The 461,373-nt window shown below is 66.5% G+C and carries 412 protein-coding genes, 4 pseudogenes and 1 riboswitch (2 of these 417 running past the window's edge); of the genes and pseudogenes, 167 read left to right on the forward strand and 249 right to left on the reverse strand.

What is annotated here, in order from left to right:
* Positions 1-609 carry the 3' portion of a type IV toxin-antitoxin system AbiEi family antitoxin gene (locus ACVT6V_RS27550; RefSeq protein ID WP_489897234.1) on the forward strand. Its footprint begins 330 nt before the window's first position, so only the last 609 of its 939 coding nucleotides appear in the window; its start codon lies beyond the left edge, outside the window; it ends in the stop codon at positions 607-609.
* 62 nt (positions 610-671) lie between these two features.
* Here the strand turns inward: ACVT6V_RS27550 and ACVT6V_RS27555 are convergent, their stop codons facing one another.
* Both ACVT6V_RS27555 and ACVT6V_RS27560 read right to left on the reverse strand, forming a co-directional pair.
* The gene (locus ACVT6V_RS27555) at positions 672-1,835 is read right to left on the reverse strand and encodes an acyl-CoA dehydrogenase (protein WP_489897235.1); all 1,164 of its coding nucleotides are present in this window, start codon (positions 1,833-1,835) and stop codon (positions 672-674) included.
* Positions 1,836-1,958: 123 nt separating this feature from the next.
* Positions 1,959-2,681 carry a TetR family transcriptional regulator gene (locus ACVT6V_RS27560; RefSeq protein WP_489897236.1) on the reverse strand — a complete coding sequence of 241 codons (723 nt, stop codon included), beginning with the start codon at positions 2,679-2,681 and terminating at the stop codon, positions 1,959-1,961.
* Positions 2,682-2,831: 150 nt separating this feature from the next.
* Here ACVT6V_RS27560 and ACVT6V_RS27565 point away from each other — a divergent pair, with 150 nt between their 5' ends.
* The 3 genes from ACVT6V_RS27565 (at position 2,832) to ACVT6V_RS27575 (ending at position 7,818) form a co-directional block, all read left to right on the forward strand.
* Positions 2,832-3,890 (forward strand): hypothetical protein, encoded by a 1,059-nt coding sequence (locus ACVT6V_RS27565; RefSeq protein WP_489897237.1) that lies wholly within the window; start codon positions 2,832-2,834, stop codon positions 3,888-3,890.
* Between the two features lie 210 nt (positions 3,891-4,100).
* Positions 4,101-5,732 carry a DUF222 domain-containing protein gene (locus tag ACVT6V_RS27570; protein ID WP_489897238.1) on the forward strand — a complete coding sequence of 544 codons (1,632 nt, stop codon included), beginning with the start codon at positions 4,101-4,103 and terminating at the stop codon, positions 5,730-5,732.
* Positions 5,733-5,784: 52 nt separating this feature from the next.
* A complete protein-coding gene (locus tag ACVT6V_RS27575) occupies positions 5,785-7,818 on the forward strand; it encodes an acyl-CoA dehydrogenase family protein (protein WP_489897239.1) in 2,034 nt (677 codons plus the stop codon).
* Positions 7,819-7,894: 76 nt separating this feature from the next.
* Here the strand turns inward: ACVT6V_RS27575 and ACVT6V_RS27580 are convergent, their stop codons facing one another.
* From ACVT6V_RS27580 to ACVT6V_RS27620, 9 genes are all read right to left on the reverse strand, one after another.
* Positions 7,895-8,518 carry a DUF3093 domain-containing protein gene (locus ACVT6V_RS27580; protein ID WP_489897240.1) on the reverse strand — a complete coding sequence of 208 codons (624 nt, stop codon included), beginning with the start codon at positions 8,516-8,518 and terminating at the stop codon, positions 7,895-7,897.
* Positions 8,515-8,946 carry a hypothetical protein gene (locus ACVT6V_RS27585; protein WP_489897241.1) on the reverse strand — a complete coding sequence of 144 codons (432 nt, stop codon included), beginning with the start codon at positions 8,944-8,946 and terminating at the stop codon, positions 8,515-8,517. Before ACVT6V_RS27585 ends, ACVT6V_RS27580 begins: the two co-directional genes overlap by 4 nt.
* Entirely contained in the window at positions 8,933-9,613 is a 681-nt protein-coding gene (locus ACVT6V_RS27590; protein ID WP_489897242.1) for a hypothetical protein, read from the reverse strand. Before ACVT6V_RS27590 ends, ACVT6V_RS27585 begins: the two co-directional genes overlap by 14 nt.
* A 68-nt stretch (positions 9,614-9,681) precedes the next feature.
* A complete protein-coding gene (gene hemB, locus ACVT6V_RS27595; protein WP_489897243.1) occupies positions 9,682-10,659 on the reverse strand; it encodes a porphobilinogen synthase in 978 nt (325 codons plus the stop codon).
* Between the two features lie 472 nt (positions 10,660-11,131).
* Positions 11,132-12,811, reverse strand: a complete 1,680-nt coding sequence (locus ACVT6V_RS27600) for a bifunctional uroporphyrinogen-III C-methyltransferase/uroporphyrinogen-III synthase (RefSeq protein WP_489897244.1) — start codon at positions 12,809-12,811, stop codon at positions 11,132-11,134.
* Positions 12,812-12,923: 112 nt separating this feature from the next.
* Entirely contained in the window at positions 12,924-13,877 is a 954-nt protein-coding gene (gene hemC, locus ACVT6V_RS27605; RefSeq protein WP_489897245.1) for a hydroxymethylbilane synthase, read from the reverse strand.
* Entirely contained in the window at positions 13,874-15,247 is a 1,374-nt protein-coding gene (locus ACVT6V_RS27610) for a glutamyl-tRNA reductase (RefSeq protein ID WP_489897246.1), read from the reverse strand. Before ACVT6V_RS27610 ends, hemC begins: the two co-directional genes overlap by 4 nt.
* Positions 15,244-16,041, reverse strand: a complete 798-nt coding sequence (locus ACVT6V_RS27615) for a redox-sensing transcriptional repressor Rex (RefSeq protein ID WP_489897247.1) — start codon at positions 16,039-16,041, stop codon at positions 15,244-15,246. The genes ACVT6V_RS27610 and ACVT6V_RS27615 overlap by 4 nt, the downstream gene beginning before the upstream one ends.
* A gap of 121 nt (positions 16,042-16,162) precedes the next feature.
* Positions 16,163-16,420 carry a glutaredoxin family protein gene (locus ACVT6V_RS27620; RefSeq protein ID WP_489897248.1) on the reverse strand — a complete coding sequence of 86 codons (258 nt, stop codon included), beginning with the start codon at positions 16,418-16,420 and terminating at the stop codon, positions 16,163-16,165.
* A 335-nt stretch (positions 16,421-16,755) separates the two neighbouring features.
* Here ACVT6V_RS27620 and ACVT6V_RS27625 point away from each other — a divergent pair, with 335 nt between their 5' ends.
* Positions 16,756-17,802, forward strand: coding sequence for an HAD family hydrolase (locus ACVT6V_RS27625; RefSeq protein ID WP_489901041.1), 1,047 nt, complete (start codon positions 16,756-16,758; stop codon positions 17,800-17,802).
* A gap of 249 nt (positions 17,803-18,051) precedes the next feature.
* Here the strand turns inward: ACVT6V_RS27625 and ACVT6V_RS27630 are convergent, their stop codons facing one another.
* From ACVT6V_RS27630 to ACVT6V_RS27675, 10 genes are all read right to left on the reverse strand, one after another.
* Positions 18,052-19,215, reverse strand: a complete 1,164-nt coding sequence (locus ACVT6V_RS27630; protein WP_489897249.1) for a zinc-binding dehydrogenase — start codon at positions 19,213-19,215, stop codon at positions 18,052-18,054.
* A gap of 319 nt (positions 19,216-19,534) precedes the next feature.
* The gene (locus ACVT6V_RS27635) at positions 19,535-20,728 is read right to left on the reverse strand and encodes a lysophospholipid acyltransferase family protein (RefSeq protein ID WP_489901042.1); all 1,194 of its coding nucleotides are present in this window, start codon (positions 20,726-20,728) and stop codon (positions 19,535-19,537) included.
* A 187-nt stretch (positions 20,729-20,915) separates the two neighbouring features.
* A complete protein-coding gene (locus ACVT6V_RS27640; RefSeq protein ID WP_489897250.1) occupies positions 20,916-21,971 on the reverse strand; it encodes an NAD-dependent epimerase/dehydratase family protein in 1,056 nt (351 codons plus the stop codon).
* 184 nt (positions 21,972-22,155) lie between these two features.
* A complete protein-coding gene (locus ACVT6V_RS27645; RefSeq protein WP_003402602.1) occupies positions 22,156-22,257 on the reverse strand; it encodes a 30S ribosomal protein bS22 in 102 nt (33 codons plus the stop codon).
* A gap of 236 nt (positions 22,258-22,493) precedes the next feature.
* Positions 22,494-22,724 (reverse strand): helix-turn-helix domain-containing protein, encoded by a 231-nt coding sequence (locus ACVT6V_RS27650; RefSeq protein WP_489897251.1) that lies wholly within the window; start codon positions 22,722-22,724, stop codon positions 22,494-22,496.
* Between the two features lie 189 nt (positions 22,725-22,913).
* Positions 22,914-23,783, reverse strand: coding sequence for a pyrroline-5-carboxylate reductase (gene proC, locus ACVT6V_RS27655; RefSeq protein WP_489897252.1), 870 nt, complete (start codon positions 23,781-23,783; stop codon positions 22,914-22,916).
* Positions 23,784-23,838: 55 nt separating this feature from the next.
* Positions 23,839-24,696: a thioesterase family protein gene (locus ACVT6V_RS27660; RefSeq protein WP_489897253.1), complete on the reverse strand. Its 858-nt coding sequence runs from the start codon at positions 24,694-24,696 to the stop codon at positions 23,839-23,841.
* 41 nt (positions 24,697-24,737) lie between these two features.
* Positions 24,738-25,643: a sugar phosphate isomerase/epimerase family protein gene (locus ACVT6V_RS27665; protein ID WP_489897254.1), complete on the reverse strand. Its 906-nt coding sequence runs from the start codon at positions 25,641-25,643 to the stop codon at positions 24,738-24,740.
* 6 nt (positions 25,644-25,649) lie between these two features.
* Positions 25,650-27,392, reverse strand: a complete 1,743-nt coding sequence (locus ACVT6V_RS27670; RefSeq protein WP_489897255.1) for an Rv0497 family membrane protein — start codon at positions 27,390-27,392, stop codon at positions 25,650-25,652.
* A 98-nt stretch (positions 27,393-27,490) separates the two neighbouring features.
* A complete protein-coding gene (locus tag ACVT6V_RS27675; RefSeq protein WP_489897256.1) occupies positions 27,491-28,480 on the reverse strand; it encodes a Ppx/GppA family phosphatase in 990 nt (329 codons plus the stop codon).
* 161 nt (positions 28,481-28,641) lie between these two features.
* Between ACVT6V_RS27675 and ACVT6V_RS27680 the strand changes: the two genes are divergently transcribed.
* Entirely contained in the window at positions 28,642-29,469 is an 828-nt protein-coding gene (locus ACVT6V_RS27680) for a DUF3109 family protein (protein ID WP_489901043.1), read from the forward strand.
* Between the two features lie 475 nt (positions 29,470-29,944).
* On the opposite strand, the gene ACVT6V_RS27685 is transcribed toward ACVT6V_RS27680, so the two are convergent.
* The 5 genes from ACVT6V_RS27685 to ACVT6V_RS27705 form a co-directional block, all read right to left on the reverse strand.
* A complete protein-coding gene (locus ACVT6V_RS27685; protein WP_489897257.1) occupies positions 29,945-30,631 on the reverse strand; it encodes a winged helix-turn-helix domain-containing protein in 687 nt (228 codons plus the stop codon).
* Complete coding sequence (locus tag ACVT6V_RS27690; protein ID WP_489897258.1) at positions 30,628-32,067, reverse strand: sensor histidine kinase; 1,440 nt, start codon at positions 32,065-32,067, stop codon at positions 30,628-30,630. The genes ACVT6V_RS27685 and ACVT6V_RS27690 overlap by 4 nt, the downstream gene beginning before the upstream one ends.
* A 139-nt stretch (positions 32,068-32,206) precedes the next feature.
* Positions 32,207-32,560, reverse strand: coding sequence for a GNAT family N-acetyltransferase (locus ACVT6V_RS27695; protein ID WP_489897259.1), 354 nt, complete (start codon positions 32,558-32,560; stop codon positions 32,207-32,209).
* Positions 32,561-32,636: 76 nt separating this feature from the next.
* On the reverse strand, positions 32,637-33,383 hold the full coding sequence (locus ACVT6V_RS27700) for a phosphoglyceromutase (RefSeq protein WP_489897260.1): 747 nt from the start codon (positions 33,381-33,383) through the stop codon (positions 32,637-32,639).
* Between the two features lie 70 nt (positions 33,384-33,453).
* A complete protein-coding gene (locus tag ACVT6V_RS27705; protein WP_489897261.1) occupies positions 33,454-34,113 on the reverse strand; it encodes a DUF1361 domain-containing protein in 660 nt (219 codons plus the stop codon).
* Positions 34,114-34,224: 111 nt separating this feature from the next.
* Here ACVT6V_RS27705 and ACVT6V_RS27710 point away from each other — a divergent pair, with 111 nt between their 5' ends.
* Positions 34,225-35,658: an APC family permease gene (locus ACVT6V_RS27710; protein ID WP_489897262.1), complete on the forward strand. Its 1,434-nt coding sequence runs from the start codon at positions 34,225-34,227 to the stop codon at positions 35,656-35,658.
* 84 nt (positions 35,659-35,742) lie between these two features.
* On the opposite strand, the gene ACVT6V_RS27715 is transcribed toward ACVT6V_RS27710, so the two are convergent.
* The 3 genes from ACVT6V_RS27715 to mshA form a co-directional block, all read right to left on the reverse strand.
* On the reverse strand, positions 35,743-37,347 hold the full coding sequence (locus ACVT6V_RS27715) for an AMP-binding protein (RefSeq protein WP_489897263.1): 1,605 nt from the start codon (positions 37,345-37,347) through the stop codon (positions 35,743-35,745).
* A 201-nt stretch (positions 37,348-37,548) separates the two neighbouring features.
* On the reverse strand, positions 37,549-38,163 hold the full coding sequence (locus ACVT6V_RS27720) for a type III secretion system chaperone family protein (protein WP_489897264.1): 615 nt from the start codon (positions 38,161-38,163) through the stop codon (positions 37,549-37,551).
* Between the two features lie 97 nt (positions 38,164-38,260).
* Positions 38,261-39,610: a D-inositol-3-phosphate glycosyltransferase gene (mshA, locus tag ACVT6V_RS27725; RefSeq protein WP_489897265.1), complete on the reverse strand. Its 1,350-nt coding sequence runs from the start codon at positions 39,608-39,610 to the stop codon at positions 38,261-38,263.
* Positions 39,611-39,889: 279 nt separating this feature from the next.
* Between mshA and ACVT6V_RS27730 the strand changes: the two genes are divergently transcribed.
* The 5 genes from ACVT6V_RS27730 to ACVT6V_RS27750 all read left to right on the forward strand — a co-directional run bounded on the left by ACVT6V_RS27730 (position 39,890) and on the right by ACVT6V_RS27750 (position 44,570).
* Positions 39,890-41,137 (forward strand): cytochrome P450, encoded by a 1,248-nt coding sequence (locus tag ACVT6V_RS27730; RefSeq protein WP_489897266.1) that lies wholly within the window; start codon positions 39,890-39,892, stop codon positions 41,135-41,137.
* On the forward strand, positions 41,130-41,738 hold the full coding sequence (locus ACVT6V_RS27735) for a TetR/AcrR family transcriptional regulator (RefSeq protein ID WP_489897267.1): 609 nt from the start codon (positions 41,130-41,132) through the stop codon (positions 41,736-41,738). The genes ACVT6V_RS27730 and ACVT6V_RS27735 overlap by 8 nt, the downstream gene beginning before the upstream one ends.
* A gap of 99 nt (positions 41,739-41,837) precedes the next feature.
* Complete coding sequence (locus tag ACVT6V_RS27740) at positions 41,838-42,815, forward strand: metal ABC transporter solute-binding protein, Zn/Mn family (protein ID WP_489897268.1); 978 nt, start codon at positions 41,838-41,840, stop codon at positions 42,813-42,815.
* Positions 42,816-42,819: 4 nt separating this feature from the next.
* Positions 42,820-43,698, forward strand: coding sequence for a metal ABC transporter ATP-binding protein (locus tag ACVT6V_RS27745; protein ID WP_489897269.1), 879 nt, complete (start codon positions 42,820-42,822; stop codon positions 43,696-43,698).
* Positions 43,695-44,570, forward strand: coding sequence for a metal ABC transporter permease (locus ACVT6V_RS27750; protein WP_489897270.1), 876 nt, complete (start codon positions 43,695-43,697; stop codon positions 44,568-44,570). Before ACVT6V_RS27745 ends, ACVT6V_RS27750 begins: the two co-directional genes overlap by 4 nt.
* A gap of 405 nt (positions 44,571-44,975) precedes the next feature.
* On the opposite strand, the gene ACVT6V_RS27755 is transcribed toward ACVT6V_RS27750, so the two are convergent.
* Positions 44,976-45,512 carry a DUF2599 domain-containing protein gene (locus ACVT6V_RS27755; protein WP_489897271.1) on the reverse strand — a complete coding sequence of 179 codons (537 nt, stop codon included), beginning with the start codon at positions 45,510-45,512 and terminating at the stop codon, positions 44,976-44,978.
* Between the two features lie 85 nt (positions 45,513-45,597).
* Between ACVT6V_RS27755 and ACVT6V_RS27760 the strand changes: the two genes are divergently transcribed.
* Positions 45,598-46,677 carry a beta-mannosidase gene (locus ACVT6V_RS27760; protein WP_489901044.1) on the forward strand — a complete coding sequence of 360 codons (1,080 nt, stop codon included), beginning with the start codon at positions 45,598-45,600 and terminating at the stop codon, positions 46,675-46,677.
* On the opposite strand, the gene ACVT6V_RS27765 is transcribed toward ACVT6V_RS27760, so the two are convergent.
* The 4 genes from ACVT6V_RS27765 to ACVT6V_RS27780 are packed head-to-tail and all read right to left on the reverse strand — an operon-like array spanning position 46,670 to position 53,342.
* The gene (locus tag ACVT6V_RS27765) at positions 46,670-48,391 is read right to left on the reverse strand and encodes an ArnT family glycosyltransferase (protein ID WP_489897272.1); all 1,722 of its coding nucleotides are present in this window, start codon (positions 48,389-48,391) and stop codon (positions 46,670-46,672) included. The genes ACVT6V_RS27760 and ACVT6V_RS27765 overlap by 8 nt on opposite strands.
* Positions 48,388-49,902, reverse strand: coding sequence for a glycosyltransferase (locus ACVT6V_RS27770; RefSeq protein WP_489897273.1), 1,515 nt, complete (start codon positions 49,900-49,902; stop codon positions 48,388-48,390). The genes ACVT6V_RS27765 and ACVT6V_RS27770 overlap by 4 nt, the downstream gene beginning before the upstream one ends.
* Positions 49,899-51,422, reverse strand: a complete 1,524-nt coding sequence (locus tag ACVT6V_RS27775; RefSeq protein ID WP_489897274.1) for a hypothetical protein — start codon at positions 51,420-51,422, stop codon at positions 49,899-49,901. Before ACVT6V_RS27775 ends, ACVT6V_RS27770 begins: the two co-directional genes overlap by 4 nt.
* Positions 51,423-51,452: 30 nt before the next feature.
* Positions 51,453-53,342 (reverse strand): hypothetical protein, encoded by a 1,890-nt coding sequence (locus ACVT6V_RS27780; protein ID WP_489897275.1) that lies wholly within the window; start codon positions 53,340-53,342, stop codon positions 51,453-51,455.
* Positions 53,343-53,626: 284 nt separating this feature from the next.
* Here ACVT6V_RS27780 and ACVT6V_RS27785 point away from each other — a divergent pair, with 284 nt between their 5' ends.
* Entirely contained in the window at positions 53,627-54,424 is a 798-nt protein-coding gene (locus tag ACVT6V_RS27785; protein WP_489897276.1) for an alpha/beta fold hydrolase, read from the forward strand.
* A 17-nt stretch (positions 54,425-54,441) separates the two neighbouring features.
* On the opposite strand, the gene ACVT6V_RS27790 is transcribed toward ACVT6V_RS27785, so the two are convergent.
* The 7 genes from ACVT6V_RS27790 to ACVT6V_RS27820 form a co-directional block, all read right to left on the reverse strand.
* Entirely contained in the window at positions 54,442-55,992 is a 1,551-nt protein-coding gene (locus ACVT6V_RS27790) for a carboxylesterase/lipase family protein (RefSeq protein WP_489897277.1), read from the reverse strand.
* 539 nt (positions 55,993-56,531) lie between these two features.
* On the reverse strand, positions 56,532-57,293 hold the full coding sequence (locus ACVT6V_RS27795) for a LamB/YcsF family protein (protein ID WP_489897278.1): 762 nt from the start codon (positions 57,291-57,293) through the stop codon (positions 56,532-56,534).
* 173 nt (positions 57,294-57,466) lie between these two features.
* The gene (gene rlmB, locus ACVT6V_RS27800; RefSeq protein WP_489897279.1) at positions 57,467-58,423 is read right to left on the reverse strand and encodes a 23S rRNA (guanosine(2251)-2'-O)-methyltransferase RlmB; all 957 of its coding nucleotides are present in this window, start codon (positions 58,421-58,423) and stop codon (positions 57,467-57,469) included.
* 1 nt (position 58,424) lies between these two features.
* Complete coding sequence (gene cysS / locus ACVT6V_RS27805) at positions 58,425-59,819, reverse strand: cysteine--tRNA ligase (RefSeq protein ID WP_489897280.1); 1,395 nt, start codon at positions 59,817-59,819, stop codon at positions 58,425-58,427.
* 135 nt (positions 59,820-59,954) lie between these two features.
* Positions 59,955-60,422 (reverse strand): 2-C-methyl-D-erythritol 2,4-cyclodiphosphate synthase, encoded by a 468-nt coding sequence (ispF, locus tag ACVT6V_RS27810; protein ID WP_489897281.1) that lies wholly within the window; start codon positions 60,420-60,422, stop codon positions 59,955-59,957.
* The gene (gene ispD / locus ACVT6V_RS27815) at positions 60,419-61,105 is read right to left on the reverse strand and encodes a 2-C-methyl-D-erythritol 4-phosphate cytidylyltransferase (RefSeq protein ID WP_489897282.1); all 687 of its coding nucleotides are present in this window, start codon (positions 61,103-61,105) and stop codon (positions 60,419-60,421) included. The genes ispF and ispD overlap by 4 nt, the downstream gene beginning before the upstream one ends.
* A gap of 129 nt (positions 61,106-61,234) precedes the next feature.
* Positions 61,235-61,723, reverse strand: a complete 489-nt coding sequence (locus ACVT6V_RS27820; protein WP_005169342.1) for a CarD family transcriptional regulator — start codon at positions 61,721-61,723, stop codon at positions 61,235-61,237.
* A 367-nt stretch (positions 61,724-62,090) separates the two neighbouring features.
* Here ACVT6V_RS27820 and ACVT6V_RS27825 point away from each other — a divergent pair, with 367 nt between their 5' ends.
* Positions 62,091-62,693 carry a copper chaperone PCu(A)C domain-containing protein gene (locus tag ACVT6V_RS27825; RefSeq protein ID WP_489897283.1) on the forward strand — a complete coding sequence of 201 codons (603 nt, stop codon included), beginning with the start codon at positions 62,091-62,093 and terminating at the stop codon, positions 62,691-62,693.
* 158 nt (positions 62,694-62,851) lie between these two features.
* Positions 62,852-64,228 carry a DNA repair protein RadA gene (radA, locus tag ACVT6V_RS27830; protein WP_489897284.1) on the forward strand — a complete coding sequence of 459 codons (1,377 nt, stop codon included), beginning with the start codon at positions 62,852-62,854 and terminating at the stop codon, positions 64,226-64,228.
* A 6-nt stretch (positions 64,229-64,234) separates the two neighbouring features.
* Here the strand turns inward: radA and ACVT6V_RS27835 are convergent, their stop codons facing one another.
* Positions 64,235-64,783: a PaaI family thioesterase gene (locus tag ACVT6V_RS27835; protein ID WP_489897285.1), complete on the reverse strand. Its 549-nt coding sequence runs from the start codon at positions 64,781-64,783 to the stop codon at positions 64,235-64,237.
* A 70-nt stretch (positions 64,784-64,853) separates the two neighbouring features.
* On the opposite strand from ACVT6V_RS27835, the gene disA reads away from it, so the two are divergent.
* On the forward strand, positions 64,854-65,936 hold the full coding sequence (gene disA / locus ACVT6V_RS27840; RefSeq protein WP_489901045.1) for a DNA integrity scanning diadenylate cyclase DisA: 1,083 nt from the start codon (positions 64,854-64,856) through the stop codon (positions 65,934-65,936).
* 221 nt (positions 65,937-66,157) lie between these two features.
* Here disA and ACVT6V_RS27845 read toward each other — a convergent pair whose 3' ends face one another.
* Positions 66,158-67,318: a CaiB/BaiF CoA transferase family protein gene (locus ACVT6V_RS27845; RefSeq protein ID WP_489897286.1), complete on the reverse strand. Its 1,161-nt coding sequence runs from the start codon at positions 67,316-67,318 to the stop codon at positions 66,158-66,160.
* Positions 67,315-68,502, reverse strand: coding sequence for an acyl-CoA dehydrogenase family protein (locus ACVT6V_RS27850; RefSeq protein WP_489897287.1), 1,188 nt, complete (start codon positions 68,500-68,502; stop codon positions 67,315-67,317). Before ACVT6V_RS27850 ends, ACVT6V_RS27845 begins: the two co-directional genes overlap by 4 nt.
* Before the next feature lie 117 nt (positions 68,503-68,619).
* Here ACVT6V_RS27850 and ACVT6V_RS27855 point away from each other — a divergent pair, with 117 nt between their 5' ends.
* Positions 68,620-69,627, forward strand: a complete 1,008-nt coding sequence (locus tag ACVT6V_RS27855) for a LacI family DNA-binding transcriptional regulator (RefSeq protein WP_489897288.1) — start codon at positions 68,620-68,622, stop codon at positions 69,625-69,627.
* 68 nt (positions 69,628-69,695) lie between these two features.
* Here the strand turns inward: ACVT6V_RS27855 and ACVT6V_RS27860 are convergent, their stop codons facing one another.
* The gene (locus ACVT6V_RS27860) at positions 69,696-70,469 is read right to left on the reverse strand and encodes a hypothetical protein (protein ID WP_489897289.1); all 774 of its coding nucleotides are present in this window, start codon (positions 70,467-70,469) and stop codon (positions 69,696-69,698) included.
* A gap of 115 nt (positions 70,470-70,584) precedes the next feature.
* Entirely contained in the window at positions 70,585-71,229 is a 645-nt protein-coding gene (locus ACVT6V_RS27865) for a carbonic anhydrase (protein WP_489897290.1), read from the reverse strand.
* Between ACVT6V_RS27865 and ACVT6V_RS27870 the strand changes: the two genes are divergently transcribed.
* Complete coding sequence (locus tag ACVT6V_RS27870) at positions 71,228-72,124, forward strand: HhH-GPD family protein (protein WP_489897291.1); 897 nt, start codon at positions 71,228-71,230, stop codon at positions 72,122-72,124. The genes ACVT6V_RS27865 and ACVT6V_RS27870 overlap by 2 nt on opposite strands.
* A gap of 462 nt (positions 72,125-72,586) precedes the next feature.
* On the opposite strand, the gene ACVT6V_RS27875 is transcribed toward ACVT6V_RS27870, so the two are convergent.
* Both ACVT6V_RS27875 and ACVT6V_RS27880 read right to left on the reverse strand, forming a co-directional pair.
* Positions 72,587-73,417 carry an alpha/beta fold hydrolase gene (locus ACVT6V_RS27875; protein WP_489901046.1) on the reverse strand — a complete coding sequence of 277 codons (831 nt, stop codon included), beginning with the start codon at positions 73,415-73,417 and terminating at the stop codon, positions 72,587-72,589.
* Between the two features lie 54 nt (positions 73,418-73,471).
* Positions 73,472-73,852: a DUF427 domain-containing protein gene (locus ACVT6V_RS27880; protein ID WP_489897292.1), complete on the reverse strand. Its 381-nt coding sequence runs from the start codon at positions 73,850-73,852 to the stop codon at positions 73,472-73,474.
* Positions 73,853-73,929: 77 nt separating this feature from the next.
* On the opposite strand from ACVT6V_RS27880, the gene ACVT6V_RS27885 reads away from it, so the two are divergent.
* From ACVT6V_RS27885 to ACVT6V_RS27895, 3 genes are all read left to right on the forward strand, one after another.
* Positions 73,930-74,238, forward strand: a complete 309-nt coding sequence (locus ACVT6V_RS27885; protein WP_489897293.1) for an antibiotic biosynthesis monooxygenase family protein — start codon at positions 73,930-73,932, stop codon at positions 74,236-74,238.
* Between the two features lie 33 nt (positions 74,239-74,271).
* Positions 74,272-74,991 carry an LON peptidase substrate-binding domain-containing protein gene (locus ACVT6V_RS27890; protein WP_489901047.1) on the forward strand — a complete coding sequence of 240 codons (720 nt, stop codon included), beginning with the start codon at positions 74,272-74,274 and terminating at the stop codon, positions 74,989-74,991.
* A 134-nt stretch (positions 74,992-75,125) separates the two neighbouring features.
* Positions 75,126-76,628 carry an aldehyde dehydrogenase gene (locus ACVT6V_RS27895; RefSeq protein WP_489897294.1) on the forward strand — a complete coding sequence of 501 codons (1,503 nt, stop codon included), beginning with the start codon at positions 75,126-75,128 and terminating at the stop codon, positions 76,626-76,628.
* A 582-nt stretch (positions 76,629-77,210) separates the two neighbouring features.
* Here ACVT6V_RS27895 and ACVT6V_RS27900 read toward each other — a convergent pair.
* From ACVT6V_RS27900 to ACVT6V_RS27955, 12 genes are all read right to left on the reverse strand, one after another.
* Positions 77,211-77,831, reverse strand: a complete 621-nt coding sequence (locus ACVT6V_RS27900; RefSeq protein ID WP_489897295.1) for a hypothetical protein — start codon at positions 77,829-77,831, stop codon at positions 77,211-77,213.
* Positions 77,832-78,923: an Rv1363c family protein gene (locus ACVT6V_RS27905; protein ID WP_489897296.1), complete on the reverse strand. Its 1,092-nt coding sequence runs from the start codon at positions 78,921-78,923 to the stop codon at positions 77,832-77,834. It abuts the gene before it with no gap.
* Positions 78,887-80,326 (reverse strand): MCE family protein, encoded by a 1,440-nt coding sequence (locus tag ACVT6V_RS27910; RefSeq protein ID WP_489897297.1) that lies wholly within the window; start codon positions 80,324-80,326, stop codon positions 78,887-78,889. The genes ACVT6V_RS27905 and ACVT6V_RS27910 overlap by 37 nt, the downstream gene beginning before the upstream one ends.
* Positions 80,326-81,531, reverse strand: a complete 1,206-nt coding sequence (locus tag ACVT6V_RS27915) for an MlaD family protein (protein ID WP_489897298.1) — start codon at positions 81,529-81,531, stop codon at positions 80,326-80,328. The genes ACVT6V_RS27910 and ACVT6V_RS27915 overlap by 1 nt, the downstream gene beginning before the upstream one ends.
* Entirely contained in the window at positions 81,531-82,790 is a 1,260-nt protein-coding gene (locus ACVT6V_RS27920) for an MCE family protein (protein ID WP_489897299.1), read from the reverse strand. The genes ACVT6V_RS27915 and ACVT6V_RS27920 overlap by 1 nt, the downstream gene beginning before the upstream one ends.
* 1 nt (position 82,791) lies before the next feature.
* A complete protein-coding gene (locus tag ACVT6V_RS27925; RefSeq protein WP_489897300.1) occupies positions 82,792-84,012 on the reverse strand; it encodes an MCE family protein in 1,221 nt (406 codons plus the stop codon).
* Entirely contained in the window at positions 84,009-85,067 is a 1,059-nt protein-coding gene (locus ACVT6V_RS27930) for an MCE family protein (protein WP_489897301.1), read from the reverse strand. The genes ACVT6V_RS27925 and ACVT6V_RS27930 overlap by 4 nt, the downstream gene beginning before the upstream one ends.
* On the reverse strand, positions 85,060-86,241 hold the full coding sequence (locus ACVT6V_RS27935) for an MCE family protein (protein ID WP_489897302.1): 1,182 nt from the start codon (positions 86,239-86,241) through the stop codon (positions 85,060-85,062). The genes ACVT6V_RS27930 and ACVT6V_RS27935 overlap by 8 nt, the downstream gene beginning before the upstream one ends.
* 3 nt (positions 86,242-86,244) lie before the next feature.
* Positions 86,245-87,096 (reverse strand): MlaE family ABC transporter permease, encoded by an 852-nt coding sequence (locus ACVT6V_RS27940; RefSeq protein ID WP_489897303.1) that lies wholly within the window; start codon positions 87,094-87,096, stop codon positions 86,245-86,247.
* Positions 87,097-87,099: 3 nt separating this feature from the next.
* Positions 87,100-87,840, reverse strand: a complete 741-nt coding sequence (locus ACVT6V_RS27945) for an MlaE family ABC transporter permease (RefSeq protein ID WP_489901048.1) — start codon at positions 87,838-87,840, stop codon at positions 87,100-87,102.
* A gap of 138 nt (positions 87,841-87,978) precedes the next feature.
* Positions 87,979-88,869, reverse strand: coding sequence for a 3-oxoacyl-ACP reductase (locus ACVT6V_RS27950; protein ID WP_489897304.1), 891 nt, complete (start codon positions 88,867-88,869; stop codon positions 87,979-87,981).
* A 105-nt stretch (positions 88,870-88,974) separates the two neighbouring features.
* Positions 88,975-89,163: a ferredoxin gene (locus tag ACVT6V_RS27955; RefSeq protein WP_489897305.1), complete on the reverse strand. Its 189-nt coding sequence runs from the start codon at positions 89,161-89,163 to the stop codon at positions 88,975-88,977.
* 127 nt (positions 89,164-89,290) lie between these two features.
* On the opposite strand from ACVT6V_RS27955, the gene ACVT6V_RS27960 reads away from it, so the two are divergent.
* From ACVT6V_RS27960 to ACVT6V_RS27970, 3 genes are all read left to right on the forward strand, one after another.
* On the forward strand, positions 89,291-90,493 hold the full coding sequence (locus tag ACVT6V_RS27960; protein ID WP_489897306.1) for an acyl-CoA dehydrogenase family protein: 1,203 nt from the start codon (positions 89,291-89,293) through the stop codon (positions 90,491-90,493).
* A 268-nt stretch (positions 90,494-90,761) separates the two neighbouring features.
* Positions 90,762-91,892, forward strand: a complete 1,131-nt coding sequence (locus tag ACVT6V_RS27965) for an acyl-CoA dehydrogenase family protein (protein WP_489897307.1) — start codon at positions 90,762-90,764, stop codon at positions 91,890-91,892.
* On the forward strand, positions 91,889-93,430 hold the full coding sequence (locus ACVT6V_RS27970; protein WP_489897308.1) for a long-chain-fatty-acid--CoA ligase: 1,542 nt from the start codon (positions 91,889-91,891) through the stop codon (positions 93,428-93,430). The genes ACVT6V_RS27965 and ACVT6V_RS27970 overlap by 4 nt, the downstream gene beginning before the upstream one ends.
* 132 nt (positions 93,431-93,562) lie before the next feature.
* Here ACVT6V_RS27970 and ACVT6V_RS27975 read toward each other — a convergent pair whose 3' ends face one another.
* The 3 genes from ACVT6V_RS27975 to ACVT6V_RS27985 form a co-directional block, all read right to left on the reverse strand.
* The gene (locus tag ACVT6V_RS27975; RefSeq protein ID WP_489897309.1) at positions 93,563-94,381 is read right to left on the reverse strand and encodes a DUF1206 domain-containing protein; all 819 of its coding nucleotides are present in this window, start codon (positions 94,379-94,381) and stop codon (positions 93,563-93,565) included.
* Positions 94,382-94,552: 171 nt separating this feature from the next.
* Positions 94,553-95,701 (reverse strand): NAD(P)H-dependent flavin oxidoreductase, encoded by a 1,149-nt coding sequence (locus tag ACVT6V_RS27980; protein WP_489897310.1) that lies wholly within the window; start codon positions 95,699-95,701, stop codon positions 94,553-94,555.
* Positions 95,702-95,703: 2 nt separating this feature from the next.
* Positions 95,704-97,347 (reverse strand): acyl-CoA synthetase, encoded by a 1,644-nt coding sequence (locus tag ACVT6V_RS27985; protein ID WP_489897311.1) that lies wholly within the window; start codon positions 97,345-97,347, stop codon positions 95,704-95,706.
* Between the two features lie 71 nt (positions 97,348-97,418).
* On the opposite strand from ACVT6V_RS27985, the gene ACVT6V_RS27990 reads away from it, so the two are divergent.
* Positions 97,419-98,240, forward strand: a complete 822-nt coding sequence (locus ACVT6V_RS27990) for a crotonase/enoyl-CoA hydratase family protein (RefSeq protein WP_489897312.1) — start codon at positions 97,419-97,421, stop codon at positions 98,238-98,240.
* Between the two features lie 600 nt (positions 98,241-98,840).
* Here the strand turns inward: ACVT6V_RS27990 and ACVT6V_RS27995 are convergent.
* Positions 98,841-100,268: a cytochrome P450 gene (locus tag ACVT6V_RS27995; RefSeq protein ID WP_489897313.1), complete on the reverse strand. Its 1,428-nt coding sequence runs from the start codon at positions 100,266-100,268 to the stop codon at positions 98,841-98,843.
* A gap of 109 nt (positions 100,269-100,377) precedes the next feature.
* Between ACVT6V_RS27995 and ACVT6V_RS28000 the strand changes: the two genes are divergently transcribed.
* Positions 100,378-100,815 (forward strand): PaaI family thioesterase, encoded by a 438-nt coding sequence (locus tag ACVT6V_RS28000; RefSeq protein WP_489897314.1) that lies wholly within the window; start codon positions 100,378-100,380, stop codon positions 100,813-100,815.
* Positions 100,787-101,395 (forward strand): TetR/AcrR family transcriptional regulator, encoded by a 609-nt coding sequence (locus tag ACVT6V_RS28005; protein ID WP_489897315.1) that lies wholly within the window; start codon positions 100,787-100,789, stop codon positions 101,393-101,395. Before ACVT6V_RS28000 ends, ACVT6V_RS28005 begins: the two co-directional genes overlap by 29 nt.
* 484 nt (positions 101,396-101,879) lie before the next feature.
* Here the strand turns inward: ACVT6V_RS28005 and ACVT6V_RS28010 are convergent, their stop codons facing one another.
* The gene (locus ACVT6V_RS28010; RefSeq protein WP_489901049.1) at positions 101,880-102,917 is read right to left on the reverse strand and encodes an LLM class F420-dependent oxidoreductase; all 1,038 of its coding nucleotides are present in this window, start codon (positions 102,915-102,917) and stop codon (positions 101,880-101,882) included.
* 69 nt (positions 102,918-102,986) lie between these two features.
* Here ACVT6V_RS28010 and ACVT6V_RS28015 point away from each other — a divergent pair, with 69 nt between their 5' ends.
* Genes ACVT6V_RS28015 through ACVT6V_RS28025 form a run of 3 tightly spaced genes read left to right on the forward strand, consistent with a single transcriptional unit; the run spans position 102,987 to position 106,261 of the window.
* Entirely contained in the window at positions 102,987-104,021 is a 1,035-nt protein-coding gene (locus tag ACVT6V_RS28015) for a Zn-ribbon domain-containing OB-fold protein (RefSeq protein WP_489897316.1), read from the forward strand.
* 27 nt (positions 104,022-104,048) lie between these two features.
* Entirely contained in the window at positions 104,049-105,083 is a 1,035-nt protein-coding gene (locus tag ACVT6V_RS28020) for a thiolase domain-containing protein (protein ID WP_489897317.1), read from the forward strand.
* Positions 105,083-106,261 carry a thiolase domain-containing protein gene (locus ACVT6V_RS28025; RefSeq protein WP_489897318.1) on the forward strand — a complete coding sequence of 393 codons (1,179 nt, stop codon included), beginning with the start codon at positions 105,083-105,085 and terminating at the stop codon, positions 106,259-106,261. The genes ACVT6V_RS28020 and ACVT6V_RS28025 overlap by 1 nt, the downstream gene beginning before the upstream one ends.
* Before the next feature lie 344 nt (positions 106,262-106,605).
* Here ACVT6V_RS28025 and ACVT6V_RS28030 read toward each other — a convergent pair whose 3' ends face one another.
* From ACVT6V_RS28030 to ACVT6V_RS28040, 3 genes are all read right to left on the reverse strand, one after another.
* Positions 106,606-107,151 carry a carboxymuconolactone decarboxylase family protein gene (locus tag ACVT6V_RS28030; RefSeq protein ID WP_489897319.1) on the reverse strand — a complete coding sequence of 182 codons (546 nt, stop codon included), beginning with the start codon at positions 107,149-107,151 and terminating at the stop codon, positions 106,606-106,608.
* A gap of 124 nt (positions 107,152-107,275) precedes the next feature.
* Positions 107,276-107,740 carry a nuclear transport factor 2 family protein gene (locus tag ACVT6V_RS28035; protein WP_489897320.1) on the reverse strand — a complete coding sequence of 155 codons (465 nt, stop codon included), beginning with the start codon at positions 107,738-107,740 and terminating at the stop codon, positions 107,276-107,278.
* Positions 107,737-109,026, reverse strand: a complete 1,290-nt coding sequence (locus tag ACVT6V_RS28040) for a cytochrome P450 (protein ID WP_489897321.1) — start codon at positions 109,024-109,026, stop codon at positions 107,737-107,739. Before ACVT6V_RS28040 ends, ACVT6V_RS28035 begins: the two co-directional genes overlap by 4 nt.
* A gap of 337 nt (positions 109,027-109,363) precedes the next feature.
* Here ACVT6V_RS28040 and ACVT6V_RS28045 point away from each other — a divergent pair, with 337 nt between their 5' ends.
* Positions 109,364-110,527: a steroid 3-ketoacyl-CoA thiolase gene (locus ACVT6V_RS28045; protein ID WP_489897322.1), complete on the forward strand. Its 1,164-nt coding sequence runs from the start codon at positions 109,364-109,366 to the stop codon at positions 110,525-110,527.
* 1 nt (position 110,528) lies between these two features.
* Complete coding sequence (locus tag ACVT6V_RS28050) at positions 110,529-111,008, forward strand: nitroreductase family deazaflavin-dependent oxidoreductase (protein WP_489897323.1); 480 nt, start codon at positions 110,529-110,531, stop codon at positions 111,006-111,008.
* A gap of 70 nt (positions 111,009-111,078) precedes the next feature.
* On the opposite strand, the gene ACVT6V_RS28055 is transcribed toward ACVT6V_RS28050, so the two are convergent.
* Both ACVT6V_RS28055 and ACVT6V_RS28060 read right to left on the reverse strand, forming a co-directional pair.
* Positions 111,079-111,684 (reverse strand): TetR/AcrR family transcriptional regulator, encoded by a 606-nt coding sequence (locus ACVT6V_RS28055; RefSeq protein WP_489897324.1) that lies wholly within the window; start codon positions 111,682-111,684, stop codon positions 111,079-111,081.
* A gap of 75 nt (positions 111,685-111,759) precedes the next feature.
* Positions 111,760-113,361: an HNH endonuclease signature motif containing protein gene (locus ACVT6V_RS28060; RefSeq protein ID WP_489901050.1), complete on the reverse strand. Its 1,602-nt coding sequence runs from the start codon at positions 113,359-113,361 to the stop codon at positions 111,760-111,762.
* 216 nt (positions 113,362-113,577) lie between these two features.
* Here ACVT6V_RS28060 and ACVT6V_RS28065 point away from each other — a divergent pair, with 216 nt between their 5' ends.
* Together ACVT6V_RS28065 and ACVT6V_RS28070 are read left to right on the forward strand one after the other, a co-directional pair.
* On the forward strand, positions 113,578-114,834 hold the full coding sequence (locus ACVT6V_RS28065; protein WP_489897325.1) for a cytochrome P450: 1,257 nt from the start codon (positions 113,578-113,580) through the stop codon (positions 114,832-114,834).
* 34 nt (positions 114,835-114,868) lie between these two features.
* Positions 114,869-116,104, forward strand: coding sequence for a cytochrome P450 (locus tag ACVT6V_RS28070; protein ID WP_489897326.1), 1,236 nt, complete (start codon positions 114,869-114,871; stop codon positions 116,102-116,104).
* A gap of 375 nt (positions 116,105-116,479) precedes the next feature.
* Here ACVT6V_RS28070 and fadD8 read toward each other — a convergent pair whose 3' ends face one another.
* Complete coding sequence (gene fadD8, locus ACVT6V_RS28075; RefSeq protein ID WP_489897327.1) at positions 116,480-118,120, reverse strand: fatty-acid--CoA ligase FadD8; 1,641 nt, start codon at positions 118,118-118,120, stop codon at positions 116,480-116,482.
* Positions 118,121-118,301: 181 nt separating this feature from the next.
* Between fadD8 and ACVT6V_RS28080 the strand changes: the two genes are divergently transcribed.
* Complete coding sequence (locus tag ACVT6V_RS28080; RefSeq protein ID WP_489897328.1) at positions 118,302-118,958, forward strand: GNAT family N-acetyltransferase; 657 nt, start codon at positions 118,302-118,304, stop codon at positions 118,956-118,958.
* 333 nt (positions 118,959-119,291) lie between these two features.
* Entirely contained in the window at positions 119,292-120,743 is a 1,452-nt protein-coding gene (locus ACVT6V_RS28085; protein ID WP_489897329.1) for an NF041680 family putative transposase, read from the forward strand.
* 321 nt (positions 120,744-121,064) lie between these two features.
* Here the strand turns inward: ACVT6V_RS28085 and ACVT6V_RS28090 are convergent, their stop codons facing one another.
* From ACVT6V_RS28090 to ACVT6V_RS28110, 5 genes are all read right to left on the reverse strand, one after another.
* On the reverse strand, positions 121,065-121,532 hold the full coding sequence (locus tag ACVT6V_RS28090; protein WP_489897330.1) for a MarR family winged helix-turn-helix transcriptional regulator: 468 nt from the start codon (positions 121,530-121,532) through the stop codon (positions 121,065-121,067).
* Between the two features lie 3 nt (positions 121,533-121,535).
* The gene (locus ACVT6V_RS28095; RefSeq protein ID WP_489901051.1) at positions 121,536-121,919 is read right to left on the reverse strand and encodes a DUF5313 domain-containing protein; all 384 of its coding nucleotides are present in this window, start codon (positions 121,917-121,919) and stop codon (positions 121,536-121,538) included.
* Between the two features lie 73 nt (positions 121,920-121,992).
* A complete protein-coding gene (locus tag ACVT6V_RS28100; protein ID WP_489897331.1) occupies positions 121,993-122,376 on the reverse strand; it encodes a DUF8021 domain-containing protein in 384 nt (127 codons plus the stop codon).
* A 2-nt stretch (positions 122,377-122,378) separates the two neighbouring features.
* Positions 122,379-123,275: an SDR family oxidoreductase gene (locus ACVT6V_RS28105; RefSeq protein WP_489897332.1), complete on the reverse strand. Its 897-nt coding sequence runs from the start codon at positions 123,273-123,275 to the stop codon at positions 122,379-122,381.
* Positions 123,276-123,323: 48 nt separating this feature from the next.
* Positions 123,324-124,115, reverse strand: a complete 792-nt coding sequence (locus tag ACVT6V_RS28110) for an SDR family oxidoreductase (RefSeq protein WP_489897333.1) — start codon at positions 124,113-124,115, stop codon at positions 123,324-123,326.
* Positions 124,116-124,180: 65 nt separating this feature from the next.
* On the opposite strand from ACVT6V_RS28110, the gene echA20 reads away from it, so the two are divergent.
* Genes echA20 through ACVT6V_RS28130 form a run of 4 tightly spaced genes read left to right on the forward strand, consistent with a single transcriptional unit; the run spans position 124,181 to position 127,789 of the window.
* Positions 124,181-124,969 carry a (7aS)-7a-methyl-1,5-dioxo-2,3,5,6,7,7a-hexahydro-1H-indene-carboxyl-CoA hydrolase gene (echA20, locus tag ACVT6V_RS28115; RefSeq protein ID WP_489897334.1) on the forward strand — a complete coding sequence of 263 codons (789 nt, stop codon included), beginning with the start codon at positions 124,181-124,183 and terminating at the stop codon, positions 124,967-124,969.
* Complete coding sequence (locus tag ACVT6V_RS28120; RefSeq protein ID WP_489897335.1) at positions 124,969-125,868, forward strand: CoA transferase subunit A; 900 nt, start codon at positions 124,969-124,971, stop codon at positions 125,866-125,868. The genes echA20 and ACVT6V_RS28120 overlap by 1 nt, the downstream gene beginning before the upstream one ends.
* Entirely contained in the window at positions 125,865-126,650 is a 786-nt protein-coding gene (locus tag ACVT6V_RS28125) for a CoA-transferase subunit beta (protein WP_489897336.1), read from the forward strand. Before ACVT6V_RS28120 ends, ACVT6V_RS28125 begins: the two co-directional genes overlap by 4 nt.
* Positions 126,647-127,789, forward strand: coding sequence for an NAD(P)H-dependent flavin oxidoreductase (locus tag ACVT6V_RS28130; protein ID WP_489897337.1), 1,143 nt, complete (start codon positions 126,647-126,649; stop codon positions 127,787-127,789). Before ACVT6V_RS28125 ends, ACVT6V_RS28130 begins: the two co-directional genes overlap by 4 nt.
* Positions 127,790-127,799: 10 nt before the next feature.
* On the opposite strand, the gene ACVT6V_RS28135 is transcribed toward ACVT6V_RS28130, so the two are convergent.
* Both ACVT6V_RS28135 and ACVT6V_RS28140 read right to left on the reverse strand, forming a co-directional pair.
* Positions 127,800-128,174 carry a hypothetical protein gene (locus ACVT6V_RS28135; RefSeq protein WP_489897338.1) on the reverse strand — a complete coding sequence of 125 codons (375 nt, stop codon included), beginning with the start codon at positions 128,172-128,174 and terminating at the stop codon, positions 127,800-127,802.
* A gap of 264 nt (positions 128,175-128,438) precedes the next feature.
* Positions 128,439-128,843 carry a hypothetical protein gene (locus ACVT6V_RS28140; RefSeq protein ID WP_489897339.1) on the reverse strand — a complete coding sequence of 135 codons (405 nt, stop codon included), beginning with the start codon at positions 128,841-128,843 and terminating at the stop codon, positions 128,439-128,441.
* Here ACVT6V_RS28140 and ACVT6V_RS28145 point away from each other — a divergent pair.
* From ACVT6V_RS28145 to ACVT6V_RS28155, 3 genes are all read left to right on the forward strand, one after another.
* Positions 128,842-129,000, forward strand: coding sequence for a hypothetical protein (locus tag ACVT6V_RS28145; RefSeq protein ID WP_489897340.1), 159 nt, complete (start codon positions 128,842-128,844; stop codon positions 128,998-129,000). The two genes, ACVT6V_RS28140 and ACVT6V_RS28145, sit on opposite strands and share 2 nt — an antisense overlap.
* A gap of 159 nt (positions 129,001-129,159) precedes the next feature.
* Positions 129,160-130,677 (forward strand): IS21 family transposase, encoded by a 1,518-nt coding sequence (istA, locus tag ACVT6V_RS28150; protein WP_489897341.1) that lies wholly within the window; start codon positions 129,160-129,162, stop codon positions 130,675-130,677.
* Positions 130,674-131,447: an ATP-binding protein gene (locus tag ACVT6V_RS28155; RefSeq protein WP_489897342.1), complete on the forward strand. Its 774-nt coding sequence runs from the start codon at positions 130,674-130,676 to the stop codon at positions 131,445-131,447. The genes istA and ACVT6V_RS28155 overlap by 4 nt, the downstream gene beginning before the upstream one ends.
* Here ACVT6V_RS28155 and ACVT6V_RS28160 read toward each other — a convergent pair.
* The 3 genes from ACVT6V_RS28160 to ACVT6V_RS28170 are packed head-to-tail and all read right to left on the reverse strand — an operon-like array spanning position 131,399 to position 134,422.
* Positions 131,399-133,024 carry a tyrosine-type recombinase/integrase gene (locus ACVT6V_RS28160; RefSeq protein WP_489897343.1) on the reverse strand — a complete coding sequence of 542 codons (1,626 nt, stop codon included), beginning with the start codon at positions 133,022-133,024 and terminating at the stop codon, positions 131,399-131,401. The two genes, ACVT6V_RS28155 and ACVT6V_RS28160, sit on opposite strands and share 49 nt — an antisense overlap.
* A 22-nt stretch (positions 133,025-133,046) precedes the next feature.
* Positions 133,047-133,358, reverse strand: coding sequence for a helix-turn-helix domain-containing protein (locus tag ACVT6V_RS28165; protein WP_489895640.1), 312 nt, complete (start codon positions 133,356-133,358; stop codon positions 133,047-133,049).
* The gene (locus ACVT6V_RS28170) at positions 133,355-134,422 is read right to left on the reverse strand and encodes a tyrosine-type recombinase/integrase (protein ID WP_489895637.1); all 1,068 of its coding nucleotides are present in this window, start codon (positions 134,420-134,422) and stop codon (positions 133,355-133,357) included. The genes ACVT6V_RS28165 and ACVT6V_RS28170 overlap by 4 nt, the downstream gene beginning before the upstream one ends.
* Positions 134,423-134,498: 76 nt before the next feature.
* Between ACVT6V_RS28170 and ACVT6V_RS28175 the strand changes: the two are divergent.
* Positions 134,499-134,705 (forward strand): annotated as a pseudogene (locus ACVT6V_RS28175) (ATP-binding protein); the annotation flags it as partial.
* A gap of 47 nt (positions 134,706-134,752) precedes the next feature.
* Here ACVT6V_RS28175 and ACVT6V_RS28180 read toward each other — a convergent pair.
* Both ACVT6V_RS28180 and ACVT6V_RS28185 read right to left on the reverse strand, forming a co-directional pair.
* Entirely contained in the window at positions 134,753-136,750 is a 1,998-nt protein-coding gene (locus ACVT6V_RS28180; RefSeq protein WP_489897344.1) for a TPR repeat domain-containing protein, read from the reverse strand.
* A 260-nt stretch (positions 136,751-137,010) separates the two neighbouring features.
* Entirely contained in the window at positions 137,011-137,151 is a 141-nt protein-coding gene (locus tag ACVT6V_RS28185; protein ID WP_489897345.1) for a hypothetical protein, read from the reverse strand.
* A gap of 399 nt (positions 137,152-137,550) precedes the next feature.
* Here ACVT6V_RS28185 and ACVT6V_RS28190 point away from each other — a divergent pair, with 399 nt between their 5' ends.
* Genes ACVT6V_RS28190 through ACVT6V_RS28200 form a run of 3 tightly spaced genes read left to right on the forward strand, consistent with a single transcriptional unit; the run spans position 137,551 to position 141,105 of the window.
* Entirely contained in the window at positions 137,551-138,972 is a 1,422-nt protein-coding gene (locus ACVT6V_RS28190; RefSeq protein ID WP_489897346.1) for a nucleobase:cation symporter-2 family protein, read from the forward strand.
* 41 nt (positions 138,973-139,013) lie between these two features.
* The gene (locus ACVT6V_RS28195; protein ID WP_489897347.1) at positions 139,014-139,520 is read left to right on the forward strand and encodes a nucleoside deaminase; all 507 of its coding nucleotides are present in this window, start codon (positions 139,014-139,016) and stop codon (positions 139,518-139,520) included.
* A 37-nt stretch (positions 139,521-139,557) separates the two neighbouring features.
* Complete coding sequence (locus ACVT6V_RS28200; RefSeq protein ID WP_489897348.1) at positions 139,558-141,105, forward strand: PucR family transcriptional regulator; 1,548 nt, start codon at positions 139,558-139,560, stop codon at positions 141,103-141,105.
* A 37-nt stretch (positions 141,106-141,142) separates the two neighbouring features.
* Here ACVT6V_RS28200 and ACVT6V_RS28205 read toward each other — a convergent pair whose 3' ends face one another.
* From ACVT6V_RS28205 to ACVT6V_RS28240, 8 genes are all read right to left on the reverse strand, one after another.
* The gene (locus ACVT6V_RS28205; RefSeq protein WP_489897349.1) at positions 141,143-142,741 is read right to left on the reverse strand and encodes an acyl-CoA synthetase; all 1,599 of its coding nucleotides are present in this window, start codon (positions 142,739-142,741) and stop codon (positions 141,143-141,145) included.
* Positions 142,742-142,834: 93 nt separating this feature from the next.
* Positions 142,835-143,254 carry a MerR family transcriptional regulator gene (locus ACVT6V_RS28210; RefSeq protein WP_489897350.1) on the reverse strand — a complete coding sequence of 140 codons (420 nt, stop codon included), beginning with the start codon at positions 143,252-143,254 and terminating at the stop codon, positions 142,835-142,837.
* A 395-nt stretch (positions 143,255-143,649) separates the two neighbouring features.
* Positions 143,650-145,146, reverse strand: coding sequence for a SulP family inorganic anion transporter (locus tag ACVT6V_RS28215; RefSeq protein ID WP_489897351.1), 1,497 nt, complete (start codon positions 145,144-145,146; stop codon positions 143,650-143,652).
* A gap of 256 nt (positions 145,147-145,402) precedes the next feature.
* Positions 145,403-146,002: a TetR/AcrR family transcriptional regulator gene (locus ACVT6V_RS28220; RefSeq protein ID WP_489897352.1), complete on the reverse strand. Its 600-nt coding sequence runs from the start codon at positions 146,000-146,002 to the stop codon at positions 145,403-145,405.
* 92 nt (positions 146,003-146,094) lie between these two features.
* The gene (locus ACVT6V_RS28225) at positions 146,095-147,603 is read right to left on the reverse strand and encodes an aldehyde dehydrogenase family protein (protein WP_489897353.1); all 1,509 of its coding nucleotides are present in this window, start codon (positions 147,601-147,603) and stop codon (positions 146,095-146,097) included.
* 342 nt (positions 147,604-147,945) lie between these two features.
* Positions 147,946-149,100, reverse strand: coding sequence for an acetyl-CoA C-acetyltransferase (locus ACVT6V_RS28230; protein ID WP_489897354.1), 1,155 nt, complete (start codon positions 149,098-149,100; stop codon positions 147,946-147,948).
* Between the two features lie 22 nt (positions 149,101-149,122).
* Positions 149,123-149,944, reverse strand: coding sequence for an SDR family oxidoreductase (locus ACVT6V_RS28235; RefSeq protein WP_489901052.1), 822 nt, complete (start codon positions 149,942-149,944; stop codon positions 149,123-149,125).
* 26 nt (positions 149,945-149,970) lie between these two features.
* Positions 149,971-151,266: an acyl-CoA dehydrogenase family protein gene (locus ACVT6V_RS28240; RefSeq protein WP_489897355.1), complete on the reverse strand. Its 1,296-nt coding sequence runs from the start codon at positions 151,264-151,266 to the stop codon at positions 149,971-149,973.
* Between the two features lie 42 nt (positions 151,267-151,308).
* Here ACVT6V_RS28240 and ACVT6V_RS28245 point away from each other — a divergent pair, with 42 nt between their 5' ends.
* On the forward strand, positions 151,309-152,868 hold the full coding sequence (locus ACVT6V_RS28245) for a FadD3 family acyl-CoA ligase (RefSeq protein WP_489897356.1): 1,560 nt from the start codon (positions 151,309-151,311) through the stop codon (positions 152,866-152,868).
* Between the two features lie 15 nt (positions 152,869-152,883).
* Here the strand turns inward: ACVT6V_RS28245 and lysS are convergent, their stop codons facing one another.
* The 14 genes from lysS to hpt form a co-directional block, all read right to left on the reverse strand.
* Entirely contained in the window at positions 152,884-154,440 is a 1,557-nt protein-coding gene (lysS, locus tag ACVT6V_RS28250) for a lysine--tRNA ligase (protein ID WP_489897357.1), read from the reverse strand.
* Between the two features lie 65 nt (positions 154,441-154,505).
* The gene (locus tag ACVT6V_RS28255) at positions 154,506-154,937 is read right to left on the reverse strand and encodes a rhodanese-like domain-containing protein (RefSeq protein ID WP_489897358.1); all 432 of its coding nucleotides are present in this window, start codon (positions 154,935-154,937) and stop codon (positions 154,506-154,508) included.
* A gap of 548 nt (positions 154,938-155,485) precedes the next feature.
* Positions 155,486-156,289, reverse strand: a complete 804-nt coding sequence (locus tag ACVT6V_RS28260; RefSeq protein ID WP_489897359.1) for a type III pantothenate kinase — start codon at positions 156,287-156,289, stop codon at positions 155,486-155,488.
* Positions 156,290-156,305: 16 nt separating this feature from the next.
* Positions 156,306-156,731, reverse strand: a complete 426-nt coding sequence (gene panD, locus ACVT6V_RS28265; RefSeq protein ID WP_489897360.1) for an aspartate 1-decarboxylase — start codon at positions 156,729-156,731, stop codon at positions 156,306-156,308.
* Between the two features lie 25 nt (positions 156,732-156,756).
* Entirely contained in the window at positions 156,757-157,674 is a 918-nt protein-coding gene (gene panC, locus ACVT6V_RS28270) for a pantoate--beta-alanine ligase (protein WP_489897361.1), read from the reverse strand.
* Complete coding sequence (locus ACVT6V_RS28275) at positions 157,671-158,645, reverse strand: Rossmann-like and DUF2520 domain-containing protein (protein ID WP_489901053.1); 975 nt, start codon at positions 158,643-158,645, stop codon at positions 157,671-157,673. Before ACVT6V_RS28275 ends, panC begins: the two co-directional genes overlap by 4 nt.
* Before the next feature lie 165 nt (positions 158,646-158,810).
* Positions 158,811-160,028 (reverse strand): DUF6779 domain-containing protein, encoded by a 1,218-nt coding sequence (locus ACVT6V_RS28280; protein ID WP_489897362.1) that lies wholly within the window; start codon positions 160,026-160,028, stop codon positions 158,811-158,813.
* A gap of 83 nt (positions 160,029-160,111) precedes the next feature.
* Complete coding sequence (locus tag ACVT6V_RS28285) at positions 160,112-160,645, reverse strand: DUF3180 domain-containing protein (RefSeq protein ID WP_489897363.1); 534 nt, start codon at positions 160,643-160,645, stop codon at positions 160,112-160,114.
* Positions 160,642-161,199, reverse strand: a complete 558-nt coding sequence (folK, locus tag ACVT6V_RS28290) for a 2-amino-4-hydroxy-6-hydroxymethyldihydropteridine diphosphokinase (protein WP_489897364.1) — start codon at positions 161,197-161,199, stop codon at positions 160,642-160,644. Before folK ends, ACVT6V_RS28285 begins: the two co-directional genes overlap by 4 nt.
* On the reverse strand, positions 161,196-161,570 hold the full coding sequence (gene folB / locus ACVT6V_RS28295) for a dihydroneopterin aldolase (protein ID WP_489897365.1): 375 nt from the start codon (positions 161,568-161,570) through the stop codon (positions 161,196-161,198). Before folB ends, folK begins: the two co-directional genes overlap by 4 nt.
* Complete coding sequence (gene folP / locus ACVT6V_RS28300; RefSeq protein WP_489897366.1) at positions 161,570-162,526, reverse strand: dihydropteroate synthase; 957 nt, start codon at positions 162,524-162,526, stop codon at positions 161,570-161,572. Before folP ends, folB begins: the two co-directional genes overlap by 1 nt.
* Positions 162,527-162,543: 17 nt before the next feature.
* Complete coding sequence (folE, locus tag ACVT6V_RS28305; protein ID WP_489897367.1) at positions 162,544-163,197, reverse strand: GTP cyclohydrolase I FolE; 654 nt, start codon at positions 163,195-163,197, stop codon at positions 162,544-162,546.
* A gap of 47 nt (positions 163,198-163,244) precedes the next feature.
* On the reverse strand, positions 163,245-165,653 hold the full coding sequence (ftsH, locus tag ACVT6V_RS28310; RefSeq protein ID WP_489897368.1) for an ATP-dependent zinc metalloprotease FtsH: 2,409 nt from the start codon (positions 165,651-165,653) through the stop codon (positions 163,245-163,247).
* A 192-nt stretch (positions 165,654-165,845) separates the two neighbouring features.
* Positions 165,846-166,439 (reverse strand): hypoxanthine phosphoribosyltransferase, encoded by a 594-nt coding sequence (gene hpt, locus ACVT6V_RS28315; protein ID WP_489897369.1) that lies wholly within the window; start codon positions 166,437-166,439, stop codon positions 165,846-165,848.
* Between the two features lie 361 nt (positions 166,440-166,800).
* On the opposite strand from hpt, the gene ACVT6V_RS28320 reads away from it, so the two are divergent.
* Complete coding sequence (locus ACVT6V_RS28320; RefSeq protein WP_489897370.1) at positions 166,801-167,514, forward strand: DUF8020 domain-containing protein; 714 nt, start codon at positions 166,801-166,803, stop codon at positions 167,512-167,514.
* Between the two features lie 22 nt (positions 167,515-167,536).
* On the opposite strand, the gene tilS is transcribed toward ACVT6V_RS28320, so the two are convergent.
* Genes tilS through dacB form a run of 3 tightly spaced genes read right to left on the reverse strand, consistent with a single transcriptional unit; the run spans position 167,537 to position 170,900 of the window.
* Positions 167,537-168,487 carry a tRNA lysidine(34) synthetase TilS gene (gene tilS / locus ACVT6V_RS28325; RefSeq protein ID WP_489897371.1) on the reverse strand — a complete coding sequence of 317 codons (951 nt, stop codon included), beginning with the start codon at positions 168,485-168,487 and terminating at the stop codon, positions 167,537-167,539.
* Entirely contained in the window at positions 168,466-169,560 is a 1,095-nt protein-coding gene (locus ACVT6V_RS28330; protein WP_489897372.1) for a zinc-dependent metalloprotease, read from the reverse strand. The genes tilS and ACVT6V_RS28330 overlap by 22 nt, the downstream gene beginning before the upstream one ends.
* A complete protein-coding gene (dacB, locus tag ACVT6V_RS28335) occupies positions 169,557-170,900 on the reverse strand; it encodes a D-alanyl-D-alanine carboxypeptidase/D-alanyl-D-alanine endopeptidase (RefSeq protein ID WP_489897373.1) in 1,344 nt (447 codons plus the stop codon). The genes ACVT6V_RS28330 and dacB overlap by 4 nt, the downstream gene beginning before the upstream one ends.
* A 182-nt stretch (positions 170,901-171,082) precedes the next feature.
* On the opposite strand from dacB, the gene ACVT6V_RS28340 reads away from it, so the two are divergent.
* The gene (locus ACVT6V_RS28340) at positions 171,083-171,595 is read left to right on the forward strand and encodes an inorganic diphosphatase (RefSeq protein ID WP_489897374.1); all 513 of its coding nucleotides are present in this window, start codon (positions 171,083-171,085) and stop codon (positions 171,593-171,595) included.
* Between the two features lie 449 nt (positions 171,596-172,044).
* Here ACVT6V_RS28340 and ACVT6V_RS28345 read toward each other — a convergent pair whose 3' ends face one another.
* The 11 genes from ACVT6V_RS28345 to ACVT6V_RS28395 form a co-directional block, all read right to left on the reverse strand.
* Positions 172,045-173,559 carry an aldehyde dehydrogenase family protein gene (locus tag ACVT6V_RS28345; protein WP_489897375.1) on the reverse strand — a complete coding sequence of 505 codons (1,515 nt, stop codon included), beginning with the start codon at positions 173,557-173,559 and terminating at the stop codon, positions 172,045-172,047.
* Positions 173,560-173,584: 25 nt separating this feature from the next.
* Complete coding sequence (locus ACVT6V_RS28350) at positions 173,585-174,703, reverse strand: NDMA-dependent alcohol dehydrogenase (protein WP_489897376.1); 1,119 nt, start codon at positions 174,701-174,703, stop codon at positions 173,585-173,587.
* A gap of 24 nt (positions 174,704-174,727) precedes the next feature.
* Positions 174,728-175,729: an ABC transporter permease gene (locus tag ACVT6V_RS28355; RefSeq protein WP_489897377.1), complete on the reverse strand. Its 1,002-nt coding sequence runs from the start codon at positions 175,727-175,729 to the stop codon at positions 174,728-174,730.
* A 2-nt stretch (positions 175,730-175,731) separates the two neighbouring features.
* Entirely contained in the window at positions 175,732-177,237 is a 1,506-nt protein-coding gene (locus ACVT6V_RS28360; protein WP_489897378.1) for a sugar ABC transporter ATP-binding protein, read from the reverse strand.
* On the reverse strand, positions 177,234-178,277 hold the full coding sequence (locus ACVT6V_RS28365) for an ABC transporter permease (RefSeq protein WP_489897379.1): 1,044 nt from the start codon (positions 178,275-178,277) through the stop codon (positions 177,234-177,236). Before ACVT6V_RS28365 ends, ACVT6V_RS28360 begins: the two co-directional genes overlap by 4 nt.
* 13 nt (positions 178,278-178,290) lie before the next feature.
* Positions 178,291-179,349: a sugar ABC transporter substrate-binding protein gene (locus tag ACVT6V_RS28370; RefSeq protein WP_489897380.1), complete on the reverse strand. Its 1,059-nt coding sequence runs from the start codon at positions 179,347-179,349 to the stop codon at positions 178,291-178,293.
* Between the two features lie 254 nt (positions 179,350-179,603).
* Positions 179,604-180,782 (reverse strand): acyl-CoA dehydrogenase family protein, encoded by a 1,179-nt coding sequence (locus ACVT6V_RS28375; protein ID WP_489897381.1) that lies wholly within the window; start codon positions 180,780-180,782, stop codon positions 179,604-179,606.
* A 28-nt stretch (positions 180,783-180,810) separates the two neighbouring features.
* A complete protein-coding gene (locus ACVT6V_RS28380; RefSeq protein ID WP_489897382.1) occupies positions 180,811-182,367 on the reverse strand; it encodes a malonate decarboxylase subunit alpha in 1,557 nt (518 codons plus the stop codon).
* A gap of 148 nt (positions 182,368-182,515) precedes the next feature.
* Positions 182,516-183,538 (reverse strand): LacI family DNA-binding transcriptional regulator, encoded by a 1,023-nt coding sequence (locus tag ACVT6V_RS28385; RefSeq protein WP_489897383.1) that lies wholly within the window; start codon positions 183,536-183,538, stop codon positions 182,516-182,518.
* A 75-nt stretch (positions 183,539-183,613) separates the two neighbouring features.
* The gene (locus tag ACVT6V_RS28390) at positions 183,614-184,519 is read right to left on the reverse strand and encodes a sugar phosphate isomerase/epimerase family protein (RefSeq protein WP_489897384.1); all 906 of its coding nucleotides are present in this window, start codon (positions 184,517-184,519) and stop codon (positions 183,614-183,616) included.
* Between the two features lie 3 nt (positions 184,520-184,522).
* Positions 184,523-185,680 (reverse strand): dihydrodipicolinate synthase family protein, encoded by a 1,158-nt coding sequence (locus ACVT6V_RS28395; protein ID WP_489897385.1) that lies wholly within the window; start codon positions 185,678-185,680, stop codon positions 184,523-184,525.
* 154 nt (positions 185,681-185,834) lie between these two features.
* Here ACVT6V_RS28395 and ACVT6V_RS28400 point away from each other — a divergent pair, with 154 nt between their 5' ends.
* The 4 genes from ACVT6V_RS28400 (at position 185,835) to ACVT6V_RS28415 (ending at position 189,930) form a co-directional block, all read left to right on the forward strand.
* Positions 185,835-186,578, forward strand: a complete 744-nt coding sequence (locus tag ACVT6V_RS28400) for an SDR family NAD(P)-dependent oxidoreductase (RefSeq protein ID WP_489897386.1) — start codon at positions 185,835-185,837, stop codon at positions 186,576-186,578.
* Positions 186,575-187,738, forward strand: coding sequence for a glycerate kinase family protein (locus tag ACVT6V_RS28405; RefSeq protein WP_489897387.1), 1,164 nt, complete (start codon positions 186,575-186,577; stop codon positions 187,736-187,738). Before ACVT6V_RS28400 ends, ACVT6V_RS28405 begins: the two co-directional genes overlap by 4 nt.
* 50 nt (positions 187,739-187,788) lie before the next feature.
* Positions 187,789-188,238 (forward strand): MaoC family dehydratase, encoded by a 450-nt coding sequence (locus ACVT6V_RS28410; RefSeq protein WP_489897388.1) that lies wholly within the window; start codon positions 187,789-187,791, stop codon positions 188,236-188,238.
* 69 nt (positions 188,239-188,307) lie between these two features.
* Positions 188,308-189,930 (forward strand): acyl CoA:acetate/3-ketoacid CoA transferase, encoded by a 1,623-nt coding sequence (locus ACVT6V_RS28415; protein ID WP_489897389.1) that lies wholly within the window; start codon positions 188,308-188,310, stop codon positions 189,928-189,930.
* Positions 189,931-190,133: 203 nt separating this feature from the next.
* Here the strand turns inward: ACVT6V_RS28415 and ACVT6V_RS28420 are convergent, their stop codons facing one another.
* Genes ACVT6V_RS28420 through ACVT6V_RS28430 form a run of 3 tightly spaced genes read right to left on the reverse strand, consistent with a single transcriptional unit; the run spans position 190,134 to position 192,687 of the window.
* A complete protein-coding gene (locus tag ACVT6V_RS28420; RefSeq protein WP_489897390.1) occupies positions 190,134-190,481 on the reverse strand; it encodes a hypothetical protein in 348 nt (115 codons plus the stop codon).
* Positions 190,478-192,190, reverse strand: coding sequence for an MDR family MFS transporter (locus tag ACVT6V_RS28425; protein WP_489897391.1), 1,713 nt, complete (start codon positions 192,188-192,190; stop codon positions 190,478-190,480). The genes ACVT6V_RS28420 and ACVT6V_RS28425 overlap by 4 nt, the downstream gene beginning before the upstream one ends.
* Positions 192,187-192,687 (reverse strand): MarR family winged helix-turn-helix transcriptional regulator, encoded by a 501-nt coding sequence (locus tag ACVT6V_RS28430; RefSeq protein WP_489897392.1) that lies wholly within the window; start codon positions 192,685-192,687, stop codon positions 192,187-192,189. The genes ACVT6V_RS28425 and ACVT6V_RS28430 overlap by 4 nt, the downstream gene beginning before the upstream one ends.
* A gap of 181 nt (positions 192,688-192,868) precedes the next feature.
* On the opposite strand from ACVT6V_RS28430, the gene alc reads away from it, so the two are divergent.
* Entirely contained in the window at positions 192,869-193,852 is a 984-nt protein-coding gene (alc, locus tag ACVT6V_RS28435; protein WP_489897393.1) for an allantoicase, read from the forward strand.
* Positions 193,853-193,942: 90 nt separating this feature from the next.
* On the opposite strand, the gene ACVT6V_RS28440 is transcribed toward alc, so the two are convergent.
* A complete protein-coding gene (locus ACVT6V_RS28440) occupies positions 193,943-195,241 on the reverse strand; it encodes an aminotransferase class V-fold PLP-dependent enzyme (RefSeq protein WP_489897394.1) in 1,299 nt (432 codons plus the stop codon).
* Positions 195,242-195,257: 16 nt separating this feature from the next.
* Positions 195,258-195,371: riboswitch (SAM riboswitch) on the reverse strand.
* 94 nt (positions 195,372-195,465) lie between these two features.
* Between ACVT6V_RS28440 and ACVT6V_RS28445 the strand changes: the two genes are divergently transcribed.
* Both ACVT6V_RS28445 and ACVT6V_RS28450 read left to right on the forward strand, forming a co-directional pair.
* Positions 195,466-196,575, forward strand: coding sequence for an isochorismate synthase (locus tag ACVT6V_RS28445; protein WP_489897395.1), 1,110 nt, complete (start codon positions 195,466-195,468; stop codon positions 196,573-196,575).
* Positions 196,568-197,521, forward strand: a complete 954-nt coding sequence (locus tag ACVT6V_RS28450; protein ID WP_489897396.1) for an ERCC4 domain-containing protein — start codon at positions 196,568-196,570, stop codon at positions 197,519-197,521. Before ACVT6V_RS28445 ends, ACVT6V_RS28450 begins: the two co-directional genes overlap by 8 nt.
* 545 nt (positions 197,522-198,066) lie before the next feature.
* Here ACVT6V_RS28450 and ACVT6V_RS28455 read toward each other — a convergent pair.
* The 3 genes from ACVT6V_RS28455 to ACVT6V_RS28465 are packed head-to-tail and all read right to left on the reverse strand — an operon-like array spanning position 198,067 to position 200,188.
* Positions 198,067-199,272, reverse strand: coding sequence for an O-succinylhomoserine sulfhydrylase (locus ACVT6V_RS28455; protein ID WP_489897397.1), 1,206 nt, complete (start codon positions 199,270-199,272; stop codon positions 198,067-198,069).
* Positions 199,269-199,682, reverse strand: coding sequence for a rhodanese-like domain-containing protein (locus ACVT6V_RS28460; RefSeq protein WP_489897398.1), 414 nt, complete (start codon positions 199,680-199,682; stop codon positions 199,269-199,271). Before ACVT6V_RS28460 ends, ACVT6V_RS28455 begins: the two co-directional genes overlap by 4 nt.
* The gene (locus tag ACVT6V_RS28465) at positions 199,679-200,188 is read right to left on the reverse strand and encodes an Rv0361 family membrane protein (RefSeq protein ID WP_489897399.1); all 510 of its coding nucleotides are present in this window, start codon (positions 200,186-200,188) and stop codon (positions 199,679-199,681) included. The genes ACVT6V_RS28460 and ACVT6V_RS28465 overlap by 4 nt, the downstream gene beginning before the upstream one ends.
* A gap of 276 nt (positions 200,189-200,464) precedes the next feature.
* Between ACVT6V_RS28465 and ACVT6V_RS28470 the strand changes: the two genes are divergently transcribed.
* Complete coding sequence (locus ACVT6V_RS28470) at positions 200,465-201,856, forward strand: FAD-dependent oxidoreductase (RefSeq protein ID WP_489897400.1); 1,392 nt, start codon at positions 200,465-200,467, stop codon at positions 201,854-201,856.
* 225 nt (positions 201,857-202,081) lie between these two features.
* Here ACVT6V_RS28470 and ACVT6V_RS28475 read toward each other — a convergent pair whose 3' ends face one another.
* Positions 202,082-202,537, reverse strand: a complete 456-nt coding sequence (locus ACVT6V_RS28475) for a hypothetical protein (RefSeq protein ID WP_489897401.1) — start codon at positions 202,535-202,537, stop codon at positions 202,082-202,084.
* 177 nt (positions 202,538-202,714) lie between these two features.
* Between ACVT6V_RS28475 and ACVT6V_RS28480 the strand changes: the two genes are divergently transcribed.
* Genes ACVT6V_RS28480 through ACVT6V_RS28490 form a run of 3 tightly spaced genes read left to right on the forward strand, consistent with a single transcriptional unit; the run spans position 202,715 to position 205,775 of the window.
* Positions 202,715-203,773 carry a FecCD family ABC transporter permease gene (locus ACVT6V_RS28480; RefSeq protein ID WP_489897402.1) on the forward strand — a complete coding sequence of 353 codons (1,059 nt, stop codon included), beginning with the start codon at positions 202,715-202,717 and terminating at the stop codon, positions 203,771-203,773.
* On the forward strand, positions 203,770-204,897 hold the full coding sequence (locus tag ACVT6V_RS28485) for a FecCD family ABC transporter permease (protein ID WP_489897403.1): 1,128 nt from the start codon (positions 203,770-203,772) through the stop codon (positions 204,895-204,897). The genes ACVT6V_RS28480 and ACVT6V_RS28485 overlap by 4 nt, the downstream gene beginning before the upstream one ends.
* Positions 204,894-205,775: an ABC transporter ATP-binding protein gene (locus tag ACVT6V_RS28490; RefSeq protein WP_489897404.1), complete on the forward strand. Its 882-nt coding sequence runs from the start codon at positions 204,894-204,896 to the stop codon at positions 205,773-205,775. The genes ACVT6V_RS28485 and ACVT6V_RS28490 overlap by 4 nt, the downstream gene beginning before the upstream one ends.
* Here ACVT6V_RS28490 and ACVT6V_RS28495 read toward each other — a convergent pair.
* The 4 genes from ACVT6V_RS28495 to ACVT6V_RS28510 all read right to left on the reverse strand — a co-directional run bounded on the left by ACVT6V_RS28495 (position 205,717) and on the right by ACVT6V_RS28510 (position 209,069).
* Positions 205,717-206,397, reverse strand: coding sequence for a YoaK family protein (locus tag ACVT6V_RS28495; protein ID WP_489897405.1), 681 nt, complete (start codon positions 206,395-206,397; stop codon positions 205,717-205,719). The genes ACVT6V_RS28490 and ACVT6V_RS28495 overlap by 59 nt on opposite strands.
* Positions 206,394-206,873, reverse strand: a complete 480-nt coding sequence (locus ACVT6V_RS28500) for a DUF456 domain-containing protein (RefSeq protein WP_489897406.1) — start codon at positions 206,871-206,873, stop codon at positions 206,394-206,396. The genes ACVT6V_RS28495 and ACVT6V_RS28500 overlap by 4 nt, the downstream gene beginning before the upstream one ends.
* Positions 206,874-206,888: 15 nt before the next feature.
* The gene (gene purT, locus ACVT6V_RS28505; RefSeq protein ID WP_489897407.1) at positions 206,889-208,643 is read right to left on the reverse strand and encodes a formate-dependent phosphoribosylglycinamide formyltransferase; all 1,755 of its coding nucleotides are present in this window, start codon (positions 208,641-208,643) and stop codon (positions 206,889-206,891) included.
* Positions 208,644-208,709: 66 nt separating this feature from the next.
* Positions 208,710-209,069: a UBP-type zinc finger domain-containing protein gene (locus ACVT6V_RS28510; protein ID WP_489897408.1), complete on the reverse strand. Its 360-nt coding sequence runs from the start codon at positions 209,067-209,069 to the stop codon at positions 208,710-208,712.
* A 60-nt stretch (positions 209,070-209,129) separates the two neighbouring features.
* Between ACVT6V_RS28510 and ACVT6V_RS28515 the strand changes: the two genes are divergently transcribed.
* Positions 209,130-210,725: a Na+/H+ antiporter gene (locus ACVT6V_RS28515; RefSeq protein WP_489897409.1), complete on the forward strand. Its 1,596-nt coding sequence runs from the start codon at positions 209,130-209,132 to the stop codon at positions 210,723-210,725.
* A gap of 219 nt (positions 210,726-210,944) precedes the next feature.
* Here ACVT6V_RS28515 and ACVT6V_RS28520 read toward each other — a convergent pair whose 3' ends face one another.
* Together ACVT6V_RS28520 and ACVT6V_RS28525 are read right to left on the reverse strand one after the other, a co-directional pair.
* Complete coding sequence (locus tag ACVT6V_RS28520) at positions 210,945-212,489, reverse strand: adenylate/guanylate cyclase domain-containing protein (protein ID WP_489897410.1); 1,545 nt, start codon at positions 212,487-212,489, stop codon at positions 210,945-210,947.
* A 25-nt stretch (positions 212,490-212,514) separates the two neighbouring features.
* The gene (locus ACVT6V_RS28525) at positions 212,515-213,801 is read right to left on the reverse strand and encodes an adenylosuccinate synthase (protein WP_489897411.1); all 1,287 of its coding nucleotides are present in this window, start codon (positions 213,799-213,801) and stop codon (positions 212,515-212,517) included.
* Positions 213,802-213,879: 78 nt separating this feature from the next.
* On the opposite strand from ACVT6V_RS28525, the gene ACVT6V_RS28530 reads away from it, so the two are divergent.
* Together ACVT6V_RS28530 and ACVT6V_RS28535 are read left to right on the forward strand one after the other, a co-directional pair.
* Positions 213,880-214,536 carry a hypothetical protein gene (locus ACVT6V_RS28530; RefSeq protein WP_489897412.1) on the forward strand — a complete coding sequence of 219 codons (657 nt, stop codon included), beginning with the start codon at positions 213,880-213,882 and terminating at the stop codon, positions 214,534-214,536.
* Positions 214,533-215,387 carry a site-2 protease family protein gene (locus tag ACVT6V_RS28535; RefSeq protein ID WP_489897413.1) on the forward strand — a complete coding sequence of 285 codons (855 nt, stop codon included), beginning with the start codon at positions 214,533-214,535 and terminating at the stop codon, positions 215,385-215,387. The genes ACVT6V_RS28530 and ACVT6V_RS28535 overlap by 4 nt, the downstream gene beginning before the upstream one ends.
* Here the strand turns inward: ACVT6V_RS28535 and ACVT6V_RS28540 are convergent.
* The 4 genes from ACVT6V_RS28540 to ACVT6V_RS28555 all read right to left on the reverse strand — a co-directional run bounded on the left by ACVT6V_RS28540 (position 215,354) and on the right by ACVT6V_RS28555 (position 218,593).
* Positions 215,354-215,998, reverse strand: coding sequence for a pyridoxamine 5'-phosphate oxidase family protein (locus ACVT6V_RS28540; RefSeq protein WP_489897414.1), 645 nt, complete (start codon positions 215,996-215,998; stop codon positions 215,354-215,356). The genes ACVT6V_RS28535 and ACVT6V_RS28540 overlap by 34 nt on opposite strands.
* A 74-nt stretch (positions 215,999-216,072) precedes the next feature.
* Positions 216,073-216,987 carry a cation diffusion facilitator family transporter gene (locus ACVT6V_RS28545; RefSeq protein ID WP_489897415.1) on the reverse strand — a complete coding sequence of 305 codons (915 nt, stop codon included), beginning with the start codon at positions 216,985-216,987 and terminating at the stop codon, positions 216,073-216,075.
* A gap of 68 nt (positions 216,988-217,055) precedes the next feature.
* Positions 217,056-218,159, reverse strand: coding sequence for an FUSC family protein (locus tag ACVT6V_RS28550; protein ID WP_489897416.1), 1,104 nt, complete (start codon positions 218,157-218,159; stop codon positions 217,056-217,058).
* The gene (locus ACVT6V_RS28555; protein WP_489897417.1) at positions 218,156-218,593 is read right to left on the reverse strand and encodes a DUF3151 domain-containing protein; all 438 of its coding nucleotides are present in this window, start codon (positions 218,591-218,593) and stop codon (positions 218,156-218,158) included. The genes ACVT6V_RS28550 and ACVT6V_RS28555 overlap by 4 nt, the downstream gene beginning before the upstream one ends.
* A 418-nt stretch (positions 218,594-219,011) precedes the next feature.
* Between ACVT6V_RS28555 and ACVT6V_RS28560 the strand changes: the two genes are divergently transcribed.
* Complete coding sequence (locus tag ACVT6V_RS28560; RefSeq protein ID WP_489897418.1) at positions 219,012-220,619, forward strand: Rv0361 family membrane protein; 1,608 nt, start codon at positions 219,012-219,014, stop codon at positions 220,617-220,619.
* Positions 220,616-220,966, forward strand: a complete 351-nt coding sequence (locus tag ACVT6V_RS28565) for a hypothetical protein (RefSeq protein WP_489897419.1) — start codon at positions 220,616-220,618, stop codon at positions 220,964-220,966. The genes ACVT6V_RS28560 and ACVT6V_RS28565 overlap by 4 nt, the downstream gene beginning before the upstream one ends.
* Positions 220,967-221,263: 297 nt before the next feature.
* Here ACVT6V_RS28565 and fbaA read toward each other — a convergent pair whose 3' ends face one another.
* Positions 221,264-222,301, reverse strand: coding sequence for a class II fructose-bisphosphate aldolase (gene fbaA / locus ACVT6V_RS28570; protein ID WP_489897420.1), 1,038 nt, complete (start codon positions 222,299-222,301; stop codon positions 221,264-221,266).
* Between the two features lie 175 nt (positions 222,302-222,476).
* Here fbaA and ACVT6V_RS28575 point away from each other — a divergent pair, with 175 nt between their 5' ends.
* Together ACVT6V_RS28575 and ACVT6V_RS28580 are read left to right on the forward strand one after the other, a co-directional pair.
* The gene (locus ACVT6V_RS28575; protein ID WP_489897421.1) at positions 222,477-223,511 is read left to right on the forward strand and encodes a DUF368 domain-containing protein; all 1,035 of its coding nucleotides are present in this window, start codon (positions 222,477-222,479) and stop codon (positions 223,509-223,511) included.
* 11 nt (positions 223,512-223,522) lie between these two features.
* Positions 223,523-224,242 (forward strand): DedA family protein, encoded by a 720-nt coding sequence (locus ACVT6V_RS28580; RefSeq protein ID WP_489897422.1) that lies wholly within the window; start codon positions 223,523-223,525, stop codon positions 224,240-224,242.
* A 45-nt stretch (positions 224,243-224,287) separates the two neighbouring features.
* Here ACVT6V_RS28580 and ACVT6V_RS28585 read toward each other — a convergent pair whose 3' ends face one another.
* Positions 224,288-225,430: an acid phosphatase gene (locus ACVT6V_RS28585; protein ID WP_489897423.1), complete on the reverse strand. Its 1,143-nt coding sequence runs from the start codon at positions 225,428-225,430 to the stop codon at positions 224,288-224,290.
* 87 nt (positions 225,431-225,517) lie between these two features.
* Entirely contained in the window at positions 225,518-226,291 is a 774-nt protein-coding gene (locus tag ACVT6V_RS28590; RefSeq protein WP_489897424.1) for a MerR family transcriptional regulator, read from the reverse strand.
* A gap of 144 nt (positions 226,292-226,435) precedes the next feature.
* Between ACVT6V_RS28590 and ACVT6V_RS28595 the strand changes: the two genes are divergently transcribed.
* The 5 genes from ACVT6V_RS28595 to ACVT6V_RS28615 all read left to right on the forward strand — a co-directional run bounded on the left by ACVT6V_RS28595 (position 226,436) and on the right by ACVT6V_RS28615 (position 233,128).
* Positions 226,436-227,434, forward strand: coding sequence for an NAD-dependent epimerase/dehydratase family protein (locus ACVT6V_RS28595; protein ID WP_489897425.1), 999 nt, complete (start codon positions 226,436-226,438; stop codon positions 227,432-227,434).
* A 66-nt stretch (positions 227,435-227,500) separates the two neighbouring features.
* Positions 227,501-228,568 (forward strand): thiamine pyrophosphate-dependent dehydrogenase E1 component subunit alpha, encoded by a 1,068-nt coding sequence (locus tag ACVT6V_RS28600; RefSeq protein ID WP_489897426.1) that lies wholly within the window; start codon positions 227,501-227,503, stop codon positions 228,566-228,568.
* A complete protein-coding gene (locus ACVT6V_RS28605; RefSeq protein ID WP_489897427.1) occupies positions 228,565-229,578 on the forward strand; it encodes an alpha-ketoacid dehydrogenase subunit beta in 1,014 nt (337 codons plus the stop codon). The genes ACVT6V_RS28600 and ACVT6V_RS28605 overlap by 4 nt, the downstream gene beginning before the upstream one ends.
* A 10-nt stretch (positions 229,579-229,588) precedes the next feature.
* Positions 229,589-230,995, forward strand: coding sequence for an SRPBCC family protein (locus tag ACVT6V_RS28610; protein WP_489897428.1), 1,407 nt, complete (start codon positions 229,589-229,591; stop codon positions 230,993-230,995).
* A 648-nt stretch (positions 230,996-231,643) separates the two neighbouring features.
* Entirely contained in the window at positions 231,644-233,128 is a 1,485-nt protein-coding gene (locus tag ACVT6V_RS28615; RefSeq protein ID WP_489897429.1) for a long-chain-fatty-acid--CoA ligase, read from the forward strand.
* A 99-nt stretch (positions 233,129-233,227) separates the two neighbouring features.
* On the opposite strand, the gene ACVT6V_RS28620 is transcribed toward ACVT6V_RS28615, so the two are convergent.
* The 4 genes from ACVT6V_RS28620 to ACVT6V_RS28635 all read right to left on the reverse strand — a co-directional run bounded on the left by ACVT6V_RS28620 (position 233,228) and on the right by ACVT6V_RS28635 (position 236,644).
* Complete coding sequence (locus ACVT6V_RS28620; protein WP_489897430.1) at positions 233,228-233,923, reverse strand: TrmH family RNA methyltransferase; 696 nt, start codon at positions 233,921-233,923, stop codon at positions 233,228-233,230.
* 32 nt (positions 233,924-233,955) lie between these two features.
* The gene (pyrE, locus tag ACVT6V_RS28625) at positions 233,956-234,525 is read right to left on the reverse strand and encodes an orotate phosphoribosyltransferase (protein WP_489897431.1); all 570 of its coding nucleotides are present in this window, start codon (positions 234,523-234,525) and stop codon (positions 233,956-233,958) included.
* Positions 234,526-234,591: 66 nt separating this feature from the next.
* Positions 234,592-235,611 carry a hypothetical protein gene (locus ACVT6V_RS28630; protein WP_489897432.1) on the reverse strand — a complete coding sequence of 340 codons (1,020 nt, stop codon included), beginning with the start codon at positions 235,609-235,611 and terminating at the stop codon, positions 234,592-234,594.
* Between the two features lie 4 nt (positions 235,612-235,615).
* The gene (locus ACVT6V_RS28635) at positions 235,616-236,644 is read right to left on the reverse strand and encodes a D-2-hydroxyacid dehydrogenase (RefSeq protein ID WP_489897433.1); all 1,029 of its coding nucleotides are present in this window, start codon (positions 236,642-236,644) and stop codon (positions 235,616-235,618) included.
* Positions 236,645-236,771: 127 nt separating this feature from the next.
* Here ACVT6V_RS28635 and ACVT6V_RS28640 point away from each other — a divergent pair, with 127 nt between their 5' ends.
* The 6 genes from ACVT6V_RS28640 (at position 236,772) to ACVT6V_RS28665 (ending at position 246,699) form a co-directional block, all read left to right on the forward strand.
* Positions 236,772-238,097 (forward strand): aspartate aminotransferase family protein, encoded by a 1,326-nt coding sequence (locus tag ACVT6V_RS28640; protein ID WP_489897434.1) that lies wholly within the window; start codon positions 236,772-236,774, stop codon positions 238,095-238,097.
* Positions 238,094-241,363 (forward strand): FAD-binding and (Fe-S)-binding domain-containing protein, encoded by a 3,270-nt coding sequence (locus tag ACVT6V_RS28645; protein WP_489897435.1) that lies wholly within the window; start codon positions 238,094-238,096, stop codon positions 241,361-241,363. The genes ACVT6V_RS28640 and ACVT6V_RS28645 overlap by 4 nt, the downstream gene beginning before the upstream one ends.
* Before the next feature lie 4 nt (positions 241,364-241,367).
* Positions 241,368-242,876 carry an NAD-dependent succinate-semialdehyde dehydrogenase gene (locus ACVT6V_RS28650; protein WP_489897436.1) on the forward strand — a complete coding sequence of 503 codons (1,509 nt, stop codon included), beginning with the start codon at positions 241,368-241,370 and terminating at the stop codon, positions 242,874-242,876.
* Positions 242,877-242,926: 50 nt separating this feature from the next.
* Positions 242,927-244,120 (forward strand): M24 family metallopeptidase, encoded by a 1,194-nt coding sequence (locus ACVT6V_RS28655; RefSeq protein ID WP_489897437.1) that lies wholly within the window; start codon positions 242,927-242,929, stop codon positions 244,118-244,120.
* A gap of 87 nt (positions 244,121-244,207) precedes the next feature.
* Entirely contained in the window at positions 244,208-245,467 is a 1,260-nt protein-coding gene (locus ACVT6V_RS28660) for an aminotransferase-like domain-containing protein (RefSeq protein WP_489897438.1), read from the forward strand.
* Between the two features lie 86 nt (positions 245,468-245,553).
* Positions 245,554-246,699 (forward strand): M20 family metallopeptidase, encoded by a 1,146-nt coding sequence (locus ACVT6V_RS28665; RefSeq protein WP_489901054.1) that lies wholly within the window; start codon positions 245,554-245,556, stop codon positions 246,697-246,699.
* 95 nt (positions 246,700-246,794) lie between these two features.
* Here the strand turns inward: ACVT6V_RS28665 and ACVT6V_RS28670 are convergent, their stop codons facing one another.
* The 4 genes from ACVT6V_RS28670 to ACVT6V_RS28685 all read right to left on the reverse strand — a co-directional run bounded on the left by ACVT6V_RS28670 (position 246,795) and on the right by ACVT6V_RS28685 (position 250,939).
* A complete protein-coding gene (locus ACVT6V_RS28670; RefSeq protein ID WP_489897439.1) occupies positions 246,795-248,165 on the reverse strand; it encodes an MFS transporter in 1,371 nt (456 codons plus the stop codon).
* A 99-nt stretch (positions 248,166-248,264) separates the two neighbouring features.
* Complete coding sequence (locus tag ACVT6V_RS28675) at positions 248,265-248,984, reverse strand: GntR family transcriptional regulator (protein ID WP_489897440.1); 720 nt, start codon at positions 248,982-248,984, stop codon at positions 248,265-248,267.
* Between the two features lie 24 nt (positions 248,985-249,008).
* Complete coding sequence (locus tag ACVT6V_RS28680) at positions 249,009-249,506, reverse strand: DUF3830 family protein (RefSeq protein WP_489897441.1); 498 nt, start codon at positions 249,504-249,506, stop codon at positions 249,009-249,011.
* The gene (locus tag ACVT6V_RS28685; RefSeq protein ID WP_489897442.1) at positions 249,503-250,939 is read right to left on the reverse strand and encodes an amidase; all 1,437 of its coding nucleotides are present in this window, start codon (positions 250,937-250,939) and stop codon (positions 249,503-249,505) included. The genes ACVT6V_RS28680 and ACVT6V_RS28685 overlap by 4 nt, the downstream gene beginning before the upstream one ends.
* Before the next feature lie 59 nt (positions 250,940-250,998).
* Here ACVT6V_RS28685 and ACVT6V_RS28690 point away from each other — a divergent pair, with 59 nt between their 5' ends.
* On the forward strand, positions 250,999-251,760 hold the full coding sequence (locus ACVT6V_RS28690; RefSeq protein ID WP_489897443.1) for a maleate cis-trans isomerase family protein: 762 nt from the start codon (positions 250,999-251,001) through the stop codon (positions 251,758-251,760).
* A 155-nt stretch (positions 251,761-251,915) separates the two neighbouring features.
* On the forward strand, positions 251,916-252,524 hold the full coding sequence (sigK, locus tag ACVT6V_RS28695) for an ECF RNA polymerase sigma factor SigK (RefSeq protein ID WP_489897444.1): 609 nt from the start codon (positions 251,916-251,918) through the stop codon (positions 252,522-252,524).
* A 15-nt stretch (positions 252,525-252,539) separates the two neighbouring features.
* Here sigK and ACVT6V_RS28700 read toward each other — a convergent pair whose 3' ends face one another.
* The 4 genes from ACVT6V_RS28700 to ACVT6V_RS28715 form a co-directional block, all read right to left on the reverse strand.
* Positions 252,540-252,935, reverse strand: a complete 396-nt coding sequence (locus ACVT6V_RS28700) for a PPOX class F420-dependent oxidoreductase (protein WP_489897445.1) — start codon at positions 252,933-252,935, stop codon at positions 252,540-252,542.
* A gap of 5 nt (positions 252,936-252,940) precedes the next feature.
* The gene (locus ACVT6V_RS28705) at positions 252,941-253,693 is read right to left on the reverse strand and encodes a maleate cis-trans isomerase family protein (RefSeq protein WP_489897446.1); all 753 of its coding nucleotides are present in this window, start codon (positions 253,691-253,693) and stop codon (positions 252,941-252,943) included.
* Positions 253,694-253,768: 75 nt separating this feature from the next.
* Positions 253,769-254,149, reverse strand: a complete 381-nt coding sequence (locus ACVT6V_RS28710; protein WP_489897447.1) for a PPOX class F420-dependent oxidoreductase — start codon at positions 254,147-254,149, stop codon at positions 253,769-253,771.
* 44 nt (positions 254,150-254,193) lie between these two features.
* Positions 254,194-254,790, reverse strand: coding sequence for a DNA-3-methyladenine glycosylase I (locus ACVT6V_RS28715; protein ID WP_489897448.1), 597 nt, complete (start codon positions 254,788-254,790; stop codon positions 254,194-254,196).
* A 280-nt stretch (positions 254,791-255,070) separates the two neighbouring features.
* Between ACVT6V_RS28715 and ACVT6V_RS28720 the strand changes: the two genes are divergently transcribed.
* A complete protein-coding gene (locus ACVT6V_RS28720; RefSeq protein WP_489897449.1) occupies positions 255,071-256,705 on the forward strand; it encodes a dihydroxyacetone kinase family protein in 1,635 nt (544 codons plus the stop codon).
* A 16-nt stretch (positions 256,706-256,721) separates the two neighbouring features.
* Here ACVT6V_RS28720 and ACVT6V_RS28725 read toward each other — a convergent pair whose 3' ends face one another.
* Positions 256,722-257,369 (reverse strand): TetR/AcrR family transcriptional regulator, encoded by a 648-nt coding sequence (locus ACVT6V_RS28725; RefSeq protein WP_489897450.1) that lies wholly within the window; start codon positions 257,367-257,369, stop codon positions 256,722-256,724.
* Between the two features lie 143 nt (positions 257,370-257,512).
* Here ACVT6V_RS28725 and ACVT6V_RS28730 point away from each other — a divergent pair, with 143 nt between their 5' ends.
* Positions 257,513-259,057 (forward strand): MFS transporter, encoded by a 1,545-nt coding sequence (locus tag ACVT6V_RS28730; protein WP_489897451.1) that lies wholly within the window; start codon positions 257,513-257,515, stop codon positions 259,055-259,057.
* 270 nt (positions 259,058-259,327) lie between these two features.
* On the opposite strand, the gene clpB is transcribed toward ACVT6V_RS28730, so the two are convergent.
* The 5 genes from clpB to ACVT6V_RS28755 form a co-directional block, all read right to left on the reverse strand.
* Complete coding sequence (gene clpB / locus ACVT6V_RS28735; protein WP_489897452.1) at positions 259,328-261,880, reverse strand: ATP-dependent chaperone ClpB; 2,553 nt, start codon at positions 261,878-261,880, stop codon at positions 259,328-259,330.
* A 271-nt stretch (positions 261,881-262,151) separates the two neighbouring features.
* A complete protein-coding gene (locus tag ACVT6V_RS28740; RefSeq protein WP_489897453.1) occupies positions 262,152-263,021 on the reverse strand; it encodes a sugar phosphate isomerase/epimerase family protein in 870 nt (289 codons plus the stop codon).
* Positions 263,022-263,052: 31 nt separating this feature from the next.
* Complete coding sequence (gene iolG, locus ACVT6V_RS28745) at positions 263,053-264,063, reverse strand: inositol 2-dehydrogenase (protein ID WP_489897454.1); 1,011 nt, start codon at positions 264,061-264,063, stop codon at positions 263,053-263,055.
* A 56-nt stretch (positions 264,064-264,119) separates the two neighbouring features.
* Positions 264,120-265,196, reverse strand: coding sequence for a Gfo/Idh/MocA family protein (locus ACVT6V_RS28750; protein WP_489897455.1), 1,077 nt, complete (start codon positions 265,194-265,196; stop codon positions 264,120-264,122).
* A gap of 156 nt (positions 265,197-265,352) precedes the next feature.
* Positions 265,353-266,936, reverse strand: coding sequence for an IclR family transcriptional regulator (locus ACVT6V_RS28755; RefSeq protein ID WP_489897456.1), 1,584 nt, complete (start codon positions 266,934-266,936; stop codon positions 265,353-265,355).
* A gap of 214 nt (positions 266,937-267,150) precedes the next feature.
* On the opposite strand from ACVT6V_RS28755, the gene ACVT6V_RS28760 reads away from it, so the two are divergent.
* The 4 genes from ACVT6V_RS28760 to ACVT6V_RS28775 all read left to right on the forward strand — a co-directional run bounded on the left by ACVT6V_RS28760 (position 267,151) and on the right by ACVT6V_RS28775 (position 271,166).
* The gene (locus ACVT6V_RS28760; RefSeq protein ID WP_489897457.1) at positions 267,151-268,221 is read left to right on the forward strand and encodes a maleylacetate reductase; all 1,071 of its coding nucleotides are present in this window, start codon (positions 267,151-267,153) and stop codon (positions 268,219-268,221) included.
* Positions 268,222-268,256: 35 nt separating this feature from the next.
* Entirely contained in the window at positions 268,257-269,174 is a 918-nt protein-coding gene (locus tag ACVT6V_RS28765; RefSeq protein WP_489901055.1) for an intradiol ring-cleavage dioxygenase, read from the forward strand.
* A 161-nt stretch (positions 269,175-269,335) separates the two neighbouring features.
* A complete protein-coding gene (locus ACVT6V_RS28770; protein ID WP_489897458.1) occupies positions 269,336-270,766 on the forward strand; it encodes a sugar porter family MFS transporter in 1,431 nt (476 codons plus the stop codon).
* Between the two features lie 28 nt (positions 270,767-270,794).
* A complete protein-coding gene (locus ACVT6V_RS28775; RefSeq protein ID WP_489897459.1) occupies positions 270,795-271,166 on the forward strand; it encodes a universal stress protein in 372 nt (123 codons plus the stop codon).
* 25 nt (positions 271,167-271,191) lie between these two features.
* Here ACVT6V_RS28775 and ACVT6V_RS28780 read toward each other — a convergent pair whose 3' ends face one another.
* The 3 genes from ACVT6V_RS28780 to ACVT6V_RS28790 all read right to left on the reverse strand — a co-directional run bounded on the left by ACVT6V_RS28780 (position 271,192) and on the right by ACVT6V_RS28790 (position 273,379).
* The gene (locus ACVT6V_RS28780; RefSeq protein WP_489897460.1) at positions 271,192-271,422 is read right to left on the reverse strand and encodes a hypothetical protein; all 231 of its coding nucleotides are present in this window, start codon (positions 271,420-271,422) and stop codon (positions 271,192-271,194) included.
* 11 nt (positions 271,423-271,433) lie between these two features.
* Entirely contained in the window at positions 271,434-272,198 is a 765-nt protein-coding gene (locus tag ACVT6V_RS28785; RefSeq protein WP_489897461.1) for an enoyl-CoA hydratase, read from the reverse strand.
* A gap of 113 nt (positions 272,199-272,311) precedes the next feature.
* Positions 272,312-273,379, reverse strand: a complete 1,068-nt coding sequence (locus ACVT6V_RS28790; RefSeq protein ID WP_489897462.1) for a Glu/Leu/Phe/Val family dehydrogenase — start codon at positions 273,377-273,379, stop codon at positions 272,312-272,314.
* Between the two features lie 111 nt (positions 273,380-273,490).
* Between ACVT6V_RS28790 and ACVT6V_RS28795 the strand changes: the two genes are divergently transcribed.
* The gene (locus ACVT6V_RS28795) at positions 273,491-273,925 is read left to right on the forward strand and encodes an Lrp/AsnC family transcriptional regulator (protein ID WP_489897463.1); all 435 of its coding nucleotides are present in this window, start codon (positions 273,491-273,493) and stop codon (positions 273,923-273,925) included.
* Positions 273,926-274,973: 1,048 nt separating this feature from the next.
* Positions 274,974-276,539 (forward strand): amino acid permease, encoded by a 1,566-nt coding sequence (locus ACVT6V_RS28800; RefSeq protein WP_489897464.1) that lies wholly within the window; start codon positions 274,974-274,976, stop codon positions 276,537-276,539.
* Between the two features lie 63 nt (positions 276,540-276,602).
* Here the strand turns inward: ACVT6V_RS28800 and ACVT6V_RS28805 are convergent, their stop codons facing one another.
* Both ACVT6V_RS28805 and ACVT6V_RS28810 read right to left on the reverse strand, forming a co-directional pair.
* Positions 276,603-278,039: an esterase/lipase family protein gene (locus ACVT6V_RS28805; RefSeq protein WP_489897465.1), complete on the reverse strand. Its 1,437-nt coding sequence runs from the start codon at positions 278,037-278,039 to the stop codon at positions 276,603-276,605.
* A gap of 154 nt (positions 278,040-278,193) precedes the next feature.
* Positions 278,194-278,733, reverse strand: a complete 540-nt coding sequence (locus ACVT6V_RS28810) for a MarR family winged helix-turn-helix transcriptional regulator (RefSeq protein WP_489897466.1) — start codon at positions 278,731-278,733, stop codon at positions 278,194-278,196.
* Between the two features lie 102 nt (positions 278,734-278,835).
* On the opposite strand from ACVT6V_RS28810, the gene ygiD reads away from it, so the two are divergent.
* On the forward strand, positions 278,836-279,639 hold the full coding sequence (gene ygiD / locus ACVT6V_RS28815; RefSeq protein ID WP_489897467.1) for a 4,5-DOPA-extradiol-dioxygenase: 804 nt from the start codon (positions 278,836-278,838) through the stop codon (positions 279,637-279,639).
* A 91-nt stretch (positions 279,640-279,730) separates the two neighbouring features.
* On the opposite strand, the gene ACVT6V_RS28820 is transcribed toward ygiD, so the two are convergent.
* Positions 279,731-281,269: a class I adenylate-forming enzyme family protein gene (locus tag ACVT6V_RS28820; RefSeq protein WP_489897468.1), complete on the reverse strand. Its 1,539-nt coding sequence runs from the start codon at positions 281,267-281,269 to the stop codon at positions 279,731-279,733.
* A gap of 147 nt (positions 281,270-281,416) precedes the next feature.
* Here ACVT6V_RS28820 and ACVT6V_RS28825 point away from each other — a divergent pair, with 147 nt between their 5' ends.
* Positions 281,417-283,027: a carboxylesterase/lipase family protein gene (locus ACVT6V_RS28825; protein WP_489897469.1), complete on the forward strand. Its 1,611-nt coding sequence runs from the start codon at positions 281,417-281,419 to the stop codon at positions 283,025-283,027.
* Between the two features lie 15 nt (positions 283,028-283,042).
* Positions 283,043-283,699 (forward strand): TetR/AcrR family transcriptional regulator, encoded by a 657-nt coding sequence (locus ACVT6V_RS28830; RefSeq protein WP_489897470.1) that lies wholly within the window; start codon positions 283,043-283,045, stop codon positions 283,697-283,699.
* A 47-nt stretch (positions 283,700-283,746) separates the two neighbouring features.
* Here the strand turns inward: ACVT6V_RS28830 and ACVT6V_RS28835 are convergent, their stop codons facing one another.
* The 3 genes from ACVT6V_RS28835 to ACVT6V_RS28845 form a co-directional block, all read right to left on the reverse strand.
* Positions 283,747-284,112: a DsrE family protein gene (locus ACVT6V_RS28835; protein WP_489897471.1), complete on the reverse strand. Its 366-nt coding sequence runs from the start codon at positions 284,110-284,112 to the stop codon at positions 283,747-283,749.
* Positions 284,113-284,236: 124 nt separating this feature from the next.
* Positions 284,237-285,304: an alpha/beta fold hydrolase gene (locus tag ACVT6V_RS28840; protein ID WP_489897472.1), complete on the reverse strand. Its 1,068-nt coding sequence runs from the start codon at positions 285,302-285,304 to the stop codon at positions 284,237-284,239.
* A 56-nt stretch (positions 285,305-285,360) separates the two neighbouring features.
* Positions 285,361-285,714 carry a hypothetical protein gene (locus tag ACVT6V_RS28845; RefSeq protein ID WP_489897473.1) on the reverse strand — a complete coding sequence of 118 codons (354 nt, stop codon included), beginning with the start codon at positions 285,712-285,714 and terminating at the stop codon, positions 285,361-285,363.
* A gap of 68 nt (positions 285,715-285,782) precedes the next feature.
* Between ACVT6V_RS28845 and ACVT6V_RS28850 the strand changes: the two genes are divergently transcribed.
* From ACVT6V_RS28850 to ACVT6V_RS28860, 3 genes are read left to right on the forward strand one after another with little or no spacing between them, the layout of a single operon-like run.
* Positions 285,783-286,511, forward strand: a complete 729-nt coding sequence (locus tag ACVT6V_RS28850; protein ID WP_489897474.1) for a mycothiol-dependent nitroreductase Rv2466c family protein — start codon at positions 285,783-285,785, stop codon at positions 286,509-286,511.
* A gap of 54 nt (positions 286,512-286,565) precedes the next feature.
* The gene (locus ACVT6V_RS28855; RefSeq protein WP_489897475.1) at positions 286,566-286,880 is read left to right on the forward strand and encodes an ArsR/SmtB family transcription factor; all 315 of its coding nucleotides are present in this window, start codon (positions 286,566-286,568) and stop codon (positions 286,878-286,880) included.
* Positions 286,877-287,299, forward strand: coding sequence for an SRPBCC family protein (locus ACVT6V_RS28860; protein ID WP_489897476.1), 423 nt, complete (start codon positions 286,877-286,879; stop codon positions 287,297-287,299). The genes ACVT6V_RS28855 and ACVT6V_RS28860 overlap by 4 nt, the downstream gene beginning before the upstream one ends.
* A gap of 55 nt (positions 287,300-287,354) precedes the next feature.
* Here the strand turns inward: ACVT6V_RS28860 and ACVT6V_RS28865 are convergent, their stop codons facing one another.
* Positions 287,355-288,140: an IclR family transcriptional regulator gene (locus tag ACVT6V_RS28865; protein ID WP_489897477.1), complete on the reverse strand. Its 786-nt coding sequence runs from the start codon at positions 288,138-288,140 to the stop codon at positions 287,355-287,357.
* Positions 288,141-288,286: 146 nt separating this feature from the next.
* On the opposite strand from ACVT6V_RS28865, the gene ACVT6V_RS28870 reads away from it, so the two are divergent.
* From ACVT6V_RS28870 to ACVT6V_RS28880, 3 genes are all read left to right on the forward strand, one after another.
* Complete coding sequence (locus tag ACVT6V_RS28870) at positions 288,287-289,048, forward strand: CoA transferase subunit A (RefSeq protein WP_489897478.1); 762 nt, start codon at positions 288,287-288,289, stop codon at positions 289,046-289,048.
* Positions 289,049-289,052: 4 nt separating this feature from the next.
* Positions 289,053-289,715 (forward strand): 3-oxoacid CoA-transferase subunit B, encoded by a 663-nt coding sequence (locus ACVT6V_RS28875; RefSeq protein ID WP_489897479.1) that lies wholly within the window; start codon positions 289,053-289,055, stop codon positions 289,713-289,715.
* A gap of 326 nt (positions 289,716-290,041) precedes the next feature.
* Positions 290,042-292,279 (forward strand): NADP-dependent isocitrate dehydrogenase, encoded by a 2,238-nt coding sequence (locus ACVT6V_RS28880; RefSeq protein WP_489897480.1) that lies wholly within the window; start codon positions 290,042-290,044, stop codon positions 292,277-292,279.
* A 202-nt stretch (positions 292,280-292,481) separates the two neighbouring features.
* On the opposite strand, the gene ACVT6V_RS28885 is transcribed toward ACVT6V_RS28880, so the two are convergent.
* Positions 292,482-293,723, reverse strand: coding sequence for an MFS transporter (locus tag ACVT6V_RS28885; RefSeq protein WP_489897481.1), 1,242 nt, complete (start codon positions 293,721-293,723; stop codon positions 292,482-292,484).
* Positions 293,720-294,361 (reverse strand): GntR family transcriptional regulator, encoded by a 642-nt coding sequence (locus tag ACVT6V_RS28890; protein ID WP_489897482.1) that lies wholly within the window; start codon positions 294,359-294,361, stop codon positions 293,720-293,722. The genes ACVT6V_RS28885 and ACVT6V_RS28890 overlap by 4 nt, the downstream gene beginning before the upstream one ends.
* Before the next feature lie 116 nt (positions 294,362-294,477).
* On the opposite strand from ACVT6V_RS28890, the gene ACVT6V_RS28895 reads away from it, so the two are divergent.
* On the forward strand, positions 294,478-295,347 hold the full coding sequence (locus ACVT6V_RS28895) for a formate/nitrite transporter family protein (RefSeq protein ID WP_489897483.1): 870 nt from the start codon (positions 294,478-294,480) through the stop codon (positions 295,345-295,347).
* 15 nt (positions 295,348-295,362) lie between these two features.
* Here the strand turns inward: ACVT6V_RS28895 and ACVT6V_RS28900 are convergent, their stop codons facing one another.
* A complete protein-coding gene (locus ACVT6V_RS28900; protein WP_489897484.1) occupies positions 295,363-295,812 on the reverse strand; it encodes a cupin domain-containing protein in 450 nt (149 codons plus the stop codon).
* 128 nt (positions 295,813-295,940) lie between these two features.
* Here ACVT6V_RS28900 and ACVT6V_RS28905 point away from each other — a divergent pair, with 128 nt between their 5' ends.
* Both ACVT6V_RS28905 and ACVT6V_RS28910 read left to right on the forward strand, forming a co-directional pair.
* On the forward strand, positions 295,941-296,789 hold the full coding sequence (locus ACVT6V_RS28905; protein WP_489897485.1) for an S-methyl-5'-thioadenosine phosphorylase: 849 nt from the start codon (positions 295,941-295,943) through the stop codon (positions 296,787-296,789).
* Positions 296,786-297,832: an NAD-dependent epimerase/dehydratase family protein gene (locus ACVT6V_RS28910; protein WP_489897486.1), complete on the forward strand. Its 1,047-nt coding sequence runs from the start codon at positions 296,786-296,788 to the stop codon at positions 297,830-297,832. Before ACVT6V_RS28905 ends, ACVT6V_RS28910 begins: the two co-directional genes overlap by 4 nt.
* 1 nt (position 297,833) lies before the next feature.
* On the opposite strand, the gene ACVT6V_RS28915 is transcribed toward ACVT6V_RS28910, so the two are convergent.
* From ACVT6V_RS28915 to ACVT6V_RS28925, 3 genes are read right to left on the reverse strand one after another with little or no spacing between them, the layout of a single operon-like run.
* Complete coding sequence (locus ACVT6V_RS28915) at positions 297,834-298,901, reverse strand: sensor histidine kinase (RefSeq protein WP_489897487.1); 1,068 nt, start codon at positions 298,899-298,901, stop codon at positions 297,834-297,836.
* On the reverse strand, positions 298,898-299,599 hold the full coding sequence (locus ACVT6V_RS28920) for a response regulator transcription factor (RefSeq protein WP_489897488.1): 702 nt from the start codon (positions 299,597-299,599) through the stop codon (positions 298,898-298,900). The genes ACVT6V_RS28915 and ACVT6V_RS28920 overlap by 4 nt, the downstream gene beginning before the upstream one ends.
* Positions 299,600-299,614: 15 nt before the next feature.
* Positions 299,615-301,000 carry a hypothetical protein gene (locus ACVT6V_RS28925; protein WP_489897489.1) on the reverse strand — a complete coding sequence of 462 codons (1,386 nt, stop codon included), beginning with the start codon at positions 300,998-301,000 and terminating at the stop codon, positions 299,615-299,617.
* 114 nt (positions 301,001-301,114) lie between these two features.
* Here ACVT6V_RS28925 and ACVT6V_RS28930 point away from each other — a divergent pair, with 114 nt between their 5' ends.
* From ACVT6V_RS28930 to ACVT6V_RS28950, 5 genes are read left to right on the forward strand one after another with little or no spacing between them, the layout of a single operon-like run.
* Positions 301,115-301,771, forward strand: coding sequence for a glycosyltransferase (locus ACVT6V_RS28930; RefSeq protein WP_489897490.1), 657 nt, complete (start codon positions 301,115-301,117; stop codon positions 301,769-301,771).
* Positions 301,768-302,448 (forward strand): TIGR04282 family arsenosugar biosynthesis glycosyltransferase, encoded by a 681-nt coding sequence (locus ACVT6V_RS28935; RefSeq protein WP_489897491.1) that lies wholly within the window; start codon positions 301,768-301,770, stop codon positions 302,446-302,448. Before ACVT6V_RS28930 ends, ACVT6V_RS28935 begins: the two co-directional genes overlap by 4 nt.
* Entirely contained in the window at positions 302,445-303,101 is a 657-nt protein-coding gene (locus tag ACVT6V_RS28940) for a methionine biosynthesis protein MetW (RefSeq protein ID WP_489897492.1), read from the forward strand. Before ACVT6V_RS28935 ends, ACVT6V_RS28940 begins: the two co-directional genes overlap by 4 nt.
* On the forward strand, positions 303,098-304,237 hold the full coding sequence (locus tag ACVT6V_RS28945) for a molybdopterin-dependent oxidoreductase (RefSeq protein WP_489897493.1): 1,140 nt from the start codon (positions 303,098-303,100) through the stop codon (positions 304,235-304,237). The genes ACVT6V_RS28940 and ACVT6V_RS28945 overlap by 4 nt, the downstream gene beginning before the upstream one ends.
* On the forward strand, positions 304,238-304,717 hold the full coding sequence (locus ACVT6V_RS28950; RefSeq protein WP_489897494.1) for a hypothetical protein: 480 nt from the start codon (positions 304,238-304,240) through the stop codon (positions 304,715-304,717).
* On the opposite strand, the gene ACVT6V_RS28955 is transcribed toward ACVT6V_RS28950, so the two are convergent.
* Complete coding sequence (locus ACVT6V_RS28955) at positions 304,704-305,585, reverse strand: nucleoside hydrolase (protein ID WP_489897495.1); 882 nt, start codon at positions 305,583-305,585, stop codon at positions 304,704-304,706. The genes ACVT6V_RS28950 and ACVT6V_RS28955 overlap by 14 nt on opposite strands.
* Positions 305,586-305,678: 93 nt before the next feature.
* On the opposite strand from ACVT6V_RS28955, the gene ACVT6V_RS28960 reads away from it, so the two are divergent.
* Both ACVT6V_RS28960 and ACVT6V_RS28965 read left to right on the forward strand, forming a co-directional pair.
* A complete protein-coding gene (locus ACVT6V_RS28960; RefSeq protein WP_489897496.1) occupies positions 305,679-306,758 on the forward strand; it encodes a threonine aldolase family protein in 1,080 nt (359 codons plus the stop codon).
* 19 nt (positions 306,759-306,777) lie between these two features.
* Positions 306,778-307,668: a siderophore-interacting protein gene (locus ACVT6V_RS28965; RefSeq protein WP_489897497.1), complete on the forward strand. Its 891-nt coding sequence runs from the start codon at positions 306,778-306,780 to the stop codon at positions 307,666-307,668.
* A 19-nt stretch (positions 307,669-307,687) separates the two neighbouring features.
* Here ACVT6V_RS28965 and ACVT6V_RS28970 read toward each other — a convergent pair whose 3' ends face one another.
* The 3 genes from ACVT6V_RS28970 to ACVT6V_RS28980 all read right to left on the reverse strand — a co-directional run bounded on the left by ACVT6V_RS28970 (position 307,688) and on the right by ACVT6V_RS28980 (position 309,738).
* On the reverse strand, positions 307,688-308,110 hold the full coding sequence (locus ACVT6V_RS28970; protein ID WP_489897498.1) for a PPOX class F420-dependent oxidoreductase: 423 nt from the start codon (positions 308,108-308,110) through the stop codon (positions 307,688-307,690).
* On the reverse strand, positions 308,110-308,817 hold the full coding sequence (locus ACVT6V_RS28975; RefSeq protein WP_489897499.1) for a type 1 glutamine amidotransferase domain-containing protein: 708 nt from the start codon (positions 308,815-308,817) through the stop codon (positions 308,110-308,112). The genes ACVT6V_RS28970 and ACVT6V_RS28975 overlap by 1 nt, the downstream gene beginning before the upstream one ends.
* 90 nt (positions 308,818-308,907) lie before the next feature.
* On the reverse strand, positions 308,908-309,738 hold the full coding sequence (locus tag ACVT6V_RS28980) for a sulfurtransferase (RefSeq protein WP_489897500.1): 831 nt from the start codon (positions 309,736-309,738) through the stop codon (positions 308,908-308,910).
* Between the two features lie 121 nt (positions 309,739-309,859).
* Between ACVT6V_RS28980 and ACVT6V_RS28985 the strand changes: the two genes are divergently transcribed.
* The 5 genes from ACVT6V_RS28985 to ACVT6V_RS29005 all read left to right on the forward strand — a co-directional run bounded on the left by ACVT6V_RS28985 (position 309,860) and on the right by ACVT6V_RS29005 (position 316,919).
* Positions 309,860-310,942 carry an NAD(P)H-binding protein gene (locus ACVT6V_RS28985; protein WP_489901056.1) on the forward strand — a complete coding sequence of 361 codons (1,083 nt, stop codon included), beginning with the start codon at positions 309,860-309,862 and terminating at the stop codon, positions 310,940-310,942.
* Positions 310,939-311,643 (forward strand): CPBP family glutamic-type intramembrane protease, encoded by a 705-nt coding sequence (locus tag ACVT6V_RS28990; protein WP_489897501.1) that lies wholly within the window; start codon positions 310,939-310,941, stop codon positions 311,641-311,643. Before ACVT6V_RS28985 ends, ACVT6V_RS28990 begins: the two co-directional genes overlap by 4 nt.
* Positions 311,644-311,748: 105 nt before the next feature.
* A complete protein-coding gene (locus ACVT6V_RS28995) occupies positions 311,749-313,035 on the forward strand; it encodes a CoA transferase (protein ID WP_489897502.1) in 1,287 nt (428 codons plus the stop codon).
* On the forward strand, positions 313,029-314,420 hold the full coding sequence (locus ACVT6V_RS29000; RefSeq protein WP_489897503.1) for an amidohydrolase family protein: 1,392 nt from the start codon (positions 313,029-313,031) through the stop codon (positions 314,418-314,420). Before ACVT6V_RS28995 ends, ACVT6V_RS29000 begins: the two co-directional genes overlap by 7 nt.
* 972 nt (positions 314,421-315,392) lie before the next feature.
* Positions 315,393-316,919, forward strand: a complete 1,527-nt coding sequence (locus ACVT6V_RS29005) for a class I adenylate-forming enzyme family protein (protein ID WP_489897504.1) — start codon at positions 315,393-315,395, stop codon at positions 316,917-316,919.
* Positions 316,920-316,932: 13 nt separating this feature from the next.
* Here ACVT6V_RS29005 and ACVT6V_RS29010 read toward each other — a convergent pair whose 3' ends face one another.
* Complete coding sequence (locus ACVT6V_RS29010) at positions 316,933-318,123, reverse strand: acyl-CoA dehydrogenase family protein (RefSeq protein ID WP_489897505.1); 1,191 nt, start codon at positions 318,121-318,123, stop codon at positions 316,933-316,935.
* Positions 318,124-318,136: 13 nt separating this feature from the next.
* Positions 318,137-319,759, reverse strand: coding sequence for an AMP-binding protein (locus tag ACVT6V_RS29015; protein WP_489897506.1), 1,623 nt, complete (start codon positions 319,757-319,759; stop codon positions 318,137-318,139).
* A gap of 195 nt (positions 319,760-319,954) precedes the next feature.
* On the opposite strand from ACVT6V_RS29015, the gene ACVT6V_RS29020 reads away from it, so the two are divergent.
* From ACVT6V_RS29020 to ACVT6V_RS29035, 4 genes are all read left to right on the forward strand, one after another.
* Positions 319,955-321,184: an amidohydrolase family protein gene (locus ACVT6V_RS29020; RefSeq protein ID WP_489897507.1), complete on the forward strand. Its 1,230-nt coding sequence runs from the start codon at positions 319,955-319,957 to the stop codon at positions 321,182-321,184.
* A gap of 33 nt (positions 321,185-321,217) precedes the next feature.
* Positions 321,218-321,439, forward strand: coding sequence for a hypothetical protein (locus ACVT6V_RS29025; RefSeq protein ID WP_489897508.1), 222 nt, complete (start codon positions 321,218-321,220; stop codon positions 321,437-321,439).
* A 202-nt stretch (positions 321,440-321,641) separates the two neighbouring features.
* The gene (locus tag ACVT6V_RS29030; RefSeq protein WP_489897509.1) at positions 321,642-323,138 is read left to right on the forward strand and encodes an acyl-CoA carboxylase subunit beta; all 1,497 of its coding nucleotides are present in this window, start codon (positions 321,642-321,644) and stop codon (positions 323,136-323,138) included.
* Between the two features lie 83 nt (positions 323,139-323,221).
* Positions 323,222-324,526 (forward strand): amidohydrolase family protein, encoded by a 1,305-nt coding sequence (locus ACVT6V_RS29035; RefSeq protein ID WP_489897510.1) that lies wholly within the window; start codon positions 323,222-323,224, stop codon positions 324,524-324,526.
* A 279-nt stretch (positions 324,527-324,805) separates the two neighbouring features.
* Here the strand turns inward: ACVT6V_RS29035 and ACVT6V_RS29040 are convergent, their stop codons facing one another.
* Positions 324,806-325,846: an LLM class F420-dependent oxidoreductase gene (locus ACVT6V_RS29040; RefSeq protein ID WP_489897511.1), complete on the reverse strand. Its 1,041-nt coding sequence runs from the start codon at positions 325,844-325,846 to the stop codon at positions 324,806-324,808.
* Positions 325,847-325,951: 105 nt separating this feature from the next.
* Between ACVT6V_RS29040 and ACVT6V_RS29045 the strand changes: the two genes are divergently transcribed.
* Both ACVT6V_RS29045 and ACVT6V_RS29050 read left to right on the forward strand, forming a co-directional pair.
* Entirely contained in the window at positions 325,952-326,965 is a 1,014-nt protein-coding gene (locus ACVT6V_RS29045; RefSeq protein WP_489897512.1) for a Rieske 2Fe-2S domain-containing protein, read from the forward strand.
* Complete coding sequence (locus ACVT6V_RS29050) at positions 326,962-327,582, forward strand: cysteine hydrolase family protein (protein ID WP_489897513.1); 621 nt, start codon at positions 326,962-326,964, stop codon at positions 327,580-327,582. The genes ACVT6V_RS29045 and ACVT6V_RS29050 overlap by 4 nt, the downstream gene beginning before the upstream one ends.
* Positions 327,583-327,606: 24 nt before the next feature.
* Here ACVT6V_RS29050 and ACVT6V_RS29055 read toward each other — a convergent pair whose 3' ends face one another.
* The 8 genes and pseudogenes from ACVT6V_RS29055 to ACVT6V_RS29090 all read right to left on the reverse strand — a co-directional run.
* The gene (locus tag ACVT6V_RS29055; protein ID WP_489901057.1) at positions 327,607-327,909 is read right to left on the reverse strand and encodes a hypothetical protein; all 303 of its coding nucleotides are present in this window, start codon (positions 327,907-327,909) and stop codon (positions 327,607-327,609) included.
* Positions 327,910-327,937: 28 nt separating this feature from the next.
* Positions 327,938-329,449, reverse strand: a complete 1,512-nt coding sequence (locus ACVT6V_RS29060) for a class I adenylate-forming enzyme family protein (protein WP_489897514.1) — start codon at positions 329,447-329,449, stop codon at positions 327,938-327,940.
* Entirely contained in the window at positions 329,446-330,930 is a 1,485-nt protein-coding gene (locus ACVT6V_RS29065; RefSeq protein ID WP_489901058.1) for an aldehyde dehydrogenase family protein, read from the reverse strand. Before ACVT6V_RS29065 ends, ACVT6V_RS29060 begins: the two co-directional genes overlap by 4 nt.
* 72 nt (positions 330,931-331,002) lie before the next feature.
* Entirely contained in the window at positions 331,003-331,821 is an 819-nt protein-coding gene (locus ACVT6V_RS29070) for an NAD(P)-dependent oxidoreductase (RefSeq protein ID WP_489897515.1), read from the reverse strand.
* 2 nt (positions 331,822-331,823) lie between these two features.
* The gene (locus ACVT6V_RS29075; protein WP_489897516.1) at positions 331,824-332,672 is read right to left on the reverse strand and encodes a mycofactocin-coupled SDR family oxidoreductase; all 849 of its coding nucleotides are present in this window, start codon (positions 332,670-332,672) and stop codon (positions 331,824-331,826) included.
* A 50-nt stretch (positions 332,673-332,722) separates the two neighbouring features.
* Complete coding sequence (locus ACVT6V_RS29080) at positions 332,723-334,267, reverse strand: aldehyde dehydrogenase family protein (protein ID WP_489897517.1); 1,545 nt, start codon at positions 334,265-334,267, stop codon at positions 332,723-332,725.
* 58 nt (positions 334,268-334,325) lie between these two features.
* Positions 334,326-335,459 (reverse strand): thiolase family protein, encoded by a 1,134-nt coding sequence (locus ACVT6V_RS29085; RefSeq protein WP_489901059.1) that lies wholly within the window; start codon positions 335,457-335,459, stop codon positions 334,326-334,328.
* Positions 335,460-336,239: 780 nt separating this feature from the next.
* Positions 336,240-336,602 (reverse strand): annotated as a pseudogene (locus ACVT6V_RS29090) (Zn-ribbon domain-containing OB-fold protein); the annotation flags it as partial.
* A 99-nt stretch (positions 336,603-336,701) separates the two neighbouring features.
* Here ACVT6V_RS29090 and ACVT6V_RS29095 point away from each other — a divergent pair.
* Positions 336,702-337,145, forward strand: a pseudogene (locus ACVT6V_RS29095) (CoA transferase); the annotation flags it as partial.
* Between the two features lie 188 nt (positions 337,146-337,333).
* On the opposite strand, the gene ACVT6V_RS29100 reads toward ACVT6V_RS29095, so the two are convergent.
* The 7 genes from ACVT6V_RS29100 to ACVT6V_RS29130 all read right to left on the reverse strand — a co-directional run bounded on the left by ACVT6V_RS29100 (position 337,334) and on the right by ACVT6V_RS29130 (position 346,342).
* Positions 337,334-338,050, reverse strand: coding sequence for an ABC transporter ATP-binding protein (locus tag ACVT6V_RS29100; protein WP_489897518.1), 717 nt, complete (start codon positions 338,048-338,050; stop codon positions 337,334-337,336).
* Positions 338,047-340,818, reverse strand: coding sequence for an ABC transporter permease subunit (locus tag ACVT6V_RS29105; RefSeq protein WP_489897519.1), 2,772 nt, complete (start codon positions 340,816-340,818; stop codon positions 338,047-338,049). Before ACVT6V_RS29105 ends, ACVT6V_RS29100 begins: the two co-directional genes overlap by 4 nt.
* Before the next feature lie 258 nt (positions 340,819-341,076).
* Entirely contained in the window at positions 341,077-342,273 is a 1,197-nt protein-coding gene (locus ACVT6V_RS29110; protein WP_489897520.1) for an acyl-CoA dehydrogenase family protein, read from the reverse strand.
* Between the two features lie 14 nt (positions 342,274-342,287).
* The gene (locus tag ACVT6V_RS29115; protein ID WP_489897521.1) at positions 342,288-343,370 is read right to left on the reverse strand and encodes an acyl-CoA dehydrogenase family protein; all 1,083 of its coding nucleotides are present in this window, start codon (positions 343,368-343,370) and stop codon (positions 342,288-342,290) included.
* A 1-nt stretch (position 343,371) separates the two neighbouring features.
* Positions 343,372-344,205 carry an amidohydrolase family protein gene (locus tag ACVT6V_RS29120; RefSeq protein ID WP_489897522.1) on the reverse strand — a complete coding sequence of 278 codons (834 nt, stop codon included), beginning with the start codon at positions 344,203-344,205 and terminating at the stop codon, positions 343,372-343,374.
* A gap of 21 nt (positions 344,206-344,226) precedes the next feature.
* Positions 344,227-345,432, reverse strand: a complete 1,206-nt coding sequence (locus tag ACVT6V_RS29125; protein WP_489897523.1) for an amidohydrolase family protein — start codon at positions 345,430-345,432, stop codon at positions 344,227-344,229.
* Between the two features lie 70 nt (positions 345,433-345,502).
* On the reverse strand, positions 345,503-346,342 hold the full coding sequence (locus ACVT6V_RS29130) for an enoyl-CoA hydratase (RefSeq protein ID WP_489897524.1): 840 nt from the start codon (positions 346,340-346,342) through the stop codon (positions 345,503-345,505).
* Positions 346,343-346,594: 252 nt separating this feature from the next.
* On the opposite strand from ACVT6V_RS29130, the gene ACVT6V_RS29135 reads away from it, so the two are divergent.
* From ACVT6V_RS29135 to ACVT6V_RS29155, 5 genes are all read left to right on the forward strand, one after another.
* Positions 346,595-347,323, forward strand: a complete 729-nt coding sequence (locus ACVT6V_RS29135; RefSeq protein ID WP_489897525.1) for a TetR/AcrR family transcriptional regulator — start codon at positions 346,595-346,597, stop codon at positions 347,321-347,323.
* A gap of 10 nt (positions 347,324-347,333) precedes the next feature.
* Entirely contained in the window at positions 347,334-348,098 is a 765-nt protein-coding gene (locus tag ACVT6V_RS29140; protein WP_489897526.1) for an enoyl-CoA hydratase/isomerase family protein, read from the forward strand.
* Between the two features lie 106 nt (positions 348,099-348,204).
* The gene (locus ACVT6V_RS29145) at positions 348,205-349,884 is read left to right on the forward strand and encodes an acyl-CoA synthetase (protein WP_489897527.1); all 1,680 of its coding nucleotides are present in this window, start codon (positions 348,205-348,207) and stop codon (positions 349,882-349,884) included.
* 44 nt (positions 349,885-349,928) lie between these two features.
* Positions 349,929-350,345 (forward strand): Zn-ribbon domain-containing OB-fold protein, encoded by a 417-nt coding sequence (locus ACVT6V_RS29150; RefSeq protein WP_489897528.1) that lies wholly within the window; start codon positions 349,929-349,931, stop codon positions 350,343-350,345.
* Between the two features lie 19 nt (positions 350,346-350,364).
* Positions 350,365-351,510: a thiolase family protein gene (locus tag ACVT6V_RS29155; protein ID WP_489897529.1), complete on the forward strand. Its 1,146-nt coding sequence runs from the start codon at positions 350,365-350,367 to the stop codon at positions 351,508-351,510.
* Between the two features lie 114 nt (positions 351,511-351,624).
* On the opposite strand, the gene ACVT6V_RS29160 is transcribed toward ACVT6V_RS29155, so the two are convergent.
* Positions 351,625-352,830, reverse strand: coding sequence for a cytochrome P450 (locus ACVT6V_RS29160; RefSeq protein ID WP_489897530.1), 1,206 nt, complete (start codon positions 352,828-352,830; stop codon positions 351,625-351,627).
* 124 nt (positions 352,831-352,954) lie between these two features.
* On the opposite strand from ACVT6V_RS29160, the gene ACVT6V_RS29165 reads away from it, so the two are divergent.
* Complete coding sequence (locus ACVT6V_RS29165; RefSeq protein WP_489897531.1) at positions 352,955-353,740, forward strand: coniferyl-alcohol dehydrogenase; 786 nt, start codon at positions 352,955-352,957, stop codon at positions 353,738-353,740.
* Between the two features lie 1,083 nt (positions 353,741-354,823).
* On the opposite strand, the gene ACVT6V_RS29170 is transcribed toward ACVT6V_RS29165, so the two are convergent.
* The 6 genes from ACVT6V_RS29170 to ACVT6V_RS29195 form a co-directional block, all read right to left on the reverse strand.
* Positions 354,824-355,618, reverse strand: a complete 795-nt coding sequence (locus ACVT6V_RS29170; RefSeq protein WP_489897532.1) for an SDR family NAD(P)-dependent oxidoreductase — start codon at positions 355,616-355,618, stop codon at positions 354,824-354,826.
* Between the two features lie 21 nt (positions 355,619-355,639).
* Positions 355,640-356,410: an SDR family NAD(P)-dependent oxidoreductase gene (locus tag ACVT6V_RS29175; protein WP_489897533.1), complete on the reverse strand. Its 771-nt coding sequence runs from the start codon at positions 356,408-356,410 to the stop codon at positions 355,640-355,642.
* A gap of 56 nt (positions 356,411-356,466) precedes the next feature.
* Entirely contained in the window at positions 356,467-357,228 is a 762-nt protein-coding gene (locus tag ACVT6V_RS29180) for a crotonase/enoyl-CoA hydratase family protein (RefSeq protein WP_489897534.1), read from the reverse strand.
* 6 nt (positions 357,229-357,234) lie between these two features.
* On the reverse strand, positions 357,235-358,422 hold the full coding sequence (locus tag ACVT6V_RS29185) for a thiolase family protein (protein ID WP_489897535.1): 1,188 nt from the start codon (positions 358,420-358,422) through the stop codon (positions 357,235-357,237).
* Positions 358,423-358,566: 144 nt separating this feature from the next.
* Complete coding sequence (locus ACVT6V_RS29190; protein WP_489897536.1) at positions 358,567-359,469, reverse strand: enoyl-CoA hydratase/isomerase family protein; 903 nt, start codon at positions 359,467-359,469, stop codon at positions 358,567-358,569.
* Between the two features lie 108 nt (positions 359,470-359,577).
* Complete coding sequence (locus ACVT6V_RS29195; protein ID WP_489897537.1) at positions 359,578-360,273, reverse strand: PaaI family thioesterase; 696 nt, start codon at positions 360,271-360,273, stop codon at positions 359,578-359,580.
* Between the two features lie 121 nt (positions 360,274-360,394).
* Between ACVT6V_RS29195 and ACVT6V_RS29200 the strand changes: the two genes are divergently transcribed.
* The 8 genes from ACVT6V_RS29200 to ACVT6V_RS29235 all read left to right on the forward strand — a co-directional run bounded on the left by ACVT6V_RS29200 (position 360,395) and on the right by ACVT6V_RS29235 (position 368,478).
* Positions 360,395-361,216, forward strand: coding sequence for an enoyl-CoA hydratase/isomerase family protein (locus ACVT6V_RS29200; RefSeq protein WP_489897538.1), 822 nt, complete (start codon positions 360,395-360,397; stop codon positions 361,214-361,216).
* Positions 361,217-361,281: 65 nt separating this feature from the next.
* Positions 361,282-362,085: an enoyl-CoA hydratase/isomerase family protein gene (locus ACVT6V_RS29205; protein ID WP_489897539.1), complete on the forward strand. Its 804-nt coding sequence runs from the start codon at positions 361,282-361,284 to the stop codon at positions 362,083-362,085.
* Positions 362,076-362,903 (forward strand): enoyl-CoA hydratase/isomerase family protein, encoded by an 828-nt coding sequence (locus tag ACVT6V_RS29210; protein ID WP_489901060.1) that lies wholly within the window; start codon positions 362,076-362,078, stop codon positions 362,901-362,903. The genes ACVT6V_RS29205 and ACVT6V_RS29210 overlap by 10 nt, the downstream gene beginning before the upstream one ends.
* Positions 362,904-362,916: 13 nt before the next feature.
* Positions 362,917-364,419 (forward strand): class I adenylate-forming enzyme family protein, encoded by a 1,503-nt coding sequence (locus tag ACVT6V_RS29215; RefSeq protein WP_489897540.1) that lies wholly within the window; start codon positions 362,917-362,919, stop codon positions 364,417-364,419.
* Positions 364,420-364,422: 3 nt separating this feature from the next.
* Positions 364,423-366,048 (forward strand): class I adenylate-forming enzyme family protein, encoded by a 1,626-nt coding sequence (locus ACVT6V_RS29220; RefSeq protein ID WP_489897541.1) that lies wholly within the window; start codon positions 364,423-364,425, stop codon positions 366,046-366,048.
* 11 nt (positions 366,049-366,059) lie between these two features.
* Positions 366,060-367,196, forward strand: a complete 1,137-nt coding sequence (locus ACVT6V_RS29225) for an NDMA-dependent alcohol dehydrogenase (RefSeq protein WP_489897542.1) — start codon at positions 366,060-366,062, stop codon at positions 367,194-367,196.
* Positions 367,193-367,600: a PaaI family thioesterase gene (locus ACVT6V_RS29230; RefSeq protein WP_489897543.1), complete on the forward strand. Its 408-nt coding sequence runs from the start codon at positions 367,193-367,195 to the stop codon at positions 367,598-367,600. The genes ACVT6V_RS29225 and ACVT6V_RS29230 overlap by 4 nt, the downstream gene beginning before the upstream one ends.
* A 56-nt stretch (positions 367,601-367,656) precedes the next feature.
* On the forward strand, positions 367,657-368,478 hold the full coding sequence (locus ACVT6V_RS29235) for a mycofactocin-coupled SDR family oxidoreductase (protein WP_489897544.1): 822 nt from the start codon (positions 367,657-367,659) through the stop codon (positions 368,476-368,478).
* Positions 368,479-368,793: 315 nt separating this feature from the next.
* Here ACVT6V_RS29235 and ACVT6V_RS29240 read toward each other — a convergent pair whose 3' ends face one another.
* From ACVT6V_RS29240 to ACVT6V_RS29250, 3 genes are read right to left on the reverse strand one after another with little or no spacing between them, the layout of a single operon-like run.
* Positions 368,794-370,155: a flavin-containing monooxygenase gene (locus ACVT6V_RS29240; protein ID WP_489901061.1), complete on the reverse strand. Its 1,362-nt coding sequence runs from the start codon at positions 370,153-370,155 to the stop codon at positions 368,794-368,796.
* Positions 370,155-371,300: a phosphotransferase family protein gene (locus tag ACVT6V_RS29245; RefSeq protein WP_489897545.1), complete on the reverse strand. Its 1,146-nt coding sequence runs from the start codon at positions 371,298-371,300 to the stop codon at positions 370,155-370,157. The genes ACVT6V_RS29240 and ACVT6V_RS29245 overlap by 1 nt, the downstream gene beginning before the upstream one ends.
* Positions 371,297-372,529, reverse strand: coding sequence for a cytochrome P450 (locus tag ACVT6V_RS29250; protein ID WP_489897546.1), 1,233 nt, complete (start codon positions 372,527-372,529; stop codon positions 371,297-371,299). The genes ACVT6V_RS29245 and ACVT6V_RS29250 overlap by 4 nt, the downstream gene beginning before the upstream one ends.
* 136 nt (positions 372,530-372,665) lie before the next feature.
* Here ACVT6V_RS29250 and ACVT6V_RS29255 point away from each other — a divergent pair, with 136 nt between their 5' ends.
* Together ACVT6V_RS29255 and ACVT6V_RS29260 are read left to right on the forward strand one after the other, a co-directional pair.
* Positions 372,666-373,244, forward strand: a complete 579-nt coding sequence (locus tag ACVT6V_RS29255) for a TetR/AcrR family transcriptional regulator (RefSeq protein ID WP_489897547.1) — start codon at positions 372,666-372,668, stop codon at positions 373,242-373,244.
* A 136-nt stretch (positions 373,245-373,380) separates the two neighbouring features.
* Positions 373,381-374,289, forward strand: a complete 909-nt coding sequence (locus ACVT6V_RS29260) for an LLM class F420-dependent oxidoreductase (protein ID WP_489901062.1) — start codon at positions 373,381-373,383, stop codon at positions 374,287-374,289.
* A gap of 22 nt (positions 374,290-374,311) precedes the next feature.
* On the opposite strand, the gene ACVT6V_RS29265 is transcribed toward ACVT6V_RS29260, so the two are convergent.
* Positions 374,312-375,106, reverse strand: coding sequence for an MBL fold metallo-hydrolase (locus ACVT6V_RS29265; RefSeq protein WP_489897548.1), 795 nt, complete (start codon positions 375,104-375,106; stop codon positions 374,312-374,314).
* Between the two features lie 34 nt (positions 375,107-375,140).
* Here ACVT6V_RS29265 and ACVT6V_RS29270 point away from each other — a divergent pair, with 34 nt between their 5' ends.
* Together ACVT6V_RS29270 and ACVT6V_RS29275 are read left to right on the forward strand one after the other, a co-directional pair.
* A complete protein-coding gene (locus tag ACVT6V_RS29270) occupies positions 375,141-377,135 on the forward strand; it encodes an alkaline phosphatase family protein (protein ID WP_489897549.1) in 1,995 nt (664 codons plus the stop codon).
* Between the two features lie 76 nt (positions 377,136-377,211).
* Positions 377,212-377,898: an O-methyltransferase gene (locus tag ACVT6V_RS29275; protein ID WP_489897550.1), complete on the forward strand. Its 687-nt coding sequence runs from the start codon at positions 377,212-377,214 to the stop codon at positions 377,896-377,898.
* Between the two features lies 1 nt (position 377,899).
* Here the strand turns inward: ACVT6V_RS29275 and ACVT6V_RS29280 are convergent, their stop codons facing one another.
* From ACVT6V_RS29280 to ACVT6V_RS29290, 3 genes are read right to left on the reverse strand one after another with little or no spacing between them, the layout of a single operon-like run.
* On the reverse strand, positions 377,900-378,295 hold the full coding sequence (locus ACVT6V_RS29280; protein WP_489897551.1) for a nuclear transport factor 2 family protein: 396 nt from the start codon (positions 378,293-378,295) through the stop codon (positions 377,900-377,902).
* A gap of 42 nt (positions 378,296-378,337) precedes the next feature.
* Positions 378,338-379,258, reverse strand: a complete 921-nt coding sequence (locus tag ACVT6V_RS29285) for an SDR family oxidoreductase (RefSeq protein WP_489897552.1) — start codon at positions 379,256-379,258, stop codon at positions 378,338-378,340.
* On the reverse strand, positions 379,227-379,700 hold the full coding sequence (locus ACVT6V_RS29290) for a MarR family winged helix-turn-helix transcriptional regulator (protein ID WP_489897553.1): 474 nt from the start codon (positions 379,698-379,700) through the stop codon (positions 379,227-379,229). Before ACVT6V_RS29290 ends, ACVT6V_RS29285 begins: the two co-directional genes overlap by 32 nt.
* Before the next feature lie 89 nt (positions 379,701-379,789).
* On the opposite strand from ACVT6V_RS29290, the gene ACVT6V_RS29295 reads away from it, so the two are divergent.
* On the forward strand, positions 379,790-381,289 hold the full coding sequence (locus tag ACVT6V_RS29295; protein ID WP_489897554.1) for an MFS transporter: 1,500 nt from the start codon (positions 379,790-379,792) through the stop codon (positions 381,287-381,289).
* Between the two features lie 316 nt (positions 381,290-381,605).
* On the opposite strand, the gene thpD is transcribed toward ACVT6V_RS29295, so the two are convergent.
* The 5 genes from thpD to ACVT6V_RS29320 form a co-directional block, all read right to left on the reverse strand.
* On the reverse strand, positions 381,606-382,493 hold the full coding sequence (gene thpD / locus ACVT6V_RS29300) for an ectoine hydroxylase (RefSeq protein WP_489897555.1): 888 nt from the start codon (positions 382,491-382,493) through the stop codon (positions 381,606-381,608).
* Positions 382,494-382,781: 288 nt separating this feature from the next.
* The gene (locus tag ACVT6V_RS29305) at positions 382,782-384,266 is read right to left on the reverse strand and encodes an aldehyde dehydrogenase family protein (RefSeq protein ID WP_489897556.1); all 1,485 of its coding nucleotides are present in this window, start codon (positions 384,264-384,266) and stop codon (positions 382,782-382,784) included.
* Between the two features lie 75 nt (positions 384,267-384,341).
* Positions 384,342-385,361 (reverse strand): zinc-binding dehydrogenase, encoded by a 1,020-nt coding sequence (locus ACVT6V_RS29310; protein ID WP_489897557.1) that lies wholly within the window; start codon positions 385,359-385,361, stop codon positions 384,342-384,344.
* Positions 385,358-387,346, reverse strand: coding sequence for a hydantoinase B/oxoprolinase family protein (locus tag ACVT6V_RS29315; protein ID WP_489897558.1), 1,989 nt, complete (start codon positions 387,344-387,346; stop codon positions 385,358-385,360). The genes ACVT6V_RS29310 and ACVT6V_RS29315 overlap by 4 nt, the downstream gene beginning before the upstream one ends.
* Positions 387,343-389,391, reverse strand: coding sequence for a hydantoinase/oxoprolinase family protein (locus tag ACVT6V_RS29320; protein ID WP_489897559.1), 2,049 nt, complete (start codon positions 389,389-389,391; stop codon positions 387,343-387,345). Before ACVT6V_RS29320 ends, ACVT6V_RS29315 begins: the two co-directional genes overlap by 4 nt.
* A 454-nt stretch (positions 389,392-389,845) precedes the next feature.
* On the opposite strand from ACVT6V_RS29320, the gene ACVT6V_RS29325 reads away from it, so the two are divergent.
* Positions 389,846-390,841, forward strand: a complete 996-nt coding sequence (locus ACVT6V_RS29325) for an AraC family transcriptional regulator (protein ID WP_489897560.1) — start codon at positions 389,846-389,848, stop codon at positions 390,839-390,841.
* Between the two features lie 45 nt (positions 390,842-390,886).
* Here the strand turns inward: ACVT6V_RS29325 and ACVT6V_RS29330 are convergent, their stop codons facing one another.
* Positions 390,887-391,567, reverse strand: coding sequence for a GntR family transcriptional regulator (locus tag ACVT6V_RS29330; protein WP_489897561.1), 681 nt, complete (start codon positions 391,565-391,567; stop codon positions 390,887-390,889).
* A gap of 142 nt (positions 391,568-391,709) precedes the next feature.
* Between ACVT6V_RS29330 and ACVT6V_RS29335 the strand changes: the two genes are divergently transcribed.
* The 4 genes from ACVT6V_RS29335 (at position 391,710) to ACVT6V_RS29350 (ending at position 395,458) form a co-directional block, all read left to right on the forward strand.
* Positions 391,710-392,888 (forward strand): acyl-CoA dehydrogenase family protein, encoded by a 1,179-nt coding sequence (locus ACVT6V_RS29335; protein ID WP_489897562.1) that lies wholly within the window; start codon positions 391,710-391,712, stop codon positions 392,886-392,888.
* A gap of 208 nt (positions 392,889-393,096) precedes the next feature.
* On the forward strand, positions 393,097-393,843 hold the full coding sequence (gene fabG / locus ACVT6V_RS29340; protein ID WP_489897563.1) for a 3-oxoacyl-ACP reductase FabG: 747 nt from the start codon (positions 393,097-393,099) through the stop codon (positions 393,841-393,843).
* A gap of 23 nt (positions 393,844-393,866) precedes the next feature.
* Complete coding sequence (locus tag ACVT6V_RS29345; protein ID WP_489897564.1) at positions 393,867-395,099, forward strand: acetyl-CoA C-acetyltransferase; 1,233 nt, start codon at positions 393,867-393,869, stop codon at positions 395,097-395,099.
* Positions 395,096-395,458 carry a WhiB family transcriptional regulator gene (locus ACVT6V_RS29350; RefSeq protein WP_489897565.1) on the forward strand — a complete coding sequence of 121 codons (363 nt, stop codon included), beginning with the start codon at positions 395,096-395,098 and terminating at the stop codon, positions 395,456-395,458. The genes ACVT6V_RS29345 and ACVT6V_RS29350 overlap by 4 nt, the downstream gene beginning before the upstream one ends.
* Positions 395,459-395,522: 64 nt before the next feature.
* Here ACVT6V_RS29350 and ACVT6V_RS29355 read toward each other — a convergent pair whose 3' ends face one another.
* From ACVT6V_RS29355 to dctP, 3 genes are read right to left on the reverse strand one after another with little or no spacing between them, the layout of a single operon-like run.
* Entirely contained in the window at positions 395,523-396,806 is a 1,284-nt protein-coding gene (locus ACVT6V_RS29355) for a TRAP transporter large permease (protein WP_489897566.1), read from the reverse strand.
* On the reverse strand, positions 396,803-397,513 hold the full coding sequence (locus ACVT6V_RS29360; RefSeq protein ID WP_489897567.1) for a TRAP transporter small permease: 711 nt from the start codon (positions 397,511-397,513) through the stop codon (positions 396,803-396,805). The genes ACVT6V_RS29355 and ACVT6V_RS29360 overlap by 4 nt, the downstream gene beginning before the upstream one ends.
* Positions 397,510-398,559 (reverse strand): TRAP transporter substrate-binding protein DctP, encoded by a 1,050-nt coding sequence (gene dctP, locus ACVT6V_RS29365; protein ID WP_489897568.1) that lies wholly within the window; start codon positions 398,557-398,559, stop codon positions 397,510-397,512. Before dctP ends, ACVT6V_RS29360 begins: the two co-directional genes overlap by 4 nt.
* A 456-nt stretch (positions 398,560-399,015) precedes the next feature.
* On the opposite strand from dctP, the gene ACVT6V_RS29370 reads away from it, so the two are divergent.
* Positions 399,016-399,735, forward strand: a complete 720-nt coding sequence (locus ACVT6V_RS29370) for a GntR family transcriptional regulator (protein WP_489897569.1) — start codon at positions 399,016-399,018, stop codon at positions 399,733-399,735.
* A gap of 291 nt (positions 399,736-400,026) precedes the next feature.
* Here the strand turns inward: ACVT6V_RS29370 and ACVT6V_RS29375 are convergent.
* Positions 400,027-401,081: pseudogene (locus ACVT6V_RS29375) on the reverse strand (alpha/beta fold hydrolase).
* Positions 401,082-401,183: 102 nt separating this feature from the next.
* Between ACVT6V_RS29375 and ACVT6V_RS29380 the strand changes: the two are divergent.
* The 3 genes from ACVT6V_RS29380 to ACVT6V_RS29390 all read left to right on the forward strand — a co-directional run bounded on the left by ACVT6V_RS29380 (position 401,184) and on the right by ACVT6V_RS29390 (position 402,818).
* Positions 401,184-402,050 carry an alpha/beta fold hydrolase gene (locus ACVT6V_RS29380; protein ID WP_489897570.1) on the forward strand — a complete coding sequence of 289 codons (867 nt, stop codon included), beginning with the start codon at positions 401,184-401,186 and terminating at the stop codon, positions 402,048-402,050.
* A 136-nt stretch (positions 402,051-402,186) separates the two neighbouring features.
* Complete coding sequence (locus ACVT6V_RS29385; protein WP_489897571.1) at positions 402,187-402,426, forward strand: FitA-like ribbon-helix-helix domain-containing protein; 240 nt, start codon at positions 402,187-402,189, stop codon at positions 402,424-402,426.
* Positions 402,423-402,818, forward strand: coding sequence for a type II toxin-antitoxin system VapC family toxin (locus ACVT6V_RS29390; RefSeq protein WP_489897572.1), 396 nt, complete (start codon positions 402,423-402,425; stop codon positions 402,816-402,818). The genes ACVT6V_RS29385 and ACVT6V_RS29390 overlap by 4 nt, the downstream gene beginning before the upstream one ends.
* A gap of 15 nt (positions 402,819-402,833) precedes the next feature.
* Here ACVT6V_RS29390 and ACVT6V_RS29395 read toward each other — a convergent pair whose 3' ends face one another.
* From ACVT6V_RS29395 to ACVT6V_RS29460, 14 genes are all read right to left on the reverse strand, one after another.
* Complete coding sequence (locus ACVT6V_RS29395) at positions 402,834-403,988, reverse strand: CaiB/BaiF CoA transferase family protein (protein WP_489897573.1); 1,155 nt, start codon at positions 403,986-403,988, stop codon at positions 402,834-402,836.
* Positions 403,985-404,776: an enoyl-CoA hydratase/isomerase family protein gene (locus ACVT6V_RS29400; RefSeq protein ID WP_489897574.1), complete on the reverse strand. Its 792-nt coding sequence runs from the start codon at positions 404,774-404,776 to the stop codon at positions 403,985-403,987. The genes ACVT6V_RS29395 and ACVT6V_RS29400 overlap by 4 nt, the downstream gene beginning before the upstream one ends.
* Positions 404,777-404,801: 25 nt before the next feature.
* A complete protein-coding gene (locus ACVT6V_RS29405; protein ID WP_489897575.1) occupies positions 404,802-405,938 on the reverse strand; it encodes a CaiB/BaiF CoA transferase family protein in 1,137 nt (378 codons plus the stop codon).
* Positions 405,939-406,014: 76 nt separating this feature from the next.
* Positions 406,015-407,190 (reverse strand): acyl-CoA dehydrogenase family protein, encoded by a 1,176-nt coding sequence (locus tag ACVT6V_RS29410; protein ID WP_489897576.1) that lies wholly within the window; start codon positions 407,188-407,190, stop codon positions 406,015-406,017.
* Positions 407,191-407,200: 10 nt separating this feature from the next.
* Positions 407,201-409,144: an AMP-binding protein gene (locus tag ACVT6V_RS29415; RefSeq protein ID WP_489897577.1), complete on the reverse strand. Its 1,944-nt coding sequence runs from the start codon at positions 409,142-409,144 to the stop codon at positions 407,201-407,203.
* A gap of 36 nt (positions 409,145-409,180) precedes the next feature.
* Positions 409,181-409,654: a MaoC family dehydratase gene (locus ACVT6V_RS29420; RefSeq protein WP_489897578.1), complete on the reverse strand. Its 474-nt coding sequence runs from the start codon at positions 409,652-409,654 to the stop codon at positions 409,181-409,183.
* Between the two features lie 244 nt (positions 409,655-409,898).
* Positions 409,899-410,792: an HpcH/HpaI aldolase/citrate lyase family protein gene (locus ACVT6V_RS29425; protein ID WP_489897579.1), complete on the reverse strand. Its 894-nt coding sequence runs from the start codon at positions 410,790-410,792 to the stop codon at positions 409,899-409,901.
* Between the two features lie 57 nt (positions 410,793-410,849).
* A complete protein-coding gene (locus ACVT6V_RS29430) occupies positions 410,850-412,031 on the reverse strand; it encodes a CaiB/BaiF CoA transferase family protein (RefSeq protein ID WP_489897580.1) in 1,182 nt (393 codons plus the stop codon).
* A 99-nt stretch (positions 412,032-412,130) separates the two neighbouring features.
* Positions 412,131-413,519, reverse strand: a complete 1,389-nt coding sequence (locus ACVT6V_RS29435) for an MmgE/PrpD family protein (RefSeq protein WP_489897581.1) — start codon at positions 413,517-413,519, stop codon at positions 412,131-412,133.
* Positions 413,520-413,543: 24 nt separating this feature from the next.
* Entirely contained in the window at positions 413,544-415,010 is a 1,467-nt protein-coding gene (locus tag ACVT6V_RS29440) for an aldehyde dehydrogenase (RefSeq protein WP_489897582.1), read from the reverse strand.
* A gap of 56 nt (positions 415,011-415,066) precedes the next feature.
* A complete protein-coding gene (locus ACVT6V_RS29445; protein ID WP_449738417.1) occupies positions 415,067-416,137 on the reverse strand; it encodes a zinc-dependent alcohol dehydrogenase family protein in 1,071 nt (356 codons plus the stop codon).
* 28 nt (positions 416,138-416,165) lie between these two features.
* On the reverse strand, positions 416,166-416,699 hold the full coding sequence (locus ACVT6V_RS29450; protein WP_489897583.1) for a cupin domain-containing protein: 534 nt from the start codon (positions 416,697-416,699) through the stop codon (positions 416,166-416,168).
* A 127-nt stretch (positions 416,700-416,826) separates the two neighbouring features.
* Positions 416,827-417,195 carry a DUF2255 family protein gene (locus ACVT6V_RS29455; RefSeq protein ID WP_489897584.1) on the reverse strand — a complete coding sequence of 123 codons (369 nt, stop codon included), beginning with the start codon at positions 417,193-417,195 and terminating at the stop codon, positions 416,827-416,829.
* Between the two features lie 52 nt (positions 417,196-417,247).
* Positions 417,248-417,961, reverse strand: a complete 714-nt coding sequence (locus ACVT6V_RS29460; RefSeq protein WP_489897585.1) for a nitroreductase — start codon at positions 417,959-417,961, stop codon at positions 417,248-417,250.
* A 105-nt stretch (positions 417,962-418,066) separates the two neighbouring features.
* Between ACVT6V_RS29460 and ACVT6V_RS29465 the strand changes: the two genes are divergently transcribed.
* Genes ACVT6V_RS29465 through ACVT6V_RS29475 form a run of 3 tightly spaced genes read left to right on the forward strand, consistent with a single transcriptional unit; the run spans position 418,067 to position 421,654 of the window.
* Positions 418,067-418,858, forward strand: a complete 792-nt coding sequence (locus ACVT6V_RS29465; protein WP_489897586.1) for an IclR family transcriptional regulator — start codon at positions 418,067-418,069, stop codon at positions 418,856-418,858.
* Positions 418,859-418,918: 60 nt separating this feature from the next.
* Positions 418,919-420,331 (forward strand): MmgE/PrpD family protein, encoded by a 1,413-nt coding sequence (locus ACVT6V_RS29470; protein ID WP_489897587.1) that lies wholly within the window; start codon positions 418,919-418,921, stop codon positions 420,329-420,331.
* Positions 420,332-420,346: 15 nt separating this feature from the next.
* Positions 420,347-421,654: an MFS transporter gene (locus tag ACVT6V_RS29475; RefSeq protein ID WP_489897588.1), complete on the forward strand. Its 1,308-nt coding sequence runs from the start codon at positions 420,347-420,349 to the stop codon at positions 421,652-421,654.
* Here ACVT6V_RS29475 and ACVT6V_RS29480 read toward each other — a convergent pair.
* The 4 genes from ACVT6V_RS29480 to ACVT6V_RS29495 form a co-directional block, all read right to left on the reverse strand.
* A complete protein-coding gene (locus ACVT6V_RS29480; protein ID WP_489897589.1) occupies positions 421,628-422,461 on the reverse strand; it encodes an acyl-CoA thioesterase domain-containing protein in 834 nt (277 codons plus the stop codon). The genes ACVT6V_RS29475 and ACVT6V_RS29480 overlap by 27 nt on opposite strands.
* Before the next feature lie 18 nt (positions 422,462-422,479).
* Positions 422,480-422,803, reverse strand: a complete 324-nt coding sequence (locus tag ACVT6V_RS29485; protein ID WP_489897590.1) for a carboxymuconolactone decarboxylase family protein — start codon at positions 422,801-422,803, stop codon at positions 422,480-422,482.
* Positions 422,800-423,330 (reverse strand): cupin domain-containing protein, encoded by a 531-nt coding sequence (locus ACVT6V_RS29490; RefSeq protein WP_489897591.1) that lies wholly within the window; start codon positions 423,328-423,330, stop codon positions 422,800-422,802. Before ACVT6V_RS29490 ends, ACVT6V_RS29485 begins: the two co-directional genes overlap by 4 nt.
* 101 nt (positions 423,331-423,431) lie before the next feature.
* Positions 423,432-424,346, reverse strand: coding sequence for an alpha/beta hydrolase (locus tag ACVT6V_RS29495; protein WP_489897592.1), 915 nt, complete (start codon positions 424,344-424,346; stop codon positions 423,432-423,434).
* Between the two features lie 378 nt (positions 424,347-424,724).
* Between ACVT6V_RS29495 and ACVT6V_RS29500 the strand changes: the two genes are divergently transcribed.
* The 4 genes from ACVT6V_RS29500 (at position 424,725) to ACVT6V_RS29515 (ending at position 429,511) form a co-directional block, all read left to right on the forward strand.
* Positions 424,725-426,038, forward strand: a complete 1,314-nt coding sequence (locus ACVT6V_RS29500; RefSeq protein ID WP_489901063.1) for an MFS transporter — start codon at positions 424,725-424,727, stop codon at positions 426,036-426,038.
* 79 nt (positions 426,039-426,117) lie between these two features.
* Positions 426,118-427,023 carry a helix-turn-helix transcriptional regulator gene (locus ACVT6V_RS29505; protein WP_489897593.1) on the forward strand — a complete coding sequence of 302 codons (906 nt, stop codon included), beginning with the start codon at positions 426,118-426,120 and terminating at the stop codon, positions 427,021-427,023.
* 32 nt (positions 427,024-427,055) lie between these two features.
* Positions 427,056-428,357, forward strand: coding sequence for a low temperature requirement protein A (locus ACVT6V_RS29510; protein ID WP_489897594.1), 1,302 nt, complete (start codon positions 427,056-427,058; stop codon positions 428,355-428,357).
* A gap of 8 nt (positions 428,358-428,365) precedes the next feature.
* Positions 428,366-429,511, forward strand: coding sequence for a metallophosphoesterase (locus ACVT6V_RS29515; RefSeq protein WP_489897595.1), 1,146 nt, complete (start codon positions 428,366-428,368; stop codon positions 429,509-429,511).
* Positions 429,512-429,532: 21 nt separating this feature from the next.
* Here the strand turns inward: ACVT6V_RS29515 and ACVT6V_RS29520 are convergent, their stop codons facing one another.
* Positions 429,533-432,997 (reverse strand): protein kinase domain-containing protein, encoded by a 3,465-nt coding sequence (locus ACVT6V_RS29520; protein WP_489897596.1) that lies wholly within the window; start codon positions 432,995-432,997, stop codon positions 429,533-429,535.
* Between the two features lie 360 nt (positions 432,998-433,357).
* Between ACVT6V_RS29520 and ACVT6V_RS29525 the strand changes: the two genes are divergently transcribed.
* Both ACVT6V_RS29525 and ACVT6V_RS29530 read left to right on the forward strand, forming a co-directional pair.
* Complete coding sequence (locus tag ACVT6V_RS29525; protein WP_489897597.1) at positions 433,358-435,187, forward strand: amino acid permease; 1,830 nt, start codon at positions 433,358-433,360, stop codon at positions 435,185-435,187.
* Entirely contained in the window at positions 435,184-436,068 is an 885-nt protein-coding gene (locus tag ACVT6V_RS29530) for a universal stress protein (protein ID WP_489897598.1), read from the forward strand. Before ACVT6V_RS29525 ends, ACVT6V_RS29530 begins: the two co-directional genes overlap by 4 nt.
* A gap of 623 nt (positions 436,069-436,691) precedes the next feature.
* Here the strand turns inward: ACVT6V_RS29530 and ACVT6V_RS29535 are convergent.
* From ACVT6V_RS29535 to ACVT6V_RS29550, 4 genes are all read right to left on the reverse strand, one after another.
* Positions 436,692-437,846: an aromatic ring-hydroxylating oxygenase subunit alpha gene (locus ACVT6V_RS29535; protein WP_489897599.1), complete on the reverse strand. Its 1,155-nt coding sequence runs from the start codon at positions 437,844-437,846 to the stop codon at positions 436,692-436,694.
* 111 nt (positions 437,847-437,957) lie between these two features.
* Complete coding sequence (locus ACVT6V_RS29540; protein ID WP_489897600.1) at positions 437,958-439,124, reverse strand: NAD(P)/FAD-dependent oxidoreductase; 1,167 nt, start codon at positions 439,122-439,124, stop codon at positions 437,958-437,960.
* Positions 439,121-439,483, reverse strand: a complete 363-nt coding sequence (locus tag ACVT6V_RS29545) for a bifunctional 3-phenylpropionate/cinnamic acid dioxygenase ferredoxin subunit (RefSeq protein WP_489897601.1) — start codon at positions 439,481-439,483, stop codon at positions 439,121-439,123. Before ACVT6V_RS29545 ends, ACVT6V_RS29540 begins: the two co-directional genes overlap by 4 nt.
* Before the next feature lie 324 nt (positions 439,484-439,807).
* On the reverse strand, positions 439,808-440,590 hold the full coding sequence (locus ACVT6V_RS29550; RefSeq protein ID WP_489897602.1) for an IclR family transcriptional regulator: 783 nt from the start codon (positions 440,588-440,590) through the stop codon (positions 439,808-439,810).
* A gap of 216 nt (positions 440,591-440,806) precedes the next feature.
* Between ACVT6V_RS29550 and ACVT6V_RS29555 the strand changes: the two genes are divergently transcribed.
* Together ACVT6V_RS29555 and purU are read left to right on the forward strand one after the other, a co-directional pair.
* Positions 440,807-443,266, forward strand: coding sequence for a GcvT family protein (locus ACVT6V_RS29555; protein WP_489897603.1), 2,460 nt, complete (start codon positions 440,807-440,809; stop codon positions 443,264-443,266).
* A 50-nt stretch (positions 443,267-443,316) separates the two neighbouring features.
* On the forward strand, positions 443,317-444,165 hold the full coding sequence (gene purU, locus ACVT6V_RS29560; protein ID WP_489897604.1) for a formyltetrahydrofolate deformylase: 849 nt from the start codon (positions 443,317-443,319) through the stop codon (positions 444,163-444,165).
* A 31-nt stretch (positions 444,166-444,196) separates the two neighbouring features.
* Here the strand turns inward: purU and ACVT6V_RS29565 are convergent, their stop codons facing one another.
* Entirely contained in the window at positions 444,197-444,865 is a 669-nt protein-coding gene (locus tag ACVT6V_RS29565; protein ID WP_489897605.1) for a GntR family transcriptional regulator, read from the reverse strand.
* 440 nt (positions 444,866-445,305) lie between these two features.
* A complete protein-coding gene (locus tag ACVT6V_RS29570; protein ID WP_489897606.1) occupies positions 445,306-445,974 on the reverse strand; it encodes a GntR family transcriptional regulator in 669 nt (222 codons plus the stop codon).
* 118 nt (positions 445,975-446,092) lie between these two features.
* Between ACVT6V_RS29570 and glyA the strand changes: the two genes are divergently transcribed.
* From glyA to ACVT6V_RS29600, 6 genes are all read left to right on the forward strand, one after another.
* Positions 446,093-447,421: a serine hydroxymethyltransferase gene (gene glyA, locus ACVT6V_RS29575; protein WP_489897607.1), complete on the forward strand. Its 1,329-nt coding sequence runs from the start codon at positions 446,093-446,095 to the stop codon at positions 447,419-447,421.
* On the forward strand, positions 447,418-448,665 hold the full coding sequence (locus ACVT6V_RS29580; protein ID WP_489897608.1) for a sarcosine oxidase subunit beta family protein: 1,248 nt from the start codon (positions 447,418-447,420) through the stop codon (positions 448,663-448,665). The genes glyA and ACVT6V_RS29580 overlap by 4 nt, the downstream gene beginning before the upstream one ends.
* Before the next feature lie 26 nt (positions 448,666-448,691).
* The gene (locus ACVT6V_RS29585) at positions 448,692-448,970 is read left to right on the forward strand and encodes a sarcosine oxidase subunit delta (RefSeq protein ID WP_489897609.1); all 279 of its coding nucleotides are present in this window, start codon (positions 448,692-448,694) and stop codon (positions 448,968-448,970) included.
* Positions 448,967-451,816, forward strand: coding sequence for a 2Fe-2S iron-sulfur cluster-binding protein (locus ACVT6V_RS29590; protein WP_489897610.1), 2,850 nt, complete (start codon positions 448,967-448,969; stop codon positions 451,814-451,816). Before ACVT6V_RS29585 ends, ACVT6V_RS29590 begins: the two co-directional genes overlap by 4 nt.
* Positions 451,809-452,402 carry a sarcosine oxidase subunit gamma gene (locus tag ACVT6V_RS29595; protein WP_489897611.1) on the forward strand — a complete coding sequence of 198 codons (594 nt, stop codon included), beginning with the start codon at positions 451,809-451,811 and terminating at the stop codon, positions 452,400-452,402. Before ACVT6V_RS29590 ends, ACVT6V_RS29595 begins: the two co-directional genes overlap by 8 nt.
* Before the next feature lie 95 nt (positions 452,403-452,497).
* On the forward strand, positions 452,498-453,163 hold the full coding sequence (locus ACVT6V_RS29600; RefSeq protein WP_489897612.1) for a GntR family transcriptional regulator: 666 nt from the start codon (positions 452,498-452,500) through the stop codon (positions 453,161-453,163).
* 253 nt (positions 453,164-453,416) lie between these two features.
* Here ACVT6V_RS29600 and fdhD read toward each other — a convergent pair whose 3' ends face one another.
* From fdhD to ACVT6V_RS29620, 4 genes are all read right to left on the reverse strand, one after another.
* Entirely contained in the window at positions 453,417-454,241 is an 825-nt protein-coding gene (gene fdhD, locus ACVT6V_RS29605) for a formate dehydrogenase accessory sulfurtransferase FdhD (protein ID WP_489897613.1), read from the reverse strand.
* Positions 454,241-456,544 (reverse strand): FdhF/YdeP family oxidoreductase, encoded by a 2,304-nt coding sequence (locus ACVT6V_RS29610; protein ID WP_489897614.1) that lies wholly within the window; start codon positions 456,542-456,544, stop codon positions 454,241-454,243. Before ACVT6V_RS29610 ends, fdhD begins: the two co-directional genes overlap by 1 nt.
* A 34-nt stretch (positions 456,545-456,578) precedes the next feature.
* The gene (locus tag ACVT6V_RS29615; RefSeq protein ID WP_489897615.1) at positions 456,579-457,664 is read right to left on the reverse strand and encodes an S-(hydroxymethyl)mycothiol dehydrogenase; all 1,086 of its coding nucleotides are present in this window, start codon (positions 457,662-457,664) and stop codon (positions 456,579-456,581) included.
* A gap of 61 nt (positions 457,665-457,725) precedes the next feature.
* Positions 457,726-459,774 carry an oxidoreductase gene (locus ACVT6V_RS29620; protein ID WP_489897616.1) on the reverse strand — a complete coding sequence of 683 codons (2,049 nt, stop codon included), beginning with the start codon at positions 459,772-459,774 and terminating at the stop codon, positions 457,726-457,728.
* Positions 459,775-460,045: 271 nt separating this feature from the next.
* On the opposite strand from ACVT6V_RS29620, the gene ACVT6V_RS29625 reads away from it, so the two are divergent.
* On the forward strand, positions 460,046-461,373 hold the 5' portion of the coding sequence (locus ACVT6V_RS29625) for an L-serine ammonia-lyase (protein WP_489897617.1). It continues 61 nt past the right edge of the window; 1,328 of the gene's 1,389 nt are visible here — the first part of the coding sequence; the start codon lies at positions 460,046-460,048; its stop codon lies beyond the right edge, outside the window.

The raw sequence follows: 461,373 nt of genomic DNA on the forward strand, positions 1-461,373 counted from the left end.
AAGCTCGTACGCCTGGTGAGCGACACGCGCCCACCGTCGCTCACGGTGGTGAACGGACTGTCGGTCCAGTCCCCCGCGCGTGTCGTCGTCGACCTCGCGCGGACCGCGCCGCGGGTTGCGACGATCGTCGTCGGCGACGCGGCACTCCACCAGGGGCTCTGCACCGTCGACGAGCTGGGGAACGAGCTGGATCTGGCTGCCGGGATGAAGGGCATCGCACGGGCACGTCGCATCGTCGGGGAGTTCAACGGCCTGGCGGAGTCGGTACTCGAGTCGCGGAGTCGCATCACGATCATCGATGCCGGCCTCCCCGTTCCCGAACTGCAGGTCGAAATCTACGATACGTTCGGGAGATTCATTGCGCGCGTGGACTTCTATTGGCGCAGTCATCGGGTGGTCGGCGAGTGCAACGGCTTGATGAAGTATTCCGGCGACGACGGCATCGGCCGGGTGCTGCACGAAAAGGCCCGGGCCGACGCGCTCGTCGAGCACGGGGACTGGCCCATCAACTGGGGCTGGACCGACCTGGACAAGCCGGAGCGGCTCATCGCCCGACTCCGCGCGATGCTGCCCGAGACAGACACAACGCCTGTCGCCGAACACATGTGACGCGGCACGTGTGTCTGACGACAGGCGTTGTATCTGGTATCAGGCGACCGGCGCCCAGCCGATCAGCGCAGCAGCGCGCGGCTCATCACGACGCGCTGGATCTGGTTGGTGCCCTCGTAGATCTGGGTGATCTTGGCGTCACGCATCATCCGCTCGACCGGGAAGTCGCGGGTGTAGCCGGCACCGCCGAACAGCTGCACGGCGTCGGTGGTGACCTCCATCGCGACGTCGGAGGCGAAGCACTTCGACGCGGCGGAGATGAACCCGAGGTTCTTCTCACCCCGCTCGGCGCGGGCGGCCGAGGTGTAGACCATGAGGCGGGCGGCCTCGACCTTCATCGCCATGTCGGCGATCATGAACTCGACACCCTGGAACTTGCTGATCGACTGGCCGAACTGCTTGCGGTCCTTCACGTATTCGATCGCCTTGTCGAGCGCACCCTGCGCGATGCCGACGGCCTGCGCGCCGATCGTCGGGCGGGTGTGGTCGAGGGTCTGCAGCGCGGTCTTGAAGCCGGTGCCCTCGTCGCCGACGATGCGGTCCTCGGGGATGGTGCAGTCCTCGAAGTAGAGTTCGGCGGTGGGCGAGCCCTTGATGCCGAGCTTCTTCTCCAGCGGGCCGACCGTGAAGCCCGGGTCGTCCTTGTGAACCATGAACGACGAGATGCCGTTGGCACCCTTCTCCGGATCGGTGACCGCCATGACGGTGTACCAGGTCGACTTGCCGCCGTTGGTGATCCAGCACTTGGAGCCGTTGATGACCCAGTTGCTGCCGTCCTTGCGGGCGCGGGTCTTCATCGACCCGGCGTCGGAGCCGGCCTCACGCTCGGAGAGCGCGTACGACGCCATCGCCTCGCCGGATGCGATCGAGGGCAGCACCTGCTTCTTGAGTTCGTCGGAGCCGTTGAGGATCAGTCCCATCGTGCCGAGCTTGTTGACGGCCGGGATCAGCGACGACGAGGCGCACACGCGGGCGACCTCTTCGATGACGATGCACGCGGCGACGGAGTCGGCTCCCTGGCCGTCGTACTCCTCGGGGACGTGGATCGCGTTGAACCCCGACGCCACGAGGGCATCGAGTGCCTCCTGCGGGAACCTCGACTTCTCGTCGACGTCTGCGGCGTGGGGCTCGATCTCCTTCTCGGAGAGCGCGCGGATCGCCTCACGCAGCGCGACGTGCTCCTCGGGAAGTTCGAAGACGGAAAAGTCGGGGTTACCGAACGCCATGATCACTCCTATCGGCAAGATGGCTACGCAAGCGCTTCGACGACACTGCGTGCCAATGTCCTGTTCCAGTGTAGTGCAGCACGGCACTGAGTGCCATGTCAATCTCGTTCGACGACACTTTCATTATTCGCGCTCGGGGTGGTCGGCGCGCAGTTGTTCGCCGACCCGGCGTGCGATCTCCGCCGGCGACGTCCCCGCGGGGTAGGTGACGACAGAGACGACGGTGTCGGCGACCCCTCCCGGCTGTGCACCACCGCCCGTGGCCCAGCCGCGGAAAGCCGTCCGCACGTGGTCGAGTTCGGTGCGCAACCGCTCGAGCGTCGCGTCCTCGTCGCCACGGATCATCGCGCGGAGCAGGAAGTTGTGGGCGCTGGTGACCGCGGCGGCGTAGCTGACGATCCGCACGGGCGATTCATCAGGCAGTCGCAGACGCAGGAAATCCTCGAAGAGCCGTTGATACCGATAGGTGGTGACCAGCTCCCGATCGCGTAGGGCCGGGACCTCCTGAACGACCCGGATGCGCCGCACCGCCATCTCACGAGCATCACGGAAGTGCACGAAGACCAGCTCGGCCCCGGTGCAGACGGCGGTCCACGGATCGTCGTGAGCTGCGTCGAGATGCGACCTGACCTGGCCGAGCAGCGACTCGTGGTCGGCGAAGATCACGTCTTCCTTGGCCCCGAACTGTCGGAAGAACGTACGCCGCGAGATCCCCGCGGCCGCCGCGATCTGTTCGACCGTCGTGGATTCGTATCCGCGCTCGGCGAACAGTCGGATCGACTCGGCGACCACGTGGACCCGGAAGGCCGCCGAGTCGGGGGAGCCCGTGTCCGATGCGATCGACATGGCACTCAGTATCACCGACGACGCGCCCGCTGCGCCGGGAGGTCGGCGACCCGGGGATACCGCACAGGACCTCGGAGGAGAAGGTTACGGGCAGGCGAACCATGCGCGTCTCGGACTGCCGCCGACGCCCAGGTGCGGTGCAATGGCGGTGTGACGCTCCCGCAGAACGGCATCCACCGGACGCATACGGTCGCCACATCGTCGGTGGTCGGCTCGATGGCCCGTGCCGACCACCTGGGCAAGCGGCCGATCCGGCTGGTCCTGGTACCCGCGCTGATCATCGGGCCGGTCCTGATCGCGCTCGTCGAGTGGCATTCGGCCGGTACCTCAGTCGAGCTTGCCGACATCGCGCTGCCGGTGGTTGTCGGCGCTGTCGTCCTCGCGATTCTGGCCGTCATCGTGCTGCGCGCAACAGCGTCGTGGCACTGGCGGCGGACACTTCCGGAGGACACCCCGATCTTCGCGGATTTCGGTTCGGAGTGGATCGGTGTCGGATGGCAGGACACCTACACCGCGGTGGCGGTGTCCCAGATCACCCAGGTGCGGCGGTTCGGCGCGGCACTGAATGTCAGCGGCGGCGGGACCAGCCTGGTCATCCCGGTCGACCTGGTGCCCGAGCCCATCGCGGCCGACCTCCTGCGCCGGTTCGGGCGTCGGCGCGCACCGACGTCGGGCACCCCGCCGACGCGGGTACTGCCGTCGCCACGCCCTACTGCGTCATCGCCGGATGTGGACGGAACCATCCGGACGCAGACCGTGGCCGATGAAGGCCTGGCCGCCAGGCTGTCGGCGACGATGCGACGCATCCCGTCGACCCGGCTCGCCTTGCTGGTCACGCTCCTCGCGTTAATGCTCACCATGGTGTTCCTGCTCGATGGAATGCAGACCAGCACTGATTGGCTGATCACCGGCATGACCGTCGCCGCGATCGTGGTCATCCTCGGCCACGTCCTGTGGTTCGGCGGAGCGTCGCGATTCCGCAGCCTCGTGCCGGCAGGGACGACGATCTTCGCCGAGTTCGGAGCCGATTGGATCACCGTGGGCCTGGGCGGACTGGTCGAGTCGGCACCGGTGGAGCGGATCTGCAGCGTGCGGCGGGTCGACGCGGCCCTGATGCTGCGGCTCGACAATCCGTCGGGCGCGCTGATCATCCCGGTGGAACTGGTACCGCTCCACGTCCGCAACCAACTTCTGCGCAGATTCAGATAACCCCCTGACCTGGCCATATGTGCGCCGCCGAATCTTGTCGGACCCGTGTCGTAGATTGATTCGTGCAGGGTCGATGTGAACACTTTGAACCCGACCTGGCTCCCAGTGTGTGTTGTTGGACAGTGTGCTGGCGGGTCCGGTCGTTTCTTGCGAAATGTGATGCGGGCAGACCCTCCCGGTACATCCGTTTCTCGAGAAAGGACACCCGTGATGTCGGGTCTGTCGTGGTCAGTGGCGTCGTGGTATCGCGACGCCTCACCCTGGCCCGACATCGCACCACAGTTCCTCGGCGGAGTGTCGGCCGAGGAGATCTCCGACACCGATATCAACGAGTTGCTCGGCGCGCTGACCGCCACACAACGCGGCCGCTCCTTCTTGGCCTGGCAGGACTATCAGATCGCCGCCGAACTACATCATCGGATCGTCGGCAGCAGCACCGACGATCCCCACGCCCTGTTCCTCAAGGACGGCCTGGCCGACTGTGCCGCCCGGCTGGCCATGACCCTGGGGATCGGCCAACCCGCCGCCGAACAACTGATCCAGCGGGCTCTCGCACTGCGCGACCGCCTCCCCCAGGTGGCAGTGCGGCTGCGGGATGGCCGCATATCCGAGCAGCTGGTCAAGACGGTCATCGCCCGCACCGATCTGGTCGACGGCCACGACTGTGCCGCCGATATCGACACCGAGATCGCCGAGGCCCTGGACCGTCATGCCGGGGCGTGGTCGCTGCACCGGGTGCGCGACACCGTCGACCGGATCGTGTTCCGCCATGACCCGGATGCGGTGCGTGAGCAGCGCCGCAAGGCGTTGGATGCGCGCGGGGTGTGGACCGAACCGAAGAACGACGGCACCGCGAAGCTGTCGGCCATCATGTCGGCCGAAAACGTTCGGATCGCGGTGGCCGCGGTCCGCAAGCTCGCTGCCCTGGTGTGCGAGTACGACGGACGCACCAAACAGCAACGCGCCTCCGATGCCCTGTTCGCCCTGTTGACCCGCACCGCGTTCGGCTGCCAATGCGGCCGCGACGACTGCGCCGCCGAGGTTGTCGAGCCGTCCACCGAGATCGCCGCTGTGGACCCGAAAATCGTCATCAACGTCGTTTGTGACGAATCCACCCTCGCGGGCACCGCCGAGCATGCGGGTTTCATGGCCGGACACGGCGTCATCTCCGACGAACACGTGCGTGAGCTGGCCGCCCGACCCGACGCGGCCATCAAACCCCTCGTCCCCAAGGGCACCCCGCAGAATCCGGACGGGTCGTTCACCCTGCCCGCCACCCAACCGGCCGACCCGTATCCGGCATCGACCGCGTTGGACACCTACGTGCGGGTACGTGACGGCTACAGCGTCATCCCCGGCACCCCGACGTCGTCGTTTGACGCCGACCTCGAGCACGTCCGCGAATACGACCACACGAACCCGGGCGCAGGTGGGCAGACCCTTCCGGACAACCTCAACGCCAAGGACCGTTTCGGACATCTGCTCAAGACATTCGGCGACTGGGTCGACGAGCAATACCGCGACCCCTACAGCGCCGAACTGTGCACCGTGTTCACCACCCCCGAAGGCCTGGAGATCCCGGGCGACCCGGAAAACCTCGAAGTCCTCTTTCCCGGGCTGCTCCGCATACGTTTCACCGCCCCCACCCACGCCCCACCGACCACCCCTACCGCCGGGAAACCCGCCCACCCCACCCGCTCGATCGGCCGGGTGGCAGCCAAACACGCCCGCCGACAACAAGAACGGGAGCGCAACCGCAAACGACGTGAAAGCGACACAGAGACTGTGACCGACGATCCGGGCGTCGACGGTGATCGATCCGACACCGTCGACGAGGCGTAGGAGGCACCACAAATCGCTCAACTGACACCGGTCGAGTACGTAACGTGGAGACATGGCAACTCCGACCGAGAGTCCGACGACCACCACCGCGGCCGACGCCGTCACCGACGATCCCGAGACCGTCACCCCGCCCTCGGATGACTTGTCCGACGACGAACGTGCGCTCCTCGTCGACAATCTCCGGTACTCCCTGGACGGTCGATGGCGGGCCACCCGGGACATGGTTCGGGAGAACGCCGACCGCGCCGATCTGCTCCCGGACCCGTCGCGCACCCTCGACGAGGCGCGTGCACGTGTGCTCGAGGAGATGGCCGAGCTGGGCAAGAGCGGGTTCTCGGCTGCCGGTTTCGCCGCCGATCACGGCGGGACAGGTGACGTCGGCGCGTCGATCACCGCGATCGAGATGCTCGGCTACGCCGACCTGTCGCTGATGGTGAAGGCCGGAGTGCAGTGGGGCCTGTTCGGTGGCGCCGTGGAGAACCTCGGCACCGCGCGGCACCACGACCGCTATGTCGCCGACATCATCAGCCTCGACCTACTGGGATGCTTCGCCATGACCGAGACGGGTCATGGCTCGAATGTGCAGGCGCTGGAGACCACCGCCACCTACGACCCGGAGTCGCGGGAGTTCATCATCGACTCCCCCACCCCGTCGTCGCGCAAGGACTACATCGGCGGCGCCGCCCAACATGCCCAGGTGGCGGCGGTGTTCGCGCAGCTGATCACGGGTGGACCGGGCGAGGAGCCGTCGAGCCAGGGCGTGCACTGTTTCGTCGTCCCGATCCGCGATGACAACGGCGACGACCTGCCCGGTGTCACCACGAGCGACTGCGGCTACAAGGGCGGGCTTGCCGGCGTCGACAACGGTCGCATCATGTTCGACCACGTCCGCATCCCGGCGGAGAACCTGCTCAACCGCTACGCGGACGTCGAGGCCGACGGCACCTACACGTCGCCGATCGAGAACCCGAACCGACGGTTCTTCACCATGCTCGGCACGCTCATCCGCGGCCGGGTCAGCGTCGCGGCCACGGCGGGTGCGGCCGGCCGCAAGGCGCTGGCGTTGGCGAGCCGCTACGGGTTGATCCGTAAACAGTTCGAGGCGCCCGACGCCGACAACGAGATCACCGTGATGGACTACCTCGGCCATCAGCGGAAACTGCTCCCGCTCATCGCGAAGTCGTACGCGATCGCGTTCGCGCAGAACGAGATCATCGAGGAGCTGCACGAGGTGCAGTCGTCGGCGCCGGATGACAGCGACGCGGGGCGCCAGCGCGAGTTGGAAGGGGCGGCAGCCGGTCTGAAGGCCTATGCCACCTGGCATGCGTCGCACGCCATCAACGTCAGCCGCGAGGCCTGCGGCGGTGCAGGCTATCTGGACGAGAACCAGATCTCGATCATGCGCGGCGACATCGACGTCTTCACCACCTTCGAGGGCGACAACACGGTGCTGACACAGCTCGTCGCCAAGGAACTGCTCTCCGCCTATGCCGAGGATGTGCAGGGGCTGTCTGCGGGTGGCTGGGTGAAGTTCATCGCGAGCATGGCCCGCGATGTCGTCGTCGAGAAGACCGCCGTGCGGCAGGTGGTCCAGACGCTGCTGGAGAGCTCTGACGAGGACACCGAGAAGTCGAACCTCACCAACCGCGGAACGCAGATACGCCTGTTCCGTAACCGCGAGGATCACCTGGTCCGCACCTGTGCACAGCGGTTGCGCCGGGCCACCGACGACGCGAACGACCCGTTCGAGGTGTTCAACAACGCCCAGGATCACCTGTTGAAGGTGGGGCAGGCACACACCGAACGGATCGTGCTGGAGGCCTTTGTCCAGGCCATCAACGACTGCGACTCGCGGTCGGCGGCGGATCTGCTCGGCAAGGTGTGCGACCTGTTCGTCTACTCCGCGCTCGAGGACGACATCTCGTGGTTCCTGATGCATCGACACGTGTCGGTGGAACGCGCCAAGGCCATCCGACGCGGCGTGAACGAACTGTGCCTGGAGCTACGGCCGCACGTACGCACTCTCGTCGACGCTTTCGGTATCCCCGAGGAGTTGATGACGGCGCCGATGCTGCAGAACGGCTGAGGTGGGCCGACCGCCGCCGCTCAGTCGTCGCCGCTCAGTCGTCGTCGCCCAGTCGTCGTCGCTCAGTCGTCGTCGCTCAGTCGTCGTCGGTGTGGCCGCGCGGCGGTAGTCCCATCGCCACTGCCTGCTGGGCCTCGGTGAGTTCGCGGCGGAACCGGTCGACGTCGCGGGCCCAGGCCTGTCTGACGGTGCCGTCGGCGAGCTTCACGCCGACACCCTTGCGGCGCCGCGGGACCGCGGGGAGCTCACCTAGCGCACGGGCGCTCTCCCACGCCTGGTGCTCGGGTCCGTTGTTGGGCGGGTAGATCGTGGCGATCTCGGAAAGCGGGATTCTCCCGGTGCCCTGCCGCAGGGTGGTCTCGGTGAGGCGGACGCTGACGTGCGTGCGGGCGGCGTGGACCTGGACAAGTGAGAAGCCGATCAGGATGACCGCGAAGATCAGCATCACCGGCCAGTGGACCTGGCCGGGACCGGCGATCTCGGTGGCCAGGACGGCGCCGATCAGTACCGGACCGATGGCGACGACCCACCAGCTTCCGCCCGGTTCGTAGAACAGGAGCTCGCCCTCGTCGACAGGCTCCTTGTCGGGCTCGGCCGGCTGCTCGTCGCCGACATCGTCGGTGGTCGGCGGCGAGTCGTCGGTGTCGGAGGGCGGGAGCTCGTCATCGTCGGGGCCCTTCGGCCCGTCCGGAACGGTCACTTCCGGCGACTGTTCTTGCTTGGCTTTTGCGGTTCCCCCGTATACCAGGCGTCGGACTCGGGCCGGAATGCCAGCAGCGACCCGAAAAGCGCGATCAGCGAAGCCAGGAGTGCGAGCGCGTACGCGAGAGTGCGACTTCCGAGACTGATCACGAGCAGCATGATCACCACGACCAGCGTGAGAGCGGCCAATGAGGATCGCCACCGTGCATCGCCGACGAAGGCCTTACTGCCCATGACGATGAACCCGGCACCGATCGCGGCGACGATCACGCCGATCCCGATGGGGAGCAGCGTCGGCCCGGACGTGAAGATGCCCAGCACGATGAACAGCACTCCCAGTGCAACGAGGAGACCGCCGGAAACGGTCCAGCACCGGTAGGCCCACACAACCTGTTTCGGCCGCCGGGCGGGGTCAGGGCTCACCACGGGTTTCGCTTCCTTCGTTCGACTGGCCACGGTCGTGCTCAGACCGCGGACGATTCTGCTGCCCGCCACCATACGGCCAACTCTGGGGTGTGCCCTGGTGGTAGCCCGAACCCCCTGACCACGGTGGCGGCCCGGGTGGCGGGGTGGGCGGCTGATGCGGCCTGCGACGATGTGCGGTCATCTCCCGGCAGTACTGCTCGCTCTCACGGCGGAGCAGCAGGACCGAAGCGCCGATCGCTGCCACACCACTGATAACCATCGGGATCATCACCCACTGCGGTTCGATGTGACCGAACAGAGAGAAGACCAGATTGACGGCCAGGAACACACCCATGGCGGCGACGATGAGGCGCGCCCAGTTGTAACCGCTGCGGGTGAACAGGACCAGACCGGCAGAGACCACCGTCAGGAACAGACCGAACAGCCCCAGCACGATGACCAGGGTGGCGCTGGAGGTGAGGAGATCGACCTGCTCCCTCGGGGTGTCGGACGGCAGGCCGGCGATCTGTCGATCCCAGGAGTCACGCAACGTCGGGTACTGGCCGATGTAGGCGACGATCTGACCGAGGATGACCACCACCCACAGTTCGGTGGCGATGGAGACGGCGTCGGGCCGCTTGGGGCGGGCACCCGGGTCAGCCGGCGCCTCGTGGATCGGTGCGGTCATGCCCCCAGCCTAGTGAATGGTCGCGCCGCACCGGCCTCCCCGCCCGCGCCGTCCATCCGGACCGTTGCTCAGCCGAGCCGACCTGCGACCTCGGTGGCCCAGTAGGTGAGGATGATCGACGCTCCGGCGCGTTTGATCGAGGTGAGCGACTCCAGGATCGCGGCGTCACGGTCGATCCAGCCGCGCTCGGCGGCGGCCGTGATCATCGAGTACTCGCCGCTGATCTGATACGCGGCGACCGGGACGTCGGCGATCTCGGCGGCGTCGCGGACGATGTCGAGGTAGCTCATCGCGGGCTTCACCATCACCACGTCAGCACCCTCGTCGAGATCGAGGCGGATCTCCCGCAGTGCCTCGACACGATTCGAGGCGTCCTGCTGATAGGTGCGCCGATCCCCTTCGAGCGACGACCCGACCGCTTCGCGGAACGGACCGTAGAACGCCGACGCGTACTTCGCGGCATAGGCGAGGATTCCCGTGTCGGTGAAGCCCTCGGCGTCCAGACCGGCACGGATCGCGGCGACCTGGCCGTCCATCATCCCGCTCGGCCCCAACAGATGCGCACCCGCACGAGCCTGTGCCAGCGACATGGATACATACCGGTCCAGCGTCGCGTCGTTGTCGATGCGTCCACGCGCGTCGACGACTCCGCAGTGCCCGTGGTCGGTGAACTCGTCGAGGCAGGTGTCGGCCATCAGCACGGTCGTGTCGCCGAGATCGTCCGACAGCACCCGCAATGCGCGGTTGAGAATCCCGGCGTCGTCATCGGCGCCGGACCCGACGGCGTCCTTGTCGGTGGGCGCCGGGACACCGAACAGCATCAGCCCACCGACTCCGGCGCGCACAGCCTCGTCGGCGGCCTTGCGCAGCGAATCGAACGTGTGCTGCACGACACCGGGCATCGACGAGATCGCACGCGGCTCGTCGATGCCGTCGGCGACGAACATCGGCAGCACCAGGTCCTGCGGCGCGACGTGCGTCTCGGCGACGAGTCGGCGCAACGCCGGGGTGGACCGCAGGCGACGGGGACGGATCACGGGTGCCATCTGCATTCTCCTCAGGACGTGTTCGGTTGTGCGTGTGTGTGGCCCTTCGTGACGCATCGCTCGTACCTCGCGAGGCTCCTCAGGGACCGGGGTGGTGACCGTCCTCGCGTCTCCTCAGAGACCGGGTGGTCACGCACCGCAAGCGGGTAGCGCTGGCGGCCGTCCCCCGCTCCCTGAGGAGGTCCGGAGCGCTAGCGGCCGTCCCCCCGATCCCTGAGGAGGTCCGGAACGCTGGCGGCCGTCCCCCCGATCCCTGAGGAGGTCCGGAGCGCTAGCGGAGGACCGTCACGAAGGGTCGCCCTTCGTGACGCTCGCAAGCTCGCTCCTCAGGGACCGAGTGGTGACGCTCGCAAGCTCGCTCCTCAGGGACCGAGAGGTGACGCTCGCAAGCTCGCTCCTCAGGGACCGTGGGTGGTCACGCATCGCTCGCTCCTCAGGGACCGAGGGGTCACGCCTCGGCGACCGGGGACCGTCAGGACCGCGACCGTCGCGACTTCTTGCGCGGCGGAGGCAGCGCGCCCTCGGCACGCAGACGGGCGGCGTGCTCGGCGAGTGCGTCGATCAACTCGGGCACCGACGCCGACTCCGGCTGCACATCCACGCGCAGGCCGAATTCGGTTGCCGTCTCGGCGGTCTTGGGACCGATACACGCAACGATGGTGCGGGCGTGCGGCTTTCCGGCGATGCCGACCAGGTTGCGGACCGTGGAGCTCGAGGTGAAGCAGACGGCGTCGAAGCCACCGGTCTTGATCATCTCGCGGGTCTCCGCGGGCGGCGGGGCGGCACGCACGGTGCGGTAGGCGGTGACGTCGTCGATCTCCCAGCCGCGCTCACGCAGCCCCTCGGACAGCGTCTCGGTGGCGATGTCGGCTCGCGGCAACAGGATTCGGTTCACCGGGTCGAAGACATCGTCGTACGGCGGGAAGTCGTCGAGCAGTCCGTGTGAGCTCTGCTCACCCGACGGCACCAGCTCCGGCTCGATGCCGAAGGTGCGCACCTTCTCCGCGGTCGCCTCACCCACACAGGCGATCTTGACCCCGGAGAACGCGCGGGCGTCGAGACCGAACTCCGCGAACTTCTCCCACACCGCACGCACCGCGTTGGTGGAGGTGAACACCACCCACTGGTAGCGGCCGTCGACCAAACCCTTGACGGCCCTTTCCATCTGGGCGGGGCTGCGCGGCGGTTCGACCGCGATCGTCGGCACCTCCTTGGGGATGGCACCGTGGCTGCGTAGTCGCTCGCTCATGTCGCCGGCCTGGTCCTTGGTGCGCGGCACCAGCACGGTCCAGCCGTACAGCGCACGCGATTCCCACCACGACAGCTTGCTGCGATGACCGACCACCTTGCCGATGGTCAGGATCAGCGGCCCGACGAGGGCGTTGCCCTGCTCGTTGAGGCTGGCCAGCGTTGCCTCGATGGTCCGCTGTGCACAGGTGGTGCCGTTGACGGTGATCGCGACCGGGGTCTGCGCGGCCATGCCGTTCTCGGTCAGCGCACTCGCGGTCTCGGCGAGATGGGCGGCCGTGGCGTGCAGGACCAGCGGTCCCGGCGCAGCGGCCAGCGCGGCCCAGTCCACACCTTCGGCGCGGACATCGGCCTCGGTATGGGTGGACCCGAGTGGCATGCCGGCGTAGCTCGGCACCACCGACGCGGCGGGCAGGCCGGGCAGCACCTCGAAATGCACCGACGATCGCGCAACCGCGTTGACCTCGCTCAGTACCGAATCGGTGGTGAGCGGATCGCCCGACACCACGCGCACCACGTCCTCGCCACCGCGAGCTGCGGCGACCAGGGTCTTGGCGACCTCGGCGGGATCGCCGAGGGCCGGGTGGACCACCGACGGTTCCTCGGCCTCGGCGGCATCGCCCTCGGTCGATGTCGCCTCTACGGCGGTGTCGTCGGTCGCACCGTCGTCTTTCGTCTTCTTGGCGTTCCTGGCGGACTTCCCCGATCGGGAAGTCTCCGCGGCCTCGTCTCGGTTGGCCGCACCGATCATCTCGACCACACCGGCCGGGACGTCGGGATCGATGTAGGCCGTGGTGGCCTTCTCGATCGCAGTGCGGGCTCGGACGGTCAACAGATCGGGGTCACCGGGTCCCGACCCGACGAACAGGATCCGTCCCGGATTGACCTTCTTCGCACGGCTCATGAGTTCGCACTCTCCTGCCCCTGTCGGAGCTGCAGTTCCTTCTGCTACCGGAGTTGCGAGGCGGCCTGCACCCGAAGTCGCGACCCGCTCACCACGGGCGCCGAGGGCGCCGCTAGGCTTGCGAACCGCGGCCGACGAGCTCGTTCGCTCCCAGCTCCAGCAGTTCGGCGGCGAGATTCTTGCCGAGTTGCTCCGCACGATCGATCGGTCCCACCACCGAAGCGCGGATCACATCCGATCCGTCTTCGGCCGCCACCGCCGCTCGCAGCGACAGCTCGGCGAAGATCCGTCCATCGTCGTCGATCGACTCGACCACCTCGGCGATCGCTCCGACCGGTGCGGTACATCCGGCCTCGAGGGCCGCGAGCACCGCGCGCTCGGCATCGATCGACGCACGTGTGGACGCGTCGTCCAACTCGGCGAGTATTCTCACCAGTTCGGCATCGTCGGAGCGGCACTCCACGGCCAAGGCGCCCTGTGCCGGTGCCGGTAGCAGGACCACGGGGTCCAATGCCTCGGTGACCTCATCGGCTCTCCCGATGCGTACCAATCCGGCCCTGGCGACCACGACCGCGTCGAGTTCACCGCTGGCGACTTTGCCCAACCGAGAATCAAGGTTGCCTCGTAGGGGGCGGATTTCCAAACCGAGACCCAATGCTCTAAGCTGTGCCGCCCGTCGCGGCGCCGACGTCCCGACAGTCGACCCCGGCGGCAGCTCGCCGAGCACCATCCCACCCCTGCTGACCAGGGCATCTCGCGAATCCTCCCGGGGCGGGACGGCCGCGATCACCAGGCCCGGTTCCGGTGCGGTGGGCAGGTCTTTGTAGGAGTGGACGGCGACGTCGACCTCGTCGTTCTGCAGCGCCACGCGGATGGCCGTGGTGAACACCCCGACCCCGATCTCGGCGACGGGCGCCTGCGAGTTGTCACCGGCCGTGCGGATGATGACGAGCTCGGCGGGATGCCCGGCGGCGGTCAGCGCGTCGGCGACTTTCTGTGACTGGGTCCTGGCCAGCAGCGACCCGCGGGTGCCGATGCGGATCACGTCGCGTCCGGGGGCGCTCACTTGTCGTTCCGGCCGGTGCCGGCATCGGGTGTGCCCCCGAGTCCGGTCGCCGCTTCCGGCGCCGACACCGACTCGGCAGCGCCCGGCTTGAGCTCGAACAGTTCGCGCAGCGCTTCGGCGTAGTGGTCGCCGTTCGGGGTCGACGCGAGCTGTTTGACGCGGACCGTCGGTGCGTGCAGCAATTTGTCGACGACGCGACGCACGGTTTTCGCCACCTCGTCGCGTTGCGGGTCGTCGAGGTCGGGAAGCCGGGCATCGAGCCGCAGGATCTCCGCCTCCACGACGTCGGCGGCGCGCTGACGCAGTGCCGCGACGGTCGGTGTGACCTCGGCCTGCCGCTGGTGAGTGAGATAGTCGGCGAGTTCGGTGGCGACGATCGACCGCGCGGCCGACGCGTCGTTCTCCGCCGCCTGGGTCTCGGAATCGCCACGCAGACCCTCGATGTCGACGATGTGCACGCCCGGCAGCCGTCCCGCCGCCGGATCGACGTTGCGTGGCAGGCCGAGGTCGCAGATGACCAGCGGGCTGCCGTCGGTGCGGGCGGCGAGCGCCGAGTGCACCTCGCCCACGCTGACCACCGTGCCGACCGAGCCGGTGCAGGTGACGACGACGTCGGCGGCCGCCATGGCCTCGGGCAGTTGGGCCAGACCCATACCGCGTACCGCGATCCCATGGTTGGCGGCGATGTTGCCGGCCAGGTGCTCGGCGTTGGCGACCGTGCGATTGACGACGACCAGGTCGCGCACGCCTTCACGAGCCAGCTGCGCCGTGGCCAGACCACCCATCGCGCCGGCGCCGACGACCACGGCCGAACGCAGTCCGCCGCGCTGCTCGGCCGCCAGCAGGGCCTGGGCGCGGTGCAGCGCCACCGACACCACCGAGGCGCCGGCCCGGTCGATGCCGGTTTCAGTGTGTACCCGCTTGCCGACACGCAATGCCTGCTGCGCGAGCTCGTGCAGCACACGACCCGCCGAGTCGTTGGCGTCGGCGTTGAGGTAGGCGTTGCGGATCTGTCCGAGGATCTGCTGCTCGCCGACGACCAGTGAGTCGAGACCGGCGGCGACGGTGAACAGATGTTCCACGGCCGCCTCCGAGTAGCGGACGTACGCGTGGCGGGTCAGCTCGTTGACGGTCATCCCGGAGTGCTCCCCCAGGACGCTGCCGACGGCCTCCAACGCGGGGTGGAACGCGTCGACGACCGCGTAGATCTCCACGCGGTTGCAGGTCGACACGAGCATCGCCTCGGAGATCGCCCGCGACGACAGCAGTTCGTCGACGAGCTTGGGTCGATCGTGGTCGGAGACCGCCAACCGTTCGAGCACCTCCACGGGTGCACTTCGGTGCGAGACCCCGAACAACAAAACACTCACGCCGTCACCGTTTCCTCACCCGTCGCCGACCATGCCGAATCCATGCCGGTCGGCCGCATCCCGGGTTCTCTCTTCGTGGCGATCGCACCCGCCGCGCGGCCGGCCGAGGCCGTGCCGGGACGCGAGCGCGACGCATTGAACGCCAACACCTGTAACTCCAAGGCTAGATCAACCTGCCGCACGACAACATCGGAGTCCGTGCTCAGTGTCGTCGGCGTTACATTCAACAACTGACGTACCCCTGCCCCGACGAATGCGTCACAGGCCGCCTGGGCGTCCGCCTCGGCCGTCGCGATCACCGCGATCTCGATCGGCTCAGCGCCGTGACCTGCGCAGACATCATGGATCGCGGACAGCGGCGCCACCTGCGGCCCGCCGGGTTCGACGACCGTGCCGATCACGTCGGGATCGGAGTCGAACATGGCCGACACGCGAAATCCGCGACCGAACCCGGCGTGAGCGAGCAGCGCCCGACCGAGTCGACCGGCGCCGGCGAGCGCGACGGTGTGGGTGCTGTCGGTGTGCAGGACCATGGCGATCCGGGCGGTCAGGCGCCCGACGTCGTAGCCCACTCCGCGCACTCCGTTGGCGCCCACATGGGACAGGTCTTTGCGCAAGATGGAGGGATTGACCCCGGCCGCGGTGGCGAGTTGGCCGCTTGAGGCCACCAGGATGCCGCGTTCGCTGAAGGACCGCAGGATGTACAGATAGGTCGCCAAACGTGTGACGGTGGGCTCGGGAATCTCGGAGGCGTCGGGTATCTCGGAGTCGTCCGACGCCGAACCGCCGCTCACGCCCTGGTCACCTTCTTCCGGCCGTCAAGGGTCCCACCCATCGCCCCATTGGCGAACCCCCATACCCGATCTCAGCGTATACCGCGCGATAACAGGTTCTCACTACCCCCATCAGATCGCGTCAACCGCGGCGCGATTCGAGGTCTTGACGCAGCCGGGTCGTGTCGACCTCCCAGTAGCTGTGCTCCTCGCCGTCGAGCAGGACGACCGGCAAGCGGTCGCCGAACTCGACACGCAGTGCCACATCGCCGTCGTCGGCGGCCCGATCGACGTCAACCTCGTCGAACCCGACACCGAAATCCGCACAGATACTTCTCAATTCGCTGCGAGCCGTGGCACAGGCCGAGCATCCGGCTCGCGTCAGCAGCGTCAATGACATGTCGGCCTCCCTCGGTCGGTGGTGCGCCTCGCCGGGCGGTGTCACCGGCATCAGTGTGTCACCCCTCGCAATCGGCGCACACTAGGCTGGCTCGTGGCCCTCGAGTGGCTACTGTGGGGTTCCGGACTCCATGAGCCCGGTACGTTCTGAGCGAGTGGAGGTGAGCCGTGGCCGAGGAGGTCTCGGGCTCCGGTGATACCGACGGAGTCGACCCGACGCACGGCGACGCACCGAACGTCGAGAGTACGGGCGCGCCCGTCGGCGACGACGGGATCGTCGCCGACGAGACGGTCTCCGCCGACGAGGTCGTCGCCGGTGCGATCGCCGACGACGACGTGACCGACGCCGAGGACTGGGAGACCCACGCCGACGCGCTCGGCCCGGACCACGACGAGGACGAGGATTCCGACGACACCGACGACGAGGACGAGGACGCCTCCCGGGTCGCGACGTGGATCTCCGAGCGGGCCAGGGCGACCAGCGGGCGTTTCCGACAGACCGCACAGGAGCTGCGGCAATCACTCGCCGGCGAGGCCAGCGCGCGAGTCGCCGTGGACACCCTGCGATCGCGCCCACCCACCGACGACGAGGAGACGCAGGCACCCCGCGACCTGACGGCCGCCGCATTCTTCGACGTCGACAACACCCTGGTCCAGGGCGCCTCGATCATCCACTTCGCCCGCGGCCTGGCCGCGCACAAGTACTTCTCCTACGGCGACATCCTCGATTTCGCGTGGACCCAGGCAAAGTTCCAGATCACCGGCAAGGAGAACGCCGAGGACGTCGCCGAGGGGCGCGAGAAGGCACTGTCGTTCATCGCGGGCCGTCAGACGTCTGAACTGGTGCAACTCGGCGAGGAGATCTACGACGAGTACATCGCCGACAAGATCTGGCCGGGGACCCGGGCGCTGGCCCAGCGGCACCTCGACGCCGGCCAGCAGGTGTGGCTGGTGACCGCGACACCGGTGGAACTCGCACAGACCATTGCCGAGCGTCTCGGCCTGACGGGGGCGTTGGGCACGGTGGCCGAGAGCGTCGACGGGGTGTTCACAGGCCGTCTCGTCGGCGACATCCTGCACGGTCCCGGCAAGGCGCACGCGGTGCGGGCACTGGCCATCCGCGAAGGCCTGAACCTCAAGCGCTGCACCGCATACTCGGATTCGCACAACGACGTGCCGATGCTGTCGCTGGTCGGCACCGCCGTCGCGATCAACCCGGACGCCGACCTTCGCGACGTCGCGAAGGTTCGCGACTGGGAGATCTACGACTTCCGCACCGCCCGCAAGGCCGCCAAGTACGGGGCGACGTCGGCGCTGGTGATCGGTGCCGCCGGAGTCGGCGCGGCGACCGCCACCCGGCTGATCCGGCAGCGCTGGGGCTGAGGCCGCGTGCCTTGAGGTCGACTCGACGAGAGCTTACGGCGGCGCGCGACTGCACGGGTCGCGGATCCCTCAACGGCCGTTGTACCGACCGTCTTTGGGGCAGAGTGAATCGCCACTAGCCTGGGTGCTGTCGGCGCGATCCCGGGGTCTGTCGGCGCGATCCCGGGTGCTGTCGGCGCGATCCCGGGTGCTGTCGGCGCGATCCCGGGTTCTGTCGGCGCGATCCCGGGTTCTGTCGCGCTGTGGGCGCTACAGCGTCACGACGTCCGACGTCGGATCGATCAGGACCTTGGCATGGTGTTCGGCGCTACCCAGCGCGTCGAAGGCCGCCGGCACACCGCCGAGACCGACCGTCGCGGTGACCAACGGGCTCGGGTCCACCTTGCCATCCGCGATCATGTGCAACGTCTCGTAGAACTCGCCCGGGTCGTAGGCGAAGACGAACCGCAGCTCGATCTCCTTGTTGATCGGCATCGCCGGCCGGAAGGTGTCGGGCTGCATGCACACACCCACCACCACGACCCGCGAGCGGAACGGGGCGTGCGACACGATGTCCTCGATGATGCCGGGCACGCCGACGCATTCGAACACCACCGGTCCCTGCGGGGTCGCGCCGACGCGTTCGGCCACCCGCATCACCTTCGCCCAGGGCACGCCGGGAATGCGTTGCAGGTCGTGCATCGCGGAGAACGCGGTGCCGAACAGGTCGGAGGCGCTGGTCAGATACTTGTGTTTCTGGTTGCCCGCCTGCCACGGCGAGTCGGAGACCGGGTCGACGACGACGTCGGCGCCGCAGCGGCGAGCGAGGTCGCGCCGACCCGCCGACAGGTCGCTGGCCACCACCGTTCGCACGCCCGCGGCCTTGAGCATCAGGATGACGGCCAGCCCGATCGGACCGCACCCGATGACCACGGCGACGTCGCGTTTGCCCACCTCGCCGCGCCGGACCGCGTGCCGGGCCACCGCCATCGGCTCGGTCAGTGCGGCGAGTTCCGCGGACACGCCGTCGGGGACCGGCATCGTCATGTCTTCGGCGACGAGCATCAGATCGGCGTACGCGCCCGGTGCCTGCGCCGACAGTCCGGTCAGGTGCGCGACGTCGCCGTGCTTGATCATCGGCACCGACACCACCGACGTCCCGGGCGCCCACCGGCGGCGGCATCCCGGGCCGTAGGAGACCACGTCGCCGGTGAATTCGTGTCCCATGACCACCGAGTCGCCCGAACGCATGAAAGCGTGATAGCCGACCTCGTCGGCGACGTCGGCGCTGGCATCCGCGTAGGTCCGCGCGTGTAGGTCAGATCCGCAGATACCCGCCCGGATGACCCTGATGAGGACCTGCCCGGTCCCCGGCGTGGGTGTGGGTAGATCGACGATCGAGAGCTCGCCGCCCTGACACGCCACTGCTTTCACGTTGTTGTCCCCCTTCGTGACGCTCGCTACGCTCGCTCCTCAGGGAGCGGTGGTGACGTGCCCCATGATCCCTGAGGAGCCTCCGAGCCTGCGAGGAAGCGTCCCCCGATCCCTGAGGAGCCTCCGAGCCTGCGAGGATGCGTCCCCCGATCCCTGAGGAGCCTCCGAGCCTGCGAGGATGCGTCCCCCGATCCCTGAGGAGCCTCCGAGCCTGCGAGGATGCGTCACGAAGGGTCGCCCTTCGTGACGCTCGCAAGCTCGCTCCTCAGGGAGCGGGTGGTGAAGTTCGCTCCTCGGGGGCGAGGACGCCCGCGCCCTGTCAGCCGAAGTAGACGCTACCGCGACGGCTCAGCATCCGGAACAAGGTCTGCTGGATTTCCTCGCGGACGTGATCGGTGAGGTCGAAGACCACCATCGGGTCGTCGGCGGAGGCCTCGTCGAACGACCCGGTCTCAATCGGGCGCCCAAAGTGGATGTGCCACTTCGAGGGCAGCGGGACCACCCCGAGCGGACCGAGCCACGGGAAGATAGGCGTGACCGGAAAGTACGGCAGCCCAAGGATCTTGGCGAGCGGCTTGAGGTCAGCGAGCATCGGGTAGATCTCCTCGGAACCGACGATCGAGACCGGGATGATCGGTGCCGCATTGCGCAGCGCGGTGGTGACGAACCCGCCGCGGCCGAAGCGTTGCAGCTTGTAGCGGTCCTTGTAGAGCTTCCCGATCCCCTTGTACCCTTCGGGCCACACCGCGGTCAGCTCACCTGCCCGCAGCAGTCGGTCCGCATCGTGGTTGCATGCCAGGGTCGCACCGACGCGGCGCGCCACCTCACCCACACCCGGAGCGTCAAAAGCCATGTCGGCAGCGAGAAGTCGGAGATACCGGCCGGTCGGATGATTGTCCCGGACGGCAACCGAGGTCATGATCGCGTCGATGGGGATGGTGCCCGCATGGTTGGCGACCAGCAACGCACCACCCTCGACGGGCAGATTCTCGATGCCGGTCACCTCGACCCGGAACCACTTCTCGTACACCTGACGTACCGCAGGCAACCACACCGACTCGGTGAAGTGCGGATCGAAGCCGAACTCGTCGACCTCGTACTCGCCGGTCATCCGCTCCCTGATGAACCCGGCGGTTGCGGTCAACGAGTCGGCGACCGCTCCACGGATACCGGACAGAGAGAACAGTGGACTTGAACGTGAGGGTCCGAGATGTTCGACGCCGAGGGACTCCGCGGGGAGGCGCACATCGTCGTTGATCGGGGTCACCGGCGCCGCAGGCTGGCCGAAATCGTCGGTGTTCGGGTGTCCGACTTGCGCCGTTTGCCGGGACTTGCGTTGCGCAGGTGTGGATTTCGTGGGCGTGGCGGTCCCGGCGGGCTGCTGACTGGGATGTCGCTGACGTACCTGTTCACGGGCCATACGCGCTCCCCCACGTGCCTCGGCACTGTTTCCGGGGGATGCGTAGAGCTGAATCACCTTCGCGGTACGTGCGTCGCTCACGCCACCTGCCAAGCTTCTCACCCCTGGGTCACAATTGATTTGAAGATCACATCCGATGACCGCGCTGGCAATCTGCATTCATGGTACGCGTATATCGGAGTGGGTCTGTTGTCCAAGTCTAGAGCCTTGATCGACTTCGTGCCCACTTGTAGGCCATGTTGCCGACCGCCAACCTTATCGCGATTCACTTGCGTGGATTTCATTGCAGCTGATGCGCTGCCGAAACCACACGTCGCTCCAGCGAACGCCACGAATCCGGTGCGATCACCGCGGTCGAGGCACCTCGCTCGATGAAGTCGTCAACCGTTTCGATCGTCGTAAACCTGGGTGCGAAGCCGAGTTCCTTGCGCATGCGCGTGGTGTCCAGAACGCGCCCGTAGGTGAGGTACTCGGTCTGGCTCGACCGTAATTTCGCCGAACGGAGGTCTTGGAAGACCCCGGTGATCGGCGCCATCAAACTGCTCGGCACCGGTAACTCGACGTGCCCGATACGACGGATCGCCTGGGTCAGCGTCACCACGCCCTCCCCCGACACGTTGAAGGTGCCGGTCTTGCCGGCCAGCGTCACGTGCTCCATCGCCGCCAACGCGTCCTCCTCGTGCAGGAACTGCAGTCGGGGCTGATAGCCGATGACCGTGGGCACGATGGGTAGCGAGAGGTAGGACCCCATCCGCGTGTTGATGCGCGGCCCGAGGATCGCCTGGGGTCGCACGATGGTCACGTCGATGTCCTGGCGACGTCGCCCGAGCCCACGGACGTACCCCTCGATGTCGAGGAGGTCGCGACCGTAACCGCGCTTGGGTTCGCGGCGCGCCGGCGTCTCCTCGGAGAAGTGCGACGGATCGTGGGCACTCGCACCGTAGACCATCGCCGTCGACCGCAGGATCAGTCGCTTCACCGACGGGCTGCGCTGGCAGGCGGCGCACACCTGCATGGCGCCCACGACGTTGAACTCCTTGATCGCCGACGAATGCGGCGCCGTCTCCATGATCGACGTCGCGGCGTGCACGACGGTGTCGACCTCGTAGCCGGCGATCGCCTTGGCGATCGCCGGGCGACGAATGTCCAGCCGCAGGAACTCCGCCCGGCCCATCCGCCGCATCAGGTCCTTACGAGGAAGGCGCGAATCGACGGCGAGCACCCGTTCGATCGCCGGGTTGGCCGCGAGGCGGGCGACCAGGTAGCCACCGAGAAAGGTGGATGCGCCGGTCACCAGGACGGTCCGGGGCGGCGATGCGGGCGACTCGTCGGTCATCCTCACAGGCTAACGGGGCATTCTGAGACCCGCCTGTTCGGTCGCGAAACTCAGGCGACCGAATTTGGTGGCGCATCATCGGCCCCGTGGCCCGTGCGATTGTCGGCCGGTCCACAAAGACGAAGAACCCGCACTCGGCGGGTTCTTCTCGGTGATGCCGGAAGGGGTCTGTGACCCCCACCGACTATTTACCGAGTTTGCGGCGCTGCACCCGGGTCCGCCGCAGCAACTTGCGGTGCTTCTTCTTCGACATGCGCTTGCGACGCTTCTTGATCACTGAACCCATCGGGGTGCTTCCTCACGGTTGACGCGGTTGTTCTGACGGTCTGATGTGCCAACCGGCGTGACGCACACGCGCGGGCATCAGCACGCGACCTCCCACATTACCGGTCGGTGATGATCAGGAAAAATCCGGTCGCCAAAAGCCACGACTCCCTCGGCCGATCACACCAGTTGTGTGACCCGCCGAGGGAGTCGGGAGCAGAGCGAGCAGGCCGAAACCTGCAGCTGCAATGAGTCGGACTAGCCGACGTCGAAATACGAGGTCTCGAGATAATCGTGCACAGCCTTGGCGTGCACACGGAACGATCGGCCCACACGAACGGCGGGCAGCTCACCACTGTGCACGAGGCGATACACGGTCATCTTCGACACGCGCATCAGCGACGCAACCTCGGCGACCGTGAGGAACTGCGAACCCGAGGTCGCATTGTTTACCGCACCGGTCCTGTCACCAGGCTTTTCTGCAGCCATGAATTACTCATACCTCCGGAGCACGCGTCGCGGCCGCCGGCTTCCCCTCCGGCGGACACCAGACACGCACGTGCTTAAAGGAGCTTAGCGTGGCTGATGTGAAAAAAGCGACGTGAGTTGTGTGGTTATTGCGCCGGATGTGACGTCGCACCCCTACATCCTGGGGTTTCTCTGCGAATTACCCCTAAATCATGGGGCGTCGACTTCGACGCGCCCGGCGTTCGGGCCGCTCAAACCCTCAATCTCTGGTCGATGTCCGGCCTTGGCACTGACGGCTGCAGAGGCTCGTGTGGCCTCGTAAACGCCATGTCGGAAGCCGTTGGCCTCGAACTGCCGGATCGCCGCGGCGGTGGTGCCGCCCGGCGACGTCACGGCGGCACGCAGATCGACCGGCGACAGTCCCGACTCGCTGAGCAGCAGGCCCGCGCCGCGAATGGTCTGGACGGTCAACTCGGATGCCTGCACGCGGCTGAGGCCGAGCGCGACCCCCGCATCGATCATGGCCTCGGCCATGAGGAACACGTACGCGGGCCCGGATCCGGACACCGCGGTCACCGCGTCCATCTGCTTCTCCGGGACCACCGACACCTTGCCGACCGACTCGAGCAGCCGGACGACGGCGGCGAGCTGGTCGTCGCCCACGTAGCGGCCCACCGACACCGCCGACATCGCCTCGTTGACGAGCATCGGGGTGTTCGGCATGACGCGGATCACCGGCGAACCGGCCTGCAGCGCGTTCTCGTATCGGCTGAGCGGCAGTCCGGCCACCAACGTCACCGTGACGCGTTCGGACTCACCGGCGTCCTCGGCGCTCGCGAGCTGACGCAGCACCGAATCTACGTCGTCGGGCTTGGTCGCGAGGAACACGTACTGCGCGCCCTCGGCTGCGGTGGCGACGTCGGTGACGAGTACACCGTATTCGTCGGCGATCTCCTTGGCGCGTTTCGGCATCTTCTCGGCGACGACGAGATCCTTGGTCGGCTTGCCCGACTGGATCAGGCCGGCCAGCAGTGCTTCGCCGATCTTTCCGCCACCGACGATGGCGATGCGTTCGGTCACGTGTGATGCCTTCCTGACTTGCTTTGCCGGACCCGCAGCGGTGGGTCCGGAGTTGCTATCTACGTTGCGGGATGAGGGCGAGTTGCCGCGACTGGGCGACAACTGTCCCGATCGAGTCCACCACGACGTGGTCCTCCTCGAACATGCCGGGTCCCACCTCGGTGCTCGTGGCGGCGAATCGCAGCCAGCCCGGCGCGGGGTGCCGGCGGACATAGGTCGTCAACTGGACGGTCGGCGCCCACCCGAACAGCGCCAGATTCATCACCACCGGCGGCGAGATATCGCAGACGAGCACCGCGAAGTTCGTGTCGGGCTCGCCGCCTTTCGGGCGGGCCCATCCCCGGACGACGGGGGCGCCGGTCTCACCGCGCGCCACGGGGAAGGTCTCGTGATCGAGGACCAGGTCGAGGGCCGGACCGAGATGATTGACGTCGGCGATCGGCGAGTTGTCCAGGCCGATGCCGTCGGCCGGCGGCTCAGCGGGCGTGCCGTCGAGCGCCGTCGGCCCGGAGTGGTGCGGGGTGCCGGTGTCGGCGCGCGCACAGGTGATCGACGACGACACCATCGTGCGACCACCCTGGACCGCGTCCACGGTCATGACCGTGACGGTACGACCCCGTTTGCGGACCAGCACCTCGAGATCGATCTCCGCGGCGTTGGGAGCCGTGAGGTAGTCACTGGTGATCGCCACCGGGATCTTGTCGGTCTCGAAGTCCCCGCCCGACTCACCGTCGGTCGCGAGTTCGGTGAGGGCGCGCTGCGCGGCATGCGCGACGACCATCTGCAGACTCCCGCCGTGCACCTTGGGCCCGATGGTGAAGACGGGATCGATGGCGCCCCGATAGGTGATCCGGTCGGCACCGGCTCGGGCGACCTCGGTGAGGGTCAGCACCTCGGCAAGCTTCTGGTTCATCGTTCCGCTCGTTGATGTCGTCGGGTCGAGCACCGGTCGGCTCAACTCCGTTCGGAACGGACCCGCCCTGGCTCGTCGGCCGGCAGCCCCCTGGCAAGATGCCGCCGCGCAAAATCTAGCGAACGGGCCAGCAGCGCACTGCGTTCGGGTTTGGTGCGGGCCGAACTCGTTGTGACCTCCAGCACAACCGCGCCGGCGAAATCGCTGGCCGCGAGTCGGCGGCACACCTCGGCGCACGGCTGATTGCCGTCGCCGGGCAACAGGTGCTCATCGGTCGCGGCGCCGTCGCCGTCGGCGAGATGGAGGTGGGTCAGCGCCGACCCCATCCGCTCGTACATCGCCATCGCGTCGGCACCGGCGGTCGCGGTGTGGGACAGATCGAGCGTGTAGTGGGCATAGCCGTCGTCGGTGGGATCGATCGACTTGCCGAACGCCGACGCCGATATCCCGGGCCCGCCGCCCCGATGGCGCAGACGCTTGGCGGATCGCTGCCCGGCACCGAACAGCCGATCCGCCCGCATCGGGAACATGTTCTCCACGGCGATCGCGATGCCGCTGTCGTCCTCGAGCTCAGCCACCAGATCGTCGAATCCGTCGACATAGGAGCGTTGCCAGCGGAAGGGCGGGTGTACGACGACGGTCTGCGCGCCGAGGTCCTCGGCCGCCTGGATCGATCGCCCGAGCTTCACCAGCGGGTCACGACCCCAGACGCGCTGGGAGATGAGCAGGCACGGGGCGTGCACCGAGAGCACCGGCATCTGATAACGCTCCGACAGATACTCCACGTGCCCGATGTCCTGGCTGACCGGTTCACCCCAGACCATCAGTTCGACTCCGTCGAAACCGAGTTCCGCGGCGTAGGCGAATGCGGCCTCGGTGTTCTGCGGGTACACCGAGGCGGTCGAGAGTCCGATCGGGATGTCGCGGATCTGCGGAGGTGGATTCACGGTCCCTCAGGTGGCCAACAGGACGAGCGGGCCGATCGTGACGATCAGACCCACGCCCATCGCCAGCAATGTGGTCGTCAGGTCCTTTGTCCGTCGCACGAGGTGCGCGAACGTGACGATCCCGAAGATCACCAGGACCGCGAGCACCAGCGCGAAATAGACGTTCCATTTCCACAGCTCGGTGAAGCCCCAGAACAGGCCGATCCCGACGGCCAGACCGGCGAGTGCCTGCCCGATGATCAGCGCCCACGCCAGCGCCGGCGAGTGCTCGCCCTTCGCGGTCTCCGTCGCGGGTGCCTCGGCGGTGTCGGTGTGGTCGACGGCGCCGCTGTCGCCCCCGTCGCGGTCATCGACACGGGCATCGACGTCGCGCTCATGATCGTCGTGGTGGTGAAGGTCGTCGTGAAGGTCGGTGTCGTGAAGGTCGTGGTCGTCGAGGCCGTGGTCGTGAACGTCGTGGTCGTGAACATCGCGGTCATCGACATCGTGGTGGTCGAGGTCATCGCGCTCGATGTCGGCGGTGACCCCCGAGTCGGCAGTGGCCGGGAGCACCTGCGTGACCTCGTCGGGCGCGACATCCGTCGCATCGTCCGTGTCCACCGGGTCGGTCTCCACCGTGTCGATCGCCTCTGTTCGGGCGTTCGCGGCCGCGGCGATGGCGGCCCCGGCGGCTGCGGTCACCGCGATCCCGGCGCCCATCGGACGCGCCGAATCACCGTCGGTCTGTCCCGTCGACGGCTCGTCGGCCGCGCCGCGGTCGGATGCGGTGAGCGTGTCGGACTCGTCGATCCGGTCGTCGAGCCCGTCCGCCGGGGTGGCGGGCTCGACGTCGGCGACCTCCGAGCGCGACTCGGTCTCGGCGGCCGCAGCGGAGTCGCCGCCGGCTTGGGCGGCGCGTTCCCGCGCGGCGGCCGGCCGGGCGGAGCGGTCCACGTTCTTTTTCTTGAATCGTCCGAAGAGGCCTTTGCGGGGCGCGGGCTCGTCCTCCTCGACGTCGGCGAATGCTCGGTACGCCTCGAAGTCTTCCGCGGCGTCGCCGTCCACGACCTCGGCGAAACGCTTGTCCCCCGAACCAGGCCGCATCCCCGCGGTCGATGGCTCCTCGGTGGAGGTTCCCTCGGTGGGGGAATCCTCAGTGGGGTAATCCTCGGACGCCGGCGACGCGAGATCGACGACGTCGACATCGTCTTGTTCGACCACGACGAGCCCCTCGCGGTTGTCACCGACGACGGGGATGATGCCGGTGACGGCGTTCGCGTTCTCGGCCTCCTCGGCCTTCGCCGCACGCCGAGCCACCTCGGAGGCGTGGAAGTCGCGCGTGGCGGGCTGGGCGTATCCGGGCATCCCGCTCGCCGACGTCGGTGTGGGGCGATCCGGTGTGGGCGGGGTAGCGGCCGGTCGGCGTGGTGGCGCCGCGCGGTCGGGAACCGGCTGATCCTCGGCGTACCGACGGGCGACCGGGGTCGCCGACCTGGGGAAGGAACCGGTGTCCGAGCGCCTGCCGCCGGACCTGGGAGAAGTGTTGTCTGCGTCGGCGGAGCCGATCCGCGGGATCTCGCCGGTCAGTTCCGAGACCGACACCGATCCCTCGCGCCCGACCCGCCGACGTCCCCTCGACTCACGGGTACCGCTGCCGGCCGGACCGCCCTCGGCCCGGCTGCGTGCCAGCAGCTCCGAGACCGAGATCGGCCGGGAATCGGTGTTCTCCGGCCCGTTCGCTCCGCTCCCGGAACCCGATTCGTCAGACATACAGTGAGCTCTCCGTCCTCGAGTTCATCGCGCCCGCACGTCGGACGTCTTCGCTTGCAGTGTCCACCCATCCGACAGCCGACGGACCGGCGCACCGATCAGCCAACGCCGAGATCCGCCACCGCGGTTCCCCGCGTCTCGGTGCCGCGGGCCCCCACCTGCACCGGCTCGGCGTCGAGCCGCCGCAGGATGACCCCCTCACGCAGCGCCCACGGACAGATCTCAAGTGTATCGACTGACATCGCTCGCATGGCCGCCTCGGCGACGAGCGCTCCCGCCACCAGCTGACCGGCTCGATCGGCGCTGACGCCTTCGAGTTCGGCACGGTCGTCACGGGTCATCCGGGAGATGAACGAGATCAGCTGACGCAGACCGCTCGAGGTGAGCTGGCGTTTCACTCGCGGGCCTGCGCTCGACGGCGCGGCGCCGGTCAGGCGGGCGAGGCTGCGGAAGGTCTTCGACGTCCCGACCGCGAGATCGGGTTTGCCCGGCGCGAGCAGTTCTTTCGCCGCGGGTCGCAGCTCCGCGTCGAGCCAGTCGCGCAGCACCGACACCCGACGGCGATCGGGCGGGTCGCCGGGCAACCATTCCCGGGTGAGTCGGCCGGCGCCCAGCGGCAATGACAGCGCGACATCCGGCTCCTCGTCGACGCCGTTGGACATCTCGAGCGATCCGCCACCGATGTCGAGGGCGAGGATGCGGCCGGCGCTCCAGCCGTTCCAGCGCCGCACGGCCAGCGAGGTCAGGCGCGCCTCGTCGGGGCCGGTCAGGACCGTCACCGCGACTCCGGTCTTGTCCGCGACCTCGGCGAGCACCTCGTCGCTGTTGCTCGCATCCCGCACCGCCGACGTCGCGAACGCCATGATCTGTTCACAGCCCGATGTGGAGGCGATGTGGGTGAACTCGTCGACCGACTCGATGAGCTTGGCGGCCGCACGGTCGGACAGGCGCCCGCGGTCGTCGATCTGCTCGGCGAGCCGAAGGACTGATTTGGTGGAACTCATGGGGGTGGGATGGCCACCGCGATGGGCATCGACCACCAGCAGGTGGACCGTGTTGCTGCCCACGTCGAGCACTCCTAGACGCACGCTCTCAAACCCTACTGCGTCGGCCCTGAGGCCCGGGACCCGGCGGGGAAATCCGGCCGACCCGCCCGAGACCGCCGGAGATCGTCGACGGCGGTTACCGTTGATATGTGACACGCACCGAAGCATCGCGCACCGAGGCCTCCGCGCCGGCGCGCAAGCGGATGACCCCCGCACCCGAGGTCGATCTGGATTTTCCGCGCGAGTGGTATGAGTTCGCGGATCCGGACGATCCCGATCAGGTGATCCGAGCCGATATGACGTGGCTGCTCTCCTACTGGACGTGTGTCTTCGGCACCCCGGCCTGCCAGGGCATCATCGAGGGCCGCGAGGACGACGGCTGCTGCAGCCACGGTGCGTACCTCTCCGACAAGGACGACCGCAAGAACCTGGCCAAGGCCATGGCGATGCTCACCGAGGACGACTGGCAGTTCTACAAGAAGGGATCGGGCAAGGACCCGCTCGGGCCACGTGGCTACCTCGAGGAGAGTGACCTCGACGACGAACCGGCACTCAAGACCCGAAAGCACAAGGGAGCCTGCATCTTCTTGAACCGTCCGGGTTTCGCCGGCGGCCCCGGCTGCGCCCTGCACTCGATGGCACTGCGGCGCGGACTCGAACCCTTGACCGTCAAACCCGAGGTGTGCTGGCAGCTGCCGATCCGCCGCGAACAGGACTGGGTGGAACGCCCCGACGGCACCGAGGTGCTGCGGACCACGATCACCGAATACGACCGCCGTGGTTGGGGCGAGGGTGGCCACGACCTCAAGTGGTACTGCTCGGGCTCCCCCGACGCTCACGTCGGCGCCACGCAGGTGTGGGAGTCCTACGCCCCGGAGCTCACCGAACTGATCGGCAAGCCGGCCTACGACGCCCTGGCCGCGGCCTGCCGCCGCCGAAACGGCTTGGGCCTCATCGCCATTCACCCCGCGACGGCCGCCGCCACGACCAGGCGCGAAACGGATCAGAAATACAATCTGATCGAGGAGTGAGGGCCTCGCTTCCCCGGTTCCTGAGGAGCCAGCGAGCTGCCCCCGCCCCCTGAGGAGCCTCCGAGCTCACCCGCTCCCTGAGGAGCCTGCGAGCCCTGCCCGCCGCTCCCTGAGGACCCTCCGAGCCTGCGAGGAAGCGTCACGAAGGGCGCCCTTCGTGACGCTCGCAAGCTCGCTCCTCAGGGACCGGTGGTCGAGTTGCCTACGACCTCAGGGACCGGTGGTCGAGTTGCCTACGACCTCAGGGACCGGTGGTCGAGTTGCCTGCGAGCCCTGCACCCGCCCCCCGATCAACCTCAGAACCTGCGAGCCCTGCCCGCCGCTCCCTGAGGAGCCTCCGAGCCTGCGAGGAAGCGTCACGAAGGGGCGCCCTTCGTGACGCTCGCAAGCTCGCTCCTCAGGGACCGGTGGTCGAGTTGCCTGCGAGCTCCATGCCCGGTCCCTGGCGCATCGGCAAGAAACCAGCGTCGGGCCTCTACGGCTCGAACTTGTAGCCCAGGCCGCGGACGGTGACGAGATGCTTCGGGTTGCTCGGATCGGGTTCGATCTTGGAGCGCAACCGCTTGACGTGGACGTCGAGGGTCTTGGTGTCCCCGACGTAGTCGGCGCCCCAGACCCGATCGATGAGCTGACCCCGGGTCAGCACCCGGCCGGCGTTGCGAAGCAGATACTCGAGAAGGTCGAACTCCTTGAGTGGCAGGGTGATCGCCTCGCCGTTGACGGCGACGGTGTGGCGTTCCACATCCATGCGGACCGGCCCCTCCTCGATCACGCCGATCGCGAGTTCCTCCTCACCGGTCTCGCCACCGCGCCGCAGCACCGCGCGGATGCGCGCGATGAGCTCACGCGCCGAGTAGGGCTTGGTCACATAGTCGTCGGCGCCGAGTTCGAGGCCCACGACCTTGTCGATCTCACTGTCGCGGGCCGTCACCATGATCACCGGAACCCCGGAGCGAGCGCGCAGCGCCTTACAGATCTCGGTGCCGGACATGCCCGGCAGCATCAGATCGAGCAGGACGATGTCGGGACTCACCCGGTCGAACACCGTGAGCGCGTGCGCGCCGTCGTTGACGACGCTGGCCTCGAATCCCTCCTTGCGGAGCAGGAAGGCCAACGGGTCGGCCAGAGATTCCTCGTCCTCGACGATCAGTACGTGGGTCACCGATGCATTTCCTCTTTCGCGTATGGATGATCGGTGCGTCGCACCGGATCAATGGTCTGGGGGGAAACTGCGGTTTCGCGCGACTCGGCAGGATCGGCGGCCAGACTGGGGAAATCGCCGGACTCGACGACGTCGACGGTCAGATCCTGCGGAATGCACAGAGTGAAGGTCGATCCCGTGCCGGGCTTGCTCCACAGGCCGATCGACCCGCCGTGATTGGCCGCGACGTGCTTGACGATGGCCAGACCCAGGCCGGTGCCGCCGGTCAGCCGCGACCGCGCCTTGTCCACCCGGAAGAAACGTTCGAACACCCGCTCCTGGTCATCCGCGGCGATGCCGATGCCGCGGTCGGTCACGGCGATCGCGACCATCGGACGGCCGTCGATCGGAGTGATCCGACGACTGATGGAGACGGTGGTGCCGGCAGGCGAATAGGCGATCGCGTTGACGACGAGATTGCTGATCGCGGTCAGCAACAGCATCCGGTCACCGCGCACCGTCAGCCCGGTGGGTTCATCCGCCTGCAGCGTGATCGAGGCGGCCTCGGCCGTCGTGGTCGCGGTGTCGATGGCCTCGGAGATGAGTTCGTCGATGTCGACGGTGGTGAATGCCGGCGTCTCCCCGCCCTGCAACCGTGACAGCGCGATGAGCTCGCTGACCATGTTGCCCAGGCGATCGGCCTCGGTGAGCACCCGACGGCCGAAATGCTGGACCGATTCCTCGTCATCCGACGATTCCAGCAGCGCCTCGGTCAGTAGACCGATCGCGCCGACCGGGGTCTTCAGTTCATGGGAGACATTGGCGACGAAGTCGCGACGGGTCGCCTCCACGCGGCGGTGTTCGGTGTCGTCGGTGCCATAGACGACGGCGTACCGCTCGTCCTCGTGGGCCACCAGACGCACCAGGCAGCGGACCGATTCGACGTGGCGGGCCGTCGCACGCCCGGTGGAGACGAAACCCAGAGCCGACTGCGGGGGGCTGAATTCGAAGCGCGATTCCACAGCGGTGTCGAGGACCTCTTTTGCCGCATCCCAGACCTCGTCGGCCAGAAGGCGATCACGCACCACCCCGAGCTCGACGGCCTGGCTGTTGTAGAGCACGACGTCGCGGAAGCGGTCCACGACCGCCACCGCATTCTCGCTGTTACGCACGATGAGGCTGAGCAACCCGGCCTTGGTCATCCGGCCGTCGTCGGTGGTCAGCGACACGTCGGAGTCGCGGAGCCGGGCGGTGTCGGCCACCTCTCGGGGTGCGTTGGCGGTGATCGGCCGCTGCTCCACGACTTCGGTCACGGCGACAGAGTCGGAGCCGGATGCGTCGGTACCGGACCGACGCATCGCCCGCTCGACCCAGCCACGCACGTGTCGATTGAGTCCCAGCAGGACCCCACCGACCAATGCAATGGCGATCGCCGCGAATAGCAGTGCAACGGTCACCATCGCAGCTTACGGCGCGACGAACGCCTTTCGCACATCCATCGTCACTGTTCGGCCGCTGTTCACGCACTGTTCGATCAAGCCCACGCGCCACTGTCGCGACAGTGCTAATCCGGGCCGGTGACCGCCGTCACCGAGCTCACTGCGGAACCGGCACCGCCATGTCCGCATACTCCGGATGCTGGGCGATGAACCGCTGCACATACGAGCACACCGGCACCACCTGCTTGCCGGTGTCACGGATGTCGTCGAGCACCACCTTGACCAGCTCACCGGCATATCCATGACCACTGAACTGTTCGTGGATCACGGTGTGCGTCAACACCACCTGATACGGCTCAGAGACATAGTCGAGATAGCCGACAACCCGTTCGTCGTCGTTGCCGTAATCCCCTTGGCCGGTCGCGTCTGCGGCGGGGCCCGGGCTCAGAATTGCTTCGTAACGCTCCTGAGCTGGGGAATGGTTGATCCGGAGAGTCCCGACATTCGCCATGGCATCCAATGTAGCGCGCCGCACATCATCGGGACCATGAAGTTTTCATTACGGCTGCTCACAGACGAGCTCTCGCTCACTTCTGGCCCTGCGCCGCCACGGCCGCGGCACCGGCCGCCGCCGCTTCCGGGTCGAGGTAGGTGCCGCCTGGGTTGAGGGGCTTCAGGTCGTCGTCGAGGTCGTAACGCAACGGGTTGCCGGTGGGGATGTTCAGTTCGGCGATGTCGGCGTCGGAGATCTCGTCGAGGTACTTGACGAGCGCACGCAGAGAATTGCCGTGAGCCGCGATCAGCACCGTCTTGCCTGCCTTGATGTCGGCCGCGATGGTGTCGAGGAAATACGGCACCATGCGTTCGACGACGTCCTTGAGGCACTCGGTCAGGGGCACCTCGGCCAGATCGGCGTACCGCGGGTCCTTGGACTGGCTGTACTCCGCGTCGGGGTCGATCGGCGGCGGCGGGGTGTCGTAGCTGCGACGCCACAGCATGAACTGCTCGTCACCGAACTCTTCCTTGATCTCGGTCTTGTTCAGACCCTGGAGCTTGCCGTAGTGCCGTTCGTTGAGCCGCCAGTCCCGCTTCACCGGAATCCAGTGCCGATCGCACCGATCGAGGGCGATCTGGGCTGTCTGGATCGCCCGACGCAGCACAGATGTGTACAGGATGTCGGGCAACAGGTCGTGCTCGATGAGGAGTTCACCGGCGCGCACCGCCTCGGCTTCGCCCTTCTCGGTGAGCGCCACGTCGACCCAGCCGGTGAACTGGTTGGACGCATTCCACTCGCTCTCGCCGTGCCGCATCAGAATCAGGGTGCCGTTGCTCATGGCAGTCAGTTTCCCACATGGGACCGCGCCGGTCTCGGCGTCGGGCCCATCCGCGGCGCCGACTTTGCGGCTACCGATCCGGGCGCGCACCGGAGCGACCGGTCGAGCCGCCGATCGCCCACACCGTCAGATAGGCGAGACCGAAGAACGCGGCGACAGCCATTGCCACTCCGGTGGATTCGACCTGGGCGAACGGAGAGCGCACCCATTCCAGGGCGGACGCCACCACGGCGTCGGGCCGGGTCACCAGATCCCAGGAGTTCCATCGCTGGAAACGGCCGATCACGATGCCGATCGCACACAACCCCACCGAGACGATCACGGTCGCCCACCCGGCGGCCGGACCCACCTCGCGCTCCACCCGCCGATGCACCATCAGCATCGACACCACACCGAGGATGATTCCCGTCCACGCGGCGAATCCGTACTGCAGCACATGCCGCCAGAGGTCGTAGCCGTCGGCCAGATGGACGAGATCGGTCACCAGGTAGGGCGCGTTGGGCAGGAAGGCCAGCCAGCCGAGACCGAGAGGGATCAGCCAGATTCGTTGCCGGACAGCGATGAAGCCGAGCGCGAAGATCATCGGCAACCAGGCGAGGAAGAGGTTCCACACCAGGAACCGGGTCGGGTAGAACTCCGGTGATGCCGGATCGGTGATGCCGAGCACGACGGTGAGCGCGGTCGTCGCGAGCAAAGCGACAGCGAGCACCACCCGGTGCACGTGGGTCATCGGACCAGTCTGCCCGGCGGCGCGGAATCGAGACGCACGATGAGGTCACGAACCCGTCGACGTGCGATCAATGACCCGCGAATCGGACAAAACGGGTCTAACTTCACTGTCATGACCGCCAGCGCAGATGCCGGCGCCACCGGCACCGACACTCCCGAGCCTGAACTCAAACGTGTACTCGGGTGGAAGTTACTCCTGCTCTTCATCATCGGCGATATCCTGGGCACCGGCGTTTACGCGCTCACCGGTCAGGTGGCCGGCGAGGTCGGCGGTGCCGCCTGGCTGCCTTTCCTGATCGCGTTCGTCGTGGCCACGCTGACCGCTTTCTCCTATCTCGAACTGGTGACGAAATATCCGCAAGCCGCGGGCGCTGCGCTCTATGTCCACAAAGCATTCGGGGTGCATTTCATCACGTTCATCGTGCTGTTCACGGTGATGTGCTCGGGCATCACATCGGCCACGACGGCGTCTCGCGCGTTCGCGGTCAACATGCTGACCGCGTTCAGCGGCGGCGACAAGCCCGACACCGCCAGTCCGGCGCTGCTCTTCTTCGCGATCGCCTTCCTGCTGGTGGTCATGTTCATCAACTTCCGCGGCGTCGCCGAGGGCGTGGGCACCAACGTCGTGCTGACCCTGGTCGAGCTGTCGGGCCTGCTGATGGTGATCTTCATCGGCTACTGGTTCATCGTCGGCGGCAACGCCGAGCACTGGGATGCGGTGGTGGCCTTCGAGACCCCCGACGACAAGAACGTCTTCATCGCCATCACGGCGGCGACGTCACTGGCGTTCTTCGCGCTCGTCGGATTCGAGGACTCGGTGAACATGGCCGAGGAGTGCAAGGAGCCGGTCCGCATCTTCCCCAAGGTGATGCTCAGCGGCCTGGCGATCACCGCGGTGGTGTACGTGCTGATCTCGATCTGCGCGGTGGCGATCGTTCCGGTCGGCGTCCTCGCCGAGAGTGAGACCCCGCTGGTCGACGTGGTCCAGGCCGCGGCCCCCGACTTCCCGATCGGCGAACTACTGCCCTGGATCTCGATGTTCGCGGTCGCCAACACCGCACTCATCAACATGATGATGGCCAGTCGGTTGCTCTACGGCATGTCCAAGCAGGGAGTGCTGCCGACGTTCCTCTCCTACGTGCATCCGGGTCGTCGGACACCGGTCGCGGCGATCATCTTCACCACCGTCATCGCCCTGTGCCTGCTGGTGTACGTCAGCGCGGATCCGGAGAGCTCGGTGGTCGGCCTGCTCGGCGGCACCACCGCACTGCTACTCCTGGCCGTGTTCACCGTGGTGAACATCTCGGTGTTGGCGCTTCGCCGCAAGCCGGTGCAGCACAATCATTTCCGCACCTGGACACCGGTCGCCGTGCTCGGCGCCGTGACATGTGGCTACTTGACGTTGCCGGTCACCGGCCGCGACCCGGAGCAGTACGTGATCGCCGGCTGGCTCCTGCTCCTCGGCGTGATCCTGTGGGCCATCACCTATTGGCATCAACGGCGCCGTCACATCGCCGGGGACCGGCACCTCGAAGACGTGAACTGACCGAACTCGGGACAGATGAAGCGGATCGTGCCGGTTTCCGGCACGATCCGCTTCATCGCCGGGTCGACATCTCCGGGTGAACTCTTACTTGCGCAGGTCTTTCCGCAGGATCTTGCCCGAGGCCGACTTCGGAATGGCGTCGATGAACTCGACCGCGCGAACCTTCTTGTGCGGCGCCACCTTTGCCGCGACGAACTCGATCACCTCGTCCTCGGTCAGTTCCGCGTCGGGTTGCTTGACGACGAACGCCTTCGGGATCTCCTCCCCGTCGGCGTCATTGACACCGATGACGGCGGTGTCGGCGATCTTCGGATTGGTCAGCAGGAGCGCTTCGAGCTCGGCCGGCGGGACCTGATAGCCCTTGTACTTGATCAGCTCCTTGAGCCGGTCGACGATGTAGACGCAGCCGGTCGGGTCCACCCGCGCCATGTCGCCGGTGTGCAGGTACCCGTCGGCGTCGATGGTGTCGGCCGTGGCCTGCTCGTTGTTCAGGTAGCCCAGCATGACGTTGGGACCCTTCACCCAGAGCTCTCCGGGCTCGGACAGGCCCTCGGCCGGCAGACCGATCTCGTCACCGGTGGCCGGGTCGACGAGCTTGTTCTCGGTGTTCGGGATCGCCCAACCGGTCGACGACAGCGGCGGTTCGTCGTAACCCAATACGGCCTTGGTGTCGATCGGTATCAGGTGACTGACCGGGGACAGTTCACTCATGCCGTAGCCCTGCAGCATGTGCAGATCGAGTCGCTTGGCGACCGCCTTGCCGAGCTCGTCGTCGAGAGGCGCCGCGCCCGACATCATGACCTCGAGCGAGGACAGGTCGTAGTTGTCGATGATCGGATGCTTGGCGAGCGCGACCGCGACCGGCGGCGCGATGAAGGCGGTCGTGACCTTCTGATTCTGGATGTTCTCGAGGAACTCGGGAAGGTCGAAGCGTGGCATGATCACCAGCCGCCCCCGGTTGTACAGCGCCGCGTTGAGCAGCACGGTCATCCCGTAGATGTGGAAGAACGGCAGCACCGCGATCACGACGTCGTCGGCGCCCATGCCCTGCAGAGGTTTGATCTGGGCGACGTTGGCCACCAGGTTGCGGTGACTGAGCGCGACACCCTTTGGATTGCCGGTGGTGCCGGAGCTGTAGGGCAGGGCCGCGACATGTGTGGCCGGGTCGATGGTGACGTCCGGAGCCGGCAGGTTGGGTCCGAGGAGGTCGACGGCGTTCGGATGCCCGGACTGTTGCTCACCGTCGCCGTCCAGGATGATCAGGTTCTCGTCGGCGATCCCGACTTCCTTCGCCGCGATCGCGGCCTGCTCGGCCATCGGTGAGATCGTGACGAGCATCTTCGCCTGCGAGTCCTTGAGCTGCTTGGCGATCTCCGGCGCAGTGAACAGCGCGTTGATCGTCGTCGCCGTGCCGCCGGCCCGCAGGATGCCGTGGAAGACGGTGGCGAATGCCGGGATGTTCGGCGAGAGGATGCCCACCACGTCGCCGACGGCGATCCCCCGCGCCGCCAAGGCTCCCGCCGCAGCGTCGATCTGGCCGATCAGCCGCCCATACGTCGTCTCGTCGCCGGTCTTCGGGTCCACCAGGGCGACGCGGGCGAGGTCCTCGTCGGCTATCGAACCGAACAGGAAGTCATAGACGCTCAGGTTCGGGATCTCGACGTCGGGAAAGGGGCTCTGGAAACTCATGACACCTCCGTTGGGGAATACCGGACGTAATCGTAACAACATTCGTTGTCACGGTCGGTCCGGCGCGCAATGTCCGCATAGTCCGGTTTCGGCGGACCGGGAGGTCCGACGTCCGGCACCGCACAACTCTACGACGGCGCCCGATCAGGTGTGACATGTGCCACCCCATCGGTGACCGGTCGTACCCGAGGAACCGGTCAGTCAGTCGTCGTCGGAAAAGCTTGTGCCCGACCCGTCCCCGGCGGCATCCAACGACGTGGTCTCCCCCGGTACGTATCGGTCCGGCAGCGGCTCACCGGGTTCGGGCAGCGACTCCTTGTCGATGAGGTGCTCGAACGCGAGCAGATTGCGCAGCGATTCGCCGCGCGACACCCGCCACGCCCACTCTCGTTGGATCGACGTCAGGAAGCCGATCTCGAGAAGTGTGTTGAAGTCGCCGTCGGCCGCCTCGAGCACTTGGCCAAGCACGCGATCGATCTCGTCGGCGCCGATCGCATCCGCGGAGATCCGGCCCACCAGGTAGATGTCGCCGGTGTTGTCGATGGTGTAGGCGACGCCGTAGAGCCGCCGGTTGCGTCGCAGCAGGTAGCGGTAGACGCCTTCATGGTTCTCGTCGGGACGCCGGCAGACGAATGCCTCGACACGCACACCGTGCGGGCCCGCAGTCAGCAGCACGACGGTCTTCAGCTTGCGCTCACCGGGGAGTTCGAGCACGAGATGATCGGCCTGCGCACCTCCGGAGTCCTTGCGGCTGAACGAGATCTCGCGCTCGTTCAGCGTTGACTCGAGCAGTTCGACGATCTCGGTCTGATTCACCCGATCACCTTGCCTGTTGGAGTGTCACTGTCTGGTGGAGTGTCGCTGTCTGGTGGAGTGTCGCTGTCTGTTGGAGTGTCGCTGGTCCGAACGCCGGTCAGCCCTGACCGACGATCACCCTCGGACGGCGCCGACGCCACCGTCGCGACGCGCGACGAACCGACGCGGCACCGACGGCGCCCGGATTGCGCGCCGCGAATGACTGCATCGCCTCCGCGTAGCTGTTCAGCAGTCGAGTCGAGGTGTGCTCCCAGGAGAACTGCTCGGCATGGGCGCGGGCGTTGCCCCGCATCGCGGCCAGCCGGTCGGGTTGCGCGAGAATCCCGGCGAGGGCGTCGGTCCAGTCCTCCACGTCGTGGCCGTCGACGAGCACACCGGTGCGACCATCGGCCACTGCCACACTGAGTCCACCGACGTCGGCGGCCACCACCGGGGTCCCGCACGCCTGGGCCTCGATGGCGACCAGGCCGAAGCTCTCCGAGTAGCTCGGTACCGCAACCAGATCCGACGCGCGGTACACCTGTGCGAGCCGATCGGACGGCTGCGGCGGCAAGAAGGTGACCGAATCGGAGATACCGAGTTCGTCGGCCAGGTCGATCAGCGCGGTCGGCTGCGCGAGCCCGGATCCCGACGGACCGCCGACGATCAGCACCCGCAACGGGCGACCGTCACGTCGGGATCGCTCGATGATCGGGGCGGCGGCAGCCAGCAGGACGTCGGGAGCCTTGAGTGGCTGAATGCGGCCGACGAAGGTCAGCACGGTCTCGTCGGGTCGCAGTCCGAGCTCGGCACGTGCCGCCTCCCGCGACCCCGGCGAGTAGACGTCGAGATCCGCCCCGGGGGTCACCACGTCGATGCGCGACCGATCGGCGTTGTACATCGAAACCAGCTCGCTCGCTTCGGTTTCGGTGTTGACCACCATACGGTCAGCCTCGTCGACGACCTGCTGCTCGCCGATGACCCGCAGCATCGGTTCGGCGGTGTCGCCCTTGGCCAGTGACGCGTTCTTCACCGCCGCCAGCGTGTGCGCCGTGTGCACCAGCGGCACACCCCAACGATCGCGCGCCAGCCAGCCGACCTGACCCGACAGCCAATAATGCGAATGGATCAGGTCGTAGTAGCCGGGTTTGTGCATCGCCTCGGCACGCAGTACGCCTGCGGTGAAGGCACACAGCTGGGCCGGCAGGTCGCGTTTGTCGAGGCCCTCGAAGGGGCCCGCCACGACGTTGCGGACGGTCACTCCGGGCGCCGCGTCGACGACCGGCGCGTCCGACGACGACGTGGCGCGCGTGAAGATCTCCACCTCCACACCGCGTCGGGCGAGGCGCGTCGCGGTCTGCCACACGTACACGTTCATGCCACCGGCGTCGCCGGTTCCCGGCTGGGCCAGCGGTGACGTGTGCACGGAGACGAGTGCGACGCGCCGCGGCATCGGGGAACTGGTCATCCCACCAGCTTAGAGAAAGTCGCCGACCGCACCGTCCCCGCCCTTCGCGAGGTGCACGAACGTCGCCAGGTGTTCGCCGCGGAGCGACTTCCACCCCCGCTCCCGGAGAAGCCTCCGAGCTCGCGACCTACCTGCCCCCTGAGGAGCCTCCGAGCCTGCGAGGATGCGTGCCATCCGCCCCCTGAGGAGCCTCCGAGCTCGCGAGGATGCGTCACGAAGGGCGCCCGAACACAAGCCGACGTGATTGACACTTACCCAAAAGTGTCTCACCATCACAACATGACGACAGATGTGTCCGAGCGCGCCGTCTTCGAACTGCGCTCGGGACCGACGTGGGCTGACCCCTATCCGATGTATGCGGCACTACGCAGGCACTCACCCGTTCACCGGGTCCGACCGCCGGGCGATCCGGATGCCGACTTCTGGGTGCTCACCCGCCACGCCGACGTGCTGGCCGCGGCGAACGACGCGCAGACTTTCTCCTCCACACACGGGCTGACGGTCACCTACGGCGAACTGGAGGCCATCGGCATGGCCGACCATCCGCCGATGGTCATGCAGGACCCGCCGACCCACACGGAGTTCCGCAAACTCGTGGCGCGCGGGTTCACCCCGCGGCAGGTCGTCGAGGTCGAACCGAAGGTCCGCGAGTTCGTCGTCGATCGTCTCGAGCGCCTGTCCGCCGACGGTCCGGCCGACATCGTCGGCGAGCTGTTCAAGCCGCTGCCCAGCATGGTCGTCGCCCACTACCTCGGTGTCCCCGAGGAGGACCGGGCCCGGTTCGACGGCTGGACGCAGGCGGTCGTCGGCGCGACGTCGGGCATCGGCGGGATGGCCGCGGCCGCACAGTCGGCCGGCGCCGCGACGATGGAGATGCTCGCCTACTTCACCGAACTCATCGAGTTCCGCAGGTCCCACCCGGCCGAGGACACCGTCTCGCAACTCGTCGCGGCCGGGCTGGCCGACGACCCCGACGACCCGCGCGGACTGCTGTCGATCCTGGCGTTCACGTTCACGATGGTCGCCGGCGGCAACGACACCACCACCGGCATGCTCGGCGGCAGCGTAGCCCTGCTGCATCGATTCCCCGACCAACGCCGGCGCCTCGTCGCCGAGCCCGGCCTGATCGCCGGGGCCGTCGACGAACTACTCCGGCTCACGTCCCCGGTCCAGGGTTTGGCGCGCACGACGACCCGCGATGTCGTCTACACCGACTGCCCCGACGGTCCGGTCACCATCCCGGCCGGCCGCAAGGTGCTGCTCAGCTACGCCTCGGCCAACCGCGACCCGGCGGCGTTCGGTCCCGATGCCGACGACCTCGACGTCACCCGACGGCCGCGGAACATCCTCACGTTCAGCCACGGCAACCATCACTGCCTGGGCGCGGCCGCCGCACGGATGCAGGCCCGGGTCGCACTCACCGAGCTGCTCGCACGGCATCCCGAGTTCACGGTGGATGTCGACGGCATCGAGTGGGCCGACGGCAACTATGTGCGGCGCCCCACCTATGTCCCGTTCCATGTCTGACGCAGCGCCCTCTGCGGGAGCGGACCCGGCGCCGAGATCCGCCGACTGGCTGGGGCCCGAGCGCGCCGAACTCGGTGCCCAGCGCATCCTCGACGTCGCCGAGGAACTGTTCGTCGAGCACGGGGTGCCGGCGGTGACGATGCGCGGACTGGCCGCCGCGGTCGGGTGTTCCCGCGCCACGCTGTACCGGTACTACCCGGGCAAGGCCGAGGTGCTCGCCGCCTACGTCGATCGTTCGGCGGCCGAACTGGGCGCCGTGGTGTCGGCATCGGTGCGACACCGGTCCGACCCGGGCGCGCGTCTGGTGGACGCGGTCATGACGGCCGTGAGTGGGGTCCGGTCGAATCCGGCGCTCTCGGCCTGGTTCGCGCCGAACACCGCCGGGCAGGCCAGCGATCTCGCGCTGCTGTCACCGGCGATCGAACAGATCACCGTCGGCCTCCTGGGCGAGATCGCGCCGAACGCGCCGGACCCGAGCGACCGGGCGCGCTGGCTGGTCCGCGTCATCGTGTCGCTGCTGACGAGTCCCGGAGCGTCGGCCGACGACGAGCGGAAGCTCCTGGAGCGGTTCGTGGTCCCGGTGGTACTCGGCCCGTCCTGAGCTCGAACCCGACGCCGCCGAGGGCGGAGATTTCGGCTCATCACGCCGGTGCCCTACACTGCTTTCGGAAACGATTGTCATTTGCGTGAGGGCGAGGCGATGAGGCGAACACTGACGACGACCCTGGCATTGATCGGCGCGGGAGCGCTGGTGTTGGCCGGATGTTCGGACGGTAGCGGCGGCAGCTCGGCATCCGGGGAGACGACAGTGGTCACCTCCACCAATGTGTGGGCCGCGGTCGCCTCCGCGGTGGCCGGCGACAAAGCGACAGTGACCGCGCTCTACGCGAACGCCGAGGGCGATCCCCATGAGTTCGAGCCGTCGGCGGCGGACACGGCCGAGGTCGCCGACGCCGACCTCGCCGTCGTCAACGGCGGGCACTACGACCAGTACATGGAAGACGCCGCCGGCGACACCGGTGTCACGACGATCAACGCCTATGACCTCATCTCGGGCGACAGCCACGGCGACGGCGACAGTCACGACACCTCGGATCACGACAGCGCCGATCACGACAGCACCGATCACGACCACGGAACGATGAACGAGCACGTCTTCTACGATCTCGACGTCGTCGGGCAGGTGGCCACCAAGATCGGCGACACCCTGGCCGAAAAGGATCCGGCCAACGCCGACGAGTTCCGGGCGAATGCCGACGCCTTCAATCAACGCATCGACGGTCTGCGCAGCCAGCTCGCCACCATCAAGGCCGCCCACGACGGGACCAAGGTCGCCCAGACCGAGCCCCTCGCCGGATACCTGCTCGACGACGCCGGCCTGACCGACACCGCGCCCGCCGGATTCACGCAATCCGTCGAAGAAGGCCAATCACCCTCGGCCGCCGACCGTGCCGCGATGGAGGACCTGCTGACGTCCCGGTCCGTCGCCGCACTCATCTACAACACCCAGGCCGTTGATCAGGTCACCACGGCGATACTCAAAACCGCGGACGGCGCGCACGTCCCGGTCGTCAAGTTCACCGAGACCCTGCCCGAAGGTGTCACCGACTACATCACCTGGCAGTCCGGTCAGATCGAGGCGTTGCGTGCGGCACTGAGTACCGATGCCGCACACTGACGTCATGGCTGATCCAGACCATCACGCCGACCATCGAGCGGTGATACACGACCCCACCGCTCCGGTTGCCACGTTCGAGAGGGCACGGCTGGGCTTCGGTTCCCGCGTGCTCTGGGACGATCTGAACCTGCGAATCGCACACGGCGAGTTCATCGCGGTCCTGGGACCCAACGGTTCCGGCAAGACATCGTTCCTGCGGTGTCTGCTCGGCCAGTACGAACTCGACGCCGGACACCTCGAGGTCACCGATGCCATCGGCTACATCCCTCAGCAGCACGCCGACGAGGCCGACCCGATGGCCTTGCGCGGCCGCGACCTCGTCGGTTTCGGCGTCGACGGTTCCCGATGGGGCCTGGGTGTGCGTGGACGGATTCGTCGGCGTCGCCTGGTCGACGCCGCGCTCGCCGAAGTCGGCGCCACCGCCTACGCGGATGCACCGATGGGTCTGCTGTCCGGTGGTGAGCAGCAACGCCTCCGGGTGGCGCAGGCACTCACCTCCGACCCGGCGCTGCTGCTGTGCGACGAGCCACTGTCGAGCCTGGATCCCACGAATCAGCAGCGGGTCGTCGAACTCATCGACGAGCGTCGACGCAATGCCCACACCGCCGTCGTGTTCGTGACGCACGAGATCAACCCGATCCTGCCCTACGTCGACAGGGTCCTGTACCTGGTCGGCGGCAGCTTCCGGATCGGGACGCCGGACGAGGTGATGACAACCGCCACCCTGTCCAACCTCTACGGCAGCGACGTCGAGGTCCTGCGGGTCAACGGCAGGCTGTTGGTGATCGGCGGCGAGGACAGCCACCACTGTGATCATCTCGCCGAGCCACCCATGAACCCGGCCCACGTCGGCCACGACCCCGACCCGGGTGCCGCCCGATGACCGACCGAATCCCGTTGGCGGCCGAGCAGATAGATGTCAGCAAGTTCTGGGACTTCAGCACCACCGCCGACCTGCTCGGCCGTGACTTCGTCCTGCAGTCGCTGCTGGCGATCGCATTACTGGGTCTGCTCGGCGGAATCCTCGGCCCCCTGATCGTGGCCCGCCAGATGTCGTTCGCCGTTCACGGGGTGAGTGAGTTGTCGGTGACCGGCGCGGCGGCGGCGTTGCTGATCGGGATCAGCGTCAACGTCGGCGGGGTGATCGGTGCCGTCATCGCGGCGAGCGTCTTCGGATTCCTCGGAAACCGTGTACGCGAACGTGATTCGGTGATCGGCGTGGTCATGGCGTTCGGCCTGGGACTCGCGGTGCTGTTCTTGTCGCTCTACGGCAGTGCTCGTACGGGTTTCGCGATGCTCACCGGACAGGTCGTCAGCGTGGGCACCGGCGGCCTGACCGCCATCGCGATCACCACGGTCGTGGTCGTCGTCGGGATGGCGATCATCTACCGCCCGTTGCTGTTCGCGTCGCTCGATCCTCGGCTGGCCGCCGCATCCGGAGTGCCGATGCGGACGTTGTCGGTCGTGTTCGCCGTGCTCATGGGTCTGGCGTGCGCCCAGGGCGTGCAGATCATCGGCGCCCTGCTGGTGATGTCACTGATGATCACGCCCGCCGCCGCGGCCGCACGACTCACCGCCAACCCGACGACGGTGATGATCCTGGCCGTGGTGTTCGCCGAACTCGCCTCCGTGGGCGGCATGATCCTGTCGCTCGCCCCGGGCCTGCCGGTGTCGGTGTTCGTCACGACCATCTCGTTCGTGATCTACCTGGTCTGCCGTTGGGTCGGGCACCGTCGGGAGTTCGTCACCCGCTGAGAGCCGGCGAGTCCTTCGAGGATTCGTCACCCCGGTCCCTGAGGAGCCCGCGAACGAAGTGAGCGAGCGCCCCCCGGTCCCTGAGGAGCCCGCAAACGAAGTGAGCGTGCGTCACGAAGGGCCCTTCGTGACGCATCGCTCGTTCCTCGCGAGGCTCCTCAGGGACCGGGTTGTGGTGCGCTCGTTTGTTCCGAGGCTCCTCACGTACCAGGTGGTGGTGGGCTCGTTTGTTCCGAGGCTCCTCACGTACCAGGTGGTGGTGGGCTCGTTTGTTCGGAGCCTCCTCACAGGCCAGGTGGTGGTGCGCACGTTCCTCGCCAGCCTCCGCAGGGACCCGGTGGTGGTGCGCGCGTTCCTCGCGAGCCTCCGCAGGGATCGGCTGGTGGTGACGCCCGCCAGCCCAACTCACTCCTCCGGCGCCCCCGGATTGCAGCGGGTTTCGATCATCACCTGGTCGCTCACCACGGGCCGCGACGGTTCGAGGTTCCAGCTGGGCTTGTCCGGTTCGACGGCCCGGGCAAAGTCCCAATGGCAGTCGAATTGGGCCCGCATGCCCGGGGTGTCGGCGTCGGGGGCGAGTGCCAGCACCTCCGACCACGCGATGTCCGCGCCGCGGGGGTTCTCGGTGCGACGGCCTGCCGGCGTCGGATGGATCTGCAGACTCGGCCCGACCGCGGTCTGCACCCAGTCGACATGGTCGACGTAGGGCGGTGGCAGCACCGGTGTCGTCGGCCCGCTCGCCATCGGCGCTGCTTCCGACGACGAGACCACCGGTGCCGTCGAGGTTGTGCTCGACACCGCTCTCGACGACGGGGCGGACGGCCCGGCATCGTCGGCGGTATCCGAACAGGCGCTCACCAGGGCTGCGCCCGCGATCACACAACACAGGGCTCCGACGACGGCCGGGGTGCGCCGTCGGCCGGGGTTCCGGTCGGCATCCATATACCGGACCCTACTTGCGTCGGCGGAGTAGTCTCCCCGTGTGTCCCGGCTCCGTGTGGTCGCCGTTCTGTGTGCCGCCGGCCTCATGGCGCTGGTGGTGGCGACCGGATGCGAAACGCCGGGCCGCACTTCGTCGGCAGGTTCGTCGATCACGCACGATTTCGGCGGCCGGGTCACCACCACCGCCACCGGTCTGCGGCTCGACGGGCGCGATTGGTGGCCCACCGGATTCAACGCCTACCAACTCGGGACGGACTGGTCGGTCAACCGAGGCTGCGGTGCGGAGGTCGACCTCGACGCCTACTTCGCCGCACTCCCACCACGCGCGTTGACACGCATCAGCCTCTTCTCGATGTTCGCCGTCGACACACAGAGCGGGTTGCCGAACTTCGGCCCGCTCGACGCGGTGTTCGCCGCGGCCACCCGCCACCAACAGATGCTGCTGCCGGTCCTCACCGGCAGCACCGGAATCTGCGAAGACGGTGAGTTCAAGGACCGGTCGTGGTACGAGGACGGCTGGCGTACCCGGAAGTCGCTGGGTGGCATGACCTTCGCCGACTGGCTGAGGACCGCGGTGGCGCGCTGGAAGAGCCAACCCGTCGTCGCGGGTTGGGAGATCGTCGGCGAACCGGAGGCAAGCGTCTGTTCGGATCGCGGGTGCGACTGGCAGGTCCGCAACTGTCCGGCCGGCGCCGCCCAGGTGCTGAAAACCTTCTTCGACGACGCAGGCGCACTCCTGCGGACAGTCGATCCACGACGTCCCGTCTTCGCCGGATTCATCGGCGGCGACCAATGCGGTTTTCGAGGCGACGACTACGCCGAAGTCGGCTCGTCACCCCAGCTCGACGTCCTCGACTTCCATGACTACGGTGGCGGCCCCACCGATTACGGACCGGCGGGTAGCGACTTGCCAACCCGCATCTCGCAGGCGCGGCGTCTCGGCAAACCCATCATGGTGAACGAGATCGGCATCAAAGCCGGGTCCTGCCTGTCGACGTCGGCCCGCGCGGACCAATTCCGCGACACGATCTCCGAACAACGGTCGGAGGGAACCGCCGGCGCGCTGTTGTGGGCGTTTGTCCCGGACCCGCGTCCGAGTATGTGCACCTACGACATCGGCCCGGACGACCCGGCGTGGCAGGTCATCGCGGGTACGGTCAGCTGACGCCGGTGCCGACCGCCTCGTCTTCGCGCTCGCTCTGTGTCTGTTGGAGTTCGGTACGCTCTGCCGCCGCACTGACCCGATAGATTCGCCAGTCCGGCATGTCGGCACCCTGATTCGGGGCCTCCAACACCAGAACTCCTATTCCGCCACCGTTCTCGTACAGCGTCGGGAACCTGATGTTCAGCGCGTCCGATGCGCCGCGCCCTTCCAGCGGAACTGCCAGCATGTATCGGACATGATGGGCCACAGGGTCATTGAGCACTTCGGAGAAGTCCTGGTCGGAGGGGATCACGAATTGCTTCGGATGCTCGGACTGGGCGATCACCGCAAAGCCGTAGACGGTGTCGCTCAGCACGCTCCCGTCGGGCAGATTCAGAGAATCGAGGTACTGCGCGAGGTAGCGTTCGGTGGAGAACGTCCGGGCGACTCGCTGCGCGTCAAGATACTTCTCGTTGACCGAATCGCGGTCGGGGAACACGACCGACTCGAGCGCATACTCCTGGGGTGCGTACTTCGTCGACGTCATCCCCCACGCGGTCACCGGTACGGCCACCAGCATTGTCATGATCGCGGCCATCCCCAGTGCCACATAACTCTTTCCGCGCCGCGCCACGACCGTCGGCAGATTCGCGTTCGTGCCCAACCGACGCGACGGCGACACCTTGCGTGCCGGCACCGCGAGCAGCGCGACGACCGAGGCCAACAAGACCACGGTGATGTAGAAGCGCAGAAATCCGAACGTCGAGCCACGTGCATAGCTGAGGATCTGGAAGAACAGCACAGCGCCGATCAGTGGCAGCGGAGACAGCAGTGGGGCCAATCGCCCTCGGCGCCTTCGGACGACGATGACGAGGGCGAGCAGGAGTGGGAAGAGCGGCGCGAGAATGAGTACCTCGACCAGCGAGAATCCCAAGGCCTGGAACGCATTGTCCGAGCCACTCCCGCCGGAGAACTCCAGGATCGCGGTGTTGCCGTATTGCGAGGAGATCTGGGCAAAGAAGTCGCCGGTGATCAGCCAACTGGTGATCGCCCAGACGACGAACGCCACCGCACTGGGCAGCGCGAAGATCCCGACATCGAGGATCGTCCTGGTCCAGCGGTCGCTCTGAGATCGGCGAAAAGTCACGATGCCGACCGCGATTCCGGAGAACAGCGCTGCTGCCGCACCGTCGTATCGGGTCAGATACGCGAAGCCCAGGGCCATACCGGCGGTGACCAGATCGTGCACATCATCGGTATCGATCCATCGGATGCCGCGCCGGGCGGCCCACGCCAGGAAGAACAGGTACGGCGCCTCACTCATGCCGTTGGCGGCGTAGAAGATGATCATCGGGTTGGCCGCGTAACACACTGTGATGGCGATCGAGATCCACGGCGCGACACCACGATCCCGTGCGATACCGGACACCTGGACCACCGAGCCGGCCATGAAGGCCGACGTCATGATCGCCGCCGACAGCGCGGAGGTGGTCATCGCCGGGAACAGCGGCGTCAGCGCGGTCAGCGGCAACTGCACCAGCGCCGTCAGCGGTGTGAAGATGAAACCGATGGCCGAGACGTGCGGGTCCCTGCTGAACAGGACGCTCTGCGCGGCCTGGACCCGGGACAGCGAGTCGCCCACGTAGAACCGCGCGTCGACGGCGAGGAACACACCGACGGCCAGATAGATCAGCCAGACAACCGCGAACAATGCGATGACCTGCTTGCGGCTCATGACGATCCACTCGCCGACGTGCCGGCCGTATCCTCGGCGGTGTCCGCCTCATCCGATCCGGACGCGAGCCCGTGAAAGGTCTTCTCCCAATACGACGGGTTGAACAACATCTGCCACATGCCCTTGATGGCGGCGACGCTCATCATGACCCAGTAGGCCGGCACCAGCAGAGCCGACCAGACGAGTCTGCTGCGGTCGTCCTCTCGGATCGCGATCAGGTTCATGTAGATGGCCGCCCCGTTGCCGAAGATCAGCGAGACGAGCGACAGGTAGTAGATGGGTCCGGGGAAGATGTCGGCGAACACCTTGGGCTGCCCGGCGATCCAGATCACCATGATCAGCCAGAACACCATGTTCATGCATGCGATCAGCGGCGTGCCCGCGATCAGCAGGGTGAAGCGGTACCACCCGATCGGGCCGAGGATGCGCCAGAGCGCGACGGGCCGGCGCATGTGCACCAGCCACGTCTGCATGTAGCCCTTGTACCACCGAGATCGCTGCCGGACCCAGTTGATCGCATCGATGTTCGCCTCCTCGAGTGTCAGCGAATCCAGCACGGCGGTGCGGTATCCGTGCCCGGCGATCCGCACTCCCAGGTCGGCGTCCTCGGTGACGTTGAACGGATCCCAGGCACCGATGTCGTCGAGCACGTCGCGCAGGAAGTGATTCGAGGTGCCGCCCAGCGGGATCGGCGCACGACTCACCATCAGACCGGGCAGCAGGTAGCTGAACCAGATCCCGTAGTCGGCGGTGAACCACTCGGTGAGCATGTTGTCATACGCGTTGTGGAAGTTCAGTTTTCCCTGCACGCAGACCACCGAGTCGTCGGAGGCCCGGAAAGCCGCGACCGCCCTGCGCAATTGGAGCGGATCCGGCAGGTCCTCGGCGTCGTAGATGGTGACGATGTCGCCGGTCGCGAAGTGCAGGCCGTAGTTGCACGCCTTGGGTTTGGTGCGCGGCTGAGCGGGCGGCACGAGGACGACGGTCACCATGTCGTTGTCGCCGACGTCGCGTGCGGCCGCGATCGTGGGGTCGTCGTCGGCCTCGAGCAACAGCAGTACCTGCAGCTTCTCGCGTGGATATTCCAGCGACTCCATCGCCCCGATCAGATCGCCGACGACCTCCGGCTCCCCGTACGCGGGTACCAGGACAGTATAGGGCGGCAGGTCGTCGGCGGGGATCGCACGCGCCTGTTCGTCGGTGATCTCGATGGCCCCGTTCACCAGGCCGCGACGGAAGATGACGAGACGGTCGATGAGCGACAGGATGTAGACGATGGTCGCCACCGACACCAGTGCGGCGATCGTGGCGATCGGGAACAGCACCAGCAGCACGACGACGGCGACGAGCAGTGTGATCCCGCCGATCTTCTGGCCGCGGTTGAACGGGACCGACGCGGTCATCTCGGCGTCTTCGTCCCGGAGTCGTTCGACGGCGTCGTACAGTGCGGCCTGACAGTAATCCGGATCGGCCATCAGCTCGTCGACGGAGCGACCGTCGCGCGTGCTCATCGCGTCCCCTCCCCGATCGCGCCGACCTGTGCGTTGATGAGGTCCTCGGCGCATCCGACGAGCAGATCGCGGTCCTTGAACTGCGGTTGGAGATCGACGGTGACCGAGTTGCCCCGGAACAGCACGGTGAAGAAGGTGTTCAGGTTGCGGCCGACGGTCATGTTCGGCGGCGGGAACGGCGCGTCGGGGTCGTGGTTGTCGACCGACACCAAGGTCACCTGTTGGGTCCGCTCGCCGTTGTTCCAGTCCCAGTAGAGCCGGTTGTAGGTCAGGTAGTTGTCGTCGTCGACGACAGTCTGCAGATACCCCGTGACGCCATGCGGGAGGTCGACCGGGACCGACTTGCTGAACCGGTCCCCGACCAGGTCCACCACGAAGATCACCGGGTAGACCTCGAGACTCAACGGTCGCGCGGTCTCGATCGCGTCGACCACCACCTTTCGGGGTCGGGCGAACTTGTCGAACTCGGCGCTGCCACGATCCTGGTACAGATCCTGGGTGACCATGACCGCATCCCGGCCATACAGCCGAGACACCCAGTCGTACTGCGTGACCCGGCCCTGCGTCCATCCGGCCGGCACGATCAACGGTGGCCGGGTCGCCAGACCCGGCACCTCGGTGTTGGGCCAATCGTTGTATGCGGGAACCGGGATGAAGAACATCCCGATCGCCACGATGACAAGGGCCCACCCCGGCCGGCCGACCTTGCGCACCGACACCGGGTACATGGGACGGCCGAGCGGACTCCACGATGCGCCGTGTTGGCGACGGTAGTCGACGTAGAGCCACGCACTCGCCACGAGTGCGGCACCCACCGCCGGGATCGTCTGGAACACCACTCGGGGCGCGGCCGGAAAGAACACCTGCACCAGGATCAACACGGCCGTGCCCACCACCAGCGAGATGACGGCGCCCGCCACTCCTCGCCGGGTGGTCCGCCCGGTCGCCACCCCGGTCGCGACCGCACCGAAGATCACCATCACCGCGCCCGACGCGAACGGCCCGCCACCAAGGGGCAGGACAATCAACCGGTACGGCACCGGGAAGATCATCAGCAGCAGCACCCACACCCACCGATACCGCGCGACGGGTCGCAGCCCGAACACCATGATGCAGCTGCCCAGAAGGAACACCCACATCGCCAACAAGTCCACGTGAGCGGTCAGATAGCTGCCGGCGTACCGCAGGTTCATCGCCTTCACGGAGATCGCGATGAGGAGCAGCACGACCCCGATGATCACGTCGGTCTGGCGATCGTAGATGGGCAACTCGGTGCCGCGCCGCCAGGAGACACCGGTCGCGGCGATCACCACGAGGACCACGACGACCGGCAGGTAGGTGATGATCGTCTGTGCCGCCATCTCCGTGGCGAGTGCGTTCAGCGTCCCCCAGAACGCCACCACCGTCGCGATCAGCACCAGCGCCCAGCGCAGTGCGACCACGGCTGCGGGATTGGCGGCGAGCCGTTCGGACAGCGTGGGTCCGCGACCTGCGGGCGCCTCGGCGGTGTCGACGGTCATGGCATCCCCATGCACATCACGTCTGTCCGATCACTGCCCGGTGGTGGGCCCGTGCCGGCGTCTGCGCAGCAGGACCGTCAGCACGTACACGATTCCGGCGAGCACCGCCACGCCGATCACGACGCCGAGGACCGCCAGCCAGGCGCCGGACAGCCCACCGTCGGTGGGTTCCTGGGCGTTCACCTCGTTCGCGGCCACGGTCACCGGATCGTGCCCGGACACCTGGAGGATCGCGTCACCGTCGACCGCCGACCACCGCTGTTCCGTCGACAGCCAATCCAGCAGCGCATCAAGGTCGGATGCGTCGTTCGTGGACGTCGCGACCAGTAGGCTGCGGCCGTTGTCGCGGGTCACCTCGAGCGCACCGAAGTTCACCCCCGGATTCAGCGTCACCGACGACGTCTGCTCGGAGTCCCCCGACCCGGACACGACTTTGAGTGTGCGACCGTCGGATTGCAGCGGCAGATTCAGATCCGGCAGCCCCTCACCGTCGCCGGAGATCAGGATCGCCGGCTGCTCCGACGAACCCGCGGTGTCCATCGAGACGACGTCGACGCCCAGCGGCACGGCCGACAGCCGCTGCAGTCCGACCGCTATTGACACGGCGCGGGTGACGTCGCCGACATCGCCCTTGCTCCAGGCGAGTTGGGTACGCGGCATCAGTGCCTGCGGCAGCGACTGAAAGCCATCCGGCTGTGGTGGGTTGGACTCGTCGGCCTGCACCTCGCCCGCCGAACTCAGGCTCAGTGTGCTGCGGTATCCGGTACCACACGCCTCGCCGAGGTTGCCGCGTTCCAGGGTGAGTGTCAGTGCCGTGTAACGCTTCACGACGTCATCCGGAACATCGATCCAGGTGTTGTAGGCGCCGCTGGAATCGGTGGGGATGGTCGCGATGACGCGGTCGCCGACGCGCACCGAGATCACCCCGTCGGCGTCGGCCGGGCCCGGGCTGTAGGAGCCCGACAGCTGCACCCGGATGCCCTGGGACGGGCGTCCCAACCGCGTCTGGTCGATACCGAAGGTGATCGTCGGCCACGCGGCGGAGGTGACGCTCTGGTCCGACACGCCGAGGTCGGCCAGGGTTTGCACGTCACGCGGGACCTGCGGGGCGTCGTGCAACGAACCGGCGACGGCCGACGAGCTCAGCGCGATCGGCGCGAGTGTGGAGGTGAGGAGCTGTGTCTGCGCGAGCAGTTCGTCGGCCGAACCGCCGATCTCCAGATAGGCGGTGCCGGCATTGTCCTTGAGCGTCAGCCCCGTCGGCGCGTCGGTGTTGATCACGACCTGGCGCTCCAGCGGACCGGGCACCGTACGCGGGCTGCTGCCGCGGGGTATCGCGACGGTGTCGACCGGCACGGCGGCCGCGCCGTAGTTGGACACCACCGCGGTCGCGAGGTTGACCGCGGCCTCCCCCTCGGCCTGCTGCACGTCGTCGGGAATATAGATCGTCAGGCCACGCAGGACCGGTGGCAGGAAGTCCGACACGACGTCCGGGATGGCCTCCCGGCCCGTGTAGGTGACGGTGGTGTTGACCAGACGCAGGGCGTGGTCGGGATCGAACTGGCAGAACCCCTCCGCGCGGAGATAGGCGCGCAACGTGATGTCGGCGGCGTTCTGTTCCACCTGAACACCTCGCAGCGGCAACTCGATCGGCGCGTTCGGTGCCGTCGGCAGCGGTGTCCGCGAGAGCAGCCGGCCCGACTGCAGAACGTCGAGACTGCCTCCGGTGACGAAGGCGGGCAACTGCAGGTTGCCGCGCAGCACGGACGGCGTGAGGTCACGAGGGACCGGCAGGCTCAGGCTGGCCTCGCCCTGCTGGCCGGGCAACGAGATCGTCGACGACGCGCCGAGGTCGTCCAGCCCCATCGGAGGCGGCGGATCGCCAGGTGCCGCGGAGACGCTCGGAGCGAAGAAACTCATGGCCGCGAGAATGCTCGCAACCGCCACGATCCGAACGACACCGACTCTCCGGACCGGCTTGCGACGAACGTCCATCAGACCCTCTCTGCGCGCGACGGCCAGAACGGCTCGTTCGCATCCTCGACCGGATTTGCTCTGAAGTTCTTCGTAAGAGAACCTAATCGAAATCGCACAAATCGACATCACCAATCGCCGAGCCAGATCGGGTCGTGTCGTTGTGGATTCGAGGCACAATCGTTTCCCGACGGCCGCGGGACGTCTGACAGCATGGCGGGGTGTCCCACATGACCTCAGGTGAACAGATCGACGGCGGCGTGTACGTCGACCTCGGTGATCGACGTGTGTGGCATTTCCATGGTGGCGACCCGTCGGGCCAGCCGACCGTGCTGCTGCACGGCGCATTCGGGGCGGCCTCGACCTGGGGCGCCCAGTTCTCCGATTTCACCGCCGCCGGCCTGTCCATCTTCGCTCCGGAACGCAGCGGTCACGGGCACAGCCCCGACCACGACGGTCCGTTCGATTACGCCGACATGGTCGCCGAGACGATCAGGTACCTCGAGACGGCGGTACGAGCACCCGCCCACCTGGTGGGGTGGAGCGACGGGGCGATGATCGCGCTGCTCGTCGCGCGCGAGCGCCCGGACCTCGTCAACCGCGTCGTCATGGTCGGCTACTACGTCAACCAGGCGGGTCAGGACGCCAACGACTTCTTCGCCATGATCAACGAGCATCACGCCGAGACCGTAGAGTTCCTGCGCAGCGGTTACGTAGGCGTGTCACCCGACGGTCCCGAACACTTCGACACCGTCTACGAGAAGACCCTCGCGATGCTGGCACGCGAACCCGACTACGACCTGACCGAGTTCGCGGGCGTCAGGGCCCCGACTCTCGTTCTCGCCGCCGATCACGGGGTGGCGCGCCTCGAGCACGTGGTCGAACTCTCCCGCGTGCTGCCCAACGGCCGGGTGGCCATCCTGCCCGGGACGCATCTGTTGCCGATCGAGTCCCCGGAACTGTTCAACCCGCTGGTGATCTCGTTCCTGGCCGCAGACCCACCCGACCATTGGGCGCCGTACAAGTGAGGTGACCTGACCGCCGCTCAGGCGGTGGCGTGGACCTTGCGCCACGCGGCGCGGCGGGCGCCGTCGGGGTCGGTCTGGACCCGGTCGGGGTCGTCGATGACGAGGACCTTGCGGCTGTCCGCGGCGTATGCCGGCCATCCGACTCCGGGTACGCCGCCCGTCGCGAATGCACGCCACCGATCCTGCACGTCGGCGATGACCCGGCCGGTGGAGCGCCAGTCCCCGACCGCGAGGCCCGCTCCGAGCGCTGACCGGTACGCGCCGAACACGGCGAAGAGCTCGGTCGCGTGCGTGGCCCCCATGCCGGTGGCCGACAGCACGCGGGTCCGGAAGTCGTAGCGGTAGACGTAGGTGGGCGCGACTGCGCTGTGGCCTTCGGCGAACGTGACCATCGGGGCCCAGAACACCGAATCCGCGGCCAGACGCACGAGGTCGTGGTCCCCGCCGTCGTACAACGCCTTGATCTCGCGCCGATCCTGCTCGTCGTTGACGCGCACCAATGACCTCTCGGCGTCCGGCAGCACATTCCACAATTTGGTGAACAGCTGACCCTCGTCGTGGTTGCTACCGATGATCAGGGGTACCGGGAGGGTGATTCCGGTCGCTGCGCTCTCCAGCAGGTTCGCGGGCAGATAGTCACCGTCGACGACCGGGGCAAACGGGATCGCGTCACCGGTCTCCGCGGCCGCGGCGAACCGCATCAGCCGGTTGCCGGCGTGCAGCAGGTCCTGGGCGGATGAGCGCGCGATGAGGGCCTGCGCCTCCTCGGCGGGCATCGGCTCGGCGTCGGGGTCGACCCGCGTGGCGCGGCGCTGCGGGTCGCGCAGGATTCGCAGGAACTCGTCGGCGTGCAGCCGTGCCGACTTCTGCGACATGAGCAGGCCCGGTGCCGGACTCTCCGCGATGGCGCGCGCGAACAGCCCGTCGGCGGCCGGGGTGCTGAGCAGCGTGAGCACCGACGTTCCGCCCGCGCTCTCACCGAAAATGGTGACGTTGTCGGGGTCTCCGCCGAATGCGGCGATGTTGCGCTGCACCCAGGACAGTGCGGCCACGTGATCCTTGAGACCCAGGTTCGAGTCGAAGGTGCGGTCGTCGGTGGAGTATGCGCCCAGGTCGAGGAAGCCGAACGGGCCGAACCGGTACTGCACGGTCACCACGATGACGTCCTGGGCCCGCGCGAGCAGCGATCCGTCGTAGAGGGGTGTCGCCGCGGTACCGAGGATGTAGGCGCCGCCGTGGATGAACACCATCACGGCCCGCGGACGCGACGACGGCCGGTCAGGCGCGAAGACGTTGAGGGTCAGACAGTCTTCACCCATCGGCTGATACTTCCCCGGCGCCACCGCGGTGAAGCGCTTCTCCTGGATGGGCGCCTTCCCGAAACGGGTGCAGTCGCGCACCCCGGGCCACGGGTGCACCGGTTGGGGGTCGCGGAACCGGAGTCCCGCCACCGGCGGCGCCGCGAACGGGATGCCCTTCCAGCTGATCGTGCCGCGCCGTGTGCGCTTGCCGCGGGCCCCCTCGACGATGCCATCGGAGGTGGTAACCCTGCTATCGATCGATGTCATGTAACCCAACATAGACGAAACGCCTCTCCCTCCCACAGGATCGGTGACGGTCACCACTCGGCCCCTGAGGAGGCCCGGAACGCCAGCCGCCCACCGCCACCACCCGGCCCCCGAGAAGACCCGGAACGCCAGCCGCCCACCGCCACCACCCGGCCCCCGAGAAGACCCGGAACGCCAGCCGCCCACCGCCACCACCCGGCCCCCGAGAAGACCCGGAACGCCAGCCGCCCACCGCCACCACCCGGCCCCCGAGAAGACCCGGAACGCCAGCCGCCCACCGCCACCACCCGGCCCCCGAGAAGACCCGGAACGCCAGCCGCCCACCGCCACCACCCGGCCCCCGAGAAGACCCGGAACGCCAGCCGCCCACCGCCACCACCCGGCCCCCGAGGAGGCCCGGAACGCCAGCCGCCGACCGTTACCACTCGGTCCCTGAGGAGGCCCGGAGCGCTAGCGGAGGGCCGTCACGAAGGGCCCTTCGTGACGCATCCTCGCAGGCTCGGAGGCTCCTCAGGGACCGGGGCAAGGGGCTATGTCTGTCAGTGCGCCGAGACGGAAACACTTGCGTCGCGCAGTGCGTCCCGTACCGCGCGCGCGTGCGCAACCGCCCCGGGTGTGTCGCCGTGCAAGCACACCGACTCGGCCTCGACCCGTATGACGGAACCGTCGACCGCGGTGACCGTGCCGTCGACGACGAGCCCGACCACGCGGCGGGCCACCTCGTCGGTGTCGGTCAGCACAGCCCCCACCTCGGTGCGGGAGACCAATGTCCCGTCGGGCCGGTAGGCGCGATCCGCGAACGCCTCGATGATCACCGGGATACCGGCGTCGGCGGCTCGTCGCAGTGACAGGGAACCCGGCAGCCCCATCAGCGGCAACGACCCACCGAGTTCGGTGATGGCCGCCACCACGGCGGCAGCCTGGGTTTCGTGGTGGACGATCGAATTGTAAAGTGCGCCATGCGGCTTCACATAAGAAACCGAGGTTCCCACCGAGCGTGCGACGGCGTCGAGCGCGCCGATCTGATAGATGATGTCCGCGGTGAGGTCGGCGGGCGCGATGTCCATGAAACGTCGGCCGAACCCGGCAAGGTCGGGATAAGAGACCTGTGCGCCGATCCGGACGCCGGCCTTGGCGGCCGCACGACAGGTCGCGAGCAGCACGGCGGGCGTGCCCGCGTGGAAGCCACACGCGACGTTGGCGCTGCTGACGACCTCGAGCATCGCGTCATCGTCGCCGACACCCTCGCCGAGGTCGGCGTTCAGGTCGATGACGAGCCCGGTTCGTCCTGATTCGCCCATGGTCCGAATTCTAGTGGCGATACGAATGCGGACGGTTCCGTCGGCGACGAAGCGGGTTCCGTCGGCGCGATTCGGGGTTCTGTCGGCGCGATTCGGGGTTCCGTCGGCGACGAAGCGGGTTCTGTCGGCGCGATTCGGGGTTCTGTCGGCGCGATTCGGGGTTCTGTCGGCGACTAGTGGCGGCGCTGGCGGGCGAACTCGGCCAGCACCACGCCGGCAGCGACCGAGGCGTTCAGGCTCTCCACGTCACCGGCCATCGGGATGGACAGGATCGAGTCGCAATTCTCCCGGACCAGGCGCGAGAGCCCCTTGCCCTCGGAGCCGACGACGATGACAGTCGGTCCAGTGCCGTCGTAGTCGTCGAGGGTCACATCCCCCTCGGTGTCGAGCCCGACCAGCTGAGCACCCGTCGCCGCCCAATCCTTCAGCGTCCGGGTCAGATTGGCCGCCTGCGCCACCGGCAGTCGAGCGGCGGCACCCGCGCTGGTGCGCCACGCGACCGCGGTCACGCTCGCACTGCGGCGCTGCGGGATCACCACGCCGTGTCCACCGAACGCGGCGACCGAGCGGATCACGGCGCCGAGGTTGCGCGGGTCGGTGATGTTGTCGAGCGCGACGAGCAGTGGCGGCGTACCGCTGTCGATCGCGTCGCGCATCAGATCATCGGGGTGCGCGTAACGGTATTCGGGCACCTGCAGCGCGATGCCCTGATGCAGTCCATTCGCCGACAGGCGGTCGAGTTCGGGCTTGCCGACCTCGAGGATTGCCACGCCCTTGTCGCCGGCGATCTTCACCGCTTCGGCAACCCGCTCGTCGGGTTCGGAGTTGGTCGCCAGGTACAGCGCCGTCGACGGCACGCCGGCGCGCAGACACTCGAGCACCGGATTGCGGCCGAGGACGTACTCGGGACCGTCTTCCTTGCGTGATCGGCCACCGCCGCTGCGTCCGGCGACCGACTTCGACGCGGCCTTCGCGCGCTTGTGAGCCGGATGGTAGGGGCGATCCACCGCCTTCGGAGTGGCCCCGCGAGCTTCCAGGCCACGACGACGCTGCCCGCCGGACCCGGTGGTCTGCCCCTTCTTGGTACCTGATTTACGAACTGCGCCGCGACGTTTGGAGTTTCCGGCCATGTCAGGAGGTTCCCTTCAGCGACCACTGAGCACCATCGGGGGTGTCGGTGACCTCGATACCGGCCTCGGCGAGTCGGTCCCGCACCGAGTCCGCTGTCGCCCAGTCCTTGTCGGCACGCGCCTGAGCGCGGCGGGCAAGCTCGGCACGCACGAGAACGTCGAGCGCGGTGGTGGCGGCCGATTCGTCTTCGCCTTCATCGACCCAATGGTCGTCGAGCGGATCCACGCCCAGGATGCCCATCATCGCGCGCACCGACGATGCAGCCGTCAACGCGGCCGCGCCGTCGCCGGACTCGAGTGCGGTGTTGCCCTGGCGGACCACATTGTGAACGGTCGCCAACGCGGCAGGCACACCCAGATCGTCGTCGAGTGCCGCGGCGAATTCGGTCGGGATGTCGCCGACGGCCACGTCTCCGACCCGCGACGACACGCGCGTCACGAAGGACTCGACGCGGCGATATCCGGCCGCGGCCTCGGTGAGTGCACCGTCGGAGTACTCGAGCATCGATCGGTAGTGGGCGCTGCCCAGGTAATAGCGCAACTCCACGGCGCGCACCCGCTCGAGCATCGCGGGGATCGAGACGACGTTGCCGAGGGACTTGCTCATCTTCTCGCCGCTCATCGTCACCCAGCCGTTGTGCAGCCAGTAACGTGCGAACGGATCACCGGCGCCATGCGCCTGGGCGATCTCGTTCTCATGGTGCGGGAAGATGAGATCCATTCCACCGCAGTGGATGTCGAACTCCGCACCGAGCAGTGATGTCGCCATGGCGGAGCATTCGAGATGCCACCCGGGTCGCCCCGGACCCCACGGTGTGGGCCACGACGGCTCGTCGGGCTTGGCCGCCTTCCACAGGGTGAAGTCGCGCGGGTCCCGCTTGCCGGTGCCGGCACTCTCCCCCTGGTGCACATCCTCGAGCTTGTGCCCCGACAACGACCCGTAGTCGGGCAGGCTCAGCACGTCGAAGTAGACGTTGCCGTCGGACTCGTAGGCGTGCCCGCGGTCGATCAGGCGCTCCATGTACTCGACCATCTGGGTGACGAATCCGGTGGCGCGCGGTTCCCCGGACGGGGGCAGAACGCCGAGCGCGTCGTACGCGGAATCGAAGGCGCGTTCATGGGTCGCCGCCCACTCCCACCACGGGCGACCGGCCTCGGCCGCCTTGCGCAGGATCTTGTCCTCGATGTCGGTGACGTTGCGGACGAACAGCACGTCGAGACCCTTGTGCTCGAGCCAGCGGCGCAGCACGTCGAAGGCGATGCCGCTGCGCACATGACCGATGTGGGGAATGCCCTGGACAGTCGCGCCACACAAGTACACCGAGGCATGGCCGGGGCGAAGCGGCACGAAGTCGCGCACCTCTCGGGCAGCGGTGTCATACAGGCGCAGGGTCACGACGTGCAATCCTACCTGGTCGGCCCCCTGGGCCCGCCCTCGCCGCGAGTCGCCCGTACCGATGGTCGAAATCGTCTCCCACACGGGCATCCGAGGGACATTTCCGTCGGCAGGCCGTCAGGGGGACGATTGTGGTCACTCTGTGGTGTCGAGCAGTGCCGTGGCCACCGCGGCCACGCCTTCGCCGCGACCGGTCATACCGAGTCCGTCGGTCGTCGTCGCCGACACCGATACCGGGGCGCCGAGTGCCGCGCCGAGGACCTGCTGCGCCTCGTCCCGGCGCGGGCCGATCTTCGGCCGGTTGCCGATCACCTGGACGGCGGCGTTGACGACCTGAAAGCCGGCCTCGGTCACCAATCTGCGGACGTGCTCGAGCATCACCACTCCGGATACCCCGGCCCATTCCGGTCGACCGGTCCCGAAGACCGATCCGACGTCGCCGAGACCCGCTGCCGACAGCACGGCGTCGCACAGCGCGTGGGCGCCGACGTCACCATCAGAATGGCCTTCACACCCGGGCGTGTCGGGGAAGTACAGACCGACCATCCAGCACGGGGAGTCCGCATCGACGCGATGGGCGTCGCTCCCGATCCCGACTCTCATGAGTGCGCCCCCGACGACTCCGCGACGATGTCGCGGGCGATGCGTAGGTCCCATTGCGTGGTGATCTTCATGGCCAGCGGATCGCCGGCCACCACATGCACGGGGATTCCACAACGCTCGGCCAGACCCGCGTCATCGGTGGCCAGACCCGAATCGTCCGCATGCGCGCGCGCAAGGGCGTCTCGGGTGAAGCCCTGCGGAGTCTGGATGGCGCGAAGTCGTTCGCGGTCGACGGTGGCGACAACGGCCTCCGGACCGGACGTGGCCGGCTCGACCTGCTTGAGGGTGTCGGCGACCGGGAGTCCCGGAACGACGACCGGATGCCCGCCCCGCACGGCGTCGACGACGCGCGCGAAGACCGCAGGCGGCGTCAGGGGCCGGGCCGCATCGTGCACCAGGACGATGTCGGATGTCGCACCTGCGGCGTCGATCCCCGCCCGCACCGAATCCGACCGGTGGTCGCCGCCGGCCACCACGATGGCGTCGGGCACGAGTCGTCGGGCGTCGTCGATCAGTTCGGCGGGTACCACGACCACCACAGACTGAGCGACCTCGGCGTCGAACACCCCGGAAACACACATTTCCAGGATGGTCCGACCACCGAGGTCGACAAAGGCTTTCGGAACCGACTCGCCGAGCCGGGTTCCCGACCCTGCGGCCGGGATGATCACACTCACCGACATGCCGGCAGCTCACTGCCTACGCGCGGTCCGTCCGCCTGATTTCGGTTCGTCGTCCGCACACTTGCGGGGGACGAGCAAAGACCAGGGGGACGAACCCCGTCGGCCGGGATGACGGTCACAGAAGTTGCGTCAGGACGCTGCAGCGAGCACCTCGTCGAGAATGCTGGTCGCCTTCTCGTCATCGGTGTTCTGCGCCAGTGACAGTTCGTCGACGAGGACACGACGCGCACGGGTCAGCATGCGCTTCTCTCCTGCCGACAGTCCACGATCCTGCTCACGACGCCACAGGTCGCGAACGATCTCGGCAACCTTGATGATGTCGCCGGAGATGAGCTTTTCCTGGTTCGCCTTGAATCGGCGGGCCCAGTTGGTGGGTTCCTCCGTATGCGGGGCGCGAAGCACCTGGAAAACCTGATCAAGACCCTCTTCACCGACCACGTCGCGCACGCCGACGTATTCCAGCTTTGTCGAAGGGATCTGAACGGTCATGTCACCATCGGCGACTTTGAGAACAAGGTATTCGATCTGTTCACCCTTGATGGTCCGAGTCACGATGTCTTCGACTCGGGCAGCACCGTGATGGGGGTAGACAACGGTGTCGCCAACTTTGAAGTTCAATGTTCCATGCCCCTTTCGAGTACAGCCAGTCTAGCACGGGCGTCCGAGAGGGCACACCCAACGGTGCAGGTCAACGCCCTGAAACAGCCTGCGAGCAGGCCCTGACCGAGTGTACGGACCGGCACAAACCGGGCGATGTCGGCCCCCACGGACACCCGTTGAGGTCGTCGCGGTTGCCCCCGGTCCACCCTGCGACAAGACACCAATCCGACACCCGATCGGACTTTTGCGGGCATGGCCCACTACGCTGCGTAGTGCAGGGTTCGCGTCACGTGCGTGTCGGCCTTCGATTACCTGGGAGGAACGGGTGTCAGTGCTTCGGAAAACCGCTCGGCGTTCGGCTGTGCGAAATGTCGATGGGCGTTCGGTGAGTGGGCGAGCGGTGAAGGCCACCGCGGTTGCCGCGTTCGGTATCGCACTCGCTCTCGGCACCACAGCCTGTGGGGCGGGCCAGATCTCGCAGACGGCGAATCAGGAGCCCGCGGTCAACGGCAACACCGCGAACATCGGTGCGATGCAGTTGCGCGATGTGCAGATCATGTATCCGACCGAGAAGTCCGACGAGGTGTTCGGCAACGGCGGACCGTTCGAGATCGCCTTCACGATCAGCAACATCGACCCGATCGAGAACGACCGTCTGATGGCCATCGAGGCCCCCAAGGGCGGCAAGGTGACCATCGTGGGCGACACCTCGATCGACGCCGGCCAGGCCCTGCGGGCGGGGAAACCGGTCGGTCTGCTCGAGCCCGAGGGCGTCCAGAACACCGACGAGGAGAAGCGACTCACCGTGACGCTGTCCGGCGCGGGCGACACCGTGGCCCCCGGACTCACGACCCCGCTGATCTTCCGCTTCCAGCATTCCGGCACGGGCACGGTCAACACCCCGGTCGACGCCGGTACCTACATGGAACGTCAGGACAAGATCCGCGAGGCCGAGGCACCCGCCGACGAGCACACCGGCGGCCACTGAGCCGTTCCGGGTCTCCATCGCTTTTTCGATCCACCCCATCTGTCGTCGGTCACCTTCCGCACGCGGAAACCGACGCGCGACAGGTGGGGTGGATTCGTTCGTGTCGGCCTCGGTAAGGCCGAACCCTCGCTGTCGGGCCGCGCCAGTACTGTGATCGCGTGGCCAAACCCAAGTCGTCGTTCCGCTGCAGCGCCTGCGGGCACACCGTCGCCAAATGGGTCGGCCGCTGCCCCGAGTGCGGCGAGTGGGGCACGGTCGACGAGGTGGCCGCGGCCGCCGCGCGACCGAACGGCGTCGGCGGCATCACGCCCACCAGCCCGGCCCGACCGATCACCGAGATCGACGCGAACAGCTCACATGCGATCGCCACCGGCATCGACGAACTCGACCGTGTCCTCGGACGCGGGGTGGTCCCCGGGTCGGTCATCCTGCTCGCCGGTGAACCCGGCGTCGGCAAGTCGACCCTGCTGCTCGAGACCGTCAAACACTGGGCCCAGCGTGGTCAGACAGCGCTCTACCTGACCGGCGAAGAATCCGCCGGCCAGGTGCGCATGCGTGCCGAGCGCACCGATGCGGTGCACGAGAACGTCTATCTCGCAGCCGAATCCGATCTCGCGACGATCCTCGGTCACGTCGACGCGGTCAATCCTTCGCTGGTCATCGTCGATTCGGTACAGACAGTCGTCGCGACCGGTAGCGACGGCGTCACCGGTGGGGTCACACAGATCCGGGCGGTCACCACCGCGTTGGTGTCGATGGCCAAGAATCGCGGTATCGCCGTCGTCCTCGTCGGGCATGTCACCAAGGACGGGGCCGTGGCCGGCCCGCGGTCGCTGGAGCATCTCGTCGACGTCGTCCTCTCCTTCGAAGGCGACCGCCACTCGAGCCTGCGGATGGTGCGCGGCATCAAGAACCGCTTCGGCGCGTCCGATGAGGTCGGCTGTTTCGAGCAGCGCGACGACGGCATCCACCAGGTGCCCGACCCGTCGGGGATCTTCCTGCATCAACGCGACGCCGACGTCACCGGTTCGACGACGATGGTCACCATGGACGGCAAACGTGCCCTGGTCGGTGAGATCCAGGCGCTGACCAACAAGAGCACGATGGCGACGCCGCGCCGTGCGGTCTCCGGACTGGACTCGGCGCGTGTGGCGATGGTCCTGGCCGTCCTGCAGAACCGCCTCGGAACCAAGGTCGCCGACCAGGAGGTCTACGTCGCCACCGTCGGCGGGATGAAGGTCACCGAGCCGGCCGCCGACCTGGCGATCGCCCTCTCGGTGTACTCCGTGGTGAACAACCGGCCGATGCCGCATGACACGGTCGCCATCGGCGAGGTCGGACTGGCCGGTGAGGTCCGGCGGGTGTCGGCGGTGGCCCGTCGGGTGGCCGAGGCCAAACGTCTCGGGTTCCGCCATGCGATCATCCCGGCCGGCACCGACGAGAACCAGCCGTCGGGAATCAAGGTCACCCGTGTGGGTGATCTGAACCAGGCCGTCAATGCCGGTTTCAGCAGCGTCGTCGACGCGCCGTTCTGAGAACCGTCAGGGCCGCGACAGCCGCTGCTTGTATTCGTCGGCGAGCTGACTGTTCTCGAAGTGCTCGGCGAAGTGTTCGCGGGCGTTGATCGTCACGAAGATCGCGTGCGCCATCGCGACCGGGGCATCGGGATCGCCGATGTGCGCCACTCCCTCGGTGTAGATCTTCCGACGCTGCCGCCCGAGCAACGCGGCATGGATCTGCAGGACCGAGCCGACCGGGATCGGGCGCAGGTAGTCGACCTCGAGATGGACGGTCACCGCGGACGGTCCGACCAGCAGCGGCACCATGCCCATCACATCGTCGAAGGCCGTCGAGAGGATGCCGCCGTGGATGACGCCCGGGCCCCCCTCGAATCCGGGCTGCACCGTCATCGAGGCGTCGACCGTAAAGCCCTCACCGGCGTACATCTCGAGACGGAGACCGCCGGGCGACTCCTCGCCGCAGCCGAAGCACATCGGGTTGTGCATCCGCATCCGCTCGCCCGGTCCGACGGCCTTCGGATGGCGCTCGACGGGATCGAGCTCGGTGGGCACCACAAAACTGCTCTTCACGTCCCGTTACCCTAGTCGGAGCAGTTCAGTGCGGGGTGAGCGCATCGTCGTGTACCGCAGAGAGGGCGAGATGGCCGAGATCGCGAAGTCCGAGTTGACCCGGGAGACCCTGGCGAGGGTGGCACCCGGCACCGGGTTGCGCGACGGCCTCGAACGCATTTTGCGCGGCGGCACCGGTGCGCTGATCGTGCTCGGCCACGACTCGGACGTCGAGAAGATCTGCGACGGCGGCTTCCACCTCGATGTCGAGTTCGCCCCCACCCGTCTGCGCGAGCTCGCGAAAATGGATGGGGCCGTGGTCCTCTCGACCGACGGCAAACGCATCGTCCGCGCCAATGTGCAGCTGGTGCCGGACCCCTCGATCCCGACCGAGGAATCCGGTACGCGCCACCGCGCCGCCGAGCGCACCGCCATCCAGACGCGGCATCCGGTCATCTCGGTGAGTGCGTCGATGTCGATCGTCAGCGTCTACGTCGACGGCCAGCGACGGGTCGTCGAGAGTCCGGATCCCATCCTGTCCCGCGCCAACGTCGCGCTGGCGACCCTCGAGCGCTACAAGATGCGCCTCGACGAGGTGATCGCCGCGCTTTCCCGCGCCGAGATCGAGGACTATGTGCTGCTGCGCGATGCGATGTCGACGGCGCAGCGCATGGAGATGGTCCGCCGGGTGTCGGTCGAGATCGAGGAGTACGTGCTCGAGCTCGGCGTCAACGGCCGCCAGGTCAGTCTGCAGCTCGAGGAATTGATCAGCGACAACGACACCATGCGTGAACTGCTGGTGCGCGACTACTACGCGAGCCCGGAACCGGCCAGCACCGAGGAGGTCCGGCAGGCGCTCGAGACGGTCGAAGAGCTCTCCGACGCCGACCTGCTCGACATCACCCTGCTGGCCGGCGCATTCGGCTATCCGACGACGATCGAGGCGCAGGACACCGCGATGAGTCCGCGCGGCTACCGACTGCTCGCCCGCATCTCCCGCCTGCAGTTCGCCCACATCGACCGGCTGGTGCGCAGCTTCGGCACCCTGCAGGCGCTGCTCGCGACCAGTGCCGCCGACCTGCAGGCGGTCGAGGGCATCGGCAGCATCTGGGCCCGCCACATCCGCGAGGGGCTCTCGCGGCTGGCGGAGAGCAGCATCGAGCGGTACGAGTAGGCCGACCGCGCCGGGCCGGCTGGTCGGCTGGTCTGCCCCCACCGCCACCACCCGAAAACCACCCTCGAGCGGGCCGGTGTCGGCGATCCGCCGACAGCGGGCCGCTGGAGGGTGGTTTCCAGCAGGAGTGGCTCGCGAGCAAGGCGGTTTCCAGCAGGGGCGGTCAGCAGCAGGGGGCGTTTTCAGCAGGGGCGGTCGCCAGCAGAGGTGAAGCTGCGCGGCTACGCCTCCTGCGCAGCCGGGTTGTGCTCCCCCAGCCGCGGCGGTGCCGACCGGTATGCAGCCGGGGTCGCCGAGAGCCGGATCGGGTTGGCCACCTGCCGGATCGGGGTCTCCCGCCGCGGATCGTCGATGGTGATGACCGGGTCCAGTCCCAGTCGCTCGGCCAGCGCGATCGCGTCGGCGATGTCGTTGAGCGGGCCGCACGGCACCCGCCGCTCGGTGAGCACCGCGAACCAGGCGTCGGCGGTGTCGGTGGCGAGCAACGAGTTCAGGATCTCCCCCAGCTCTTCCCGGTGGGCCACCCGCGCCTTGTTCGACGAGAACCGTTCGTCGACAGCGAGTTCCGGCCGTCCCAGCACATCGACGAGCGCGGTGAACTGACGGTCATTGCCGACGGCGAGTACGAGTGGCCGGTCCGCGGCGGCAAAGACCTCATACGGCGCGATGCTCGGGTGACGGTTGCCCATCGCGTGCGGCACGACGCCGGCCGCCACGTAACCCGACGTCTGGTTCACCAATGCGGACAGCAGCGACGAGAGCAGATTGACCTCGATCCGCTGCCCCTCGCCGGTGCGGTCCCGGTGCCGCAGAGCGGCCAGGATGCCCACGGCGGCATGCAGTCCCGTGATGACGTCGACCATCGCGACACCGACCTTCGTCGGCGTGTCCGGGTCGGGCCCGGTGATGCTCATCAGGCCGCCGACCGCCTGGATCAGCAGGTCGTAGCCGGGCAGCTGATTGTTGCCCCCGAATCCCGTGACCGAGCAGTACACGACGTCCGGATTGATCTCGCACACCGCGTCGTATCCGAGGCCCAGCCGATCCATCGTGCCGGGCATGAAGTTCTCCACCACGACGTCGGCGCGCGCCACGAGCTGTCGCGCGGCCTTGCGCCCGTGGTCATCGGTCAGGTCCAGGGCCACCGACTCCTTGTTGCGGTTGACCGACAGGAAATACGACGACTCGGCGGCGTCGGGATCTCCGACCCAGGGCGGTCCCCAGGCACGGGTGTCGTCACCGCTACCCGGCCGCTCGACCTTGATCACCTCGGCGCCGAGGTCGGCGAGCAACATCGTCGCGTACGGTCCCGCCAACACCCGACCGAAGTCGGCGATGACCAGGCCGGCGAGCGCGCCGACGCGACCGTCGACGTTGCTCACCGGAAGGCACCCTCACCGGTCAGCGCCTTGCCGATGGTCAGCTGGTGCACCTCGGAGGTGCCCTCGTAGGTGAGCACGGACTCCAGGTTGTTCGCATGACGGATCACCGGGTATTCGAGCGTGATGCCGTTGGCGCCCAGTATGGTCCGGCACTCGCGTGCGATGGCGATGGCCTCGCGGACGTTGTTGAGCTTGCCGGTGCTGACCTGCTCCGGGGTGATCTCGCCACGGTCCTTGAGCCGGCCGAGGTGATACGCCAGCAGGTGTCCCTTGCCGACCTCGAGTGCCATGTCGGCGATCTTCGTCTGGGTGATCTGGTATCCCGCAAGCGGTTTGTCGAAGACGTGGCGCGACTGGGAATAGTCGATGGCGGCCTCGAGGCAGTCGCGGGCGGCCCCCATCGCGCCGAAGATGATGCCGAACCGCGCCTCGCCCAGTGCGGTCAGCGGTCCGCGCAGACCCTCCGCCTTCGGCAGCATCGCCGACGCCGGCAGCCGGACGTCCTCGAGCACCAGCTCGGAGGTCACCGACGCACGCAGCGAGAGCTTCTTCTTGATCTCCGGCGCGGAGAAGCCGGGCGTGTCGGTTGGGACGACGAAGCCGCGGATGCCGCGCGGTGAGTCGGCGAGATCGGTCTGCGCCCACACCACCGCGACGTCGGCGATGGATCCGTTGGTGATCCACATCTTCGTGCCGTTGAGCACCCAGTCGTCACCGTCGCGCTTCGCGTTGGTCCGCATGCCGGCCGGGTTGGACCCGAAATCGGGCTCGGTCAGCCCGAAGCAACCGATGGCGTCACCGGCGGCCATCCGAGGCAGCCATTCCTGCTTCTGCTCCTCGCTGCCCCAATGATGGATCGAGAACATGGCCAGCGACCCCTGCACCGAGACCAGGCTGCGGATGCCGGAGTCGACCGCCTCGAGTTCCAGGCAGGCGAGACCATAGGCGGTCGCGCTGGTACCCGGGCACTCGTAGCCCTCGAGGTGCATACCGAGCGCGCCGAGCGACCCGAGCTCCTTGGCGATGTCACGGGCCGGCAGAGCACCGGCCTCGAACCAGTCCGCCACATGCGGCCGCAGCCGCTCGTCGGCGAACTTCCGGACGGTGTCGCGGATCGCGATCTCCTCGGAGTCGAGGAGCGAATCGAGCGCGAACAGCTCGGTCAGGGTCTGCGGTCGGGACATCGGTGCCTCCGTGGTGAGAACGATTGCAAGAACGTTTGCATCGACTAAGGTAAGTCCAACGGATGTGGTTCGTCAACGTGCGACAACCGGCCGTCGACGCGGGGAGGCAAACCGAGGATGCGTGAGACCAACAGGGCGCCGACGCTCAAGGAGATTGCCGAGCGCGCCGGTGTCCACGTCTCGACCGCATCCCGCGTCCTGCGCCAGCCGGAACCCGCCGACGGTTGGTCGGCGTCGGCGCTACGTGTCCGCGCAGTCGCCGAGCAGCTCGGCTACCAGCCCAATCTGTGGGCGGCGAGCCTGCGCACCCGCAAGACGACGACGCTCGGCGTGGTGATGACCCGCCTGACCGACGGGGTGGTCGCCACGACCTATCAGGGCATCGAGGAGGCAGCGTCACGAGCCGGCTATTCGGTCCTGCTGTCGAGCCCGCCCGATGATCTCGACGCCCAACGCCGGGCGATCGAACTGCTGGTGGGACGGCAGGTGGACGGGTTGCTCATCAGCAGCTTGCACGCGCCTGCCCGACCCTTCATCGACTCGTTGTCGATCGGGTCGGTTCCGATGATGACGGTCACCCGGCACGCCGATTCCGGGCTGCCGTTCGTCGGTGGGGACGACCGGTACGGCGGCCAGTTGGCGGCCCGGCACCTGATCGATCGCGGCTACACCGACGTCGCCGTCATCGCAGGACCCACCCACGCCACGACGGCGTCCGACCGGCTCGCAGGCTTCCTCGCGGCCGCCGCCGACGTCGGCGTGCGACTGCCACCCGACCGCATTGTCCACTCGTCGTTCGAGGTCGACGGTGGGATCGAGGCGGGCCGCACCCTGCTCGACCGGGCCGACCGCCCACGCGCGATCTTCACCGTGTCGGACACGATCGCCATCGGTGTGATGGGCGTGGCCCGCGACCTCGGCCTGCACATCCCCGACGATGTCGCCTTGATCGGCTACAACGACATACCGGTCGCTGCGCAATTGCCGGTGCCGTTGACCACGGTCCGCTCCCCTGCCCACGAGATCGGCGTCGCCGCGGTGCGCCGACTTCTGGATCTGGTGGACGGCCGCGAAGCCGAGACGATGCGCCTGCCGGTCACGCTGATGGCACGCGCGACCACCTAGCCCGGTCTCGGAAGAACAGCTCGCTTCCCGACCGGCCTTCTACTGAACCGGAGACCAGTGCGGCCGGCCTAGGGACGCTGCGCCGGAGCGACCACGTTGAACGTGATCGGCGCGGATTCCTTTTCGCCGATCTTGCCGATGGCCTGGTAGGCACCGACGGGGATCGGCACGCGCGGCTTGTCGCAGCCGGGGTTGCTGGTGGTGCCCGACCAGGTGATGGTGTCGCGCACCTGCTGCGACGGCTTGAGGTTCACGTTGTTCACCGTCTGCAGGGGCGAGCAGTCCCGCGCCGACCACAACGTCCGGGTGCCGTCGAGGTTGCGGACCACCACGTCCTGGGCGGCCTTGCCGACGTCACGGGTGCACTCGGTGAGGCCCGCATTGGTCGTCACGATGGTGAAGACCGGCTGGTCACCGGTGGTGTAGGTGGGTTTGTCGGTGTAGAGGACCACCGAGATGTTCGCGTCCGGGCACAGACCTGACGCCGGCACCGGTCCGGGTGTGCTCGAGGCGTCACCGGCCTCCGGTACCGCAGATCCCGACGCCGATGCCGACGCGTCGTTCGGGCCCCCGGCCGCGTTGTTGCCACCCGCCACACCGCCACCAGAGCCACCGCCGGACACCTCGGCGCTCGCCGACGGTTCGGAGGACTCGGTGGAATAGGCCGTCGAGGATGCGACCGATGACGCCGCCGCGGCGCTCTTCGGTTCGCCGCCGCCACTGCTGGTCGCCCATATGATCAGACCGATGATCAGACCGATCACGACGACTGCGCCACCCACCGCGACGACTCGACGTCGCCAATAGATCTCGGGTGGCAGAGGGCCGTGCGGTTCGATCACGGCCCCCACGCTAACGGCAGCCGTGAAACGACCGTCCGACCCTGCTCGGCGTGTCGCGAAACCGGCCCTGACCGGCGGAAAGTCTCAAGTAGGGGTTCAGCCCCGACGAGAAGGGTCAGCCGCGCGCGACGTCGACGATCTCCACGCCGTCGATCTGGCCGAGGACACCGCGGACATGCGCACGTCCCTCGCCGAGCTGGTAGGTCAATCCCACGATGGCGAGGCGGCCGTCGGCGACCCGGTCGGCGATGATCCGGCTGCGTTCCATCAGCTGTTGCCCGGTCTCTAGCACGTGCCGCGCCTCGAACTCGTCGACCCGGGTCAGCCCTTCACTGCGTCCGGCGAGGATGCTCGGGCTCACCTTTTCCACGAGCTCACGGATGTATCCGCCGGGGATCTGCAGATTGTCCAGAGCGTTGAGGGTGGCCTTGACCGCGCCACAACTGTCGTGACCGAGGATCGCGATCAGCGGCACCTCGAGCACCTCGGCCGCGAACTCGAGCGAACCCAGCACCGCCGCGTCGATGACCTGGCCGGCGGTACGAACGACGAACATGTCACCGAGGCCCTGATCGAAGATGATCTCCGCGGACAGCCGCGAATCCGAGCAACCGAACAACACGACATGCGGATGCTGCCCCGAGGTCAGTCGTTCGCGGTCCTCGATACCCTGACTGGGATGTTGAGAATCGCCGGCAACGAACCGATCGTTCCCGTCCTGCAGGATCTTCCAGGCCTCGGTGGGTGTCAGGTCAGTCATGACGAATAGTGTGCCATCGGCCGCCCTGCTCGGCTGGTTCGACCTCCACGAGCGCGACCTGCCGTGGCGCGAGCCCGGACTGTCCGGTTGGCAGATCCTGATCAGCGAGATCATGTTGCAGCAGACCCCGGTCTCCCGGGTGGTCGGACCGTGGCGCGAGTGGGTGACGCGCTGGCCGGTGCCGTCGGCGATGGCGGCGGCGTCGGCAGGCGAGGTGCTGCGGGCGTGGGGCAAGCTGGGCTATCCGCGACGTGCGCTCCGCCTGCACGAGTGCGCGACCGTTCTGGCCGCCGAGCATGACGACCGTGTCCCCGAGGATGTGGCGGTGATGCTGACGCTGCCGGGCATCGGCGACTACACCGCTCGCGCCGTCGCCTGTTTCGCCTACGGGCAGCCGGTCCCGGTGGTCGACACCAACGTGCGCCGGGTCATCGCCCGCGCGGTGCACGGTCGCGAACAGCCGGGCAACCCCGCACGCGCCGACCTCGGCGACGCGCAGGTGCTCCTCCCCCAGAACGCCGACGGCACCCCCGCCGACAACGCCCCACGATTCTCTGCGGCGCTCATGGAGTTGGGCGCGCTGGTCTGCACCGCCCGCAACCCCGGCTGCGACGCGTGCCCACTGACCGACTGCACCTGGGTACGACTCGGCCGTCCCGCCCACACCGGCCCCCCACGCAAGGTGCAGAAGTTCGCCGGCACCGATCGGCAGGTACGGGGACTGCTGCTCGACGTTCTGCGCGGCTCCGACAAACCGGTCACGCGCGCACAACTCGACGTCGTCTGGACCACCGACACGGCACAGCGTGACCGCGCACTCGACTCCCTCCTCGTCGACGGGCTCGTCGAGCTCACCGACAACGACCGCTATTGCCTTGCCGGGGAGGCCGATTGACCCCCGGCAGCCCGCGACTTCCACCCGGTCCCTGACGAGCGAGCCCGCAACGCACCCGGGCCCCTGAGCAGCGAGCCCGCGACGTCCACCCGGTCCCTGAGCTGCAAACGAGCCTGCAAGCGTCCACCCGGTCCCTGAGCTGACAAACGAGCCTGCGAGCGTCACCCGGTCCCTGAGGAGCCTCCGAGCCTGCGAGGATGCGTCACGAAGGGCCGACCCTTCGTGACACCCCTCCGCTGGCGCTCCGGGGTTCCTCAGGGATCGGGGTTGGACACCCCTCCGCCGGCACCCTGCCAACCCCAGCACCCGGGAGTAGAACCCCTCCGCCGGCACCCTGCCACCCGGTCCCTGAGGAGCCTCCGAGCCTGCGAGCGTCCAACCGGTCCCTGAGGAGCCTCCGAGCCTGCGAGGATGCGTCACGAAGGGCCGACCCTTCACGACGAACCCGCAGGCACCCGGAGCTCAGTGCGGTAATGCCGACAGGAAGGCCTCGACGGCTCCTCGATAGACCCAGGGCGCGTCGTCGTGCACCAGATGCCCGGCGCCCGGGACCCGCAGGTATTGCGCGCGCTGGTTGACCGAACACATCGTGCGCATCTGACCCGGCGGCGTCACCGTGTACTCGGCCTCGATCAGCAGTGCCGGCACTCGCACCGACTTCCACTGCGTCCAGAACTCGCGGCCTCCCCATTCCTCTGCGACCTCGGTCCAAACCGGCAGGCTCCCGTGCAGGCGACCTTCGTCGAAGGCCTCGTAGAAGTACCGGCCGGCCACCGCACCGAACATCTCCTGCGCGTGGTCCATCGACTCGAAGCGGTCGGGCCAGCTGTCGAACCACGGTGTCCAGGTGCGGGTGGTCTGGCCGCGGAAGTCGGGTGCCATGTCCTCGACCACCAACGCCGACACCATCTCCGGATATGTGGCCGCGGCACACCAGGCGTGCAGGCCGCCCATCGAGTGACCGATGAGCACTGCCGGGCCCTGATCGATCCACACGAGGATCTCGGCCAGATCCGCGACGAAACGTTCGGTGCTCAATTCCGCCGGGTCATCGGGCATGGCGACATCGCGGCCGGTGTGAAACGCGGCATCGAAGGTGAACACGCGGCCGTGTCGTCGCAGCCACGGGATCTGGCGACGCCACGTGCGACCGCGCCCCATCAGACCGTGCAACAACACGATGGGCCCGACTCCGTGCATCGGCTGACCGTCCGGTGTCATCGGACCGCCGTGATCGAGCAATCCGATGTCGGCTGTGGCACCGCCGATCCCGTCGTTCGGCGTGGTGGGCATGGCGGTCACGGACTCAAGGGTATGCCGCGGTGCATTCGATTCTGGGGAACCGTTTCAGTCGGGCGTCACGTCGACGGTGATGTCCACCTTGTCCGGATAGAACGCGACGTGCCCGGCGATGTCGGCGACGGCATCGTAGGGCTCGCGGTAGGTCCACACGGCATCCTCGACGACCCCGCCGTCGACGACGATGTCGTAGTAGTTGCAGTCGCCTTTGAAGGGGCAGTAGGTCGTCGTGTCGCTGTCGCGCAGCAGCGACGTGTCGACGTCGGCGAGCGGCACGTAATGCACCGGCCGATACCGCGCCTCGCGCAGGGTGTGCGCGTTCGCGGTGTCGGCCACGACGACCTCGCCGACACGGACGACGACCCTGGTGCCCGTCGGGGACACCGTGATCGGGTGATCCGGTCCTGGTATCAGCTTCTGGCGCGACATCGAAACTCCGATCCGAGGCGAAACGTCGTTGGTGAAAGAACTGATGTTCGTCTCCAGCGTGCCAGTAGGCTGACCCCATGGCTGTTGTGAAGATCAATGCGATCTCTGTCCCCGAAGGTGCCGGACCCGAGCTCGAGAAGCGTTTCGCCAACCGAGCACACTCGGTCGACGGTTCCAAGGGATTCCTGGGTTTCCAGTTGCTGCGCCCCGTCAAGGGCGACGACCGGTATTTCGTGGTGACCCAGTGGGAATCCGAGGAGGACTTCCAGGCGTGGGCCTCGGGTCCCGCCCGCGAAGCCCACTCGGGTGAGCGCGCCAAGCCTGTGGCCAGCGGGGCAGACCTACTCGAGTTCGAGGTCGTGCTCGACGCCAAACCGTCGACCTGACGGTTGCGCATGACCGACTCGCCGGTGACACCGATGTTCCCGCTGGGAACCGCCCTGCTGCCCGGCGAGCCGCTCCCTCTGCGGATCTTCGAACCGCGCTACCGACAGATGCTGTCCGACTGCCTCGGCACGTCGGCGGAGTCGGGCCGATTCGGGCCGGCGCCGGGAGCGGAGCGAGCGGGCCGATTCGGGCCGGCGCCGGGAGCGGAGCGAGCGGGCCGATTCGGGCCGGCGCCGGGAGCGGAGCGAGCGGGCCGATTCGGTGTCGTCCTGATCGCACGCGGGCATGAGGTGGGCGGCGGTGACGTCCGCTACGACGTCGGCACCTTCGCCCGCATCGAGAATCTGCTGCAGCAACCGGATGGACGCGCTTCGTTGACCTGCACGGGCACCGAGCGGTTTCGTGTCGTCGAGTGGTTGCCCGACGATCCGTATCCTCGGGCGATCATCACCCCGCTGCCGGACCCGGTGATCTCCCGCGCAGACCATCCACGCCTGATCGAGCTGGGCCAGGCGTTGCGCGCGTTCGTCGACGAGGTGGCCGAAACTCAGCCGGACGCCGTCCCGGTCGATCTGCCGGCCTTCGATCTCGACGACGTAATCGAGGCCGGCCTGTTCGCGTGGGCGATCCGGCTGCCGATCGGTGCGGCGGATCGTCAGCGGCTCCTCGAGTGCGATTCGGTCGCCGATCAGGTCGCGGTTCTCGACGATGTGCTCGAGGGGTTGACGGCGATGATCCGGTTCGGTCGCTGACGCTCCCGACCTCGGAACCGGGCCACCCCTGGCCGCGAAGTTAGAACGTGTTCTAGTATCGGTTGTGGAGTAGTTCACACCGAACGCACGGGGGTCGAGCCCCCGTGGACCCACGTCGTTCTAGGAGCACATTCATGACCGAGACCGTCGAGTCCCGTCCACCTTCCACCCTCGTCGGCGCCGGAGACCAGCCCCAGCTGTTCATCGGGGGGCAGTGGGTCGATCCACATTCGACCGAGACGCTCGAGGTGTTCTCACCGGCCACCGGGGAACGTGTCGGATCGGTCCCGCTTGCCGACAAGGTGGATGTCGACACCGCGGTCCAGCGGGCGCGCGCCGCCTTCGACTCCGGCATCTGGAGCCAGACCCCGGCGGCCGACCGCGCCGCCGTGCTCAACCGGGCGGCCGAGCTGATCAACGAACGCACCGCCGACATAACCAACCTGGTGTCGGCCGAGATGGGCGCGACCCCGACCGACGTCGCCACTCTGCAACAGCTGCCCGCGACCGGTGTGCTGCAGGGATACGCCGCGGCCGCCGCCGATTTCCCGTGGGAGGAGAAGCGCACCGGTCTGTTCGGCGAGACCCTGGTGACCCGCGAGGCCGTCGGTGTCGTCGGCGCGATCATCGCCTGGAATGTGCCACTGTTCCTGCTGTGCAACAAGTTCGGTCCCGCCCTGGCCGCGGGCTGCTCGATCGTGTTGAAGCCGGCGCCCGAGACACCGCTGAACGCCAACCTGCTCGCACAGATCTTTGTCGAGGCCGGCGTCCCGGAGGGTGTCATCTCGGTGGTGCCCGGGAACGTCGAGACCGGCAAGGCGCTCGTCGACCACCCCGACGTCGACAAGATCACCTTCACCGGCTCGACGGCGGCCGGCCGCGCGATCGCCGCGCGGTGCGGCGAGACCCTGAAGCGCTGTTCGCTCGAACTCGGCGGCAAGTCGGCGGCCATCGTCCTCGATGACGTCGACCTCGACGCCAACATCCACATGCTGGTGTTCTCGGCGGGCCTGATCAATGCCGGCCAGGCCTGTGTCGCGCAGACGCGCGTGCTGGTCCCCCGGTCGCGGCACGACGAGATCGTGGCCGCGATGGTCGAAACCGCCAAGTCGTTCACGCCGGGCCTGCCGACGGCCGAGGGCACAATGCTCGGTCCGATCATCACCGCCAAGCAGCGCGACAAGGTCGAGGGCTACGTCGCCAAGGGCAAGGAAGAAGGCGCGACAGCAGTCCTGGAGGGCACTCGGCCCGAGGGCCTCGAGAACGGCTTCTATGTGACGCCCACGATCTTCACCGGCGTCACCAACGACATGACCATCGCCCGCGAGGAGATCTTCGGACCGGTGATCAGCGTGATCGCCTACGACGAGGTCGACGAGGCCATCGCCATCGCAAATGACTCCGACTATGGTCTGGCCGGCTCGATCTGGACCTCCGACGTCGAGCGCGGCGTCGAGATCGCCAGGCAGGTCCGTACCGGCACCCTCGGGATCAACTGGTACGCAATCGATCCCGCGTCCCCCTTCGGCGGCTACAAGAACTCCGGCATCGGGCGCGAGAACGGCCGCGAAGGGCTCGAGTCCTACCTGGAGCACAAGTCGATCCTCATGCCGATGGGATATTCTTCCGAATCCTGATCTCTCACAGGGGAAGTGGGGTCGGTCGCCGACGGCGGCCGACCCCTTTTCTTGTGTAAGGAATGTGGGGGCGGCCCTTCGTGACGCTCGCAAGCTCGCTCCTCAGGGAGCGACAGGACGCTCGCAAGCTCGCTCCTCAGGGAGCGACAGGACGCTCGCAAGCTCGCTCCTCAGGGACCGACAGGACGCTCGCAAGCTCGCTCCTCAGGGACCGACAGGACGCTCGCAAGCTCGCTCCTCAGGGAGCTGGTGGTGAACCACTGGCACCAAAGAACGAGTCCACCGACTGCTGAACCCGGACGCGGGAGCCAATCCACCGCCCCCTGAGGAGCCCGCGACGAAGGAGCGTGCGTCACGAAGGGCCGCCCCTTCGTGACGCTCGCAAGCTCGCTCCTCAGGGACCGACAAGGACGCTCGCAAGCTCGCTCCTCAGGGACCGACAGGACGCTCGCAAGCTCGCTCCTCAGGGACCGACAGGACGCACGCAAGCTCGCGCCTCAGGGAGCGACAGGACGCACGCAAGCTCGCGCCTCATGGAGCGACAGGACGCTCGCAAGCTCGCGCCACAGGAACCAGGTGGAGTCAGCCCGCCGGTGCCGCCGAGGGTGACGGGGTTGCGGACGGCGTTGCCGACGCGCTCGGGGCCGGCAGCGGCACCGCGCCCGGCGGGGGCGTGTCGGTCTGCTCGATGCGGCTGCGGAACGAATCGTCGGTGATCACGTCGATGCCGTTGATCATCCAACGGCCGTCCTGCTTCACCATCGAGAACGTGAGGCGGCTGGGATCGACGCGCACGAGCTCCTTGTCGTTGCGGGTCACCGACTGGTTCATGAAGATCAGGACAGTCGAGGTGTCCTTGGTGTTGGTCACAACGCCGGCGTCCTGAATGGTCACCGCGGACACCACGTTCTGCTTGCGGACCTCGGCGGCGAGATTGTTCTTGGTGACCAGGTCGTCGTACGTGGGTTTCGCGGGACCGGTCACCACGTCCATCGACTCATCGATGTGCTGACTGACGTTGTCCGGCGTGTAGCCGAACATCGTGGTGGCGTACTGCTTTGCCGCCGCGAGTGACGAATCCCGCGCCTCCTCGGTGGCGCGCGCGTCGAAGAACCGTAGGCCGAGGAAGACCGCGACAGCCGCGGAGGCGACCACCAGGACCACGAGGGTTGCCGCGACGACACGGCCGGTCGTGATCTTCATCTAGGTCACCCACTCGAAATTGGTCATCTTCAGGTCACCGTTGATGCGGGTCATCTGGACCCGCCAGCGGAACGTCTGAACGATCGTCTGCTCCTTGGGATCCGGGTTGTTCATCTGCCACCCGTAGACGACGATCACGGTGCCTTCGTCTGGTTCTGCCTTGGTGACCGCGTCGGACAGGATTGTGGTCTTCGTTGTGATCTTCTCGTCCTTGATCAGGCCGACCGCCTGCTTCATGGAGTCCTGCATCTGCTGCTGCGCTTTGCCACTTGTCTTGTCTTGCAGCGTTTTCAATGCACCGTCAACGTTGTCAGGGTTGAGTGAGGTGAGGTTGACGATCATCTGGTCAGCGAAGTCCGAGTACTCGGCGCGCAGCGCATTCTTGTCGTCGTACCGGTTGATTCCGACCGCGAAGACGATCGATGCCGCAACGCAGGCGAGGATCGCGACGCCACACACGACACCCAGCACGATCCGCCGCGCCTTCGACGAGTTGGCACCGCGGTAGCGGACCGGCGAACCGTCGGCCGCTCCTTCCCCGACCCGCCTGTCCCGGCCCCGACGCTGCGCGGCTTTGCGTGCACGCCTGCGCTCCCGGTAGCCGATGCTCCGTTCACTCGGCGGAGCACCGCCGTCCATGCCCTCGGCCGCGGGCTCCTCGACCGTCGGTTGCTCGGCTGTCCCCGCCTCGGCTCGCGATCCCACGGCCTCGGGTTCCTCAGCCTTGGACTCGTCAGCCCTGGATTCGTCAGCCCTGGATTCGTCAGCCTTGGATTCGTCGGCGTCGTGATCGGAGGCGGGTTCGGCCGCATTCGGTTCCTCTGCGCGGCCGGACTTCTTGCGTCCCCGCCCGATGGGAGCTTTGCGAACGGGGGCGCGACGCACCGGGCCGGACGGATCGGACGCTTCCGGCACCGCCGTCTCCTGCACCGCGGTCTCCTGAGCGTCGGTCTCCGACGCCTCGGTCTCCTGCGCCGCGGTCTCCGACGCCTCGAGCTCCTGCGGGGGCGTCTCGCCGTCGTTCTGTGCTGCGCTGGAGTCGGATTGCTCCGACGTCACTTCTGCACGGTCTTCGTTATCAGGCTCTGCCATGTGGTGTCTTGTCCTTGCGAATCCTGTCCGAGACCGGCGTTGTACGTCTTGCCGTCCGGACCGATGTAGTCACCCGTTTTCGGATCGTACGGGGTGGCGTAGACCGCGGGCCCCGGGGTGTAGTTCGATGGCGTCGCCTGTGTGGTCTGGCCGGCGGGCTGACCTGTCGCGGGTTGCCCGGGAACCTTGAGCCCGAACGGCAGACCCTGCGGGAAGGGGACATTCTCCCCGACCGCCTTGTAACCCGTCCGGCATTCCTCCGGTGTCGACGCTCGACGGCCCGGAAACTCCGCGCACGGGAAGTTGCGGGCGCCGCGGACGGCGACGTTGGAGTCCTGCGGCACCCGGCACAGCATGCCGGGCGGAATGTCGCGCGCGGTCTGGATCGCCGGTGACCGCCACTGGCTTGCAGGCATGAACCCGACGGTACAGGTCCCCGGATCCTGGAATCCCAACGCGAAGTCCACGTTCGCGCCGTACTGTCCGTTCTCGGTGTTCAACGCGGTCAGCAGCGATGCCATCAGTCGCGGATAGATCACGACGATCTGCTGCAGGTTCGGGTGATAGACCGCCAGCGTCTTCGACGTCACACCCAGGTTCGCGATCAGCATCGGCAGGGTCTGGTTCATCGACTCGAAGAGCTGCTGTGTTTGGGATGCCGTCGACGGCCCCTTCGACAGGATGTCGGTGATCTCCGGGTCGTTGGCGCGCAGCTGGTCGGTGAACTTGGTGACATCGGCTGTCCACGAGCGGATCTCGTCCGTCGTGGCGGACTGAGTGGCCAGCAACGGCCCGGCCTGGTCCACCAGATCCAGCAGCTGATCGGTGTTCTTCGTTGCGTCGTCGACGAGCAACGTCATCGAGTCCAGCAACCGCTGCAGTTCCTCACCGGTGCCGTTGAATGCGACGAACGCCTCGTCCATCACCGATCGCAGTTTGGTGTCGCCGACCTTCTCGAGCAGAGCGTTCGCCTGATCGAGCATGCTGGAGATCTCCACGGGCACATCGTCACTGGTGACGACCGAACCTTCGTGCAGATACCCGGACGGCCCGTCGGGAACGGGGGTGAACTCGACATACTGCTCACCGATCGCGGACACGCTGCGAACAGCCGCATTCGACGACGCCGGGATCTGCGCGTCGCTGCCGATCGAGAGTTCCGCCTGCACACCGTTCTCGGTCAACCGGACGCCTGTCACCTTGCCGACGTCGACGCCGCGGAAGCTCACGTTGGCGTTCTGGTAGAGCCCTCCGGTGCTGGGCAGTTGGAGTTCGACCCGATACTGACCGATACCGAACATCGCCGGAACGCGGATGTAGTACACCGCGACCGCGATCAGGGCAACCACCGTGACGATGGAGAAGATGAGCAACTGGATGCGGACGAACCGGGTGATCTTCATCAGTTACCCCCGTCCTTGTCCTTCTTCGGCTGCATGCCCGCAGGACTCAGCGGCGAGGTGAACGGGTCGAGTCCACGTTTGGCCGCTCCTGCCTGTTGGCCGACGATCCCCTCCGGACCGACCAGGCCGACCGAGGACGCCAGTCCTCGGGACAGTCGGCCAAAGGAGAGATCGAGGACGAGATCGGCGTTGACGTAGTCGCCCTTCACGATCTTCGGGATCGCCTCCTCGTAGAACGGGAACGTCAGGAAGATGCCGAGCGACTGGGTCAGGGCCGGGCCGGTCGCCGCGAGCTGATCGAGCACCGGCGACAGCTTCGACACGATCGTCTTGATGTCCTGATCGTTGGCGTTGATGATGTCGTTGCTCGTCTTCGACAGCTTGCCGAGCGCGGCGAGGGTGTCGGTGAACTGCTGGCGCTGATCGACGAGCAGACCCAGGATCGACGGGGCGTCGGCGAGTGCCTTCTCCACCGTCGGGGTCTGCGCGTTGATCGCGGCCGACAGCCGGTCGAGTCCCTCCGTCGCACGAATGATGTTGGCCTTCTGCCGGTTCAGGTCGCCGATCAGAGTGTTCAGCCGCGGCACGAGTTCGCGGATCACGTCCTGCCGATCGGTCAGCACGTCGTTCATCTCGTGCACGATGTCGCCGAACTGGGCGAGGCCGCCGCCGTTGAGCACCACCGACAACGAACTCAGCACCTGCTCGGTGGTCGGGTAGGTACAGGCCGCAACCTGCTGGGCCGAGTTGATGTCCGGCACCGCGGGCACGTCCGGATCGGTCGTGATGTTCGCCTGCTCCGGACATTTCGTCAGCGGGATCTGGTCCCCCGGCGCCAACACCCCGCCGGTCGGTTTCTCCGGCTGCACGATCTGCAGATGCGACGACCCGAGCACGCTGGTCATCCCCACCATCACGTGAGACCCCTTCGGCACGGTGACACCCTCGTCGAGACGGATGCCCACCTGCGCGTTCCAGTCCTTGACCTCGATCTTGCCGACGCTGCCCACCGTCGCGTCGTCGATCATCACCGGCGCATTCGACTCCAGACCTGCGGCGGTGGGGATCATCGCCGAGATCTCGTAGGACCCGGTTCCGGTGCCCTGCGCTCCGGGCATCGCCATGCTGTTGAGGCCCTGGAAGCCGCACGCCGACGCGGTGGCCATCACCGCGGCGAGGACCAGCGCCACACCCACTCGGCGCATCAGCCCTCACCCCCGAAAGGTACGAGCAGATTGCCGAGGGCCCCGCCGCCGTTGTCCTTGCGCGTCTGGGCATCCTGCTGGCGGATGCCGGCCTGTGCCCGGGCCTTGACGCTCGCGTTCTGGTACTGGATCTGGTCCGGCCGCGCGTTGATGCCGGTGACCGGGTTGGTGAGGAACGGCGGATAGTTCATCGAGATCGACGACAGCACCGGCGCCAACACGTCGACGCACTTCTCCACCTCGGCCTCACTCTGGCCGGGCCGATCGTTGGCCTGCATGGTTCCGCACAGCAGGGTGATCAGGTTGGCACCCATGCCGAGACCGAAGATGCCCGACAATGATCCGGTGAGCGGGTTGTAGATGTTGTAGAAGTTCGCGAGCTGATTCGGCCCGGAGTGCAGCAGACCGCGGATCTGTTCGTCCTTGTCGGCGAGGATCTTGGTCGCGTCGGACAGTTTGCTGACCGACCCCGAGAGGGTCTTGCCGTTCGTGTCGATGAAGTTCTGCACATCGCTCAAGGCACTGTCGAGGTTGTGCAGCGCGCCGTTGAGCGCGTCGGTGTTGCCGGCCAGCACGCTGCTGACCGACGCGATCCGGCCGTTGAACTGGACGAGCTGTTCGTGACTCGTGGACAGCGCCTGGGTCAGCTTCTGGAGGCTGCGCACCGTCGCGAACAGATCGCCACGCCCCGCCGACAGCGTGCCCATGACATCGGAGAGTTGTTTGATCGACTCGTTGAGCGCGGCGCCGTTGCCGTCGAGGTTCTGATCGGCGACGTCGATCAGCTTGGCGGCCGACCCCGGATCGGCGCCCTTCGGTCCGACGGCCTTGGTCAGCTTGGTCAGTTCCTTCTTGATGTCGTCCCATTCGACCGGGACCGCGGTGCGCTCCATCGGGATGTCCGCGCCGTCGGTCATCTTCGGCCCGTCCGTATACACCGGCGTGAGCTGGATGAATCGGCCCGACACCAGACTCTGCGCCACCACGACGGCCTTTGCGTCGACCGGGACCGGCGTGTCCTTGTCGACCCGCATGGTGACCTTCACGTCGCCGTCGCGCGGTGAGATCGACGCCACCTTGCCGACGTTGACGCCCAGCACCCGCACCGGATCCCCGTTGTAGAGCCCGGTGACCGACGGGAAGTAGGCGGTGATGGTGTTCGTCGTGGCACGGGTGATGCCGAAGTAGCCCGCGACGATCACCAGGATCGCGAGCACGACGGCGGCCATCACCTGCCAGACCCGTTTGCCGACACCCATGTCAGCCCCCCTGCTTCGGCGTCGTCGACGGCCCGGTCGGATACGTCAGGCTCGGCGGCGTGATCTTACGGTTCTGATCGAAGCCGGGCACCAGCTTGATGTGGTCGGGGTTCAGCGGGTTCGTGTAACTGAACGCCTTCCAGACCTCCGGATACTTGCGCTGCAGCACCTTCATGAACACGGCCGTGTAGTCACCGAATGTCGGGATACCGACCAGCGAGGAGAAGTACGGTCCCGACGCAACGGCCTCGCCCAGAACGTTCGCGTACGGCCCGAGCTCGTCGATCGCGTCCTTGAGGCTCTGCTCGTTGTCGGTCAGGATGTCGAGCACTCCGTCGAGTTTGGTCAGCACCGGGGTCAGCTGGGCGTTGTTGTCGTCGATGAAACCGCTGATCTGCGCGCTCACGTCACGGGTACCGGTGATCAACTGGGCGATGGCGGCCTGCCGCATCTGGAGTTCACCGAAGAGCGAGTTGGCATCCACCAGGAGCTGATTGATCTGCTGGCTGCGATCGCCGACGATCTTGGTGACCTGATTGGCCTTGGCCAGCAGCCCACGGAGGGCGTCGTCACGGTCGGCCACGGCCTTGGACAGCCGGGCGACACCGTCGACCGCGCCGCGGACCTGCGACGGTGTTTCGGAGAACGTGTCCGACAGGACGTCGAGCGCCTTGTTCACCTGATCGGTGTCGGTCTCGGCGATGGTGTCGGTGGCACCTTCGAGGGCATCGGTCAGCGAGTAGGGCGCCACGGTGTTCTCGTTCGGGATCTCCCCGCCCGGACGGATTCGACCGGGGCCGTGCGGGATGATGGTGAGGTTGCGCCGCCCGAGGACCGTCTCCGTCTTGATCGCGGCCTGTGAGTCGGCGCCCATCAGCACGGTGTCGTTCATCCGGAACGTCACCTGCGCTTTGGTGCCGCCGTCGGTACTGGCCAACGAAACCGCCTGCACGGTACCGACATTGACACCCGACACGGTCACGATGTCGCCGGAGACGAGGCCGCCCGCATCGTCGAAGTACGCCTTGTAGGTGCTGATCGGCGACAGGTAGGGAAGCTTGTCCATCTGCAGCGCCACGATCACCACCAGTGCCGTGATGACGACGCCGATGACACCGATCTGCGCGCGACTACGGCCGCCGCGCTTGGTTTCCCGGGCGACGTCGGCCTCGTCGGACGTCGTGCGCTTGTTGCGGAAGATACCGCCGAACGGAATGCTCACGGCGCCTTGCACCTCCCGCCGGGGCCCGTCGTGTCCCCGGTGGCGTCGATGTTGGTCCACTCGATCTGCTTGTCACCCGGACCGGTGAAGATGATCCGGACCTTGCACAGCCAGATCTGCAGCCACGCACCGTAACTACCGAGATTCGAGAGCTTGTGGAAGTCGTCGGGCAGCCGCTGGATCAGACCCCGGACGTAGCCCTGCCCCTTGAGGACCTCCTCCGACGTCTTGCCGAGATTGGCTGTGGTGGATTGGATGTCGGGCCGGGTAGCCACCAACAGGTCCGACAGGTTGTTGGTCAGTTGCGACGTCTGGGTCAGTGCGTTGCCGATCGTGCCGCGCTGCGCGGACAGTCCGGACACGAGTTGCTGGAGCAGATCCACGCTCTCGTCGAAACCCTTGCGGTCGCCGTCGAGGGTGGTCAACGTCTGATTCAGGTTGTCGATGACGCTGTCGATGAGCGCATCCCGGTCGGCGAGGGCGTTGGTGAACTGCGACGTGTTCGACAGCAGGCTGTTGAGTTCACCGCCCTGCCCCTGGAAGACGGCGATCAGCGACGACGACAGCTCGTTGACCTCGGTCGGGTTGAGGGTGCGGAACAGCGGCTTGAACCCGCCGAGCAGTTTGTCGAGGTCGAGCGCGGGTTCGGTCTGGGTCTCCGGGATCTGCGAGCCCGGCGACAGATTCTCACCGGGGTCGCCGGTCCCCCGCTCCAGTTCGAGGTAGCGGTCACCGGTCAGGTTCTCGTAGCGCACCAGTGCACGGACCGAGGAAGGCAGCGGGTACTGCTCGTCGACGGTGAAGCCGATCTCTGCCTGGTTGTCACGCGTCAGCGAGACATTCTTGACCGAACCGACCTCTACGCCCGCGATCTTCACCTTGCTGCCCGGCTTCATCGCCGACGCGCTCGTGAACAGCGCGGTGTACTCCTCGGTCTTGCCCGAACGGTACCGACTGAAGACGACGACCAGCGCCACGAACACCAGGAGCATCACGATGGTGAACGCTCCCAGCTTGATCAGGGTCGCGCGGAAGGCGCGCGCGCGGTTATCCACGAGGAGGTGCTCCGAACAACAATTGGAAGATCTTCTGCTTGTCGAGCTTGGGGGTGGTGCGCGGCTGATAGGGCTGCGGGGCGTCGTCGCTCACGTAGAACGGTGCGTGCACCTTGGTGCTCGGATCGCTCAGGCCACCGGCACAGGTCGGCGGGCCGGCCGCCGCGACCCGCGGCAGATCCTCCGGATACCGGTAGGGCTCCTTGCCCGGCAGCACGCCCGCGTTGAGCTTCAGCAGCCCGTCGTTGACGCCGAACACCGGAGCCGCCATCTTGCCGCCGATCGCGGTGGTCTGGATGAAGCACTTCAGCCCCGGTGCCTGATAGCCGAGCAGCTCAGCGGTCGGGGTCAGGTTCGACAGTGTCGCGATCAGCGTGTTCTTCGACGGCGCGATCACCCCGTCGATCGTGTTGGCCATCCCGGTCGCGTTGATCAGCAGAGCGTCCAGATTGGCCGTGTTGTCCACCAGGTTGTCGCCGATATAGGTGAAGTTGTCGACGGTGCGCATCAGGTTCGGCATGGTGTCGGCGTAGACGTTGGTGACCGTCGCCGTCTGCCGGAACAGCGAGTTCAGTTCCGGCAGGTGGTCCCGGTCGACCTTGCCGACCAGCACCGACAGCTGATCGAGTGCGTTGCCGACGGCGTCGCCACGGCCCGTGAGCGCGGTGTTGATCGCACCGAGCGTCGCGTTCAGCTTCTCCGGCTGCAGTTCGGCGAGCACGTTGACGAGCTGCTGGTAGACGGTGTTCAGCTCGACGACGACGTGGTCGGCCTCGATCGTCTGGCCCGGCTGCAACGTTCCCGACGCTCCGGAGTCCGGCACGACGAGATTCACCGCTTTGGCACCGAAGATCGTGTTGGATTTGATGTCGGCACCGACGTTCCCCGGGATCATCGACATCTGATCCGACGCGATGTCGAGTTTCAGCACGGCGTGACCGTCGCTCTGGGTGATCGAACCGACCCGGCCGACCTCGACGCCGCGTAGTTTGACCTTCGCGTCCGGGTTCATCACCAGGCCCGCGCGCGGCGCCTGCAGAGTGACGGTCTCGGTCGATGCGAACCAGCCGAGGAATTGTCCGGCCGCCGCCGAGATCACGGCGACCAGCCCCACGATCATCACCGTCGCCGCGGTCCGCCGGACCGCTCTGCTGCGCTCCTGTCGTCTCGCCATCATCTACCCCGCCAGGTTGAACTTGCCGTCGGCGCCATAGATGGCGAGGGAGGTGAGCAGTGTGATCACGACCACAACAACGAGTGATGCGCGAACCGCGTTCCCCACCGCGACGCCCACTCCGACCGGCCCGCCCGAGGCGTTGTAGCCGTAGTAGGTGTGGATGAGCATCACCGCGACCGCCATACAGATCGCCTGCACGAACGACCAGAGGATGTCCGACGGGATGAGGAAGGTGTTGAAGTAGTGGTCGTAGACGCCCGGTGACTGCCCGTAGATGAACACCGTCGCGAACCGGCTGGCCAGGAACGACGCCAGCGAGGCCAGTGCATAGAGCGGGATGATCGCGATCAGACCCGCGATGATGCGGGTGCTGACGAGGTAGGGGATCGACGAGATCGCCATCGTCTCGAGTGCGTCGATCTCCTCGCTCACCCGCATGGCCCCGAGCTGCGCGGTCGCACCCGCGCCGATCGTGGCGGCCAGGGCGATACCCGCGATCACCGGCACGGCGATGCGCACGTTGATGAAGGCGGAGAAGAAGCCCGTGAGGGCCTCGACGCCGATGTTGGCCAGCGAGCTGTAGCCCTGCACGGCGATGGTGCCGCCGGTGAAGAGGGTGAGGAAGCCGACGACCACCACCGTGCCGCCGATCATCGCGAGAGCCCCGGTACCCATCGAGATCTCCGCGATGAGCCGCAGGGTCTCCTTCTTGTAGTGCTTGAGGGCACGGGGGATGGCGATGATGCTGTCCCAGTAGAACAGCGCCTGATCGCCGATCTGATCCCAGTCCTCACCCGCGCGTTTGACCGCGACACGTGCAGTGCGGAACCGGGTCGTGAACGGAAGAACCATTGCTCAGCCCGCCGTCGCTTTGAGTCCGACGGCGGTCACCACGACGTTGACCACGAACAGCGCCATGAACGAGTACACGACGGTCTCGTTCACCGCGTCGCCGACGCCCTTGGCCCCGCCCTTGACGTTGAGCCCCTGGTAGCAGCCGACCATGCCGGCGAACAGGCCGAAGAGAGCCGCCTTGACCATCGAGATCATCAGTTCGCCGAAGCCCGTGAGCAGGGTCAGGTTGGCGATGAATGCTCCCGGGTTCACGTCCTGCAGGAAGACCGAGAACATGAAGCCGCCGCCGATGCCGATGGTGCACACCAGGCTGTTGAGCAGGATCGCCACGCCGGTGGACGCGATGATGCGAGGGACGACGAGCCGGTGGATCGGGTTGATGCCGAGCACCTTCATCGCATCGATCTCTTCGCGGATGGTGCGCGCGCCGAGGTCGGCGCAGATGGCGGTGGCACCCGCGCCGGCGACGATGAGCACGGTGACAATGGGACCGATCTGGGTGATCGTGCCCAGCGCCGCACCGGCACCCGAGAGATCCTGCGCACCGATCTCGCGCAGCAGGATGTTGAGGGTGAAGCTGACCAGAACGGTGAACGGGATCGCGACCAGCAGCGTGGGCACCATCGATACCCGGGCGATCGCCCAGGACTGCTCGACCGTCTCGCGCCACTGGAATGGCCGGCGAAACAGCTCCCGAGAAGACTCCACCCCTAGGGCGACGAAGTCTCCAACACCTGCCATCGGCGTTGCGAGCTTCTGAAACACCAACTCTCCTTACCCCCCGGGGGACATGCCCCACCGCCGCGCTCGCCCCGCCGAACACCGCGAACCTATCACGCAGATCCGAATCGTTCTGGTCGCATGACCGATTCGTGATCGTCAGTTGGCGAGGTCGCTCGCCGAGAACGTCCGACCCTGGTCACGACCGGCAAAATAGCTGGTCAGAGTCTTCGACAGATCCGCGTCCTCCCACGCGGCCCCCACCGCGCTGAAGGTCTCCTCGATCGTCGGTGCGGCCATCAGCATGACCTTGCCGCCGTAGACGACGAAGACCTGCCCGGTGACCTTTTCGGCATCGGGCGCCGCCAGATATTTCACCAGACTCACCACGTGCTCCGGGCCGAGTGGGTCCACCCCGTCGACCGGCGCCTCTCCGAAAACGTCTGCGGTCATCGACGTCCGTGCACGCGGACAGATCGCGTTGGCGGTGACGCCATACCGTCCGAGAGCACGCGCAGCCGACACCGTCAGCGCGATGATGCCCGACTTCGCCGCGGCATAATTCGCCTGACCGCCCGGTCCGAGAAGCCCCGCCTCGGACGCCGTGTTGATCAAGCGCCCGTACACCGGCTCGCCGGCCGCTTTCGACGCCGCCCGCCAGTGGCTCGCGGCGTTGCGGTTCAGCAGGAAGTGTCCGCGCAGGTGAACCCGGATGACCAGGTCCCACTCGTCGTCGGTCATGTTGAAGAGCATCTTGTCGCGGGTGATGCCCGCATTGCTCATCACGATGTCGAGCCCGCCGAGATCCTGTGTCGCGGTGCGCATGATCTCGGTCGCGGTCGCCGACTCAGCGATGTCACCGGCCACCGGAACGGCGCGCCCCCCGGCTACGCCGATCACGTCGATGACGTCACTTGCATCGAGCGAGGAGGCGAGGTCGTTCACGATCACCGTGGCACCCTCGGCGGCCAGGCCGATCGCCTCCGCCCGGCCGAGGCCTCCGCCCGCACCGGTAACGACCGCGACACGTCCGTCCAACGACTGGCCCACGCCACTCCCCTTCGCTGATGAAACTGGAACCCGATCAAAACTAGAACCTGTTCTAGCACGAACGCGGGCGAACCGGAACCAGTTACCCGGAATTGGGCCGGACGCTCACTCCAGCGACAGCGCCGATTTCGGACAGCTGGCGACCACCTGACGCATCTCCTCTTCGCGCTCGGCGGGCACTTCCTCCTTGAGAATCACCAGGTAGTCGTCGTCGTCCAGATCGAACACGTCAGGCGCCATGCCCACGCACACCGCGTTGGACTCGCACAGGTCGAAATCTGCCTTGATTCGCATACCGAACTCCTTCTCCCGACGGATCGTCTGGTTGACGGGTTGTGTTCTACAGGTTAGAACGTGTTTCAGAACTTGGCGAGCATGTGCTCGCCGCCACACGGCTGTCCACTATGACACGGAGACCCCGATGCGTATCGCCTACACCGATCAACAGGCCGACCTCCGCAAGGAGTTGCGGTCGTACTTCGCGGGCTTGATGACCGAGGAACGACGAGCCGCGCTGCACGGCGGTGAGGGAGAGCTCGGCGAGGGCGACGCCTACCGGGATGTGGTCGCTCAGATGGGCGCCGACGGCTGGCTCGCGCTGGGTTGGCCGACCGAATTCGGCGGACAGAATCGCTCGATGATGGATCAGTTGATCTTCACCGACGAGGCGGCCATCGCAGGTGCGCCCGTGCCGTTCCTGACCATCAACTCGGTGGCGCCGACGATCATGCACTACGGCACCGATGAGCAGAAGGCCTTCTTCCTGCCCAAGATCGCCGCCGGTCAGCTGCACTTCTCCATCGGCTACTCCGAACCGGGCGCCGGCACCGACCTCGCGGCCCTGCGGACCACGGCCATCCGCGACGGCGACGAGTACGTCATCAACGGGCAGAAGATGTGGACCAGTCTGGTCCCCTACGCCGACTACATCTGGCTGGCGTGCCGTACCGACCCCTCGGCCCTCGAACTGGGCGGAAAGAAGCACAAGGGCATCTCCATGCTGATCGTGCCCACCACCGCCGACGGCTTCAGCTACACCCCGGTGCACACGATGGCCGGCGTCGACACCAGCGCCACCTACTACCAGGATGTGCGGGTACCCACGTCCGCGCTCGTCGGCGAGGAGGGCGGCGGCTGGCCGCTGGTGACCAACCAGCTCAACCACGAACGGGTCGCACTGTGCAGCGCCGCTCCGATCCAGACGGCCCTGCGGGAGACCGTCGAGTGGGCGCAGCACACCAAGACCGGTGACGGACAGCGCGTCATCGACGCACCCTGGGTGCAGGCGAACCTGGCCCGGGTGCACGCCAAGGTCGAGTTCCTGAAACTCATCAACTGGAAGATCGCCTCGATCGCCGCGTCTGGCGCGTCGCCGAGCCCCGCCGATGCGTCGGCGACGAAGGTGTTCGGCACGGAGTTCGCCACCGAGGCATACCGCCTGATGATGGAGGTCCTGGGCCCCGCGGCAACGCTGCGCCGCGGCAGTGCGGGTGCACATCTGCAGGGCCGGCTCGAACGCTTCCAGCGGTCGTCGTTGATCCTCACGTTCGGCGGCGGCACCAACGAGATCCAGCGCGACATCATCGGCATGCTCGCCCTCGGTCTGCCCCACCAGCGTCGTTAGGCCCGGGCCAACCGTTGGTAGCAAAGCCCGAGCCGCTAGGCGCCCTCCGATGGTTGAGTAGCCCGAGCCGCTAGGCCTCCTCCGCTGGTTGAGTAGCCCGAGCCGCTAGACCTCCTCCGCTGGTTGAGTAGCCCGAGCCGCTAGACCTCCTCCGCTGGTTGAGTAGCCCGAGCCGCTAGACCTCCTCCGATGGTTGAGTAGTCCGAGCCGCTAGGCGAGGGCGTATCGAAACCACCACCACACCACCCAAACACAGAAAGCCACCCCAATGGATTTCACCCTCCCCGAGTCCGGTGACGACGTCCGCGGACTCACCCGTGACATCGCCGCCAAGATCAGCACCCCCGAACGGGTCGCCGACCTCGAGACGGCCGACGCGCCGATCGACGCCGACCTGTGGCGCGAACTCGGCACCGCCGGCCTGCTGGGCCTGGAGCTCACCTCGGCGGCGGCGGGCGAGGGCGGCGGGGACCTCACCGCCGTCGAGAACTCCGTCGTCGCAGAAGAACTCGGCCGCACCCTCGCCCGAGTTCCATTCGGCCCGCATGCCGTCGCCGCACTGCCGGTCGTCGCGGCCCATGGGTCCGCGACGCTGCGCGACGAGCTGCTGAGTGCAGGTGCCCGGGGGGACGTGGTGCTGACCGTCGGCTTCGAGGAAGACCTCGGCGGCGAGTTCACCTCGCCGACAACCACACTGACGACCGCGGGTACCCTGAGCGGCACCAAGGTCAACGTCCCTTATGCGCAGGCCGCGCACTCCCTGCTCGTCAACGCGCTCGGCCCGGACGGACCTGTCGTGGTGGTGGTGCGTACCGACGATGCCGGTGTGCAGGTCACCGCGACACCCTCCACCGGCAAGATCCCGACCGCACAGGTCGACCTCGTCGACGTCGCCGTCGACCCTTCCCGCATCCTCGACGGCGGGGCGGCGACGGTCCTCGTCGTCGCTGATCGTCTGACCCTGGCGATCTGCGCCGAGCAATCCGGAATCGTTGCCCGTGCCCTCGAACTGACGGCCGAGTATGCGCGTGAACGCGAGCAGTTCGGCCGCGCGATCGGCTCCTTCCAGGCGGTGGCCCAGCGCCTCGCCGACGGCTACATCGACGCCCAGGGCCTGTCGCTGACCACCACGCAGGCCGCGTGGATGCTGGCGAACTCCGGTGGCGCCGCACCGGACGCGGAACTGCGGACCGCGATCGCCACGGCCAAGTTCTGGGCCGCCGAGTCCGGACATCGCATCGCGCACACGGCCGTGCACGTCCACGGTGGCGTCGGACTCGACACCAGCCACCCGGTGCACCGTTATTTCCTGCGCGCCAAGCAGAACGAGTTCACCTGCGGTTCGGCATCGGCGTCCCTGCGGGCGATCGGTGCCGAACTCGCCGCCACACCGGCGTGACCCTCGGAGCGCTGCTGTCCGCGGTCTCCGACGTCGAGGACCGCGGACTGTTCTGCGACGACCTGTTCGTCTCGTGGCGAGATCATGTCGACAGGTCGGCGGTTCGCGGCGCAGTTCTGCGCGAACTGTTGGCGCCCGCGCGGCCACCGCATGTCGGTGTGCTGCTGGAGAACTCGCCGGAGTTCAGCTACCTTCTCGGTGCAGCGGCGCAGGGCTCGTTCGTGCTCGTCGGGCTCAACACCACCCGACGTGGACAGGCATTGGCCGACGACATCGGCCGGTCGGACTGCCAGATCGTGCTGACCGACAGCCGAACCCGCCACCTCCTGGACGGCACCGACATCGGTGACGTCCGGGTGATCGACGTCGACGACGAGAGCTGGGTGATCTCGATGCGCGACTCACTTCGTTCGCCGCTCGATCAGCGAGAGGAGTCCCCCGAGCACTGGGTGCAGCACCGGCCGGTCGATCCCGACGACCTGATGATGCTCATCTTCACCTCCGGCACCTCCGGCGATCCGAAGGCCGTTCGATGCACCCAACGTAAGTTCGCGGAGAGCGGCGCGATGCTGGCGCAACGCTTCGAGATCGGACCCGCCGACGTCGTCTATCTGTCGATGCCGATGTTCCACTCGAACGCCGTGATCGCCGGGTGGTCGGTGGCGTTGGCTGGTGGGGCGTCGGTGGCGCTGCGCCGCCGCTTCTCCGCGAGCGGGTTCCTGCCGGATGTGCGCCGCTATGGCATCACCTTCGCCAACTATGTGGGTAAGCCGCTCAACTACATTCTCGCGACGCCCGAGGCCGGGGATGACGCGGACAACACGTTGCGCATCATGTACGGCAACGAGGCGTCGGCGCGGGACCGGACTCGTTTCGCCGAACGGTTCGGCTGCCGGGTCGTCGACGGATTCGGTTCCACCGAGGGCGGTGTGGCCATCACCCGCACCCCCGATACTCCCCCGGATGCGCTGGGTCCCCTGCGCGCCCCGACGTGCGTGGTCGACCCGGCAACGGGTGACCCGGTGCCGGCGGGGCAGGTCGGGGAGATCGTCAACTCGTCGGGCCCGGGCCTGTTCAGCGGGTACCACAACGACCCCGAGGCCACGGCGGACCGGATGCGCGGCGGCGTCTATCACACGGGCGATCTCGCCTGGGTCGACGACGCCGGATACCTGCATTTCGCCGGCCGGCTCGGCGACTGGCTACGCGTCGACGGGGAGAACCTGGGGACGGGCCCGATCGAACGGATACTGTTGCGTCACCCGCAGGTTCGACAGGCCGCGGTATACGGCGTGCCGGTGGAGATCGGCGACGAGATCGAGGCGGTGCTGGTCGTCGACGGCGACGTGGACCCGGACGCGTTCACCGAATTCCTCCATGCACAACCTGATCTCGGCCCGAAACAGTGGCCCCACCGGGTGCGCCTGACCGATAGCCTCCCCGAGACCGCGACGTTCAAGACCGTCAAGCGCACGCTGCGCGACGCGGCGACTGCGCCGACGTGGCTGCGCACCGGGCACACCTACCGCCCCGCCTGACCCCCGGCCCAACATCGCTTCGTCCCCCGGGTATGACTTCGTCCCCGGCCTGCTGGGGACGAACGAAACAACATGCGGGGGAAGAACACTGAGCGACGGCCGACGGCGGCGCGACGGCGCGGGGCCGACGGGCTACATGCGCGCCCAGCGCGACATCACGAAGCAGTAGACGCCGTAGGCGGCGAGCCCGAGGGCGCCGAGGATGAGTAGGAGCTGACCGGCCGGCAGACCGGCGAGCGTCTTGATCGCGGCGTCCATTCCGGCAGCCTTGGCCGGATCGGCGCGAACGGCCGCCACGATCACCAGCACGCCGGCGCCCGCGAGCACCACACCCTTGGCCGAGTAACCGACGACCCCGGTCGTGGTGACCAGTTTCCCGCCGCCGGTGCGCAGGTCGTCGAGGAAGTTCTTGGTCACGCCCTTGTATACGAAGTACACACCCACCCCGATGATTACCAGCCCGACGATCACGAGCACCACCCGGCCGCCGGTGTGCTGCATGAGGCGAGCACTCATCGTCGCGTTCTGTTTGCTGCTCGACTTTCCGCTGCCCATCGCAAACGTGGCGGCGGACCAGGCGAGTCCCACGTAGACCACACAGAGAGCGAGCGCCTTGCCCCGATCGAACCAACCACTCAGCCCGTCGTCGGAGGAGCGCTGCTCATTGGCCTTCCCGCCGACGATCGCTTCGGCGAGGCGCCACAAGGCAAGCGCCGCGAACGCGACCACGCCAAGCCACAGCACCAGCCGTCCGCCCGGTTCGCCCGCGAACACGGCCAGCGCGCCGGAGTTGTCTGCGCTGCCACCGTCACCGAATGCGATCCGCACGATGATGTAGGCGATCAGCACGTGCAGCAGCCCGGTCACCACGTAGCCGGCGCGAGCCGCGCGTTCGAACCAGTCGCTGTCGGTGACACGGTCCACGGTCTGGGTCACCTGGTTACGTGACATCGATGTCCATTCGTCGGGTGCGGGTCTCCAGACCAGTCCACCACGAACGTCAAATGCGCGGTACCGTTCTCGGCTCGCGCCACTGGGTTCTTCCGCCGGACCCTGACTCTTCCTGTCGTTACTTCCGGCGGACGATTGGAGATCCGACGGAAGAACCCGCGATGGCCCGTCTCAGCTCACCGGCGTCTTCAGCGTGTCGTTCATCCGGGCGACCGCTTTCTCGTACTCGGACACCAGACCCGCCATGAGGTCGGCGACGGGCACGATCTCATTGCATCGGCCGACGATCTGGCCCGCGGGCATGGCGACGACCTCGGGATCGTCTGCGGCCGAGATCCGGGCGTGCGCCTCTCCGACGAGCAGATTCTGCAGCGGCATCGGCAGCGGATCAGGAGCGCCGGGAGCGTCCCACGCGTCGGTCCACTTGGTCTTCAGCAGTCGCGCCGGCTTGCCCGAGTAGATGCGCCGACGAACCGTGTCCCTCGACGTCGCCTTGAGCAGCGCCTTCTGGACCGTCGACGGACCGTCGGCGTCGGGTTCCATACCGAGCTTGTACTCCGCGGCGGTCAGCCAGTAAGTGCCCATCCACACACCCTGCGCACCGAGGGCGATGGCCGCGGCGATCTGGCGGCCACTGCCCACGCCACCGGCGGCCAGCACCGGCGCCGAATCGCCCATCGCATCGACGAGTTCGGGCCAGAGGACCATCGAGGTGACCTCGCCGGTGTGGCCACCGCCTTCGTAACCCTGGGCGATGACGATGTCGACCCCGGCCTCGACGTGATGCAGCGCATGCTCCTTGGCGCCGGCCAGCGCGGCCACCAGCACACCGTTGTCGTGCGATGTCGCGATGACGTCGGCCGGCGGCGAACCGAGCGCATTCGCGATCAGCTTGATCTGACCATATTTGCGCACGTGTTCCATCGAGATGTCCACGTGCGACCGGGCCACCGAATGCAGCCAGCCCAGTACGCCGGCGTCGACCCGTTCGCCGTTGGGCAAAGGCGGGACGCCCAGATCGTCGAGAGTGCGTTCCACGAATGCTCGATGCTCCGGCGGGATCATCGAGTCCAGGTCCATCTTGCTGCCCTCGGTGGGGATCTTGGCCGGCATCACGATGTCCACGCCGAACGGCTTGCCGTCGGTGTTCTCGTGCATCCATTCGAGCACCGCGTCGAGTTCGTCGGCCTCGTTGAAGCGCACACAGCCGAGCACCCCGAGTCCACCGGCCCGGCTGATGGCGGCGGCCACGTCCTGACTCGGCGTGAACCCGAAGATCGGGTACTCGATGCCGAAACGATCGGCGAGTTCGGTACGCATGATCAGCTCTTCTCCGGCGCGGACAGCGCCTCGTCTGCGGGTCGTTCTGCGGTGATGGCGGCGCCCCACCGGTAGTCCGGTTTGCCGGCCGGGGACCGCTTGATCTCGTCGACGAACCACACACTGCGCGGGCACTTGTAGCCGGCGAGTTCCTTGCGGACCACATCGTTGAGGTCGGCGAGGGTGGGTCGCACCCCGTCGCGCGTGGCGATGACGGCGGCCACACGCTGGCCGAAGCGGTCGTCGGCGACCCCGACGACGACGGTGTCGAAGACGTCGGGGTGGGCCTTGAGCGCACCCTCGACCTCCTCGGGGAACACCTTCTCCCCGCCCGTGTTGATGGAGACCGATCCGCGACCCAGCATGGTGATGGTGCCGTCGGAGTCCACCTGCGCGAAGTCACCGGGCAGTGAGTAGCGAATCCCGTTGAACTCCTTGAAGGTTTTCGCCGACTTCTCCGGATCGTTGTGATAGCGCAGCGGGATGTGGCCGGTCCGGGCGAGCACACCGATCTCGCCGCTGCCCGGTTCGACCCGCGTGCCGTCCTCCCGGAGCACATGGGTTTCGCTGTCGGCGTTGACGCGTGGCCCGCCGGTGTGTGGTGAATCCTTCGACGCGACACCGAGACCACCGAAGCCCGTCTCCGACGATCCGATCGCGTCGATGATCACCGCGTTCGGGAACCGGTCGATGAACTGTTCCTTGATACTCGGCGAGAACAGGCACGCCGACGATGCGATGGACAGCACGCTGGACAGGTCGTAGTCGTCCTTCTCCGACAGCGCCTCGATCATGGGGCGCCCCATGGCATCTCCGGTGATGAATACGACGTTGACGCCGTGACGCTCGATGATCTCCCACACCCGGGCGCCACTGAATTCGGGATACACCACGGCTTTGCCGCCGCCGAAGAGCGCCTGGAAGATGGCCCACTGGGACCCGCCGTGGATGAACGGCGGGATCGGGAACCGCACGAGCTGACCGCCGTCGGCCCCTTCCCGCGCGAGTTGCCATTCGTCGGCCACCGGGGTGCTTGTGTACCAGTCGATTCCGCCGCCAAGGACCCGCCAGACATCCTCCTGGCGCCAGACGACACCTTTCGGCTTCCCGGTGGTGCCGCCGGTGTAGAGCATGTACAGGTCGTCGTTGCTGCGCTGTTCGAAGTCGCGTTCGGTCGAGGACTCGGCGATGGCGTCCTCGAAGCGGATGGTGTCCTCGTACCCCGCGCACCCGAGCGAGACGTCGGAACCGTCCTCGATCGCGATCCGATGCTCGATCGAGGGCGCCTTCGGCAACGTGTTGCACACCCGCTCGCAATACTGCCGCTCATGGATGAGCACCTTCATCCCCGAGTCGGTGAAGATGTGCTCGAGCTCGGCCTCGACGTAGCGGTAGTTGACGTTGACCATCACCGCCCGGGCCTTGAAGATGGCGACCATCGACTCGACCGCCTCGAGCGTGTTCCTGCTGTACAGCCCCACGCGGTCGCCCGGTTGGACGCCGAGCGAACGTAACTTGTGCGCGAGCGCGTTCGAGCGCGCCTCGAGTTGGGCGTAGGTGCGGGACAGGTCTCCGGATTCCAGGGCGACCCGGTCCGGGACCAGGTCGACGGCATGCTCGATGAGATCGGCGATCGTATAGGCCATGGCTTCAAAATTAGAACGTGTTATCGTTTCGGGCAAGCAGCAATCACGCACCGAATTCGCGAGGGACGACGATGACCACAATTGCCGGCTCCGAGACCACCACCGACCGAGGACCCGATTGCCTCGTCGAGAAGCGCGGCCACGTTCTGATCGTGACCATGAACCGTCCCGAAGCGCGTAACGCACTGTCGGCCGAGATGATGCGGATCATGGTCGAGGCATGGGACCAGGTCGACGACGATCCTGATATTCGCGTGGCGATCCTGACCGGTGCCGGCGGCGCCTTCTGCGCGGGCATGGACCTCAAGGCGATGAACCAGAACTCGCCCGGTGACACCGCCGAGCAGGGCAGCTGGAATCCGGCCAGCCTGCCGGCGTTGCTCAAGGGCCGACGACTCACCAAGCCGTTGATCGCGGCCGTCGAAGGCCCGGCGATTGCCGGTGGCACCGAGATCCTGCAAGGCACCGACATCCGCGTGGCCGGCGAGACCGCCAAATTCGGTGTCGCCGAGGCACGCTGGGGACTGTTCCCACTGGGCGGCAGCGCCGTCCGGCTCCCGCGCCAGATCCCGTACACGATCGCCGCCGATCTCCTGCTCACCGGCCGGCACATCACCGCGGCCGAGGCGAAGGAGTACGGCCTGATCGGCTACGTGGTGCCCGACGGCTCAGCGCTCGACAAAGCGCTCGAGATCGCCGAGACCATCGCCGCCAACGGACCGCTCGCGGTGCAGGCGATCCTCAAGACCATGCGCGACACCGAGGGCATGCACGAACTCGACGCCTTCGAGATCGAATCCAAGCTCGGCATCGCGGTGTTCAAGAGCAAGGACGCCAAGGTCGGGCCAAAGGCTTTCGCCAACAAGGAGAAGCCGGTCTTCACGGGTGAGTGATCCCATTCCGCTGATCGAGCAGACCGAGACGCTAGCCGAGGACAACTCCCCCGCTGGTCGAGTAGACCGAGGCGCCACCCGACGACAACTCCCCCGCTGGTCGAGTAGACCCAGCCACCAGCTGACGACAACTCCCCGCTGGTCGAGTAGACCGAGGCGCCAGCCGAGGACAACTCCGCCGCTGGTCGAGTAGACCGAGGCGCCACCCGACGACAACTCCCCCGCTGGTCGAGTAGACCCAGCCACCAGCTGACGACAAGTCCCCCGCTGGTCGAGTAGACCGAGGCGCCAGCCGAGGACAACTCCGCCGCTGGTCGAGTAGACCGAGGCGGCGCTAACCGAGGACGTATCGAGACCTGCCGATCCAGCAGACCCAGCCACCAGCCGAGGACAACTCCCCCGCTGGTCGAGTAGACCGAGGCGCTAGCCGAGGACGTATCGAGACCCGCCCCGCTCCAGCCAAACCAGCCACCAACCGACGACAACTCCCCCACCGATCCAGCAGACCCAGCCACCAGCCGACGACAACTCCTCCGCTGGTCGAGCAGACCCAGCCACCAGCCGACGACGACTCCCCCGCTGGTCGAGTAGACCGAGGCGCTAGCCGAGGACGTATCGAGACCCGGTGACCGCCCGCCGCGGCTCCAACGACAGCTCGAAGTCCCGTGGCACCATCGTCAGACGCTCGTCGATGGCCAACTCGTAGTCGGGGTCGCCGGCCACGTCGTAGCGGTGCAGCAGGCAGGCGAGCACGAGCACCGCCTCATGCAGCGCGAACTGACGTCCGATGCACGCCCGCAGCCCGGCGCCGAAGGGCTTGTAACTGTGCGCGGGCCGCCGTTTGACGTTGGCGGGCAGGAACCGGTCCGGGTCGTAGACGTCGGGGTTCTCCCACACCGCCGGGTCCCGATGCACCTGACCGAGCACGATGACCGCCCAATCCTCGGGCCTCATGCGGTAGCGATCAGCGAGCATCGTCTCCTCGCGCGCGCTTCGTGCGAAGGCCGGTACCGTCGGCCAGATCCGCAGCGCTTCGTCGAGGCAGCGCCGGATGTATCGGAACTTGGGTACCTGTTCGAAGGTCGGGGTCGCGACAGGATCAGCGCCCAGGATGTCGTCGGCCTCGCGTTGCGCTGCGGCGAGGCAGTCCGGATTGCGAGACAGATAGTAGAGCGCGAAAGACAATGCACCCGATGTGGTCTCATGTCCCGCCACGAGGAACGTCAGGATCTGGTAGCGAATGTTCAACGGCGATAATCTCTCCCCTGATTCCGGATGGGAGACGTTGAGCATGATGCCGAGAAGGTCGTGCTGGTCGTCGGACTCGGCGCGGTCGGCGATCAGCTCGTCCAGCAGGCTGTCGACGTAGGCCTGCTGATCGGCGTTGCGGCGGTCGAGGTATCGGCCGAGCAGTCCCCCACCGGGCGCGGTCAGCAGCGCTCCTTTGCGTCGTCCCGTTTCCAGCGCGCGGATCATCGCACCCACGAACGGATGTGGCTCCGCGGTGGTGAACGAACCGAAGTCGCGACTGAAGGCGGCGCGGGTGAGTGTCTCGAGTGTCAGCTTGGTCATCGAGCGCGTGACGTCGACCGGCCCGTCCTGCCTGTCCCAGTATTCGAACAGCTCACTTGCGGTAGCCAGCATGATCGGGTGATACGACTGCATCGCGGACTTCGTGAACGCCGGAATCAGGAGTTCATGCGCAAGTTGCCAATTCGGCTCGTCGTTGTACGCGGTGAAGAGGCCGTCGCCGGCGTACTGCCGCAGCGCGGTGATCGCCGGCGGCAAACCTTTGCAGAACCTGGTCTCGTCACACAGCTCGGCGGCGAGCTCCGCACTCGAGACGAATACGAACTTCTGCCGGAAGATCTGCATCTCGTAGATCGGCCCGAGGTCCGCGCCCCATATGAGCAGATCGAGCAGCGGGTGCCGCGGATCTGACACCCCGAGATCCCCGACGATTGGCTTGCGCCGGCCGGCGTGCGGAAAGGACTGCCCCGACCAGTCGTTCTTCAGTTTCCTGACCACGATTTCGACCTTGCGCCCGCCCGCAGCCGATGTCAATCCATCTGCGGGTGGAGATCCGCCTCGACCGGCAACCTTGACACCGAGAATATTAGAGAGAATTCTCTAATAAATGATGGACCTCGACCTCGCGCGCAAAGTGCTCGACGCGCAGCCGTTCAGTCGACTGATCGGCGCCCGCCTGACTCATGTCGACGACGACGGCGTGACACTGGCCGTGGATGTTCGCGACGACCTGCGACAGCAGTACGGATACATCCACGGTGGTGTCTTGAGCTACCTCGCTGACAATGCCCTGACCTACGCTGCTGCACTCGGCCTCGGGACGGACATCGTCACCAGCGGCTTCTCGATCGAATACCTCGCTCCCGCACGCGACGGCAGCGAGTTGGTGGCGCGCGCGACTCTCGTCCATGCGGGGCGGACGAAAGCCGTTGCGCGCTGTGACATCAGCATGGTGGGCAGCGACGGGACACAGCGCGTGGTAGCAGCCGCGCAGGGCACGAGCATGGTCCGGGGCCATGGGTCGAACAGCGCGATTCAGCACTGACGAAATCCTCGACGCGGCACTCGCGATCGTCGTCGAATCAGGACCGACCGCGGCCACCGCGACGGCCATCGCACAACGGATCGGCGCGCCGTCGGGTTCGGTCTATCACCGTTTCGCCAGCCGCGACGAACTCATGGCGCGACTGTGGCTGCGCGCCATCGTCCGCTACCAGGAAGGCCTTGTCGCTGCGCTGCGCACAGACGATGTCGTCGAGGCCGCCATGTCAGCAGTCCTGCACTGCTTCGACTGGACCGCCGCACATCCGGGAGAGTCGGCTCTGCTCGTGCAATACGACAAACAGGATCTGACACGATCCTGGCCGGATACACTCGCCGCCGAACTCACGAGGCACAACCGATCCACCCGCGACGCCGTGCGCGCCTACGCCCGGCGACGATTCGGCTCCGACGGCCCCGAGGTGATGGACCGACTCACCTTCGCCGTGGTCGACCTGCCGTACGCCGCCGTGCGGCGACACCTTCCCGACCGCGGAAGACCGGCAGAGTGGCTGCGCGACTTCACTCTTCACGCTGCCGATCAGTTACTCGACGAAGTGCACAGCCTGCCCACAGGCCCGTGAGGAGCTCGCGAGGAACGAGCACGCCCACCCGGCCACCGAGGAGCTTGCGAGGAACCAGCACGCCCACCCGGCCCATGAGGAGCCTCGCGAGGAACGAGCACGCCCACCCGCCCCCTGAGGAGCCTCGCGAGGAACCAGCACGCCCACCCGCCCCCTGAGGAGCCTCGCGAGGAACCAGCACGCCCACCCGCCCCCTGAGGAGCCTCGCGAGGAACCAGCACGCCCACCCGCCCCCTGAGGAGCCTCGCGAGGAACCAGCACGCCCACCCGCCCCCTGAGGAGCCTCGCGAGGAACCAGCACGCCCACCCGCCCCCTGAGGAGCCTCGCGAGGAACGAGCGAAGCGTCACGAAGGGTCGACCCTTCGTGACGGTCCTCCGCTAGCGCTCCGGACCTCCTCAGGGATCGGAAAGTCACGGTCCTCCGCTAGCGCTCCGGACCTCCTCAGGGATCGAGCTGAGCGAGCTTGCGAGCGTCACGAAGGGTCATACCAGCGTGGCCAACTGACGGATGGTGCCCTCGTCACGCGCCGTCACCATCAGCATGCTCACGCCGGCCGCCTCCCACTGTTTGATCTGTGCGCGCACCTCATCCGGGGTCCCGGCAATCATCGTCTCGCGGACCATCTCGTCGGGCACCGCCGCCATGGCCTCGGCCTTGCGGCCTTCCCGGAACAGCGCCCCGATCTCGTCGACCGCATCGCCATAGCCCATCCGGCGGTACAGCTCGGCGTGAAAGTTCTTCTCCTTGGCGCCCATTCCGCCCACGTACAGCGCGGTCGACGGCCGGTATCGCTCCACCGCCTCCGCGACGTCGTCGGTGATCACCACCTGGACGGTGGCGGCGACCTCGAACTCACCGCGGGTGCGTCGGGCACCCGGCCGGGCGAAACCCTCCGCCAGCCATTCCTCGTACTGATCGGCCAGACGCAAACTGTAGAAGATCGCCAGCCATCCGTCGGCGATCTCGCCGGTCTGCGCGACATTCTTCGGCCCCTCGGCGCCGAGCCAGATCGGGATGTCGGCCCGCAACGGATGAGTGATCGGCTTGAGCGGCTTGCCCAATCCGGTCGATCCGGGCGCGTCGCTGGGGTACGGCAGCGGATAGTGCGGGCCCGAACTGGACACCACGCCCTCACGAGCGAGGACATCGCGCACCACCCGGACGTACTCGCGGGTCCGCGCCAACGGCTTGCCGAACGGCTGCCCGTACCACCCTTCTACGACCTGTGGCCCGGACACCCCGAGCCCGATGATGTGGCGGCCGCCCGATAGATGATCGAGCGTCAGCGCAGCCATCGCCAGGGAGATCGGTGGCCGCGCGGACAACTGCGCCACCGCGGTGCCGAGCCGGATACGCTCGGTCGCCGCACCCCACCAGGCCAGCGGGGTGTAGACATCCGAACCCCATGACTCCGCGGTGAACACAGCGTCGAAGCCGGATTCCTCGGCGGCCGCGATGAGTTCCGGCGCATTGTCGATGGGACCGGCGCCCCAGTATCCGAGTTGTAGTCCGAGCTTCACCTGTTCGTCCTCCACGGCTCCGTGACGTGCACCTTGTGCCCCAATACTAGAACGTGTTCTACTCGATGGGTGAGCACCAGCACAACTGCACCCCGCCCTGCCCCGGCCAGCCCGGTCGCCGAGGTTCCCGAGCCGCAGTCGGAGATCCTGTCGGCGCCGCTGAAGAACTCGTTCGACTACACCCGGTCCCTGGGCCCCGTCCTGAGTCAGTTCGCTCTCGCCCTGCGCGACGGCCGCATCATCGGCTCGCGCAGCAGCGACGGCTCGGTGTCGGTACCGCCGCGCGAGTTCGATCAGGTCGGCGGCGCCAAGACCACCGAGTTGGTCGATGTGGCCACGGTGGGCACGGTCGTCAGTTGGTCGTGGCAACCGGATCCGCTGACCCCCCAACCCCTCGACAAGCCGTTCGCGTGGGCGCTCATCAAGCTCGACGGGGCCGATACCGCACTCCTGCATGCCGTTGCCGTCGACTCACCAGCCGACATCTCGACCGGGCTGCGGGTGCACGCCGTCTGGAAAGCGGCCCGCATCGGCCGCATCGACGACATCGCACACTTCGCGCCCGGAGACACCGCCGACGCCGCTCCGGCGAACGAAGCAGACAATCCCGAGGGCGACCTGGTGGTCATCCCCACCCCGATCACCACCGAGATCATCCATTCGGCCACCGAGGAGGAGTCCTGGTACCTCAAGGGGCTCAAGGCCGGCAAGCTCTACGGCTCTCGGATCGGATCGGGCGTCGACGCCGGTCGCGTCTACTTCCCACCCAAGGCGGTCAGCCCGTCGGACGGTTCGGCATCGGTCGAGCGAGTCGAGTTGGCGCACACCGGGATCGTCACGACCTTCTGCATCGTGAACGTCCCGTTCCAGGGACAGCGGATCAAGCCGCCGTATGTGGCGGCCTACGTGTTGCTCGACGGCACCGACATCCCGTTCCTGCACCTCATCCTGGATTGCGAGGCCGCCGATGTCCGGATGGGCATGCGGGTCAAGGCCGTGTGGCAACCCGAGGACGAATGGGAGTACTCGATCGGCAACATCAGCCACTTCGCCCCGACGGGTGAACCGGACGCCGACTACGAGTCCTACCGCGACCACCTCTGACCCGTCTTCCATCTTCAAGGAGTACCTGTGACCCTCCCCCGGATCGCGATCATCGGGTTCGCACACAGCCCGAACGTCGTCGGGACACACGGCACCACCAATGGTGTCGAGATGTTGATCCCATGCTTCAACAAGCTCTACGCCGACCTCGGCATCGCCCGCACCGACATCGAGTTCTGGTGCAGCGGATCATCTGATTACCTTGCCGGACGGGCATTCTCGTTCATCTCAGCGATCGACTCGATCGGGGCCATGCCGCCCATCCACGAGTCGCACGTCGAGATGGACGGCGCGTGGGCCCTGTACGAGGCGTGGGTCAAGATCGCCACCGGCGAAGTCGACCTGGCCCTGGCCTACGGCTTCGGCAAGTCCACCTCGGGCAACATGGATCAGACCCTGGCCCTTCAGCTCGACCCGTACACCGTCGGGCCGCTGTGGCCGGACGCGCGATCGCTCGGCGCCCTGCAGGCCCGGGCCGGCATCGACTCCGGCGCCTGGACCGAGGCGGACATGGCGGCAGTCGCCGCCCGCACCACCGGATCGTCGGTGGACGATCTGCTCGCCGCGGACTACGTGGCGAATCCGCTGCGCGCCCATGACATCGCGCCGTACACCGACGCCGCGGCGGCGGTGATCATCGCGAGTGAACGCAAGGCCCGCGAACTGGTCGCCAACCCGGCCTTCGTGACCGGATGGGATCATCGCATCGACACACCGAACTTCGGGGCCCGCGACCTCACGGAGTCGCCGTCGACGAAGCTGGCCGGCGACACCGCATTCGGTGATCGCAGCCGCGCCGTCGACGTGGCGGAGATCAACGCGTCGTTCACCCACCAGGAACTCATCGTGCGCAACGCACTCGGACTGCCCGAGTCGGTGCGGATCAACCCGTCCGGCGGCTCGCTGGCCGGCAACTCACTGTTCTCCGCGGGCCTGCAGCGCGTCGGTTACGCGGCGCACGAGATCCTCAGGGGCAACGCGGGCACCGCGCTGGCGCATGCGTCGAGCGGTCCGCTGCTGCAGCAGAACATGGTGGTCACTCTGGCAGGAGACGAGAACTGATGGCACACAACAACCGCGCAGCTGTCATCGGCACCGGGCAGACCAAGTACGTCGCCAAACGCCACGACGTCACGATGGCCGGCATGTGCCGTGAGGCCATCGACGCCGCGCTGGCCGACGCCCGCGTGTCACTCGACGACGTGGATGCGATCGTGATCGGCAAGGCGCCGGACCTCTTCGAGGGTTCGATGATGCCGGAACTCGCGATGGCCGAGGCGCTCGGCGCGGTCGGCAAACGAATGATCCGGGTGCACACGGCGGGTTCCGTCGGTGGTTCGACAGCAAACGTGGCCGCGTCGCTGGTGTTCGCCGGTGTGCACAAACGTGTGCTGGCGGTCGCCTGGGAGAAGCAGTCGGAGTCGAATGCCATGTGGGCACTGTCGATCCCGGTTCCGTTCACCAAGCCGGTGGGCGCCGGGGCGGGCGGATTCTTCGCCCCCCACGTACGCGCCTACATCCGGCAGTCCGGCGCACCCGAGCACATCGGTGCGATGGTCGCGGCCAAGGATCGGCGCAACGGCTCGCTCAACCCGCTCGCTCACCTGCAGCAGTCCGACCTCACCGTCGAGAAGGTGATGGCCAGCCAGATGCTGTGGGACCCCATCCGTTACGACGAGACGTGTCCCTCCTCCGATGGCGCGTGCGCCGTGGTGATCGGCGACGAGCAGGTCGCCGACGACGCCATCGCGGGCGGCAATCCGGTCGCCTGGATTCACGCCACCGCGATGCGCACAGAACCGCTCTCGTTCGCACACCGCAACGTGGTGAGCCCGCAGGCCAGCCGAGATGCCGCCGCCGCGCTGTGGAAGGCCGGCGGCATCGACAATCCCGTCGAGGAGATCGACGTCGCCGAAGTGTACGTGCCGTTCTCCTGGTTCGAACCGATGTGGTTGGAGAGCCTCGGATTCGCGCCTGAGGGCGAAGGGTGGAAACTCACCGAGGCCGGCGAGACCGAGATCGGTGGGCGCATCCCGCTCAACGCGTCGGGCGGCGTGCTGTCGTCGAACCCGATCGGCGCGTCCGGCATGATCCGCTTCGCCGAGGCCGCCATCCAGGTGATGGGCAAAGCAGGCGACCATCAGGTCGCCGACGCCCGCAAGGCGCTCGGACACGCCTACGGCGGTGGCTCGCAATACTTCTCGATGTGGCTGGTGGGGGCCGACAAGCCCATTCACTAGCCCGAAAGGTCACCTCCCAGCGCACCCAGCACGGCTGCCGCCCGAAACGTCACCTCCCAGCGCGCCCAGCACGGCTGCCGCCCGAAAGGTCACTCCCAGCGCGCCCAGCACGGCTGCCGCCCGAAACGTCACCTCCCAGCGCGCCCAGCACGGCTGCAGCCCGAAAGGTCACCTCCCAGCGCGCCCAGCACGGCTGCCGAGAGAACCCGCTTTTGCGTCGAGAGAACCCGCCCGCGACTCCCCAAGGATGCCGTCGGCACAAACAAGGGTTCTCTCGGCGCAAAAAGCGGGTTCTCTCGGCAGGAACGCTGCCTGGCACGAGCCCACGACAGCGCCCCGAACCCCTACTCGACCTCCGGCAGCGCGCACGCCGCGCCATCCGACATCCCCGTCGGGCGCACGCCGAGGGCCTGATTCAGCCGTGCCCGCTGGTTCTCCCAGGCGATGGTCGCGGCGAGTTCGGCGATCTGGGTACGCGACAGATGCGCCGAGAGCTGGGTACGCAGTTCGGTGAGGTCGTCGCCGACAGCCGGTGTGCGGGTCATCGCCTCGGCGTAGCCGATGACGAGCTTCTCCAGCGCGCTGTAGGCGCCGCTGTCGCGAAACCGGGGTAGGTCGCGTAGCTGCTCTTCGGTGATTCCGCTGCCGCGAGCGAGCGCCGAGCCGATGTCGAGACAGAATTCGCAGCTCACCATTCCGGCGGTCTTGAGTTCGGCGAGTTCTTTGAGACTCGGATCGAGTCGGTTGCTGAACAGGAGTGCGGTTTCGTAGATCCCGGTCGCACCGGCCAGCTGCGGCCGGCGCAGGAGCCATCGGTACAAGTCGGTGCGGTGCCGCTTCGACGCGCGAAGCGCCCTGCCATAGTTGCCGATTCTTCCGACAGCGCGCATCGCTCCACCTTTGCAGCCGAGTACGGTACGGGGCGGTGACGACATCCACCCCGCCTCTCGTCATTCACCTTGGTACGCGACGAAGGTGTCTGACAAGAGGCGGGGTGGATTCGTGATCTGCTCCTCAGGCGCGACGAACCGAGTTGATGGTCTTCTCGACCTCCCAGAATGCCCGCAGCGCAAGGAGTTTGCCATCATCGTCGGCCCGGTAGGTGAACACACCGTGCGCCTCGGAGACGTGCCCCGCTATGTGCGTGACGATCTTGCCGACATAGGCGACCTCGTTACCGCAGATGATCTCGTCGTCGAAGACGAACTCGATGCTCTCCGTCGTCGCGATCGACTTGTCCCAGAACTCGGCGATCTGTCCGTGCCCGCGGAAGCCCTTGCCCTCGGGATCGAACATGGACGGCCCGACCGGATCCTCCACCGACCCCTCGGCGGCGAAGTTGTCCACCCACGCCTGCTTGTCGCGCGATGCGACCAGCTCACGAGATCGACGGCCGGCCACGACCGCGGGATGATTCTCGCGATCGATGTTCAGATAGGCCGGGGTGTCATGACCCGGTCCGGCCTGCTGGGTTGTCATTTCGTCCCGTAGTCGACCTGCAGCTCCTTCACGCCGTTGATCCATCCGTGACGGAGACGACGGGGGGCCTCGAGCCGACTGATGTCGGGGACCAGGTCGGCCAGCGCGTTGAACATCAGGTTGATCTCCATCCGGGCCAGGTTCGCGCCGACACAGAAATGAGCGCCGTTGCCGCCGAATCCGACGTGCGGGTTGGGGTCCCTGAGGATATTGAAGTCGAACGGGTCGTCGAAGACGTCCTCGTCGTAGTTCGCCGAGCCGTAGAACAGGCCGACGCGCTCGCCTTCCTTCACGTCGACGCCACCGATCTGGGTGTCGCGCTTGGCGGTTCGCTGGAAGCAGTTGACGGGCGTGGCCCACCGGACGATCTCGTCGACGGCGGTGGCCGGTCGCTCCTTCTTGAACAGCTCCCACTGATCGGGGTGTTCCAGGAACGCGTTCATGCCGTGGCTGATCGCGTTGCGGGTGGTCTCGTTGCCGGCGACGGTCAGCAGGATGAAGAAGAAGCCGAACTCGGTCTCGTCGAGACTCTGTCCGTCGATGTCGGCATTCACCAGAGTGGAGACGATGTCATCGACCGGCGACTTCCGACGTTCCTCGGCCATCGTGTAGCCGTAGCCGAGGATCTCCGCGGAGGCCAGCTGCGGGTCCTCGGTGAAGTCGGGATCGTCGTAGTTCATCATCGAGTTCGACCAGTCGAACAGCTTCTCGCGGTCGACTTCGGGAACGCCCAACAGATCGGCGATGGCCAACAGCGGGAGGTCGACGGCCACGTCGTGGACGAAGTCACCGGTTCCCTTCTCCGCGGCCTTGCCGACGATGGTGCGTGCCGCGTTGTCGAGCTTGTCCTCCAGCGCCTGCACGGCACGCGGGGTGAACGCCTTGGACACCAGCTTGCGCAGACGGGTGTGGTCCGGCGGGTCGTGGTTGATCAGCAACGCCTTGGTGACGTCGAGCTGTTCCTGCGTCATCTCGTCTTCGAAACGCATGATGACGCCGTTGGGCGCGGTCGCCCAGTCGTCGTTGTTCTTGGAGATCTCCCGGATGTGGGCGTGCTTCGAGACGACCCAATAGCCTCCGTCGTGGAAGCCACCCCCCTTGCCCGGCAATTGGGCATTCCACCAGACCGGAGCCGTTCTGCGGAGTTGCGCGAACTCCTTGACCGGGATGCCCTTCTCGAGCAGGGCCGGGCTGGTGAAGTCCCAGCCCTCCTCCTCCATGAACGGACATCCTGCCTCAGCGCCCCCCGTGTCGGCGCCGGTCGTCGCACCCTGAGCCTGGGTCACGTCACACCACCTCGCTGTGAGATTAGAACCTGTTTCAATCTCATTGAAGCACATTGTGGCGCCGATAACAGTCCCCAACGAGAACTTGTTCTAGTTTTGGCGGCGCCAGAACGCTGCGAAGTGCAGAAATAGTATCAATATTCATTGCGACATCGATGCGCGGCCGCCGGTCGGGGGCACCACCGATGTCCGATCCGGCCCACCACCACCCATGCGGCGTTTGTGAGAACCTGTTCGATCCCCAACCCCCGTCGGCGATGAACCCCGCCGTAGACTGGAACAGGAACTTGTTCTAATTTGATGATGTCGACGTAGACCAACAGACGAGGAGACAGGCATGGGTGTGCCCGTGATCGTGGAGGCAGCTCGGACGCCGATCGGCAAGCGAGCCGGATGGCTCTCGGGCCTGCACGCCGAGGAACTCCTGGGAGCGGCCCAGCGCGGACTCCTCGACAAGGCGGGTGTCGACCCGGGGATCGTCGAGCAGGTGATCGGCGGCTGCGTCACGCAGGCCGGCGCCCAGGCGGGCAACATCACCCGCAAGGCCTGGCTGGCTGCGGGGCTCCCCGACACCGCCGGCGCCACCACCATCGACTGCCAGTGCGGCTCAGCGCAACAGGCCAACCACCTCATCGCCGGCCTCATCGCGACCGACGCCATCGATGTGGGTGTCGCGTGTGGCATCGAGATGATGTCGACGGTTCCCCTCGGCGCCAACGTCGGCACGAATGCCGGTCCGTACCACGCAGACTCGTGGGACATCGACATGCCGAACCAGTTCGAGGCAGCCGAGCGCATCGCCAAGCGACGCGGCATCGGCCGCGCCGACGTCGACTGGCTGGGCGAACGCAGTCAGCGATTGGCGAAGCAGGCGTGGGACGAGCGACGGTTCGACCGCGAGGTCCTCACGCTGAAGGCCCCTGAACGCACCAAAGACGGCGAGCTCACCGGCAACATTCTCGATGTCGTCCGCGATCAGGGTCTGCGGGACACGACGCTCGAGTCCCTCGCTGCGCTCAAGCCGGTCATCGACGACGGTATTCACACCGCGGGGACGTCGTCACAGATCTCCGACGGCGCCGCCGCCGTGCTCATCATGGATGAGTCGAAGGCACGCGCGCTCGGACTCACGCCCCGCGCGCGCATCAAGGCCCAGGCGCTCGTCGGTGCCGAGCCCTACTACCATCTCGACGGCCCCGTGCAGGCGACCGAACGTGTGCTGGAGAAGTCCGGAATGGCCCTCTCGGACATCGACCTGGTCGAGATCAACGAGGCCTTCGCATCGGTGGTGCTCAGCTGGGCACAGGTACACCACGCGGACATGGATCGGGTGAACGTCAACGGCGGCGCCATCGCACTCGGTCATCCGGTGGGCAGCACCGGATCCCGGTTGATCACCACAGCGCTGCACGAGCTGGAACGCACCGACAAGCAGACCGCGTTGGTCACGATGTGCGCAGGCGGCGCACTCTCGACGGGCACGATCATCGAGCGCATCTGAGATGGATGCGGATGCACGGCCCGACCAGTTGGACTCACCCGTGGTCGCCAAGGCGATCAAGCTCGGTTCGCGGCTGAACACCAAGCTGTACAAGGCAACCGGCGGCCGACTGGGCAACACGTGGCGGATCGGCGCGGCCATGCGCAAGCCGGCGCCGGTCTGTCTGCTCACCACGATCGGACGCAAGACCGGCGAACCCCGCACCGCTCCGCTGATCTACCTGCGGCGCGGCGACGCGTTCATCGTCGTCGCGTCGCAGGGTGGTCTCGCCAAGAATCCCGCCTGGTATCTCAACCTGCAGGCCACACCCGAGGTCACCATTCAAGTGGGGCGCGACAAGTTCGAGCTGGTGGCACGCACGGCATCCGAGACCGAACGTGACGAACTGTGGCCCGATCTGGTCGACCTCTATGCCGATTTCGACACTTACGCGGCCTGGACGGAGCGGACGATTCCGGTGGTGATCTGCGAGCCGCGCTGACGGAGCTCCCGGCCACCCACATGTCACGGCGGAGCCGACGATCCCGGTGCTGATCTGCGAGCCGCGCTGATCAGTGCGCCAGCGCACGAATGGACGCACCTGTCCACTGGTCCAAGAAAGTACGCAGCGCCGGCCCGTCGCGCGGCGGATCTCCTCGGTCGAGGACCATGGATTGCAGTGTGCGCAATATGATCTCGACGACGATGTCGATAGCGGCAGCGTCGTAGCCATCTGCGGCCCAGTCGACGTCCATCTTGTCGACCATCGACCAGGCGAAGGTACGCCCGATCTCGGACGTGAACTCGCCGACGACGGGCACGCTCACCCGGTCGGCGCGTAACAGCAGGCCCACATAGTCGTCCGACTCGAGTTCCTCGAGGACCGCCGCGAGTCCCTCGACAACCGCTTTGTCGGCCGATCCGATCCCGCGCAGCCGCAGCGCCATCCGATCGAGCAGCGCGTCCACCGCACCGATGGCGGTCGCGGTGAGCAATTCGTCGGTGCTGCCGTAGTAGCGATACACGGTCTGTCGGGTGACCCCGAGCTCCCTGGCCACGTCGGCGATGCTGGTCGCAGCACCACGACGGTCGATCGTCGAGCGGGTCGCAGCGAGTATCCGACTCTTCGCCTCGTCGTCGTTGAGAGGCACCCGACCGCCCCAGCCGTGCGTGCGCATGACTGATCACCCTACCGGCGGTCGACCCGATCGAAACGGCGTCTGGTGCGGCAGAGAAGCGTTTCTGGCGTTATCTCAGCGGTGGGTTGTGAGCAGCGCGAGTGCGAGGCGTGCTTCGATGACCGAGATCGGTGTGGGGATCGTCTCGGTGAGGTGCAGGTGCGGGCCGTCGTCGGGGGGCGGCGCGTCTGGTTGCGGTGGTGGGTGGAGTTGTGCGCGAACCTGCTCGAGGTGCTGCGCGTAGAGCACCGCGATGTCGGGGCGCCGGTTGAACTCCTGCGGGTTCGGCGGTGCACCGTCGGCGGTGTTGCGCCGCCACCAGGTGCGGCCGGTGTGGGGGCCGTCCTCGTAGATGCCGGTGGTGAACTGGCCGATCCCGGGTCCGACCATCCGGTTGTGTTTCGGGCACGCCGGGGTCAGATCGATGATGTCGGTCAATCCGCCATCAGCGAAGTCGCGGCGGGCGTGATGCAGTTCGACGTGGGAGGCCGGCTGATCACAGCCGGGTGCCGAGCACACCTCCCCGTCCGGGCGGGCGAACGACGCCAACCGTTGAGCCCGGGTGGCACACCGTTTGGCCTGCCCGAAATACAGGGGTTGCGGGCTCGCGTCGGCGAACACCGCCAAATACTGTTGGGCCTCGGCGGCCAACCGGATCACATCGGTGATCGGCAACAGCGACCCGGTGGCGGTGGTGCCGAATCCGGTCTCCCGGATCAGATCGGTGAGGTCGGCCTTGACGATCAGCTGCACCGGCAACCCCCGATGGGATTTGCCCAGCAACCCATCTGCAAACACTGCCCGCAACAAGGCCGCCAACGCATCATGATTGCGCTGGGCCTGGGTGCGGGTGTCGCGGGCGGCGGCCGCTTTCAGCGCCTCGGGGTCGGCGTCTTCCTCGGCACCCGAAGGGGCGTCGGGGTCCTCGGGGTTGTTGAGGCCGGGTTTGGCCCACGCGGCCAGCATCATCTCCAGCAACGCCCGGGTTTCCGGATCCAGATGGCCGGTCAGTTTCGACATCTGCTGCGCGTTCTGCCGATTCAGCCACAGATTCCGCTTACGTTTCCGATCACTGTCGTCGGTCAACTCGCCGTCCGGATCCAGATGCGCCAACACCCGCTGACCGAGGATCACGATCTCATCCGGGGTGTGTTTGGCGGCCAGCTCGGCCAACGACGCCTCGGCGGCCACCTTCTTGTCGTGGGGCGCCTGCTGCGGGATCGTCTCCAGAATGTCGATCACCGTGCTCAGATGCGCCGGGCCGACCTGCCCGGCCGCGAACGCGGCCGCCAACTCCGGATAGCGTGGTTCGGCGCACTGCCCACCCAACTGCCGCATCCGCCCGGTCGCCGCGATCTGGTCTTTACGGCGGCCCGGTTCGGAGACCCGCACCTCGACGTTGAGGAAGTTCGTCAAACTCCGAAACCCCATCGCCCGCGGCACACCCCGATCCGACAACTCCAGAATCTGGCGATTGCCCTCGAACAACTGCCGATTGACCGCCCGCTCCGAGGCCCGCGCCACCGCCAGCACCTCCGCATCACTACAGCGCGTCAGATCCGCCGCCGCCAACCGATCCAACACCGCATGCAACTCAGTGAGCAGACCCGGCACCTCCGACAACGACTCCTGCGCGTCGTGTGTGTTCAGCGTGTCGTGCGTGTTCAGCTCGGCCATACCCACCCCCCAGCGGACCATCATTCGAATGCATGTTCGAGAGTAGACGAGAATCGCGACGCCCGCAACCGAGCTCCGACGGGCACCTCCGGGCCCATCGCGACCGACCACAGACCATACGCATATTTCATAAGTGTATGGTGTAGTGATGGTTGCCACAGTGATGTCCGTCGATGCCTGCCGCAGCCGACAGCTGACCACGGCGGAGAGGTAGCGATGACGACAGCAACTCAGGGCGTGTGCCCGTTCGGCCAGAATTTCGATTTCACCGACCCCGACCTGCTGGCCACCGGGATACCGATCACCCAATTCGCTGAACTCCGCAAGACCGCCCCGGTGTGGTGGAACGCGCAGCCGTCCGGCACCTCCGGATTCAACGATGGTGGTTTCTGGGTGATCTCCCGACACGCCCATATCCGGGAGATCTCCAAGAACAACCAGTTGTGGTCGACCAACGCGAACGGTGCGATCATCCGGCTGCCGGACTACATCACCCCTGACCAGCTGGAGTTCACCAAGGCATTGCTGGTCAACCACGATCCGCCGGAGCACACCCGTCTGCGGAAGATCGTGTCGCGACTCTTCACGCCTCGGGCCGTCGCGGCACTCGAGGAGCGGTTGACCGAGTCCGCGCGACAGATCGTCCAGCGGGCGGCAGAGAAGGGCGCCGGAAACTTCGTCGACGACATCGCGATCCACCTGCCGCTGCAGGCCATCCTCGATCTCATCGGCGTCCCCGACGCCGATCGCGCGCGCATCCACGAGCTCGTCGACGCCATCATCAACAGCGACGATCCCGACCATTCGATCGATCCGACCACCGCCAACGCCGAACTGCTCGGCTACGCCTATGCAATGGCCGAGGAGCGTCGCCGGAATCCCACCGACGACATCGTCACCACGCTCGTACAGGCTGATCTCGACGGTGACGCTCTCGACGAGGCCGAGTTCGGCTTCTTCGTCATCCTGCTGATCACCGCCGGCAACGAGACCACCAGGAATGCGACCAGCCATGGGATGAACGCCTTCCTCGACCACCCGGAACAATGGGAGCTGTACCGGCGCGAGCGGCCGTCGACCGCTGTGGACGAGATCCTGCGCTGGTCAACGCCGGTGCACGCGTTCCAGCGGACCGCGCTGACCGACACCCAGGTCGGTGGCGTCGACATCGCGCGTGGTCAACGCGTCGGCCTGTTCTACAGCTCGGCAAACTACGACGAGGATGTCTTCACCGACCCGTTCGATTTCGACATCACCCGCGATCCCAATCCGCACCTCGCGTTCGGCGGCAACGGAGCACACTTCTGCATCGGTGCCAACCTGGCCCGGCTCGAGCTGGATCTCATCTTCACAGCCATTGCCGACGCCCTGCCCGACATCACCCGGATCGGCGAGTTGCGACGAGTGCGGTCGGGATGGCTGAACGGCGTCAAGGACCTCCCGGTCCGCTACTCACAAGGTACCGTCGTGTGACGTAAGGCACACCGGCGCGGATCGCGAGGATGACATGACCGCATCGACCACCCAGCCGTTCGAGGACATCGACTTCACCGACCCCGATCTCCTCGAGCAAGGACTTCCGCTTGCCCAATTCGCGGCGCGACGCGCGACCGCGCCGGTCTGGTGGAACAAACAGGCCATCGGGCCGGCCTTCTTCGACGACGAGGGTTTCTGGGTCATCAGCCGTCACGTGGACATCCGGGCCATCTCGAAGGACACCGCGACGTGGTCCAACTACGAAAAGGGCGCTGTGGTGCGCGTGCCGGAATCCGCCACGCGCGAGCAGGTGCATGCAGGGCGGGCGTTTTTGCTGAACATGGACCCACCCGAACACACGCGCATGCGCAAGATCGTGTCCCGGATGTTCACCCCGCGCGCGGTGGCCTCGCTCGAGGAGCAGATGACTGCGCACGCCCGTGAGATCGTGCACGAGGCGGCCGCCAAGGGCTCCGGCAACTTCGTCGACGACGTCGCCGTCCACCTACCCCTGCGGGCGATCCTCGATCTCCTCGGGGTGCCGGCGACCGACCGCGGATACCTGTGCGACCTGGCCGATTCCATGGTCAACCCCGACGACCCGGACAACAAATATGACCCGTTCACCGCGAACGCGAACCTGCTCACTTACGCGTACACCATGGCCGAGGATCGACGCGCCACGCCGCGCGACGACCTCGTGACCACCCTGGTCCAGGCAGATGTCGACGGACACGCGCTGACCGACCTCGAGTTCGGGTTCTTCGTCATCCTTCTCGTGATCGCGGGCAACGAAACGACCCGTAACGCGATCAGCCACGGCCTCAACGCGTTTCTCGACCGCCCCGACCAATGGGACCTGTACAAGCGGGAGCGCCCGGTGACGGCGATCGACGAGATCATCCGCTGGGCCACACCGGTGCACTGCTTCCAGCGCACGGCCAAGACCGACACCGAGGTGGCCGGTGTTCGGATCGCCAAGGATCAGCGGGTCGGATTGTTCTACAGCTCGGCCAATTACGACGAGACAGTCTTCGACGACCCGTTCACCTTCGACATCACCCGCGACCCGAACCCACATCTCGCGTTCGGCGGCAACGGCGCGCACTTCTGCATCGGCGCCAATCTCGCACGCCTCGAGGTCAGTACGATGTTCAACACGCTCGCCGACCTCGTGCCTGACATCACCAAACTCGCCGAACCGCAACGTGTCCGGTCCGGCTGGCTACACGGGGTCAAAGACCTGCAGGTGTCGTACCTGGGCTGAGCTGTGATGTCGAGCGGTCTCGATACGCAGCCTCGGCTGGCGCCTCGGCGGCTACTCGACCAGCGAAATGGTGCGCTACCCATTCCGGTCCCTGAGGAGCCTCCGAGCCTGCGAGCACTACCATTCCGGTCCCTGAGGAGCCTCCGAGCTTGCGAGGATGCGTCACGAAGGGCCGCCCTTCGTGACACTCGCAAGCTCGCTCCTCAGGGACCGGGTGGCAACACTCGCCAAGCTCGCTCCTCAGGGACCAGGTGGTAACACTCGCAAGCACGCTCCTCAGGGATCGGAATGGGTCGTCCCCACCCGCTGGTTGAGTAGCGTCGGCCGAGCGGAGCGAGCCCGACGCGTATCGAAACCACCCGCCCGCGGAACCCCTCAGCCGACGCTACGACCGGCGTCCGCCCAGAACTGCGCCCGCAACGCCTTCTTGTCCGGCTTTCCCAGCGCGGTCAGGGGCAGCGAGTCGGCGAAGATCACCTGCTTCGGCGACTGCACGGCGCCCTTGCGGTCCTTGACCGCCTGCTGGATCTCGGCGGTGACGCGGGTCTTGGCGTCCTCGCTCTGCTCGGCGTCGCCGCGCAGCACGACGACAGCGGTGACCGCCTCGCCCCACTTGTCGTCGGGCACGCCGATCACGCCGACCTGGCCGACCGAGGGATGCTCGGCCACAACGTCTTCCACCTCGCGCGGGAACACGTTGAAGCCGCCGGTGACGATCATGTCCTTGGTGCGGTCGACGATGTACCAGAACCCGTCGGCGTCCTCGCGCGCCACGTCGCCGGTCCGTAGCCAACCATCGCGGAAGGTGTCGGCGGTCTGCTCGGGCAGTCCCCAGTAGCCACCTGCCAACAGCGGTCCGGCGACACAGATCTCACCCGGCTCGCCCGGAGACACTGGCTTGTCGTCGGGACCGAGCAACGCGGTCCGCAAGAATGCCGACGGCCGACCGCAACTACTCAATCTGCGCGGATCCTCCCCCGGCTTCGGGTGGTCGTTTTTTCCCAGGTAGCTGATCACCATCGGCGCCTCGGATTGCCCGTAGTACTGGGCGAAGATCGGGCCGAACCGCTCGATGGCCTCGGCCAGCCGCACCGGATTGATCGCCGACGCACCGTAATACACGGTTTCGAGCGACGACAGGTCACGGGTCTTGGAGTCCGGGTGATCCATCAGCGCGTACAACATCGACGGCACCAGCATCGTCGCGGTGATGCGTTCCGCCTCGATCACGCGCAACACCTCCGCCGGATCGAACTTGGCCATCACCACCATCGATCCGCCCTTGATGAGCGTCGGCACGAAGAATGCGGCACCGGCGTGCGAGAGCGGCGTGCACATGAGGAATCGCGGGTTCTCCGGCCACTCCCACTCGGACAGCTGGATCTGGGTCATCGTCGACATGGCCCGGGCAGTTCCGATGACGCCCTTGGGTTTACCGGTCGTGCCACCCGTGTAGGTGATCGAGACGACGTGCTCCGGCGGCAGATCGGCGGCGACGAGTGGTCGGGGCCGGTAGTTGTCCGCCTCGGCGATGACGTCGCGCCCGTAGGCGGCGAGTTCCTCGGGCACCGGGCCCAGCGTGAGCACCTGTTTGAGACTGTCGACTCGCTCGACGAGCGCGACCGCACGTTCGACGAACATCGGCACGGGATCGATGACCAGCGTGGTGACGCCCGCGTCGGACAGCACGTAGGCGTGGTCGTCGAGCGAACCGAGGGGATGTAACGCCGTGCGACGCCACCCCTGTGTCTGCCCGGCGCCGATCACCAGCAACACCTCGGGGCGATTCAGCGCCAGCAGGCCGACTGTCGAACCGGTGCCGGCACCCATCGCCTCGAACGCCTGTTGGTAGCGGCTGACCGCGTCAGCCATCTCCCGGCCGGTGAGTTCGGTGTCCCCGAGAAAGAGCACCTTGCGGTCGGCATGCCGACGGAGCGCGGCCACCAGCAGATCACCCAGATGGGTGCCGCCCCGCAGATGGTCGAAGTCGGACGTCGAAATCTGATCATCAGTCATGGTGATCAAGACTAGGACGTGTTACAGAGTTACGGAAGAACCGGCTGGCATCGAAGGCCATGAAGTGGACATTTCTTCCCGATCCAGGCCGATTACTGGAATAGAACACGTTTCATTTCTGGTAATGCCGCCATGCGGTCACCGTCACATCCGTCGGCACTCTCAACTAGGATCTGTGACCATGACCGATCTGGACCTGGCCACCACCCGCCGCGACATCACCGACGCTCTCCTGACCGCGCTAGAGCGTCGTCATGAGGTCCTCGACGCCATCGTCGACGCCGAGAACCGCGATGACGCGGTCGAGGCGATCGCCACGCTGCTCGACAAGTCCACGCTGGGCGCCGAGGCGATCCTCGGCATGTCTTTCTACCAGCTCACCAAGGACGAGCGGCGAAAGAATCAGGCCGAGCTCGACGACCTGAACAACGCGATCACGTTCACGCTCGCCGAGCGCCCGGCCAGCAGCGGAGACTCCCTGGATCTCCGCCCCTTCGATGCGGGCAAGGACGCCGACCTGTTCAAGGTCCGTACCGAGGAGCTGAAGGTCGCCGGCGACGGTTCGGGCACACCTGCCGGTGAGATCGCCGACGAGATCGCCAAGGCCACCGAGCGCGTCCACAACGAGGACGCGGTCTGGCTGGTCGGCGTCGACGGCGGCGACAAGGTCGGCTTCGTCTTCGGCGAACTGTCCGGTGGTGAAGTGGACGTCCGCATCTGGATTCACCCCGACCATCGCAAGAAGGGCTACGGCACTGCGTGCCTACGTAAGTCGCGCTCGGAGATGGCCGCCTACTTCCCCGGTGTCCCGATGGTGGTCCGCGCGCCGAGTTCGTAAGGGATCAGCCGCTTCCCGTCGGGGCGACATGACCGGCGTCATCCGGTGCGTGAGGCGAGTTTGGAATGAACCCCACCCCCGGTCCCCCGCGCGAGATTGGAATGAGAACCCCACCCCGGTCCCTGAGGAGCGAGCTTGCGAGCGTCACGAAGGGCGGCCCTTCGTGACGTTCCTCCGCTAGCGCTCCGGAACTCCTCAGCTTGAGTTTTAAGCTGTGGGACGTGTGGGGCTGATGGGTTTGGTGTTACTCGGCGTGTCGTGTGTGCAAGACGGCCACCGCCTGTTCCTCTTGAGGTTCATGCGAAGAGCCTCGAGAGAACGCAGGTGGTGGCCGTGTCTTGCAGTGTGCCCGATGTGTCGGCGGTCGACCAACTCGGCGCGCGGGCGCACGCCGAACTGGCAGCGTTTCGCCACACCGTCTATCACGCGATGACCGCGCGGCGCGATGGGTTGTTCGAGGTGACCGACGCCGTGCTGTGTTCGGCGGGGCCGGTCAACACCTTCGTCGAGTTGTCCCTGGCCCGCGAACACCGCCGCAGTCACGGCGGTTTGTACGACGCCATCAATTGCGGTGCAATCGATATCGACAAGGTTCGGGATGCGTTGGCGGCCGGGCCGCTGCCCCGCGATACCGACGGGCGCCTGGTCCTGGCCGTCGATGTCAGCCCGTGGCTACGCCCGGACGCCCCCACCAGCCCCGAACGCGCGTTCTGCCACGTCTACGGACGTGGGAAGCGGGCGCAAGCGCAGATGATCCCCGGCTGGCAGTACTCGGTGGTCGCCGTCCTCGAACCCGGCCGCAGTTGCTGGACCGCGGTGCTCGACACGCAGCGACTACATCCCGACGACGATGCCACCGAAGTCACCGCCACCCAACTCCGCGCGGTGATCGCCCGGCTCCGCACCGCCGGCCAACACCGTCGGGGCGACCCCGACATCCTGATCGTCTTCGACGCCGGCTACGACCTGCCGCTGCTGGCCTTCCTGCTGGCCGACCTGCCCGTGGTGATCCTGGGCCGGATGCGCTCTGACCGGGTCCTGTTCGGGCCGCCACCACCCCCGGCCGCCGCCGGCCGCCCGGCCCGCCACGGACCCCGGCTGGCCTTCGCCGACCCCCACGACCAGCCCACACCGACGGCGGTCACCACCACCGAGACCAGCCGCTACGGCACCGCCACCGCCACCGCCTGGCACCGCCAGCACCCCCGCCTCGAGCGCCGCGGACTCTGGACCCGCCACCGCGGACTGCTGCCGATCGTCGAGGGCACCGTCATCCGCCTCACCGTCGACCATCTCCCCGGTGACCGCCACCCCCAGCCCGTCTGGCTCTGGTGTTCTGACCCCGAACTCCAAGCGGCACAACAGGATCGGTTCTGGCAACTCTACCTCCGCCGATTCGACCTCGAACACACCTTCCGACTGTTCAAACAAACCCTGGGCTGGACCGCCCCCAAAATCCGCAGCCCCCAATCCGCCGACCGCTGGACCTGGCTGATCATCATCGCCTACACCCAACTACGCCTGGCCCGACCCCTCGCCGAAGACGCCCGCCGCCCCTGGGAAAAACCCGCCCCACCCCAACGCCTGACCCCCGCCCGCGTCCGCCGCGGGTTTCCCCGCATCCACGCCACCCTGCCCCCTCTGGCCAGCGCGCCAAAACCCAGCAAACCCGGCCCCGGACGCCCCAAAGGCACCCCCAACACCCGCCCCGCCACCCGCCACCACATCGGAAAACACCACTCCACCACCAAAAACAAACAGAAAACGACCAAACCCAAAGGATAAAACTCAAGCTCAGGGACCGGGGTGACCTCCGGAACTCCTCAGGGACCGGGGTGACCTCCGGAACTCCTCAGCTCAGGGACCGGGGGTGACGTTGCTCCGCTACCGCCCCAAACCTCCACAGCGACCCGGTGGTGCCACCGACCCCCCCGACCTCCACAGCGACCGGGAGGTGGCGCCAGCACTCCGACTCCTCGTAACCGACTTCCGCGATCTGCCGTGAATTCGAGTCACCGGTTGACCCGAATCCACGGGACATGTGGCATACCGTCACCGAACCCCCGACGGGACGGTGACCGCACCACCGGGATCGGTGGCGCGGCGTCACGGATCAGCCTGCACCGCAGCGGCATTCACGCGGGTGAGCACCCCATGGAGTTCTTCGAGCACCTCGAGGTCGACGCCGAGCGCCTCGACGACGGCCGGAGGGATGGCCAGCGCCTGCTCGCGCAACGCTCGACCCTCGTCGGTCAGGGCGATGTCGACGTTGCGTTCGTCGTCGCCGCGACGTTGCCTCATGACGAGGCCGGCCGACTCGAGGCGCTTGAGCAGGGGCGAGAGAGTCGCCGAATCCAGTTGCAGGACATGACCGATGTCCTTCACAGCGCGGGGCGAGGTCTCCCACAGCGCCAGCATAACCAGATATTGGGGATGGGTCAGTCCGAGAGGCTCGAGCAGCCGGCGATAGATCTTCAGCACCGACCGATTCGCGACAGCCAGCGCGAAGCACACCTGCCGCTCCAGTAGCAGCGGGTTCGCCTCCTCGGCCACCGCTTCGTCCAGGTCACTCATCGCTCATCTCCCGCGGTACTTGCGGTGGTACTCGTCGTACAGATCCGCGTTGCGTTCACGTTCGCGCTTGTCGATCAGGTCGGGGTCGAGACCGTGTTGGCTCAGCCGGTGACGCCGGTAAACGCGGTTCAGGGCGAACGAGAAGAAGACGTAGGCGATCGGAATCGGGAGGGCCATGGTGATCCGCACATCCCAGGGCGCAGGCACCAACATGAAGGGCAGCACCAGGATCAGGCACGGCACCAACCACCGGAGCACCATTCGGCGCGTCGCGCCGGGGCCGGCGAGATCGTTGGCCACCCATTCGGTCATCGACGACGGCAGTTTTGCCCCATAGGCGTATCGCACATACTGCAGCCCCTTGGGGCGGGACTGGTCACGGGTCATCGACTGCTCAGGCACGAATCAATCGTACACGATCAAATCGGCCGTATGTAATCTCGATGCACAAAGTCGAGCCTCAGACGCGTCGCCGCGGCACCCCGAACCGAGCCACGATCTTGCGGATACGGTCATCTTCATCCACCACGAAGGACTCGGTGACGTGCGCCGCCAGGCCCAGCACCTTCGGCCGGACGTGAACCCAATAGCGCGTGGAGACCATGTGCCCGTCCACGTCGGCACTGAACTCACTGATGCGGTGGATCAACCGGTACTGCGGCCCGCGACGGAGGCTGCGCGCAAGGTGCGCCGCATTGCGCCCGGTCTTGATGCCCAATTCGGTGCGAGTGCACTCAGGATGAAACGAGATCGCCGACGGGTCGTGACTGACCAGGGCGTCAACGTACGCGCGGGCGGCAGCCACGCGCCGAGCCGCGCGTTCCGGGTCGAGGTCGGGTGTCACGGCTACCGCGCACCATAGACGGGTACCGGCACGGGCGACTTGGCGAGGATCTCCTCGATCACCGGCCCCAACTCACCCGGCTTCCATCGAGAACCCTTGTCCTGCTCGGCACTTCGCTGGAATGCGTCGACGACGGTGACCTTGCCGCCCTCGACCTCGAAGACGCGGCCGGTGACCGCCGACGACTCCGGCGACCCGAGCCAGACCACCAATGGCGAGATGTTCGCCGGGTCCATCGCGTCGAACGAACCATCGGCCGGCGCAGCCATCTGCGCGGCCATCGCGTCGCCGGCACCCATGGTCATCTGAGTCCGCGCCGACGGTGCGATCGCATTCGCGGTCACGCCGTAGTTGCCCAGTTCGGCCGCGGCTTGAATGGTCAGAGCGGTGATGCCGGCCTTGGCCGCAACATAGTTGCCCTGCCCGACCGACCCGAACAAGCCGGCCCCCGACGACGTGTTGATGATGCGCGCCGTCGGCTGACTGCCCGCCTTCGACTGCGCGCGCCAGTAGGCGGCCGCATGATGCAGCGTGACGAAATGCCCCTTCAGGTGCACCCGGATCACCGCATCCCATTCGTCTTCGGACATGGCGACGAGCATCCGGTCGCGGACGAATCCCGCGTTGTTGACGACGATGTCCAGGCCGCCGAACTCTCTGACCGTGGTGTCGATCATCGCGGCGCCACCGGCCCAGTCGGCGACATCGGAGACGATGGCGATGGCCTCGCCACCGGATGCGACGATCTCGTCGGCAACGGCGTGCGCCGAGTTGGTGTCGAAGTCGTTGACGACGACCTTCGCCCCGTCGGCGGCAAACGCCAGCGCGTGGGCGCGGCCTATCCCCTGCCCGGCACCTGTCACGATTGCGACGCGACCCTCATTCAGCTTGTCAGCCAAGACTTCTCCCCTTCATCATGTTTCTGTTGCGATGCCGCGTAGACGCGGTCAGACCTTGTTGTCAGCGGTGGCCGCGGCCAAGAATGCCGGCCGTTCCCCACCACCATGCACCGTCAGTGTGGAGCCGGTGATGTATTCGGCCAGCGGGCTGAGCAGGAACGCGACCGCGTTACCGACATCGGCCGGTTCCGCGAGCCGTCCCATCGGAATGGTGGCTCCGACCGCGGCGACCCCTTCATCGTCGCCGAGATGTAGATGCGCCTGTTCGGTCAGGACGGCACCACAGACGACGGAATTGATCCGGACCCGTGGCGCCCATTCGATGGCCAGCGACGTCACCGCGTTGTCGAGGCCCGCTTTCGCCGCACCGTATGCCGACGTTCCCGGCGACGGCCGATGCCCGCTCACACTGGATACGTTCACGATGGCACCACCACCGTCCTGCTGCTGCATCACGGCGTTGGCCGCGCGCGCAACGGTCAACGGGGCGAGGAGATTCAGTTCCACGATCTTCGAGGTAAGCCTCGGCGAGGACTCCGCCGCGAGCGCGAACGGTGAACCGCCCGCGTTGTTCACCACGGCATCGAGCCGCCCATGGCTGTCGACGATCTCGGCCATCAGCGCCTCGACGGCATCGGCATCACGGACGTCGCACGCCCGGAACTCGACGTCGAGATCGGTGGCCGGGGTCCGGCCGCACACCACCGGCACCGCACCCATCTCGGCCAGCACCCGCGTGATACCCGCGCCGACGCCCCGCGTCCCACCGGTGACCAGGATGATCTTCTGCTCCAAGCCGAGGTCCACCCCATGACCTGCGACCTGTGACTGCGCCTTCATGAGTGCTACCCTACCAAACAACCAAGCACTTGCTTGGTTGCTATCTGGACCCGAAAGGAGCAGGTGTGCCGATCACCACGACACGCACCGAGACCGGCATCGTGACGGTGACCGTCGACTACCCACCGGTGAATGCGCTGCCGTCGGCGGCATGGTTCGAATTGGCCGATGCGATCACCGCGGCAGGCGAGGACATGTCCAGCCATGTGGTCATCCTGCGGGCCGAGGGACGCGGGTTCAATGCCGGTGTCGACATCAAGGAAATGCAGGCCACCGAAGGTTTCGATGCCCTGATCGGCGCCAATCGCGGGTGCGCTGCGGCGTTCTCCGCGGTCTATGACTGCAAGGTGCCCGTGATCGTCGCGGTCAACGGGTTCTGCGTGGGTGGCGGAATCGGTCTGGTCGGCAACGCCGACGTCATCGTCGCCTCCGACGATGCGGTCTTCGGACTGCCCGAGGTGGACCGCGGCGCCTTGGGCGCGGCCACCCACCTGGCACGTCTGGTCCCGCAGCACATGATGCGCACGCTGTACTACACGGCACAGAATGTCACCGCTCAGCAGCTCGAACACTTCGGATCGGTCTACCGTGTGGTCCCTCGGGCAGGTCTGCTCGACGCGGCGATGGAGGTCGCCGAGATGATCGCGGCCAAGGACACCCGGGTGATCCGCGCCGCGAAAGAGGCCATCAACCACATCGATCCGGTCGACGTGAAGAGCAGCTATCGACTCGAACAGGGTTTCACGTTCGAGCTCAATCTCGCCGGCGTCGCCGATGAGCACCGGGATGCGTTCGTCAGCACCGGAAAGACCTTGAACACCGCCGGATCCAACAGCACTGGAGGACGCGCCTGATGACGGCCACCCCGACCGACAAGACCAGCTCCCTCGACGACGTCATCGGCGAGCTGCGCGACGGCATGACCATCGGCATCGGCGGCTGGGGTTCGCGCCGCAAGCCGTTGGCGCTGGTGCGCGCCCTCGCCCGGTCCGACGTGAAGGACCTCACGGTGGTCACCTATGGTGGCCCCGACCTCGGGTTGCTCTGCGCGGCAGGCAAGGTCCGCCGCGCCTACTACGGATTCGTGTCCCTGGACTCCGCACCGTTCTACGATCCGTGGTTCGCGAAGGCACGTACATCGGGTTCGCTCGAGGCGCGCGAGATGGACGAAGGCATGGTCAAGTGTGGCCTCGAGGCCGCCGCCGCCCGATTGCCGTTCCTGCCGATTCGTGCCGGCCTCGGCTCCGATGTGCCCAACTTCTGGGATGGTGAGCTGAAGACGGTCACCTCGCCCTACCCTGAAACCGACGGCCGGGCAGAGACGTTGATCGCTATGCCCGCGCTACGCCTCGACGCGGCCTTCGTCCACCTGGATCTGGCAGACAGCCGCGGCAACGCCGCCTATACCGGCGTCGACCCCTACATGGATGACCTCTTCTGCGCCGCGGCCGAACGGCGCTATCTGGAGACCGATCAGCTGGTGTCCACCGAGGTGCTGGTCAAAACCGTTCCGACGCAACGCCTACTGCTCAACCGCATGAACGTGGACCGGGTGGTGCACACCCCCAATGGCGCCCATTTCACCTTTGCGGGCGACTACGGGCGCGACGAGAAGTTCCAGCAGTTCTATGTCGAGGCGGCCAAGGACCCGGAAACCTGGGCCGCGTTCTCGAAGCGCTTCCTCGACGTCGACGAGACCGATTACCAACGTGCCGTCACCGAATGGCAGGGCGAGCAGGAGGACCAGAAGTGAGCACCACGACCAATTCTTCGTCGGTTGAGCCTGTCGAGACCACCATCACCCGCGCCGAGATCTGCGTCGTCGCATGTGCCGAGATCTTCTCCGGCGCAGGCGAGATCATGGCATCGCCGATGGCCCCGACACCGCTGCTCGGCGCTCGCCTGGCCCGCCTCACCACCGAACCCGATCTGTTGATCACAGACGGTGAGGCGCTGATCCTCGCCGACACCCCGGGCATCGGCAAGTCCGGCCCGATCGAGGGCTGGATGCCGTTCCGCAAGGTGTTCGAAGTGGTCGCCTCGGGGCGACGGCATGTGGTGATGGGTGCCAACCAGATCGACCGCCACGGCAACCAGAACCTCTCAGCCTTCGGACCGCTTCAGCATCCGACCCGCCAGATGTTCGGGGTGCGTGGCGCGCCCGGCAACACCATCAACCATCCGACCAGCTACTGGGTGCCCCGCCACTCGTCACGCGTGTTCACCGACACCGTCGACATCGTGTCCGGAATCGGCTACGACAAAGTCGATCCGGAGAACCCGGCGTTCCGGTTCCTGAACATCCCGCGGGTGGTGAGCAATCTGGGTGTCTTTGACTTCGATGGACCCGGCCACACCATGCGGGCGCGATCGCTGCATCCCGGCGTCACCGCCGACGAGGTCGCGGAGAACACCGGTTTCGAGATCGCCGGCCTTGACGCGGCCCCCACCACCCGCACGCCGTCCGCCGAGGAACTATCGCTCATCCGGGATGTGCTCGATCCCAAGGGCGTACGGAATCGAGAAGTGAAATGACTCCCTCAGGCGGTGCCGCGCCGGGAGCGGAGCGAGCGGGCGGATCCGGTGCCGCCTCAGCCCGGGCCGCCGGATTGTCCACGCGCTTCACCGAGCTCGTCGGCATCGAATACCCGATCGTGCAGACCGGCATGGGCTGGGTGTCCGGTCCGTCGTTGACCTCGGCGACATCCAACGCCGGTGGCCTCGGCATCCTGGCGTCGGCGACGATGACCTTCGACGAACTCGAGGCGGCGATCGCCAAGACGAAGTCGCTGACGGACAAGCCATTCGGCGTCAACATCCGCGCCGACGCCACCGACGCTCCGGAGCGGATCGATCTCCTCATCCGCGAGGGTGTGAAGGTCGCGTCGTTCGCGCTGGCCCCGAAGCAGGAACTCATCGCCAAGCTCAAGGACCACGGGGTGGTGGTGATCCCGTCGATCGGGGCGGCCAAGCATGCGGTGAAGGTGGCGTCCTGGGGTGCCGATGCGGTGATCGTGCAGGGCGGCGAGGGCGGGGGCCACACGGGACCGGTGGCCACCACCCTGCTGCTTCCGTCGGTGCTGGATGCTCTGTCGGCGAAAGGGATCGACATGCCGGTGGTCGCGGCGGGCGGATTCTTCGACGGTCGTGGCCTGGTGGCCGCACTTTCCTACGGCGCCGAGGGTGTCGCGATGGGCACCCGCTTCCTGCTCACCTCCGACAGCGCCGTGCCGGATTCGGTGAAACGGGAGTACCTGCAGCGCGGACTCGGCGACACCGTCGTGTCGGTGAAGGTCGACGGCATGCCGCACCGGGTGCTGCGAACCCCGCTCGTCGAGGCACTCGAGAGTGGCAGTCGAGCCAAGGCACTCTACGCCGCGGCCCGGAACGCCAACGAGTTCAAGCAGATGACCGGCATGAAGTGGACCACGATGCTCCGCGACGGTCGCACCATGCGCCGCTCGGGCGAGCGGTCGTGGCAGCAGGTCATCATGGCGGGCAACACGCCGATGCTGTTGCGTGCCGGTCTCGTCGAGGGCGACACCCGCGCAGGTGTACTCGCGTCCGGTCAGGTCGTCGGCATGATCGACGATCTGCCCAGCTGCGATCAGTTGATCCAGTCGATCATGACGCAGGCGCATAGCCGGTTGAAGGCGCTGGGGTCGCTCGGCTGAAGGTTGCCTGTCACGCTTCCGGACGATCCAGTGCCGTGCTCCAGGAGTCCAATTGGAGCTTCATCCAATACCGGGTGTTCTCGATCAGCGAGGTATACACCGCGGCTGACATCAAGACACCCGGGTGATCGTCGAGCCACATGCTCACCGCGTGATCAAGGCGGCGGCGAAACTCGCGTTGGCGATCCTCGTCGTCGTCGAGTAGTCGTCGTGCCTCTTCCCAGGTGTAGCCGTCGCCACCAGGTACCGACTTCGGGGCGCCGGGAGGGTCGTTGACAGCTGTCTGCCGTGCGTTGTAGGCCGCAGCTCGTTTCTCCAGCAGCGCGGCTGGAACCCTTGCCTGCAGCACAGTTCGGAGTTCAGCAGGCAGATCGTCAATCCTCATCGACAACTCATTTCAACACGATGTTCTGCAGGGCCTTTTCGACGGGGGTAGCGGCTTCGCACATTTCCGACGTCCGCCGCGACCGTACCTTGACCTCAATCCGATTTACCGGCGGGAGGAGCTGCGGAGTCACAACCGAACGACACTGCATCTCCTGGCCATGACTGGCATGAACCGGGAAGATTGCCCCACTGCTGCGGCCGCGCTTGATCGGGGGTTATGCCCCCGACAGGTGACGGCAGATCCTCCAGGTTCACCGAATTTTCACTTCAACATGATGTTTTGTAAGACCTTCTCCACCAAGGGTGTTGCAGATTCGCATAGGCTGGGTTTCGCGCCGCCCTCGACAACAAGCTGGAGCTCGTAGCCGTCCGGCAAGTAAGAGGACGTCACGATCGCAGAGCAGTCCAGGTCGACGTCCCCGCCATCGGTCAGCGCGTACACCCAGCCCCCGCCACTAGGTATTGTGTATGTTCGGAGCACCGATTTTGCTTCATCCGGCGTCGAATCATGCAGCGGCCGCATCTCAATGCTTCCGCCCGCAGACCAATGACATGCTGGTAGATCGCGCCATTGGCGAGGGCGCGCTTCAAACGGGGTCCGGTTGCCAAGCACCGAACTCACATAGTCTGCATCCAAAATGTCACACATCGCATTCGGTGAGACCATGGGCGGCAACGATTCGTCAGCCCATGCTGTGGAAGAGGACGCCGGTTCATCCGGCTCGGATCCACACGAGCAACACATCATGACCGCCGCGCATGCCAGAACCCAAGCCGTCGCTACGTTCGTCATCTGCCATCCCGCCCAGCTTGCCAGCCTGTGAATGGCCATGAGAAAGTCCCCACTGGTGGCCAGATCGAGGTCCCCGGTGGTGGCCAGATAAAAGTCCCCGCCCTGTGTTCGACGTGTCGAACCTGGATTGGAAGCCCAGACGGTGACGGTGAAGGTGCCAACCGATCACCATCACCGCCTGGGAGTTCCATTGAAGACTGCGAGGGACCAAATGGACATCATTTCGACCTACCGCGATGTCGGTAGCTATCGTGGGACCGCTGAGATCTGCGGTACCACTCACAAGACCGTTAAGCGTGTGGTGGAGCGGTTCGAGGCCGGTCAGGCCGGCCTGAGGCCGCCGCCACGTAAACAGCGGGTCAGCAATTATGAATCGGTGGCCGATCTGGTCGCTGAGCGGGTCAGGAAGTCGCACGGCAAGACCACTGCGAAACGGTTGCTGCCGATCGCGCGGGCGGCCGGGTATACCGGCTCGGACCGCAACTTCCGGCGTCTGGTGTCGCGATCGAAGGCCCAGTGGCGGCGTAGCCAGTATTGGGGTCGCCGGCCGGCGGTGTGGACCCCGGGCGAGTATCTGGTGATCGATTGGGCCACCGTGGGTGGGCTGCACGTGTTCTGCGCGGTGCTGGCGTTCTCCCGCTGGCGGTTCGTTCGGTTCGCTACTGACGAAACAGTCACCACCACTTTGGGTTTCATCGCTCAAGCACTCGATGGGATCGGTGGGGTACCCCAGCGGGTGCTTGCGGATCGGATGGCGTGCCTCAAGGGTGGGGTGGTCGCCAACGTGGTCGTGCCGACCCCGACCTACATTCGGTTCGCCACCCATTACGGGTTCGCCCCCGATTTCTGCCACGGCGAGGACCCTGAGTCCAAGGGGATCGTGGAAAACCTGTGCGGCTATGTGCAATCGGATCTGGCCGAGCCGTTGTGGACCGAAGCGAAGATCGCCGCGGGCCGCGACGACATCGCCCTCGACGTGGGTGAGGCCAACCGCGCAGCCGTGGACTGGTGCGTGGAGGTCAACACCCGCCGCCACACCGACACCTGCATCGTTCCTGCCGAACAACTGTTGGTGGAGCGGGAAGTGTTGGCGCCGTTGCCATCTCTGCGCGCCGAGGTGGGCCCGCCACCGGTCACCCGTAAGGTCGACAAGCTCTCGTGTATCCGGTACGCCTCGGTGCGATACTCGGTGCCGACCCGGCTGGTCGGCACCACCGTAGGGCTGGTGCAGGAGGCGGGCCGGTTGCTGATCGTCGATGCCGCCGGTGAGGTGGTGGCAGATCACCAGCTGGGGACTCCCGGTGAGGTGGTACTCGACGATGCCCACTACGGTGGGGCGCGCAAACCTCCCAGCCGGTCGCCACGACCGAAAACTGTTACGGAGAAACAGTTTTGCGCGATAGGTGAGATCGCTGAGCAGTTCCTGGTGGGTGCGGCGGCAGCCGGTAACACCCGACTCGGCGGTGAGATCGACGAACTGTTGGCGATGCGGACCGCCCACGGTGGCGAGCAGTTCACCGCGGCACTGACCCGCGCGGTAGCGTTTCGGCGGTTCAAAGCCGCCGACGTGCGGTCGATCCTGGCCGCCGGGGCCGGTACACCCAATCCCCGCCCGGCCGGCGACGCGTTGGTCGCCGAACTGCCGCAGGCCCCCACGCGGGATCTGGGGCGCTACAAGATCACGGGCACCGACGAGGTGGTGTCATGAGTACCGAGGAATCGACGAAAGCTGTTGCCCCTGTCGAGATACCACCGCTTGCAGCAGATCTGGACATGGCGTTGCGCAGGTTGAAACTGGCCGCGATCCGCCGTATGGCACCCGAGGTGCTGCTGACTGCGAAAACTCAACGCTGGACCCCAGAGGAACTCATCCGCACCCTGGTCGAGGCCGAGATCGTCGCCCGCGATGCCTCCAACATCCGTAACCGGCTGAAAGCCGCCGGGTTCCCGGTCACCAAGACGTTAGAGAGTTTCGATGTGGCTGCCTCCTCGATTCCGGCCAACACCTTCGCCTACCTGGAATCGTTGGAATGGATACGCGCCCAACATAATCTGGCGATCGTCGGGCCCGCTGGGACCGGGAAATCCCACACCCTGATCGGGCTCGGAATCGCCGCGGTACACGCCGGGCACAAGGTCCGCTACTTCACCGCGGTCGATCTGGTCGAGACGCTTTACCGCGGGATGGCCGATAACACCGTCGGCAAGATGATCGAGACCCTGCTGCGCCAGGACCTCCTCATTGTGGACGAGATGGGGTTCGCTCCGCTCGACGACACCGGAACCCAGCTGTTGTTCCGGCTCGTCGCCGGCGCCTACGAACGCCGCTCGCTGGCCATCGCCAGCCACTGGCCGTTCGAGAAAGCGCACTTGTTCGCGCGAACGTGTGCGCACTGGCACCGAAACTGCACGGGTTCGGGTGTGGATCGTCAGGTGTGCTGCGGTAGTCGGTCTGGGTCGACGTGGTCGTTGAGGTAGATCAGCGCGCCTTCGGGTCGCATGCCGAAGGCCGCGGCGACGAGTTTCGGGTCGAGGGTGTTGACCAGATCGGCCAGGCGGGTGGTGCGCAGCAGCTTGGGCGACACGTCGCACGGGTCGAGCAAATGGGTCAGGTAGGCCTCGGAGGCGGGTCGTCGGTCGGCCTTGGTGCCGCGGGTGACGAGCAAGTGCGGGTTGTCGGTGTGCAGTCGGTCGCGGTGGGCCAGGCAGCGTTGCAGAGCGGCCCAGCTGACCGGGTCCAGTGGTACCGGGTGTGGTCGCTGCCCGAGCCGGATCGATCGAGCACCGTCGTCGATGTGATCGATCTGCAGTGTGCGTACTTCGCGGTTGGATGCGCCGTGCAACAGGGCCAGTAGCCCCATCAGGGCCTCATGGGGGTGGGTGTCGGTATCGGTGCTCCAGCGCCGAAACAGGTCCCGCTGGTGGTCGATCGTCAGGGTGGGGCCGCGAAACGCTCGGTAGCGTTTCGCGGATAGGCCGCTGGTGGGGTCGATGAGTAGCACGTGGCTGGTGTGGGCGAAGCGGAAGAATTGGCGTAGAACCGTCAGCCGGCGTGCTTGGTTGTTCGGTGAGGCGGCGAGAAACGCTTCGATGTCGGCAACCTCGACGAGAGCCCAATCCTGTTTGCCGCGTTGGGAATCGAGGAAGACCGCGAGATCTCGGACGATCGCCAACGCCGTCTCGATGGTGCGGTCGGCGCGGGGCCGGGTATGTGCCCGCCGCGCACGTTCGCGGGCACGGAGCATCGACTCGGCAAAATCTGCAGCTGCACAACGCATCCCGGGTGGTACGGCATCGATCCGTTTCTGCCGGCGGTCGGCGGCGAGTCGCTCGGGCTGGTCGGTGGCCATCGCCAGGCCGCGGTCAGTGAAGAACGTCTCCAGCGCGCGGGCCAGCGTTCCCATCGACCGGCCGGGCCGGCGGGCCCGCTCGAGCACACGCTGCGGATGGTTGGGGTGGTCGTCGTCGAGTAGCCGAGCCAGCGTGGTGATCAGTCCGCTTGCGCGAGCCGGGCAATGCCGGGCGGCCAGATACGCGACGAAGTCCTCGAGCCAGTCCGGCGGCTCGGCGAGCCGGGCGGCGAGGGTCTCGCCCCGCACGAACGGCCGGTCCGGGTTGCGCTGCCAGCAACGAGAACACAGGCCATGTCCGACGTGGCGACGGAGCTGGCCGCAGGACACACAGATCCGGGGCGGGTCCTTGGCCGGGCCCGGACGTGAGCACAGCCCGCACCACCCGGTCGAATCCCGCAGATAGCCGGGCTTGCCGCAACGCGGGCACAGCGACTTCGCGGCGGCGCGCTCGGCGCGTCTGCGGCACCCTCGACACAACGGCTCGTCACGAAATCGGGTCGGGTTGCCGCAGGCAGCGCAGCGGCGCGAGCACACCGCGCAGCGGCCGGTCGCCGCGAACAGCACCCGGTCACGGGCGCAGCCCGGGCATCGCTCCTTCGCCTGCTGCGCGCGTATCCGGCGGATACAGCGGCAGCAGTGCTCGCGGTCGCGGTATCCGACCGGGGCGCCACACTCGACGCAATCACGTTGCCGCTTACCCATTCCCGCGCTCCAGGTCGTGTGCTCACATCGGCGGCATCGACCGGCCCCGCACGGTGGCCGCCGGCTCGGAGCTGACCGGTCGGGCCGCCTCAGCGGGCTGCTCGACCGGCGCGGTGTCGATCTCGAACAGGTCATCGGGGGTGCACTGCAGTGCGGTGCACAGCGCGATCAGCGTCGACAACTTGACCTGGCTGGGTTCCTTGGTGAACAGCGCCGACACCGACGCCGCCGACATCTGCATCCCCGCTCGCTCCGCAAGCAACCGCCGCAACTCGGTCGCGGTCCACACCTCACGCTGGGCCGCCGCCATCCGCAACCGCCACCGGATCCTCATACCGTTGCGTCCTCCGCGTCCTCCGCGCCGAGCTCGGCCAACGTCGAGGTGACCGCACGCCGGTAGGCGTCCTCGATGAACGTCGCCGACGGACGCACATACCGCATCGTCGAGCCGACCGTCCAGTGACCCAGAAGCTGTTGTATTGCAACCAAATCCACGCCACGCTCGTAATTGTGCGTGGCGCACGCCCGGCGCAGCGCGTGCGGGCTGAACCGTTCCACCGCCGGCCGACCCTCCAACTCCATCAGATACCGCAGCCGGTTGCGGATCGTGCCACGATGCAACGCACCACCCGACTCGTCAGCGAACAGCACCACCGAGTCGGGAAACTTGGGCCGCACCTCGGCCAGAAACCAGCCCAACAACACGTCCAACCCATCGAGCATCGGTACCCACCGCGGCCGCGGACCCGACATATGCGCCCCCTTCCCGAACCGCACATGCAGCTTGCCGAACGGTCCCCGCCCGAAATGGACATCGGCGACCTCCAGTAACGACGCCTCCTCCGACCGTAGACCCGCGTGATACAGCGTCCGGAACATCGCGTAGTCCCGCGCCGCCGGCGCATACTTGCGGGCCGTGGCGATCCTGGACTTCAAGAACTCGAAGAACTCACCCACCCGTTCCGGACTCGGCGGCGGCGCGACCGCCGGCGAATCGTCCCCCACATGCCGCGACGCGTTGAACTCGTCGATCGGACACACCAACCGCACCCCGAACGCCGCCTCGATCTCGGCCGCCTTCCGGGTCTGCAAGAACCGATGGAACCCCTTGAAGATCTGCACGTACTCACGCCGCGTCGCCGCCGAGAGACCCGCCACCGCCAACTCCCCAACCACACGATCGACGTCCTCGCTGGTGACCTCCCACGCCGGACACCCCAACGCCGACAACGTCCGCTCCAACAACCCGACATCATTGTCGATCGTCACCGGACTGAACCCCCGCGCCCGCCACGACGCCACAAACGCATCCACGCATTGTTGTTGAAACACAGCAGGATCGGCCACGACCGGCTCGACCGGGACGGCGCCACCGGAAATCACCCGCAGACCCTCCATCGCCGGCACACCTTCTTCCCACTTAACTGGTTCAGGTAGCACCTAACATATCTCGATCCCACCTTGAAAACAGGGAGGACACGCAGAGCGCCCTAAAGCCCAGCTAGCAGCACATTTCCCCCGAGACGAACAAGTGCCAGCCCCATATCAGTGGGGCCGGTTCCTGCCCGAACACACCACCGCCGCCAGCATCCTCGACCGGCTACTGCACCACGCCACCACCGTCATCACCGACGGCGATTCCTACCGCATGACCCACCGAACGGAGGCGCCCCACCACTAAACCAACCTCACAGGGCGGGGACTTTTACCTGGCCACCAGCGGGGACATCAAACTGGCCGTTGACACCAGCCTCGATTGAGTTCTCCGAGGTCGTAGCCCTTCTTCTCGAAGTAGTGCTCCATTGCCTGCCCGAACTGGTCGTACGCGGTTACCGGATCCGACTTCACTCTGCCGATCTCGTCATACGTCATCAGGCGCGGACCAAGTTCGTGCCCATCGAGCGGTTCCGTTGTGATGTAGGTCTGCAGATGCGGATCGGTCGAGTCGAACCCTGGAGTAGTGTCGGACCCCTGAAGCAGCTGGTAGTACTGCCAGGCGAAACCACCCTTGTCCCGAATCGGTGCAGTGGGATCGCCTAGCTCCGGCACGCTCCCGAACAGCTCGCGGGCCAGTAGAGGCATACTGGAATCCATTGCCAGCCCGGCGAAATCTCCGACCACAGGGATCTGTTTCACTGCGAAACCCGCGCCCTCGCTGACCGAGGTGAACACAGCAGTCCTCTGCGCCGCGCGTTGCGCCTCATCGCCCATGCCGTACTCCAGGTAGTGATTCATGCCGTTTTGCGCAGCGGCGTCGATGCGGCCCGCCGCGGATGCGTAGGCGAATATGTCGTCCGGGTGTGTCGCAGCCATCCCGTAGAGCTGCGAGACCGACGCATAGGCGGCTTCGTTGAACGGGACTGCAGAACTCTCGTACTGGTCCATCGCGGCGAAAACATTGCGAAACTCCTCGACGCTCAGCGAGTTGAATCCTCGCGTATCGAGGTGGCTATAGTCGACGCCACCCATGTGGGGTACGTAGTTGCCAAGGACCGCTGCTGTTGACTGGGTTAGATTCTCGTTCAGCCCGAAAGGGTGCGCGCCAAGGTACTTCGCGATCCCTTCGGCTGACTCGCCGGACATCGTCGCCATGTGCTCGTCAGGTGCCACAGCGTTGTCATTGATTCCGTCGATCACCGCTTTCATGCCATCATCGTGCCCTCCCCAGTCATTTCCCATCAGGGCGGCAACCATCTCGTCGCGCTTCCAATTCGCGCCACCAAGACCGTCCGCATTGTTCATCGCAGCTTGCGCATACCTGCCGTCCCCCAACGCATCCGCCACCGCCGGATGATCCTGCGCGGCGGCGCCGAGCAACGCCGACGCAACCCGATCCGGTTCTTGCCCGGCGGCCCAGTCGGCGCCGTCAGCGTTGTCGTGCTGAGCAATCTCGGCGGCCAGACGAATGCAGTCTCGGTTGACGTCGCTGCCCACGTCTTTGGCTCCGGGCTCACCGTGGCTCATGAATCCGGCGAAGTCCTCGAGGTCTGCTGCTCGCGGAATTGCGTTGCGAGAACCCGCGACCTGACTGATCGGATTCGACGTCAACAGACTCCGAACGTCGGTCGGGAGCATCTCGATTCCACCGTGCTGTCCGCCTTCGGCCCGCATGTAGTTGGGTGAACCCATGAGGCGCACTGAATCGGCCAACGACCCCCGGAGCAAGTCCTGCTGCTGCGGAGAGAGGTTGTCACCGATCTGGTCCAGGTCTTCAGCGGGGTAGCCGTCGAGTCCTTGCATCAGCGACTTGAGGTAGTCGAATTCTCCGTCGGGTATCGACGCTGGGAGCCCCGCCTTCATCGCCGAAAGTTGCTCGGGCGTAAGGTTATTGGCAGCCGCGATCCGGGCCAGCTGAGCCGGGGTGAGCTTACCGTGCCTCAAGGCTTCCGCGTCAGCCTGGCCGTTCTGAGTGGTCAAACCCGCGGTCATCGGGGCGAAGGCATCGATGTCACCCTTGGCCTCGCGAATGGTGTTGGCACAGTTCTCCGCGTCGACACCGAGTTGCCGCGCCAGGTCGGTCAATCTGATCGTTTCGTTGATGGCATGCTGCTCACGTTGCCGTCGTATCGCCTCGATCTCGGCAAGGGCCTCTGGGTCCTCCCCGGCGAGCAGTCGGGCAAAACCATAGTTGACGTCGTCGGTGACCTTCCAGTCGTCGGCGACGACATAGCTGTCACCTTCGAGCGCTTGTGCTCCCTGAACCAGATTGTCGCGGTGCGGCGCCATCGCGGCGGCGCCAGCGGTGAGCGCGGTCCGCAGTTTCCCGATCGCTGTGGACAATCGACCGAATGCGGCCGTCTCGGAGTCCGCATGTGCCATCGCGCCTCGGCGTCCATCACCCGACCAATCGAGATCCCGGATCGTGTTCGCCATCGAGCGTCCGTTATTCGAGATGGCGTCGGCGGGCGCCTGGAGGCCGGCGCCGATTCCCGCCAATCGCTCAGGATGCCAGCTCGCGACCAACGCACGAGGTGGTGTGTCGGCCACTATTTCGCCTCTGACGGTGGCTGGTTCAGCGCTCCGGAGTTCGCGATCGATCGCGCCGCCGCCTCGTCCGTGCCCGTGTAGGTGTTCGCTGCGGCACCGAGTAGGTTGCCGGTCTGCTGTATGTGACCAGACACGGTCATGACGGCTTTCTCGATGCACAGTCCCAGCCCTGACGCTGCGCTTGCGACCGGCGAGCCGGGCATCGCCTCAGCTGCGCCGTCCGGCGATGGCGTGGCTTGCGCTTCGGTCACTGCCCGCGAAAACCCGTACAGCGATCCCGACGCGCTACAAAGGTCGTCCGGCGTCACCTCTGCTGCCATGTCACCCCCCGATGTGCAGCACTGTGTGCGAATCCAACCTAGCAAAAGCCCCGAATCGGACGCCGTCAACGTCGGCCAGATGAATGACTCCTATGATCATGGGAAGAACAGGCCGGAGTATCACCAATTACTGCGATGACCTTTGCTGGTTCATAGCAATAGCGTCGAGATCACGGCACACCGCGTGCCCCGACTCATCGCTTCAGGAAGGTCTCGCCGATGTCCATTGGCCTCACGCGCGACAAACGCTCCCCAGCCGGGGACGCCGAAGTCGCGCCTCATATGCCCGCCCCCGTCGACGAGCGGGTCGGCTTCGGCCGGTCGGTCTCGCTCGGCTTCCAACACGTCCTGGTGATGTACGCCGGTGTGGTCGCGGTGCCACTCATCTTCGCCCAAACCATGGGCTTGTCCGCATCGCAGACGATCACCCTGCTGAACATCAACCTGATCATCGGCGGCGTCGGCACTCTCATCCAGACCCTCGGCATCTGGCGATTCGGGGCCCGCTTCCCGCTCGTACAGGGCGCGTCCTTCATCGGATTGGCTCCGTCGCTGCTGATCGGGCAGGACTACGGCCTGCAGTATGTGTTCGGCTCGGTTGTCGCCGCGGGTCTGATCACCCTCGTGGCGGCACCGCTCCTCGGGCAGGTGCTCCGACTGTTCCCACCGGTGGTCATCGGCAGTGTGATCACCATCGTCGGCATCTCACTCATGCCCGCCGCAGCCGGCTGGTTCGGTGGAGGTCAGGACAGTCCCGACTTCGGTTCGGCCGCCAACCTGGCCCTCGGCGCTGCGACCGTCGTACTGATTGTCGGTCTCTACGCCCTCACCCGGGGTGTCTGGCGAAACCTGTCGATCCTGGTCACCCTGTTGGTGGGCACGGTCGTCGCGCTCGCCTTCGGCATGACCGACTTCGGTGAGGTCGGTTCCGCGTCGTGGGTGGGTCTGTCGAACCCCTTCGAACTCGGCGCACCGAAGTTCGCTGTGGTCCCCGTCCTGGTGATGACGCTCTCGATGTTGGTCATCGTTGCGGAAACCACCGGCAACATGCTGGCGATCGGCCGGATGGCCGAGACCGAGGTGACCCCACCCCGACTCGCCGGCGCATTCCGCGGCGACGGACTCTCGACCGCGATCGGCGGCATCTTCCACGGTTTCCCACTCAACGCGTTCAGCCAGAACTCGGGTCTGATCGCGATGACCGGGGTCCGCAGCCGGTTCGTCGTCGCAACCGGCGGCATCCTGATGGTGCTCATGGGTCTCCTGCCGAAGCTCGGTGCGATCGTGGCCGCCATCCCGCCATCGGTTCTCGGCGGCGCCGCGATCGTCATGTTCGGCATGACCACGGCCGCCGGTGTCCAGGAGCTCGCCCGAGTGCGCTTCGAGGGAACCAACAACGCTCTCGTCGTCGCGGTGGCGATCAGTGTCGGTGTGCTGCCGATGGCGGCGCCCACGCTGTTCGAGCGCTTCGACGGTCCGCTCGGCATGATCCTGTCGTCGGGAATCCTATTGGGCACAGCGGCCGCGGTCGTGCTGAACCTCGTCTGCAACCTGCGCGGGGACGCACCGTCGCACCCCGTCAGCGGCACGCCGAACACGACACCGCACAACGCAACCGACGATCTCGAAGTGGCCCGCTGAGCGGCCACTCCCCCATCACCATCAACTCTCGAGGAGACACCATGTCCGCACCTGTCGCAGAAACTACGATCATGACCCCTGCCGACCTCGATCACCTGCGCGCGGCCATCGCCCTGGCAGCCGAGGCGCGCGCCGACGGCCGCCACCCGTTTGCCGCACTGGTCGTCGACGGCACGGGGCAGCGCATCGCGACGGCGATGAACAACTCCCGGCCGCCGACCGGCGACCCGACCCAGCATGCGGAACTGTGCGCCGTCGCCGAGGCGGCCCGCAAGATCGCGCCCGAGCAGCTCGCCGCCGCAACCCTTTACACCAGCGCCGAGCCGTGTGCGATGTGCGCCGGCGCGGTGTACTGGACCGGGGTCGGGCGAGTCGTGTACGCGCTCAGCGAGACCCGTCTGCTCGAGCTCACCGGGGACAACCCCGAGAACCCGACATTCGCGCTGCCGTGCCGTGAGGTGTTCGCCCGGGGGCAGCGACAGATCGAGGTGTGTGGTCCGATATTGGAGGACGAGGCCGCCGAGGCACACATCGGGTTCTGGCGGTGACCGAAGGACGTGATTCGATGACCCCCTTCCGCGCAGCATGCGCGTAGCGGACCTGATCGACCTCGGGCTCCGTCCCCTCGCAGTGGACGACCCGGGGTTCGATCGCGTTCTGCGTTGGGTGTACACGACGGATCTCCCGGATCCACGCCCGTTCATCTACGGCGGCGAGCTCGTGTTGACCTCTGAGGGCTGGTACGACGGGACCGTCGACAGCTGCCGACGGTTCGTCGGGGCCCTCGTCGATCGTGCCGCAGCGGCACTCGTCGTCGGCGACATCCTGCACGGGAAGGTGCCCGAGCCGATCATCGAGATCGCGCGAAGCGGGGGCCTCCCACTACTGTTCGCACCCGCCGAGGTCTCGTACAACGCACTGTCGCAAGAGGTGACCCAACGAATCTCCGCCGATCGACACAACGAGGCCACCGCGACGGCCGGTGAATACCGACAGCTGATCACGGCCCTCGTGACCGGCCACAGTTCTGCGGAACTGTTGACCGTGACGGCTCGACAGAGCGGGCTCCAGGCCTGCGCCATGAGTGCGGTGGGCCGTGTCATCGCCAGCTCTTCCGACCATCGCCCACTGTCGCCCGGTGACCGGGATACGATCATTCGAAAGACCCTTGCCGCCGTTCGCCTTCCGCTGGTCGTCACGTTGACGGACCGTACCGCCACGATCTCCGCGGTGGGTCGCCGAACCGCGCGCGCCGGTTATCTCGTGGTGGACGGTGACATCGACGACTGGAAGGCGCGCCAGCGGCGCATCATCGACGAGACAACCGAACTGCTGTCGCTGTCCATGCTCGCCGACGCCGAACGGTTCTGGCAGGGCCAGGCCGCCCAGCAGGTGTGGGCGCGGATGCTCGCCGACGACTCGACATCGGACGGTCGGGTCCGGGAGCGTCTGCGGCAGGCGGGAATCGATGTCCGACAACCAACGGTGGTGGTCTCGCTGACGGCCGCCGACGCACATCGGGACGGGACCATCGCAGCCGATCTCGTCGTCACCACGATCGGCACCCCCGAAGCCGCGCTGGTACTGAGCCAACAGGAACCGGAACGGTCGATGACGGTGTTCCTCCCTTGGGAGGGCGAGGTCGTCCAATTCGCCGAGAAACTGGAGGATCGTGCCCGCAGACTCACTGCGGCGCTGGCGGGGTCGACCATCAGAGCGGGTGTCGCCGCGATCGAAGGCTCCGTACGGTCTGCCCTGGAGGCAGCGCGGGAGGCGCGACGCCTCGCCGCCGCCCAGGGCGGCGACTTCGCGGTCGCCACCGCTCGCGACATCGACACCTACGCAGGGCTGTTGGCGCAAGTGCCGGCACAGCGCAGGGCCGCGTTCCGTACTCGAGTGCTCGGCGGGGTACTCGACGACCCGTCGAGCGCCGAACATCTCCGCACGCTCGAGGCCTTTCTCCGACACAACGGCTCCTGGCAGCGGGCCGCCGACGAGTTGCACATCCACGTCAGCACACTGCATTACCGAATCGGCAGAATCGAATCGCTGCTCGGCCGAAATCTCGCCGCGCTTCCCGATCGCGTGGACTGCTACCTCGCACTGCAGATCACGGATGCCGCCGACGACTGAGCGCTGACGACCAAGCGCCGACCGCCTGTCAGGTCCCTCAGGCTTGAGCGATCTCCGCGTGCCGGACCCGCAGATCCTTCTTCAGGATCTTGCCGCTCGGGTTCTTCGGCAGCGCATCGGCGATGACGACATACTTCGGGCGCTTGTAGGCGGCCAGCACCCCGGCAACATGCTCGGAGACCTGTTCCTCGGTGAGCGCCGTATCAGGCTTCGGTACCACGACGGCAGTCACCGCTTCGATCCACTTCGGGTGCGGCACACCGAACACCGCGACCTCGGCGACACCGTCGAGCAGGTAGATGGCCTCCTCGACCTCGCGTGAGGCGACGTTCTCCCCGCCGGTCTTGATCATGTCCTTCTTGCGGTCGACCACCGACAGGTAGCCGTCGGCGTCGATGATGCCGAGGTCGCCGGAGTGGAACCAGCCGTTGCGGAATGCGGCCGCGGTCTTGTCCTCGTCGTTGTAGTAGCCGAGACAAGTGTGTGGGCTGCGGTGCACGATCTCGCCCACCTCGCCGGTCGGGACCGGGTTGTCCTCGTCGTCGACGACTCGCGTCTCGACGTTGAGTGCGGCCCGGCCGGCCGACCCCGCACGCTCGATCTGTTCGTGGGGCAGCAGGATCGTTGCGAGCGGCGACATCTCGGTCTGCCCATAGAAGTTCCACAACGAGACGTCGGGCAGACGCCGCGACATCTCCCGCAGCACCTCGACCGGCATCGGTGAGGCGCCGTAGTAGCCCTTGCGCAACGACGACAGATCGCGGCGGTCGAAATCCGGGTGCCGCAGCAAGGAGATCCACACCGTCGGTGGGCAGAACAGCTTGGTCACCCGCTGCGATTCAATGGTCGCGAGGATCGCCGCCGGGTCGGGGCCGGGCAGGATGATGCTGGTCGCACCGAGATAGACGTCGACCGACAGAAAGCAGTCCAGTTGCGCGCAGTGGAACAGCGGCAGCGAGTGGACCTCCACGTCGTCTCCGCTCATCCCACCGTCGATGATGCACGAGACATACTGGGTGATCAGCGATTTCGACGACAGCAGCACACCCTTCGGACGAGATTCGGTGCCCGAGGTGTACATCAGGCGCAGCGGGTCGTCGTCGGCGACGATCGCATTCGGCGACGTGACGTCTCCGGTGAGCATCCAGTCGTCGACGGTCTCCCAGCCACTTTCGGCGGCCGGGCCGCCCATCGCGATGAACCCACGGGCGACGTCGGTGAGGCCCGACAGCTCCATCGCCTTGGCGACCGTCGGCACCAGCGCATCCTCGGCCACCACCGCACCGGCACCCGAATGCTCGAGGATGAACGCGATCTCCTCGGACCCCAAGCCGAAGTTCACCGGCACGAGGACCACACCGAGCCGGGCGGTCGCATAGTGCAGGACCGCGAACTGCCAGCTGTTGTGGCTCACCAGCGCCAGCCGGTCCCCCTTCACCAGGCCACGGTCCGTCAGCGCGTTGGCACAGCGGTTCACCGCATCGTCGAACTCGGCGAAAGTCAGTGTCCGATCGCCGTTGATGATCGCCACCTTGTTCGGCACCCGCAGCGCGGTTCGTCGCAGCAGGTCACCCAGGGTGTGCTGCCGTGCGGTGTCGATCGCCGCAGTCGTGTGATCCGAGAACTGCCCTGCCATGTCCTGCCCTTCGCCACGTACACCGTCCGGTATGTACCGATGAACGATACGTGTTCCACCTCACAGCGAACGACGGAACCCGGCGGACTCGGGTCAGCCCAGGTGGCCGGCCTCCGCATGCTCGGCGAGTTGGCCGGTGAGCTCGCGGGCGTAATCGAGTTGGCGGGCCAGTTTGACGCAGGCCTGCTCGGCGCGCGTGTGGAACTCCCCCAACGTCGCGCGCGCGGCCCGCACCTCGTCCGCAGCGCTGTCCTGATCGGCGAGGATGTCCTGCGCGGCGAGGAGTTGGCGCATGTCGTCGAGGGTGAAGCCGAGCGGCTTCATCCGGCGGATGGTCAGCAGGCGGTCGATGTCGCTGCGGGTGTAGAGCCGGAATCCGCCGGCGGATCGCGCCGACGGCACGACGAGGCCGACTTCGTCGTAGTGGCGGATCGTCTTGATCGACAGCTCGGTTTCGGCGGCGACCTCGCCGATCTGGAGATGTTCGGCGTCAGCGTTGTTGTCGGTCGTCACGAGTTGCTTCTTTGTCGTTGTCGGATGTTGTTGGGGCACAACGGTCTCGGTCCCTGAGGAGCGAGCTGGCGAGCGTCACCACCCGATCCCTGAGGAGCGAGCTGGCGAGCGTCACCACCCGATCCCTGAGGAGCGAGCTGGCGAGCGTCACCACCCGATCCCTGAGGAGCGAGCTGGCGAGCGCTCCCCATCGATCCCTGAGGAGCGAGCTGGCGAGCGTCACGAAGGGCCCTTCGTGACGCATCCTCGCAAGCTCGGAGGCTCCTCAGGGACCGGGGGTCGCAAGCTCGGAGGCTCCTCAGGGACCGAGGGCGGCACGCTCGGAGGCTCCTCAGGGACCGAGGGCGGCACGCTCGGAGGCTCCTCAGGGACCGAAGCTGGGTCACAATCGCCCCTCAGTGCCCGGCCAGATGCCCGCTGAGCCGCTCATGACGTTCGGCACTGTTGTCGTTGAGTCCGGTGATGGTGACGTTCTTGCCCTTGGCCTCGTATTTCGTGGTGATGGCGTCCAAGGTGGCCACGCTGGAGGCGTCCCACACGTGGGACTCGCTCATGTCGATGATGACGTTGACCGGGTCGCCGACATAGTCGAACTGGTAGATCAGGTCGTTGCTGGACGCGAAGAAGAGCTCGCCACGAACCGCGTAAACGGTGGTGTCCTCATCCGGATGAGCGATCTGCACGACCTCGGTCATGTGCGCGACACGGCGCGCGAAGAGCACCATCGCGGTGATCACGCCGACGATGACACCGTAGGCGAGGTTGTTGGTGGCGACGGTGACGACGACGGTCGCGAGCATGACGGTGGTCTCGCTCTTGGGCATGCGCCGCAACGTCTTCGGGTTGATGCTGTGCCAGTCCATGGTGCCGACCGAGACCATGATCATCACCGCCACCAGTGCCGCCATGGGGATCAGCGCGACGATGTCGCCCAACCCCACCACCAGGATCAGCAGGAAGACACCGGCCAGGAACGTGGAGATGCGGGTCCGCGCGCCGGAGACCTTCACGTTGATCATCGTCTGCCCGATCATCGCGCAGCCGCCCATGCCGCCGAAGAAGCCGGTCACGATGTTGGCCACGCCCTGGCCGACGGCCTCGCGGGACTTGTTCGAGTGGGTGTCGGTGATGTCGTCGACGAACTTGGCGGTCATCAGCGATTCGAGCAGGCCGACGAGCGCCATCGTGAAGGCATACGGCGCGATGATCGTGAAGGTGTGCCAGGTGAACGGGACGTCGGGGATCAGCAGCGACGGCAGGCTGTCGGGCAGTTTGCCCTCGTCGCCGACATTCGGCAGCGAGAACCCACACGCCACCGTGACCGCCGTCAGCAGCACGATCGCCACCAGCGGTGCCGGGATGACGGAGGTGATCTTGGGCAGCGCGACGATGATCGCGAGGCCCACCGCGACCATCGGGTACACCAGCCACGGCACCCCGATCAGGTGCGGAAGCTGAGCGGAGAAGATCAAGATCGCCAGGGCGTTGACGAAGCCGACCATCACGCTGCGCGGCACGAAGCGCATCAGCTTCGCCACCCCGATACCGCCGAGAATCATCTGGATGACACCGGCAAGGATGACAGCGGCGATCAGATAGTCCAGGCCATGGCTTTTCACCAGCGGCGCCACCACCAGCGCCACCGCGCCGGTCGCCGCCGAGATCATCGCCGGCCGACCACCGACGATCGCGATCGTGACGGCCATCGTGAACGACGCGAACAGCCCGACCCGCGGGTCCACGCCGGCGATGATCGAGAACGAGATCGCCTCCGGGATCAACGCGAGTGCGACCACGAGACCGGCGAGCACTTCGGTGCGCAGCCTGCGGGGCGATCGGAACGCCGCGAGTACCGACTGCTCCTGCTGCGGGGATACGGCAGTCGTGGTCATCAAGCTCCTTCGGACACCGCACGTCCGCGCGGAATCAGTCGGCGACGTCGCCGACAAAGACATCGGGCGCCGACGCTTCATTGCGTCGAGCGCGAAAGACATAGCCTCGAAGCCGATTCACATCGTCTCCAGGATGGCGCGGAGCATCGATGCGTACGGTCGGGCGCAGCCCCGAACTCTACCCTTACGGGAGGGTAGAGTGACAAATCCCGGGGGCCGCCTGTGGCCTATGACACAACCAGGCGAGGGAGATGGGTCAGCGCGGCAGGATGCCGTCGAGCACGATCGATAGATATTGGGCCGCGATGTCGTCGGCAGACAAGGCGCCACCGGGCCGGTACCACCGAACCGCCACCCACACGGTGTCACGCAGGAACCGGTAGGCCAGCTCGACGTCGAGATCGGCGCGGAACTCGCCGTCGTCGACCCCGCGCCGCAGCACCGCGTGCCAGAGCTGTCGGAACTCGGTGTTGAGTTCACCGATGTAGGCGAAGCGATCCTGCGTGGCCAGCCGCTTGGCTTCGTCCTGGTAGATCGCGACGGCGTTGCGCTGCGCGTCGATCGATTCGAACGACGCCACGACCAGTCCACGAAGGGTTTCCGCGGCGCTCAGACCGGCCGCGGCGATTTCCCGGTAGCGGGCGAACAGGTCGTCGAGAAAGCCGCGCAGGATCTCGTCGACCATCGATTCTTTGGAGTCGAAATGGTGATAGAGACTGCCGGACAAGATACCGGCGGCGTCGGCGATGTCGCGTACTGTGGTCGACCGCAAGCCCTGCTCGGCGAACATCTTGCCGGCCGTGGTCAGCAGTTCATCGCGCCTGGTGGAGCTGGAGACGGTGCCGCGGGGAGCCATTGGTCCACCCTAGCAAGCGCTTGGCCGGGTCCGCGGCGTGCGAACCCGGCCAAGCTGGGCGAACCCAGTGAGAGAATCGAGGAGAACCTGCGTCAGCTCTTCTTGAGCTTCTTGATCGCGCGCTTGTTCAGCCGCGTCCACAGCTTGAGCTGACCGTCGGTCATCTTCTTGTCGCGGGCGGTGAACGGCGGCGACATCATCTCTGCGATCGACATCGGCAGCGTCGACACGGTGACCGCGCGGGCGTGACTGAAGGTCTCGAAGCCGAAGCGGCCGTGATAGTTGCCCATGCCGCTCTTGCCGACACCACCGAACGGCAGACCACCACTGAACAGGTGGGTGGCGAAGTCGTTGGCGTTCACCGACCCGCTGCGGGTGCTGTCGATCAGCGTCGCGAAGTTCTCGTTGTCGTCGCCGGACCAGTACATCGTCAGCGGATGCGGGTGACTGCTGATGTGGCTGATCGCCTCCGACAGCTCTCGGTACGGGTAGACCGTCAGCACCGGTCCGAAGACCTCGTCCTCCTCGATCTTCATGCCGGCCTTGACCCCGGTCAGCAGCGTCGGCGCGATCTTGCGGGCGTCGGCGTCGGGCAGCGACTCGCCCGCCGGGACGACCTGATGCTTGGTGGCACCGAGCTGTTCGGCGTCCTCGATGAGCCCGACGATGCGGTTGTAGTTCTTCTCGTTGATCGTCGCCGTGTACTCGGTGTTGGAGCGGATGGTGGGGAACTTGTCCTTCCAGCGCGCGATGACCTTGTCGGTGAACTCGCCCACCTTGGCCTCCGGCACGAAGACATAGTCCGGGCACAGGCAGACCTGACCGCCGTTGACCATCCGGGCGTCGGCGAGGAACTTCGCGGCCTTGTCGATGTCGGCGTCGATGTCGACCACGGCCGGGTTCTTGCCCCCGAGTTCGAGGGTGACGGGCACCAGGTTCTTGGCGGCCTCGACCGCCACCGATGCGCCGACCTCCGGCGATCCGGTGAAGAACATGTGGTCGACCTTGAGCTTGGCGAAGTCCGAACCCGAGCCGTGTTTGCTGGTGATGACGGCGAGTTCCTCGACGGAGAAGTAGTCCGGCGCGTGCTTGGCGATCACGTCGGTGGTGCGCGCGGTGATCGACGACGGGCGCATCAGCACCCGGTTGCCGGCGGCGAAAGCCGAGCCGGCCGGAACGAAGGTCAGCTGCAGCGGAAAGTTCCAGGGACCCATGATGCCGACGACTCCGAGCGGGTCGTGGCGCAGGCGCTGCTTGAATCCGGCCAGGCCCTGCCCCTTGGCGACGTTGACCTCCTTCATCCACTTCTCGGCATGACGCCGCTGGTGGGTGAGGTCGATCATGCATCCGACGACGTCGGCGGCGACGGACAGCTCACGCGGGCGGCTGCCGAAATCGGCTTCGAGGGCCTCGGCGATCTCGTCGGCATTGTCGAGGAGCAACGACGACAGTCGGGTGATCCGATCGATCCGCGTTTTGGCATCGGGGATGCCGTCACGCAGGAACGCGGCGCGCTGGATCTCCAGCAGCTCGGTCATCGTGTGGGCTTCCGACGACACCCGTTCGGCCGTCGCCTTCGTCACCTCTGCTGGTTTGGTCATGTGAGATCCTCCGACTCGTACCTGTGGTCACGTGGTCGCCCATGAGACGAACACCCACGTTTGTTCCACCATAGTATGCGTCAGATCACACCGTTCTGGCTACATGGGTTTTCAGATGGTGGTTCGAGTGCTTCGCGCCGCTCGGGACCTTTCGCCTCCGCTGATTTTCGCCTCCGCAGCCTTTCGCGACCCGGCCTTTCGCGACCTTTCGCGACCCGGCCTTGCGTGCCGAGGGAACCCTGTTTTTCGCCGAGAGAACCCAGGATTTCGGGAGAGCAACCACCAGTTGAGCGGGGTGGCTGGGTTCTCTCGGCCTCCGTGCGGAGCGTTCGCGCGTTAGGTCTAGATCCGTTCGATGATGGTGACGTTCGCGGTACCGCCGCCTTCGCACATGGTTTGCAGGCCGTAGCGGCCGCCGGTGCGTTCCAACTCATTGAGCAGGGTCGCGAACAGTTTCGCGCCGGTGGCGCCGAGCGGGTGGCCGAGCGCGATGGCGCCGCCGTTGCGGTTGACCTTTGCCGGGTCGGCGCCGGTCTCCTTCAGCCACGCGAGCACCACCGAGGCGAATGCTTCGTTGATCTCGACGACGTCGATGTCATCGATCGACAGGCCGGCCTTGCCGAGCGCGTACTTCGTCGCCGGGATCGGCGCCGACAGCATCATCACCGGATCATCGCCGCGGACCGACATGTGATGGATGCGGGCTCGTGGGGTCAGGCCGTACTCCTTGAGCGCGCTCTCGGAGACGACGAGGGTGGCCGAGGCACCGTCGGAGATCTGCGATGACACGGCCGCCGTCAGGCGCGAACCCTCGGCCAGTGGCGCGAGGCCGGCCATCTTCTCCATCGACGTCTCGCGTGGGCACTCGTCGACGACACAGTCGCCGAGCGGCACGTTCTCCTTGTCGAACCGCCCTTCGGCGATCGCGGCGCGGGCGCGCTCGTGCGACTGCAATGCCCAGCGCTCCATGTCCTCGCGGCTGATGTCCCACCGCTGCGCCATCATGTCGGCACCATTGAACTGGGAGATCGGTGCATCGCCGAAGCGCTCGCGCCAGCCCGCGGATTCTGCTGTGGGCGTGGTGAATCCGAGTTCCTGCCCGGCGATCATCGCTTGGGAGATCGGGATCGCGCTCATGTTCTGCACGCCGCCGGCGACCACGACGTCCTGTGTTCCGCTCATCACGCCCTGCGCGGCGAAGTGGATGGCCTGCTGCGACGATCCGCACTGGCGGTCCACGGTGGTGCCGGGGATGTCGAGTGGGAGTCCGGCGGCCAGCCACGCGGTGCGGGCGATGTTGCCGGCCTGCGGGCCGATCGCATCGACACAGCCGAACACCACGTCGTCGACGACATTCGGGTCGATGCCGGTGCGTTCGACGAGCGCCGAGAGGACGTGGGCACCGAGATCGGCGGGGTGCGTCTTCGCCAACGATCCGTTGCGCTTACCGACCGGGGTGCGGATGGCGTCGACGATGTAAGCCTGCGGTGTGGTCATGGTCAATTCTCCGATTCTGTTGTCAGGCACGCTGGCTGGAGATCGAGACGACCTCGCCGGTGAGATAGGTGGTGTAGTCGCTGGCCAGCATTGCGATGGTGGCGGCGACCTCCCAGACCTCGGCCGCCCGGCCGTAGGCCTCGCGCGAGGCGAGTTCGTCGAGGAGTTCATCGCTGGTGACCTTGGCGAGGAACGGATGCTTGGCGATCGACGGTGCGATCGCGTTGATCCGTACGCCGAACTCGGCGGCCTCCACGGCGGAGCACCGGGTCAGGGCCATCACACCCGCTTTCGCGGCCGCGTAATGGGCCTGGCCGCGCTGCGCCCGCCAGCCGAGTACGGAGGCGTTGTTCACGATGACGCCGCCGTGTTCGACGGCGCGGAAGTAACGCAGCGCAGCGCGGGTGGCACGGAAGGTCCCGTTGAGGGTGATGTCGAGCACCCGGTCCCATTCTTCGTCGGTCATGTCGGCCACGGGAGTCTCGCCACCGAGGCCGGCGTTGTTGACCAATACGTCGATGCGGCCGAGTTCGCCTGCCGCAGCGGCAATCAGGGCGTCGACCTGTTCGGACTCCTGCACGTTGCAGACGATCTGACCGACGGTCTGGTCGGCAAACTCCGACGCGAGTCTCTCCTGCGCCTCGCCGAGCCGACGCTCATGCCAGTCGCTGATCACCACGTCCGCGCCCTCCATGAGGGCACGGCGGGCCGTCGCGAAGCCGATGCCGGTGCCCGCGGCGGCGGTCACCACCACCTTGCGGCCGAGGAGAAGCCCGTGGCCGGGAGTCTCCTGCGGTGGGGTGGCCAGTGGCGAGCGCTTCTGGTCCACCGTCGTCCCCGTCATCGTCGTCCCCGTCATCGTCGCATCCGTCACTGTCGGGCCTCTCGCGGTAGGCCGAGCACCCGCTCGGCGATGATGTTGCGTTGCACCTCGTTCGAGCCGCCATAGATGGTGTCCGCGCGGGTGAACAGGAAGAGTCGCTGCCATTCGTCGAGCTCGACGTGGTCCGGATCGGTGATGTCGTTCTCGGCACCTTCTGCGGTGTGGGTCGGCCCGTACAGCGAGACGGCGCCGACCACGGCCATCGCAAGCTCACCGAGGTCGCGATGCCAATTGGCCCACAACAGCTTCGACACCGACGCCGCACCGGCCGCGGCGTCGAAGGGCCCACTCGCTCCGTTCCCGGCAGACACGATGTCGCCGGCAAGTGTGCGCTGCGCGTTCGCCCGCATAACCTTGAGCCCGACCCATGCGCGGGTGATCCGCGACGCGATCTCCGGGTTACGCCCCGCACCATTGGCTTTCGCGATCTCGACGAGATTGTCGAGCTCGCGTTCGAAGCCCACCTGCTGACCGAGTGTGGAGACCCCGCGCTCGAACTGCAGCAGACCCATCGCGACCGTCCAGCCCTCCCCCGGTTCGCCGACGATGAGGTCGGCGTCGGTCACGGCATCGTCGAAGAAGACCTCGTTGAACTCCGATGTGCCGGTCAGCTGTTGGATGGGCCGGACGGTGACACCGGGCTGGTCGATCGGGACGAGCAGGAAGCTGAGGCCCTTGTGCCGCGTGGAGCCCTTTTCGGTTCGGGCGATCACGAAGCACCATTGCGCGACATGCGCCAGGGAGGTCCACACCTTCTGCCCGTTGATGATCCACTTGTCACCGTCGAGCCGGGCAGCAGTGGAGACCCCGGCAAGGTCCGACCCGGCGCCGGGCTCCGAATAGCCCTGAGCCCAGAGTTCGGTGACGTCGACGATGCCGGGCAGGAACCTCTGCTTCTGCTCCTCGGTGCCGTACTCGATGAGCGTCGGCCCGAGCAGTTCTTCGCCCAGATGGTTCACACGGGCAGGTGCGTTCGCCCGGGCGTACTCCTGGTGGAAGATGATCCGCTGTTCCAGGGTGGCGCCGCGTCCGCCGTAGCGGGTCGGCCAGCCGAGGCAGGTCCAGCCCGCATTCGCCAGGTGTCGATCCCAGGCGAGTCGGTCGTCGAAGAACTCGTGCTCGCTGCCGGGACCGCCACGGCCCTTCAGGTGCGCGAACTCGCCGGCGAGGTTCTCGTCGAGCCACGCCCGGACAGCTATGGCGAACTGTTCGGCGGCATCGGGCACCGTCTTCGCCCATTCGCCGAGGTCGACAGACCGATCGGCCAGGTTGATCGAGGTCATGGTCGCTAGCTTAGCGCACCAAGCAAGTGCTAGGTTGGGGGCATGGAGGCGATCCTGACGACCCCGGCTGCCCTGCGCCGGGCCGCACAGACCTGGCCCGACCGAACTGCCATCGTCGACGAGCAATGGACATCGTCGTCACACCCGCAGGTCACTCTCACCTGGTCGGAGTTCGCCGATGCCGTGTGCACCTTCGCGGCTGCCCTGATCGCGTCCGGGATCAACGCCGGCGACCGGGTCGCGATCTGGTCACCCAACAGCTACCACTGGCCGATCGCCGCACTGGGCGCCCAGTATGCGGGCGCCGCCGTGGTGCCGTTGAACAGTCGCTACACCGCAGGCGAAGCCGTCGAGATCATCACGCGGTCGGATGCGCGCGCGGTGGTGGCGTCCGGCGAGTTCCTCGGCGTCGACCACCTGGCGGACCTCATGCGCGATCACGCCGACGCGATGCCCGACGTCGTGGTCGGCGTGACGTTGAACGGCTCGGCCGCGGTTCCGGAGGGTGCCGACGAATGGTCGGTCTTCATCGACCGCGCCACCGACGCCACCAGTGACGAGGCCGAGTGTCGTGCGGATGCGGTATCCCCCGAGGACATCTCGGACATCCTGTTCACGTCGGGAACCACCGGGAAGTCGAAAGGTGTGCTGGCCGAACACCAGCAGACGATGGCCGGTTCGTACGCGTGGGGTTCGAACGGTCGCCTGTCCCCCGACGACCGCTACCTGATGGTCAACCCGTACTTCCACACCTTCGGCTACAAGGCCGGCATCCTGCCCTGCACGCTGTTCGGGGTGACCATGCTGCCGCTGGCCGTCTATTCCCCGGCTGAGGCGATGAAGCTCGCCGAAGCGCAGCGTGCGACGGTCTTCCCGGGCGCGCCGACGATCTTCCAGACCATCCTCGACGACCCCGCCCGCGCTGATCACGATCTGTCGTCGCTGCGGCTGGTGGTCACCGGCGCGGCCATCGTTCCGGTGGTGCTCATCGAACGACTGCAGAGCGACCTCGGCGTCGAGACCGTGGTCACCGCGTACGGGCTCACCGAGGCCAGCGGATTCGTCTCGACCTGCACTCCTGACGACGATGACGAGACCGTTGCGAACACCTGCGGTCGTGCGTTCGAGGGCATGGAGATCACGCTGTCGGAGCAGGGCGAGGTGTTGGCGCGCGGCAAGATGGTGATGCGCGGCTACCTCGACGACGAGACCGCGACCAAGGAGACCATCGACGCCGACGGATGGCTGCACACCGGCGACATCGGCACCATCGATGAGCGCGGCAACCTGAAGATCACCGACCGACTCAAGGACATGTACATCTGCGGCGGGTTCAACGTCTATCCGGCGGAGATCGAGCAGACCCTCGCGCGCCTCGACGGCGTCATCGAGTCGGCCGTGATCGGGGTACCCGACGAGCGTCTCGGCGAGGTGGGACGGGCCTATCTCACGGTGCGCGACGGGGTGCCGCTCGACGAGGCCACGGTGATCGCCTACTGCAAGGAGCACCTGGCGAACTTCAAGGTGCCGCGGTCGGTGGTGGTCCTCGATGCGTTCCCCCGCAACGCGGCCGGCAAGATCCTCAAACGCAATCTCGCCTGACCCATCGGGCCGCGCTCAGGCGCGCGGCTTGACCAGCGGGAACAGAATCGTTTCGCGGATGCCGAGGCCGGTCAGCGCCATCAGCAGACGGTCGATGCCCATACCGGTACCTGCGGTGGGCGGCATGCCGTATTCCATGGCGGTCAGGAATTCCTCGTCGAGCTTCATCGCCTCGTCGTCGCCGGCGGCGGCCAGGCGCGCCTGGTCGACGAAGCGTTCCCGCTGGATCACCGGGTCGACGAGTTCGGAGTAGCCGGTGGCCAATTCGAAGCCGCGCACGTACAGGTCCCACTTCTCCACCACACCGGGCACCGATCGATGCGCACGCACCAGCGGCGACGTCTCGACCGGGAAGTCGCGCACGAACACCGGCTGGCTCAGATGCTGCCCCACCATGTGCTCCCAGAGCTCTTCGACGATCTTGCCGTGTCCGTAGCCCTTGTCCTTGGGGATCTCCAGGCCGACGCGAGCGGCGATCGCGAGCAGTTCGTCCACCGACGTCTGGGCCGGGACGATCTCCTGGCCCAGTGCCTGCGAGAGCGACGGATACATCTCCAACGATGTCCACTCACCGGACAGGTCGTATTCGGTGCCGTCGGGCATCACGGGGGTCAGTGTGCCGAGCGCACCCATCGAGACCTCTTGCACGAGTTCACGCGTCATCACCGCGGCATCGTCGTAGGTGCCGTACGCCTGATAGGTCTCGAGCATCGCGAACTCGGGTGAGTGCGTGGAGTCGGCGCCCTCGTTGCGGAAGTTGCGGTTGATCTCGAAGACCCGCTCGATGCCACCCACGACGCAGCGCTTGAGGAACAGCTCCGGCGCGATGCGCAGATACAGATCGATGTCGAAGGCATTGGAATGGGTCACGAAAGGTCGTGCCGCGGCACCGCCGTGCAAGGTTTGCAGCATCGGCGTCTCGACCTCGAGGAAGTCCCGCTTCGCCAGTGCCGCACGCAGTTCCGACATGACAGCGACGCGGGTCCGCGCGGTCTCGCGCGCCTCCGGACGGACGATGAGGTCCACGTAGCGCTGCCGCACCCGGGACTCCTCATTCATCTCCTTGTGCGCGACAGGCAAGGGACGCAACGCCTTTGACGCCATCTCCCAGCCGTCGGCCATCACCGACAGCTCACCGGTTCGAGAGCTGATCACCTGTCCGTGCACGAAAACGATGTCACCGAGGTCCACCTCGGCCTTCCAGCGCGCGAGAGCATCCTCCCCGACGCCGTTGAAGCTGATCATGGCCTGCAGTTGGGTACCGTCACCCTCCTGGAGTGTGGCGAAGCACAGCTTGCCCTTGTTGCGGAGGAAGATGACCCGCCCCGCGACGCCGACGATCTCACCGGTCTCGGTGCCGGCCTCGAGGTCTGGAAAGGTGGTGCGGATCTCGGACAGGCTGTGTGTCCGCGCGATGGACACCGGATAGGCCTCGCGTCCGTCACCCAGGATGGCCTCGCGCTTGTCCCGACGAATCCGGATCTGTTCCGGGGTGTGGTCGTCGGTGGCGTCGACGGCGGCCGCGGTCGGTCCGCCGCTGGGGGCATTCTGGGTGGTCGGGGTGTTACTCACCCCCGAAACCCTATCGGAATCGTGCCGACGAACCGATTCGTGGTCGCAGCGACGGCGCAGCCTGGTCAGTGCGCCGAGATGGCAGCCAGTTCCTGATCACTGATCCGGCCGGCGATGCGCGAACGGCGCAACGCGCGGAAGCCGCCGACGACGAAGACCGCGCCGGAGACACCGCGGGCCTGCAGATGCCAGGCGAGCCATTCCGCCTCGTGGCCGTCGTCGCTGATCAGCAGCCACCGGGCATCGGGTGCGGCGGCGCGCAGCGAATCCGGGTGGCCAGGTGTGAGGCGCGGCAGGACATCGGTGGCGTCGATGGCCAGCGCGCCGGACAGCACACCGTCGAGCTGGCGTTTGCGCTGGCTGCGTACGTCGACGGCGATCACGCCATCGGCGATCAACCTTGCGTAGTCGGTCGCCTGAGCCGAGAGGGGTGCATCACTGGACGGCGCGACGATGGGTTCTTTGGTGACAGCAGATGTGCCGAGGACGGCGGTCATGAGAAGTCCTGAGGGTGATCGAATTGAGCGGGGGTCGTCGAAGAAGGGCGGCCGCAGATGCGGAACTCAGCCCTGACAACACTCCAGACAGCTCTTGATCACGGCAGACAGTGTGCCATAGATCGGCGGTCTGCACTAGCCCTTGTGGCGTGCGAGGTCTCGATACGGCCGGCGGGGGAAGATCGCCTCTCCGCGGATCGAGTAGCGACGAACGAAGTGAGAAGCGTATCGAGATCACACCCACCCGGTCTCGATACGCCCTCGGCTAGCGCCTCGGACTACTCGACCAGCGAAAGGGAAAGATCCAGTCGCGATACGACCAGCGAGGAAAGACCGCATCCCCCCGCGGATCGAGTAGCGACGAACGAAGTGAGAAGCGTATCGAGATCACACCCACCCGGTCTCGATACGCCCTCGGCTAGCGCCTCGGACTACTCGACCAGCGAAAGAGAAAGATCCAGTCGCGATACGACCAGCGAGGGGAAAGATCACATCCTCCCGTCGATCGAGTAGCGACGAACGAAGTGAGGAGCGTATCGAGATCCGCCTCAGCGACGGCGTTGCTGCTTGGAGCGCTCGTAGACGAGGCGGAGGCCGTCGAGGGTCAGGTAGGGGTGATGCACCGTGAGGGTTTCGCACTCATCGAACATCAGGGGCGCGAGAAAGCCGGTGGCGACGACGGTGACGTCGTCGGAGTCGAATCCTTCGACAGTGTCGCGCACCCGATCGACGAGGCCGTCGACCTGCCCGGCGAAGCCGTAGAGGATGCCGGCCTGGAGTGCCTCGACGGTGTTCTTGCCCAGCACGCTGCGCGGCGGCATCAGCTCGACCTTGCGAACCGTGACGGTGTGCTCGGACAGCGCCTCCACCGCCAGGTTGACGCCCGGTGCGATCGCGCCGCCGAGGAATTCACCCTTGGCCGAGACGGCATCGACCACTGTCGCCGTGCCGAACGCGACGGTGATGCACGGACCCTTGGGGTAATTGTGATGCGCCCCCACGCAGTTCGCGACCCGGTCGGTGCCGACTTCCTTCGGGTTGTCGACCAGGAGCGGAACCCCGGTCCGCACACCGGGTTCCAGCAGGATGTGGTGGTGTCCCTCACCGAAATAACGCGGCACCATCACCCGCAGTTCACGCAGCAGTGAGGGCACGGTGGACAGCGCCGCGACACCGGTCACCTGCTCGACGTCGGTACCCAGCAGGCCGCGGATGAGCAGCGCGAGTTCGTCCGACGTCAGGTTCGGATCGGTGTGGATTCGCCAGTCCTGCACCATCGTCGCGTGGTCACCGGAACCGGCGAACACCCCGAGATGGATGTTGGTGTTGCCGACGTCGACGGTCAGCAGCATGTCGCGCGACGTCCCGCTATGCCGAGACGTCGACGAGTTCCCGCGGATCGCGCAGACCGGAGCCCTCGGGCGCGTGCGCGGGATCGGTGCCTTCGACCAGCACGCGGTTGTGATCGTCCACGAACACCACCGACGGCGAGTACTCGCGCAGTTCCTGCTCGTCGAGGATGCCGTAGGCGATGATGATCACGAGATCATTGGGATGAACGAGATGTGCTGCGGCACCGTTGATCCCGATAACACCCGAGCCCCGCTCGCCGGCGATGACGTAGGTTTCCAGGCGCGCACCGTTGTCGATGTCGACAATGGTCACCTGCTCACCCTCGAGTAGGTCGGCGGCGTCGAGCAGATCCTGGTCGATCGTCACCGACCCCACATAGTGCAGATCGGCCTGGGTCACACGGGCTCGATGGATCTTCGATTTCATCATGGTGCGGAACATGCGGTGCTCGCTTTCTCCGGGGAGGTCAGTGGGTGGTCTGTTGGGGGTCGCGGCCGGCGAATCCGGTACCGATTGCCACGCCGACGTTGTCGATCAGTCGGGCCGCGCCGATCCGGGCGGCGACGAGCAGGCGGCCGTCGCCCTGCTCCGGGGGGTCCTCGAGTTGGCGGCCCGTCAGCGCGAGGTAGTCGACCTGGATCTCGGGATTGGTCTCGAGAACCGACTGCGCCGCAGCGAGAATCGCGTCGCGGCCGTCGCCGGCGGCGTGCGCACCGGCCACCAGGGCCGCCGACAGTGTGGTGGCCAGTTCGCGCTGGTCGGCGTCGAGGTAGCGGTTGCGCGACGACATCGCCAGGCCGTCGGACTCGCGGACGGTGGGCACGCCGACGATCTCGACGCCGAGGTTGAGGTCGTCGACCATCTGCTTGATCAGGACCAGCTGCTGGTAGTCCTTCTCACCGAAGAACGCCGCGTGCGGCGCGGCGATGTTGAGCAGTTTCGCGACGACGGTGAGCATGCCGGCGAAATGTGTCGGCCGGGAGATACCGTCGAGCACCGCTCCGGCCGGACCGGGTTGCACCAGGGTGCGTTGGCCGTTCGGATACATGTGCGCGACGGTGGGCGCGAACACGAGCTCCACGCCGAGGGGGCGGAGCAGGTCGCAGTCGGCGTCGAAGGTGCGCGGGTAGGCGTCGAGGTCCTCGTTGACGCCGAACTGCAACGGGTTGACGAAGATCGAGACGATGACCACGGTGTTGCCCGCGGACTTCGCGGTCCGGACGAGCTCGAGGTGACCCGCGTGCAGCGCGCCCATCGTCGGGACCAACACGACGCGCTTGCCGGCGCGACGCAGCGCCTGACTGACCCGGTGCAATGTCGCGGGGTCGCGGTGGACGGTGAGTTGGCCTGCCGTGTAGGCCTTCTCGCTCAGATCGCCGGTCATGACACCTCCAACACGTCGAGTAGATCCTGCGGTGCGTCGGTGTAGCCGGCGGTCCGGCGGGCCAGCACCCGGTAGGCCTCGGCGATGTCGACGGCGCCCGCGCGATCGGCAGGCAGCCGTCGCAGCGCGGCGAGATGGCCGGCAACGGCAGCAGCGTCACCGCGGGCGACCGGGCCGGTCAGGGCGCGCGGACCGAGTTCGAGGACATTCTGCAGCGACGCCGACACGAGCGGGCCGAGGATCCGTTCGGCGAGCATCGTCCCGCTGCCGTCGACGGTGGCGGCGTCCCGTCCGCCGCGGCCGCCGGGGCCGTCGATCGCCGCGTTCAATGCGGCGACGGCATCGGAGATCAGGGTGATGAGGTGATTGGCGCCGTGCGCGAGGGCGGCGTGATAGAGCACGCGGTCGGACTCGGCGATCCGGACGGGTTCGCCGCCCATCTCCAGCACCAACGCCTGGGCGATGGCGAAGCCGACCTCGTCGGCCGCGGTGACGCCGAAGCATGCCTGGCGCAGACGGGTGGTGTCCTCGACGGTGCCCACAAAGGTCATCGCCGGATGGATCGCGAGCGGCAGCGCCCCGAGGTCGGCGAGCGGGGCCAGCACCTGCACCCCCTGGGCGCCGGCGGTGTGCGCGACGAGGGTGTTCGGCCGCAGCGTTCCCGTTCGGACGATGCCGGTGACCACCGCGGCGAGTTCGGCATCGGGCACGGCGATGATGAGCAGTTCGGACCGGGCGACCACGGCGTCGAGCGCCAGGATCTGTGATTCGGGCAGGCGCTCGGCGGCGCGTCGGCGGGATATGTCCGACCGTGCGACGACGGCCCCGACAACGTGACCGGCTTGTTCGAGCGCGGCACCGAGCGCCGTGCCGACTCGCCCGGCGGAGATGATTCCGACGGTCAGCCGGGCCGGGGTGGGGAGGTTGGAGACGCCGGACAGGTAGGGAGCATCACCAGATTGCCCCTGCATCGGGCCGAGATCATCGCTCGGTGAGGTCACCGCTGTCCTCCGCTGAGAAAGTTCCAGTCCCGGCTGAGCTCGGGTACCAGACGTTGCAGAGCAAGGGTAGGCCCTCCGGACGCCCCAAGGCCAACGCCTGTGACAGGGTTCACGCCGCGGAAGAAGCGGCCCGCGTCAGTCCTCGCGTCGCCGACGCCCGCCGGGTGCGCCGGACTGTCGTAGCTGGCTGAGCAGCTCGGAGACGGGCAGGCCGGCCGAGTGGGCGCTCTCGCCGTCATCGGCGCGACGGCGACGACGGCCCTGCAGCGCCGGACTCACCTCGTCCCCGCTCGTCTCGTGGCGACCGGCACCTTCGAACGACGCCACGTCGGCGGGGGTCGGTTCCGGGACGGTCTCCGGTTCGGGCTCGGCCGCCTCGGGTGCCTGCTCCGGCTGTTCGGTCTCGGCGAGCTCCGCGGCTTCGGACTCTGCGGCCTCGGACCCTGCGGCTTCGGACTCTGCGGCCTCGGACCCTGCGGCTTCGGACCCTGCGGCCTCCGACTCTGCGGATTCGGGTTCGGACGCCGGCGGCCATTCGTCGGTCGGGGACTCGTCCACGTAGGCACCGGGGGCCTCGGTGACCTCGTCGGCGCTCTCCTCGGTCTCGGCGAGGACCGCGTCCTCGACCTGCTCGGCCGGGGCTTCGTCGGGCACCTCGGTGGCGATCCGTCCCGAGATCGGCGCCTCGTCGGAGATGATCGGGATGACCTCGGTCATCTCGTTCGGATCGACGTCGGCGGGGATGTACCGGCCGCTGTCGGCACTCGGCGCGGTCGCGGCGAAGTCCTGCGCGGCGCGCACGCTGTCGTCGGCACGGAAGCCCTGTGTGAACGCGTGCCCGTAGTCCTCGCGCCCGGGGCCGGGCTGACCGATCCCGGATGCGAGTTCACGGAGTTTCTCGTTCGGCAGGGCGGCGCGCGGATCGGGCAGCGACTCGCCGAGCAGCATCTCCAGGCTGGATCGCAGTGCCAGCACCTGCGCCTTGAGCTCGGCGAGCTCCTCGTTCGACTCCGCGCTCACCTCTTTGCGGATGGTGGTCTCGACGTCGAGTTCGTATTGGCGACGGGCCGCGATCTCCCGCTCGAGCTGCAGTTCGTAGACGAGTCGGAGGTCGCGACTCTTGGCCTCGGCGCTCTCGGCCTGGCGACGGAACTTCGTGACGAGGATGGCGCCGATCACCGCCGCCCACAGCGCAGCGATCACCGCCAGCGATCCGCTGATCGACAGCTGATCGGTGAACACCATGAGGATGCTCGCAACGATGGCGAGCACGATGAGCAGACCGAGCAACCACTGTCCCGCCGATCTCCCGGAGCGCCGTGACTCCGTGGAACGGCCGTTCGAGGTCGTCATGTCCGTGAACTTACCGTCTGAGTGCGCCGATATCGGCCATCTACTGCGGAGAGTCACGATTCACCCGGAAGTGACCACCGGGGTCAGGCAGGGCCGGGATGGCCTCCGACAGCCTCATCGGTGGGGTCGTCGGGTGCGCGACAACAGTATTCGAGCCACAGCGCGGCTGCGACGAGAACCACTCCACCGATGAGCCCGATGATGGCGCCCGGGCGGTCGTGCTGGGCCGCGGCGAGATCGTGCCGACTCCACAGGAAGACCAGAAGCCCGGCCCACACACCCACCGCGATCGCCCCCAGGATGGCCGACGCCTTCGCCAGGGCCAGCACGCGCGCCGCGGTCAACGGGTGCAACTGTCCGCGGGCCTGGCCGACATGTCGCGCGGCGACCCGGGCCCGGACGATGAAGGCGATCAGCACCTCGAGCGCGGCCAGGACGTAGAGGACGATCCCGGCGAGCAACGGCATCGGCGGCAGGCTGCCGTAGTTGTATCGGACGAGAATCCAGGCGACCACCGCGACGATTGCGGCGATGATGATCAGGTCACGCAAGCGCGTCGGACCGAGCCCGGGTTCTTCCTCCTTGTTCGGGTCCGACGGCCGTTTCGGAGCGGTCATCGGGTCCTCACCGCGGGCAGCTCGGCGACAGCGACCACGCCGGCGCGATCGTCGGCGTCGATGTGCTCGACCAGCTCGGCCACCGCGCGGGTCCCGTCCGGTGTCCACAGCGTGGCGTCGGGGTCGATGGCCAGCCACGGCACCAGCACGAAAGCGCGCTCGGCGGCGCGCGGATGTGGCAGCAGCAAGGTCGGGTCCGCGCTGCGGATCACCTCGCCGTCACGGCTGACGGTGATCACGTCGACATCAAGAGTTCTCGGCCCCCAATGGATCTCACGCGTCCGCTGGGCGGCTTGCTCGAGCTCGGCACCGATGGCGAGCCACTCGTACGGATCACGCTCGCCTTCGACGATGAGAGTGATGTTGTAGAAGTCGTCCTGCTCCACTCCGCCCCATGGCGGCGTCGCATAGACCGGGGAGACGGCGACCAGCTCGTCGGCGAATCGGTCGACGACGGTCTGCAGATGCGCCAGGCGATCACCGATGTTGGACCCGGCGGACAACACCGCGGTCGTCTGCGTGCCCGCTCGCTGCGGCCCCGACCCGCTGCTCATCGTCCCATCGACTTCCGCGATCGCCGGGTCACCACGGCAACGTCGGCGAACTGCAGCGGGATCGGCGCCGACGGCTTGTGCACGGTCACCTCGCACGCGGCGAGCCGCTCGTCGTCCATGATCGCCTCGGCCACCTCGGCCCCGACGGTCTCGATGAGATTGTGGGGTTCACCTGCGACGATGTCGTGGGCCCGCTGGGCGAGCGCCCCGTAGTCGACGGTGTCGGCGAGGTCATCGGAGGCCGCCGCCTCGGCGAGGTCGAGCCATAACGTGATGTCGAGGATGAAGTCCTGCCCGTCGCGCCGTTCGTGCTCGAAGACGCCGTGATGGCCGCGCACGACGAGACCGCGCAGTTCGATCCGGTCGGCCATCAGTCGTTCCCCCGTCGCGCCTGGTGTCTGTCGGTGGTGACTCCCGGGTTCGCGGTCCCGCGGCGACCACCACTGTGCCACGCGGTCGCCACCGCGATCGCGTCCCGGCTCATCTGCACATCGTGCACCCGGACCGCCCACGCCCCCTCGAGTGCGGCCAGCGCGGACAGGGCCGCGGTCGCGACCTCTCGTCCGGCAGGTGGCCGCGGCTCGCCGTCGCGGGCGAGCAGGGTGCCGAGGAACCGTTTGCGGGAGGCCCCGACGAGCACGGGGAAACCCAGTCCCACCAGGGTCGGCAGCGAATGGAGCAGCGCCCAGTTGTGGTCGGCGGTCTTCGCGAAACCCAGACCGGGGTCGAGGATGATCCGGTCGGGGTCGACTCCCGCGGTGACCGCGGCATCGACCTGGGCGAGCAACTCGCCACTCACCTCCGCCACCACGTCACGGTAGCCGCCGGCGTCGTCGACGCCGTGGTCGAATGCTCCCCCGGCCGCGCGGTCGGACCGATCGACGGGGCGCCAGTGCATGAGAATCCAGGGCAGTCCCGACTCGGCGACCACCCGCGCCATGTCGGCGTCGGCACGGCCACCCGAGACGTCGTTGATCACCGTGGCGCCCGCGTCGATCGCCGCCTCGGCGACCTGTGCACGCATCGTGTCCACCGACAGCGGTACGCCGCCACCGGCGAGGCCCGCGATGACTGGTGCCACCCGCTTCGCCTCGACCTCGGGGTCGACGCGGGTGGCGCCCGGCCGCGTGGACTCGCCGCCGATGTCGATCAGGTCGGCGCCCTGCGCGATCAGTTCGTGCCCGTGCGCGATCGCCGCATCGTGGTCGAGGTAGCGGCCACCGTCGGAGAAGGAGTCCGCGGTGACGTTGATGACGCCCATGACGAGCGTCCGTCCGCCCTGCGCCGGGATGGGTGCGAGCGGGCCGGGTGAAGTGGCTGGCTGCATCGGGTGATGGCGGCCGCTCAGGTCCGCGAGATGAGATCGAGGGCCTCGCCGCGAGAGACCGCACTGGTCTTGAACAGGCCGCGCACCGCCGACGTCGTGGTGGAGGCTCCGGGCTTGCGGATACCGCGCATGGCCATGCACAGGTGCTCGGCCTCGATGATCACGATGACCCCGCGCGGATCCAGACGTTTCACCATCGCATCCGCGATCTGACTCGTGAGCCGTTCCTGCACCTGCGGGCGCTTCGCGTAGAGATCGACCAGACGAGCGAGCTTCGAGAGTCCGGTGACCTGACCGCTGACCCCCGGGATGTACCCGACGTGCGCGACACCGTGGAACGACACCAGGTGGTGCTCGCACGTCGAGTACAGCGGGATGTCCTTGACCAGGACCAGTTCGTCGTGGTCTTCGTCGAAGGTGGTGGCCAGCACCTCACTCGGATCGGTGTAGAGCCCGGCGAACATCTCCCGATACGCGTTGGCCACGCGGGTCGGTGTGCGTTTGAGGCCCTCACGCTCGGGATCCTCGCCCACGGCTATCAGCAGTTCACGGACCGCGGCCTCGGCACGCGCCTGGTCGAAATGCCGACCCTTGGGCGTCGTCGGCACAGCGTCGTGACCGTTCGGACCGCTCGCCTCGAGGTCCGTGTCGTGCTGTTCACTGATCGTCATCGTTGCCTCTGATCCGTTCTACGACCGTCTGTCCGCGGACGTCGGGGCTAGCGGTTTCCGGAGTTCGGGTCGCCGCCCGGACCGTTGTCGGCCGGTCCCCCGCCGTGGCGGCCGGTGCCATAACCGTTGTTGCCGGTCCCGTAGTTGCCGCCGTAATTGCCGCTGCCGTGGTTTCCGCCGCCATGGTTGCCGGCGCCGTTCTGGCCGGCCCCGTGGCCGCCCGAACCGTTGGGACCGTTCGACGGCGGCGCGTCCTGCGGCGGCCAGCCGGGCGCCGACCAGTCGCGGGGAGCACCGTAGTCCGGCCGGGTGCCGTGGGTGGGCTGGCCCGGGTAGCCGCCCTGCGGGCCCTGGTGACCGCCGTGGGGCGGGTAGCCGGGCGCCGACTGCGGCGGGTAGGCGGGCGGATAGGCCTGTCCCGGAGCGGGGTTCGGGTAGCCGCCAGGCTGCTGCGGTCCGCCTGCCGGACTGCCGGCACCGACGGGTTCCGGTACCGGGTCAGGGGTGACCGGCTCCGGCGGCCACGGCTCGCCCCGTTCCATCGCGAGCTCGCCCGGCGTCTTCACCGGCGGCTTGTCGCTCGGTGTGCGGTCACCGAACTCGTTGAACGCGGTGATCCGCGGACGCTTGTGCACCTCGGAGAAGATCAGCTCGAGGTCCTTGCGGGTCAGCGTCTCCTTCTCCAGGAGCTCCGTCGCGAGGACGTCGAGGGTGTCGCGGTACTCGGACAGGATCGCCCACGCCTCGGTGTGGGCGGCCTCGATCAGTCGCCGCACCTCGTCGTCGATCTCGCTGGCGATCTCGGCGGAGTAGTCGGTGTGGCTGCCCATCGACCGTCCCAGGAACGGGTCGCCCTGGTCCTGCCCGTACCGCACGGCACCGAGCTTGGCGCTCATGCCGTATTCGGTGACCATCGCGCGCGCGATCTTGGTGGCCTGATCGATGTCCGACGACGCGCCGGTGGTCGGCTCGTGGAAGACCAGCTCCTCCGCGGCACGACCACCCATCGCCATCACCAGACGAGCGATCATCTCCGACCGCGTCATCAGGTCCTTGTCCTGCTCGGGCACGGCCAGCGCATGACCGCCGGTACGGCCTCGGGCCAGGATGGTGACCTTGTAGATGGGGTCGAGATCGGGCATGGCCCACGCGGCGAGTGTGTGACCGCCCTCGTGGTAGGCGACGACCTTCTTCTCGTGCTCGCTGATGATGCGGCTCTTGCGGCGCGGACCGCCGATGACACGGTCGACCGCTTCTTCGAGCATCTCCGCGGTGATGGTGTTCTTGTTCTCGCGAGCGGCCAGCAGTGCGGCCTCGTTGACCACGTTGGCCAGGTCGGCGCCCGACATTCCCGGGGTGCGCTTGGCCAGGCCGTCGAGGTCGGCGTCGTCGTCGATCGGCTTGCCGTTGGCGTGCACCCGCAGGATCGCGCGACGGCCGGCGATGTCGGGGTTACCCACCGGGATCTGCCGATCGAAGCGGCCCGGGCGCAGCAGGGCGGGATCGAGGATGTCGGGACGGTTCGTCGCGGCGATCAGGATGACGCCGGAACGATCACCGAAGCCGTCCATCTCGACCAGCAGCTGGTTGAGGGTTTGTTCCCGCTCATCATGGCCGCCGCCGAGACCGGCGCCGCGCTGACGCCCGACGGCATCGATCTCGTCGACGAAGATGATGCACGGGCTGTTGTTCTTGGCCTGCTCGAAGAGGTCGCGCACACGCGAGGCGCCGACGCCGACGAACATCTCGACGAAGTCCGAACCGGAGATGGTGAAGAACGGCACGCCCGCCTCACCGGCGACGGCCCGGGCCAGCAGCGTCTTACCGGTGCCGGGCGGGCCGAAGAGCAGGACACCCTTGGGGATCTTGGCGCCCAGCGCCTGATAGCGCGCCGGGTTCTGCAGGAAGTCCTTGATCTCGTAGAGCTCCTCGACCGCTTCGTCGGCGCCGGCGACGTCGGCGAAGGTGGTCTTGGGCATGTCCTTGGTGAGCTGCTTGGCCTTCGACTTGCCGAAGCCCATGACGCCGCCGCGTCCACCGCCCTGCATCCGGTTCATCACGAAGAAGAACAGGCCGAACAGCAGCAGCATCGGCAGGATGAAGATGAGGATCTGCCAGAGGGCGGACTGCTCGCTGACGTTGGTCTGGTACGGGGCGCCCGTCTTGGTGACCGAGTCGAAGACCTGCTCGCCGGCCGAGGCGGGATACTTCGCACTGATCTTGGTGGTGTCGGCGCCGTCGACACTGATCGGGTTCTTGAGTTCGATGCGGAGCTGCTGCTCACGGTCGTCGATGTCGATCCGGTCGGTGTTCTTGACGTTGAGCTGGGTCAACGCGACCGAGGTGTCCACAGACTTGTACTCGCGACCCGAGTCGCGCATCACGCTCCAGCCCCACAGGGCGAGCACGATGAGCGCCACAATGGCGAGATTGCGGAAGACTGACTTACGGTTCATGCCTGTTGGTGGTGGTCTGAGCCGGTCCGAAGACCGCGCCCGCGCCGTTCCACTGTCCTTCCCAGTCGACGTCGTGGCCGGCCGCGCGTCGCGCTGCGCGGCTGTCCGTATTTCTAGAGGCTACCGGTCAACGAACATCCAGGGAAAACCGTTCCGTCCCCCGTGCGGGGGCGCCTCGACGCTGGTAGGACGTCAGTTCTGGTAGACCGATGGACGCAGTCGCCCGATGAAGGGCAGATCCCGGTAGCGCTCGGCGTAGTCGAGGCCGTAACCGACGACGAACTCGTTCGGGATGTCGAAGCCCACGTCGGCGACGTCGACCGGGGAGCGCACGGCCTCCGGCTTGCGCAGCAGCGTGCAGACCTGCAGGGACCGGGGTGACCGGGTGGCGAGGTTCTTCATCAACCACGACAGTGTGAGCCCGGAGTCGATGATGTCCTCGACGATCAGCACGTCCCGGCCGGTGATGTCGCGGTCCAGGTCCTTGAGGATGCGGACCACACCCGACGATGACGTCGACGAGCCGTAGCTCGACACCGCCATGAACTCCATCTGTGACGGGATACGCAGGGCACGCGCGAAGTCGGTCATGAACATGACCGCACCCTTGAGGACACCGATCAGCACCAGATCCTGGTCGATGTCGGAGTAGCGCGCGGCCACCGACTCGGCCAGTTCGATGGTGCGCGTCCTGATCTGGTCCTCCGAGATCAGGATCGCCTCGATGTCGTCGCCGTATGGGTCTGCACGGGTCGGGTCTGCGCCGGCTGGGTCTGCGGACTGCACGCCCCTAGCTTGTCATGCCGACGACCCTCGGCGTCCGCTACCACCGCGATTGCGCCGTGCCGACCGCCGCCGAAGCCGTCGGGCCTCCCCCTCGACGAGTGCCCGTAACGATGTAGGTCATTCGTACGACATTCCTCGCGGGAACGGTGTGTCGCGCATCACACTCGGATCACGAATGGCACCATCTATTCACACGCGACACATTTCCCGACAACAGAGAACATGAATTTGTGACAGTTAATCTGTCCGCAGACAAATAGATTCCGGGGGCCTGATCTTTTGTTCTGCGAACAAGTTTTCTGCCACACCGCCACCCACCTCGGCTTGCCGATGCAGCCCAGAACCTCGAGAGACGACCCCTATGCATTTTGCAGCACTCCCCAGGGCATCCCATTTCCGCATCCGCACCCACCTTCGCCTACTGACCATCATTTCCCTTGCCACCGTGGCAATCACGGCCTTCGCCGGGACGGCGCAAGCCGCGCCTAGGCCGGGCGGCCCGATGACCTACGACGTGTCGATGACAGGGTCGTCATTCAGCCTGACGGTCCACAACGGTTCGATCAGCACGAATAACGGCACACTCGTAATTCGAAATCTCGCCGGCGCCGAGCAATTCCGGATGCCGTTGGCATATCGAAAGGAATATCGCCAGTTCCCGATCGATGCACACACGGTCGGCAATAAGGCGACACTGATACCTTCCCGTAATCTTGCGCGGTCGACGGCGGTCAATCCGGTGGAGGTGGAGGCGCTGCGGCTGGCGGCCGCCAATCAATCTGATGTGCCGCGCACTAAGCGGGAGCGAGACGATCAGGCACTGGCTCGCTTCAACCAAGAGTTGAGCGCGGGACTGACGATTTCCTCCCTCGTCGGAACCGTCCTGGGCGCCATAGTGGGTGGCATCCTCGGGTGCGCTGGCGGCATAGTCGTCGGTTGCCTGCCCTTCATCCCGCTCGGTGCAGGGATTGGATCAATCGTCGGCCTCGCTCTCGGCGGCGGCGGCTCCCTGATCTGGTCCGCCATCCAGTACTTCAACACCATCAACTCCCCCTTCGTCCCGCCGAAGCGCTAGATCCATCCCCTGACGGTCCGCCTCAGCGTTCGACGAGGCGGACCGTCAGTCTGTCTCCGGCACGGACGACGACCAGGCGTGCCGTCGGGTCGCCCCCGACCGCGACGGTGGCCGTCGACCGCATGTCGGTGACGACGGCGTCGACCGCGGAGATCACCCGATGCGTCGGTTCGGTGGCGCCGACGTCGAGCAGCCAGCGCCGCACCACCCGGGTACGCAGGGCCAGAGGGGTCTCCAGGAGCGGGATGGTGTCGAGGTCGTCGCCGATCTTCGCGCGCCGCCACAGCCGGTCGGCGAGATGGTCGAGGGCATCGTTGTCGGCCTGTAACGACGACGCCGTCCGGCCCAGCGCCTCGGTGACCCCGCCGTGCAGCACGTCGTCGAGCATCGGCAGCACCTCCGCCCGTAGCCGGACGCGGGTGAAGCGGGGATCGCGGTTGTGCGGATCGTGATGAGGATGCAGGCCGAGTTCGACGCAGGCGGCGAGTGTCTGTGATCGGCGGATCGCCAACAGTGGCCGGCCCCACGGCTGATTCCACGCTCGCATGCCCGCGATGGACCGGGCGCCGGAGCCGCGGGCCAATCCGAGCAGGACTGTCTCCGCCTGATCGTCGGCGGTGTGGGCGAGCAGGACCGGTCGACCGTCGCGGGCCTCGTCGAGGGCGGCGTAGCGGGCCTGACGGGCTGCGGCCTCCAGGCCGCCGACAGTGCCGACGTCGACGGCGAGCACGCGGGCTTCGGCACCCAGCGCGCGCGCAGCGGCCGCAGCTGTTTCCGCGACGCTGTCCGACCCCACCTGGAGCCGGTGATCGACGACCAGCGCCTGCACCGACATCCCGGCGCGCACCGCACCGGCGACGAGTGCCAGGGAATCCGGCCCACCGGACAGCCCTACGCACATGTCTGTACCGAGAGCCGGATGAGCGGCGGCGAACTCGGCGACCGCGCGGGTTAGAGCACCCGTTGCATCCACGCGCGCGGCTCGTCGATCTCGTTCGGTCGCGGCATGGTCTCCGGGGACGTCCAGATGGTGTTGAACGAGTCCATCCCGACGGCGTCGACCACTTCGTCGACGAAGGCCTTCCCCCGGATGTATTGCGCCAGTTTGGCGTCCATACCGATCAGGGCGCGGATGATCCGTTGGATCGGGTTGCGCGGACCGGTCCGTCGTTTGTCGAAGGCCTGCCGGATCGACGCGACCGTGGGCACGTGGGCAGGTCCGACCGCATCCATCACGTGATCGGCGTGCCCCTCGAGGAGCGTTCCCAGCATCATCATGCGGCCGAACGCCTCGTACTGTTCGGGCGTCTGCAGCAGTTGCATCGCGCCGAGCACGCCCTTCTCCCGGGGCTTGTCGCCGCGCACCATCGAGCTGATCCGCGCGACGATCTCGCCGGCCGACTCATCGGTCTCCGAGGTCAGGATCTCCAGGTTGTCGACCATGTACTGGCGTAACCACGGGTTGGCCGAGAACTGCACCCGGTGGGTGACCTCGTGCAGACAGACCCACAGCCGGAAGTCGCTGGGTACCACGCGCAATGAGCGTTCCACCGAGATGATGTTCGGCGCCACCACCATCAGCACACCCGGTTCGCCGGTGTCGGGGTCGGGGGTGAACGGATCGTACTGGCCGAGGATGGCGCCGGACAGGAACGCCAGCAGGCCACCGGCCTGCACGCCGCCGGCCTTCGAGGACAGTGCGGCGAGTCCGCCGGACGAGCCGGTCGCCCCGTCGACGCCGAGCATCGACTGCATCGACTGCGCCGCCGCCTCGACCCACTCGCGGCGATCGAGGACACGGGTGGCGGGCACCCGGAGCCCGTCGGCGAGTCGGGTGACCTCACGGACCGGCGCCTCGGCGCGGGTGGCGGCATCGGCGAGTTCGGCGTATGCGGCGTCGAGGGTGTAGGCGGTGGTTTTCGGGCCCGGACGGGACAGCCGCTTGCCGGTTGCCGCGGCGAGACCCCAGTCGATGCGTGCGCCGATCGACTCACTCTCGGACACGCTGTTTTTCAGGTCGTCGGTGTTCGGCTCGGTGTTCGTCATCGGCATCCGCATTCCCTCAGCTCACCGGCCACGTCGTCGAGCGCGGGCCGCGCGTCGGCCGGTGACGTGCCCCCGGACATCAGTGCGAACGCCAAGACCCGACCGTCGATCGTCTGGACTATCCCGGTCAACGAACTCACCCCGGTGAGGGTTCCCGTCTTCGCACGCACCCAGCCCGCACCGGGATTCGTGTCCGGGTTGAACCGGTCGGCCAACGTGCCGGTGCCACCGGCGACGGGCAACCCGTCGAGCAGCGACCGCATCAGCGGCTGCGACGGACCTGCCGCCGCACCCATCAGGTTGTCGAGCACGGCGGCGGGCACCTGGTTGGCGTAGGAGAGGCCCGAGGCGTCGCGCAGCGTGACGTCGGACATGTCGAAACCGTGTTGCGACAGGGCGTTGCGCACCGCGGTCACCCCACCGGCGATGGTGGGTGGTCCGCCCTGGGCGATGGAGAGTTCGATCGACAACGTCTCGGCGAGCACATTGTCGCTGTAGCGCATCATGTCGTTGACCCGGGTGACCAACGGCGCCGAGGTCACCTGTGCGACGACCTGCGCCCCGGTCGGGGCGGTCACGTCGGTGACGTCGGAGTCGACGCCGAGCGCGTCGGCGAGCTGTGTGCCCGCGGTGATTGCCGGGTCGGGTACGCGCGGCGAGAACTCGTCGAGCGGTTCGATGCGTGCGCCGTCGGTCATCAACGATTCGATCGGTGCGATATCGCCGCCGGCGATGTCCTGTTCGTCCCAGGTCTGCTCCATCGTCGGCCCGGTGAATGCGCTGGTGTCGACGGCGACCGAGGTGACGTTAATCCCGGCCTTCCGGATCTGTGCGGCGAGATCGGAGATCCGTCCCGGACGCGTGTAGAAGGTGGCGGCACCGTTCGGCTGAGCCGACAGTGTCGGGTCGCCGGCGCCCTTCAGGATGAGCTGACCGTCGGTGCCCAGTACGACCGTCGTCGTGAGGCGTTGGTTGTGTGGCAAGGACAACAATGCTGCGGCGGCGGTGAGGATCTTCGTGTTCGACGCCGGGATGCGCGGCTGCGTCGGCGAATCCGACCACAGCGTCTGCCCGGTCAGGGCGTCACTGATCTCCCCGGAGAACTCGCCCAGTGCGGGGTCTCGGACAGCAGCGGCGATCTGTCGTCGCACACCCGCCGCGGTGGGTTCGGGTGCGTTTGCGGAAACCGGCTTGATCTGCGGATTCACCGTGATGGCTGCCGGCTGCGGCGGGATGCCGGGCGGAAGTTCGTCTTGTTTGTCGAGCTGGAGTGCGACGGCGACGGACCCGACGGCGACGATGGCCAGAATGACCACCGAGATGATCGTCCACAGCACCATGCGGCGAGTCGATCTGCGCCGTGCGCCCACTGAACCTCCGAGTGTGTCCTGTTCGGGGTCGTGGCCCCCGCGTTCCGGTTCCCACAGTATCGTTGAGGCGATCTGCGCAGGCGACCCACGATGTGGATGGGCCGTCCGCCGTCACCGACCAGCGAACTCACGAAGACGTGCCAGGAGGAACTGTGGAATTCGATGTGACCATCGAGATCCCGAAGGGTAGCCGCAACAAGTACGAGGTCGACCACGAGACCGGCAAGATCTACCTCGACCGCTACCTGTACACATCGTTCGGCTACCCGGCCGACTACGGCTACATCGACGGCACCCTCGGCGAGGACGGCGATCCCCTGGATGCGCTGGTGCTGCTCCCGGAGTCGGTGTACCCGGGCGTGATCGTGAAGGCCCGAGTGGTCGGCATGTACACCATGACCGACGAGGCCGGCGGCGACGACAAGCTGCTGTGTGTGCCCGCCGGCGATGTCCGCTGGGATCACATCCAGGACATCAAGGACGTCAGCGAATACGAGCTCGGCCCGATCTCCCACTTCTTCGAGCACTACAAGGACCTCGAGCCGGGTAAGGAAGTCCAGCCCGGCGGCTGGGTCGGCAAAGCCGAGGCCGAGAAGGTCGCGCAGGAGGCCATCGAGCGTCTCGCGGCGCACCCCCACGAGGCCAACGAGCCGTCCCGCGGCTGACCCGCCTCACCCCGAAACCCGCCCGACGGCGGCCGAGGTCACTCAAGACCCGCCTGACGCTGGCGAGGTCACCTCGAAACCCGGCCGACGCTGGCGAGGTCACCTCGAGACCCGCCTGACGGCGGTCGAGCCAACCTCGAGACCCGCCTGACGGCGGTCGAGCCAACCTCGAGACCCGCCTGACGGCGGTCGAGCCAACCTCGAGACCCGCCTGACGGCTGGTGAGCCAACCTCGAAACCCGCCTGACGGCGGTCGAGAGAACCCAGAAAAACGTCGACAGCACCCACCCGACCTCGCCACCGGCGGGCGAGATCAAAAAGGTGGGTGCTGTCGGCGTTTTTCTGGGTTCTCTCGACGCGAAGCAAGGTTCCGTCGGCGTTTTTCTGGGTTCCGTCGACGCAATCCTGGGTTCCGTCGGCGAAATCCAGGCTTCTCCCGACGAGTCCGCCTACCCGATGTGCGGGAACGCCCGCGTCCGCTTCCCCTCCCGGATCTGGATCGTCTTGATCTCGGTGAACTCCTCGAAGCCGACGATGCCCATCTCACGGCCGTAGCCGGACTGTTTCATCCCGCCGGCGGGGAGCTGCGGGGCACCGTCGATGGCGGTGTTCACCCACACCCGTCCGCTGCGAAGCTTCTTGGCCACCGACAGCGCGCGATCGATGTTCTTGGTCCACAGCGACCCCGACAACCCGTACTCGGTGGCGTTGGCGAGCCGCACGGCCTCGTCGGTGTCGTCGAATCGCGTCACGGTCAGCACCGGCCCGAAGATCTCCTCGTGGAACTCCGGAGACTGCTCGGTGACGTCGAGGATGATCGTCGGCGCCACGAAATGTCCCGCAGAGTCCTCCGTGTCAGTGACGGCCGGTCCGCCGACCGCGACGCGACCTCCGTTGGTCTGCGCCGATGCGATGTGGCCGCGGACCTTGTTCACGTGGCCGGCGTGGATCATCGGTCCCACGTCGACCGACTCGTCCAGCGGATCACCCACCCGCAGCTGTTCGGCCGCGCCGACCAATCGTTCGACGAACTCGTCGGCGATGGACTCCTGCACGAGCAGGCGCGACCCGGCGACACAGCATTCACCGTTGTTGAAGAACGCACCGAACAGGACGCCGTCGAGAGCGTCGTCGAGGTCGGCGTCGTCGAAGACGATGTTGGCGGCCTTGCCACCGAGTTCCATCGACAGTCGCTTGGCCGTGCCCGCCGACGCCGCGGTGATCGCATGACCGGTTGCGGTGGAGCCGGTGAACGAGAGGATGTCCACGTCGGGGCTCTCGGCGAGTACCGATCCCACATCGGCGCCGTAGCCGGTGACCACGTTCACCACGCCGGCCGGCAGACCGGCGGCGGACAGGATGCCGGCCAGTTCAAGCGTGGTGCCGGAGGTGAACTCCGACGGCTTGATCACCGCCGTGCAACCCGCCGCGAGTGCGAACGGCAGCTTCTGTGCGAGGAGCAGCAGCGGGAAGTTCCACGGCAGGATCATCGCCGCCACACCGGCGGGTTCGCGGACCACCAGGGCCGTACAGTCCGAGGCGATTCCGGTGTGCGCCTCCCCGTGCGCCGACATGGCAAGCCCCGCAGCATATTCGAAGAGCTCGGCACTTCCGTCGACGTCACTGCGCGCGTACCGCAGCGGTTTTCCGGTCTCCTCGGCCTCGATGCGGGCCAGTCGCGGGGCGTCGGCGCGCATCAGTTCGGCCACCCGCAGCAATGCGCGGGCGCGTTCCATCGATGGGGTGGTCGGCCACGGTCCATCGTCGAACGCCCGCCGTGCCGCGGCGATGGCATGCAGAGTGTCGGTGCGGTCGCCGGCGACGTATTCGGCGAGTTCCCGGCCGTCGACCGGACTGTGCCGGATCACCGTGGATCGGTCGGCGCCGGACTCGAAATTACCGTCGATGAACATCCCGTAGCGGCGGACCGAGGTCGTCGGTTCGATGACGCTGGGAGAAGACATGTGTGACTCCTGGTGAGTGGTCGGTTCAGTGCTCGTGGATCAGCACGCCACGCAGGTTCTTGCCGGCGTGCATGTCGACGTAGGCGTCGTTGATCTGGTCGATCGTGTAGCGGGTGGTGATGAGTTCGTCGAGCTTGAGGCTGCCCGCCTTGTAATAGTCCAGCAGGGCGGGGATGTCGTAGGTCGGGTTGCAGTTGCCGAACAGCACACCGCGCAACGTCTTCGCATAGACCACGAGTTCCAGCGGGCTGATCGGGATGCCCGGTTCGTTCTGACCGATCGAGACCACCGCCACCCGTCCTTCCTTGCGAACCGCGGAGAACGCCTCGGCGATCAATGCCCCGTCAACGACGCCGACGGTGACGACGGCGGAGTCTGCACCCTGACCGTTGGTGACCGAGTGCACGAACGGCATGGCCTCGGCGATGGACGCGAACGCGTGCGTGGCCCCGAGAGTCAGCGCCTGCTCTCGCTTGAACGGCACCGGGTCGACCGCGACCACATGTGCCGCGCCGGCGTTGCGGGCACCCTGGACGGCGTTGATGCCGACGCCGCCGACTCCGACGATCATGGCGGTTTCTCGCGGACGTACGTGGGCTGCGTTGACCGCGGCTCCCCACCCCGTCGCCACACCACACGACACCAGGCAGGCGACGTCGAACGGGAGGTCGTCGTCGATCTTGACGGCTTGGGTTTCGTCGGTCACCAGGTAATTGGCGAAGGTGCCCAGCCGCTGCATCGCCCCGACCGACTGCCCCGACGAGCGCGTGAAACGCGGATTGCCGTCGATACCGAATCCGTTCTCCATCCCCGCGCCCGAGTCACAGATGTACTGCATGCCCTGCGAGCACCACCGGCACCGGCCGCAAGCGGGCAGGTAGGCGGTGGCGACATGGTCGCCCACGGCAAGACGGCGGACGCCGGGCCCGACGGCGTCGATGATGCCCGCACCCTCGTGACCGCCGACCATGGGCAGCGCGTTGGGGATGTCACCGGTGACGAGGTGATCGTCGGAGTGGCAGAGCCCCGATGCCATGACCTTGATGCGAACCTCGCCGGGTCCGGGTTCGGCGAGTTCGAGGGTTTCGACCTCCCACTTGCCGCCGATCGCATCGATGACTGCTCCGCGCACTGTTCGAGACATGATTTGTTTTCCTCCTGTGATGGTCTATTTGATGATCGCGAGTTTGCTGCGATCGAGGGTGAGAACGACGATGGCGATGACCACCCCGCCGTACACGATCTGCTGGTAGTTGGGATCGACACCGGCGACCGAGCCGCCGACGCGCAACACCGTGACGATGAGGGCGCCGACGATGACCTTCCAGGCGCTGCCGATTCCTCCGGTGATCGCGCATCCGCCGACGAGGACGGCGGCGATGGCGGGCAGCAGCAGCGCGTCGGCCAGTTGCGGTGCCGCACTCTGCTGTTGGGAGGACAGCACCACCGCGGCCAGGCCGGCGAAGAGTCCGGAGAGCGCGAACGCGGTGATGCGTACCGCCTTTGTCCGGATGCCGGCCATCAGCGCCGACCTCTCGCCGAGTCCGACGAGGTGGAAGATGTTGCCACGTGGGTGGTAATGCATGAAGGCCCAGATGCCCGCGGCGATCAGCAGTCCGATCCACACGGCCAGCGGCATGCTCAGGAAGGTCTGCGAGCTGAGCCAGAAAATCGCGCTGTAGTGCTGATCGATGTAGATGGTCGTCGACCCGGACAATGCGAGCGCGATGGCTCCCCAGAATCCCAGCGCGCCCAGGGACACCACGAACGAGGGAACCTGTCCGAGAGTGATCAGGAAACCGGTGAGCGCGCCGATGGCGGCGGTGGCCGCCACGGTGATCAGGATGGCCAATGGCCCGGTGGCGCCGATGGTCTGAGCGAGGATCACGGTTCCCAGCGAACACACGGCCGCGACCGACAGGTCGATGCCGCCGGTCAGGATCACGAACATCTGCCCGAGCCCGAGCAGCAGGATCGGCAGCGCCTGGGCGGTGACCACCGACAGCGCGGTCGTCGAGAAGAAGTTGGGCTCGGCGATCGTGACCAGCGCGAGGAGCACGATCAGCAGGGCCAGCGGTCCCGCGGTCCGCAGCATCGCCGCAGTGGGCAGCGATCGCGTCGGCGCAGCGGCGCTGTGGCGCAGTGTCGAGGTGATTGCGGTGTCAGCCATGGTCACATCATCTTTTCGAGTAGCTCGAGCTTTGTGGGGGGTTGTGTTGCGACAGAGTCGTATTCGGCGGTCAGGCGGCCGTCGCGGAGCACCACGATGCGATGCCCGAGACCGATCGCCTCATCGAGTGTGTCGGCGAGGACGAGCACGCCGACACCGCGGTCGGAGAGGTCGCGGATGAGTCGGTAGACGTCTTCCTTGGCACCGATGTCCAGACCGCGCGTCGGGTGGTCGAGGATGAGCACCGAAAGGCTGTCGTCGCACAGCCATTTGGCGAGCACGGCCTTCTGCTGGTTGCCACCCGACAGCCGGGCGATGTCGGCGTCGGGATCGTCGGGTCGGATGTGCAGTTCCCGGATCCACGTCTCGGCCACCTGTCGTGCGGCGGCCGCCCGGCCCCGGCGTCCGCTCACCGGATGCGACAGGCAGATGTTGTCGGCGACCGTGGCACCGGCGACCATCCCCTCCGAACGGCGTTCGGCGGGTAGGTAGGCCACTCCCGCGCCGACGGCCTGCTTGGGTGAGCGTGGCGAGAGTCGTGAACCGGCGACCGACACGTTCCCGCCGCGCAGGGGCTCGGCTCCGAAGACGGCTCGCGCGAACTCTTCTCGGCCGGACGCGGCGACGCCGACCATGCAGACGACCTCACCGGGGGCGACTGAGAGCGACACCCCGTCGACGCTGCGGCCGACCGATGCTTCGCGGACCTCGAGAACCGGTTGCGCCGTGTCGACGGGTACCCGTCGGTCGGTGCAGTAGATCTCGTCGGCGGCCTCCTTGCCGATCATCATCGAATAGAGCTCGCGTTCGTCGACATCGGCGGTCGTGCGTTCCCCGACGAGGCGGCCGTCCCGAAGCACGTAGACGCGGTCGGAGAACCGCAGGACCTCGTCGAGCCGGTGGGACACGAAGATGACCGATCCGATCTCGCGAAGGGCCTTCACCCGCTCGTGCAGGATCTCGATGTCGGCGGGCTGTAACACCGAAGTCGGCTCGTCGAGGACCAGGAGCGGTGCGTGGTCGGACTGGCGGTCGCTGATGGCACGGGCGACCTCCACCATCTGCCGTTCGGCGAACCCGAGGTCCTCGGTCGGCGCGTCGGGGTCGACGGCGGAATCGACGCGGTCGAGCATCGCCTGGGCGGCGCGTCGGCGGGCACCTCGTCGAGTGACGCCGAGGCGGACGTAGTCCGACTCCGAACCCAAGGTGAGGTTCTCGGCCACACTCAGATTCGGCAGCAGCGACTGTTCCTGGTGGACGACACCGACACCGTGACGGGTGGCGTCGGCCGGGTCGGCGAACACGGTGTCGACGCCGGCGATCCGCATCACGCCACCGTCGGGCTTGTGCACGCCGGCCAAGATCTTCAGCAGCGTCGACTTGCCCGCCCCGTTTTCGCCGATCAGTCCGATCACTTCGTTCTTGTTGACGGTGATGGAGACATCGTCGAGGACCACATTGGGGCCGTAGCGCTTGGTGATGCCGTCGAGCTCGAGTAGTGGTGTCATTTCACGACCCTCAATCGGTTGCGGGCAGGCCATCCGGTCGCGATCACCGCGGCGACGATGATCACGCCCTGTGCGCCTTGTTGGACATAGGGACTCGCGCCGGAGAGCAACAGACCGTTGCCGAGGACGACGAGCAGGAGGATGCCGACGAGCGAGTGCAGGGGTCCGCCGCGGCCGCCGGACAGAAGGGTTCCGCCGACCACCACCGCCGACAGGGTGAGGAAGAGGTTGCCCGAGCCGACCCCGACGTCACCGACACCCAGTCGGATGGTCGCGAGGACACCGCCGATCCCGGACATGATGCCCGCGATGGTGAACAGGATGACCTTCGTGCGGGTGACGTTGATGCCGGTGACCTTGCTGATCGCCTCATCGCCGCCGATCGCGTAGGTGTGCGTGCCGAGCGGGGTGAACTTGCAGATGAACAAGGTGACCACGACGGCGACGATGGCGAACACGACGATGATCGGGATGCCGAGCCACGCGCCCTGGGCCCAGTGGCCGAGCCCCGCATCGGCGAGTTGCGGTGTGGTGGTGCCGAACAAGACGGTGGCCACACCCAGTCCGATGAACCAGGTGCCGAGTGTGACGAGGAAGGACGGGACCCGCGCGACCGCGTGGAGCACACCGTTGGCCAGGCCGAACAGTGCGCCCACGCCGACCGCGATGAAGACCGCCCACAGTCCGAGGTTGTTGCCGTTGACACTGTTGGCCGCCAGCAGGACGAACGTCAGGCCGCTCGCGGCCATGACCCCTTCGATGGAGAGATCGACGCTGCCGATCAGGACGACGAGCGTGGCCCCCATCGCGAGGATCAGTGGGATCGCCGCTTGTTGGACGATCGCGTTGAAGTTGCCGATCGTGAAGAACGAGTCGGCGGTGAACGAGAAGATCACGCAGAGGGCGACGAGCGCGACGAGTGGTCCGAGCGAACGCCCCCAGCGGGACAACAGAACCGAGCCGCCCCGGTGTCCGGCGGTGGTGCCGTCACCGGTTGTCGGCGCGATCTCGTCCGGCTGCGCCGGTGCTGATGTGGTCATGGTCGGATGTTCCTCACTGATCGATGGGGCCGACGATGCGCGAGAACGGATCTCGGACCGAGTCCACGATCTGCTGGTCCGTCGGACGCTGGGCGTACTGTGCTGCGTTGTCTTTGGTGATCAGCGTCTGATCGACATAGAACTCGCGCTTGAGCCGGGGCAGCTGCGAGACATCGAGCTGACCGGTCACCGCCTGATGGCAGATGGCCAGGCCCATGGCGCCGTTGAAGTAGGGGTCGGTGGTGTAGGTGGAGACCATCTGTCCGTTCTCGATGGCCTCGAGACCTTCGGGGGTCGCGTCGGCGGCGCTGGCGACCTTGATCTGCCCGACCTTGCCCTTCTCACGCACCGCCTGCAGTGCGCCGAGAGCCATGGAGTCGGTGGCCGCCCAGATGCCGTTGACCTTGTCGCCGTACTTGTTCAGCAATGTCTGTGTCGTCGCATACGCCTTGTTGCGGTCGAAGTCGGCGGGCTGGCTGTCCAGAACCTTCACACCCGGATGCTTGGCGATGCCCTCGGTGAAGCCCTGGTACCGGGTCTTGCTCACCTCGTTGGCGAGCAGACCCTGGATCGCGATGACACCACCCTTGCCACCGATGCTCTGGCCCAACACGTCACCGGTGTCGGCGCCTTCCTTGACGCCGTCGTAGCTGACGTAGGAGGCCCAGCCGTCGCCGACGTCCCACGGGTGCAGGTCGGCCGGCTTGCTCCACTGGGTGACCGCGCAGCCGCCGCTGTTTTGCACGGCCCGCACGATGGCCGGGGTGTCGGCACTGGTGTTGGGGTTGATGTTGAGCAGGACCTTCTTGCCGGTCGCCAGGACGGACTGCAGCTGTGAGAGCGCGTTCTGCGAGTCGCCGCCGTAGACGATGACCTTGAGGTCGGCGCCGACCGAGCGTGCGTAGGCCTGACTGCCCTCCACCCAGGCCGCCTCGTAGGGATTGGTGAGCGAGCGGACCTCGGAGACCATCAGCAGGTCGCTCGCGTCCGATGACGATGAACCGGTTCCGCATCCGGCGAGGGCGGCGGAGCCCAGGACGGCGGCGAGAGCCGCAGTCGCGAGCCTTCGCACCCGGGGAATTGTGTGTCTCATGAAAACTGAAACCTCCTGTAAGCGTTTTCTACAGTGATCGGGACCACATGTCAAGAGTCTTGCGTAGGCGGGGAAGGGATCGCCGAGTTGGCGACATCGATGCAGATCAGACGGAGTAGTCGAGAGCGCAGTCGGTGCGCGGGAGTCCGCCGCGGACCATCTGGTCAGACCCCAGCATCCGCGCCGTCCTGATAGCGCTTTCTCGCACCGCGTGAACGAGCCCGCTCGAACCGTCAGCCGGCGGATCGCAACAACGACCGGCTGATGATCAGGCGCTGCATCTCACTGGTGCCCTCGTAGATCTTGGTGATCCGGGCGTCCCGATAGAGACGCTCGACCTCATAGCCGCGGATGAACCCGTTCCCACCGAACACCTGCAGGGCTGCATCCGTGTGGCGGACGGACGCCTCCGACGCGTTGAGCTTCGCCATCGAACACAGGACCTCGGCGTCACCGTCGCCTGCGTCCAGCGCCCGGGCCGCTGTCACCGACAGCGATGTCGCCGCCTGCAGTTCGGTGGCCACCGACGCCAGCGAGAACGAGATCGCCTGGTTCTCCGCGATGGCCCGTCCGAACTGGTGACGATCCAGCGACTGGCGCACTGCGGCGTCGAGAGCCGCACGACTGATGCCCAGGGCCAGTCCGGAGATGCCGAGCCTGCCCTTGGCGAGGACCTTCATCATGTAACCGAACGCCTGCCCCTCCTCGCCCAGGAGTGCCGATTCGTCGAGCTCGACATCATCGAAGACGAGTCCGCCCACCTGCGAGGCACGCTGGCCCATCTTGTGCTCGTGATAAGCGCGACTCACGCCAGGCGTGTCGATGTCCACGACGAACACCGAGATGCCGCCTCGCTTACCGCGTTCGGGGTCGGTGACGGCCAGCACCACGGCGAAGTCGGCGACGGGCGCGTTGTGGATGTAGATCTTCTCTCCACGAAGCCGCCAGCCGGACGTGGTCCGTTCCGCTCGGGTCGTGATCGAGCCCAGGTCCGATCCGGACCCCGGCTCGGTCAGCGCATAGGCGCACCGTTTCTCGGCGGTCAGCATGGGACGCAGGTAGCGCCGCTCCTGCTCGTCGCTGCCATAGCTGCTCAGCAGCGTGCCGAGGATCTCGACCAGACCGCATTGGTCGGCGATAGAGGCGTATCCGTAGGACAGCGACTCCATCACGAACAGATAGTCGAGTGCGGTGCCGCCGACACCGCCGAACTCGTCGGGAACGGTGATCCCGAAGAGCCCGATCTTTCCCATCTCGTTGTAGAGCTCCTCCGGGAACCGTTCGGTCTCGTCGAGTTCGGCCGCGATCGGCCGGATGCGCTCGTCGACGAAGTCCGCCACCAGTGCGCGTTCGTCGGATCCGAACAGCGTGGTGGGGATTCGGCTGTGTCGGGTGCCGGGTGCAAAGGACATTGATCACTCCTCGGTGATTGTCGGTTGTTCAGTGCGAAGAAAGCGCTGCAGAGGCTCCGAACAATGTCGGGTCCATCTGTCTGGGCGCGTCGATGATCGGCGTGAAGCCCATGTGCGCGAGGATGTCTCGTTCGATGTCGACTCCCGGTGCGACCTCGGTCAGTTCCAGACCCGACTCACCGAGCACGAACACCGCGCGTTCGGTGACGTAGACGACGCGTTGGCCGTCCCGCAGTGCACGGGCCCCGGAGAAGGTCACCTGCTCGACCGACGGGACGAACTTCGGGACGCGTCCCTCACGGTAGATCGCCAGTCGTCCGTCCACGATGTCGACGTCGAGGCCCCCCGCGGTGAAAGTGCCGCAGAACACCACGGTGTCGGCGCTCTCCGAGATCTCCACGAAGCCTCCGGGCCCGTTGATGGCACCCGCGATGTGGCTGACGTTGACCGATCCGCTCGCGTCCACCTGGGCCATGCCCAGGCAGGTGACGTCGATGAGGCCGCCGTTGATCAGATCGAACTGGGTGGTCGAGGAGTGGACGACCTCCGGATGCAGTGCCGCGCCGAACAGATCGCCGGTCAGCGGGCGTCCGCCGAAGATGCCCTGTTCGATCACGATCGTGTTCTCCTGCAGGCGTTGCTCGGCCGCCAGCACGTCGACGACGTGGGTGGGGATTCCGAAGCCCACGTTGATGATCGAGCCGCGGCCGATGTGTGACGCCGCCCGCCGCGCGATGATCTCGCGTGCACGTGAGGTCGGCATCTCCGCGTCTTGATCGAGATCTCCAGGGCGGCAGAGTCTTTCATCGAATTCAGCACCGTGCGTCTGCCATTGGGTCGGCACGGACACGACCGCGTCGACGAGAAGGGCCGGCAGGTGCACGACGTGGGGGTCGAGGATGTCGTCGGTGATGGTCTTGACCTGGGCGATCACGATTCCTCCGGATGCGCGCGCCGCCTGGGCAACCGACAGCGCGTCGAGCTGGGCGGCTTCCCCGGCCCAGCCGATGTTGCCGTTGCGGTCCATGGTGTCGCCACGAACCAGTGCAACGTCGATGCGCAACGGCTTGTAGCGGAGATAGTCCCGACCATCGAACTCAACCAGTTCGACGATGTCGTCGACTGCGGCATCATTGAACTTGCCGCCGCCATGTCGCGGATCGGCGAATGTGCCGAGACCGACCGTGGTGACCAGACCGGGCCGGCGCGCGCCGATCTCACGGAAGAGCTGGCTGATCACACCACCGGGAAGCGAGTACGCCTCGATCTCCTCGTCCTGGGCCATCCGGCGCAGTTCGGGCGACCACGTCCACAGACCACCGATCACCCGACGCACGAGTCCGCGATGTGCGAGTCGACCGGTGCCGCCACCCCGACGATCCCCCATCCCGAGGGCGTACATGACCGTCAGGTCCCGCGGCTGTGCGGACTCGAGGAAGCGCGCCTCGAGTGCGGTGAGCAATGCCTCGGGTTCCAGGACCCCACCGCCCGCTCCGGTCAGCGCCACCGTGGCACCGGCGGGGATGAGATCGATGGCCTCGGCCGCGGTCATCCGCATCGGGCGAAGTGATCGAACGACGGTCATGAGATAAACGCTTTCTCTCCTGTGTCAGCAGATACATGCTGTGCTGATGTGTGAACTGTATCGCAGAGAAAGCGCTTTCTCAATACCTTGCGTAGCTCTGGAGGAAATTCCGTCACCTACGACTGCACGGCTGTTCCGCGCCGCGCGCTCAGTCCCGGACCGGCGCGGGGCCGGTCGACTCCCTGATGACCATCTCCGCCGGCAACGGGTCGGGCGACTCCGGCCGCTCCTCGGTGTCGAGCATCGCCCGCATCAGGTCCCAGCCGCGTCGCCCGAGTTCGATCTTCGGACTCTTCACCGTCGTCAGCCGGGGGGCGATGTGGCGCGCCAGAACGATGTCGTCGAATCCGGTCACCGAGATGTCCTCGGGTACGCGCAGGCCCGCGTCGCGCAGCGCCGAGATGGCCCCGATCGCGCTCAGGTCGTTGAAGCAGATCAATGCGGTCGGTTCGTGACGCAATGCTTCTCCGACGGCCGCGTATGCGCCCTCGACGGTGCCGTCGGCCGCAACGCTCGTCGTCTCCAGACCGAAGGCCGACGAACTCTGCACCGCACGCCAGCGCTCGCGGTTCTGCCACGCCAGTTCCGATCCACCGATGTACACCGCCCGGGTGTGCCCGAGTCGAGCCAGATGACTGCAGAGTTGCATGGTGGGCGTGAAGTTGTCGGCAGCGACCATGGGCAGATCCACCCCGAGCTCGATCCGGTTGATGAGCACGGTGGGCGCCTGCCCGCGCGCGAGTTGCTTGAGGCCCGACGTCGGTATCCGACTCGACAGCAGCACCAGACCGTCGACCTGGCCCAGCAGGTCGAGCGCGGTGTTGAGTTCTTCGTCGGGGTCACCGTTCGAGTCCGCCACGAGCATGCGGTAGCCGTGCTCCGCGGCGCCCCGATGCATCTCGTTCACGACATCGAAAAAGTACGCGTTGGTCAGATCGGGCAGGATGACCCCGATGTTGCGCAGGCTGCCGAGCGCCAGTCCACGAGCTGCTCGGCTCGGCCGGTACGAAAGCTGGTCGGCGGCCTCGTGAACCCGGTCGGCGAGCTCCTGCTTGACCTTGGACGAACCACTCATGACCCGGGACACGGTGGCAATCGAGACACCGGCGGCCTCGGCGACCGTCGCGATGGTCGGTCGTGATCGCGGAGCGGTGGGGCGTTGTGTCGACATGAACCTCGTCCTCGCTGGTGGGCTGAGAAAATTTTCGGCACCGGCAGCCGGGCCGGTCACGCACACTGGCAGACCTTATCCATCGTGCCTGGTCATGGACGATACTGCCCGGGTGTCACATTCTGGGCGATCTGCAGAAAGCGATTCCTGGACTCCGTGTCCGTCGACGGTATCGGACAGGCCGGCGAGCGCCCGAGCGGCGGTCGCCACGACCTCGGCCGGGGAGCACGCCCACCATCGGCTGCTCAGTACCTCCACCTCGACGAGACCTCGGTATCCGGCCTCCCGACAGTCCGAGAGGAATCCGGCCATGTCGATGACCCCCTCCCCCGGCATGCCCCGGCTGGCGAGCTCGTCGTGGATCGGCGTCATCCAGTCGGCGAGCTGGACCGACCGGATCAGGTCTCCCGACGCGCCGATGCGCTCGTGCAGCTCGTCCTCCCACCAGAGGTGATAGGAATCGACGGCGAGTCCGAGATGCGGACTTCCGATCGTCTGGACCAGCGCGATCGCCTCACGCAACGACGTGATCGCAGAGCGACTGGCGGCCATCATCGGATGAAACGGCTCCACCGCCAACTCGACTCCGGCGGCCGCGGCATGAGGCACGAGAGCCTCGATCCCGTCACGGATCTGCTCGCGCGCCCCGGCCGGATCGCCGTGCAGCGCGGGTCCGCACACCAACACCAAGCAGTCCGCCCGCAACGCGTGCGCTTGGTCGATGGCACGGAGGTTGTCCTCGAGACGGTCCCGCCGAAGTTCGGCCGTGGGCTGGGGGAACATGCCACCACGGCACACGCTGCTGACGCGCAGCCCGGACGTCGCGACTCGCCTCGCGACATCGGTCATGTCGGCGTCGTCGAGCAGGTCACGCCACAGGCCCACACCACCGAATCCGTGCTCGACCGCGAGGCCGATGACGGAGTCGAGGGAGGCCCCGCGGATCGTGGCGGAGTTCAGGCTGCAATCGAACAGGCGCATCCCTCACCCGATCCCGTGAACCGCGAAGTACGCACGTGCGCGCTGCGCTGTGCGATCCGGGTCGGTGAACAACCCGATCCCGTCGGCCTCCCGGATCAGTTCGGCGAGATGCACCAGGGTGCGCCCGGTCTCGAAGCCGCCGATCATCCGGAAATGATCTTGCTGACCGTTGAGGTATGCCAGCCAGGCCACGCCCACCTTGTAGTACTGGGTCGGTGAGGTGAAGATCAAGCGCGACAAGGGTTCTGTCGGACCGAGGATGTCACGGAAGCCGGCCACATCGCCTCGATCGAGTTGTGCGAACGCCGACGACGCGTACGGGCCGACGGCGGCGAACGCCCCCAGCAGTGCGTCGCTGTGCCCGTCGCCATCGCCGGCGATCATGTCCACATAGTTGTAGTCGTCACCGGTGAAGACCCGGACCCCGTCGGGGATCCGGTTACGGAGGCGGATCTCCTGCACCGGATCGAGGAGCGAGACCTTGATGCCCCGGACTCGTTCGGCGTGGTCGGCGATGATCGAGACCACGGTGTCCATCGCCGTCGACGGATCGCGGTGCCCCCAGTAGCCGGCGAGGGCAGGGTCGAAAACCTCTCCGAGCCAATGCAGTACGACCGGGTTGGAGGCCTGCGACAGAACCGCGTCATACACCGTGACGTAGTCGTCGGGAGTGGTCGCGACCGCGGCCAGATGGCGGCTGGCCATCATCACGCACGACCCGCCGAGAGACTCGATGGCGGCGACCTGCTCGAGATACGCGCCGATGATGTCGCGCAGCGTCGGGTCATCGGTCTTGAGGTGATCGGTACCGATGCCCACCACGACCCGGCCGCCCACCTCGTGCGCCGCACGCAGGGTCCGGGTGGCGAGTTCACGCGCACCGGCCCAGTCGAGCCCCATGCCCCGCTGGGAGGTGTCCATGGCCTCGGCGACACCCAGACCCAGCGACCACAGGTCGTGGCGCAGTCCGAGCGTGGCCTCCCAGTCGATCTGATCGGCGCCGCCCTCGGCGGAGGCCCGATACGGGTTCGCGACCACGTGGGCGGCCGCGAACACCTCACGTGACGTCGGAGGTGTTGCCGCGGTGGTCAGGGCAGCGGGGTCACCGAAGCTGTGGGCAGCGGTGCCGCCGCCGGCCACCGGGAGGTCGATGGTGATCATGAAACTCCTGAAATCGCTTTCTTGCGGATTGTGGTGGAGAGCCTATACCCTCAGAACACCGAGGTAAAGGCTCCACAGTTGAGCACTCGAATTGTGAAAACAGTTTCTTGACGGCTGCCTGCGGGCAAGCCGTCCGATCCGGAAAGAGGACCCGATGGTCGAGTCGAACAACGGACTGACGGGCAGAACAGCAATCGTCACGGGCGCCGCCGGTGGCATCGGGTCGGCGATCGCCGGCGGCCTGGCGCGAGAAGGGATGTTCGTCATCGGACTGGACGCGGACCCGAGGGTCGTGTCCGTCATGGAGACCATGGCCGGCCTCGGAGTGTGCGGCGACCTGACCGACGCGGCCGTCAGCCAGTCGGCGATCGACGAGGCGATATCGCGCACCGGGCGACTCGACGTGCTCGTCAATTCCGCCGGCATCCAGAAACGCACCGACGCGATCGACATCTCCGACGAGGATTTCGAGCGACTGTGGGAGGTGAACGTGTCCGCCGCCTTCCGCCTGATCCGACAGGCGACGAAAGCCCTCATCGAGTCGAAGGGCAGTGTGGTGAACATCGCGTCACTGTCCGCCGATCGTGCGGTTCCCGGCATCGTGCCCTACGGCGCGACCAAATCCGCCCTGACCCAGCTGAGCAAGGGTCTCGCGGTCGAACTGGGGCAGTACGGCATTCGGGTCAACGCCGTCGCACCCGGATACATCGAGACGCCGATGACCGCGGACGTGCTCGGCGAGGCCGAGTTCCGCGCGCAGAAGTTGGCCCGAATCCCATTGCAGCGCTTCGCCGATGGCGACGATGTGGCCGACGTGGTGACCTTCCTGGTCTCCGACGCTGCCCGATACGTCACCGGCGTCGTGCTCCCGGTCGACGGCGGCTACTCGATCACATGACCACCCATCGCATCGCAGGGCCGACCGTTCCCGACGACCGGGTTCTGAGCGTCGTGATCGCACCGGACTCGTTCAAGGGGAGCGCTCCCGCCGATCAGATCGCCCATGCGATCGCGTTCGGGTGGCACGAGGCCCGGCCGGCGGATCGCCTCACCGTCCTGCCCCAAGCCGACGGCGGCGAGGGCACGCTGGACGCGATCGCCACCTCCGAGCCCCGGGCCCGCCGCCACGTCGTCGGCCGGCCCGTGTGCGGGCCTGACCGACAACCGGTCGCGGCGCGATGGCTTGAACTCCCCGGGTCGGTGGGCGTCGTCGAGCTCGCCGAGTCCAGTGGGCTGCCGCTGATGTCTGCGCCCGCCCCCACCCGCGCGACGTCGCGCGGCCTGGGTCAGGTGATCCGGACGGCCATCGATCACGGCGCAGAACGTGTCGTCGTCGGTCTCGGCGGCTCTGCGTCCACCGACGGAGGCGTCGGTGCGCTTCTCGAACTCGGCCTTCGCCTGTTCGATGGCGGCGGGCGCCGTCTCGACATCGCCGATACCCTGGACCTGGAGCGGGTCGCTCATATCGACACGGCCGGTCTGATCCCGCCACCGCCGGGAGGCGTCGAGGTCATGACCGACACATTCGCGCCGTTGTGCGGCCCGACGGGCGCGGCACACGTATTCGGAGCGCAGAAGGGCGCCGATCTGGCCACCCGGCAGGCTCTTGACGACGCACTCGCGCGGTTCGCGGATCTGGCCGAACCGCTGTTCGAGATCGATCGGTCACAAGCGGGTACCGGCGCCGCGGGCGGAGTCGGTTTCGGTCTGCGCGCGTGGGGAGCCACTCTGGTCCCCGGCGCCGAGCGGATAACCGAACTGACCGGATTGGCCGCTGCCGTCCCCACGTCGGACCTGGTCATCACCGGCGAGGGACGATTCGACGCCACGTCGATGACCGGCAAGCTGGTGGGGACGGTGCTCGGCCACTGCATATCCGCCGGCGTGCGCACCCTGGTGATGGCGGGCGACGTCGCGGCTCCCGCCCCGGATCTCGCGGTGTCGCTGTCGGAGGTCGCCGGCTCGGCCGAACGGGCCATCGATGCGCCTCTGCATTTCGCCCGCATCGCGGCGCGGGAGGCCGCCGGGCAGTTGTCGTCGGCACAAGCGCTTTCGTGATCAATCCCCGGTTCGACCCGACCGGACCACCGAGAAGGGAAGTACAGGACATGAGTGAATCGCATCAGGTCGCACGCTCCGGCCACGGTCTGCAGAAGGGCGACACCGCCACCTTCACCAAGACCGTCGGCGAGTACGACGTCTATGGCTTCGCCGGCATCACCGGCGACTTCGCGCCCAATCACATCGACCGGTCGTACATGGAGGCGGGTTCGTACGGAGAGCGCATCGCGCACGGCGTACTGATCCTCGGCCTGTCGTCGACCGCGTCGACCGAGATCGCCGCCCGGGCGGGCCGCCGCGCCGTGTCCTACGGCTACGACCGGGTGCGCTTCGTGGCGCCGGTGTTCCTCGGTGACACCGTGACGATCACCTACACCGTCGACACGATCGACGAGGCGGCGAGCAAGTCGTACTCGTCCATCGTCGCCACCAATCAGCGCGGTGAGACGTGCATGGTCGCGACGCACGTCATGAAGTTCCTGCCCGACGGGCCGTGATCACACGTCTGCCGCGTCATCCTTTCGCATCAATCTCGATCATCAACGCGCTCTTCAGGAGTCACCACCATGCACATCCCTCGCATACTCACCGCCCGTCAGGCCGCGGATCTGATCGCCGACGGCGACACCATCACGGTCAGTTCGTCTTCCGGACTCGGCTGCCCCGACGCCGTTCTCGAGGGGATCGGAGAACGATTCCGCGAGACCCGGTCTCCGCAGGATCTCACCAGCATCCATTCGATCGCGTCGGGAGACATGTGGGGCATCAAGGGCATCGATCACCTGGCCCAACCGGGTCTGCTGTCGCGGGTTGTCGCCGGGTCGTATCCGTCGGGCCCGTCGTCGGCGGAGCCCCCCGCGATCTGGCAGATGATCGAGAACAACGAGCTCGAGGCGTATAACCTCCCCGCCGGAATCCTGTTCCAGCTGCACCGTGCCGCCGCGGCGAAACAGCCGGGCGTGCTATCCAAGGTGGGTCTGGACACCTTCGTCGACCCCAGGGTCGGCGCCGGCCGGATGAACACCGTCACGCCCGACGCCTATGTGCGGGTCCAGGAGATCGACGGGCAGGAATGGCTGTTCTACGACGCCGTCGTGCCGGACGTGGCGATCATCCGCGCGACGACGGCCGACACGTTCGGGAACCTGACCTTCGAGGAAGAGGCCTCACCGTTGGGCGCGCTCGATCTCGCGTATGCCGCCCACAACAACGGCGGGATCGTCATCGCGCAGGTCAAGTATCTGGCCGAAGGCGGCAGCCTCAGTCCTCAGACGGTCCGTGTGCCCGGCATTCTCGTCGACGCCATCGTTGTCGCGCCGGATCAGCTGCAGACCACCCAGACCACATACGACCCCGCCATCTCCGGCGAGCTACGCCGTCCGTTGAGCACCCTCGAACCGGTGCCGTTCTCCCTGGAGAAGATCATGGCCCGTCGCGCCGCGAGCGAACTACGGTCCGGCGAGATCGCCAACATCGGCTTCGGTGTCTCTGCCCTGGTTCCCCATGTCCTGGTCGAGGAAGGGTTGCCCAAGGCGGTCTCCTGGGTGATCGAACAGGGCGCGGTCGGCGGTGTTCCCTTGTTGGACTTCGTGTTCGGCGTATCGCAGAACCCGGACGCGATCATGCAGAGCGCCGACCAGTTCACCCTTCTCCAGGGTGGCGGGTTCGGACATTCGCTGCTGTCATTCCTCGAGATCGACCGCCACGGGAACGTCAACGTCCACAGCCTGCCGAAACGTCGTCATGTGACCGCCGGGCTCGGCGGATTCGTGGACATCACGTCGGGAGCACCCGCGATCGTCTTCGTCGGCTCGTTCACCGCAGGGAAGCGTGACATCGCGATCGAGGACGGCGCCTTGCAGATCCGTACCGACGGCTCGCACACCAAGCTGGTCGCCGACGTCGATTCGCCGACCTTCTCGGGCAAGCGGGCCCTGCAGACCGGACAGAAGGTGCTCTACGTGACCGAGCGCTGTGTCCTCGAGTTGCGCGCCGAGGGTCTTACCGTGATCGAGATCGCGCCCGGGGTGGATCTGCAGCGCGACATCCTCGACCGATCCGAGTTCGAGCTCCTAGTCGACCCGGAACTGAAGACCATGTCCGCGGGCCTGTTCTCCCCCGAACCAGTCGGCCTGACCCTCGAAACCATGCCCGCGCACAGCCGGATCCGAGCCCTGCCCGCGACCTGACTGGCGTGGCGCGCGCCCAACCTCGAAACCCGCCCGACGCTGGTGAGGTCACCTCGAAACCCGCCTGTCGCTGGTGACGTCACCTCGAAACCCGGCCGACGCTGGTGACGTCACCTCGAAACCCGGCCGACGCTGGTGACGTCACCTCGAAACCCGCCTGTCGCTGGTGACGTCACCTCGAAACCCGGCCGACGCTGGTGACGTCACCTCGAAACCCGGCCGACGCTGGTGACGTCACCTCGAAACCCGCCCAACAGCCGGCGAGCCAACCTCGAGACCCGCCTGACGGCGGTCGAGAGAACCCAGAAAAACGCCGACAGCACCCACCTCGACCTCGCCACCGGCGGGGCGAAATCAAAATGGTGGGTGCTGTCGGCGTTTTTCTGGGTTCTCTCGACGCGAAGCAAGGTTCCGTCGGCGAAATCCAAGGTTCCGTCGGCGAAATCCAAGGTTCCGTCGGCGAAATCCAAGGTTCCGTCGGCGAAATCCAGGGTTCTGTCGCCGCCGCCAGGCGGGGCGACCAGGGTCGCCCCGCCGACAGCCAGGCTCATGCCGTGGCCGGCACCTCTTCCTTCGCCGCGCCGATCGGACGACCGGTCCGCAACGGCAGTTCCTTCCAGGTGACCGTCCCGAGGATGGCGATCAGCGACATGATCGACACCGCCAGGAACACCGTGTCCATCGAATTGGCGAATCCGACTTTGATGGGGCGGGCGAGCTCGGTCGGGAGCTCGCTGATCACGGAGGTGTCGGACATCACGCTGTCCGAGGCCCCCGAAGCCTGACCCGGGTTCTCCGCGGCTGCCATCAACCCCTGGGCGAACTGCGCGACCTTCGGGTTGTCGCTCTGCGCGGCCTGCACCACGGCGGTCCGGTACTCGGGCTGGCTTGCGGCTGCGGTCATCTCGTCGTGGATGTTCGGGCCCATCAGGGAGAACAGCAACGAGAAGAAGACGGCGACGCCCATCGTGCCGCCGATCTGGCGGAAGAAGGTCGACGTGCCGGTGGACAGTCCCATGTCCTTGGGCGGCAGGATGTTCTGCATCGCCAACATGATCGGCTGCATCAGGTTGCCCAGACCGAAGCCGATCAGGGCAGCGGTCAGCATCACCAGGTACACCGGGGTGTCCACCCCGACGAGATGCATCAGGAACGCACCCACGGTGACCAGCACCGATCCGATGATCGGGTAGATCTTGTAGCGGCCGGTGCGGGAGATCAGCTGGCCGGACACGATCGAACCGGTCATCAGGCCCAATACCATCGGCAGCATCTGCAGGCCGGCGACCATCGGGCTCGATCCACGCAGGACCTGGTAGTACTGCGGCAGCATCGAGATGCCGCCGAACATCGCCGCACCGATGATCACCGAGATCACGATGCCCTGGGAGAAGATCGGGTTCTTGAAGACACGCAACGGGATCAGCGCCTCGTCGCCCATCTTGTGCTCGATCCAGATGAACACGCCCACGCCGATCACGCCGATGGCATAGCAGAGCAGCGACAGGCCCGAGGTCCATCCCCATTCGCGTCCCTGTTCGGCGACGATCAGCAGCGGAGCGACCGCCACGGCCAGTGCCGTCGCGCCCCAGTAGTCGGTGCGCCCACCCCGACCCTTCTGCTGGTCATAGTTCAGGACCTTGTAGATCAGCAGCAGCGAGAGAAGGCCGATGGGCACGTTGACCAGGAACACCCAGCGCCAGCCGGAGACCCACAGGATCGAGCTCTGTCCGGCGAGGAGACCGCCGAGGACCGGGCCCAGCACGCTCGAGGTGCCGAACACCGCGAGGAAGTAGCCCTGGTACTTGGCGCGCTCGCGGGGCGGCACGATGTCACCGATGGTGGTCAACGCCAACGTCATCAGACCACCGGCACCGAGGCCCTGGAATGCGCGGAACGCCGCCAGCTCATACATCGACGTCGCGATGCTGCAGAGCAGCGACCCGACCACGAAGATCGAGATCGCAACCATGAAGAACGGCTTACGGCCGTACAGGTCGGAGAGCTTGCCGTAGAGGGGCGTCACGATCGTCGCGGTGACGAGGTACGCGGTGGTGGCCCACGCCTGCATGTCGTAGCCGTTGAGGTCGTCGGCGATCGTTCGGATCGACGTCGAGACGATGGTCTGATCCAGTGCGGCGAGGAACATCGCACTCATCAGACCGGCGAGCACGGTCAGTATCTGACGGTGTGTCAGCCCGGCCCCCGCCGTGTTGTCGTCGTGGGCCGCGGTGACGTCTGCGGCCGTCGATTCGGTCATGATTGTCCTTTCACAAGGTCTGTCAGCGACGGATGGTTCTTGTCGCACGGCGGCGGCACGACCATCGTCTCGGCCGCGTCGACGAACCGCGTCAGTAGACGGACGAGCGTCCACAGTTCGTCATCGGTCCAGTCCGACATGGCGTGATCCATCGCGACTCGCCGCACCGTCCGCATGGACTCCACGCGTTCCCGCCCGGCATCGGTGATGACGAGAAGGGTGGCACGGCCGTCGGCGGGGTCGGCCTCGCGACGAACGAGTCCGAGGTCGACGAGTTGTGCCACGTGACGGCTGACCGTTGATGGATCGGCGTTGAGGCTCTCCGCCAACTCTCGCGAGCGCATCGATTGTCGGGCGAGGTGGAAGAGGCCTTTGAACGCCGCCGTCTCGAATTCACCGTCGGCGGTCTTGAACGTGGTGTGCACGGCCCGATCCCGCACACGGATGTACCGCGCGAGTACATCGAACAACTCGTCGATTGCCGATTGATCGAGCACGGTCCCCCTCCTCAGCCGTCGGATCTTTTTACTTTCTCATTGCAATTAGTTGTAGGCTGCAATTAGTTGCCGCCCGCAAGTATGCGCTCGGATTCGATCGAAGGCAAACGAGTACCTACGATCAGAGGTCGTGACTCCTGCACCACCGCCCCCGACGGGAAACCGGCCCCACTTCACTTCGATGCCCGACCTGGCACTTCGGGACCTCGGCGGCGCCGTGGTGTGGACCAACGACGATCTGTTCGCCGAGGCCCAGAACCTGATCAAGACGGCACCGGCCCAGTACCAGCCGGCGACGTTCGGCCACAAGGGTCAGATCTACGACGGCTGGGAGACGCGTCGTCGGCGAGTGGGTGGAGTCGACCAGGCCATCGTGCGCCTCGGCGCGCCGGGTGTGATCTATGGCGTGGTGGTGGACACGTCGTGGTTCAAGGGCAACTACCCGCCGTTCATCTCGGTGGAGGCGGCCGCGGTCGAGGGCGTCGTGTCGGTCGAGCAGCTCCTCAACGACGTCGAGTGGGTGACCATCGTCGAGCGCAGTCCCGCCGAGGGAGACACCCGCAATCCGTTTAAGGTCGACGCGAAGAACCGCTTCACCCATGTACGCCTCACGATGCACCCCGACGGCGGTGTGGCCCGATTCCGCGTGCACGGCCGCGGCGTGCCCAACCCGCACTTCTTCCGCTATGGCCACTTCGACCTCGCGGCGCTGGAGAACGGTGGCCTGATCACGGCCTGCTCCAACATGTTCTACAGCTCACCGAACAATCTGCTGATGCCGGGCCGGGCCCGGAACATGGGCGAGGGCTGGGAGACGTCGCGACGCCGCGACGACGGCAACGACTGGGTGCAGGTCCGCCTCGCCGGCCGCGGACTGGTGAGCCTCGTCGAGCTCGACACCAGCTACTTCCTCGGCAATGCGCCCGGTGCCGCCACGGTCCGCGGCCGCGACGGCGAGGACGGCGAGTGGTTCGAGGTCCTACCCCGCACCGACCTGCAGCCCGACACACGTCACCGATTCGTCATCGACCTCGATCGACCCATGACCGAGGCGCGGATGGACATCTTCCCCGACGGCGGGATGGCGCGGTTCAAGCTCTACGGCACCCTGACCGGCGATGCCGAGGCCGAACTCGTCGAGCAGTGGGAGCGTGGCGAGGCCTGACGCGTCACCTGGCGTCGCCCCGATACCGCGCGCCCGGCGTGCATCCGCGCATGGAGCGACGCGCGCGGATGCCTGATGGGCGCGCGGTTGTCAGGCGACGAGACCGGAGAGTGCGTCGACCAGCCGGTCAATATCCGCGGAACCGGTGCCGAGGCCGAAACTCGCCCGCACCGCGCCGTCCGGATACCCCAACCGGTTCAGCAGCGGGTGCGCGCAGAACTTGCCGTCGCGAACACCGATACCCGCACTGTCGCTGAGGTATTCGGCCACGAGCCGCGGCGCGTGTCCGGCCACGGCGAAGCCGGCGATGCCGACCCGTTCGGTCGAGTCGTCGAAGATCCGTAACGGGGTGACACCGTCGATGCCGGCGAGGCCGTCGTCCAGGCGGGCGAGCAATGCCGCCTCGTGCACTCCGATCGACTCGAGGCCGATGGCCGCAAGCGCCTCGCAGGCGGCCGCGATCGACAAGGCGCCCAGCACATTCGGCGAGCCCGCCTCGTGGCGGGCCGCACCGGTGTGCCATTCGACGCTGGAGCGCCCGACCTCGGTGTCGCCCACGGACACGGTGGCCGACGCCCCGCCGCCGGACAGGTACGGATCGGCCGCGTCGAGCCAGTCGCCCCGGCCGACCAGCACGCCGGCGCCGAACGGCGCGTAGAGCTTGTGCCCGGAGAAGACCAGGTAGTCGATGCCGTGGCTGACCATCGACACCCGACGATGCGCGACCAGCTGCGCGGCGTCGACGAGGATGCGTGCGCCGTTGCGGTGCGCGATCGATGCGAGCCGCCCGATCGGCAACACCTCACCCGTCACATTCGACGCCGCGGTGACCGCCAGCAGCGCCGCCGGCGATGACGCGAGTTCCGCCTCGAGCGCGGTCAGCGTGTCCTCGATCGTCGAGGCGGCGCGGACGACACGCACCCGCGACGATCCGCCGCGAGCCCACGGCAGCAGGTTGGCGTGATGCTCGATGTCGAGTACGACGACATCACCGCACGTCACATGAGCTGCGAGGTTGATCGCATCGGTGGTGCCGCGGGTGAAGACCACGGTGTCGTCGACCCGCCCGCGGACGAACCCCCGTACGACGTCACGGGCCGCCTCGTAGCGGCGGGTGGTGATCTGCGACAGGTGGCCGGCGCCACGATGCACACTCGCGTACTGCGCCAACGACTCCTGCACCACGCGGGCGACGTCGACGAGCGCCGGCGCGCTCGCGGCGTAGTCGAGATTCGCGTACGCGACCGAACCGCCCGTACGGAGCGGCACGAGCTCACCGGCGCCGACGACCTCGGCCAACGGTGCGATCGGTGCCCGCGTGGCACACGAGTGGGCCGATCCGAGGTCGGCGAGGGGCTTGACGAACGGCGCTGAGAGGACAGCAGACATGACAAATACTCCTGGGAATCCGCACTTGCCGTGATCACCTCGAACACGGCCGGGTCGTCACCCGGAGCACCCCACCGCGGAGGAGGGTTGCCGACCAGCGAGCCGGGGCTTGGCACTGGCACTCATGACCCGCGTCAAGATTCGCCCATCGGATGATCGGAGTCAACCTTTGGATCAGCATGCGCGAAACACCCGCGCGAACCCGCGACGGTAGCGTGAGACGCATGGCGAACCTCGACGGCGACGACACCGACGCCGGTGTGTTCGTGCTGTCACGCCCGGACGGCACGGTCCGTGCGCGCGGTGTGCGACGCCGGTTCACCGATGCGCACGCGGCCGCCGACGCCGTGCGCGCGCGGACGGTCGGCGCGATCACCGGCGCGATCCCGTTCGATCCGGCCGAGCCGGCCGCCCTTCTGACCCCGGAGACACTCGCTCGCACCCCCGAACCGCTGCCGGGCCGGGCCGCCACGCCGCACCGCATCGCGTCGGCGACCTATCGTCCGGAGCCGTCGGCCCATCGCGATCGCGTGGTACGGGCGATCAAGGAGATCGCCGAGGGAAACCTCGCCAAGGTGGTGCTCGCCCGGGCAGTGGATCTGATCGTCGAACCGGCGGTCGATCCCGCCGAGCTGCTCACCGCCCTCGCTGCGGGTAACGCCGAGCACAATGCGTTCGCCGTCGACGTCGGCGCGGTCCGTGGAGACGGCGCATGGCTACTCGGCGCCAGCCCGGAGATGTTGTTACGCAAGCGCGGTCGGACGGTGACGTGTCAGCCGTACGCCGGGTCCGCGCCTCGGTCCGATGATGTCGAGGCCGACCGCGCGGCCGCAGCCGCTCTCGCCGCGTCGGCCAAGGATCTCACCGAGCACGCGTTCGTCGTCGACCATCTGCGTCGGCAACTCGCACCGATCTGCGAGGACCTCGACGCACCGACGTCGCCCGAGGTGCGCTCCACCGGCGAGATCTGGCATCTGGCGACGACCATCCACGGAACCCTTCGCGACGACACGATGACCTCGCTCGACCTGGCACTGCGTCTGGGTCCCACGCCGGCTGTCGGTGGAACACCGAATTCCGTGGCGGCACAGTTCATCATCGACAACGAGGAGCCGCGGGGACTATATGCCGGTGCCGTCGGGTGGTGCGACGAATCGGGCGACGGGGACTGGATGGTGACGATCCGGTGCCTCGAACTGGCCGCCGACCGTCGGTCGCTGCGGACCTGGGCCGGCGGCGGCATCGTCGCGCAGTCAGACCCGCAGGCGGAGGTGGACGAGACCACCGCGAAACTGCGGACCGTCCTCAATGCGCTCGGGATCGAGCATGCCTGACGACTTCCTGATCGCGCGCAATCCGGAGGAGGGCTCCTCGCTCCCCTACCTCGTACGAATTCCTCTCGGCGCCAACGGGATCATCCTCAAGGTCCGCGAGACCTGGCCGCGCACCAGCAAGATCTACTGCCATCGCGCCGTCGAATGGCCGTCCGATCCGGAGATCGTCGAACAGCTTCCGGTACGGGCCGTATCCCGGCGCGGCGCCGCCATCGACCTCGTCCTCGAGCGCGGCCGGGAGAACCGATCGCAGTTCGTGCTCACCCAGGCGCGCGGTCGGGAGATGATCTTCTGGCAGTCACGGCGCACCACCAAGCAGGCACGTCCGAACGTGGCGATCCCGAAAGCCCGTGCGCACGGTCAGGTTCTGACGATCGTGGTGGACAGCGGCGAGCGTTACGCCTATGGGTTCACACATCAGCAGGCCGAGACGACCCGACGCAAATTGCCTGCCGGCGACTACGCGGTCACCGATGGTGAGACCGTGATCGCCGCGGTTGAACGCAAGTCGATCGACGATCTGAGCTCCGGTCTGACGTCGGGCAAGATAACCTACCAGCTCTCCGATCTCGCCGGATTGCACCGCGCCGCAGTCGTTGTCGAGGCACCCTACAGCGCGGTGTTCAAACGCGAATACGTCGCGGGTTCGACACTGGCCGAAGCAGTCGCCGAAGCCCAGGTGCGTTTTCCGCAGGTGCCGATCGTGTTCTGCGACAACCGCAAACTGGCCGAGGAGTGGACCTACCGCTGGCTCGGCGCGGCACTGCACGAGTGGCATTTGTCCACCCGCACCGACATCGTCGTGAACGATCTGCAGGGCCCCGCCGCCGGACCGGCCGAGATCCGCGCGTGGGCAGTGGCCAACGGAGTCGAGGTACCCACCAAGGGCCGCATCCCTGCGCGCGTTCGCGAGGCGTGGGAGAAGCGCAACGACAGACAGGACTGAGTACTCACCGTGGATTCGGTGGGCTCTGCGCTGTCCGTCACCAGGTTTCGATACGCCCTCCGCTAGCGCTCCGGCCTACTCAACCAGCGGACGATGCGCACCAACCGGCCCCGAGCCACATACCCGACGCCGACCGTATCGAGTCAGACCACCCCGACCCTCAGCCCAGCGCTCCCCACTGCGGTCCCTGAGGAGCGAGGCGCCAGCCGAGCGTCCCCACTGCGGTCCCTGAGGAGCGAGGCGCCAGCCGAGCGTCCCCACTGCGGTCCCTGAGGAGCGAGGCGCCAGCCGAGCGTCCCCACTGCGGTCCCTGAGGAGCGAGGCGCCAGCCGAGCGTCACGAAGGGCCGACCCCTTCGTGACGGGCCTCCGCAAGCTCCGGCCCTCCTCAGGGATCGGGTGGACAGCGCTCCGCTTCTGCCATATCGCGTGAAGACGCTCGCAGATCAGGGATCGGGTGGACAGCGCTCCACTTCCGCCCATATCGCGTGAAGACGCTCGCAGATCAGGGATCGGGGGCCAGCGTTTTACTCACCCAAGCCGAGATCACGACCCGCCCAGCGCCTGATCCAGATCCGACAACAGATCCTCGACACCCTCCAGGCCGACCGAGAGTCGCACCACGGAGTCCGTGACCCCGATCGCCGCACGGCCTTCCGGGCCCATCGCCCGGTGTGTGGTGGTCGCCGGGTGGGTGATCAACGACTTCGAATCGCCGAGATTGTTCGAGATGTCGATCACGCGCAGACCGTTGAGCACCTCGAAGGCACGTTTCTTGCCTTCGACACCGCCGCGGTCATCGATCTCGAAGGTCACCACGGTGCCGCCGCCGGACATCTGCGCCTTTGCGAGCTCGTACTGCGGATGCGACTGCAGGAAGGGATATTTCACCCACCGGACGCGCGGATCGGCCTCGAGGAACTCGGCGATGCGCAGCGCCGACGAGACCGAGGCGTCGAGCCGCAGGCGCATCGTCTCCAGCCCCTTGAGCATCGTCCACGCGTTGAACGGACTCAACGCCGGACCGGTGTGTCGCATCAGGGTCTGCACCGGGCCGTCGATGTACTCCTTCTCGCCGAGCACCGCTCCGCCCATCACGCGTCCCTGCCCGTCGATGTGCTTGGTGCCGGAGTACACGATCACGTCGGCGCCCATATCCAGCCCGCGCTGCAGCAGCGGCGTGGCGAAGACGTTGTCCAACACCACCTTTGCACCTGCGGCGTGAGCCATCTCGGTCACCTTGGCCACGTCGACGAGGGTCTGCATCGGATTGGACGGGGTCTCGAAGAACACCGCGGTCGTCGGCTGCGACAGCGCCGCCGCCCACTGATCGAGGTCTTCACCGTCGACGAACACGGTTTCGACGCCCCACCGCGGCAGGATCTCGTTGCACACCACGAAGCACGAGCCGAACAGACTGCGGGCGGCCACCAATCGGTCCCCGGTCTTGAGCAGCGCACCCAAGGCCACGAACACCGCGGCCATACCGCTCGCGGTGGCGAAGCACGCCTCGGCGCCCTCGAGTTGACGGAGGCGCTCCTGGAACATCTCGACGGTCGGATTGCCGTAGCGCGAGTAGACGAATCGTTCGTCCTCACCGGTGAACGCACGTTCGGCCGCTTCGGCCGAGTCGTAGACGTAGCCACTGGTCAGGTAGAGCGCTTCGGAGGTCTCGAAGAATCCCGACCGGTCCAGGCCGGCCCGTACCGCGAGCGTGTCCGCCGAGACGCCCTCGGGCAGCTGTTTGCTCACGATTGCCGCCACGGCAGGTTCAGGGCACGCCAGCCGACGGCACCACGGTGGTCGTTCTCGTCGAGGGCGCCCTCGAATCCGTCGAGCACGTTGTAAGCGGCGGTCACGCCGTCCGCGGTGGCCGCCTCGGCCGCGCCGATGGACCGGTGGCCGGAGCGGCAGATGAAGATCACCTCGTTGTCGTCGGTGACACCCGCGTCACGGAGTTCAGAGACGAAGGCCTGGTTCGGCCGACCGTCGGGAAAGGTGTTCCACTCGATGAAGACGGTCTTCTTGCCGATGACCTCGAGGTCCGGCACACCGACGAACGCCCACTCGGCCCGCGTCCGGCAGTCCACCAGGACCGCCTTCGGGTCGTCTTCCAGTTTCTTCCACGCCTCTTGCGGCGTGAGATCACCCGCGTAGCTCACGAACCACACACCTTCCAGTCCCCGTCTTCTCGCACCACGACCACCTTGGTGACCTGTTGCTGGTCGGGCTTGTCGTCAAAATGCCAATGTACCTGCGCGGTCGCACGGTCTCCCGACACGGTGATGTCGGTGATCTCGGGGATCACGATGTGCCCGTTCTGGTCGTTCGACTGCCGGTTCTCCGCGAGGAACGTCGCCTCGTCGGGAAAATCGCCGGATGCGAGGTCGGCCGCGCATGTCGACGCCCGATACTTCGGGTAGTCGAGTTCGTTGCGGGCCGTGTAGGCATCGTTCACAGCGTGCTGGACATGTGCCTCGGTACTCATCCGGTCATCGGCCGGTCGGATCAGGTACGAGATGCCGATGCCGGCGGCGGCGATCACGACGACGCCGAGAGCCACCAAGAACGGCAAGGCGTTCTTCCAGCTCGGCGGCGGAGCGGCCGGCTGCTCCTCGCCGGGGTCGACGGAGGCCGAACGGTCCCGGTCACCTGCACGCTTGGCCATGGCGCGCAGTCTATCGATCGCCGTGAACGCTTCGATTTCGGGCATCGCGGACCCGACCGCCGTCGGCGGCGGTGGGCGCAGTGCGATGGGGCAGGCCACGCACCCGCCGACGTCGCGTATCGATCCTAGTGAGGTAAACCTCACTAGGAGATTTTGGTCGTGGCCGATCAGCGCCTACCGTAGAAGGGATAGCGTCGCGTCAGCGGCTACCATCAGCGACTCTTCGCCGGAGTCCTACGAGAGCCAGTTCCACGAGAGCCAGGAAGCACCTAATCCATGAGTGACACGAGCCGCCCGTTGCGGGTTGCGATCGTCGGTGCCGGTCCCGCCGGGATCTACGCCGCCGATGCGTTGATGAAGTCCGACACCGCCAAGGACCGCGGCGTCAGCATCGACCTCTACGAGCGCATGCCCGCGCCCTTCGGCCTGATCCGCTACGGTGTCGCTCCCGATCACCCGCGGATCAAGGGCATCATCACCGCTCTTCACAAGGTGCTCGACAAGCCGCAGGTCCGGTTGCTCGGCAACATCGACTACGGCACCGACATCACCCTGGCCGAGCTGCGCGAACACTACGACGCGGTGATCTTCTCGACCGGCGCCACCGACGACCGCGCCCTCGGTATCCCGGGAATCGAGCTCGACGGCAGCTACGGCGCCGCCCAGTTCGTCGCCTGGTACGACGGCCACCCCGACTTCCCGCGCACCTGGCCGCTGGAGGCCGAGAAGGTCGCCGTCATCGGTGTCGGCAACGTCGCCCTCGACGTCGCGCGCGTTCTCGCCAAGACCGGCGACGAACTGCTGCCCACCGAGATCCCGGCCAACGTCTACGAAGGCCTCAAGGCCAACAAGGCCATCGAGGTGCACGTGTTCGGTCGTCGCGGCCCGGCACAGGCGAAGTTCACCCCGCTCGAGCTCAAGGAGCTCGACCACTCGCCGAACATCGAGGTCGTCGTCAATCCCGAGGACATCGACTACGACGAGGGTTCGGCTGTCGCACGCCGCGGTTCGAAGATCACCGACCAGGTCGCGACGATCATCGAGAACTACGCGATCCGCGACCCGAAGCAGGGCGCGATCCACAAGCTGTTCCTGCACTTCTTCGAGAACCCGGTGGAGATCCTCGGCGAGGACGGCAAGGTCGTTGGCCTGCGCACCGAGCGCACCCAGCTCGACGGCACCGGCAACGTCAAGCCGACCGGCAAGCACACCGACTGGGAGGTCGGCGCGGTCTACCGGGCTGTCGGCTACCTGTCCGACAACCTCCCGCAGATCCCGTTCGACACCCAGGCCGGCGTGATCCCGAACGAGGCCGGACGCGTGTTCGACGAGGGCGCACACCTGACCGGCATGTACACCACCGGCTGGGTCAAGCGCGGCCCCGTCGGCCTCATCGGCCACACCAAGGGTGACGCCAACGAGACCGTCGACTGCATCCTCGAGGACATGGCCAACGGCGTGCTCAACGAGCCGACCAAGCCGTCCGAGGACGCCGTCATCGAACTGCTCGAGAGCAAGGGCATCCCGTTCACCACCTGGGACGGCTGGTACCGCCTCGACGAGCACGAGCGCGCCCTCGGCGCCGCCGAAGGCCGCGAACGCGTCAAGGTCGTCGAGCGCGAGGACATGCTCGCCGCCAGCGAACCCCACAAGGTCGAGAAGGCGTAGCCCGCCAAGCCCCCCGCCGCAAGATAGGCTCCCAACGCAAGCGATGGGAGCCGAGAGAACCCGGCGAGGCAACGGCCGCTTCACGCCGAGAGAACCCAAAATTCCACCGAGGGAACCCACAGCCTGATTGTCAGGTGCGATTGGTGATCGCGGTGGGTTCCCTCGGTGAAATTTTGGGTTCTCTCGGCCCCCATCGGTTGCTCTGGGAGCCTTGGTTTCAGTTGGCTAGTTCTGCTGGTTGCGCCAGTTCTGCCAGTAACCGAAGTTGTTGGTCAGGTTCTCGGCCTCGTCACCGAAGGTGAAGCCGGAGATGGTCGCCGGGAAGCAACCGAACCACTTGGTCTCGATCGGGCGGACCCAGCGCTTGGCCTTGTTGTCCCACTTGGACATCGACTCACCGGGCTTGAGTTCCTTGACCCGCACCGACGCGCCGTTGATCTCGTTGAGGATCACGTTGTGCATCGTCGTGCTGCCGATGTTGCGGACGGTCATCCAGCGGTACATGTACCAGGCCTGATTCCAGGGCTGTCCCCACTGTCCGAAGTGACACTCGATGCCACCGATGATCTGCAGGTCTCCGGGCGCCGCGGCCTGTGCGGGTGCGGTGCCGGCAAGCGTGCCGGCGGCGATTCCGACGGTCGCCAGTACCGCAGTGGCCGCACGCTTGAATGATGCTCTCATCAACCTCTCCTCCGTTGTCCGCGTGATGTTCTGGTGACACTATCGACGCCCACCCAGCGAATCGTTACGCACTCCAAAGGATCCTCACAGGCGCATTCGGCTTTTCGTTATGCAACGGACACGCTTCCGGATCGGCCCCGGGATCTGCCACAAGGAACTTTGGTAAGGTTTACCTTCGTGCGTCGCCTGACCGGAATTGTGCTGCTCAGCGCAGTGCTGGTGTTGGCCGTTGTCGCGTCCATCGCGATCGGGACCCGCCCTCTCGGACTCGGCGACGTGCTCGACGCGTTGCAGGCCGGCGGATGGCCGCATCTGGGTATCACCGACTTCCACGGGGTGCCGTGGGTCGTCGTGGAAACCCCTACTCCTCCGGCCGGCGCCGGCGATGTCTACGGCATCGTCTGGGATCTTCGCTTCCCGCGAACCGTTCTCGGTCTCGCGGTGGGACTCGCCATCGGCGCCGCCGGTGCACTCGCCCAGGGCCACACCCGCAACCCGTTGGCCGATCCCGGGATGCTCGGGGTGAATGCCGGTGCGGCGTGCGCCGTCGTCGTCGGCGTCTATGTGCTCGGCATCCAGAGTCCGGTCGCGTACATGGCGTTCGGGCTGATCGGTGCGCTGATCGCGGCGAGCGCGGTCTTCGGACTGTCGGCGCTGTCCGGGGCGAGTCCGTTGACGCTGGTCCTGGCCGGCACGGGCCTGTCGGCACTGCTGCTGGCGATCACGTCCGGCATCGTCCTCTCCGACAGTGTCACCCTCGACGCGTGGCGCTTCTGGAACGTCGGCGCGACCACCGGCCGCGGACTCGACGTGTTCTCGGCGAGCCTGCCGTTCATCGTCATCGGGCTGATCCTCGCGCTGGGCAGCGGCTACTTCCTCAACGTGCTCAGCCTCGGCGAGGACATGACCAAGGCGCTCGGGTCGCGGGTGGTGCTCATCCGATCCATCGGCATCCTCACGATCACCCTTCTCATCGGTGCCGCCACCGCGGCATGTGGGCCGATCGTGTTCCTCGGGCTGGTCGTGCCGCACATCGCCCGCACCTTCACCGGGCCCGACTATCGGTGGATCATCCCGTATTCGGCACTGCTCGGCGCCATCCTGATCCTCATCTGCGACATCCTCGGTCGAGTCATCGCCCGGCCGGGCGAGGTGCAGGTCGGGGTGGTACTAGCACTGGTCGGGGCGCCGTTCCTGATCGCCCTGGTCCGCCGACGGAAGCTGGTCAGCGTATGACCCTCGACCTCGGGCCCGACATCCGGCCCACGCCCGAACCCGCGGCCCCGCGGCCCCGGCCGACGACGACTCGACGCGTCGTGCGGGTGGGCCCGTCGTCGTGGATCCTGCGGCCCCGGATGCTCGTGGTCGCCGGCGTCGGCGCCGCGATCACGCTGCTGTTGTTCCTGCTCAGCGTCGGCGTCAGCGACTACCCGATGGGGCCGCTGGACGTCGCCCGGGTCCTGCTCGGCGGCGGCACCCGCATCGAGAACGTGGTGGTCGTCGACGTCTCGCTGCCCCGCGCTCTGGTGTCGCTGTTCGTCGGCTTCGGTTTCGGGATGGCGGGGGCGCTCACCCAGCGGATCGCCCGCAACCCGCTGGCCACACCGGACATCCTCGGCATCACCGCGGGTGCGAGCGCCGCCGCGGTCGCGGCCATCGCGTTCTCGGGCACGTGGGGTGCGTGGCTGGCCGGGCTGGGTGTCCCGACGGCCGCACTGCTGGGCGCACTGGCCACGGCGGTGGCGATGTACCTCCTCGCCTGGCCGGGGCGGCGGGCCAACGCCGGCATCGACCCGTTCCGCCTCGTCATCATCGGCGTCGGGGTCACGTGGATGCTGCAGGCGCTGACCAGCTACATGCTGACCCGCGCGCAGATCGGTGACGCCGCGCGCGCCCAGACGTGGCTGGTGGGGTCGGTGTCACAGGCCACCTGGTCGGACGTATGGCCCTCGCTCATCGCGGTTGCCCTCGGAATCGCGATGGTGGTCGGGCTGTGCCGACCGATCGGGGTGCTCGGACTCGGCCCCGACATCGCCCGGGGACTCGGCGTCAGCGCCGGCCGCGTGACCGCGGTGGTACTGCTGGTCGCGGTGGTGGTCACCGCGTTGTGCGTCTCGGCCGCCGGTCCGATCGCGTTCGTGGCATTGCTGGCCCCGCAGATCGCGCTGCGGCTGACGGGTTCACCGCTGCCCACCCCACTGGCGTCCGGTCTCGTCGGGTCGGTGCTCGTGCTCGGCGGTGACCTGCTGTGCCGCACGGTGCTGCCGGGCAGTCTCCCCGTCGGCATCGTCACCGCGGCGATCGGCGGGCCGTTCCTCATCTACCTCATGATCACGATGTCCCGGAAGGCCACGGTATGAACGGCGAGACCCTGACCGGCGGTGGCCGCCACGACGTCGACCGGCCCGCCGACGACACCCGGTGCCGACTGCGCGCCTCGGGTCTGAGCGTCGGGTACGACGAACGCGTCGTCCTCTCCGACCTCGACATCGCGATCCCCGACGCGGCCATCACCACGATCATCGGACCCAACGGGTGCGGGAAGTCGACCCTGCTGCGCGCACTGTCACGGCTGCTGCCGCCACGGGCCGGCACGGTGTTCCTCGACGATCACGACATCAACCGGATGCGACCCAAGACGGTGGCCCGCACCCTCGGCCTACTCCCCCAGAACCCGGTGGCGCCCGAGGGTCTCACGGTCGCCGATCTGGTGATCCGGGGTCGGCACCCGCACCAGCGGTGGTACCAGCAGGCCACCGCCGCCGACGAGGCCGCGGTCGCCCGAGCGCTCGAGCAGACCGAGACCGCCGATCTCGCCGACCGTCCGATCGACGCCTTGTCCGGCGGGCAACGTCAGCGGGTGTGGATCGCGTTGACGCTCGCCCAGGAGACCGACCTGCTGCTGCTCGACGAGCCGACCACCTACCTCGACCTCGCCCACTCCGTCGAGATCCTCGACCTCGTCCACACCCTGCGCGCCGACCACGGCAAGACCGTCGTGATGGTGTTGCACGACCTGAATCTGGCTGCCCGCTACAGTGATTCATTGTTCGTGATGCGTGATGGCCAGATCGTGACCCATGGCCGGCCCGCTGAGGTGATCACCGCCGACCTCCTCGCGGACGCCTTCGGATTACAGGCACATGTGATGGAGGACCCGGTCGCCGGTGGACCGATGATCATCCCGTTCGGCGTGCATCATTCCCGAGCGAGCTCGACAGCGCCAACGGCACCATGACCGCCGCGGGAATCCACAAGGCGAGCAACGAGAACCACCGGAAGCAGTAGCCCCCGAGCAGAGCACCGACCGCCAGCAGCGACCACATGCCGAGCGAGATCAGCCAGGCCCACCGGCCCAGACCGGCCCCGCGACGTTCCCCCGAGGTGACCGTGTCGGCGAGTTGCCGGGCCGCCATCACGAGAGTGCCGGTCACATAGGTCAATCCGTACGGCACTGTCGCGTCCTTCTCGAACACCGCGTTGATCATGCCGGTGGCCACGGCGACGACGAGCATGCCCGCCGTGCCGGCGCCGGACACCCCGGTGTCGACGCCGACGCCGGGCTCGAACGTCGCCAGCGTCGCGCCCAGGGTCAGTCCGCCCAGCACCGACCAGAGCAGCCACACGCGCGGCCGGGTCCGGGTGCGGTTGATCATCGACCCGACGAACACGCCGGCGAAGAACAATCCGATCAAGGCGGCACACACCCCGACATCCGACCAATGCCCGAGGCTCGGCGACACTCCCAGCACCGTCGTGTTACCCGACATGAACGAGACGAAGTTCGCCTGCAGATAGATGAATGCGATGGCATCGACGAAGCCGGCGACGAGCAGCAGCACCGGGGCGCGTGAATTCACCAGATCCCTGCCCCGACCAGCCAGATCGCCGTCGCGACCAGCGCCGCGAACAGTTCGATGCCCATCGTGATCACCGCCGCCTTCGACGCCGCGACGGTGCCCCGCCAGGCGGCCCGGCCGCTGCGGGTGCGGGCGAGTTCGGCCAGCAGCGCACCGACGACGAAACCGATGAACAGACCGATCACCGGGATCACGAAGAATCCGACGATCCCGAGGATCCCACCGACCGCGATGGTCGTGTTCGGGATGCCGTCGTTTTTCAGCGATCGTCCGGCGACGACGTACTTGATGCCCTCACCGGCCACGATCACGAGGGCAGCAGCGGCGAAGATCCCCCACGCCCAGCCGCCGACGAGGAACGCCCAGACACCGATCGCCGCCATGACGAGCAATCCGCCCGGCAGGATTGGAAACACGATGCCCAGCAGACCGACGAGGATGACCGCCCCGACGAGCAGTTCCCCACCCAGCGACATCGCTGCCGGTCCGGGTCAGTCGACCGAGGCGCGAGTGGTCTTGTCGGCCGGGGGTTGCTCGGCCGGTCGCGGTGGGGGCGGCGGTCCGGCCGGTCGGGCACCGTGCGGTGGGATCGGCCGTGGCGGCGGCCCGCCCGGGCGTCCGGGCATGCCTCGTGGCGGAACCGGTCCGCGCGGGGGCATCGGTCCCGGCCGCGCGCCGGGCGGAGGCGGCGGCCCCGCGGGTCCCCCTCGCGGCGGACCGGGCGGTCGCGGCGGGCCCGGGGGCACCGGATTCGGCGGTGGGCCCGGTCGCCGTGCCGGCGGTGGCCCTGCGGGCGCACTCACCGGTTCCGGGGTGGCCCGCTCGAACGGACCACCGGACACGGGCGTCACCATCGACGCGGCCTGGAGCGCGCGCTGGCGGGCGGTCGCGATGTCGTCGGCGGTCGCGGTGACCACACCCATCCGGCGACGGCGGTGGCTCTCCGGCTTGCCGAACAGCCGGATGTCGGTCTCCGGCACCGCCATCGCGCGCGCGACGTTGGCGAATCCGATCGCCGGTTCGTCGAGCTGTCCGTAGATCACCGCCGATGCCCCGGGCGAGGCGAGGGTGACATCGACCGGCAGACCCAGGATCGCGCGGGCGTGCATCTCGAACTCCGAGAGGCGTTGCGTCGCCAACGTCACCAATCCGGTGTCGTGCGGACGGGGGCTGACCTCGGAGAAGTAGACGTCGTCACCCTTGACGAACAGTTCGACGCCGAAGACGCCACGTCCGCCGAGCCTGCCGTCACCGAGGGCGGTGGCGACGCGGGCGGCGATGGAGGTGGCGGCACCGAGTGCGTCGGTGCTCATGTCGTGGGGTTGCCAGCTCTCCACGTAGTCGCCGCCCACCTGCTGATGTCCGATGGGTGCGCAGAAATGGGTGGCCAGACGTCCGGTCGCCGGATCGACGGCACGCACGGTGAGCAGGGTGATCTCGTAGTCGAACTCGATGAACCCCTCGACGATGACGCGTTCGCCGTGCACGCGCCCACCGGTTGTCGCGGTGTCCCAGGCGGTGCCGATGTCGGCGGGCGCGCGGACCACGGTCTGGCCTTTGCCCGACGACGACATGACCGGCTTCACCACGCAGGGGAACCCGATCTCGGCGACCGCGACCTCGAGTTCCTCCGCCGACGACGCGAACAGATAGGGCGAGGTCGGCAGGCCCAACTCTTCGTCGGCGAGACGTCGGATGCCTTCACGGTTCATCGTCGAGACCACCGCGTGGGCGGTCGGGATCACCTCGGCGAGCCCGCGCTTCTCCACCTCGACGAGGGCGTCGGTGGCGATCGCCTCGATCTCCGGCACCACGAAGTGCGGCCGGTAGCGGTCGATCAGTGCCAGCACGGCGTCCGGATCGGTCATGTCGATGACCTCGGCGTGATGCGCGACCTGCTGCCCGGGTGCGTCGGCGTAGCGATCGACGGCGATCACCTCGACGCCGAGCCGCTGGAAGGCGATGATGACCTCTTTGCCGAGCTCACCGGCACCCAGCACCATCACCTTCGTCGCGGTGGCGCTCAGCGGCGTGCCGAGCACCGCGGGCGGACCGACCGACGTCCTCGCGGCGGGTCGCAGGTCGGCCGCGGCAGTCGCGTCGGATGCCGGGTCTCCCGACTGCCGGCCGGCATCGCCCGACTCCGGGGTGGCAGGGGTGGGCGTGGCGGTGTCACCCGGCACCGGTGCGACCTCCCCGCCGGCCGGCACCGACGCCTCGGAAGCACTGTGGCTGTCTGACGTCATGCCCCAGATCCTACGTGCAGTTCAGTGCACGACCGCGTGCAGACGTCGATCGTCGAGGCCCACGACTCAGCCCATGACCTCGTGTGTGTAGCACCACCGCCACACCTCTCCCGGCTCGGCCGAACGCATCACGGGGTGACCCGTCTCGTCGAAGTGCGCGCTGGCGTGACGACGCGGGCTGGAGTCACAGCAACCGACATGTCCGCAGGTCAGGCAGATCCGCAGGTGCGCCCAATGATGTTCGCCGAGTTGGGTGCATTCCTCGCAGGCGGCGAGGTCGCCGCTGCGCGGTGACGGGTCGGTGTTGGCGTCGACACCGTAGGTGCCCAGCTCCGCGCACCGTGCGGAACCAGCCCCGCCACCGCTTGCGGTGTCTGCTCGGTCGGTCTCTGATCGGTCATCGGAACTGCGGCGGAAGATTCGCATGACCCCATTATCCCGGTGGACCGTCGGGCCGCGGTTGCGTCGGCGGGTTAGGTTCTTCGCGTGAGCGCATCGCTGTTGCTGGTCGCGGTGGTGGCCGTGGTCATCGCCGCACTGTGCCGACGCTTCGGTCTGTCGGCTCCCCTGATCCTGGTCGTCGTCGGTTTGGGGATCGGCTGGATTCCCGGCACCCCCGAGGTGATGCTCGAGCCGGAGCTGGTCCTGTTCCTGATCCTGCCGCCGTTGTTGTACTCCGCCGCCCAGGAGAGTTCGTATCAGGCGATCCGGGCCAATCGGCGGGCCATCGGGCTGCTCGCGATCGGCCTGCCGCTGTTCACCACGGTGATCGTCGGTCTGGTCGCCTACTGGACGGTGCCGAACCTGCCGTTGGCGGCGGCGCTGGTGCTCGGTGCCGTCGTCGCCCCGCCGGACGCGGTGTCGGCGCAGGCGATCGGCCGCCGGGTGGGGCTGCCGCGCCGACTGATGACGTTGCTCGGCGGCGAGAGCCTGCTGAACGACGCGACAGCCCTGACCGCGTTCCGGGTGGCTCTGGCCGCCGCCGTCGGTGCCACGGCCTCGTTGTGGGAGGGTCTGTCGACCTTCGCGATCGCCGCGGTCGGAGGTCTGGTGATCGGGCTCGCCGTCGGCTACGCGGTGACCTGGCTGCGGCAGTGGTTGACCGACCCGCCGATGGAGACCGCGATCGGCCTCATGGTGCCGTTCGGCACCTACTACATCGCCGAGGAGGCGCACGCGTCGGGCGTGATCGCGGTGGTTGTGGCCGGGCTGTTCCTCGGTCAGCGGTCGGTGCGGATGGGGTATGCGACCCGCCTGCAGGACGACGCGGTGCGCAAGTCGATCGACGCCGTCCTGGAGTCCTTCGTGTTCCTGCTCATCGGCCTGCAGCTGCCGTTCCTCATCCGCGGGCTCGCCGGCGAGTCCTGGGTGCAGGTGGCGATCGACGCCGCCCTGGTGTTGACCGCGACGATCGTGGCGCGTTTCCTCTGGGTCTATCCGGCCACCTACCTACCTCGGGTGCTGTCGTCGAAGATCCGTGAACGCGAGGAACGTCCGACGCCACGCGCGGTGTTCATCGTCGGCTGGGCGGGTATGCGGGGCGTGGTGTCGTTGGCCGCGGCGTTCGCGATCCCGCTGATGACCGATGACGGCGGGGCGTTCCCGGCCCGTGCCGAGATCCTGTTCCTCACCTTCGTCGTGGTGGTCGGCACCCTGCTGATCCAGGGCACCTCGCTCGGGTGGATGATCCGCAGGCTCGGTGTCGCCGGGGACGATGCGGCCCGGGACCGGCTGGCGTATGCGGGTGCGCAGGACCGGGCGTCGCGGGAATGCGAGCGACGGCTCGACGAGATGGCCGCGGACCTGCCGGAGAAGGACACCCGCCGACATCAGGTGATGATGTTGCGCAAATGGGTGACCACGCAACGCAATGTCGGATGGGAGGAACTCGGTCGCGGCCCCGAGGACATCGGCGAGAGCCCGACGGCCGCCGGCAATCGGATGCGCTTGGAGCTGTTGCAGATCCAGCGGGCGGTGTTCATCGACGAGCGCGACGCCGGCCACATCGACGACGAGGTGCTCCGCACCGCGCTGCGCCGCCTGGACTTCGCCGAGGGTCAGATGGACCGCGAAGTCGAGTAGGCATCGCGATGCCTACTCGAGCAGTCACCCGTCTCCGGCCTCCTGCTGATCGAGTAGCAGCGAACGCAGTGAGTCGCGTATCGAGATCACTTTCTGAACAAGAGGTCTCGATACGGCACCTCGCCTAGCGGCTCGGCACCTACTCGACCAGCGGGCGGTCACTCGACCAGCGGGCTGGGCTACTCGACCAGCGGGCGGTCACTCGACCAGCGGGCGAGGCTACTCGACCAGGCGTCGGGCTGCGTAGACCACAGTCTCCTCGGTCCGCCCGCGCAACGTCGTGGCCTCCTGGCGCTCCCACGCGTCGGCCTCACCGCCGGCGGCGTCGATGGCGCGCGCTGAGGCCAGCGGGCGGGTCGGGTCGCGCTTGGCCAGCTCCGACAGCCGCGCGCTCTCGTTGACCGGATCGCCGATCACCGTGTATTCGAAACGTTCGATGGCCCCGACGTTTCCGGCGACCACCGGCCCATAGCTGACGCCGATGCCGGCGGAGATGTCGGGCACTTCGGCCCCCAGGCGTGACGAGATCTCGCGCGCGGCGGACAGCGCGGCACCGCCGGCGTCGTCGAGATCGATCGGCGCACCGAAGATGGCCAGCACGGCGTCGCCCTCGAACTTGTTCACCAGGCCCTGTCGCCGCTCGACGGCCGCGACGATCACCGCGAAGAACCGGTTGAGGATCTCGACCACCTCGGTCGGAGAGCGCCCGGCGGCGAGCGTCGTCGAACCGATCACGTCGACGAACACCACGGCAACCGTGCGCTCGACGCCGCCGAGCTCCGGATCACGTTGCAGCGCAGCCGCGGCAACGTCACGGCCGACATGCCGGCCGAAGAGATCCTGCAGCCGCTCACGTTCCCTCAGTCCGGTCACCATGCGGTTGAACCCCACCTGCAGGTCGCCGAGTTCGGTGCCGTCGTAGACCACGAGGTCGACGTCGACGTCGCCGTCCTGGACCCGTTTCATCCCCGACCGCACACTCCGGATCGGCCCGGTGACACTGACACTCGACAGCACGGTCAGGATGAGCCCGGTCCCCAGCGCGATCACCGCCAGCACGGTGACACCGATGAACAGGTCGAGTTTGTCGGTGTCGTCCCGGAAGAGCCCGAACAGCACCACGAGCAGGATGCCGCTGATCGGGATCGCGGAACCGACCAGCCACGACACCAGCGACCGCGCCCGGACACCGCTGCGTTTGCGGCGCCCGTACCCCGCGCTGATCACCTCGGCGAGCACCGGCCGCAACGCGAACTCGACGAGCAGATACGAGTTGGCCACCACGACAACGCCACTGAGCGTGATCACGAAGAAGATCTTCGGGATCAGCGCGGGGTCGATGACCCCGTACATGATCGTGAACATCACGGTGGCGACGCCCCACAGAATCCCCTGGATGGCGACCAGACGCCACGGCGCACGTTGGGTACGACGCGCATCCCGCGCGGTCGGCTCCTGACCGCGGATCGCCCAACGCAGGTCCCGGACCACCACCACCGTGCCGAGACCGATCCCGATGACGAACGCGGTCACCACGTAGACGGGCAGCGCGATGAAGTTCACCCACCACAACCGTGCCTGGAACACCGACGGCTGCGGAATACCCACCGACGTCAACAGGATCGCGATGGCGGCACCGAACAGATTGGCGACGACGATCATCGCGGTCAGCAGCGTCTGGATGCGGATGCGCTGACGGAACGAACTCTCGTCGGCGGAACCGAGCAGGATCGACCCGTAGTCCCTGCTGTCCCGTGTCGCCATTCCCTCCCCCGCCGGACCGTTCCGGCTAGACGATCTCGCGACGCACGATGGTCTGATCTCGTCCCGGCCCGACGCCGACGCACGAGACATGAGCTCCGGCAAGCTCTTCCAGTCGAAGGATGTAGTCCTGAGCGTTCTTCGGGAGATCCTCGAAACGCTTGCACTGCGAGATGTCCTCCCACCAGCCGGGCATCTCCTCGTAGATGGGCTTGGCGTGGTGGAACCCGGTCTGGGTCATCGGCATGTCCTCGACACGTTCGCCGTCGACGTCGTAGGCCACGCAGATGGGCACCGTGTCCAGGCTCGAGAGCACGTCGAGTTTGGTGAGGAAGTAGTCGGTGATGCCGTTGACCCGGGTCGCATAGCGCGCGATGACCGCGTCGAACCAGCCGCAGCGCCGCGCCCGGCCGGTGGTGACGCCCACCTCGCCACCGGTCTTGGCCAGGTAGTCGCCCCATTCGTCGAACAGCTCGGTCGGGAACGGCCCCGACCCGACACGGGTGGTGTAGGCCTTGAGGATGCCGAGCACGGTGGTGATCTTGTTGGGCCCGATACCCGCGCCGACAGCGGCGCCACCGGCAGTCGGATTGGACGACGTCACGTACGGATAGGTCCCGTGGTCGACGTCGAGCAGGGTGCCCTGCGAACCCTCCAGCAGCACGGTCTCGCCGCGCTCGAGGGCCTGGTTGAGCAGCAGCCGGGTGTCGGCGATGCGGTGCTTGAATCCCTCGGCCTGGCCCAGCACCTCGTCGACGACCTGCGCCGGATCGAGCGCACGACGGTTGTAGATCTTGACCAGGATCTGGTTCTTGAGTTCGAGGGAGGCCTCGACCTTCTGCGCGAGGATCTTCTCGTCGAGGACGTCGGCGACCCGAACACCCACGCGGGCGATCTTGTCCTGGTAGCACGGACCGATTCCGCGGCCGGTGGTGCCGATCTTCTTGTTGCCGAGGAACCGTTCGGTCACCTTGTCGATCGCCACGTGATACGGCATCAGCAGATGCGCATCCGCCGAGATCAGCAGACCCGACGTGTCGACGTCGCGGTCCTCGAGACCGCCCAGCTCGGTGAGCAGCACACCGGGATCGACGACCACGCCGTTGCCGATGACGTTCTGCACGCCGGGGGTGAGGATGCCGGAGGGGATCAGGTGGAGGGCGAATGTCTCGCCGTTCGGAAGGACAACCGTGTGACCTGCGTTGTTGCCGCCCTGATAGCGGACCACCCATTGCAGTTTCCCGCCGAGCAGGTCGGTTGCCTTGCCTTTGCCCTCGTCGCCCCACTGGGCCCCGATAAGCACGATCGCGGCCATGGTCGGTTACTCCTTTGAGTTGGCACGCTGAACAACAGGCCAACCCTACTTGTTCATGAGCGTGGATACGCTATCGGTGTGTCGATTGCGCTGATCTCGCAGGCTTCGTCCTCCGACGACAAGAAGGCCATCCGGGCCTCGGTGACCGCAGCCCTGGACGACGCCGGGGTCACTCGGCTGATCGTGGAACCCCGGGTCGCGGAACGGGTGGCACCGACGATCGCCGACGAGTCCGATACCTTTTTCGCCCACGTACTGGCCGCCCTCATGGTCCTCGAACGCCTCGACATCGAGGTGGCGTTCGTCTCGCCGGAGGCGACCCCTGCCACCAAGCGCTACGGGCTGCCTCACGGTCCGGCCGCGCGTGCACTCGCCGACCACGGCGCCGCGCCGACGACACCGCTCATCCGCGACGACGCCGCGACCGTGGTGGTGGGCCGCGCCCGCCATCTCGGCGCCGACGGCGCGAAACTGCACGGCGAGACCTATGTCGACAACCAGCGGTTGTTCACCGGCGAGGTGCGCTCGGTGCTCATCGAACCGCTTGCACAGGAACCCGGGCTGCGTGCGCAGGTGGAGCGCCTGCTGCTTCCGGGACGCTGGTACCAGGGCCGGGCGGCGCAGACCGGGGGCACCAACATCGTCGTGGAGCGTGAGGGCGTGGTGAATCAGCGCGTGCTGAAGCGGTCGACGTTTTACCGGCATCATGTGGACATGAAACTGGTACGCCCATGACCTTCGGAGCCAACAGCCCGCACCGTCACCCGGCTGCGCCGACGACCCGTGAGATCCTGCGCGCCATCCGGCCCGGGTGGATCTTTCTCGGACTGGTCGTCGCGGCGATCGCCGGCGGCTGGCTGGTCGCCGGATCGGAGCCCGGCCGCAACCTGGAATCGGTCGGCGGCACACTGCTGCTGGTGCTGGCCGGGTGGGTGATCTCGCTGTGCCTGCACGAGTTCGCGCACGCGGTCACGGCATTCAGGTTCGGCGACCGCAACGCCGAGCTGCGCGGCTATCTCACGCTGAATCCGTTGCGCTACACCCACCCCGGGCTCTCGATCGGTTTACCCCTGCTGATCATCCTGTTGGGCGGCATCGGCTTTCCCGGAGGTGCGGTCTACGTGAACCAGCACGGATTCACTCGCGCCCAACGCACGATCGTGTCGCTGGCCGGCCCGGTGACCAACGCTGCGCTCGGTGCGATCCTCCTGGTGGTCGTCCGGTTCGCCTCGCCGGATGCTTTCGGCACGTACGGTTTCGGTGGCGTCCTCTACGTCGACCGCGGCTTCAATCTGTGGGCGGCGCTGTCGATGCTGGCGTTCCTGCAGATCACCGCGGCGGTGCTGAACATCCTGCCGGTCCCCGGTTTCGACGGGTACGGAGCGATCGAGCCGTATCTGTCGGACCAGACGCGTGCGTCGGTGAGCAAGATCGCGCCGTACGGCTTCCTCATCGTGTTCGCGCTGCTGTTCATCCCGTTCCTCAACCGCGCCTTCTTCGACCTCATCTACTGGCTGTTCGGCCTGTCCGGGGTGCCCAGCGCGCTGGCCTCCTACGGCTGGAATCTGTTCGTGTTCTGGCGGTAGAGCCGCGAGACCGATTGCGGCAGGTCGCCGGGGGTCGCCGTGACCGGGTCGTCGTAGGCGACACGCATCGGGATGTGCCCGGTCCAACCCGACGCCTCGGCCGATCCCGGCCCACCCGAGCGCGCCTTGGCCAGCCACTGTCCGTCGACGATGGGCAGCGCGAGAATCGTCGTCGAGGACAGTTCTTTCCGGGTGTGGTCACGCACCTCGGCGCTGCGGCCCGGCAGGATCGCGTCGGAGAAGATGTCGAGGGCGCGCGCGGCGTCGTCCGCGTCGATCCGATGCAGCGTTCCGCGGACCACCGCCGATCGGTAGTTCACCGAGTGGTCGAAGAGAATGTCGGCGACGACGAGGCCGTCCACGAGGAACGCGGTGAAGGTCACGGGCGCTCCCGCAGCGACGTGACGCAACGCGCCCGCGCCGGACGATCCGTGGATCAGCAACCGATCCCGGTCCCGCGCGGCGAGCATCGGCACCGACCACGGCAGACCGTCGTCGGTGACCGTGGCCAGCACCCCGACCCGCGCCTCGTCGAGGACCTCGTCGAGCAGTGCGCGGTCACCGCCGCGGTCGGGTTTGCGGGTCAGCGTCGAGAGCGCGTCATCGGACATGGCAGACAGCATGGCGGGTCCGCCGGTCGATTGTCAGCAGGTTTTCGGCCGGCGGATCACGCCGGTTCGCCGGGTCACCACTGCAGCTCGTCGCGGCAGCGTCGCTGGACCTCCTGCGGGTCGACCTGAATGGTGGCGTGTTCGAGGCCGTGGCGGGCCATCACCGCCTGCGCGGCGGTCAGCACGTCGCTGTTGGAACCGTCGCTGTCGAGGTGCACCGTGGCCACGTCCATCCCGGTGGTGAGCGACCAGACATGGAGATCGTGGACGTCGTCGACGGCGGGGATCGCGGCGAGCTCCTTGCGTAGGGCGTCGACGTCGACGTGGGCGGGTGCCTGCTGATTGAGGATGCGCATCGCGTCCAGTGCCAGCCGCACTGCGCGCGGCACCACCCAGATCGCGATGAGCACCGCGACCACGACGTCGGCGTATCCCCACCCGGTGGTCAGCGCGATGACACCGGCGATCAGGACGCCGACGCTGCCGACGGCGTCGGCCAGTACCTCGAGATAGGCACCGCGGACCGCGATCGACTCCTGCGAATCGGCTCGTAGCAGCAGCATCATCGCGACGTTCACGGCCAGGCCGATCAGCGCGACCACGATCAGGGTGAGGCCGGGCACTTCCGGATGTGTGCCGAGTCGCCGGATTGCCTCGTACAGGACGAACGCAGCGACGCCGATCAGCAGCACGGCGTTGGCGACCGCGGTGAACACCTCGGCGCGATGCCAGCCGAAACTGCGGTCGTCGGTGCTCGATCCGTGCTTGGCCAGCAGCAACGCGACGAGGCCCATCATCAGGGCGACGACGTCGGTGAGCATGTGTCCGGCGTCGGCGATCAAGGCCAGAGAGTTGACGACGAGGCCGGTGGTCAGCTCGACGACGAAGTAGGCACCGATGATCGCGACGGCGACAGCCATCGGCCAGATCCGGCGGTTCGACATTGAGCCGGCCGGCTCGGCATGCGTGTGTGAATGTGAGTGACCCATCGTGGGGCCAATATATGCAGACTTTCGCATATATGACAAGGGCCGTTCGGCCCAGCGGAACGGCGGGCTCAGCGCAGTGTTGCGGCCGCCGACGACCGGCGCAGACCGGCAACCATCAGCATGTCGATGAGCAGTGATCGCAGCTCGGCCATGACCGCGGTTTCCGACAGTGAGCTGTCCTCGACCAGTTCCGCCTTGGCCTTCCGTGCGATGGTGCGAAGCACGCGCGCGGCGTCGGCGGGGTCGGGCTCCTCGCCCGGTTTCGCGATCATCATCGCGCGGAGCACCTCGAACGCCTCACCGACGTCGGCGATGATCTCGATCATCTCGGGGTTCAGCGGCTCGCCGCGTTGGGTCATCCCCAGCGCGCGTCGTGCGATGACCCGGAAGTTGCGGACTGCGTTGTCGATGGGATCAGCGGTCGCCGAGATCCGTTGGAGTCGCTCACGCGAATTCCAGTAGAGCGGCGAGATGTTGCTGACCTCCCGGCCTCCGCGCATGTCGGCGCGCATCGTGTTGATCGCCTCCTGCGTACCGCGCGCGACCTCGAGAGCGGCGAACACCTCGGGTTCGTTCATGTCACGCAATCCGCCGGCGAGGCGTCGGGCGGCGTCACGCATGGTGGCGAGTACCCCGGCGGCGTCTCGTCGGGCCCGGTGCGCGGGGTTCACCGGGATCAGTGCGCCGATGACGATGCCGATCACCCCGCCGATCAGGGCGTCGATCGCCCGATGGAAGCCACCGACCCCGCCGGGCGGCAGCAGGGTGGCCACCAGCGCCGCCGACGACGCCGCCTGCATCGGGATGAGTGGACCGTCGTCGAGGAACACCGCGACCGCCATCGCCAGCGCGACCACCACGATGATCTGCCACGCTCCGGAACCGATCACGGAGATGAGCAGATCGCCGACGAGGATGCCGATCGTGACGCCTGCGACCAGTTCGACCGTCCGGCGCCACCGCTTGCCCAGCGACAACCCCAGGGAGATGACCGCCGCGATGGGGGCGAAGAACGGCTGCGGATGGCCGAAGACGTGGACCGCCACCCACCAGGCGACGCCGGCGGCGAGCGAACACTGTGCGATCGGGACCAGAGACAGCCACAGTCGACGAACGCGTCGCCGCACGGGTGCCGGCAACGCGTTCAGGCGCGTGCGCAGCCAGTCGGTCAAGCCAATCCGAGGTGCTGCGCCGCGGTGGGATCGCTGTCGTTGAGAAGGTCCAGGCAGCGCAGGTATTCGTCCTCTTCGCCGACCGCCTGGGCGGCCCGGGCCAGCGCCCCGACGCACCGCAGGAAGCCCTGGTTGGGTTCGTGGCTCCACGGCACCGGCCCGAAGCCCTTCCATCCATGACGACGGAGCTGGTCGAGCCCACGGTGATAGCCGGTGCGGGCGTAGCCGTAGGCCTCGATCACCTTCCGGACGTCGGCGCCGCCGTCAGAGGCGTCGAGCGCGGCGTCGGCCAGATATGCCCAGGCGATCGACGCGGTGGGGTGCGCCGCCGCGGTCTGCGCCGGATCGGCGCCGTTGAGCAGGTCCGATTCGGCCTCGTCGTCGCCGGTGAGCAGCACCGGCTGCGGGCCCAGGAGGTCTCCGAAGGAAGTCATCGTCCTATTGAATCACCCTGGCGCCGGTCGGGTCTTCGACCAGCCCCGACCCCGCTGTACACCGGCCCGGTCGGCGGGCCGTGGTTCGACTCGGTCACTTCGGCGCCCACCGAGTGCTGTATCCGGTGCGCATTCGCTAGGGTGAATGACGCGATCGGCCACGACGCAAACCCACACGGCGGAGTCGTCACGAACTCACCGACGCCGATCAGATCCAATCCGGGGAAGCGGGGTGTACACGACGATGCCTCCATCGCGAGATGAACAGGGCTCGTTGGTCGGACGCGCCCTGCATGCATGGCGCAATCGCAACAACGACCACGCGGCCCGAACCGGCCGCCGTGGACCGGACGATTCCTGGGTAGACAGTACGAAGGGCGACGACGCAGCGGTGACAGACGCGACGAACACAGACGATGTGACCGGTCCTGTATCGGACGACGAGAAGCACGTCGGCGGAGCGGATGTCGACCAGGCAGGCGCCGACACGGACGGCGCCGAGGCCAACAGTGCCGAGGCCAACAGTGCAGAGGCCAACGGTGCCGCCGACACCATGAGCACCGACGACGAGCCGACCGGGACCGTCGCGGCCGATGGCGACCAGGCAGAGGGCGACACGGCAGAGGGCGACACGGCAAACGCAGACACGGCAGAGGGCGACGCAGCAGACGCCGACACCGCGGATGACGACTCCCGGACGACCTCGGAATCGGACGCCGACGGGCCGCACGACACCGACATCGCCGAATTGCACGACGAGTCCCCGTCGGATCCGGACACGAGCGGCATCGAGACCGGCACCGACAACACCGACGACACGAACGCGGACCTCGCGCCGGCCGAGGACTCCGACGTCACCGACGCAGCGGCGGATGCCACGGACGCCCACACCGCTGACGCCGACACCGCTGAAGCCGACGACAGCCCGGCGGAAGCCGTCGAGAGCCCGGAGCCGGCCGAAGCCGTACGACCCAAGCCGAAGGGCGGGCTCGGGATCGACTCGTCCACCAAGGTCATCCGTCGCCAAGATCTGCCCGACACCGCCGATCTGGCCGACCTCGACAGCATCGACGCACTGTCTGGCGACGACAGCGGCGAAGCAACCGACGAAGAACCCGACGAGTCGGTGTCGACGCACCCGAAGCCCGGCGGCAGTGCCAACCCCACCGATTCGGCGACCACGGTCATTCGCCGCGACGACCTCCCCGACGCCGACGAGCTCGACGATCTGTCGGAGATCAACGCGCTCGGTGCCGGGGTCGCCGGGGCCGCCGCCACCGCCGCGCCGGACGAAGCCGACACCACCGACACCACGGACACGACCGACTCGACCGACGAATGGGTCGATGTCGACGAGCCCGCATCGGCCGACGACACGAAATCCGCCACCGAGAACGACACGGTTACCGGCGGCGACGAGACCGAGGACGATTCGGAATCGGGCTCGACCAAGGTCCTGCCGGCAACAGCCGGCGCCGCCGCCACCACCGCCGCGGCCACCACGGCCTCGCAGGGCTGGTCCACGACCGCGCACAAGCCCGAGGTCATCCGCGGCAAGGACGAGACATCCCAGTCGAAGGCGAAGTCCAGCGGCCGTCGTCGTCTGCCGTGGATCATCGGTGCCGCGGTGATCGTGCTGATCGCCGTCGTCGTCGGTGGGGTTTTCGCGTACCTCAACCTGCGGCCACCGGCTCCCGCCGACGAGGCGGCCGACGCCGCCGAGAAATTCTCCACCGCGCTCTATGAGGGCGACCTGGAAACGCTGCGGTCGGTGACGTGTGGTGAGCGCAACCAGTTCTACCAGTCGATCAGCGACTCGGATTTCCAGAAGATCTACGACGGGCAGAAGAGTCGCGACGAACTGATCCGCGTCGACGACGTCAAGGCCGTCAAGGTGACCGGCGACGGAAGTCAGGCCGTGGTCGAGGTGTCGGCGGTGCACAGCACGAACCCGAACGACCCCATGACCGTGACGATCAATCTGCAGAAATCCGGCGACCAATGGAAGGTGTGCACTCCTCAGTGACCGGAAACGGACCCACTACCCGTCTGTCACACAGCACGTCCACGCAGGCACATGGCCCGTCCACCCAGGCCGGCTCGTCCACACAGCGCAGTACGGCCACACACGGCAGCTCGTCCTGGGTCCACCATCGGCCCGGGATCGAGATCCCCCCGGCCGAGCCGATCGAGGCCCGCGGCGCCTACTACGAGGCACCGACCCGCCCGTTGCGGATCGACGCGCCGACGGGACGCTACGCCCCCGCACCGCGCCCCACCCGGCGACGCCGTGTCGATCCCCCGGTCGTGCTCGCGGCGCTCGTCATGATCGCACTCGCCGTCGGCGTCATCGTCGGTCTCGCCACCCTCTGACCAACCAGAGCCAGGCCTGCGCCGACAGAACCCGAACACGCGCCGACAGAACCCGGAATCTCGCCGACAGAACCCCAGCTCCCACCGACAGCACCCCAACTCCCGCCGACAGAACCCGAAATCTCGCCGACAGAACCCCAGCTCCCACCGACAGCACCCCAACTGCCGCCGACAGAACCCGAAATCTCGCCGACAGAACCCCAGCTCCCACCGACAGCACCCCAACTGCCGCCGACAGCACCCCGAAACGCCGACAGCACCCGGCGATGACCGGGTGCTGTCGGAAGATCTCGAAGGTCAGGCGGTGATGGACTTGCCCACCGACTTGAGGTCGGTGCAGGCCTCGATGACCCGCTCGGACATCGACGTCTCGGCCTTCTTCGACCAGACGCGGGGGTCGTAGACCTTCTTGTTGCCCACGTCGCCGTCGACCTTCAGAACACCGTCGTAGTTCGAGAACATGTGCCCGGCGATCGGGCGGGTGTAGGCGTACTGGGTGTCGGTGTCGACGTTCATCTTGACCACGCCGTAGCTGAGCGCTTCCTCGATCTCGCTCTTCAGCGAGCCGGAACCACCATGGAAGACGAAGTCGAACGGCTTCGATCCGTCGGCCAGACCGAGCTTCTTGACCGCAACCTCCTGGCCGGTGTTGAGCACGTCGGGGCGCAGCTTCACGTTGCCGGGCTTGTAGACGCCGTGCACGTTGCCGAAGGTCGCGGCGAGCAGGTAGCGATTGCCCGTGTCGCTGGCGCCCAGCGCCTCAAGGGTCTTCTCGAAGTCCTCCGGCGTGGTGAACAGCTTGTCGTCGATCGCGGCCTCGACGCCGTCTTCCTCGCCGCCGACGACACCGATCTCGATCTCGAGGATGATCTTCGCGGCGCCCGCCTTGGCGAGCAGATCCTTGGCGATCTCGAGGTTCTCGGCCAGCGGGACCGCGCTGCCGTCCCACATGTGCGACTGGAACAACGGGTTCTTGCCCGCGTCGACGCGCTCCTGGGATATGGCGAGCAGCGGACGGACGTAGGTGTCGAGCTTGTCCTTGGGGCAGTGGTCGGTGTGCAGACCGATGGTCACGTCGTACTTCGCGGCGACGACATGGGCGAACTCGGCAAGCCCGACGGCACCGGTCACCATGTCCTTCACACCGAGGCCGGAGCCGAACTCGGCACCGCCGGTGGAGAACTGGATGATCCCGTCACTGCCGGCGTCAGCGAAGCCCTTGATGGCGGCGTTGATCGTCGACGACGACGTGCAGTTGATCGCCGGGAACGCGTAACCCCCCTTCTTGGCCTTGTCGAACATTTCCGCGTACTGCTCTGGGGTAGCAATGGGCATGTCACGTCCTCCAACCGGATAAGGCTTTCGCGTCCTGCGAGTCGGTCACTCCCGTTCAGTATGTCAAGTCCGCTGCGTCGGCGTGCAACGCCCGGTACGTTCAGCAAATTCGATGTCAGCGGCACCGACGTGTCCTTTATGACCGATTTGCCGGGCGTCCGTACCATGGCCGGTGATGTCTGCGAATCCTCCGGTGAGCACCACCCCCGACAAGTCCCGTACCGAAGAAGGCCGTCCCGATTCCGCCGGACCGCCCACCACGCCGCCCCCACGGCCGACCGCCGCCGCATTCGGGGCGAACCTCGCGCGCGGCGCGCTCATCGGTGCTGCCGAGACCGTGCCGGGTGTCTCCGGAGGCACGGTTGCGCTCGTCACCGGCGTCTACGGCCGGCTGATCGGCTCGGCGAAACACCTCGTCGACCTGCCGAGAGCAGTGGTCTCCGGCGAATGGCGCTCGGCTGTTCGGCGCATCGACTGGTGGCTGCTGGTCCCGATCGGGCTGGGCATGGCCGTCATGGTGGCGACGATCGCCGGCGTGATGGAGGAGTTCGTCACCGAGCAACCGGTCTACTCCCGCGCCCTGTTCATGGGCATGATCGCGATGTCGGTGGTGGTCCCGTTCCTCGAGATCTCCCCGGGCGCACTCACCTCCCGACGCGACAAGACCAGAGCGTTCGGCGTGTTCGCAGTCGCGGCGATCGCTGTGTTCGCACTGACGTCGCTGCCACGCTCGGAGATCGTCGATCCGCCGCTCCTGCTGGTATTCGCCGTCGCGGCGGTGGCCGTCTGCGCCCTCGTGCTGCCGGGAGTGTCCGGGTCGTTCTTCCTACTGGTGGTCGGGGTGTACGCGCCGACCATGGCCGCCGTCGACTCCGTCGATCTCGCCTACCTCGCGACCTTCGCGCTGGGGGCGATCGTCGGCCTGGCGTCGTTCGTGCGAATTCTCGAACGTTTGCTGGCCAACCACCACACCACGGCGATGGTCGCGGCGGGCGGTTTGCTGCTCGGTTCGTTGCGGGCGCTGTGGCCGTGGCAGACCGACGACGGCGGCGTGCTCGGGGTGGGTGCGGACTGGCCGGGGGCGCTGGGCCTGTTCCTGATCGGGGCCCTGCTGGTGGGGGTCGTGGTGGTCCTGCAGCGACGCCGGTTCACCACCGACACCGATGGCCTGTCACCTGGTGAAATGGGTTCGCGGGTCGCTGCCCGGTAGTCTGAGGCGTCGTGATCGACTCCGCGCTCGTCCAGACCACGACAAACGTCGCCCTCATGCCGGGATTTCTCGACCCGGTGACCCTGCTCGGCTACTTCGGTGCCTGGGCGTTCTGGGGCCTGCTGCTCGTGATCATGGTCGAGTCCGGAATCTTGTTCCCGGTGCTCCCGGGCGATTCGTTGCTCTTCGTGGCGGGCATGGTCGTCGCCGCGGGTGGCAAGGAGGGCATCGACAAGTTCGCGTCCCTCTGGCAACTGCTGATCTTCGTCCCGATCGCCGCCATCATCGGCGGACAGATCGGGTATTGGATCGGCCGCTACGTGGGCACCAGCATGTTCAAACCGGATGCCCGCTTCCTCAAGGAGCGCTACCTCGTCGAGGCGCACGAGTTCTTCGAGAAGCGTGGACCGATCACCATCTTCCTGGCCCGCTTCGTGCCCATCGTCCGCACGATCGCTCCGATCGTCGCCGGCGCCGCCCGAATGAAGTACTCGATCTTCTTCATCTACAACGTCGCCGGCGCCATCGTGTGGGGTGCCGGCATCGTGCTCCTCGGCTATTGGCTTGGCCGGTTCGAATTCGTCCAGAACCTGATCGAGCCGATCTTCATCTTGATCGTTCTGCTGTCGGTGCTGCCGATGTTCATCGAGTGGTACCGCCGTCGTCGGGTGGCCAAGAAGTCACCGGACGCAGCCCTGACGACGTCCACCGAGACCACCGACACCGTCTGATCCATCCCGCACGGTGGCGTTGCGGGCCGTGGCCGCGCATCGCCGCTATGGGCGCGCTGCGTATGCCGCGGCGAGGTCGATCCGCAGCCAGCCGCCGTTCGGCCCGGCCTGATCGAGCGGATAGCCGGCGTCTATCGACGTGCGGCGCAGGATGTCGAGCCGCTGGGCGTCGGAGAGCCCGGGGAATCGACTCTTCAGCAACACGGCCGCCGCCACGGGGATCTGATTGCGCTGCCCGGGCGCCACCTTTGCAAATCCGTAGGTCATCACCTGACGATGCTCGGCGACAGCCTGCCGGGTGGTCAGGTACGGCGTGTCGCGGGCGATGAACTGTGCGACGGGCATGCCGACGGCGCGTTGCAGTTGTGTGCGCAGCTCTGTCCCGGCGTCTGCGATCAGCGCGGCGAATCGCGGGTCGCTCAACCGGGCGGTGGCGATGTCGGTGCCCATGATCCGGCCGCCCATCACGTCGAGCGGATAGTGCACACCCAGCACGATGCGGCCACGGCCGATCTCCCCCGCACGGGCGATGATCTGCGGCCCCAGTTCGGGCAACCAGTAGGCGAGCAACGCGCCCTTCCAGTAACCCATGTTCGCGTGGCCCGACGGATATGAGCCGTTGCCCTCGAGCTCGGCGTAGAGGTGGCCGCCCGGGCGGTCGTAGCGCCGGATGGTGTTCGGCGCGACGACGAACGGACGTGGGTTGTTGTACAGCTGCTTCTCGAGAAGGGTGGTGCCCAGCGGGAGGCCCGCACGCGCGGTGTCGCCACCGACGAGCGCCTGCACTTTGGGGAGTGTGCCGTCGGCGAGGAGGGTGCGGAACACCGGACCGAGCTTCGCACCGAGGGCGTCCGAGAGCGAGATGAGCCGGTCGTCGTAGTTGATGGCGATGGCGTCCGCCTGCTGCTGCGCGGTCGCGGAGTTGTTGATCCGCTGCACCTTCTGCAGGTTCGCGGCCATGATCGACGGATGGGTGGCGCGCAGGTCGGCGAACCCGTCCAAGACCGGCAGATAGGTGCCCGACGGCGGGACGTCCGACGCATAGGGCCCGACCAGTTGAGCGGTCGTGAACCCGGTGCTCGTGGCGGTCGGCACCGCGACTGCAGCCCCACCCCCGACGAACCCGAGCATGACGATCAGTGCGGTCAGAACTGTGGGGAACACCAGGCGCAGGCGCGAAGTCGACACGGAGCAACACTCTTCCGCCCTACGCACCGATGGCGCAAGTGGTCACGCCGCGGCCACCCGACCGTCACGCATCGTTCCTCCGCCGGACTACTCCTTGTCCGGGTCGATCTCACCGTTGTCGAGTCGCTCCTGGATCTCGCCCGCCCGAAGGATCGCCGCACCGATCTCCTCGGCCATCACGTGCGCCGCCGACTGCCAGGCGACTGCTCGAATCCGTTCGAGGTTCGCCTCGAGGTCCTCGATCGTGCCCTGGTACAGGTGCCCACGCTCGGACAGCCACTTCACCACATGCCGCTCACAGAGGTCCCGCAAGCTCGATCGCATGGCGTCTGCCGACCACCGACTCAATTCGAAATCGCTTCCCAGTGTGAACATTTCGAGCGCACCACGGAGCTGCGGCACACTCGCGGCGAACCAGACCTTACGTCCGTCCGGCGTCGTCCGACGCTCGAGATAGCCACTCGAGACGAGCGCGGGCACCTGATCCGGATACGCATCTCCGAGTAGGTCCGCGAGTTCCCCCTCATCGAGCTCTCGGTTCGAGGTGGCCAGCCACGCGGACCCGGCGACGGCCGGCCCGAGGAGATCGACGACCCTGCTCTGCGACTCCCCGGAATCCCCCAACACTGTGCGGATCGTCTGCAGACGTAGTCCACGACCTTGCAGCGCAGCGATCGACCGGAGACGTTCCAGGTGCTGCGACCCGTAGACCGCCTGCCCGCCCTTGCGCAGGGGACGCGGTAGCAGACCCTCGGACTGGTAGTACCGGATCGTCCGCGCGGGCACCTCGGCCACCTTCTCGAGTTCGGCCAGTGAGAACTCGGCACCCTCGGCGGTGTCATTCGCTGCCATACGTCTCATGAAATCACCTTCAGGTGCCATCGTGCACCGTTGGTCCGAACAACACTTGACAGTGCTGTGTGACTTGTCTTACTGTCGTTTTACAGTTAATACTGTCACACACCAGTGCTGCAGGTTCAAAGATCACCCAAGGAGGTTCCGCAGATGTCGGACGCCCGCCCCAACCCGACGGTCCCGTCGAAGGTCTTCATCACCGGCGCCGGCGGCTTCATCGGCCGCACTCTCGCCGCCCGCCTGCGTGAGCTCGGCGCCACGGTCACCGGCGTCGACCTCGTGGCCAACCCGGCCGAGGGCATCGTCGCCGGCAGCACCACCGACCCGTCGACCTGGGCCCATGCGCTCGAAGGTGTCGACGCGGTGGTCCACACCGCGGCGATCGTCAGCACCGTCGCCCCGGTCGACCAGGCCTGGAAGGTGAACGTGCTCGGCACCAAGAAGGTGCTCGACGCCGCGGTCGGCGCCGGCGTCGGCCGCTTCGTGCACCTCAGCTCGATCGCCGCCTACGGCTGGGACTACCCCGATCACGTCACCGAGGACTACCCGACCCGCGTCACCGGCGGGATCAGCACCTATACCGACACCAAGACGAACTCCGAACTGACGGTCCTCGCCAACGGCAAGCGCGGCATGGAGACCGTCATCGTGCGTCCGGCCGACGTCTACGGCCCCGGTTCGGTCTGGATTCGTGAACCGCTCGCGATGATCAAGAAGAAGCAGATGATCCTGCCCGAGCACGGCTCCGGCGTGTTCGACGTCATCTACATCGACAACTTCGTCGACGCGATGGTCCTGCTGCTCGCCGCCGACGGCGCCGACGTCGACGGCCAGATCTTCAACTTCGGTGAGGAGTTGATCCGCACCTGCGCCGAGTACTTCGGCGAGCTCGCCTCCTGGGTCGCGGGCGGCAAGGTCACGTCGGTGCCGATCAAGGTCGCCGTTCCTGCGCTCGACGCCGTCGGCAAGCTCCAGCGCCGACTGGGCATGAAGAGCGAGTTGGGCCCGGCCCTCATGCACATGTTCAACCGCAAGGTCGTCGTGTCCAACGAGAAGGCGCGCACAGTGCTCGGCTTCAAGCCCGTCGTCTCCTACGAGGAGGGCATGGCACGACAGAAGGAATGGGCCCGCCGCGAAGGACTCATCTGAGCACCCACACAGCTACCGAACGACAGGAAATATCGTGCATCACAACGCAATTGCCGGAGGAAACCGATGAGCACAAAGCGGATGGACACCGCCCGCATCTACCGGATGATGGTCCGCATGCGACTGGTCGACGAGGCCTTCGTCGAGGCTTGGAAGGACGGCCTGGTGCCGGGTGAATACCACTCCGCCCACGGCGAAGAAGGCATCAACGCCGGCGTCCTCGCGCACCTGCACGCCAGTGACACCCTCGCCCTCGATCACCGCAACACCGGCCCGTTCGTCGGCCGCGGCATCGACCTCGAAGCGCTGATGCTCGAGGTGCTGGGATCCGATGAGGGCATCGCCCGCGGCATGGCCGGACACATGCACATCTTCGATCCGGACTCCAACGCCGGCGCGGACGGCATCGTCGGCGCAGGCGGCCCGCTCGCCGTCGGTCAGGCCATCGCGCACACCCGCGCGAATCCGGGCAGTGTCGCGGTCACCTTCCACGGTGAGGCCGCGATGAACCAGGGCATGATGATGGAGGCCTACAACATGGCCGTCGCCTGGAATCTGCCCGTGGTGTTCGTCTGCAAGGACAACAAGTGGGGCATCACCACCTACTCCAGCGACCAGACCGCCGGTGATCCGGTGCAGCGCGCCAAAGGATTCGGCCTGCACGTGGAGACGGCGGCCGGGCACAAGGTGGGCGACGTCCACCGTGCTGCCGGCAAGCTGATCGACCGCGCACGTGCCGGCAAGGGACCCGGGTTCTTGTACGTGACCTGCCACCGGCCCAACGGACATCTCGAGGGCGACCCGCTGGTCGGTCTGCTGCGTCAGCCCAAGCAGCAACTGTCGGTGTGGGTGCCCGAGTTGATGGGTGGGTTCACCAACTCGCAGAGCGGCTCCACCGGCGAGAAGATGCGCGCGATGGTCGGCGTCGGCAAGCGTGCCGGTCGTTTCACCCGAGACATGGCCCTCAACTCCCGCAAGGACCCGGTCCGTCGCGGCCGGTCCCTGGTCGGGGCGGAAGCCGCGGCGACCATCGAAGCCCAGGAACGAGCCGAAGTGCTCGCCACCATCACCGCAGTCCGTGCGCGCGTCGGCAAGCGCCTCGGCTTCGGCGTCACCACAGGAGGAAACCGATGACCATCATGCGCTACGACGAAGCCGTCGACCACGCTCTCGGCCAGGCCATGGCCGCCGATCCCTCGGTCGTCACCTGGGGTGAGGACGTCGAGATCCTGCGCCGCGTGCTGCAGAGCCGCTTCGGCGTGGAGCGGGTGCGCGACACCCCGATCTCCGAGCAGGGCTTCATGTACGCCGGCATCGGTGCCGCCATGGCCGGCCTGCGCCCGGTGGTCGAGCTCTACATGATCGACTTCGGCATGGTCGGCTGGTCGGCGATCGCCAACGCGGGCTCCAAGTTCAAGGACTTCTCCGGCGGCCGCTGGAACGTCCCGATGGTGCTGCGCGCCGGTGTCGGCGGCTGGTATGCCGACGGTGGCCAGCATGAGCAGACCTTCTGGGGCAGCCTCTCCTCCTACCCGTCGACCGAGGTGGTGGTGCCGTCCACGCCGGCCGACGCGGCAGGCCTGATGCTCTCGGCGGTGCAGAGCGACGAGTTCACCGTCTTCCTCACCCCGAAGCTGCTCGACCAGCAGATCCTGGACTACCTCGGTGGCGACCAACGCGACACCCTGGATCTCACCCCCGTGCAGCCGAAGGCAGGCGCCATCGGTGAGGTGCCCGATGTCGTCGCCCCGATTCCGTTCGGACAGGCCGCAACCCGGCGCACAGGTTCCGACATCACGCTGGTGTCGGTCGGTATCGGCGTGCATCGTTGCCTCGAGGCGGCCGATCAACTCGCCGCCGACGGGATCGAGGCCACCGTCCTCGACCTGCGTACCCTCGCCCCGCTCGACACCGAGGCCATCGTCTCCCACGTGGGCCGTACCGGCCGCGTCGTCGTCGCCGATGAGGACTACAGCCGTGGCGGCCTGACCGGCGAGATCGCCGCTCTGTTGCTGGAATCCGGCACCAACGCCCGCTATGCGCGGGTCGCGGTCGAACAGACCATACCCTTCGCGCCGCACCTCGAATATGCGGCACTCCCCAACGCCGAACGCATCGCGGCGGCAGCCAAATCTCTTTCCTGAGGACCGAATCATGACCACAACACTGCCCCTCGTCCAGATCGCGCTCAGTGTGCGCGACGTCCAGCACTCCCAGCGCTGGTACCGCGACATCTTCGGATTCACCGAGTCCGGTGGCACGCACGCCTTCATCCCGCTGCTCGGTTCCGAAGACGTCCAGAACGTGCCGGGTGCCACGAGTGTCTGCTGGTGGATGCTCGACGGCACTCCCGGATTCCAGATGGAGCTCTTCGAGTTCTCCAAGCCGCATCCGAAGCCAGTGCCCGCTGATTGGCGTCCGAGCGACATCGGTTACACCACAGTCGGTTTCCACGTCACCGACTTCGACGCGACGCTCGAGGCACTCGCCCGCCGGAACGTGACCCCGCTGACCGAGCCGATGGGGCTGCTGGGAGCGCGACGCGTCTGCGTCACCGACCCCGACGGTATCCTGCTGGAGATCATGGAAGACGACCCGCGCGTCGCCGGCATGCGACCTCGCCCGAACACCCCGGCAGTCGCCCGGTTCACGACATTGTCGGTTCCCGACCTCGCCGAGGCCCGGCGCACCTGGGTCGACGTGATGGGCCTGCCCGAGGTGGGCCTCGCACTGCATGACGCCGAGCACGAAAAGCTCTGGGGCCTGGCCGGTTCCACCCGTGAGTCGTTCGTCGTCCGCGCCGGTGATGCGTTCCTCGAGGTGGTGCAGTACCTGGATCCGGTCGGCAAGCCCTGGCCGCAGGGATATCACATCAGCGACCTCGGCATCCTCAATGTCGCTCTGGGTCTGCAGGATCGGGAGTCGTTGGACGCGCTCGTCGCGAAGGGGCAGAAGGTCGGCATCGAGCCGAACACCACCAAGGGCACGATCGTCGACAAGGTCTGGTACGCCTCGTACGTCAACGACCCCATGGGCTTCTCGATCGAGTTGCTCTGGCACGGCAGCAAGGGCAAGCGTCGCCCAGTGGACCCACTCGGTCTCCTCGAGCTCGGCTTCACCGCCAAGAAGCCACCGCTCAAGCGGGTGAGCGCCGTCGCCGAGACCACCGCGACCCCCGACCAGGTGTGGGCTGTGCTCGACGATCACGCCACGATGTCCGACTGGACTCCGTTCAAACGCTCCGAGATCCTCAGCGGCGGAGACGCCGACGGCGTCGGACTGATCCGCAAGCTCAGCGGTGGTCCGGCCGGCATGGCGGTCACCGAGCAGATCGTCGCGGCCGAAGCACCCCACCGCATGGAATACACGGCCAAGGGTGCGCCCGGCATGAAGCGCTACTTCAGCCTCATCACCGTCGAGGCCAATCCGTCTGGTGGCAGCACGATCACCTGGGAGGCGCAGTACCGCACCCTCCTGCCGGGGTCGACCCTGATCACCGGCCGGATGGTGCAGATCCTCGCCGATGGTCTGGCTCGCGCTGCAGCGCTGTCGGCCAGCTGACCCCACCCCGGCCCCTGAGGAGCCTCCGAGGATGCGAGGATGCGTCGCCACCCGGCCCCTGAGGAGCCTCCGAGGATGCGAGGATGCGTCGCCACCCGGTCCCTGAGGAGCCTCCGAGCTTGCGAGGATGCGTCGCCACCCGGTCCCTGAGGAGCCTCCGAGCTTGCGAGGATGCGTCGCCACCCGGTCCCTGAGGAGCCTCCGAGCTTGCGAGGATGCGTCACCACCCGGTCCCTGAGGAGCCTCCGAGCTTGCGAGGATGCGTCACCACCCGGTCCCTGAGGAGCCTCCGAGCTTGCGAGGATGCGTCACGAAGGGCCCCCTTCGTGACGGCCCTCCGCTAGCGCTCCGGACCTCCTCAGGGATCGGAAAAAAAGCGAGCGAGCGTCACCACCCCGGTCCCTGAGGAGCCCGCGAGGAACGAGCGAGCGTCACGAAGGGCCCCCTTCGTGACGGCCCTCCGCTAGCGCTCCGGACCTCCTCAGGGATCGGGAAAAAGCGAGCGCTCGCCACCACCCCGGTCCCTGAGGAGCGACCATGCGAGCGAGCGTCACCACCACGGTCCCTGAGGAGCCCGCGAGGAACGAGCGAGCGTCACGAAGGGCCACCCCCACCCGAACAACCCACCCACGAACAGGACTCACACATATGAACCTCACCGACAACCTGCGGCGCACCGCCGAGAACCACCCCGACGTCGTGGCGATCAAGCTGGATGATGCCGAGATCACCTACGCCCAGCTCAGCGGACTCGCGGCGAGAACCGCACGCTGGCTGCGTGATCTCGGTGTGGAGCCCGGCGATCGGGTCGCGGTGTCACTGCCGAACATCCCACACATGCCTGTCCTCTATTACGGAATCCTCTGGGCCGGTGCGGTCGTCGTCCCGATGAACCCGCTCTACAAGGACCGCGAGTTCGCCCACGTCCTCGGTGACTGTGGCGCGAAGGCGTTCTTCGCATGGAACGGCGTGGCAGAACAGGCCGCCAAGGGCGCAGCGGATGCCGGCGTGACCTTCGTCGAGGTCGACCCGGCGACCTTCCTCGGCCAGGTGACATCCCACGCGGCGACCAGGGCGGCCGATCGCGGCGGCGACGACACCTCGGTGATCCTCTACACCTCGGGCACCACCGGCGCACCCAAGGGAGCCGAGCTCACCCACGCGAACATGATCCGCAATGCGGAGGTCTGTGCGAGCGAGCGCCTCATCGGACTGTCCGTCGGCGACATGGTCTTCGGTGGTCTACCGCTGTTCCACGTCTTCGGACAGACCTGCATGATGAATGCGGCGGTACTGACCGGCGCGACCCTGACCCTGCTGCCCCGGTTCGATCCGCAGCGGGCACTGGAGATCATCGAGCGCGACAAGGTCACCCACATGGGCGGCGTGCCGACGATGTACGTCGCGTTGTCACAGTTCCCCGATCGTGACAAGTACGACACCTCCAGCCTGACCCGTTGCGTCTCCGGCGGTTCGGCCCTCCCCGTCGAGGTACTCGCCGCGTTCGAGGAGGCCTACGGCGCCATGGTTCTCGAGGGTTACGGCCTGTCGGAGACCTCACCGGTCGCGTCGTTCAACCACGCCGACCGCGAGCGCAAGCCCGGTTCGGTCGGTCAGCCGGTCGAGGGTGTCGAGCTCAAGCTCGTCGACGCGACGTGGAACGAGGTGCCCGAGGGCACCGACGGCGAGATCGCCATCAAGGGCCACAACGTGATGAAGGGCTACTTCGGCAACCCGGAAGCCACCGCTGCCGTATTGCGCGACGGATGGTTCCGGACCGGTGACATCGGTCGCCGAGACGAGGACGGCTACTACTACATCGTCGACCGCGCCAAGGACATGATCATCCGCGGCGGCTACAACGTGTACCCGCGCGAGGTCGAGGAGGTGCTCTACGGACATCCGGCCGTCGGCAGCGCCGCCGTCGTCGGCATCCCGAGCGAAATGCACGGCGAGGAGGTCGCGGCGGTGATCACCCTCAAGCCGGGAATGTCGGTGACCGAGGATGAGATCCGCGACTTTGCAAAGGAGCGCGTCGCCGCCTACAAGTACCCGCGCGTCGTGCGCATCGTCGACGAGCTGCCGCTCGGCCCGACCGGCAAGATCCTCAAGCGCGAGATCACCGTCTCCTGACGGCCTTTCGGGTTCTTCCGTCGGTTCTACATTCGTCCGCGCACAACTTCGCGAATACGAATCAGGAACCGGCGGAAGGACTCTGAAGGTCGACGCCGGCTACCACGCCTGGCCGAGATCCGCGTGCTGCCGGACCCACGCATGCATCGCGATCCCGGCCGCCACACCGGCATTGATGCTGCGAGTGGAGCCGAACTGTGCGATCGACACGGTGAGGTCGGCGTGGGTCTGGGCATCGTCACTGACGCCCGGGCCCTCCTGACCGAACAGCAGCACACACTCGCGGGGTAGGTCCGCGGTCTCCAGCCGCTGCGCACCGGGCGTGTTGTCGACCGCGACGACGGCCAGCTCCTCAGAACGCGCCCAGGCGATGAGCTCCGCGACCGAATCATGGTGCATCAGATGCTGATAGCGGTCGGTCACCATCGCGCCGCGACGGTTCCAGCGCCGACGTCCGACGATGTGCACCGCCGCCGCCGCGAACGCATTCGCCGTCCGTACGACCGTCCCGATATTGGCGTCATGGGCAAAGTTCTCGATGGCGACGTGGAACGGGTGCCGACGGTCGTCGATGTCGGCGACAATGGCCTCCCGCGACCAGTAGCGGTACGCGTCGACCACGTTCCGCGTATCCCCCTCGGTCAGCAGGTCGGGATCGAACCGCGGGTCGGTCGGCGGGGGTCCGCTGCGTTCGTCGGCCCACGGCCCCACACCCACAACCGGACCCGATCGCGGTTGCCACTCGGTGGGCCCGGACTGATCCGCTCCGGGCTTGTCCACGCCGGAACTTCCCATTTCCGACTCACCCAGCCCGGACTGCTCCACCCCTAGCCCAGTCCGAGGTCGCTCAACCCGAGCAACGAGCGGTACGGCACCCCGAGGGCACCGATCACCTCGTCGGCTCCGGTGGCGCGGTCGACGACGGTGGCCACCCCGATCACCGTCGCACCGGCCTCGCGGGCCGCCTCGACAGCCGCCGACGGCGACGCGCCGGTCGTCGATGTGTCCTCGACGACGAGGACATTGCGTCCGGCGATGTCGGGACCTTCGATGCGGCGCTGCATGCCGTGGGTCTTGGCCGACTTGCGCACGACGAACGAATCGATCTCCCGCCCGGGCGCATGCATGATCGACGTGGCAACGGGATCGGCACCCAGCGTCAGTCCGCCGACGGACTGGTAGTCCCAGTCCGCGGTGAGCTCACGCATCAAACTGCCGATGAGTCGCGACGCCTCGTGATGCAGCGTGGCGCGGCGCAGGTCGACGTAGTAGTCGGCCTCCTTGCCCGAGGACAGCGTCACCCGCCCGTGCACCACCGCGAGTCCGGTGACCAGCTCGGCGAGACGCGAGCGGCCGTCGGCGTTGACGGTGGGCGGGACTGCAGCTGACGAGGACATGTCACGGCTCATTTCTCGGTATCGACTACGGCAATCGGCGGCAACGGTCCGTGACGGTCCGGGTGGTCAACTCTTGCGGTGACGATTCGGCCGGTCCGTGGGCGGCATCGTGCTCGGGGGCATATCGTACGGGCGCGCCGGGCGACCGACTCCCGATGGTGGTGGCGCGGACTCCTCGTCGCGATCGGCCGCAGGCCGCGCACCGGTGGGCGGTTGCGGGGGACGACGAACCGGCATCGGCTGCATGCGACGCCCGGCGGTGGACGGCCCGGACGCCGGGTCCGCGGCGGCACTCCATGCGCGCGTCGGGGCCGGCGCAGCATCCCCACTGTCCGGCGTGGCCGGTCGCGGGTTCTCGTCCGCGGCAGCGACCCGCGCACGCCGCTGCTTGTCCCGCATCGACTCGGTCTTCTCGTCCGCGAGTTCGGCGCGCGTCGGCCCATGCGGATCACGCGGGTCCGGCGCATCCTGGGGGTCGGTGAGCGGCGGCAACACCCGCAGCAGGTCGGCGAAGCGACGGACCACGTCCAGACCGGTGTCGAGCTGGCCGTCGTCGGCGGTCAGAGGCATGGACCCGAGCACCCAGTTGCCCTCGTTCCACAGCACCTCGATGTAGGACGGCGCGGTGTTGGCGAGCGCCACCATCCGACGGTCGCAGACCCGGCGTGCCACGTCGAGATTGTTCGAGAACATGACGCGCGGACCCATGGCACCGAGGAGTTCGACGTCTTCCTCGGCCGGGGCGAGCACGTCCTCGTGACGCAGATCCACCACAACCGCCGACGGCGTGGAGCGCCGGACCGCGACCACCGTGGCGGTCTCGGCGAGATCGAACACCACCGCCTCGGCGCCGCCGAACTGCCCGAATGCGACGTCACGAACCTCGACCCGGTCCGGGACATTCATCGTTGCGCGGTGGAAAACCTTGCGCAGCTTGGTATCCGTTTCCCGGAACTTGAACTCGTGCTGATCGCCCCAGACCGCCCGACGATGCCGCACGGCACTCGAACGTTGTCGGTCCAGCCACAACAGGGCGACCGCACCGGCCAGTGCCAACACGGCGATCACGAAATACACGATGGTCATCGGGCTACAGCCTACTATCGCCGGTCGCCCGCGTAGCGGTCACGACATATCCGCGCTCCTTGTCGACGACGTTGTCCAGGACATCGGCGAGTGATCGCGATGTGTCCGCGGCCACGTACCGCCGCAGGTTGGCCAGGAACTGCTCGGCGAGTACGTCCCGCCAGCCCACGACGTCGCCGCTCATGTGGGCCGAGACGTCGACGTTGTCCATCTCCCACAGCGGGCTGGTCTCGGCCAGCGGCTCGTCGGTGAACACGTCGAGCGACGCCGCACCGATCTCGCCGTTCTCCAGTGCGGCGATGAGTGCGGGCTCGTCGACGAGCTGGCCGCGACCGACGTTGATGAAGTGCGCCTCCGGACGCATCGCGCGCAGGACGTCGGCGTCGATCATCCGGTCCGTCTGGGGCGTCAACGGCGCGATCGCCACCACGGTGTCGAAATCTCCGACGTGGTCGGCCAGCTCGGCCGTGGGGACGACGCTCCCGAAGTCGGGATCGTCGGTGCGGGCGGTGCGGCCGGCGCCGGTGACCGCAATCCCGACCGCGGACAGCAGACGGGCGATGGCACGCCCGATTCCACCCGTCCCTATCACCAATGCCGACCTGCCCTCGGTGCGTGCCGTTTCCCGGTGCCGCCAGATGCGTTGTACCTGCAGCCGCTTGGAGATGTGCAACTGCTTGTCGTGAGCCAGGATCGATGCGAGGACGAACTCCGCTATCGGGCGGTCGAACACGCCGGCCGCGTTCGTCACCACGATGTCGGCGGCGCGCAGATCGTCGAAGAGCAGCGAGTCCACACCGGCCGCGCACACATGCACCCAGCGCAGATCTGCGGTCGACGGCCCCCAATTGTCCTTCAGCGCACGAGAAAAGAAGTCCCACACGAGCAGGACGTCGGCGCCGGGCAGGGCGTCGGGCAACGTTGCCGCGGTGCAGTCACGGATGGTCGCGATCTCGGCGATCTGATCGATGTTGGACGGCGAGGGGACGCCCTCGGCCCCGAGGACGGCGATGACAGGTCGTTGGGTGGCCACGCCTCACGGTAACCAGAACGTGCCCGACACCGCCGACTTCCGACCACCCGGGAGTGCCTGGCGGCTTCCCCACCTGCACCAATGTCCAATTGTTGACAATCCGACGATCGACCGTCACGGTGTACCCATGACCGTCACCACCGAAGCCATGCAGACCGCCCAGACCGCGACCTTGAGCCCCGCGCTCAAACAGGCCACGCCCGTCGTGGTCGACCATGCACTGGGCTCGTGGATACACGGCACCGACGGCAACGACTACCTCGACTTCACCACCGGTATCGGCGTCACCAGCACCGGCCATTGCCACCCGCGGGTCGTCGCCGCGGCGCAGGAGCAGTGCACGAAGATCATCCACGCCCAGTACACGACGGTGATGCATCCGCCGCTGCTCGAGCTGACCGAAAAGCTCGGCCATGTCCTGCCGCTCGGTCTCGATTCGGTGTTCTACGCCAACTCGGGCTCGGAAGCGGTCGAGGCGGCGATTCGCCTGGCCCGCATGGCGACGGCGCGACCGAACATCATCGTCTTCCAGGGCGGATTCCATGGCCGGACCGTCGCGGCGGCCAGCCTGACCACCGCGGGCACCCGATTCTCCGCGGGCTTCTCCCCACTGATGTCCGGTGTGCACATGGCGCCGTTCCCCTATGCCTATCGCTACGGCTGGGACACCGACACCGCCGTCGACTTCGCGCTGCGGGAGCTCGATTACCTGCTGCAGTCGCGGGTCGCCCCCAACGACACCGCCGCGTTCCTCATCGAACCGGTCCTCGGCGACGGCGGCTATCTGCCCACACCGCCGCGATTCCTGGAGGGCCTGCGCGAGCGCGCCGATCGCCACGGCATCCTGTTCATCCTCGACGAGGTACAGGCCGGCTTCGGCCGGACCGGCAAGTTCTGGGGCCACCAGCACGCCGACGGCTTGACACCGGACATCCTGATCACCGCCAAGGGCCTGGCCTCGGGTTTCCCGATCTCCGCGATCGCCGCATCCACCGAACTCATGAGCAAGGCCTGGCCGGGATCGCAGGGCGGCACCTACGGCGGCAATGCCGTCGCCGCCGCCGCCGCGATCGCGACCATCGACGTCATCCGTGACGAGGACCTCGTGGAGAACGCACGAATCCGGGGCGAACAACTCCTCACCGGCCTGCGGGACATCGCCGCGCGGTTCGACGCCATCGGTGACGTCCGCGGCCTGGGACTCATGGCGGGTATCGAGTTCGTGACCAGCGGCGACGACTCCACCCCCGCTCCCGACGCCGCCGCGGCCGCTGCGGTGCAGCAGGCCACCACCCGGCACGGTCTGCTGACACTGACGTGCGGTCCCGCGGGCAACGTGGTGCGCCTCATCCCGGCGCTGGTGGTCACCGAGGACGAGATCGCGACGGGTCTGGAACGTTTCGCCGCGACCCTGTCCGATGTGTTCTCAGGCGATACCCTCGGACAGAGATGACACATGTCAGCCTGACCGGATCGTCGACAGACCTCGAAGTCGCCGAGGCCCTCGCGGCCCTCGGCGTCGAGGTGGACACGTCCTCGCGTCGTCTCTCCGAGTACTCCTATGACGCCTCCAATTACCGGATACGCCCGGTGGCGGTCGTCTTCCCGCGCACCGACGACGACGTCGCCCGCACGGCGGCGCTGTGTCATGCCCATGGGGTCGCCGTGATCGCCCGAGGCGGCGGCACCTCGATGGGCGGCAACGCCATCGGTCGCGGAGTGGTCATCGACCTGTCCCGTCACATGACCCGCATCCGCGAGCTGGACGCGACGTCGGCGACCGCCATCGTGGAGAGCGGAATGGTGCTCACCACCCTGGCCGCGCAGGCCCGTGCGGCCACCGACGGACGGCTCACGTTCGCACCCGATCCGTCGTCGGCGTCACGGGCCACGGTCGGCGGCGCGATCGGCAACGACGCCTGCGGCAATCACTCGGTGCGCCACGGCCGTACCACCGATCACGTCGATGAGCTGTATCTGGTGACCGCCGACGGCGTGCGCCTGACCGCCACGCGCACCGGCGTGTGCGCCACCGACGAAACCGACGCCGCCGCGGTCGTTCGCGCTGCCGAACTGACCGAACGCCTGCGCGACCTCGCCGCCCGCAACATGGCCATCCTGCGCACCGACCTGGAGACCATCCCGCGCCAGGTGTCGGGATACCACCTGGCGAAGCTGTTGCCGGAGAACGGGTTCGACGTCGCCCGCGCCCTTGTCGGCAGCGAGGGTACGTGTGCGATCGTGGTCGCGGCCAAGGTACGGCTTGTCCCGGTGGCCGCCTCCCCGTTGCTCATCTGCGTCGGCTATCCCACCGTGAGCGACGCGGCCCGCGACATCCCCGCCATCCTGCCCTACGCTCCGTCGGCGGTGGAGGGTATCGACCGCAAGATCGTCGCGACGATGGCCGCCCGACGCGGCCGCGACACCGTGACCGCGCTCCCCGGCGTCGCCGACCCCACCTGCACGGCATGGTTGTTCATCGACATCGACGAACACAGCGCCGCACAACAATCCGAATCCGACGTCGCCGCCACGGCCAAACGCCTGCTCGACGAACTGCACGCCCGCGGCCGGATGATCGCCGGCACCACGGTCCCCGATCCCGCTGCGCGCAAGACACTCTGGCGCGTCCGCGAGGACGGCGCGGGCCTGTCGTCGCGGCTGGCCGACCCCGATGACGACAGCGTCGGCTCCGACTACGAGTCCTGGCCCGGCTGGGAAGACGCCGCCGTCGCGCCGGAGCGTCTGGCCGACTACCTCGACGACTTCACCGACCTCCTCGAACGGCACGATCTCACCGGGGTCATGTACGGCCACTTCGGTGCCGGATGCATGCACGTGCGGATCACCTTTGACCTCCGCACCGCCGACGGCCGCGCGGCCATGGAGCGCTTCTGCACCGACGCGGCACGCCTCGTCGTCGCGCACGGCGGTTCCCTCTCCGGTGAGCACGGCGACGGTCGTGCGCGATCGGCGCTGCTGCCGATCATGTACTCGCCGACGATGCTGGCGGCGTTCGCCGAGTTCAAACAGATCTGGGACGCGCAGGGCATCCTCAACCCCGGCTCCATCGTCGACCCCGCCCCGATCACCGACGACCTCGCGCTCGCCGGGGTACCGGAGCGGCGCTGGCAGACGATGTTCCACCTGGGTACCCCCGATCCGGCAGCAGTCGGCTCCGGCGCTCCCACAAATGCGCCCCAGAAAAGCGTCCTCGGCAGCAGCGCGGTTGACACTATGTCGACGGCGGGCGCACAGAGGGCGGATTTGCGGGGCGCTTTTCCGGAAGCCGCGGCAAACGAGCCCACCACCCATGCGTCACTCGACCCGTTCGTCCACGCCGTCCAGGGCTGCATCGGCGTCGGCCGGTGCCGCGCGTCGTCCGGCGGAGTGATGTGCCCCAGCTATCGCGTCACCCGCGACGAGAAGGACTCCACCCGCGGGCGTGCCCGCGTCCTGCAGGACATGGTGCGCACCGCCCCCGACATCGAAACCGGTTGGCAGTCCACCGATGTCGCCGAGGCGCTCGACCTGTGCCTGTCGTGCAAGGCATGCTCCACCGACTGCCCCACCGGCGTCGACATGGCCACCTACAAAGCGGAGTTCCTGCATCACCACTATCAGGGTCGACGACGTCCCCTGTCGCACTACTCACTGGGCTGGATGCCCGCCTGGCTCGGTGTGGCCGGCACGCTCGCGCCGGTCATCAACGCGTCGCTGAAGAGTCCGTTGCGCCGCGTCGCCGCCCGCGCCGGAGGCCTCGACCCCCGTAGGAGCATGCCGCGTTTCGCCACCCGGCGCGACCGCACCCGGCATCTGCGTGATCTCGCTCCGGTGACCGCGGCCACCGACACCGTGCTGTTCGTCGATTCGTTCACCCGCGCATTCCGACCACAGGTGGCCACCGCCGCCGCCGAGGTGCTCGGCGCCACAGGTCAGACGGTGGGCTGCACCAGCGACAACTGTTGCGGACTCACCTGGATCTCCACCGGGCAACTCACGCGGGCACGAAAGGTCCTGTCCCGCACCGCCCAGAACCTCGACGACGGCACCGACCGCCCGATCGTCGTCCCCGAACCGAGCTGCGCGGCCGCCCTGGCCAAGGATCTGCCCGAACTGGTCCACACCGACGCGGCACGACGAGTGGCCGCACGCGTGCACAGCTTCGCCGATCATCTGCCGACTCTCCTCGCTCAGGGCTGGCGGCCGGCGAACCTACCGGAGGCGGTCACACTGCAGACCCACTGCCACGAGTACGCGGTGTTCGGCGCACGCACCGGCGCAGGCGTTCTCGAGGCGATGGGCGTCGAGGTACACACGGCCGACGGATGTTGCGGTGTCGCCGGCAACTTCGGCTTCGAGCGCGGGCATTACGAGGTCAGCGTCGCGGTTTCGGAGAACGCCCTGGCACCGGCGCTGCGATCGGCGCCCGAGCGCCCGGTGATCACCGACGGCTTCAGTTGTGCCATGTCCGTCGACCACCTGTCGGCCACCGACCCGGCCATCCGCTCGACGGGCCTGCATCTCGCCGAGCTGCTCACCCGGCCCGCCCCACCCCCGCCGACAGAACCCGACTTCGCGCCAACAGAACCCCAGCTCGCGCCGACAGAACCCAAAAACTCGCCGACGGAACCCCAGCTCGCGCCGACAGAACCCAAAGACTCGCCGACAGAACCCAACCGCCCACCCACAGCACCCCCCACCTCGGAAGGAGCGTGACCCGATGACGGCCACCATCTCACCCAGCGACGCCACCCAGAGGATCGCGCGCATCCACACCGACCTGTTCATCGACGGGCAGTGGACGCCGGCCGCCTCGGGCGCCACCTTCGCCGTCGAGAATCCCGCCACCGGCGAGGAACTCGCCCAGGTCGCCGACGGTGACGCCGACGACGCCCGCCGTGCCCTGGCATCGGCCGCGGCGCATCAGGCCGAATGGGCCGCGACATCGCCGCGCTCACGCAGCGAGATCCTTTATCGCGCCTACCAACTCATCATGGACCGGGTCGACGAGATCGCCGCGGTGATGACCGCCGAGATGGGCAAGCCACTGGCCGAGGCGAAGGGCGAGGTCGCCTACGGGGCCGAGTTCTTCCGATGGTTCGCCGAGGAGGCCGTCCGCATCGACGGCGACCACACCACCACCGGCGACGGCGCCAACCGCATCATCGTCAGCAAGCAGCCCGTCGGACCGTGCGTGCTGGTGACCCCGTGGAACTTCCCACTCGCCATGGGCACCCGCAAGATCGGCCCAGCCGTCGCCGCCGGTTGCACGATGGTGTTCAAGCCGGCCGAGCTGACGCCCCTGACCGCACTGCTGCTCACCGAGATCCTCACCGAGGCAGGACTTCCCGACGGTGTGCTCAACGTCGTGACCACCACAGACCCCGGCGCGGTCGTCGGCGAATGGATGACCTCCGGTAAGGCACGCAAGGTCAGCTTCACCGGCTCGACGGAGGTCGGCAAGATCCTGCTGGGCCAAGCCGCCGGAACGGTTATGCGCACATCGATGGAGTTGGGCGGCAACGCACCGTTCATCGTCTGCGCCGACGCCGACGTCGATCGCGCCATCGACGGGGTGATGGTCGCGAAGATGCGCAACATGGGACAGGCGTGCACCGCGGCGAACCGGATCTTCGTGCACCGCAACGTCCTCGGTGAGTTCAGCGAGAAGCTCGCGGCACGGATGGGCGCCCTGAAGGTCGGCGACGGTGCCGCCGACGGCACCCAGGTGGGCCCCCTGGTCGAACAGAAGGCGGTCGACAAGGTCACCGCCCTCGTCGCCGACGCCGTCGACCGCGGTGCCCGGATCATCTGCGGTGGTGAGCGTCCCGACGGTGCCGGACACTTCTACCCACCGACGGTGCTCACCGACGTCGATGCCGACGCCGACCTGATGCACACCGAGATCTTCGGACCGGTCGCCGCCATCATCCCGTTCGGCGGCGACGGCAGCGATCCGGCCGCCGACGACGACGAGGTGCTGCGGCTCGCCAACGACACGCCTTGGGGCCTGGTCGGTTATCTTTACACTCGCGACATCGATCGTTCCGACCGGCTTTCCACCGATCTCGAGGTCGGCATGGTCGGGGTGAACACCGGCCTCGTGTCCAACCCCGCGGCCCCGTTCGGCGGCGTCAAGCAATCCGGACTCGGCCGCGAGGGCGGACGGCTGGGCATCGAGGAGTTCCTCGACGTGAAGTACGTCGCGCGCCCCATCCCGAAGCGCTGACCGCGAGAGTCCAGCGCTCACCGACATTCTGACCGACAGGAGACCAGAGGATGTACCTCGGCGCTCAGCTGTTCACCGACAGCGAGTACGAACAGCGCCTGACCCGTGTCCGCGAACTCATGGACCGGCAGGGACTCTCGGCGATCATCGTCACCGACCCCGCGAACATCTTCTATCTGATCGGCTACAACGCGTGGTCGTTCTACACCCCACAGATGCTGTTCGTCCCGATCGAAGGCGAGATGGTTTTCTTCGCCCGCGAGATGGATGCCCATGGCGCACACCGGACCACCTGGCTGCCCGAGGATCAGATCGTCGGCTACCCGGAGAGCTATGTGCACCGGCCGCACGTCCACGCCTTCGACTGGGTGGCGTGGGCGCTGCGCCAACGCCACCTGATCGCACCGGCCTCACGTGCCGGATCGGTGGGTCTGGAGATGGACTCGCACTTCTTCTCCCCCAAGGCGTACCGGGCGCTGTACAACGCGATCCCGGAATGGAAGCTGGTGGACAACTTCGAGCTGGTCAACTGGGTGCGTTCGGTGAAGTCCGACGCCGAGGTCCAACTCATGCGCCAGGCCGGGATGGTGTGCTCGGAGGCGATGCGTGCCGCCATCGAGACCATCGAGGTCGGTGTGCGGCAATGCGATGCGGCCGCGGCGATCTCGCAGGCCCAGATCACGGGGACTTCGGAGTTCGGTGGTGATTATCCCGCCATCGTGCCGATGATGCCCACGGGCGCCGCCGCCGACACCCCGCACCTCACTTGGCATCAGGGCACCTTCGTCGATGACGAGGCCGTGGTCATCGAACTCACCGGTGCGCACAACCGGTATCACTGCCCGCTTGCGCGCACGGTCTCGCTGGGCTCTCCCTCGAAGGACCTCGACTACGTCGCCAAGGCCACCGCCGAAGGTCTCAACAACGTCCTCGACGTCATCCGCCCTGGTGTCGCCACGCGTGAACTCGCCTCCACCTGGAACTGGACGCTCGCCAAATACGGGTTGGAAAAGCCGTCACGCCTGGGCTATTCGATCGGGATCGGCTACCCACCCGACTGGGGTGAGCGCACGATCAGCATCCGCTCCGAGGACGAGACCATCCTGGAGACCAACATGACCTTCCACATCGTCTGCGGAATGTGGATGGACGACTACGGTTTCGAACTCTCCGAGTCGGTTCGGGTCAGCCCGACCGGCGTGGAGACGTTCACCAGCTTCCCGCGCGAACTCATCCGAAAATGACCCGCTCCCTCACGGCGCCGACTTGCGAACGTCACCCGGTCCCTGAGGTGTCACGAAGGGCCGACCGAAACGAAAGAGGTGAATACCATGACCGCCACCACTGATCCCACCACCCACGACCTGCATGACATCCGACGGTCGGCGCCCACCCTGCCGCTCGCCGGCCGGGCCAAAGACCTTGTGGGGTCCATGATCGACTCCTCGACGTCGCTGCTGGCCTCGCAGAAGCACGACATCGTGCGCTTCGCGATGGGCTCGCCCGCCGACGAGGCGGTACCGGCCGACGAGTTCCGACAGATCGCCGGCGAGATCCTGGACCACACGTCGTTCACCTACGGCGCCACCGAGGGCGAGCCACGGCTGCTGCAGCTGCTCGTGGACTATCTCGCCACCACGCCCGACCCGTCGAGCCACGAACGTCTGGTGATCACCACCGGCGGCATGCAGGGCCTCGACCTCGCCTGCAAACTGTTCGTCGATCCGGGTGACCTGGTGATCGTGGAGTCGCCGACCTACACCAACGGCAGCGCCACCGCGCTCTCCTACGGCGCGCAGCTGCTCGAGGTGCCGACCGACGCCGACGGCATGCAGGTGGACACCCTCGAAGACCTGGTATCGCACACCCATCAGACGCCGAAGGCGATCTACACCATCCCGACCTTCCAGAACCCGTCCGGCGTCACCCTGTCCGAGGAGCGCCGCCGCGAACTGCTGCGCCTTGCCCACAAGTGGGGCGCGATGATCATCGACGACGACCCGTACGGGTTGCTACGGTTCGCCGGCACCGACATCCCCACGTTCCAGACGCTGAGCCCGCAGGACCCGCTGGTCTTCTCGGTGCGGACGTTCTCGAAGATCCTGGCTCCCGGATGGCGGGTGGGCTGGGTGGACGCCGATCCGTCGCTGCGACAGCTGCTCATCAACGGCAAGCAGGCGATGGACACCTGCACCAATGTGCCCAACCAGCACATCGTTGCCGAGTACATCGCCCGCGGCGGCCTCGAAGATCACCTCGCCGGCATTCGCACGCTGTACCGCGAACGCAAGGAGGCGATGATCGACTCGATCAGCCGGCACCTCGGCGATCGGGTCGCCACGACGAATCCCGACGGTGGGTTCTTCCTGTGGCTGACCCTGCAGGACGAATTCGCCGAGATCGACACCCGCGAACTGTTCGAGGTCGCGCTCGCCGACGGCGTCGCGTTCATCCCGGGTCCGGCACTCTCCCCCGGCGGGCGCTTCCGCAACGCGCTTCGCCTGTGCTTCGCGTCGAGCACTCCCGAACGGATCGAGGAGGGCATCCGCCGGCTCACGGCCAGTCTCGAGAAGATGGCTCATACTGGATGACGAAACGTGGTGAAAGAGGTGGCGAGGTGTCCCTGACCGAGGCCGAGGACGGCGTGTTGTCGCACATCAACGCCGACACCGTCGCCATGCTCACCGCCGGCCTCGTCGAGGCGCCCAGCGAGAATCCCGGCGGCACCGAGGCAGCAACCGTCGAAGTACTGGAAAAGGCCTGCCGCGCGGCCGGTTTCTCCGTGGAGACACACGAAGTGGCACCCGGACGGCCGAATCTGATCGCCACGATGACGGGCGGCGACGGGCCCGGCCTGATGCTCCTGGGTCACTCCGATGTCGTGCCGGCGGGTCCGGGCTGGACCGCCGACCCGTACCGGGCGCGCTACTCCGACGGCCGCATCTACGGACGTGGCACCACGGACATGAAGGGCGGGCTGGCCGCTGCCGTCGTGGCGATGCAGGCGCTCTCGCATGCGTCCGCGTACGGTCTCGATCTCACCGGGCCGGTGCAACTCGTCTGCACGGTCGACGAGGAGGAACACGGCATCGGGGTCCGTGATCTCGTGTCGCGGCCCACCGAGCAGGCGTTCGCCGGTTGCATCGTCGCCGAGCCCACCGACCTGGAAGTCGTGCGCGGCTGCCGCGGCGCATCGTATCTGGAGATCGACATCATCGGCCGCGCAGCCCATTCCGGCCGCCCGGCCGATGGCCGTAGTGCCATCAATGCTGCGGCATCGATCATCGATCTGATCCGCTTCGACCACGATCAGCTGGCCATGACCGCCGACGAGCTACTCGGCTCCGGAACCTGGAACGTGGGCACCATCCATGGCGGCCAAGGCATCTCGGTGGTCGCGCCGATGTGCAGTCTCGGGATCGACCGACGTCTGATGCCCCATGAGGATGCGCAGACGATCGCTGCCGAACTCCGCGACGCGATCGCGCAGTCCGCCATCGACTCCGACGGGGTCTCGGTGGATGTCCGGGTGACCATGGAAATGCCTGGCTTCGCCACCGATCCGACGCATCCACTGGTCACCACCACGGTGGGAGCCCTCACCGATGCCGGCGCGTCCACCTCCGTCGGCGGGTGGAGCGCCGCGTGCGACGGCGGGTTCATCGATCGCGATCTCGGCATCCCGTCGATCGTGTGCGGCCCCGGCGAGATCCACACCCAGGCTCATCAACCCGACGAGTCCGTCGCGATCGCCGATCTCGACACCGCCGCCCGCGCCTACGCACTCACCGCGCTGCGCTTGCTGGGGCGCGCGTCAGCCTGATCGTCTGACAGACATCTGAGCTGTCGCCGGGCACCTTCCGCGTACGGAAGGTGCCCGGCGACATATGAGGTGGATGCCGGCAGGAGCCAGGCCGACTACGCGGCCATCGCGAGATCTCGTTCCTTCGAGGGCACCTCGGTACCGCGGATGGACACACCAGCGGTCTCCTTGAGGAACACCAACGACACCATGCCGATCGCACACGCGATCATCATGTACAGCGCCGGGAAGAGATTCCATCCCGTGTTGTTCACGACCGCGTCGTTGACCAACGGAGCCGTGCCGCCGAACGCGGCCGTCGCCACGTTGTAGGAGATCGCGAATCCCGCGTAGCGCACCTGAGTCGGGAACATCGCCGGGAAGGTCGCGGAGATCGTCGCCAACTGCGGGATGTAGAGCAACCCCAGGATCACGAACCCGATGATGGCCCAGGCGAACCCCTGGCCCATCAGCCAGTACAGCGGTAGCGCCAAGACGAACAGCCCGATCAGCGAACCCCACCACATCGGTTTTCGCCCGGTGCGATCCGACCATCGTCCGAAGAACGGGATCACCGCCATCATCACCAGCTCGCCGATGAGGATCACCGTCGTCCCGGTGTCGGTACTCATACCGATCGTGTTCTCCAGGTACGTCGGCTGGTAGGCGAGCAAGGTGTAGTTCGCCACATTCAGCGCGATGACCATGCCGAACATGGTCAGAACCGGCTGCCAGTACCGCTTCACGAGGTCCACGAGCTCTTCCCACGGCGACCCCTCGAGCTTGTGTTCATCCTCGAGTTCCTCGAACACCGGCGACTCGTCGACCTGACTACGCAGGTACAGACCGACCAGACCCAGTGGGAGCGCGAGGAAGAACGGCAGGCGCCAGCCCCAGGTGGACATGGCGTCGTCGCTGAGGATCAGGTCGAGACCCAGCACGACGGCCGAGCCGAGCACGAAGCCGGCGAGCGTGCCGAACTCCAGGAAGCTGCCGTATCGGCCGCGCTTCTTGTCCGGCGCGTACTCCGCCATGAACGTTGCCGCACCGCCGTATTCGCCACCTGTGGAGAAACCTTGGATGACGCGGAGCAGGATCAGCAGAACGGGTGCCCACACCCCGGCCACCGCGTGTGTCGGCAGCACACCGATGAGGGCGGTGGCTCCCGAGATGAGAACGATGGTCAGTGCCAGAACGGATCTACGTCCGATGCGGTCACCGATCGGGCCCCAGACGAATCCACCCAGCGGGCGCAGCACGAACGAGATCGCGAAGCCGAGCATGGTGCCGAGTGTGCCCATGTCGCCGGGAAAGAAGGCGTCGGTCAGATAGGTGGCGGTAGCGGCATAGACACCGTAGTCATACCACTCGGTTGCGTTACCGATCGCGGAGGCGCCGATGGCCTTCCGCAGGATCGTTTTCCCCTCTGGGGATTCGGGGTCGGGTCTGATATGAGCAGCGGCCCCTGATGGGCTTGCATTCGTCATCTGTGCCTTCCTCAGGTCGGTTCGGCCAGTTGTCTTGTGCTGTTGTCACATCAGTGGCGTGTACTCGGCAGCGAGTGGGCCACGCGGCATGGCCGCGGGTCACCCCGCCGAGGCGTCGGCAAGATCCGGCGGCGACTCGCCCACGAGGCGAAGCAAACCGTCGTTCATGTGCTCGATCATCAGTGAGTCGGCCGCCGGCGCGTCTCCCGCCGCGATGGCGTCCACCAATGCCTGGTGTTCTTCTATGCGTTCCTTTCCCGAGGAATACGTTCCCCGCATAGCTCGCAGACACATCCGGGTCTCCACCAGGATCGTCTCATGTAGTCGCGAAAGGCGCTGGCTGTGAGCATGTTCCACCAAGGTCTGGTGAAACAGCATGTCCGCCTCGGCCATTTCGGCGCCGTTCGGTTCGTCGATGAACTCGCGCATGTCGGAGACCGCTTCGTTGAGGTCGTCCACTGCCGCTTGTGCTCCGTTGTTGATCACCTGCTGTACTGCCGCGCGTTCCACCGCGGTCCGCGCCACATACATGTCGCGGATGTCATCATCGTCCATCGAGACGACGAACAGACCGCGGTTGCGGTGACTGACCAGCAAACCCTCGGCAGTGAGGCGCTGCATCGCTTCGCGCAGCGGCCCGCGGCTGACCCCGAGGTCTGCGGCCAGACCCGACTCGGTCAGCTGCGAGCCTGGCGGGAAGTCGCCGCTCGCAATCGCGTCGTGCAACTTCCGCGCAATGATTGCAGGCGTCGACTCCTGCACCAGCGGCGTCAGAATTCTCTTCCGCCTTTGGCTACTGCTGTCCTGCGAAACACTCATCGACATTACCTCTTTTTCTTACGCTCATTCACGCGCATAGGACAGTACTTCCCCACGGGCGCCACCCATCCAGACGTCGTTGCAGGCCTCGGCAAACTCCGACAAACCGTCCACGATGGTGCCGAAGACATTTCCGGGAACCCAGCCGACATCGCCGTTGACCAGCAGATTGTTGCGCCCGTAGAACACCGCGAGATCGATCAGCAACTGATGTTCGCCCGGCGCGGAACCCGATTCGTACCCGTAGGCCGGGTTTGTCAACACCCCATCGAATGTGAAATAGCACAAATCGCCGGGAATCGGCGTGACAGTGCTGTTTTCGGCCCCGGGCTCATGCGGCGCGAAGGCCGGAAGTAACGTATAGATCTCATTTCGGGCAAATTTTCCGTGGTACACCTGCCCGCCCAGCGGCAAGGCATCCCATACGGCCGCAGCAGTCCTGGGCGCTTCGTCGTCGAGGAGGCGCGCCACCGCCTTGACACCGCGTTGGGCGAGGCTGACGGAGATGTACCGGTCGGTCATCGAGATCCTTTCGCAATATTTTCGAGGGTGGCGAACGGGGCCGCGGCCTCGTAGGCGGCGGCGACGCGTAGAACCAGATCATCGTTGTGGCGGGCCGCGACGAACTGAACGCCGGTGGGCATCCCTTGCGCCGTCTCCCCACCGGCGAACCCGCTCGGCACGGTGATCGCCGGCTGCCCGGTCAGATTGAAGGGGTAGGAATAGGGAGTCCACGACGTCCAGTCCGAACTCGCTGATCCTGCCGGAACATCTACGCCCGCTTCGAAAGCCACTGTCGGTAGAGTCGGCGTGACGAGTACGTCGAACTGCTCGTGCAGTCGTCCCATCTCGACGCCCATCGACATCCGGAGCGCTGTGGCGTCCAGATAGTCCGCGGCGGAGAAGTCATGATGTCGCTGCAAGGCTTGGGCCAAGCCGCGATCGACCTTCTCGATCGCTCCCGGACCCTGTGCCCGAACAACCGCGTCGGCACCACTGAACCACAGAATGTGATAAGCCCAGACCGGGTCCTGCCAGCCGATGTCCACCGTGCTCACCTCGGCACCGAGCGAACCCAAGATCTCGACCGCAGCATCGGTGTTGCGTTGCACGCCTGGGTCGTTCGTTCCATAACCGAGATCGGGACTGTACGCGATCCGGACTCCGGCAAGATCTTTCGGAGCTTCGGCAAGTGAGGCCGCCGCGGAGGCCGTGGGTGTCGGCATGGCCCACCAGTCACGGGAGTCGAAGCCGGACAACACATCGAGCATCACCGCACAGTCGGTGACCGTGCGGGTCATCGGTCCGGCATGCGCGAGCGTCCCGAACGGACTGGCCGGATAGAGCGGCACCCGGCCGAACGTCGGCTTGAAACCGACGATCCCGCAAAACGATGCGGGGATACGAATCGAGCCGCCACCGTCGGTGCCGACCGACAGCGGGCCCAGCCCGGCCGCGACGGCCGCCGCACTGCCGCCGCTCGATCCGCCGGATGTCCGTTCGGTGTTCCACGGATTGCGGGTGACACCGCACCGCAGGCTGTCGGTGACCCCTTTCCACCCGAACTCCGGAGTGGTGACCTTGCCGAGCAGGACCGCACCGGCCTCGCGGAGCCGCGCAACCGCCGGCGCATCGACAGCCCACTCGTCGTCGTCGGAATGGATCAACTCCGATCCGCGCAGCGTGGGCCAGCCTTTGGTCAGAAACAGGTCTTTGATGCTGACGGGAACCCCGTCGAGTGGACCGCGGGTTCTCCCGGAGGCATAGCGCTCGGCCGACGCGCGCGCATCACTCAGTGCCGCATCGGTGTCCACCAGGCAATACGCGTTGATCGCCGGGTTGTCGGCCGAGATCGCGTCGAGGATCTCGGAGGTGACGGTGGTCGGTGACAGTGCTCCGGAGGTGTAGCCGGCCACCAGTTCGGCGGCGCTACACCAGCGTGCGGTCGTGTGCATGGGTTCCTTCGGCAAAGCGGCGAGATGTTGGTAGATTGTTGACAATCTACTCGGGAGGTATGCGGGTGACAACCAGAACACCGACGGTCGCGATGCTCTATCCAGGACACGCTGCGGAGGACGACTACCCACTGGCCGAGAGCGCCCTGGGTGGTGCGGCACGTCTACCGGTGATCATCACCGACATCGAGTCCGACGATCACACCGTGGAAGCGATGCGCGCCGTCGGCACCGACGTGCCCCTGCTCGCCGGCGCACGTGAGGCACTCCGGCACGAACCGGGCGCACTGATGTGGGCATGCACCTCGGGCAGCTTCCTGTATGGCTGGGCGGGAGCCCACGAGCAGGTGGCGCGGGTCTCCGAGAGCATCGGGCTGCCGGTGTCCTCGACATCGCTGGCCTTCGCCGCCGCGTGCCACCAGTTGTCGGTGAGCTCGGTGGCGATCGCCGCCACCTATCCGGCGCCGGTCGCGGACGGCTTCACCACATTTCTCGCCGACGCGGGGATCACCGTCGTGTCCGCGTCCGCACACGACATCGCAACCGCGGGCGAAGCAGGCACGCTTGACGGCGACAACCTGTTCGAGATGGTTCGCTCGGTGAACACCGCTGACGCACAGGCGATCCTGGTCCCCGACACCGCGCTGCACACCATCGGATGGATCGAGGATCTGGAACGAGAGTTCGGCAAGCCGATCTTGACGGCCAATCAGGTCACGATCTGGCAGGGTCTACGGCTGATCGGCGTGGAGCCCGTCGTCGCGGGCATCGGCGCACTGTTCGCGTCGAGTGAGGTCGGCTCGGCACCCGCGGGACCGTAGACCACCGTCGCGTCGTTATCGCTCCGTTATCAATCGTTGCGATCTGGTCGCGGTTACTCCCGCACCCACGCCGGTCGCGGTGCAGATCAATAACGTCTGACATGTCGCATCAGGGAAGTGGCACGCTCATTTCGGCAGTCGGACGGGAGAACCACATGACGGTCCTCGATGGTCTCGCACCGGCGCAACCCGTGCCAACCGCGCCCGATGCCTCGATGGCCGAGCTTCCATACCTGCTCGCCCGGATAGCGGACGGAGACGCTGCAGCGTTCTCACGTCTCTACGATCTCACCGCGGAGCGTATCTACGGCATGGTGTTTCGTGTACTGCGGGATCCGGGTTACAGCGAGGAGACCACCCAGGAGGTGTACCTCGCGGTGTGGCGGCATGCCCGCGACTTCCGTCCCGACCGGGGGTCGGCGCTGTCGTGGCTGATCACGCAGGCCCACCGGCGCGCCGTCGATCGTGTCCGCTCCGAATCGGCCCTGACGCGCCGTACCCTCGCCAGCGGCGCCGCCGAGCTGCCCATCCGCCACGCCGACGAGGTGAGCGACATCGTCGCCGCACGCGCCGCACGCAGACTCGTGCTCGACTCGCTGGGCGATCTCACCGATCTGCAGCGGGAATCGCTGATCTTGGCCTACTACGAGGGCCTGTCCTATCGGCAGGTCTCCGAACGACTTTCGGTGCCGCTGCCGACGGTCAAATCCCGTATCCGCGACGGCCTGAAGAGGTTACGGGCGAGGTTGGACGACGCAGCGTGAACCTGATCGACGCCGTCAGAGGCTGATGGCGAGACCGACCGTCCCCGACTTACCCCTCCGCAGCAGGCTGCCCTTGACCGTCAACCACCCCAGAACGCCGTACTTGCGGATGATCAGGCCACGGGCGCGTTCGGTGCCCGCGTCGTCGAGCACGGTGGCGGTCGCCTCGACCGGGGTGCCCCTGGTCTTCTTACCGCGCGCATCGCAGGCCTGCACCACCACACGGCTGTCGCGCCGGATCCGCTTCACCTTCCATGAATCCGTCGCGGTCCACATCACCATCCGGTCACCGTCGAGGGCGGCCCACAGCGGCGTCGACACCGGAGTCCCGTCCTTGCGGAAAGTGGTGAGCTGAACGAATTTGGCCTCGGCGGCTTCGCCAAAGGCAGCGGCGGGTATGGAGTCGGTCATGCAGGTCAGGCTACGCGGGCGAACAGCGACTGCCCATCATCGCCGGACAGCGACTCGGTGACGAGGCCGGCATCGGAAAGGGTGGCCCACGCCGTGACCTGATTCGCCGACAGGATGGGCTTACCGAGTTCGGCCTCCATCAGGCCGAGGATCTCGTATGTCCAGAGATTGGTGCAGGACACGAAGATCGCATCGGCATCGGGGTGGTCCGCGGCGCGGATGAGGTCACAGGTGACCGCGTAGGGAATGGTCCAGATCTCGTGGTCACGTCCCAGTCCCGCCTGCGACACCACAGCCCGACCGGACTCGGCGAGGAAGTCGCAGAGCAGCCCGGTCAGCGCCGAGGTGTACGGCGTGGCGACCGCTATCCGTCCGATGTCCATCGCGTCCAGGGCACGAACGAGCGCCTCCGACGTGGTGACGGCTGCCGGCGCGCCGGCAGCGATCATGCAGTGCGACAGTTCCTTCGCGCCGGTCATGCCATAGACGAAACTTCCTGACGCACAGGCGTATCCGAATGCTCGCGGCCCGACGGAGCAAACGCTGCGCACCGCGGCGGCGATCTCGGCGTGATTGTTCAGATCACGGCACAGGTCGACGTCGACCGGGGCATCGATGAAACCCGTCCGAGTGAAGTACAGCGAGACCGAATCCGGCATCCACCGCCACAGTTCCCGGTCGAGCGCCATGTCGAAGGGGCACACCATCCCGATACCCACCTGTTGCTGTGGGACGCCTGCGACTTCCACCGGTTTCATGCAGGAATGATGACACATTGTCGGATTGTCAACAATCCAGGGGAGGTGACATTTGTGTTACGCAATATTCGCAGGTCAGTCACCGATTCCAAAGGCGATCACGCGCTCCGGATGCACCCGGATCAGCGCGTCGTCCATACCCGATCCGGGCGTGACGCCGCCGACGATCCGCTCGGCGCGGCCGCGTATCTCCACCATCCGTACCCGCCACGGTTTCAGCGACGCGATGTCATCGACGACGAAGGCCACGCGGTCGTTGTGCGCGAGGTTGCGGAACTTGCGGCTCTTCGTCAAATTCCAGCCGCCGATGTCGATGGTGCCCAGGTCCCGGTTGATGCGGTACCCCACGGGGTTGTTCTGCGGTGCGCCGGCACGATCGACGGTGGCGAGTCGTCCGAGCCGTTGGGTCGAGAGGTAGTCGAGGACCTCGTCGTTCATGAGTGTGGTGTCGTCCATGCACCGAACGCTAGGACCTCATGTCGACTTGAAGTCAATCGTCGCTAGCGACGTGGCGCCGACGACCGAGCCTGATCGACTCGCGGACGGATCACGCACTCTTCCGCATGGTCGTTGACGATCCCACTGGCCTGCATCAGCGCGAACATGGTGGTCGGACCGACGAACTTCCAGCCACGCTTCTTGAGATCCTTCGACAGGGCGATCGACTCGGGCGAGGTGGTCTGTGACTGGGGTTCGACAGCAGCCTGCGGCTCATACTGCCAGAAGTAGGCCGGCAACGAACCTTCCTCGTCTATCAGGTCCGCCGCGCGGCGGGCGTTGTTGATGACCGCCTCGATCTTGCCTCGGTGTCGGATGATGCCGGCATCGGTCAGCAAACGCTCGACGTCGGCCTCGCCGAAGCGGGCCACCTTCTCGATCTGGAAACCCGCGAACGCCGCTCTGAAGTTCTCCCGCTTGTTGAGGATGGTGCGCCAGCTCAGCCCGGACTGGAAGCCCTCGAGCGCAACGCGTTCGAAGAACGCATCGTCTCCCTCGAGTGGAAAACCCCATTCCTCATCGTGGTAGGTGGTTTCCGGCTCCACACCAGCCCACCCGCACCGTGTCACGCCGTCATTTCCGGTGATGACAAACGACATGCAGGCTCCTCGTGTTGATCGACATCCGCACCCTACCGCCGCCCCCCGACAGCCAGGAGGTTTCATCCACTACGAACACGGCGCGAACCCCGCCACCGACCGAGCAGCGACCAACCGCTCGTCGAGTAGCAACGAACGAGGTAAGCAGCCCAACCACTGCCCGAGCAGCGACCAACCACTGGTCGAGTAGCGACGAACGAAGCGAGCAGCCCCAACCGCTGGTCGAGTAGTGACGAACGAAGTGAGGAGCGTATCGAGACCCGGCACCTACCCTGGAGACGTGTCCGCTCACGAGTACGTCCTGAACCGGCCCGACACCTTCATCACCGACGCGCTTCGCGGTCTCCTTGCGGCCAATCCGTCGATCGCGTGGGAGCCCGATCCCGGATTCCTGTACCGCCGTGACAGGGACGACGACCCTCGCGTCGCCCTGATCTCGGGCGGAGGTTCGGGACACGAGCCGATGCATTCCGGGATGATCGGGGCAGGCATGCTCGACGCCGCATGCCCCAGTCTGGTCTTCACCTCTCCCAACGCCGTGCAGGTCGTCGGCGCGACCCGATGGGCCGACACGGGCCGCGGTGTGCTCCACATCGTCAAGAACTACACCGGCGACGTGATGAACTTCCGGATTGCTCGACACATGCTGCGCGACGAGGTCGATACCGATCATGTCCTCGTCGACGACGACGTCGCGACCGAGTCAGAATCTGGACCGGGCCGCCGGGGCACCGGCGCCACCATCATCGTCGAGAAGGTCTGTGGCGCCGCCGCGGCACGCGGTGACGAACTCGCGCGGGTTGCCGAACTCGGACGGCGAACCGCCGAGAACTCGCGCAGTTTCGCCGTCGCGTATCGGGCATGCACCATTCCGGGCGCTGCCGCCCCCACGTTCGAACTCGACACGGACGAGATGGAATTCGGCGTCGGTATCCACGGTGAGGCCGGTGAGGACCGCACCGAGGCCATCGCAGCACGCGAGCTCGTGGCGCGCATGATCGATCGCATCGTCGAGTCTCTCGGCCTGGCGGCGGACGACCACGTCATCTGCCTGGTCAACGGACTCGGATCGGCGCACCCGCTCGAGCTCTCCCTCGTGTTCGGCGAGGTCGTCACCGATCTCGATCGTCGCAGGATCACGGTCGAGCGCTCCATGGTGGGGACATTCGTGACCGCCCTGAACATGACCGGATTCTCGATCACCCTCGTCCGGTTCGATGACGAGATCCTCGAGTGCTTCGACGACGACACCACTGCGCCCGCGTGGCCCTCACACATCGGTCGCGGGCCGGCATCGGTGTCGCACATCGCGTTCGCCGAGCCACACGACAGCGCGTCCGACGGAGACGAGTCGGCGTGGCTGTCCGAGTTCGTTCGGCGCGTGACGGATTCGATCGACGAGCTGACAGCGCTCGATCAGCAGGCCGGGGACGGCGACTTCGGAGCGAACATGAAAGCGGCGCTTGCACATTTCGACCTGCCGCTGCGGGGGTCGGATGCCGAGGTGTCGACGGCGATCAGCACGTCATTCCTGGTGCGTGCCGGCGGTACATCGGGTGCGGTGTTCGGCGTTCTCTTCCGCGGGCTCGCAACAGCTTTCGCTTCGTCTGATGACTTCGGGCGGGCCTTGCGTGAAGGGACGGTGTCTGCCCTGGCCGAGATTCAGGATCTCGGAGGCGCACAGGTCGGCGACAACACCGTCGTCGATGCCCTCGGTCCCGCCGCGCAAGCGCTCTCCGATGATGAGTCGTTGTCGTCCGTGGCCGACAAGGCGGAAGGGGGCGCCGAATCCACCAGGGACACCACTGCTTCCAAGGGTCGTGCCAGCTATGTCGGCGACAATGCCCGAGGCGTCGTCGACCCGGGCGCACTGGTGATCTCGTGGCTGTACCGGGCGGCCGCGTCACGACGGTGACGCAGCGCGAACCCACTCAGACGTTCTGAACGACCTCGCGGAATGTCTCATAGGTGGACTTCAGGGTCTGCGCTGCCACCGCCGAATCGGTCATGGCTCCGGACTCACCGCACCGCCAGGTGTCCATCGAGATGTGCATGAGCGACATGTACACCGCGACGGTCACCCGCACCCGAGGATCGTCGGACGGCAGTTCCATCCGTTCGGCGACCTTGTCGGTGATGCTCCGGAACTTCTTCTCGGCGAGTTCGGTACTGCGGCCACTCACCGACGGCGCCGTCTGAATGATCCGGTTCATGGTCTCGAAACGAGCGAGATCGACAGAACCCGTCGGGCACTCACCGCAGAAGATCTGCATTTGCGCGTTGACGAGTGCCTCGAACGCATTTCCGGTACGCGGCTGCGCGTCGAGGGATGCGGCCATGGCGGCGATCATGTCTTCGATCGGCGCCAGGATGACGTCCTCTTTGGTCGCGAAGTAACGGTTGAACGTTCGCGGTGAGATGTCGGCGGCATCGGAGATCTGCTCAACCGTCGTCGCCTCGAACCCCTGCGTATCGCACAACTCCAGCGCCGCGGCGATCAGCCGATCGCGCGTCTGTTCCTTCTTGCGTTCACGGAGACCGGCCTTGACCTGGCCCGTTCGAGGTTCAACGGCAGTCACGAGCAGATTGTAACTCGTCTGACGCAGAATTTCTGCGCCTACAGCCAATTGTCTGTATCCGCATTTTGTCTCTTGACGCCTTCTGTCTGACTCTGCCATTATTTGGAGGCAGGTCTTACACACCTCTCAGGATCGAGGATCTCTTGACCACCTCCGACACTGCGATCCCACAGGATCTCCCCCACTCAGAAATCGCATCTCCACCGCCGGCAAACTCACGCCGCTGGTGGGCACTGGGCGTCATCGCCCTCGCTCAATTGATGGTGGTGCTCGACGCCAGCATCATCACCATCGCCTTGCCCTTCGCCCAGACCGACCTCGACATCTCCGACGCCAACCGTCAATGGGCACTCACCGCCTACACCTTGATGTTCGGTGGTCTGCTGCTACTGGGCGGCCGCATGGCCGACTACCTCGGCCGCCGACGGATGTTCTTGATCGGACTCGCCGGCTTCGCCGCATCCTCCGCGATGGCGGGATTCGCCTGGGACGGCATGTCGTTCTTCGCCGGTCGCGCCCTGCAAGGTGTGTTCGCGGCCATGCTCGCGCCGGCAGCACTGTCGTTGATCACCGTCACGTTCACCGAACATCGCGAGCGGGCCCGCGCCTTCGCTGTCTACGGAGCGGTGTCCGGCGGCGGTGCGGCGATCGGCTTGATCGCCGGTGGCGCGCTCACCGAGTACTTCTCGTGGCGCTGGACGCTCTTGGTGAACACCCCGATCGCCATCATCGCCGCGATCGGCGGCCTGACCCTGGTGATCCGGGACCGGCCGTCCCCGCGCACCGGCACCTATGACCTCCCGGGTGCAATCACTGTCACGCTAGGTCTCGTCAGCCTCGTGTACGCCTTCACCCGGGCGGCCGAATCCGGTTGGGGCGCAACGTCAACAATCCTGCTGTTCGCGGCCGCCGCAGCACTGCTGGTTGCCTTCGTGCTGATCGAGAGCAGAAGCGCCAGCCCGCTACTGCCGCTGCGCATCCCGGGTGAGCTGAATCGTGGCGGGGCATATCTGATCGCGTTCATCATCCCGACGGCGATGTTCGCCATGTTCCTGTTCTTGAGCTTCTACTTCCAGAACACCCTCGGCAACACGCCGCTGAAGGCGGGCGTCCTGTTCCTACCCTTCCCAGCAGCACTGATCATCTCGGCCGGAGCGGCCAGCTCGTTGCTCCCCCGGTTCGGACCACGACCGTTGATGGTGATCGGCACCGTGTCGGGGATCCTGGGTTACCTGTATCTGGCGCAACTGGACTCGAGCTCGACCTGGCTCTCACACATCCTGCCCAGCGAGCTCCTCATCGCCCTCGGAATGGGTCTGGTGTTCGTGTCCATGCAGTCCGTTGCGTTGCACCGCATCGACGAACGGGACGCCGGCGTGGCCAGCGCATTGGTGAACACATCCCAGCAGGTCGGTGGTTCGGTCGGCATCGCACTACTGAGCACGATTGTGGCGCAGGTGTTCTCCAACGACCACCGCAGCGCCATGACGGTCGACCAGGCCACCGGACAGACCGTCCCGGTGAACCCGCAAGACTTCATGTCGGCGAGCATCCACAGCTACGACGTCGCATTCTATTGCGGCGCCGGGTTCATGGGCCTCGCATTGCTGGTCATCATCGGCATGATCCGAATGGGACGACACGAGTTGGGCGACGAACCCCAGAACGCGGCCGTCGTCGCAGCCTGACGAGCCTGCGAGCGTCACCCACCCGCTCCCTGAGGAGCCTGCGAGGATGCGTCACCCACCCGCTCCCTGAGGAGCCTCCGAGCCTGCGAGGATGCGTCACGAAGGGCGCCCCTTCGTGACGGTCCTCCGCTAGCGCTCCGGACCTCCTCAGGGATCGGGGGACGTCAGCGGGCTTGCCAACGTCACCCACCGCTCCCTGAGGAGCGAGCTTGCCGACGTCCCCCACCGCTCCCTGAGGAGCGAGCTTGCGAGCGTCACGAAGGGCCCGGATCAGCCGATGACCAGCGACTCTCCGTCGGCACCGACATTCACCGGAACCACGTCGCCGTCGTGAACATCGCCGGCCAGCAACGCCCTCGCGAGTTGGTCGCCGATGGCCTGCTGCACCAGCCGCCGTAGCGGACGGGCCCCGTAGAGCGGATCGAAACCACGCTCGGCCAGCCACTCCTTGGCCTTCGGCGTCACCGCGAGCTCCAGTCGACGCTGTGCCAGACGCTTGCCCAACTGTGCCAACTGGATGTCGACGATGGAGACGAGTTCCTCCGGGCTCAGCGCGTCGAAGATCACGACGTCGTCGAGCCGGTTGATGAACTCCGGCTTGAAGGCCGCGCGCACCGCCATCATCACCTGGTCCTTGTCGCCACCCGAACCGAGGTTCGAGGTGAGGATCAGGATCGTGTTGCGGAAGTCGACCGTTCGACCCTGACCGTCGGTCAGCCGCCCCTCGTCGAGGACCTGCAGCAGCACGTCGAACACGTCCGGGTGGGCCTTCTCGACCTCGTCGAACAGCACCACCGTGTACGGACGACGGCGGACCGCCTCGGTCAGCTGGCCGCCGGACTCATAACCGACGTATCCCGGAGGTGCACCGACAAGCCTGGCGACACTGTGCTTCTCGCCGTATTCGCTCATGTCGATGCGAACCATCGCACGTTCATCGTCGAAGAGGAACTCCGCCAATGCCTTGGCGAGCTCGGTCTTACCGACGCCGGTCGGTCCGAGGAACAGGAACGAGCCCAACGGGCGGTTCGGATCGGCGACACCGGCCCGCGCCCGACGCACCGCGTCGGACACCGCCTGCACCGCCTCCTTCTGGCCGATGACCCGGTGTCCCAGTTCATCTTCCATCCGCAGCAGCTTGGCGGTCTCACCTTCGAGCATGCGTCCGGCAGGGATGCCGGTCCAGGACGACACGACCTGCGCGACGTCGTTCGGTCCGACCTCTTCCTGCAGCATCACATCCTGACCCGGATCGGTGCCGGTCTTCTCCACCGCGGCAGCCAGTTGCTTTTCCAGCCCCGGGATCTTGCCGTAGCGGAGTTCGGCAGCACGGCCGAGGTCGCTCTCGCGCTCGGCGCGATCCGCCTCACCACGAAGCCGTTCCAGCTCCTCCTTGAGGTCGCGGACCGCGTCGATGGCGGTCTTCTCCGACTGCCACCGCGCCGAGAGTTCGTTGAGCTTCTCCTTCTGGTCGGCCAGTTCGCCGCGCAGCTTCTCCAGACGTTCCTTCGACGCGTCGTCGGTCTCCTTCTGCAGGGCGACCTCTTCCACCTCGAGTCGACGCACGATGCGCTCGACCTCGTCGATCTCGACGGGGCGCGAGTCGATCTCCATCCGCAACCGCGAGGCGGCTTCGTCGACGAGATCGATGGCCTTGTCCGGCAGGAAACGCGAGGTGATGTAGCGATCCGACAGCGACGCCGCCGACACCAGCGCGGAGTCGGTGATACGCACGCCGTGGTGCACCTCGTAGCGCTCCTTCAGTCCGCGCAGGATGCCGATGGTGTCCTCCACCGACGGCTCCCCGACGTAGACCTGCTGGAAGCGCCGCTCGAGGGCGGCGTCCTTCTCGATGTGCTGGCGGTACTCGTCCAGCGTGGTGGCGCCGACGAGTCGCAGCTCACCGCGGGCGAGCATCGGCTTGATCATGTTGCCGGCGTCCATCGCGGAGTCACCGGTCGCACCGGCGCCGACGATCGTGTGCAGCTCGTCGATGAAGGTGATGACCTGTCCGGCCGATCCCTTGATCTCGTCGAGCACGGCCTTGAGGCGCTCCTCGAACTCGCCGCGGTACTTGGCACCCGCGACCATCGAACCGAGGTCGAGCGAGATGACCGTCTTGTTCCGCAGCGATTCCGGTACGTCACCGGCGATGATGCGTTGGGCCAGGCCCTCGACGATCGCCGTCTTGCCGACGCCGGGTTCACCGATGAGCACCGGGTTGTTCTTGGTGCGCCGAGACAGCACCTGGACGACACGGCGGATCTCGGTGTCCCGTCCGATGACCGGGTCGAGTTTGCCCTCACGCGCAGCCGCGGTCAGATCGGTGGAGTACTTCTCCAACGCCTGATAGGTCTGCTCGGGATCGGCGGTGGTGACGCGGGCATTGCCACGCACCGCGACGAACGCTTCGCGCAGTGCCTGCGGCGTCGCACCGACGTTGGCCAGGAGTTTGGCGGTGTCGGAATCGCCGGTCGCGAGGCCGACGAGGATGTGCTCGGTCGACACGTATTCGTCGCTGAGCTCACCGGCAAGCTGTTGAGCTGCGCTGATCGCCGCGATCGACTCGCGGGAGAGTTGCGGCTGGGCGCTGGCGCTGGCCACCGTCGGGGCGCGGTCCACCAAAGCCTGGGCCTGTGCGCGAACCGTCGACGGGTCCACCCCGACCGCCTTGAGCAGCGGCGCGGCGATGCCGTCGGACTGATCGAGCAGGGCCACCAGGATGTGAGCCGGACGCACGTCGGAATTCCCAGCACTGGCCGCCGCCTGCACGGCAGCACTCAACGCTGCCTGCGTCTTGGTGGTCGGGTTGAAGCTGTCCACTCGCGTGTACCTTTCTCTTTAGTCCAACAGACTCAAGTATGAGCCATTCGAGAGGTGCAACGCCAGTAAAGTTGAGTGCATTCCACTCAAGTCTTGCCTAGGGTGTGATGACGGTCACATTCTAGCGTCTCCAGTAACTCATTGATGCCTGCCCGCTCCCCCGAATCCGGCGCATCCACACACCGACAGGTTGGCCCGGCCGCGGCCCGGGTGTATGCCATCATCGTGTGGCAGGTGTCCGCCTGGACGGGCACGTCTGCCACACGCATCCTCAGTTCAGCGCCTTGGCGATGACGTCGGCGGCCGTTCGTCGCGCACGCTCGAGTGCGGTCGTCACGTCGAGCGCGCGGAAGTCTTCGGAGATGATCTCGACACCCCATGGGCCGCCCCATCCGATGTCGGCGAGCGCCTGGATCAGTCCGATCAGATCGAATGACCCTTCACCGCAGAACAGTCGCCGATCCCGGGTGTCCTCGAACAGGGTGCCGCGCACGGTCTCGGCCGCATCGTCGAGTTCGACGCCGAAGAGAATGTCCGAGGTGAGCGACGCCCGGAGATCGGCGATCGAGGTGCCGGCTCGGAACACATGCCAACTATCCACGAGCACACCGCAATTGGGTCGGTCCACGGCCCGCACGAGGTCGGCTGCCATCGGCACGCTGGACACCATCGAGAAGGGCATCGCTTCGATGGCCAGGCGGATTCCACGGGCGGCTGCATCGTCGGCGAGATCACGCAGGGGCGAGACGAGCGGGTCGATCGAATCCAGCGCGGTCCCGAACGCGGTGCCGATCTTGATGTGGCCGGCGCCCAGATCGGCGGCGGCCCCGAACAGCAGTGTGCGCACGTCATCGGAAGCGGCGCGTTTGTCGCCGGTCTCCCACCAGTCGGTGAGCAACTCGACCTCGACGTGCCGCAGGCCCGCGCCACGGATCGCTTCGCCGAGTGCGCCGAAGCCGGGTTCGTCGCGCAGAACACGGAGATCATCCTGAGCGATGCCGATGCCGGCCCATCCGGTGTCGGCGATTGCCTGGATGCGTTCGGCGATGGGGATCGGACTGACTTCGCTGGCCTGGAGCGGCTTGACGTTGCCGGCACTGGTCCAGCAGGTGGCGAGGAGTTCGATGGAGTTCGAGGACATGGCGTCGCTGAGCTTTCTGTGCGTGGTGGAGTCAGGCTTTCGGGATACCGATGGTCGTGCCGGTCGTCGCCGATTCAAGGGCGGCGTCGGCGAGTGCCAGCGCGAGCAGGCCGTCGTCGAAGCCGGGTGAGCACGGTTTCCCAGTACGGATGGCGGCGACAAATGCATCGAGCTCGGCACGGTAGGCGGCCGCATAGCGTTCCAGGAAGAACGGGAAGTACGGCTGCGCTTGTTCGGTGCCGGTGGCGTCGTATCGGCGCACGGTGGTCGGCGTGATGTTGCCGGCCGACAGCATGCCGGTGGCCCCGAAGGCCTCGAGTCGCTGGTCGTAGCCGAAGGTGCAGTGACGTGAGTTCATGATCGTCACGATCTCGCCGTTGCTGCCGCGCAAAGTGACTGTCGCCGAATCGAAGTCGTTGAGCTCGGCGATGTCATCGCTGAACACGTTGGCGCCGACGGCGGTGACCTCGACGATCTCCGGAACGAAGAACCGTGCGATGTCGAGGTCGTGAATCGTCATGTCGCGGAAGATGCCGCCGGACGCCTCGATGTAGCCGCGTGGTGCGGGTTCGGGATCGCGGCTGATCACGATGAGCTGTTCGAGCCGACCGATCGCACCCGAGGCCACCTGTTGCTGGATGGCGGCGAACGCCGGATCGAAGCGGCGGTTGAATCCGAGCATGATCGGTACGCCGTGCGCGAGGACCGAGTCGCGGCATTCGCGCACCGTGTTGATGTCGAGGTCGATCGGCTTCTCGCACAACACTGCCAACCCCTTGGCCGCAGCGCGTGACATGAGATCGACATGGGTGGGTGTCGGCGAGGCGATGACGACTCCGTCCAGCCCCGGCTCCGCCAGCGCGTCCTCGGGATCCTGGACTGCGCGAGCACCGGTCGCCGCGGCGAGGGCTTGTGCGCCATCGAGGAACGGGTCGGCGACGACCGCAAGTTCGACGTCCGGGTTTTCAGCGATGCTGCGGGCATGGACGTGGCCGATGCGGCCCGATCCGAACAGGGCCAGGCGCAGCTTGTCGTTCGACATGGGTGATCCTTTGCAGTGCAGGGGTGTTGGCCCCGGAGTGACGTGTGAGTTGGCGACTACAGATCGATGCCGGCGCCTCGGTCCGCCGACGACCGATAGCAGGCGTCGATGATGCGGGCCACGGTGAGCGCATCAGAAACCGGTGACACGATCGGGGCGCCGGTGCGGATGCTGTTGATCCAGCCCCGCATCTCGGTGTGGAAGTTGCTGATGTTCTCCAGTTCGGGCAGTTCGGAGAACCTGTTCGCCTCGGTCCGGGCGAACGGCGGTGTGAAGTAGCTCTGCGTCCACTCGGTCCACCCCGCCTGGTATCCCTCGCGTGCCTCGTCGACGAACACGCGCAGCCGCTGCGGGAGCACGCCGGCCTCGATCAGCCCGTTCGTGCCGTGGATCGTGATGTTTGAGCTCTCGAACCATTCCAGGCGGTCGTGGCCGTCGAAGCTGAATGTCGTGGACATGTCGGGGTAGTTCAACAGCACCGCCGCGGAGTCCTCTCGGCTGGCATCGTCGGAGAGCTTCGACGACTTGTGCACCCGCGCGTTCACCGAGTCGGGAGCGCCGAAGACGTGCACCAGCGCATCGAGCATGTGGCAGCCGAGAATCCACAACACGCCGCCCATGTCATTGGGCTGATTGAGATGCTGGGTGAGGTGCTCCCCGGCCAGCGCCGCGCCGCGCGCGGAGACGCTGACGACGTCACCGATGACGCCCTTGTCGACCAGGTCCTTGGCGCGATTGATCGATTCGGCCAGGCGCACGTTGTAGCCCACCTGCAGGACCAGGTTGGCAGGCGCCCGCAGCTCCGCGTCGCGGAGCTGCTCGAGGTCGGCAACGGTACCGCCACCCGGCTTCTCGACGACGACCGATTTGCCTGCGGCGAGCGCACGCAACGCATGGGGCACCATGTCCCGGCTCTTGGAGTGGACCATGATCGCGTCGATCTCGGTGTCGCCGAGGATGTCGTCGATCTCGCGCGCCTCGAGGTCGTACTTGTCGGTGAAGTACTTCAACCGGGAATCGTCGTCGGCGGCGGCGATCACCTCGACACCGTCGATCTCCCACAGTGCCCGCACCCGGGCCGACGCATGGGGATGAGTGATACCGAGTAGGCCTACGCGAATGGTGTCGGACACGGTGGGGTTCTCCTGTCTGGCAATGCTCTGGGCTATCTGCCGGTTACCTCTGTCGGGTCCGAGCAGGTGGTGAGTGCATGTCCTGCGGCGCTTAGCCCGGCTCGACTATCACCTAGTGGACATCTCGTCCAAGTGTGGCATGGGGCACGTCGCGGGTCAAGACGATGCCTCGGACACGGCCGGATCGACCCAGCCGAGATACCGCGAGAGTTCTCGGGCGCCCCACTCAACCAACTCGGATACCGACCGGCCCTCGTCCGGCTCCGCGAGGATGCCCTCGCGGAGGCCGCTGACCGACAGTGACGCGGCGACACGGCCGTAGTGGTCGAATATGGGCGCGCCGACGGCTGCGATACCAGGGGTCACGGTGTTGTCACTGACCGCGAGCCCGGTATCGCGCACCGCTTCGAGCTGTGCATACAACTCCGACCGCGACACGGCGTCGCGGCGCAGGTCATCGCTCGACGCGGCGATCGAGGCGTACTCGTCCCAGGCCTCCTTCTCCTCGAAGGCGAGCAGCGCCCGTGGGGCGGCTCCGACGTGCAAGGGAAGCGAGCGTCCCAGCTGCAACACCGTGCTGTTCACCCGCACCCCGTCGATGCGCTCGATACAGACGGCACGTGGGCCGTTGCGCACACACAGGAACGTGGTCTCACCGGTGGCTCCGTGGATCTCCTCGAGAATCGGGCGCGCAGCCTTGCGGATGTCGAGTCGTCGAACCAGCTCCGAGGCCAGGGTGAGGACCTTGCCCCCCACCCGATAGGCACCTCTGGGGGTGATCTGTTCCACCCAGCCGAGGTCCACCAGGGACGCCAGCATCCGATACACCGAGCTGGCCGGCTCGTTCGTGAGCTCGGTCAGTCGGGCAGAGGTCGCAACTCGTTCTGCGGCAAGGGCTTCCATCAGTGCCCCGGCTTTGAGGATCAGCGCAGGCGAGCGTGGGCCGCTGCGTTCGGCGACAGCGGCCGCACCCAGGCCGCCGCGTGGCACCGGCGACGAAGGCCGGCCCATCGACTCGGCGATCGCGCGTGCCGCGACCTCGAGGACCTGCGCCGCCGACTCGGCCTGCGGGACGATGCTGGACCGCAGACCGGCGACCGAGATCACGCCGACGACCTGGTCGTCACGGCGTACGGGTACCGCCACCGATGCGATACCGTCGACGATCTCGCTGTCGGTGACGCTCCACCCGCGCGTCACGGTGAGCGTCAACCGAGCGCGGAGATCGTCGACACTGGTAGGTGTGCGGGCTGCCAGCGGCTCGAAGCCGGCCGAGGCCAGCCACTCTTCTCGGACCGCGTTCGGCGCGAACGCCAGGGCCACCTGCGATGCCGCGCCCGCGTGCGGTGGTAGCACGCGGCCGGGCTCGAGGTCGCGCAGGTCCACGACCGCTCCGCCCTCCTGATCCAGGCACAGCAGGCCGCCGGGCCCCGGAACGGCGAAGTACGCGTTCATACCGACCTGTTCACGTACCCAGCGCAAATGCTTGTGCAGGTCGCGCCGGTCGACGAAGGCCTCGACGACGGCGTCGCCCCAGCGCAGCAACCCCGGGCCCAGTTCGAGTCGACCATTGGCGCCACCGCGGACGATCTCCAGCTGCTCGAGTGCGGCGGCGATCCGGTACACGCTCGGCCGGGGCTCATCGACGGATTTGGCCAGCTCAGCAGGGGTCGACGGGCCCGAGCGGGCGAGTTCGTCGATGATCTGACCCGCCTTGGTGAGCAATTGAATGGAGTTCACTGCGCCTCATCCCTGAAGTTGTCGGGCCTGCTCCGGCACGCCGATCGCCGATCCGACCCTGCCACGCAGGCGGTTGATACCGCGCTGCCCGGAGCGTCTCTCGTCATTCGACGTTAGCCGTATCACTTTCTATCAGAACCGTGGTACTGTGCGAACACCTCGTCCATTGTATGAGAGTACATCTCCCGAACAATCTGCAGGAGGGGTCACGTCGATGACCTACGACTTCATTTATCAATCGCTTCCGATGAGGGTCCGCTTCGGCCCCGGTGCCCGCCGCCTGCTGGCCGAGGAGCTCGACCATCTCGGGCTCCGGCGCGTGCTGGTGCTGTGTTCGCCCGGGCAGGACGATGTCGCGCAGCAGATTGCGGACCTGTTGGGTGACCGCAGTGTCGGTCTGTACCCGCACGCCGTCATGCACGTTCCGGCCGAGGTCGCCGAAAAGGCCACCGCCACCGCGGCCGACCTCGGTGCGGACGGTTGTGTCACCGTCGGCGGCGGCTCGGCCATCGGCCTCGGCAAGGCGATCGCCCTCAAACACGGATTGCCGATCATCGCCGTACCGACCACCTACGCCGGCTCGGAGATGACGCCGGTCTGGGGCTTGACCACCGACGGCCGCAAGGAGACCGGACGGGACCAGGCAGTCCTGCCCCGCAGCGTCGTCTACGACCCGGAATTGACCACGACACTGCCCGCCGCCATGTCGGTCACCAGTGCGTTCAACGCGATGGCGCACGCCGTCGAGGGCCTCTATGCACCCGATACGAGTCCCATCGTGTCGTTGCTCGCCGAGGAAGGCGTCCGCGCACTGGCCGCGTCGCTGCCCGGGGTGGTCGCCGATCCCACCGGCCTCGATGCGCGCAGCGAAGCCCTCTACGGCGCCTGGCTGTGCGGCGCCACCTTGGGCGCCACGACGATGTCGCTGCACCACAAGCTGTGCCACGCGCTCGGCGGGACGCTGAATCTGCCGCACGCCGAAACACACACGGTGGTCCTTCCGCACGCGCTGGCCTTCAACGAACCCGAAGCGCCCGCCGCAGTTGCTGCGCTGTGCCGTGCGCTGCCCGGCAACGGCGCACCGTCGTCGCGGATCTGGCGGCTGTCGCGCGAACTGGGGGCACCCGCCTCCCTGGCCGAACTCGGCATGACCGAGGACGACATCGACCGCATCGTCGACGAGGTGACCGCCCGCCCGTACGGAAACCCGCGGCCCGTCACTCCTGCTGCGGTCCGAGAACTGCTGCGCGCGGCCTGGGCCGGCGATCGCCCGGCCGGCCACTGACCACCATCCGCCCCACGACCATGATCGAGATCACCATGACCGACACCGTTGCCGCCCACACCACCGCCATTCCGACTCCCGGCCCTGAGCAGGACGCGGTCGAAGAGCGACTGACCCGCAACGTCCTGCAGTCCTTCGCCGAGTGCAAAGATCCACGTCTGACCTATCTGATGCAGGCTCTCGTGCGTCATACCCATGCGTTCATCCGGGAAGTGCGACTGACCGAATCCGAGTGGAACACGGCAATCGAGTTCCTCACCGAGGTCGGCAACATCACCGACGACCGCCGACAGGAGTTCATTCTGTTGTCCGATGTGCTCGGGGCATCCATGCAGACCATCAATGTCAACAACGAGGCGGTCGGCGACGCCACCGAGGCGACCGTCTTCGGGCCCTTCTTCGTCGACGACGCTCCACGCATCGACAACGGCGGCGACATCGCCGGCGGTGCAACGGGCCAACCGTGCTGGGTCGAGGGCACCGTCCGCGACCTCGACGGTGCGCCCGTCCCGAACGCCCGGATCGAGGTGTGGGAAGCCGACGACGACGGCTTCTACGACGTCCAGTACGGCGACGATCGCGTCAGCGGTCGAGCACATCTGTTCAGCGACGACGAAGGCGGCTTCCGATTCTGGGGACTGACCCCGACGCCGTACCCCATCCCTCACGACGGCCCAGTGGGCAGAATGCTCGCCGCGACCGGACGCTCGCCGATGCGGGCCTCACATCTGCATTTCATGGTGTCGGCCCCGGGGCGGCGCACACTTGTCACCCACATCTTCGTCCGTGGCGACGAACTGCTCACCTCCGACACCGTCTTCGGCGTCAAGGAATCGCTCGTCAAGGACTTCGTGCCACAGGGCCCGGGCACACCCACACCCGACGGCCGCGACCTGAACGGATCTGACTGGGCCCGCGCTCGCTTCGACATCGTGCTCGCCCCTGACCGCTGACCTCCGACCGCTGACCTCTGACCTCTGACCGCTGACCTCTGACCGCTGACCTCTGACCCCCGACACAACTGAAACAGACTGCACCACTACAGAAGTAACCACCTCTCTGCAAACAGCCCACAACCGGGAACCGGAAGCATCCGACCCGGCAGGAGAAACTCATGTCCAACACCGCCCCCTCTCTCACGGCAAGCGGAGTAGCGCTGCCACCCTTGCGTCCCGGACCGCACCAACGCCGCATGGACCTCATCGCGGTCGTGGCCACGTTCGGCGGCCTGCTCTTCGGCTACGACACCGGCGTGCTCAACGGCGCACTCGAGCCGATGAGCCGGCAACTCGGCCTCACCGCCGTCACCGAAGGGCTGGTGGTCAGCACCCTGCTCGTCGGTGCCGCGATCGGCTCGGTGCTCTGCGGCCGGATGAGCGACGTCCTCGGCCGCCGCAAGACCATGATCATCCTGTCGATCATCTTCTTCTTCGGAACCCTCGGCGCAGTCGCCGCCCCCAGCCTCGAACTCCTGCTGCCGGCCCGATTCATCCTCGGCCTCGCCGTCGGCGGTGCATCGGTCACCGTGCCGATCTACCTGTCCGAGCTGGCGCCCGCCGAACGTCGCGGCACTCTCTCCGGGCGCAACGACCTGGCCATCGTGATCGGTCAACTCGCAGCGTTCGTCGTCAACGCCATCATCCACGCGGTGTGGGGCGAACACGACGGTGTGTGGCGGATCATGCTCGCGGTCTGTGCGATCCCCGCGGTCTGCATGTTCATCGGTATGCTCCGGATGCCCGAATCCCCACGCTGGCTCATCTCCAAGGGCCGCGACGACGAAGCACTCGCAGTGCTCTCGCAGGTACGCACCCAAGATCGCGCCCGCGCCGAGATGGCCGAGGTCGAAGAACTCGCCGAAGAAGAGCGCGAATCGCAGACCGGTGGTATCGCCGACCTCGCCATCCCGTGGGTGCGGCGCATCCTGTTGGCCGGTGTCATCATCGCCGTCGGCCAACAGCTGACCGGCATCAACTCCGTCATGTACTACGGCACCGACCTTCTCAAGACCGCCGGATTCAGCGACAACGCCGCGCCCATCGCCAACATCTTCATGGGAGTGGCATCGGTCGTCGGCGGTGTGCTCTGCCTGTTCGTGGTCATCGAACGCGTCAGTCGCCGCCGTCTGATCATCTCCGGACTGATCGGTGTCACGATCTGTCACGCCCTGATCGTCGCGTCCACCCTGGTGGTGCCGGATGGCAAGCTGCAGGCCTATGCCGTGCTCGGTTTCGTCGCACTCTTCGTGCTCGTCATGCAGACAACGCTGAACATCCCGGTGTGGGTGTGTCTGTCGGAATTGTTCCCGTTGCGGATGCGCGGGTTCGGTATGGGGGTGTCGGTTCTGATCGGATGGTCCACCAACGCCATTGTGGGACAGGCTTTCCCCACTCTGGTTTCCATCGGCGGGATCACCGGGACCTACACCGTGTTCTTCGTGGTGTGCGCGATCATGACGTTCCTGACCTACAAGACGCTGCCCAACACCAGCCACCGGTCACTCGAAGAACTCGAAGAATCGTTCGCCCGCGGCGATTTTCGCTGACACCGCACATCCACCTCAAGGAGTCACCATGAGCATCATCGTCGCCGTGACCGATACCGCTGAAGGCGCCCACGCTCTGCACGAGGCCGTCACCGAAGCGCGTCGGTTCGACACCGACGTCGTCGCCGTCAACCTCACCCTCACCACACTCGATGCATCCGAGATCGTCACCGACACCGCCATCACGGTTGTGGATCGACTCGGCCGTGACGAACGCGACCCCGTCGACGCCGTCCTGCACGAGATTGACCGGTTCCAGCCCAGCCGTCTGGTGGTGGGTGTCAAGCGCCGCAGCGCCGTCGGAAAGGCGGTACTCGGTTCGATCAGCCAACGACTGATCCTGCGCAGCCCGATCCCGGTGCTCGCGGTCAAACTCGACGAGGGGAAAGACGCCGTCTAGGCATCCGGCCGGCGCCGCCAGGGGTTCAGCGCTGCGCGGCGCCGGCCACGTCTGTGACGATCCGATTCGCCAACTCCTCCGACGACCCGGGATTCTGCCCGGTGTACAGATTCCCGTCGACGACGATGTGCGACCGCAGCCGGATCAGCCCCTTGGAGTACTCGACACCCGCCTCCCGGAGCATGTCCTCCAGTAGCCTCGGCGCCTTGCGCGCGAACAGGTTGAGCAGCTTCGCGGTTGTCGACCCGATAACCACAACACTTCTCGTCACAGCTGAGCGCGGTTACGGACCATGACGTTGCGCCGATTCGACTCCAGTGCCGCCCAGTTCGGTGCGCTGGCCGCAGCGAGGTCGCCTTCGACGGCGAGAGCGGCCCCGGTTGTGGCGCCCCATCCGGCGTCGTAGATCTGTTTCACCGAACGGAGTATCCCACCGTCGGTGTCGGCGATCCGGTGCGCAACCTCCAGGGCACGATCCACCAAGCCGTCGTGAGCGACGACCTCGGTCACCAGCCCGATACGCAGCGCGAGTTGTGCGTCGACGACCTCTCCGGTGAAGGACATCCGTCGCGCCCAGCCGGGCCCGACACGGTCGGGCAGTCGAACGGTCATCCCGCCGCCGGGCAACACGCCCACCCGGGCGTGGGTGTCGGCGAACACGGCGCGTTCACCGGCGATCAGGAAATCGCAACCGAGTGCGATCTCGAGCCCGCCGGTGAACGCCGCGCCGTTGACGGCACCGACAACCGGGGTGGCGAGCTCACCGACGAGACGGATGCAGTTCGCCTCGTGAACGGCATCGAGATAGTCCGGGCCATCGGCGGCCAAGCTCTTGAGATCCAGTCCCGCGCAGAAAGCCGGATCTGCGCCGGTGAGCACGATGACCCGGACGGCCGGGTCCGCGTCGAGTTGACGCAGTGCGGAACTCAGCCCTCGGGCGAGATCCAGACTCAACGCGTTGCGCGCGTCCGGCCGATTGAGGGTCACGAGTGCGACGGTGTCTCGCACATCCACAAGAAGCGGTTCGGTCATCACGCGTCACCTTCGATAGCAGCGGTTCTGGAGAATCGTGGCGAGCATATCGGCATCCGACCCACGATCCGGCGATTCCGCCATCAGTCCCGGTGACGCGTGACGGTCGGCGGCTAGGACGCTCGGAAATACGGCCGGTACTTGCGCTTGGCCTCGACGATCTCCTTGGCCATCGACAGCGCCACGCTGACGACATCGACTCCGGTCACCGCGGATCGGTTCAGGACCTCGCGGACGGTGTCCGCGATGGCATCCACACGCTCTTCGAGGCCGTGCTCATCGTCGCGGAGTTCGGCCTCCACCGCGATGAGTCCGCCGGCATTGGCGACGAAGTCCGGCACGTGGACGATGCCTCGTTCGTGCAGATCCCGAGCGAGCCGGTCTTCGCTGAGCATGTTGTTCGCCGCGCCGACCAGCGCGGAGGTCCGCAACCGCGAGACCGCCGGTTCGTCGATCACGCCGCCGCCCGCGCAGGGAGCCACCACATCGACCTCGGCGAACAGAACCTCGGCGAGGTCGGCCCCGGTGATCCCGAGCTCGTCGACACCGCGCCGCACCCGGGCCGGATCGATGTCGGCTCCGATCACCTCGGCGCCCGCATCGGACAGCATCCGGGCAACGTGGAACCCGACATTGCCGAGCCCCTGGATCGCCACACGACTACCGGCGACCGCCTTTCCGTCGCACGCCTCGAGAGCGACCTCGATACCGCGCACCACACCGCGGGCAGTGAAGTAGGACGGATCGCCGCGCTGAGCCGACACCACCGGCACATGGCGTCCGATCAGTTCCAGGTCGCGCACCGACGTGCCCATGTCCAACGCCGGAATGTATCGACCATTCAGCGCCGCAATATATTTGGCATGTGCGACCAGCACTTCGTCACGATTCGCGACGCGCGGGTCCGCGTTGATCACGCTCTTGCCACCGCCGAGCGGCACCCCCGCCAGCGCGGCCTTGTAGGTCATCGCCTGAGCGAGGTCCATCGCATCTGCCACAGCCGCCGCGCGGGACGGGTACTGGCGCATCCGCACGCCGCCGAGGGACGGCCCGAGGGTCGTATCATGCACGGCGATAATCGATTCCAGGCCTGCTTCGGGGTCCCGACACAGGACGAGCTGTTCGAAGTCGCGTTCATGGAGTTCGTTGTGCAGGTCGTTTGCGGCGATGGTTGTCGTCATGGCGCAGGACGCTATGACCCCTTCGACAGGCCACACAAGGAGTTCGCGTCAACTGGCCGGCAATACGCAAATCTTTGCCGCGAATGCGACCAGTTCGATAAATTGTTGCGCATGGTCGATCTCGACGACGTTGATCTGGCCCTGCTGGCACTGCTGTCCGAGGAGGGTCGCGCCACCTTCTCGGATCTGGCTGCTCGCGTCAATCTGTCGGTCGCGGCCACCAAACGACGTGTCGACCGTCTCCGCGCGCAGCGCGTGATCACCGGGTTCACCGCAACGATCGACCAGACCGCACTCGGCTGGCCGGTGCAGGCCTTCACCGAGGTTCGCTACGTGGGCACCTCCCAGCCGGACGAGATGATGCAGGCGATGACCGAGATCCCCGAGGTCGAGGCCGTGTACACCATTGCCGGCGACCCGGACATGCTGGTCAAGGTGCGCGCTCGCGATCACAGCCATCTGCAACAGGTCATCAACCATCTCCGACGTGGCGGCAAGGCCACCGGCACGAAGACGATGATCGTCCTCGGTTCCTGGCATCGATAGGGGCGAGCCGCGACGGTGGGTGGAGACGCGAACGCCACCACCCGATCCCCGAGGAACCTCCGAGCCCGCAAACACCACCACCCGATCCCCGAGGAACCTTCGAGCCCGCAAACGCCACCACACCGATCTGAGATCCCTGAGCGACGAGCCTCCGAGTACCCGATCCCTGAGGAGCCTCCGAGCCTGCAAACGCCACCACACCGATCCCCGAGGAACCTCCAAGCCCGCAAACGCCACCACCCGATCCCCGAGGAACCTCCAAGCCCGCAAACGCCACCACCCGATCCCCGAGGAACCTCCAAGCCCGCAAACGCCACCACCCGATCCCTGAGGAGCCTCCGAGCCTGCGAGGATGCGTCACGAAGGGCGCCCCTTCGTGACGCTCGCAAGCTCGCTCCTCAGGGAGCGGGGTGGGCTCGCACGCTCGCTCCTCAGGGAGCGGGGTGAGCTCGCCAGCTCGCTCCTCAGGGAGCGGGGTGGGCTCGCACGCTCGCTCCCCAGGGAGCGCGGTGAACTCGCACGCTCGCTCCCCAGGGAGCGCGGTGAACTCGCAAGCTCGCTGCTGAGAAGCGGCCCCTTCGTGACGCTTCGCTCGTTCCTCGCGAGGCTCCTCAGGGGGCGGGGTGAGCTCAAGCTCGCGGGAGGCGGTCGCCGCTCAGGGAGCGGGGTGAGCTCAAGCTCGCGGGAGGCGGTCGCCGCCCAGAGAGCGGCAGCAGCCCGTCAGGGAGCGGGGAGGCGGTCGCTGCTCAGGGAGCGGGGCCAGCTCGACCACCGGGGAGCGCCCACCCTCGAAATGGCCGCCCCGACGCAAAGATCCGTCGGCAAACGGGGACAGCGCGACAAATTTTGCGTCTTCGCCTCGATTTCGCTCCGATGACTGGCGTGTTCCAGATCACACTGCTTGCATAGCGAGCACTGCCGACACGCGACTGACGGGGCGAGGGCACCGCCCGCGGAACCTATCCGCTTGACCCGCCAGACCACCCGTGCGTGCGCGTCGGCAGCCAGATGCGCACTGCGCGAATCGAACTCGCATTGAGGAGAAAGCATGCCGGGAACTGGCATATGGCGGACGAAGTCGGTCGAGCAATCGATCGCCGAGACCGACGAGCCACGAAGTCGGTTACGCAAGGACCTGACCACCCGCGATCTGACGACCTTCGGCGTCGCCGTCGTGATCGGCGCCGGCATCTTCACCCTGACCGCACGCACAGCCGGTGACATGGCGGGACCATCGGTCTCCCTGGCCTTCGTCCTCGCCGCCGTCGCCTGCGGCCTGGCGGCCCTCTGCTACGCGGAGTTCGCCTCGACCGTCCCCGTCGCGGGTAGCGCATACACGTTCTCGTACGCGACGTTCGGCGAGTTCATCGCCTGGATCATCGGGTGGGATCTGGTCCTCGAGTTCGCCTTGGCCAGTTCGGTTGTGGCCAAGGGCTGGTCGCTCTACCTCGCCGATTTCCTCGGCGCCGCGACGACCATCAAAATCGGTGGCGTCAGCCTCGACTGGGGTGCGGTGCTAATCATCGGCGCGATCACCCTGACCCTCGCCTTCGGCGTGAAACTGTCATCCCGGGTGTCAGCGATCATCACCGCCATCAAGGTGGCGGTGGTATTGCTGGTCATCGTGGTCGGCGCCTTCTTCATCAACGCCGACAACTACCACCCGTTCGTCCCGGCAGGCGAAGCGACAACCGGCGGCGGGGCCGGCCTGCACCAGACACTGTTCTCGGTGCTCAGTGGTTCAGACGGCAGCAACTACGGTTGGTACGGCCTGCTGGCGGCAGCGAGCATGCTGTTCTTCGCGTTCATCGGATTCGATGTCGTGGCCACCACTGCCGAGGAGACCAAGAATCCTCAGAAGTCCATTCCGCGCGGCATTCTCGGGTCGCTCGCGATCGTCACGGTCCTCTACGTCGCTGTGACCGTCGTCCTGACGGGCATGGTCAACTACCAGCAGCTGCGCACCGGAAGCCCCCTGGTCGGAGACGGCAGCGCGACACTGGCCACGGCGTTCGAGTATCACGGCATCACGTGGGCCCAGACCGCGATCAACGTCGGCGCCCTCGCCGGACTCACGACCGTCGTGATGGTGATGATGCTCGGACAGACGCGGGTCCTGTTCGCGATGTCGCGTGACGGACTCGTTCCGCGCCCGTGGGGCGCAACGAACAAGTCCGGCAACCCGATCCGCATCACCATGATCGTGGGAGTGGTCGTCGCCGTCATCGCCGCACTCTTCCCGATCGAGACGCTCGAGCAGATGGTCAACATCGGCACGCTCTTCGCTTTCGTACTGGTGTGCGCCGGCGTGATCGTTCTGCGCCGCACCCGACCCGACCTCAAGCGAGGCTTCCGGGTCCCCGGCAGCCCGATCGTGCCCGGTCTCGCCATCGCCGCATGTGTCTGGCTGATGATCAATCTGTCGGTGGAGACCTGGATTCGCTTTGCGGTCTGGATGGTGCTGGGCATCATCATCTACCTCGTCTACGGCCGGCGGCACTCGGTACTGGGCCGACGGTTGAGCAGGTCCGGTGGTGCGCCGACGAGCGATGAGCCGTACGCAACTGCCGGCGCGCAGCCCACGCAACCACAGCAGGTCTCGGTCGGCGACTGATCAGATGGTCCACCCGGTACGCGACCCCGCTCCCACTGATGAGCGGGGTCGCGTGCTGTGGTCTCAGCCGATCAGTGAGTCGATGATCGCGATCGATTCGTCGACGACAAAGTACGTGACGTGCTCGGTGCCCGACGATCGCGGAACGAAGTTCATCTCGGGCGGCGGGATCTGCGACCCGTCGACGAGCGACATCGATGTCGTGTTCACCACCAGATCGTTCGCCTCTCCCATCAACGGGTCGACGACGTCGTCGGCCAGCCGTTCGAGCAGTCCGAGGGCCGGCTCCTGCGGAATTGTCACCGCCGAGGGCTCGAAGTCCGTGACCACGGTCAGGTAGACCGACCCGCCGGGGCGAGGCTGAATCCGATTGAGGCGCCGGAGAAAATCCGACCCCGGCACCATCGCGGCGAGGCCGGGTATCTGATCTTCACTCACCGCCGTGGTGATGAGCGCTCGCACAGGCCCGAGTACGAGGGTCACCACCACCCGCGTCGCCTCGGCCACGATGGGCCCGCCGAATTGCCGGGCGACGCCGACGGCGAGCGTCGTGTACAGGTCGAACAGTGTCGACCAGTTCTCCTTGCGCGCCAACAGGGTCCCATCGTTCGGGCCGGCAACCATGACGAGCTTGCCCATGACGATCTTCCCGGGCATACCCACCAGCTCGATGGCACTGCGTGCGACGAGCGCACCTCGACTGTGGGTGAGGATGTCGACGTCGACGGTGTCGACATTCAGCCGACCCAGGAGCGCGACCAATTCCTGCCCGTTCTGTTCCGGGTCCTCACTGAGTGTCCGGTGGGTGAAACCGATCACCGCGTCATAGCGCTCCAGCGCCGTGGCCACAACGGTGTTGTTCAACCCACCACCGATCAGGCCGAATCCGGTTGTGGTGGTGGCGAACGTGCCGTGCACCAGGAGAAGAACTCTCGCGCCGGTTCGCGCCAGCCGGAAGTCTTCCGGCGGCAGCTGTCTCCAGGTCCGGGGATCGACGTGGGTGATGCTCACCAAACCCGGCTTCACGACCTTGGATTCGACGAAGCGCACGATGTCCCCGGCGTCGGGCAGATGGAACGCGAGCACGCGCAGGCCACCACCGGCGTCCGCGCGATCGGCCGACCGGAGCGCAGACACCTCTGGCGGCGCCGCGGGCGAAAACGTCGCAAGTGTTCGCACTCCGCTGATGTGTTCGGCATCGATCGGGTCACCGCTCGACGTCGACCACCAGAAGCACCCATCCCGCTCGTACAACAGCACGTCGTGTGGATTCGAGGAGCGGACGGTCACAACAGATTCCGGCCTACCTGTCGCCTCGGTGGCCAGAACCACATTCGGCGACACCGAGACCGTGACGGCGTGGGTGACTCGAATCTCGTCGGATGCCGCGAGCGAGGCGACGAGCGGATCGTCGCCGGGGACCTCGTCGATGGTGACGTCCTCGGCCGACCACTCGTCGGGAAGGCTCACGACGAGGTTACCGTGCGGGATTGTCGGCATCAATCCTCCTTGCTCACAAGACCACCCGGCCACGTCGCGCAAGGCGTGCGTGTGTCACCTCACCGTATCCGCCGCGATTGCGGGGCGGGGCGGGTTGCGTGGGAATCACACGACGCAACCTCGTGTGCGGCGTCGACCGCCCGGCGCGAGAAGCTCAACCAGGATGCGCCGAGTCGACTGACCGCGGATCCACCCGACCCTCCCACATGATCGGGTCCTCCTCCGGGGAGGGTAGGTCGAGCCCCAGAGCTGCCATGTGCGGCAGGACGCGGTCGATCACCGAGTTCAGATCGGCGAGCTGCTCGGCATCGAGCGCATCGAAGATCAGTCGGTGCGCCTCGTCGCTGTGGCGCGGCGCCGCCGACCGTACCACCTCCATGCCGGCATCGGTGAGCGTCACCGACACCGCGCGCCGATCGGGGCTCGACGGCGACTTCGTCCGCCGAACCCACCCGCGACGCTCCATCGCGGTCACCGAGTGCGACATACGGCTCTGCTCGCTCTGCGCGAGCACCACCAGGCGCCTCATCCCGATGGTCCGATCAGCGGCCTCGGAGAGGCGGAACAGGATCATGTACTGCGAATGGGTGAGCCCGCTGTCGCGACGAAGCTGAGCGTCGAGAGCATCGTCGAGCAGCATGGACACCGTCAGGAACCCGCGAAAGGCCCGTTGTTCGGCCGGAGTGAGCGCCATGGGCCTCAGCGTAACAACTTGTTGAACTTTCATGGACCTTGCCGTACGATCAATTTAAATGAAGATTCATTGAAAATAGTTCGTGACATCCGAAGGACCTCCATGACCGCCACACACCCACCATCGACGATGCCGTTCGCCTTCCTCGGTCACGGCAGTCCGATGAATGCGATCGAGCACAATCGCTACACCCAGGCGTGGGCGGAGTTCGGCCGGTCCGTCCCGCGGCCGCGGGCCATCCTGGTGATCAGCGCCCACTGGTACATCAACGCCACCGCCGTGACCGCGATGTCCCGGCCACGCACCATCCATGACTTCTACGGATTCCCGCGCGAACTGTTCGAGTTCGACTATCCGGCACCGGGTTTGCCGGACCTCGCGGGCGAGGTGGCCGAGGTCGTCAAGCCGACCTGGGTGGGCAGCGACACCGACAGCTGGGGTATCGACCACGGCGCCTGGTCCGTTCTCGCCCATGCGTTTCCGGACGCCGACATCCCGATCGTCCAGCTGAGCATCAACGGTGAGCGCGATCTGGGCTATCACTTCGACCTCGGCACCCGACTCGCACCGCTACGCGACTCCGGGGTGCTGATCCTCGGCAGCGGCAACATCGTGCACAACCTGCGTGCCGTCGACTTCGCGCTGCCCGAGAACGGCTACGACTGGGCCCAACGTTTCGACGACGCCGCCCGCGAGGCCATGCTCGGCGATCCCACCGCCTACCCGGCCCTGGCCGGACACCGCGACTACGCGAAAGCCGTCCCGACGCCCGATCACTTCCTGCCGTCGGTTTACCTGGCCGGCCTGAAGGCCGCCGCGTCCTCCGACGGCGACGCGGCGACCACGGTCCTCGTCGACGGATGCTCGTACGGGTCGCTGTCGATGACGTCCTACGCGGTGAACTGACGCCAGTGTGAGTCCGCGCTCGCACACCGCGGCGCCGGACTTCCGACGAGAGCCGACCGATAGCTCTGAAACGGCCAGCCGACGTACGGCACTAGCGCAGCGGACCACCCCACTGCGCCTGTTCCCGGATCTTGTTCTTCAGCAGCTTCCCACCCGCATTGCGCGGCAGCGCCTCCTTCGACACGGATGCGAATTGGGGGATCTTGAAGTCGGCGAGGCTCTTTCGGCAGTGGTCCAGCACGGCGTCGAGGTCGAGGTCGCCCGACTCGGACACCAGTATCGCGCCGACCTTCTCCCCCATCACATCGTCGGGCACCGGCACCACCGCGGCATCCACGACACCGGGCGCCGACAACAGGACGGCCTCGACCTCGATGCTCGACACGTTCTCCCCGCCGCGGTTGATGATGTCCTTGATCCGGTCGACGATGTGGACGCGTCCGGCGTCGTCGACGCGGACGACGTCCCCGGTGTGCAGCCATCCGTCGACGATGGTGGCCGCGTCGGCGTCCGGCCGTTGCCAATAGCCTGCGGTGACGTTGCCGCCGCGAACGACGAGTTCGCCGATGCTCGGGTCATCGGAGATCGGCACGATGCCGATGTCGACCGACGGCACGGCGTAGCCGACCGAGTCGGCATGCTCCACCGCGTCGGCATCGGGCAGAACGGTGATCAGGGAGGCGGATTCGGTCATCCCGTAGCCGTTCATCACAGTTGCCTGGCCGAACGCCTTCTGCAGCTGCTGCACGAGTGCCGGCGCGATCGGCGCGCCGCCGTAACCCACCGAACGGACACCCGACACGTCCGCATCCGCAAAGGCCGGATGACGCAGGAGCAGTGCGTAGACGGCGGGGACCGTCACCATGTAGCCGATCCGCTCGGCAGTGAGTACCTCGGGCAGCGCGGCCACGTCGAGCTGCGGCATGATCACGGCGGTACCACCCACGTAGGTGGCGACGAGGAACTGCGAGTTGCATCCGGTCACGTGGAACAGCGGGACCGAGATCAGTGTCCGCATCGACGGCCCGAGATCGCGGCCGATGCCCATGCAACGAATCATGTTCTCGGCGTTGGTGATGAACGCCTCGTGCGTGGTGGGAACCCCCTTCGGACGGCCGGTGGTGCCCGAGGTGTAGAAGAACGCCGCGACGTCACCTGCGGTGAGGCCGTCCACCGCGTACGGATCCCCCGTCGGCAACGGCATGTCCGGGGCGAGGTCGACCCTGACGCCGGCGTCGTCAAGAACAAACGCCACCTCGGGTTCGGTCATCCGCGTGTTCACGGCGACCACCACCCCTCCGGCCAGCAGCGTGCCCCAGAATGCCAGCGCCCACTGGACACCTGCCGCATACCGCAGCGCGACCCGATCGCCGTTCGTCACTCCGCGATCACGCAGTCCACCCGCCACGCGTCCCGCCTCATCCCACAGCTCGGCGTAGGTCAATCGGCGACCGCCGAGTTCCACCACGGCCTCATCCTCCGGCGCGGTCTCGACGCGCTCACGCAGGACGTCGATGAGCGTTGCCGGAATATCCGCATATCGGGGGACGCCCGCGTCGTCCCGGACGACTCCGTCCTGACCGAACGGGTTGTGCTCACGACCGATCTCGATGACAGCGGCGTCACTCATCCCTCGTTTGTACTCCGTGACCGCGGCGTCGACCACCACTTCGAGCGCCGCGCGGCACGCTCATGATCACGCCTTCTCAGGACCCGGCATCGAACCCGACAGATGAATTTCCCACAGACGAGAAATTTTTGCCTACACTGTCAATCCATGAGGCCGAAACGCACCATCACCGACACGAAAGCCTCCCGACGAACAGCATCGCTACTGATCGCGGCGGTACTCGGCGTCGGAGGTTGCACCACAACGCCTGCCGGATCGGACGCCGATCCCACCTCTCTCGATGTGCCGACCACCAGCGGGTATCTGATCGGCACCGCCACCGATACCGGCCGGACATTCCTCGGCGTGCCCTATGCCGAACCACCCATCGGGCAACGCAGGTGGGCACTACCCGAACCCGTGCACACACCCGAGGCCCCGGTCGATGCGACCCACCCGGGCAGCCCATGCCCACAGAGTGTGCCGATACCCGGCGATCATGCCGCGCCAACGGAGGACTGCCTCACCCTCAACGTCACCACACCCCGTCAGACCGACGCCGACACGCAGTTGCCGGTCATGGTCTGGTGGCATGGCGGCGGCTACACGACCGGCGCGGCAAGCACCTATGACGCGCAGCGGCTCGCGGACCGGGGCAACGTCATCGTCGTGACGGCCAACTACCGACTCGGGGTGTTCGGCTACCTGGGCATGCCCGGGATGGCCGGCGGCGGCGACTTCGGTCTGGCCGATCAGCTCGAAAGCCTGCGCTGGGTGCACGCCAACGCAACGGAATTCGGTGGCGACCCCGACAACGTGACCGTGTTCGGCGAGTCCGCGGGCGCGATGTCGGCGTGCGCGGCGCTCACCTCGCCGAAGACAACAGGCCTGGTGGACAAGATGATCCTCGCGTCGGGCTCGTGCATGCTGCGCTGGCCCGACGGCACCCTCTATCCCGGGGTCCCCGCGCACACGCCCTACGCCTCGCGTGCCGACAACCAGGCCACCAGTGTCGCAGCCGCAGAGCAGTTGGGGTGTTCCGGTGCCGACGCAATCGCATGCCTGCGCGGCCTTCCGGTCGACCGGCTCCTCACCGTCGACCAGGACTTCGCCGACAATCTCACCTACGGCACCGACCTGCTACCCCGAGATCCCGCGCAAGCGCTCCGCGACGGTGATCAGCAACAGATCCCGGTGATCACCGGCGGGAACCATGATGAGCAGCGTTCATTCGTCGGCGGCCTCCTCGCCGCGCAACCCGACGCCGTGACACCGGCCAACTACCCGCACCTGATCAGGACCGCGTTCGGCGCGCGGGCGCCCGAGGTGCTGGCCCGCTATCCCCTGGACCACTTCCCCAGCGCGGGTCTCGCGTGGTCGAGGGTCACCACCGATGCGGTGTGGGCCTGTCCGACCCTCCAGGGTTCTCGTCTGATGTCGAAGCACGCACCGACCCACCTCTACGAATTCGCCGACGAGACGGCACCGAACGTGAACCAGATCAACACCATCCCCCAGGGTGCCGCTCACGCGACGGATACGCCGTACTACTTTGATCTCGCCGGACACAATCTGCTCAGGACGCCGCGACAACGGGAGGTCGCCGACCAGATGATCGCGTACTGGACCTCGTTCGCGCACGACGGGACACCACGCATCGCCGACGACGCCGACATTGGACCGGTCGACGAGGACCCCACCGATGCACTGCAGTTCGGGACGTCGGCGACCCGCGACGTCGACTTCGCTGCCGATCACCAGTGCAGTTTCTGGCTCTGACCGACCGGAGAGCTCATGCCGTCCAGCCGCGTCGACAACGACACGTTCATCCATCGGGCACGTCGCGCCCAGCTGATCGAGACCGCGATCGGCGTGATCGCCGACGTCGGCACCGAGCGCGCGACCATCTCGCGTATCGCCGAGGCGGCCGGAGTGACGCGCGGGGTGGTCACCTATCACTTCCGGGATCGTCCATCGTTGCTCGCCGGCGTGGTCACCTACGTCTACGACCGTGCCCGCGAGGTACTCGAGAACCGTGTCCAGTCGGCATCGACGCCACGTGAATCGTTGCGCGAGTTCATCACCGGGAGCATCGACTTCTACGGCGCATACCCTACCGAGATGACCGCATTGTCGGCCATCTACCGCTCGCCGGACATGCCTCGCTCCGATCGAGTCGAGCATCGAACGGAGATGACGGATGTGGAGGACATCCTGATCGCCGGTATCCGGTCGGGCGACTTCCGCCGTCTCGACCCCGCGGTGACGTCGGCGACCATCCGGGCGGGGCTGGACGCCGCGCTCGTGCGCATCCGCGAAGGCGCCGACCTCGAGCATGAGAAGCGCGAGGTCTGGTCACTCTTCGATGCGGCAACGCGCAGAGCCGGTTCCGGCCCAGCGGAGCCGCATGGGCGCCGAGATCCTCAACGAAGTTCCGACGCGGGGAACTAGCAGAACGGAGCGCGCGGCCACGCCGCGCCGTCGCCCTCGGACACGCTTCAATAACTGAACGTCGTCGCGCCGTCGCCGATCCACTCCCACAACTGGACGGTGCCACCCATCTCGGCACCCGGGATGAAGCCGGACGGGTCGATTCCCTTCGAATTCACACAGATGGGACAGACGAGGTAGCGCCCACCGGCGCTCTCGTAGCGTTCCATCAGATCCTCCAACGGCGGACAGCCCACACAGGCCGTGGCCACCGCGACGCCCTTCACAGCAAGCCGAACCGCTTCCTTGGTCAGGAATATCGTTGTGGGACGACCGCTTTCGGCTGCGCCGACCGCGACCAGAAATGCCACCGTCACCTTCTCCGGGTCTTCGAGCCCAGTGGTGAGACTGATGGCGGCCTTGTTGGTACTCATGTCGTCCTCCTCGGGTTGTCGTTGTGACAACCAGGACGTTAGTGAGCGTCACAGCCCCGGAAATCGGTGCCGACCGCCATGTTTCCCGGCACCGACATCGCCTCTATGGCGGTCGACACGCAGGTCAGTTGCTCAACAGGCGCGCGACCGCCGCCGCTCGCGCCGATCGACCTGCCAGGCCGAGTTTCAGGTAGATGCTACTGAGGTGCCGCTCGACCGTGCGGATGGACAGCGAAAGTTCCCGGGCGATCTCGGCGTTGTCGAGCCCGTGTCCGACGAGCCGCAGGACGTCGCGCTCGCGATCGCTGAGGCTGCGCAGTGCCGTCGGCGTACTCGGCGCGGTGACCGATTCTGCCGCAAGGAAGTTGCGCACTTCGGCGACGAACACTGGCCAGGCGCTCTCGTCGGCGAGGGTGATGTGATTGTCACTGTCGAGGGTCACCAGCCGGGCGTCCGGTATCGCCGCGGCGAGTCGGCGACCTTCGGCGAACGGAGACATGCGATCACCGCGGGCATGGATCACCAACGCGGGCTGGGTGATCTCGCTCAGCAATGCCGACACGTCGACGGTCCAGCGCGCGGCGCGCGAATGCAGAGCGTTGTCGGTGGATGTGGCCCGGGCCTGCAGATCGTCGAGCCAGCAGGCTTGTTCATCGGTTGCCCCGGGGATCAGCAGTTGGGTGAAGACCCGCCGAAATGTGCTGTCCGGCCTCGCCCAGCCGACCTTGATCAGCTGCCGAAACGTGTGCTCGAGCTCGGTGGCGTCGTCGTCACGACAAAACGCGGCGTGTGTGCCGTAGAGGATCAGCCGGCTGATGCGCTCCGGATGGCGCGTCGCATAGGTGATGGCGACCGGTCCGCCCTGGGACATCCCGACCATTGCGCATCGGTCGAGTCCGGCAGACTCGATCACCGCCTCGAGATCGGCAACCCGCGCATCCAGACCGAAGTCGTCCACGTCCCAGTCCGATATCCCACATCCGCGCTCGTCGTAGCGTACGACGGTCGCCAATTCACCGAGATCCAGCAGGAAATGTCGCCAGACAGGGCTTTCCCAATCGAACTCCAGATGGCTGAGCCAGCAGGTGGTGAGCAGGAGTGGAGGTCCGGCGCCATGGATGGCGTAGGCGATCCTGGTGCCGTCCGCGCTGCGGCAGAAACGCACCTCCTGAGGCGGCGCTTCCCGCGACATACCTCGAGGTTAGTCGTGCCGCGCTCGTCAAACCACCGTCGTCGGCCCCAGATCGGTCACCGCGCCTCGACGACCACCACCCGCGGCGGCTGGTCCAGAGAACCGTCGTGCGGCGCAGCAGTTTCGGCGCCCGCGAAGGCGACCAGTCCGAGAATCAGCAGCTGCGGAACCGCCATCTCCATGGCGTCCAGAACTCCGTGCCACGGGCGTGACCACCGCGACGGCGGACCGGCGTGCGATCGGGTCGGCGACAGGACGGCCATGGCGTACTCCTCGGGTTCGATGTGCTCACCGACGAGGGTGTCCGACAGCGCTTGGAGATCACTTGGAGTCCACTGGTGTGTGCCTGCACGCTTGGACGTGAACGTCGCCGAGGCCCGCTGCGGTCCGCACCGGCCGGTCATCGACACCCGGCGCTATCGTCGAAAGTGCGCTACCCGCACCGGTAGGCCCACGGCAACCGAAGGACGATGACACGATGGCCGACGCCGACATCAACTTCTATTTCGACCCGGTATGCCCGTTCGCGTGGATGACCAGCAAATGGGTGCGCAAGGTGCAGGCACAACGCGACTACACCGTCGACTGGCGGTTCATCTCGCTCCGGCTCCTCAACGCCCATATCGACTACGACGCCCACTTCCCACCCGAGTACGAAGCGGGTCACGGCGCCGGCCTGCGCCTGCTGCGGGCGGCGGCGAGCATCCGACGGGAGCACGGTCGCGAGCCGTTGGATGCGCTCTATGCCGCCTTCGGCACCCGCATCTTCGACCAACACACCGGCACGTACACGGTCGACGGACGTGATCATCGCGGTACCGCGGACTTCCTCGGCCCGATCCTCACCGAACTCGGGCTCCCCGCACAGCACCTCGCCGCGCTCGACGATGCGAGCTTCGACGCCGAGATCCAGGCCGAGACCGACGAGGCGCTATCCCTGACCGGCCGGGACGTCGGCACACCCATCATCCATTTCCAGCCGCCGGACGGAGTCGCCTTCTTCGGGCCGGTCATCAGCCGACTTCCGAGTGACGAGGACGCGGTGGTGCTCTGGGACCACGTGATCGGCCTGGCCGGATTCCCGGGGTTCGCCGAGCTCAAGCGGAGCCTGCGTGAGAAGCCGCAGCTGAAGGCGTTCGGTGTCGATGTCGACGATGTCGGCGTGCAGGAAGACTGGCATGGCGGCAGTCGCCGCACCAAGAAGTGATCGCGCCGACCGCCCGGTTGACGTGTCGGAAATTTCCGACGTATTGTCGGGCGCGTGACCACCGAGGACACCGTCTTCCTTGCGCTCGCCAACCCGGTGCGCCGACAGTTGCTGGAGATCCTGGCGACCGAACCCGCCCCGGCCGGTGAGCTCAGCACCCGGTTCTCGCTGAGCCGCTCCTCGGTCGCCGAGCACCTCAAGGTGCTCAAGGACGCCGGCCTCGTCGCCGACGAGGCCCGGGGGCGCCAGAGGATCTATCGCCTCACCGCCGCGCCGCTCGCCGAACTCGGCGAGTGGATACACCCGTTCGAACGGTTCTGGCGCGACCGACTGTCCGATATCGCCGACATCGCAGAGGATCTCGAATGACCGACTCATCCACCTCCACCGACCGCTTCGCCGTGATCCGGGTCGATCAGTTCGTCGCGGCGCGCCCCGAAGCGGTCTGGCGCACCCTGACCGAACCCGAACTCGTCGAACGGTGGTGGGGGCGCGGCGACGTGCGACCGGTCGTCGGCCACGAATTCACCTTGGACATGCATCAATTCGGGCTTCAACCCTGCCGTGTGCTGGAGGTCGACGAACCATCACGGTTTGTCTACACGTTCACCGAGAACTGGACGCTGACCTGGGTACTCGTCGCCGAAGGGAACGGCACCCGACTCTTCCTGGAGCACTGCGGGTTCGATCTCGACGACACACGCATGGCCGCCGCGTTCGCTCAGATGGGACCGGGTTGGCGTGACGTGGTACTGCCGCGCCTCGCCGACCTCGCGCCGACTCTGTAGCCGTGCGAAGTCGGGTTACGGGCCTCAGATAAGTGTCCTCACGCGAGCAGCGCCACTATCCCCGCAACCTCGTGGACAGGACGTGCGCCTGATCGAGCAGCAACGATCCGAGTTCATGCCGACGGTCGGGCCGGAAACGTGTCTCGACGCCGGTGACGCTCAGAGCCCACGCCGGTCGGCCCGCGCCGTCGAAAACCGCCGCGCCGATGCCCCAGCTGCCCTCCACCAACAGCCCCGGGTTGACTGCGTAGCCGGTGGTCCGGGTGGCGTCGATGCGCTCGCGGATCCCCGAAACGGAGTGTGATGTGCCCCAGCGCGGCACCAGATCAGCCCGCTGCAAATAGCGGTCGATCTCGGCGTCGGGGAGGTGGCTGAGGATGGCGAGCCCCGCCGATGCGACCCCGAGCGGGAATCGGATCCCCACGTGCAGGACGTGCGAGCGCAGCGGGAAGCTGCCTTCCTGGCCGAGAACGCAGACCGTCTCGTCGCCCCGCCGCGCAGACAGGAACGCACTCTCTCCGGTCTCCCGGGCAACGTGGTCGACCACATCGCGGGCCTGATCGGTGATGTCGTAGCGGGTCGCCGCGGACGAGCCGAGCAAATAGAGCTCCGGCCCCAACGACCACCGCCCCGTTGCGCTGTCTCGGTCGATGAGGCCTTCATCGACCAGGGCCGACAGCAACCGATGTGCGGTCGGTCGGGCCAGACCGGCGATGAGCGCCAGCTCGGTGGTACTCGCACCTGCGGGCTCCGAGGTGCCGACCGCGCGCAGCAACGCGGCCGCACGCGCCACCACCGACGCACCCTTTTCTTCGGACACGACGTCGATCATAGCGTTCATTCAATGGACGCCAATTGGGGCTCCAGATCACCAAACGAGCAATTCCTGGCCAATTTCTCCAGCTGGTTGCCTACGACGTGCCCATTCATCGACACTCGATCCCAGCTTGCCGCGTTTACTGAATGGACGCGCGTGGAAGGAGAAGCATGAGTTCGAAAGTGCATGAGACGGCTGAGGCCGCCGTCGCAGACATCGGGGACGGCGCCACTCTCGCCGTCGGCGGGTTCGGTATCTGTGGTGTGCCCGACGCGCTGATCGCGGCGATCGCCGACTCGGGTGCCGCCGGACTCGAGGTGTTCTCCAACAACTGCGGGATCGACGACTACGGCCTCGGGGTGCTGTTGTCCCTGGGACGCATTGCTCGCGTCACGGCCTCCTATGTCGGGGAGAACAAGGAGTTCGCCCGCCAGTACCTCGCCGGCGAACTCGAGGTCGAGCTGACACCACAGGGCACGCTCGCCGAGCGGCTACGGGCGGGCGGCACCGGCGTACCGGCGTTCTTCACCCCCGCCGGCGTGGGCAGCCCGATCGCCAACGGCGGCATGCCGTGGCGGTACGACAGCGACGGGTCGGTCGCGGTCGCCTCACCCCCCAAGGAGACCCGGGTGTTCGGCGACAAACGCTATGTCCTGGAAGAGGCCATCACCGCCGACTTCGCGCTGGTGCATGCCCGACGGGGTGACACCGAGGGCAATCTCGTGTTCGAGAAGACCGCATTGAACTTCAACCCGCTGGCCGCGATGGCCGGACGTATCACCGTCGCCCAGGTCGAAGAGCTCGTCGAACCCGGCGAGATCGATCCCGCCCAGGTGCATCTGCCGGGCGTCTTCGTGCAACGCATCGTCCACACCGGCCCGCAGGCCAAACGCATCGAGAAGCGCACCGTCCGCGCCGCCGAAGGGAAGTGACCCCATGACTGCCACGATCACGCCAACCGGCTGGACCCGGGACCAGATGGCCGCGCGCGCCGCGGCCGAGATGGTCGACGGCGAGTATGTGAACCTCGGTATCGGCCTGCCCACCCTGATCCCGTCGTTCCTCTCCGACGACGTGCGGGTGACTCTGCATTCGGAGAACGGCATCCTCGGCACCGGCGGCTATCCCAGCGAGGACGCTGTCGATCCCGAGCTGATCAACGCCGGCAAGGAAACCGTCACCGTCAATCCCGGAGCTGCCTTCTTCGATTCGGCACTCTCGTTCGGCATGATCCGCGGCGGACACATCGACACCGCGGTGCTCGGCGGGATGCAGGTGTCGCGCACCGGCGATCTGGCCAACTGGATGGTGCCCGGAAAGATGGTCAAGGGCATGGGTGGCGCGATGGATCTCGTGCACGGCGCCGCGCGGGTCATCGTGCTCATGGAACACACCGATCGCAGCGGCGGACCCAAGATCCTGAATGCCTGCACGCTCCCGTTGACCGGCGAGGCGATCGTCGATCGCATCATCACCAATCTCGCCGTGATCGATGTCGTCGGCGACGGCACGCTACTGCTGCGGGAGACCGCACCCGGGGTGACCGTCGACCAGGTGGTGGCCGCGACAGACGCCGAACTCACTCCCGCCTTCTTCTGACCCGGCCCATCGGCCCCCTCGGACCCGGTTGCCGCAGGCTCTCTGCCAAACGCGCACCCGCCGAGTTTCTGCGCGTGTCGCGACATGCGCGGGAAGTCGGCGAGTGCGCGTTTGGCTTGCCCGGCGCCTGTCGGGCAGCGTCCGTGTGGTGTGACCCTGCGCGCATCAGGGCGTCTGCGCAGGTCAGCGAAGCTTACTCCTGGACGGCCCAGCCCAATCGACCCCCACCATTGCGCACAATGCCCCCGCCGACGTGATACTGGTAACGCCGAGACAAAATCTCGAACCACAACGTCACGTACCTGAGACTGGAGTTGGGAACACACATGAGCACGGATCAGCCGACAATCATCTACACCCTGACCGACGAGGCGCCGATGCTCGCCACGCACGCCTTCCTGCCGGTGATCCGTGCCTTCGCCGACGCCGCCGACATCAACGTCGAGACCAGCGACATCTCGGTGGCCACCCGTATCCTTGCCGAGTTCGGTGACTACCTGAGCGACGACCAACGTGTGCCCGACAACCTGGGTGAACTGGGACGCCTGACGCAGTTGCCCGAGACCAACATCATCAAGCTGCCCAACATCAGTGCTTCGGTCCCGCAGCTGCTGGCCGCCATCAAGGAACTCAAGGAGAAGGGCTACAACCTTCCCGACTTCCCGGGCAGCCCGAAGACCGACGAAGAGCGCGAGATCCGCGAGCGCTACACCAAGTGCCTGGGTAGCGCCGTCAATCCAGTTCTCCGCGAAGGTAACTCCGACCGTCGCGCACCCAAGGCGGTCAAGGAGTACGCCCGCAAGCACCCGCACAGCATGGGCAAGTGGTCGATGGCCTCGCGCACTCACGTCGCCCACATGACCGAGGGCGACTTCTACCACGGTGAGAAGTCGATGACGGTCTCCGGTGACCGCGAGGTCAAGATGGAGCTGATCACCGAAGGTGGCGAGACCCTCGTGCTCAAGCCGAAGGTGAAACTCACCGACGGCGACGTCATCGACAGCATGTTCATGAGCAAGAAGGCGCTCGTCGAGTTCTACGAGGAGCAGATCGAGGACGCCTACGAGACCGGCGTGATGTTCTCCCTGCATGTGAAGGCAACCATGATGCGGGTCAGCCACCCCATCGTCTTCGGTCACGCCGTCAAGGTCTTCTACAAGGACGCCTTCGCCAAACACGGCGAACTGTTCGACGAACTCGGGGTCAACGTCAACAACGGTCTGTCCGACCTCTACGCCAAGATCGAGTCGCTGCCGAGTGCGCAGCGCGAAGAGATCGTCGACGACCTGCACAAGTGCCACGAGCACCGTCCCGAGCTGGCCATGGTCGACTCGGCGCGCGGCATCTCGAACTTCCACTCCCCCAGCGATGTCATCGTCGATGCGTCGATGCCGGCGATGATCCGCGCCGGCGGCAAGATGTACGGCGCGGACGGCCGCCTCAAGGACACCAAGGCCGTCAACCCCGAGTCGACCTTCTCCCGTATCTATCAGGAGATGATCAACTTCTGTAAGACCAACGGCGCGTTCGACCCGACGACGATGGGCACCGTTCCCAACGTCGGTCTGATGGCGCAGAAGGCCGAGGAGTACGGCTCACACGACAAGACCTTCGAGGTCCCGGCCGGTGGCGTCGCCAACATCGTCGACCTGGCCACCGGCGAGGTGCTGCTGACCCAGAACGTCGAAGAGGGTGACATCTGGCGTCTGTGCATCGTCAAGGACGCGCCCATCCAGGACTGGGTGAAACTGGCCGTGACGCGCTCCCGCGACTCGGGCATGCCCGTCGTGTTCTGGCTGGATCCGTACCGCCCGCACGAGAACGAGCTGATCGCCAAGGTGCACAAGTACCTGAAGGATCACGACACCGAGGGCCTCGACATCCAGATCATGTCGCAGGTCCGGGCCATCCGTTACACCATGGAGCGGCTGATCCGCGGACTGGACACGATCTCGGCGACCGGCAACATCCTGCGCGACTACCTGACCGACCTGTTCCCCATCCTCGAGTTGGGCACCAGCGCCAAGATGCTGTCCATCGTGCCGCTCATGGCCGGCGGCGGACTGTACGAGACGGGGGCCGGCGGTTCGGCACCCAAGCACGTCAAGCAGCTCATCGAGGAAAATCACCTGCGGTGGGACTCGCTCGGCGAGTTCCTCGCGCTCGCCGTCAGCCTGGAAGACCTCGGGAAGAAGACCGGCGACAAGCGGGCCGAGATCCTGGCCAAGGCGCTCGACGCGGCGACGGGCAAGCTGCTGGAAGACAACAAGGGACCGTCGCGCACCACCGGTGAACTCGACAACCGCGGCAGCCAGTTCTACCTGGCCATGTACTGGGCGCAGGCGCTCGCCGAGCAGACCGAGGACGAGGGCCTCGCCAAGCACTTCGCGTCGCTGGCCAAGACCCTCAAGGAGAACGAGGATCAGATCGTCGGGGAGCTCAACGAGGCGCAGGGGACGTCCGTCGACATCGGCGGCTACTACTTCCCGGACTCCGAGAAAACCGCGGCGGTGATGCGTCCGAGCAAGACGTTCAACGAGGCATTGGCCGCTGCACGCGACTGATCCCCCGGTCATCACTCACCTCAGCCTGCACGCCGTCCACCGGGTGCAGGCTGAGGTGTTTCTGTAGTCGACGAGCCCGTGGAGCATCGGGATGCGCCCCACAGATGCGCCTCTTCAGACGTGCCGCAAACATCATGTGCGGTGAGACCCCGGGGGGAGGGCGTATGCGCAGGCGGCCCAGCAGACGGACCGGGCACATCCCTCAGGTGCGGTCGGGCAGATGCTTGCGTGACCCGCCGAGCACGACGAGCAGCGAGATCACCAGCAGTCCGAGCAACACCATCAGCAACTGCACGGTGGTGAACGGCGGCGTGAGGGCGGCCAGGACGGTGGGGGCGGCGAAGCCGATGTAGGCGACGGCGTAGAAGATGCCGGTGAGCTTCGCCAGCTCGTGCGGTGGGGCGATCCGCTGCACCTCGAGCAGCCCGGACACCAGGCCGATGCCGAATCCGGCACCCAGTACGACGCTCGCCACGACCCCGACCACCAACCGCTGGCCCGTGACGGCAACTGTCATGACAACGATTCCCACGATCAGAGCCGACAGCGCCACGACGATCCCGCGCGCGCTCGACACCGAATCGATGCGGCGCGCCACGGGCTGGATCAGTGCTCCCGACCCCAAGGCGATCACGCTCAGCAGGGTGGCGTAGGCCAGGCCGAGCCCGCCGGCGGCATCTGCCAGCAGCACCGGTTGATAGCCATACGACAGTCCACACGCGACGAACAGCCACGGTCCACACACGAGGACCACCCGCATGAACCGACGGTGCCGCGCCGACGTCACGCGCAGGCTCGACCGGAAATCCGCCTCCTGGTGTGCGTGCACGGTCTCGGGAGCCCGCCAGATCAGCCACGCGAACGGGATCGTCACGGCGATGTGGATGACGAACGGGAGGATCTCCGGTAGCGGCCCCCACTGGGCGATACAGCCGGCCACGAGCGCACCCACCGCGGAGCCGAGTGTGAACGCCAACGACGCCCGCCGCGCGCCCGCCCCGGCATCGGCGGTCGGGTCGTGCGGCGGCACCGACAGCTCCTTGAGCCAACTGGTTCCGACCGCCATCGCCGTACCAACGGACATACCGGCCAACAGTCGGCCCACCATGATCGGGATCTGGCCGAGTCCGTCGAGCGCGAGGAATCCGCTACCCAACAGGCCGAAGCCCACCGCGCACACCATCGGCAGACGACGACCGAGGTGATCCGATGCGGCACCAGCGATCACCAGCGCAGGCGCCAGACCGGCCACGTAGACGCCGAGGAACAGCGTCACCGTCGCCGACGAATAGTGGTCGACCTCGCGATACATCAACAGCAAAGGACTGAACTGGTTTCCCGACCACGCGCAGACGAACAACGCGCCGAACACGACGACCCACGCCGGTGTACGGGCCGACAGGCTCGATTCGGCGGGCGAACGTCGGAGCACGTCGATGCTCATATGGCCCCCTGGTAGCGGTCGAGATGCGCCGTCAGCAAACGCGCGAACTCCACGGCATCGCGATCGAGAAAGCACGCCGCCAGTTGCTCATGATCGTCGAACGACGAGCCGAGATTGGCAGGATCGATCTGCAACAGCAGGTTCCGGAGCCGCTGCTGACGGCCTCGGAGCTGCTCGTAGAAGTGGCAGGCGATGGGGTTGCCCGACGCGGCGACCATGGTCGCATGGAACTCGTCGTCGGCCTCGACGAAAGCGTCGACATCCCCGGAGTTCACGTACTCCCGCTGGCGCGCGAGGTTCGCCAGCAGCCGCTCGGCCACCGCATCGTCCGGCCTGCGCTTCGCGAGGAGCTGCTCGGCCGCGCCGATCTCGACACCGCGGCGCATCGACAGCACGTCAGACGCCTCCGACGGAGTCAACGGCCGCACGATCGCACCCTTACGAGGGATGAGGTCGAGCAACTGCTCTGCGCCGAGACGCAGGAACGCCTCGTGGACCGGGGTACGACTGATCCCGAGGTCGGCGCCGACCTTCACCTCACTGACCAACTGCCCACCGGACAACTCACCGTTGAGGATCTGCGATCTCACTGTCAGGTAAGCGCGTTCGGCGGCCACGACCGGACTCTGCTCTGGCATGGTCAGGAACTGTAACACCCTTGCATGCATGCTTGCATGCAAGGTCTCGAGCGTCGGCCCGCCCAATCCTCGCGACGCTCGGACGACGCCCGCCGACTTGTGCCATCGTTTTACCCATGACCAGCCCAGACTTCGACGTGAACAAGCTGTTCCCGGGAAAGTTCTTCATCAGCACCGCCCTCGACGTTCTCGAGTCAAAGCGGAAGATGACCGGGCACCTGCGCCGTCGCTACCTTCAGCGTGCCGCGATGGCGGGCATCATCATCGGGATCTTCTACCTGATCAACTACACGATCATCGCCGCGTTCGACACAATGGGCAGCGACCCCGATCAGCTCCACGTCGTCGGCAAACTGATCGGCGCATTCGTGTTCGGTTGGGCGCTGGTGTTCATCTACTACACGAAATCCGAGCTACTGACGTCGAACATGATGATCGTGGCGATCGGCACGTACTATCGCCGCGTCACTCCGCTGATCGTGGCGCGCATCCTGGGCCTGTGCTATCTCGGCAACATCATCGGTGGACTTCTCCTGGCCGGCCTGCTGCGCGGCACCACGCTCGTCAACGAACGCGTCCTCGAGGCGATGCAGCATTCGGTCGACGTCAAGACCGGTTACCTCAGTGAGGGTTTCACCGGCTGGCTCGATCTTTTCATCCGAGCGATCCTGTGTAACTTCATGATCAATCTGGCGATGCTCTTGGTGTACAACGGCTACCTGCACGAGGACATCGCCAAGATCATGGCGATGATCACGGCGGTGTTCGTGTTCGCGTTCCTCGACTTCGAGCACTCGGTCGCCAACACCGTGCTGTTCATGATCGTCGGGCTGCAGGACGGCATCGACGTCGGACCGGCCCTCGGCAACCTCGGAATCGTGTTGCTGGGCAACCTGGTCGGTGGCGGCATCCTGATCGGCTTCTACTACGCGTGGGTCAACGACGAGCGGGACACGCCACGTCTGCGGCTGCGTCGCCGCGACTGAGCGGCGTCCGGAGCGCTACGCCCGATCGCAGGCCGGGGCGGGCGCATCCTCCGACAGAGGCTTGCCGAGCGGAATGAGATAGACGACGTCGAGCACCACCGGCACGGCACCCAGGTTCTGCCCCTGATGCGTGTTCGCCTGCCCGCGAGGCTCGGTGATGAGCTCACCCTGCCGATAGATGGTCGGCACACAATCTGGCCCCGGATGCGTCAGGGTCCCGGATCGGACGATCCCGTACAGATCACCGTCGTGATAATGCCAACCGGTCGTCCCACCGGGCGCGATTGTGACCTCACGCAGCGCGACGTGAACGCCGGCGGGCACGAAGGGCACCACGCCGGCGGGGATGTCGGCCTCGGCGAGGGTGGTTGCCGTGACACCCGATGACGGGGTTGCCGAGGCCGCGGCAGGTACTGCGCCGACCATGGCCACAGCAGCACTCAGCCCGACGACGAGGCTTCCCATACGCTTCACCCCCGGAACGTAACGGGCGCACCCTTGCCCGCTTCGCCTGTCGGCATGTTCGTAACGAAAGAGTGACCGACCCCCGATTCTGTCGGCCCCTCACGGGCCGCACCCGCAAGATGGACGCCATGGCCGAACGCAACACATCGCAGGAACCAGCCATCGGGGTGATCGGGGGTTCCGGGTTCTATTCGTGGCTGGCCGAGGACGACTCGTTCAGCGACGTGGTCGAACACCGCGTCACCACGCCGTTCGGCGCGCCGTCGGCGCCACTGACCGAAGGGAGGATCGACGGCCGTCGCATCGTCTTCCTCCCCCGGCATGGCGTCGCCCACGAGTTTCTCCCGCACAGCGTTCCCTATCGCGCAAACCTCTGGGCGTTGCGCGAACTCGGAGTCCGGCGGGTGCTCAGCGCATCGGCGGTGGGCGGCCTGAAGACAGAAGCGGGTCAGGGCACCGTGGTGGTGCCCGACCAGCTGGTGGACCGGACGTCCGGGCGTCCGCAGACCTTTTTCGATCGTCTGCCCGCAGGAAACCCGTACGGTCCGATCCACGCGTCGTTCGCCGACCCTTACTGTCCGCGGCTACGAACCGCGATGACCCGCCAATCCACGGACGTTCGTGACGGCGGCACCCTGGTGGTGATCGACGGGCCTCGGTTCTCCACTCGGGCGGAGAGCCGATGGTATGCCGCACAGGGCTGGTCGGTGATCAACATGACCGGACACCCCGAGGCGGTGCTGGCGCGCGAGCTCCAGCTCTGCTACGCCAACGCCTGCCTGGTGACCGATCTCGACGCAGGTGTCTCCGAAGGAGAAGGCGTGACCGCCGCCGAGGTCTTCGCCGAGTTCGAACGAAACCTGCCCGCCTTCGCGAAGCTGCTCCTCGGTGCGATCCTCGCGGTTGATTTGACCACCGAGTGTGACTGTGCAACAGCCCATTACGATGTCGATACCATCATGCGAGAGCTGGCGTGACGCGGGTTGCGCTGACCGGGGCCGCGGGGTTCATCGGGTCGGCGGTTCGCGAGCTGCTCGATTCCCGCGGTTTCGAGGTGGTCGCGGTCGACGCGATGATTCCGGAGGCACACGGTCCGTCCTCGCAACCACCACCGGGCACGGTACGCGTCGACGTCACCGACGTGGACGCGCTCACCGATCTCCTCGATGGCGTCGACGTCGTCTGCCACCAGGCCGCGATGGTGGGTATGGGCGTGACCATGGCGGACGCACCCGCCTACGCCCGGCACAACGACCTGGGGACCGCAGCCGTACTGGCCGCCATGCACCGCGCCGGCTGCGGGCGTCTCGTTCTCGCATCGTCGATGGTGGTCTACGGGCCCGGCCGCCTACGCACCGACGACGGCCGGCCGGTCTCCGAACTGCCGGAGCGGGATCCACGGCGCACCGGTTCCGGTGACTTCGAGTACCGCACGGCCGACGACAGACCCATCACCTGGGAGCTGACCGACGAGGACGCCCCACTGGCACCCCTCAGCCTCTACGCGGCCAGCAAGGTCGCGCAGGAACACTACGCACGGGCGTGGTCGCTGGCCACCGGGGGCGCGGTGATCGCACTGCGCTATCACAACGTCTACGGTCCCGGCATGCCCCGAGACACCCCGTATGCCGGTGTCGCGTCGATCTTCCGATCACGGCTCGCGGCCGGGCAGGCTCCCCTGGTGTTCGAGGACGGCGGTCAGATGCGCGACTTCGTCCACGTCGCCGATGTCGCCGAGGCCAATCTCGCCGCGATCACCTGCGACATCGGCGGATTCACTCCGCTGAATGTCTGCTCCGGCCGGCCGATCGCGATCAAGGACGTGGCGGAGGTCCTGTCGCGTCAGATCGACGGCCCGGATCCGGTGGTGACCGGCCAGGTGCGCCCGGGCGACATCCGGCACATCGTCGCCGATCCGGCCCGCGCACACCGGGTGCTCGGGTTCACGGCGCGGATCGGGCCCGACGAGGGGCTCGCCGAGTTCGCGACCGCGCCGCTGCGTGACCCGGCGGCACCGTGACTCACCCGGGCGTCGACGACGTCCCGGTGCCGAGCGCCCGCGACGTGGATGCCACGCGCGGCAGAAACACCTCGAATCGGCTCCCCCGCTCGGTGTTCGACGCCGTGATCTCACCGGCGTGCGCGGCGATCAGCCCCTGCGCGATCGCCAGTCCCATCCCCGACCCGACCGGCAGTCCGTCGCCGTTGATCGGGGTCCGCGACTTCGTACCGCGGTAAGCCACCTCGAAGATCCGCGGGAGGTCCTCCTCGGGGATGCCCACGCCGTCGTCGTCGACCACGATGGACACCCCGGCAGCGGCGGGCGCGACGACGAGGTCGACCGTACCACCGGCGCGGGTGTGGGCGATCGCGTTGACCACGAGGTTGGTCAGAATCCGTGACAGTGCGGTCGAACTCGCGGTCGCGATCACCGCGACGTCCGGCGCGTCGACGCCGAGCGTGACGCCGGCCCGGCGCGCGGCACCGCCGAGTGCAGTGGTGACCTCGTCGACCACCTCTCGCACGTCGATCGGTTCGAACTCCAATGTCATTGCACCGGAATTGATTCTCGACATCTCGAACAGATCGTCGACCATCTGCGACAGACGGATGGTGTTCGTGTCGATCTCGCGGGCGAATTCGCTGATCTCGTCGGGCGAGGTGACCACCTGGTCCGACAACGCCTCGGCGAGCGCCTTGATGTCGGCCAGCGGTGTCCGCAGATCGTGGCTGACCCAGGCGATGAGTTCACGGCGGGACCGCTCCGCGGCGCGCTCCTGGTCCCGCATCTGCCGCTCCCACACCGTGCGTTTCGCCTGCATGTGTCCGAGCATCAATGCGAGCGGGGCGGTCACCAGCGCGACCGCTGCGAGTACCGCAGCCACCCGGGAGCTGTCCTCGGTGAACATGAACCCGCTGATCCCGAAGATCGCGGTGAAGGTGGCGGACAGCGGTACCAGGATGATCGCGACCATGTTGACCCGCAGGGACATTCCCCGGATGAGATAGAGCACTCCGGCTCCCACCGCGGCGATCGGCGCCGTCATCGCCAGGGCCACACCGAAGATGCGCAGGGTCTCGGTGTTCATGCACGTCCCCGATCCGACTCCGATGCGGAGGCATTCCAGCGGTATCCACGACCCCACACGGTTTCGATCCTGGCCGCGTCGCCCAGTTTGGCCCGTAGACGTTTGACGTGCACGGTGACCGTGGAGATGTCGCCGAATGTCCAACCCCACACCTGATCGAGCAGTTCCTCACGGGTGAAGACCGCATCCGGATGGGTGAGGAAGAAGACCAGCAGGTCGAACTCACGTTTGGTGGTCGATACCTTCCGCGGGCCGACGAACACCGCACACGACGCCTGGTCGACACTGATCGGCCCGTCGGACAGCTGCGACCCATTGCTGAATCGGGGCGCCTGCGCGCGCCGGAGCACCGACTGCACCCGCAGACTCAGCTCGCGTGGACTGAAGGGCTTGGCCACGTAGTCGTCGGCGCCGGACTCGAGTCCGGCGACTCGGTCGTCTTCCTCGCCCAGAGCGGTCAGCATGATGACCGGCAGGTCGGCGTGATCGCCGCGGCGGATCTGCTCGCACACCGTGATGCCGTCGCCGTCGGGCATCATCACATCCAGGATCGCCAGATCGATCGGATTCGACTCGATCTGGGCCAGCGCCTGCGCGCCGCTGGACACCACCGTGACGTCCATGCCGTCGCGTTGCAGATAGCGACGGACCACATCGGCGACCACACGGTCGTCGTCGGCTACGAGAATGCGCACCATGTACCAGCTCTCACTTCACCAATACGTTAACAACAGATGATTGACGATCAGCGCCACCGCGGCCTGGCCGGTCAGCCAGATGCGCTGGTGGCGCCGCGGCAACAGACCGGTACAGACGAGTACCCACAGCGAGAACGGCAGCCAGATCCGTTCGGTCTCCGCCTTGCTGAGAGCGCTCAGATCGGCGGCGAGGATCGCCAACAGGCCGGCGAGTGCGAGCAGGACGGGTGGCCGCAGCAATGCCTGCCGCAGCGGACGGTGCCACACTCGGCCCACGCCTGCCGCGACGGCCGGGCCGAGAGCGCACAGGGTGGCCGCCAGATTGGCCCATCCCCAGTAGGCGAACGGCCGCTTGCTCGCGATGCCCTGGTAGTAGCGCTCGACCACCAGGTGATAGCCGTCGAGCCACCAGAAGCCGGCAAGCCAGAACGCCCCGGCCACGGCGAGCGCAGCCGCGACGGCCCAGGGAACGGGACGGGCCGAACGGGCCCCGACGAGTACTGCGAGAACGACGAGTCCGATCAGCACCAATCCGTAGTTGAGGAAGACGGCGAAACCGAGCAGCAGTCCGGCCGCGACCCCCCAGACCGCTGCACGCACCCCACGCTCAGAGGCCGAGACCGCGAGTAGTGCCACCCCCCACGCGGCGACTCCCATGAAGTAGCCGTCGGCGGACACCCCCACCCAGACCCAGCCCGGGAACAGGACCAGGAACGGTGCACAGCGACGGGCCCAGCCCTCGTCACCCACGCGGCGCAGGGTGACCAGAACGGCGACGGTGGCGCTGGTACCGACGACAACGCACCAGGTGGCCGCCCAACCGCCACCCGAGAGCCCGATTCGGTCCAGGACGACGAAGGTGAGCAGGGCACCGGGAGGATGGCCGGACACATGGGTGGTCCAGGAGTCCGGCTGACCGTCCAGGATGCGACTGGAGAACGTGCGCAGCAGCTCGCCGATCCCCCTGACACCGGGAACCTCGGCGAGGTACTCGGGGCGGCGTTCGAGCCGGCCCGCATACCCGCGCTGCCACCCGTCGACGAGGGCCAGGCTCACCGTCCAGACCAGTGCCCAGGCCCAGACGACGGCGCACAGCCGCGCCCAGGACAACCGCTGCGCCCACACCGGCATCAGCACGATCGCAGCGATCGCCAGAGCGATCGCGGGCGCGGTCCCCGGTCCGGTGTGGGGCAACCAGTTGCCGAACAGCGGGGGCGCCTCGGCGAAGATCTTGCCCAGCAGTGAGCGATCGAACACCAGCGGAACCAGTGTCGCCGCAGCCACGAGTGTCGCTGCGAGCGTGACACTCACGACGTCCCGGAGCACGCCGCGACCGTCGGCGATCGGCTCGTCGTCGGCCGCTCGTGCGTCCGCCTCCTCGTCGGTCACGGTTTCGGCCATGCTGCAACGCTATTGGTAGACGTGCCGATCTCGGGCGGTGACGGTCAGGACGTCATACTTCCGTAACCGCACAACACCTGTCCCTTCCAGGCGGATCCTCATACCGTTGTTCGTGTGCAGCCGAGCGACATCTCCGTGATCATCCCGTGCCGAAACGAGGCCGGATCGGTGTCCGGCGTGCTGTCCCGGGTGCCGCCGGGGATGCAGAGCATCGTCGTCGACAACGGATCAACCGATGCGACAGCCGATCTGGCACGGGCTGCGGGCGCCGTCGTCGTGGCGGAGTCGGAGCCCGGCTATGGGGCCGCGGTCGCCGCAGGCGTCGCGGCCGCGCGCCGGCCGGTGGTGTGCACGATCGACGGTGACGGGTCGATGGATCCGGACGATCTCGTCGGTCTGGTCGATGAACTCGATCGCGGCGCCGATCTGGCTGTCGGCCGGCGGCGCCCCGCCGGGGCAGCGGTGTGGCCCTATCACGCCCGCGCCGGCTCGGCGGCGGTCGCCGCGTATCTGCGGCATCGGTACCGTCTACCCGTCCACGACATCGGTCCGATGCGGGCGATCCGGCGGGACACGCTGACCGCCCTGGACCTGCGGGACCGTCAGAGTGGGTACCCCGTCGAGCTGTTGAAGCGGGCCGGCGAGGCCGGGCTGCAGGTGGTCGAGCGGGACGTCGGCTACACCGCACGCACCGCCGGACGATCCAAGGTGTCCGGTTCGGTACGCGGTTCGGTGCGGGCGGCGCGAGATTTCCTGGCGGCCCTGCGATGACGGTGGCAGCGGCGGTGCTGATCGTGGCCAAGGCGCCCGTCCCCGGTCTCGCCAAGACCCGATTGGCGGTCCGCTACGGCCCTGAGGGCGCCGCCGGTCTGGCCGCCGCGGCCCTGCTCGACACCATCCGAACCGCACGACACGTGCCGGACGCCTCGGTGATCGTCGCTCACACCGGGGATCTCGAAGCTTCCGTGCGCTCCGACGAGATCGCCGAAGCACTTTCCGGCTGCATTCTGGTCCCGCAACGTGGACGGCGATTCGCCGAGCGTTTGATGAACGCCCACCTCGACGCCGCCGCGCTCGGAGCCGAACGCGTCGTCCAGATCGGCATGGACACCCCTCAGGTGCGCACCGATCAGTTGGCGGATGCACTCACGCTGCTCGATCCCGGCCAACCGCGCTGTGCGCTCGGCGAAGCACTCGACGGCGGGTGGTGGGCGCTTGCCACCACCGGCGCGCGTGGAGCCCGCTACCTGGCCGACGTACCCATGTCGGATCCGGACACCGCGCGACTGACGCGGCGGGCACTCGAGCAGGCCGGACTGACCGTCTGCGAACTCGAGAGACTCGCCGACGTCGACGAGCCCGGCGAGGTCGACCCGGTGGCCCGGTTGTGCCCGCCGCAGAGCGAGTTCGCCCGTACCGCAGACCTTCTCAGTGCGGTGACGCCATGATCATCCGATTGTGTCCGACCGGCCCCAACCCGTTCGATGCAATGTTCGCGGCCGGCCGATGTGTGTTGCGTCGCGCAGACGGGTCGGTCGATGAGTGGCCGGTCAACCGCTGGTGCGGGGTGGACCCGGATCTTGACGACAGTGACTTCGACCGGATGGTCGCCGACCGTTGCCGCGGTGCGACAATCGATCTCGGCTGCGGACCGGGACGACTGGTCGACCTGCTGGCCGGCCGGGACATGATCGCATTGGGCATCGACAGTTCATCGGTGGCGGTGTCGATGGCCCGCGACCGCGGACTCGCGGTGCTGCGCCGCGACATCTACGACCCGCTCCCCGGCGAAGGTCGTTGGACCACAGCACTTCTGATCGACGGCAACGTCGGGATCGGCGGCGCGCCGGAGCGAGTCCTGATGAGGGCCGGTGAGCTGGTTCGGCGCAGTGGCTCGATCCTGGTCGAGATCGATCCCGAGGTCGAGCACATCGAACGCGAAACGGTGCGGGTGGAGGGTGCCCAGTTCTCCAGCACCTGGTTCGCCTGGGCCAGAATCGGTCTGCTCGGGGTCGAGGACGTCGGGCGCGAGTGCGGGCTGACGATCCGGAACGCGTGGGAACTCTCGGGCCGCCAGGTGGTGGAGATGAGCCACACATGACGACGACCGACGACCAGGACGCCGCACAGGAGTGGACGGCCGGCCTACGCAGCCCGCGGGTGACCGCACGCATCGGTCTGGCCCTGGGCATCTGCTTTCTCATCTGCTTCGCGACCGGACTGCTGAGCCACGGGATTCAGCACCCGGCGTCGTGGTTCGACTGGATCTCGCGACCGGTGTGGATCTACCGGGTCACCCAGGGTCTCCACGTCATCTCCGGGTGTGTGGCCATCGTGCTGCTCATCGCGAAGCTGGCCGTGGTGTACCCGAAGCTCTTCGAGAAACCCCTCCTCGGCTCTCCCGCACGGGCACTCGAGCGCGCATCGATCGCCGTCCTGGTGTCCGCGGGCATCTTTCAGGTGATGACCGGGCTGTTCAACATCGCCCAGTGGTATCCCTGGAAGTTCTTCTTCACCACCACCCACTACGCGATGGCCTACGTGGTCATCGGCGCTCTCGCCATCCACATCGCGGTCAAGCTCCCTGTCATCCGGACCGCTCTCGAGGGTGGCGTCGACGGCGCGTCGACGGTCCCGGTTCGGGGCGAGTCCGGGCTCAGCCGACGTGCGTTCCTCAATCTCACCTGGGTGGCTGCCGGTATCGGTGCGCTCGCCTTCGCGGGGCAGACGGTGCCGCTCTTGCGTGATGTCGCCTTCCTCGCACCCAGAAGCGGCAACGGCCCGCAGGGGTTGCCGGTCAATCGAACCGCCCACGACGCCCGGGTGGTGGAACAGGCGACCGACGACGCGTACCGCCTGTATGTCGTCGGGCCCCGGTCCCGTGAGCTCTCGATCGACGAACTCCGCGCCCTGCCGGTGCAGACCGTGGACCTACCGATCAGCTGCGTCGAGGGCTGGAGCGCCGGTGCCACCTGGACCGGCGTGCGGCTCCGCGACCTTGCCGCGCTGGTCGGTGCGACGGGCGACAACGGCATTCGGGTCATCTCGCTGGAACGGGGTCCGTACGCCGTCAGCACCCTTCCGGTGGCCCAGTCCCGAGATCCACTCAGTCTCATCGCGTTCGAGCTCAACGGGGAGACGCTGGACATCGATCACGGCTACCCCTGCCGTCTCATCGCGCCCAACCTGCCCGGTGTCATGCAGACCAAGTGGGTCTCCCGGATCGAGGTGCTCTGAATGGCCGAACGGATCGTTCGCGTGACGCTGGTGGTGGTCGGCCTCGCGCTGATCGGGTACGGCATCTCGCGGATCTGGGACTTCTCCACCACCGATCAGATCTCCGTGATCATCTGGCTCGCCATCGCCCTGCTGGCGCACGACGCGGTGCTCGCCCCGATCGCGCTCGCCGTCTCGTGGCTGTTCCGACGGTCGCTGCCACCCTGGTGGAGCCGCACCCTGCTGGTCGCGCTCGCCTTCACCAACGTCCTGGTCATCCTGGCCCTGCCGGTCATCGCGCCTCGTCCGGCCGATCAGGGCGCACGCAATTCGAGCGTTCTCGACCGCGACTACTGGTTGGGTCTGGGCATCGCGCTGCTGGTGGTCTGGGTGGCCGTGTTCGTGGGCGCGTGGTGGCTGCGGAGCCGCGGACAGCCGCCCCGGCCGACCCCGGATCCCGCCCTCTGGATGGGGCCGCGGGCCTCGGCTACCGGAAGTTGAGTCCGGCCCACCGAGACTCGTGAACGCGGACGTGGTCGATGTCGATGTCACACGCCACCAGGTGCGCCCCTGTGCCTGCATCACCGGCCGCGACGTGGACCGTCGGCGAACACTCCACCCGCACTCCTGCCGGGCGCCATGCAACGATCTCCGGACACATCGCCGCGGCCGCGGCGACCAGGTCGTGGCAGGGCGCCGACCAGCCATGTCCGATGCCGGCCGGATGACGCCGCAGACCGTAGGCGCGCATCGATCCGAAGTCCCCGATCCCGGTGCGTGGCAGGTCGGCGACACGGAGCACCAACGCCCGCGACACATCGAGCCCGACCCAACGGACCGGCAGCCCGACGGCCCGCGCGACAGCGACCGCCGCGGTGGGGTCGTGGCGAGTGTTGGTGTCCGCGATCCGTCGTACAACTGTCGGGTGGGCGAACCCGAATCCGGCGAGGACCACCACAGACCCCAGACCGGTGAGTGCTGCCAGATCCAGTTCGATCGCACGCGCGAAGTTCGTCAGCGGACCGATACAGAGCACGGTGCCGCCAGGGTTCTCTCGCGCGAACCGGCAGATGACGTGCGCGGCGCCCGGGTCGAACCGCGGCCGGACCAGGCGTCGGCGCCCGCGGAGCGTGTCACCCACCCCGTCGTGCCCGTGGGCTGCGTTCGGTCGCCATGTCGTCGGCGGGCTGGCCTCGCCACACCAGATGTCGGAGTCGGGTGCTGCGAGTGCGGCGTTGCGTGCCGCTGCCATCGCCGATACGTTGCCCCACGTCGTCGTGACACCCCACAGTCGCCCGGCCCCGGCGATCGCGGCGATGGCGAGCAGGTCGTCGAGACCACCGTCGGTGTCGACCAGGATGTCTGCCACCCGTCCAGTGTGTGCGATCGACGCTCCGGCGGGGAGTGACAACGAGTCCCGGCGCACCGTCCGGCGTCGGCGACCATCGTTACACTCGGCCGCGTGGATGCATTGCGCGACGCCGGGCCGAGCACACCCGCCGACAAGATGTTCGCCAGCGACAATGCGGCGGGGGCATCACCGGAGATCGTCGATGCGGTCGTTCGCGTTGCCACCGACGCACACCTCGCCTATGGACACGATCCGGTGACCGCGGCAGCGGGCCGGCGCATGTCGGAGGTGTTCGAGCAGGACGTGGATCTCCACTGCGTGTCCACGGGATCGGCGGCCAATGCGCTGGCACTGTCGGTTCTCGCCCGTCCCTGGGGATCGATCCTGTGCCACCGGATGAGTCACATCCAGGTCGACGAGTGTGGAGCGCCGGAGTTCTTCACCGGTGGTGCCAAGCTCACCCTGCTCGACGGCGACGACGGCAAGATCGACCCCGACGAGCTGCGGCGAGCCGTGCACCATCGGGTCGGCGATGTGCACAGCGTGCAGCCTCAGGTGCTGAGCATCACGCAGGCCACCGAGACCGGCTCGGTGTACACACTCGACGAGATCCGGGCTCTCACCGGTATCGCCCGTGACGCCGGTCTGCGGGTGCACATGGACGGCGCCCGCTTCGCCAACGCGCTGACCTCACTCGGTGCGGCCCCGGCCGAGATGACCTGGCGATCCGGTGTGGACGTTCTCTCGTTCGGCATCACCAAGAACGGTGGCATGACCACCGACGCAGTGGTCGCCTTCGATGACGCGGTGTCCACCGAGCTGGCATTCCGCACCAAGCGAGCCGGTCAGCTGGCGTCCAAGATGCGTTTCGAATCCGCACAGATCCTCGCCTACCTGGCCGACGACCTGTGGCTGCGTAACGCGCGCCACGCCAACGACATGGCACGCCGGCTCGTCTCGGGCCTGGGAGGTCTCGGCGTACGGGTGCGCGGTGCCGCGGACGCGAACATCGTCTTCTGCGAGCTGTCCGAACAGGTCATCGCAGGTCTCCGCGACCGAGGCTATGTGTTCCATCACGGCATACCCGAGCCCGGCGTCGTCCGGCTGGTCGCGTCACCCGCAACGACGGCCGACGGCGTCGACGGACTGCTGGCCACACTCCGCGCCCTGCTGTCGTCGACGCCCCACTAGCGACGACCCGGCGTCGGCGATGGGTCACGTGCTCGCGCACGTCACAGACGTGTTCGACCTGAATACGCACTTCCGCCGGATTCGGTTCGACGTTCCCGACCTCGAACGACTGGGATTACCGGGTCATCCGGACGAAGCGGTGGGCATCTATCTCCCGTCCGCCGACCAGACTTCGGTGCCCGACCCGGAGTACCGCGACGGGACCTGGGGTTATCACGACCCCGATCCGATCCCGACTTCGCGGACCTACTCGGTCCGCGCGGTCGATCCGCAGAGCCGCACGATGACCGTCGACTTCATGGTGCACGCCGTGGGGCCGGCCACCACGTGGGCGCAACGGGCACGGTCCGGGCATCGGGTGGTGATGGCGCACGCGCACGGCTGGTATCGGCCACCACCAACGGCGCGGTGGCGTCTCCTGGCCGCCGACCTGGCAGGGCTTCCCGCCCTGGGCAGAATTCTGGAAGAGGATCGGCATCGATCCCCGGTGATCGCTGTCGTCGAGGTCGTCGACGACAACGATCTCGATTATCTGGCCTCCGTCCGCGGCGACCGACCGGACGTGCAGATCATCCCGACCACGCCCGGCGGCAACGGGATCGGTCCGAGCCGGCTCGCCGCCACCGTGCGCGCCGTACCTCTTCCGACCGGCGACGGATACTGCTGGTTCGCCGGTGAGGCCGCCCAGTCGCGTGCGGTCCGGAAGTATCTCCGCCACGAACACGGCTGGCGGCGTGACCACTACGACATCACCGGCTACTGGCGCGCGGACAGCGACGACTGGTCACGCCGCTATGCCGCACACGGCGAAGAACTGTTCGTGATCTATCAGCGTGCGATCGCCGACGGCAAGGGCGAGAAGGCGGCCGCCGAGGAGTTCGACGAGGAGCTCGAACGCCGAGGCCTCTGACCGCTCCGGAGTGACACCGTCAGATCGTGGAGGCCTGGTCGTTGTCCTTCATCGCGCCCCAGCCATACCAGCGTTCGACCTCCATCACCGCGGTGGTCCGCGGCCGCGCCCGCTCCGGATAGGCGTCGCCCGTGTAGTGACGGGAGATCCGATCGATGTCGGCCAGGCCTTCGTCGTCACGGAGTTCGACGACTCGCCCGATCAGGGTGACGTGCGTGTACCAGTTCTCGTCCAGCACCGTCACCGTCACACGCGGATCCCGCCGCAGGTGGCCGAGACGGGCGCGCCCGTTGTCCATGTTGAGCAGCACCTGATCTCCGTCCATCAGGTACCAGGTGGCCGCGGTCACCGGTGACCCGTCCTTGCGCACCGTGGCCATCACGCACGGATTCGGCTTGGCGAGAAGATCTTTCGCCGGCTGCGGAAGTGGGGGCTGCGACATCAGGCGCCCTTTCCCAACCGTTCGAGCAGAGCCTTCGCGAGCGGTGCCGACGACGCCGGATTCTGGCCGGTGAGCAGGTTCCGATCGGTCTGGATGTGCGGTGCCCACGGTTGCGCCGCAACCACCGTCAGACCGGCCTCGGTGAGCCGATCCTGCAAGAGCCACTTCGCCTTCGGCGCCAAACCGCCCTGCGTCTCCTCCTCGTTCGTGAATCCCGTCACGGTACGGCCGGCGAAGGCATTCGTGCCGTTGTCGTCGACCGCCGCGAGCAGGATGGCCGGACCGTGACAGACGATCGCGAGGGGTTGATCCGCATCATCGGCGGTGGTCAGGATCTTGCCTGCGTCAGGGTCGACGGCCAGATCCTCCATCGGCCCGTGTCCACCCGGAACGAAGACTGCGTCGTAGTCGCTGACGACGACGTCGGAGAGCGCGATCGGGTTCTGGAACTGCGGGGCGGTCTCCACGACCTGGCGCAGGTGCGCCGCGGCCTCCTCGGAACCCGCCCGGTCGGCGGTCAAGCTGCCCTCGTCGACCGGCGGCCGAACACCGCCGGGTGTTGCCACGATCACGTCATATCCGGCATCGGTGAGGATCTCGAGGGGTGCGACCGCTTCCTCGGCCCAGAACCCCGTCTTGTGCGTGGTCCCGTCGTTCAGCGTCCACGTGCTCGATCCGGTCATGACGAACAGCACTGTTCGTGCCATGTCCACCTCCTTGCTGGTTCGGCTACTTCTCCCTCCAGAGCCAACGTACTCACGTCCACATCATTCCGAGGTCGGACCGCGCGACCACCGTCACCGGTGCCCGCTCGCCCCGATCTCGGCCGGTCGGTCCGGGTCCGAGGACCACTGCGACCAGGAACCCGGAAAAAGCGCGGCGCGGAACCCCGCGAGTTCCAATGCCGCGATCTCGTGTGCGGCGTTGACGCCCGAACCACAGTAGGCGATCACCTCGCCTTCCTCGCGAACTCCCAACGCGATGAATCGATCTCGCAGTTCAGCCGCGTCGAGGAACCGGCCATCGGGTCCGCTGTTGTCGGCCGTGGGCGCGCTGATCGCGCCTGGAATGTGGCCGGCCCGCGGGTCGACCGGCTCGACCTCCCCGCGATACCGTTCTCCCGCACGGGCATCCAGCACGATCGACGAGGTGCCTGCGACATCGTCGATCTCGACGACCGGCATCCGGCCCGACGCCAACGTGACGCTTCCCGGTCGCGGTTCGGCGTCGCCCGACGAGACGCGCAGGCCGGCATCTCGCCACGCCCCGAGGCCGCCGTCGAGCATCCTGACCTCCGACATCCCACCCCAGCGCAGCAGCCACCAGGCGCGCGCCGATGCCAAGTTCCCGATGTCGTCATAGACCACGACGCGCGAGGTGTCGTCGATGCCCCACCGCCGGGCCGCCGTCTGCAGCGCGGAGACCTGCGGCAGCGGATGTCGGCCGCGCTCGGGCGAGGCCGGCGCGGCGAGTTCGGCATCGAGATCGACGAACACCGCACCCGGGATGTGGCCTGCCCGATAGTGCTCGGCACCGTGGGTGTCGCCGAGTTGCCACCGAACGTCGAGAATCACGGGCGGATGGTCCGACAGCATCGCCTCGGTCAGTTCGTCAACGGTGATCAGCATGCCCCGATCATGTCACCGTCGGCCGTTACCCAACCGTCACCTCGATCGCGATCGCGTTGCTATGGCCATTCTCACCCCCCGCTCCACCGCGTTGGGCTCGTAGCGTCGACGTATGCCCTCCATGAGACTGTTCGTCACGGGTGCCACCGGCTACGTCGGTTCGCGCCTGGTCTGCCGGTTGCTCGCGGCCGGCCACGATGTGGTGGTGAGCAGCCGCGTGCCGGGTTCGCTGCGACGTTTCAGCTGGTACGACAGTGTGACCGCGGTCGAGATGGATGCCGACGATCCACTCTCGCCGCAGGAGGCGCTGTCCGCTGTCGGGCCCATCGACGCGCTGTACTACCTGGTCCACGGGATCGGGCAGGACGATTTCGACGACTTCGACGTTCGCGCCGCGGGCCACGTCGCGCTCGCAGCGCGCGACGCCGACGTCGGACGGATCGTGTACCTGGGCGGATTCGTACCGGACACCGATCGCGACAGCCTGTCACCCCATCTGCGCAGTCGCGCCGACGTCGCCGATGCCCTGAACATCCCCGATGGTCCGGAACTCGTGTGGTTACGTGCCGCGGTGATCCTCGGGGCCGGATCGACGTCGTTCGAGATCATCCGGTATGTCGCCGACCGTCTCGCGGTGATCCCGGAACCGAGCTGGACCAAGAATCCGATGGACCCGATCTCGATTCGCGACGTCATCCACTATCTGACCGCCGTCGCGAGCACCGACATACCGGCGGGCACCTATGACATCGCCGGACCGGACGTCGGCGCGCGCTACGGCTCGGTGCTGACGGAGTATCTGCGCGCCATCAAACAGCCGCGGATTCGTCTCCCGATCCCGTTCATCAACATCGACACCCGTCTCGTGGGGCTGGTCGCGGGCCGGATCGTGCCGGTACCGACCTCACTCACCGAAGATCTCGTGACGTCGCTGAGTCAAGAAATGGTCGCCGCCGAGCACACGATCCGGGACCTGGTGCCCGAACCGCACGGAGGACTCACGCCGATGCGAACGGCCATCGAGTCGTCGGTGCGCACCGGCGCCCCGCGACCCGTCTGCGAACTGTCGAACCTGCACCATCTTGCCGACACCGACCCCCACTGGGCCGGCGGCGACCTGATGAGGATGCGCCGCCACGTCGGTTCGGCCGTGACCTCGACCAGCCAGATCGTCCGCGGCATGGTATCCCTGCTGACAGGATGACTGCGACCACCCAGACCCTTGTCCGCCGCCTCGCGGCCCCTGCACCCGACACCCGATTCGACGGTCCCGCCACCTGGGCCCGGCGAAGAATCGTCGTGGCCATCTTCCTGGTCATCGGCGCGGTCATCCTCGGTTTCTCGCTGTCCGCGGAGCCCGGCGACTCCTCGTTCTATCCACTCACCATCGCCCTGGCCGCGACCTGGCTCATCGGTGGATTGATGTCGGGTCCGTTGTTTCTGGGCCGCTTCGGTCTGCGTGGCGACGGGACGACCGGCGGCGCGGCGGCGCTCGGCATCGTGACGGGTCTCGCGGTGGGGCTGGCGTTCGTGATCGGCGCGTTGATCACCCGGGAGATCCCTGCCCTGGCGTCACTGGTGACCGACGTCCTCGCGTTCCGGGACGAGGGCAGCATCGTCGTGATCACGATCATCACCCTCGGCAACGGCCTGGCCGAGGAGGTCTTCTTCCGGGGCGCCGTCTATTCGGCCGTTCATTGGCATCACCCGGTGGTGGTGTCGACGATTCTGTACACGTTCACCACCTTGGCCAGCGGAAACGTCATGCTGGGCTTCGCCGCCGTCATCCTCGGCACGGTGTGCGCGATCCTGCGCCGCTCCACCGACGGGGTACTCGCGCCGATGGTGACCCACGTGATCTGGGGTGCGGTGGTGTTGTTCTGCCTGCCGCCGATCTTCGCCTGAGGCCGACCCCCATAGACTGGTGTCGCGGCAACTGACGTGCCGTTGAGTTCAGCGCGACGAGGAGGATCACCTCGTGAGGACCGGATTCGCCCGAATTGTCGGGCGGTGACGAGCATCAGCACGCCGGCCGGCGTCGTCGATCACTGGCTACAGACGTGGTGGCCGTCGGTTCCGTCCGCCCCGACAGCCGAATCCGGTTGCGCCGTGCTCGATTGGGCAGCGAGCGGGGGCATGGCGCTGACCGGCCATCCGAACGGAACTCCGGTGCTCACCCCGGCCGGGGCATTCGGTGCACTCGACACCGCGATGCGCCACCTGACCCGACTGACCGCGATCGTCGGCAAGGAGGTTTCCCTCGATGCCGCCGAGATCATCGCAGGCCGCGCTGCGCTGCGCGGCTTCCGGCGCGGCGGCGATGTCTCCACCGGGGGTATGACCCGGATCTTGCGGGCCGACGACGGTTGGCTGGCGCTCGCGTTGTGCCGTCCGGATGATGTCGCTTCGGTCCCGGCCCTCATCGGTGATCACGGTAGCGAGGACCCGTGGCAGGACGTGACCTCCTTCGCGTCACGCTCGAATGCCGGCGATGTGGTCGCCCGAGCGCAGCTCCTCGGGATCGCGGCCGCGGAGCTACCCGCCCGGCCCTCTCCCACTCTGCCGTTCCAGGTCACCGCGATCAGCCGGCCGGACCGTGCCATCGGGTTGGCCGGGGCACGCGTCGTCGATCTGTCGTCACTGTGGGCCGGGCCGTTGTGCGGGATGATCCTGCATCGTGCCGGCGCGCAGGTGACCAAGGTCGAGAGCACAACCCGTCCCGACGGCGCCCGCATCGGAGACCCGGAGTTCTTCCGATGGCTGCACCGGGACCAGGAGATGCGCAGCGTCGACTTCACCACCGAGGACGGACGAGCCGAGCTCACCGACCTGATCGGTGGCGCCGACATCGTCATCGAGGCGTCGCGGCCGCGGGCCCTCGAGGGTCTCGGACTGTCGCCCACACAGGTCGCGCACCGCCCGGGCCGGATCTGGGTGAGCATCACCGGCGGAGGACGACGCAACCCGATGCAGGTCGATTTCGGGGACGACGCCGCCGTCGGCGGCGGACTTGTCGGCTGGTCCGGCGGGGAACCGGTGTTCTGCGCGGACGCCGTCGCCGATCCCCTGTCCGGTGTGACCGCGGCCCTGGCGGTCGCGGCATCCGCCCATGCCGGTGGCGGGACGTTGATCGACGTGTCGATGGTGGACACCGCAGCTGCCTATGCCGGGATCGAGATCGCCTGTCCCGGAGATCATCACGTGTCTGCCGACGGCGACCGTGTCGACGTGGTGTGCACACACGAACACCGCCGGCAGCAGGTACTCGACCCCAGACCGCCGAGGGTCGCGTGCTGATCCGAAATGCCGCATTGGATGGCCGGCTCGTCGACATCCGTTGTGCTGCAGGCCGGATCAGTGAGATCGGCGAGCACCTGAGACCGCTCGTGGGCGAGGTCGATCTCGATGTGGCGGGCGCGTGGGTGATGCCCGGCCTGCACGACCATCACATCCATCTACGGTCTCTCGCGGCGACCGCGAACTCGGTGCGACTCGGTCCGCCCGCGGCACACGACCGCGACGACCTCGCGCGTCTGCTGGATGCGGCCGCCCGCTCCGCCAACGACGGGGCCTGGTTGCGTGGCTACGGATATCACGAATCCGTGGCGGGACCGCTGACGCGCGAGGTGCTCGACCACCTGGTGCCCGACCGTCCACTGCGTGTCCAACACCGCTCGGGTGCACTCTGGATTCTCAACAGCGCCGCCTGCCGGCTGACCGGCGTCGACGGATGTGACCTACCCGGGGTCGAGCGCGACGACGCCGGACAACCCACCGGACGGCTGTGGCGAATGGACGCCTGGCTGGGCGGTCGGGTGGGGTCTGCCGCACCCGACATCGCATCGGTCAGCCGCGACGCCGCGGCGCGCGGTGTCACCGGATTCACCGATGCCACACCCGGCTTGGATCAATCCTCGGTGGACGACCTCGCTGGCGCCGTACAGTCCGGCGACATCATGCAACGCATCCACTGCATGTCCACGGCCGACATCCGCCCACCCGCCGACACCGGTCTGCCGTCGAAGTTCACCCTCGGACCGACCAAGATCCTGCTCGATGACGACCGACTTCCCGGACTCGACGAGTTCACCCACACCATCGAGAAGGCACACAGTGCGGGCAAACCCGTTGCGGTGCACTGTGTCACCCGTGTTCAGTTGGTCCTCACGATGGCCGCTCTCGACGGCGCGGGCGTGCTGGCCGGTGACCGGATCGAGCATGGCGCAATCATCGGTGATGACTGTTTCGCATGGCTGCGGGAGCGTCAGATTCCGGTCGTCACACAGCCGAACTTCCCGCTCGAACGGTCCGAGCAGTATCGGACCGACGTGCCCGACCACGACAAGCCGGATCTGTGGCGCCTGGGCAGCCTGCTGGCGGGCGGCGTCCTGGTCGCGGCCGGTACGGACGCGCCGTTCGGCGGGGCGGACCCGTGGGAGGCCATTCGCGCCGCAGTCATCGATCACTCTGATCGGGATCAGGCGGAACGAGTGACGCCGACCGTGGCGCTCGGCCTGTTCTGGGGTCACGCAGATCGGCTCGATGTGCCTCGACGGGTCGAACCGGGCGCCCTCGCCGACCTGACCATCGCCCGCGGTTCCCTCGAGGACCTCCGCCGTGACTCCTCCGCCATCGGCATCGTCGCAACGATCGTCGACGGCGCCCCGGTGTATCTCGGCTGACGGGCCCAGAGCACCGACTCCCAACCGATCCCCGAAAAGGTCCGAAAGACCCAAAACACCATCCCCCCAACCGATCCCCCGAGAACACCCAAAGCGCTGCGCCACCAACCGATCCCCCGAGAACACCCAAAGCGCTGCGTCACCACCCCGATCCCCCGAGAACACCCAAAGCGCTGCGTCACCAAACGATCCCCCGAGAACACCCAAAGCGCTGCGTCACCACCCGACCCCCCGAGAACACCCAAAGCGCTGCGTCACCACCCCGGTCCCTGAGGAGCCTCCGAGCCTGCGAGGATGCGTCACGAAGGGCCCTTCGTGACGCTCGCAAGCTCGCTCCTCAGGGACCGGGGTGGCGACACTCCCAAACTCGCTCCACAGCAACCGAATGGCGACCGGCCCACAGCAACCACCCAACACCCGAAAAACCCAAAACACCAACCCACCAACCGATCCCTGAGGAGCCTCCGAGCCTGCGAGGATGCGTCACGAAGGGCCCTTCGTGACGCTCGCAAGCTCGCTCCTCAGGGACCGGGGTGGCGACACTCCCAAACTCGCTCCACAGCAACCGAATGGCGACCGGCCCACAGCAACCACCCAACACCCGAAAGAACCCAAAACACCATCCCACCAACCGATCCCTGAGGAGCCTCCGAGCCTGCGAGGATGCGTCACGAAGGGCCCTTCGTGACGCTCGCAAGCTCGCTCCTCAGGGACCGGGGTGGATACGCTCGCACGCTCGCTCCTCAGGGACCGGGGTGGATACGCTCGCGCGCTCTCTCCTCAGGGACCGAGGTGGTTACGCTCGCACTCTCGCTCCTCAGGGAACCGGGTGGCAATGCACGCACGCTCGCTCCACAGCAACCGGATGGTGACGCTCAAAACATCACTCGTCGGAACGACGGACCCGGGACACTACAGTAACCTCTTCAGTATGGTGGACGTCGATACGGTCGGTCAATCAGGAGGTTGTCGGTGAACGCCGAGGGGGCCACGAAAGCCGAACAGTCCGCGTCGGATTCCTCCGCGGACTTCGCCGATCAACTGGCCGCACACCTCGCCGGCTACGGATCGAGACCGTTCATCGAGTTCGAGCGAACGTGGTACACCGGCGACGACGTCACCCGATTCGTCGACACCATCGGGTCGGTGCTGTCCGAGGCCGATGTCCCGGACTCGGCGGCCATCGGGGTGGTCGCCCGGAATCGACTGCCCCACGCGGCGGCCACGCTCGGCCTCATCGCATCCCGTCGGCCGGTGGTGATGATCTACTCCTACCAATCCGACCAGGCGATCGCCGACGACATCGCCTCGCTTGCTCTGGCGGCGGTGATCGCCGACGGGCAGGACTGGACGCCGCGCACCCGGGAGGCCGCCCGACGTGCCGGTTGCGCCGCGATCGCATTGTCGTCGCGGCCGCCGGCAGCCGAACTGATCGCGCCCGGAGATCCCGGTGGTCGGCCGGTCGCGGACACCGCGGTCGGCAGTCCGGGCCTGCACATCTTGTCGAGCGGAACCACCGGACCGCCCAAGCGCTTCGAGCTGCGTACCGACATCCTCAGTCACACGGTCACCACCATGACGATGGGTATGAGCGGTCGATACGACGACCCACCCGAGATCGTTTACTGGCCGTTCGGCAGCGTCGGCGTGTGCCAGTTGCTGGCCGCACCGTTCCTGGACAAGAGGATGGTGTTGCTGGAGAAGTTCACCGTCGACGAATGGGTGCGGGCCGTCAAGACCTACCGGATCACCCGCGCCGGCGTACAGCCCGCACTCCTGCGGATGATCCTCGACGCCGACGTCGACAAGGACGACCTGTCCTCCCTGCAGTATCTGCCCGGAGGGTCCGGACCGCTCGAACCACAACTTCGTGCGGAATTCGAGGGCCGCTACGGAATGCCCCTGCTGTGGGCTTACGGCGCAACGGAATTCGCCGGGTCGGTCTGCGCGTGGACACCCGATGATCATCGTCGTTTCGGCGCGGAGAAACCCGAGAGTGTGGGGCGTCCGCTGAGCGGTGTCCATGTCCGCATCGTCGACGCCGACACCGGCGCAGAGGTCGCGACCGGACAGCAGGGACTGCTGGAGGGGCGCGTCGACGTGATCGGGCCCGACTGGATCCGCACCACCGATGTGGCATCGGTCGACGCGGACGGATTCATCTATCTACACGGACGTGGCGACGGCGCGATCAACCGTGGCGGGTTCAAGATTCTGCCGGAAACCGTTCGCGCGGTGCTGATCCGACATCCGGCCGTGCTCGACGCCGCGGTCGTCGGCGTGGATGACCGCCGGCTCGGTCAGGTTCCGTTCGCCGCTGTCGAACTCCGCAGCGGTGCAACACCACCTTCGGAAGCCGAGCTCACCGATATGGTCCGCGTCACACTCCCGAGTCACCATGTTCCCGTGGCCATCTCGATCGTGGCGACCCTTCCTCGTAATGCGGCATGGAAGGTCCGTATTCCTGATGTCGTCGCACTCTATCCCGGCGGCGACTGACCGCGGGCGGTGCTCAGTGCGTCGGCTTCACGTACGTCGGCCGCCCCAGGCCCAGAATGTGCTGAGCGATCATGTTGCGGAAGACGTCGATCGTGCCACCGTAGATGCCGAGCAGGGGCGCCCAGCGATACAGGTGTTCGGGACCGAACTCGTCACCGGCCGGTGCTCCTGCAGTCCCTGGAGACAGCACTGCCGACGGCCCGATGACATCCATGAGTTCGGGCGCGAGGTCACGCATGGACTGCGCAATGGCCACTCGCCCGAACAGACTTGGCGTGCTCAGTGCCGCCTCGATCCGCGAGTGGGCCCGCCCGAGACGGTAGGCGATCGATTCGTCGTCGAGCCGACGGCGGCAGTCGGCGTCCACCTGCCGGACTGCATCGGTGGCGAGATCGGCCGACACCGCCATCGCCATGCCGAAGTTGCTCATCATGGTGATGTCGGACAACCCGGCATCGCCGGGTTCACCCGCACCGTGTTCGGCGGCGAGTGGGCCACTGAGCACGGCCCATCCGTCGTTCACCGGTCCGAGCCGATACCGGTCCGGGATGCGGACGTCCGCATAGTAGGTGATCGTCGTGCTGTTGCCGTCCACGGTTGTCAACCGCTGTACCTCGATCCCCGGGGTGTCGAGCGGTACCAGGAACATCGTGAGATTGCGGTGCCGCTTTCCGGCAGGATCGGTGTTGGTCAGCAGGAACACGTACTGACAGACATCGGCGCCCGAGGTGAACATTTTCTGCCCGTTGATGATCCATTCGCCGCCGTCGGCGACGGCGCGGGTCCTGCAGGTCGCGATGTCCGAACCGCCTTCTGGTTCGGTGTATCCCATGGCGAACAGCGCCTCGCCGGCGAAGACCGGCCCCAGCACCTCGTCGAGCAGTTCCGGGGTGCCGAACGCCGTGACCGCCTGCAGGATCATCATCGTCGATCCCCATCGTTCCAGCGGAATGCCGAGGCGTCGCCGCTCGAGGTCCCAGATGCGGCGCTGCAACGCGGTCAGGCCGCCGTCGTCGACCTGTTTCGCCTCCGCTTCCAGCCAGCCCGCGACACCCATCGCCCGGTGCAGATCGACGATGACACCATCGCCGGTCGACCTTGCCGCACAGAGTTTCTCGGCATCGACTTGCTCATCCAGAAACGACCGTGCCCGAGCCCGGAACTCGCGGTCGGCGTCGGTGAGCGCAACGGTTGAGAAATCCATGGGCGTCCTTTCCCTACGACGCGGTCAGTGCCCCACCGCGGGTCGCGATCGTCCGCGCCCAGCGGTAGTCGGCCTTGCCGTTTGCCAGGCGCGCAACCGAGTCGACGACGATGATCTCCTTAGGCACCTTGAACCGGGCCAGATGTCCGCCGGCGAACTCCCGCAGGTTGTCGGCGCCGAGGTCGACGTCGGGATCGATCGCGACGACGGCGACCACCTCTGTGCCCCACCGCTCGCTGGGGCGGCCGACCACCAGCGCATCGACCACCCCGGGATGACTGCGCAGGATCTCCTCGACCTCTTCGACGAAGATCTTCTCGCCGCCGCTGTTGATGACCAACGAGTCGCGTCCGTGCAGGCGAATGGACCCGTCGGCTTGCAGACTCGCGCGGTCACCGGGAATAGACACCCGCAGCCCGTCGATCTCCGGGAACGTACGCAGGGTCGACTCCCGATCGGCGAAGTAGCCCAACGGCACTCGCCCCGTACGGGCGAGCCAGCCGATCTCGGCGTCACCCGGCTCGAGGAAACGCGTGCGGTCGGCCGACACGACCCGCCCGCTCGGGTGCATGACGAACGTCTCGGCCGGGGCGCCGCGAAGACTCGGGCTGGTGGCCATGCCACCGGTTTCCGACGAGCCGAACGTGTCCAGAACCGCGATGTGCGGCAGCAACTCCAACAGTTCCGACTTGTGTCGCGGATTGATCGCGGCACCGCCGCTGCCGATACCGATGAGCTGCCCCAGGTCGTAGGACCGGGAGCGCAGTTCGGCGACGAGTGGACCGGCATATGCGTCGCCGACCATCGTGAGGATGCGCACCTGCTCACGCTCGGCGGTCTCCAGCACCGTCCGTGCGTCGAAACGATCGCGGTTGTCGTAGACGACGGCAGTACGACCGGCCACGATGGCACTCAGGGCAGTGGAGAGCCCGGCGGAATGCATCAACGGTGACACCGCGAAGAACGGTTCGCCCGTCTCGGGAACGAAGCCGAGGAGCGCATCCTCGGACTCGTGTTCCATTCCGGTCATGGTCGAGATATAGGCATCCGCCTGCCGCCACAACACCCCTTTCGGCAGGCCGGTGGTGCCGCCGGTGCAGACCATCAGGAGATCATCGGGCGACGACGTCACGGGCGCGGCGCCGGCCCCGATGGCCAACGCCTCCTCGTAGCCGACCACGCCCGGGACCCGCGGCCCATCGCCGTCGTCGATCGCGACGAGGACATCAGCACCTGCCGGCAGCGTCGCCTCGGCGATCAGATGCGCCAGGGACCGATGAAAGATCACCCCCGACGGTGCGATGTGGTCGAGCAGAGCCGTGATCTCGCGAGGAGAGTAATGGTGATTGATGTTGACCGGAACAACCCGGCCACGCACGCATCCGAGGAACGCCTCGACATACTGGTCGTTGTGCATGAGCAGGGCGATCCGATCCTGTCCGCACTCCCAGCGGTCGAGGTCGGCGCGCGGTACCCGCACACCCAGGCCGCGCGAGGCCAGGTAGCTCCCGAGGTTGCGGGAGCGTTCCGCGGTTTCGGCGAACGTGGTTCGTCTGTCTCCGCAGATGGTGGCTTCCCTATCGGGCACCTTGCGCGCGATCGCATCCACGATCTCGCCGACCGTCCATTCCCGCACAAGCGCCTCCAGCAATAGTTACCGTCGCAGCAACAGTAATTATTACAACACTCGTGACCCCGCCTGCCCGACAATGGCCGATCCGACCCCGCCGGGCAGCCTGCCGAAGGTGTTTACTGTTGCCATTACCGTTGATAGTGTTGCACAGAGCCCCGACCTCGGGCCACAGCCGCGACGCACAGCAGAAGGGCGGACATGACGCAGTCCACCGACGCGCCGATCTTCGACGCCGACTCGCATATGTACGAGACGGCGGACGCGCTCACCAAGTACCTGCCGGAGCAGTACAGGCAGGCCGTTCAGTACGTTCAGATCGGACGTCACACCCGGATCGCGATCAACGGGAGGATCACCGACTTCATCCCGAACCCCACGTTCGACCGCGTCGCAGCGCCCGGCGCGCACGAAAAGTTCTTCGCCGGCGAGAACACCGAGGGTCTCACCCTGCGCGAGATGCAGGGCAAGGCCATCGACGCGCCCGCGGCCACGCGCAACCCCGCCGACCGGGTCGCCGAGCTCGACCGTCAGGGCGTGGCCGAGTGTCTCAACTATCCGACGCTGGCCAGCCTCGTCGAACACTCAGCGGCCGACGATCCCGAACTGACGCTGGCGATCATCCACGCGCTCAACGAGTGGATGCTCGAGCACTGGACGTACGCCTACCAGGATCGTGTGTTCTCGACCCCGATCATCAACTGCGCCGAGGTCGACGGTGCGCGTCGCGAACTCGAGTACATCCTCGACAACGGCGCGAAGGTCGCGCTCATCAAGCCGGCGCCGGTCAAGGGCCTGCACGGTTGGCGGTCGCCCGCCCTACCCGAGTTCGATCCGTTCTGGCGCGACGTCGAGGCCTCGGGCCTCCCGATCGTTCTGCACGCCAGCCAGCCACCGCTCGACGAGTACGTGAACAGGTGGGAGCCGCCGAACACGAAGAACTTCATGGCGATGAGCTCGTTCCGGTGGTTGGCACTGGGCCACCGCGAGATCTCCGACATGATCGGCAGCCTGATCTGCCACGGCACGTTGACCCGCTTCCCCGCACTGCGGATAGCGAGCGTCGAGAACGGCAGTTCGTGGATTCATCCCCTGTTCCACGACCTGGCCGACCTCACCAAGAAGATGCCGCAGAACTTCCCCGAGGATCCGCTCGACGTGTTCCGTCGCAACATCTGGGTCAGCCCGTTCTGGGAGGGATCGGTGTCCGACGTCGTCGAGACGGTCGGCTGGGACAAGGTGATGTTCGGGTCGGACTACCCGCACCCGGAGGGATTGCCCGAGCCGAAGGGCTTCTGGCGCTACGCCGAGGGCATGGACACCAGACGCACCTGGGACTTCATGGGGGACAACGCACGACGCTTCATGGGCCTGCCGATCGCCAATCCGGATCCCGCCGCGGCCCAACCACCGGCGCTGGCGACCGCGTGATTCGATCGGCACCATCGAGCGAAGGACCAACGCATGCGCCGAGATGAAACCCTCAAAGAGATCGATTCGCACATCAGCAGCCTCAGTTCAGCGTCACACTCCAAACTGGCGATGCCCGAGGTCAAGAAGCGACGACGGCAACTGCACACGTGGCGAGCGCAGGCCGAGGTCATCCGCGATGATGATCCCGCTCTCGACGAGATCCTGCGCCAGATCTACGAATCCGATCCCATAGCGTCCTCCGGTCACCACTGAACGCTGTCCCCGTCCGACACCGATGCATGAGTCAGAGTCGTGCTGCTTTTCTCCTATTGGCCAAGCGGTGGAACATCTTTCGATCTGCTGGATGCTATCGACGTCATCCCCGACAGCCTTGTGACGCACCCAGCCCTCTGATAAAACAACAGTGTATTTATAAAGCGGCATCAAACATCGTCGGCCACTGGAGGGCAGCCAGGTGACGTACGCGGACAGTTGGACCGAGACACTCCACGATCTGGAACGCCGACGGCAGACGTCTTGGGGGATGGGCGGTCCCGAGCGGCTCGCCAAGCACCATGCCAAGGGAAAGCTCGATGCTCGGGCACGCATCGACTACCTGCTCGACCCCGGAACCTTCCAGGAGTTCGGCACCCTGGTCGGCGGGGACATCGCGGCGGACGCCATCGTCACCGGGACCGGCGAGATCGACGGGCGCCCCGTCCTCGTCGGTGCCGAGGACTTCACCACCTTCGCCGGGACCATCGCGCCGGGCAGCAACTCGAAGCGATATCGACTTGCCGAGTTGGCCTTACGCACCAAGGTGCCGATGATCATGCTGCTCGAGGGTGCCGGTTTCCGCCCCACCGGCGACCACTATGGGCGCACCCCCACCGACCTGCTCGCACAGGCGCGCTGCTCAGGAAAGGTGCCGTTGATCTCCGGGGTCCTCGGCCCGTCCGCCGGACACGGCGCACTCGTCTCGCCGGTCTGCGACTTCTCCGTGATGAGTCCGCACGGCGCCATCTTCACCGCGGGGCCGCCGGTGGTGAAACAGTCCACGGGCGAGGATGTCTCGAAAGAAGACCTCGGCGGACCCGACGTCGCCCTGCCCAGCGGCGTGGTCCACAACGTCACCGACGACGATGAATCGGCGCTCGACGCGATTCGCCGATACCTCTCGTACTTTCCCTCGAGTGCGTGGTCCTATCCCCCGTCGCAGCCTGTCGACGACACCTGCGAACCGCGCGAGACACCCGAGTTGCTCGACATCATCTCGCGGGACAACAAGTTCGTCTACGACGCCCGCGACGTGGTCGACGTTGTGTTCGACCGGCCGGACTGGTTCGAGGTCCAGCCGGAGTTCGGCCCGGCCATCATCTGCGCACTCGCCCACCTCGGCGGTCATCCCGTCGCCGTGGTCGCGAATCAGCCACTGGTACTGGCGGGGTCGATCGATGCCGATGCCGCCGACAAGGCGGCCCACTTCATCAGCGTGGCCGACGCGTTCCACCTTCCGCTGATCTTCCTCACCGACAATCCCGGCATGCTCCCGGGCAGCGATTCGGAACAAAGTGGCGTATTGCGCAGCGGCGCCCGGATGTTCACCGCGCAGACCACGGCAACCACCCTCAAACTGCACGTGACGCTTCGCAAGGCGTTCGGATTCGGGTCGATGGTCATGTCGCTGTTGGGTTTCGACGATCAGGTCGCGACGTTTGCATATCCTGGCGCGACGATGGGTGCGATGGGCGCGGCAGCAATGGGACAGGCCGCCAAAGTCGGCGAAGACTTCGCGACGGTGTTGCGCGAGATGGAGCTCGCCGCGTCCTACAACTCCGCCGAGCACATGGGCTTCGACGAGATGATCGACCCGCGCGAGACCCGCAACGTATTGCTGACCGCCCTGCGCCGCGGCCTGTACTCCCGTCAAGCCGCACCAGAGCCCGTGATGCGCACCGCCATAATGCCCTGAGCTCTCGATTCTTCCTCGTCCAAGCGGTTCCGAAGCCCGCTATGGTAAGACATACTGTAGAGGACTCAGAAAGGAGTACCGACGTGGACAAGAACGACATGATCCTGATCAGCGTCGACGACCACATCATCGAGCCGCCGAACATGTTCGCCAACCACCTGCCGGCGAAGTACGCCGACGACGCCCCCCGGCTGGTGCACATGGACAACGGTGCCGACATGTGGAAGTTCCGTGATCGGATCATCCCCAACGTGGCCCTCAATGCCGTTGCCGGCCGCCCCAAGGAGGAGTACGGCCTCGAACCCGAGGGCCTCGACGAGATCCGACCCGGCTGCTACAACGTCGACGAACGTGTGAAGGACATGAACGCCGGCGGCGTGCTGGCGCAGATGAACTTCCCCTCGTTCCCCGGATTCGCCGCGCGACTGTTCGCCACCGAGGACTCGGACTTCTCGCTGGCGTTGGTGCAGGCCTACAACGACTGGCATATCGACGAATGGTGCGGCGCGTACCCCGGTCGTTTCATCCCGATGGCGCTGCCGGTGATCTGGGATGCCGAGTTGTGTGCGCAGGAGGTCCGGCGCGTCGCGAAGAAGGGCGTGCACTCGCTCACGTTCACCGAGAACCCCGCCGCGCTGGGTTATCCGAGCTTCCACGATGACTACTGGGAGCCGCTGTGGCGCGCGCTCGTCGAGACCAATACCGTGCTGTCGGTGCACATCGGCTCGTCGGGCCGGCTGTCGATCCCGGCCACCGATTCACCGCCCGACGTCATGATCACCCTGCAGCCGATGAACATCGTGCAGGCGGCCGCCGACCTGCTCTGGTCCAAGCCGATCAAGAAGTACAAGGACCTCAAGATCGCTCTCTCCGAGGGCGGCACCGGCTGGATTCCGTACTTCCTCGAACGCGTCGACCGTACCTTCGACATGCATGCCACCTGGACGCTGCAGGACTTCGGCGGCAAGCTCCCCAGCGAGGTGTTCCGCGAGCACTTCCTCACCTGCTTCATCAGCGATCCCTTGGGCGTCAAGCTCCGCCACCAGATCGGCATCGACAACATCTCGTGGGAGATGGACTATCCGCACAGTGACTCGATGTGGCCCGGCGCTCCCGAGGAGCTCGGTGGAGTCTTCGACGCCGAGCAGGTGCCCGACGACGAGATCAACAAGATGACGCATCAGAACGCGATGAACTGGTACTCCTTCGACCCGTTCAAGCATGTGCCCAAGGAGCAGGCGACAGTGGGGGCGCTGCGCGCCGCCTCGGCCGATCACGACGTCAGCATCCGGGCACTCAGCAAGCATGAGTCGAACGCGGAGCAGAAGCTCGCCGCCTGGGAGCAGCAGATCAAGGCGGCCACCGGAATGCAGCGCTCCAAGCGCTGAGCCACCCGCATCCCGCCGACAGAACCCCGAATCTCGCCGACAGAACCCCGAATCTCGCCGACAGAACCCCGGATTGCGCCGACGGAACCCAGGATTGCGCCGACAGAATCCCTCACCGGGTTCCGACGACGCGACCTTGGGTTCTGTCGGCGCGATTTCGGGTTCCGTCGGCGCGAACTCGGGTTCCGTCGGCGCGAACTCGGGTTCCGTCGGCGAGGTTCGGGGTTCTGTCGGCGCGATCTCGGGTTCCGTCGGCGAGGTCCGGGGTTCTGTCGGTGGTCAGACGACCTCGGGGATGTCTGCGCGGAGATCCGCCAGAATCTGCATGACCGCGTCGGCCGACAGGGACTTGGGCAACGACGGCACCGCCCGATCGATCACGCCGTCGCAGCGCGTACGGAGACCATCGGCCACACCGTCGACAGGCGCCACCACCGCGAACGTCGCGAGGATCTCGTCGGTGATGAGCGAGCCCATCGTCTCCCACTCGCCGGCCAGCGACAGGTCGTGCAGCTCGGTCTGCAAGTCACCCCAACCGTGCAGCTCGAGAACCTTTCGGTACGCCGGCGTCGATCCATAGAAGGCGATCTGGCGGCGAGTGGCGGCCGCCGACTCCGCAAGATCCCGCTCATTCTCACCCGTGACGACGAAGACCGGTGCGGTCAACTGGAACTCGCTGCGATCGCGACCCGCGCGGTCCAGCCCACGCCGCAGGGTCGGTACGGTCACCTGGTCCAGGAACTCTCGGGTGGTGAACGGATGGGTCAGCAGACCGTCGGCGACCTCCCCGCACATCTCGGTCATCCTGCCCCCGACGGCGGCGACGAACACCCGCGGAGCCGGAAACGCCGACGGTTCAGGGGTGAACATCGGGGACATGATCTTGTGGGTGTAGAACCGACCCTCGAATCGCAGCTTCGTGCCATCCCGCCACGCATCCCAGATCGCATGCAGCGCTTCGACGAATTCGTGCATGCGAGCAACCGGGTCGCCCCAGGGCATGCCGAAACGCTTCTCGATGTGCGGCTTGATCTGCGTGCCGAGGCCCAGATTGAACCGTCCGCGCGAATAGTCCTGCAGATCCCAGGCAAGGCTTGCCACCGACATCGGGTTGCGGGCGAAGGCGACCGCAATGTTGGTGCCCAGCTCGATGCGCGAGGTGTGTTCGGCCGCCAGCGTGAGAGCCAGAAAGGGGTCGTGATTGGTCTCCCCGGCCCAGCAGCCGTCAAAACCTCGGCGCTCGACGTCGGTTGCCGCGTCCGGCACGCCGGCGAGTCGGCTCGCCACGCCCGAGTCGATCTGTAGGTGTTGCGCATTCATCCGTTCCCCTTCGTCGGCGGCTGAGTTACTGTAAGACCAACAGTAATTGATGCGATGTCGGCCCGACGCCCCACGGCCAGTTTGACTCGCCCGAGGAGGTTCGACATGGAAGTACCGTTCACCTGGAAGGTCACCGGATGGTTCGTGATCGGGTGGTCACCCGAGTTCGAGCAGGGGCAGACCCGGGCGCTACGGTACTTCGGCGAGGATCTCGTCGCCTATCGAGACGAGTCGGGCGAGCTGCACGTGATGACCGGCCACTGCAAACATCTGGGCGCGCATCTGGGGCACGGCGGCAAGGTGGTCGGCGACTGCGTCGAATGCCCTTTTCACGGGTGGCAGTGGGGCCCGGACGGGTCCAACCGCTTCATCCCGTACGAGCCCGATCGGCCCAACAAGTTGCTCAAGCTGCGCGTCTACCCGGTTCAGGAACAGCATGGTGTGGTCTACATGTGGTACCAACCCGACGGGAAGCCGCCACAGTGGGAACTCCCCGATCCATTCACCAAGTTCCCGGAGATCACGCCCGGTCCGGAGAGCTACTACCGGATCTATCCGGAGTTCTCCCGCAAGGCGGAGTACGAACCGGTCCACCCGCAGATCGTCGCGGAGAACGGCCCGGACAGCTCACACTTCCGCTACGTCCACGGCGCGTCGGTCACGCCCGTCTGCCTCGACTGGGAGGCCGTTGACAACGAGTGGCGCTTCCTCACCGGATGGCCCGACACCACCAGCGACGATCCGGACAAGATGGCGCTGCGCATCCACAGCCATTTCTCCGGTCTCGGCTACGCGATGAGCGCCTTCGAGGGCGCGCAGAATCATCGGCTCATCTTCGCCTGCACACCGGTCGACGACGGCCACTCCGACCTCTTCTACTCGATCTGGTGGCCACTGGATCGCGATGCCGAATCCGACGTGCCGCCGGAACACATCCGCGAGAAGGTCGAGCGCCGATTCCTGGTCACCGTCTTCGAGGATCTCGGCATCTGGCGCTACCAGAAGTATGTCGAGCGGCCGCCCCTCGCCCGGATCGACGCCAAACCGTATATGGCCATGCGTCAATGGGCCACGCAGTTCTATGAGGTGCCACCGGTCACCGAGAAGGCCGGCGTATGACGACGCGGCTCGCGGACCTGGTCGACCCGGCCCGGACCGCGCTGGTGACGCAAGAGTGTCAGGGGGCGGTGGTCGGGCCCGACGCCGGACTGAAAACGCTCGCCGACGAAGCGCGCCGGGAGGCCTTACCCAACATCGCGCGGCTGCTGAAGGTGGCGCGCGACGCCGAAGTGCCGGTGATCCATTGCCTGGTCCAGCGACGCGACGACGGCCGCGGTTCCAACCGCAATGCCAAGCTGTTCGCGATGGGCCGGGATGCCGTGTCGATCGCGCCCGGCACCCCGGGCGCCGCCCTGTTGCCCGAGTTCGGTCCCGAACCCACCGACCTCGTGTTGCACCGTCTGCACGGTCTCGGGCCGATGGGCGGCACCGACCTCGACGCGATCCTGCGCAATCTCGGCGTGAGCACCGTTGTGGCCGTAGGTGTCTCGCTCAACATCGCGATCCCGAATCTGGTGATGGACGCGGTCAACGCGGCCTATCGGGTCGTCGTACCCCGGGACGCTGTGGCCGGCGTCCCGGCCGACTACGGACAGGCGGTCCTCGACAACACACTGTCGCTGCTCGCCACGCTCACCTCCACCGACGACCTGTGCGGTGCATGGCTGAACCGTTGACCGACGATCGCCGTGGCGCGTCCGTCAGTCACTGGCGGGCAACGCCTTCGATTCCTTGAACCGCAGTGGGGAGTCCCCCACCGACAGCGATCCGGCCCCCGCCTTCGTGACCAGCACCTCGGCACCGGAGTCGTCGACGTAGCGTTTCCCCAGCGTGGTCCCATCGGCGAAGCGGTCGTCGATGGGACCACCATCGGCGCCCGTCTCGCCGACCCCCACCATCGCGACGCCCCCGCACCGCAGATCGTCGAGCGAGTCCGTCGCGGCGATCACGATGACCTGGGTGTCGCAGACCTGGCTCTGCAGGCGGGTGCCTGTTGTCAGCATCATGTGCTCCTTGGTTGTTCGGGCCGACTCATTCGGCCGGGGCGGGACTGAGTTCATCGACGAGGACGCGCCGCAACAGCTTGCCGGTGGGTGTCACCGGCAACTCCTCACGGAACACGACGCGGTCGGGGGTGCGGGAACCTCGGAGGCGCGACCGGACGAAGGCGCGCAGGTCATCCGGGTCGGGTGCCGTCACGTTCCGTGCGACGACGACGGCGACGATCGCCTGTCCCCACCGGTCGTCGTCGACGCCGATCACGGCGACCGCGGCGACGTCGGGATGTTCGACGATCACGTCCTCGAGTTCGGCCGGCGCGATGTTCTCACCGCCGCGGATGATGGTGTCGTCGGAGCGTCCGCCGATGAACAGGTAGCCGTCGGCATCACAGCTGGCGACATCTCTGGTGGGGAACCAATCATCGGCATCGAGGACCGAGCCGATGCCGGTGTACTTCCCGGAGACCTGGGGGCCGCGAATGAACAGTTCACCGGGGTGCCCGGGACCCAGCACCGTACCGTTCTCGTCGCGGATCTGGATCTCGATGCCGGGCACCGCCCGACCCACCGACCCGAGGCGCCGTGCGACCGTGGAGTCTGGGTTGCCGTGAGCTTCCCGGTGATCGTCCGGGGTGAGGACGGCGATCGTCGAGCTGGTCTCGGTGAGACCATAGGCATTGACCAATCCGACGTGTGGGAGGAGTTCCATCGTCCGGCGCACCAGGGGCAACGGCACTTTGGAGCCGCCGTAGGCCAGTGAGCGCAGCGTCGGCAGTTCGATCGGGTCATCGTCGAGTGCCGCCACGATGCGGTCGAGCATGGTAGGGACGACGGTCGCGTTGGTGATGCGCTGATCGCGTACCAGCTGCAGCCACCGCACGGGGTCGAACTGGCGTAGGTAGACCATGCGCCGGCCGGCATAGATGTTCGACAGCGCCGCACCGACGCCTGCTATGTGGTAAGGCGGCACGCAGATGAGGACTGCATCATCGGCTGCGGCCGAGGCGAATTCGACCGTGCCCATCACGTAGCTGGACAGATTGCCGTGCGTGAGCTCCACCGCCTTCGGCCGAGACGTGGTGCCGGAGGTGAACAGCACGACCGCCACATCGTCGGGTTCGTTGGCGACATCCGACGTCGCGCCATCCACATCGTCGGCGCATACGGCGACGGTGAGCAGCTCATCTGATTGGATCACTGCACGCCCGGCTCCGCGAACGACGTCGGCGTATTCCGGATCGGCGATCACCACGGGTTCGGGCAGCCGCTCGATCAACTCCCGCAGCGCCGCTTCGCCCAATCGGTAGTTCAGCGGAGTGAAGGCACGTCCGACTTCGGCGGCCGCAAAGATGAGCAGCGGCAGCATGATTCCACCGGTACCGACGTACGCGACGTGTTCGGCGCCGCTCGCCCGGATGCGGCGGGCGGCCGCCTCGACCTTCCGCTGCAGATCAGCCACCGTGACCTCGGTGTCATCGGAGACGATCGCCACCCGGTCCGGGTCGGCGGACAAAGCCATCTCGAGTAGTAGGGAAACGCTCATGTCGTCACCTCATGGTCGGTCACGGCGCGGGTCGGCCGGGTGCGAGTTCGCCCGCTGTCGGCGAGTCGCCTGCGCGTCCGACGGCGTGCGGTCGCCAGGCTCAGGTCGGCAAGTCGTCGTGCGCCCCGCCCGAAGGGTTGGACGGCGGTCGACGTGGTCAGCATGAACGGAAGGTCGGAGCCGACAATGGTGCGGCGATGACTGAAGGTGTCGAAACCGGCCTTGCCGTGGTAGGCGCCCATGCCGCTGTTGCCGACACCACCGAACGGTGCCCCCGAGGGGAGCATGTGCAGACCGAACTCGTTGCGCGCCACACCACCGCTGCGCGTACTGCGCAGGTAGGCACGGAAATCTGCGTCGTCGGCACCGAACCAGTAGGTGACCAGCGGTGCCGGGTGGTCGTTCACGTACCCGATCACCTCGGACAGCATCTGATAGGGCCGCACCACGAGAACAGGTCCGAAGATCTCCTCGTCTGCGATTGTCATGGTCTCGTCGACGTCGGTGACGATCGTCGGTGCGATCTTGCGCGTGGCAGCGTCCGGGAGTTGTTCCCCCGATGGCACAACCGATTCGATACGGGCGCCGCGGTCCCGGGCGTCGTCGATGAGCGAGACCACCCGGTCGAAGTTCGCCTGATTCACACTCGCCGGATACTCGGGATCACCGACCACCGACGGGAAGGCCTCCGCCAGGGTCCGTGTCGCAACGGCGATGAACTCGTCGACCTTGCCATCGGGAACGAACACGTAGTCCGGGCAGATGCACACCTGACCGCCGTTGACCATACGCCCCAGGGCGATCCGTTTGGCAGATCGCTCGATGTCGGCGCCGGGCGCGACCACCACCGGGTTCTTGCCACCGAGTTCGAGGGTGACCGGCACGAGATTCTCCGAGGCGGCTCGTTGCACCAGCTTGCCGACGGCAGGGGAACCGGTGAAGAAGAGATGGTCGAACGGCAACGCGGAGAATTCGGCGGCCACATCGGCACCACCGGTGACCACGACGAGTTCGGTCGGCGCGAAGTATCGCCCGGCCAGCGACTGCATCAGATCGGCGGTGGCCGCGGTGACCTCGGACATCTTGATCATGACGCGATTACCCGCCGCGAGCGCCGCGGCCGCGGGTACCAGAACGAGGTGCACCGGGAAGTTCCATGGCCCGATGATGCCGACCACGCCCAGGGGCGAGGGCTGCACCTCGGCGCGCAGACCGAACGCCCGGCCGGCGCGAAGCAGTGCGGTAGAACGCATCCACTTCGGGATATGCGAGCGGGTGTGTTCGATCTGTGCGATCGACCCGACGATCTCCGTCGACAGCGTGCCCAGCCTCGACTTGCTGCCGAAGTCCGTCACCAGGGCCTCGACGATGGCGTCGGAATTGTCCACCATCATCGCCATCAGACGATCGACCCGATTGCGCCGGATAGCCGCGTCAGGCGGTCCGTCGGCGAGAAAGGACTGCCGTTGGGAGTCGAGCATCTGCGACATGTGCGCATGGTCCGTCGGTGCATGCCGGTCGGTTCGGTCAACGATACTCACGGATCGCGCCTTTCATGACAGTTCCAGCGGTCCACCGTCGACCACCGAGCGCAGCCAGCCGAGTTCGACGCCCGCCGCGTCGGCCGCCGAGACACATGCGGCAACGTCCTTGCGCAGGAACGGTGACGCCACCTTGGCGAAGGTGGCCACGTCGCCGAGCAGCTTCACCGATGACAGAGCGTGACTGCGCCCACTGGACAGTTCGACCGCCGACAACAGCTCCTTGGTGCCGATGCCGAGGCGTTCGCCGAGTTCGACTGCCGCAGAGACGAGTTGTGCGTTGGCCGCGAACAACAGGTTGTTGACCAGTTTCAGATTCAGCGCCGTCCCGACATCACCGGTTCGCACCACCGGATCCGCGTAGGAAGCCAGCACGGGCTCGACGCGATCGACGACCGCCTCGTCTCCACCGATCAGAACCGTCAGCTTCCCGGCGGTGATGTCGTCGGCGGATCCACTGACCGGGGCGTCGATGAGAGCCGGCCCACCGGGATGTTCGGCGATCAGCTGCTCGAGGGTGCTCACGGTGCCCGTCGTGTGCGTCACGATCACGGCGCCTGGCCGTGCGTTGGACATGAAACCGTCTGCACCACCGGCGAGTTCGATCAACTGAGCGTCGGAGAACAGGCACAGGATGAGGATGTCGGCGCGGCGTGCGACGTCGGCGATCGAATCGACGAGCACAGCGCCTGCCTCCGACAGCCGCTCGCGAACTTCGTCCCGGCGGGCGTACAGGACGACCTTGTGTCCCGCGCCGAGGAGCCGGTGAACCATCGGTTCACCCATCTGCCCGGCCCCGATGAATCCGATCACCTCAGACGTCGATGTCACTGTCATCCCTTCCACGGCACCGACTTCACATAGCCGCCGGCATCGATGCGCAGCTGCGTTCCGGTGATATACCGGGCGGCGTCGCTGGCCAGGAAGACCACCGCTTCCGAGACGTCCTTCGGCTCGATATAGGGCACCTTCATGGCCTGCATGGCCGGGAACGCGGCCTCGGCTTCCTCCCGGGTGGGATGTTCGAGGTCGGGGCGGAAGACCCGGTACATGCCCTCGTTGTGCAGCATGTCGGTGTTCACATTGGTGGGATGAACGGCATTCACGCGAATGTTCTTCCTGGCCAGCTGGACCGAGAGATCGTTGACGTATCTGGCAACCATCTGCTTGGCCAGACTGTACGCCGATCCACCCGGACCCTGGTTGGTGGCACTGCCCAGTTGCGCCGCCAGCGAACCGGTGGCGATGATCGACGCGCCCTCCCCGAGGTGGGGAATGCTGCCCTGGATCACGTTGAAGACGCCTGCCAGATCGGTGTCGATGGTGTCCGACCACGACTGCAGGGTCTGACCCTTGCCCATCGGGCAGATACCCGCGTTGGCGACGACGATGTCGAGCCGACCCAGTTGCGCGACGCCCTCGGCGATCGCGGTCCACACCGCGCTGCGCTCCCGCACGTCGGCGATGACGGTGTGGACGCGCACGCCTTCCTTCTCGATGAATCGGGCTGTCTCCTCGAGGTCTTCGGGCCGCGCAAGGGGATATGTGTTGCCTTCGAGGTCAGCGCAGATGTCGAGCGCGATGATGTGTGCACCCTCCGCGGCCAGACTCACCGCGTGCGAGCGCCCCTGTCCTCGTGCGGCCCCGGAGACCAGAGCAACCTTGTTGTCGAGCTTTCCCATTCGATGCTGCCTTTCTACGTATGTGTTCTCGGGACGTTTGTCCGTCCGACTCACGTGGTCGATCGCGGCACTCGGTGTGCGATGGTCTTGGTTTCCAGGTACTGGCCGAATCCTTCGCGGCCGCACTGCCGTCCGACACCACTGTTCTTGTAGCCGCCGAACGGCGCGTCAGCACCGTAGAACATGCCGCCGTTGACGCCGAGCGCGCCGGTCCGGATGCGACGGGCCACGCCCAGTCCACGGTCGAGGCTGCCGGACAGGACCGCACCGGCGAGGCCGAATGCAGTGTCGTTCGCGATTCGTACGGCATCCTCGTCGTCGGTGAACGGCATGATCACCAGCACCGGACCGAAGATCTCGTCCTGCGCGATCGCAGCCGAGTTGTCGAGGCCGGTGACGATGGTGGGCGCCACGAAATGCCCGTTCCGAAGATGCTCCGGCAACCCTGCGTATTCGCCTCCGCCGACACGGAATTCGGCACCGTCACGTCGCGCCCCATCGAGCGCGGCGAGAACTCGTCGTTTCTGTGCCGCGCTGATCAACGGACCGACGAAAGTCCCCGGTTCCGCCGGGTCGCCCACCGGGATCATCTCGTAGGCGGCGACCACGTTGGTCACGACCTCGTCGTAGAGCGATCGATGCACCAGCAGACGACTGTTGACCGCGCAGGCCTGGCCGGCATGCGAGCAGGAGCCAACGGCCGCCATGGTCACCTTGCCCGGATCGGCATCCTCCAGCACGATCATCGCCGATTTGCCGCCGAGTTCGAGGAAGGTGCGCTTCATCGTCGCCGCACCCTCACGGGTGAGCAGCCGCCCGATAGCGGTCGATCCGGTGAACGAGATCAGATCGACCCGCGGATCAGTTGCGAGCAACCCGGCGACCTCGTTGTCCGGCGTCGTCACGACGTTCACGACGCCCGCCGGAAACTCGGTCTTCTCGACGATCAGGCGACCCAATCGTGCGGCGTTCCAGGGAGTGTTGGGATCGGGCTTCAGTACGACGGTGTTGCCGGCGGCGAGTGCGGGACCCAACTTGTTGAGGATGACCTCGATCGGATAGTTCGACGGGGTGATCGCGGCGACCACTCCCACCGGCTCCTGGACAACGGACCGCACATTACGCGCACCGAACAGCCCGCCGCCGTCGAGGACTCGTTCCCATTCGAAGTCGTCGATCAACGATGCCGGATAGCGCAAGGATTCGGCCAACGGCCAGTCCAGTTGGGCGTCCTGGGTCGCCATGACGGGGCAACCTACCTCGGCGACGAGTTCGGACCGCAGGTCTTCCTTCTCTGATTCGATCGCGGCCTGGAACTGTTCGAGACACCGCTTACGGAGAGCGCGGTTCGTCGACCAGTCCGATTCGTCGAAGGCGCGTCGGGCGGCCGCAATGGCCCGTTCCATGTCGACGACACCGGCTGCCGATGCGACGCCGAGCACCAGATCGGTGGCCGGGCTGCGGTTCTCGAACGTGGCGCCGTCGGCGGCGCCCACCAATGCGCCGTCGATGAGCATCCTGGACTCGGCTCGTGCGGCAGCACGTCGGCCGAGTTCGACACTCGGTGCATCCGTGCTCTCGACAACTTCGCTCACACCGTGCTCCTGATCTCCGAACTCTGTCGGCTTCTTGTTGTTCTCGGCGCGTCGGGGGTCATCGGGTCAACACCATCGACGCGCACTGCGGACCGAAACCGTTGGCCACCACCGCGACCTCCGCATCGGGCACCTGTCGTTCCCCGGTCTCCCCGCGGAGCTGAAGAACCGCCTCGGCGAGGAAACTCAGGCCGTGCAGTCGTCCCTCGGCCAGCTGCCCGCCGGTTGTGTTGAGTGGCAGCGCGCCACCGGGCGCGATGGTGTGACCTTTGTCCACCCAGTCGCCCAATTCACCGAGACCACAGATCCCGAGTGCCTCGGTCCAGGAGATGGCGATGTGGGTGAAGCCGTCGTAGAGTTCGGCGACGTCGATGTCGGCCGGTGTGACAGACGCCTTGCGCCACATGTTGTCCGCGCAGGCCCGGGTGCCGCCGAAGACGAAGTCGGGAGTGTAGGTCCAATCGGCGCCGCGACCGGTGCCCATAGAGCTGGCATCGATGACCACCGGACACTGCGCGAGGTCCGCAGCGCGCTCGGCAGTCGTGATCACCACCGCGCACGCCCCGGTGACCGGATAGTCACAATCGAAGAGCCGCAGCGGTTCTGCCACGTATCGGGAGTCGAAGTAGTCGTCGACGGTGATCGGGTCGCGGAGTACCGCGCGGTCGTTGAGCGCCGACCATTTCCGCGCACCGACGGAGAGATGTGCGTAGTGGTCCTCGGTGAGGCCGAACTCGGCCAACCGCCGCTGTTTGCGCATACCCATCACCGGGATCACGCCGCCCATCACGCCATAGGGCAGTTCGAATTGTCCCCGGCCGGTCGCCGACGGCACCCGCCGGCCGCTCATCGTGCCCCATTCGCGGGTCACGGATCGGACCACGAGCGCGACGTCGCATGCGCCGGACAGCACGGCCATCTCGGCGCCGAGCGCGGCGGTGATCGCCGATGGGCAGCGGGCGGTGTAGTCGGCGTAGGTGGAGAGGTTGTCGATGCCGAGCATCCGCTGGATGTCCTGGGCACCTTCGTCGCCTGCGTACTCGAAGATGCCGTCGACGTCGGCGACCGACAAGCCGGCGTCGGCGATCGCCGTCCGGCACGCCTCGACGGCGAGTGGCCGGCAGTCGACCCCCTTCTCCCGGTGGATCGAGGAGTATCCGACGCCGACGACCGCTGCGCGCGGCCTGCTCACACCGCGTGATCGCTGACTCGAGGACTCACCATCCCCTGCCGATCCCTGCGGAGCGAGCTTGGCGTCCCCTGCCAACCGCTCCCTGAGGAGCCCCCGAGCCTGCGAGGAAGCGTCACGAAGGGCCGGCCCTTCGTGACGGCCCTCCGCTAGCGCTCCGGACCTCCTCAGGGACCGGGGAGATACGTCCTCAGCCGCGGGCGCACCGGCCCCCTCCAGGGACCGGGGGGATACGTCCTCAGCCGCCGCCGCACCGGCCCCCTCCAGGGACCGGGAATCACCGAGCTCGCCATTCTCCACCGCCCCCTGAGGAGCGAGCTTGCGAGCGTCACGAAGGGCCGACCCTTCGTGACGGCCCTCCGCTAGCGCTCCGGACCTCCTCAGGGACCGGGGTGATACGTCCTCAGCCGCTAGCGCTCCGGACCTCCTCAGGGACCGGGAATCGCCGAGCTCGCCATCCTCCACCGCCCCCTGAGGAGCGAGCTTGCGAGCGTCACGAAGGGCCGGCCCTTCGTGACGGCCCTCCGCTAGCGCTCCGGACCTCCTCAGGGACCGGGGTGATACGTCCTCAGCCGCCGCCGCACCGGCCCTCCTCAGGGACCGGGGAGATACGTCCTCAGCCGCCGCCGCACCGGCCCCCTCCAGGGACCGGGGAGATACGTCCTCAGCCGCTAGCGCTCCGGACCTCCTCAGGGACCGGGAATCTCCGGACTCCTCCGCGCGAGCCTCGCGAACCGGACGGAACTGCGGAATCCGATGATCCCCACGCGCCTCGAACACGACCTCGAGGGGCATGTCGACCACCAGCTCGGACGGCTCGACCTCCACCAGATTCGTCAGAATCCGGGTGCCCGGGGCATCGTCGAGCTCGGTCAACGCCATGATCAGCGGACCTGCATCCGTGTACGCGGGGTGAAAGGCCTGATGCAGCACCGTGAAGGCGTACAGACGTCCCCGACCGGACACCGGCACGGCGATACTGTCACCTACCGGGCCCGTCACTCCCATCGCGACAGGTTCGGGCGGGAACTGCAGTACATCGGTGCCCGCGAACCCCTGCACGACCAGTTCCTCGCGCGCCGCGGCCTCCCAGTAGAACGCGGTCACCGGGTCCGGCACCGGAACCGATTTTTCTACCGTGTCCATCCAACTCCCTCATTCGACGACCACGACCGGATGACTAACTGTAATTCTTACAGTAATATCTCTCAATGCTGTAGTGCCAATCTTTCGGGAGGAACGCGGATGTCCGATCTGCTCACCGGTGTCGTCGTCGTGGAACTCGCTTCGTGGACCTATGTCCCGAGTGCGGGAGTGATCCTGCGCGACTGGGGCGCCGACGTCATCAAGGTCGAGGACACCAGAGGCGGTGACCCGTGTCGCTACCTCACCGTCGGGGGTCTCGATCCCGCCGATTCGCGGGTCAAGGCAAGCTTCATGATGGAGATCGGCAACCACGGCAAACGCAGCATCGCGATGGACATCAAGACCGACGACGGGTTGGCCATCCTGGGCAAGTTGATCGCGAAAGCCGATGTCTTCCTCACCAACTGGCTGCCCGGCCAGCTCGAACGTGCCGGACTGTCCGTCGAGAAGATCCGATCGTTCAATCCGGACGTGATCATCGCCCGAGGCAGCGGACAGGGCCCCCTGGGACCCGAGCGCGACAAGGCCGACTCGTCCGGAGCGCCGCCGGCTGACGAGTCACCGTCGTCTCCGGAGCATCCCGCGGCGACCAGCGCCACCGCCATCGCGACGCACGGCAGCATCGCCCACCGTCTGTGTGAGGATTTCACTTCATGTTCTCCTGACATGTAGAGGTTTGAATGTCGAAACAGAGAGCGCGCGAGGCGCATCGGTGGCACACGACGATCTGGTCAGCTCGGGGACTGCGCCGGCTCACCTCCGAAGTAGGCCGAGTGCAGACGATGTGGGTCATCCCGGAGTTCGCCGGCTTCCGCACGCAGAGCGGCCCGGCCGTGGACCAGGACCAGCGCCTCGTCGGCGACCTCGAGCGCGAGTTGGACGTGCTGCTCGACGAGTACGACGGTGGCACCACTGGTGTCGGCTATCTGCCGCACCATCGGTAGCAGGCCCTCCACGATCACCGGCGCCAAACCCATACTCATCTCGTCGATGAGCAGAACCGACGGCTTCTGCACGAGCGCACGTGCGACGGCGAGCATTTGTTGCTCACCTCCGGACAGTGATCCGGCGGCCAGCTTCCAGCGGTCGGCGAGGGCCGGGAAGAGTTCACGCACATCGTTATCCGACATTCCGCCGCGGCGTCGTGCGATCGACAGGTTGTCGGCCACGGTCAGTCCGGTGAACAGCGCGCGGTTGTCCGGTACCAGCACCACACCGGATCTGTTGGCGCGAGCAGGGTTTCCGCTCGACAGTGGCTTGCCGTTCACGCGAACCCCGCCGCCGAGGCGCGGCAGCAGTCCCGCCAGGGTGCGCAGGAGTGTCGATTTGCCTGCCCCGTTGGGCCCGAGGACCGCGAGCACCGACCCGTCCGCCACGTCGACGTCGAGGTCCCACACCACCGGTACCTTGGCGTAGCCGGCGATCAGGCCCCGCACCTCGAGGCTCACAGAACCACTCCTTCCGGCGTGACATCGGGTTGTGGTTGTTGCCCGGCACGTGCGCTCCCGGTGCCGAGATAGGCCTCGGCCACAGCAGGGTTCGCCCTGATCTCGGCGGGGGTGCCACTGGCGAGGAGGCGCCCGAAGTTCACCACCTCGATCCGGTCGCAGATGCTGAGCACCAGACTCATGTCGTGTTCGACCAGCAGGATCGTGACGCCGGTGTCCCGGATCATCTTGAGCCGCTCACCCAGCCAGGCGCTCTCGGTGCTGTCGAGGCCGCCGGCCGGTTCGTCGAGCAGCAGGACCCGCGGCCGCCCGGCCAAGGCCCGGGCGATGGACACCAGCTGCCGCTGTCCTTGTGAGAGTTCACCCGCCGCCACGTCGCGGACGTCGGCCAGTCCGAGCGTCGCGAAGATCTCGTCGAGGTCGGCTTCGTCGGCCCCGAGCGACAAGCCGCGTCCGGACAGACCAACGAGTATGTTCTCGCGGACGCTCAGGTCCTCGTACAGCTCGATCGCCTGAAAGGTGCGGCCGAGCCCCGCCCTGATACGCCGGTGGGACCGCATCCCGTCGATCTGCTCGGACCCGAGGGTGATGATCCCAGACGACCGGGCGAAACCGCTGATGGCGTCGATCAACGTGGTCTTCCCGGCCCCGTTGGGGCCGATCAGACCGACGATCGCTCCCCGGCGAACCGAGAAGCTGACGTCGTCGACCGCGAGGACGCCTCCATATCGCACGGTGACACCGGTGAGAGACAGGATGGGCTCGCCCATCTCGACACGAGCGGAGTCACTCGGGGCCAATGGTTCCGACACCGCCGAACCCGTCGGCGTGGCACCCGGGCCGCTCCCGCGCCTGCGTGCCAGCGCCGCGTGCACGGGCCCGACGACGCCCTCCGGGTTGAACAGAACCGTCACGATCAGCGCGAGCCCGACGATGACCTGGTAGTACTCACTGCCGCCGAGCGCCCGGTCGAGCAGTAGGTAGAACACCGCGCCCATGCCGAGAAACCCGCTCAGGATGCCCCCGGAGATGGAGGTGACCCCGGCCAGGTAGACGGTGGCGAAGAACGTGACGCCGATGATCACCGTGAACGGCTGAAACGACACGTTGGTCTGCTGATAGGCGAAAAGGCACCCGCCGAGCCCGGCGATGAACGCGCCGATGGCGAACGCCACGAGCTTGATCCGCACCACGTCGACACCCGACGCGGAGGCCGAACGTTCGTTGGCGCGGACCGCCAGCATGCGGGTACCGAGCCGGCTCCGCCGCAGGAATGCCACGCCGAGACCCACCAACACCAACACGGCCAGGCACAGCAGCCCGAACTGCACACGAGGATAGGCACTGCCCGAACCGATACCGAGGTCGAGTCCGAACATGCTCGGCGCCGGCACGTCCACGCCGTCGGCGCCGACGAAGGTGTCGTTGCGGAACCAGATCGCTTCGATCGTGTACGCCATGGTGAGCGTCACGACGGCCACGGTCAGGCCACGCACCCGCAGTGCCGGCAGGCCGATGATCACACCGATCGCCGCCGCGATGAGCGCGGCGAGCAGCGGCGCGATCGGGAACGGTACCCCCCAGCCCGCCGTGATCGGTCCGACGAGGAACGCGCCGGAACCCGCGATGGTCAGCTGTGCGAGCGAGACCTGCCCGGCATATCCGGTGATGACCACCTGAGACAGGCCGATCACCGCCAGGATCATGCTGGTGATGAGCGCCGACCGCCAGTCACCGTCGGCGACCAGCAGACCGACGACCGCGACCGCGGCGGGCACCACGCAGCCCAGGACGATCCGGCGTGGCGACGGCGCATGCCCGAGTTCGGAGACGATCACCGCACCCCGGGACGGCAACGGCCGCGCCCAGGCGACGAGGACCACCAGCACGATGATCAGGGGAACCAGCTCGACGAGTCCGGTGGAGGGCAGCCAATCATAGACGCGCGGAAGATATGTGGCCTCCGACTGCAGCATGCCGATCACCAGCCCCGCGGCCACTGCGGCCAACACCGACGAGAATCTGCCGATGATGGCGGCGGCCAGCGCCGGAACGATGAACAGGGTGTAGGCCATCGGGGTGAGCGGGACAATCGGTGAGATCAGGATCCCGGCCAAGGCCGCCACCGCCGAGCCGACCATCCAGTTGGCCGCGGCTATCCGGTCCGGCGACAGCCCGCTGACATAGGCACCTTCCTCGCTCTCCGCGGTCGCGCGGGTGGCCAGACCGAATCGGGTGAATCGATAGGCGACGGCGAGCGCTATCGCCACGGCAACGATCGTCGCCGCGAACAACACCCGGTCTTGTGGTATCCGGATGGAACCGACGTCCCAGATGTCAACCGGGAAGATGGCGTCGACGCCGACCGGGTTGATGCCGACCTGCGCAGCGGTCGCGGCCGCGAAGACGATCATCACCCCGATGGAGGCCACCGCTCTCGCGACGGGAGGCGCAGTGCGCAACGGGCGGAAGACGATCAGATAGAGCGCGAGGCCGAGCACCGCGCACACGATCACCGAGATGAGAGCTGCGACAAAAAACCCCGGGTCGCCGCCCACGTCGATCGTCTTGGGGAGCCCGGGGATGAGCAGGACGAGTTCGCCCTCGCGAAGAAAGGCGTAGATGTAGGCCCCGCACAGTGCGATCGATCCGGTCCCGAAGTTGATGACTCCCGAACTGCGGTAGACGATGACGAGCGCCAGCGCCAACGCGGCGAACACCGCGCCCGCACCCAGGCCCAGCAACAGGAATTGGAGGTGGTCGGTCACAGGGCAGGTCCCCTTCGGGAGCGAAAGTACGACGACACCAGCAGCGCCGCCACCTCAGTCGAGGGAAGGGAGCCACGGTACATCGAACGGTAGCTCTAATAGTTGGGCTTTCAGTAGAAAATCACCAAACTTCTCACACCGCCCGTAAACAGTCGTTCGCCCAGCTCATTCCCACGATTTCTGCACAGACACGACGACGCCACCGATCGAGACGCGAGATCTCGGCCGGCGGCGTCGGGGTATCGGGTCCGAGTCGGCTTACGTCGGCGCAGCGGCGCGCGTCTGCGCGTAGCTGGGACGTCCCATCCCGAGAGCGTGCTGAGCGATCATGTTCCGGAACACCTCGAGTGTGCCTCCGTAGATCCCGCACAGCGGCGCCCAGCGGAAGAGGTACTCACTCGCACCGTCGTCGATCGCACCGGAGGTTTCGGTCGGCAGCACCGACGCGGGCCCGAGTACGTCCATCAGCTCGGGCGCGACGTCGCGCATCGTCTGGGCCAACGCAACCCGCCCGTACATGTTGGGCGTACTCAACGACGCCTCGATCCGAGCGACGCTGTGGCCCAGACGGTAGGCGATCGAACCGTCGTCGATGCGTCGCCGCCCATCCGGACCGCGACGCGTGACGATCTCGGACACCGTGTCGACGGTGGTCGCCATGAACGACCCCTGGTGCTGCATGATCGAGACGTCCTCGAGTCCATCGGTATTCGGCTCCGCCACACCATGTTCGGTGTCCAGTGGCCCGCGCAGCACGGTCCACCCCTCGTTCACTTCGCCCAGACGGTACTTGTCGGAGATCCGGACATCGCTGTAATAGACGATGTTCGTCCGGTCACCGTCGACGGTCCACAGCGCCTGGATATCGATGCCCGGCGTGTCCAACGGCACCAGGAACATCGTCAGACTCTTGTGCTTCTTGGCCGACGGATCGGTGTTGGTGATCAGGAAGACATACTGGCAGTTGTGGGCACCGGTGGTGAACATCTTGGAGCCGTTGACAACCCAGTCGTCGCCGTCACGCACGGCCCGGGTCTTGCAGGTCGCGACGTCGGAACCGCCGTCGGGTTCGGTGTAACCCAGGCAGAGCCGCACGTGCCCGCTGAAGACCTTCGGCAGCACCTCGTCGCGGAGCTCCGGCGAGCCGTGGTTCTCCACCGAGCGGGCGACGATCGAGGTGGTCCCCCAGGTCACCCAGGGAACGTGCACGCGCCGCTTCTCCAGTTCCCACAGCCGCCTGCGAACCCGATCGAACCCACCCTGATCCGCCGGCCGATACTCGCGCTCGAGATATCCGGCGGCCCCCATCGCCAGGTGGACGGCCTCGTCGAAGTTGTCTCCGGTCTCACGGTCCCGACGCCGCACGTCGTCGGTGACATGCGTGCTCAGGAACTTCCTGATCTCGTCCAGGAATTCCTGCTCGTCAACAGACAACTGCACTCGTGAAAAATCCATAGTCCGTGCTCCTTTCAGACCGCTGCCGACTGTGCCACGGACTCGGCGGCGGCCCGGTCGGCGATCGTCCGGGCGACCTGCTTCGCCGTGGCCCCCGGGTCTCCGCCGGCAACCGGCCATCCGCGCGCACGTACCAGGTAGGACGTCGCCGCGGCCTCGGTGGACACACCCAGACCGCCCTGCACATGCACGGCCATCGTTGCCGCCTTGGCGGCTTCTTCGGTCATGAACACGAAGACCGCTCCGGTGAGTTCCGGTCGCGCTTGCGGCTCGAAGTCGAGGTACCACGCGGCCTTGCGTGCCAATGCCCGGCCGCCTTCCACGCTGATCGCGATGTTGGCCAACGGATGTGAGATACCCTGCAGCGATGCGATCGGGACACCATAGGTGTACCGGGTGGTCGCGAACTCCGCGGCGATCCTCATGGTCTGCTCGACCAGACCGACCAGGGCGGCCGCCGTCAGCAGCCGCCACTCGTCGGTCGCTCGTCGATACTCCGCGATCGCTGCGGCGCCCGTGGCCAGTGCGATCCGCTCGGAGGCCGAGGACGGGTCGACCCACGCCATCGGCAGACGACCGAGATTGTCGACCCTGGTGAGAGGTTCGTCAAAGGAGAGCAGGACGATCTCCTCGCCGTCGCGTACCACGACGGCATCGGCGATCGAACCGATCGGGATCAATCGTGGTCCCGATACGGACTCGATCTGCGCGTCGAGTCCGAGAATGTCTGCGCCGGAGAGGAATCGACCGGTCCGCGGATCACCTGAGTCCATCGCGCCGAGACGGGCGAGCAGGCGAGTCGCACAGACGTGATCAATCCAGGGCACGGGCGCCAGCCATCGACCGACCTCCTCGGCGACCAAGGTCAGGTCGACCAGGGTCGCACCATCTCCGCCGACGTGCTCGGGCAGGGCCATCGTGGTCGCGCCGGTGCCGCACAGTCGCTGCCACAACCCACGGTCGATCCCTTCGCCTTCAGCCGCCCGGACGATCTCGATGGTCGAATAGGTCTGGAAGAACTTCGCATAGGCGGTTTGCAGGTCGATCTGATCTGCAGACAAGCTGTAGTCTTCCCTGCGCAATTCGTACCGGTCCATCTCACTGCTCCTGTTTCGCGAAGAAGAACTCGTGGGCGTTGTTGTAGAGGTAGTTGTCGAGGACGTCGGGGGGCAGATCGAGTACCTCCGCCTCCGGTATGAGGCGACGCTGGCTGAGAACGGGCCAGTCCGAACCGAAGATCACCTTGTCGGGTCCACGCTTGCGCATGTAGTACAACAGACTCTCCGGCAGTCGTTTCGGCGACCAGGCTGAGGTCATCAGGCGAAGATTCGGGTACTTGATGAGCAACCGGATGGCGACGTCCCACCACGGGTCGGCACCATGGATCATGCAGAGCTTGAGTTCCGGGAACCGGACGCACACCCGGTCGAGATGAATCGGATTCTGCACCTCCCCCGGTATCGGCGGCCCGGGAATACCCGTGTTGATACAGAGCGGCAGGTCGAGTTCGGCGCACTTGGCGTACAGCGGGTAGTACACCGCATCGCTCGGCGGGTACTGCGCATCACCCCAGAAACTCGGCCCCACTGCGGCATAGGTGACCGGGAGGTCGGCCACCACCGCCGCGAGCTCGCGCATCGAAGCGACCGGACGCAACAGGTTCGCGCCACCCATGGCCAGCGAGAACCGGTCCGGATGAGCCTCGACGAACTTGCGCGCCGTCACCGACGGCTTGGCCAGCGAATCCATCAGGATCGCCCGGCGTACACCCTGCTCGTCCATCTCGTCGAGCAATTCCGACACGTCGACCGGCGCGAACATCGACGAGCCGCCCTTGAAATAGTTGTCCCGGACGGCCAGCATCCACGACGGCTGCTGCTCGGTCTCCCCGAAATGGACGTTGACCAGACAATCGATCACCTTGTGCGGCATGAGTCTCCCGTTCTCCGCAGATCACGCCACCGACGGAACCGAGATCCCCAGGTACTCCAGCGCGTTCTCACGCATCACCCGGCGGATCTCCGCGTCGCTGCTCAGGCCCGCGAGATCATCTACGTACGACGTCGGATTCTCGAGGCCTTCACCGTGCGGCCAATCCGATCCGAACAGGACTCGTTCGGTGCCTATCGTGTTGGCGAGGTGCTTGACATCCTCTTCGTAGTAGGGCGCGATCCAGACATGCTCGCGGAGTTCGTCTACCGGGTTCTCGGCAAACCACTTCGGATACTGATTGGCGAGCTTGTGCAATCGCTTGATCAGCCGGTGGACCCATTCGGAACCGTTCTCGATACTCGCCACCCGTAGCTTCGGATGCCGCACGAACACGCCGTGCACGATCATCGACGCGATCGAGTCGTGAATCGCCCGGTCGTCCACCACCACCTTGTCGAACGGGTCGATCGTGCCGAACCCCTCGAAGTTCTCCTTGCCGCCCCACATGGCCGCGATCTGAAGGTAACCACTGTCGCCCAGATGGAAGGCCACGGGTACGTTGGCCTCGGCCAGACGCGCCCACACCGGATCATGGCTCTCGTGGCCGAGCGAACGGGGCCTGGGGCTTCCCGGAACCGGCGCGGGCCGGACGTGAACGAGCTTCGCACCGCGCGCGATGACGAAGTCGACCTCCGCCGCGGCGGCCTCCGGGTCGGCAAGCGAGATCATCGGCGCGGTGTAGATCTTGTGGTCGGGACGGTCGAATCCCCAGTCCTCGTCGAGCCACAGGTTGAATGCGTGCAGCGACGCCATCGTGGCGCCGATGTCCTTCTTGAGTGCCTCTTCCACGCCGCACCCGAACGTCGGGAACATGAAGATCGACTCCAGTTCCTGATTCTCGAGCACCTTGATACGTGCGTCGCGGTTCTGATACTCAGGTCGCAGGCCCAGCTCTTCGACCTTCATCAGGGACGCCGGGTCGACGCCCTCGGGGATCTGCCCCCGAAACATCAGATCAAGACAGCCCGGCTCGATGATGGGGTCGAACGTCGGGTTGGGGATGAACCGGTTTACCTTCTCCCCCATGACCGCCACGGTGTGCTTGCCGTCCTGCAGCATTCGCACGCCTCGACGGCGGAACTCCTTGGGCAGGTGGCGAGTGAACGCGTCGAGCGGCTCGTAATAGTGGTTGTCGACGTCGATCGACAGGTATCCGAGTTCGTTCATCGTGTCCTCCAGGTGATGGGAGTGTGGTCGGGTGGTTCGGTGGTGCAGGCGTTGTATGGTCGTGGACTCGTCACGACAACGGCGGAAACCGGGCTGTACGTTTCTCGAGGAACGCCGTGATCCCCTCGATCACGTCAGGTCGTGTCAAGGATTCGTTCATCAGATCCTCCGCCCGCGAGGCGGCCTCCTGGGCGGAGCTGTCGACGTCCACACGCAACTGCTCCTTGACCACGGCGAGAGAGGCCGGCGAGCAGTTCGCGGCGATATCCTCGGCGTAGTGCAGTGCGTGCGAGAACAGTTCGTCGGCAGGCAGCACAGCCGTGACCAACCCGAGGTCGCACGCCTCTTCGGCGAGAAACGTACGCCCGCTGAGCAATAGTTCCCTGGCGACCGCGGGCCCCGCGACCTGCGGCAGAATCCAGGAGATCCCGTGCTCGGCGATGAGACCACGGCGCGTGAACGGCGCTGCGAACTTGGCACCTGCGGCGGCGAATCGCACGTCACACATCAGCGCATGTGTCAGGCCGATCCCGACGCAGGCTCCGTTGATCGCCGCGATCACCGGCTTGCGCACGGCGAGTAGGAAATGTGCGGGCCGCTCGCCGACCGCGACGCCGACGTCGACCGGCTCGCCGTCGGCAAGCGTGGCGACCTGCTCGACCGATCCCATGTGGGCGCCCGCGCAGAATCCGCGCCCGCGGCCGGTGATGAGGATGACGCGTACCTCCGGGTCATCCTCCGCGCGATCGATCAGTCCGGCGAACGAGGAGGCGATGTCCGCGGCCCACGCGTTGAGCCGATCCGGTCGGTTGAGGGTCAGAATCGCGACGCCGCCCGCGGTGACCTCGTAGCGCACCGCCTCGTCGACGCCGCTGCCGACCTTCTCCGGACTCCGCTCGACGAGACTCAAGCCGACTCCCGTCCACATGGCGCGCACGCGAACATACGACTGCGCCTTCCTGTCGCCCCGACATCACTGGACATGCCTACTGTATACCTATCGGTAGAGCGTTCCGCAACAAACTCCCGCCCTCGCCCGAACCAAGTCGACACGAGGGTCATGGCGTCTACTGTACCGTTTACCGTAAGCTATCTCGACAGTCCTCAGGGACGTTGTCGTAACCGGTCACAGAGGAGCGACCGCTCACGGAGAGGCGGCGATATGCCGAAGCAGAGCACCGGACGCAAACGCCAACGGCGTGAACGCGGCTCGATCGATCCCGACGACATCATCGCCGGCGCCTTCGAGCTCGCCGAGGAGGTCTCGATCGACAACCTGAGCATGCCCATGCTCGGCAAGCACCTCGGTGTCGGCGTCACCAGCATCTACTGGTACTTCCGCAAGAAGGACGACCTCCTCAACGCGATGACGGATCGCGCGCTGCGCCAGTACCTGCTCGCGGTTCCGCTCCCGGAGTCCGACGACTGGCGCGAATCGCTTTACCACTACGCGCACACCATGCGCCGGGCATTTCTCGACAACCCGATCCTCGTCGACCTCATCCTCATCCGGGCGACACTCGGCCCCCGTTACTCCGAGCTCGGCGCCAAACACATCGAGCGACTCGTCGCGCGGCTGGTGGAGGCAGGGCTCAGCTTCGATGACGCGTTTGACACCTTTTCTGCACTGCAACTTCATCTGCACGGTTCGAACGTGCTGACCCGGTTGCACGAGAAGAGCAAGGCGTCCGATCCCGCGGCCCGCACCTACTACGAGGACCTGGCCATCTCGCCGGAGGCGACGCCGATCCTCGCGCGGGCCGCGGCGCATGGCCATACCGGCGGCGCCCCGGATGATCACAACTTCGAGTTCGGCCTGCAGTGCATCCTCGACCATGCGGAACGCCTGACGACGATCGGCTCCGCGGCCACACCTCGCGGAGCCGCGTGAGGTCGGGACATTGTCCGTCCTCGTCGAACAGCACGGTGCCATCGTCACCATCACCCTGAACCGCCCCGAACGGCACAATGTGCTCGACGGCGCGACCATGGGCGCCCTGGGCCGGGCGTTCACCGACGCCGAGACCGACGGCCGTGTCGCCGTGGTGGTCCTGGCGGCCGCCGGAGATCGATCCTTCTGTGCCGGTCTCGATCTGATGTCGCTGGCGGAGAACGGCAGTGGCACCGGCCACACCGATGGCCCGGGCCTCGATGTCGTGTTGACCCGGGACTTTCCGAAACCGATCGTCGCCGCGGTCAACGGGCGTGCGCTCGGCGTCGGATTCGAACTGGTGTTGGCCTGCGATGTCGTCGTCGCCGCCGACGACGCAACCTTCGCGCTGCCCGAGGTCCGACACGGACTCGTCGCGGCCGGTGGCGGCATCTCCGAACTTCCCCGCCGCGTCCCGGTGGCCGTCGCACTGGAACTGGGTTTGACGGGCTTACCGATCGATGCGGCACGCGCCTATGGGCTCGGCCTGGTCAATCGTGTCGTGCCGACGTCGCAAGTCCTGGCCGAGGCCGACCGATTCGCCACTGTCATCGCAGCGAATGCCCCTCTGGCCGTGCAGTTCACCAAGAAGTACATGCGTGAATCCACCACCGGGGGCGCCACTCATCGACAGCAGGTCCAGCGGGAGTCGGCCCGAATCCTGAACGGCGACGACGCCCGCGAAGGAGCTCTGGCCTTTGTCGAGCGTCGACCACCGGTCTGGGTCGGACGATGATCGGCGCCAATTGGCACCGGGGCCTATCGCAAGCCTTTCCGTATTGCTTACAGTTACTATGACAGCCACACCGAGAGCGATGAACGCCGACGCGCGAGGAGCAGACATGCCCGAGTCCACCCCCACCGCCACCACGACACGCCAGTTCACCTTTCCCGAGGTCGCCGACGCGGTCGCGGAGACCGTGCCCGATCGGGATCTCCTCGTCTTCGGCGACCGCCACCTCACCACCCGCCAGATCTCGGACCGGTCGAAGCGACTTGCAGCGTATCTCCACTACCGCGGCCTCGGCGTGTATGCCGAACGTGACGCGCTTGCCGGCCACGAGGTCGGACAGGACCTGTTGGGCATCTACGCGTACAACGGCAACGCGTACGTGGAGACGATGCTGGGCGCGTTTCGGGCGCGCGTCGCACCGTTCAACGTGAACTATCGCTACGTCAAGAACGAACTCCAGTACCTGCTGTCCGACGCCGGCGCCACCGCACTCGTCTACCACGCGACGTTCGCGCCGCGACTGGCGGAGGTGTTGCCGGACCTGCCCCGGTTACGTGTGCTGATCCAGATCCCCGACGACTCCGGCAATGAACTGCTGCCCGGCGCAGTCGATTACGAAGAGATCCTGGCAACAACTCAGCCCGATCCGGTGCCGGTCACGCCCTCCCCCGACGATCTCTACGTCCTGTACACCGGCGGGACGACCGGCATGCCCAAAGGGGTGCTGTGGCGACAACATGACATCTACATGGCAGGCGGTGGTGGTCGTGACGTCTACACGGGCGAACTCACGTCGTCGCTGGAACAGGTCAAAGACCGCGTCGCCCAGGGGAACCAGCTGAAGGTGATGGTGCTCGCGCCGCTGATCCACGGCGCCGCGCAATGGGCCATCATGACCGCGTTGACATCGGGGCAGACGGTGGTGCTGTCTCCGGTGGTGGACCGACTCGACGCGGACGTGGTCGTCGAGACCATCGAGCGGGAGAAGCCGATGGTCGTCATGGTGGTCGGTGACGCGGTCGCACGCCCCCTCGTCACGGCGTTCGAACGTGGTGACCGTGACATCTCCTCGATCGCGGTGATCGCCAATGGTGGTGCCGTGCTGTCTCCGACGATCAAAGAACGTCTACTCGCCGTTCTGCCCAATGCCATCGTGCTCGACGGCGTCGGATCGTCGGAGACCGGCACGCAGATGACCCACATCTCGACGGTCGGCGCGGTCACCACCGGCACGTTCAATCCCGGCTCCGACACCTGTGTGCTCACCGAGCACATCGACCAGATCGCCGAACCCGGGCACGACGGGCTCGGCTGGTTGGCCCAGCGTGGCTTCGTGCCACTCGGGTACAAGGGTGATGCGGTCAAGACCGCGAAGACCTTTCCCGTCGTCGGCTGTGAACGCTTCTCCCTCCCCGGCGACCGTGCACAGCATCTCGCCGACGGTGCCATCCACCTGCTCGGCCGTGACTCGGTGACCATCAACTCCGGAGGCGAGAAGATCTTCGTCGAAGAGGTCGAGATGGCGATCGCGTCCCACCCCGCGGTCGGCGATGTGCTGGTCGCCGGACGTCCCAGTGACAAGTGGGGTGAGGCGGTGGTCGCGATCGTCGAGCTGATCGAGGGCGGGGAGGCGACCGCAGACGACATCATCGATCACGCCGCCCAATCGATCGCCCGCTACAAGTTGCCCAAGACCGTGTTGTTCAGTCCTGCCATCCAGCGCAGCCCGGTGGGCAAGGCCGACTACCGCTGGGCCCGCGAGCAGGCGGCGACCGTGGGCACCGAGTGAACTACGTGCGGCCCCGCCCAACCATCACGACGTGAGGAACCACCATGACACGAATGATCGCACCGGAGATCTCGACGTGGCCAGACGCCGAACCCCACCTGCTCGGAAGTAGCTGTAACGATTGCGAAGCGACAGTTTTCCCGGTGCAGGACCTGTGCCCACGGTGTAGCCGCCCGGCGATGACCGAGATCGAGCTTCCGCGGCGCGGCACCCTGATCGCCTGGACCACCCAGGGCTTCCTACCCGGCGCCCCCTATCTGGGAGACGAGTCACCCAAGACGTTCGTCCCGTTCGGCGTCGGACTCGTCCAGCTGGGCGACGTCATCCGTGTCGAGGGACGACTCACCGAGAACGATCCCGCCAAGCTCGAATTCGGCATGGACGTCGAGCTGACGACCATCCCCCTTGGCACCGACGAGACCGGTGACGACGTACTCACCTTCGCCTTCCAACCCGTCTGACGGACAGGAGATCTGCGACATGAACGACGTGGCCATCATCGGGGTGGGAATGCATCCCTTCGGTCGATTCGAGGGAAAGACGGCGATGCAGATGGGCGCCGATGCCATCCGCGCTGCCCTCGCCGACGCCGGGATCGAGTGGAAAGACGTGCAATTCGCGGTCGGGGGTAGTTGGGAGGTCGCCAACCCGGATGCAATCGTGAGTCTCATGGGACTGACCGGGATACCGTTCACGAATGTTTTCAACGCATGCGCCACCGCGGCCAGCGCCACCGAGGCATGCACCGACGCGATCCGGTTGGGCAAGTATGACATCGGCATTGCCATCGGCCTCGACAAGCATCCGCGAGGCGCATTCACCGTGGACCCGACCCTGGTCGGCATGCCGAAGTGGTACGGGGAGAACGGCCAGTACCTGACCACCAAGTTCTTCGGGATGAAGGCCAACCGATACCTGCATGAGCACGGCATCTCGCAGGAGACCCTTGCCCGCGTCGCGGCCAAGAACTACCGCAACGGTGCGCTCAATCCCAATGCGTTCCGCCGCAAGCCGGTTCCCGAGGAGGAGATCCTCAACGCCCCGATGCTGAACTATCCGTTGACGCACTACATGTTCTGCGCGCCCGACGAGGGTGCGGCCGCCGTGATCATGTGCCGGGCCGATATCGCCGACCGATTCACCACGAAGCCGGTCTATGTGCGTTCGGTAGAGGTCCGGACGCGCACCTACGGCGCATACGAGGTCAACACGACCTTCGCACCCGTCGACGAGGTCGCCTCGCCATCAGTGTTCGCCGCACGCGCGGCGTTCGAGTCGGCCGGGGTCGCCCCCGAGGACGTCGGCGTGATCCAGCTCCAGGACACCGATGCCGGCGCAGAGGTGATCCACATGGCGGAAGCCGGCTTTTGTGCCGACGGCGACCAGGAGAAGCTGATCGCCGACGGCGCCACCGAGATCGGCGGGTCGATGCCGGTGAACACCGATGGCGGTCTGATCGCGAACGGCGAACCCATCGGTGCATCCGGATTGCGTCAGCTGCACGAGCTGGTCCTGCAACTACGTGGAACGGCCGGCGATCGCCAGGTTCCCGGTGATCCGACCGCAGGCTTCGCGCTCCTCTATGGTGCGCCCGGCACGGCCGGCGCGACCGTGGTCACCACCTGACCTGCAGGCACGCGAGAAGAGTTTCCTCTCACAGGGATACGTCAGAGGGCGGCTGGTCTGTCGACCGGCCGCCCTCTGACCACCCCTCGCACCCGCTTGAGTCGGGTCGGACGACTACCTCAGTACCCTGACCGGAACACGGTCGTAGCCGGCCACGTTCTGCATGCTGACGCGGGTGCAGTGCTCGAGGTCGACCTCGAACTGCGGCATGAAGTCGAGAATCCGTTCCAGCGCTATCGAACTCTCGAGGCGCGCCAAGGCCGCTCCGAGGCAGCTGTGAATCCCCAGGCCGAAGGCGAGGTTCTGCGCTTCGGACCGGTCACGGTCGATGTCGAAGGTGTCGGCGTCGGTGAACGCATCCGGGTCCCGGTTGGCCGATCCGAGCATCAGGAACACCGGTTTGCCCGCCGGGATCGTCACCCCGTGGAGGGTGACCTCCTTCATGGAGTAGCGGACGTTGTATTGATTGGGCGACTCGAATCGAAGTAGTTCCTCGACCGCGTCCGGCACCTTGGTGCGGTCTTCCTGCAACTTCTTCCATTGGTCGGGGAACCGGGCGAACGTGACCGGTGCACCGCCGATCAGCTTGGCGACGGTTTCGGCGCCGGCGCCACCGAGCAACGAGGCGAACATCGCGATCTCCATGTTGCTCAACGTCGGCGGTTCGTCATCGTCTCGCTCGATCTCGGCCTGCGTCAGCTTCGTGATCATGTCGTCTGCCGGGTTCTCACGACGTTCGGCGGCGAGACCGTAGTAGAACCTGGCCAGTTCGACGACGGCGTTGAACCCCACCTCCGACATCTCCATCTGCCCGACCTCACGTTGGAGCAGGTCATCGGTCCACAACCGCACCTGCGTGCGCGCATCCTCCGGCACCCCCAGCATCCGCGAGATGATCTCGATCGGGAACAGCGCCGAGAAATCGTGGACCATGTCGAAACCGGTCGGATCCACCTGCTGGAGAAATCGGTCGATCTGCTCGGCGGCCATGTCCCGCAATTCGGCGATCGCGCGAGGGGTGAACACCTTGCTGACCAGGCGGCGCATGTGCCGGTGCTCCGGTGGGTCGAGCACGATGATCGACTTGTGCGGCGGAATCTTTCCCTCACGTACCGTTGCGAGATCGATGCCGCGGGCCGAGGAGTAGGTGTCGAAATCGCGGTACGCGGGTGCGACGTCCTCATGCCGGCTCAGCGCGTAGAAGTCGTAGTGCTCGCTGTAGTACACCGGCGCCTCGTCGCGCATACGCCGGTAGATGTCATATGGATTGTCGAAGAACTCCCGCGAGAAGGGATCGAAGACGAGCTTCGTGTCGGTCACCTGCATCCTCCTGTACACCAGCGCCTCGCTCGGCATGATCCTCGCATATTTACTGTAAGCCATACTATAGTTACTACGGGCCTGGGGCCAACTGTTGACGCACTGCACTGGAATGGAGACAAGCATGGGATCGCCACAACGCAAGGTCGTCGTCGTGGGCGCGGGGTCGGGAATCGGGGCGGCGACCGCCGCCCACTTTCACGAGCTCGGCGACCACGTGCTCGCCGTCGACATCCGCGGCAACGACACCCCGGCAACCGAACACCGTGATGTCGATCTGCGGGACGCGGACTCGATTGCCGCCCTACTGCAATCCATCGGTTCGGGTTGGGATCTACTGGCACACGTGGCCGGGGTACCCGGCACCGCCCCGGACGCCGACGTGTTGCGGATCAACTACCTCGGCATGCGCCTCATGGCCGAGGGCATGCTGCCACTACTGAACCCGGGTGGGGCCATCGTCGCCGTCGCCTCCACGGCCGGCATGGCGTGGCAGCAGCGCCTCCCCCAACTCGAAGGCCTGCTGGCAGCGACCGATGCCGAGGCCGTCGAGCAGTGGCTCGCAACCCAGGAACCGGGGTACCCGGCGTACAACGCCTCGAAGGAAGCCGTGCTCGCGTACGCCAAACGTCTGTCCGGCCCGGCGTGGACCAAGTACGGCGTGCGGGTGAACACGGTGAGCCCGGGCCCCGTCGAGACACCCATCCTGGTCGACTTCGAGAAGTCGATGGGCAAAGACACATTGGAGATGGTCCGCGCCACCGTGGGACGACACGGCACCGTCGACGACATCGTGCCGGCGATCGCCTTCCTCGGCTCCCCCGAAGCACGCTGGCTCACCGGACAGAACCTCGAGGTCGACGGCGGCTTCATCGCGTCAATGATCGCGGGCCCGCCGATCCAGCTCTGACGCACGCGATGCCGCTTGTCGTGAGGTCGCCAGATTGACGGGGAGCCCCATCCTGAGATCGAGCAATCGACGAGCGGCAGCGCGCAACTCCCCTCCGCTGCCGAGTCGACGACAAAGGGCAGCAAGACGGCCTCGTCCGCTGCCGAGTAGACGACAAGCGTGCAACAGCCTCCCTTCGCTGGTCGAGTAGGCGACGAGCGAACGCGGAGACCCCCCTTTCGCTGATCGAGTAGGCGACGAGCGAACGCGGAGACCCCCATTCGCTGATCGAGTAGGCGACGAGCGAACGCGGAGCCCCCCATTCGCTGATCGAGTAGGCGACGAGCGGCAACGGAGACCCCCATTCGCTGATCGAGTAGGCGACGGGCGGCAACGGAGACCCCCTTTCGCTGATCGAGTAGGCGACGAGCGGCAGCGAGGAGACGTATCGAGATCCCCTGCCGCTCAACCGTTCAGCCACGACGCAAACAGACCCCGACCGCCCCGAAAAATTCTCTTGCACGTTCTTCCAAGAACGCCATCGCCCACGATGAGCTGATCAAACAGTCGGCCTTCGACATCCGCTGCCCGGCGCATCGCTTCGCGTACAACGCTTCCCCGATCCCTGAGGACGTCCGGAGCGCTAGCGAAGGACCGTCACGAAGGGCGGCCCTTCGTGACGCATCCTCGCAAGCTCGGAGGCTCCTCAGGGACCGGAGCTACGCGACCGAGGCGCTGACCGAATCGTTCGCCGAGTCACGATCGCCCCATCCCCGCCCACAACCGGCGCACGATGAACCTCAACAACGTGCCCACCGCCGCCTGAGCGCACCCGGCGACAACAGCCGCCAGGCGAGGGGCCCCTGCTGATCGAGTAGATTCCGAGCCGCCAGGCGAGGGACCGTATCGAGATCACCCACCCCAGGTCTCGATACGCGACTCACTTCGTTCGCTGCTACTCGACCAGCGAGATGTGACTCACTTCGTTCGCTGCTACTCGACCAACGAGATGCTACTCGACCAGCGAGATGCGACCGGACCCACGTGGTGCGCGGTACGCGCCACCGCCGCCGGCACCGTCTCTGCCGGTCGACCGATCTGCATCTACGTGAAGTCGGTACCACCGTCGACGTTGACGTTGGCGCCGGTCATGTACGAGTTTCGCCGTGACGCCAGGAACGCAACGACCGGGCCGACCTCCTCGGGCAGGCCGACCCGCGGCAGGTGGGCCGGGTGTCCGAAATGCTCGGTGATCGCAGCCATCAATGCGTAGGGATCGGCGGTGTCCACGCCGACCGACCGCGCCCAGGCGAGGAGCGAATCGGATGCGACGCTGCCCGGTGACACCACGTTCACCAGGATCTCGTCGGGTGCGAGTTGCAGCGACAGGTTCTTCGAGATGCTGGTCACCATCGACTTCGCCGCGGTGTAGGCGGCCAGCGATACCGTCTGTCGCTGAGTCGAACTCGCAGAGAAGTTCACGATTCGTGCCCACTCTGCCCGACGCAGCAGGTCCAACGCAGACCGGACGCAGTGCACGATGCCGAGCACTCCGTCGTCGAACGCGGTCCGCCACTGCTCGTCGGTCAGACTCTCCACCGTGCCGCGTACATTCGGGCCCACCGCGTTGACGAGAACGTTCACTGAGCCCCAACGACTGTCGAGGTCGTCGAAAGCCTGGTCAACCTGGGTGCTGTCACGCACGTCGACCACCATGCCCACCGCATCCGGGCTGCCCCGACCCTTCAGTTCGGTGACTGCGGTGTCGAGGTCGGCACGGGTTCGCGCCAGCAACGCGACCCGTGCCCCCTCATCGGCGAAGCACCGCGCGGCGGCCAAGCCCATCCCGCGGGCGCCGCCGGCCACGACGACGGAAGCATCACCCAATCCCAGATCCACAGCAGCTACCCGGAAGCCGACTCAGCGCGGCTGGAAACGCTGAGCGCCGTCGATGCGGACGACCTCGCCGTTGATGTAGGTGTTCTCCAACAGATACTGCGCCAGACCCGCGTATTCGTCCGGGGTGCCGAGCCGCTTCGGGAACGGGATGTTCGCCGCGAACTTGTCCAGCGCCTCATCGCCCAACAACTCCAACAGCGGGGTACGCATGGTTCCCGGCGCAATACTGTTGAGTCGGATCGCAACCGAGCTGAGGTCACGCGCACCGGTGAGTGTCAGGGAGATGACCCCGCCCTTGGCAGCCGAGTACGCCGACTGACCCATCTGACCTTCGAATCCCGCGATGGAACTCGTCATGACGATCGCGCCACGCTCCCCGTTGGGCTTCTTCTCCTGGGTGGCCAGCTTCGCCGCGGTCAGACGCAGCACGTTGTACGTCCCGGTCAGGTACAGGGCGATGGTATCGGTGAAACCCTTGCTGCTGTGCGGGCTCCCGTCTCGATTGACGATCTTCTCCAGCACACCGATTCCGCCGTGCGCGATCACGGCGTACCGCAGCGTTCCGAGTTCGTCGGCCTTGGCCAGTGCGGCGTTGACCGAGTCATCATCGAGCACATCGGTGTGCACATAGACGGCCTTGTTGCCCAGTTCGTCCGCAAGCGCCTGTGCCGGTTCGTCGTTGACGTCGGCGATGACCACCGCCGCCCCTTCGGCGTGCAGCTTACGCACGGTCGCGGCGCCCAGCCCACCAGCACCGCCGGTGACCAGAACCACTTCACCTTCAAATGACATGAATGTCCCCTCCGAGATTCGTGTGATGATCGATGTTTCAAACGTGCAGATGGATGTCAGGTGCCGGTCCAGTTCGGCTTACGCTTCTCCGCGAACGCGACCGCACCCTCCTGAGCGTCCTTCGACGCGAAAACCGGGACGATCGTCTCGATCAGCTTCTGCCACTTCTCATCCTCGGACCAGCTGCGCGACTTGGCGATCACTTCCTTCGTCGCGGCGATGGCAAGCGGCCCGTTCTCGGTGATGCGTTCGGCAAGAGCGATCGCCTCGTCCAGCGCGTTGCCATCCTCGGCCAGAACATTCACCAGGCCGTACTGCTCGCCCTGCTCGGCCGAGAAGCTGTCTCCGGTCAACGCCAACTCGAGGGCCTTCTGGTACGGAATTCGTTCGGGCAGACGGAACAAGCCGCCGGCACCGGCGACGAGACCGCGTTTGACCTCGGGGATGCCGAACCTGGCCGACCTGGCCGCCACGATCAGATCGGTCGCCAGCACGATCTCGGTTCCACCGGCCAGGGCGTAGCCCTCGACGGCCGCGATGATCGGCTTGGCGGGTGGCCGCTCGGTGAATCCCATGCCCCGGCCCTCGATGGCGACGATCTCACCAGCCGCGAAGGCCTTCAGATCCATCCCGGCGCTGAAGTTACCGCCGGCACCGGTGATGATCGCGACGGACAGGTTCGGATCCTCATCGAGTTCGTCGACCGCGTCCGCGATCGCCTGACTCACCGCGCGGTTGACCGCATTACGTGCCTGTGGTCGGTTGATCGTGATGATCAGGATTCGACCCCGACGTTCGAGTAGCACTTCATCTGACATGTCGTTTCAGCCCTTCACCTCAATGACGACAGCACCGCCCTGTCCGCCCCCCGCGCACATGGCGGCGACGCCGATACCGCCGCCGCGCCGCCGCAACTCGTAGAGCAAGGTGGTCACCATGCGTGCCCCCGATGCGGCGATGGGGTGGCCCAGGCTGCAGCCGCTGCCGGAGAAGTTCACCAAATCCTCGTCGATGCCGTATTCGCGGCACGCGGCGATCGGCACCGATGCGAAGGCCTCGTTGATCTCCCAGAGATCGACGTCCCCGACCCCGATACCTGCTCGCTCGAGGACCGGGCCGATCACCTTGACCGCCCCGAGGCCGCAATCACGCGGCGGCACACCGACCGATGCCCACGCCCGGACGGACGCCATGACGTCAAGCCCACGCGCGGCGGCGAAGTCGTTGTCGACCACGGTGACTGCGGCAGCAGCATCGTTCATGCCGCTGCTGTTACCGGCGGTGATCGAGAAGCCCTCGATCTCCGGATGCAGCACCGGAAGCGATGCCAGCTTCTCCAGCGACGTACCCCGGCGCGGGAATTCGTCGACGGCGAAATCGGTCATCGCACCGTCGGGCAACGTGACCTTGAGCGGCATGATCTCGTCGACGAACTTGCCTGCGTCGATTGCTGCGATGGCCCGCTCGTGGGAACGAACCGCCCAGGCGTCCATCTCGGGCCGGGTGATACCGACTTTCTTCGCGGTGTTCCAGCCCACGGTGATGGCCATGTCCATGGTGGGTGCATCCGGGGTCTCCGGATGACTCGGCGGAATCCAGGGCTCACGGAACGTCATCTCGGGCCCCGGCTCAGGTACCCGCCACTTCATCAGCGGGCCGGTGGACAGGGATTGCACACCACCGGCGACGACGACCTGTTCCATGCCCGAACCGATCTGTGCGGCGGCATTTCCGATCGCGGTCAGGCTGCCCGCGCAGTGGCGGCTGACGGCCTGCCCGGGCACATCATCCATCCCGTTGGCGGCGGCCGCATATCGCGCCAGGTCACCGCCGCCGTAGTTGGTCTCGGCGAAGATGATGTCGTTCACGTCGGAGGGTTCGAGACCAGATCTGCGGATCACCTCCGGCAGGATCGCGGTGGCGAGTTGTTCGGCGGACGTGTTCACGAGCGTTCCCTTGAAGGAACGCCCGATCGCAGTGCGTACGGCACCGACTAGGACGGGTGTGGGCATCGGTTCTCGACCTCGGTTCAACGGGCTGCGGACGCAGCGACGGACGTGGTTCGGTGGGTGGAGCGACTATCGGGTAGTTACCGTATAGGCAACAGTATAGGCTTCGGCGGCCTGCGTGAACCCCTCGCTTCCGATCGACGCGAGCTACAGTTCCGGCTCCGGGACGTGAAAATGCTCATCGCGAAGCCGGAACGCCTCCTTGGTGCCGTGTTCGGCGCGCGTCTTCACGAAGTTGAACTCGCCGGGAGAGAACTGCAAGTTGGTGCCGTAGGCGTGGAACATGTAGCTGGCGACCTCTTCCCCCTGGTAGGCCTGACTCTGTTCGACCAGGCGGAAGGCCTCTTTCGCGATGACGACACCGTCGGCCGGCATCTTGGCCGCCTTCTCCGCCCAGTAGCGGGCCCGCGCGGTGACGACGGTCGGATCGCAGGTCTCGGTGAAGACACCCAGATGTTCCACCGAGGCGGCGTCCACGATGTCGCCGGTCAACAAGAGTCGTCGGGCCAGGACGGGCCCCAGACGATGGAAGAACATGTGCAGACTGCCCAATGCCGGACCGAGGAAGCGCGTGGCCGGCATGCCGATTCGGGTATCCCGTGCGATGACCGAGATGTCGGTCATGAGGGCCATCTCGAACCCGCCGCCGAGAGCGAACCCGCTGATCTCACCCACCGTCACCTTCGGGAAGCCAAGGAACTCGTGGTAGAAGTCAAACGTCTTGCGGTCCACGATCAGTCGCCGACGCTGACTCGGCCGGCTCTTGGCGGGTGGTGTCGAACCGTTTGCCTGCCCGCCGTACCAGCCGTAGGCGTTGTTCATGTTCGCCCCGGTGCTGAACACCCCCTCGGCGCCCCGCAGCATGACCACGGTGATGTCATCGTCGTCGACCGCGATGTCGAGGCACCGAGCGATCTCGTCCCGCATCGCCTTGTCGTAGGAATTGCGCTGTGCCGGGTTGTTGAACGTGATCGTGGCGATTCGGCTGTCCTTGTCGAGGTCGAACAACACTCGACCGTCGGCAGTGGCATCGGCAGTGGCGTCGGCCATGTGATTCCTCTTCTCCTCAAGCTGCTACGCCGAGCTCGGCGAGTCCGAATTGATATGAGTCCGAATTCGGGGCGAGCCCCGAATCGGTTCGAGTTGCGCTGCTACCGGTCATCGGGGCTCGGCTCGTCGGGCACCGTACCGGCGCTGCGAGAGCTGCTCGGTGGACATGGCCACCGAGTCGAGTTCACCGGTGCACAGCAGCCGGCCGTCGAGAAGCAGGCGGGCCGTGCAATGTAGTCCACGCTCGGTCGCTTCCCGGGTGATGTCGAAGTCCAACGGCACCAACAGCGGAGTCGGCCTGCGATAGGTGAGGGTCAGCGACCGCGTCTTGCCCGCGACACCGACCGCGCAGTTGTGGTGCTGGATCACGCAGTCGAAGAACGCGGCGAGAAACCCACCGTGCACCAGTCCGGGTGGACCCTCGTAGAGCACCGGGAAGGTGACCGTTCCGCGAGCGCTGTCCCCTTCGATCTCGTCGAGACGGTATTCCGGGAAACTCGGGTTGAACGATCCGATGTCGAAGGCGTGATTGAGGTAGACCCGCTGGTCATCGGTCTGGTCGGGGCCGAAGCGCGGCCGGGGATCCGGCGGCACCGACATCGCCAGCTCATCTTCCCAGGTCCGTACCCGACCGATCAGCTCCTCGACAACGGGGTGCTCGTGTTCCAGCGAGATCAGCAGACCTGCGAGGCGGCGGAGCGCTCCAGCGGCCTCCCGGGTCTGCGCGAGTGGCTCCTCCCCGAAACGGAGATCGGTGCGGCCGTCAACCGTACCCACCCCAGACGCTTCTTCCTCCTGCGCCATGTGACCTCTTTCTATGGTGGCCGGTACCGCCAATCGCGATTCCTTGCTAACTTGTGGAAAGCTATAACGGTATTGCCTACCGTATAGGTAACAGTATCCCTCCGGAAGATGGGGCTCAACGGTGAAGGAAAATGGCGGTCCGCCGGGACCGGCCGGCGAGGTCCGGGTCGAGAGAGACGGTCCGCTGTTACGTCTCGTGCTCGACCGCCCGGATGCGCGCAACGCCCTCACCCCGCCCATGGTCGAGACCGTGATCGGTGCGCTCACCGCCGCGGCGACCGACGACGCGCTCCGGGCCATCGAGATCACCGGCGAAGGAGAGAACTTCTGCGGTGGCGCGGACTGGATCGCGACCAACAGCGGCGAGCGGAAGCGCCCCCGGTCCGGAGACCTCGTCCGTCGCATCCCGCACGCGGCGCACCGGATCATCGAACTGGTCCAGGACATCCATCTACCCGTGGTGTGCACCGTTCGCGGTTGGGCGGTGGGACTCGGCTGCAACCTCGCGCTGGCCGCCGACTTCGCCGTCGCCGCCGACGACGCTGTGTTCTGGGAGCCGTTCATGTCCCGCGGGTTCAGTCCGGATTCGGGTTCGACCTGGCTGCTACCCCGGCTCATCGGCATCGCGCGGGCCAAGAAGATGCTGCTCCTCGGCGACAAGGTCGGGGCGCGAGACGCCGAGGACTGGGGTCTGATCCACCAGTCCGTACCTCCCGACCAACTGGACGCGACCGCCGCTGAACTCCTGACGCGCCTGACCACCGGACCGACCATCGCCCTGGGCCTCGCGAAACAGGCCATCAGCCACGGTCAGCGCGCCACCTTGCCCGAGGCCATGAACCACGAACTCTATGCGCTCGAGCTCTCCTGTCGTACAGCAGATTTCAAAGAGGGTCTGACAGCATTCCGCGAGCGCAGGTCACCCGAGTTCGGCGGGCGATGACAACGGTCGCACCGACACCTCCCTGCCGGCCCGTCCGGCACCGTTCAGCACGAAGGGAATACCGAATGTCGTTCGACACCATCAAATACGAGGTCGATGGTCACACCGCGACCATCACGCTCAACCGTCCCGATGCTCTCAACGCGCTCAGTCCGCACATGATCACCGAGCTGCGCAGCGCCTACGCCGAGGCAGAGAACGACGACGAGGTCTGGACCCTCATTGTGACCGGCAGTGGACGTGCGTTCTGCACCGGCGCCGACGTCAAGGAAATCCCCGGCGACGGCAAGGTGATCAACGAACGCCCCTACCTGTCGACCTACGAGCAGTGGGAGGCACCGCAGGAGGGCACCCCGCCGTTTCGGACCATGGCCAAGCCGGTCATCGCAGCCATCAACGGCATCTGCTGCGGCGCCGGCCTCGACTGGGTGACCACCGGAGACATCGTCATCGCATCGGAGAAGGCCACCTTCTTCGATCCCCACGTCAGCATCGGGCTGGTCGCCGGACGCGAGGTCGTCCGTCTGGCGCGCGTGCTGCCCCGGTCGGTGGCCCTGCGGATGGCGCTGATGGGCAAGCACGAACGCATGAGTGCCACCCGCGCGCTCGAACTCGGCATGATCAGCGAGGTCGTCGATCACGACCAGCTCGTCGAACGCGCCCACGAGATCGCCCGAATCGTGAATGCCAATGCACCACTGGCGGTCCGCGGCACACGCCTGGCGATCCTCAAGGGCATCGACCTCCCGTTGCACGAGGCCGAGATGCTCGCCGAATCCTTCCGCGAACGGGTCACCCGGACCGAGGACGCGCTCGAAGGGCCCAGAGCATTCGTCGAGAAGCGCGCGCCCGAGTGGCAATGCCGATGATCGCCGACGCGTCGGACGATACCGATTTCGAGACGATCCTCCTCACCGTCGATGAGGCCGATCATGTCGGCACAATTACGCTGAACCGCCCCGATCGGCTGAACACCTTCGACCGCACCATGTGCCACGAGATGCGGCGGGCCTGGCATCTGGTGAAGTTCGACGAGCGGGTTCACGCCGTGGTCCTGCGCGCGGCCGGCGACCGGGCCTTCAGCGCCGGGCTCGATGTCAGATCGCCGTACGGACAGCCCGACAACATCTGGAACCACGAAGATCCCGGCGAGCTGTTGAGCCCGAAGTGGCAGAAGATGTGGAAGCCGGTGGTGTGCGCCGTGCAGGGCATGTGCACCGCGGGCGCACTGTATTTCGTGAATGAATCGGATGTGGTGATCTGCTCCTCGTCGGCGACCTTCTTCGATTCCCACGTCACCGCAGGATTGATCTCGGCCCTCGAGCCGGTCGGTTTGATGCGCCGGGTCGGGCTCGGCGATACCCTGCGCATCGCATTGATGGGCAACGATGAGCGGGTCGGCGCGGAGACCGCGTTGCGGATCGGACTGGTGACCGAGATCACCGCGCCCGACGACCTCTGGTCGCGGGCCCACGAGATCGCCGCGGGCATTGCCGCCAAGCCACCGACTGCCACCCAGGGCACGGTGAAGGCGATCTGGGAGTCGCTGGACAAACCGTACCGGGCGGCGATGGATCAGGGTCTGATCTACACCCGGCTCGGCAACCCGATCGCCCGATCGGAACTCACCGGGCCGGCACCCGGAACCACCCAGGCCGGGGCCACCGCAATTCCGAGGATTCGCTGATGGGGATGCACTGATGACCGACACCGGCGTAGACACCACGACCGCACATCGCCTCACCCGCCGCATCTCCGCGGTCCTGGACCTCGATCGCGACGCGGGCGCAATCGAATACGAGCAGCAGTGGATCACCTGGGGTCAGCTCGGCGACCTCGCCGCCGATATGGCCACCATCAGTGCTCAGCACGGCTGCAGTCCGACACCGCGGGTCGGGATTCTGCTGCGCAACAAACCCACCCACGTCGCCGCGGTTCTCGGTGTGCTGCTCGCCGGCGGGTGCGTGGTGACGATCAATCCGTCCCGGGGCGACGAGCGGACCCGGTCGGACATCACCGCACTAGGCTTGCCTCTGATCATCGGTGACGCCGCCGACCTCGCCCACCTCGTCGAACCGAATCCCCGGACCACGGTCGTCACCGTCGGCGAGATGACATCGCGGCCCGAGATCGCCGCCGCCCGCCAGCCGGTCACCGACACCGATGCTCGCCCGGGAGTCGCCGTTCTGATGTTGACGAGCGGGACCACGGGTCCTCCCAAACGAGTGGAACTCGGCTACGACATGCTCGCGCACAGTGTGTTGGGACCCGAGACCGACGACGACTCCGCACCGACCCGGCTCAGTTCCGGGGTCGCCATCGTCAACGCTCCGCTGGTGCACATCGGCGGCGTCTTTCGCACGCTGCAATGCATCGTCGCGGCGCGGCCATATGCGCTGCTGCCCCGCTTCGAACTCGCCACGTGGGCTGACGCGGTCCGGCGGCATCGTCCCAAGGCGGTGTCGCTGGTCCCGACCGCAGTGCGGATGGTACTGCATTCCGATCTGACCCGTGAGGACCTCGCCGGCATCCGAGTGGTCACCTCGGGGACCGCCCCACTGTCGGCCGACGACGCCGATGCGTTCACCGAGAAGTTCGGCATTCCGGTACTCACCTCCTATGCTGCAACGGAGTTCGGTGGCGGCGTCGCCGGCTGGAGTCTCGCCGACCATCGTGAGTACTGGACCCGCAAGCGTGGCAGCGTCGGCCGTGCCACGCCCGGATCACGGCTCCGTATCGTGAGCGACTCGGGCACCGAACTCGGGCCCGACGAGCCCGGACTCCTCGAGGTCCAACCCGCTCAACACGGTTCGTCGGCGCCGTGGATACGCACCACAGATCTCGCGCGAATCGATGATGACGGATTCCTCTGGATTCTGGGTCGCGCCGACCAGGCCATCATCCGCGGTGGCTTCAAGGTCATCCCAGAGGATGTCCGCACCGCCCTGGAGAGTCACCCCGCCGTCCGGGGCGCGGCCGTGGTCGGACGTCCCGATGCCCGACTCGGGGCGACGCCGGTGGCGATGGTGGAGTTGCGATCCGATGCAGACGTCTCCCCGGCCGAGTTGGGGAGTTATCTGTCGCAGCGCCTGGCCCGCTACGAGGTCCCCACCGTCATCGCCGTGGTGCGTGCCATCCCGCGCACCCCTTCGGGCAAAGCCGATCTGACGGCCGTCCGCCGTCACTTCGAGGAAGGTGAATGATCCGTGCCGGATGATCCGACAGCAACCATCACGACGCCGACCATCGCGACGCTGATCCGTGAGCGCGCCGCCCAATACCCGCACAAGCCCATGGTCGTCGACCCGACCACCCGGGTCAGCTACCGAGACCTCGATGACTCGACCCGCGCGCTGGCGGCTACTTTCGTGGAAGCCGGGATCGGCCCAGGAACCCGCGTCGGCCTGATCATGCCGAACAACACACGATGGGTGCAGATCGCTGTCGCCGTGACCCGGATCGGCGCCGTGCTCGTGCCGTTCAGCACGTTGCTGCCCGCACGCGAACTGACAGCGCAGCTCACCATATCCGGCGTCGCGCATCTGATCACCGTCGAAGAATTCCGTTCGCACCGGTACCTCGACGAGCTCGCCACTGCACTCGACGTCGACGCCCTGCGGCCCGGTGGCGTCGCGAATCCGTCAGTGCCCGCGCTGCGGCGGATCTGGACCGTCGACGAGGTGTTCCGGGAGCAGCGCTTTCCCGAGGTGCGGACCATCGTCGACGCTCTTGCCGACTCGGTCGCACCGAGTGACCCGATGGTCATCATCTTCACCTCCGGCAGCGCCGGAGCCCCGAAGGGCGTGATCCATTCCCACGCCGGCGCTCTCGGTGCCGTGGGGGCGGGACTGCGGGCGCGCTGTATCGACGCCGACACCCGGCTGTACCTGCCGATGCCGTTCTTCTGGGTCGGCGGCTTCGGTTCCGGGATTCTATCGGCGCTGTTAGCGGGGGCGACATTGGTGACCGAGGAGATCCCCAGCCCCGAATCGACGTTGCGATTACTCGAACACGAGCGGGTCACCCTGTTCCGGGGCTGGCCGGATCAGGCGGCCGCGCTGGCGAAGCGGGCGCCGGACTTCGACACCGATCTCTCCTCGCTGCGTGTGGGCAGCCTGGACGCGCTGCTGCCGCCGGGCATGCAGGGCGAGCGTGGCGCCCGCGCCAACCTGTTCGGCATGACCGAATCCTTCGGACCCTACTGTGGGTATCCCGCCGACCTCGACATGCCCCGGTCCGCCTGGGGGAGTTGCGGACAACCGTTCGACGGGATGGAGGTGCGGATAGCCGACCCCGACACCGGCGCGCCGCTGGCCACCGGACGCACCGGTGAGATCCGGCTGCGCGGCCCACATGTGCTGCAGGGCATCTGTCGTCGCGGTCGCGAGGATGTGTTCACGGCCGACGGCTTCTACCCCACCGGCGACCTGGGTCATCTCGACGATCAGGGCTTCCTGTTCTATCACGGCCGCTCCGACGACATGGTGAAGGTCAGTGGCGCAACGGTGTATCCGAGTGAGGTCCAAGCCGCTTTGACCACGATCGAGGGAGTCGACAACGCGTTCGTGACGCACGTCGACGGTCCCACCGGACCCCAGGTGGCCGCGGCCGTGGTCTGCCGAGCGGACATGACCGCCGACGACCTGCGGCATTCGGCCAAGCAGGTCCTGAGCACGTTCAAGGTGCCCACCGTCTGGCTGCTGCTGGAATCCGACGCCACGATCCCCCGCGGCGGCACCGGCAAGGTCGACGCCCGTGGGCTACGGGAGCTGCTCGACCGGGTCGACAAGCATTCCAGCAGAGCACAACCGGCAGCGGCCGGGACGAGGTGATCGGAGAAGCCATGAAGACCAGAGGCGCTGTCATGTGGGAGTCCGGCCAACGGTGGTCGGTCGACGAGATCGAGATCGGCGAGCCTCGCAAGGGCGAAGTGTTGGTGCGGATGGAGGCCGCGGGTCTCTGCCACTCGGATCATCATGTGGCCGCCGGTGACATACCGAAGGCCGCGTTCCCGATACTCGGCGGTCACGAAGGTGCCGGGGTCATCACGGCGGTCGGTGCGGGCGTCGACGATCTCGCCGTGGGCGACCACGTCGTCATGTCGTTCATCCCGTCCTGCGGCAAGTGCCGATCGTGTCAGTCGGGCAACCGAAATCTGTGCGACATGGACGCCGATCTCCTCGGTGGCAGGTCGATCTCGGACGGCACGTTCCGCATTCAGGCCTCCGGGCGGGACGTCTATCCGATGTCTCTGCTCGGCACCTTCGCGCCCTACGCCGTCGTCCATCAGACGTCGGTCGTGAAGATCGATCCGTCCATCCCGTTCGAGATCGCCTGTCTGGTGGGCTGCGGTGTCACCACCGGCTACGGGGCCGCGGTGCACACCGCCGACATCCGGCCCGGCGACGACGTGGCCGTGATCGGTGCGGGCGGGGTGGGTTCGGCAGCGCTGCAGGGTGCGCTGTTGTCGGGTGCCCGCCGGGTGTTCGTGGTCGACCCGGACGAGTGGAAGCAGCAGCAGGCCCGCAAGTTCGGCGCGACTGAGGCGTTCGGCGATCTCTCATCGGCCGCACATGCCATCGCCGAGGCCACCGGCGGGCGTATGTGCAAGACGGTGCTGGTGACGGTCAGCCGATGTGATGGCCGTGAGGTGGAGTCGTGGCTGAACCTCACCGCCAAGAACGGTACCTGCGTGATCGCCGGCATGGGTAGCGTGACCGCCAGCGAGGCCGCGCTCAATCTGTCACTGTTGTCCACGACGCAGAAGAAGCTGTGCGGCAGCGTCTTCGGTGGCGGCAACCCGCATCTGGACATTCCGGAGACGTTGGCGCTGTACAAGCTCGGCGATCTGCGGATCGACGACATGGTCACGCGTGAGTACCGTCTGGACCAGATCAACGACGGGTTCCGGGACATGATCGACGGCCGCAACATCCGCGGAGTGATTCGTTTCACCGACGAGGATCGGCAGAACGTATGAGTCTCACGGAGATGTCGGACATCCATGATCTCTTCGGACAGATCGGGTTCGGGGAGGCCTTTCACGACGGCGACGAGTTGGTCGTGGAACTGCCGGTCGCACCGCACATCATCAACACCCGCGGCGGCATCCAGGGTGGCCTGATCGCGACTCTGATCGACGTCGTCGCCGGATTGCACGTCACCGAGAACAGCACACCCGAGAACGGTGCGGTCACATCCGACATGAACATCCGTTACCTGCGACCCATCGTGTCGGGCACGGCCCGCGCCCGATCCCGGATCGTTCACTCCGGACGCCGATCGGCGATCGTCCAGGTCGAGGTCTACGGCACCGAGCCGGAGAAACTCGCGGCGTTGGCCACCGTCAATTTCGCCCGCATCACGACTCCGGCTGCCCACTAACGAACCTCAAGCACCCGCTGAGCGGTCGCAGGTGCGGCCGACGAACAGGAGCCGACATGGCAGATCGTCTTTCCGGCAAGGTCGCCTTCATCACCGGTGTCGCGCGTGGCCAGGGGCGCGCACACGCGATACGCATGGCCGCCGAGGGCGCGGACATCATCGGGGTGGACCTCGCCGGTCCGCTACCCGAGTTCGTGCCCTATCAGTCGGCGACGCGTGATGACCTCGACGAGACGGTGAAGCTCGTGGAGGCAGCGGGTGGTCGCATCTGCATCGCGGTCGCCGACACCCGCGACCTCAACGCTCTCAGGGCAGCTGTCGAGGCCGGCGTCGCCGAGTTCGGACGGCTCGACGTCATCGTCGCCAACGCGGGGATCGCCGCACCACAACCCTGGGACCAGATCACCGCCGAACACTTTCGCGAACTCGTGGACATCAACGTGACCGGGACCTGGAATGCGGTGATGGCGGGGGCACAGCGGATCATCGATGGTGGACAAGGGGGTTCGATCATCCTGATCAGCTCTGCGGCGGGACTGAAATTGCAGCCGTTCATGGTTCACTACACCGCGAGCAAGCACGCGGTCACCGGTCTCGCACGCGCCTTCGCCGCCGAACTCGGCAGGCACCGGATACGGGTCAACAGCGTTCATCCCGGCCCGGTGAACACCCCGATGGGAACCGGCGACATGGCCGCTCGGGTGATGAGTGCGACCGAGAGCAATCCGCAACTCGCCCACATGCTGACGCCGTTCCTGCCGGACTGGGTCGCCGAGCCCGAGGACATCGCCGACACCGTGCTCTGGTTGGCCGGCGACGAGTCCCGGCTCGTGACCGCGTGCGCGATCCCGGTCGATCAGGGCAGCACCAAGTACTGATCCGAAACGTTGGCGGAGCGTCGACAACCGCTGGCCGTGAGGAGCCTCCGAGCCTGCGAGAAACAGCACCGACTCCGCTCCCTGAGGAGCCTCCGAGCCTGCGAGAAACAGCACCGACTCCGCTCCCTGAGGAGCCTCCGAGCCTGCGAGAAACAGCACCGACTCCGCTCCCTGAGGAGCCTCCGAGCCTGCGAGAAACCGCACCGACTCCGCTCCCTGAGGAGCCTCCGAGCCTGCGAGGATGCGTCACGAAGGGCGCCACCATCGTGACACTCCGCCGCCGCCTGACTCCTCAGAGAGCGAAAAGCGCCCGCCTCACGCGGGCCTCAGCGCTGACCTCGTGAACGACGGCTCCTGCTGCTTGGCGCGTGCGACGCCGGCCGGAAGTTCGCGCGTGCGGATGTCGTGCTCGTAGACGAAGTAGTCGACCTGCTGGGTGTGGCGGGGCGACGGCGTGGTGTGCCCGTTGTGCATCTGCATGTCCGCGTCGATGGTGCGTTCCATCTCGTCGATCGGCGGCAATGCGTACCGGCCGACGGCATAGGCGCCCAGCAGGCGGGACTGACATTCGACGAACGGGAAGAGGGTCGGCACCGACTGCGCGAACCCGATGAACGCCAGATTGTCGATGCCGGGTCTGAACATCCGCTTGTACAGCCGGATCTGGTTGCCGGGTGCGCTGATGAAGTCCGGGTCGAAGAACGGGAAGGTGATGTTGTAGCCCGTGGCGTAGACGATCACATCGAACACGTCGTTGGTGCCGTCGTCGAAATGGACTGTGTCGCCGTCGAGGCGGGCGACGTTCGGCTTCGGGATGACATCCCCGGAGCCCAGTCGCAACGGGAGCTCCACAGACTGGGTGGGGTGCGCCTCGAACAGCTTGTGGTTGGCCGGCGGCAACCCATAGAGCGTGGGGTCGGTACCCATGATCGGCATCATCTTCTGCAATGCCTTGCGTTGCCAGGACAGCGGCAGGTGTGGCGTGGTCCGCCAATACTTGTCGCCCGGCTTGCCGGCGATGTACTTGGGCACGATCCATGCGCTCGAACGAGTGGACAGGGTGACCTTGTTGGCCAACGCTTTCGACGACAGTTCCACGGTGATGTCGGCGGCACTGTTACCGATCCCGACCACCAGGACCCGCTTGCCGGTCAGTTCCAGTGGCGTGTGCGGATCGATGTAGTTGTGGGAATGTATCGATACGCCGGAGAACTCGCCCGGGAAGTCGGCATACCGCGGATCCCAGTGGTGACCGTTGGCCACCACCAGAAAGTCGAACTCGCGACGCCGGCCGGCCTGGTCGTCAATCAGCCACCGACCGTCGCCTGCCCGCTCCGCATGGGTGACACCGTTGGTCAACTCGATCGCATCGAGCAGATCGAACGCCTCGGCGTAGGCGTCGAGGTAGGCCTTGATCTGGGAATGGTGAGGAAAGTCCGGATAGTCCTCCGGCATCGGGAAGTCCTTGAAGGACAACCGGTGTTTGGAGGTGTCGATGTGCAGCGACCGGTAGGCGCTGCTGTGTCCGTTCGGGTTGCCGAAGGCCCAGTTACCGCCGATCCGGTCTGACGACTCGAACGTCGTGTACTCAATACCGTAGTCGCCGAGCATCTTTCCCGCGGTCAGGCCGCTGATGCCCGCGCCGATGATCGCCGTGCGCGGCCCTGGCGACGCCATCATGCCTCCTGCGTTTCCACGGGTCCCACGCCGGACGTGGAGGCGTGAACCAACGACAGGGTGTCGAGGTCGCGGATCGCCTGACATCCGCGTTCGATCATCGTCACGAACATCGTGCTGCCCCGTTCGGTCTCCACCGAGGTGGCCACGGCAATACATGGGATCAACAACGCCTGGATCATCCCCCGGCGATAGTCGTCCCAGCAGAGATCACGCGGGTAGTCGACGACGCCGTACCCACGGAGCTGCTCGTGGTAGACGTCCACGAGGTGCGCCTCGATCGAACGACGCAGCGCCGGTTCCAGACTGGTTCCGGCGAAGTAGGCGAGATCGCGAGCGGGGAGGCCGACACCGAGGGTCTGCCAGTCCACCACTGCCAGCCGCTCATCGCCCTCGTGGAACAGCAGGTTGTCGAGCCGGTAGTCACCGTGCAGCAGCGCGTACCTGGCGGGTTCGGTGATCAACCAGTCGAGCACGCATCCCATCGCCGCTGCCAGGGTGGTGTGATCCTCGGGACGGAGTCGGTCGCCGATCTTGCCCAGGGTCAGATCGACACTCATCACCGCGAAATCACCCAGGCCGCGCATGGCGTCGTCGTCGCGCAGATTGAAGGCCAGGCCGTCGAAGTCTCGCCAGTAAGGATCATTCCACGTCGGCCCGTGCAGTCCGGCGAGCGCGCGGGCCGCCAACTCGGCGTCGGCCGGGCCGCACCCGGCGAGCTGATCCCCTTGCACCGCCCCGTGTTGATCGGCCAGGAGCAGGACGAAGTCGAGGGCGTCCTCGCTGATCTCGACGTGATAGCACTCGGGTGCCGGCACACCGACGTGCTCGTTGACCGACGCGTAGAACGCGCACTCGCTGCGATAGCCGAAGCTGACGGAGCGACGCACCTCGTCGTCGGCGGCGGGCAGCTTGACCACGAAGGTATCCGGCAGCTCAGTGGGCCGCGTCAGATACCGCGGCACCACCCGGAACGTCGCGCCGACCTGCCCGGTGCCGATCGCCGTAACGTCGACGCCGTCGATGGCCACGTCGTGGCCGTGGGAGCGCAAGACCGAAGTCAGCCATTCGCCGGTGACGTCGGCCGGGAATCGCGGAATCGCCGCGACCGTGTCGGTGTGCACGTGGTTCACGTTGTCGCTCATATCACCTCGTATCTGATCGGAAGTCGCTTGAGCCCGCCGACGAACGTGGTGGCGGTCGATTCCGGCTGCCCGGCGAGCTCAACATCACGAAGTCGGGGCAGCAGTTCGGTGAAAAAGCTGTTGACCTCCATCCGGGCGAGCGCGGCCCCGAGACAGAAGTGCACGCCGAACCCGAACGCGACGTGTTTGTTGATCTCTCGTCCGACGTCGAACCGGAACGGGTCCACGAACGCGTCCTCGTCGCGGTTCCCGGACACGTACGACAGCAGCAACGAGTCGCCTGCCGCGATCGGCACGCCACCGACTTCGGTGTCGACGGCGGCAGTCCGCATGAACGCCTTGACCGGGGTCACCCAGCGGATCATCTCTTCGGTCGCGGTCGGCATCAGTTCGAGCTCGTCGGTCAGCCTGCGGCGCTGGTCGGGATGTTCGATGAGGGCACGCAAGCCGCCGGAGATGGTCGACGTCGTGGTGTCGTGGCCGGCGGTGGCGATCAACGCGTAGTAGGAGACGGTGTCGATGTCGCCGAGTGGTTCGTCGCCGATGGTGGCGTTCGCGATCGTCGACGCCATGTCGTCGGTCGGCTGTTGGCGGCGGCGCGCGGTCAGCGCGGTGAAGTACTCGAACATCTCCAGCAGCGCCGCCATCTGATCATCGGCATCACCGCGCTGGAACTCCGAGTCCTGGGATCCGACGAGTTCCTGGGTCAGCCTCAGCATCAGCGGTAGGTCGGACTCAGGTACGCCGAGCAGCGACATGATCACGTACAGCGGAAAATTGACCGCGACCTCGCGGACGAAGTCGCATTCGCCGCCGGCGTCGCGCAGTTTGTCGACATGGATCCTGGCGAGTTCGTCGATCCGCTCCTTCATCGCCTTGAGCGCCGTGGGACGAAACCAGTCCAACGCCACGGCCCGCATGACGCGGTGCTCGGGATCGTCCATGTGGATCAGCGTGCGGATCTGCACCGCCGCCTGGAGCTCCTCCTGGTTCGCGGTCATCAGGACCGGCCGCGGCGAGTTCGTGAAGAGGTTGTTCTGGCGTTCGACGGCCATGATGTCGGCGTGCTTGGTCACCGCCCAGAACGGACGGTAGCCCGGCGCGTCGATGTAGGACACCGGCGCGTGGGCACGTAGGTGGCGCAGTGCCTCGTGGATTCGGTCGTCGTCGGCATACGCCGTGGGATCGGCGACGGTCCGCGCCGCTTCGTCGATCGTGGGTGCGCTCATCGGCGACTCCTGGTTGAAGGATGACGTCGGCATGGTTGGCGGCTCGATGTCTCTGCGCCCGGTTGACGGGTTCGCCGGCCGCTCACGGCCCCCGGCGGTGTCCCCAGGCCGTCGACGCCGTGGCTACGATGCGTCCATGGCCAAGCCGCTGATCCCGGTCGACACGATTTACGAGCACGCGCTGGAACTTCTCGACGCGGAGGGAGATGCGGCGTTGAGCACGCGCCGCATCGCGACCGACCTGAGGATCTCGACGCGCACCCTCTATCAGCAGGTGGGCAATCGGGAGCAGTTGATCCGCGCGCTGGTGGCCCGCCATCTGTCGCGACTGACGCTCGATTTCCACGCCTACGACGAGTGGGAGACCACGGCGCTGCAGTGGTGCCTCGGCCTGCACGACGCGTTGCGCGCGCATCCCTACCTGACCGAATTGATGACGATCGACGACGGAGATGCCGTCCTGGGATACGTGTACGAGTTGGCGACGGCCGCACGCGGGGAGGGGTTCGATCCCGCGCTGGCCGACGAGTGCTGCCGAGCGCTGGTCAGCCTCACCATCAACCACACGATCATGGAGGTGCGGGGCCTGCACAACGCCGAACTCTCCCAGCGCGATCCCGATGCCGGGGTCAAGAACCAGGCCACGTTCGTGCAGTCGATCCGGTGGATGCTCGCCGGCGTGAGGGTCCAGACGGCGAGCGACAGCCGACGGTGATCCCACCCGGCGGTGACGCCACGTGAGATCCCCCGAAACAACCGCAGACGCTGGCACATCTCCTACTGTAGCGCATACAGTATAGATTTCTACACGTTCGACAAAGGAGTGTGCGCCGATGACATCGGCCGGTCAGCTGAGGTTCGTTCTCGAGTATCCGAGTGAATTGCCGTCCGCACCCGACGACTTCCTGCACCCCCATGTCGTCCGTGACACCGTCATCCAGGCGGAGGAGTCGGGGTTCTCCGGCATCGCACTGAGCGAACACCCCGCGCCGTCGGCGAAGTGGCGTGGCAACGGTGGACACAATACCCTCGATCCGATTGCCGCACTGAGCTTCATGGCCGCCGTCACCACCGAGATCAGGCTGATGACGAACCTGTACGTACTGCCGTTTCGCACTCCCTATCTGTCCGCGAAAGCGTTGGGCAGCCTGGACATCATCTCGGGCGGTCGGCTGGTGGCCGGGGTCGGCGCGGGCTATCTGCGATCGGAGTTCTCCGCGGTCGGTGTCGACTTCGAGCGCAGGGCAGCACTGTTCGACGAGACCCTGACCGCTCTGCGATCGATCTGGACCGATCCACAGACGCCGGTGAGCGGGCGCGGCTTCGCTGCGACCGGGCCGCTCTGGTTGCAGCATCCGACGCAGCGCCCACACCCGCCGATCTGGATCGGTGGCAACAGCCGGGCCGCGATACGTCGGGTGGTCGAGCACGGTGACGGATGGATGCCGTTGATCGTCGACAAGGCGATGGCGTCGGCCATCCGCACGGCGGCCATCGAGACGCCGGCCGAGTTCTCCGAGGAGTTGGGTGTGCTCCGGACACGATTGGCCGACGCGGGCCGTGATCCGGACTCGATCGACATCCAGGTGATCTGCCCGCCAACCGATCTGGACGACACGGAGTCGGTGAAGGCGGCGCGAGGTTTTCTCACCGATCTCAGCGGCCGCGGTGCCACGTGGGCCGTGGTGCACGTCGACGGCTCCACCCCACAGGCCGCACTGAACTACATCAAACGGTTCGGGGAGATGTTCATCGACTGATCGGGTCTGTGCTCACACCAGTTCATCGCGGCCCCGCGCCCAGCCGAGCGCCCGGATCGAGTTCGGTCGCTGCACAACCACGTTCGCGTGCACGCCGGACGAAGTCCGAGCCGGGACCGTAGAAACGGTCGGGACGGATACGGTTCAGGCCGATCGGCCACAGGGTGCCGAAGTGGATCGGCACGGTCAGACGCGCCCTGAGCGACTCCGCTGCCAAGGCGGCACGCTGCGGATCCATGTGACCGGCTCCCAGTGTCGGCCCCCACCCACCGACCGGTAGCAACGCGACATCGCAGTCGCCCGCCCAGTCGGCGAGATCCGGATAGAGGTCGGTGTCCCCGGCGAAGTAGGTGGTCGCCTCGCCGGAGATGACGTACCCGAGCGCCGACGTCACAAACGGTCCCCGCCGCCATCGCCTCCCGTCGTGTTCGGCGGGGACCGCGCGGATGGTGAGCTCACCGATGGCCGTCTCGTCCCCGGGTTCGACCTCGATCAGCCGGTCACCGAGCGTCTTGAGTGCAGGCAGGACATCCGGCGCGCGAGCGGGCACCACGATCGGGACGTCGTCGGCGATCATGCGCAACGACGGCAGGTGGGTGTGATCGGCGTGGAGATGCGAGAGCACGACGACATCGGGGGCGCGCACGGCCGCTATGGCCGGTACCGGACCGCGGCGTCGCCGCAGGTGCGCCACGCGGGAGGTCAACACCGGGTCGGTGAGCACGGTCGTCGCACCATCGCGGATCAGTGTGGTGGCGTGTCCGAGCCAGTCGACGCGCGGGCATCGCGCGCTGTGGTCGTCCGGTGCACCGCTCATGCCACTACGATCGCAAAACGAGCGAAAGGACGCCATGCGCAGTACTGCCCGAGTCCTCGGCATCATCGTCGAGATTGTCGTCCTGTGGCTGACCACCACACTCGCGTTGCTTGTGCTCGATGCGGTGTTCGGTGGGGTCACACTCGATTCGGTGACGGTGGACGGTCATCGGACGACGGTGCCGGCGGCACTGGCTCTCGCCCTGGTGTTCGGATTGCTCAATGCGGTCCTGTGGCCGCTGGTCGTCCGCGCGATGTCGTGGGTCGGGCCGGTGATCCTGTTCGTGTCGGTGTTCCTGGCCGGCGGTGTGCTGCTCACCCTGTCGCTGGTCCTGGTGCCGGTGGCCACCGTCGACCGCACGCTCGACCTCTTCGTCATGGCCGCATTGTTGTCGCTGTTCAGTTCTGTCGTCGGCGGCGTCATCGCGTCCCGTTCGGACACGTCGTATCGGCTCATGCAGGTCCGACGCCAACGGTTCCGGCACCGCCGGGCGCCGGCGGTTGCCGAGGCTCCCGGCCTGCTGTGCCTGCAGATCGACGGCCTCGGCCACGGCGTGCTGCGTCGCGCCATCGCCGACGGTGTCACGCCCACCATCGCGAAACTCGTGCGGGAGAGCCATCGGCTCACCCCGTGGCACACCGACTGGAGCAGTCAGACCGGCGCGTCACAACTGGGCATCCTGCACGGGTCGAATCGCAACGTGCCCGCGTTCCGCTGGTACGACAAGGCAACCGGCACCATCTCGGTGTTCAGCAATCCCCGCGACAACGAGGAACGGGAGATCGAGCGCTCCGACATCCCCGGATTGCTGTCGGTGGACGGCGCGAGTCGCGGCAACCTGTTCACCGGCGGCGCCGACGACAACGTCCTCGTGGTCAGCCGGATGCGCGGTGCGCGACTCGGTGGCGGCGCCGGCTACTCGTCGTACTTCCTCGATCCGTCCAGTGCGCTGCGCACCGTGGTGCGCATGATCGCCGAGATCCAGCGGGAATTGCGGCAGGCCCTGCACCAGCGCCGCCGCGACATCCGGCCGCGAGTCGGTCGCGGCGGCGTGTACCCGTTCGTCCGCGCGTTCACCACCGTGGTCGCCAACGACATCACCGTGGCCGCCGTGGTCCGCGATCTGATCGATGGACGCAGCATCATCTACGCGGACCTGATCGGCTACGACGAGGTGTCCCACCACTCCGGGATCTCGCGGCCGGAAACGCTTGCGGTGCTGACGAAGATCGATGAGACGATTCGCCTGATCCTCGCGACGGTGGACCAGGCCGAGCGCGACTATCGGGTCGTGCTGCTCTCCGATCACGGGCAGAGCCAGGGCGCCACCTTCAGCCTGCGTTACGGGGAGAGTCTCGGTCACCTCGTCGACCGGCTGTGCGGCGCACCCGAGCGTCCCGACGCCGAGGATCTCACGTCGGGGCTCGACGCGGAGGGACAGCTGTACGCGTCCGCCAGCATCGGGTCGACCCAGCCGACCGAGCAGGTTGCGCCGTCACCCGACCGCCCGGTGGTGCTCGGCTCCGGCAATCTCGGCCTGATCAGCTTCCCCGCCATCACCGGGCGGGCCGACACGGCGACCATCGAGGCCGCCTACCCCGGACTCATCGATGACCTGCGACGCCACCCGGGCATAGGCTTCCTGCTGATCGCGTCACCGGACGGCGGGTCGGTGGTTCTCGGCGCCGACGGCACCGTCGATCTGACCAGCGGAGTGGTCATCGGCACCGATCCGTTGTGCGGATTCGGCGACGACGCACTCGACAAGATCCGACGGACCGACTCTTTTGACAACGTCGCCGACATCATGGTCGGCGGCGCCTACTGGCCGGAGACCGACGAGGTCGCCGCGTTCGAGAATCAGGTCGGCTCCCACGGCGGCATGGGCGGCCCGCAGAGCACCCCGTTCCTCCTCTACCCGATGGACCTGCCGGATCCACCGCAACCGATCCACGGCGCCGAGGCCGTCCATCGTGTGCTTGCCGGCTGGCGGGATCTCGCCCGAGACGACCTCCGCGCAGACGCCTGAGCGCGCTGTGCAGAGCAGAACTGCAGCGAGTCGGCACATTCAGCGAATCGCAAGGTAACCGCTCTACCGTGGTCAGATGACCACCACCCTCGACACCGATCCCGTCGCGCGCACGATCGCCGCGCTCTACGCGAGGGCGACGACGCCTCCCACCGGCCGACCGTCGGAAGGAGGGCGGCACCGCGCATCCGGGGCCACCGCCGCCGAACGCGCCGATGCCGCCGAGGACCGGTACATGCCGGTCAGCCCGATGGCCGGTCGCCTGATGTACTCGCTGATCCGTGCGACCCGACCCGCCACGGTCGTCGAATTCGGTATGTCCTATGGCATCTCGACGCTCCATCTGGCTGCAGCGGTGCGCGACAACGGGCTCGGTCATGTCTACACCACCGAGCTGAATACGAAGAAGATCACCACCGCCACAGCAACTTTCGCCGACGTCGGCCTCGGCGACGTGATCACCGTGCTCGACGGCGACGCCCTCGAGACCTTGACGACGATCGACTCCGAGATCGGTTTCGTCTTCATGGACGGCTGGAAGGAGATGTATCTGCCGGTGCTCGAGCTCCTCGAGCCGCGACTGCCCGTCGGCGCTCTGGTGGTGGCCGACAATACCGAGAGCCCCGACGCAATCGGGTATCTCGAGCGCGTGCGTGCTCCCGAAAACGGTTACACCAGCGTCAATTTCCCCGGCAAGGGTTCGGACACGATGGAGCTGTCCCTGCCGGGTGTGAGCGGCGAACCGTTGGCAGCAGAGCGCTGATTCAGCTGCTCCGCGCGGCCCTCTCGGTGATGTCGGCGAAGCGTGCACCCATCTCGCGCGCGAGCGCTTCGGCGGCCCGCAGCGGCCGCACCATCACCATGAAGTCGACGATCTTGCCGTCGTCGTCGAAGCGCAGGAAGTCGCAACCGGTGACGGCCAGTCCGTCGACCTTCGCCTCGAACACCAGCGCGTGATCGCGATCCGCGGCCTGCCCGACCTCGCGGACGTAACGAAAGTCCTCGAACACCTCGACGACGGTCCGCAGGATCGCGTTGGTGATCGCCTTGCCTTCGTAGGGCTTGAATGCGACCGGGCTGCGGAAGACGACGTCGTCGGCGAGCATCGCCTCGACGGCGTCCATGTCGCGGGCATCGATGGCCTCGCGGAAACTCGACATCACTCGGTGATCCTTCTGGTCGGTACAAAGACTGCGGGACGGTCAGTACGTGGCGACGCGACCCTCTCGCGGAGCACGGTACATCTTCACCAGAAAACCCGGGACAGATCGCAGCGGCAGCGGACGCGGCCATCCGCCCGGACGGATCAGCGCGTCGGTCCCTCCGTCGACCATGACCACGCTGCCGACGAGGAAATCCGCAGCCGGTGACACCATCATCATCACCCATTCACTGATCTGTGCGGGCGTGCCGAACTCACGGATCGGCAGGGGAAACGATCGAACCTGGGACCCGGTGGGGCTGTCCAACTGCGATCGCAACAGCGGCGTCATCACCGGTCCGGGCGCGATCACGTTCAACCGGATGCCTGCGCCGGCCCACTCGTCGGAGACCGCCCGTTCGCGACACCATCGGGTCACCGCGAGCTTCGACGCCGCATACACCACCGGAGCAGACAAACCCCATCGTCGCCGGATCTGCCGGACGGCGCGGTCGAGGTCGCCCTCGATGAGCCGATGCACGGCCCGTCGCGGTACGAACGGAGTGGTCGTGGTCGAGTTCGACCCCAGCACCACCACCTTGGCATCGCCGCCGGCCACGAGGGCCTTGCGCCATCCGCCCAGCAACTCGGTGACCCCGAGGACGTTGACCTCGCAGATCACCCGCTCACGACCCTTGGTCGGGCCGAGACCGGCCGCGAGCACCGCGCCGTCGAGCCGACCCTCGGCCAGCTCGTCGACTCGTTCGACGGCCGATCGTCGGCCGGCCGGTGTCGCGAGGTCGGCCGTGACGTCGACGTCGCGCAGGTCGACCCCGATCACACGATGACCGTCCTCGCGCAGTCGCTGCGCAACAGCCGAGCCGATGCCGGAGGCGGCACCGGTCACCACAAATGTCCCCACCCCAGTCCCCTCTGCAATCAGTTCGTACTCACCGCGACGAATGCTCGTGCTGGCGCACATACGTGCGCTCGTAGGCGTCGTTGAACGCGCGCAATTCGTGCAGCAATGCTTCCGGCGTACCCGGCGCGAGATCGGCGAAGACCCGCTTGAGGCGTTCGGCACGCAGATGGCCGTCGTGCTCGAAGGCCTCGATCCCGATGGACGTCGGCCGGATCCGCCGACTCACCTGTCCGGCGACCTCGAATCGCTCGAGGTATCCATGCTTGATCGCCGCATTCACCTGTCGGTTGACGGTTGATTGTTCGAGGTCGAGATCCTCGCTCAACTCCCGCAGTGTGCGCGGGCCGTTCTCGGACAGCGTCCACAGAATGGCGAAGGCGGACGCCTCCATGGTCGCGCCCGCATAGACGTCGGTCTTGCGCCGACTCATCCGGAGGAGTTCCTCGACAAGGTCGCGGTAGAGCGGCGACGGCCAGACCCAATCGTCACCGGCACTCGTCATGGGCTCATCCTCCCCTGTTCGCTGTCGCCAATCTACCCAGCAGTTGGCATGTGCATCATACATATGTACGCTACACACAACGAAGGAGGATGCCCATGAGCAAGACGCCCACCGGCGGTTCGTCGGCCGTTCCCGTAGACGCGGAACTCACCGGCGACGATCACACCGGCGCCGCCGTCGCGGTGGTGGCGGTGCTGTGCTTCGGCGGTCTCGTCGCATCGCTGATGCAGACACTGATCATCCCGATCCAGTCCGAGCTACCGCACCTGCTGAACACGTCGATCTCGAACTCGTCCTGGGTGGTCACCGCGACCCTGTTGGCCGGGGCGGTCGCGATGCCTGTCGCCGGTCGCCTCGGCGACATGCTCGGCAAGCAGCGGGTCCTGCTGGCGAGCGCTGCACTGCTGATTGTCGGTTCGGTGGTCTGCGCCTTGAGTACCGCGCTGATCCCGATGGTGGTCGGACGCGCCATTCAGGGTCTGGCGATGGGCTTCATTCCCGTCGGCATCAGCCTGATGCGCGAGGTCACTCCACCGCGACTGAACTCGATGGCGGTGGCCGCGATGAGCGCGACGATGGGCGTCGGCGGCGCGATCGGCCTGCCCCTGTCGGCGTGGGTCGCACAGTCCTGGGACTGGCACATGCTCTTCTGGGGGTCGGCCGCTCTCGCGGTGCTGATCACCGCACTCGTCGCGATCTTCGTCCCGCATGTCGACGACAGCCACGGAGGGCATTTCGATATCGTCGGCGCACTCGGCCTCGCGGTCGGCCTCTCCGGCGTGCTGATCGCCATCTCGAAGGGCAATTCCTGGGGCTGGGGCACCGGCACCACCCTGGGCCTGCTCTTCGGCGGCGTGGTGATCCTGATCGGCTGGGGCGTTTACGAACTTCGCCACAACGATCCACTGGTGGACCTGCGCACCACGGCGCGGCCCGCGGTGTTGTTGACCAACCTCGCCGCCATCGCCATCGGCTTCGGCATGATGGCGCAGGCCGTGGTGATGCCGCAGTTCCTCGAATTGCCCGAAGCCGTGGGCGGTATGGGACAGACACTGCTCGCGGCCGGCCTGTGGATGGCTCCGGGCGGCCTGATGATGCTGATCTTCGCGCCGGTGTCGGGCACCTTGATCAACACGATCGGCGCCAAGCTGACGATGGCGATCGGGGCGTCGGTGCTCGGTCTGGGCTATCTCGGCGCATTCCTTCTGATGGACGCCCCGTGGCAGCTGGCGCTGGCGTCGGTGATCTGCTCGGCGGGTGTCGGCATCGGCTATGCCGCGATGCCCACCCTGATCATGAACTCGGTGCCCATCACCGAGGCCGGCGCGGCGGTGGGCCTCAATGCCCTGATGCGGTCGATCGGCACGACCAGCGCATCGGCGGTGATGGCACTGGTCCTCACCAGCTCGACGGTCAGCTTCGATGCGGTTGTGGTGCCCAGCCATTCGGCGTTCCGGTGGTGCTTCCTGATCGGCGCCATCGCCGCGTTCGTGGGTGTGGCGATCGCTCTGCTCGTGCCGGTGGCGCGCAAGCAGAAGGACGGCGCGGCCGCGACCACCCAGCAGCCGGTGTCCGCGGCGCAGTCATGACCTGAACACACGCAGAACTCCCACTTACACCCAAAGCATGGCGTGTAAGTGGGAGTTCTGCGTGTGTAGCCATTCACCGGTCCCTGACGAGGTCCGGAGCGCCAGCGCAGGACCGTCACCCCGATCCCTGAGGAGGTCCGGAGCGCCAGCGCAGGACCGTCACGAAGGGCGGCCCTTCGTGACGCATCGCTCGTTCCTCGCGAGGCTCCTCAGGGACCGAAAGGGATGACGCAAGCCCGTTCCTCGCGAGGCTCCTCAGGGACCGAGTGCATCGCCCGTTCTCGCGAGGCCCCTCAGGGACCGGAGGAAAGTCAGATCACCTGTGCGCGAGGTAATCCGGGCGCGGTCGATCGGCCGCGAACGGCTCGCCGATGGCATTCGACTTCGCGTTGAACACGACGAACAGGTTGCTGCGCGGGAACGGGGTGATGTTGCCCGACGACGCGTGCATGCAGTTCGAGTCGAAGTACAGCGCCGATCCCGCCGGCCCGGTGACCATGTCGATGCCGTGCTCTTCGGCGAGTTCGGTGACGTCAGTCTCCTCCGGCGTGCCGAACGGCGGCCGATACGAGGTCAGCGACTCCCGGTGGTAGTCCCCCGGCGTCTCGCCGACGCAGGTCAGGAACTTCTTGTGCGAGCCCGGGATGATCATGAGCGCGCCGTTGTACTCGTAGTTCGGTGTCAGCGCGAGAGATACGCTGAGAGCTCGCGGCTTCGGCATCCCGTCCTCGGCGTGCCAGGTCTCGAAGTCCGAGTGCCAATAGAACGGCCCACCGGCGAAGCCCGGCTTCAGGTTCATCCGACTCTGGTGGACGTAGACATCGTCATCGAGGATCTGCCGTGCGACCCCGACGATCTCTTCACGTGCACAGATCTCGGCGATCACGTCGCTGAGCTGATGCACCGCGAAGAGTGACCGCACATCACCGGAGGACGACTCGCGAACCACGCGTTCGTCACGCCCGAGCCGCTCGGTGATGACATCGACTTCGTTCATACATGCGCTGATGTCCCGATCACTCAAGACATTCGACGCGGTGTGGTACCCACGAGCGTCGTACGCCGACAGCTGCTCTGACGACAGTGGCCCGCTTCCCGACGTGTCACCCCAGACCGTCGGATGGGGCCGCGGCTCGATCTGGCCGGCCTCGTTCAAACGCGTGCGATAGACATCTACTGGTCTAGTTGCTGTTTGAGTTATCACGATCTGCGTTGATCCTTTCCCTCAATCGGCATCTATGCCGTGTTCTGTTGTGGTGTTTCGTTTGTATTGCGCGGGCTTTGGCTTTGCGTTTCACGCGCCGCGCGCCACCCGAGGTTCGCAGACGTCACCACATCAGTGCAAGGCACTCCCGAAATGGCGACGACCTCGCGGAATGACGTTCTCGTGACGACCCGTGCGCACTGATCTGCGATGACATCGTTGTCGGCGATACAAAGATCCGCCTGCGCCGACAAATGAGACATTTGCCACATCTATCGGCCCAGACCGCTATTCGCCGATGTTCATGTAGACGGCCTTGGGATAGAGGTAGCTTTCGACGTGGTCGCGCGCGCCCTTCCATCCGTATCCGCTCATCTTGGTGCCGCCGAAGCCGATCGCGGGGTCGAGGATGCCGTAACAGTTCACCCAGACCGTCCCGGCGTCGATGGCCTGCGACACACGATGCGCACGGCCCACACTCTCGGTCCACAACCCGCCCGCGAGGCCATAGGGAGTCGCGTTCGCCAGGCGAACCGCGTCGGCCTCGGTGTCGAACGGGATGACCGTCGCCACCGGCCCGAAGATCTCTTCCTGCGCGATCGTCATGTCATTGGTGGCGCCGGCGAACACCGTTGGTTCGATGAAGAATCCCCCGGACCCCTCACCCTGCAGGCGGCGTCCCCCCGCCATGAGTTCCGCCTCACCGCTGCCGACGTCGATATAACGCAACACGCGGTCGAGTTGGCGTCCGCTGATGAGCGGGCCGAGTTGCGTGTCGGGATCGAGGCCGTCGCCCACGCGGATCGTCTGGGTGAACTGGGCGATACGCTCGACGAACTCGTCGTGGATCGGACGTTGGACAAAGATGCGCGTCCCGGCAACGCACACCTGCCCGCTGTTGGTGTACACACCCATCGCGGCCCCCGGTACTGCCTTGTCGAGATCGGCATCGGCGAAGACGATGTCGGGCGACTTCCCACCAAGCTCCATCTGCAGCCGCTTGAGGTTTCCCGCCGACGCGCGAACGATCGTCTGCGCGGTACCCACCGAGCCCGTGAATGCGATCCGATCGACCCCGTCATGCTCGGCCAGTGCTGCACCGGCGTCCTTCCCGTAGCCGGTGACGACGTTGATCACGCCCGGCGGGACACCGGCTTCCGTCATCAGCTCCGCCACTCGCAGGACAGAGAGTGAGGCGTCCTCGGCAGGCTTGAGAACTGCGGTACAACCAGTTGCCAGGGCAGGTCCGAAGATCCACCACAGCCCGATGAGCGGCCCGTTCCATGGGATGATCCCGCCGACCACACCCACCGGGCGAAGCGAGCGGAGCGTGAGGAATTGCCCGGGAAGCGAATTGGGCGGGGCGGAGACGGCTCCCGCTCCGGTCTGAGATGCAAAGAATTGCAACACCTGCGAGGTCCATTCGCGCAACCCCTTGGTCCGCGACAGCGGGGCACCCATGTCGAGTGTCTCGATCATGGCGAGCTCGTCGAAATTCTCCAACACCACATCGTGGACGCGCAGCAGCAACTTGCGACGCTCGTGCGGGGTCCAGCGACTCCATTCACCGTCGAACGCGGTTCGTGCGGCCTTCACCGCGCGGTCGACGTCCTCGGCATCGCCCGCTGCGATCGTTCCCAACGCCCCGCCCGTCGCCGGGTTGATGACGTCAATCGTGTTCCCCGACGCGGCGGGCAGCCATTGCCCGCCGATCAAGTTGGTCTTGTCGCCGCCGATGAAGGCGGGAAGCTGGTGGGTGGTGGTCAGTGTCATCGTTCTGTCTCCGTCACCGTTCTGTCTCCGTCACTGTTCTGTCTCGGTCGCTGCGCTGTGCGCGCTGGGGATCGCCTACTCGGCGAACTCGAAGACGCCCTTGCCCGCGTCTTGCTTGTCGAACCAGGCATAGGCCTCTAAGGCCTGCTCGATCGTCCAGGTGTGCGAGTACAGGTCGTCCACCGGAAGATCATGCGCGACAACGTAGTCGGCTGCACGCGCCTGCTCGATCGATGACATCGTCCACGACGTCATGATCGTCCACTGCTTCTTGTAGATCTGCTGGGTGGTGAACCCGACACGACCCGGGAGTCCGGTGAACGACACCCGCCCGAAGGTTCCGAGCACGCTCAACGCATCTTCACTCGCACGGCCGGATGTCTCCATCACCACGTCCGCCATCCGTCCTCCGGTGTGATCGGCGACGATCTCGGCGAGGTTCTCCTCACGAGAGTTCACGACGAGTGCCGCCCCGAATCGCTTTGCCTGCGCAAGTCGCGCCGCGTCGATGTCGACCGCGATCACCGTGGCCCCCATCGAGGCGGCGAACATGGTCGCCGAGAGTCCAACCGGCCCTTGCCCGATGACGACGGTCACGGTGTCCTCGACACCGCCGAGACGTTTGATCGCACCCCAAGCGGTTCCGGTACCACAGCCGATGGCCGCCCCTGCTCGAAACGAGAGGCCGGCCGGCATCGGCAGCAATGTGCTCGCCGGGACCACCGCGTACGGGGCATGACCGCCGTTGGCATGGATGGCCATGGTGGTTCCGGGTGCCGTTTCGCACATCTGCGGCCACCCCGCACGGCACCGCCGACACATGCCGCACCCCCAGTAATGGTGGATCATCACCGGATCACCCACGCGTATGAGGGAATCGGGCACACCCGGTCCGAGCGTGTGCACCACACCGCACGGCTCGTGTCCTTGGATCACCGAGTGATCGAACTCGAAGCTGCCGTGATAGAAGTGCAGGTCACTGCCGCACATCCCGGACGCGCGGATCGCGACGACCACCTCACCAGGCCCAGGTTCGGGTTCTGGGAACTCCTGCAGCGCCGCGGTTGCATCGCCGGCGAACACTATGCCCTTCATCGTCTTTCTCCTCCCGTCTGGTCTGCACGGAGTCGTGCCGTGGCCTCGGTGTCGATGCGGAGTTCCTCGGGTTTGCGGTGCGGATCACCGAGGACCACCACGCCGTAGTCGCGCGCGGCCGCCTCAATGCTCACGTACTCGTTGCGCACGTCTCGCAACACTGCCTGGGGATCACGGGTCTTCGGGTCTCCCCAACCGCCGCCACCGTTGGTCAGGCACCGCAACAGTGTCTTCGCTTCGGTGCGCCACACCCGTTGCGACGCAAAGTAGTGATAGCTACCGTGCTCGGGATCCACACACTTGGTGTCGGGGTGGAGAACACCTGCGACGGGCACACTGTCGTGGTAGGCCGAGTCGTCGGTTGCCCGCATCGCGAAACCGTCTTCCTGCGGCGGGAACAGCCACATCGCGCCGTTCGGTCCGGCCTGCCCACCGTTGGCCCCCACCCCGCTCGGCTCCTTCGTCCGGAACGGTGAGAGATATTGTTCGGCGGCGGTGAGCCACAGGGTGTCCTTGAGATTGGCCGCGCCACCGCGGTGCCGACCCGCGCCGCCGGTGTCGATCGCATGCTCCTTGCGGAGGACCACCACCGGTGAGTCGTGCTCGATGGTCTCGGTCGCGGGGTCGAGATTGTTGAGCGTGAACAACACCGTGTAGCTGTCGCCGTCCCCTTCGGCGGTGGCGCCCCACGGACCGTGCTCGCCGCCGCACTGGGTGGCGCTCGTCCACGGGAGTCCGGCATCGGTGACCCCGGAAGCGTTGTGGGTGTTGGTGGACCCGTAGTCGCCGCCGACGCCGCGGGAACCGAGTACCGGGTTGAGGGCGTCGAAGATCGCCGACACCACGGCACCCGACGACTCCCAGAACATCATGATCCCACCGTCCGGCGGAAGCGAGGAGACGATCGTGCCTGGCGGGGTGAGCAGGTCGATGCTGCGCCACGTTCCCGAGGTGAACGGCACGCTCGGGTCGAGCAGCATCGTCAAGGCCACACCGACCGATGTCTTGGCATCCAGCACACCACAATTGATGCATGTACGCGCTTGCTGCGAGGTGCCGCTGAGATCGATCTCGATGTCTCGTCCCCGCTTGCGCAGCCCGACCTGCACACGGTATTCGATACTCTCGTCGAGTCCGTCGGCATCGATCAGAGCCGTCCCGTGGTAGTCACCGTCGGGAATGGCCTCGATGGCGTCGCCCATCTTCTCGGCAGAACTGTCGCAGGCATACGTCAGGGTTCCCAAATACGCGTCGAGACCGTAGCGCTCGATGTTGCCGAGCACGAGACGCTCTCCCAACTTGAGCTGGCCGAGGATGCTCTTGAAGTCCGGCAGCAGCATTCCGCCCCATCGCGTGTTGTCGAAGATGAGGCTGAAGGCGGAGCGCACGGGTTCGTCACCGGACCACAGAAGCATCGGCGGGAGGACCAAACCGTTCTCGTACACATTGGTCTTGGTGGCCGAGAATCCGCCGGGGACAGTGCCACCCATGTCGAGTTGATGGGCGCACATGGTCACGAACGACACGAGCGCCTCGCCTCGGAACACCGGTCGGATGAAGGCGACGTCGTTGACGTGGCGCCCGCCGCGGTAGGGGTCGTTGCAGATCAGTACATCCCCGGGCCTGAGGTTCTGCGGACCGTACTCGGCCACCGTGTTGCGGACCGCGTCGCCCATGGTGCCCAGGAACACCATCAGACTGTTGCTGACCACCGCCATGGGATAGTCGGCTTCCGGCGGCCCGGTGATGGTGCACGCGAAGTCGTACCAGTCACGAATGATCGGCGAGAATGCCTCTCGCATGAAGCCGGTCGACATGTGCTCGACGATGTAGTCCAGTCGATTACCGATCACCGATGCCGTGAATCGGTCACAGTGATAGCGCGTCTCGAAGTCGGCGTCGGACAGGTCCCGAATCTTCCGCTCGAGGGTATCGGTGGCGTTGCCCATGCCCGTGGTCTGCGTTGGCTCGAGTGTGCTGGTCATGATGCGTTGTTCCTCCGTATGACGATCTCGCCGTAGGTTCCGACGATGGCGTGCTGCCTGGCACCGATGTGTGTGGTGGACAGACCTTCGTTGACGATCGCGGGCCCACTCAGGACATCTCCGGCACGCAGTGACGCGCGGTCATAAACGTTCGCGATCTGCTCACCGCCCTCGTCCTCGCCGAGGTCACCCAGGAAGCGCAGCACTCGCGTACCGCTTGGCACCAGCGGTTCACCCTCTCGCGCAGGCAGTTGCGGGTATTCGACCTTGTCGGTACGCAACACCGCCCTGACACGGAAGGTGGCACCCTCGACCGGGATCATCTCGAAACGGTTGCCGGAACGGCCCTCGTAGGTCTCGTGAAATGCGGCCACCATCGTCGCGATCGCCGCGGCATCCAATGTTCCGTCGGGGACGGGGACAAACGGGGTGTCCCAGCTCTGGCCGACGAGATGTGCGTCCATGCTCCGATGGATCTCGACCTCTGTCGCGCCGCCAAGTTGTTCGCGGAGTTCGGCGTCGAGTTCGGCGAAGATCTGGTCGATCTGTGCTGCGTGCGAGTCGTCGAGCATCAGGTAGGCACTGCGCTGCACCGCGAACACCTGATCGGCAGAGAGGAGACCGAGTGCCGAGAAGAGTCCGGGACTGGGCGGGATGATCACCTGCTTGCACTGCACGGCGTCGAGGACGGCGGGCAGCAACATCGGGCCGGCGGCGCCGAAAGCCATGAGGCTGTGGTCGCGTGGGTCCACACCGTTCTTGATGGCGACGTTGAAGACACCTTCGGCCATGTTGTGCACGGCCATCTCGTAGGCATAACGCACTCGCCGGCCCAACGACAGGTCACAGTCGAGCGATTCGAATGCTCTGCGCGACAGCTGCCGATCGATGGCAACCTCCCCGCCGGCGAAGCCCTGAGGGTCGAGGATGCCGATCATCAAGGCCGTGTCGGTGGTGGTCGGCTGTGTTCCGCCTCGGTCGAAGCAGGCCGGCCCGGGTTCGGCACGAGCGCTGTCCGGACCGACCAGGATCTCACCGTGAGTACCGATGTGGACGATGCTTCCACCGCCGGCGCCGATGCTGGAGATGTCGTTGGCCAGGGCATTGACCACCAGATCGTGCTCGAGTTCGAACGAGGTGTTCACAAACGGCTCGCCCGCGGTGACCACACTGATGTCACAGGACGTGCCACCCACGTCGGCACAAAGAAGGTCTTTCTCGCCGATCAGTGATCCGAAGTGGGCGCAGGCCACGGTCCCTGCGGCGGGCCCCGAGAACACGACTCGGAATGGCCGGGCCATCGCATGCTCGACAGGTACGAGCGTCGCCGCGCAGTCGGCGAAGTTGAGCTGGCCGGAGAATCCGAGGTCGTGCAGTCCGGTGTCCAGTCGGCGGGAGTAGTCGGCATAGATGATTTTCATGAGGGAATCGACCACGGTGGTCGAGGCCCGCGCATACTCCTTGGCCAGGGGCGAGACCTCACTGGAGATGGAGACGGGTACGTCGCCGATGATCTCCACGACGAGCTCCCGCAGGCGCTGCTCGTGTGCGGGGTTGACATAGGCATTGATCAGACAGATCGCCACACCCGCGACCCCGCAGTCACGCAGGACCTCGATCTCGGCGCGCGCCTGGTCCTCGTCCAGGTCGAACAGGACCGCGCCATCGGCGAGCATGCGTTCGGCAATCCCGCGGCGGAGGTACCGGTCGACCAGCGGGCGCGCGGCATCACCGAAGCTGCGCCGCCACCCCGGATTGAGGATCGCGTCGGCCGGTCGCCAGACCCGCCCCATGTCGAGGATGTCTCGATGGCCCTCGGTGGTGAGGAATCCGATCTTCGGCAGGTTGCGGGTGATGATCGCATTGAGTCCGTGCGTGCTGGCGTGGTTGAAGACCGTCGAGTCCTCGACACCGAGACGGGCTGCACCGGCGAGGACTGGCGCGGCGACGTCGTCGTACGCGGTGGAGACCTTGGTGGTCAGGATCTGTCCGTCACGCCAGCCGACGACATCGGTGAACGTTCCCCCTACATCTACGGCAATCATTCGACTTGTCCCTTCATCGTGGTTTCTGTTTCGAGCACGTCGATCAGACGAGATCGACCAGTAGGGTGATCGGACCCAGGCGGTTCGCCGGCGTCCGATCGACTGAGAACAGGCACGCCTGACATTTCGTGACGCGGACCCATCCCGACTCACTGACGGCGTCGTAGCGAGCAAGATCCACCGCTTGGCAGCGGGGGCATTGCCCCGGCACGATCTCACGCTCCACTTCAGGTGCGGACTTGGTCATGTCGCTCCAATCTCTTTCTCCGACATCGGGTACGGCCACGCTAGGAGAGCGTGACGAGCCCCACAATCCGCAATGCGAGCGCGATGTCCCCAAAGCGAAATCTTGTCCATAATGCGTAACGCTTCATCCGCAATGCGTTGACAACCGTGCGCCATGCTGTGCCACACTGGGCTGTGATGACCGTCACCTACCGAGCGGGAGGTTTGTATGCCGCTCCTGACTCGTGCCGCACCCGCGGTCCATCGAACGTTCACCACGTCCGATCCCGGGTTGGCGCATGAGCACGTCCAGGACACCTTCGCGGTCCACGACTTGGCACTCGACAGCGATGACCAGGTGCGCTTCCGACTCGATTCGGCAACCACCGAACGGGTGACGGTCGGGCGGATGGCCTACGGGGTACCTGCTCATATCGACGGTCCCGCGATGCGCGACTGCTACCACGTGAATCTGCTCGTGTCGGGTCGTTGCACCGTCGCCCAGAACGACCGAAGTGCGTCCTTCTCCACCGATGAGGGCAGTGCGGGAGTGGTCTTCGGCCCCGACGCCCCGGTGCTGATCGACTGGAGCGGGGATTGCGCGCAGTACCACATGAAGCTGACACGGACCACCTTCGAGGAACATGCAGCTCGACTCGTCGGGCACACGACACCGTCGACGATCGACTTCGACCTCACCTTCCCGCTGGATTCTGCCGCGGGACGATCGTTGTGCTCATCGGTCGCCTTCTACTACTCCCAGTTGGCCGCCGACGGCGGGCTGGCGACCATGCCGGCCGTGCAGCGGGAACTCGAATCGGCACTGATGACGCAGGTCCTGCTCGTCGCACGGAGCAACCTGACCGCGGAACTCGTTCGTGACGTGCCACGCCGGCCCGACAAGGTGATCCGAGATGTCATGGACCACATCGACTGCCATGCGCGTGACGACTTGTCGATCGTGATGCTTGCCGAGTCGTTCGGGATCACGGCTCGCACTCTGCAGACCGGATTCCAGCGAGAGGTCGGGATGACTCCGAGCGCCTACATCCGGGCTGTCCGTCTCGACGGGGCACATCGAGATCTCTCGGCCGGACGGGGACTTTCGGTCAGCGAGATCGCCAACCGATGGCACTTCTTCCACCTGGGACGATTCGCCCAACAGTATCGGTCCCGCTTCGGTCGGACCCCGTCGGAGACTCTGCACGGCGCAGCGACCTGGTGACCCGGCAGCTCACCGGTTCACCGGGGCATCGTCACCTTCGCCAAATCACTCGTCCCAGAATCCTCGGCCCTCGAGGAGAGCAACAGCCTGATTGCCCCCGCGCAGAAAGTGCCCCTCGGTCAGCACTCTGGCCATGCCCCCTGACCGGGCGCGCAGCGCGTCCAAGATCTCTCGATGATCGCGGAGCCCGGAGGCGACCCAGTCGGGGTGGGCGTCGTAGAACCCCGTCGGGATCGCGCTGCTGAGCATCTTCAGCTCGGAAACAAGGCGACGGGAACGCGCGCCGCGATTGATGACACGATGAAACGCGAAGTTCAGGCGCTCGTTCGACTCTGCGGCGTCGCCTGTTTCCATAGCCGTCGCGATCCGATCCAGCTCGATGAGCTCGTCGTCGGAAAGGTTCACCGACGCGCGTTCGGCGGCGAGGCCGGAGATCGCCCCGAGCATCCAGTAATGGTCCCGAACGTCCTCCCGCGACAATTGTGCGACGTACGCCCCTCGACGTGGGATCACCTGAATGATCCCCTCCCCTTCGAGCGCGATCAGGGCCTCACGAACCGGTAGCTTGCTGACGCCCAACCGTCTGGCAATCGCCTCCTGATCGACCTTTGAGCCGGGGCGCAGACCGCCACCGAACACCAGCCGACGGATCTCCTGCGCCGCGATCTGCTTGAGGACCGATGACGGCTCCTCCGAAGCGCTGCTGTTTCCCTCTGTCCCTCGCACCGCTCAACCCTATCGCGGCGACAATCGATCGTGCATGACTTTTTTGATAATTTTTTGTCCGGAAACGCTGGTCGTGCGCTCATCTGTGCAGTTCATATGATCCGATCTGGTCTACGGATTATATTTTTGATACTCTTCGGCCATGACTTCCCTAATACAACCGTCCACCGTCTCCGACGAGGACTTCCACCAGATCCATGACCTCGTCGCCGACTTCATCCGCTCCAAGGTCGTCCCGCGCGAACAGGAGATCTCCGAAACGAACGCGATTCCGGCCGATCTCCGCACACAGGCGGCCGAGATCGGCCTCTTCGGATACGCCATCCCGCAGGAGTGGGGCGGTCTGGGCCTCGACCTGACCCAGGACGTGGAACTGGCGATGGAGTTCGGGTACACCTCGCTGTCGTTACGGTCAATGTTCGGGACGAACAACGGCATCGCCGGCCAAGTCCTCGTCAACTTCGGGACCGATGTTCAGAAGCAGGACTGGCTGGAACGAATCGCCTCGGGTGAGGTCGTGGCATCCTTCGCGCTCACCGAGCCGGGGGCGGGTTCCAATCCGGCCGGCTTGCGCACCAAAGCCGTCCGCGACGGTGACGACTGGGTGATCAACGGGCAGAAACGCTTCATCACCAACGCCCCCATCGCCGATCTCTTCGTGGTCTTCGCACGGACCCGGCCGGCCGATGCATCCGGCACGGGAATCGCGGTCTTCCTGGTGCCCGCCGACACGCCGGGCCTCGAGGTCGGCGTGAAGGACAAGAAGATGGGGCAAGAGGGCGCGTGGACCGCCGACGTCAACTTCACCGACGTCCGAGTGCCGTCGTCAGCGTTGGTCGGCGGCGACGAGGATGCCGGCTATCGCGCGGCGATGACGTCGCTGGCCCGCGGCCGCGTACACATCGCGGCCCTGGCCGTCGGCACGGCACAACGGGCACTCGACGAATCGGTGGAATACGCCGCAACCGCGACGCAAGGCGGCACCCCCATCGGGGATTTCCAACTGGTGCAAGCGATGTTGGCCGACCAGCAAACCGGGGTCATGGCCGGGAGGGCCCTCGTCCGAGAGACGGCCCGCAAGTACGCAACGGGCGATGATCGCCGGATCGCACCGTCGGCGGCAAAGCTCTATTGCACCGAGATGGCCGGCAAGGTCGCCGACCTCGCGGTCCAGATCCACGGCGGCAGCGGATACATGCGTGAAGTCGCCGTCGAACGCATCTACCGCGACGTACGCCTGCTGCGTCTCTACGAGGGCACCAGCGAGATCCAGCGCCTGATCATCGGCGGTGGGCTGGTCCGAGCGGCCAAGAACAAGTAATTCATCAACGTGCGCAGGTGATCTCGATCTCGACAGGCTCGATCCGGCGGATACGGCGGCCCCCAACCGCTGGTCGAGTAGCGACGCGCGAGCGTAGCGAGCCCGCCGCGTATCGAGACCACTCCACCCCAACCGCTGGTCGAGTAGCCGCGAACAAAGTGAGCGGCGTATCGAGACCACTCCACCCGCCCCCGAAAGGACACACCCCATGACCGAACCGCTCCTCAACGACAAGACCGCCGTGATCACCGGCGCCGCGCAGGGAATCGGCTTCGCGATCGCGCAGCTCTTCCTCGACGAAGGTGCACGCGTCGTGATCGGCGACATCGACGGCGCTGCAGCCGAAGCTGCCGCCAAGGAACTCGGTGGTCCCGCTGTCGGCGTCGGGGTCGGCTGTGACGTCACGAGTTCAGACGACGTCGACAATCTGCTCGCCGCGGCTGCAGGTGCCTTCGGCCCCGTCGACGTGATGGTCAACAACGCCGGCATCACCCGCGACGCCACCATGCGCACCATGACCGAGGACCAGTTCGATCAGGTCATCACCGTGCATCTCAAGGGCACCTGGAACGGCACCCGCAAGGCGGCGGCCATCATGCGCGAACGCAAGAGTGGATCGATCGTGAACCTCTCGTCGCTCTCGGGCAAGGTCGGCATGGTGGGCCAGACCAACTACTCGGCAGCCAAGGCCGGGATCGTCGGACTGACCAAGGCCGCTGCCAAAGAGGTTGCCCACCATGGCGTCCGCGTGAACGCCATCCAGCCCGGCCTGATCCGCACCGCGATGACCGAGGCCATGCCGCAGAAGGCGTGGGACCAGAAGATGTCGGAGATCCCGATGCACCGGGCGGGCGAGGTAGCCGAGATCGCCTCTGTCGCGCTCTTCCTCGCATCCGATCTGTCGTCGTACATGACCGGGACCGTGCTCGAGGTCACCGGCGGACGGTTCATGTGAGACCCGAGAACCAGAGGACAGTCATGATCAGCACACGCACACCCCTTCCCCGCGCGGCCATCGTCGCGCCCACCCGCACGCCCGTCGGCACCTTCGGCGGCTCGCTTCGCGACGTCAGCGTGGAGGATCTCGGCGCCACCGTCGTCAAGGCGGTCGTCGAACGTTCCGGCGTCGACCCCGAACGCATCGACGACGTGGTCTTCGCCCAGTCGTACGCGAATTCCGAAACTCCCTGCGTCGGACGCTGGGTCGCACTGCATTCGGGCCTCCCGATCAGCGTCCCCGGCATGCAGCTCGACCGTCGTTGCGGCGGCGGACTCCAGGCGCTGGCGACCGCTGCGATGATGGTGCAATCCGGCGCCGCCGATGCGGTGTTCGCCGGTGGGGTCGAGTCGATGAGCCGCATCGAATACTACTCGACCACCAACCGGTGGGGAGCCCGCGCCGGCAACGTCAGTCTCTACGACCGCCTCGACCGCGGACGCGAACGCTCCCAACCGGTCTGGCGATTCGGGGAGATCTCCGGAATGATCGAGACCGCCGAGAACCTCGCCGCCGAATACGGCATCACGAGGGAAGCCGCCGATGCCTACGCCGCGCGCAGCCATCAGCGCGCGGCCGCTGCCTGGGACGCAGGCCGATTCTCCGACGAGGTCGTCGAGGTCTCGGTCCCTCAGCGCAAGGGAGACCCCGTCGTGGTCTCCCGGGACGAGGGTGTGCGACCCGACTCCACCGCCGAGTCGCTGGCCCGTCTACGCACACTCACACCTGACGGCACGGTGACCGCCGGCAACGCCAGTCAGCAGAACGACGCCGCCGCAGGCTGCCTCGTCGTCGCCGAGGATGCGCTCGACGAACTCGGTCTCGAACCCATCGGCTATGTCACCGACTGGGCGGCGGCCGGCTGCGACCCGGCACGCATGGGTATCGGACCGGTGCCAGCCGTCGAGAAGCTGGCGGCGCGTGCCGGACTGGATTCTCCGGCCGCTCTCCTGGATACCGTCGATCTGGTGGAACTCAACGAGGCATTCGCCGTGCAGGTCCTCGCGGTGCTCGAAGGCTGGAAATGGCATGACCACGATCGTCTTAACGTCAATGGTTCCGGCATCTCACTGGGGCATCCGATCGGTGCCACCGGATTGCGCATGACGGCCACGCTGATGCACGAGCTGAGCAGGCGCGGAGGGGGCACGGGCTTGGTAACGATGTGCATCGGTGGCGGGCAGGGACTGGCCGCCGTTGTCGAGAGCGCGTGACGCGTTCGACCGACCCCGAGTTCACCCGCGCCGAGCCATCGCTCGACGCGGGTGTTCCCGTCTCCGGCCTCGCACACAGCCTGGAAGATTGGCGTGGACATGCTCGCTGCCGAGGTGCGGATCCATCGCTGTTCTTTCCTTCGACCGACCTGACCGCGACCGAACGCATCGCAACCGAGCGTGCCGCCAAACACCTTTGCAACCAGTGTCCAGTGCTACGCCAGTGTCGTGAGTTCGCTCTGGTAAGCCCGGAAGCGTACGGAATCTGGGGCGCGACGACGCCCAGCGAACGGAAACGTGAGCGGCGACGCTCAGGTGGATACCGTCGGTTGCCGAACTCAGAGAGCCGCAGACTCTGACGCAGCTGGGCGCACAATGAAAGGGCACCGGCCGGCGCCCCTTCACCGCCCGGCATTCCGATCTCTACATCGAATTCGGTAACCACAAAACGATTTCCGGCCACAGCACGAATACCACGGCGACAACCAGCATCGCGGCCGCATACGGCGCTGCGCCGCGGAAGACCTCGACCGTGTCACGTCCCGCAGACCGCGCGACGACGAACACATTGAGCCCCAGTGGCGGGGAGATCAATCCGATCTCACCCATGAGGACCACGAAGACGCCGAACCAGACGGCGTCGTATCCCAGGGTTTCCACCAGGGGAAGAACGATCGGGACCGTCAACGCGATGATCGCGACCTGATCCATGACGAAACCGAGAAGCAGGTAAAGCAAGGTGATCAGGGCCATGATGACGAGAGCGGGCACGGCCAGCCCACCGACCCAGGTAACGAGCGACTCGGCGGCCTTGGTCTCGGTGAAGGCATAGCCGAACACATGCGCGGCGATCACGATGGCGAAGATCATCGCGCTCGACTTCACCGTCTCGACGACAGCGTCGACGAATCCCACCCATGACATCCTGCGCCGGACGATCACCAGGAGCAGCGCCACCAGGCAGCCGATCGCCGCGGATTCGGTGGGTGTGGCGACACCGAAGTAGATTGCACCAACCACCGCGCCGAAGATGACCAGCACCGGCAGCGCCTGAATGGTCGCCCGCAGTTTCGCCGCCCACGACGATCGCTCCCCGCGCGGCGCACTGGCCCGATCGCGCAGGATCGGGATGAACATGGTGAGCAGCAGAGCAACCGCGATGATCACGCCAGGCACGAGCCCGGCGATGATGAGGTCGCCGACACTCGCTTCCGCCGTCACCGCGTAGAACACCAGGATGATGCTCGGTGGGATCATCCCGGCAAGAGTTCCCACCGACGCGACGATCCCCGTGGCGGTGGTCGGCCGGTATCCTTCTTCGATCATCCGTCCGCTGGTCGTTTTGGCCAGTGTGGCTGCGGCGGCAGTCGACGACCCAGAGACCGCCGAGAATCCGACGCCGGCCATGGTGGAAGCGATTCCGGTTCCGCCCGGCGTCCGGCCGAAGATGGCACGGCCGGCGTCGAACATCGAGTCGACCATGCCGGACAGCAACATGAAGTGCGCCATCAGGATGAACAATGGGATCGCCGACAGCGACAGACTCTGAACCGAGGTCACCGGTATCACCTCGAGGACACCCTCGGTGGGCTTCACCCCGATGAGAATGAGCAGCCCGATCAGACCGGACGCCATGATCGCGAACGACACCGGCACCCGGATCATGATCAGGGCGACGAGGACGATGAGGAGCAGCAACGCGATCATCGGACCGCCTCCGGTTCTTGTGCTTGTACGGATGATGTTTGGGTCGCGGTTGCCGATGTTGACGACCCGAACTCCGCGACTTCGTCTACCACCTGATCGGACCTGTCACCCGGGTCGTAGTCGGTCGCCGTCGTCGACCACGGGGCGAGTAATTCTCGTCCCAAGTCGATCGCCACGATCACCACTCCTGCCGTCATGGACACCGGCACGATAGACCGCCACATCCAGCTCGGGATCACGAGCTCGGATGACCCGGGGACCGGAGATTCGCCGGTGGTGAAGGAGAAGATGGTCGCCTGCAGCCCCGGATAGCCCAGTGCGACCATCCCCACGATCACCACCAGATATCCCGTGACCAAGAGAAGTTTGCGCGAAATGGGTCGCAGGCCGTTGAAGATGCTGCCGACTGCGACATGGGCGCCGCTCCGATAGGCGGTCACCGTGCCGAAGAACGCGACAGCCGGCAGCAGGTAGAGCTCGATGAACGACACCGACCACCCGAGCGGAGCGGACAGCACCGACCTCGAGAACACCTCGACGATTGTCAGGATCGTCATCGTGAGAATGGCTGCGCCTGCGATCACCCCGCACACCGCCGAGATGCCGTTCTGAATGCGGTCGAGTGTCGGGTGGTCCGACGTCCGATAACCGAACATCGTCCGCCGGGCTGCGCCCTGCCGGAATGGGTGAACTATGCTCTCGCTCATCGGTTCTCACCTTTCAAACGCTGCTCGAACTCGTTGAGAACCGCCCCGGCGGGCAAACCGACGGAGGTGAGGTCATGGACCCAGAGCTCGCGAACCGGTTCGAGTGCGGCATCCCATGCCTGCCGGTCGGTTCCGGCCAACGCGGTGATCTGCACACCGCTGCTACGCATCGTCTCCATCGCCTCCTGCGAGACCTTCGTCAAGGTGGCGCAGCCGCTCTTCTGAGCGACCGTCGACGCGTCCGTCAGGACACCTCGCTGCGCGGTATTGAGCCCCTCCCAGGCTTTCTGGCTGGTCGAGTACAGGACCGTCGTTGCGCTCAGGTTGGCGCCCGACGTGGAGTAGCGGAGCACATCCTCCAGGCCGTAAGGAGTCACACTCATGGTCGTGAGGACGGCGCCCGATACGGTGTTGCGTGCGACCGCCTCGTAGAGGTCTGGACCGGAGATCTGGACCGGAGCCGCGCCGAGGCCCTTCACCACGCGGTCGCCGACTCCACCGAACGATCGGATCAGCAGACCATGGAGATCCTCGGGACGGGTGACTCGTCGGTCGCTCGTGAACACCTCATAGCCAGGAATGGCAACGCCCCAGAGCGGTAGAACGCCCTGGCGCTCGACCTCCTCCGCATAAAGGATCCCGCCAGGACGAACCATCGGCATCAGTGCGTCGGTAGCAGCGCAGGTGTCCTCGACGAGTCCGGGCAGCTCGCCGACGCTCGACATCGGCAACTCGTTGGCGAGATACGCCGGGATGACCGGCGCGAGATCTACGGCGCCGGAACGCAGCAGATGCAAAGCGTCCTTGGCGGTGCCAAGCTGCCCTGCCGCGAAGTAGTCGATGTCGAGACCCACCGACGGCCCATGCTCCCGCAGATACCGCAAGAAGGGCTGTGCCCCACCCTTGCCGATCGGGTGAGTTGCCGAGAATCCGTCAGAGAACGTCAGCGTGACAGTGCCCGAGGGAGCCTCACGAGCGCATCCTGCCGTCGCGAGGATGAGTACAACGAGTCCAACTACTGCCGTTCTCCATCGTGCTGTGTGCACACCGACTCCCAATTCTCAATCCGGCCGTACGCCGGAATTGTCCCAATAGTGATCGCTGCAACGCATAATATATAAAGTTGCGCAGAACACAACCTCGCGCGCTGAGCAGGCGCGGAGGGGCACGGGCTAGGCAAAGATGCGCATCGGTGGCGCGCACGGACTGGCCACCACCGTCGAGACCGCGCGACGCGGTCGACCGACCCAGAGTTCACCCGCGCCGAGCCATCGCTCGACGCGGGTGTTCCCGTCTCCGGCCCCGCACACACCCTGGAAGATTGGCGTGGACATGCTCGCTGCCGAGGCGCGGATCCAGGAAAGAACTTCCGCTGTGAACCAATGCACAATATACTATCCATTGCGGTGCGATTACCCAGGTCGTCCTCGGCACACGCGGAGCCGTCCCGAGGGAGTCCGATGAGGCATAATGTACGGAACTTGATGCTGAAAGGACCGGTTGTGACGACGCAATCTTTCTCGGCTGGATCACTCCCGCGCGTTGGTGCTCCCAAGCAGCAGCTTTCCGAAGATGTGGCGGGCTATGTTCGCGAACTGATCATCTCCGGACGGGTGAAGCCGGGCGACTTCCTGCGCACCGAACCGATCGCCGAGGCGGTCGGTGTCAGCAACACGCCGGTACGTGAAGGACTGCTGCTGCTCAGCGGGGAAGGGTTCGTCGAGCTTGTACCCCGCCGCGGGTTCGTCGTTGCCGCGTTCAGCCGGCAGGACGTCCGCGACATCTTCTGGGCCCAGGCCGAACTGGCTGCCGAACTCTGCGGCCGCGCCGCGAAGCAGATCAGCACCACCCAGCTCGACTATCTCGACGACGTCATGCACAAGCATCAGGACGCGGTGCGGAGCAAGGCCGACTCGGACACGATCGTATCGCTCGGCCACGAATTCCACCGGACCATCAACCTGGCCGCCAACTCGCGCCGCCTGGCGCTGATGCTGCGCAGCATCGTCAAACAGCTCCCGAACCGCTTCTACAACGAGATCGAAGGCCACAGCGACGACACGATGCACGCGCACCCGGAGATCCTCGAGGCGATGCGCAAACGCCGCACCAAGGCCGCCGCGAACCTCATGCGCGATCACATCATGTCCGGCGCCGACGAACTCGTCGCGATGCTCGAGAAGCAGGGGGTTTGGGACGACGACGTGGAGTCGACCGCCTGAGGCCGCTCGGCGTCAACCGCGTCCGCGTCGCGCAGTCTCCGACGGCGTGGCAGCGAAGCAATCTCCTCGAGATCTGCGGTGCTCATCTCCTGATCTGCGTGTGCATCGGGGACACGAAGACAGCGTCCATTCTGGCCGGCGCACGCTCTGGGCCGGACGACCGAAACTGCCGCTCAAATTGACTCTGTACTGCACGAGAGATGTTGGGCGGCACGGATATCGGGTGTACGAACCGGTGGAGCGGGTCCGAGACGCCGACTGATTCGGCGAAACCACTGGGCCGACCTGATGTCACGCCTTCGTCGCGAGTAGATCACCCAGATGCTGGTCGATTTGCGGCATGTAGGTCGGGCGACGCCGAACAAGCCGAGGTGTCCGAGCACGTCCTCGACGACACGCAGTTCGCTGCCCTCGATGAGTGCTTGTTCGGGTGCACAGTCACGAACCGGAACAGCTGGTCCTCATCGATCGGCATGACGAACGTCTTGGCAGTGATTCTGCCAGTGCGGCGGCGAGGTCACCGCCGGTGTGCCGGGCAACGTCACCGCGCTGCCACGCCCACGACTGGGTGAGCAGGTCGTTGGGGTCCATCGCGGTGAAGTACGGGTCCAGGAAACCGGCGAGGAAGTCCTCGCGGGTTTCAAACTCCGTGGACCGCCAACCCTCCTGCTTCCAGAACTCTGTGGAGAATCCGACAACGGCCCAAATGTGTGCCTGGCGGGTGAGGCCGTCGACGACGTCGGCGTTGGAGCTGTATTCACCACTGTTGAAGCGCGGATCGGATTGGATAGCCTCTCGCATCGTCTCCGCGAGCAGGAAGTCGCCGGGCGTGTTCTGCGCGGTGCCGGCGATCGGCGCGGCGCGCAGCACCTTGTCCGGGAAACGGACGGCCCATTCATAGGTCTGCTGGGCGCCCATCGATCCGCCCATCACCAGGTCAAGCTGGTCGATATCGAAGTGCTCCCGCAGCAGTCGTTCCTGGGCTACGACGTTGTCGCCGATCCGGATGTGCGGGAACTTCGACATCGCGATCTCGGCGTTGGCGCCGTCGGCGTTGTGCGGGGATACCCACAGGCCACTGCCGATCTGATCGATGCAGACGAGGAAGTACTTCTCGGGGTTCAGCGCATGATCAGGGCCGATGTACACGTCGCGCCAGATCTGGTGTGTGCCGGAGTACCAGGTCGGGATGAGGGTCGCATTGTCCTTGGCGGCGTTGAGCTCACCGAAGGTGGCCACCGCGAGGATGCAATCGGGGATGGTTGCGCCCTCATCAGCGACAACTCCCCGATACTGATCAGGTCGTAGTCACCGTGGAACTCCTGGCTGTAGTAGGGATTGTCGATCGTTGCGGTGCTCCTCGCGTCGTTGCCCGGCACTCTCGCCCTGTCTTATCAGGATCTCCGACATATTCGACCGTCCCAGATCGGGACACCTATGATCAAGAGATGGTCGACTTTAGTGCACAAAATATTTCGCTTGAGATCAATGGACTGCAGATCTGCGGTGATAAGTGGGTCGGCGACCGCTCTCACGACCATGAATCGCCGATCGTTCTCCTGCACGGCGGTGGGCAGACTCGGCATTCGTGGGATCGCAGCGCGAATGCGCTCGCCGGACGCGGATATGAGGCCTACAGCCTCGACCTGCGGGGGCACGGCGACAGCGACTGGGCGCCGGACAAGGACTACGCGATCGGCGCCTTCGTCGGAGACCTGATCGGGTTCGTCCGGACACTGGACAAGGCACCGATCTTGGTGGGTGCCTCACTCGGCGGCATCACCAGTCTCTGCACCGTCGGCGAACATCCCGGCATCGCGACGGCACTGGTCCTGGTGGATGTGGTGGTCGACGTGGAGCCGGCCGGTATCGACCGCATCAAGAAGTTCATGACCGCTCACGTCGACGGCTTCGCCACGCTCGAGGAGGTCGCCGACGCGGTGGCCGCCTACAACCCGGAACGCAAACGCCCCCGCAATCTCGACGGCCTCCGCAAGAACGTCCGGCAGCACGACAACGGACGCTGGTACTGGCACTGGGATCCGGAGTTCATCCGCTCCGACGACGACGAGCCGCGCCGCCACACCGACCCCGCGAGGCTGACCGCGGCCGCACGTGAGGTCACCGTCCCGACGTTGATCGTTCGCGGCGGCAAGTCGGATGTCGTCAGTGACGCCGGCATCGCGAGCATGCTGAAGTTGGTTCCGCACGCCGAGGTTGCCGACGTCAGCGCCGCCGGTCACATGGTCGCGGGCGACGACAACCAGGTATTCGCCTCGGCGATCGAATCGTTCCTGGAGCGGCACCAGCTCTGATCAGGCCTTCCGCTTGACTGATGCCGCGCTCACCCAACAGCAGCTCGGTGAGGGCTTCGTCGAGGGGGACGTTTCGGTACGAACCCACGTGCCGCTACAGCAGGCCTGCATGCATTCTTCATGCTAGTATCATGAAGTGGGCACACTTCAGATCCGCAACCTGCCGGACGATCTTCACGCTCAGCTGAGCGAGCGCTCCGCCAAGCTGCATATGTCCATGTCCGAGTACGTCACCAAGCTCCTGCGCGACGACATGAGTCGTCCATTGTTCGACGACTGGGCCGCGACTATCCGCAGCGAAGGACCAGGACGCGGTATCGACGTCGTGGGCGCCCTGGACGCGGTACGCGACGAATATGATGCCGGCGATAGATGAGGCGAGTCGTCGACGCAAGCGCGTTGGTCGACGCCGTGCTGCCGTCCGTACGGCAGGCTGCCGCCCTTCGATCAATGTCGGGCTATGAGCTCTGGGCCCCGACAATTCTGGACATGGAAGCGTTGTCGGCGATCTGGCGACTCCAGCGGACATCGCAAATCAGTTCCGCGGAGGCCGAGCGCGCGGTCAAAGCGGTGTGGACAGCTCCGATCCGCCGTGCCGAGAGTGTTCAAATATCCAGCACCGCATGGGATCTAAGGATGTCATTGCGTATCTCTGATGCGTTCTATGTCGCCACCGCCAGATTCTTTGATGCTGACCTCATCACCTCTGATGCGCGACTATCCCGGTCACCCGACATTGGAGTTCCGATTGTGGTGCTGCCGCAATGAGTTACATATCGCAGCTCAGCCGAACTCGGCCCGCACCGCCTCGGTGTGCTCCCCCAATGCGGGCACCGAACCAGACCGCGCTTCCCAATCCCTCGCCAGGGCAGGGTGTTTCAGCGCCGGTACCGGGCCCGACGGGGTGCCGATGTCCCGCCAGCGGCCACGTTCGGCGAGTTGCGGGTGCCGCGCCAGGTCGGCGACGTTGTTGAGACGCGCATTGCCGATGCCTGCCTCGTCGGCGAGCTTCTGGATGTCGGCGAGATTCCGCTGCGCGCACCACCGCCCGACCACCGCATCCAGCGCGGCGCGTTCGCGGACGCGATCGTCGTTGTGGGCGTAGCGCGGATCGTCGGCGATCTCGGGACGGCCGATCATGGTTGCGAGCCTGGCCCATTCGCGGTCATTGGTGGTGCCCAGCACCGCAGTCTGACCGTCGGCAGTCTCGTACGCACCATAGGGTGCGATCATTGGCGACCCCATGCCGACCGGTTCGGGTTCGGTACCGCCATGGAGGTAGCCGTTGAGCGCGAAGCCCATCATCTCGGCGACTGTGTCGAGCATGGCGATCGGGATGACGGTGCCGCGACCGGTCTTCTCGCGGTCGTACAGCGCCGCGAGGATCGACGAGTATGCGTACAACGCGGTGCCGATATCGGCCGCAGGGATACCGGGCTTGGCCGGGTGCCCCGGTGTTCCGGTGATGGCGCACGAGCCGCCTTCGGACTGGATCAGCAGGTCGTAAGCTCGCTTGTGGTCCAGCGGGCCACCGGTGCCGTAGCCGGAGATGTCGACGATGATCAGGCGTGGGAATCGTCGCGCCAGTTCATCGGTACCGAGTCCGAGTCGGCCCAGTGCGCCGGGCGCCAGGTTGGACACGATGACGTCGGCGGTCTCCAGAATGCGGTTCAGCACCCGGAGATCAGCCTGCGCCTTGAGGTCGAGGGTGACCGATTCCTTGCCGTGGTTGAGCCACACGAAGTGCGCGGACATCCCGCCGACGACAGTGTCATAGTGCCGTGTGGAGTCACCGAATCCGGGGTTCTCCACCTTGATCACCCGGGCACCGAGGTCGGCGAGGTGGCGGGTGCACAGCGGCGCGGAGATCGCCTGTTCCAGGCCGACGACGGTGATGCCGTCCAGTGGTCTTCTGCGGATAGGGGTTCGTGTACTCATGGGAAGTTCGGCTCCCGCTTCTCTCGGTGGGAGGCCACACCTTCGATAACTTCGGGCCCCCCGAACCCGTAGAACTCGAGACCCCACGAGGCGTCGAAGAGCGGCATCGCCTGCCGGTACCAGTTGTTCAGAGAATGCTTGGTCAGTTGCAGCGCGCTGCGCGCACCGCGAGCGAGCTTCTCGGCGATCTCCATCGCCCGGTCCTGCACCTGATCGTCGTCGACACACACCGACACCATGCCGATGCGTTCGGCTTCCTCGCCAGTGAGGATCTCGTTGGTAAGCAGGTGATACTTGGCCTTGGCCATGCTCATCATCATCGGCCAGACGATGGCGGCGTGATCACCGGCAGCGACGCCGAGCCGCACGTGGCCGTCGACGATCTTGGCCTTGCGTCCGGCCACCGAGATGTCGGCGAGCACCGCGCAGACCAGGCCGGCGCCGGCGGCGGGGCCATTGATCGCGGAGATAATCGGTTTCGGACATTCGATGATGTTGCGCACCAGGTCCCGTGCCTCCCGCATCACGCGGGTGCGCGAGTTGAAGTCACCGACCATCTCTTCGACGAGATCGAACGAACCGCCCGCGGAGAACGCCTTCTCCCCGGCGCCCCGAATCACCACGACACGGGTGTCGTCGTCCTTGGAGATCGCCTGCCACACGTCGGTGAGGTCGGTGTGCATCTGCGGGCCAACCGCATTGAGATTCGGAGCGTCCAGCACGATCCGCAGCACGCCCTCGCAGGGACGGTCGATCTGCAGGGTGGTGAACTCGTCGTAGCTCTTCATCGAGTTTCCTTGCCGAGTCGGAGGATCAGTGGGGCACGGGGACGCCTGCATGTCCCCAGTCGGCGGCTACATCGTCGACGGACCGCAGACCTGACGGTGGACGCGCCGGTCCGCGAGCCGGGGTTCTACTCAGCCGGGGTGCCGGCGCCGAATGCAACACACCGTCCACAGTGTCATACATGTTGCGTGCCTGGTTGTGCGGCGACACGGCAGCCTCGTCGAAGGTCAGCACCGGGGTCACGCAGGAGTCGGTGCCCTCGTAGATGCCCGCCCACTCGTCGCGGGGGTGCTGTTTGATGGCGTCGGCGATCAGTTCACGCAGTCGGTTCCAGCCGCGGCGATCGTTCTGCTCGGGCCAGTCCGACGTGTCGACGCCGAGCCGGGAGATGAACTCGCGGTAGAAGTCCGGCTCGAGGGCGCCGACCGCGAGGTAGCCGCCGTCGGCGCACCGGTAGGTGTCATAGAACGGGGCGCCGGAATCCAGGAAGTTGGTGCCCGGATCGTCGGAGTAGAGACCCGCGGCCCGCAGACCCTGCAGCTTGGCGGTCAGCAGCGCGACGCCATCGATCATGGCGGCGTCGATCACCTGCCCCTGTCCGGAGGTCTTGGCTTCGACCAACGCACAGGCGATTCCGAAGGCGGCGGTCATGCCGCCACCGGCGTAGTCGCCGAGCAGATTGATCGGCGGGCGAGGCGCCTCACCGTGGCGCGCCATCGCATGCAGCGCACCGGTCTGCGCCACATAGTTGATGTCGTGCCCGGCGTCGTGCGCCAGCGGACCGGTCTGACCGTAGCCGGTCATCCGAACGTAGATGAGCCGAGAGTTGTGCTCACTCATCACCTCCGGGCCAAGCCCGAGTCGTTCCACCACGCCGGGTCGATAGCCTTCGATGAACACGTCGGCCGCGGTGGCCAGATCGATGACTCGTTCGACACCGGCCGGGTCCTTGAGATCGACGGCGATGGACTCGACATGGCGGTTCACCGGATCGGCGTCATCACGCAGGGCGTCGGTCTGGCTCAGCGCCCGGGCGCTGCGATGCGGTGGCCGGATGACACGAACCACGTGGGCACCCATGTCGGCCAACAGCATCGAGACGTAAGGCACCGGACCCATGCCGGCGAGGACGAGCACGCGCACTCCGTGCAGTGGTCCGGTCATGATATGTCTCCTGGAGGTGGGTGGGTGCCCGGCGCCCCCTGGAGGCAGCAGGACGCCGGGCAGTCTGGTGGTTGAATCAGTACGAACGGGGCAGGCCGAGGACCTGCTGAGAGATGTAGTTGCGCACCATCTCCTGCGAGAACGGGGCGTTGCGCAACAGGCGCACCTCACGCCACAAGCGCTCGATGTGATACTCCCTGGCATAGGCGTAGCCGCCGAGTGTGGAGAACGCGCGGTCACACGCTTCGAACCCGGCCTCGGCTCCCAGATACTTCGCGGCGGCCGCTTCGTGGCCGCAATCCTTGTTCTCGTCGAACAGTTTTGCGGCGTGCATGGCCATCTGCTCGGCGGCCTCGAGACGAATCCACGAGTCGGCCAACGGATGTGCGACAGCCTGGTTCTGGCCGATCGGGCGGTCGAACACGACGCGGTTCTTGGCGTACTCAGTGCCGATCTCCAGGGCTGCGCGGCCCAGGCCGACGCCTTCCATCGCGACGACGATGCGCTCCGGGTTGAGGCCGTCGATGATGTAGTAGAAGCCCTTGCCGACCTCGCCCACCACGTCCTCGTCGGCCACAAAGAGGTTGTCGATGAACAGCTCGTTGGTGTCGATCGCGGCGCGGCCGAGCTTGTCGATCTCGCGTACGGTGACGTGCTCGCGGTCCATCTCGGCGAAGAAAATGGTCATGCCGCTCAGCGGCTTAGCGTTGTCACGCGGCGACGTCCGGGCCAGCAGCAGGATGCGGTGGGCGTTCTGCGCGTTGGTGATGAACACCTTCTGCCCGTTGATGACCCAGCCGCCGTCGACCTTGGTGGCCTTGGTCTTGATGCGCGAGGTATCGACGCCCGCAGTCGGTTCGGTGATACCGAAGGCTGTCAGCATCTCGCCCGAGGCCAGCTTGGGCAGATACTTCTTCTTCATCTCCTCCGAGCCGTACCGCACGATGGGAGCCGGCGGGAAGACGTAGAAGTGTATGGCCGAGCCGCCGCTCATACCGCCGCCCGAAGCGGAGATCTCACCCATCATGACCGCGGCCTCCTGCAGGCCGAGCCCGATGCCGCCGTACTCTTCGGGGATCATCGCGCCCAGCCAGCCACCGTCGGCGAAGGCCTTCACGAAATCCCACGGATACTTGTGGTTCTTGTCGCAGTCGAGCCAGTAGTCGTAGTCGAACTTACGGGCCAGTTCCCTCGTGGTGTTGCGGATCAGGTCCAGGTCGGGGGCATCGACGCGGTCGTCGGTGGTGGTCATGGGTCTCTCCTCAATTCGATTGGGTCGGGATGTCTTCGAGTGGGGTGGCCGGATCGAGTGACGACATGTCGCCGGCCGACTGCCCGAGGTAACGGGCGCGGATCGCGCGTCGCATGATCTTGCCGTTCTTGGTTTTCGGCAGGGTCGGCACCACCACGACCGCGGGCGCAAAGGATTTGCCCGCGTTGGCCGCTGCCGTGGCCTCCAGGTCGGCGTGCTCGGCGGCGGACTTGAGCACCACGAATCCGACTGCACGTTGGCCGCGCATCTCGTCGGGTACTCCGATGACGGCCACCTCGGCGACCCGCGGATCACGCAGCACCGCGGTTTCGATCTCGGCGGGGCCGACGCGCCGTCCGGACAGCTTGAGCGTGTCGTCGGACCGTCCGTGGATGCGCCACATGCCCTCGACGTCCACGCTGGCAAGGTCGCCGTGAATCCACACCCCGTCGAACCGCTGCCAGTAGGTGGCCAGGTAGCGGTCGTGGTCACCCCAGAAGCTATGTGTCATCCCGGGGAAGGTGTTGCGGACGGCCAGTTCGCCGATCTCGCCGACGATTGCGTTGCCGTCATCGTCGAGCACCGCGGTGTCAATGCCGGGCAGTGGGCCGTTGAAGGCTGCGGCCGCCGCCGGGAAGCACGGGTACCCGACCAGGAGTCCGCCACCCACTTCGGTGCCGCCGCTGTAGTTGATGATCGCGCGGCGCTTGCCGCCGAAGTCGTCGAACAGCCACCACCAGGTGGGGTCGTCCCAGGCTTCGCCGGTGGAGACAAAGGATTTCAGTGTCGGGACGTCGACGATGGCCTCGTCGCCGGCCGCGCGCAGCGCGCGGGCCGCGGTGGGTGCGATTCCCTGGACGGTGACGCCATTGCGGTTGACCACATCCCACATGCGGGTCGGCGACGGATAGGTCGGCAAACCCTCGATCATCACAATCGTCGCGCCGAGCTGCAGCGGTCCGGTCATCAGCATCGGGCCGACGAGCCAGCCGAGGTCGGTGATCCAGCAGACCACGTCATCGTCGTGCACGTCGAATCCGTAGGCGAAGTCGATGGCCGTCTTGAGCGCGAATCCCCCGTGTGAGTGGACGATTCCCTTGGGACGCCCGGTGGTGCCGGAGGTGTAGACGATGCACAGCGGGTCGTTGGCGTCGGTCGCCACCGTCTCCTCCGGCGCCGGGTTGGCGGGCAGTTCGTCGTAGTAGACGTCACGGCCGGACTGCATCGGGACGTCGGCGCCGAGATGCCGGATGACGACGACCGACCGTACCGACGGTGAATCGGCTACGGCCGCATCGGCGGTGGACTTCATGTCGATCTGCTTGCCACGACGAGTCGTGCCGTCGGCGGTGATCAGCGCGACCGCATCCGAGTCCTGCAGCCGGGTGGCCAGGGCGTCGGCCGCGTAGCCGCTGAACGTCGGCACGGCGATCGCGCCGAGCTGAGCGATGGCGAGGAACGCGACCACGGCTTCGGGGACGACCGGCATGAACAGCGCCACGCGGTCACCGCGGCCGACACCGAGTCCGGCGAGGTTGGCGGCGAAACGCCGCACCTGCGTGTCGAGTTCGGCGAAGGTCAGCGTGCGTCGCTGGCCGCTGTCGCCCTCGTAGACCACCGCGGTCTTGTCGGCGTATGTGCCGGTGGCGTGGCGGTGCGCGCACAGCGTGGCGACGTTGATCTGACCACCGATGAACCACTGCGGGAACTCCTTGCCGGCGGACTCATCGAGCGCCGCAGTGAAATCGGTGCCGAACTCTACGTCGAGATCCGCTGCGGCAGCAAGCCAGAACCATTCCGGGTCGGCGATCGCCTTCCGGTTCAGCTCTTCAAATCCCGCGCGGTCGTCGGCGAAGCCCCACTTGCGCAGTGCGGCCAGCAGTCGGCTGCGTTGCTTGACCGATTCGTCTGGGGTCCAGGCGATGTCGGTGGATAACACCTGGGTGTCTGCCATCTCGGAATCACTCCACTCGTTGCGGTCGGGGGCCGGTCAGGCCGGCTGTGCCTGCGCCAGGCTGGATTTCTTGATCATCAGGCCGACGCGGGTGGTGTCGCAGACGACCTCGTCGCGCTGGTTGATGCCCTGGTGGCGGAAGGTGACGATGCCGGAGTCGTCGCGGCTCTTGGATTCGCGGACGGCGACGATCTCGGTGCGCACGCGGATGGTGTCGCCGTGGAACACCGGCTTGGGGAACTTGGTCTCTTGGAAGCCCAGGTTGCCCAGGGTGGTTCCGTAGGTGGTCTCGTGCATCGAGATGCCACAGACCAAGCCGTGGACGAACAGGCTGTTCATCAGGCGCTGCCCGTGGATGGAGTTCTTGGAGTACTCGGCATCCAGGTGCAGCGGCGCCATGTTGAGGGTCATCGTCGAGAACAGCACGTTGTCGGTCTCGGTGACGGTGCGACGCACTTCGTGCTCAATGACCTGACCGGGTTCGAACTCTTCGAAATACAGACCGGGCATGATGGGTGTTCCTTCCTGAAAATATAGTGTTTTCTTGGTTCCGCTGGTGGTCTCGATGCGGCGCCTCGCTAGCGCTCGGAGCCTTACTCGACCAACGGGTGTGTGGTCTCGATGCGCTCCCTCGCTAGCGCTCGGTCACTTACTCGACCAGCGGGAGTCGCGGCTTCGGCTGGCGGAGTGCCCTTCTCGCTGATCGAGTAAGCGAGGAGCTTGCGACGAGCGCATCGAGATCCGCCCGCAGCCTCTACGCGTTAGCGCCCACCGCGTCCGCCAGCGCGATGACTCCCTCAGCGGTCTTCACATGCGCAATGTCGATGTGCTGACCCTCGAAATCGACTGCGGCGCTACCCTTCGCCTCGGCCTCACGGAAGGCGTCGATCATCCGGCGGTAGCGGTCGACCAGTTGAGGTTCGGGGGTGAAGACCTCGTTGGAGATGGCGATGTGCGAGGGGTGGATGCACACCATGCCGCGGTAGCCGAGCTGCCGGTTGTCCAGGCAGAACTGCCGCATGCCGTCGAGGTCCTTGATGTCCTGCCACACACCGGCGACGGGGTGGTGCAGACCGGCGGCGCGGGCGGCAAGCACGAGTCGGCTGCGCAGGTACAGGGTCTCAAGCCCGCCGGGGGTGAACTCGAAGCCGAGTTCGCGGCCGACGTCGGCGCTGGGACCGGTGGCCCCGAGAAGACTCGAGACACGCGGGCTGGCGGCGGCGATCTCTTCGCAGTGCGCCATCGACACGGCGGTCTCGTAGCTGACGATCAGGCCGACGGTGCCGGGCTCGAGGCCGCGCACCTCTTCGAGGTGGGTGACCACTGCGTCAATGCGGACGATCTCCTCGGCGTCGAAGACCTTGGGCAGGAACAGCCCTGCCAGTCCGGGGCGGACGACGGTCTCGAGGTCTTGGGCCTGGATGCCGCTGCTCTTGCTGTTGGGCCGGACCCACACGTCGGCGCGGATGCCGTCGTTGCGCAGGCGGTCGATGGTGGCTGCCACGGTGACGCGTGCCTCGTCCTTGTCGGCAACGGGTACCGAGTCCTCGAGGTCGAGGATCACCGCGTCGGCACCCGACGCGATGCCCTTGTCGGCCCAGCTGGGTTTGTGGCCGGGGACGAACAACATGGAACGGTAGGGATTCACAGTTTCTCCTTCGTGGAAATGGTCAGATCACGCTGTGTGAGAAAGGCCTCGGCGGGATCAGGATTGCGAGCTGTCGTCGTCGAGCACACCCGATGCGACGAGTTCGTCGATGGTCTCCTCGGAGTACACCTCGCGTGCGACGGCACGGCTGTCCGCGCCGACCCGCGGTGCGCGCGGATTACGCTCGGGCCGTTCCCCGTCGAAGCGCCACGGCGGCCGCATCAGCGCCAGTCCGTCGGGCTGGATGTCGGCCAACTCGAGCCATTTCACCTGTTCGCTCTCGATGTAGCCGGTGACGGTGAGTACCGGGGCGAATGGCACGTCGTGTTCGGTGAGTCGCTTCTCCCACTCCGCGTACGAGCGGGTGGCGAACTCGGCCTCGACGATCTTGACCAGTTCGAAGTAGTTGGCCTCGCGTGGCCGGTAGATCGCGAAGCGCGGGTCCTCGGTCAGGTCGGGCCGCTCCATCGCGGCACACAGGGCGTGCCAGAACTTCTGCGACGACGACAGGTGCACGGCCATGAACTCGCCGGTGGAGGTCTCCACACAGAAGTTCTGCGCCTGCGGGTGCCGGCTCTGCCGGTCGGGGTCCTTGCCGAGTTCGAAGGCCTGGGTGATCGAGTCGGTGGTCAGCGCGCTGACCGCCTCCATGATCGAGGTCTGCACGTGCTGGCTCTCGCCGGTCTTCAGGCGTCCGACGAGAGCCGCGAGTACGCCCGTGGCGGTCGAGAGCCCAGTCACCAAATCGGCGGACAGACCACCGGCGAGCTGGGGATGGCCGGCGTCGCCGAAGATCGAGTACAGGCCGCCGAAGGCGTGGCCGATCGTGTCGTAAGCGGGACGGTTGGCCAGCGGACCACCCTCGCCGAAGCCGGTGACCGAGCCGTAGACGACGTCGGGGCGCAGTGCGCGGCAGTCCTCCAGGCCCAGGCCGAGTGCGTCGGCCTTGCCGGGACGCAGATTCTCCAGCACCACGTCGAAATGCGGGATCAACGCTTTGACCAAGGCGACGCCCTCGGGCTTCTTCAGGTCGACCGCGAGGCTGCGCTTACCGGCGTTGTACTGCCGGAAGTACGGGCTCTGGTCGTTCTGCAGCCGGCGGAAGTCCTCGCCCACCTCGGGCTTCTCCACCTTGACGACCTCGGCTCCCAGCGAGCAGAGCATCGAGGTGCCGAACGGGAGTGCGATATATCCGCCGATCTCGAGGATTCGAATCCCGTCGAGGGGTTTGTGCTGCATGTCCGCTCCTGTGTCTGGTATGACCTCGGTCACCAAAGAATATATTATCCATAATTGAAAGACAAGGGTGTGGGGCGAATCTCTTCGCCCCACACCTGCCTATCCGGCCACGAGCAACGCCACCAGATCCGCAGCCTTCACCGACGGATCGGTGTTCTTGATCGCCGCCAGCAACGCCTCGGTCTGCGCCGCCCCGAGGTTGGTCGTGGTGAGGTCACGGAACTTGGCGTCCGAATCCGCCTGCGACATCGGGTTGGGTGCCGATCCGACGGAGTCCTCGACGAAGATATGTTCGGTGGAGCCGTCGGTGAAGGTCGCGGTGATGTCAGCGACCATCTTCGTCGGATACTTCTTGTCGAGTTCGGCGTCGACGTGAATCCGCAGCCGTTGCGCCAGTTGGGCCACCTCACCGTCGGGACCCAGATCCAGGGTGCCGGCCATGTACTGCCGATGGGTCTCGTAGCCGTTGCCCTTGCCCAGCGTCGACAGCGCGAACTGGAACGGCAGACTGTACTGCAGGTGCTCGATCTGTTGCGGCGCATACGCATTGACGTTGCTGTTGCCGACGACGACGTCGCCGCTCTCCCGGATCCCGAGGTCGACGTGGTAGATATCGGCGGCCCGGTCGGTGAGTTGGCGTGCGCCGTCGATGAAGGCGTGGTTGAAACCGCAGCAGCAATACGGCTTGAACAGTGGATCGGCAATCTCGTACGGCCTCGTCAGGGAAAACCGCTCGGCGTCTTCGTCGTTCAGGTCCTTGACGACGAAGGTCTGGAAGAAGCCCTTGGCGCCGGACAGGAATCGGGTCGGTCCGGTGATGCCGGCCTCGGCCATCTCCGCGGCACGGATGCCGTTGCGGGCACCGATGCCCGAGTGCACGCGCTTGATCGAACCACCCGACGAGGTGTACTCGGTGGTGCCGGCGCAGTGGCTGAACGCGATGGCGAGAGCGTTCAGAGTGGTCGGCAGGTCGAAGCCGCGCATCTTCGCCACCACCGCGGCGGTGCCGAACGGGGAGAGCACGGCGTGCGGATGGAAGCCTCGGCGCAGCAGATCCGGAGAGGCGAGGCTGCCGATGCGGGTGTAGACCTCATACCCGGCGACGATGCCCTCGATCACGTCGGCCATGGTGGCGCCCATCTCTTCGCCGACCGCGAGTGCCGCCGAGATCACCGCGCTCCCAGGGTGACTCAGGCTGGCCGCGTGCGCGTCGTCGTACTCGAAGCTGTGACCGAAGGTGGCGTTGACGAACGCGGCGTCGCCGGCGCTCATCGCCTCCCCGGATAGCGCGACCCGAGCGGTGCCGGGCGCATGGGTGCGGCGGGTCAGGTCGACGACGGCCTGGCTCCACGGCAGGGTGGCGCAGCCGACCTGCAGGCCGAGCTGATCCTGCATGAGGCGACGGGTGCCCTCGAGCGCCTTGGGAGTGAGCTGGTCGTAGTCGAGGTCGACGACCAGCCGGGCGACGGATTCTTCGATGGAGGTCATGAAAGGTCTTCTCCTTTAGACGAGTCAAGAAAGCTTCGCCAGCAGATCAGCCGGCAGTCCGTACGACTTGAGTTCGACGTAGGCGTCGAAGCCCTCGAGTCCGGCTTCGCGACCGATGCCGCTGTGCTTGAAGCCACCGATCGGCGCGTGGAAGCCGACCCCACTGCCGTTCAATTCGACGGTGCCGGTGCGGATGTTGCGGGCGAACGCGAGAGCGTGTTCGGGGTCTGCGGTGAACACCGAACCATTGAGCCCATACTCGGAGTTGTTGGCGATGTCGATCGCCTCGTTCTCGTCGCCGAAGGTGTGCACGGTCAGCACCGGACCGAAGACCTCCTCCTGCGCGATCTTCGCGTTCGGGTCGACGTCCGCGAAGATCGTCGGCTCCACGTAGAAGCCGCGGTCCAGGCCATCCGGACGTCCGCCACCCACCAGGAGTTTCAGCCCCGCGGCCTTGGCGTCATTGACATAGCCCTCGACACGATCACGCTGCACCGCACTCGCCACCGGACCGATCTCGGTGGCCGGGTCGAACGGATCACCCACCGGCATCGAATGAACCATGTCGACGAGACGGTCGAGCAGTTCATCTCGGCGCGAGGCCGCGACCACGATGCGGGTCTTGTTGCTGCACACCTGACCGGTGTTGCGCAGCGAGAGTGCCCGGATCGACGGGATCGCCAGGTCGAGGTCGGCGTTATCGAGCAACACCGCCGCCGACTTGCCACCCAGCTCCAAGGTGCACCGTCGCAGGTCCTCGCCGCAGATCGCGCCGATGCGGCGGCCGGCAGCGGTGGAACCGGTGAACGACACCTTGTCGACGCCACGGTGGCGAACCAGGTACTCGCTGACGTCGCGGTCGGCGGGCACCACGTTGACCACACCGTCGGGCAGCCCGACCTCGGCGAGCAGGTCGGCGAGGAAGTAGGCGTCCAGCGGAGTCTGCGGGGTCGGCTTCACGATCATCGTGCAGCCAGCCAGCAGTGCCGGCGCCAGCTTGATCATGGTGATCAGCAGCGGTGCGTTCCACGGCACGATGGCCGCGACCACCCCGACCGGCTCCCGAGTGACCAGAGCGTTGCCGGTGACCGACTGCCGGATGTCCTGCCACGGGTACTGCGGGGCGAGCTCGATGAAGCTGTCGAGCAGCATGCGCGGACCGATCGACTGCATCTTGGTCGACAGCGTGATGGGGCAACCCATTTCGGCGCTCACCAGTTCGGCGGCGATGTCCTGTTTCTCCTCGAGTTTCGCACTGAGTCTGCGCAGCACAGCGATTCGCTCGTCCAGCGACATCCGCGGCCACGGCCCGTGGTCGAATGCGGCACGCGCCGCGGCGACCGCCTTGTCGATGTCGGCGGTGGTGCCCTGCGGCACCCTCGCGATGACTTCCTCGGTCGACGGTGAGATCACCGCGAAGGTCTCGGCGGACTCGGGGTCCACCCATATTCCACCGATGAACAGCTTGTCGAAGTTGCCTTGCCACACCATGACGTTCTCCTTGCCACACAGATAACTCAGCGTCGCTATCCCAGCGCCGCGATTCGTCAGAACTCGATAACGGCCTTGCCGCGCGTCTGCTTGTCGAATTCCTTGTAGGCCTCTTCCGCGTCTTCGATGTTCCAGCGGTCGGTGAACACTGCGTCGACGTCGATGTCGTGCGCGGCGACGAAGCGGGCGCACTCCCCCATCCCCACGTTGGAGAAGGTGTAGGACCCGATGATCGAGATCTGCTTGATCACGATGTCGGGCGACACGTCGAGGTCGATGTTGCCGCCGAGGCCGACGAGCGCGATCCGACCCCAGACGCCGAGAGCGCGGGTGGCCGCGGCGCGGGCGACGGGTGCGCCGGAGGTCTCGATGGCCACCGATGCCCCTTTGCCGCCGGTGATCTCGCGGATCGCCTCGATGGGATCGGTGCTGCTGGAGTCGATGACGTGGTGCGCGCCGAGCCCCTTGGCGGCGGCCACGCGGTCGGCGGCGATGTCGACGGCGATCACCTCGGCACCCATGGCCTTGGCGAACTGGATCGTCGACTGCCCGATGGGACCGAGGCCGAACACGGCGACGGTGTCGCGGCCGGTCACGTCGGCGCGCTTGAGCGCGCCGAACGCGGTACCGGTGCCACACGCGATGGCCGCACCCGCCGAAAACGAGATGCCCTCCGGCATGTGGACCAGGGTGCGGGCCGGCACCACCATGTAGGTGGCATGACCGCCGTGCGCGGTGGCGCCGTAGATGGTGGCACCCTGTTCACACATCTGCGTCCAGCCGGTGCGGCAGAGGTCGCAGTAGCCGCAGCCGTCGTAGTGGAAGACCATGACGCGGTCGCCCGGCGTGAAGCTCTGCGGGTTGACGTTCGAGCCGATCTCGGCCACCACACCGCACGGCTCGTGGCCGGCGATGATCGCCGGGTTCTCGTCCATACCGCGGGAGGCGAAGTCCTTGAAGCCCAACGCCTTCAGCGCCGCTCCCGGCGGATCACGATAGAACTTCAGGTCGCTGCCGCACAGACCAGACGCCTTGATCTCGATGACCACATCGTCGGGTCCGGGTGTGGGATCGGGGAAATCGGTGACCTCGAGTTCACGGTCGCCCTTGAAGACCACTCCGCGCATTGCTCTGCTCCTCCTGCCGTGCCCGCGCTCAGCGCGTGCCGCTCACCATGGTCGCGACGAGCGTGACCGGATTCTCGGTGCGGTTGCTCCAGATGTGCTTGACGCCGCGGGTGACGAAGGTGTCGCCCGGCTTCAGCAACGTCTCGCCGGTCTCGGTGACCGCATACAGTTCACCCTCGATGATGGTGACCACGTCGACGGTGTCGGTCTCGTGCCACACCGCGGCCGCTTCCTCACCGGCGCCGCCGTGGGAGTCACCGCCATGGAAGGCGTCGAGCGACGCGGCATATGCCTCGGCGTCAAACTCGCTGTCCGGCGGGAACACCGCGATCCGGACCACGAGGCCACCGTTGGGCGGATCGAGGACGGGCTCGGTGCCGACGGTCGACTCGCTGTTGACCTTGGCGGGCAGGCTGTCGATCTGCCACAGCTCGTTCACGGTGAAACCCGGCTGCGCGGTACGGACAACGCTGTCGGAATCGGAGACGATGGTCGACTTGCCGTCCGCGTCGAGACCGGAGACGACGATGCGCGACTGGACGCTGAGGTGCTCTCCACTCATGACATTCCTGCTTTCGGGAGTTGAGGGTGATCGATGCTGATCAGAAGGCTTTGTATGACTGCCATCACATTACTTAATATATTATGCGGAGTCAATGGATAGCACGGGACTGCTGTGACCTGCAGTCTCAGGCAGAGAGGATGCGGACCGTCGACGCCGCGGATGGTGCGTCGAGCATAGGTTTCAGCGCGCCCGGCTGATTGTGGTACTTCGCTTTATAGGCCTCGGCTACCCGGTCGTTGAGTTGGGAGTCGGTCACCTTCTCCAGGATCGCATCGGATTCCATGTCGCCGACCTGAACGCGCGCGGTGCCGGCGGTCGCATGGCGATACCACGCGCCATCGGCACCATAGGCAGAGCGGATGTAGAGGTCGTCGTCGACACGAACCACCCAGATGGGCGTCCATTTACGGAGCGAACCGTCCTGGCGGTAACTGGTGATATGCAGTTCTTCGCTGCCGCCGATGCGGTCGAGTTGTTGTGTGTTCCAGGTCATACGATGAGGCTAGCCACGCCGGCTCAGGTTAGGGAGTTGCTGCCAGTAACCCTCATTCGACCCAGGTGACCACTTGCTCCAGCGGTGCGCGCGACGTGCGGTAGCTGTTCGCCGGGTGGGCTTCGTCGGCGTAGCCAAAGGAGATGCCCACCAACACTTTACGGTCGTCGGGGATACCGAAGTACTCGCGGAAGAAGTCGGATTGCCCGGCAAGTGCGGCCTGCGGGATGGTCGCGATGCCCAGGCTGCGGGCGACGAGCAGGAAGGTGGCGACGTACAGGCCGGCATCGACGGCGCCGTAGGTGCCCTGCTCGGCATCGGTGGTGATGAGGGCGACGTGCGGGGCGCCGAAGAAGCGGAAGTTCTCGAAGGCCTGCCGCGCCGACGCCTCGCGGTCGCCGCGCGCCACGCCGACCGCCTCGTAGAGCTGCCAACCGCTCTCCCGGCGACGGTCACGGTAGACCCCCGTGTACTCCGCGGGCGCGGGGAAGTCGAAGGACTGGCCCGGATGGCTGCGCACGTGCTCACCGAGCGCGGTGCGTAGCCGTTCGGTGGCATCGCCGGAGGTCACGACGACCTGCCACGGCTGGGTGTTGCACCAGGAGGCCGATCGTTGTGCCGTGTTCAGGAGTCGTTCGATGAGATCACGAGGAACGTCGCGGGACTCGAAGGCGCGGCAACTCCACCGCTCGTCGAGGAGTTGACTGAGCACATCGGCGGCGGGATCCACCGCGGACGACAGGGTGGTTTCGTTGGTTGCGGCCATTCCAAAATAATACATAGTGCATTATCGTGCGTCCAGGGCGTGTCTAAGCTTGACGGGAGCAGGGTGAATGCGATGACAGCGCGCAATGAATCGATGATAGATCGCGTGATCGAGGTGCTTGAGGCTCTCAAGAACGCCGGCACCCCCATGACCGCATCCGGGATCGCGCGCAGCACGGGCATCCCGATGCCGTCGACCCACCGCATCGTCAACGAACTGGTTCGCACCAGAATTCTGGAGCGCGACAAGGATTTCACGCTGCGCATCGGGATGCGCCTGTGGGAGATCGCGGCACGCTCGACACCAGTGTTGAACCTCCGCGACATCGCACTTCCGTATATGGAGGACCTGCTGGCCGTGGTCGGCGAGCCGACGTTGCTGTCGGTTCTCGACCGTAACGACGTGGTGAATGTCGAGACCTTGACGCCGCGACGGCCCAGCGCCACCAACGTGACCCAACCCGGGGTCCGGCTGCCGGCACTGGCGTCATCCCCCGGGATCGTCCTGACCGCCTTCGCCCCACCCGATGTCCGCGCCCAGATCCTGGAGACCTGCAAGGTCACCCTATTCACGGTGCACACGGTGGTCGACCGCGGTGAACTGCGACGCATCGTCGATGACGCCCGCCGCGTCGGCCACGCAGTCCTCCCGCGCTGGATGTACCTGGATTCCACCGGGGTCGCGGTGCCCATCCTCCGCGAGGACGGCACCGCGTTTGCCGCGCTGTCGGTGACCAAGCCCTCTGAGGTGGGTGTGCCGTCGGACCTTCTGCCCGCCATGCACACTACCGCCCGCGGTATCGCGCGCGCCGTGCGGTCGGGTGCTGCACGCCAGGTGACCGACCCCGAGGTGACGCTGCTCAAGCAGCGCCTGCGACACGCGACCGAGGTGAAGTAGCCTTCTCGCTGATCGAGAAACCGGGTGTTGCGGTCGTGACGGATGCCACACCATCGCAGCATGACAGCTTTCACCATCCAGAACTCCGAAGATCCGATGTCGACGCTCTGCCGGATGGCACTGGAGACGACCTACGACGATCTTCCCGACGAGGTGATCACCCATGCCAAGCACACCCTGCTCGACGCCATAGGCGTAATGATCGGGGGGTCGGGGATGGACGGCATCCCGGAGATCGTCGAGCTGGTGAAGGAGAAGGGTGGTATCGAGCAGACTCCGTTGCCCTTCTACGGCGGGCGGGTTCCGGCCGCGGACGCCGCACTCGCCATCGGGCCGATGCCACGCGCCATGGATTGTGGTGATCTCCACGAGGAGGCCGGCCACATCAGCGAGTACATCGTCGCGAGTCTGCTCGCTGCCACGGGACTACGGGAAAGTTTGAGCGGAAAGGACTTTCTTGCCGCTCTGGTGGTCGGACAAGAGATCCTCATCCGGATCGGATCGGCCTACAAGGTCATCAGTACCGCGGTGAAGTCCAACGACTGCGGCGGCCACTACATTTTCGGTGCGGTAGCGGCCGTCGGCAAGCTCATCGGACTATCGGCCGAACAGCTCGAGAACGCCCAGGGCATCGCCCGCACCATGACCCAGCCTCACACCATGGGCATCTACGCTCCGGCCACACTCATGGTCCGCGTCCATCACGGCCTGGTCTGTCAGTCCGCGATCACCGCATGCCTTCTCGCGCAGAAGGGCATCACCGGACCTCGGGAGTCGGTATTGCTGGGCCCCAACGGCTTCCTGCGTACCGCACACTGGGAGACCGACCCTGACGCGCTGACGCGGGGCCTCGGTGAGCACTGGGAGATGACCCGGATCACGACCAAGGGCTACAGCGCGTGCTACTTCTCCCATTCCTCGATCGACGGCATCATCGGGCAGATGCACGATCACGACTTCTCCGCCGACGACATCGCGAGCATCCACATCGAGGTGTCGACGTCGGGGTGGCGAGCGGTCTGCGAGCCGCTGGACCGCAAATGGGATCCCCAGACGGTTCCCGAGTGCCAGTTCAGCCTGCCCTACGCGGTGGCGACGGCCGCCTTCGACCAGCAGGTCTTCCTCGACTCGTACAGCGTGCAATCGCGAGCACGTACCGATGTTCGGGAACTGATGACCCGGATCACCGCCGAAGAGGTGCCGGCCGTGTCGGACTGGGGCGCGCGTGTGCACACCACACTCCGCGATGGCCGGCAGATCGACACCGAACACGTCTATGTGAAGGGCCATCCCGACAACCCGTTCAGCGAGCAGGACTTCATCGACAAGTTCCGCCTGTGCGTCCCCTACTCGGTGTTCCCGGTGAGCATCGATGTCCAGGAATCAATCCTCAAGCACGTCCTCGAACTCGAACACAGCGTCGATGTCGTCGACGACCTACTACTCCCGCTGACCCCCGACCACACCGCCTGACCCTGAGGACCAACCATGAACTCATTCACCACCGCCGACCCAGGCCTGCCATCGCCGCAGTCCCGCATCGGAATCCGAGCCTTCGGCATCGTCATCCTGTGCATGTTCATCAACATGATCGACGGCTTCGACCTGTTCATCATCGGATTCGCACTACCCCACCTCCCGGCTGGTTTCGCCACCGACGGCCAGAAGGGGCTGATCATCAGCCTGGCGTTGGTCGGCATGGCGGTCGGCGCGATCGGGCTCGCGCGGTTCGCCGACGTCGTCGGTCGTCGTGCGGTCGGGCTCGCCGGCATCCTGATCAACATTGTCGGACTGGGTATCTCGGCGCTGTCGGTGAACGCTGAGATGCTCATGGCGGCACGATTCATCACCGGCGTGGGCGTCGGCATGATCAGTGTGGTCATCGTTGTCGTCGCGCAGGAGAGTTCACCGCCGTCGCACCGAAGCCTGTCCACCGGGCTCGTGATGGTCGGGTATCCCTTGGGGACCACGCTCGCCGGGCTGGGAAGCGTGTCCATTGTCGCGTTGGTCGGCGAGAACTGGCACGCCCTGTTCTGGTTGGGTGCAGCTGCTTCGATGATCGCCCTGGTCGCCGCCTATCTCGGCATTCCGGAATCCGCAGCGTTCCGCACACGCACCACCGCACCCGTTGCCGAACCCACCCAGCGAACCGAGACAGCTCCTGCACTGTTGGGCCGCGAACTGTGGGTGCGCACCGTTCTGCTCTGTGTCGGCTACACGATGCTGGCAGCCGCGTTCAACTTCATCGGTACCTGGACTCCGCAGCTGATCACCGATGCCACCGGCGACAAAGGTACCGGCGCGACGGCGGGGCTCATCGTGGGCCTCGGAACCCTCGTCGGCGCCATCACTTTCGCAGTTCTGGGCTTGCGCTACAAGGCGAGCACGATGACCTGGATCTTCTCCTCGGCCACCATAGTGTCGCTGCTCGGCTTCGCGCTGCTGCTCCCCCACGCATCGGCGTACATCTTCGCCGCCGCCCTCGGTGTTGCCGTCTTCGCGGCGATGTGCGGATACACCGCGATGATCCCACTCGCCTATCCGGTTCTGGCGCGCGCCAAGGGCTACGGAACGATGCTCGGCGTGGGTCGCGCCGGTGCGATCGTGGCACCGGCGATCGCCGGATTCGCACTGTCGGTGATCACTCCGAGCCAGCTCTATCTGTTCACGGTCATCCCGCTGGCCGTCGCGGCGGGCACCTCGGCGCTGATGGTGCCCGCGCTTGGTCGGCGGCGTTCCGCAGTGAGCTCAGAACACGTTGTACCGAAATCAGATTCCGTGCCCGTGTTGCCGTAGGTCAACTGCGTGGGCCGCATTCTCCAGCGCGCTGACGGTAACCGTGCCGAAGACGCCGGAGCGGTCGAACATCCGGGCCGTGCCCACCGCGATCCCATCGCACTCCACACGGTCGGTGGCCTCGAGACCGATCTCGAGGCCACTCGGCATTCGTCCGACCGTCATCGTGGCATCGGCGTTCACGTACTCCAGCCCGGCCGTCCCGAGATTCGTGGTGGCACTGGCGAGATCGGCCGCGCACGCCGCCATCTGGAATGGCGTCGGATCGGCATCATCAGTAACGGGGATCGGGAACTGCCACAGCACTTTCTGCCTCACGTCATATGGTGCCTCACGCGGCGGTACCCACCGCTCGGCGCCGCTGCGATACAACCTCTCCGCCTCATCCGGCCGGAGAACGTCACCAGCAGGCGGTTCCGGAACTCGACCCGGCGCCCAGACCGTGCCGCCGGGATTGGTGCCGGCGGCAAGGCACAGCGCGCTTGCCCTCGCGACGGGCCGATCGTCCTGGATGAGCGCGGCGTCGAGCAGACATATCCGTCGACCGAGTCGAACGACGTCGACGCGAACTGCGGACGGCACCATTCGGGCCACCCGGAATAGATCCAGTGTCCAACGGACAGGACGTAATTCGTCACGATCAAGTCCTGCAAGCGTCTGCTCGACGGCCCGCGCCAAAGCGCCACTGGTCGCGATACCCCGCATGTGGTCGGATCCCCAACCGCTCGCGGCAAGCGATTGGGGAATGAATACTTCCCGTCCGTCCTGATCAATGCGATGGAAGAGTGCCGGAGCCCTCACGAACATCCCCTTCGTGCCACGCGATCAGTCGCGCTGTGCGACCACCTCTTGTAGGATAACGGCCGCACTGACCGCACTCGCCCAGCCCGCGTAGAACGCAAGATGTGTCACGACCTCGCTCAGTTCGTCAACTGCCACACCATTGTCGAGCGCGCGTTTCAGATGCGACCGCAGCTGATCCGGCCGGTACGCAGTGATCAACGCGGCGACCGTGACGAGGCTGCGGTCGCGCGGTGACAGCTGCTTCCTCGCCCACATATCGCCGAACAGGACCGCGTCGGTGAGATCGGCAAGTTTGGGCGTGATACCACCGACGAGTTGCTGCGCAGCCGAGGCCTGTTCGGTCATCTGTGCGCCGCCATCATCGTCGACACCACCGTCGCCGGCGCTCCCGACCGATTGTGCCAGGCGTGCACGGTGCCGCGTTGCACAAAGCTGTCCCCGGCACGCAGGAGTGTCTCCGTGGTTTCGAGCACGGCATAGATCTCTCCGGAGACGACAGTCACGACATCGACAGAATCGGTTCGATGCATACCCGGGACTCCGTCGACGTCGCCGGACTCCGGCTGCTCGCCGTATACGTCCGCGATCGCAGCCGAATAAACCGCCGCGTCCATGTCGCTGTTGGGCGCGAACGTGCACATGCGCACCACCAGACCGCCCCGCGGAACATCGACCACCTCGCCGGTCAGCGTATTGTCGGCGCCAACTCGAACCGGCAGCGCTTCGGTCCGCCAGAGATCCATGACCAGTGAGCCGTCCGGGCGCTTCGCCCAGGTCGCGGTGTCACCATCGCTGACCACCGTCGACCGGTGCGCTGCATCGACTCCTGACACCACGACCCGGGCGGTGTGCACGGACTGCTTCTCACTCATCAAGACCTCCTCTGGCGGCGCGTTTCGCATTATACATAATGTATCGCCAGTCATTGATCACCGCCAGTACCGAGGACGACAGCATCTGCAACTGCTGTTCGTCACTCGGCGCCCAGGTGCTCGGACAGGAATGGCGTGATCTCGCTGACCGCGCGGTCGACGTACTTGGGCACGTCGTAGAAGTCCATGTGCGTACCGCCGTCGACAACCACGAGCTTCTTGATGCTGTTCAGCTTCGCGTGCAGTTCCGTTGAGTGCCAGAGTGATCCGGCCTCGCTGCCCGCCACCATGATGACCGGCTGGGTGAACAGGTCCTCGACGAGGTTGAACGCGTCGAAGCCCATGATGCGGGGGATACTCGCTGACAGCAGATACTTGTTCTGCGCGTTCGGGTGCTGGGCCCGCGGAGTCAGGTAGTACTCCGATGCCTGCGCGAGGTCGTACGGGGTGTCGCTGTCCGGCTCGGCCGGCACATATGGTGCGGTCGCCACGTCGGCGCCTTCGGCCTCGGCGGTGCGCTGCTGCGCGACCTGGTCGAGCATCGGCACGGCGGCCGAGTCCGGGTCGAGCCCATACCAGCCCTCGCGCCACGCGGTACCGATGTTCAGTGCACTCACGGTGGCGACGGCGTTGACCCGATGATCGGTCGTCGCGGCGTTGATGGCGTAGCCGCCGCCGGCACAGATGCCGACCACCCCGATCCGGCCGGAATCCACATAGTCCAGTGACTGCAGGTAGTCGACGGCCGCGCGCACGTCCTCGACACGGGCGTACGGATCCTCGAGATGATGGGGTTCGCCGCCGCTCTCGCCCTGGAACGAGGCGTCGAAGGCGAGGGTCACGAAGCCTTCGTCGGCGAACTTGGTCGCGTAGAGGCCCGCGGTTTGCTCTTTCACCCCACCGCCCGGATGAACCGTCACCAACGCGGCATAGCTGCCATTCGCGTTGAAGTCCGCAGGGAGAAAGAGGTTGCCCGCCATGCTGATCGGGCCGTTGGGAAATGAGACTGCATCCACGTCGGTGCTCCTGAGATCGTGTCAGTGTCCGAGGTCTCTCGGCTGCCGACAACCATGTTGCCCATCTCGGGGCGCAGCAGGCAGATGCTGTTCATAGGGGGTACTGGTGGCCCCTGTCTCGCACTGCCCCAACCGCCGGTCGAGTCGCCGACGAGCCGCCAGGCAAGCTCGGAACCTACTCGACCAGCAGATGTTGCCCTTGGCTGGAAACCTATTCGACCGGCGGCGCCGGAGACGGTTTCTCGGTGATCGATAACCTCCCGGCTCATCATTGCCAGCATTATGCATAACATATAATGTGACCTAGGTCGCAGCACTCCCGCGCTGCGCAAGCCATCACACGGCCACTCAACAATCCCCGGAGGAAATGTCGTGACCATGCCCCAGACTCGATCTCGCAGCGGCTTGACCGTTGCGATCCTGTGCTTCTTGACGATCGTCGCCGACGGCTACGACATGGTCATCTACGGCGCCGCACTTCCCAAGATCCTTGACGAACCGAATTGGCAGCTCAGCCACGGCACAGCCGGCCTGATCGGCACGTGGACCCTGGGTGGCCTGATGGTCGGGTTCCTCACGGCCGGCCCGCTCACCGATCGCATCGGGCGTCGCAAGCTCATGCTGATCGGCGTCGCGTGGATCTCGGCAGGTTCACTGCTGTCGGCGGTGTCGCTCAACGTCGAGATGTTCGGTGTCGCGCGATTCCTGACCGGTGTCGGCATCGGCAGCGTTGTACCCTCCGCGGTTGCCTTGACGATGGAGTACGCGCCGAAGAATCGTCGCCAGCTGTACAACGCGTCGATGCTCACCGGCTTCTCCTTCGGCGGCATCATCGCTGCGCTGGCCGCGATGTGGTTGCTGCCGCACCACGACTGGCGCGTGCTGTTCGGACTCGGCATCACGTTCGTCGTCCTTATCCCGATCATGTACTTCCGGCTGCCGGAATCGGTCGGATACCTTGCGGGCCGGGGTCGTGACACGCAGGGCCGTGCGCTCGCCGAGTCATACGGCTTCGACTACGACAGCATCGCCGCTACCGTCCGTGCTGAAGCGGCTTCGAGCACGGATACGCCTGGTCTGCGTCGCCTCTTCCGCCGCCCGCTGGTTGCCCGACTGCTCATCTTCATAGTGATCAGCATCTGCGTCAACGTCGTGGTGTACGGACTCAACACCTGGGCACCTGCCCTGATGCGGGAACAGGGGTACGCGCTCGGCTCGGCGTTGACGTTCATGCTGCTCCTACAAGCAGGTGGGGTGATCGGGGCGGTCGCAGGTTCCTATCTCGCCGACCGGGTCGGCTGCGCACGTGTCGTCGGCTCACTGTTCATCGTCGGGGTGATCTCGCTGCTGGCGTTGAGCAACAAGATGGACACCGGCTGGGTCATGCTCGCGATCCTCGGTGCAGGCATCGGTGGCACCGGCACCAACTCGGTGCTCTACGGCTTCGTTGCCGACAACTTTCCGTCTGCCTTCCGCGGCTCGGCGCTCGGCGTCGTCATGGGTATCGGGCGCATCGGTGCCATGGCCGGGCCGGCCATGGCCGGATTCATTCTCGACGCCGGCCTGGGCGTGCAGTGGAGCTTCTACGCCTTCGCGATCCCGGCGGTCATCGGCGCGGCGCTGGTCGCCGTGGTCCCGCTCCTGACGCGCCAGCAATCCCTCGACCGAGAACCCGAGATGTCGATCGCCTGATCTCGCCATCGCAGCGGACCCGGATGGGGTTACCACCAGACCCTCCCCATCCGGGTCCGCCTGTCCCTAGGCTGTCCACATGCAGATCGCGAAGGACATCAGAGACTTCTTGATGGCCCGGCGCGCCGAGATCACACCCGATCAGGTCGGCCTGCCGCCAGGCGGACGCCGCCGTGTACCCGGCCTCCGCCGCGAAGAGGTGGCCCAGCTCGCCGGAGTGAGCACCGAGTACTACACACAGATCGAACGAGGCCACGTCGACGGCGTCTCCGAGGAGGTACTCGGTGCCATCGTCTCGACGCTGCGACTCACTGACGAGGAGACGTCACACCTCTTCGATCTGGTCCGGGCCGCGACCACGAAGCGTGGTCCGCGTCGATCCCCGGCCCGGGCCGGGCGGAAGGTACCCAGCACGATCCAGGCCCTGATGGACGCGATGATGACGGCCCCCGCGATCGTCATCAACGGTCACCTCGACATCATCGCCGCCAATGCGCTGGGTCGCGCCGTGTACGGACCGCTCTACACGCGAGCCGGCTCTGCACCACCGAACATCGCCCGCTTCACATTTCTGGATCCTCGCGCCGACGAAGTCTTCCCCGACTGGCGACGATCGGCGGACGACGCCGTCGCCTTACTACGCGTGGAGGCCGCGAGATCACCGGACTCTGCAGCGGTGACCGGCCTGATCGGCGAACTGGCCACCAAGAGCGACGAATTTCGAGCCCGCTGGGCCGCACAACGGGTCAAGGCACACCGTCGCGGTACCAAACACTTCATCCATCCCGACGTCGGCGAACTGACGTTGCAGTTCGAGGTTCTCGATCTCACCAGCGCGACGGGACTGGCCATGATCGGTTACACGGCCGAGCCGGGGTCGTCGTCAGAACAATCGCTGCGCCTGTTGTCGAGCCTGACTGCGACCAAGGAAACAGATTCCCTCGTTGCCGATGGTGGTGCGCGACCCGCCGATGGCAAGCGCTGACTGTTCACGACGCATTCGGAAGAATCGACCCCATGGACTCGAAGGACAGCACGCGTTCGACGATGACGCCCGGCCAGGAGTACTACCGTCATGGGCTGCGCCGCATGACCGGCCGCGACATCAATGAACATCACCGAGGCGCCAGTGTTCTCGAACTCTTCTTCGACCTCACCTTCGTCACGGCATTCGCGGTCGCGGGTTCACAACTCGCTCACGGCATCGCCGATGATCACACCGGCACGGCAACAACCGCATTCGCCATCGCCATGCTCGCGATCCTGTGGGCATGGACAAGCTACACGTGGTTCGCATCCGCATTCGACAACGACGACTGGTTGTTCCGAGTTCTGACGCTCGTCCAGATGGCCGGCGTGATCATCCTCGCCATCGGCATTCCGGACATGTTCGCCTCGATCGAAGAGGGCGAACACTTCACCGGGGGCGTGATGGTCGCCGGGTACGTCGTGATGCGCGTGGCTGTGATCGGGCAGTGGTTACGCGTGGCATCGGACGACCGCGATCACCGAGCCCTTGCCCTCGCCAACGTGATCACCGTCGGTGTCGCCCAGTGCGGTTGGGTCGCCTTCATCCTGCTGCCGTTGTCTCTGCCCGCCGCCCTTGTGTTCATCGTGGTCTTCTGGGTGATCGACCTCGCGGGCCCGATCACGGCCGAACAAGTCGGTATCCACCGTGGCAATGGCGGTACACCATGGCACCCCCACCACATCGCCGAACGCTACGGTCTGCTGGCGATCATCGCAATCGGCGAGACCGTGACGGGCACTCTGGCCGCGGCGGATGTCATCTCCGGACAAAGCGGTTGGAGTGTCGACTCGGTCGTCGTGATCGGTGCCGGCATCCTCACCTCGTTCGCCCTGTGGTGGACATATTTCCTTCTGCCGTCCGGGCCGGTCTTGAACATGCACCGCGTCAAGGTCATCCCGTGGGCGTACGGACACTTGATCGTCTTCGCGGCCATCGCCGCGGTCGGTGCGGGACTGCACGTCCTCGGGTACGTCTATGACGACCATTATCACGTGAGCACGGTGACTGCGATCCTTTCCATCAGTGTCCCCGTGCTGATCTTCATGACCGGGGTCTTCCTGATCCATGCCTGGCTGGTCGGTGCTGCGTCCCGGAACCCGGCGCACGTGGTCGCGTTCGCGGCACCGGTGGTCGCAGCGATCCTCGCCGAGGTGGGGTGGCCGCTGTGGGCGTGTCTGTTGGTAGTACTCCTCTCGCCCGTGTCGATCATCGTGTCGTACGAACTCGGCGAGTGGAGTTCACTCGCACGCCAACTCGACCGCGCACTCGACGACTCCAGCGAGGGATGAGCACCTTGATGCCCATCGTCATGGCCGTGGTGCTTGCCCTCATCACATTCTGGTTGCACCGCAGATTGGTCCGCGCCACACGGATGCCTCGTCCCTGGTCGACGATCGCCGACGTCACGCTATTGATCCTCTACGTCCTCGCGATCATCGGTGCCGGCAGCGGCGTCGTGCTCGACCCCTCCTGGGCACGTGCTCCCGCGTTTGCGGGCTGGGTGTGGCTCGGTGTCGTCTTCTACCTGGCCCTCGGGATCATCGTGATCGGTCTCTTGTCGCTGGGCTTGCGCCTGGTGGGGCGAATCCGCGGCTCCGAGAAGCGGGCCGGTGTCGACACGTTGCGCCGCCGCACGATTCAGATCGGCTCGGCGATCGTCGTGGTGGCCTCGGTCGTGACGGTCGGTTACGGGGTCGCTGAGGCCGCCCGGCCGCGGGTCACCCACACCGAGATCCCGCTGGCCCGACTGCCCCAGCAGTTCGACGGCACACGTGTCGCGCTGATCTCCGACCTGCACGTCGGACCGGCGCGCGGACGCGCCTTCACACAGCGCGTCGTTGATGAGGTCAATGAGCAGAAGCCGGACCTCATCGTGATCGCCGGGGATCTCATCGACGGCACTGTCGGATATGTGGCCGATGACCTCGCTCCCCTCGCCGAGCTCTCCGCACCATTGGGGGTGTTCGGTGTCAGCGGCAACCACGAGTTCTACGCCGACGACGGCGGTAAATGGCTCGACGTGTGGGACCGCCTGGGCGTCAAGTCCTTACGGAACGAGCGGGTGGAGGTCAACACGAACGGCGCCACCATCGACGTCGCGGGCGTACATGATCTGACGGCACCCGCCCCGTACGAGCCCGACCTTGATGTGGCGCTGAAAGGCGGCGATCCGAACCGGTTCGTACTGCTGCTCGCTCATGAGCCATTGCAGGCGTTCGACGCCTCCGACGCCGGCGTCGACCTGCAGTTGTCCGGCCATACGCACGGCGGCCAGATGTGGCCGATCCGCTATCTCGTGACGCTGCAACAGCCGACGCTGCAGGGCCTCGACCGGATCGAGAACACCACGATCTACACCACCCGCGGCGTGGGTGCCTGGGGGCCACCGGTCCGCGTGGGTGCACCGCCGGAGATCAGCATCCTGACGTTGACCCGCCCGTAGACACGGTGTCTGGGTAGGCCCTCAGGTGTGGGATTCGCTGCCGAAGACCTCGTCGAGGAATTGGGTCGACGGCGCGGGGACGCTGTCGACCCACCGCCCGGCCAACAGGTCCGATCTGATCTCCTCGACGAGGCGGCGGAACCGCGGCCCACCGTCGAGCGGGTAGCGAACCATCCCCACCTCCTCGCACCGCGCAAGCAGGTGCGCAGCATGCCGCCTGGCCTCGTCGGTTCGGCCGGCCGCCGATAGGCAGACCGCGAGAAGCCGTTCGGCGCGCAGTTTCGCTCGTTCGCGCCCGGTATCGGCGAGTTGATCGACCCATTCTTGCGCCCATCGACACGCGATGTCACGTTTCGCCGCGGCATCGACATCACCGGCTGTATCGGCCTCCGCCAGCAGGAATCGGATCGCAATTCCGGACTCGAGTTGCGCCACGAGCGCGGGAACACCAAGGGTCGGATGCGGCCGGGTGGCGAAATCCACCCGAGGTCGCAAACCGCGTCTGGCGGGGAGTCCTTGGACCGAGTACTCGGCTTCGACGAAGGCCCGTAGCCGCACGGCGTCCAGGCGATCGGCGATGTCAGCCGCGTCGTCAAGAAGTGACGCAGCAGCAATGCGATCTCCACGGATCAACGCAAGACGTGCACCGATGATGAAGCGCGCCTTGATCATGTCGATGACGCCTTCGGTGGCCCCGAGCTTGAAACTCTCGTCGAGTAATCTAATCGACTCGTCCACGCGGCCCCGCTCGTACAGCACGTCCGCCAGCACCGCGCACGCCAGGCGCGCAGCCTGCGATTTGGTGGCCGTCCCTGTCCCGGTGGAGACGCGCAGGGCGTTACGGAAACACTCTTCGGCCCGATCGAGGTCCAGTTCCTCGAAGTAGGCGACCCCATCGAGTGCGTACCCGTACATGACCGCATACGGCCCGGTGTTCTGCTGATGGTGGGGCACCGCCCATTGCTGCCAGCGATGGGCTTCGTCGAAGTCGAAGCGGAATGTGGCATTCATCGTCGCGACATTCGCGATGGCGGAAACAGCGAAGGGCGGCAACGTATCCGACTGTTCAACAACCACCGCGATCATGTCGTCGAGGACCCCGACCTCATCGGAGGTGGCCCGCACACATGCGTCGACCACCTGCGCCTCCAACCGCATCTTGGGCACCGATGCGTCTTCGGCCGGCATGCCCGCCAGCGCCGTGGCCACGCGAGCGAGCGCCGCGTTGGCAAGCTCGTTACGATGCAGGAGAACATTGGCCCACGCCACCAGCAATTGCATGCGTGCACTGGACGTCACGGCGTCGCCCGGCAGCTTGTCCACCATTCCGAGCAAGGTGGCGATGTGCGCGTGCTCGATCAGCGACTGCCCGTGCTTCTCGACGAGTGTCACGGCACGAGCGGTGTCGCCGGATGCCAGCGCGTGATTGACCGCCTCGGCCACCATGCCGTGCTCGGCGAACCACACCGACGCCGTCGAGTGCAGCGCGGCGACCGCGTCCGGCTGGTCGCGTTCGAGCCGGCGACGGAGAAACTCCACGAACAGGGGATGGAAGGAGAACCAGTCGCCGTCCTGATCCACCCTGCGCAGGAACAGATCTCGTGCCTCGACGTCCTCGAGCAGCGCTTGGCTGCGCGACTCGCCGCTCAGTGCTGTCGCCAAGCCGGCGCAGATCCGCTCCGGCAACGACACGGTGAGCAGAAAGTGCAGCACATCGGGTTCGAGTGTGGACAGCACATTCTCGGCCAGAAAGTCGCCGATCGCGTGGTGGCGTCCCGAGATGTGGCTGATCAGTTCCGCGGGCGTGTCCGAACCGCGCAAGGACACCGACGCCAGTTGCAGCGCGGCCACCCAGCCCTCCGTCGAGTTACGCAGGTCGGCCACCTCGTCGTTGCGCAGTTCCAGTCCCGCACAGTCATGCAGGAATGACCGCGCTTCCGCGGCATCGAAACACAAGCCGGCGATGTCGATTTCGACGAGTTCGTCCTGGACGCGCATGCGGCTGATCGGCAGCCCGGATCGCGATCGACTCGTGATGATGAACTGCAGGTGGTGGCAGCCACGCTCGAGGAGAAAGTCCATCGACGCAATCGATGCGGAATTGGTGACCCGATGCCAGTCGTCGACGACGATGGCGAAATGTTCGTGGCGGGCATGGATCTCGTTGATCAACGAGGTCAGCACATACTGTTCGGCCTTCGCGCCATGCTCGTCGACGACGTCGGCGAGGTCACCGACCACCGCCGGATAGGCGCGCCGGATCGCCTCGACCAGGTTGGCGAGAAATCGCGCCAGGTCGTTGTCGTCGTCATCGACCGTCAGCCACCCCACGATGACACCGTTGTCCCGCAGTTCCTCGCCCCACTGCGTGGCCACCGTCGTCTTCCCGTAGCCGGCGGGCGCGTGGATCAGGATGAGCCGACGTTGCCCACCCTCACGCAGAATCTCCATCAGACGCGCGCGCGGCACCTGCGTACGGGGACGCAACGGCGGATGAAACTTGGTCGACGGCGTCGGGGGCGCAGTCGTGATCGAGATCCGCGGACGACGTTCGGAACCGCCGAGGACCGGTGCATCCGAACCCGCCAGCGGCAGCGCCATCTCGTCGACCGCCACACCCAATCGGCGCTGCACCTCGCGCAACTCTTCGCCGTACTCGACGACCGAGATGGGTCGATCGCCCGGCTCACGAGCCATTGCGTGCTCGATCGCCTCCGACAGCGCGTCGGGGAGACCCGCGGTCCGCAGATCAGGCACCGGTTCTGCGGCGACCCGCAGGAAGTGTGCGACCACCTGCTCGCCGCTGCGTCGCTCAAAGGCCGCATGCCCGGTCAGCGCGCAGAACAACGTCGCACCCAATCCATAGATGTCCGAAGCCACCGTCGGCGACGATCCCGTCAACAATTCGGGGGCGGTGAACGCCGGCGAGCCGGTGACCATGTCCGCGTCCGTCTCGAAACCGCCCGAGATACGGGCGATACCGAAATCGGTGAGCTGCGGCTCGCCGTACTCGGTGAGCAAAATGTTGCCCGGCTTCACGTCGCGGTGCAACGTGCCCGAACGGTGCGCCGTCTCCAACGCACCAGCAACCTTGATCCCGAGCCGCAACACGTCCTGCCACGCCAGCGGCCCGAACTTGCGGATGCGGGCATCCAGCGAATCATGTGGGTGATACTGCATGACGATGAACGGGAACCCGCCCGGCGTGGTGCCGACCTCGAGGATATTGACGATGTTCGGGTGGCCGGACAATCGGCCCATCGCGCGCTGCTCGCGTACGAACCGTTCGAGATTCTCTTCGTCGAGGTGATCGGTGAGCACCTTCACCGCCACCGTACGGTCCAATTCCGGCTGCGTACAGCGATACACAGCCCCGAACCCGCCATGACCGATCAGCACCGGATCGGTGAATCCGGCAGCCACGAGATCTCCAGCGATGTCGGGTACGACATCGCGCTGAGTCATCTGCGGATCGTACTCGGCCATGGGGCTGTCCTCGATCGCACGCGACGCGTTTGTCAGTGCATATTCAGCCTATCCCTCATGTCGAGGGGATTCGGTCGATTCAGTTCACCCACGCGACCGATCCAATGATCGATGCGGGCCCGCCGCCGGGTTGGTTCGGGGCAACTTCGATGGATTCACCGAATCGGACATAGCTCGTACTTCGCCCGCAGTCTTGAACCCCACTGTGATGAGGGTTACAGTACAACTGATGTATCAGTTGCATGTCATATGCTTACCTGGTCTTTCACTCGCCTGACCAGGGTGTGGCGTGCCTCGGAATCCCATCCAGCCTCAGGCGGGCATCAGGCTTCGCCACTCTCGTCGATGAAGGAGATGCCCATGGGTGCTGCACCCGCCCTGAAGAAGGGACTCAGCGACAGACAGCTGAGAATGATCGCGATCGGCGGTGTGATCGGTGCCGGCCTGTTCGTCGGTTCCGGCGTGGTGATCCACGAGACCGGCCCCGCAGCATTCATTCCCTATGCTCTCTGCGGATTCCTGGTCATCATGGTGATGCGGATGCTGGCCGAGATGGCCGTCGCCGACCCGTCGACCGGATCCTTTGCCGACTATGCCCGCAACGCGCTGGGCGGGTGGGCCGGATTCTCGGTCGGGTGGCTCTACTGGTACTTCTGGGTGATCATCGTCGGGTTCGAGGCGATCGCCGGCGCAAAGATCATCCAGTACTGGCTCCCCGACATCCCCTTGTGGCTGTGCTCGCTCGTGCTGCTCACCCTGATGACCGCGACCAACTTGTTCTCGGTGTCGTCTTTCGGCGAGTTCGAGTTCTGGTTCGCCGGAATCAAGGTCAGCGCGATCATCGCATTCCTGGCCATCGGCGCAGCGTTTGTATTCGGACTGTGGCCGCACAAATCCATGGACTTCTCGAACCTGACCGCGCACGGCGGTTTTCTCCCGAACGGCGGATTCGCGATCACCGCGGCCATCGTCACCGTCATCTTCTCCATGACCGGCGCAGAGGTGGCAACGATCGCGGCCGCGGAGTCACACGACCCCGAACGTGCCGTGGCGAAGGCGGCCAACTCCGTGATCGCCCGCATCGCGATCTTCTATGTCGGCTCGATCTTCCTGCTGGTCGTCATCGTCCCGTGGAACGACGACAGCCTGGCGGCGTCGCCCTATGTCGCCGCGTTCACCGAGATGGGTCTGCCGTACGCCGACCACATCATGAACGCGGTCGTCCTCACGGCAGTGCTGAGCTGTCTGAACTCGGGGATGTACACCGCATCGCGGATGCTGTTCGTACTCGCCGCCCGCCGAGAGGCGCCGCAGCAGCTCGTCCGGGTCACCCGCCGCGGTGTGCCCGCGGTCGCCATCCTCGCATCGTCGGTGGTCGGCTTCCTCTGCATCATCGCAGCCGCCGTCTCCCCCGACACCGTCTTCACCTTCCTGCTGAACTCCAGCGGCGCGGTGATCCTGTTCGTCTATTGCCTGATCGGGATCTCGCAGGTCATGCTGCGCAGGCGGCATGGGTCCGAACACCTGCGCGTCAAGATGTGGATGTTCCCGGTGCTCTCGCTGTTCACGGTGGGCGCCATCATCGCCATCCTCGCCCAGATGGGCCTCCGAGAAGACTCACGTTCCCAACTGATCCTCAGCCTGCTGTCGTGGGCCGTTGTCGTCGCCCTGTACTACACGAACCGGTGGTTCCTGTCGCGACGCGGCGAACCCGTCGAGGCGGCCGCGACTGCTCACCCGAAACGGATACTGGTGCTCGCCAACGAGACTGCCGAGACCCGCGAACTACTCACCGAACTCGGCGACGTCGGTGCAGCGGCAGACTCGCGTTACCTGGTCGTGGTCCCCGACAGCCCGGTCGAGACGGGCGTCGCCGCCACCCACGGACCGCTGGACGTCTTCGAGGCGACGCAGGAGGCCGCCCAGGCACGCCTCGAACACACGGTCTCGTCCCTACGCTCGGCCGACCTCGATGTCGAGGGCGTGCGCGGCGACTTCCGTCCACTGCGTGCACTCGCGAACGCCGTCGAGACCTTCGATCCCGATCTCATCGTCATCGCCACCCTGCCACCCGAATCCTCTGTGTGGCATCGCTTCGACGTCGTCGATCGGGCGCGCAGCGACTATCCGAGCATTCCCGTCGCCCATATCGTCGCCGCACCCGTCACGGCCCTGGAGAGCACCTCGTGACCATCATCGCCGGGTTCAGCGCGAGCCGACACGGCAGCGCACCCATCAATCTCGCCGTTCAACTCGGCCGGGCCACCGGTGAAGATGTCGTCGCGGCCGCAGTGGTGGAAGGCGACGAGCCGCCCGCAGCGGCGCGGATCGATCGCGAATACCAGTCCCACCTCGCCGCCCAGACGAGGCGCTCGCTCGCACAGGCTGCGGCGCAGTCCTCCGACGATGTCGAGGTCTCGATCGTCGTCCACCGCGCCGGCTCTATACCCCGCGGATTGATGGAACTCGCCGAGAAGTACGACGCGAGCACCGTCGTCCTCGGCTCCTCGTCGTCGGGGCTGCTCGGGAGAATCGCGCTGGGTAGTGTCACCGAACGGCTCGTCCACACCGCCGCGGTGGCGGTCGCGATCGCACCGCGCGGGTTCTGCTCCACGACAACGCCGTTGCGACGACTCACGGTGGCCTACGGCGGCGCCGCGGATGCCGCACAACTGATCCCCACGGCGGCCGAGCTGGCTCTGCGCTGGCACGTGGCCATGCGCGTCGCGTCGTTCACCGTCCGCCCGGCGCTGATGTTCAGTGGAGCGATCGAACGTTCCGCGGAGGATCTCGTCACCCGCCAGTGGAAGGACAGGACCACCGACGCGGTGCGCAGGCAACTCGACGAAGCGCTCGAGAACGGCCCGATACCCGACGTCGACGTCGTGTTCGGCAGTGGCGCCGACTGGCCGGCGGCGATCAACGAGGTCGGCTGGGAACCAGGTGAGATCCTGCTACTCGGTTCGGGCGCCGCCGGCCAGCGCGCCCACGTCTTCCTCGGCTCTGCGGCCGCGAAGATTCTGCGTCACGTCCCGGTGCCGGTCATGATCGTGCCCCGTCGACAGGACTGATCCGGTCGCCCCGGTCCTGGGGAGCGAGCTTGCGAGCGCCACCCCCGGCCCCTGAGGAGCCCGCGAACGAAGTGAGCGAGCGTACCCCGATCCCTGAGGAGCCCGCGAACGAAGTGAGCGTGCGTACCCCGATCCCTGAGGAGCCCGCGAACGAAGTGAGCGTGCGTCACGAAGGGCGCCCTTCGTGACGCACCGTCGCAAGCTCCGGGGCTCCTCAGGGACCGTGGAGAGATTGCGCCACCCAGACCAACACCTCTCCTACAGAAGCGAACTCGCGAGCGTCACCCCCCGCTCCCCGAGGAGCCGCGAACGAAGTGAGCGAGCGTACCCCCGCCCCCTGAGGAGCCCGCGAACGAAGTGAGCGTGCGTCACGAAGGGCCCCTTCGTGACGCACCGTCGCAAGCTCCGGGGCTCCTCAGGGACCGTGGGGTGACGGCCCTCCACTAGCGTTCCGGCCCTCCCCAGGGATCGGGGTTGACGGCCCTTCGCTAGCGCGCCGCTAGCGCTCCGGGGCTCCTCAGGGAGCTGGGGCTGGCTGACGGTTCTCCGCTAGCGCTCCAACCACTTCCATGCAATGATCCCCGCTACCGTCTCGGTCGCGGGGATCATCACATTGCGCAGGCTCAGTCGGCGAGCATCGACTGGAGCCAGGTGTGGAACTCGCCGATGTGGTGCTCGCTGGGGACCAGCACCCCGCCGTTGCGATAGGTTCGCGAATCCATCGCCGGCTGACAGCGCTCGCAGGCGTCGAAGTCCTGCTGGTTGACCCGGTGGAACAGTTCGACGGAATTGCTCACGTCACGGCCGGATTCCACGACGTGCGGCAGGTAGAGCCAGTCACACTCGACGACGGTGTGGTCGGCCGCGAGCGGAAACATCCGGTGCACGATCACGTGGTCGGGAACAAGGTTGACGAAGACCTGTGGGCGCACGGTGATCGCGTAGTAGCGGCGGTCCTGATCCTCGGCGACGCCAGGGATCTGCTCGAAGCCCTCAGAACCGTCGACCGTGAATCCCTTGACGTCCTCACCGAATTCCGCCCCGTGCCCGACGTAGTACTGCGCGGCGTAACCGTCGGCGAACTCGGGAAGGACCTCGGTCAGTTCGGGGTGGATGGTGGCGCAGTGATAGCACTCCATGAAGTTCTCGATGATGAGCTTCCAGTTGGCCTTGACGTCATAGACGATCCGGCGGCCGAGGCTCAGGTCGGCGATTGCGTAGTGGTCGATCGACTCCACATCGCCGAGGCGGTCCACGATCTCCTGCATGACCGTCGCCTCGAACGAGGGCGGCTCGTCGGCGAGACAGACCCAGACGTATCCGAGCCACTCGCGAACCTCGATCGTACTGAGGCCGTACGCCTGCCGATCGATGTCGGGCATCTTGGTCAGATTGGGTGCGGCGATCAGCTTGCCGTCCAGGTCATAGGTCCAGGCGTGGTACGGACACTGGAAGGCGCGCTTGACCTCTCCGCTGTCCTCCATGCACAGGCGGGCACCGCGATGCCGGCACACGTTGTAATACGCTTTGACGTCGCCCTTGCGCGAGCGGGTCACCAGAACGCTCTCCCGGCCGACCTGGACGGTCCGGAACGCGCCGGGCTTGTCGAGGTCGCCGGATCGGACGGTGCAGAACCACATCTGCTCGAACACCCTGGCCTGTTCGAGGGAGAACACCGCGGGGTCGGTGTAGTAGTGGCCGGGCAGGGTGGAGATGAGACTGTCCGGCAGGCCCGGGGAAGTCGTCAAAGGCGCTGAGGTCAACGGGGCTGAGGTCACGGGGGCTCCTGTGGAGATCAGTTGAGGGTCAAGCGGTCCGCGGCAGACGTCACCGCGGAGAGGTTTGTGTCGCGCGGCGAGATGCCGCGCATCGGATGTGAATGAACCGCGTCAGGCGGCCACGGCGGGCACGACGCAGAGCTGGCGCCGCAACCGGGTGAACTGTCGGGTCGCGTTGATCCCGAGGACGGCGACGACGCGACCGTCCCGTCGGTAGGTGGCGAGAAAGCCACTGCCGCAATCGTCCTCGATGATGATCTCGTCATCGGGCCGTGCGATACCGGCGAACTGGATGCGTGAGCCGTACTGATCCGACCAGAAGTAGGGGGCACGGGCGACTGCACCCTGATGCAGACCGCCCGCGAGCAGTGTCGAGATGGCGATCTTGGGCCGCTCGAGCGCGCCGGTCCAGTGCTCGACGCGATGCGGTGCTCCGGTGCTGTCGTCCAGCCAGGCCGCACAGTCGCCGACGGCGACAACATTGGGCAGCGACGTCTCGCCGCCGCGGCCGCAGATCACACCATTTCCCAGTTCGAGGCCGCTGCCCTGCAACCACTCGATGTTCGGCACCCCGCCGATTCCCACGACCACGGTGTCGGCCGGGAGGTGTCTGCCGTCGGCAAGGTCGACGCCGGTGACCCGGTGCGTGCCGGTGAGGCCGGCGACGCCGACACCACATTCCAGCGACGTGCCGTTGGTGGCGTGGGCATTGGAGACCACAGAGCCGAGATAGACGCCGAGCTGGACCGACAGCGGAGTGGGCGCGGCCTCGACCACCGTCACCTCCATACCCATCTTGCGGGCAGTGGATGCGACCTCGGCACCGACGAATCCAGCGCCGATCACCACGAGTCGGCCGCCGGCGGCCAGGTCGGCACGCAGAGCGATCGCGTCGTCGATGGTGCGGACCACGTGAACTCCGGCCAGCTGTTCGGCGCCCGGCCAACGGCGGGCCCGCGACCCGGTGGCGATGACGAAGCCATCGGCTCCAACACGCGTCCCGTCAGCGAGTTCGACTGCACCCCATTCACTGTCGAATTTCACCGCGGGGTTTCCGAGGAGCCATTCGGCGTCGAGGTCGTCGTCCTCGGACTCCAGCGCAAGATCCGCCTCGGTGATCTCGCCGGCAAGGAACGCCTTCGACAGGGGCGGGCGGTCATAAGGGCGACGCGCCTCGTCGCCGATGATGGTGAGCCGGCCACCGAAGCCCTGCGCGCGGGCGGCACGAGCGGCGGACAGCCCGGCCAGCGACGCACCGACGATCGCGATGTGCTTCATCGTGCACCCTCCTCGGCCAGTCGGGAACGGACGTCCGGAGGCAGGTTCGGCTTGTCGGTACTGAGTTCGACGCGGATCATCCCGCCTTCAACGGACACCTGATGTGTGCGCACCGGCAACTTGGCCGGCGGCTCGTCGACCGCACCGGTCCGCAGGTTGAACTTCGAGGCGTGCAGCGGGCACTCGACCTCGCAGCCCTCGAGCCAGCCGTCGGCCAGCGAAGCGTCCTGGTGCGAGCAGGTGTCGTCGATGGCGAACACCTCTCCGTCCTCGGTGTGGAAGACCGCGATCGGCGGGGTGGTCTCCACGCGGCGCGAGTCGCCCGGTAGCAGCTCGGACAGGGGACAGATGTCGATCATTGGGGGCCTCTCAGTTACGACGGGGAGGGGGCAAGCGGAGGACTTTTTGATGCGTATTACGGAACATGACGCGTAATAGGAAACAGTTTGTGGGGTATGGGGAGGGCGTGTCAAGGGTGTCGACAAACAATCTTCGGAGCTTTTTTCCGGCGTCGAGATCGCCGGCCGCGACAGCGTCGGCGCACGTGGAGAGGTCCCCCGACCACGCGCGCGACGTGGCAACGAAATACCTTGTATTACAGGGATTCCGAGCAGAATGACCGATGCGGCGAAAGCCCCGCGCCTGGTCGGGGCATCAACTGGCCGATCGACAAAGAGTCGAGCTCAGCCCTGGTAGCCCATTCGCCAGCTGATGTCGTCGGCTGCGCGGACGACCGCCGGCGCGATCTCTTGGGTCCGCTCGGCGGAGAGCCGATACACCGGACCGGACACGCTCACGGCAGCGATGACGGCACCCATGTGGTCACGAATCGGAGCCGCAACCGCACTGAGCCCCTCTTCGAACTCCTCGACGGTGACCACGTAGCCATCGGCCACGGCCGACGACAGCTGCTTTTCGAGAAGGTCGCGCGAGGTGACCGTGTGCTCGGTGAAACGTTCGAGCGGCAGGGCCGCGAGAACCTCGGCGCGGGAGGGTGCGGGCATGTACGCCAGCAGAACCTTGCCGCTGGAGGTGGCGTGCAGTGGCGTGAGCTGGCCGACCCAATCCTGGGTACCGACCGCGGACGGACCGCGAGCCTGGTCGACATTGACCACGTAGTGGGACCGGAGCACAGCGGTGTTCACCGTCTCGCCCACCTCGGTGGCCAACCGATTGCAGATCTCGCGACCCTGACGTGTGACGTCGAGGTTGCCGGGAACCGCGCTGGCCAGTCGGAGGATGCCGAAGCCGAGCTTGTATTTGCCACGTTCGGTGGACTGCTCGACGAACTCGCGCTCTTCGAGCGACGCCAGCAAGCGGGAGACCGTCGACTTGTGCACGCCGATGTCGGCAGCCACCTCGGTCACCCCGGCCTCACCACGACGAGCAAGGATCTCCAGCAAGGTCAGAGCACGATCAACGGATTGGACTCCCCCGCCGGAAGCCTCCTGTCGCTCGTTGCTCATAGCGCAACCCTACGCGTTTACCATTTCATTACCCAAGCCGCCGCGCGACACGCCCCGATGCCGCCGAAGGGGTTGACCATCGAAAACCCTCCGGCTACGTTGGTATATCAGTTGCTGACCACTGTTGTATCGGCGAAAACCCAGATCCCCGCTCCGCACCCATTCACCCGCGGTATGCCGACGTCCCTGTCATCACCACAGCTAGGAGAACCACACATGGGGTCACCACGTGTCGTGATCATCGGGGCCGGCATCGTCGGCGCCAACCTCGCCGACGAACTGACCGCGCGCGGCTGGGATCGGGTCACCGTCCTCGACCAGGGTCCACTCCCGCTGACGGGCGGATCGACGTCACACGCCCCCGGCCTCGTCTTCCAGACCAACGCGTCGAAGACGATGACGGAGTTCGCGAGCTACACGGTCGAGAAGTTCTCCTCGCTCGAGGTCGACGGGCAGTGGTGTTTCAACCCGGTCGGCGGCCTCAAGATCGCCACCACGCCCGAACGCCTCGCGGACCTGCACCGCAAGCAGGGCTGGGCCACCTCATGGGGAGTCGATGGTCGGGTGATCGACCCCGACGAGTGCGTCAAGCTGCACCCGCTGCTCGACCCTGCGAAGGTCCTCGGTGGTCTCTATGTGGAATCCGACGGCTTGGCCAAGGCCTCCCGCGTCGTCGTCGCGACCGCCCGCCGGGCGCAGAGCCGCGGCGCAGAGTTCCGGGCCAACACCCGCGTCGTCGGCATCGAGCACAGCGGGGGCAAGGTCACCGGCGTCACCACCTCGACCGAGGTCATCGCCGCCGACATCGTCGTGTCGTGCGGCGGATTCTGGGGCGCGGCACTTGGTGAGCTGATCGGGATGTCGGTCCCGTTGCTGCCGTTGGCCCACCAGTACGCCAAGACCCACCAGATTCCCGAACTCGTCGGCCGCAACACCGAGCTCACCGAGGCCGGCTTCCCGATCCTGCGCCATCAGGATCAGGACCTCTACTTCCGCGAGCACGTCGATCGCCTCGGCATCGGGTCCTACGCCCATCGCCCGATGCCGGTCGACCTGCGTGACCTGCCCGACGGCGACGTCGGACCGGACGCGATGCCATCGATGCTCGAGTTCACCGAGGACGACTTCGCGCCGGCCTGGGAGGAGTGCCGGAAACTGCTGCCGTGCCTGCGGACCGCGCAGATCGACTCCGGTTTCAACGGGATCTTCTCGTTCACCCCCGACGGCGGACCGCTGATCGGCGAGTCGCCGGATGTATCCGGCTTCTGGATCGCCGAGGCCGTGTGGGTGACCCACTCGGCAGGCGTGGCACGGTCGGTGGCGCAGCTGCTGACCGACGGCCGCTCCGAGATCGAACTGCACGGCTGCGACGTCCACCGTTTCGAAGAGGTCCAGCTCGATCCCGACTACGTCAGCGAGACCTCCCAACAGAATTTCGTGGAGATCTACGACGTCCTGCATCCGTTGCAGCCCAGGCAGTCCCCACGGGATCTGCGCGTCAGCCCGTTCCACACCCGGCAGGTGGAACTCGGCGCCGTCTTCCTGGAGAGCGGTGGATGGGAACGGCCGCAGTGGTACGAGTCCAACGCGGAACTGGTGGCGCAGTTGCCGGTCGAGTGGCAGCCACCGGACCGCGACGACTGGGCGGCCAGGTTCCACTCCCCCATCGCCGCGGCCGAGGCATGGCGCACCAGGACCTCGGTGGCGCTCTACGACATGACACCGCTCAAACGACTGGAGATCTCCGGTCGCGGCGCGCTGGCACTGCTCGACCGCCTGACCACCGGCAAGATGGACAAATCCGTCGGCGCGGTGACCTACACCCTCGCACTGGACGAATCCGGCGGTGTGCGAAGCGATCTGACCGTCGCACGACTCGCCGAGAACACCTTCCAGGTCGGCGCCAACGGTAATCTCGACCTCGACTACTTCCAGCGCGCGGCCGCCGACGACGGCACCGTCACCGTCCGCGACATCACCGGTGGCACCTGCTGCATCGGCCTGTGGGGTCCACGCGCCCGCGACATCGTCGAGGCGTTGAGCCGCGACGACTTCTCCAACGAGGGCTTCAAGTACTTCCGTGCCAAGCAGGTTCGCATCGGTGGGGTCCCGGTCACCGCGATGCGCCTGTCCTACGTCGGTGAACTCGGTTGGGAGCTCTACACCACCGCCGACAACGGTCTGCGCCTGTGGGATGTGCTGTGGGCGCACGGCCGTCGCTTCGACATCATCGCCGCGGGCCGTGCGGCGTTCAACAGCCTGCGGATGGAGAAGGGCTATCGATCGTGGGGCACCGACATGACCACCGAGCACAACCCCTTCGAAGCCGGCATCGGTTTCGCCGTCCGCGCACAGAAGGACGCATTCGTCGGACGTGACGCCCTCATCGGCATCTCCGACGCGACGGTGGGCCGGCGGCTGTGTTGCCTGTCGGTGGACGACCGGCGGACCGTCGTCCTGGGGTCCGAGCCCGTGTTCCTGGACGGTGTGCCGGCCGGCTACGTCACCAGCGCTGCCTTCGGCCACACCGTCGGTGCGCCCATCGCCTACGCGTGGCTGCCCGCAGACGCCGTCGTGGGAACCGCGGTGGAGATCGGCTACTTCGACAAGCGGATCTCAGCGACCGTCGTCGCCGAACCCCTCGTGGACCCGGAGATGGCGAAGATCCGCTCATGACCGCGGACGCCACGACCCCTCACCTCCCCACATCCCCGGCAGGAGTTGCCATGTCCAATCACTTCACCCTCACTCTGAGTTGCCAGCAGCGACCCGGCATCGTCCACGCGATCAGCTCGTTCCTGTTCGCACGGCACTGCGACATCGCCGAGCACCAGCAGTTCGACGACATCGCCAGCCAATCTTTCTTCCTGCGAACGAGTTTCGTGTGTGCCGACGACGTTGACGCGGCCCGGTTGACCGAGGAGTTCGCCACGATCGCCGACAACTTCGGCATGACATTTCGTTTCGACGGTGACGACCTCCCACGCATCGTGGTGATGGTGTCGAAGATGGGACATTGCCTCAACGACCTCATCTTCCGTTGGCGCGCCGGGACTCTGGGCGGTGACCTGGTCGCGGTCGTGTCCAATCACGAGGTCCTGCGCCCGATGGCCGAGGCCGCCGGACTGCCCTTCGTCCACATCCCGGTGACGCCGGTGACCAAGCCGGCCGCCGAGGCCCGCTTACTCACCCTCGTCGATGAATTCGACGCCGACCTGGTGGTGCTGGCCCGCTACATGCAGGTGCTCTCCGACGACGCTTGCCGCGCACTGCGTGGTCGCGCGATCAACATCCATCACTCGTTCCTGCCCGGATTCAAAGGAGCCAAGCCGTATCACCAGGCCTACGACCGCGGTGTCAAGCAGGTCGGGGCGACGGCGCACTATGTCACGCCCGATCTCGACGAGGGGCCGATCATCGAGCAGGAGGTCATCCGGATCGACCATTCCTTCGATCCTGCCCGCCTCGCCACCGTGGGGCAGGACGCCGAGGCCCTCGCGCTGTCGCGCGCGGTGCGATGGCACTGCCAGAACCGCGTGTTGCTGCACGGTCACCGAACCGTGGTGTTCAACTGAGCAGGGACACGCCCCTGGCGGCGCGAACCGCTCAGACGACCGCTCGCACCGATTCCTCGAATCCCGTCACGTGCGCGAGGGCGATGGCGGCAGCCGTATCCCCATCACCCGCGGCGATCGTCCGTAGCAACTCGGCGTGCTCACCCACGTGGTGCGCCACGCTCGGCAGGCGATCCAGGAAGAGGCAGAAGATCCGGGTGGCGAGATTGTCGTACCGGACCAGGACGTCCTCGAGATGCGGGTTGCCGGCGGCCCGATAGATCGCCCGGTGGACCCGCAGATCCCACCGCATCAGCTCATTGTGTTCGATGCTGTCGAGGTCGAGGGCCTCGGTGCGATCCGCGAGATCCGAAAGTTCGTCGCGGACCGTCGAGGATGCCGATTCGGCCGCGGTGCGCGCCGCCACCGGTTCGAGATTCACGCGGATCTGGGAGATGTGCCGCAGGTCGGCGACGTCGACTCCCGTCGCAAAGGTGCCCCGTCGGGGGAAGGACACCACGAGTCGGTCCGCCTCCAGCCGCTTGAGTGCCTCGCGCACGGGAGTTCTCCCGACGCCGAGCTCGGTGGCGAGTTCACTCTCCACGATCGCGTCATTGGGTCGGATGTCGAGCATGATCAGCTTGTCCTGGATGGCCAGGTAGGCGCGGTCGGCCAGCGACAGGTTCTCCGTCTCCGTTCCGGATACATCCTGGACCGTCATCAGCTCATCCTTCCCCACGCGGATCCCTGCGCCTGACAGCTGACAGGGCCTTGCGCGAAGAATGATATATCAATCGGGGAAGAGCGCGGCAACCTCACCCCGACGCCCGCGGGGGTCCGTCACCATCCAGCGCGCGAGGAGGACCGCAGGGTGCCAACCACCCGCCCCCTGAGGAAGACCGGGAGGATGCCAACCACCCGCCCCCTGAGGAAGACCGGGAGGATGCCAACCACCCGATCCCTGAGGAGCCTCCGAGCCTGCGAGGATGCGTCACGAAGGGCCCTTCGTGACGCTCGCAAGCTCGCTCCTCAGGGACCGGGGGGCGCTCGCACGCTCGCTCCCTTCGTGACGCTCGCAAGCTCGCTCCTCAGGGCGGCGCCTCAGGGCGGCGCCTCAGGGCGGCGCGTCAGGGACCTGGTCGTTGGGACCCGGCGCCGCCGTCACAGCTGCGAACGAACGGATTCCTCGAAACCGATCACGTGATCGAGCGTGAGTCGGGACGCCGACTCCTCATCCCCGGCGATGATCGCCTCGAGCAGCGGAACATGCTCGCGCACATGGTCGACGACGTAGTCGAGGCGATGGATCAGCAGGCACCAGATCCGCGTGGCATGGGCGTCCAGGCTCACCAGGATGGATTCCAGATGCGGGTTGCCCGCCGCGCGATAGATCTCGCGATGGACGTGGACATCGCGGCGCAGCACCTCGCGGGGGTCCTCCTCGTCGACGAGTCGGGAGATCTCGTCGGTCAGCGCCTGCAATCGTGCGCGGGCGTCGGCCGAGGCAGTGCGCGCAGCCCGTGCGGCGGCGATCGGTTCGAGTTGTTTGCGGATCTCGGAGATGTCAGCCAGGTCGGTCATGTCCACCGCGGTGGCGAACGTACCTCGGCGCGGGTAGGCGACCACCAGTCGATCACGCTCGAGTCGTTTCAGCGCCTCCCGCACCGGTGTGCGCCCGACGCCGAGTTCGATCGCGAGGTGATCGTCGTTGATCGGCTCGCCCGGCCGGATGTCGAGCATCACCAGTCGCTCACGGATCATCTCGTAGGCCCGATCCGCGTTGGTTGCCTGGCCGTCGACGCCGATGGCTACAAGGTCGGTCACCGTCATGTCCACTCCCCTCGGAATTCTCACCGGCCAACCGCTTGACGTGGCCGGATTCTGATCTTAGTCTAACCCACAGTTGATATATTAGTTACCTCTGAACTGGTAGCCCAGGAAGGTGAGCATGACTCTCAACACCGCAGCGCCAACCCCGACAAGCGCCGCCAACCCGACTCTGAGCGAGAATCTGTCAGAGCTGGATCCCGCTGTCCACCAGGCCATCGCGGCGGAGCTCGCGCGCCAGCAGGGCACCCTCGAGATGATCGCGAGCGAGAACTTCGCGCCGCTGGCGGTGATGCAGGCGCAGGGATCGGTGCTGACCAACAAGTACGCCGAAGGTTATCCCGGGCGCCGCTATTACGGCGGCTGCGAGCACGTCGACGTGATCGAGCAGTTGGCCATCGATCGGCTCAAGGATCTGTTCGGCGCCGAATTCGCCAATGTGCAGCCGCATTCCGGCGCACAGGCCAACGCCGCGGCGATGTCGGCGCTGCTGTCGCCGGGCGATGGCATCCTGGGCCTCGACTTGGCCCACGGCGGACACCTCACCCACGGCATGCGGCTGAATTTCTCGGGCAAGCTCTACGACGTCGCCGCATACCATGTCCGCGAGGAGGACCATCGCGTCGACATGGCCGAGGTCGAGCGTCTCGCGCTCGAACACCGGCCCAAGCTGATCCTCGCGGGATGGTCGGCATACCCGCGTCAACTCGACTTCGCCGAGTTCCGCCGCATCGCCGATCTGGTGGACGCCTACCTCATGGTCGACATGGCCCACTTCGCCGGGCTCGTGGCCGCGGGGTTGCATCCCTCACCGGTGCCGCACGCGCACGTCGTCACCTCTACGACTCACAAGACCCTCGGTGGTCCGCGTGGCGGGATCATCCTCACCAACGATGCTGCGCTGGCCAAGAAGATCAATTCGTCGGTGTTCCCGGGACAGCAGGGCGGACCGCTCGAGCATGTCATCGCCGCGAAGGCCGTGTCGTTCAAGCTCGCCGGTGAGTCGGCGTTCGCCGAGCGCCAGCAACGCACCCTCGATGGCGCGAAGATCCTCGCCGAGCGGCTGCTCGCCGAGGACTCCCGGGCGGCCGGCATCAGCGTGGTCTCCGGCGGCACCGACGTGCATCTCGTACTGGTCGACCTGTCCGCCTCCGAACTGGACGGCAAGCAGGCCGAGGACCGGCTGCACCGGGTGGGTATCACGGTGAACCGCAACGCCGTTCCGTTCGATCCCCGTCCGCCGATGATCAGCTCCGGGGTCCGTATCGGCACCCCGGCCCTGGCCACCCGCGGATTCGATCTCGACGCCTTCGCCGAGGTCGCCGACATCATCAGCCTCGCGTTGCGTCCGGACACCGGCGACGACGCGCTCGAGTCCCTGCGCGACCGGGTCGACGTCCTGGCCCAGCGTTTCCCGCTCTACCCCGACTTCGCGGAGGCGACCCTGTGACCTCACCATCATCGGCTCACCGGCCCGGCGCCCACCTGCCGGATCACCCGGACTTTCTCTGGCGCACACCCGAACCCAAGAAGTCCTATGACGTGGTCATCGTCGGTGGCGGCGGTCACGGGCTTGCCACCGCACACTACCTCGCCAAGAACCACGGGATCACCAATGTCGCTGTGCTCGAGCGTGGTTGGCTGGCCGGCGGCAACATGGCCCGCAACACCACGCTGATCCGGTCCAATTATCTGTGGGACGAGAGTGCCCGCATCTACGAGCATGCGCTCAAACTGTGGGAGGGCCTCGAGGAGGACCTGGAGTATCCGATCCTGTTCAGCCAGCGTGGTGTGCTCAATCTCGCGCACAGCCTGCAGGACGTACGGGACAGCGTCCGCCGCGTCGAGGCGAACAAGCTCAGCGGCATCGACGCCCAGTGGGTCGACCCGGACGAGGTCAAGAAGCTGTGCCCGTTGGTCAACATCAGCGACGAGATCCGCTACCCCGTCCTCGGTGCCACCTACCAGCCGCGGGCCGGGATCGCCAAACACGACTACGTCGCCTGGGGATTCGCACGCCGCGCCGACCAGGCCGGCATCGACATCATCCAGAACTGCGAGGTGACCGGCTTCGTCACCGACGGCGACCGCGTCACCGGCGTGCGCACCACCCGTGGCGACATCGCGGCCGGGCAGGTCGCGCTGTGCGCGGCCGGACACACCTCGACGCTGACCGACATGCTGGGCATCCGCACACCGTTGCAGAGCCACCCGCTGCAGGCGCTGGTCTCCGAGCTCCTCGAGCCCGTCCACCCGACCATCGTCATGTCCAACGCCGTGCATGTCTATGTCTCCCAGGCCCACAAGGGCGAATTGGTGATGGGTGCCGGGGTCGACTCGTACAACGGATACGGCCAGCGCGGCGCCTTCCACATCATCGAGCGGCAGATGGCCGCCGCGGTAGAACTGTTCCCCGTCTTCGCCCGCGCGCACCTGCTGCGCACCTGGGCCGGGATCGTCGATGTCTGCCCCGATGCATCGCCCATCGTCGGACGTGGCGGGCAGTACGAGAACCTCTACCTCAATGCCGGCTGGGGCACTGGCGGGTTCAAGGTCACGCCCGGCCTCGGGTGGTGTCTGGCCGACACGATCGCCTCGGGTGAGCCGCACGAGTATGTCGCACCGTTCTCCCTCGACCGATTCGTCACCGGCGCCCTCGTCGACGAACACGGCGCGGCCGGCGTCGCGCACTGAACCCGAACGAGAACTGGAGCGAGCACATGCAACTCATCGAATGCCCGTGGTGCGGACCACGCGAGGAGACCGAGTTCCACTACGGCGGAGAGGCACACATCGCCTACCCGGAGGACCCGGCGGCACTGAGCGACGAACAGTGGGCGCACTTCGTCTTCTTCCGCAACAACCCCAAGGGTGTCTTCGCCGAACGGTGGAGCCACAGCGCCGGCTGCCGCCGCTGGTTCAACGCACTGCGTGACACCGCCACCTACCGATTCCACGGCGTGTACCGCCTCGACGAGCAGAAGCCGGCGACCTCATGAACACATCCTTCCGTACCCCCCGCGGTGGTCGTGTCGACCGTGACACCACCCTGCGCTTCACCTTCGGTGACCGGGAACTGACCGGACACCCCGGCGACACGCTGGCCTCGGCCCTGCTGGCCCACGGGCTGCACCAGGTCACCACCAGCATCAAGCTGGGCCGTCCGCGCGGCATCACCGCCGCCTGGGCCGAGGACACCGGCGGCCTGGTCCAGATCGAGGCCCCGTTCCCCGAGCCGATGCTGCTCGCCACCACCGTGGAGCTCTTCGACGGCCTTGTCGCACGGGGTATTCCGGGGCAGGGTCGGCTGGCGGAGATCCCCGATAACGCCCGCTACGACGCAACGCACGTGCACGCCGACGTCCTGATCGCCGGCGCCGGGCCCGCCGGACTGGCCGCAGCGTTGACCGCCGCACGCAGCGGGGCCCGGGTCGCGCTGATCGACGAGCAGTCCGAGGCCGGCGGCGCGCTGCTCGGCTCCGACGACCTGATCGACGGACGACCTGCACTGGACTGGGTGGCCGATGCGGTGGCCGAACTCGCGAGCTATCGCGATGTTGTGCACCTGCAGCGCACCACCGCGTTCGGACTCTACGACGACGGCTTTGTGCTCGCGGTCCAGCGACGCACCGACCATCTCGGCAACGAGGCACCCGCCGCGGTGAGCCGACAGCGGGTGTGGCGAGTCCGCGCCCGGCACATCATCGTCGCCGCCGGAGCGCACGAGCGTCCGGTGGTCTTCAGCGACAACGACCGTCCCGGGATCATGCTCGCCCACAGCGCACGCACGTTCCTGCATCGCTACGGCGTGCGGGTCGGTGAACAGGCGGTGGTCTTCACGACCAACGACAGCGCCTACCGCGCGGCGTTCGACCTGCACGACGCCGGCGTGCGGATCAACGCGGTCGTCGACGCCCGTACGCAGGTACCCGCGCATCTGGTCGACGGCTGCGACACGCGTGGGATCGCCGTGCGCGCGGGCTCCGTGGTGCACGGCACCCGCGGCAACGGCCGGGTCAGCCACGCGCTGGTCTCGGGCTCGCCCGGCTCGCCGGTGCTGGCCTGCGACACCCTGCTGGTCAGCGGCGGCTGGAATCCGGCCGTCCATCTGTTCAGTCAGGCGCGTGGCGCGCTGCGCTACGACGACACCCTCGGCGCGTTCCTGCCCGGCGACGATCTCGACGGCATCAGTGTGACCGGTTCGGCCGCAGGCGTCTTCGACCTTCCCGGCTGCATCCGCAACGGACGGGAGAAGGCCACGGAGGTGCTGGTGGCGCTGGGCCGCGCCGCGCGGTCGACAACGCTGCCCGGCGAAGCCGACCCGGCGACCGCTGCCAGCCCTGCCCTGGTCATGTGGCGGGTGCCCGACGAGAAGGGCACCGACACCCAGTTCGTCGACGTGCAGCGCGACGCGACCGTCGCCGACATCGCCCGCGCGATCGGCGCCGGAATGCGGTCCGTCGAACACATCAAGCGCTACACCACGATCGGCACGGCACACGATCAGGGCAAGACCTCGGGCATCATCGCGTCCGGGATCACTGCGGAATTACTCGGCGAACCGGTCCAGGCGTTGGGCACCACCACCTTCCGCCCGCCGTACACGCCCGTTGCGTTCGCCGCTCTGGCCGGGCGCAGCCGAGGCAGCCTGTTCGATCCGGAACGGGTCACCGCGGTGCACGAGTGGCACGTGGCCCGCGGCGCGGTCTTCGAGGACGTCGGCCAGTGGAAGCGACCCCGCTTCTATCCGCTGCCCGGCGAAGAGATGGACGACGCCGTGCTGCGCGAATGTGCCGCCGTACGTGGGTCCGTCGGCATCCTCGACGGCTCGACACTGGGCAAGATCGATGTGCAGGGCCCGGATTCCGGCGAGTTCCTCGACATGCTCTACACCAACATGATGAGCACGCTGAAGGTCGGCATGATCCGCTACGGCGTGATGTGTGGTGTCGACGGGATGGTGATCGACGACGGCACCGTGATGCGCCTGGCGGAGGACCGCTTCCAGGTCTTCACGACGACCGGCGGTGCGGCGCACATCCTGGACTGGATGGAGGAGTGGCTGCAGACCGAGTGGCCGCATCTGAAGGTGCGGCTCACCTCGGTGACCGAGCAGTGGCACACCTTCCCTGTCGTCGGCCCGCGGTCGCGTGATGTGGTGGGCGCGGTCTTCGGTGACCTCGACGTCAGCAACGAGGCGTTTCCGTTCATGGCCTGGCGCGACACGACTCTCGACGGCGTGCACGTCCGCGTCGGCCGGGTGAGCTTCTCCGGCGAACTGGCCTACGAGGTCAACGTCATGGGGTGGTACGCGACGCAGGTGTGGGAACGCCTCATCGCCGCCGGTGAACGCCACGGGATCACCCCGTACGGCACCGAGACCATGCATGTACTGCGAGCCGAGAAGGGGTACCCGATCATCGGCCAGGACACCGACGGCACGGTCACGCCGCAGGATCTCGGGATGAACTGGGTGGTGTCGAAGAAGAAGACCGACTTCATCGGCAAGCGCTCGTTCACGAGGAGCGAGAACCTCAACCCCCTGCGCAAGCAGTTCGTCGGGCTCCTGCCGCTCGACGCCGAGACCGTCCTGCCCGAGGGCTCGCAGATCATCGAGCCCGGCGAGGACGGGGCGTTGCCGCCCGTGCCGGTACCGATGCTCGGCCACGTCACCTCGAGCTATCGGAGTGCCGAACTCGGTCGCCCGTTCGGCCTGGCCCTGCTCAAGGGCGGCCGCGACCGTATCGGCGACACCGTTCACGTCCCCGTGGACGGAACCCTGGTCCCGGTGGAGGTCACCGGCACCGTCCTCGTCGACCCCGAAGGAGCACGCCGCGATGGCTGACACACTGACCCGCCGGAGCCCGTTGCAGGCCTGGCACTCTCGATTCGCTGCGCTGCCCGACTCCGTCCGCATCGCCGAAGAGCCGTTCGTCACCATGGTCGACTTGTGGGTGGACCCCACCGGGGACGGCGGTACCGCTGGCGCGTCGGTGCTCGGCGTCGACGCACTCCCGCAGACGCCGTCGACCGTGGTCGCCGGCGACGCCGTCGATGTCATCTGGATGGGACCGCAGGAGTGGCTGATCATCTCGACCAGCCTGGACGGTGAAGACCTCGAGGCGCGGCTGCGCAATGCGGTCGCCGCGCAGGGCGGCGCCGCCGTGGACGTCTCGGCGCAGCGCACCCTCGTCCGGCTCAGCGGGACTCACGCACGGGATGTGCTGGCCAAGGGCTGCTCCCTGGACCTGCACCCGAGCGTGTTCGGGCGGGGCTCTGCGGCGCAGACCATGCTCGCCCTGGCCGGCGTGGTCCTGATCCCCGGAGACGAGTCGGCAACCGACTACCGGATCATCGTCCGGTCGTCGTTCGCCGGCTACCTGGCGGAATGGTTGCTCGACGCCACCGAGGAGTTCGGCGTCGAGTGGTGACGGCAGTGCCGTCCACACCCGGATCTGATGTACGGTCAAAGGGAGCTGACATCTCAGTTGGGTGATGTCGTATATCCGCCAGGAAGGTGATCGACGTGGCTGTGCGCGCCCCACGCGCTGCGGACCGGCAGACCGCGAGCGGACGATTGCTCTCCGACCAGGCCTTCGAGGCCATTCGGGACAAGATCGTCTCGTTGGAAATACCTCCGGGCGCGCCGATCGAGGAGGAGCAGCTCGCAGCCGAACTCGGGTTCGGCCGGACACCCGTACGCGAGGCGATCAAACGCCTCGCGTACGGGCGGCTGGTCGTCATCTACCCGCGTAGCGGCAGCTACGCCGCCGACCTCCACCTGGCCGACCTCGAAGCGATCTGCGACATGCGCGAGCGACTCGAGGGGCTCGCCGCGGAGCGCGCGGCCACGGCGGCGACCTATGAGGAACGCACCGAACTCCAGGCATTGCTCGAGAAGGTCGATTCCTGCGACGACCCTGCGGTGCTGCTCGAGATCGACGTCGACGTCCACCGGGCGATCCATCGGATGTCGCACAATCCCTATCTGCTCGACAGTCTCACCCAGAGTCTGGATCTGTCGGTCCGCATGTGGAACCTCGCCCGGGAACGCCTCCCCGACCTGAACCACCACGTCCACGGTCAGACCGAGGTGCTCCAGGCGATCCTCGACCGCGACGGCGCCCGGGCCCGCACCCTCGCCGAATCACACGTGCGCGAGTTCGAGGACGGCATCCGCACGATGTTCTAGCAAGCGGGGACGAACTGCTCGCCGACGATGCGAGATGCCATCGCCGGTCCACACAGAAATCCGATCCGCACAATGAGCCAGAGCGGCAGTGGTTTTCCGCCGGTCGAGTAGCCGGCGAGCGGCAGCGAGACGGCGTATCGAGACCCGTTGAGGTGCACCAGTCACAGTCTCGATACGCCCTCGCCCCAGGGGGCTCGGACTACTCGACCACCGGACAGAAACCCCCACTCAGCAGCAAGCGGGGACGAACTGTTCACGAGCGGATGCGGCCGGGGTGGGCGTAGATGTTCATCGTCGGTCCGCGAAGGAATCCCACCAGCGTGAGGCCGGCCTCGGCGGCCAGCTCCACGGCCAGCGACGACGGTGCCGAGACAGCGGCAAGAATGGGAATACCGGCCATGACGGCCTTCTGTGCCAGTTCGAACGAGGCGCGACCACTGACCAGCAGCACCGTCCCGGCAAGGGGGACCCGTCCGTGCTCGATGGCCCAGCCGATGACCTTGTCCACCGCGTTGTGACGCCCGACGTCCTCTCGCAGCACGAGAAGTTCACCGTCGGCCGTGAACAGGCCCGCGGCATGCAGGCCGCCGGTCGAGTCGAACACCTTCTGCGCCGCGCGCAACGTGTCCGGCATCCCCGTCAGCGTCGCCCGCTCGACCTCGACAGGATCGGATGCGGGATCGTGACGGGTGCGCTGCCGGATGGACTCGAGCGACGCCTTGCCGCACACACCACACGAGGACGTCGTGTAGAAATTGCGGTCGATTCCGTTGTCCGGCAGCACGATTCCAGGCGCGAGGTCGACGTCGAGTACGTTGTAGGTGTTGACCCCGTCCGGACCGCGACTGTTGCAGTACCGCACCGACACGATGTCGTCGCGGCCGCCGATGAGTGCCTCGGTCAGCAGGAATCCCTGTGCCAGCTCGACATCTGAGCCCGGCGTCCGCATCGTCACCGCGAGAGGACGCCCGGCGACCCGGATCTCCAGCGGTTCCTCCACGGCGACGGTGTCGGGCCGAAGGATGGTGCGGCCGACATCGAGCCGGGTCACCCGGGTGCGGGTGGTGACCCGGCCCATCAGGACCGACGTTCCAGGCGGATCGTCACGGCCTTGGACACCGGGGTGTTCGACTCGCGGGCAACGTGATCGAGCGGGATGAGCGGATTGGTCTCGGGATAGTAGGCGGCGGCATTGCCGCGTGGGGTGGGATACGGCACGAGCCGGAAGTCCTCGGCACGCCGTTCCTGCACCGTCCCGTCCGCGAGCGGCCACTCCGACACCAGATCGACCCGGTCGTCGGGGCGGAACCCGAGGTCGGTGATGTCGTCGGCGTGGGCGAAGACCACACGACGGCCACCCTTGACGCCGCGGTAGCGGTCGTCGAGTCCGTAGATCGTGGTGTTGTACTGGTCGTGGCTGCGCATCGTCTGCAGGACAAGGCGCCCCGGCGGCACGGTGATCCGGTACAGCTCGTTGACGAAGAAGTTCGCCTTGCCGGTGGCTGTGTCGAACCGTCGTTCGTCGCGGGGCGGATGTGGCAGCACGAATCCGTCCGGTTGCCGGACCCGGGTGTTGAAATCGGCGAATCCTGGTACCACCCGGGCGATCGAGTCGCGGATGCGGTCGTAGTCGCCGACGAAGGTCTGCCACGGGACACGATGGTCGGGCCCGAACAGGGCTTGCGCGAGACCGCAGACGATGGCGACCTCGCTGCGCAGCTGGTCGCTCGCGGGCGTCAACCCGCCGCGGGACAGGTGCACCACCGACATGGAGTCCTCGACGGTGACCAGCTGTTTGCGCCCGTCGACGACGTCCTTGTCGGTGCGCCCGAGGGTGGGCAGGATGAGCCCGGTGCGGCCGGTGACGAGATGAGAACGGTTGAGTTTGGTGGACACCTGCACGGTGAGCGAGCAGCGGCGCAGAGCCGCTTCGGTCAGTTCGGTGTCCGGTGTCGCGGACACGAAGTTCCCGCCCATCGCCATGAACACACCGACCCGGCCGTCGCGCATCGCCCGGATCGCGTCCACCGCGTCGTAACCGTGGCGCCGTGGGCTGGTGATCCCGAACTCGGCGTCCAGCGCCGTGAGGAAGGACTCGGGCATCTTCTCCCAGATACCCATCGTGCGATCGCCCTGGACGTTGGAGTGGCCGCGAACCGGGCACACACCCGCACCCGGTTTGCCCATCATGCCTTGCAGCAGCAGCAGACTCGTCGCGTCCTGGATCGTTGCCACGCCGTGCGTCTGTTGGGTCAGACCCATCGCCCAGCAGATGATCGTCTTGGTCGAGTCGAGCATCGTCGCGGCCGTCTGATCGAGTTGCGCCCGGGTCAGCCCGGTCGCCTCGGCGACCACGTCCATGTCGACCTGCCGTATGTGGTCGGCGAATGCATCGAATCCGGCGCAGTGGTCGGTGATGAAGGCGTGGTCGAGCACGGTTCCGGGCGCGGCATCCTCTGCCTCGAGCAGTAGTTTGGCCAGGCCCTGGAACAGTGCTTGATCGCCGCCGATGCGGATCTGCAGCAGCTCGTCGGCGATCTGCACGCCGTCGCCGATGACGCCATGGATCTTCTGCGGGTCCTTGAATCGCAGCAGCCCGGCCTCGGGCAGCGGATTGATCGCGATGACCGTGGCGCCGTTGGCCTTCGCCTTCTCCAGCACCGACAGCATTCGGGGGTGGTTGGTCCCCGGGTTCTGCCCCGCGATCAGAATCAGATCGGCGTTCTCGAGGTCGGGCACCGAGACCGAGCCCTTACCGATGCCGATGCTGTCGACCAGCGCGGTGCCCGACGACTCATGACACATGTTGGAGCAGTCGGGCATGTTGTTCGTGCCGAAGGCGCGGATCATCAGCTGATAGACGAACGCCGCCTCGTTGGAGGTGCGGCCCGAGGTGTAGAAGGCGGCTTCGTCCGGCGTGTCGAGGGCGTGTAACTCGTCGGCGATCAGACCGAAGGCCTCGTCCCAGCCGATCGGCTCGTAGTTGTCGGCACCCGGGCGCAACACCATCGGGTGGGTGAGCCTGCCCTGCTGCCCGAGCCAGTAGTCGGTGCGGCCCAACAACTCCGACACCGGGTGCGCGGCGAAGAAGTCCGGGCCGACACGACGGGTGGTGGCCTCCTCGGCGACCGCTTTGGCACCGTTCTCACAGAACTCCGCGTGCTTGCGATGACCCGGGGTCTCCGGCCACGCACAGCCCGGACAGTCGAAACCGTTGCGCTGGTTCAGCCGTGCCAGGGTGCGCGCAGTGCGCACCGGCCCCATCTGTTCGAGGCCGCGCCGCAGCGATACCATCACCGCGGGAACGCCCGCAGCATAGGACTTCTCGTGGGTGACGACGACCTCGTCTTCGTCGAACTCGTATCTGTCGGATGACTTCACGACGTCAGGGTCCTCGCCGCCCGCCCGGACCGGATCACAACACGACCACTGACCGCAGCACCTCACCGTTGTGCATGGTGTGGAACGCCTCTTCGACCTCGTCGAGTTTGATGCGCTCGGTGACGAAACGGTCCAGCGGAAGCCGACCCTGCTGGTGCAGGTCGATCAGCATCGGGAAGTCACGCTCGGGTAAACAGTCGCCGTACCACGACGACTTGAGTGCTCCACCGCGGGAGAAGAAGTCGATCAGCGGCATCTCCAGGGTCAGATCGGGCGTGGGCACACCGACCAGCACGACCGTACCCGCGAGGTCACGGGCGTAGAACGCCTGACGCCAGGTCTCGGGTCGACCCACGGCGTCGATGACCACGTCGGCGCCGAATCCGCCGGTCAGTTCCTGCACCGCCTCGACAGTGTTCACCTCGGCGGCATTCACCGTGTGGGTGGCGCCGAGGTCTCTGGCCCACTGCAGCTTTCGCGCATCACGGTCGATCGCGATGATCGTCGTCGCACCTGCCAGATGCGCACCCATGATCGCGGCGTCACCCACCCCGCCGCAGCCGATGACGGCCACCGAGTCGCCACGGGAGACGTTGCCGGTGTTGACCGCGGCGCCCAGACCGGCCATCACACCACAGCCGAGTAGCCCGGCGACGGCCGGATCGGCGGTGGAGTCGACCTTGGTGCACTGTCCGGCATGCACCAGCGTCTTCTCCGCGAACGCGCCGATGCCGAGTGCGGGCGTGAGTTCGGTGCCGTCGTCGAGGGTCATCTTCTGTGTCGCGTTGTGGGTGTCGAAGCAGTACTGGCCTCGGCCGCGGCGGCAGGCGCGGCACTGCCCGCACACCGCGCGCCAGTTGAGCACGACGAAGTCCCCGACGGCCACCGAGTCGACGCCCTCGCCGACCTGCTCGACGAGCCCGGCGGCCTCGTGGCCGAGCAGGAACGGGAACTCGTCGTTGATGCCGCCCTCGCGATAGGTGAGGTCGGTGTGGCAGACCCCGCAGGCCTGCACCGCGACGACGACCTCACCCGGCCCCGGATCGGGAACGGTGATCATCGCGACCTCGACCGGGGCTTTCGCCGACCGGGCGATGACACCGCGAACCTGTTGTGACATGGCAGAACTCCTTGGGGTGATGCTTGCGTGTGGGGATGGTGGAGCGGAGATCGGTTGGTGCTCAGAGCACCAGGCAGAGCCGGAACGCGTCGTAGACGGCGGCGTGGATGTTGCGGCTGGCGACCGCGTCCCCGATCCGGAACAGCTGATAAGTACCCTGCGGGTTCCTGTCGACCGCCTGCGGCCGCAGATCGAGCAGCGCCTGCTGATCCACCTCGCCGAGGTTGGTCGATCCCGCGACGAGTTCGAAGTAGATGTCGTCGAGCGGAAGCGTGCCGTGTTCGACGACCACCTGATCGACGATGCGATGACGCGTCGCGTGGGCGTACTCGTTGTACAGGTCCACCTCGAGACGTCCGTCCTTGCGGCGCACCGCGGTCAGCCGCTCGTTGAGGGTCACCCGTACATCGTGCTCGGCGAACACCTTGAAGTAGCCGGGATAGTTGACGCCGCCGACGTCTGGTGCGAGAGTCCGCTCCGGCGTGACGAACTCGACCTGCACACCACTGCGCGCCAACACCTCGGCGGCATCCAGACCCGGGTGCCCACCGTTGTCGTCGAAGAAGAGGACCTCCCCCTTCGGGCGTACCGCGCCACACAGCACGTCCCACCCGTCGGAGACGAGACCGTCACCCTCGGTGAGGAATTGGGTGTCCGGCACGCCTCCCGTGGCAATCACCACGATCTCGGGATTCTCGGCGAGGATGTCGGCGGCGTCGGCGTACACGCTGGTGCGGATGTCCACACCGAGTCGTTTGCATTCGTCGAGCCGCCATTCGACGATGCTGATGAGGTCGCGGCGCCGGGGGGCCGAGGAGGCCAGCCGGATCTGCCCGCCCGGCGCGTCGGCGGCCTCGAAGACAACCACACGATGGCCGCGTTCCCCGAGCACGCGTGCGGCCTCCAGGCCGGCGGGTCCGGCACCGACCACGACTGCGGTCCGGGCCGGGCCGTCGGCGGCCGGTACCTCATGAGGCAGCCGATCCTCACGGCCGGTCGACGGATTGTGCACACACTTGGCGTCGCGGTTCTGGTAGATCTCGTCCAGGCAGTAGCTCGCGCCGACGCAGGGACGGATACGATCCTCTTCTCCGCCTTGGATCTTCGCGACGATGTGCGGGTCGGCGATATGTGCGCGGGTCATGCCGACGAGATCGATCAGGCCGTCGCGGATGGCATGCCGCGCGGTGGCCACGTCGTTGATCCGGGACGCGTGCATCACCGGCACGGACACCTCGCGCTTGACCTGGGCGGCGAAGTCGAGGTGCGGGGCCACGGGCGTACCCATCGGCGGGATGACCCGCGAGAGCGCCTCGTCGCTGGCCATGTATCCCTTGATGACGCTGATGAAGTCGATACCCTCGTCGACGACGCGCTTGGCGATGGTGAGCCCCTCGTCCCACTGCAGCCCGCCGGGCTCGTCCTCGTCGAGCGACATCCGGATGCCCACGGCGAAGTCCGGGCCCGCCGCCTCGCGGACCGCGCGGATCACCCGCAGCGGGAAGCGCAGCCGGTCCTCGAGGCTGCCGATGCCGTACTCGTCGTCGCGCTGGTTGGTCAGCGGCGACCAGAACGAATCCAGCAGATGGGTATAGGCCTCGAGTTCGATGCCGTCGAGTCCGGCCTCGCGGCATCGTGCGGTCGCATCGGCGTAGGCCTTTACGATGCGGTCGAGATCCCACTCCTCGGCCGCCTTCGGGAACGAGCGATGCGCGGGTTCCTTGAGCGGCGACGGTGCGATGACCGGTAGCCAGTCCCCGTCGTAGTTGCTTGTGCGCCGGCCCAGGTGGGTGACCTGACACATGACCGCGGCGCCGTGCTCGTGCACCCCGTAGGCGAGTTCCCGCAGCCAGGGCACGATCTCGTCCTTGTAGAGATGCAGGTTTCCGAATGCCGCGGGGCTGTCGGGGGCAACCACGGCCGATCCGCCCATCATGGTCAGCCCGATGCCGCCCTTCGCCTTCTCCTCGTGATAGAGGCGGTAGCGCCGCTTGGGCATCCCGTCCTCGGTGTACGACGGTTCGTGCGAGGTGCTGACCACGCGGTTGCGCAGGGTGACATTCTTCAGGCGAAACGGCTGAAGCAGCGGATCGATGAGCTGTTGTGACATTCCGATGAGACCCTCTGAAATATTTGATGCGTTCTCTAACACATCATCTTGCCGGAAATGTATGTCACGGAGAGACCGGCGGTCAAGGGTTGTGGACCAGAAAATCCGACCTCGCCGTCGAGCGTCCCGGACCCCTTGACCTGCGTCCCCAGGTACTCTACCGTTCAGACCCACAACTTATATATCACTTGGTGATCAATAAGTCTTCAGCTGTCGAGACGAAGGGGATGATCGTGCACACCCTCACCATCCGACCGGGGCAGGAGGCGGTATGACCGTCAGCGTCTTCGACCTCTTCTCCGTCGGCATCGGCCCATCGAGTTCTCATACCGTCGGGCCGATGCGCGCGGCGTCGCGCTTCGTCGCGGATCTGCAGACCATCGGCGCGGTCGATGATCTGCTGGGCATCCGCGTCGATCTCTTCGGCTCGCTCGCAGCCACCGGCGCCGGCCACGGAACGATGACCGCCATCCTCCTCGGACTCGAAGGCCACCGGCCCGAGGAGATCCGCACCGACGAGATGGAAGCGCGCATCGACGCGATGCGCGAAACCGGCACCATCAGGCTCGCCGGGGTGCGTGAGATCCGCTACGGCGAGGACCACATGGTCCTGCGTCCGCTGACGGTCCTGCCGTTCCACCCCAATGCGATGACGATCACGGCATACGGGGTCGGACGCGTGGAGCTACACCGTGAGACGTACTTCTCGGTCGGCGGCGGATTCGTGGTGACCGAGACGGAGAGCCGTGCGACCGAGGGCGACGACGCCCCACGCGGCGATCGCGGTTTCGACTCGGGCAAGCAACTGCTGGAGATGTGCGATCGTGACCACTGCAGCATCAGCGACGTGATGATGTCGCTCGAGCGTGACCTACGAACGACGGCCGAGATCCACGACCGCCTGCTCGACATCCGTGACGTGATGGTCGAATGCGAGAACCGTGGCATCGCCCGAGACGGTTACCTGCCCGGTGCCCTGCGGGTGAAGCGCCGGGCGAAGGACTGGTTCGAACGCCTCGACGCCGAGGACCCGGACCGTCGACCCGAGTTCGCCGAGGACTGGGTCAATCTCGTCGCACTCGCGGTCAACGAGGAGAACGCCTCGGGCGGTCGGATCGTCACCGCTCCCACCAACGGTGCCGCCGGTATCGTCCCCGCCGTACTGCATTACGCGTTGCACTACACGCCGACAGGGCGCGACGACCCAGACAGCACCGCGATCCGGTTCCTGTTGACCGCCGGCGCCATCGGCTCGCTCTACAAGCAGCGGGCGTCGATCTCGGGCGCCGAGGTCGGCTGCCAGGGCGAGGTCGGTTCGGCCGCATCGATGGCCGCCGCAGGACTCGCCGAAATACTCGGCGGAACCCCTGAGCAGGTGGAGAACGCCGCGGAGATCGCCATGGAGCACAGTCTCGGGCTGACCTGCGATCCGATCGGAGGCCTCGTCCAGATCCCGTGTATCGAGCGGAACGCGATCTCGGCGGGCAAGGCGATCAACGCGGCCCGGATGGCCCTTCGCGGCGACGGGACTCATCGCGTCAGCCTGGATCAGGTCATCGAGACGATGCGTACGACCGGCGCCGACATGCACACCAAGTA

This window comes from Gordonia sp. LMA167, from assembly GCF_058130025.1.

Bases quoted from the DNA above. Each gene is read 5' to 3' on its own strand.
- ACVT6V_RS27555 (WP_489897235.1), bottom strand. From the start codon at position 1,835: ATGGCGTTCGGTAACCCCGACTTTTCCGTCTTCGAACTTCCCGAGGAG.
- ACVT6V_RS27560 (WP_489897236.1), bottom strand. From the start codon at position 2,681: ATGTCGATCGCATCGGACACGGGCTCCCCCGACTCGGCGGCCTTCCGG.
- ACVT6V_RS27570 (WP_489897238.1), top strand. From the start codon at position 4,101: ATGTCGGGTCTGTCGTGGTCAGTGGCGTCGTGGTATCGCGACGCCTCA.
- ACVT6V_RS27575 (WP_489897239.1), top strand. From the start codon at position 5,785: ATGGCAACTCCGACCGAGAGTCCGACGACCACCACCGCGGCCGACGCC.
- ACVT6V_RS27590 (WP_489897242.1), bottom strand. From the start codon at position 9,613: ATGACCGCACCGATCCACGAGGCGCCGGCTGACCCGGGTGCCCGCCCC.
- hemB (WP_489897243.1), bottom strand. From the start codon at position 10,659: ATGGCACCCGTGATCCGTCCCCGTCGCCTGCGGTCCACCCCGGCGTTG.
- ACVT6V_RS27600 (WP_489897244.1), bottom strand. From the start codon at position 12,811: ATGAGCCGTGCGAAGAAGGTCAATCCGGGACGGATCCTGTTCGTCGGG.
- ACVT6V_RS27620 (WP_489897248.1), bottom strand. From the start codon at position 16,420: ATGTCATTGACGCTGCTGACGCGAGCCGGATGCTCGGCCTGTGCCACG.
- ACVT6V_RS27640 (WP_489897250.1), bottom strand. From the start codon at position 21,971: ATGACCGACGAGTCGCCCGCATCGCCGCCCCGGACCGTCCTGGTGACC.
- ACVT6V_RS27645 (WP_003402602.1), bottom strand. From the start codon at position 22,257: ATGGGTTCAGTGATCAAGAAGCGTCGCAAGCGCATGTCGAAGAAGAAG.
- ACVT6V_RS27650 (WP_489897251.1), bottom strand. From the start codon at position 22,724: ATGGCTGCAGAAAAGCCTGGTGACAGGACCGGTGCGGTAAACAATGCG.
- ACVT6V_RS27660 (WP_489897253.1), bottom strand. From the start codon at position 24,696: ATGAACCAGAAGCTTGCCGAGGTGCTGACCCTCACCGAGGTCGCCCGA.
- ACVT6V_RS27670 (WP_489897255.1), bottom strand. From the start codon at position 27,392: ATGTCTGACGAATCGGGTTCCGGGAGCGGAGCGAACGGGCCGGAGAAC.
- ACVT6V_RS27680 (WP_489901043.1), top strand. From the start codon at position 28,642: ATGACCCCCGCACCCGAGGTCGATCTGGATTTTCCGCGCGAGTGGTAT.
- ACVT6V_RS27695 (WP_489897259.1), bottom strand. From the start codon at position 32,560: ATGGCGAATGTCGGGACTCTCCGGATCAACCATTCCCCAGCTCAGGAG.
- ACVT6V_RS27700 (WP_489897260.1), bottom strand. From the start codon at position 33,383: ATGAGCAACGGCACCCTGATTCTGATGCGGCACGGCGAGAGCGAGTGG.
- ACVT6V_RS27705 (WP_489897261.1), bottom strand. From the start codon at position 34,113: ATGACCCACGTGCACCGGGTGGTGCTCGCTGTCGCTTTGCTCGCGACG.
- ACVT6V_RS27710 (WP_489897262.1), top strand. From the start codon at position 34,225: ATGACCGCCAGCGCAGATGCCGGCGCCACCGGCACCGACACTCCCGAG.
- ACVT6V_RS27715 (WP_489897263.1), bottom strand. From the start codon at position 37,347: ATGAGTTTCCAGAGCCCCTTTCCCGACGTCGAGATCCCGAACCTGAGC.
- mshA (WP_489897265.1), bottom strand. From the start codon at position 39,610: ATGACCAGTTCCCCGATGCCGCGGCGCGTCGCACTCGTCTCCGTGCAC.
- ACVT6V_RS27730 (WP_489897266.1), top strand. From the start codon at position 39,890: ATGACGACAGATGTGTCCGAGCGCGCCGTCTTCGAACTGCGCTCGGGA.
- ACVT6V_RS27735 (WP_489897267.1), top strand. From the start codon at position 41,130: ATGTCTGACGCAGCGCCCTCTGCGGGAGCGGACCCGGCGCCGAGATCC.
- ACVT6V_RS27740 (WP_489897268.1), top strand. From the start codon at position 41,838: ATGAGGCGAACACTGACGACGACCCTGGCATTGATCGGCGCGGGAGCG.
- ACVT6V_RS27745 (WP_489897269.1), top strand. From the start codon at position 42,820: ATGGCTGATCCAGACCATCACGCCGACCATCGAGCGGTGATACACGAC.
- ACVT6V_RS27750 (WP_489897270.1), top strand. From the start codon at position 43,695: ATGACCGACCGAATCCCGTTGGCGGCCGAGCAGATAGATGTCAGCAAG.
- ACVT6V_RS27755 (WP_489897271.1), bottom strand. From the start codon at position 45,512: ATGGATGCCGACCGGAACCCCGGCCGACGGCGCACCCCGGCCGTCGTC.
- ACVT6V_RS27760 (WP_489901044.1), top strand. From the start codon at position 45,598: ATGGCGCTGGTGGTGGCGACCGGATGCGAAACGCCGGGCCGCACTTCG.
- ACVT6V_RS27765 (WP_489897272.1), bottom strand. From the start codon at position 48,391: ATGAGCCGCAAGCAGGTCATCGCATTGTTCGCGGTTGTCTGGCTGATC.
- ACVT6V_RS27770 (WP_489897273.1), bottom strand. From the start codon at position 49,902: ATGAGCACGCGCGACGGTCGCTCCGTCGACGAGCTGATGGCCGATCCG.
- ACVT6V_RS27775 (WP_489897274.1), bottom strand. From the start codon at position 51,422: ATGACCGTCGACACCGCCGAGGCGCCCGCAGGTCGCGGACCCACGCTG.
- ACVT6V_RS27780 (WP_489897275.1), bottom strand. From the start codon at position 53,342: ATGAGTTTCTTCGCTCCGAGCGTCTCCGCGGCACCTGGCGATCCGCCG.
- ACVT6V_RS27785 (WP_489897276.1), top strand. From the start codon at position 53,627: ATGACCTCAGGTGAACAGATCGACGGCGGCGTGTACGTCGACCTCGGT.
- ACVT6V_RS27790 (WP_489897277.1), bottom strand. From the start codon at position 55,992: ATGACATCGATCGATAGCAGGGTTACCACCTCCGATGGCATCGTCGAG.
- ACVT6V_RS27795 (WP_489897278.1), bottom strand. From the start codon at position 57,293: ATGGGCGAATCAGGACGAACCGGGCTCGTCATCGACCTGAACGCCGAC.
- rlmB (WP_489897279.1), bottom strand. From the start codon at position 58,423: ATGGCCGGAAACTCCAAACGTCGCGGCGCAGTTCGTAAATCAGGTACC.
- ispF (WP_489897281.1), bottom strand. From the start codon at position 60,422: ATGAGAGTCGGGATCGGGAGCGACGCCCATCGCGTCGATGCGGACTCC.
- ispD (WP_489897282.1), bottom strand. From the start codon at position 61,105: ATGTCGGTGAGTGTGATCATCCCGGCCGCAGGGTCGGGAACCCGGCTC.
- disA (WP_489901045.1), top strand. From the start codon at position 64,854: ATGGCCGAGATCGCGAAGTCCGAGTTGACCCGGGAGACCCTGGCGAGG.
- ACVT6V_RS27850 (WP_489897287.1), bottom strand. From the start codon at position 68,502: ATGTCCCGACCGCAGACCCTGACCGAGCTGTTCGCGCTCGATTCGCTC.
- ACVT6V_RS27855 (WP_489897288.1), top strand. From the start codon at position 68,620: ATGCGTGAGACCAACAGGGCGCCGACGCTCAAGGAGATTGCCGAGCGC.
- ACVT6V_RS27870 (WP_489897291.1), top strand. From the start codon at position 71,228: ATGACGAATAGTGTGCCATCGGCCGCCCTGCTCGGCTGGTTCGACCTC.
- ACVT6V_RS27865 (WP_489897290.1), bottom strand. From the start codon at position 71,229: ATGACTGACCTGACACCCACCGAGGCCTGGAAGATCCTGCAGGACGGG.
- ACVT6V_RS27875 (WP_489901046.1), bottom strand. From the start codon at position 73,417: ATGCCCACCACGCCGAACGACGGGATCGGCGGTGCCACAGCCGACATC.
- ACVT6V_RS27880 (WP_489897292.1), bottom strand. From the start codon at position 73,852: ATGTCGCGCCAGAAGCTGATACCAGGACCGGATCACCCGATCACGGTG.
- ACVT6V_RS27885 (WP_489897293.1), top strand. From the start codon at position 73,930: ATGGCTGTTGTGAAGATCAATGCGATCTCTGTCCCCGAAGGTGCCGGA.
- ACVT6V_RS27890 (WP_489901047.1), top strand. From the start codon at position 74,272: ATGTTCCCGCTGGGAACCGCCCTGCTGCCCGGCGAGCCGCTCCCTCTG.
- ACVT6V_RS27895 (WP_489897294.1), top strand. From the start codon at position 75,126: ATGACCGAGACCGTCGAGTCCCGTCCACCTTCCACCCTCGTCGGCGCC.
- ACVT6V_RS27900 (WP_489897295.1), bottom strand. From the start codon at position 77,831: ATGAAGATCACGACCGGCCGTGTCGTCGCGGCAACCCTCGTGGTCCTG.
- ACVT6V_RS27905 (WP_489897296.1), bottom strand. From the start codon at position 78,923: ATGGCAGAGCCTGATAACGAAGACCGTGCAGAAGTGACGTCGGAGCAA.
- ACVT6V_RS27910 (WP_489897297.1), bottom strand. From the start codon at position 80,326: ATGAAGATCACCCGGTTCGTCCGCATCCAGTTGCTCATCTTCTCCATC.
- ACVT6V_RS27915 (WP_489897298.1), bottom strand. From the start codon at position 81,531: ATGCGCCGAGTGGGTGTGGCGCTGGTCCTCGCCGCGGTGATGGCCACC.
- ACVT6V_RS27920 (WP_489897299.1), bottom strand. From the start codon at position 82,790: ATGGGTGTCGGCAAACGGGTCTGGCAGGTGATGGCCGCCGTCGTGCTC.
- ACVT6V_RS27935 (WP_489897302.1), bottom strand. From the start codon at position 86,241: ATGGCGAGACGACAGGAGCGCAGCAGAGCGGTCCGGCGGACCGCGGCG.
- ACVT6V_RS27940 (WP_489897303.1), bottom strand. From the start codon at position 87,096: ATGGTTCTTCCGTTCACGACCCGGTTCCGCACTGCACGTGTCGCGGTC.
- ACVT6V_RS27945 (WP_489901048.1), bottom strand. From the start codon at position 87,840: ATGGCAGGTGTTGGAGACTTCGTCGCCCTAGGGGTGGAGTCTTCTCGG.
- ACVT6V_RS27955 (WP_489897305.1), bottom strand. From the start codon at position 89,163: ATGCGAATCAAGGCAGATTTCGACCTGTGCGAGTCCAACGCGGTGTGC.
- ACVT6V_RS27960 (WP_489897306.1), top strand. From the start codon at position 89,291: ATGCGTATCGCCTACACCGATCAACAGGCCGACCTCCGCAAGGAGTTG.
- ACVT6V_RS27965 (WP_489897307.1), top strand. From the start codon at position 90,762: ATGGATTTCACCCTCCCCGAGTCCGGTGACGACGTCCGCGGACTCACC.
- ACVT6V_RS27975 (WP_489897309.1), bottom strand. From the start codon at position 94,381: ATGTCACGTAACCAGGTGACCCAGACCGTGGACCGTGTCACCGACAGC.
- ACVT6V_RS27980 (WP_489897310.1), bottom strand. From the start codon at position 95,701: ATGCGTACCGAACTCGCCGATCGTTTCGGCATCGAGTACCCGATCTTC.
- ACVT6V_RS27985 (WP_489897311.1), bottom strand. From the start codon at position 97,347: ATGGCCTATACGATCGCCGATCTCATCGAGCATGCCGTCGACCTGGTC.
- ACVT6V_RS27990 (WP_489897312.1), top strand. From the start codon at position 97,419: ATGACCACAATTGCCGGCTCCGAGACCACCACCGACCGAGGACCCGAT.
- ACVT6V_RS28000 (WP_489897314.1), top strand. From the start codon at position 100,378: ATGATGGACCTCGACCTCGCGCGCAAAGTGCTCGACGCGCAGCCGTTC.
- ACVT6V_RS28005 (WP_489897315.1), top strand. From the start codon at position 100,787: ATGGGTCGAACAGCGCGATTCAGCACTGACGAAATCCTCGACGCGGCA.
- ACVT6V_RS28025 (WP_489897318.1), top strand. From the start codon at position 105,083: ATGGCACACAACAACCGCGCAGCTGTCATCGGCACCGGGCAGACCAAG.
- ACVT6V_RS28030 (WP_489897319.1), bottom strand. From the start codon at position 107,151: ATGCGCGCTGTCGGAAGAATCGGCAACTATGGCAGGGCGCTTCGCGCG.
- ACVT6V_RS28035 (WP_489897320.1), bottom strand. From the start codon at position 107,740: ATGACAACCCAGCAGGCCGGACCGGGTCATGACACCCCGGCCTATCTG.
- ACVT6V_RS28045 (WP_489897322.1), top strand. From the start codon at position 109,364: ATGGGTGTGCCCGTGATCGTGGAGGCAGCTCGGACGCCGATCGGCAAG.
- ACVT6V_RS28050 (WP_489897323.1), top strand. From the start codon at position 110,529: ATGGATGCGGATGCACGGCCCGACCAGTTGGACTCACCCGTGGTCGCC.
- ACVT6V_RS28055 (WP_489897324.1), bottom strand. From the start codon at position 111,684: ATGCGCACGCACGGCTGGGGCGGTCGGGTGCCTCTCAACGACGACGAG.
- ACVT6V_RS28060 (WP_489901050.1), bottom strand. From the start codon at position 113,361: ATGGCCGAGCTGAACACGCACGACACGCTGAACACACACGACGCGCAG.
- ACVT6V_RS28065 (WP_489897325.1), top strand. From the start codon at position 113,578: ATGACGACAGCAACTCAGGGCGTGTGCCCGTTCGGCCAGAATTTCGAT.
- ACVT6V_RS28070 (WP_489897326.1), top strand. From the start codon at position 114,869: ATGACCGCATCGACCACCCAGCCGTTCGAGGACATCGACTTCACCGAC.
- fadD8 (WP_489897327.1), bottom strand. From the start codon at position 118,120: ATGACTGATGATCAGATTTCGACGTCCGACTTCGACCATCTGCGGGGC.
- ACVT6V_RS28080 (WP_489897328.1), top strand. From the start codon at position 118,302: ATGACCGATCTGGACCTGGCCACCACCCGCCGCGACATCACCGACGCT.
- ACVT6V_RS28090 (WP_489897330.1), bottom strand. From the start codon at position 121,532: ATGAGTGACCTGGACGAAGCGGTGGCCGAGGAGGCGAACCCGCTGCTA.
- ACVT6V_RS28095 (WP_489901051.1), bottom strand. From the start codon at position 121,919: ATGACCCGTGACCAGTCCCGCCCCAAGGGGCTGCAGTATGTGCGATAC.
- ACVT6V_RS28110 (WP_489897333.1), bottom strand. From the start codon at position 124,115: ATGAAGGCGCAGTCACAGGTCGCAGGTCATGGGGTGGACCTCGGCTTG.
- ACVT6V_RS28120 (WP_489897335.1), top strand. From the start codon at position 124,969: ATGACGGCCACCCCGACCGACAAGACCAGCTCCCTCGACGACGTCATC.
- ACVT6V_RS28130 (WP_489897337.1), top strand. From the start codon at position 126,647: ATGACTCCCTCAGGCGGTGCCGCGCCGGGAGCGGAGCGAGCGGGCGGA.
- ACVT6V_RS28135 (WP_489897338.1), bottom strand. From the start codon at position 128,174: ATGAGGATTGACGATCTGCCTGCTGAACTCCGAACTGTGCTGCAGGCA.
- ACVT6V_RS28145 (WP_489897340.1), top strand. From the start codon at position 128,842: ATGGGCGGCAACGATTCGTCAGCCCATGCTGTGGAAGAGGACGCCGGT.
- ACVT6V_RS28140 (WP_489897339.1), bottom strand. From the start codon at position 128,843: ATGGTCTCACCGAATGCGATGTGTGACATTTTGGATGCAGACTATGTG.
- ACVT6V_RS28155 (WP_489897342.1), top strand. From the start codon at position 130,674: ATGAGTACCGAGGAATCGACGAAAGCTGTTGCCCCTGTCGAGATACCA.
- ACVT6V_RS28160 (WP_489897343.1), bottom strand. From the start codon at position 133,024: ATGGGTAAGCGGCAACGTGATTGCGTCGAGTGTGGCGCCCCGGTCGGA.
- ACVT6V_RS28165 (WP_489895640.1), bottom strand. From the start codon at position 133,358: ATGAGGATCCGGTGGCGGTTGCGGATGGCGGCGGCCCAGCGTGAGGTG.
- ACVT6V_RS28170 (WP_489895637.1), bottom strand. From the start codon at position 134,422: ATGGAGGGTCTGCGGGTGATTTCCGGTGGCGCCGTCCCGGTCGAGCCG.
- ACVT6V_RS28180 (WP_489897344.1), bottom strand. From the start codon at position 136,750: ATGGCGCCGCACCGCGACAATCTGGTTCAGGGAGCACAAGCGCTCGAA.
- ACVT6V_RS28185 (WP_489897345.1), bottom strand. From the start codon at position 137,151: ATGACCGTGTCTGGTCACATACAGCAGACCGGCAACCTACTCGGTGCC.
- ACVT6V_RS28190 (WP_489897346.1), top strand. From the start codon at position 137,551: ATGTCCATTGGCCTCACGCGCGACAAACGCTCCCCAGCCGGGGACGCC.
- ACVT6V_RS28195 (WP_489897347.1), top strand. From the start codon at position 139,014: ATGTCCGCACCTGTCGCAGAAACTACGATCATGACCCCTGCCGACCTC.
- ACVT6V_RS28200 (WP_489897348.1), top strand. From the start codon at position 139,558: ATGCGCGTAGCGGACCTGATCGACCTCGGGCTCCGTCCCCTCGCAGTG.
- ACVT6V_RS28205 (WP_489897349.1), bottom strand. From the start codon at position 142,741: ATGGCAGGGCAGTTCTCGGATCACACGACTGCGGCGATCGACACCGCA.
- ACVT6V_RS28215 (WP_489897351.1), bottom strand. From the start codon at position 145,146: ATGACCACGACTGCCGTATCCCCGCAGCAGGAGCAGTCGGTACTCGCG.
- ACVT6V_RS28220 (WP_489897352.1), bottom strand. From the start codon at position 146,002: ATGGCTCCCCGCGGCACCGTCTCCAGCTCCACCAGGCGCGATGAACTG.
- ACVT6V_RS28225 (WP_489897353.1), bottom strand. From the start codon at position 147,603: ATGACCAAACCAGCAGAGGTGACGAAGGCGACGGCCGAACGGGTGTCG.
- ACVT6V_RS28230 (WP_489897354.1), bottom strand. From the start codon at position 149,100: ATGACCACACCGCAGGCTTACATCGTCGACGCCATCCGCACCCCGGTC.
- ACVT6V_RS28235 (WP_489901052.1), bottom strand. From the start codon at position 149,944: ATGACGGGGACGACGGTGGACCAGAAGCGCTCGCCACTGGCCACCCCA.
- ACVT6V_RS28240 (WP_489897355.1), bottom strand. From the start codon at position 151,266: ATGACCTCGATCAACCTGGCCGATCGGTCTGTCGACCTCGGCGAATGG.
- ACVT6V_RS28245 (WP_489897356.1), top strand. From the start codon at position 151,309: ATGGAGGCGATCCTGACGACCCCGGCTGCCCTGCGCCGGGCCGCACAG.
- ACVT6V_RS28255 (WP_489897358.1), bottom strand. From the start codon at position 154,937: ATGACCGCCGTCCTCGGCACATCTGCTGTCACCAAAGAACCCATCGTC.
- ACVT6V_RS28260 (WP_489897359.1), bottom strand. From the start codon at position 156,289: ATGCTGCTGACCGTCGACGTCGGCAACACCAACATCCATCTCGGGGTG.
- panD (WP_489897360.1), bottom strand. From the start codon at position 156,731: ATGTTCCGCACCATGATGAAATCGAAGATCCATCGAGCCCGTGTGACC.
- panC (WP_489897361.1), bottom strand. From the start codon at position 157,674: ATGACCGGCGATCTGAGCGAGAAGGCCTACACGGCAGGCCAACTCACC.
- ACVT6V_RS28275 (WP_489901053.1), bottom strand. From the start codon at position 158,645: ATGCAGGGGCAATCTGGTGATGCTCCCTACCTGTCCGGCGTCTCCAAC.
- ACVT6V_RS28280 (WP_489897362.1), bottom strand. From the start codon at position 160,028: ATGACGACCTCGAACGGCCGTTCCACGGAGTCACGGCGCTCCGGGAGA.
- ACVT6V_RS28285 (WP_489897363.1), bottom strand. From the start codon at position 160,645: ATGACCGCTCCGAAACGGCCGTCGGACCCGAACAAGGAGGAAGAACCC.
- folK (WP_489897364.1), bottom strand. From the start codon at position 161,199: ATGAGCAGCGGGTCGGGGCCGCAGCGAGCGGGCACGCAGACGACCGCG.
- folB (WP_489897365.1), bottom strand. From the start codon at position 161,570: ATGGCCGACCGGATCGAACTGCGCGGTCTCGTCGTGCGCGGCCATCAC.
- folP (WP_489897366.1), bottom strand. From the start codon at position 162,526: ATGCAGCCAGCCACTTCACCCGGCCCGCTCGCACCCATCCCGGCGCAG.
- folE (WP_489897367.1), bottom strand. From the start codon at position 163,197: ATGACGATCAGTGAACAGCACGACACGGACCTCGAGGCGAGCGGTCCG.
- ftsH (WP_489897368.1), bottom strand. From the start codon at position 165,653: ATGAACCGTAAGTCAGTCTTCCGCAATCTCGCCATTGTGGCGCTCATC.
- ACVT6V_RS28320 (WP_489897370.1), top strand. From the start codon at position 166,801: ATGCATTTTGCAGCACTCCCCAGGGCATCCCATTTCCGCATCCGCACC.
- ACVT6V_RS28330 (WP_489897372.1), bottom strand. From the start codon at position 169,560: ATGACGAACACCGAGCCGAACACCGACGACCTGAAAAACAGCGTGTCC.
- dacB (WP_489897373.1), bottom strand. From the start codon at position 170,900: ATGGTGCTGTGGACGATCATCTCGGTGGTCATTCTGGCCATCGTCGCC.
- ACVT6V_RS28345 (WP_489897375.1), bottom strand. From the start codon at position 173,559: ATGTCTTCTCCCAGCGTCATCGAACCGACGACCTCGGTCCGCCGCTAC.
- ACVT6V_RS28350 (WP_489897376.1), bottom strand. From the start codon at position 174,703: ATGTCTCGAACAGTGCGCGGAGCAGTCATCGATGCGATCGGCGGCAAG.
- ACVT6V_RS28355 (WP_489897377.1), bottom strand. From the start codon at position 175,729: ATGGCTGACACCGCAATCACCTCGACACTGCGCCACAGCGCCGCTGCG.
- ACVT6V_RS28360 (WP_489897378.1), bottom strand. From the start codon at position 177,237: ATGACACCACTACTCGAGCTCGACGGCATCACCAAGCGCTACGGCCCC.
- ACVT6V_RS28365 (WP_489897379.1), bottom strand. From the start codon at position 178,277: ATGACCACATCAGCACCGGCGCAGCCGGACGAGATCGCGCCGACAACC.
- ACVT6V_RS28375 (WP_489897381.1), bottom strand. From the start codon at position 180,782: ATGTCCTTTGCACCCGGCACCCGACACAGCCGAATCCCCACCACGCTG.
- ACVT6V_RS28380 (WP_489897382.1), bottom strand. From the start codon at position 182,367: ATGACCGTCGTTCGATCACTTCGCCCGATGCGGATGACCGCGGCCGAG.
- ACVT6V_RS28385 (WP_489897383.1), bottom strand. From the start codon at position 183,538: ATGTCGACACAACGCCCCACCGCTCCGCGATCACGACCGACCATCGCG.
- ACVT6V_RS28390 (WP_489897384.1), bottom strand. From the start codon at position 184,519: ATGCGCCTGTTCGATTGCAGCCTGAACTCCGCCACGATCCGCGGGGCC.
- ACVT6V_RS28395 (WP_489897385.1), bottom strand. From the start codon at position 185,680: ATGATCACCATCGACCTCCCGGTGGCCGGCGGCGGCACCGCTGCCCAC.
- ACVT6V_RS28400 (WP_489897386.1), top strand. From the start codon at position 185,835: ATGGTCGAGTCGAACAACGGACTGACGGGCAGAACAGCAATCGTCACG.
- ACVT6V_RS28405 (WP_489897387.1), top strand. From the start codon at position 186,575: ATGACCACCCATCGCATCGCAGGGCCGACCGTTCCCGACGACCGGGTT.
- ACVT6V_RS28410 (WP_489897388.1), top strand. From the start codon at position 187,789: ATGAGTGAATCGCATCAGGTCGCACGCTCCGGCCACGGTCTGCAGAAG.
- ACVT6V_RS28415 (WP_489897389.1), top strand. From the start codon at position 188,308: ATGCACATCCCTCGCATACTCACCGCCCGTCAGGCCGCGGATCTGATC.
- ACVT6V_RS28420 (WP_489897390.1), bottom strand. From the start codon at position 190,481: ATGAGCCTGGCTGTCGGCGGGGCGACCCTGGTCGCCCCGCCTGGCGGC.
- ACVT6V_RS28425 (WP_489897391.1), bottom strand. From the start codon at position 192,190: ATGACCGAATCGACGGCCGCAGACGTCACCGCGGCCCACGACGACAAC.
- alc (WP_489897393.1), top strand. From the start codon at position 192,869: ATGCCCGACCTGGCACTTCGGGACCTCGGCGGCGCCGTGGTGTGGACC.
- ACVT6V_RS28440 (WP_489897394.1), bottom strand. From the start codon at position 195,241: ATGTCTGCTGTCCTCTCAGCGCCGTTCGTCAAGCCCCTCGCCGACCTC.
- ACVT6V_RS28445 (WP_489897395.1), top strand. From the start codon at position 195,466: ATGGCGAACCTCGACGGCGACGACACCGACGCCGGTGTGTTCGTGCTG.
- ACVT6V_RS28450 (WP_489897396.1), top strand. From the start codon at position 196,568: ATGCCTGACGACTTCCTGATCGCGCGCAATCCGGAGGAGGGCTCCTCG.
- ACVT6V_RS28465 (WP_489897399.1), bottom strand. From the start codon at position 200,188: ATGGCCAAGCGTGCAGGTGACCGGGACCGTTCGGCCTCCGTCGACCCC.
- ACVT6V_RS28470 (WP_489897400.1), top strand. From the start codon at position 200,465: ATGAGTGACACGAGCCGCCCGTTGCGGGTTGCGATCGTCGGTGCCGGT.
- ACVT6V_RS28475 (WP_489897401.1), bottom strand. From the start codon at position 202,537: ATGAGAGCATCATTCAAGCGTGCGGCCACTGCGGTACTGGCGACCGTC.
- ACVT6V_RS28485 (WP_489897403.1), top strand. From the start codon at position 203,770: ATGACCCTCGACCTCGGGCCCGACATCCGGCCCACGCCCGAACCCGCG.
- ACVT6V_RS28490 (WP_489897404.1), top strand. From the start codon at position 204,894: ATGAACGGCGAGACCCTGACCGGCGGTGGCCGCCACGACGTCGACCGG.
- ACVT6V_RS28500 (WP_489897406.1), bottom strand. From the start codon at position 206,873: ATGTCGCTGGGTGGGGAACTGCTCGTCGGGGCGGTCATCCTCGTCGGT.
- purT (WP_489897407.1), bottom strand. From the start codon at position 208,643: ATGACGTCAGACAGCCACAGTGCTTCCGAGGCGTCGGTGCCGGCCGGC.
- ACVT6V_RS28510 (WP_489897408.1), bottom strand. From the start codon at position 209,069: ATGCGAATCTTCCGCCGCAGTTCCGATGACCGATCAGAGACCGACCGA.
- ACVT6V_RS28520 (WP_489897410.1), bottom strand. From the start codon at position 212,489: ATGGCGACACGGGACAGCAGGGACTACGGGTCGATCCTGCTCGGTTCC.
- ACVT6V_RS28525 (WP_489897411.1), bottom strand. From the start codon at position 213,801: ATGGCCGCGATCGTGCTTATCGGGGCCCAGTGGGGCGACGAGGGCAAA.
- ACVT6V_RS28535 (WP_489897413.1), top strand. From the start codon at position 214,533: ATGACCTTCGGAGCCAACAGCCCGCACCGTCACCCGGCTGCGCCGACG.
- ACVT6V_RS28540 (WP_489897414.1), bottom strand. From the start codon at position 215,998: ATGTCCGATGACGCGCTCTCGACGCTGACCCGCAAACCCGACCGCGGC.
- ACVT6V_RS28545 (WP_489897415.1), bottom strand. From the start codon at position 216,987: ATGGGTCACTCACATTCACACACGCATGCCGAGCCGGCCGGCTCAATG.
- ACVT6V_RS28555 (WP_489897417.1), bottom strand. From the start codon at position 218,593: ATGACTTCCTTCGGAGACCTCCTGGGCCCGCAGCCGGTGCTGCTCACC.
- fbaA (WP_489897420.1), bottom strand. From the start codon at position 222,301: ATGCCCATTGCTACCCCAGAGCAGTACGCGGAAATGTTCGACAAGGCC.
- ACVT6V_RS28575 (WP_489897421.1), top strand. From the start codon at position 222,477: ATGTCTGCGAATCCTCCGGTGAGCACCACCCCCGACAAGTCCCGTACC.
- ACVT6V_RS28590 (WP_489897424.1), bottom strand. From the start codon at position 226,291: ATGAGACGTATGGCAGCGAATGACACCGCCGAGGGTGCCGAGTTCTCA.
- ACVT6V_RS28595 (WP_489897425.1), top strand. From the start codon at position 226,436: ATGTCGGACGCCCGCCCCAACCCGACGGTCCCGTCGAAGGTCTTCATC.
- ACVT6V_RS28600 (WP_489897426.1), top strand. From the start codon at position 227,501: ATGAGCACAAAGCGGATGGACACCGCCCGCATCTACCGGATGATGGTC.
- ACVT6V_RS28605 (WP_489897427.1), top strand. From the start codon at position 228,565: ATGACCATCATGCGCTACGACGAAGCCGTCGACCACGCTCTCGGCCAG.
- ACVT6V_RS28610 (WP_489897428.1), top strand. From the start codon at position 229,589: ATGACCACAACACTGCCCCTCGTCCAGATCGCGCTCAGTGTGCGCGAC.
- ACVT6V_RS28615 (WP_489897429.1), top strand. From the start codon at position 231,644: ATGAACCTCACCGACAACCTGCGGCGCACCGCCGAGAACCACCCCGAC.
- ACVT6V_RS28620 (WP_489897430.1), bottom strand. From the start codon at position 233,923: ATGGGAAGTTCCGGCGTGGACAAGCCCGGAGCGGATCAGTCCGGGCCC.
- pyrE (WP_489897431.1), bottom strand. From the start codon at position 234,525: ATGTCCTCGTCAGCTGCAGTCCCGCCCACCGTCAACGCCGACGGCCGC.
- ACVT6V_RS28630 (WP_489897432.1), bottom strand. From the start codon at position 235,611: ATGACCATCGTGTATTTCGTGATCGCCGTGTTGGCACTGGCCGGTGCG.
- ACVT6V_RS28640 (WP_489897434.1), top strand. From the start codon at position 236,772: ATGACCGTCACCACCGAAGCCATGCAGACCGCCCAGACCGCGACCTTG.
- ACVT6V_RS28645 (WP_489897435.1), top strand. From the start codon at position 238,094: ATGACACATGTCAGCCTGACCGGATCGTCGACAGACCTCGAAGTCGCC.
- ACVT6V_RS28650 (WP_489897436.1), top strand. From the start codon at position 241,368: ATGACGGCCACCATCTCACCCAGCGACGCCACCCAGAGGATCGCGCGC.
- ACVT6V_RS28655 (WP_489897437.1), top strand. From the start codon at position 242,927: ATGTACCTCGGCGCTCAGCTGTTCACCGACAGCGAGTACGAACAGCGC.
- ACVT6V_RS28660 (WP_489897438.1), top strand. From the start codon at position 244,208: ATGACCGCCACCACTGATCCCACCACCCACGACCTGCATGACATCCGA.
- ACVT6V_RS28665 (WP_489901054.1), top strand. From the start codon at position 245,554: ATGCTCACCGCCGGCCTCGTCGAGGCGCCCAGCGAGAATCCCGGCGGC.
- ACVT6V_RS28670 (WP_489897439.1), bottom strand. From the start codon at position 248,165: ATGACGAATGCAAGCCCATCAGGGGCCGCTGCTCATATCAGACCCGAC.
- ACVT6V_RS28675 (WP_489897440.1), bottom strand. From the start codon at position 248,984: ATGAGTGTTTCGCAGGACAGCAGTAGCCAAAGGCGGAAGAGAATTCTG.
- ACVT6V_RS28680 (WP_489897441.1), bottom strand. From the start codon at position 249,506: ATGACCGACCGGTACATCTCCGTCAGCCTCGCCCAACGCGGTGTCAAG.
- ACVT6V_RS28685 (WP_489897442.1), bottom strand. From the start codon at position 250,939: ATGCACACGACCGCACGCTGGTGTAGCGCCGCCGAACTGGTGGCCGGC.
- ACVT6V_RS28690 (WP_489897443.1), top strand. From the start codon at position 250,999: ATGCGGGTGACAACCAGAACACCGACGGTCGCGATGCTCTATCCAGGA.
- sigK (WP_489897444.1), top strand. From the start codon at position 251,916: ATGACGGTCCTCGATGGTCTCGCACCGGCGCAACCCGTGCCAACCGCG.
- ACVT6V_RS28700 (WP_489897445.1), bottom strand. From the start codon at position 252,935: ATGACCGACTCCATACCCGCCGCTGCCTTTGGCGAAGCCGCCGAGGCC.
- ACVT6V_RS28705 (WP_489897446.1), bottom strand. From the start codon at position 253,693: ATGAAACCGGTGGAAGTCGCAGGCGTCCCACAGCAACAGGTGGGTATC.
- ACVT6V_RS28710 (WP_489897447.1), bottom strand. From the start codon at position 254,149: ATGGACGACACCACACTCATGAACGACGAGGTCCTCGACTACCTCTCG.
- ACVT6V_RS28715 (WP_489897448.1), bottom strand. From the start codon at position 254,790: ATGTCGTTTGTCATCACCGGAAATGACGGCGTGACACGGTGCGGGTGG.
- ACVT6V_RS28740 (WP_489897453.1), bottom strand. From the start codon at position 263,021: ATGTCCTCGAACTCCATCGAACTCCTCGCCACCTGCTGGACCAGTGCC.
- iolG (WP_489897454.1), bottom strand. From the start codon at position 264,063: ATGTCGAACGACAAGCTGCGCCTGGCCCTGTTCGGATCGGGCCGCATC.
- ACVT6V_RS28760 (WP_489897457.1), top strand. From the start codon at position 267,151: ATGACCTACGACTTCATTTATCAATCGCTTCCGATGAGGGTCCGCTTC.
- ACVT6V_RS28765 (WP_489901055.1), top strand. From the start codon at position 268,257: ATGACCGACACCGTTGCCGCCCACACCACCGCCATTCCGACTCCCGGC.
- ACVT6V_RS28770 (WP_489897458.1), top strand. From the start codon at position 269,336: ATGTCCAACACCGCCCCCTCTCTCACGGCAAGCGGAGTAGCGCTGCCA.
- ACVT6V_RS28775 (WP_489897459.1), top strand. From the start codon at position 270,795: ATGAGCATCATCGTCGCCGTGACCGATACCGCTGAAGGCGCCCACGCT.
- ACVT6V_RS28785 (WP_489897461.1), bottom strand. From the start codon at position 272,198: ATGACCGAACCGCTTCTTGTGGATGTGCGAGACACCGTCGCACTCGTG.
- ACVT6V_RS28790 (WP_489897462.1), bottom strand. From the start codon at position 273,379: ATGACGACAACCATCGCCGCAAACGACCTGCACAACGAACTCCATGAA.
- ACVT6V_RS28795 (WP_489897463.1), top strand. From the start codon at position 273,491: ATGGTCGATCTCGACGACGTTGATCTGGCCCTGCTGGCACTGCTGTCC.
- ACVT6V_RS28800 (WP_489897464.1), top strand. From the start codon at position 274,974: ATGCCGGGAACTGGCATATGGCGGACGAAGTCGGTCGAGCAATCGATC.
- ACVT6V_RS28805 (WP_489897465.1), bottom strand. From the start codon at position 278,039: ATGCCGACAATCCCGCACGGTAACCTCGTCGTGAGCCTTCCCGACGAG.
- ACVT6V_RS28810 (WP_489897466.1), bottom strand. From the start codon at position 278,733: ATGGCGCTCACTCCGGCCGAACAACGGGCCTTTCGCGGGTTCCTGACG.
- ygiD (WP_489897467.1), top strand. From the start codon at position 278,836: ATGACCGCCACACACCCACCATCGACGATGCCGTTCGCCTTCCTCGGT.
- ACVT6V_RS28820 (WP_489897468.1), bottom strand. From the start codon at position 281,269: ATGAGTGACGCCGCTGTCATCGAGATCGGTCGTGAGCACAACCCGTTC.
- ACVT6V_RS28825 (WP_489897469.1), top strand. From the start codon at position 281,417: ATGAGGCCGAAACGCACCATCACCGACACGAAAGCCTCCCGACGAACA.
- ACVT6V_RS28830 (WP_489897470.1), top strand. From the start codon at position 283,043: ATGCCGTCCAGCCGCGTCGACAACGACACGTTCATCCATCGGGCACGT.
- ACVT6V_RS28835 (WP_489897471.1), bottom strand. From the start codon at position 284,112: ATGAGTACCAACAAGGCCGCCATCAGTCTCACCACTGGGCTCGAAGAC.
- ACVT6V_RS28840 (WP_489897472.1), bottom strand. From the start codon at position 285,304: ATGTCGCGGGAAGCGCCGCCTCAGGAGGTGCGTTTCTGCCGCAGCGCG.
- ACVT6V_RS28850 (WP_489897474.1), top strand. From the start codon at position 285,783: ATGGCCGACGCCGACATCAACTTCTATTTCGACCCGGTATGCCCGTTC.
- ACVT6V_RS28860 (WP_489897476.1), top strand. From the start codon at position 286,877: ATGACCGACTCATCCACCTCCACCGACCGCTTCGCCGTGATCCGGGTC.
- ACVT6V_RS28865 (WP_489897477.1), bottom strand. From the start codon at position 288,140: ATGAACGCTATGATCGACGTCGTGTCCGAAGAAAAGGGTGCGTCGGTG.
- ACVT6V_RS28870 (WP_489897478.1), top strand. From the start codon at position 288,287: ATGAGTTCGAAAGTGCATGAGACGGCTGAGGCCGCCGTCGCAGACATC.
- ACVT6V_RS28875 (WP_489897479.1), top strand. From the start codon at position 289,053: ATGACTGCCACGATCACGCCAACCGGCTGGACCCGGGACCAGATGGCC.
- ACVT6V_RS28880 (WP_489897480.1), top strand. From the start codon at position 290,042: ATGAGCACGGATCAGCCGACAATCATCTACACCCTGACCGACGAGGCG.
- ACVT6V_RS28885 (WP_489897481.1), bottom strand. From the start codon at position 293,723: ATGAGCATCGACGTGCTCCGACGTTCGCCCGCCGAATCGAGCCTGTCG.
- ACVT6V_RS28890 (WP_489897482.1), bottom strand. From the start codon at position 294,361: ATGCCAGAGCAGAGTCCGGTCGTGGCCGCCGAACGCGCTTACCTGACA.
- ACVT6V_RS28895 (WP_489897483.1), top strand. From the start codon at position 294,478: ATGACCAGCCCAGACTTCGACGTGAACAAGCTGTTCCCGGGAAAGTTC.
- ACVT6V_RS28900 (WP_489897484.1), bottom strand. From the start codon at position 295,812: ATGGGAAGCCTCGTCGTCGGGCTGAGTGCTGCTGTGGCCATGGTCGGC.
- ACVT6V_RS28905 (WP_489897485.1), top strand. From the start codon at position 295,941: ATGGCCGAACGCAACACATCGCAGGAACCAGCCATCGGGGTGATCGGG.
- ACVT6V_RS28915 (WP_489897487.1), bottom strand. From the start codon at position 298,901: ATGAACACCGAGACCCTGCGCATCTTCGGTGTGGCCCTGGCGATGACG.
- ACVT6V_RS28920 (WP_489897488.1), bottom strand. From the start codon at position 299,599: ATGGTGCGCATTCTCGTAGCCGACGACGACCGTGTGGTCGCCGATGTG.
- ACVT6V_RS28925 (WP_489897489.1), bottom strand. From the start codon at position 301,000: ATGGCCGAAACCGTGACCGACGAGGAGGCGGACGCACGAGCGGCCGAC.
- ACVT6V_RS28935 (WP_489897491.1), top strand. From the start codon at position 301,768: ATGACGGTGGCAGCGGCGGTGCTGATCGTGGCCAAGGCGCCCGTCCCC.
- ACVT6V_RS28940 (WP_489897492.1), top strand. From the start codon at position 302,445: ATGATCATCCGATTGTGTCCGACCGGCCCCAACCCGTTCGATGCAATG.
- ACVT6V_RS28945 (WP_489897493.1), top strand. From the start codon at position 303,098: ATGACGACGACCGACGACCAGGACGCCGCACAGGAGTGGACGGCCGGC.
- ACVT6V_RS28950 (WP_489897494.1), top strand. From the start codon at position 304,238: ATGGCCGAACGGATCGTTCGCGTGACGCTGGTGGTGGTCGGCCTCGCG.
- ACVT6V_RS28965 (WP_489897497.1), top strand. From the start codon at position 306,778: ATGGGTCACGTGCTCGCGCACGTCACAGACGTGTTCGACCTGAATACG.
- ACVT6V_RS28970 (WP_489897498.1), bottom strand. From the start codon at position 308,110: ATGTCGCAGCCCCCACTTCCGCAGCCGGCGAAAGATCTTCTCGCCAAG.
- ACVT6V_RS28975 (WP_489897499.1), bottom strand. From the start codon at position 308,817: ATGGCACGAACAGTGCTGTTCGTCATGACCGGATCGAGCACGTGGACG.
- ACVT6V_RS28980 (WP_489897500.1), bottom strand. From the start codon at position 309,738: ATGCTGATCACCGTTGACGAACTGACCGAGGCGATGCTGTCGGACCAT.
- ACVT6V_RS28985 (WP_489901056.1), top strand. From the start codon at position 309,860: ATGAGACTGTTCGTCACGGGTGCCACCGGCTACGTCGGTTCGCGCCTG.
- ACVT6V_RS28990 (WP_489897501.1), top strand. From the start codon at position 310,939: ATGACTGCGACCACCCAGACCCTTGTCCGCCGCCTCGCGGCCCCTGCA.
- ACVT6V_RS29010 (WP_489897505.1), bottom strand. From the start codon at position 318,123: ATGGATTTCTCAACCGTTGCGCTCACCGACGCCGACCGCGAGTTCCGG.
- ACVT6V_RS29020 (WP_489897507.1), top strand. From the start codon at position 319,955: ATGACGCAGTCCACCGACGCGCCGATCTTCGACGCCGACTCGCATATG.
- ACVT6V_RS29025 (WP_489897508.1), top strand. From the start codon at position 321,218: ATGCGCCGAGATGAAACCCTCAAAGAGATCGATTCGCACATCAGCAGC.
- ACVT6V_RS29040 (WP_489897511.1), bottom strand. From the start codon at position 325,846: ATGAATGCGCAACACCTACAGATCGACTCGGGCGTGGCGAGCCGACTC.
- ACVT6V_RS29045 (WP_489897512.1), top strand. From the start codon at position 325,952: ATGGAAGTACCGTTCACCTGGAAGGTCACCGGATGGTTCGTGATCGGG.
- ACVT6V_RS29050 (WP_489897513.1), top strand. From the start codon at position 326,962: ATGACGACGCGGCTCGCGGACCTGGTCGACCCGGCCCGGACCGCGCTG.
- ACVT6V_RS29055 (WP_489901057.1), bottom strand. From the start codon at position 327,909: ATGCTGACAACAGGCACCCGCCTGCAGAGCCAGGTCTGCGACACCCAG.
- ACVT6V_RS29060 (WP_489897514.1), bottom strand. From the start codon at position 329,449: ATGAGCGTTTCCCTACTACTCGAGATGGCTTTGTCCGCCGACCCGGAC.
- ACVT6V_RS29065 (WP_489901058.1), bottom strand. From the start codon at position 330,930: ATGCTCGACTCCCAACGGCAGTCCTTTCTCGCCGACGGACCGCCTGAC.
- ACVT6V_RS29075 (WP_489897516.1), bottom strand. From the start codon at position 332,672: ATGGGAAAGCTCGACAACAAGGTTGCTCTGGTCTCCGGGGCCGCACGA.
- ACVT6V_RS29110 (WP_489897520.1), bottom strand. From the start codon at position 342,273: ATGGATTTTTCACGAGTGCAGTTGTCTGTTGACGAGCAGGAATTCCTG.
- ACVT6V_RS29115 (WP_489897521.1), bottom strand. From the start codon at position 343,370: ATGGACCGGTACGAATTGCGCAGGGAAGACTACAGCTTGTCTGCAGAT.
- ACVT6V_RS29120 (WP_489897522.1), bottom strand. From the start codon at position 344,205: ATGCCGCACAAGGTGATCGATTGTCTGGTCAACGTCCATTTCGGGGAG.
- ACVT6V_RS29125 (WP_489897523.1), bottom strand. From the start codon at position 345,432: ATGAACGAACTCGGATACCTGTCGATCGACGTCGACAACCACTATTAC.
- ACVT6V_RS29135 (WP_489897525.1), top strand. From the start codon at position 346,595: ATGCCGAAGCAGAGCACCGGACGCAAACGCCAACGGCGTGAACGCGGC.
- ACVT6V_RS29145 (WP_489897527.1), top strand. From the start codon at position 348,205: ATGCCCGAGTCCACCCCCACCGCCACCACGACACGCCAGTTCACCTTT.
- ACVT6V_RS29150 (WP_489897528.1), top strand. From the start codon at position 349,929: ATGACACGAATGATCGCACCGGAGATCTCGACGTGGCCAGACGCCGAA.
- ACVT6V_RS29155 (WP_489897529.1), top strand. From the start codon at position 350,365: ATGAACGACGTGGCCATCATCGGGGTGGGAATGCATCCCTTCGGTCGA.
- ACVT6V_RS29165 (WP_489897531.1), top strand. From the start codon at position 352,955: ATGGGATCGCCACAACGCAAGGTCGTCGTCGTGGGCGCGGGGTCGGGA.
- ACVT6V_RS29175 (WP_489897533.1), bottom strand. From the start codon at position 356,410: ATGTCATTTGAAGGTGAAGTGGTTCTGGTCACCGGCGGTGCTGGTGGG.
- ACVT6V_RS29180 (WP_489897534.1), bottom strand. From the start codon at position 357,228: ATGTCAGATGAAGTGCTACTCGAACGTCGGGGTCGAATCCTGATCATC.
- ACVT6V_RS29185 (WP_489897535.1), bottom strand. From the start codon at position 358,422: ATGCCCACACCCGTCCTAGTCGGTGCCGTACGCACTGCGATCGGGCGT.
- ACVT6V_RS29190 (WP_489897536.1), bottom strand. From the start codon at position 359,469: ATGGCCGACGCCACTGCCGATGCCACTGCCGACGGTCGAGTGTTGTTC.
- ACVT6V_RS29195 (WP_489897537.1), bottom strand. From the start codon at position 360,273: ATGGCGCAGGAGGAAGAAGCGTCTGGGGTGGGTACGGTTGACGGCCGC.
- ACVT6V_RS29205 (WP_489897539.1), top strand. From the start codon at position 361,282: ATGTCGTTCGACACCATCAAATACGAGGTCGATGGTCACACCGCGACC.
- ACVT6V_RS29210 (WP_489901060.1), top strand. From the start codon at position 362,076: ATGCCGATGATCGCCGACGCGTCGGACGATACCGATTTCGAGACGATC.
- ACVT6V_RS29215 (WP_489897540.1), top strand. From the start codon at position 362,917: ATGACCGACACCGGCGTAGACACCACGACCGCACATCGCCTCACCCGC.
- ACVT6V_RS29225 (WP_489897542.1), top strand. From the start codon at position 366,060: ATGAAGACCAGAGGCGCTGTCATGTGGGAGTCCGGCCAACGGTGGTCG.
- ACVT6V_RS29230 (WP_489897543.1), top strand. From the start codon at position 367,193: ATGAGTCTCACGGAGATGTCGGACATCCATGATCTCTTCGGACAGATC.
- ACVT6V_RS29235 (WP_489897544.1), top strand. From the start codon at position 367,657: ATGGCAGATCGTCTTTCCGGCAAGGTCGCCTTCATCACCGGTGTCGCG.
- ACVT6V_RS29240 (WP_489901061.1), bottom strand. From the start codon at position 370,155: ATGGCGTCGCCAGGGCCGCGCACGGCGATCATCGGCGCGGGCATCAGC.
- ACVT6V_RS29245 (WP_489897545.1), bottom strand. From the start codon at position 371,300: ATGAGCGACAACGTGAACCACGTGCACACCGACACGGTCGCGGCGATT.
- ACVT6V_RS29250 (WP_489897546.1), bottom strand. From the start codon at position 372,529: ATGAGCGCACCCACGATCGACGAAGCGGCGCGGACCGTCGCCGATCCC.
- ACVT6V_RS29255 (WP_489897547.1), top strand. From the start codon at position 372,666: ATGGCCAAGCCGCTGATCCCGGTCGACACGATTTACGAGCACGCGCTG.
- ACVT6V_RS29265 (WP_489897548.1), bottom strand. From the start codon at position 375,106: ATGAGCGGTGCACCGGACGACCACAGCGCGCGATGCCCGCGCGTCGAC.
- ACVT6V_RS29270 (WP_489897549.1), top strand. From the start codon at position 375,141: ATGCGCAGTACTGCCCGAGTCCTCGGCATCATCGTCGAGATTGTCGTC.
- ACVT6V_RS29275 (WP_489897550.1), top strand. From the start codon at position 377,212: ATGACCACCACCCTCGACACCGATCCCGTCGCGCGCACGATCGCCGCG.
- ACVT6V_RS29280 (WP_489897551.1), bottom strand. From the start codon at position 378,295: ATGTCGAGTTTCCGCGAGGCCATCGATGCCCGCGACATGGACGCCGTC.
- ACVT6V_RS29285 (WP_489897552.1), bottom strand. From the start codon at position 379,258: ATGTGCGCCAGCACGAGCATTCGTCGCGGTGAGTACGAACTGATTGCA.
- ACVT6V_RS29290 (WP_489897553.1), bottom strand. From the start codon at position 379,700: ATGACGAGTGCCGGTGACGATTGGGTCTGGCCGTCGCCGCTCTACCGC.
- ACVT6V_RS29295 (WP_489897554.1), top strand. From the start codon at position 379,790: ATGCCCATGAGCAAGACGCCCACCGGCGGTTCGTCGGCCGTTCCCGTA.
- ACVT6V_RS29305 (WP_489897556.1), bottom strand. From the start codon at position 384,266: ATGACACTGACCACCACCCACCAGCTTCCCGCCTTCATCGGCGGCGAC.
- ACVT6V_RS29310 (WP_489897557.1), bottom strand. From the start codon at position 385,361: ATGAAGGGCATAGTGTTCGCCGGCGATGCAACCGCGGCGCTGCAGGAG.
- ACVT6V_RS29315 (WP_489897558.1), bottom strand. From the start codon at position 387,346: ATGACCAGCACACTCGAGCCAACGCAGACCACGGGCATGGGCAACGCC.
- ACVT6V_RS29320 (WP_489897559.1), bottom strand. From the start codon at position 389,391: ATGATTGCCGTAGATGTAGGGGGAACGTTCACCGATGTCGTCGGCTGG.
- ACVT6V_RS29325 (WP_489897560.1), top strand. From the start codon at position 389,846: ATGCCGCTCCTGACTCGTGCCGCACCCGCGGTCCATCGAACGTTCACC.
- ACVT6V_RS29335 (WP_489897562.1), top strand. From the start codon at position 391,710: ATGACTTCCCTAATACAACCGTCCACCGTCTCCGACGAGGACTTCCAC.
- fabG (WP_489897563.1), top strand. From the start codon at position 393,097: ATGACCGAACCGCTCCTCAACGACAAGACCGCCGTGATCACCGGCGCC.
- ACVT6V_RS29345 (WP_489897564.1), top strand. From the start codon at position 393,867: ATGATCAGCACACGCACACCCCTTCCCCGCGCGGCCATCGTCGCGCCC.
- ACVT6V_RS29355 (WP_489897566.1), bottom strand. From the start codon at position 396,806: ATGATCGCGTTGCTGCTCCTCATCGTCCTCGTCGCCCTGATCATGATC.
- ACVT6V_RS29360 (WP_489897567.1), bottom strand. From the start codon at position 397,513: ATGAGCGAGAGCATAGTTCACCCATTCCGGCAGGGCGCAGCCCGGCGG.
- ACVT6V_RS29380 (WP_489897570.1), top strand. From the start codon at position 401,184: ATGGTCGACTTTAGTGCACAAAATATTTCGCTTGAGATCAATGGACTG.
- ACVT6V_RS29390 (WP_489897572.1), top strand. From the start codon at position 402,423: ATGAGGCGAGTCGTCGACGCAAGCGCGTTGGTCGACGCCGTGCTGCCG.
- ACVT6V_RS29395 (WP_489897573.1), bottom strand. From the start codon at position 403,988: ATGAGTACACGAACCCCTATCCGCAGAAGACCACTGGACGGCATCACC.
- ACVT6V_RS29400 (WP_489897574.1), bottom strand. From the start codon at position 404,776: ATGAAGAGCTACGACGAGTTCACCACCCTGCAGATCGACCGTCCCTGC.
- ACVT6V_RS29405 (WP_489897575.1), bottom strand. From the start codon at position 405,938: ATGACCGGACCACTGCACGGAGTGCGCGTGCTCGTCCTCGCCGGCATG.
- ACVT6V_RS29410 (WP_489897576.1), bottom strand. From the start codon at position 407,190: ATGACCACCACCGACGACCGCGTCGATGCCCCCGACCTGGACCTGATC.
- ACVT6V_RS29415 (WP_489897577.1), bottom strand. From the start codon at position 409,144: ATGGCAGACACCCAGGTGTTATCCACCGACATCGCCTGGACCCCAGAC.
- ACVT6V_RS29420 (WP_489897578.1), bottom strand. From the start codon at position 409,654: ATGCCCGGTCTGTATTTCGAAGAGTTCGAACCCGGTCAGGTCATTGAG.
- ACVT6V_RS29430 (WP_489897580.1), bottom strand. From the start codon at position 412,031: ATGCAGCACAAACCCCTCGACGGGATTCGAATCCTCGAGATCGGCGGA.
- ACVT6V_RS29435 (WP_489897581.1), bottom strand. From the start codon at position 413,519: ATGACCTCCATCGAAGAATCCGTCGCCCGGCTGGTCGTCGACCTCGAC.
- ACVT6V_RS29440 (WP_489897582.1), bottom strand. From the start codon at position 415,010: ATGGTGTGGCAAGGCAACTTCGACAAGCTGTTCATCGGTGGAATATGG.
- ACVT6V_RS29445 (WP_449738417.1), bottom strand. From the start codon at position 416,137: ATGCGCGGAGTGGTCTTCAAGGGCGACCGTGAACTCGAGGTCACCGAT.
- ACVT6V_RS29450 (WP_489897583.1), bottom strand. From the start codon at position 416,699: ATGAGTGGAGAGCACCTCAGCGTCCAGTCGCGCATCGTCGTCTCCGGT.
- ACVT6V_RS29455 (WP_489897584.1), bottom strand. From the start codon at position 417,195: ATGACCTGGAACACACAACAACTCGACCGCATCGGCGGCAGCGAAGAA.
- ACVT6V_RS29460 (WP_489897585.1), bottom strand. From the start codon at position 417,961: ATGGCCGCAACCAACGAAACCACCCTGTCGTCCGCGGTGGATCCCGCC.
- ACVT6V_RS29470 (WP_489897587.1), top strand. From the start codon at position 418,919: ATGACAGCTTTCACCATCCAGAACTCCGAAGATCCGATGTCGACGCTC.
- ACVT6V_RS29475 (WP_489897588.1), top strand. From the start codon at position 420,347: ATGAACTCATTCACCACCGCCGACCCAGGCCTGCCATCGCCGCAGTCC.
- ACVT6V_RS29480 (WP_489897589.1), bottom strand. From the start codon at position 422,461: ATGTTCGTGAGGGCTCCGGCACTCTTCCATCGCATTGATCAGGACGGA.
- ACVT6V_RS29485 (WP_489897590.1), bottom strand. From the start codon at position 422,803: ATGACCGAACAGGCCTCGGCTGCGCAGCAACTCGTCGGTGGTATCACG.
- ACVT6V_RS29490 (WP_489897591.1), bottom strand. From the start codon at position 423,330: ATGAGTGAGAAGCAGTCCGTGCACACCGCCCGGGTCGTGGTGTCAGGA.
- ACVT6V_RS29500 (WP_489901063.1), top strand. From the start codon at position 424,725: ATGCCCCAGACTCGATCTCGCAGCGGCTTGACCGTTGCGATCCTGTGC.
- ACVT6V_RS29505 (WP_489897593.1), top strand. From the start codon at position 426,118: ATGCAGATCGCGAAGGACATCAGAGACTTCTTGATGGCCCGGCGCGCC.
- ACVT6V_RS29510 (WP_489897594.1), top strand. From the start codon at position 427,056: ATGGACTCGAAGGACAGCACGCGTTCGACGATGACGCCCGGCCAGGAG.
- ACVT6V_RS29515 (WP_489897595.1), top strand. From the start codon at position 428,366: ATGCCCATCGTCATGGCCGTGGTGCTTGCCCTCATCACATTCTGGTTG.
- ACVT6V_RS29520 (WP_489897596.1), bottom strand. From the start codon at position 432,997: ATGGCCGAGTACGATCCGCAGATGACTCAGCGCGATGTCGTACCCGAC.
- ACVT6V_RS29525 (WP_489897597.1), top strand. From the start codon at position 433,358: ATGGGTGCTGCACCCGCCCTGAAGAAGGGACTCAGCGACAGACAGCTG.
- ACVT6V_RS29540 (WP_489897600.1), bottom strand. From the start codon at position 439,124: ATGAAGCACATCGCGATCGTCGGTGCGTCGCTGGCCGGGCTGTCCGCC.
- ACVT6V_RS29545 (WP_489897601.1), bottom strand. From the start codon at position 439,483: ATGATCGACATCTGTCCCCTGTCCGAGCTGCTACCGGGCGACTCGCGC.
- ACVT6V_RS29550 (WP_489897602.1), bottom strand. From the start codon at position 440,590: ATGAGCAACGAGCGACAGGAGGCTTCCGGCGGGGGAGTCCAATCCGTT.
- ACVT6V_RS29555 (WP_489897603.1), top strand. From the start codon at position 440,807: ATGGGGTCACCACGTGTCGTGATCATCGGGGCCGGCATCGTCGGCGCC.
- purU (WP_489897604.1), top strand. From the start codon at position 443,317: ATGTCCAATCACTTCACCCTCACTCTGAGTTGCCAGCAGCGACCCGGC.
- ACVT6V_RS29565 (WP_489897605.1), bottom strand. From the start codon at position 444,865: ATGACGGTCCAGGATGTATCCGGAACGGAGACGGAGAACCTGTCGCTG.
- ACVT6V_RS29570 (WP_489897606.1), bottom strand. From the start codon at position 445,974: ATGACGGTGACCGACCTTGTAGCCATCGGCGTCGACGGCCAGGCAACC.
- glyA (WP_489897607.1), top strand. From the start codon at position 446,093: ATGACTCTCAACACCGCAGCGCCAACCCCGACAAGCGCCGCCAACCCG.
- ACVT6V_RS29585 (WP_489897609.1), top strand. From the start codon at position 448,692: ATGCAACTCATCGAATGCCCGTGGTGCGGACCACGCGAGGAGACCGAG.
- ACVT6V_RS29590 (WP_489897610.1), top strand. From the start codon at position 448,967: ATGAACACATCCTTCCGTACCCCCCGCGGTGGTCGTGTCGACCGTGAC.
- ACVT6V_RS29595 (WP_489897611.1), top strand. From the start codon at position 451,809: ATGGCTGACACACTGACCCGCCGGAGCCCGTTGCAGGCCTGGCACTCT.
- fdhD (WP_489897613.1), bottom strand. From the start codon at position 454,241: ATGGGCCGGGTCACCACCCGCACCCGGGTGACCCGGCTCGATGTCGGC.
- ACVT6V_RS29615 (WP_489897615.1), bottom strand. From the start codon at position 457,664: ATGTCACAACAGGTTCGCGGTGTCATCGCCCGGTCGGCGAAAGCCCCG.
- ACVT6V_RS29620 (WP_489897616.1), bottom strand. From the start codon at position 459,774: ATGTCACAACAGCTCATCGATCCGCTGCTTCAGCCGTTTCGCCTGAAG.